The organism is Candidatus Pelagibacter bacterium nBUS_27 (assembly GCF_051200985.1).
Classification (GTDB): Bacteria; Pseudomonadota; Alphaproteobacteria; order Pelagibacterales; family Pelagibacteraceae; genus Pelagibacter.
The window spans coordinates 122501-583873 of sequence record NZ_CP172845.1; the positions used below are offsets into that span (position 1 = coordinate 122501).

At 29.8% G+C, this 461373-nt stretch carries 503 protein-coding genes, 9 tRNA genes, 2 rRNA genes, 1 other RNA gene, 4 pseudogenes and 1 riboswitch (2 of these 520 only partly in view); of the genes and pseudogenes, 346 read left to right on the forward strand and 173 right to left on the reverse strand.

Features of this window, described 5'->3' with window-relative positions; genetic code table 11:
• A 23S ribosomal RNA gene (locus ACIJYG_RS00625) occupies window positions 1-269 on the forward strand (it extends 2484 nt beyond the left edge of the window).
• A gap of 16 nt (window positions 270-285) precedes the next feature.
• On the opposite strand, the gene ACIJYG_RS00630 is transcribed toward ACIJYG_RS00625, so the two are convergent.
• From ACIJYG_RS00630 to ACIJYG_RS00640, 3 genes are read right to left on the reverse strand one after another with little or no spacing between them, the layout of a single operon-like run.
• Window positions 286-951 carry a cytidylyltransferase domain-containing protein gene (locus tag ACIJYG_RS00630; RefSeq protein WP_435097275.1) on the reverse strand — a complete coding sequence of 222 codons (666 nt, stop codon included), beginning with the start codon at window positions 949-951 and terminating at the stop codon, window positions 286-288.
• 4 nt (window positions 952-955) lie between these two features.
• Window positions 956-1996 (reverse strand): GDP-mannose 4,6-dehydratase, encoded by a 1041-nt coding sequence (locus ACIJYG_RS00635; RefSeq protein ID WP_435097278.1) that lies wholly within the window; start codon window positions 1994-1996, stop codon window positions 956-958.
• Window positions 1996-3843 carry an N-acetylneuraminate synthase family protein gene (locus ACIJYG_RS00640; protein WP_435097281.1) on the reverse strand — a complete coding sequence of 616 codons (1848 nt, stop codon included), beginning with the start codon at window positions 3841-3843 and terminating at the stop codon, window positions 1996-1998. The genes ACIJYG_RS00635 and ACIJYG_RS00640 overlap by 1 nt, the downstream gene beginning before the upstream one ends.
• Window positions 3844-4001: 158 nt before the next feature.
• On the opposite strand from ACIJYG_RS00640, the gene ACIJYG_RS00645 reads away from it, so the two are divergent.
• From ACIJYG_RS00645 to ACIJYG_RS00715, 15 genes are read left to right on the forward strand one after another with little or no spacing between them, the layout of a single operon-like run.
• Window positions 4002-5684 (forward strand): ATP-binding cassette domain-containing protein, encoded by a 1683-nt coding sequence (locus ACIJYG_RS00645; protein WP_435097284.1) that lies wholly within the window; start codon window positions 4002-4004, stop codon window positions 5682-5684.
• A 6-nt stretch (window positions 5685-5690) separates the two neighbouring features.
• Entirely contained in the window at window positions 5691-6680 is a 990-nt protein-coding gene (locus tag ACIJYG_RS00650; RefSeq protein ID WP_435097287.1) for an NAD-dependent epimerase/dehydratase family protein, read from the forward strand.
• A 3-nt stretch (window positions 6681-6683) separates the two neighbouring features.
• A complete protein-coding gene (locus tag ACIJYG_RS00655) occupies window positions 6684-7847 on the forward strand; it encodes a LegC family aminotransferase (protein WP_435097290.1) in 1164 nt (387 codons plus the stop codon).
• Window positions 7840-8442 (forward strand): acetyltransferase, encoded by a 603-nt coding sequence (locus tag ACIJYG_RS00660; RefSeq protein ID WP_435097293.1) that lies wholly within the window; start codon window positions 7840-7842, stop codon window positions 8440-8442. Before ACIJYG_RS00655 ends, ACIJYG_RS00660 begins: the two co-directional genes overlap by 8 nt.
• A complete protein-coding gene (gene neuB, locus ACIJYG_RS00665) occupies window positions 8429-9454 on the forward strand; it encodes an N-acetylneuraminate synthase (RefSeq protein ID WP_435097296.1) in 1026 nt (341 codons plus the stop codon). Before ACIJYG_RS00660 ends, neuB begins: the two co-directional genes overlap by 14 nt.
• Entirely contained in the window at window positions 9455-10300 is an 846-nt protein-coding gene (hisF, locus tag ACIJYG_RS00670) for an imidazole glycerol phosphate synthase subunit HisF (RefSeq protein ID WP_435097299.1), read from the forward strand. It abuts the gene before it with no gap.
• Window positions 10300-10941 carry an imidazole glycerol phosphate synthase subunit HisH gene (gene hisH, locus ACIJYG_RS00675; protein WP_435097302.1) on the forward strand — a complete coding sequence of 214 codons (642 nt, stop codon included), beginning with the start codon at window positions 10300-10302 and terminating at the stop codon, window positions 10939-10941. The genes hisF and hisH (ACIJYG_RS00675) overlap by 1 nt, the downstream gene beginning before the upstream one ends.
• An 8-nt stretch (window positions 10942-10949) precedes the next feature.
• The gene (locus tag ACIJYG_RS00680) at window positions 10950-12176 is read left to right on the forward strand and encodes an N-acetyl sugar amidotransferase (RefSeq protein ID WP_435097305.1); all 1227 of its coding nucleotides are present in this window, start codon (window positions 10950-10952) and stop codon (window positions 12174-12176) included.
• A gap of 30 nt (window positions 12177-12206) precedes the next feature.
• Window positions 12207-13376, forward strand: a complete 1170-nt coding sequence (neuC, locus tag ACIJYG_RS00685; protein ID WP_435097308.1) for a UDP-N-acetylglucosamine 2-epimerase — start codon at window positions 12207-12209, stop codon at window positions 13374-13376.
• 5 nt (window positions 13377-13381) lie between these two features.
• Window positions 13382-14455 (forward strand): sugar phosphate nucleotidyltransferase, encoded by a 1074-nt coding sequence (locus ACIJYG_RS00690; RefSeq protein ID WP_435097311.1) that lies wholly within the window; start codon window positions 13382-13384, stop codon window positions 14453-14455.
• Window positions 14456-15178 (forward strand): class I SAM-dependent methyltransferase, encoded by a 723-nt coding sequence (locus tag ACIJYG_RS00695; RefSeq protein WP_435097314.1) that lies wholly within the window; start codon window positions 14456-14458, stop codon window positions 15176-15178.
• Between the two features lie 7 nt (window positions 15179-15185).
• The gene (locus ACIJYG_RS00700; protein ID WP_435097316.1) at window positions 15186-15923 is read left to right on the forward strand and encodes a phytanoyl-CoA dioxygenase family protein; all 738 of its coding nucleotides are present in this window, start codon (window positions 15186-15188) and stop codon (window positions 15921-15923) included.
• Window positions 15924-15928: 5 nt separating this feature from the next.
• Window positions 15929-17065, forward strand: a complete 1137-nt coding sequence (locus ACIJYG_RS00705; protein ID WP_435097319.1) for a DegT/DnrJ/EryC1/StrS family aminotransferase — start codon at window positions 15929-15931, stop codon at window positions 17063-17065.
• A complete protein-coding gene (locus ACIJYG_RS00710) occupies window positions 17062-17757 on the forward strand; it encodes a cytidylyltransferase domain-containing protein (protein WP_435097322.1) in 696 nt (231 codons plus the stop codon). The genes ACIJYG_RS00705 and ACIJYG_RS00710 overlap by 4 nt, the downstream gene beginning before the upstream one ends.
• Before the next feature lie 13 nt (window positions 17758-17770).
• Entirely contained in the window at window positions 17771-19132 is a 1362-nt protein-coding gene (locus ACIJYG_RS00715) for a hypothetical protein (protein ID WP_435097325.1), read from the forward strand.
• A gap of 18 nt (window positions 19133-19150) precedes the next feature.
• On the opposite strand, the gene ACIJYG_RS00720 is transcribed toward ACIJYG_RS00715, so the two are convergent.
• The 5 genes from ACIJYG_RS00720 to ACIJYG_RS00740 all read right to left on the reverse strand — a co-directional run bounded on the left by ACIJYG_RS00720 (window position 19151) and on the right by ACIJYG_RS00740 (window position 23726).
• On the reverse strand, window positions 19151-19873 hold the full coding sequence (locus ACIJYG_RS00720) for a TSUP family transporter (RefSeq protein WP_435097328.1): 723 nt from the start codon (window positions 19871-19873) through the stop codon (window positions 19151-19153).
• Window positions 19874-19884: 11 nt separating this feature from the next.
• On the reverse strand, window positions 19885-20901 hold the full coding sequence (locus ACIJYG_RS00725; protein ID WP_435097331.1) for a sulfotransferase family protein: 1017 nt from the start codon (window positions 20899-20901) through the stop codon (window positions 19885-19887).
• A 56-nt stretch (window positions 20902-20957) separates the two neighbouring features.
• The gene (locus ACIJYG_RS00730; RefSeq protein WP_435097334.1) at window positions 20958-22307 is read right to left on the reverse strand and encodes a pyruvate kinase; all 1350 of its coding nucleotides are present in this window, start codon (window positions 22305-22307) and stop codon (window positions 20958-20960) included.
• A gap of 157 nt (window positions 22308-22464) precedes the next feature.
• Window positions 22465-23313 carry a hypothetical protein gene (locus tag ACIJYG_RS00735; protein ID WP_435097337.1) on the reverse strand — a complete coding sequence of 283 codons (849 nt, stop codon included), beginning with the start codon at window positions 23311-23313 and terminating at the stop codon, window positions 22465-22467.
• Window positions 23283-23726 carry an adenylyl-sulfate kinase gene (locus ACIJYG_RS00740; protein WP_435098801.1) on the reverse strand — a complete coding sequence of 148 codons (444 nt, stop codon included), beginning with the start codon at window positions 23724-23726 and terminating at the stop codon, window positions 23283-23285. Before ACIJYG_RS00740 ends, ACIJYG_RS00735 begins: the two co-directional genes overlap by 31 nt.
• A gap of 140 nt (window positions 23727-23866) precedes the next feature.
• On the opposite strand from ACIJYG_RS00740, the gene ACIJYG_RS00745 reads away from it, so the two are divergent.
• The 13 genes and pseudogenes from ACIJYG_RS00745 (at window position 23867) to ACIJYG_RS00805 (ending at window position 36820) form a co-directional block, all read left to right on the forward strand.
• On the forward strand, window positions 23867-24835 hold the full coding sequence (locus tag ACIJYG_RS00745) for a polysaccharide deacetylase family protein (RefSeq protein WP_435097340.1): 969 nt from the start codon (window positions 23867-23869) through the stop codon (window positions 24833-24835).
• Window positions 24832-25614, forward strand: coding sequence for a formyltransferase family protein (locus ACIJYG_RS00750; protein ID WP_435097343.1), 783 nt, complete (start codon window positions 24832-24834; stop codon window positions 25612-25614). The genes ACIJYG_RS00745 and ACIJYG_RS00750 overlap by 4 nt, the downstream gene beginning before the upstream one ends.
• Window positions 25614-26774 (forward strand): hypothetical protein, encoded by a 1161-nt coding sequence (locus ACIJYG_RS00755; protein ID WP_435097346.1) that lies wholly within the window; start codon window positions 25614-25616, stop codon window positions 26772-26774. Before ACIJYG_RS00750 ends, ACIJYG_RS00755 begins: the two co-directional genes overlap by 1 nt.
• Before the next feature lie 14 nt (window positions 26775-26788).
• A pseudogene (gene rfbG / locus ACIJYG_RS00760) lies at window positions 26789-27705 on the forward strand (CDP-glucose 4,6-dehydratase).
• Window positions 27706-27828: 123 nt separating this feature from the next.
• A complete protein-coding gene (locus tag ACIJYG_RS00765) occupies window positions 27829-28200 on the forward strand; it encodes a WxcM-like domain-containing protein (protein ID WP_435097349.1) in 372 nt (123 codons plus the stop codon).
• Entirely contained in the window at window positions 28172-28903 is a 732-nt protein-coding gene (locus ACIJYG_RS00770) for a sugar phosphate nucleotidyltransferase (RefSeq protein WP_435097352.1), read from the forward strand. Before ACIJYG_RS00765 ends, ACIJYG_RS00770 begins: the two co-directional genes overlap by 29 nt.
• Window positions 28885-29742 (forward strand): SDR family oxidoreductase, encoded by an 858-nt coding sequence (locus tag ACIJYG_RS00775; RefSeq protein WP_435097355.1) that lies wholly within the window; start codon window positions 28885-28887, stop codon window positions 29740-29742. The genes ACIJYG_RS00770 and ACIJYG_RS00775 overlap by 19 nt, the downstream gene beginning before the upstream one ends.
• Window positions 29743-29806: 64 nt before the next feature.
• A complete protein-coding gene (locus tag ACIJYG_RS00780) occupies window positions 29807-30823 on the forward strand; it encodes a polysaccharide biosynthesis protein (RefSeq protein ID WP_435097358.1) in 1017 nt (338 codons plus the stop codon).
• Between the two features lie 21 nt (window positions 30824-30844).
• On the forward strand, window positions 30845-31738 hold the full coding sequence (locus ACIJYG_RS00785) for a glycosyltransferase family 2 protein (protein ID WP_435097361.1): 894 nt from the start codon (window positions 30845-30847) through the stop codon (window positions 31736-31738).
• 1 nt (window position 31739) lies between these two features.
• Entirely contained in the window at window positions 31740-32585 is an 846-nt protein-coding gene (locus ACIJYG_RS00790; protein ID WP_435097364.1) for a dTDP-4-dehydrorhamnose reductase family protein, read from the forward strand.
• Window positions 32572-33792 (forward strand): hypothetical protein, encoded by a 1221-nt coding sequence (locus ACIJYG_RS00795; RefSeq protein ID WP_435097367.1) that lies wholly within the window; start codon window positions 32572-32574, stop codon window positions 33790-33792. The genes ACIJYG_RS00790 and ACIJYG_RS00795 overlap by 14 nt, the downstream gene beginning before the upstream one ends.
• A complete protein-coding gene (wecB, locus tag ACIJYG_RS00800; protein ID WP_435098804.1) occupies window positions 33785-34909 on the forward strand; it encodes a non-hydrolyzing UDP-N-acetylglucosamine 2-epimerase in 1125 nt (374 codons plus the stop codon). Before ACIJYG_RS00795 ends, wecB begins: the two co-directional genes overlap by 8 nt.
• Window positions 34910-34984: 75 nt before the next feature.
• The gene (locus tag ACIJYG_RS00805) at window positions 34985-36820 is read left to right on the forward strand and encodes a polysaccharide biosynthesis protein (RefSeq protein ID WP_435097370.1); all 1836 of its coding nucleotides are present in this window, start codon (window positions 34985-34987) and stop codon (window positions 36818-36820) included.
• Between the two features lie 26 nt (window positions 36821-36846).
• Here the strand turns inward: ACIJYG_RS00805 and ACIJYG_RS00810 are convergent, their stop codons facing one another.
• Entirely contained in the window at window positions 36847-37746 is a 900-nt protein-coding gene (locus tag ACIJYG_RS00810; protein WP_435097373.1) for a hypothetical protein, read from the reverse strand.
• Window positions 37747-37912: 166 nt separating this feature from the next.
• On the opposite strand from ACIJYG_RS00810, the gene ACIJYG_RS00815 reads away from it, so the two are divergent.
• The 3 genes from ACIJYG_RS00815 to ACIJYG_RS00825 are packed head-to-tail and all read left to right on the forward strand — an operon-like array spanning window position 37913 to window position 40899.
• The gene (locus ACIJYG_RS00815) at window positions 37913-38995 is read left to right on the forward strand and encodes a hypothetical protein (protein ID WP_435097376.1); all 1083 of its coding nucleotides are present in this window, start codon (window positions 37913-37915) and stop codon (window positions 38993-38995) included.
• 1 nt (window position 38996) lies between these two features.
• Window positions 38997-40574: a hypothetical protein gene (locus ACIJYG_RS00820; RefSeq protein ID WP_435097378.1), complete on the forward strand. Its 1578-nt coding sequence runs from the start codon at window positions 38997-38999 to the stop codon at window positions 40572-40574.
• The gene (locus ACIJYG_RS00825) at window positions 40564-40899 is read left to right on the forward strand and encodes a cupin domain-containing protein (protein ID WP_435097381.1); all 336 of its coding nucleotides are present in this window, start codon (window positions 40564-40566) and stop codon (window positions 40897-40899) included. Before ACIJYG_RS00820 ends, ACIJYG_RS00825 begins: the two co-directional genes overlap by 11 nt.
• 146 nt (window positions 40900-41045) lie before the next feature.
• Here the strand turns inward: ACIJYG_RS00825 and ACIJYG_RS00830 are convergent, their stop codons facing one another.
• Window positions 41046-41387: a hypothetical protein gene (locus tag ACIJYG_RS00830; protein WP_435097384.1), complete on the reverse strand. Its 342-nt coding sequence runs from the start codon at window positions 41385-41387 to the stop codon at window positions 41046-41048.
• A 38-nt stretch (window positions 41388-41425) separates the two neighbouring features.
• Here ACIJYG_RS00830 and ACIJYG_RS00835 point away from each other — a divergent pair, with 38 nt between their 5' ends.
• Together ACIJYG_RS00835 and ACIJYG_RS00840 are read left to right on the forward strand one after the other, a co-directional pair.
• Window positions 41426-41752 (forward strand): hypothetical protein, encoded by a 327-nt coding sequence (locus ACIJYG_RS00835; protein ID WP_435097387.1) that lies wholly within the window; start codon window positions 41426-41428, stop codon window positions 41750-41752.
• A 12-nt stretch (window positions 41753-41764) separates the two neighbouring features.
• A complete protein-coding gene (locus ACIJYG_RS00840; RefSeq protein WP_435097390.1) occupies window positions 41765-42547 on the forward strand; it encodes a glycosyltransferase family 2 protein in 783 nt (260 codons plus the stop codon).
• On the opposite strand, the gene ACIJYG_RS00845 is transcribed toward ACIJYG_RS00840, so the two are convergent.
• Window positions 42540-43688, reverse strand: a complete 1149-nt coding sequence (locus ACIJYG_RS00845; RefSeq protein WP_435097393.1) for a class II D-tagatose-bisphosphate aldolase non-catalytic subunit — start codon at window positions 43686-43688, stop codon at window positions 42540-42542. The two genes, ACIJYG_RS00840 and ACIJYG_RS00845, sit on opposite strands and share 8 nt — an antisense overlap.
• On the reverse strand, window positions 43685-44203 hold the full coding sequence (locus tag ACIJYG_RS00850) for an HAD hydrolase family protein (RefSeq protein ID WP_435097396.1): 519 nt from the start codon (window positions 44201-44203) through the stop codon (window positions 43685-43687). The genes ACIJYG_RS00845 and ACIJYG_RS00850 overlap by 4 nt, the downstream gene beginning before the upstream one ends.
• A gap of 154 nt (window positions 44204-44357) precedes the next feature.
• Between ACIJYG_RS00850 and ACIJYG_RS00855 the strand changes: the two genes are divergently transcribed.
• Window positions 44358-45482, forward strand: a complete 1125-nt coding sequence (locus ACIJYG_RS00855) for a hypothetical protein (RefSeq protein WP_435097399.1) — start codon at window positions 44358-44360, stop codon at window positions 45480-45482.
• A gap of 11 nt (window positions 45483-45493) precedes the next feature.
• The gene (locus ACIJYG_RS00860) at window positions 45494-47134 is read left to right on the forward strand and encodes a hypothetical protein (RefSeq protein WP_435097402.1); all 1641 of its coding nucleotides are present in this window, start codon (window positions 45494-45496) and stop codon (window positions 47132-47134) included.
• A gap of 124 nt (window positions 47135-47258) precedes the next feature.
• On the opposite strand, the gene ACIJYG_RS00865 is transcribed toward ACIJYG_RS00860, so the two are convergent.
• Window positions 47259-47402 (reverse strand): hypothetical protein, encoded by a 144-nt coding sequence (locus tag ACIJYG_RS00865; protein ID WP_435097405.1) that lies wholly within the window; start codon window positions 47400-47402, stop codon window positions 47259-47261.
• 124 nt (window positions 47403-47526) lie between these two features.
• On the opposite strand from ACIJYG_RS00865, the gene ACIJYG_RS00870 reads away from it, so the two are divergent.
• From ACIJYG_RS00870 to ACIJYG_RS00910, 9 genes and pseudogenes are all read left to right on the forward strand, one after another.
• On the forward strand, window positions 47527-48477 hold the full coding sequence (locus tag ACIJYG_RS00870; protein WP_435097408.1) for an O-antigen ligase family protein: 951 nt from the start codon (window positions 47527-47529) through the stop codon (window positions 48475-48477).
• 85 nt (window positions 48478-48562) lie between these two features.
• A 5S ribosomal RNA gene (rrf, locus tag ACIJYG_RS00875) occupies window positions 48563-48677 on the forward strand.
• A gap of 9 nt (window positions 48678-48686) precedes the next feature.
• Window positions 48687-49573, forward strand: a pseudogene (locus ACIJYG_RS00880) (NAD-dependent epimerase/dehydratase family protein).
• On the forward strand, window positions 49570-49695 hold the full coding sequence (gene ykgO / locus ACIJYG_RS00885; RefSeq protein ID WP_008545413.1) for a type B 50S ribosomal protein L36: 126 nt from the start codon (window positions 49570-49572) through the stop codon (window positions 49693-49695). The pseudogene ACIJYG_RS00880 and the gene ykgO overlap by 4 nt, the downstream one beginning before the upstream one ends.
• A gap of 5 nt (window positions 49696-49700) precedes the next feature.
• Window positions 49701-49811 carry an aa3-type cytochrome c oxidase subunit IV gene (locus ACIJYG_RS00890; RefSeq protein ID WP_435097411.1) on the forward strand — a complete coding sequence of 37 codons (111 nt, stop codon included), beginning with the start codon at window positions 49701-49703 and terminating at the stop codon, window positions 49809-49811.
• A gap of 9 nt (window positions 49812-49820) precedes the next feature.
• Window positions 49821-50909, forward strand: a complete 1089-nt coding sequence (locus tag ACIJYG_RS00895) for an NAD(P) transhydrogenase subunit alpha (RefSeq protein ID WP_435097414.1) — start codon at window positions 49821-49823, stop codon at window positions 50907-50909.
• 4 nt (window positions 50910-50913) lie between these two features.
• Window positions 50914-51222, forward strand: coding sequence for a proton-translocating transhydrogenase family protein (locus ACIJYG_RS00900; protein WP_435097417.1), 309 nt, complete (start codon window positions 50914-50916; stop codon window positions 51220-51222).
• Window positions 51223-51225: 3 nt separating this feature from the next.
• Window positions 51226-52620, forward strand: a complete 1395-nt coding sequence (locus tag ACIJYG_RS00905) for an NAD(P)(+) transhydrogenase (Re/Si-specific) subunit beta (protein ID WP_435097420.1) — start codon at window positions 51226-51228, stop codon at window positions 52618-52620.
• Window positions 52621-52627: 7 nt separating this feature from the next.
• The gene (locus tag ACIJYG_RS00910; protein WP_435097423.1) at window positions 52628-53329 is read left to right on the forward strand and encodes a transaldolase family protein; all 702 of its coding nucleotides are present in this window, start codon (window positions 52628-52630) and stop codon (window positions 53327-53329) included.
• Here the strand turns inward: ACIJYG_RS00910 and ACIJYG_RS00915 are convergent.
• On the reverse strand, window positions 53309-54238 hold the full coding sequence (locus ACIJYG_RS00915; RefSeq protein ID WP_435098808.1) for a lysylphosphatidylglycerol synthase domain-containing protein: 930 nt from the start codon (window positions 54236-54238) through the stop codon (window positions 53309-53311). The two genes, ACIJYG_RS00910 and ACIJYG_RS00915, sit on opposite strands and share 21 nt — an antisense overlap.
• Before the next feature lie 131 nt (window positions 54239-54369).
• Here ACIJYG_RS00915 and ACIJYG_RS00920 point away from each other — a divergent pair, with 131 nt between their 5' ends.
• From ACIJYG_RS00920 to ACIJYG_RS00950, 7 genes are all read left to right on the forward strand, one after another.
• Window positions 54370-54513 (forward strand): hypothetical protein, encoded by a 144-nt coding sequence (locus ACIJYG_RS00920; RefSeq protein WP_435097426.1) that lies wholly within the window; start codon window positions 54370-54372, stop codon window positions 54511-54513.
• 132 nt (window positions 54514-54645) lie between these two features.
• Window positions 54646-55788 carry an N-acetyl sugar amidotransferase gene (locus tag ACIJYG_RS00925; RefSeq protein WP_435098811.1) on the forward strand — a complete coding sequence of 381 codons (1143 nt, stop codon included), beginning with the start codon at window positions 54646-54648 and terminating at the stop codon, window positions 55786-55788.
• Entirely contained in the window at window positions 55789-56400 is a 612-nt protein-coding gene (gene hisH, locus ACIJYG_RS00930) for an imidazole glycerol phosphate synthase subunit HisH (protein ID WP_435097429.1), read from the forward strand.
• A complete protein-coding gene (locus tag ACIJYG_RS00935) occupies window positions 56390-57151 on the forward strand; it encodes a HisA/HisF-related TIM barrel protein (protein ID WP_435097432.1) in 762 nt (253 codons plus the stop codon). Before hisH (ACIJYG_RS00930) ends, ACIJYG_RS00935 begins: the two co-directional genes overlap by 11 nt.
• A 6-nt stretch (window positions 57152-57157) precedes the next feature.
• Window positions 57158-57736 carry a hypothetical protein gene (locus ACIJYG_RS00940; protein ID WP_435097435.1) on the forward strand — a complete coding sequence of 193 codons (579 nt, stop codon included), beginning with the start codon at window positions 57158-57160 and terminating at the stop codon, window positions 57734-57736.
• 2 nt (window positions 57737-57738) lie between these two features.
• Complete coding sequence (locus tag ACIJYG_RS00945; protein WP_435097438.1) at window positions 57739-58173, forward strand: hypothetical protein; 435 nt, start codon at window positions 57739-57741, stop codon at window positions 58171-58173.
• A 1-nt stretch (window position 58174) separates the two neighbouring features.
• The gene (locus ACIJYG_RS00950) at window positions 58175-58966 is read left to right on the forward strand and encodes a hypothetical protein (protein WP_435097440.1); all 792 of its coding nucleotides are present in this window, start codon (window positions 58175-58177) and stop codon (window positions 58964-58966) included.
• A gap of 368 nt (window positions 58967-59334) precedes the next feature.
• Here ACIJYG_RS00950 and ACIJYG_RS00955 read toward each other — a convergent pair.
• The 11 genes from ACIJYG_RS00955 to tkt all read right to left on the reverse strand — a co-directional run bounded on the left by ACIJYG_RS00955 (window position 59335) and on the right by tkt (window position 67583).
• Window positions 59335-59411, reverse strand: a tRNA-Met gene (locus tag ACIJYG_RS00955).
• 6 nt (window positions 59412-59417) lie between these two features.
• The gene (rpsU, locus tag ACIJYG_RS00960) at window positions 59418-59612 is read right to left on the reverse strand and encodes a 30S ribosomal protein S21 (RefSeq protein ID WP_008544401.1); all 195 of its coding nucleotides are present in this window, start codon (window positions 59610-59612) and stop codon (window positions 59418-59420) included.
• Window positions 59613-59666: 54 nt separating this feature from the next.
• The gene (locus ACIJYG_RS00965; RefSeq protein WP_435097443.1) at window positions 59667-60254 is read right to left on the reverse strand and encodes a cell cycle transcriptional regulator TrcR; all 588 of its coding nucleotides are present in this window, start codon (window positions 60252-60254) and stop codon (window positions 59667-59669) included.
• Entirely contained in the window at window positions 60255-60485 is a 231-nt protein-coding gene (rpmE, locus tag ACIJYG_RS00970) for a 50S ribosomal protein L31 (RefSeq protein WP_029455604.1), read from the reverse strand. It lies immediately after the preceding gene.
• A gap of 35 nt (window positions 60486-60520) precedes the next feature.
• Entirely contained in the window at window positions 60521-61261 is a 741-nt protein-coding gene (locus ACIJYG_RS00975) for an inositol monophosphatase family protein (protein ID WP_435097446.1), read from the reverse strand.
• 5 nt (window positions 61262-61266) lie between these two features.
• Window positions 61267-61827 carry an elongation factor P gene (efp, locus tag ACIJYG_RS00980; protein WP_435097449.1) on the reverse strand — a complete coding sequence of 187 codons (561 nt, stop codon included), beginning with the start codon at window positions 61825-61827 and terminating at the stop codon, window positions 61267-61269.
• Window positions 61824-62438, reverse strand: coding sequence for a thiamine phosphate synthase (thiE, locus tag ACIJYG_RS00985; RefSeq protein WP_435097452.1), 615 nt, complete (start codon window positions 62436-62438; stop codon window positions 61824-61826). Before thiE ends, efp begins: the two co-directional genes overlap by 4 nt.
• Complete coding sequence (locus ACIJYG_RS00990) at window positions 62425-63435, reverse strand: class I fructose-bisphosphate aldolase (RefSeq protein ID WP_435097455.1); 1011 nt, start codon at window positions 63433-63435, stop codon at window positions 62425-62427. The genes thiE and ACIJYG_RS00990 overlap by 14 nt, the downstream gene beginning before the upstream one ends.
• A 1-nt stretch (window position 63436) precedes the next feature.
• Window positions 63437-64615 (reverse strand): phosphoglycerate kinase, encoded by a 1179-nt coding sequence (locus ACIJYG_RS00995; protein WP_435097458.1) that lies wholly within the window; start codon window positions 64613-64615, stop codon window positions 63437-63439.
• On the reverse strand, window positions 64615-65622 hold the full coding sequence (gene gap / locus ACIJYG_RS01000; RefSeq protein WP_435097461.1) for a type I glyceraldehyde-3-phosphate dehydrogenase: 1008 nt from the start codon (window positions 65620-65622) through the stop codon (window positions 64615-64617). Before gap ends, ACIJYG_RS00995 begins: the two co-directional genes overlap by 1 nt.
• On the reverse strand, window positions 65619-67583 hold the full coding sequence (gene tkt, locus ACIJYG_RS01005) for a transketolase (protein WP_435097464.1): 1965 nt from the start codon (window positions 67581-67583) through the stop codon (window positions 65619-65621). Before tkt ends, gap begins: the two co-directional genes overlap by 4 nt.
• A gap of 53 nt (window positions 67584-67636) precedes the next feature.
• Here tkt and ACIJYG_RS01010 point away from each other — a divergent pair, with 53 nt between their 5' ends.
• The 18 genes from ACIJYG_RS01010 (at window position 67637) to ACIJYG_RS01095 (ending at window position 83462) form a co-directional block, all read left to right on the forward strand.
• Entirely contained in the window at window positions 67637-67960 is a 324-nt protein-coding gene (locus tag ACIJYG_RS01010; RefSeq protein ID WP_435097467.1) for a 5-formyltetrahydrofolate cyclo-ligase, read from the forward strand.
• Window positions 67948-68394 carry a cell division protein ZapA gene (locus ACIJYG_RS01015; protein ID WP_435097470.1) on the forward strand — a complete coding sequence of 149 codons (447 nt, stop codon included), beginning with the start codon at window positions 67948-67950 and terminating at the stop codon, window positions 68392-68394. The genes ACIJYG_RS01010 and ACIJYG_RS01015 overlap by 13 nt, the downstream gene beginning before the upstream one ends.
• 6 nt (window positions 68395-68400) lie before the next feature.
• A complete protein-coding gene (locus tag ACIJYG_RS01020; RefSeq protein ID WP_435097473.1) occupies window positions 68401-68946 on the forward strand; it encodes a 5-formyltetrahydrofolate cyclo-ligase in 546 nt (181 codons plus the stop codon).
• Window positions 68943-69746, forward strand: a complete 804-nt coding sequence (locus ACIJYG_RS01025) for a TIGR00282 family metallophosphoesterase (RefSeq protein ID WP_435097476.1) — start codon at window positions 68943-68945, stop codon at window positions 69744-69746. The genes ACIJYG_RS01020 and ACIJYG_RS01025 overlap by 4 nt, the downstream gene beginning before the upstream one ends.
• Window positions 69747-69753: 7 nt before the next feature.
• Window positions 69754-70479, forward strand: coding sequence for a YebC/PmpR family DNA-binding transcriptional regulator (locus ACIJYG_RS01030; RefSeq protein ID WP_435097479.1), 726 nt, complete (start codon window positions 69754-69756; stop codon window positions 70477-70479).
• Entirely contained in the window at window positions 70479-70973 is a 495-nt protein-coding gene (locus ACIJYG_RS01035; RefSeq protein ID WP_435097482.1) for a crossover junction endodeoxyribonuclease, read from the forward strand. The genes ACIJYG_RS01030 and ACIJYG_RS01035 overlap by 1 nt, the downstream gene beginning before the upstream one ends.
• A gap of 50 nt (window positions 70974-71023) precedes the next feature.
• Window positions 71024-71698: a protein TolQ gene (gene tolQ / locus ACIJYG_RS01040; protein ID WP_435097485.1), complete on the forward strand. Its 675-nt coding sequence runs from the start codon at window positions 71024-71026 to the stop codon at window positions 71696-71698.
• On the forward strand, window positions 71699-72115 hold the full coding sequence (tolR, locus tag ACIJYG_RS01045; protein WP_435097488.1) for a protein TolR: 417 nt from the start codon (window positions 71699-71701) through the stop codon (window positions 72113-72115).
• 5 nt (window positions 72116-72120) lie between these two features.
• Complete coding sequence (locus ACIJYG_RS01050) at window positions 72121-72999, forward strand: cell envelope biogenesis protein TolA (RefSeq protein ID WP_435097491.1); 879 nt, start codon at window positions 72121-72123, stop codon at window positions 72997-72999.
• A gap of 10 nt (window positions 73000-73009) precedes the next feature.
• Window positions 73010-74353 (forward strand): Tol-Pal system beta propeller repeat protein TolB, encoded by a 1344-nt coding sequence (tolB, locus tag ACIJYG_RS01055; protein WP_435097494.1) that lies wholly within the window; start codon window positions 73010-73012, stop codon window positions 74351-74353.
• Window positions 74354-74439: 86 nt separating this feature from the next.
• The gene (pal, locus tag ACIJYG_RS01060) at window positions 74440-74934 is read left to right on the forward strand and encodes a peptidoglycan-associated lipoprotein Pal (RefSeq protein ID WP_435097497.1); all 495 of its coding nucleotides are present in this window, start codon (window positions 74440-74442) and stop codon (window positions 74932-74934) included.
• 79 nt (window positions 74935-75013) lie between these two features.
• Window positions 75014-76009 (forward strand): tol-pal system protein YbgF, encoded by a 996-nt coding sequence (ybgF, locus tag ACIJYG_RS01065; RefSeq protein ID WP_435097500.1) that lies wholly within the window; start codon window positions 75014-75016, stop codon window positions 76007-76009.
• Window positions 75969-76994, forward strand: coding sequence for a tRNA lysidine(34) synthetase TilS (tilS, locus tag ACIJYG_RS01070; RefSeq protein WP_435097503.1), 1026 nt, complete (start codon window positions 75969-75971; stop codon window positions 76992-76994). The genes ybgF and tilS overlap by 41 nt, the downstream gene beginning before the upstream one ends.
• 60 nt (window positions 76995-77054) lie before the next feature.
• Window positions 77055-78968 carry an ATP-dependent zinc metalloprotease FtsH gene (gene ftsH, locus ACIJYG_RS01075; RefSeq protein ID WP_435098814.1) on the forward strand — a complete coding sequence of 638 codons (1914 nt, stop codon included), beginning with the start codon at window positions 77055-77057 and terminating at the stop codon, window positions 78966-78968.
• 9 nt (window positions 78969-78977) lie between these two features.
• Entirely contained in the window at window positions 78978-80033 is a 1056-nt protein-coding gene (gene folP, locus ACIJYG_RS01080) for a dihydropteroate synthase (RefSeq protein ID WP_435097506.1), read from the forward strand.
• A complete protein-coding gene (glmM, locus tag ACIJYG_RS01085; protein WP_435097509.1) occupies window positions 80030-81361 on the forward strand; it encodes a phosphoglucosamine mutase in 1332 nt (443 codons plus the stop codon). The genes folP and glmM overlap by 4 nt, the downstream gene beginning before the upstream one ends.
• Complete coding sequence (gene thiD / locus ACIJYG_RS01090) at window positions 81358-82170, forward strand: bifunctional hydroxymethylpyrimidine kinase/phosphomethylpyrimidine kinase (protein WP_435097512.1); 813 nt, start codon at window positions 81358-81360, stop codon at window positions 82168-82170. The genes glmM and thiD overlap by 4 nt, the downstream gene beginning before the upstream one ends.
• Window positions 82170-83462, forward strand: coding sequence for an adenylosuccinate synthase (locus ACIJYG_RS01095; RefSeq protein ID WP_435097515.1), 1293 nt, complete (start codon window positions 82170-82172; stop codon window positions 83460-83462). Before thiD ends, ACIJYG_RS01095 begins: the two co-directional genes overlap by 1 nt.
• On the opposite strand, the gene rpoH is transcribed toward ACIJYG_RS01095, so the two are convergent.
• Window positions 83459-84352: an RNA polymerase sigma factor RpoH gene (rpoH, locus tag ACIJYG_RS01100; protein WP_435097517.1), complete on the reverse strand. Its 894-nt coding sequence runs from the start codon at window positions 84350-84352 to the stop codon at window positions 83459-83461. The two genes, ACIJYG_RS01095 and rpoH, sit on opposite strands and share 4 nt — an antisense overlap.
• Window positions 84353-84393: 41 nt before the next feature.
• On the reverse strand, window positions 84394-85374 hold the full coding sequence (locus ACIJYG_RS01105; RefSeq protein ID WP_435097520.1) for an RluA family pseudouridine synthase: 981 nt from the start codon (window positions 85372-85374) through the stop codon (window positions 84394-84396).
• A 23-nt stretch (window positions 85375-85397) separates the two neighbouring features.
• Between ACIJYG_RS01105 and ACIJYG_RS01110 the strand changes: the two genes are divergently transcribed.
• Window positions 85398-85474, forward strand: a tRNA-Arg gene (locus ACIJYG_RS01110).
• A 72-nt stretch (window positions 85475-85546) separates the two neighbouring features.
• On the opposite strand, the gene ACIJYG_RS01115 is transcribed toward ACIJYG_RS01110, so the two are convergent.
• Entirely contained in the window at window positions 85547-86479 is a 933-nt protein-coding gene (locus tag ACIJYG_RS01115) for an L-threonylcarbamoyladenylate synthase (protein ID WP_435097522.1), read from the reverse strand.
• A 20-nt stretch (window positions 86480-86499) separates the two neighbouring features.
• Here ACIJYG_RS01115 and ACIJYG_RS01120 point away from each other — a divergent pair, with 20 nt between their 5' ends.
• Genes ACIJYG_RS01120 through dxs form a run of 3 tightly spaced genes read left to right on the forward strand, consistent with a single transcriptional unit; the run spans window position 86500 to window position 89518 of the window.
• Window positions 86500-86736, forward strand: a complete 237-nt coding sequence (locus ACIJYG_RS01120; RefSeq protein ID WP_435097524.1) for an exonuclease VII small subunit — start codon at window positions 86500-86502, stop codon at window positions 86734-86736.
• Window positions 86733-87605, forward strand: coding sequence for a polyprenyl synthetase family protein (locus ACIJYG_RS01125; RefSeq protein WP_435097526.1), 873 nt, complete (start codon window positions 86733-86735; stop codon window positions 87603-87605). The genes ACIJYG_RS01120 and ACIJYG_RS01125 overlap by 4 nt, the downstream gene beginning before the upstream one ends.
• Entirely contained in the window at window positions 87605-89518 is a 1914-nt protein-coding gene (gene dxs / locus ACIJYG_RS01130) for a 1-deoxy-D-xylulose-5-phosphate synthase (protein WP_435097528.1), read from the forward strand. Before ACIJYG_RS01125 ends, dxs begins: the two co-directional genes overlap by 1 nt.
• An 8-nt stretch (window positions 89519-89526) precedes the next feature.
• Here dxs and aroC read toward each other — a convergent pair whose 3' ends face one another.
• Entirely contained in the window at window positions 89527-90609 is a 1083-nt protein-coding gene (aroC, locus tag ACIJYG_RS01135; RefSeq protein ID WP_435097531.1) for a chorismate synthase, read from the reverse strand.
• Between the two features lie 33 nt (window positions 90610-90642).
• Between aroC and pdxH the strand changes: the two genes are divergently transcribed.
• On the forward strand, window positions 90643-91269 hold the full coding sequence (gene pdxH / locus ACIJYG_RS01140) for a pyridoxamine 5'-phosphate oxidase (RefSeq protein WP_435097534.1): 627 nt from the start codon (window positions 90643-90645) through the stop codon (window positions 91267-91269).
• On the opposite strand, the gene ACIJYG_RS01145 is transcribed toward pdxH, so the two are convergent.
• On the reverse strand, window positions 91266-92279 hold the full coding sequence (locus ACIJYG_RS01145) for a polyprenyl synthetase family protein (RefSeq protein WP_435097537.1): 1014 nt from the start codon (window positions 92277-92279) through the stop codon (window positions 91266-91268). The two genes, pdxH and ACIJYG_RS01145, sit on opposite strands and share 4 nt — an antisense overlap.
• Before the next feature lie 116 nt (window positions 92280-92395).
• Here ACIJYG_RS01145 and ACIJYG_RS01150 point away from each other — a divergent pair, with 116 nt between their 5' ends.
• The 4 genes from ACIJYG_RS01150 to ppdK are packed head-to-tail and all read left to right on the forward strand — an operon-like array spanning window position 92396 to window position 98797.
• A complete protein-coding gene (locus tag ACIJYG_RS01150) occupies window positions 92396-93202 on the forward strand; it encodes a S49 family peptidase (RefSeq protein WP_435097540.1) in 807 nt (268 codons plus the stop codon).
• Complete coding sequence (locus tag ACIJYG_RS01155; RefSeq protein ID WP_435098817.1) at window positions 93192-94073, forward strand: glycine--tRNA ligase subunit alpha; 882 nt, start codon at window positions 93192-93194, stop codon at window positions 94071-94073. Before ACIJYG_RS01150 ends, ACIJYG_RS01155 begins: the two co-directional genes overlap by 11 nt.
• Window positions 94074-96140, forward strand: coding sequence for a glycine--tRNA ligase subunit beta (gene glyS, locus ACIJYG_RS01160; protein ID WP_435097543.1), 2067 nt, complete (start codon window positions 94074-94076; stop codon window positions 96138-96140).
• Window positions 96140-98797 (forward strand): pyruvate, phosphate dikinase, encoded by a 2658-nt coding sequence (ppdK, locus tag ACIJYG_RS01165; RefSeq protein ID WP_435097545.1) that lies wholly within the window; start codon window positions 96140-96142, stop codon window positions 98795-98797. Before glyS ends, ppdK begins: the two co-directional genes overlap by 1 nt.
• A gap of 17 nt (window positions 98798-98814) precedes the next feature.
• Here ppdK and ssrA read toward each other — a convergent pair.
• Window positions 98815-99114: a transfer-messenger RNA gene (gene ssrA / locus ACIJYG_RS01170) on the reverse strand.
• Between the two features lie 4 nt (window positions 99115-99118).
• Here ssrA and thyX point away from each other — a divergent pair.
• The gene (thyX, locus tag ACIJYG_RS01175) at window positions 99119-100066 is read left to right on the forward strand and encodes an FAD-dependent thymidylate synthase (protein ID WP_435097548.1); all 948 of its coding nucleotides are present in this window, start codon (window positions 99119-99121) and stop codon (window positions 100064-100066) included.
• Here the strand turns inward: thyX and ACIJYG_RS01180 are convergent.
• Window positions 100047-100871, reverse strand: a complete 825-nt coding sequence (locus tag ACIJYG_RS01180; RefSeq protein ID WP_435097551.1) for an Mrp/NBP35 family ATP-binding protein — start codon at window positions 100869-100871, stop codon at window positions 100047-100049. The two genes, thyX and ACIJYG_RS01180, sit on opposite strands and share 20 nt — an antisense overlap.
• A gap of 51 nt (window positions 100872-100922) precedes the next feature.
• Between ACIJYG_RS01180 and hflK the strand changes: the two genes are divergently transcribed.
• The 22 genes and pseudogenes from hflK to msrB all read left to right on the forward strand — a co-directional run bounded on the left by hflK (window position 100923) and on the right by msrB (window position 124748).
• Window positions 100923-102026, forward strand: a complete 1104-nt coding sequence (gene hflK / locus ACIJYG_RS01185; RefSeq protein WP_435097554.1) for an FtsH protease activity modulator HflK — start codon at window positions 100923-100925, stop codon at window positions 102024-102026.
• Window positions 102027-102896, forward strand: a complete 870-nt coding sequence (hflC, locus tag ACIJYG_RS01190; protein ID WP_435097557.1) for a protease modulator HflC — start codon at window positions 102027-102029, stop codon at window positions 102894-102896.
• Window positions 102897-102906: 10 nt separating this feature from the next.
• A complete protein-coding gene (locus ACIJYG_RS01195) occupies window positions 102907-103092 on the forward strand; it encodes a DUF2065 domain-containing protein (RefSeq protein ID WP_435086416.1) in 186 nt (61 codons plus the stop codon).
• A gap of 1 nt (window position 103093) precedes the next feature.
• Entirely contained in the window at window positions 103094-104503 is a 1410-nt protein-coding gene (locus ACIJYG_RS01200; RefSeq protein WP_435097560.1) for a Do family serine endopeptidase, read from the forward strand.
• 2 nt (window positions 104504-104505) lie between these two features.
• Complete coding sequence (gene miaA / locus ACIJYG_RS01205; protein WP_435097563.1) at window positions 104506-105417, forward strand: tRNA (adenosine(37)-N6)-dimethylallyltransferase MiaA; 912 nt, start codon at window positions 104506-104508, stop codon at window positions 105415-105417.
• Window positions 105418-105465: 48 nt separating this feature from the next.
• Window positions 105466-107232: an acetolactate synthase 3 large subunit gene (locus ACIJYG_RS01210; RefSeq protein WP_435097566.1), complete on the forward strand. Its 1767-nt coding sequence runs from the start codon at window positions 105466-105468 to the stop codon at window positions 107230-107232.
• Window positions 107233-107781, forward strand: coding sequence for an acetolactate synthase small subunit (ilvN, locus tag ACIJYG_RS01215; RefSeq protein ID WP_435097569.1), 549 nt, complete (start codon window positions 107233-107235; stop codon window positions 107779-107781).
• 19 nt (window positions 107782-107800) lie between these two features.
• Window positions 107801-108823 (forward strand): ketol-acid reductoisomerase, encoded by a 1023-nt coding sequence (gene ilvC / locus ACIJYG_RS01220; RefSeq protein ID WP_435097572.1) that lies wholly within the window; start codon window positions 107801-107803, stop codon window positions 108821-108823.
• An 83-nt stretch (window positions 108824-108906) separates the two neighbouring features.
• A complete protein-coding gene (locus ACIJYG_RS01225) occupies window positions 108907-110469 on the forward strand; it encodes an ABC transporter substrate-binding protein (RefSeq protein ID WP_435097575.1) in 1563 nt (520 codons plus the stop codon).
• Between the two features lie 62 nt (window positions 110470-110531).
• Window positions 110532-111515 carry an ABC transporter permease gene (locus ACIJYG_RS01230; RefSeq protein ID WP_435097578.1) on the forward strand — a complete coding sequence of 328 codons (984 nt, stop codon included), beginning with the start codon at window positions 110532-110534 and terminating at the stop codon, window positions 111513-111515.
• Window positions 111499-112434: an ABC transporter permease gene (locus tag ACIJYG_RS01235; protein ID WP_435088651.1), complete on the forward strand. Its 936-nt coding sequence runs from the start codon at window positions 111499-111501 to the stop codon at window positions 112432-112434. The genes ACIJYG_RS01230 and ACIJYG_RS01235 overlap by 17 nt, the downstream gene beginning before the upstream one ends.
• Window positions 112431-114113, forward strand: a complete 1683-nt coding sequence (locus ACIJYG_RS01240; protein ID WP_435097581.1) for a dipeptide ABC transporter ATP-binding protein — start codon at window positions 112431-112433, stop codon at window positions 114111-114113. Before ACIJYG_RS01235 ends, ACIJYG_RS01240 begins: the two co-directional genes overlap by 4 nt.
• Before the next feature lie 102 nt (window positions 114114-114215).
• Entirely contained in the window at window positions 114216-115784 is a 1569-nt protein-coding gene (locus ACIJYG_RS01245) for a 2-isopropylmalate synthase (RefSeq protein WP_435097586.1), read from the forward strand.
• A 1-nt stretch (window position 115785) separates the two neighbouring features.
• Window positions 115786-116820, forward strand: a complete 1035-nt coding sequence (locus ACIJYG_RS01250) for a rod shape-determining protein (protein ID WP_435097589.1) — start codon at window positions 115786-115788, stop codon at window positions 116818-116820.
• Between the two features lie 5 nt (window positions 116821-116825).
• Window positions 116826-117683 (forward strand): rod shape-determining protein MreC, encoded by an 858-nt coding sequence (mreC, locus tag ACIJYG_RS01255; RefSeq protein WP_435097592.1) that lies wholly within the window; start codon window positions 116826-116828, stop codon window positions 117681-117683.
• Window positions 117683-118201: a rod shape-determining protein MreD gene (locus ACIJYG_RS01260; RefSeq protein WP_435097595.1), complete on the forward strand. Its 519-nt coding sequence runs from the start codon at window positions 117683-117685 to the stop codon at window positions 118199-118201. Before mreC ends, ACIJYG_RS01260 begins: the two co-directional genes overlap by 1 nt.
• A 43-nt stretch (window positions 118202-118244) precedes the next feature.
• Window positions 118245-120097 (forward strand): annotated as a pseudogene (gene mrdA / locus ACIJYG_RS01265) (penicillin-binding protein 2).
• Complete coding sequence (rodA, locus tag ACIJYG_RS01270) at window positions 120098-121222, forward strand: rod shape-determining protein RodA (RefSeq protein WP_435097598.1); 1125 nt, start codon at window positions 120098-120100, stop codon at window positions 121220-121222.
• Between the two features lie 69 nt (window positions 121223-121291).
• On the forward strand, window positions 121292-122533 hold the full coding sequence (locus tag ACIJYG_RS01275) for an NAD(P)/FAD-dependent oxidoreductase (protein WP_435088657.1): 1242 nt from the start codon (window positions 121292-121294) through the stop codon (window positions 122531-122533).
• Between the two features lie 27 nt (window positions 122534-122560).
• Window positions 122561-123430, forward strand: a complete 870-nt coding sequence (locus ACIJYG_RS01280) for a DMT family transporter (protein ID WP_435098820.1) — start codon at window positions 122561-122563, stop codon at window positions 123428-123430.
• The gene (locus ACIJYG_RS01285) at window positions 123423-124373 is read left to right on the forward strand and encodes a D-2-hydroxyacid dehydrogenase family protein (protein ID WP_435097600.1); all 951 of its coding nucleotides are present in this window, start codon (window positions 123423-123425) and stop codon (window positions 124371-124373) included. The genes ACIJYG_RS01280 and ACIJYG_RS01285 overlap by 8 nt, the downstream gene beginning before the upstream one ends.
• Before the next feature lie 3 nt (window positions 124374-124376).
• Window positions 124377-124748, forward strand: a complete 372-nt coding sequence (msrB, locus tag ACIJYG_RS01290; RefSeq protein ID WP_435088659.1) for a peptide-methionine (R)-S-oxide reductase MsrB — start codon at window positions 124377-124379, stop codon at window positions 124746-124748.
• Window positions 124749-124776: 28 nt separating this feature from the next.
• On the opposite strand, the gene grxC is transcribed toward msrB, so the two are convergent.
• Both grxC and ACIJYG_RS01300 read right to left on the reverse strand, forming a co-directional pair.
• Window positions 124777-125031 carry a glutaredoxin 3 gene (gene grxC, locus ACIJYG_RS01295; protein WP_435097603.1) on the reverse strand — a complete coding sequence of 85 codons (255 nt, stop codon included), beginning with the start codon at window positions 125029-125031 and terminating at the stop codon, window positions 124777-124779.
• Between the two features lie 3 nt (window positions 125032-125034).
• On the reverse strand, window positions 125035-125331 hold the full coding sequence (locus tag ACIJYG_RS01300; protein ID WP_435097606.1) for a TIGR03643 family protein: 297 nt from the start codon (window positions 125329-125331) through the stop codon (window positions 125035-125037).
• Between the two features lie 119 nt (window positions 125332-125450).
• On the opposite strand from ACIJYG_RS01300, the gene ACIJYG_RS01305 reads away from it, so the two are divergent.
• The 16 genes from ACIJYG_RS01305 (at window position 125451) to ACIJYG_RS01380 (ending at window position 139368) form a co-directional block, all read left to right on the forward strand.
• The gene (locus ACIJYG_RS01305; RefSeq protein WP_435097609.1) at window positions 125451-126065 is read left to right on the forward strand and encodes a LysE family translocator; all 615 of its coding nucleotides are present in this window, start codon (window positions 125451-125453) and stop codon (window positions 126063-126065) included.
• Between the two features lie 85 nt (window positions 126066-126150).
• On the forward strand, window positions 126151-127392 hold the full coding sequence (locus tag ACIJYG_RS01310; protein WP_435097612.1) for an amino acid ABC transporter substrate-binding protein: 1242 nt from the start codon (window positions 126151-126153) through the stop codon (window positions 127390-127392).
• A gap of 65 nt (window positions 127393-127457) precedes the next feature.
• Window positions 127458-128351 (forward strand): branched-chain amino acid ABC transporter permease, encoded by an 894-nt coding sequence (locus ACIJYG_RS01315; RefSeq protein WP_435097615.1) that lies wholly within the window; start codon window positions 127458-127460, stop codon window positions 128349-128351.
• Window positions 128351-129304 carry a hypothetical protein gene (locus tag ACIJYG_RS01320; protein WP_435097618.1) on the forward strand — a complete coding sequence of 318 codons (954 nt, stop codon included), beginning with the start codon at window positions 128351-128353 and terminating at the stop codon, window positions 129302-129304. The genes ACIJYG_RS01315 and ACIJYG_RS01320 overlap by 1 nt, the downstream gene beginning before the upstream one ends.
• Entirely contained in the window at window positions 129304-130356 is a 1053-nt protein-coding gene (locus tag ACIJYG_RS01325) for a branched-chain amino acid ABC transporter permease (protein ID WP_435097621.1), read from the forward strand. Before ACIJYG_RS01320 ends, ACIJYG_RS01325 begins: the two co-directional genes overlap by 1 nt.
• Window positions 130356-131096, forward strand: a complete 741-nt coding sequence (locus tag ACIJYG_RS01330; protein ID WP_435088665.1) for an ABC transporter ATP-binding protein — start codon at window positions 130356-130358, stop codon at window positions 131094-131096. Before ACIJYG_RS01325 ends, ACIJYG_RS01330 begins: the two co-directional genes overlap by 1 nt.
• Window positions 131096-131881, forward strand: a complete 786-nt coding sequence (locus ACIJYG_RS01335) for an ABC transporter ATP-binding protein (protein WP_435088666.1) — start codon at window positions 131096-131098, stop codon at window positions 131879-131881. The genes ACIJYG_RS01330 and ACIJYG_RS01335 overlap by 1 nt, the downstream gene beginning before the upstream one ends.
• Window positions 131881-132585: an AzlC family ABC transporter permease gene (locus ACIJYG_RS01340; protein ID WP_435097624.1), complete on the forward strand. Its 705-nt coding sequence runs from the start codon at window positions 131881-131883 to the stop codon at window positions 132583-132585. Before ACIJYG_RS01335 ends, ACIJYG_RS01340 begins: the two co-directional genes overlap by 1 nt.
• A complete protein-coding gene (locus ACIJYG_RS01345) occupies window positions 132575-132898 on the forward strand; it encodes an AzlD domain-containing protein (RefSeq protein WP_435097627.1) in 324 nt (107 codons plus the stop codon). Before ACIJYG_RS01340 ends, ACIJYG_RS01345 begins: the two co-directional genes overlap by 11 nt.
• Window positions 132898-133809: a glutarate dioxygenase GlaH gene (gene glaH, locus ACIJYG_RS01350; protein WP_435097630.1), complete on the forward strand. Its 912-nt coding sequence runs from the start codon at window positions 132898-132900 to the stop codon at window positions 133807-133809. The genes ACIJYG_RS01345 and glaH overlap by 1 nt, the downstream gene beginning before the upstream one ends.
• Window positions 133810-133841: 32 nt before the next feature.
• Window positions 133842-134609 carry a pyrroline-5-carboxylate reductase gene (locus ACIJYG_RS01355; protein WP_435097633.1) on the forward strand — a complete coding sequence of 256 codons (768 nt, stop codon included), beginning with the start codon at window positions 133842-133844 and terminating at the stop codon, window positions 134607-134609.
• Window positions 134610-134611: 2 nt separating this feature from the next.
• Window positions 134612-135400, forward strand: coding sequence for an ABC transporter ATP-binding protein (locus ACIJYG_RS01360; protein ID WP_435097636.1), 789 nt, complete (start codon window positions 134612-134614; stop codon window positions 135398-135400).
• Window positions 135400-136107 carry an ABC transporter ATP-binding protein gene (locus ACIJYG_RS01365; RefSeq protein WP_435097639.1) on the forward strand — a complete coding sequence of 236 codons (708 nt, stop codon included), beginning with the start codon at window positions 135400-135402 and terminating at the stop codon, window positions 136105-136107. The genes ACIJYG_RS01360 and ACIJYG_RS01365 overlap by 1 nt, the downstream gene beginning before the upstream one ends.
• Window position 136108: 1 nt before the next feature.
• Window positions 136109-137119: a branched-chain amino acid ABC transporter permease gene (locus ACIJYG_RS01370; RefSeq protein WP_435086468.1), complete on the forward strand. Its 1011-nt coding sequence runs from the start codon at window positions 136109-136111 to the stop codon at window positions 137117-137119.
• A gap of 35 nt (window positions 137120-137154) precedes the next feature.
• A complete protein-coding gene (locus ACIJYG_RS01375; RefSeq protein ID WP_435098823.1) occupies window positions 137155-138486 on the forward strand; it encodes a branched-chain amino acid ABC transporter permease in 1332 nt (443 codons plus the stop codon).
• 120 nt (window positions 138487-138606) lie between these two features.
• Window positions 138607-139368 carry a sulfite exporter TauE/SafE family protein gene (locus ACIJYG_RS01380; RefSeq protein ID WP_435097642.1) on the forward strand — a complete coding sequence of 254 codons (762 nt, stop codon included), beginning with the start codon at window positions 138607-138609 and terminating at the stop codon, window positions 139366-139368.
• 56 nt (window positions 139369-139424) lie between these two features.
• On the opposite strand, the gene ACIJYG_RS01385 is transcribed toward ACIJYG_RS01380, so the two are convergent.
• From ACIJYG_RS01385 to ACIJYG_RS01485, 21 genes are all read right to left on the reverse strand, one after another.
• The gene (locus ACIJYG_RS01385) at window positions 139425-140615 is read right to left on the reverse strand and encodes an ABC transporter substrate-binding protein (protein ID WP_435097645.1); all 1191 of its coding nucleotides are present in this window, start codon (window positions 140613-140615) and stop codon (window positions 139425-139427) included.
• A 142-nt stretch (window positions 140616-140757) separates the two neighbouring features.
• On the reverse strand, window positions 140758-141432 hold the full coding sequence (locus ACIJYG_RS01390) for a PIG-L deacetylase family protein (protein WP_435097648.1): 675 nt from the start codon (window positions 141430-141432) through the stop codon (window positions 140758-140760).
• Window positions 141429-142676, reverse strand: a complete 1248-nt coding sequence (locus tag ACIJYG_RS01395; RefSeq protein WP_435097651.1) for a class I SAM-dependent methyltransferase — start codon at window positions 142674-142676, stop codon at window positions 141429-141431. Before ACIJYG_RS01395 ends, ACIJYG_RS01390 begins: the two co-directional genes overlap by 4 nt.
• 18 nt (window positions 142677-142694) lie before the next feature.
• Window positions 142695-142892 (reverse strand): hypothetical protein, encoded by a 198-nt coding sequence (locus tag ACIJYG_RS01400; RefSeq protein ID WP_435097654.1) that lies wholly within the window; start codon window positions 142890-142892, stop codon window positions 142695-142697.
• 5 nt (window positions 142893-142897) lie between these two features.
• A complete protein-coding gene (locus tag ACIJYG_RS01405; RefSeq protein WP_435097657.1) occupies window positions 142898-143122 on the reverse strand; it encodes a hypothetical protein in 225 nt (74 codons plus the stop codon).
• 1 nt (window position 143123) lies between these two features.
• Window positions 143124-143573 carry a hypothetical protein gene (locus ACIJYG_RS01410; protein WP_435097660.1) on the reverse strand — a complete coding sequence of 150 codons (450 nt, stop codon included), beginning with the start codon at window positions 143571-143573 and terminating at the stop codon, window positions 143124-143126.
• Window positions 143574-143653: 80 nt separating this feature from the next.
• Window positions 143654-144070, reverse strand: coding sequence for a Gfo/Idh/MocA family oxidoreductase (locus tag ACIJYG_RS01415; protein WP_435097663.1), 417 nt, complete (start codon window positions 144068-144070; stop codon window positions 143654-143656).
• Between the two features lie 5 nt (window positions 144071-144075).
• Window positions 144076-145020, reverse strand: coding sequence for a hypothetical protein (locus tag ACIJYG_RS01420; protein ID WP_435097666.1), 945 nt, complete (start codon window positions 145018-145020; stop codon window positions 144076-144078).
• Between the two features lie 37 nt (window positions 145021-145057).
• On the reverse strand, window positions 145058-146272 hold the full coding sequence (locus ACIJYG_RS01425) for a glycosyltransferase family 4 protein (RefSeq protein ID WP_435097669.1): 1215 nt from the start codon (window positions 146270-146272) through the stop codon (window positions 145058-145060).
• A 187-nt stretch (window positions 146273-146459) separates the two neighbouring features.
• A complete protein-coding gene (locus ACIJYG_RS01430; protein ID WP_435097672.1) occupies window positions 146460-147344 on the reverse strand; it encodes a DMT family transporter in 885 nt (294 codons plus the stop codon).
• Window positions 147322-148803 (reverse strand): aldehyde dehydrogenase, encoded by a 1482-nt coding sequence (locus ACIJYG_RS01435; RefSeq protein WP_435097675.1) that lies wholly within the window; start codon window positions 148801-148803, stop codon window positions 147322-147324. Before ACIJYG_RS01435 ends, ACIJYG_RS01430 begins: the two co-directional genes overlap by 23 nt.
• Window positions 148804-149586: an alpha/beta fold hydrolase gene (locus ACIJYG_RS01440; RefSeq protein ID WP_435097678.1), complete on the reverse strand. Its 783-nt coding sequence runs from the start codon at window positions 149584-149586 to the stop codon at window positions 148804-148806.
• A 1-nt stretch (window position 149587) separates the two neighbouring features.
• Entirely contained in the window at window positions 149588-150175 is a 588-nt protein-coding gene (locus ACIJYG_RS01445) for an amino acid synthesis family protein (protein WP_435088679.1), read from the reverse strand.
• A complete protein-coding gene (locus tag ACIJYG_RS01450; RefSeq protein WP_435097681.1) occupies window positions 150175-151341 on the reverse strand; it encodes an LLM class flavin-dependent oxidoreductase in 1167 nt (388 codons plus the stop codon). The genes ACIJYG_RS01445 and ACIJYG_RS01450 overlap by 1 nt, the downstream gene beginning before the upstream one ends.
• Window positions 151342-151442: 101 nt before the next feature.
• The gene (locus ACIJYG_RS01455; protein WP_435097683.1) at window positions 151443-152408 is read right to left on the reverse strand and encodes a 2OG-Fe(II) oxygenase family protein; all 966 of its coding nucleotides are present in this window, start codon (window positions 152406-152408) and stop codon (window positions 151443-151445) included.
• A complete protein-coding gene (locus tag ACIJYG_RS01460; protein ID WP_435097686.1) occupies window positions 152408-153358 on the reverse strand; it encodes a DMT family transporter in 951 nt (316 codons plus the stop codon). The genes ACIJYG_RS01455 and ACIJYG_RS01460 overlap by 1 nt, the downstream gene beginning before the upstream one ends.
• Window positions 153355-154938 (reverse strand): choline dehydrogenase, encoded by a 1584-nt coding sequence (locus ACIJYG_RS01465; RefSeq protein ID WP_435097689.1) that lies wholly within the window; start codon window positions 154936-154938, stop codon window positions 153355-153357. The genes ACIJYG_RS01460 and ACIJYG_RS01465 overlap by 4 nt, the downstream gene beginning before the upstream one ends.
• A complete protein-coding gene (locus ACIJYG_RS01470) occupies window positions 154935-155471 on the reverse strand; it encodes an HD domain-containing protein (protein ID WP_435097692.1) in 537 nt (178 codons plus the stop codon). The genes ACIJYG_RS01465 and ACIJYG_RS01470 overlap by 4 nt, the downstream gene beginning before the upstream one ends.
• 5 nt (window positions 155472-155476) lie before the next feature.
• Complete coding sequence (locus ACIJYG_RS01475) at window positions 155477-156313, reverse strand: TauD/TfdA dioxygenase family protein (protein WP_435097695.1); 837 nt, start codon at window positions 156311-156313, stop codon at window positions 155477-155479.
• Complete coding sequence (locus tag ACIJYG_RS01480; protein ID WP_435097698.1) at window positions 156310-156777, reverse strand: thioesterase family protein; 468 nt, start codon at window positions 156775-156777, stop codon at window positions 156310-156312. Before ACIJYG_RS01480 ends, ACIJYG_RS01475 begins: the two co-directional genes overlap by 4 nt.
• The gene (locus tag ACIJYG_RS01485; RefSeq protein WP_435097701.1) at window positions 156778-157506 is read right to left on the reverse strand and encodes a class II aldolase/adducin family protein; all 729 of its coding nucleotides are present in this window, start codon (window positions 157504-157506) and stop codon (window positions 156778-156780) included. It abuts the gene before it with no gap.
• A gap of 35 nt (window positions 157507-157541) precedes the next feature.
• Here ACIJYG_RS01485 and ACIJYG_RS01490 point away from each other — a divergent pair, with 35 nt between their 5' ends.
• Window positions 157542-158429 (forward strand): 3-keto-5-aminohexanoate cleavage protein, encoded by an 888-nt coding sequence (locus tag ACIJYG_RS01490; protein WP_435097704.1) that lies wholly within the window; start codon window positions 157542-157544, stop codon window positions 158427-158429.
• Complete coding sequence (locus ACIJYG_RS01495; protein WP_435097707.1) at window positions 158429-159370, forward strand: 3-hydroxyacyl-CoA dehydrogenase NAD-binding domain-containing protein; 942 nt, start codon at window positions 158429-158431, stop codon at window positions 159368-159370. The genes ACIJYG_RS01490 and ACIJYG_RS01495 overlap by 1 nt, the downstream gene beginning before the upstream one ends.
• 1 nt (window position 159371) lies before the next feature.
• Here ACIJYG_RS01495 and ACIJYG_RS01500 read toward each other — a convergent pair whose 3' ends face one another.
• From ACIJYG_RS01500 to ACIJYG_RS01515, 4 genes are all read right to left on the reverse strand, one after another.
• Complete coding sequence (locus ACIJYG_RS01500; RefSeq protein ID WP_435097710.1) at window positions 159372-160160, reverse strand: SDR family oxidoreductase; 789 nt, start codon at window positions 160158-160160, stop codon at window positions 159372-159374.
• Window positions 160161-160163: 3 nt separating this feature from the next.
• On the reverse strand, window positions 160164-161189 hold the full coding sequence (locus tag ACIJYG_RS01505) for a quaternary amine ABC transporter ATP-binding protein (protein WP_435097713.1): 1026 nt from the start codon (window positions 161187-161189) through the stop codon (window positions 160164-160166).
• Window positions 161189-162040 (reverse strand): ABC transporter permease, encoded by an 852-nt coding sequence (locus tag ACIJYG_RS01510; protein ID WP_435098826.1) that lies wholly within the window; start codon window positions 162038-162040, stop codon window positions 161189-161191. The genes ACIJYG_RS01505 and ACIJYG_RS01510 overlap by 1 nt, the downstream gene beginning before the upstream one ends.
• Before the next feature lie 230 nt (window positions 162041-162270).
• Window positions 162271-163287 carry a glycine betaine ABC transporter substrate-binding protein gene (locus ACIJYG_RS01515; RefSeq protein WP_435097716.1) on the reverse strand — a complete coding sequence of 339 codons (1017 nt, stop codon included), beginning with the start codon at window positions 163285-163287 and terminating at the stop codon, window positions 162271-162273.
• 131 nt (window positions 163288-163418) lie between these two features.
• Between ACIJYG_RS01515 and ACIJYG_RS01520 the strand changes: the two genes are divergently transcribed.
• Window positions 163419-164543 (forward strand): TauD/TfdA family dioxygenase, encoded by a 1125-nt coding sequence (locus ACIJYG_RS01520; protein WP_435097719.1) that lies wholly within the window; start codon window positions 163419-163421, stop codon window positions 164541-164543.
• Between the two features lie 2 nt (window positions 164544-164545).
• On the opposite strand, the gene ACIJYG_RS01525 is transcribed toward ACIJYG_RS01520, so the two are convergent.
• Genes ACIJYG_RS01525 through ACIJYG_RS01540 form a run of 4 tightly spaced genes read right to left on the reverse strand, consistent with a single transcriptional unit; the run spans window position 164546 to window position 167965 of the window.
• Complete coding sequence (locus ACIJYG_RS01525) at window positions 164546-165187, reverse strand: glycerophosphodiester phosphodiesterase (protein WP_435097722.1); 642 nt, start codon at window positions 165185-165187, stop codon at window positions 164546-164548.
• 1 nt (window position 165188) lies between these two features.
• Entirely contained in the window at window positions 165189-165566 is a 378-nt protein-coding gene (locus ACIJYG_RS01530; RefSeq protein WP_435097725.1) for a VOC family protein, read from the reverse strand.
• A 3-nt stretch (window positions 165567-165569) separates the two neighbouring features.
• Window positions 165570-167000 carry an aldehyde dehydrogenase family protein gene (locus tag ACIJYG_RS01535; RefSeq protein WP_435097728.1) on the reverse strand — a complete coding sequence of 477 codons (1431 nt, stop codon included), beginning with the start codon at window positions 166998-167000 and terminating at the stop codon, window positions 165570-165572.
• Between the two features lie 23 nt (window positions 167001-167023).
• Complete coding sequence (locus ACIJYG_RS01540; protein WP_435097731.1) at window positions 167024-167965, reverse strand: NAD(P)-dependent oxidoreductase; 942 nt, start codon at window positions 167963-167965, stop codon at window positions 167024-167026.
• A gap of 60 nt (window positions 167966-168025) precedes the next feature.
• On the opposite strand from ACIJYG_RS01540, the gene ACIJYG_RS01545 reads away from it, so the two are divergent.
• The 7 genes from ACIJYG_RS01545 to ACIJYG_RS01575 all read left to right on the forward strand — a co-directional run bounded on the left by ACIJYG_RS01545 (window position 168026) and on the right by ACIJYG_RS01575 (window position 176762).
• On the forward strand, window positions 168026-168769 hold the full coding sequence (locus tag ACIJYG_RS01545; protein WP_435097734.1) for a maleate cis-trans isomerase family protein: 744 nt from the start codon (window positions 168026-168028) through the stop codon (window positions 168767-168769).
• 4 nt (window positions 168770-168773) lie between these two features.
• Window positions 168774-169940, forward strand: a complete 1167-nt coding sequence (locus ACIJYG_RS01550) for a M24 family metallopeptidase (RefSeq protein WP_435097738.1) — start codon at window positions 168774-168776, stop codon at window positions 169938-169940.
• Between the two features lie 39 nt (window positions 169941-169979).
• On the forward strand, window positions 169980-171065 hold the full coding sequence (locus tag ACIJYG_RS01555) for an ABC transporter ATP-binding protein (protein ID WP_435097741.1): 1086 nt from the start codon (window positions 169980-169982) through the stop codon (window positions 171063-171065).
• Between the two features lie 125 nt (window positions 171066-171190).
• Window positions 171191-172312, forward strand: a complete 1122-nt coding sequence (locus ACIJYG_RS01560; protein ID WP_435097744.1) for an extracellular solute-binding protein — start codon at window positions 171191-171193, stop codon at window positions 172310-172312.
• 69 nt (window positions 172313-172381) lie between these two features.
• Window positions 172382-173629, forward strand: coding sequence for an ABC transporter permease (locus ACIJYG_RS01565; RefSeq protein ID WP_435097748.1), 1248 nt, complete (start codon window positions 172382-172384; stop codon window positions 173627-173629).
• Window positions 173630-173631: 2 nt separating this feature from the next.
• Entirely contained in the window at window positions 173632-174486 is an 855-nt protein-coding gene (locus ACIJYG_RS01570; protein WP_435097751.1) for an ABC transporter permease, read from the forward strand.
• A gap of 53 nt (window positions 174487-174539) precedes the next feature.
• On the forward strand, window positions 174540-176762 hold the full coding sequence (locus ACIJYG_RS01575; RefSeq protein ID WP_435097754.1) for a 3-hydroxyacyl-CoA dehydrogenase NAD-binding domain-containing protein: 2223 nt from the start codon (window positions 174540-174542) through the stop codon (window positions 176760-176762).
• Between the two features lie 2 nt (window positions 176763-176764).
• Here the strand turns inward: ACIJYG_RS01575 and ACIJYG_RS01580 are convergent, their stop codons facing one another.
• Window positions 176765-177409 carry a peptidylprolyl isomerase gene (locus ACIJYG_RS01580; RefSeq protein WP_435097758.1) on the reverse strand — a complete coding sequence of 215 codons (645 nt, stop codon included), beginning with the start codon at window positions 177407-177409 and terminating at the stop codon, window positions 176765-176767.
• Between the two features lie 2 nt (window positions 177410-177411).
• Window positions 177412-178134 carry a putative zinc-binding metallopeptidase gene (locus tag ACIJYG_RS01585; protein ID WP_435088717.1) on the reverse strand — a complete coding sequence of 241 codons (723 nt, stop codon included), beginning with the start codon at window positions 178132-178134 and terminating at the stop codon, window positions 177412-177414.
• A 56-nt stretch (window positions 178135-178190) separates the two neighbouring features.
• On the opposite strand from ACIJYG_RS01585, the gene speB reads away from it, so the two are divergent.
• Together speB and ACIJYG_RS01595 are read left to right on the forward strand one after the other, a co-directional pair.
• Window positions 178191-179150 (forward strand): agmatinase, encoded by a 960-nt coding sequence (gene speB / locus ACIJYG_RS01590; RefSeq protein ID WP_435088718.1) that lies wholly within the window; start codon window positions 178191-178193, stop codon window positions 179148-179150.
• A 20-nt stretch (window positions 179151-179170) separates the two neighbouring features.
• Window positions 179171-180607: an aldehyde dehydrogenase family protein gene (locus ACIJYG_RS01595; protein WP_435097761.1), complete on the forward strand. Its 1437-nt coding sequence runs from the start codon at window positions 179171-179173 to the stop codon at window positions 180605-180607.
• Here the strand turns inward: ACIJYG_RS01595 and argE are convergent.
• On the reverse strand, window positions 180604-181794 hold the full coding sequence (gene argE, locus ACIJYG_RS01600) for an acetylornithine deacetylase (protein WP_435097764.1): 1191 nt from the start codon (window positions 181792-181794) through the stop codon (window positions 180604-180606). The genes ACIJYG_RS01595 and argE overlap by 4 nt on opposite strands.
• 27 nt (window positions 181795-181821) lie before the next feature.
• Between argE and ACIJYG_RS01605 the strand changes: the two genes are divergently transcribed.
• Genes ACIJYG_RS01605 through ACIJYG_RS01640 form a run of 8 tightly spaced genes read left to right on the forward strand, consistent with a single transcriptional unit; the run spans window position 181822 to window position 189276 of the window.
• Entirely contained in the window at window positions 181822-182163 is a 342-nt protein-coding gene (locus ACIJYG_RS01605; RefSeq protein WP_435097767.1) for a tRNA-binding protein, read from the forward strand.
• 2 nt (window positions 182164-182165) lie between these two features.
• Complete coding sequence (locus ACIJYG_RS01610; protein ID WP_435097770.1) at window positions 182166-182756, forward strand: LysE family translocator; 591 nt, start codon at window positions 182166-182168, stop codon at window positions 182754-182756.
• A 7-nt stretch (window positions 182757-182763) separates the two neighbouring features.
• Complete coding sequence (gene acnA / locus ACIJYG_RS01615; protein ID WP_435097773.1) at window positions 182764-185433, forward strand: aconitate hydratase AcnA; 2670 nt, start codon at window positions 182764-182766, stop codon at window positions 185431-185433.
• 2 nt (window positions 185434-185435) lie between these two features.
• The gene (locus ACIJYG_RS01620; protein ID WP_435097776.1) at window positions 185436-186080 is read left to right on the forward strand and encodes a hypothetical protein; all 645 of its coding nucleotides are present in this window, start codon (window positions 185436-185438) and stop codon (window positions 186078-186080) included.
• Complete coding sequence (locus tag ACIJYG_RS01625; RefSeq protein WP_435097779.1) at window positions 186073-187371, forward strand: PQQ-binding-like beta-propeller repeat protein; 1299 nt, start codon at window positions 186073-186075, stop codon at window positions 187369-187371. Before ACIJYG_RS01620 ends, ACIJYG_RS01625 begins: the two co-directional genes overlap by 8 nt.
• Before the next feature lie 2 nt (window positions 187372-187373).
• Window positions 187374-187805 (forward strand): hypothetical protein, encoded by a 432-nt coding sequence (locus ACIJYG_RS01630; RefSeq protein ID WP_435097782.1) that lies wholly within the window; start codon window positions 187374-187376, stop codon window positions 187803-187805.
• Entirely contained in the window at window positions 187805-188860 is a 1056-nt protein-coding gene (gene zapE / locus ACIJYG_RS01635) for a cell division protein ZapE (protein ID WP_435097785.1), read from the forward strand. Before ACIJYG_RS01630 ends, zapE begins: the two co-directional genes overlap by 1 nt.
• On the forward strand, window positions 188857-189276 hold the full coding sequence (locus ACIJYG_RS01640) for a secondary thiamine-phosphate synthase enzyme YjbQ (RefSeq protein ID WP_435097788.1): 420 nt from the start codon (window positions 188857-188859) through the stop codon (window positions 189274-189276). Before zapE ends, ACIJYG_RS01640 begins: the two co-directional genes overlap by 4 nt.
• A gap of 13 nt (window positions 189277-189289) precedes the next feature.
• Here ACIJYG_RS01640 and ACIJYG_RS01645 read toward each other — a convergent pair whose 3' ends face one another.
• From ACIJYG_RS01645 to ACIJYG_RS01725, 17 genes are all read right to left on the reverse strand, one after another.
• Entirely contained in the window at window positions 189290-190708 is a 1419-nt protein-coding gene (locus ACIJYG_RS01645; RefSeq protein ID WP_435097791.1) for a cryptochrome/photolyase family protein, read from the reverse strand.
• Window positions 190709-190712: 4 nt separating this feature from the next.
• Complete coding sequence (locus ACIJYG_RS01650; RefSeq protein ID WP_435097794.1) at window positions 190713-191843, reverse strand: diaminopropionate ammonia-lyase; 1131 nt, start codon at window positions 191841-191843, stop codon at window positions 190713-190715.
• A gap of 3 nt (window positions 191844-191846) precedes the next feature.
• Complete coding sequence (gene glnT, locus ACIJYG_RS01655) at window positions 191847-193172, reverse strand: type III glutamate--ammonia ligase (RefSeq protein ID WP_435097797.1); 1326 nt, start codon at window positions 193170-193172, stop codon at window positions 191847-191849.
• Between the two features lie 34 nt (window positions 193173-193206).
• Window positions 193207-194514 carry an FMN-binding glutamate synthase family protein gene (locus tag ACIJYG_RS01660; protein ID WP_435097800.1) on the reverse strand — a complete coding sequence of 436 codons (1308 nt, stop codon included), beginning with the start codon at window positions 194512-194514 and terminating at the stop codon, window positions 193207-193209.
• 2 nt (window positions 194515-194516) lie between these two features.
• A complete protein-coding gene (locus tag ACIJYG_RS01665) occupies window positions 194517-195197 on the reverse strand; it encodes a protein glxC (protein WP_435097803.1) in 681 nt (226 codons plus the stop codon).
• Window positions 195198-195200: 3 nt separating this feature from the next.
• Complete coding sequence (locus tag ACIJYG_RS01670; protein WP_435097806.1) at window positions 195201-196079, reverse strand: class II glutamine amidotransferase; 879 nt, start codon at window positions 196077-196079, stop codon at window positions 195201-195203.
• A 10-nt stretch (window positions 196080-196089) separates the two neighbouring features.
• Window positions 196090-196242: a hypothetical protein gene (locus ACIJYG_RS01675; protein WP_435097809.1), complete on the reverse strand. Its 153-nt coding sequence runs from the start codon at window positions 196240-196242 to the stop codon at window positions 196090-196092.
• Window positions 196243-196303: 61 nt separating this feature from the next.
• On the reverse strand, window positions 196304-196528 hold the full coding sequence (locus tag ACIJYG_RS01680) for a hypothetical protein (protein ID WP_435088736.1): 225 nt from the start codon (window positions 196526-196528) through the stop codon (window positions 196304-196306).
• An 11-nt stretch (window positions 196529-196539) separates the two neighbouring features.
• Window positions 196540-197940: an ammonium transporter gene (locus ACIJYG_RS01685; RefSeq protein WP_435088737.1), complete on the reverse strand. Its 1401-nt coding sequence runs from the start codon at window positions 197938-197940 to the stop codon at window positions 196540-196542.
• Window positions 197941-198067: 127 nt separating this feature from the next.
• Window positions 198068-198490: a hypothetical protein gene (locus ACIJYG_RS01690; protein WP_435097812.1), complete on the reverse strand. Its 423-nt coding sequence runs from the start codon at window positions 198488-198490 to the stop codon at window positions 198068-198070.
• 8 nt (window positions 198491-198498) lie between these two features.
• The gene (locus ACIJYG_RS01695) at window positions 198499-199902 is read right to left on the reverse strand and encodes an FMN-binding glutamate synthase family protein (protein WP_435097815.1); all 1404 of its coding nucleotides are present in this window, start codon (window positions 199900-199902) and stop codon (window positions 198499-198501) included.
• Complete coding sequence (locus tag ACIJYG_RS01700) at window positions 199902-200756, reverse strand: GXGXG motif-containing protein (RefSeq protein ID WP_435090767.1); 855 nt, start codon at window positions 200754-200756, stop codon at window positions 199902-199904. The genes ACIJYG_RS01695 and ACIJYG_RS01700 overlap by 1 nt, the downstream gene beginning before the upstream one ends.
• Window positions 200744-201688 (reverse strand): glutamine amidotransferase, encoded by a 945-nt coding sequence (locus ACIJYG_RS01705; protein WP_435097818.1) that lies wholly within the window; start codon window positions 201686-201688, stop codon window positions 200744-200746. The genes ACIJYG_RS01700 and ACIJYG_RS01705 overlap by 13 nt, the downstream gene beginning before the upstream one ends.
• A gap of 31 nt (window positions 201689-201719) precedes the next feature.
• Window positions 201720-203189, reverse strand: a complete 1470-nt coding sequence (locus tag ACIJYG_RS01710) for a glutamine synthetase family protein (protein WP_435097821.1) — start codon at window positions 203187-203189, stop codon at window positions 201720-201722.
• A gap of 72 nt (window positions 203190-203261) precedes the next feature.
• Window positions 203262-204590, reverse strand: coding sequence for an NAD(P)/FAD-dependent oxidoreductase (locus tag ACIJYG_RS01715; RefSeq protein WP_435097824.1), 1329 nt, complete (start codon window positions 204588-204590; stop codon window positions 203262-203264).
• Window positions 204591-204692: 102 nt separating this feature from the next.
• On the reverse strand, window positions 204693-205043 hold the full coding sequence (locus ACIJYG_RS01720; protein ID WP_435088743.1) for a hypothetical protein: 351 nt from the start codon (window positions 205041-205043) through the stop codon (window positions 204693-204695).
• 4 nt (window positions 205044-205047) lie between these two features.
• A complete protein-coding gene (locus ACIJYG_RS01725) occupies window positions 205048-207375 on the reverse strand; it encodes a DUF1989 domain-containing protein (protein WP_435097827.1) in 2328 nt (775 codons plus the stop codon).
• A gap of 180 nt (window positions 207376-207555) precedes the next feature.
• Between ACIJYG_RS01725 and ACIJYG_RS01730 the strand changes: the two genes are divergently transcribed.
• The 6 genes from ACIJYG_RS01730 to ACIJYG_RS01755 all read left to right on the forward strand — a co-directional run bounded on the left by ACIJYG_RS01730 (window position 207556) and on the right by ACIJYG_RS01755 (window position 213201).
• The gene (locus ACIJYG_RS01730; RefSeq protein ID WP_435098829.1) at window positions 207556-208461 is read left to right on the forward strand and encodes an ABC transporter substrate-binding protein; all 906 of its coding nucleotides are present in this window, start codon (window positions 207556-207558) and stop codon (window positions 208459-208461) included.
• A 101-nt stretch (window positions 208462-208562) separates the two neighbouring features.
• The gene (locus ACIJYG_RS01735) at window positions 208563-209006 is read left to right on the forward strand and encodes a hypothetical protein (RefSeq protein ID WP_435097830.1); all 444 of its coding nucleotides are present in this window, start codon (window positions 208563-208565) and stop codon (window positions 209004-209006) included.
• Between the two features lies 1 nt (window position 209007).
• The gene (locus ACIJYG_RS01740; RefSeq protein WP_435098832.1) at window positions 209008-209382 is read left to right on the forward strand and encodes an MORN repeat-containing protein; all 375 of its coding nucleotides are present in this window, start codon (window positions 209008-209010) and stop codon (window positions 209380-209382) included.
• A 2-nt stretch (window positions 209383-209384) separates the two neighbouring features.
• Window positions 209385-209939, forward strand: a complete 555-nt coding sequence (locus tag ACIJYG_RS01745; protein WP_435097833.1) for a hypothetical protein — start codon at window positions 209385-209387, stop codon at window positions 209937-209939.
• 74 nt (window positions 209940-210013) lie between these two features.
• Window positions 210014-211060 (forward strand): quaternary amine ABC transporter ATP-binding protein, encoded by a 1047-nt coding sequence (locus ACIJYG_RS01750; protein WP_435097836.1) that lies wholly within the window; start codon window positions 210014-210016, stop codon window positions 211058-211060.
• Window positions 211048-213201, forward strand: a complete 2154-nt coding sequence (locus ACIJYG_RS01755) for an ABC transporter permease (RefSeq protein ID WP_435097839.1) — start codon at window positions 211048-211050, stop codon at window positions 213199-213201. The genes ACIJYG_RS01750 and ACIJYG_RS01755 overlap by 13 nt, the downstream gene beginning before the upstream one ends.
• On the opposite strand, the gene ACIJYG_RS01760 is transcribed toward ACIJYG_RS01755, so the two are convergent.
• Window positions 213198-213572, reverse strand: coding sequence for a cupin domain-containing protein (locus tag ACIJYG_RS01760; RefSeq protein ID WP_435097842.1), 375 nt, complete (start codon window positions 213570-213572; stop codon window positions 213198-213200). The two genes, ACIJYG_RS01755 and ACIJYG_RS01760, sit on opposite strands and share 4 nt — an antisense overlap.
• A 26-nt stretch (window positions 213573-213598) precedes the next feature.
• Complete coding sequence (locus ACIJYG_RS01765) at window positions 213599-214936, reverse strand: NAD(P)-binding domain-containing protein (RefSeq protein ID WP_435097845.1); 1338 nt, start codon at window positions 214934-214936, stop codon at window positions 213599-213601.
• 145 nt (window positions 214937-215081) lie between these two features.
• On the opposite strand from ACIJYG_RS01765, the gene ACIJYG_RS01770 reads away from it, so the two are divergent.
• The gene (locus ACIJYG_RS01770; protein WP_435097848.1) at window positions 215082-216110 is read left to right on the forward strand and encodes a glycerol-3-phosphate dehydrogenase; all 1029 of its coding nucleotides are present in this window, start codon (window positions 215082-215084) and stop codon (window positions 216108-216110) included.
• Window positions 216111-216115: 5 nt separating this feature from the next.
• Here the strand turns inward: ACIJYG_RS01770 and ACIJYG_RS01775 are convergent, their stop codons facing one another.
• Window positions 216116-217801, reverse strand: a complete 1686-nt coding sequence (locus ACIJYG_RS01775; protein WP_435097851.1) for a formate--tetrahydrofolate ligase — start codon at window positions 217799-217801, stop codon at window positions 216116-216118.
• A 127-nt stretch (window positions 217802-217928) separates the two neighbouring features.
• Here ACIJYG_RS01775 and ACIJYG_RS01780 point away from each other — a divergent pair, with 127 nt between their 5' ends.
• The 4 genes from ACIJYG_RS01780 to ACIJYG_RS01795 are packed head-to-tail and all read left to right on the forward strand — an operon-like array spanning window position 217929 to window position 223035.
• On the forward strand, window positions 217929-219185 hold the full coding sequence (locus ACIJYG_RS01780; protein ID WP_435086620.1) for a sarcosine oxidase subunit beta family protein: 1257 nt from the start codon (window positions 217929-217931) through the stop codon (window positions 219183-219185).
• Window positions 219186-219455, forward strand: a complete 270-nt coding sequence (locus tag ACIJYG_RS01785) for a sarcosine oxidase subunit delta (RefSeq protein ID WP_435088754.1) — start codon at window positions 219186-219188, stop codon at window positions 219453-219455.
• Window positions 219455-222451 (forward strand): sarcosine oxidase subunit alpha family protein, encoded by a 2997-nt coding sequence (locus ACIJYG_RS01790; RefSeq protein WP_435097854.1) that lies wholly within the window; start codon window positions 219455-219457, stop codon window positions 222449-222451. The genes ACIJYG_RS01785 and ACIJYG_RS01790 overlap by 1 nt, the downstream gene beginning before the upstream one ends.
• Window positions 222448-223035, forward strand: coding sequence for a sarcosine oxidase (locus ACIJYG_RS01795; RefSeq protein WP_435097857.1), 588 nt, complete (start codon window positions 222448-222450; stop codon window positions 223033-223035). Before ACIJYG_RS01790 ends, ACIJYG_RS01795 begins: the two co-directional genes overlap by 4 nt.
• Window positions 223036-223062: 27 nt before the next feature.
• On the opposite strand, the gene ACIJYG_RS01800 is transcribed toward ACIJYG_RS01795, so the two are convergent.
• A complete protein-coding gene (locus ACIJYG_RS01800; RefSeq protein WP_435097860.1) occupies window positions 223063-223911 on the reverse strand; it encodes a DMT family transporter in 849 nt (282 codons plus the stop codon).
• A 107-nt stretch (window positions 223912-224018) separates the two neighbouring features.
• Between ACIJYG_RS01800 and ACIJYG_RS01805 the strand changes: the two genes are divergently transcribed.
• Entirely contained in the window at window positions 224019-224321 is a 303-nt protein-coding gene (locus ACIJYG_RS01805) for a hypothetical protein (RefSeq protein WP_435097863.1), read from the forward strand.
• Here the strand turns inward: ACIJYG_RS01805 and ACIJYG_RS01810 are convergent.
• From ACIJYG_RS01810 to purE, 7 genes are all read right to left on the reverse strand, one after another.
• The gene (locus tag ACIJYG_RS01810) at window positions 224318-224758 is read right to left on the reverse strand and encodes a hypothetical protein (RefSeq protein WP_435097866.1); all 441 of its coding nucleotides are present in this window, start codon (window positions 224756-224758) and stop codon (window positions 224318-224320) included. The two genes, ACIJYG_RS01805 and ACIJYG_RS01810, sit on opposite strands and share 4 nt — an antisense overlap.
• A gap of 3 nt (window positions 224759-224761) precedes the next feature.
• A complete protein-coding gene (locus ACIJYG_RS01815; protein WP_435097869.1) occupies window positions 224762-225508 on the reverse strand; it encodes an aspartate/glutamate racemase family protein in 747 nt (248 codons plus the stop codon).
• A gap of 24 nt (window positions 225509-225532) precedes the next feature.
• The gene (locus ACIJYG_RS01820; protein WP_435097872.1) at window positions 225533-225880 is read right to left on the reverse strand and encodes a cupin domain-containing protein; all 348 of its coding nucleotides are present in this window, start codon (window positions 225878-225880) and stop codon (window positions 225533-225535) included.
• Between the two features lie 133 nt (window positions 225881-226013).
• The gene (locus tag ACIJYG_RS01825) at window positions 226014-226220 is read right to left on the reverse strand and encodes a cold-shock protein (protein WP_008545539.1); all 207 of its coding nucleotides are present in this window, start codon (window positions 226218-226220) and stop codon (window positions 226014-226016) included.
• A 113-nt stretch (window positions 226221-226333) separates the two neighbouring features.
• Window positions 226334-226792, reverse strand: coding sequence for a GNAT family N-acetyltransferase (locus ACIJYG_RS01830; RefSeq protein WP_435097875.1), 459 nt, complete (start codon window positions 226790-226792; stop codon window positions 226334-226336).
• Window positions 226793-227839 carry a 5-(carboxyamino)imidazole ribonucleotide synthase gene (locus tag ACIJYG_RS01835; protein ID WP_435097878.1) on the reverse strand — a complete coding sequence of 349 codons (1047 nt, stop codon included), beginning with the start codon at window positions 227837-227839 and terminating at the stop codon, window positions 226793-226795.
• 1 nt (window position 227840) lies between these two features.
• The gene (gene purE, locus ACIJYG_RS01840) at window positions 227841-228332 is read right to left on the reverse strand and encodes a 5-(carboxyamino)imidazole ribonucleotide mutase (RefSeq protein WP_435097881.1); all 492 of its coding nucleotides are present in this window, start codon (window positions 228330-228332) and stop codon (window positions 227841-227843) included.
• 93 nt (window positions 228333-228425) lie between these two features.
• Here purE and ACIJYG_RS01845 point away from each other — a divergent pair, with 93 nt between their 5' ends.
• From ACIJYG_RS01845 to ACIJYG_RS01860, 4 genes are read left to right on the forward strand one after another with little or no spacing between them, the layout of a single operon-like run.
• Complete coding sequence (locus ACIJYG_RS01845; protein ID WP_435088766.1) at window positions 228426-229391, forward strand: membrane dipeptidase; 966 nt, start codon at window positions 228426-228428, stop codon at window positions 229389-229391.
• A 2-nt stretch (window positions 229392-229393) separates the two neighbouring features.
• Complete coding sequence (locus ACIJYG_RS01850) at window positions 229394-231055, forward strand: hypothetical protein (RefSeq protein ID WP_435097884.1); 1662 nt, start codon at window positions 229394-229396, stop codon at window positions 231053-231055.
• A 2-nt stretch (window positions 231056-231057) separates the two neighbouring features.
• Window positions 231058-231669, forward strand: coding sequence for a DUF3726 domain-containing protein (locus ACIJYG_RS01855; RefSeq protein WP_435097887.1), 612 nt, complete (start codon window positions 231058-231060; stop codon window positions 231667-231669).
• A complete protein-coding gene (locus ACIJYG_RS01860) occupies window positions 231662-231829 on the forward strand; it encodes a hypothetical protein (protein ID WP_435090808.1) in 168 nt (55 codons plus the stop codon). The genes ACIJYG_RS01855 and ACIJYG_RS01860 overlap by 8 nt, the downstream gene beginning before the upstream one ends.
• Here the strand turns inward: ACIJYG_RS01860 and ACIJYG_RS01865 are convergent.
• The 3 genes from ACIJYG_RS01865 to ACIJYG_RS01875 form a co-directional block, all read right to left on the reverse strand.
• Complete coding sequence (locus ACIJYG_RS01865) at window positions 231826-232371, reverse strand: hypothetical protein (protein ID WP_435086650.1); 546 nt, start codon at window positions 232369-232371, stop codon at window positions 231826-231828. The genes ACIJYG_RS01860 and ACIJYG_RS01865 overlap by 4 nt on opposite strands.
• 153 nt (window positions 232372-232524) lie before the next feature.
• Window positions 232525-233883 carry an aminomethyl transferase family protein gene (locus tag ACIJYG_RS01870; protein WP_435097890.1) on the reverse strand — a complete coding sequence of 453 codons (1359 nt, stop codon included), beginning with the start codon at window positions 233881-233883 and terminating at the stop codon, window positions 232525-232527.
• Window positions 233876-234604: a methylenetetrahydrofolate reductase gene (locus ACIJYG_RS01875; RefSeq protein ID WP_435097891.1), complete on the reverse strand. Its 729-nt coding sequence runs from the start codon at window positions 234602-234604 to the stop codon at window positions 233876-233878. The genes ACIJYG_RS01870 and ACIJYG_RS01875 overlap by 8 nt, the downstream gene beginning before the upstream one ends.
• Before the next feature lie 103 nt (window positions 234605-234707).
• Here ACIJYG_RS01875 and ACIJYG_RS01880 point away from each other — a divergent pair, with 103 nt between their 5' ends.
• From ACIJYG_RS01880 to ACIJYG_RS01950, 15 genes are read left to right on the forward strand one after another with little or no spacing between them, the layout of a single operon-like run.
• A complete protein-coding gene (locus ACIJYG_RS01880) occupies window positions 234708-235901 on the forward strand; it encodes an aromatic ring-hydroxylating oxygenase subunit alpha (protein ID WP_435098835.1) in 1194 nt (397 codons plus the stop codon).
• Window positions 235902-235903: 2 nt separating this feature from the next.
• Window positions 235904-236311 carry an AAA family ATPase gene (locus tag ACIJYG_RS01885; RefSeq protein WP_435097894.1) on the forward strand — a complete coding sequence of 136 codons (408 nt, stop codon included), beginning with the start codon at window positions 235904-235906 and terminating at the stop codon, window positions 236309-236311.
• Entirely contained in the window at window positions 236311-236685 is a 375-nt protein-coding gene (locus tag ACIJYG_RS01890) for a cytidyltransferase (protein ID WP_435097897.1), read from the forward strand. Before ACIJYG_RS01885 ends, ACIJYG_RS01890 begins: the two co-directional genes overlap by 1 nt.
• A gap of 6 nt (window positions 236686-236691) precedes the next feature.
• Complete coding sequence (locus tag ACIJYG_RS01895; protein ID WP_435097900.1) at window positions 236692-237543, forward strand: HalD/BesD family halogenase; 852 nt, start codon at window positions 236692-236694, stop codon at window positions 237541-237543.
• Between the two features lies 1 nt (window position 237544).
• Window positions 237545-238324 carry an enoyl-CoA hydratase gene (locus tag ACIJYG_RS01900; RefSeq protein ID WP_435088774.1) on the forward strand — a complete coding sequence of 260 codons (780 nt, stop codon included), beginning with the start codon at window positions 237545-237547 and terminating at the stop codon, window positions 238322-238324.
• Entirely contained in the window at window positions 238324-238521 is a 198-nt protein-coding gene (locus tag ACIJYG_RS01905; RefSeq protein WP_435088775.1) for a hypothetical protein, read from the forward strand. The genes ACIJYG_RS01900 and ACIJYG_RS01905 overlap by 1 nt, the downstream gene beginning before the upstream one ends.
• Before the next feature lie 3 nt (window positions 238522-238524).
• Complete coding sequence (locus ACIJYG_RS01910) at window positions 238525-238959, forward strand: CoA-binding protein (RefSeq protein ID WP_435097902.1); 435 nt, start codon at window positions 238525-238527, stop codon at window positions 238957-238959.
• Window positions 238960-239379, forward strand: coding sequence for a YeeE/YedE family protein (locus ACIJYG_RS01915; RefSeq protein WP_435097905.1), 420 nt, complete (start codon window positions 238960-238962; stop codon window positions 239377-239379). It abuts the gene before it with no gap.
• A complete protein-coding gene (locus tag ACIJYG_RS01920) occupies window positions 239376-239789 on the forward strand; it encodes a DUF6691 family protein (RefSeq protein WP_435088778.1) in 414 nt (137 codons plus the stop codon). The genes ACIJYG_RS01915 and ACIJYG_RS01920 overlap by 4 nt, the downstream gene beginning before the upstream one ends.
• A 5-nt stretch (window positions 239790-239794) precedes the next feature.
• Window positions 239795-240367: an NAD(P)H-dependent oxidoreductase gene (locus ACIJYG_RS01925; protein ID WP_435097908.1), complete on the forward strand. Its 573-nt coding sequence runs from the start codon at window positions 239795-239797 to the stop codon at window positions 240365-240367.
• Window positions 240336-240812, forward strand: coding sequence for a hypothetical protein (locus ACIJYG_RS01930; RefSeq protein WP_435088780.1), 477 nt, complete (start codon window positions 240336-240338; stop codon window positions 240810-240812). Before ACIJYG_RS01925 ends, ACIJYG_RS01930 begins: the two co-directional genes overlap by 32 nt.
• A gap of 56 nt (window positions 240813-240868) precedes the next feature.
• Window positions 240869-243298: a GcvT family protein gene (locus ACIJYG_RS01935; RefSeq protein WP_435097911.1), complete on the forward strand. Its 2430-nt coding sequence runs from the start codon at window positions 240869-240871 to the stop codon at window positions 243296-243298.
• Window positions 243298-244047, forward strand: coding sequence for an electron transfer flavoprotein subunit beta/FixA family protein (locus tag ACIJYG_RS01940; protein ID WP_435097914.1), 750 nt, complete (start codon window positions 243298-243300; stop codon window positions 244045-244047). Before ACIJYG_RS01935 ends, ACIJYG_RS01940 begins: the two co-directional genes overlap by 1 nt.
• Entirely contained in the window at window positions 244047-245000 is a 954-nt protein-coding gene (locus ACIJYG_RS01945; RefSeq protein ID WP_435097917.1) for an electron transfer flavoprotein subunit alpha/FixB family protein, read from the forward strand. The genes ACIJYG_RS01940 and ACIJYG_RS01945 overlap by 1 nt, the downstream gene beginning before the upstream one ends.
• Window positions 245001-245022: 22 nt before the next feature.
• Window positions 245023-246642, forward strand: coding sequence for an electron transfer flavoprotein-ubiquinone oxidoreductase (locus tag ACIJYG_RS01950; RefSeq protein ID WP_435088783.1), 1620 nt, complete (start codon window positions 245023-245025; stop codon window positions 246640-246642).
• Window position 246643: 1 nt separating this feature from the next.
• Here the strand turns inward: ACIJYG_RS01950 and ACIJYG_RS01955 are convergent, their stop codons facing one another.
• Both ACIJYG_RS01955 and hisI read right to left on the reverse strand, forming a co-directional pair.
• Window positions 246644-247018, reverse strand: coding sequence for a DUF2237 family protein (locus ACIJYG_RS01955; protein WP_435097920.1), 375 nt, complete (start codon window positions 247016-247018; stop codon window positions 246644-246646).
• The gene (gene hisI, locus ACIJYG_RS01960) at window positions 247019-247486 is read right to left on the reverse strand and encodes a phosphoribosyl-AMP cyclohydrolase (protein WP_435088785.1); all 468 of its coding nucleotides are present in this window, start codon (window positions 247484-247486) and stop codon (window positions 247019-247021) included.
• Between the two features lie 76 nt (window positions 247487-247562).
• Between hisI and folE the strand changes: the two genes are divergently transcribed.
• The 10 genes from folE (at window position 247563) to ACIJYG_RS02010 (ending at window position 255188) form a co-directional block, all read left to right on the forward strand.
• Window positions 247563-248180 (forward strand): GTP cyclohydrolase I FolE, encoded by a 618-nt coding sequence (gene folE, locus ACIJYG_RS01965; protein WP_435088786.1) that lies wholly within the window; start codon window positions 247563-247565, stop codon window positions 248178-248180.
• Between the two features lies 1 nt (window position 248181).
• Window positions 248182-249183 carry an oxidoreductase gene (locus ACIJYG_RS01970; RefSeq protein WP_435097923.1) on the forward strand — a complete coding sequence of 334 codons (1002 nt, stop codon included), beginning with the start codon at window positions 248182-248184 and terminating at the stop codon, window positions 249181-249183.
• Window positions 249183-250070 carry a LysR family transcriptional regulator gene (locus ACIJYG_RS01975; RefSeq protein ID WP_435088788.1) on the forward strand — a complete coding sequence of 296 codons (888 nt, stop codon included), beginning with the start codon at window positions 249183-249185 and terminating at the stop codon, window positions 250068-250070. The genes ACIJYG_RS01970 and ACIJYG_RS01975 overlap by 1 nt, the downstream gene beginning before the upstream one ends.
• 135 nt (window positions 250071-250205) lie before the next feature.
• Entirely contained in the window at window positions 250206-251225 is a 1020-nt protein-coding gene (locus ACIJYG_RS01980; protein ID WP_435097926.1) for an extracellular solute-binding protein, read from the forward strand.
• A 3-nt stretch (window positions 251226-251228) separates the two neighbouring features.
• The gene (locus ACIJYG_RS01985) at window positions 251229-251399 is read left to right on the forward strand and encodes a hypothetical protein (RefSeq protein WP_435097929.1); all 171 of its coding nucleotides are present in this window, start codon (window positions 251229-251231) and stop codon (window positions 251397-251399) included.
• Between the two features lie 75 nt (window positions 251400-251474).
• A complete protein-coding gene (locus tag ACIJYG_RS01990; protein WP_435097932.1) occupies window positions 251475-253094 on the forward strand; it encodes an ABC transporter permease in 1620 nt (539 codons plus the stop codon).
• Between the two features lie 7 nt (window positions 253095-253101).
• A complete protein-coding gene (locus ACIJYG_RS01995; protein WP_435097935.1) occupies window positions 253102-253452 on the forward strand; it encodes an ATP-binding cassette domain-containing protein in 351 nt (116 codons plus the stop codon).
• A 14-nt stretch (window positions 253453-253466) separates the two neighbouring features.
• Window positions 253467-254159, forward strand: a complete 693-nt coding sequence (locus ACIJYG_RS02000; protein WP_435098838.1) for an ATP-binding cassette domain-containing protein — start codon at window positions 253467-253469, stop codon at window positions 254157-254159.
• 17 nt (window positions 254160-254176) lie between these two features.
• On the forward strand, window positions 254177-254875 hold the full coding sequence (locus ACIJYG_RS02005; protein ID WP_435097938.1) for an AzlC family ABC transporter permease: 699 nt from the start codon (window positions 254177-254179) through the stop codon (window positions 254873-254875).
• Entirely contained in the window at window positions 254868-255188 is a 321-nt protein-coding gene (locus ACIJYG_RS02010; RefSeq protein WP_435088794.1) for an AzlD domain-containing protein, read from the forward strand. Before ACIJYG_RS02005 ends, ACIJYG_RS02010 begins: the two co-directional genes overlap by 8 nt.
• Here ACIJYG_RS02010 and ACIJYG_RS02015 read toward each other — a convergent pair.
• Entirely contained in the window at window positions 255181-255864 is a 684-nt protein-coding gene (locus tag ACIJYG_RS02015) for an MBL fold metallo-hydrolase (protein WP_435088795.1), read from the reverse strand. The genes ACIJYG_RS02010 and ACIJYG_RS02015 overlap by 8 nt on opposite strands.
• Window positions 255865-255886: 22 nt before the next feature.
• Between ACIJYG_RS02015 and ACIJYG_RS02020 the strand changes: the two genes are divergently transcribed.
• From ACIJYG_RS02020 to ACIJYG_RS02045, 6 genes are read left to right on the forward strand one after another with little or no spacing between them, the layout of a single operon-like run.
• Complete coding sequence (locus ACIJYG_RS02020; protein ID WP_435088796.1) at window positions 255887-256324, forward strand: DUF4396 domain-containing protein; 438 nt, start codon at window positions 255887-255889, stop codon at window positions 256322-256324.
• Window positions 256325-256327: 3 nt separating this feature from the next.
• A complete protein-coding gene (putA, locus tag ACIJYG_RS02025; RefSeq protein ID WP_435097941.1) occupies window positions 256328-259363 on the forward strand; it encodes a bifunctional proline dehydrogenase/L-glutamate gamma-semialdehyde dehydrogenase PutA in 3036 nt (1011 codons plus the stop codon).
• Window positions 259364-260563, forward strand: a complete 1200-nt coding sequence (locus ACIJYG_RS02030; protein ID WP_435088799.1) for an MFS transporter — start codon at window positions 259364-259366, stop codon at window positions 260561-260563. It abuts the gene before it with no gap.
• Complete coding sequence (locus tag ACIJYG_RS02035; RefSeq protein ID WP_435097944.1) at window positions 260538-261254, forward strand: class I SAM-dependent methyltransferase; 717 nt, start codon at window positions 260538-260540, stop codon at window positions 261252-261254. The genes ACIJYG_RS02030 and ACIJYG_RS02035 overlap by 26 nt, the downstream gene beginning before the upstream one ends.
• The gene (locus ACIJYG_RS02040; protein ID WP_435097947.1) at window positions 261247-262710 is read left to right on the forward strand and encodes a DUF294 nucleotidyltransferase-like domain-containing protein; all 1464 of its coding nucleotides are present in this window, start codon (window positions 261247-261249) and stop codon (window positions 262708-262710) included. The genes ACIJYG_RS02035 and ACIJYG_RS02040 overlap by 8 nt, the downstream gene beginning before the upstream one ends.
• On the forward strand, window positions 262694-263386 hold the full coding sequence (locus tag ACIJYG_RS02045; RefSeq protein ID WP_435097950.1) for a 3'-5' exonuclease: 693 nt from the start codon (window positions 262694-262696) through the stop codon (window positions 263384-263386). Before ACIJYG_RS02040 ends, ACIJYG_RS02045 begins: the two co-directional genes overlap by 17 nt.
• On the opposite strand, the gene ACIJYG_RS02050 is transcribed toward ACIJYG_RS02045, so the two are convergent.
• Window positions 263387-263914, reverse strand: a complete 528-nt coding sequence (locus ACIJYG_RS02050; RefSeq protein ID WP_435097953.1) for a cytochrome b — start codon at window positions 263912-263914, stop codon at window positions 263387-263389. It abuts the gene before it with no gap.
• On the opposite strand from ACIJYG_RS02050, the gene ACIJYG_RS02055 reads away from it, so the two are divergent.
• Both ACIJYG_RS02055 and ACIJYG_RS02060 read left to right on the forward strand, forming a co-directional pair.
• Window positions 263909-264376, forward strand: coding sequence for a c-type cytochrome (locus ACIJYG_RS02055; RefSeq protein WP_435097956.1), 468 nt, complete (start codon window positions 263909-263911; stop codon window positions 264374-264376). The two genes, ACIJYG_RS02050 and ACIJYG_RS02055, sit on opposite strands and share 6 nt — an antisense overlap.
• Window positions 264346-264927 (forward strand): hypothetical protein, encoded by a 582-nt coding sequence (locus ACIJYG_RS02060; protein ID WP_435097959.1) that lies wholly within the window; start codon window positions 264346-264348, stop codon window positions 264925-264927. Before ACIJYG_RS02055 ends, ACIJYG_RS02060 begins: the two co-directional genes overlap by 31 nt.
• Window positions 264928-265207: 280 nt before the next feature.
• Here ACIJYG_RS02060 and ACIJYG_RS02065 read toward each other — a convergent pair whose 3' ends face one another.
• Complete coding sequence (locus ACIJYG_RS02065; protein WP_435097962.1) at window positions 265208-266065, reverse strand: NAD(P)-dependent oxidoreductase; 858 nt, start codon at window positions 266063-266065, stop codon at window positions 265208-265210.
• 44 nt (window positions 266066-266109) lie between these two features.
• On the opposite strand from ACIJYG_RS02065, the gene ACIJYG_RS02070 reads away from it, so the two are divergent.
• Genes ACIJYG_RS02070 through ACIJYG_RS02085 form a run of 4 tightly spaced genes read left to right on the forward strand, consistent with a single transcriptional unit; the run spans window position 266110 to window position 268061 of the window.
• Window positions 266110-266289, forward strand: a complete 180-nt coding sequence (locus tag ACIJYG_RS02070) for a hypothetical protein (RefSeq protein ID WP_435088807.1) — start codon at window positions 266110-266112, stop codon at window positions 266287-266289.
• 55 nt (window positions 266290-266344) lie between these two features.
• Entirely contained in the window at window positions 266345-267151 is an 807-nt protein-coding gene (locus ACIJYG_RS02075; protein WP_435097965.1) for an inositol monophosphatase family protein, read from the forward strand.
• Window positions 267148-267711 carry a DUF924 family protein gene (locus ACIJYG_RS02080; protein ID WP_435097968.1) on the forward strand — a complete coding sequence of 188 codons (564 nt, stop codon included), beginning with the start codon at window positions 267148-267150 and terminating at the stop codon, window positions 267709-267711. The genes ACIJYG_RS02075 and ACIJYG_RS02080 overlap by 4 nt, the downstream gene beginning before the upstream one ends.
• 2 nt (window positions 267712-267713) lie before the next feature.
• Window positions 267714-268061 carry a DUF952 domain-containing protein gene (locus ACIJYG_RS02085; RefSeq protein ID WP_435097971.1) on the forward strand — a complete coding sequence of 116 codons (348 nt, stop codon included), beginning with the start codon at window positions 267714-267716 and terminating at the stop codon, window positions 268059-268061.
• Here the strand turns inward: ACIJYG_RS02085 and ACIJYG_RS02090 are convergent.
• The 4 genes from ACIJYG_RS02090 to epsC are packed head-to-tail and all read right to left on the reverse strand — an operon-like array spanning window position 268058 to window position 270357.
• Window positions 268058-268393 carry a DMT family transporter gene (locus ACIJYG_RS02090; RefSeq protein ID WP_435088811.1) on the reverse strand — a complete coding sequence of 112 codons (336 nt, stop codon included), beginning with the start codon at window positions 268391-268393 and terminating at the stop codon, window positions 268058-268060. The genes ACIJYG_RS02085 and ACIJYG_RS02090 overlap by 4 nt on opposite strands.
• A complete protein-coding gene (locus ACIJYG_RS02095) occupies window positions 268394-268726 on the reverse strand; it encodes a DMT family transporter (protein WP_435097974.1) in 333 nt (110 codons plus the stop codon).
• Window positions 268727-268777: 51 nt separating this feature from the next.
• Window positions 268778-269779 carry a cysteine synthase A gene (locus ACIJYG_RS02100; RefSeq protein WP_435097977.1) on the reverse strand — a complete coding sequence of 334 codons (1002 nt, stop codon included), beginning with the start codon at window positions 269777-269779 and terminating at the stop codon, window positions 268778-268780.
• Window positions 269779-270357: a serine O-acetyltransferase EpsC gene (gene epsC, locus ACIJYG_RS02105; protein ID WP_435097980.1), complete on the reverse strand. Its 579-nt coding sequence runs from the start codon at window positions 270355-270357 to the stop codon at window positions 269779-269781. Before epsC ends, ACIJYG_RS02100 begins: the two co-directional genes overlap by 1 nt.
• A 72-nt stretch (window positions 270358-270429) precedes the next feature.
• On the opposite strand from epsC, the gene ACIJYG_RS02110 reads away from it, so the two are divergent.
• The 7 genes from ACIJYG_RS02110 (at window position 270430) to ACIJYG_RS02140 (ending at window position 277423) form a co-directional block, all read left to right on the forward strand.
• Complete coding sequence (locus ACIJYG_RS02110) at window positions 270430-270840, forward strand: VOC family protein (protein WP_435088819.1); 411 nt, start codon at window positions 270430-270432, stop codon at window positions 270838-270840.
• 3 nt (window positions 270841-270843) lie between these two features.
• The gene (locus ACIJYG_RS02115; protein ID WP_435097983.1) at window positions 270844-272325 is read left to right on the forward strand and encodes an aldehyde dehydrogenase; all 1482 of its coding nucleotides are present in this window, start codon (window positions 270844-270846) and stop codon (window positions 272323-272325) included.
• Window positions 272326-272446: 121 nt separating this feature from the next.
• Complete coding sequence (locus tag ACIJYG_RS02120; protein WP_435097986.1) at window positions 272447-273409, forward strand: ABC transporter substrate-binding protein; 963 nt, start codon at window positions 272447-272449, stop codon at window positions 273407-273409.
• A gap of 72 nt (window positions 273410-273481) precedes the next feature.
• Entirely contained in the window at window positions 273482-274543 is a 1062-nt protein-coding gene (locus tag ACIJYG_RS02125; protein ID WP_435097989.1) for a quaternary amine ABC transporter ATP-binding protein, read from the forward strand.
• Window positions 274533-276038 (forward strand): ABC transporter permease, encoded by a 1506-nt coding sequence (locus tag ACIJYG_RS02130; RefSeq protein WP_435097992.1) that lies wholly within the window; start codon window positions 274533-274535, stop codon window positions 276036-276038. The genes ACIJYG_RS02125 and ACIJYG_RS02130 overlap by 11 nt, the downstream gene beginning before the upstream one ends.
• A gap of 9 nt (window positions 276039-276047) precedes the next feature.
• Complete coding sequence (locus tag ACIJYG_RS02135; protein WP_435097995.1) at window positions 276048-276656, forward strand: LysE/ArgO family amino acid transporter; 609 nt, start codon at window positions 276048-276050, stop codon at window positions 276654-276656.
• Between the two features lie 5 nt (window positions 276657-276661).
• Entirely contained in the window at window positions 276662-277423 is a 762-nt protein-coding gene (locus ACIJYG_RS02140; RefSeq protein ID WP_435097998.1) for an alpha/beta fold hydrolase, read from the forward strand.
• A gap of 3 nt (window positions 277424-277426) precedes the next feature.
• Here the strand turns inward: ACIJYG_RS02140 and hisD are convergent, their stop codons facing one another.
• Both hisD and ACIJYG_RS02150 read right to left on the reverse strand, forming a co-directional pair.
• Window positions 277427-278713 carry a histidinol dehydrogenase gene (gene hisD, locus ACIJYG_RS02145; protein ID WP_435098001.1) on the reverse strand — a complete coding sequence of 429 codons (1287 nt, stop codon included), beginning with the start codon at window positions 278711-278713 and terminating at the stop codon, window positions 277427-277429.
• 166 nt (window positions 278714-278879) lie between these two features.
• Window positions 278880-279791, reverse strand: coding sequence for a bifunctional enoyl-CoA hydratase/phosphate acetyltransferase (locus ACIJYG_RS02150; protein ID WP_435098004.1), 912 nt, complete (start codon window positions 279789-279791; stop codon window positions 278880-278882).
• Window positions 279792-279862: 71 nt separating this feature from the next.
• Here ACIJYG_RS02150 and ACIJYG_RS02155 point away from each other — a divergent pair, with 71 nt between their 5' ends.
• Entirely contained in the window at window positions 279863-281044 is a 1182-nt protein-coding gene (locus ACIJYG_RS02155) for an epoxide hydrolase family protein (RefSeq protein WP_435098007.1), read from the forward strand.
• On the opposite strand, the gene ACIJYG_RS02160 is transcribed toward ACIJYG_RS02155, so the two are convergent.
• Genes ACIJYG_RS02160 through ACIJYG_RS02170 form a run of 3 tightly spaced genes read right to left on the reverse strand, consistent with a single transcriptional unit; the run spans window position 281034 to window position 285337 of the window.
• Entirely contained in the window at window positions 281034-282089 is a 1056-nt protein-coding gene (locus ACIJYG_RS02160; protein ID WP_435098010.1) for an ABC transporter ATP-binding protein, read from the reverse strand. The two genes, ACIJYG_RS02155 and ACIJYG_RS02160, sit on opposite strands and share 11 nt — an antisense overlap.
• Window positions 282089-284287, reverse strand: a complete 2199-nt coding sequence (locus ACIJYG_RS02165; RefSeq protein ID WP_435098013.1) for an ABC transporter permease — start codon at window positions 284285-284287, stop codon at window positions 282089-282091. The genes ACIJYG_RS02160 and ACIJYG_RS02165 overlap by 1 nt, the downstream gene beginning before the upstream one ends.
• 12 nt (window positions 284288-284299) lie before the next feature.
• Entirely contained in the window at window positions 284300-285337 is a 1038-nt protein-coding gene (locus ACIJYG_RS02170) for an ABC transporter substrate-binding protein (protein ID WP_435088839.1), read from the reverse strand.
• Window positions 285338-285481: 144 nt separating this feature from the next.
• Here ACIJYG_RS02170 and ACIJYG_RS02175 point away from each other — a divergent pair, with 144 nt between their 5' ends.
• The gene (locus ACIJYG_RS02175; protein ID WP_435098016.1) at window positions 285482-286327 is read left to right on the forward strand and encodes a bile acid:sodium symporter family protein; all 846 of its coding nucleotides are present in this window, start codon (window positions 285482-285484) and stop codon (window positions 286325-286327) included.
• Here ACIJYG_RS02175 and ACIJYG_RS02180 read toward each other — a convergent pair.
• Entirely contained in the window at window positions 286320-287285 is a 966-nt protein-coding gene (locus ACIJYG_RS02180) for a MarR family transcriptional regulator (RefSeq protein WP_435098019.1), read from the reverse strand. The two genes, ACIJYG_RS02175 and ACIJYG_RS02180, sit on opposite strands and share 8 nt — an antisense overlap.
• A 102-nt stretch (window positions 287286-287387) precedes the next feature.
• On the opposite strand from ACIJYG_RS02180, the gene ACIJYG_RS02185 reads away from it, so the two are divergent.
• Window positions 287388-287513: a hypothetical protein gene (locus ACIJYG_RS02185; RefSeq protein WP_435098022.1), complete on the forward strand. Its 126-nt coding sequence runs from the start codon at window positions 287388-287390 to the stop codon at window positions 287511-287513.
• 53 nt (window positions 287514-287566) lie between these two features.
• On the opposite strand, the gene ACIJYG_RS02190 is transcribed toward ACIJYG_RS02185, so the two are convergent.
• The 4 genes from ACIJYG_RS02190 to ACIJYG_RS02205 form a co-directional block, all read right to left on the reverse strand.
• Complete coding sequence (locus tag ACIJYG_RS02190; protein ID WP_435098025.1) at window positions 287567-288571, reverse strand: Ldh family oxidoreductase; 1005 nt, start codon at window positions 288569-288571, stop codon at window positions 287567-287569.
• Between the two features lie 2 nt (window positions 288572-288573).
• Window positions 288574-290484: an ABC transporter permease gene (locus ACIJYG_RS02195; protein ID WP_435098028.1), complete on the reverse strand. Its 1911-nt coding sequence runs from the start codon at window positions 290482-290484 to the stop codon at window positions 288574-288576.
• A gap of 1 nt (window position 290485) precedes the next feature.
• A complete protein-coding gene (locus ACIJYG_RS02200; protein WP_435098031.1) occupies window positions 290486-291283 on the reverse strand; it encodes an ATP-binding cassette domain-containing protein in 798 nt (265 codons plus the stop codon).
• A gap of 88 nt (window positions 291284-291371) precedes the next feature.
• Entirely contained in the window at window positions 291372-292313 is a 942-nt protein-coding gene (locus ACIJYG_RS02205) for an ABC transporter substrate-binding protein (RefSeq protein WP_435098034.1), read from the reverse strand.
• A gap of 200 nt (window positions 292314-292513) precedes the next feature.
• Between ACIJYG_RS02205 and ACIJYG_RS02210 the strand changes: the two genes are divergently transcribed.
• The 5 genes from ACIJYG_RS02210 (at window position 292514) to ACIJYG_RS02230 (ending at window position 297930) form a co-directional block, all read left to right on the forward strand.
• Complete coding sequence (locus ACIJYG_RS02210) at window positions 292514-293860, forward strand: aspartate aminotransferase family protein (RefSeq protein WP_435088847.1); 1347 nt, start codon at window positions 292514-292516, stop codon at window positions 293858-293860.
• A 35-nt stretch (window positions 293861-293895) separates the two neighbouring features.
• The gene (ald, locus tag ACIJYG_RS02215; RefSeq protein WP_435098037.1) at window positions 293896-295014 is read left to right on the forward strand and encodes an alanine dehydrogenase; all 1119 of its coding nucleotides are present in this window, start codon (window positions 293896-293898) and stop codon (window positions 295012-295014) included.
• A gap of 4 nt (window positions 295015-295018) precedes the next feature.
• Window positions 295019-297463 (forward strand): GcvT family protein, encoded by a 2445-nt coding sequence (locus tag ACIJYG_RS02220; protein ID WP_435098040.1) that lies wholly within the window; start codon window positions 295019-295021, stop codon window positions 297461-297463.
• A gap of 112 nt (window positions 297464-297575) precedes the next feature.
• Complete coding sequence (locus ACIJYG_RS02225) at window positions 297576-297785, forward strand: hypothetical protein (RefSeq protein WP_435098043.1); 210 nt, start codon at window positions 297576-297578, stop codon at window positions 297783-297785.
• 68 nt (window positions 297786-297853) lie between these two features.
• Window positions 297854-297930: transfer RNA gene (locus ACIJYG_RS02230), tRNA-Met, on the forward strand.
• Between the two features lies 1 nt (window position 297931).
• Here the strand turns inward: ACIJYG_RS02230 and ACIJYG_RS02235 are convergent.
• The gene (locus ACIJYG_RS02235) at window positions 297932-298459 is read right to left on the reverse strand and encodes an adenine phosphoribosyltransferase (protein WP_435098046.1); all 528 of its coding nucleotides are present in this window, start codon (window positions 298457-298459) and stop codon (window positions 297932-297934) included.
• 41 nt (window positions 298460-298500) lie between these two features.
• Here ACIJYG_RS02235 and ACIJYG_RS02240 point away from each other — a divergent pair, with 41 nt between their 5' ends.
• A complete protein-coding gene (locus ACIJYG_RS02240; RefSeq protein ID WP_435098052.1) occupies window positions 298501-299373 on the forward strand; it encodes an S-methyl-5'-thioadenosine phosphorylase in 873 nt (290 codons plus the stop codon).
• Window positions 299370-300443 carry an S-methyl-5-thioribose-1-phosphate isomerase gene (mtnA, locus tag ACIJYG_RS02245; RefSeq protein WP_435098073.1) on the forward strand — a complete coding sequence of 358 codons (1074 nt, stop codon included), beginning with the start codon at window positions 299370-299372 and terminating at the stop codon, window positions 300441-300443. Before ACIJYG_RS02240 ends, mtnA begins: the two co-directional genes overlap by 4 nt.
• On the opposite strand, the gene ACIJYG_RS02250 is transcribed toward mtnA, so the two are convergent.
• Together ACIJYG_RS02250 and ACIJYG_RS02255 are read right to left on the reverse strand one after the other, a co-directional pair.
• Window positions 300433-301536, reverse strand: coding sequence for a DUF1015 family protein (locus tag ACIJYG_RS02250; RefSeq protein ID WP_435098076.1), 1104 nt, complete (start codon window positions 301534-301536; stop codon window positions 300433-300435). The two genes, mtnA and ACIJYG_RS02250, sit on opposite strands and share 11 nt — an antisense overlap.
• Window positions 301537-301545: 9 nt before the next feature.
• Window positions 301546-302907, reverse strand: a complete 1362-nt coding sequence (locus ACIJYG_RS02255; RefSeq protein ID WP_435098079.1) for a TrpB-like pyridoxal phosphate-dependent enzyme — start codon at window positions 302905-302907, stop codon at window positions 301546-301548.
• 53 nt (window positions 302908-302960) lie between these two features.
• Between ACIJYG_RS02255 and ACIJYG_RS02260 the strand changes: the two genes are divergently transcribed.
• The 8 genes from ACIJYG_RS02260 (at window position 302961) to ACIJYG_RS02295 (ending at window position 309015) form a co-directional block, all read left to right on the forward strand.
• Entirely contained in the window at window positions 302961-303593 is a 633-nt protein-coding gene (locus ACIJYG_RS02260) for a class II aldolase/adducin family protein (protein WP_435098082.1), read from the forward strand.
• Between the two features lie 3 nt (window positions 303594-303596).
• Window positions 303597-304637, forward strand: coding sequence for an adenosylmethionine decarboxylase (gene speD / locus ACIJYG_RS02265; RefSeq protein ID WP_435098085.1), 1041 nt, complete (start codon window positions 303597-303599; stop codon window positions 304635-304637).
• Window positions 304638-304696: 59 nt separating this feature from the next.
• Entirely contained in the window at window positions 304697-305548 is an 852-nt protein-coding gene (locus tag ACIJYG_RS02270; RefSeq protein ID WP_435086788.1) for a transporter substrate-binding domain-containing protein, read from the forward strand.
• Window positions 305549-305592: 44 nt separating this feature from the next.
• Window positions 305593-306285: an ABC transporter permease gene (locus ACIJYG_RS02275; protein ID WP_435098088.1), complete on the forward strand. Its 693-nt coding sequence runs from the start codon at window positions 305593-305595 to the stop codon at window positions 306283-306285.
• On the forward strand, window positions 306285-306959 hold the full coding sequence (locus tag ACIJYG_RS02280; RefSeq protein ID WP_435098091.1) for an ABC transporter permease: 675 nt from the start codon (window positions 306285-306287) through the stop codon (window positions 306957-306959). The genes ACIJYG_RS02275 and ACIJYG_RS02280 overlap by 1 nt, the downstream gene beginning before the upstream one ends.
• Window positions 306960-306967: 8 nt before the next feature.
• Entirely contained in the window at window positions 306968-307756 is a 789-nt protein-coding gene (locus ACIJYG_RS02285; RefSeq protein WP_435098094.1) for a phytanoyl-CoA dioxygenase family protein, read from the forward strand.
• A gap of 99 nt (window positions 307757-307855) precedes the next feature.
• Window positions 307856-308035 (forward strand): hypothetical protein, encoded by a 180-nt coding sequence (locus tag ACIJYG_RS02290; protein ID WP_435098097.1) that lies wholly within the window; start codon window positions 307856-307858, stop codon window positions 308033-308035.
• On the forward strand, window positions 308011-309015 hold the full coding sequence (locus ACIJYG_RS02295) for an iron-containing alcohol dehydrogenase (protein WP_435098100.1): 1005 nt from the start codon (window positions 308011-308013) through the stop codon (window positions 309013-309015). Before ACIJYG_RS02290 ends, ACIJYG_RS02295 begins: the two co-directional genes overlap by 25 nt.
• 66 nt (window positions 309016-309081) lie before the next feature.
• On the opposite strand, the gene ACIJYG_RS02300 is transcribed toward ACIJYG_RS02295, so the two are convergent.
• Entirely contained in the window at window positions 309082-309474 is a 393-nt protein-coding gene (locus ACIJYG_RS02300) for a DUF6165 family protein (protein WP_435098103.1), read from the reverse strand.
• Window positions 309475-309506: 32 nt separating this feature from the next.
• Here ACIJYG_RS02300 and ACIJYG_RS02305 point away from each other — a divergent pair, with 32 nt between their 5' ends.
• Window positions 309507-310442, forward strand: coding sequence for a glycosyltransferase family 9 protein (locus ACIJYG_RS02305; RefSeq protein ID WP_435098106.1), 936 nt, complete (start codon window positions 309507-309509; stop codon window positions 310440-310442).
• Window positions 310443-310469: 27 nt separating this feature from the next.
• Entirely contained in the window at window positions 310470-311201 is a 732-nt protein-coding gene (locus tag ACIJYG_RS02310; protein ID WP_435098109.1) for a 3-deoxy-manno-octulosonate cytidylyltransferase, read from the forward strand.
• On the opposite strand, the gene ACIJYG_RS02315 is transcribed toward ACIJYG_RS02310, so the two are convergent.
• Both ACIJYG_RS02315 and ACIJYG_RS02320 read right to left on the reverse strand, forming a co-directional pair.
• Window positions 311198-312250, reverse strand: coding sequence for an AbrB family transcriptional regulator (locus ACIJYG_RS02315; protein WP_435098112.1), 1053 nt, complete (start codon window positions 312248-312250; stop codon window positions 311198-311200). The genes ACIJYG_RS02310 and ACIJYG_RS02315 overlap by 4 nt on opposite strands.
• Window positions 312250-312948 (reverse strand): IclR family transcriptional regulator, encoded by a 699-nt coding sequence (locus tag ACIJYG_RS02320; RefSeq protein ID WP_435098115.1) that lies wholly within the window; start codon window positions 312946-312948, stop codon window positions 312250-312252. Before ACIJYG_RS02320 ends, ACIJYG_RS02315 begins: the two co-directional genes overlap by 1 nt.
• 118 nt (window positions 312949-313066) lie before the next feature.
• On the opposite strand from ACIJYG_RS02320, the gene ACIJYG_RS02325 reads away from it, so the two are divergent.
• From ACIJYG_RS02325 to ACIJYG_RS02335, 3 genes are read left to right on the forward strand one after another with little or no spacing between them, the layout of a single operon-like run.
• The gene (locus ACIJYG_RS02325; RefSeq protein WP_435098119.1) at window positions 313067-314047 is read left to right on the forward strand and encodes a tripartite tricarboxylate transporter substrate binding protein; all 981 of its coding nucleotides are present in this window, start codon (window positions 313067-313069) and stop codon (window positions 314045-314047) included.
• A 27-nt stretch (window positions 314048-314074) separates the two neighbouring features.
• Window positions 314075-314545: a tripartite tricarboxylate transporter TctB family protein gene (locus ACIJYG_RS02330; RefSeq protein WP_435098122.1), complete on the forward strand. Its 471-nt coding sequence runs from the start codon at window positions 314075-314077 to the stop codon at window positions 314543-314545.
• Window positions 314542-316041 (forward strand): tripartite tricarboxylate transporter permease, encoded by a 1500-nt coding sequence (locus ACIJYG_RS02335; RefSeq protein ID WP_435088869.1) that lies wholly within the window; start codon window positions 314542-314544, stop codon window positions 316039-316041. The genes ACIJYG_RS02330 and ACIJYG_RS02335 overlap by 4 nt, the downstream gene beginning before the upstream one ends.
• Here ACIJYG_RS02335 and ACIJYG_RS02340 read toward each other — a convergent pair.
• From ACIJYG_RS02340 to ACIJYG_RS02355, 4 genes are read right to left on the reverse strand one after another with little or no spacing between them, the layout of a single operon-like run.
• Entirely contained in the window at window positions 316038-316925 is an 888-nt protein-coding gene (locus ACIJYG_RS02340; protein ID WP_435098125.1) for a DMT family transporter, read from the reverse strand. The genes ACIJYG_RS02335 and ACIJYG_RS02340 overlap by 4 nt on opposite strands.
• A 59-nt stretch (window positions 316926-316984) precedes the next feature.
• Window positions 316985-317848: a DMT family transporter gene (locus ACIJYG_RS02345; protein WP_435098128.1), complete on the reverse strand. Its 864-nt coding sequence runs from the start codon at window positions 317846-317848 to the stop codon at window positions 316985-316987.
• 3 nt (window positions 317849-317851) lie between these two features.
• The gene (locus tag ACIJYG_RS02350) at window positions 317852-318934 is read right to left on the reverse strand and encodes a glycosyltransferase family 4 protein (RefSeq protein ID WP_435098131.1); all 1083 of its coding nucleotides are present in this window, start codon (window positions 318932-318934) and stop codon (window positions 317852-317854) included.
• Window positions 318934-319488, reverse strand: coding sequence for a thioredoxin family protein (locus tag ACIJYG_RS02355; protein ID WP_435098134.1), 555 nt, complete (start codon window positions 319486-319488; stop codon window positions 318934-318936). Before ACIJYG_RS02355 ends, ACIJYG_RS02350 begins: the two co-directional genes overlap by 1 nt.
• 20 nt (window positions 319489-319508) lie before the next feature.
• Between ACIJYG_RS02355 and ACIJYG_RS02360 the strand changes: the two genes are divergently transcribed.
• Genes ACIJYG_RS02360 through ACIJYG_RS02370 form a run of 3 tightly spaced genes read left to right on the forward strand, consistent with a single transcriptional unit; the run spans window position 319509 to window position 321260 of the window.
• Complete coding sequence (locus tag ACIJYG_RS02360; protein ID WP_435098137.1) at window positions 319509-320021, forward strand: gamma carbonic anhydrase family protein; 513 nt, start codon at window positions 319509-319511, stop codon at window positions 320019-320021.
• Between the two features lie 3 nt (window positions 320022-320024).
• A complete protein-coding gene (locus tag ACIJYG_RS02365; protein WP_435098140.1) occupies window positions 320025-320945 on the forward strand; it encodes an ROK family protein in 921 nt (306 codons plus the stop codon).
• A 24-nt stretch (window positions 320946-320969) separates the two neighbouring features.
• Window positions 320970-321260: a DUF1330 domain-containing protein gene (locus ACIJYG_RS02370; RefSeq protein ID WP_435088876.1), complete on the forward strand. Its 291-nt coding sequence runs from the start codon at window positions 320970-320972 to the stop codon at window positions 321258-321260.
• A gap of 2 nt (window positions 321261-321262) precedes the next feature.
• Here the strand turns inward: ACIJYG_RS02370 and ACIJYG_RS02375 are convergent, their stop codons facing one another.
• Genes ACIJYG_RS02375 through ACIJYG_RS02385 form a run of 3 tightly spaced genes read right to left on the reverse strand, consistent with a single transcriptional unit; the run spans window position 321263 to window position 322988 of the window.
• Window positions 321263-321469, reverse strand: a complete 207-nt coding sequence (locus ACIJYG_RS02375; protein WP_435098143.1) for a SlyX family protein — start codon at window positions 321467-321469, stop codon at window positions 321263-321265.
• 8 nt (window positions 321470-321477) lie between these two features.
• Window positions 321478-322107: a flavin-binding protein gene (locus ACIJYG_RS02380; protein WP_435098146.1), complete on the reverse strand. Its 630-nt coding sequence runs from the start codon at window positions 322105-322107 to the stop codon at window positions 321478-321480.
• A 5-nt stretch (window positions 322108-322112) separates the two neighbouring features.
• Window positions 322113-322988 (reverse strand): NAD(P)-dependent oxidoreductase, encoded by an 876-nt coding sequence (locus ACIJYG_RS02385; RefSeq protein WP_435088879.1) that lies wholly within the window; start codon window positions 322986-322988, stop codon window positions 322113-322115.
• A gap of 14 nt (window positions 322989-323002) precedes the next feature.
• Between ACIJYG_RS02385 and ACIJYG_RS02390 the strand changes: the two genes are divergently transcribed.
• From ACIJYG_RS02390 to ACIJYG_RS02435, 10 genes are all read left to right on the forward strand, one after another.
• Window positions 323003-324208, forward strand: a complete 1206-nt coding sequence (locus ACIJYG_RS02390) for an MFS transporter (RefSeq protein ID WP_435098149.1) — start codon at window positions 323003-323005, stop codon at window positions 324206-324208.
• A 43-nt stretch (window positions 324209-324251) separates the two neighbouring features.
• Entirely contained in the window at window positions 324252-324788 is a 537-nt protein-coding gene (rpoZ, locus tag ACIJYG_RS02395) for a DNA-directed RNA polymerase subunit omega (RefSeq protein WP_435098152.1), read from the forward strand.
• A gap of 22 nt (window positions 324789-324810) precedes the next feature.
• A complete protein-coding gene (dusA, locus tag ACIJYG_RS02400) occupies window positions 324811-325803 on the forward strand; it encodes a tRNA dihydrouridine(20/20a) synthase DusA (RefSeq protein WP_435098155.1) in 993 nt (330 codons plus the stop codon).
• Window positions 325804-325843: 40 nt separating this feature from the next.
• On the forward strand, window positions 325844-326629 hold the full coding sequence (locus ACIJYG_RS02405) for a sulfite exporter TauE/SafE family protein (RefSeq protein WP_435098158.1): 786 nt from the start codon (window positions 325844-325846) through the stop codon (window positions 326627-326629).
• Between the two features lie 59 nt (window positions 326630-326688).
• Entirely contained in the window at window positions 326689-328170 is a 1482-nt protein-coding gene (locus tag ACIJYG_RS02410; RefSeq protein ID WP_435088884.1) for a tripartite tricarboxylate transporter permease, read from the forward strand.
• Window positions 328163-328609 carry a tripartite tricarboxylate transporter TctB family protein gene (locus tag ACIJYG_RS02415; RefSeq protein ID WP_435088885.1) on the forward strand — a complete coding sequence of 149 codons (447 nt, stop codon included), beginning with the start codon at window positions 328163-328165 and terminating at the stop codon, window positions 328607-328609. Before ACIJYG_RS02410 ends, ACIJYG_RS02415 begins: the two co-directional genes overlap by 8 nt.
• A gap of 163 nt (window positions 328610-328772) precedes the next feature.
• On the forward strand, window positions 328773-329753 hold the full coding sequence (locus ACIJYG_RS02420) for a Bug family tripartite tricarboxylate transporter substrate binding protein (protein ID WP_435088886.1): 981 nt from the start codon (window positions 328773-328775) through the stop codon (window positions 329751-329753).
• A gap of 75 nt (window positions 329754-329828) precedes the next feature.
• The gene (sauS, locus tag ACIJYG_RS02425) at window positions 329829-331250 is read left to right on the forward strand and encodes an acylating sulfoacetaldehyde dehydrogenase (protein WP_435098162.1); all 1422 of its coding nucleotides are present in this window, start codon (window positions 329829-329831) and stop codon (window positions 331248-331250) included.
• 4 nt (window positions 331251-331254) lie between these two features.
• Window positions 331255-332769 carry an AMP-binding protein gene (locus ACIJYG_RS02430; RefSeq protein ID WP_435098165.1) on the forward strand — a complete coding sequence of 505 codons (1515 nt, stop codon included), beginning with the start codon at window positions 331255-331257 and terminating at the stop codon, window positions 332767-332769.
• Between the two features lie 4 nt (window positions 332770-332773).
• Window positions 332774-333172, forward strand: coding sequence for an HIT family protein (locus tag ACIJYG_RS02435; protein WP_435098168.1), 399 nt, complete (start codon window positions 332774-332776; stop codon window positions 333170-333172).
• 107 nt (window positions 333173-333279) lie between these two features.
• Here the strand turns inward: ACIJYG_RS02435 and ACIJYG_RS02440 are convergent, their stop codons facing one another.
• Both ACIJYG_RS02440 and ACIJYG_RS02445 read right to left on the reverse strand, forming a co-directional pair.
• On the reverse strand, window positions 333280-333564 hold the full coding sequence (locus ACIJYG_RS02440) for a hypothetical protein (protein ID WP_435098171.1): 285 nt from the start codon (window positions 333562-333564) through the stop codon (window positions 333280-333282).
• Window positions 333548-335002 (reverse strand): phosphomannomutase/phosphoglucomutase, encoded by a 1455-nt coding sequence (locus ACIJYG_RS02445; protein WP_435098174.1) that lies wholly within the window; start codon window positions 335000-335002, stop codon window positions 333548-333550. The genes ACIJYG_RS02440 and ACIJYG_RS02445 overlap by 17 nt, the downstream gene beginning before the upstream one ends.
• Window positions 335003-335159: 157 nt before the next feature.
• On the opposite strand from ACIJYG_RS02445, the gene ACIJYG_RS02450 reads away from it, so the two are divergent.
• Window positions 335160-337097 (forward strand): ribonucleoside-diphosphate reductase subunit alpha, encoded by a 1938-nt coding sequence (locus ACIJYG_RS02450; RefSeq protein ID WP_435098177.1) that lies wholly within the window; start codon window positions 335160-335162, stop codon window positions 337095-337097.
• Window positions 337088-338104 (forward strand): ribonucleotide-diphosphate reductase subunit beta, encoded by a 1017-nt coding sequence (locus tag ACIJYG_RS02455; protein WP_435088893.1) that lies wholly within the window; start codon window positions 337088-337090, stop codon window positions 338102-338104. Before ACIJYG_RS02450 ends, ACIJYG_RS02455 begins: the two co-directional genes overlap by 10 nt.
• Window positions 338105-338113: 9 nt before the next feature.
• On the opposite strand, the gene ACIJYG_RS02460 is transcribed toward ACIJYG_RS02455, so the two are convergent.
• From ACIJYG_RS02460 to ACIJYG_RS02475, 4 genes are read right to left on the reverse strand one after another with little or no spacing between them, the layout of a single operon-like run.
• A complete protein-coding gene (locus ACIJYG_RS02460) occupies window positions 338114-339238 on the reverse strand; it encodes a bifunctional 2-methylcitrate synthase/citrate synthase (RefSeq protein ID WP_435098180.1) in 1125 nt (374 codons plus the stop codon).
• Complete coding sequence (gene prpB / locus ACIJYG_RS02465; protein WP_435098183.1) at window positions 339238-340134, reverse strand: methylisocitrate lyase; 897 nt, start codon at window positions 340132-340134, stop codon at window positions 339238-339240. The genes ACIJYG_RS02460 and prpB overlap by 1 nt, the downstream gene beginning before the upstream one ends.
• Window positions 340134-341636, reverse strand: coding sequence for an MmgE/PrpD family protein (locus ACIJYG_RS02470; RefSeq protein WP_435098186.1), 1503 nt, complete (start codon window positions 341634-341636; stop codon window positions 340134-340136). Before ACIJYG_RS02470 ends, prpB begins: the two co-directional genes overlap by 1 nt.
• A gap of 53 nt (window positions 341637-341689) precedes the next feature.
• Window positions 341690-342373, reverse strand: a complete 684-nt coding sequence (locus tag ACIJYG_RS02475; protein ID WP_435098189.1) for an HAD-IA family hydrolase — start codon at window positions 342371-342373, stop codon at window positions 341690-341692.
• A gap of 70 nt (window positions 342374-342443) precedes the next feature.
• Here ACIJYG_RS02475 and ACIJYG_RS02480 point away from each other — a divergent pair, with 70 nt between their 5' ends.
• The 9 genes from ACIJYG_RS02480 to rpsD all read left to right on the forward strand — a co-directional run bounded on the left by ACIJYG_RS02480 (window position 342444) and on the right by rpsD (window position 351937).
• Complete coding sequence (locus ACIJYG_RS02480; RefSeq protein ID WP_435098192.1) at window positions 342444-343061, forward strand: DapH/DapD/GlmU-related protein; 618 nt, start codon at window positions 342444-342446, stop codon at window positions 343059-343061.
• Window positions 343062-343064: 3 nt separating this feature from the next.
• Window positions 343065-344885: a glutamine--fructose-6-phosphate transaminase (isomerizing) gene (gene glmS, locus ACIJYG_RS02485; protein ID WP_435098194.1), complete on the forward strand. Its 1821-nt coding sequence runs from the start codon at window positions 343065-343067 to the stop codon at window positions 344883-344885.
• Between the two features lie 28 nt (window positions 344886-344913).
• A complete protein-coding gene (locus tag ACIJYG_RS02490; protein WP_435098197.1) occupies window positions 344914-345300 on the forward strand; it encodes a DUF2306 domain-containing protein in 387 nt (128 codons plus the stop codon).
• A 95-nt stretch (window positions 345301-345395) separates the two neighbouring features.
• On the forward strand, window positions 345396-346775 hold the full coding sequence (locus ACIJYG_RS02495) for a class II 3-deoxy-7-phosphoheptulonate synthase (RefSeq protein ID WP_435098200.1): 1380 nt from the start codon (window positions 345396-345398) through the stop codon (window positions 346773-346775).
• A 39-nt stretch (window positions 346776-346814) separates the two neighbouring features.
• Entirely contained in the window at window positions 346815-347552 is a 738-nt protein-coding gene (nadE, locus tag ACIJYG_RS02500) for an NAD(+) synthase (RefSeq protein WP_435098203.1), read from the forward strand.
• Window positions 347553-347597: 45 nt separating this feature from the next.
• Window positions 347598-348947, forward strand: a complete 1350-nt coding sequence (gene cysS / locus ACIJYG_RS02505) for a cysteine--tRNA ligase (RefSeq protein ID WP_435098206.1) — start codon at window positions 347598-347600, stop codon at window positions 348945-348947.
• Window positions 348944-350545, forward strand: a complete 1602-nt coding sequence (gene cimA, locus ACIJYG_RS02510; RefSeq protein WP_435098209.1) for a citramalate synthase — start codon at window positions 348944-348946, stop codon at window positions 350543-350545. The genes cysS and cimA overlap by 4 nt, the downstream gene beginning before the upstream one ends.
• A gap of 20 nt (window positions 350546-350565) precedes the next feature.
• Window positions 350566-351279: an RNA methyltransferase gene (locus ACIJYG_RS02515; protein ID WP_435098212.1), complete on the forward strand. Its 714-nt coding sequence runs from the start codon at window positions 350566-350568 to the stop codon at window positions 351277-351279.
• 40 nt (window positions 351280-351319) lie between these two features.
• On the forward strand, window positions 351320-351937 hold the full coding sequence (gene rpsD / locus ACIJYG_RS02520) for a 30S ribosomal protein S4 (RefSeq protein ID WP_435098215.1): 618 nt from the start codon (window positions 351320-351322) through the stop codon (window positions 351935-351937).
• 3 nt (window positions 351938-351940) lie between these two features.
• Here the strand turns inward: rpsD and grxD are convergent, their stop codons facing one another.
• The 9 genes from grxD to sfsA are packed head-to-tail and all read right to left on the reverse strand — an operon-like array spanning window position 351941 to window position 359166.
• Window positions 351941-352279: a Grx4 family monothiol glutaredoxin gene (gene grxD / locus ACIJYG_RS02525; protein ID WP_435086857.1), complete on the reverse strand. Its 339-nt coding sequence runs from the start codon at window positions 352277-352279 to the stop codon at window positions 351941-351943.
• Window positions 352279-352509 (reverse strand): BolA/IbaG family iron-sulfur metabolism protein, encoded by a 231-nt coding sequence (locus ACIJYG_RS02530; protein ID WP_435091018.1) that lies wholly within the window; start codon window positions 352507-352509, stop codon window positions 352279-352281. Before ACIJYG_RS02530 ends, grxD begins: the two co-directional genes overlap by 1 nt.
• Window positions 352509-354701, reverse strand: a complete 2193-nt coding sequence (gene purL / locus ACIJYG_RS02535) for a phosphoribosylformylglycinamidine synthase subunit PurL (protein WP_435098218.1) — start codon at window positions 354699-354701, stop codon at window positions 352509-352511. Before purL ends, ACIJYG_RS02530 begins: the two co-directional genes overlap by 1 nt.
• Window positions 354698-355381, reverse strand: a complete 684-nt coding sequence (purQ, locus tag ACIJYG_RS02540) for a phosphoribosylformylglycinamidine synthase I (protein WP_435098221.1) — start codon at window positions 355379-355381, stop codon at window positions 354698-354700. Before purQ ends, purL begins: the two co-directional genes overlap by 4 nt.
• A gap of 3 nt (window positions 355382-355384) precedes the next feature.
• Entirely contained in the window at window positions 355385-355627 is a 243-nt protein-coding gene (gene purS, locus ACIJYG_RS02545) for a phosphoribosylformylglycinamidine synthase subunit PurS (protein ID WP_435098224.1), read from the reverse strand.
• A complete protein-coding gene (gene purC / locus ACIJYG_RS02550) occupies window positions 355624-356409 on the reverse strand; it encodes a phosphoribosylaminoimidazolesuccinocarboxamide synthase (RefSeq protein ID WP_435088920.1) in 786 nt (261 codons plus the stop codon). The genes purS and purC overlap by 4 nt, the downstream gene beginning before the upstream one ends.
• The gene (purB, locus tag ACIJYG_RS02555; RefSeq protein WP_435098227.1) at window positions 356409-357701 is read right to left on the reverse strand and encodes an adenylosuccinate lyase; all 1293 of its coding nucleotides are present in this window, start codon (window positions 357699-357701) and stop codon (window positions 356409-356411) included. Before purB ends, purC begins: the two co-directional genes overlap by 1 nt.
• Window positions 357702-357704: 3 nt before the next feature.
• A complete protein-coding gene (map, locus tag ACIJYG_RS02560; RefSeq protein WP_435098230.1) occupies window positions 357705-358475 on the reverse strand; it encodes a type I methionyl aminopeptidase in 771 nt (256 codons plus the stop codon).
• Complete coding sequence (sfsA, locus tag ACIJYG_RS02565; protein WP_435098233.1) at window positions 358468-359166, reverse strand: DNA/RNA nuclease SfsA; 699 nt, start codon at window positions 359164-359166, stop codon at window positions 358468-358470. Before sfsA ends, map begins: the two co-directional genes overlap by 8 nt.
• A 20-nt stretch (window positions 359167-359186) precedes the next feature.
• Between sfsA and ACIJYG_RS02570 the strand changes: the two genes are divergently transcribed.
• The 7 genes from ACIJYG_RS02570 (at window position 359187) to ACIJYG_RS02600 (ending at window position 364232) form a co-directional block, all read left to right on the forward strand.
• On the forward strand, window positions 359187-359936 hold the full coding sequence (locus ACIJYG_RS02570; RefSeq protein ID WP_435098236.1) for a competence/damage-inducible protein A: 750 nt from the start codon (window positions 359187-359189) through the stop codon (window positions 359934-359936).
• A complete protein-coding gene (locus ACIJYG_RS02575) occupies window positions 359937-360338 on the forward strand; it encodes a gamma-glutamylcyclotransferase family protein (RefSeq protein ID WP_435098239.1) in 402 nt (133 codons plus the stop codon).
• A gap of 12 nt (window positions 360339-360350) precedes the next feature.
• Window positions 360351-361943, forward strand: coding sequence for an aldolase catalytic domain-containing protein (locus ACIJYG_RS02580; protein WP_435098242.1), 1593 nt, complete (start codon window positions 360351-360353; stop codon window positions 361941-361943).
• A gap of 122 nt (window positions 361944-362065) precedes the next feature.
• Window positions 362066-362151: transfer RNA gene (locus ACIJYG_RS02585), tRNA-Leu, on the forward strand.
• A 4-nt stretch (window positions 362152-362155) separates the two neighbouring features.
• Window positions 362156-362926, forward strand: coding sequence for an NAD kinase (locus ACIJYG_RS02590; RefSeq protein WP_435098245.1), 771 nt, complete (start codon window positions 362156-362158; stop codon window positions 362924-362926).
• A gap of 6 nt (window positions 362927-362932) precedes the next feature.
• A complete protein-coding gene (locus ACIJYG_RS02595) occupies window positions 362933-363640 on the forward strand; it encodes a phytanoyl-CoA dioxygenase family protein (protein WP_435098248.1) in 708 nt (235 codons plus the stop codon).
• A 157-nt stretch (window positions 363641-363797) separates the two neighbouring features.
• Window positions 363798-364232, forward strand: coding sequence for a CBS domain-containing protein (locus tag ACIJYG_RS02600; RefSeq protein ID WP_435098251.1), 435 nt, complete (start codon window positions 363798-363800; stop codon window positions 364230-364232).
• A gap of 12 nt (window positions 364233-364244) precedes the next feature.
• Here ACIJYG_RS02600 and ACIJYG_RS02605 read toward each other — a convergent pair.
• Together ACIJYG_RS02605 and rlmB are read right to left on the reverse strand one after the other, a co-directional pair.
• A tRNA-Thr gene (locus ACIJYG_RS02605) sits at window positions 364245-364320 on the reverse strand.
• Window positions 364321-364353: 33 nt separating this feature from the next.
• Window positions 364354-365097, reverse strand: coding sequence for a 23S rRNA (guanosine(2251)-2'-O)-methyltransferase RlmB (gene rlmB / locus ACIJYG_RS02610; protein WP_435098254.1), 744 nt, complete (start codon window positions 365095-365097; stop codon window positions 364354-364356).
• 128 nt (window positions 365098-365225) lie between these two features.
• Between rlmB and ACIJYG_RS02615 the strand changes: the two genes are divergently transcribed.
• The 42 genes from ACIJYG_RS02615 (at window position 365226) to ACIJYG_RS02820 (ending at window position 394858) form a co-directional block, all read left to right on the forward strand.
• A tRNA-Tyr gene (locus tag ACIJYG_RS02615) sits at window positions 365226-365311 on the forward strand.
• A gap of 45 nt (window positions 365312-365356) precedes the next feature.
• A tRNA-Gly gene (locus tag ACIJYG_RS02620) sits at window positions 365357-365430 on the forward strand.
• Window positions 365431-365475: 45 nt separating this feature from the next.
• A complete protein-coding gene (tuf, locus tag ACIJYG_RS02625; protein ID WP_435098257.1) occupies window positions 365476-366666 on the forward strand; it encodes an elongation factor Tu in 1191 nt (396 codons plus the stop codon).
• A 10-nt stretch (window positions 366667-366676) separates the two neighbouring features.
• Window positions 366677-366752 (forward strand) — tRNA-Trp (locus ACIJYG_RS02630).
• Window positions 366753-366769: 17 nt separating this feature from the next.
• On the forward strand, window positions 366770-366961 hold the full coding sequence (gene secE / locus ACIJYG_RS02635) for a preprotein translocase subunit SecE (protein ID WP_435098260.1): 192 nt from the start codon (window positions 366770-366772) through the stop codon (window positions 366959-366961).
• Window positions 366961-367491 (forward strand): transcription termination/antitermination protein NusG, encoded by a 531-nt coding sequence (gene nusG / locus ACIJYG_RS02640; protein ID WP_435098263.1) that lies wholly within the window; start codon window positions 366961-366963, stop codon window positions 367489-367491. Before secE ends, nusG begins: the two co-directional genes overlap by 1 nt.
• Window positions 367491-367916, forward strand: a complete 426-nt coding sequence (gene rplK / locus ACIJYG_RS02645) for a 50S ribosomal protein L11 (protein ID WP_435088949.1) — start codon at window positions 367491-367493, stop codon at window positions 367914-367916. Before nusG ends, rplK begins: the two co-directional genes overlap by 1 nt.
• On the forward strand, window positions 367916-368605 hold the full coding sequence (gene rplA / locus ACIJYG_RS02650; RefSeq protein ID WP_435098266.1) for a 50S ribosomal protein L1: 690 nt from the start codon (window positions 367916-367918) through the stop codon (window positions 368603-368605). The genes rplK and rplA overlap by 1 nt, the downstream gene beginning before the upstream one ends.
• A 2-nt stretch (window positions 368606-368607) precedes the next feature.
• Window positions 368608-369129, forward strand: coding sequence for a 50S ribosomal protein L10 (gene rplJ, locus ACIJYG_RS02655; protein ID WP_435098269.1), 522 nt, complete (start codon window positions 368608-368610; stop codon window positions 369127-369129).
• 3 nt (window positions 369130-369132) lie between these two features.
• Window positions 369133-369495 carry a 50S ribosomal protein L7/L12 gene (gene rplL / locus ACIJYG_RS02660; protein ID WP_435098272.1) on the forward strand — a complete coding sequence of 121 codons (363 nt, stop codon included), beginning with the start codon at window positions 369133-369135 and terminating at the stop codon, window positions 369493-369495.
• A 55-nt stretch (window positions 369496-369550) separates the two neighbouring features.
• Window positions 369551-373636 (forward strand): DNA-directed RNA polymerase subunit beta, encoded by a 4086-nt coding sequence (gene rpoB / locus ACIJYG_RS02665; RefSeq protein ID WP_435098275.1) that lies wholly within the window; start codon window positions 369551-369553, stop codon window positions 373634-373636.
• A gap of 2 nt (window positions 373637-373638) precedes the next feature.
• Complete coding sequence (rpoC, locus tag ACIJYG_RS02670) at window positions 373639-377811, forward strand: DNA-directed RNA polymerase subunit beta' (RefSeq protein WP_435098278.1); 4173 nt, start codon at window positions 373639-373641, stop codon at window positions 377809-377811.
• 170 nt (window positions 377812-377981) lie between these two features.
• Window positions 377982-378353, forward strand: coding sequence for a 30S ribosomal protein S12 (rpsL, locus tag ACIJYG_RS02675; RefSeq protein WP_023648422.1), 372 nt, complete (start codon window positions 377982-377984; stop codon window positions 378351-378353).
• Entirely contained in the window at window positions 378353-378823 is a 471-nt protein-coding gene (rpsG, locus tag ACIJYG_RS02680) for a 30S ribosomal protein S7 (RefSeq protein ID WP_028036888.1), read from the forward strand. Before rpsL ends, rpsG begins: the two co-directional genes overlap by 1 nt.
• 6 nt (window positions 378824-378829) lie before the next feature.
• Window positions 378830-380908 carry an elongation factor G gene (gene fusA, locus ACIJYG_RS02685; RefSeq protein WP_435088957.1) on the forward strand — a complete coding sequence of 693 codons (2079 nt, stop codon included), beginning with the start codon at window positions 378830-378832 and terminating at the stop codon, window positions 380906-380908.
• 2 nt (window positions 380909-380910) lie between these two features.
• On the forward strand, window positions 380911-381219 hold the full coding sequence (rpsJ, locus tag ACIJYG_RS02690) for a 30S ribosomal protein S10 (RefSeq protein WP_023648425.1): 309 nt from the start codon (window positions 380911-380913) through the stop codon (window positions 381217-381219).
• Between the two features lie 2 nt (window positions 381220-381221).
• On the forward strand, window positions 381222-381932 hold the full coding sequence (gene rplC / locus ACIJYG_RS02695) for a 50S ribosomal protein L3 (RefSeq protein ID WP_435098281.1): 711 nt from the start codon (window positions 381222-381224) through the stop codon (window positions 381930-381932).
• Window positions 381932-382555 (forward strand): 50S ribosomal protein L4, encoded by a 624-nt coding sequence (gene rplD, locus ACIJYG_RS02700; protein ID WP_435086896.1) that lies wholly within the window; start codon window positions 381932-381934, stop codon window positions 382553-382555. The genes rplC and rplD overlap by 1 nt, the downstream gene beginning before the upstream one ends.
• A 1-nt stretch (window position 382556) precedes the next feature.
• Window positions 382557-382850, forward strand: coding sequence for a 50S ribosomal protein L23 (gene rplW / locus ACIJYG_RS02705; RefSeq protein WP_435098284.1), 294 nt, complete (start codon window positions 382557-382559; stop codon window positions 382848-382850).
• A 3-nt stretch (window positions 382851-382853) separates the two neighbouring features.
• Window positions 382854-383693 (forward strand): 50S ribosomal protein L2, encoded by an 840-nt coding sequence (gene rplB / locus ACIJYG_RS02710; RefSeq protein ID WP_435098287.1) that lies wholly within the window; start codon window positions 382854-382856, stop codon window positions 383691-383693.
• The gene (rpsS, locus tag ACIJYG_RS02715) at window positions 383693-383989 is read left to right on the forward strand and encodes a 30S ribosomal protein S19 (protein ID WP_297681959.1); all 297 of its coding nucleotides are present in this window, start codon (window positions 383693-383695) and stop codon (window positions 383987-383989) included. Before rplB ends, rpsS begins: the two co-directional genes overlap by 1 nt.
• Before the next feature lie 2 nt (window positions 383990-383991).
• The gene (rplV, locus tag ACIJYG_RS02720; protein WP_028036894.1) at window positions 383992-384390 is read left to right on the forward strand and encodes a 50S ribosomal protein L22; all 399 of its coding nucleotides are present in this window, start codon (window positions 383992-383994) and stop codon (window positions 384388-384390) included.
• Entirely contained in the window at window positions 384374-385054 is a 681-nt protein-coding gene (gene rpsC, locus ACIJYG_RS02725; RefSeq protein WP_435098290.1) for a 30S ribosomal protein S3, read from the forward strand. Before rplV ends, rpsC begins: the two co-directional genes overlap by 17 nt.
• Entirely contained in the window at window positions 385054-385464 is a 411-nt protein-coding gene (gene rplP, locus ACIJYG_RS02730; RefSeq protein WP_023648433.1) for a 50S ribosomal protein L16, read from the forward strand. Before rpsC ends, rplP begins: the two co-directional genes overlap by 1 nt.
• Before the next feature lies 1 nt (window position 385465).
• On the forward strand, window positions 385466-385657 hold the full coding sequence (gene rpmC, locus ACIJYG_RS02735; protein WP_435098293.1) for a 50S ribosomal protein L29: 192 nt from the start codon (window positions 385466-385468) through the stop codon (window positions 385655-385657).
• Window positions 385650-385886, forward strand: coding sequence for a 30S ribosomal protein S17 (gene rpsQ, locus ACIJYG_RS02740; RefSeq protein WP_435098296.1), 237 nt, complete (start codon window positions 385650-385652; stop codon window positions 385884-385886). The genes rpmC and rpsQ overlap by 8 nt, the downstream gene beginning before the upstream one ends.
• Window positions 385886-386254, forward strand: a complete 369-nt coding sequence (gene rplN, locus ACIJYG_RS02745) for a 50S ribosomal protein L14 (RefSeq protein ID WP_008544079.1) — start codon at window positions 385886-385888, stop codon at window positions 386252-386254. The genes rpsQ and rplN overlap by 1 nt, the downstream gene beginning before the upstream one ends.
• 2 nt (window positions 386255-386256) lie before the next feature.
• Window positions 386257-386502, forward strand: coding sequence for a 50S ribosomal protein L24 (gene rplX / locus ACIJYG_RS02750; RefSeq protein ID WP_435098299.1), 246 nt, complete (start codon window positions 386257-386259; stop codon window positions 386500-386502).
• Window positions 386502-387056 carry a 50S ribosomal protein L5 gene (rplE, locus tag ACIJYG_RS02755; protein WP_435098302.1) on the forward strand — a complete coding sequence of 185 codons (555 nt, stop codon included), beginning with the start codon at window positions 386502-386504 and terminating at the stop codon, window positions 387054-387056. Before rplX ends, rplE begins: the two co-directional genes overlap by 1 nt.
• A gap of 2 nt (window positions 387057-387058) precedes the next feature.
• Window positions 387059-387364: a 30S ribosomal protein S14 gene (rpsN, locus tag ACIJYG_RS02760; protein ID WP_435098305.1), complete on the forward strand. Its 306-nt coding sequence runs from the start codon at window positions 387059-387061 to the stop codon at window positions 387362-387364.
• 11 nt (window positions 387365-387375) lie between these two features.
• On the forward strand, window positions 387376-387771 hold the full coding sequence (rpsH, locus tag ACIJYG_RS02765) for a 30S ribosomal protein S8 (RefSeq protein WP_435098308.1): 396 nt from the start codon (window positions 387376-387378) through the stop codon (window positions 387769-387771).
• Window positions 387771-388310, forward strand: a complete 540-nt coding sequence (gene rplF / locus ACIJYG_RS02770; RefSeq protein WP_435098311.1) for a 50S ribosomal protein L6 — start codon at window positions 387771-387773, stop codon at window positions 388308-388310. Before rpsH ends, rplF begins: the two co-directional genes overlap by 1 nt.
• Entirely contained in the window at window positions 388310-388666 is a 357-nt protein-coding gene (gene rplR / locus ACIJYG_RS02775) for a 50S ribosomal protein L18 (RefSeq protein WP_435088979.1), read from the forward strand. The genes rplF and rplR overlap by 1 nt, the downstream gene beginning before the upstream one ends.
• Window positions 388667-388668: 2 nt before the next feature.
• On the forward strand, window positions 388669-389184 hold the full coding sequence (gene rpsE / locus ACIJYG_RS02780) for a 30S ribosomal protein S5 (RefSeq protein WP_435086916.1): 516 nt from the start codon (window positions 388669-388671) through the stop codon (window positions 389182-389184).
• Window positions 389184-389636 carry a 50S ribosomal protein L15 gene (rplO, locus tag ACIJYG_RS02785; protein ID WP_435088981.1) on the forward strand — a complete coding sequence of 151 codons (453 nt, stop codon included), beginning with the start codon at window positions 389184-389186 and terminating at the stop codon, window positions 389634-389636. Before rpsE ends, rplO begins: the two co-directional genes overlap by 1 nt.
• Window positions 389637-389645: 9 nt before the next feature.
• Window positions 389646-390926: a preprotein translocase subunit SecY gene (gene secY / locus ACIJYG_RS02790; protein ID WP_435088983.1), complete on the forward strand. Its 1281-nt coding sequence runs from the start codon at window positions 389646-389648 to the stop codon at window positions 390924-390926.
• On the forward strand, window positions 390927-391568 hold the full coding sequence (locus tag ACIJYG_RS02795; RefSeq protein ID WP_435098314.1) for an adenylate kinase: 642 nt from the start codon (window positions 390927-390929) through the stop codon (window positions 391566-391568).
• A gap of 55 nt (window positions 391569-391623) precedes the next feature.
• Window positions 391624-392007, forward strand: a complete 384-nt coding sequence (rpsM, locus tag ACIJYG_RS02800; RefSeq protein ID WP_435088987.1) for a 30S ribosomal protein S13 — start codon at window positions 391624-391626, stop codon at window positions 392005-392007.
• Window positions 392008-392009: 2 nt separating this feature from the next.
• Window positions 392010-392459, forward strand: coding sequence for a 30S ribosomal protein S11 (gene rpsK, locus ACIJYG_RS02805; protein WP_435088989.1), 450 nt, complete (start codon window positions 392010-392012; stop codon window positions 392457-392459).
• Window positions 392459-393487: a DNA-directed RNA polymerase subunit alpha gene (locus tag ACIJYG_RS02810; protein ID WP_435088991.1), complete on the forward strand. Its 1029-nt coding sequence runs from the start codon at window positions 392459-392461 to the stop codon at window positions 393485-393487. The genes rpsK and ACIJYG_RS02810 overlap by 1 nt, the downstream gene beginning before the upstream one ends.
• Entirely contained in the window at window positions 393487-393930 is a 444-nt protein-coding gene (gene rplQ / locus ACIJYG_RS02815; protein ID WP_435088993.1) for a 50S ribosomal protein L17, read from the forward strand. Before ACIJYG_RS02810 ends, rplQ begins: the two co-directional genes overlap by 1 nt.
• A gap of 10 nt (window positions 393931-393940) precedes the next feature.
• Window positions 393941-394858: an RluA family pseudouridine synthase gene (locus ACIJYG_RS02820; RefSeq protein ID WP_435098317.1), complete on the forward strand. Its 918-nt coding sequence runs from the start codon at window positions 393941-393943 to the stop codon at window positions 394856-394858.
• Here ACIJYG_RS02820 and lipB read toward each other — a convergent pair.
• Entirely contained in the window at window positions 394836-395453 is a 618-nt protein-coding gene (lipB, locus tag ACIJYG_RS02825) for a lipoyl(octanoyl) transferase LipB (RefSeq protein ID WP_435098320.1), read from the reverse strand. The two genes, ACIJYG_RS02820 and lipB, sit on opposite strands and share 23 nt — an antisense overlap.
• A 60-nt stretch (window positions 395454-395513) precedes the next feature.
• Between lipB and mgtE the strand changes: the two genes are divergently transcribed.
• The gene (mgtE, locus tag ACIJYG_RS02830; protein ID WP_435098323.1) at window positions 395514-396887 is read left to right on the forward strand and encodes a magnesium transporter; all 1374 of its coding nucleotides are present in this window, start codon (window positions 395514-395516) and stop codon (window positions 396885-396887) included.
• A gap of 2 nt (window positions 396888-396889) precedes the next feature.
• On the opposite strand, the gene ACIJYG_RS02835 is transcribed toward mgtE, so the two are convergent.
• On the reverse strand, window positions 396890-397735 hold the full coding sequence (locus ACIJYG_RS02835) for a pantoate--beta-alanine ligase (RefSeq protein ID WP_435098325.1): 846 nt from the start codon (window positions 397733-397735) through the stop codon (window positions 396890-396892).
• Between the two features lie 4 nt (window positions 397736-397739).
• On the opposite strand from ACIJYG_RS02835, the gene ACIJYG_RS02840 reads away from it, so the two are divergent.
• Together ACIJYG_RS02840 and ACIJYG_RS02845 are read left to right on the forward strand one after the other, a co-directional pair.
• The gene (locus tag ACIJYG_RS02840; protein ID WP_435098328.1) at window positions 397740-398555 is read left to right on the forward strand and encodes a sugar phosphate nucleotidyltransferase; all 816 of its coding nucleotides are present in this window, start codon (window positions 397740-397742) and stop codon (window positions 398553-398555) included.
• The gene (locus ACIJYG_RS02845; protein WP_435098331.1) at window positions 398552-399850 is read left to right on the forward strand and encodes a UDP-glucose dehydrogenase family protein; all 1299 of its coding nucleotides are present in this window, start codon (window positions 398552-398554) and stop codon (window positions 399848-399850) included. Before ACIJYG_RS02840 ends, ACIJYG_RS02845 begins: the two co-directional genes overlap by 4 nt.
• 1 nt (window position 399851) lies before the next feature.
• Here ACIJYG_RS02845 and ACIJYG_RS02850 read toward each other — a convergent pair whose 3' ends face one another.
• From ACIJYG_RS02850 to ruvX, 6 genes are read right to left on the reverse strand one after another with little or no spacing between them, the layout of a single operon-like run.
• Window positions 399852-400313: a RidA family protein gene (locus tag ACIJYG_RS02850; RefSeq protein ID WP_435098334.1), complete on the reverse strand. Its 462-nt coding sequence runs from the start codon at window positions 400311-400313 to the stop codon at window positions 399852-399854.
• A complete protein-coding gene (gene topA, locus ACIJYG_RS02855) occupies window positions 400310-402901 on the reverse strand; it encodes a type I DNA topoisomerase (protein ID WP_435098337.1) in 2592 nt (863 codons plus the stop codon). Before topA ends, ACIJYG_RS02850 begins: the two co-directional genes overlap by 4 nt.
• 37 nt (window positions 402902-402938) lie before the next feature.
• Window positions 402939-403517 carry a glycerol-3-phosphate 1-O-acyltransferase PlsY gene (plsY, locus tag ACIJYG_RS02860; RefSeq protein ID WP_435098340.1) on the reverse strand — a complete coding sequence of 193 codons (579 nt, stop codon included), beginning with the start codon at window positions 403515-403517 and terminating at the stop codon, window positions 402939-402941.
• 2 nt (window positions 403518-403519) lie between these two features.
• Entirely contained in the window at window positions 403520-404806 is a 1287-nt protein-coding gene (pyrC, locus tag ACIJYG_RS02865) for a dihydroorotase (protein ID WP_435098343.1), read from the reverse strand.
• The gene (locus ACIJYG_RS02870) at window positions 404807-405748 is read right to left on the reverse strand and encodes an aspartate carbamoyltransferase catalytic subunit (protein WP_435098346.1); all 942 of its coding nucleotides are present in this window, start codon (window positions 405746-405748) and stop codon (window positions 404807-404809) included.
• 42 nt (window positions 405749-405790) lie between these two features.
• Window positions 405791-406246 (reverse strand): Holliday junction resolvase RuvX, encoded by a 456-nt coding sequence (ruvX, locus tag ACIJYG_RS02875; protein WP_435098349.1) that lies wholly within the window; start codon window positions 406244-406246, stop codon window positions 405791-405793.
• Between the two features lie 50 nt (window positions 406247-406296).
• Between ruvX and gatC the strand changes: the two genes are divergently transcribed.
• The 10 genes from gatC (at window position 406297) to ACIJYG_RS02925 (ending at window position 415995) form a co-directional block, all read left to right on the forward strand.
• A complete protein-coding gene (gene gatC / locus ACIJYG_RS02880; protein ID WP_435089018.1) occupies window positions 406297-406584 on the forward strand; it encodes an Asp-tRNA(Asn)/Glu-tRNA(Gln) amidotransferase subunit GatC in 288 nt (95 codons plus the stop codon).
• Window positions 406584-408041, forward strand: coding sequence for an Asp-tRNA(Asn)/Glu-tRNA(Gln) amidotransferase subunit GatA (gatA, locus tag ACIJYG_RS02885; RefSeq protein ID WP_435098352.1), 1458 nt, complete (start codon window positions 406584-406586; stop codon window positions 408039-408041). The genes gatC and gatA overlap by 1 nt, the downstream gene beginning before the upstream one ends.
• Entirely contained in the window at window positions 408041-409516 is a 1476-nt protein-coding gene (gatB, locus tag ACIJYG_RS02890) for an Asp-tRNA(Asn)/Glu-tRNA(Gln) amidotransferase subunit GatB (protein ID WP_435098355.1), read from the forward strand. Before gatA ends, gatB begins: the two co-directional genes overlap by 1 nt.
• A 5-nt stretch (window positions 409517-409521) precedes the next feature.
• Complete coding sequence (locus tag ACIJYG_RS02895) at window positions 409522-410172, forward strand: O-methyltransferase (protein WP_435098358.1); 651 nt, start codon at window positions 409522-409524, stop codon at window positions 410170-410172.
• Entirely contained in the window at window positions 410172-411080 is a 909-nt protein-coding gene (locus tag ACIJYG_RS02900; RefSeq protein ID WP_435098361.1) for a rhodanese-related sulfurtransferase, read from the forward strand. Before ACIJYG_RS02895 ends, ACIJYG_RS02900 begins: the two co-directional genes overlap by 1 nt.
• A gap of 7 nt (window positions 411081-411087) precedes the next feature.
• Window positions 411088-412458, forward strand: coding sequence for an MATE family efflux transporter (locus ACIJYG_RS02905; RefSeq protein WP_435089028.1), 1371 nt, complete (start codon window positions 411088-411090; stop codon window positions 412456-412458).
• Window positions 412421-412900, forward strand: a complete 480-nt coding sequence (locus ACIJYG_RS02910) for a thermonuclease family protein (protein ID WP_435098364.1) — start codon at window positions 412421-412423, stop codon at window positions 412898-412900. Before ACIJYG_RS02905 ends, ACIJYG_RS02910 begins: the two co-directional genes overlap by 38 nt.
• A gap of 44 nt (window positions 412901-412944) precedes the next feature.
• Complete coding sequence (locus ACIJYG_RS02915) at window positions 412945-413454, forward strand: TRAP transporter small permease subunit (protein WP_435089031.1); 510 nt, start codon at window positions 412945-412947, stop codon at window positions 413452-413454.
• Window positions 413455-413456: 2 nt separating this feature from the next.
• A complete protein-coding gene (locus tag ACIJYG_RS02920) occupies window positions 413457-414794 on the forward strand; it encodes a TRAP transporter large permease (RefSeq protein ID WP_435089033.1) in 1338 nt (445 codons plus the stop codon).
• A gap of 124 nt (window positions 414795-414918) precedes the next feature.
• Window positions 414919-415995: a C4-dicarboxylate ABC transporter gene (locus tag ACIJYG_RS02925; RefSeq protein ID WP_435098367.1), complete on the forward strand. Its 1077-nt coding sequence runs from the start codon at window positions 414919-414921 to the stop codon at window positions 415993-415995.
• A gap of 46 nt (window positions 415996-416041) precedes the next feature.
• Here the strand turns inward: ACIJYG_RS02925 and ACIJYG_RS02930 are convergent, their stop codons facing one another.
• Window positions 416042-416797, reverse strand: a complete 756-nt coding sequence (locus ACIJYG_RS02930; RefSeq protein WP_435098370.1) for an SDR family NAD(P)-dependent oxidoreductase — start codon at window positions 416795-416797, stop codon at window positions 416042-416044.
• 1 nt (window position 416798) lies between these two features.
• Window positions 416799-418175, reverse strand: coding sequence for an aldehyde dehydrogenase family protein (locus ACIJYG_RS02935; protein WP_435098373.1), 1377 nt, complete (start codon window positions 418173-418175; stop codon window positions 416799-416801).
• Window positions 418176-418246: 71 nt separating this feature from the next.
• Between ACIJYG_RS02935 and ACIJYG_RS02940 the strand changes: the two genes are divergently transcribed.
• Both ACIJYG_RS02940 and ACIJYG_RS02945 read left to right on the forward strand, forming a co-directional pair.
• Window positions 418247-419413, forward strand: coding sequence for an iron-containing alcohol dehydrogenase (locus ACIJYG_RS02940; RefSeq protein WP_435098376.1), 1167 nt, complete (start codon window positions 418247-418249; stop codon window positions 419411-419413).
• Window positions 419410-420198 carry a glutamine amidotransferase-related protein gene (locus ACIJYG_RS02945; RefSeq protein ID WP_435098379.1) on the forward strand — a complete coding sequence of 263 codons (789 nt, stop codon included), beginning with the start codon at window positions 419410-419412 and terminating at the stop codon, window positions 420196-420198. The genes ACIJYG_RS02940 and ACIJYG_RS02945 overlap by 4 nt, the downstream gene beginning before the upstream one ends.
• Before the next feature lie 3 nt (window positions 420199-420201).
• Here ACIJYG_RS02945 and ACIJYG_RS02950 read toward each other — a convergent pair whose 3' ends face one another.
• Genes ACIJYG_RS02950 through ACIJYG_RS02975 form a run of 6 tightly spaced genes read right to left on the reverse strand, consistent with a single transcriptional unit; the run spans window position 420202 to window position 426866 of the window.
• The gene (locus tag ACIJYG_RS02950) at window positions 420202-420933 is read right to left on the reverse strand and encodes an amino acid ABC transporter permease (RefSeq protein WP_435098381.1); all 732 of its coding nucleotides are present in this window, start codon (window positions 420931-420933) and stop codon (window positions 420202-420204) included.
• Between the two features lie 39 nt (window positions 420934-420972).
• Complete coding sequence (locus tag ACIJYG_RS02955) at window positions 420973-421740, reverse strand: transporter substrate-binding domain-containing protein (RefSeq protein WP_435098384.1); 768 nt, start codon at window positions 421738-421740, stop codon at window positions 420973-420975.
• Window positions 421741-421774: 34 nt separating this feature from the next.
• A complete protein-coding gene (locus tag ACIJYG_RS02960; RefSeq protein ID WP_435098387.1) occupies window positions 421775-422338 on the reverse strand; it encodes a sarcosine oxidase subunit gamma family protein in 564 nt (187 codons plus the stop codon).
• Complete coding sequence (locus tag ACIJYG_RS02965; RefSeq protein WP_435098390.1) at window positions 422331-425336, reverse strand: sarcosine oxidase subunit alpha family protein; 3006 nt, start codon at window positions 425334-425336, stop codon at window positions 422331-422333. The genes ACIJYG_RS02960 and ACIJYG_RS02965 overlap by 8 nt, the downstream gene beginning before the upstream one ends.
• A 1-nt stretch (window position 425337) precedes the next feature.
• Entirely contained in the window at window positions 425338-425613 is a 276-nt protein-coding gene (locus tag ACIJYG_RS02970) for a sarcosine oxidase subunit delta (RefSeq protein WP_435098393.1), read from the reverse strand.
• Window positions 425613-426866 (reverse strand): sarcosine oxidase subunit beta family protein, encoded by a 1254-nt coding sequence (locus ACIJYG_RS02975; protein ID WP_435098396.1) that lies wholly within the window; start codon window positions 426864-426866, stop codon window positions 425613-425615. Before ACIJYG_RS02975 ends, ACIJYG_RS02970 begins: the two co-directional genes overlap by 1 nt.
• A 67-nt stretch (window positions 426867-426933) precedes the next feature.
• Here ACIJYG_RS02975 and ACIJYG_RS02980 point away from each other — a divergent pair.
• A tRNA-Ser gene (locus ACIJYG_RS02980) sits at window positions 426934-427025 on the forward strand.
• On the opposite strand, the gene ACIJYG_RS02985 is transcribed toward ACIJYG_RS02980, so the two are convergent.
• The gene (locus tag ACIJYG_RS02985; protein WP_435098399.1) at window positions 427026-429245 is read right to left on the reverse strand and encodes a lytic transglycosylase domain-containing protein; all 2220 of its coding nucleotides are present in this window, start codon (window positions 429243-429245) and stop codon (window positions 427026-427028) included. It abuts the tRNA gene before it with no gap.
• A 43-nt stretch (window positions 429246-429288) separates the two neighbouring features.
• On the opposite strand from ACIJYG_RS02985, the gene dapA reads away from it, so the two are divergent.
• From dapA to recO, 10 genes are read left to right on the forward strand one after another with little or no spacing between them, the layout of a single operon-like run.
• On the forward strand, window positions 429289-430170 hold the full coding sequence (gene dapA, locus ACIJYG_RS02990) for a 4-hydroxy-tetrahydrodipicolinate synthase (RefSeq protein WP_435098402.1): 882 nt from the start codon (window positions 429289-429291) through the stop codon (window positions 430168-430170).
• Window positions 430170-430640 (forward strand): SsrA-binding protein SmpB, encoded by a 471-nt coding sequence (gene smpB / locus ACIJYG_RS02995; RefSeq protein ID WP_435098405.1) that lies wholly within the window; start codon window positions 430170-430172, stop codon window positions 430638-430640. Before dapA ends, smpB begins: the two co-directional genes overlap by 1 nt.
• Window positions 430606-431118 (forward strand): 2-amino-4-hydroxy-6-hydroxymethyldihydropteridine diphosphokinase, encoded by a 513-nt coding sequence (gene folK, locus ACIJYG_RS03000; protein ID WP_435098408.1) that lies wholly within the window; start codon window positions 430606-430608, stop codon window positions 431116-431118. Before smpB ends, folK begins: the two co-directional genes overlap by 35 nt.
• 19 nt (window positions 431119-431137) lie before the next feature.
• Window positions 431138-432883 (forward strand): RelA/SpoT family protein, encoded by a 1746-nt coding sequence (locus ACIJYG_RS03005; RefSeq protein ID WP_435098411.1) that lies wholly within the window; start codon window positions 431138-431140, stop codon window positions 432881-432883.
• Window positions 432840-433427, forward strand: coding sequence for an orotate phosphoribosyltransferase (gene pyrE, locus ACIJYG_RS03010; RefSeq protein ID WP_435089058.1), 588 nt, complete (start codon window positions 432840-432842; stop codon window positions 433425-433427). Before ACIJYG_RS03005 ends, pyrE begins: the two co-directional genes overlap by 44 nt.
• A complete protein-coding gene (locus ACIJYG_RS03015; RefSeq protein WP_435098414.1) occupies window positions 433424-434143 on the forward strand; it encodes a pyridoxine 5'-phosphate synthase in 720 nt (239 codons plus the stop codon). The genes pyrE and ACIJYG_RS03015 overlap by 4 nt, the downstream gene beginning before the upstream one ends.
• A gap of 3 nt (window positions 434144-434146) precedes the next feature.
• A complete protein-coding gene (acpS, locus tag ACIJYG_RS03020; RefSeq protein WP_435089060.1) occupies window positions 434147-434533 on the forward strand; it encodes a holo-ACP synthase in 387 nt (128 codons plus the stop codon).
• Window positions 434530-435267, forward strand: coding sequence for a signal peptidase I (gene lepB, locus ACIJYG_RS03025; protein ID WP_435098417.1), 738 nt, complete (start codon window positions 434530-434532; stop codon window positions 435265-435267). The genes acpS and lepB overlap by 4 nt, the downstream gene beginning before the upstream one ends.
• Window positions 435267-435932, forward strand: a complete 666-nt coding sequence (gene rnc / locus ACIJYG_RS03030; RefSeq protein WP_435098420.1) for a ribonuclease III — start codon at window positions 435267-435269, stop codon at window positions 435930-435932. Before lepB ends, rnc begins: the two co-directional genes overlap by 1 nt.
• A gap of 4 nt (window positions 435933-435936) precedes the next feature.
• Window positions 435937-436617, forward strand: a complete 681-nt coding sequence (gene recO, locus ACIJYG_RS03035) for a DNA repair protein RecO (RefSeq protein WP_435098423.1) — start codon at window positions 435937-435939, stop codon at window positions 436615-436617.
• On the opposite strand, the gene hemB is transcribed toward recO, so the two are convergent.
• Window positions 436618-437607, reverse strand: coding sequence for a porphobilinogen synthase (hemB, locus tag ACIJYG_RS03040; RefSeq protein ID WP_435098426.1), 990 nt, complete (start codon window positions 437605-437607; stop codon window positions 436618-436620). It lies immediately after the preceding gene.
• Window positions 437608-437702: 95 nt separating this feature from the next.
• On the opposite strand from hemB, the gene ACIJYG_RS03045 reads away from it, so the two are divergent.
• From ACIJYG_RS03045 to ACIJYG_RS03095, 11 genes and pseudogenes are all read left to right on the forward strand, one after another.
• Window positions 437703-438293, forward strand: a complete 591-nt coding sequence (locus tag ACIJYG_RS03045) for an aspartyl/asparaginyl beta-hydroxylase domain-containing protein (RefSeq protein WP_435098429.1) — start codon at window positions 437703-437705, stop codon at window positions 438291-438293.
• 1 nt (window position 438294) lies between these two features.
• Window positions 438295-438719 (forward strand): annotated as a pseudogene (rpiB, locus tag ACIJYG_RS03050) (ribose 5-phosphate isomerase B).
• Window positions 438720-438721: 2 nt separating this feature from the next.
• On the forward strand, window positions 438722-440029 hold the full coding sequence (gene glyA, locus ACIJYG_RS03055; RefSeq protein ID WP_435098432.1) for a serine hydroxymethyltransferase: 1308 nt from the start codon (window positions 438722-438724) through the stop codon (window positions 440027-440029).
• Between the two features lie 3 nt (window positions 440030-440032).
• Window positions 440033-440491: a transcriptional regulator NrdR gene (nrdR, locus tag ACIJYG_RS03060; RefSeq protein WP_271485343.1), complete on the forward strand. Its 459-nt coding sequence runs from the start codon at window positions 440033-440035 to the stop codon at window positions 440489-440491.
• Window positions 440472-441578: a bifunctional diaminohydroxyphosphoribosylaminopyrimidine deaminase/5-amino-6-(5-phosphoribosylamino)uracil reductase RibD gene (ribD, locus tag ACIJYG_RS03065; RefSeq protein ID WP_435098435.1), complete on the forward strand. Its 1107-nt coding sequence runs from the start codon at window positions 440472-440474 to the stop codon at window positions 441576-441578. The genes nrdR and ribD overlap by 20 nt, the downstream gene beginning before the upstream one ends.
• Window position 441579: 1 nt before the next feature.
• Window positions 441580-442173 (forward strand): riboflavin synthase, encoded by a 594-nt coding sequence (locus ACIJYG_RS03070; protein ID WP_435098438.1) that lies wholly within the window; start codon window positions 441580-441582, stop codon window positions 442171-442173.
• A complete protein-coding gene (ribB, locus tag ACIJYG_RS03075) occupies window positions 442160-443260 on the forward strand; it encodes a 3,4-dihydroxy-2-butanone-4-phosphate synthase (RefSeq protein ID WP_435098441.1) in 1101 nt (366 codons plus the stop codon). Before ACIJYG_RS03070 ends, ribB begins: the two co-directional genes overlap by 14 nt.
• Window positions 443260-443649: a 6,7-dimethyl-8-ribityllumazine synthase gene (gene ribH, locus ACIJYG_RS03080; protein WP_435098444.1), complete on the forward strand. Its 390-nt coding sequence runs from the start codon at window positions 443260-443262 to the stop codon at window positions 443647-443649. Before ribB ends, ribH begins: the two co-directional genes overlap by 1 nt.
• Window positions 443646-444050: a transcription antitermination factor NusB gene (locus ACIJYG_RS03085; RefSeq protein ID WP_435098447.1), complete on the forward strand. Its 405-nt coding sequence runs from the start codon at window positions 443646-443648 to the stop codon at window positions 444048-444050. Before ribH ends, ACIJYG_RS03085 begins: the two co-directional genes overlap by 4 nt.
• Entirely contained in the window at window positions 444043-445002 is a 960-nt protein-coding gene (thiL, locus tag ACIJYG_RS03090; protein WP_435098450.1) for a thiamine-phosphate kinase, read from the forward strand. Before ACIJYG_RS03085 ends, thiL begins: the two co-directional genes overlap by 8 nt.
• Before the next feature lie 78 nt (window positions 445003-445080).
• Entirely contained in the window at window positions 445081-447186 is a 2106-nt protein-coding gene (locus ACIJYG_RS03095) for a sodium-translocating pyrophosphatase (RefSeq protein WP_435098453.1), read from the forward strand.
• Here ACIJYG_RS03095 and ACIJYG_RS03100 read toward each other — a convergent pair.
• Both ACIJYG_RS03100 and bamE read right to left on the reverse strand, forming a co-directional pair.
• Window positions 447173-447322: a hypothetical protein gene (locus tag ACIJYG_RS03100; protein ID WP_435098456.1), complete on the reverse strand. Its 150-nt coding sequence runs from the start codon at window positions 447320-447322 to the stop codon at window positions 447173-447175. The two genes, ACIJYG_RS03095 and ACIJYG_RS03100, sit on opposite strands and share 14 nt — an antisense overlap.
• Window positions 447319-447657: an outer membrane protein assembly factor BamE domain-containing protein gene (gene bamE, locus ACIJYG_RS03105; RefSeq protein ID WP_435098459.1), complete on the reverse strand. Its 339-nt coding sequence runs from the start codon at window positions 447655-447657 to the stop codon at window positions 447319-447321. The genes ACIJYG_RS03100 and bamE overlap by 4 nt, the downstream gene beginning before the upstream one ends.
• Here bamE and ACIJYG_RS03110 point away from each other — a divergent pair.
• From ACIJYG_RS03110 to ACIJYG_RS03135, 6 genes are read left to right on the forward strand one after another with little or no spacing between them, the layout of a single operon-like run.
• Complete coding sequence (locus tag ACIJYG_RS03110) at window positions 447656-448123, forward strand: ubiquinol-cytochrome C chaperone family protein (protein ID WP_435098461.1); 468 nt, start codon at window positions 447656-447658, stop codon at window positions 448121-448123. The two genes, bamE and ACIJYG_RS03110, sit on opposite strands and share 2 nt — an antisense overlap.
• Window positions 448124-448125: 2 nt before the next feature.
• Window positions 448126-448308: a 50S ribosomal protein L32 gene (rpmF, locus tag ACIJYG_RS03115; RefSeq protein WP_008544930.1), complete on the forward strand. Its 183-nt coding sequence runs from the start codon at window positions 448126-448128 to the stop codon at window positions 448306-448308.
• Between the two features lie 12 nt (window positions 448309-448320).
• Window positions 448321-449322 (forward strand): phosphate acyltransferase PlsX, encoded by a 1002-nt coding sequence (gene plsX / locus ACIJYG_RS03120; RefSeq protein WP_435098464.1) that lies wholly within the window; start codon window positions 448321-448323, stop codon window positions 449320-449322.
• A 4-nt stretch (window positions 449323-449326) separates the two neighbouring features.
• A complete protein-coding gene (locus tag ACIJYG_RS03125; RefSeq protein ID WP_435098467.1) occupies window positions 449327-449626 on the forward strand; it encodes an integration host factor subunit alpha in 300 nt (99 codons plus the stop codon).
• Window positions 449619-449990, forward strand: coding sequence for a MerR family transcriptional regulator (locus ACIJYG_RS03130; RefSeq protein WP_435098470.1), 372 nt, complete (start codon window positions 449619-449621; stop codon window positions 449988-449990). The genes ACIJYG_RS03125 and ACIJYG_RS03130 overlap by 8 nt, the downstream gene beginning before the upstream one ends.
• 1 nt (window position 449991) lies before the next feature.
• Window positions 449992-450183, forward strand: coding sequence for a 50S ribosomal protein L33 (locus tag ACIJYG_RS03135; RefSeq protein ID WP_435098473.1), 192 nt, complete (start codon window positions 449992-449994; stop codon window positions 450181-450183).
• Here the strand turns inward: ACIJYG_RS03135 and ACIJYG_RS03140 are convergent, their stop codons facing one another.
• On the reverse strand, window positions 450184-450474 hold the full coding sequence (locus ACIJYG_RS03140; protein WP_435089086.1) for a chorismate mutase: 291 nt from the start codon (window positions 450472-450474) through the stop codon (window positions 450184-450186).
• A gap of 43 nt (window positions 450475-450517) precedes the next feature.
• On the opposite strand from ACIJYG_RS03140, the gene ACIJYG_RS03145 reads away from it, so the two are divergent.
• Window positions 450518-451543, forward strand: a complete 1026-nt coding sequence (locus ACIJYG_RS03145; protein ID WP_435098476.1) for a COX15/CtaA family protein — start codon at window positions 450518-450520, stop codon at window positions 451541-451543.
• A 29-nt stretch (window positions 451544-451572) separates the two neighbouring features.
• Here the strand turns inward: ACIJYG_RS03145 and ACIJYG_RS03150 are convergent, their stop codons facing one another.
• On the reverse strand, window positions 451573-452901 hold the full coding sequence (locus ACIJYG_RS03150) for an O-acetylhomoserine aminocarboxypropyltransferase/cysteine synthase family protein (RefSeq protein WP_435089090.1): 1329 nt from the start codon (window positions 452899-452901) through the stop codon (window positions 451573-451575).
• 2 nt (window positions 452902-452903) lie between these two features.
• Window positions 452904-452970, reverse strand: a riboswitch (SAM riboswitch).
• 138 nt (window positions 452971-453108) lie between these two features.
• On the opposite strand from ACIJYG_RS03150, the gene rplM reads away from it, so the two are divergent.
• Genes rplM through ACIJYG_RS03185 form a run of 7 tightly spaced genes read left to right on the forward strand, consistent with a single transcriptional unit; the run spans window position 453109 to window position 458342 of the window.
• Window positions 453109-453567 carry a 50S ribosomal protein L13 gene (gene rplM / locus ACIJYG_RS03155; RefSeq protein WP_435098841.1) on the forward strand — a complete coding sequence of 153 codons (459 nt, stop codon included), beginning with the start codon at window positions 453109-453111 and terminating at the stop codon, window positions 453565-453567.
• Window position 453568: 1 nt separating this feature from the next.
• Window positions 453569-454006, forward strand: coding sequence for a 30S ribosomal protein S9 (gene rpsI / locus ACIJYG_RS03160; RefSeq protein ID WP_435098479.1), 438 nt, complete (start codon window positions 453569-453571; stop codon window positions 454004-454006).
• Window positions 454007-454039: 33 nt separating this feature from the next.
• Window positions 454040-455059, forward strand: a complete 1020-nt coding sequence (argC, locus tag ACIJYG_RS03165; protein ID WP_435098482.1) for an N-acetyl-gamma-glutamyl-phosphate reductase — start codon at window positions 454040-454042, stop codon at window positions 455057-455059.
• Complete coding sequence (locus ACIJYG_RS03170) at window positions 455059-455286, forward strand: hypothetical protein (protein ID WP_435098485.1); 228 nt, start codon at window positions 455059-455061, stop codon at window positions 455284-455286. Before argC ends, ACIJYG_RS03170 begins: the two co-directional genes overlap by 1 nt.
• Window positions 455283-456575, forward strand: coding sequence for a homoserine dehydrogenase (locus tag ACIJYG_RS03175; RefSeq protein WP_435098488.1), 1293 nt, complete (start codon window positions 455283-455285; stop codon window positions 456573-456575). Before ACIJYG_RS03170 ends, ACIJYG_RS03175 begins: the two co-directional genes overlap by 4 nt.
• Window positions 456575-457474, forward strand: coding sequence for an AEC family transporter (locus tag ACIJYG_RS03180; RefSeq protein WP_435098491.1), 900 nt, complete (start codon window positions 456575-456577; stop codon window positions 457472-457474). The genes ACIJYG_RS03175 and ACIJYG_RS03180 overlap by 1 nt, the downstream gene beginning before the upstream one ends.
• Window positions 457475-457490: 16 nt before the next feature.
• Window positions 457491-458342, forward strand: a complete 852-nt coding sequence (locus ACIJYG_RS03185; RefSeq protein ID WP_435098494.1) for a DMT family transporter — start codon at window positions 457491-457493, stop codon at window positions 458340-458342.
• 559 nt (window positions 458343-458901) lie between these two features.
• Here ACIJYG_RS03185 and ACIJYG_RS03190 read toward each other — a convergent pair.
• The 3 genes from ACIJYG_RS03190 to ACIJYG_RS03200 are packed head-to-tail and all read right to left on the reverse strand — an operon-like array spanning window position 458902 to window position 459845.
• Window positions 458902-459180 carry a methylated-DNA--[protein]-cysteine S-methyltransferase gene (locus ACIJYG_RS03190; RefSeq protein ID WP_435098497.1) on the reverse strand — a complete coding sequence of 93 codons (279 nt, stop codon included), beginning with the start codon at window positions 459178-459180 and terminating at the stop codon, window positions 458902-458904.
• Window positions 459161-459598: a GNAT family N-acetyltransferase gene (locus ACIJYG_RS03195; protein ID WP_435098500.1), complete on the reverse strand. Its 438-nt coding sequence runs from the start codon at window positions 459596-459598 to the stop codon at window positions 459161-459163. Before ACIJYG_RS03195 ends, ACIJYG_RS03190 begins: the two co-directional genes overlap by 20 nt.
• Before the next feature lie 49 nt (window positions 459599-459647).
• On the reverse strand, window positions 459648-459845 hold the full coding sequence (locus ACIJYG_RS03200; protein ID WP_435098503.1) for a DUF6356 family protein: 198 nt from the start codon (window positions 459843-459845) through the stop codon (window positions 459648-459650).
• Between the two features lie 75 nt (window positions 459846-459920).
• Here ACIJYG_RS03200 and ACIJYG_RS03205 point away from each other — a divergent pair, with 75 nt between their 5' ends.
• Complete coding sequence (locus ACIJYG_RS03205; RefSeq protein ID WP_435098506.1) at window positions 459921-460838, forward strand: site-specific integrase; 918 nt, start codon at window positions 459921-459923, stop codon at window positions 460836-460838.
• Here ACIJYG_RS03205 and ACIJYG_RS03210 read toward each other — a convergent pair.
• Entirely contained in the window at window positions 460828-461331 is a 504-nt protein-coding gene (locus ACIJYG_RS03210) for a glycosyltransferase (RefSeq protein ID WP_435098844.1), read from the reverse strand. The genes ACIJYG_RS03205 and ACIJYG_RS03210 overlap by 11 nt on opposite strands.
• Window positions 461271-461373 carry the end of a hypothetical protein gene (locus ACIJYG_RS03215; protein WP_435098509.1) on the reverse strand. The gene runs 500 nt beyond the window's last position, so the window shows 103 of its 603 coding nt (coding positions 501-603); the start codon falls outside the window, past its right edge — the gene reads right to left on this strand; it ends in the stop codon at window positions 461271-461273. The genes ACIJYG_RS03210 and ACIJYG_RS03215 overlap by 61 nt, the downstream gene beginning before the upstream one ends.

The window sequence follows — 461373 nt, forward strand, 5'->3', positions numbered from 1 at the left end:
CTATGCGTGTAGAAGAATTGAGAGGAGTTGACCCTAGTACGAGAGGACCGGGTTGAACATACCACTGGTGGACCGGTTGTAGCGCCAGCTGCAGTGCCGGGTAGCTAAGTATGGAAGAGATAACTGCTGAAAGCATCTAAGCGGGAAACTCACCTCAAAACTAGTTCTTCCTATAGAGCCGTGGTAGACCACCACGTTGATAGGCTGGATGTGGAAGCGCAGTAATGCGTGCAGCTGACCAGTACTAATAGCTCAATTGGCTTGATTTATGCACTGAAAAAAATTTTATTTACGTAATAATTTTTTGATATTAATTAAATCATTTTTATCATCTATTTCATGACTTGAAATACTTGGCATTTTAAAAATTCCTATTTTACCATGTAGTCTATTTTTAAATTTTAAAAAGTTTTTTCTATAAAATATATAGAAAGAACCATTTTCAATATAATATGGTTCTGTATTTTGTGATCTAGACCTTTTTTTGTAATCATAATTTAATGGTTTAGCATATTTTTTCATTTCCCATAAAAAATGCTTACTTTCGGTAACTGATAAAAGGCTATCATACTTTTTTTTAAAAAATATATTAATTGCTTTGTCAATATACGCATGTTCAATAAACGGATTTGTAGCTTGCACAAAAACAACTATATCTATTTTTTTGTTAGCTTTTAAAAATTCAGTTATTACCCATTCTGATGGCGCTGTATCCTCTGAGCTTTTTTTTGATCTTTTAAAGTAATTAATTTTTTTTTTTAAACTTCCAATCTTAGAATATATCTTTTTATCATCAGAACCAATATGAAATTCATTGATTTTTTTTGATTTTATAATTTTTTTACATACCAGTTTAATTAAAGGTTCATTATTTATTTTAGTAATATTTTTGTTTTTGATTCTCTTACTTCCGGATCTTGCAGGAATAAAGCATCCAATTCTGGCCCTCATAATTTTAAAATATTATTTTCTTTTCATTATGAAAATAATCTACTTCTTTTTTTACCATATGCTCAACTAAATCTTTGAAGTTATATGTTCTTTTCCATTTAAGATCTTTCATTATCTTTGATGGATCACCTTTTAATCTATGTAATTCATTTTCCCTGAAATATTTTTTATCGATTATAATTAATTTTTTTTTATTAGACCTATCATAACAAACTTCATTTAATCCTTTTCCAACAAAAACAGGTTTTATATCTAAAAAATAGCATGCCGTTTTAATAAATTCTCTTATGGAGTATGTTTGTCCAGTGGCAACAACATAATCGTCTGCTTTTTTTGCGGATATCATGAGCTCCATTGCTTTTACATAATCTCCTGCAAAACCCCAATCTCTTTTAGAGTCCAGGTTGCCAAGTTTAATAGGCGGTGCATTTTCATAAATGATTTTTGCTAAACCATTGACAATTTTTTTGGTAACAAACTCGATTCCTCTTAGATAACTCTCATGATTAAATAATATTCCACTACAAAAAAAGGCATCGTATGCTTTTCTATAATGTCCAATAAGATAATGCGATGATACTTTTGAAATAGCATATGGGCTAGCAGGATAAAATTTAGTTGTTTCATTTTGTTTGTCTGAGTTTGTGTTGCCAAACATTTCAGATGTTGAAGCTTGGTAAAATTTAGTATCCATTTTATTTCTTCTGATTGTTTCCAACATGTTTAAAACAGAATGATAATTTACCTCTGAAGTATAAAAAGGGTTGTCAAATGAATATTGCACAAAACTTTGTGCCGCTAAGTTAAATATTACATCTGGTTTAATTTTTTTTATTAAATTTTCTATATTTTTATATTCGTTTAATTCACTATGATGAAAATTAATTTTCTTTATGACATTTAGATATTCTAGTCTACCAAGTTTATAATTAGCAGTTCTTCTTAAAATGCCATGAACATTGTAATTTTTCTTGATTAATAATTCAGAAAGATATGCACCATCTTGTCCATTAACACCAGTAATTAAAGCAATTTTTTTTTTCATTATGTAATCTTTATTAATTTAGAAATTTCTTTTTTAAAAATCAATCCATTGTTTAAATGACCTTGCCAAGATTCTAGAACTTTTATTTTTTTATTAGCTATAATTTTTCTAAGTCTTTTTTTATATTTTAACAAATCACCTTTGCCAATCTCTAATCCTTCACCATCTATACCTGAAGCATCTGCAATATGGTAGTGAAAAAATAAATGTTCATATTTATCAAAATTTACATCTAGATTTGATTGATAATAATTACAAGAAAGAATAAAATGACTCAAATCAAGGCAAAGTTTTATATTATTTTTTTTTATAATTTTAAGATCAGTTGGATCACAAAATAATTTCATTGTTGAGCTTCCGCCAAAATACCAAGCGATTGGCGGTAACCACTGAGGTAAAATTTGTACTTTGTCTTTTTTGAGATAATGATCAATAACTTTTTTAATTTCATTATATCTTTTATCTAGATTAAGAGCCTTGTCGTCTGAAGAAAAACTTTGAATTAAATATACTTCATTACCACTATATTTTTTTAACAATCTACAAATATTAATACATTTTTTAAATATTAGCTTAGATTTTTGTTTTATTAATTTATTTTTAGAGAATATGTCTAAAATATTATTTGAGTCACAGTAGTCTGGACCATGAACTGAAAATTTTTTATCTGATAAAAATTTTTTATTTATTTTATTTGTACTGAAGCTCAGAACATCATTAAAACTCAAGTGAAATTCATAATTTTTTATATTAAAAATTTCATTGATTAATTTATAATCAGATGGTCTTATTGGTATTGAAATATTTTTTTTGTTACAAAAAACTTTATTTGCATCTTTAAATTTTTTTTTTGGAAAAAAATTTTCTAAGGTAACTTCATCACCTCTTTTTAAAATTTTTTTATTTTTGATATAAAGAAACTTTAATAAATCATTTTTTTCCAAACTTATTTTTGGCGATAAAAAAGTTATATCTTCAAGTTTTATTTTCTTATTGATATCGATATCTTTGTTTGCATAGGCAGATTTTCCTAAGTTTTGTAAGTTGATTTTTTCTCCTTGATTTAAATTTCGATTATTTTTAGAATTACTTATTTTATTGTAATTAGAGCTGTAAAAACAAAGCTTTTTCAATTCACTTAAATCAGAACTTGATGAATGATCTAAGCCATTATAATTTTTATTATGAGTAATGTGTCTTTCGATGTATTTAATATTTTTTGAAAGCGCTATAATGCAATTAAAAATATCATTTTCATGACTAGAATATCCAACATCAAATCCTTTAAAAATTTTTTTTAACTTTAATATATAGTTGAGGTTTGAATTTATTGGGTTTAAAGGATAATTTGAAACACAATGAAACAAAGTTGCTTTGTCTTTATTAAGATAATTTATCAGTTTGTTTTTATTTTTTAAAATTTCTGAATGAGATCTTGATCCAAGTGAAATAAAAATTTTCTTTTTATATGTATTTAACTTTTTGATGAGATCAAAATCTAAAGCTGATACTGACGGTATTTTATAAAAATCAAATACAAAACTTTTAAAATCATCAGTGTCTTTTTCGTTAAAAAAACTAATGCCAACTTCTAAACCTAATTTCCTACCATAATTGCTTAAATATCTTATCTCTTCTGGACTAAGATAATTTTTTTTTATTTCAGTATCAATTATTTCTTTTCCAATTTCACCATTTCTTTTTATTAATTCAAAATATGATTTTAAATTTCTATATTGAAACTTAATACCCCAAGCATTAGCTTGTTTTGCATTGTCGATGAGTTCTTTGCATTTTTTTTTAGAACCAAAATGATTGATTCCTAATTCACATATTACTTTAGTCATAAAAATTAAATATTATTATTTCACTATTTGTTAAGTCACTTTTATTGAATATGTGATATGTTTCAACAAATATTAAAGGAAGAAAAATTAAAAAAAATATACACCAATGTAATATCAAATTATTTAATTAATATACAAATAAATTTTTTAATTCAATTATGTTAAAACAAATTCAAACCATAAAAAGTATTCTTAAAATTGGGGAAATAAATCTTAAGGAAGGTATTAAAATTTCTTTAGTATCCTTTTTTCTATCAACAATTGAACTTTTCTCTATTGGTTTTATGGCTTTAGTTGTTACTAAAATTTTTTATAATGAGCTAAACAATGTAGAGCTTAGTATTTTCCAGCTCTCGATGAGTGTTTCATCTTTAACTTTAATAATGTTACTTTTCTTATCATACTTTTCAAAGTTTTTTATAAGTTATTTTTTGAATAAAACTATTTTCAAAGTCACAAACGAAAAACAACATAATTTAAGATTAAAATTTTTTAAATTATTTTCAAATTTAAACTTTATAAAATTTCAAGAAAAATCCTCTACAACTTATATTGCAATTTTAGGCAATCATATCAAAACTTTTGGAGGAGCTTTATCACTTACTTTTATATTTTTTGGAGAAATATTCATGCTTTTGATGATCTTAACACTGCTATTATATGTAAATTTTAAAATTACAATAATTTTAGTAGCTACATTTTTAATATTCTTCTTTATATATTCAAAAGTAAAATTTCTAAATCCAAAACAAGCTGGTTTTGAAAATAAAGAAGCCTATAAAGGGCTATATGATTTTATTATAAACTTTTTCAACTCATTTAAGGAAATAAAAATTTATAATAAATATGAAACAATAAATAGCAATTTAAGAATTTATTCGGACAAAGTTTTTACTAGTGACTTAAAAAATAATTTAATATCTATTCTTCCGAGATTATTTTTAGAATTAATAATTGTAGCTTTTTTTTCAATATTATTATTTTCGACAATAAAATATAATTTAAGTATTTTTAATAATTTAGAATATTTTTCTATCTTGTTTGCATCAGTAATAAGATTAATGCCTTTTTTTATTCAAGTATTAAGATTTCAAAATACATTAAGATATTCAGAAACATTTGTAGATGAAATAAATGAATACATAATATTCTTAAATAATAATCAGTTTAAAGCAACCAATCATGCATTTTCAATTGATGATGATATTAAGAAAATAACATTTAGAAATATTAATTTTTCATATGACAAAAAAAAGATATTAGAGAACTGCAAACTAGACCTCCATATAAATGATTTCACATTAATTTCTGGCGAGAGTGGTTCAGGAAAAAGTACATTGTTAAACATAATTTGTAATTTTATTAAACCATCAAGTTCTGAGATATTGATTAACGATAAACTTATAGATAAAAGTTTAACAATTGAAAATTTATTTGCCTATGTTCCGCAGGATAAATTTGTTTTTGAAGGTGAAATATGGAAAAATATCTCTTTAGAATATGAGGAGTCTAATTGTAATTTTGAAAAAATAGATGAGGTTCTCAAACTAGCAAGGTTACAAATAGATAAAAATTATATTCTTTTTCCAAATGGCCAAAATTTATCTGGCGGTCAAAAGCAAAGACTGGTTATTGCTAGAGCGCTTTATTTTTCAAAGAAATTCGTAATTTTTGATGAGTCAACCAATGAATTAGATGACGAAAATGAAAAAAAAATCTTACAAGATATAAGAAAAATAAATAATATTGGTGTTCTTATTGTTTCTCATAAAAACTCTATTATAAGTTTATGCGATAAAAAGTACAAACTTATTGATAAAAAATTAAAATTATTGGAATAAAAAATAATGAAAAAGATTCTTGTTGTTGGTGGTGAAGGCTATATAGGACAAATTGTTTGTAGTGAATTAGTTGATAAAAATCATGAAGTTATTTCCTATGATAATTTGATTTATGGACAAAAAACTAATAGTCAAATTAATAAAAAACCTAATTTTAGATTTGTCAATGGAGATATTAGAGACTCTTTAAAAATTAGAGAAAATTTAGAAAATGTAAATGCTGTAATAATTTTAGCTGGACTTGTAGGCGATCCAATAACCAAGAAGTATCCTGGGTTATCTACTGAAATTAATCAAAAAGGAATAAAAAACTTAATCGATGAATGTGCTGGGTATAATATTGAAAATGTAATTTTTGTTTCAACTTGTTCTAACTATGGTTTAATTGAAAATGATGAGCTAGCCAAAGAAGATCATGAACTTAATCCCCTTTCTAGTTATGCTAGAGATAAAGTTGATATTGAGAAATATATTTTATCATTAAAAGGTAAAGTGAATAGTTGTTTTACAATATTAAGATTTGCTACAGCATTTGGTTTATCTTCACGAATGAGATACGATCTTACAGTAAATGAATTTACGAGAGATATTTTTAATTCTACAAAACTAGAGGTCTATGACCCTGATACATGGAGACCATATTGTCACGTTCAAGATTTTGCAAATATTCTCTTGTTAATTTTAAACACTGAAAAGAGCAAAATTTTATTTGAAGTATTTAATGCGGGTAGTGATGAAAATAATCATACAAAAAGAATGATAGTGGAGAAGATATTAAAATTTGTAAATTTCAATGAAGTTTATTTTGTTAATAACAAAGGATCAGATCCAAGAAATTATAAAGTAAATTTTCAAAAATTAAATTCTGTTTTAGGGTATCAATGTAAATATTTAGTTGATGATGGAATAAATGAAATTCTAACTCATTTACAAATTTCTAATGAAAATAGCTTTAAATCAACTAAGGACTTAGGAAACTATACCATAAATATATAATTTATGAGCAAAAGTTATATCCCCTTACATGCACCAATAATTAAGGGTAATGAATTTAAGTACGTTAATGATTGTTTAAAAACTGCGTGGGTATCAACAGCTGGAAAATATGTAAATCTATTTGAAGAAAAAATTCAAAAATATACTAAAGCCAAGTATGCAATAGCATGTACGAGTGGCACCTCTGCTTTACATATATCTTTATTACTTTCTGGCGTTGACAACAAAAGTGAAGTTATTGTTCCAACAATGTCTTTTATAGCGCCCATTAACGCAATAAATTATTGTAATGCAAGACCAATCTTTATGGATGTGGATGATGATTATTCGTTAGATATAAAAAAAACAATCGAGTTTATTGAAAACAATACTTATTTTAAGAATAATAAAACATTTAATAAAAAAACAAAAAAACAGATAAAAGCATTAATTGTCGTACATGTATATGGTAGATCTGTAAACTTTGAAAAATTATATTTAACTTGTAAGAAACGAAAAATAAAAATTATAGAAGATGCGGCAGAAGGGGTAGGTAATTTTTTTTTAAAAGGTAAATTTAAAAAAAAACATGTCGGAACTTTAGGTGATTTTGGATGCCTGTCATTTAATGGAAATAAGATTATTACTTCAGGTGGAGGGGGTATGATTTTAACAAACAATATTAGTTACGCAAAAAAAGCCAAATATTTAACAACTCAATCAAAAAATGATGGGATTTTTTTTGTACATAATGAAGTTGGATATAATTACAGATTAACAAATGTTCAGGCAGCAATAGGACTGGCTCAATTAGAGAAAATTAATCAGTATATTGAGTTAAAAAAAAAAATTTATTTTATCTATTTAAGCCTTCTCTCAAAAAGTAAAAAATTAATATTAAAAAAAATACCAAATATTGCAAGTAGCAATTACTGGTTAAACATTGTTGAATTTACAAAATTTTCAAAAAAAAGTGATTTAAAAAAATTTATAAATAAAATGAATTCACACAATATTGAAGTTAGACCTATATGGCATCTAAATCATTTGCAAAAAAAGTTTAAAAAATCAGAAACTTATAAGATTCAAAATGCAGTTAGGCTGGTTGGCAAAACAATTTGCTTACCTAGTAGTGTAAACTTATCTAGAAAAGATATAAAACGAATATGTTCAATTATTGATGAGTAGTATTTTAATTATAGGAGCTGGTGGTCATGCGAAATCATCAATTGATGTTATAGAGCAAACTGGCAAATATAAAATTTATGGTATTATTAACAACGATCCTGAAATTAAATCAATTCTCGATTTAAAAATTATTGGCAATGATAATAATCTAGAAGAGATTAGAAAATCATGTGAAAACGCTTTTATTGGAATAGGTCAAATAAAAAGTCCCAAAACAAGAATTAAATTTTTTGAGAAATTGAAAAAAATAGATTATAGATTACCTTGCATTATATCTCCTAACTCAACTGTTTCGAAATATAGCAATATACTAGAAGCATCAATTATCTTTAACAATGTAGTTGTAGGTCCAAATTCTTCAATTGGCTCTAATTGTATAATCAATAATTTTTCATTAATAGAGCATGATTGCATTATAGGAAATAACGTTCATGTATCTACCAATGTAACAATTAATGGTAATGTTTCTGTTGGAAATGAAACATTTATAGGAAGCGGTTCAACAATTAAGCAAGGCATAAAAATAGGCTCAAATTGTTTTATTAAAATGGGGTCAGTCATAACAAAAGATTTGTCAGATAATGAAACAATATAGATTTCCTAAAAAAGTATTAATAATTGCAGAGATAGGTGTAAATCATAATGGGAGTGAAAAACTTGCTTACAAAATGATAGATAAAGCGAAAGCTTGTGGTGCTGATATTGTAAAATTTCAGTTATTTAAAACAGATAAATTAATTATTAAAAAATCTAACAAACCTAATTATATCAAAAAAAATACTCAACTCTCAAATAAATCACAGTACGAGATATTAAAAAGCTTAGAATTTAGTTTTGATACTTTTAAAAGATTATTTAGTTATTGTAAAAAAATTAAAATTGAATTTCTTTTAAGCCCATTTGATTTAGAAAGTATTAGAGAAATAAAAAAATTAAATTTGAAAAGAATTAAAATTCCATCCGGAGAAATAAACAATCTTCCATATTTAAAAGAAGTAGCAAAATTGAAAAAAGAAATTATACTTTCTACTGGTATGTCGAATACTAAAGAAATCAATGATGCTTTAAAAGTTTTAACTAAGTCAGGTATAAATAAGGATAAAATTACTTTATTACACTGCAATACTGATTATCCCTCAAAATTTGAAGATGTTAATTTGAGTGCAATGTTAAGTATGAAAAAAATGTTTGATATAAGAGTAGGATATTCTGATCATACATTAGGTATTGAGGTTCCTATAGCTGCAACTGCATTAGGGGCGACAGTAATAGAAAAACATTTTACCTTAAAAAAGAATATGAATGGACCCGATCACAAGGCAAGTCTTGAGCCATATGAATTTAAAGAGATGGTCAAATGTATTAAAAATATTTCTAGTTCTTACGGAAATGGAAAAAAAATACCTACAAATAGTGAAAAAAAGAATATTAAAATTGTTAGGAAGTCAATTTTTGCCTTAACTTTAATTAATCAAGGTGATTATTTTTCTGAAAAAAACATAACTATAAAAAGACCTGGTAATGGACTTTCACCAATGATGTGGAACAAACTTATTGGAAAAAAATCTAAAAAAAAATATAAGCCTGATGATTTAATTAATTTTTAAATGAATTACCCAAGAATTATCGCAAGACTTGATATTAAAGGTCCCAACTTAGTAAAGGGAATACATTTGGAAGGTTTGAGAGTGTTGGGTTCACCTAACAAATTTGCAAAAAAATATGTTGAAGATGGAGCTGACGAGTTATTTTACCAAGACGTTGTTGCTAGTCTTTATGGAAGAAATTCTATATTAGACTTTATTAAAGAAACAGCTCAAAATATATCAATACCTTTAACTGTTGGGGGAGGCATTAGAAAAGTAGATGATATCAATGATGTTCTCAAGGCTGGTGCTGATAAAGTTGCAATAAATACTGCGGCAATAAAAAATCCCTTAATTATAAAAGAGTCGTCAAGAATATTTGGATCTTCAACAATAATTGCAAGTATAGAAACTATAAAAAGTAAAGATGGTCAGTACTTAGCTTACACTGATAATGGAAGAGAATATACAGGAATTAATATCTTTGATTGGAGCAAAGAATTAGAACAACTTGGAGCTGGAGAAATATTGTTAACGTCTATTGACCAAGAAGGAACAGGTAATGGGTTTGATATCCAGTTATTAAAAAAAATAAGATCTATGGTATCAATTCCTGTGATTGCTCATGGCGGATTTGGAAATTATAAACATATTATTGAAGCAATTAAAGAAGGTGGAGCTAATGCAGTTGCATTGTCTTCGATGATTCATTATGGCGCGTTATTTAATAATGAATTCATAAATAATGAAATTATTGAGGGCAATAGGTCATTTATTTCCAATCTTAGGCAGTTTAAATCCTTCGGACAAACAGATGTTAGAACGATAAAAAATGATTTAAAAGACCAAGTAAACACTAGGATATAATGGATAAAATGAATGTTGCTATAATAAATTATGGAGTAAGTAATCTATATAGTGTCCAAAATGCATGCAACAAAGTAGGTTTAACTTCAATTATAACAGAAGATCACGACGTCATAATGAATTCACAAATTGCCATACTTCCAGGCGTTGGTGCGTATTCAGAAGCGATGAAAAACATCAAATTGAAAAAATTAGATAAATCTATTTTTGATTTCATAAGCACAGGAAAACCATTTTATGGCGTGTGCCTTGGCATGCAATTATTATTTGAAGAAAGTGAAGAATTTGAAAATTGTAAAGGTTTAGGCTTAATTAAAGGCAACGTAGTTAAATTCAAATCAAATGATAAAGAAAAATTAATCGTACCACACGTTGGATGGAACAAAATTTTGTTTAGAAATAAAAATTATATTGATTCAGTGATGAACAAAAATAAAAATGATGATTTTATGTATTTTGTTCACTCTTACCATGTGGTTCCAACATCAAAGGATATTGAATTAACTTCAACTAAATATCAAAATAGTATATATTGTTCTTCAATATTAAAAGAAAATATAACAGCATTTCAATTTCATCCCGAAAAAAGTGGCGATCAAGGAATGAAAATTTTTAATGAAATTAAAGATAGAATTACATAATTATTTATATGTCAAAAAAATTAGAAACTTTTTATAATCTACCAAAAGAAGTTAAGTTTTGTAGTATTTGTATAAATTCTAATCAATATCCAGCTTCAGTACCGGAGTTTCAGCATTCAGTAGATAGAAAAAATGCAAACTATGTAAATTTTAATGCTAATGACGTCTGTGATGCATGTAGTCAAGCTTTAGTGAAAACGCAAATAGATTGGAAAAATAGAGAAGATCAACTTTTAAAACTTTTAGATCGATATAGAAGAAATGATGGAGAGTATGATTGTCTTGTCCCAGGCAGTGGTGGTAAAGACAGTGTTTATGCTTCACATTTATTAAAATATAAATATGGAATGAATCCACTAACAATTACATGGCCACCAATAATGTATACAGATTATGGACATGAAAACTTCAAAAATTGGTTAGACATTGGGGGTTTTGACAATATTACCTATAGACCATCTGGAGAAGTGATGAGGAAGTTAACAAAAATAGCTATTGAAACATTATTGCATCCATTTCAGACTTTTATATTAGGACAAAAAAATTTAGCACCAAAAATTGCATCAAAATATGGTATTGATTTAGTGTTTTATGGTGAAAATGAAGCAGAGTATGGAAATCCTATTGCAGATAATAATAAATCATTAAGGGATAAATCTTTTTTTTCTATTAAAGACTTAGACTCTATAAAACTTGCAGGTAAAAGTTTAAAAGAATTAAAAGATAATTATAATTTAGATCTTAAAGATATTAAAATTTTTTTGCCCCTTTTAGAAAATGAATATAAGGAAAATATCCAAATTCATTATCTAGGATACTATATAAAGTGGATACCACAAGAAGCGTATTATTTTTCAGTTGAAAAAACTAATTTTAAAGCAAGACCACACAGATCACAGGGAACTTACAGTAAATACAATAGCATTGATGATAAAATAGATGATTTGCATTGGTATACCAGGTTTATAAAGTTTGGAATTGGTAGAGCAACAGATGAAGCTTCACAAGAAATTAGAAATAATCATCTTACAAGAGAGGAGGGCATGGCATTAGCTAAAAAATTTGATGGAGAGTTGCCTGATAGATATTTGAAGGAAATTTTAGATTATTTGGAAATTGATGAGCATTATTTTCATAAACGTTGTGATGATTTTAGGTCACCGCATCTTTGGAAACTTGAGGGAAATCAATGGAAACTCAGACACACAGTGAATAAAGATGGTACAGACGATTAAAAGTGTAATAGATTAACCTAAATATTTTGAATGCGAAAAATTTGTGTTGTTACTGGAAGTAGAGCTGAGTATGGGCTTTTAAAAAACCTTCTTTCACAGCTTAAGAAAGATAGATCGATTAATTTACAATTAATTGTTACTGGATCTCATTTATCAAAATTTTATGGCAATACATACAAAGAGATTCAAAAAGATGGTTTTAATATTGATAAAAAGATTTTTATGCCATTAAAAAAAAATAATACAAAAATTGATATTTCTAGATGTACAGGCAAAGCTATATCGAGTTTTTCACATGTATATAATAATTTAAAACCAGACATAGTAGTTATTTTAGGTGATAGATTTGAGATATTTGCGGCTGTATTTTCCGCTATGAATGCAAATATTCAAATTGCCCACATTCATGGAGGTGAAAAAACTCTAGGCTCCGTAGATGAAATCATGCGTCACTCTATAACTAAAATGTCAACATGGCATTTTGTTTCGACATTATCTTATAAAAAAAGAGTTATTCAACTTGGCGAAAATCCTAAGAATGTATTCCATGTGGGTGGATTAGCATATGAGTCAATCAAGAATTTCATAACTTTAGAAAAAAAAGCTTTTGAAAAAAAAATAAAACTTAAATTAAATAAAAATAATTTTTTAGTTACTTTTCATCCTGAGACTTCAGATAAATCTTTTTCATTAGAAGGCTTTAATAATATGCTTGGTTCAATTAATAAAATTAAAGATAGCACTTATATTTTTACTTTATCAAATGCAGATGCAGAAAGTGGAAAAATAAATAAAAAAATAATTAATTTTGTAAAAAATAATAGATCTAAATCCGTTTATTTTAGTTCTATGGGACAAGATCTATATTATTCTGCATTAAAAAATTGTAATATTGTTATTGGTAATTCTTCAAGTGCAATTATCGAAGCACCATATTTTAATACTCCAAGTGTTAATATTGGAGATAGACAAAAAGGAAGACTATCAGCAAAATCGATCATTAATACAGGCACTAATAAAAAATCAATATTGGACGGTATAATGTCAGCTATTGAGATCAATAAAAATATAAAAAATAAGAAAGTTTTTGATAACCCTTATGGCAAATATAAATCTTCAAAAAAAATAATTACTATTTTAAAAAAGATAAACTTAAATAAAACCAATACCCAAAAAATATTTTATGATATAAATCAGTAATTATAATGACTAAAGATATAAAAAAATTTCTAATATCCAAAAATGTGACTATTCAAGACTCATTAAATTCACTCAATAAGTGTGGATCAAAATGTCTTGTAGTTGTAGATGGTAAAAATAAGTTGCTTGGTACTTTAAGTGATGGAGATTTACGAAAAGCAATTATTAAAGGAAAAAAATTATCTAACAAAATTTTTAATATTTATAATAAAAATCCAAAGTATTTAACAAGTAGAGATTTTACAAAATCAATAGCTCAAAATATATTTATAAGTTTTTTAGTCGACATTATTCCAGTTGTAGATAACGATAAAAAGCTAATTGATATTACAAAAATAGATGATGTTTTTGAAAAAAAAGTAAAAAAAATAAGTAAAAAAAAACCTATTCCTGTAATTATAATGGCTGGAGGCAAAGGAACACGACTTGAACCATTTACTTCTATTCTGCCAAAACCCTTGATCCCAATTCATGGAAAGCCGATTATTGATCACGCTATTGAAAAATTCAAGGAATTTGGAGTAAGTAATTATTATTTATCGATAAATTATAAAAGTAAAATTCTAAAAGCCTATTTTGAAGAAAATAAAAAAGAGAATATGATAAAATTTATTGAAGAAAAAAAACCATTAGGAACAATTGGTTGTCTTTCAAAGATTTCAGGAAAGATTAAATCAAATTTTTTTGTAACTAACTGTGATATAATTATTGACTGTGATTACAATGATTTAGTTAAATATCATATTGAAAATAAAAATAGTATAACTATTGTTGCTTCTTTTAGAAATTATACTATTCCCTATGGAGACTGTAAAATTGGTAAAGATGGATTTTTAAGTAAAATTGATGAAAAACCAAGCATAAACCTTTTAGCAAATACTGGGATGTATGTTATGAATAAAGATGTTCTTAAACATATTCCAAAAAACACTAAATTTGATCTACCTGAATTAGTCAAAAAGATTATATCTTTAAATAAAAGAGTGGGTATTTTTCCAGTAAGTAAAGAAGCTTGGATTGATATAGGTCAATGGAACGAATACAAAAACGCATTAAATAATTTGAATTTTATTAAATAAATGGAAGAAATTTTTAAAAAAAGCAAAAGAATTCATGATGAATTTTATTTAAAAGAAACATTTGTAGTAAAAGAAAGTTTTAAATTTTTATTAGAAAATATAAAAAAAAATCACAATGATGATTTTACTTTAATTGACATTGGATGTGCAACTGGTGTTTTTATAACATATGTAAAAGAACAACTTCCAAAAGTTAAGATTAGTGGAGCAGATATACTCCCAAGTTTATTAGAGCGGGCAAAAATTAATTGTCCCTCTGCAGATTTTTATAAGTTTGATGTTTACAATAAAAACTCAATTGAAAAAGTAATTAAAGATAAAAAATTCGATGCAGTAGTTTTAGACGGTGTTCACACAATATTTGATAACGTAACGCCTTGGGTAGAAAATTTAATGAATATACTTTCAGACAATGGCGTTATTTATGTTTTTGGTTCATTTAATGAGTCAAATTTTGATGTTATAACTAGAGTAAAGTCTGTTGACAGCAATATCTGGGAAAAAGGATGGAACAGATTTAGTTTAGAGACTGTCAAAAGAGAATTTGAAAAAAACAATTTTAGCGTAAGTCTAAAAAAATTTAATTTAAATTTAGATATAAAAAAAACAGATGATGATCGAAGAACTTATACACAAAGATTAAATGATGGAAGTGTTATAACAAGAAATGGATTAGAGTTAATTTCGACATCCTACCTCATCTGCTGCAAAAAAAAAAATTGACAAAATAATGTATTTTAATCTTAGAAAATTTGAGTCATTAAAAAAAAGATATGATAGGAATGGGTATGTTGTTATTAGAAATATTTTTAATAAAACTGATATTAATAAAGCAGGTGAGGATTTAGAAAAATTTTTTAAAAAAAGTGTATTAGATTTAAAAGGTAGAAATATTAATAAAACTAAAAATAATATAATTAATTCAGTCCATTTTATGAATAATTGGAAATGGTCGAAAAAATTAAAAAAAAATAAAATATTGAGTCAATTAGCAAAAGTTTTATTAAATGACAGTCTTAAAGATTTTGGATCAGAATTGTTTGCTAAGCCTGCTAATGTTGGTTTGGCTTCCCCAATGCATCAAGATAATTATTACTGGTGCTTGAACAATGCAAATGGCTTAACTATTTGGATAGCATTAGATGATTCTAGCAAAAATAATGGGGGAGTTTTTTATTTTAATAAGTCACATAAGCTAGGTTTGTTAGAACATACTCTTTCTTATGCTCCTGGATCTTCTCAAACCCTCAAGTACCCAGAAGGAATGCAGTCATTTAAAAAGATAATACCCAACATAAGAAAAGGAGATTGTTTAATTCATCATTCGTTAGTAGTTCATGGAAGCAATAAAAACTTAAGCTCATTTGCAAGAAGAGGATTGACAATTAGATATATTGGAAAAAAATCACACATTGATAAATTAAAGAAAAAAAATTATGAAAAAGATTTAAAACTTAATCTAAAATAATAACTATGCCAGGTTTTGAAATAATTAATTATAAAGAAGCTCAAGCCATTAATAATTTATTCAAGAAAGAAAAAGGTATTTTGTTTGCACATGGGTTTGACAAAATAAGAAAAAAATACCATGTACGGGAATTAGAAAAACTTTTTTGTAAAAAGATTAATTGCAAGTATTCCTTAGCAGTATCTTCTGGTACTGCAGCGATCAAAATTGCTTTATTAGCATTAGGTGTAAAGAAAGGTGATGAAGTAATTACTCAATCATTCAATTTTATTGCTACAATAGAAGCTATTTTGGATATAGGCGCCAAACCTGTAATAGCCAATATAGACCATAGTCTAAATATTTGTCCTCATGATATTGAAAAGCTTATAACTAAAAAAACTAAAGTTTTATTACCAGTACATATGCTTGGCGTGCCAGTTGATATGGATCCTATTATGAAGTTAGCCAAAAAATATAAACTTAAAGTTTTAGAGGATAATTGCGAAGCTTTTGGAGCTACCTACAAGAAAAAATTTTTAGGCACTATAGGTGATGCTGGTGTAATGAGTTTAGATTTTGGTAAAATAATAACTTGTGGTGAAGGAGGGGTAATACACACTAACTCAAAAAAAATAGATAAATTTTGTAGAGAGTATCATGATCACGGACATGAAAATAATGTTAATAGACCCAGAGGTAGAGATACAAGATCGATTTATGGATTTAATTACAGAATGACAGAAATGCAAGGTGTTATTGCAAAAGAACAACTTAAAAAGATTAATTATATCATTTCTAAAAATAGACTTCGGTATAATCTTCTTCAAAAAAATATAAGCAGTAAAATTAAACTTAGAAAAATTCCTAAAAAATCTAAAATTATTTACGATACTTTTATTTTTTTTGTAGATAATGCATCTAAAAGACAAAAAATAATAAAAATTTTATCTAATTTAAAAATAGGTACAAAAAATTTACCTGATGCAATTGAGTGGCATTGCTCATTTTATTGGAATCACATGTTGAAAAAAGATCAGCTAAATAGATGTAAAAAAAGTAGAGACTTATTAAAAAAAGCAATCGCTATTCCTATTTATCTGAATAGGAATTTAAAAGATTATAATAAATTAGTTAAAAGTATTAATCTTTGTTTTAAATGAAATTTTTAATATTAGTCCCAGCAAGAGGCGGGTCAAAAGGGATAAAAAATAAAAATCTTGCTAGGATTGGTGAAAAAAGATTAATTGATTATACTTTAGATCTGTGTAAAAAATTTAATAAAAATTTCTTTACCTTTATTTCAACTGATAGCAAAGTAATATCTAATCATTGTGAAAAAAATGGTTTCAAAAACAGCTATATTAGACCTACATATTTATCAAAAGACAAAAGTAATATTATAGACGCTGTATTTCATGGATTAAATTGGCTAAAAAAAAATATGAATTATGTACCTGATGCAGTTATACTTTTTCAGCCAACGTCTCCAATTAGAGATATAAACCAAATAAAGAATGCAATAAATCAGTTCATAAAAAAAAAACAAGACTCACTTGTAGGTATGGTAAAAATGAAAGAACATCCAAGAGAATGTATTAATTATTCAAAAAAAAAATGGACTTATTTGGTAAAATCTCAGAAAAGGCTTTATAGAAGACAAGAATATGAGGACAATTATTACTTTATTGACGGAAGTTTTTATTTGGCAAAAACAAGTTTTTTAAGAAAATATAAATCATTTATTGTTGAAAATATTTCATCTATGTATAGGTTCAACCAAAAATATTCTTTAGATATTGATAATATGTCAGATTTAAAAATTGCTAGGTTATTATTGAATAAAAAAAATTAGATTAGGATTTAAAATGAAAAAAATTTACGTCGTACATTGTATTGACTCAGAAGGACCTTTGCATGAATCTCTGGAGGCTACATTTGAGAGAATTAAACATATTTATCATCTTGAATTAGAACCTACAAAAAAAAATCTTCAAGATTTGCAAGAAGGTAAAATTAACCTTGATGGGATAGAGGACTCTGTAAAGATGACACTTAACCCCCATCTATTAAATTATAATAATACTTGGGATAAAGTTGAAAATATGCTTCAAGACTGTTTATCACCAGACTTTAGAAATAAGTTTAAAGATTCTACTGGAAATGGATGGATATATAATTGGCATTGCGTTGATCACGTAGATTATGAGATTAACCCAAGAAGAAGAGACATGGGTTATCATAGTATTTTTGATGAATACAAAAGAATTTTAAAATATACAGATAGTTCTCAAGATGGTTTTCAGTTTCATTATCATCCACATCCAATGTTAAAGCATGCACATTTGTGTGCAACAAGATGGCTTGGACCTACAGATAAACTCTTTCAAGTCTTATCTAGACGAATTATAGACAGAAATTGGTTTCCTGCTGTAAATAGACCTGGTTTTCAAGTTAATAGACCTGATAGCCACTGGTTTCTTGAACAATTCATTCCATTTGATTATGCAACACTTTCCATGGAACCATCTAAAGAAGATAGTCAGCAATTCGATTTTTCAGCTGGAAGATCAGGCGACTGGAGAAGAGCGCCGATTACTTGGGAACCGTATCATCCAGATCATGATGATTATCAAAAAATTGGTAATTGTAGAAGAATAATTGCCAGATGCCTTAACATCGGGACAAGAGCGTACTTAATGGATGAAAAAGAAGTAAGAAGAGCGTTTGATGAGTCTAGACAAAATAAAAATGTAATATTGTCATTTGCAAATCATGACTTTAGAGATTTAAGAGTAGACGTGGTAGAAGCGCATCGATTACTAACAAAAGTTTCTAAAGATTATGAAGATGTTGAATTTATCTACTGCGAAGGAGTTGATGCAATGAGAAAAGCTATGAAGCTAGAAAAAAAAAGTAAATGTGAACTTTCACTGGAAATTAACAAAAACAGTGAAAACGCACATACTTTGAAGATTGTTTCTTCGTCCCCTACTTTTGGTCCACAACCATTTTTTGCTATTAAAACTGTTACAGGGCAGTATTTTCATGACAACTTAGATTTTCAATCACCATTTAAAGAATGGTCTTATACTTTCGATGAAGAAACTATGCCACTACATGCAATTGAGTCAATTGGAGTTGCAACAAATAATAGTTATGGAATTACAAGCGTTTCAAAAATGGATGTAGCAAAAAATTTAATTAAAAACACCTACTATAACGAGTAAAGTATTTTTACACTTTAATTATATTTGAGCTGTAATAACAGATATTCCATAAATAATTATAATGGATGTAATAAGTTTTTGAAATAAGTCATTAGAAATTTTTGAGAAGAGGGGTTTTCCGAGTATATAATATGAAAATATTGATATTGATATAAACAAAAAAATGTCTTTTCTAAATACATTTTCAACAAATATTAATAAAAATAAATATTGCAGTAATCCCATTAGCAAATAACCATAAGCTATACTAGATCTTATTATTTTTTTTTCTTTAAATAATGAGGAAGAAAATAAAGCTAAAAAACCCCCACCCATGTTACTTATTCCATGAACAAGACCTATAAATATTTGAAATTTTTTCTTATTATTAGAAATAATCTCCGATGTTTTTTTATAATTTTTTTTTGCTCTGATTAGACCAGAAAGCAACAACATTATACCCAATAACAACTTAAAATTAATTAATTCACCATAAATCTTAATAAAGATTAATCCTAAAAAAACAGCTGGTAGGCAATAAATTAAAAACTCAGATTTAAATTTTTTAATATCGTTTTTTTCATCAATAATTTGTAAGAAACTTATGACTATCGAAGAGGGAATTATGATTGACATTGTTTCAAAAAAAGAATTTCCAAGAAACATTAAAGTTGGAGTTCCAAGAACTAGTAAGCCAATACCCAATACAGATTGAACAAATGATAAAGATAAAATTATTATTAATAGAAAATAATAATCCATATATTAAGATTTTATTTGTTATTTTCATCCCAGTTTCTGGGATCTAATGGATTATTTGGGAATTCTTGGATACCATTATTTTTTAAAATCCATTTTTTGAAGTAACTAAAAATTTTTTTATTGTTAAATACTGTTGCTAAAAGTTTATTCCAGTCATTGTCTTTTTTTGATATTTTGTAATTATATAGTTTCATTAGATCTCTATTAATAAATTGGCAAAATGCAATTTCACTACTTGAAAGTTGGCTTTTCCATCTATTAATTGATCCTTTGAAATCAAATTCATCTTTCTTTTCTTTTTTACTAGCAAAAACAGAATTGTGAATAAATTTAGATCCATCAGCATTAAGCCATTTTTTTTCATTTAGTAAGTCATGATCAGAATTCAGATCAAGAAATTTATATATTTTTTTCAATGTTTTTTTTGGATTCAAGGCAATATCTTCATATCTAAAGAATAAAAATCTAGATCCATATTTTTTTTTATACTCATGACTTTTTTGCATAGAGTCAAAACAATTAAAAATAGCACCTAGATATGCAGGTTCAGGGTTGTAGGTTGATTTTTTAAATGATGCTAAAACACTTCTTGGATCTCTTATGATATTAATTGCTTTTCCATTTGGAAAAAGTTTAAAAAAATCTGGTATTTGTCGCCAGACTAATTGAGTTTTCTCTCCCCATTTTGTAACTGATTTATCTAAAAATAAATCGCCCATCATTAAATCATACAATAGCGCATATGTTACTTTTTTTTCTTTTTTACAATTATCAATTATTTTTTTTATATTAAGATTTCTTTTCCATCTATCTTTAATTCTTTTTTTTGCCTCATTCAATAAAGCAGTGTAATTCTTTTCTTTAAAGATAGGATTGTATCTATTGTATGAATAGCGCATAAAACTAGTTGTGTACGTTGTTACAATAAATTTAGGATGATTGTTTAATAATACACTTGAGTAATCTGTACCAGATCTGTAGCATCCGGTAATTAATACCTGAAGGTCAGATCTTATAATATTTTTCATATAGATTTCTGTATAAAGGTTAATTTTATAATATGCTATTAATTAATAAAAGCTGTTTAATCAAAATCTTTTTTTTCAACTAAAGCTATTGTATTTGCACGAGAAGCTTTCCTAGGATATGAAATATAGATTAAGATAATAAATTTGTTTTTTTTGAAAATAGAATTTTTATATTTCTTAAGTGCAGAGTAAATGTATGTATTTTTTTTTGACTCATCAAATCTACTGATATAATGAGTTTTAGCGTTAGATCTAAAAGAGCAGATTGTAGATGTTTTTATATTATCTGTAAAAACAGTTAAATCAACATCTCCTTTAATCTTTGACAATTTTTCAATAGCTAACCCTTTTCTTGAAAAAACAACGATAGGTATATTTTCTGGAAGTTCACTAATTATTTTCCAAAATACATCATTATTATTTTTAATTTTCAATTCAGTATTATTGTTTTTTTTTAAAAAATTATTTAACCAAATCAATGATGAATACCAATTTTTTGCTGTAGCAGTTTCATCGCTCAACATTATTTTATCTGCTTTTAAATTAAGACTAAAGCCCAGAGCTACAATTTCACTCTTTGTTGGTGATTTTCTGGTAATCATTGAATTTAGATTTTCTGTAGCCATAATTAATGACTTACCGTTTTGCTTTGTTATCTCAGATATTGTAACTATTGCAGAGTATAATTTATTATTGCCAATCTCTGCACCCAAATCTCCTCTATCAATCATTATAACATCTGAATTTTTACAAATGTTAAATGCATTTTTTAAACCCAAATAATTCTCAATTTTGGCAACAATTACAATGTCTTTAAATTTCTTTTTTATCTTTTTTAAAATCGAGTCACTTTGTACAAAGCTCAATCCAAGCGCATCAAATTTAACAGATTTATATTTTTTTATGAAATTAGAATATATTTTAAATTGTGCATTTTCGTCATAAATAGAAAAAGGTATGTTTAACCCTTTTTTTGGTTTTAATAAAAATTTTTCATTTGATTTACCTTCAATAAAATTTTTACCATATTTAGTTATTTTAAATTCATATTGTCCATCACTAATTGAAAATGATTTAGCATTTTTATTTATTTTAGGAAGAGGGTTTGTAATTGGAATTATTTTTAATTTTTTTTTAATTTTATGACTTTTAAAAGTAAAAATTATCTTTTCACCCTTGTTAATTAAAATTTCTTCTTTATTTGCTGTTCTTGGTTTTATGCCTGGTACATCTAAAAGAATGGTACTATCTTTTTTTAATTTTTTAACAGTATTTGCAACTTTTTTATGCCAAGATAAAGTATTGTGTGAACCGTTAATCCTTACAGAACTTGAAATATTAAGCATTTTTTTAATGTCACTAATACTCTCACTTGCTGGCCCTATTGTTGGTAATATTTTACTCATTAATATTCTATAAAATAATTATCTGATAATGTATATAAATATTCTTGTAATTCGTATCTAGCATGTTTGTAAAATGTTTTATTCTTTAAATGTTTTCTAAATTCTGAACCAGAAATGTTCTCTAAATCTTTAGTATTATCATTAATGTTTTTTATAACTATTTTTTTTTTATTCTATTATAATAGCTTCCTTGATGAGTTATTAAATTAATGCCCATGTCTTTTTCATACAATTTAGCAATTTTTGGAGCATCATCAGGATTATAGATATTGTCTGCTCCGGCATGATCTCTACCAATAATAAAACATGTAAAACCAGAATTTTTTCTTAAAAGCGAATGGTGGATTGCTTCTCTTGGGCCGGCATAAAACATATTTGCACATATTGGCAAATATGTAATTCTATTTTTATAAAAATTTTCACTTAAAAACTTATAAGCAAGTTCAAGAATATTATTTCTAAGATCTCCATTTTTTTTTGGCCCAATTACAGGATTGATTATTACATGATCACAATGATCTAGTAATTTTTCTATAATTTTTTCATGACCTAGGTGCGGTATATTTCGTGTTTGAAAAGCACCTACAGTTTTTCCTTGTTTTTTTATTTCATTAATTTTACTTTTTAGTATTTCGTTAAACTTTGTAACAATATTTATTAAATGATTATATTCTTTTTTTGGTTTTGCATCTGTACAAAAAGAATTTCCATAATTTAAAAAAGTTTTTACCCCAAGATAATTTTGATCAAAGGTACCAAATAATTTATTAGAAATATCTTTTGTTGATATTTTATAAGTATTTTTTGCTGAACTGTAATCAAAACATTTGAGGCCTAAAGGCAATACTAATGGTAAGCCAAGTCCAGGGTTATTTAAAAAGTTTTTAAATTGTTCGTGATTTTGAAAATTATTTTGATTTTCTACTATCCCACTTTTAATATTTGCGTAATCAATTAAATATCTTTGTTCTTTGGTTATCGAATCAATTTCTTTAGAATATTCCAAAACTTACTATCCTTATTGTTCTGTATAGTTAATGATTTTAAATTTTTGCCATATTTAAAATTAATTCCCACAACGTCACTTTTTTTTTTATAAGTTTTATGGGTCTCAATCAGATTATTAAAATTTGTTTCAACTTTAACAATTTTTATTCCGATTTTATTTGCACTTTTAATTATTGTAGAATTCATCCAAACCGTTGATATTAAGGGAAAAATTTTTGAATTGATGGCAATTTTACCAATTCCCAACATCCTTTTTAGTTGGATATTTCTATCTTTTTTCGAGTATTTTAAATCAAATGAAATATTTTTCCTTACCTCATCTCCATCGATCACAATAGAGTTTTTAATTTTTTTATTTATCAGAATTGAAGCATATGATTTTCCAGAACCTGACAAACCATAAAACCAGATACCTTTTTTTTATTCATACATTTAGACTTTTTATTAGGAATAATTAATAAAAGTTTTATATTAAATTATTAAAAATTAAATAGTAAATTTTAAATAATAATTTTAAGGTATTAGGAATTTCATTAATAGTAAAATTTAAAATGTATTCAAAAAAATTCAATTACTTCCATGGAATAATGTTTCATCATTTTCATGATAATAAGCTTCATAAAAAAGGCCAAGGATCACTTAATAAGAAAAATTTATTAAAAATTATAAATTTTATTGGAAGAAAAAATATCTTGGATGCCGATGTGTTTTATCAGAAACTATTAGATAAAAAATTAAAAAAAAATGAGGTATGCTTTTCGTTCGATGATGGTATTAAATGTCAATTCGATATTGCTTTACCAGTTCTTAATGATTTAAAAATAAAAAGTTTTTTTTTTGTATATTCAAACTTGTTTACTGGAAAACCAGATTACCTAGAGGTATTTAGATATTTTAGAACTAATTATTTTAAAAGTATTAATAAATTTTATAAACTTTTTTTTACCTTTGTTAAAGATGATTTAAATATCTTTTTTAAAAAAAATTCTAATGAAATAAAATTAAAAAAAATTAAGTTTCCCCATTATTCTTTAAATGATATCAAATTTAGAATGGTTAGAGATACGCTCTTAACAAAAAGAGAATATAAATCTATAATGTTTAAAATGTTTAAGATAAAGAATTTTAACCCAAAAAAATATTTTAAAAATTTATTTATGAGTAAAAATGACTTAAAAAAAATTATTTTACAAGGGCATATAGTTGGTTTGCATTCTCATTCACACCCAACCTTATTAGAAAATTTAACATTTAAAAATCAACTTAAAGAATATAAAAATAACCAAAAAATTTTATCTAAAATATTAAAAAAAAAAACATCTTATTTTAAAACTATGTCACATCCATGTGGAAGTTATAATGAAGATACTAAAAAAATATTAAACAAATTAGGAGTTAAATTAGGATTTAAACAAATTATGACCTTGGAAAAAGAAAAAAAAATGAAAAAAATTAATAACTCGAATCTAGAAATTGCTAGACAAGATCATTCAGACATAATGTCTATTATCAATAAATGAAAATAACATTGTTTACTGGAGATAATCTTAGACATGAATATTTTATAAGCTTATTATCTAAAAGATTTAATGAGGTGTATGTTATTCAAGAAAAATTACCCAAAACATCTGGTGAAAATTATTCTTCAAAAGTAATCAAAAGCTATTTTAAGAGGGTTAACAAGTCTCAAAAAAAAATATTTGGTAAGTCTCTATTAAAGAGTAAATCTCAAAAACTGAAAAGAAAATTAATTAAATTTGGTGAACTGAGTAATATAGATCTCTTATCAATTGACTCTTATTTGAAGAGTGATGTTTATATTGTTTATGGATCAAGTTATATTAAAGGAAATTTGGTGGATTTTTTAATAAGAAATAGAGCTATAAATATTCATATGGGTGTATCTCCTTACTATAGGGGAACAGATTGTAATTTTTGGGCTTTAAATGATAATAATCTTCATCTTGTTGGTTCAACAATCCATTTACTGTCAAAAGGTTTAGATAGTGGAAATATTTTATATCATGCAATGTCTAATCATAAATCAAATATATATGATTATTCTATGTCAACTGTAAAATCAGCCTTTTATTCTCTAGTTGAAAGAATATCTAACAAAAAAATATTTGATATAAAACCTACAAAACAAAATAAAAGCAAAGAGATAAGGTATTCTAAAAATAAAGAATTCACATCTAAAGTAGTTCGACAATTTATGAAAAAAAAATTAGATATTACAAATTTAAACTTTATTAATAAACTTTTAACAAATCCCTATTTTTTAAAAAATGATGATTAATGTTTAAAAAAATAATTTTTCTAACTTCTAGATTTTCTAAGTATGATTATAGGAGGTATGGTTTAAAATTTTTCAAAGCTAAAGGCTTAGATTGTGAAGTTATAGACATAAGTACCTTAATAAATCCAAATAAAACTATTTTTAAAAATAAGGAAAAACATAAAGATATTAAAATTTTAAAACCAAAAACAAAAAATGAATTTTCTAAAATATTAAATTTTTATAACTCAAAAGATGTTTGTTGCTTTGTTAGCATTCATTATAATTATAAGAATTATTTTTTTTTCAAAGAATTAAAAAAAAAAAATATTATCTGGGGTAATTTTAATTTTAATAGGTATCCTCTAAATATATCAAATTATATTGATAAAATTAGATTAAATCTTCAATATAGCTTTCATATAATTGATAAAATTTATAGATATTTTTTTTTATTGTTTTTAAAATTGAGAGTATTAGAAAATATTATTCCTTCATATCAAATAGTAAATAATATTAAACACCACAAAAATAAAAAAATATATAAAATTCAAAGTCCTGCCTTTGCTTATGATGATTTTTTAGATTTTGAAAATTTGAATAAAACTTCAAAAGAAAAAAATTATATTGTTTATATCGATGAAGATGTTCCAAATCATATAGATCCATTAGTACATGGTTATAATACCAATTTATGTGAAAAAAAAACTTTTTATAAAGAATTAAATAATTTTTTTGATTTTATCGAAAAAAAATATAATCTAAAAATTATTATAGCTTCATATCCAAGAGCTAATTATAAATCTAATCCATTCAATAAAAGAAAAATTATAAAAAACAAAACTATCTCTTTGGTAAAATATTCAAAGTTAGTTTTAATTCATAATAGCACTGCTGTTAATTATGTTACACTGTATAAAAAAAAAGCAATCTTTATTAAGTCCTCAAACTATTTACTTCATTACAGGTTATCCATAGAGTCACTTGCAAAAGAATTTGGTAAAGAAGCTATAGATATTTCAAATAAATTTTATAAAATTTCAGATGATAATATCAATCAGCAAAAATATTCTAATTATTTTAAAAATTATATAAAGAGCTATTCCAATAATAAGGATCTTAAAAGTTATGAAACTTTTTACAGACACCTACCAAAAGTGTTTTGTAAAATTGTAAATTGATATAATTAGTAATAATGAAATGTTATAATAAAAAAAAAGTTTTAGTGATAGGACACACTGGTTTCAAAGGAAGTTGGTTAGTTAACTGTCTAAATTATTTTAATGCAGACGTTTATGGGATTTCTAAAAAAAAAATCAATAAAAGTATCAACTACGATTCTACAAATGTAAAAAAAAAATTAGTAAAAGAATTTAATTTTGATGTTAGGAATTATGGTAAATTAGATAAAACAATCTCTGAAATACAACCAAGATTTATTTTTTATTTAGCTGCACAATCATTAGTTGGAAAGTCTTATAGTGATCCACATGAAACTTGGACAATTAATTTTGTTGGAGCACTGAACCTTTTAGAAATTTTAAAAAAAAAAAATTTAAAAATAACTTAATTTTAATAACTAGCGATAAATGCTATAAAAATGTAGAAAAAAAATCCGGTTACAAAGAAAAAGATTATCTCGGTGGCTCAGATCCTTATAGTGCATCGAAATCTTCTGTAGAAATATTATATAAATCATATTTTGATAGTTATTTAAAGAAGATGAAAAATTGTCAATCAGCAACTGCTAGAGCGGGAAATGTTATAGGGGGAGGTGATTTATCAGAAAATAGAATTATACCTGATTGTATTAAATCATGGAAAAAAAACTTAACAACAGAAATCAGAAGCCCAAGCTCTACAAGGCCATGGCAACATGTTTTAGAACCATTAAACGGATACTTAATGTTAGGCGAATATTTAGATAGAAATATTTTTGATGGCGAAAGTTATAACTTTGGCCCAAGTTTAAAGAACTCAAGATCAGTAAAAGAATTAATAAAAGAAGTTAAAAAAAACTTGATCAATTTTAAATTTAAAATTACAGACAAGAAATTATTTCACGAACATGGTTTACTTCAACTGAACTGTGACAAAGCAAAAAAAAAATAAAGTGGAAACCAAAGTTAAGTTTTAAAGAAACTGTAAAATTTACAACTGATTGGTACATAAAATATTATAATAATTCAAATATGAGTGATTTTACTAATTATCAAATTAAAGAATTTTTTGATTATGATAAAAAAATTTAAAAAAATAAATAATGAACTAGGTGATATTTATAAAATATTGAGTCCAGTCAAGAAAAGTGATCTTATTCAAGATGTTTATATTACCGAGGTAAATTATAATAAAACTAAAGGTTGGAATTATCATAAAAAGGCAACATCAAAATTAATAGTAATTTCAGGTAAAGTTGAGTTTCGAATAACAAAGAATTTTTCTAAAATAAAAAAAAAAGTTTTATCTGGTAAAGATAATAAATTTATGATTATTAAACCTAAATATTGGTTTTGTTTTAGAGGAATTTCAAAAAATAATAGGGTTCTTAATTTATTAAATTACAAACATGACAAAAATGAAACAAAAAAAAAATCAATCACATAATTTATCAGATATTCCACTGGTTATTCTAGCTGGTGGAAAGGGATCGCGACTTCATGAATATACGCAAAAAATTCCTAAACCTCTAATTAAATTAAAAAATAAGCCATTAATTGAAATAATTATTAATCACTACGAAAATTATGGAGTTAAAAAATTTATAATTGCAGGAGGTTATAAGTACGAACTATTTAAGAAACACTTCAAACAAAAAAAAAATGTTATTGTAGTAAATACAGGTCGTAATTCTCTAACAGGAAAGCGAATAAAAAAAATTGAAAAATATGTATCAGAAAATTTTTTTTTTCTAACCTATGGTGATGGCATATCAGACATTAATATAAAAAAATTATACTCTTTTCATTTAAAACATAAAAAAATTGCTACTATGACTGGAGTAAGACCACCATCTAGATTTGGAGTATTGAATATTAAAAACCAAGTTTTAACATCTTTAGCTGAAAAACCACAATTATCTACAGGTTGGATTAATGGTGGATATTTTGTTTTTAAAAAAGAATTTTTTAAATTGTTAGATTTTAAAAATGTAATGCTTGAACGCGACCCAATGGCAAAATTATGTAAAAAAAAACAAATAAATGTTTATCTTCATGATAAATTTTGGCGATGTGTTGATACAGCCCGTGATTTAAAACTATTAGAAGAAATGAATTTAAATAAATTCAAATGGCTAAACAAAAAATAATCTTAACTGGGTCAAATGGCTATCTTGGTTCAATAATTCTTAATAGATTAAAAAAAAAGTACAAAATTATAAGATATCTTAAAAATGATAAAGTGTTTAAAAGTGATGAAAATAATTTTGCAATTTTACATCTTGCAGCACTTGATAAAAAATCATGCGAAAAAAATCCCAAGTTAGCAAATGAACTTAATATTGAACTCACAAAGAAAATCATTGGTCTTGGTATTAAAAATAAATATAAAAAAATAATTTTATTTTCTACAGTACATGTTTATGGAAATAAAAAATCCATAATTAATGAAAAAACTAAACTCAAACCAAATAATATTTATGGAAAAACAAAAAAAATTTCTGAGGAAATATGTAATAAAAATTCAAATAAAATAGATGTTGTTATATTCAGAATTTCCAATGTAATTGCAAAACCTTTAAATGAGAATAATCAATCTAAAAATTTAATAATCAATTTCATTTGTAAAAATTTGGTTAATAAAAATATCTCTCTTAACACAAATGGAGAAGATGTAAGAGATTTTGTTTCAATGAATTATTTATTATCGTGTGTTAATTTTTTCTTAAACTCAAAAAAAGTCGGAACTTACAATATCTGTTCAGGGCAGGTTTCTAAAATTAAGGATATAGCTCTTAAAATAGCTTACCTTGTAAAAAAAAAAATTAAATCGAATAGAAAAATTACTTTTGGAAACGTAAAATTAGAAAAATTTGATTTAAGGTTTTCTAATAAAAAAATTAAAAAACTAATTCCCATTAAAGAAGAGCATAATATATTTAAAGAAATAGTAAAAATACTTGATTTTTATGGAAAGGGTTATTTTTAATTAAATATTTAATGGATTTAAATTTAAATAATGATAGTTATTTATCCCAATTAATCATGTTAAAATGTCAGGTTTAATCTTAAATCAAAAATACTTTGCAAAAAAAACCTTTTTAATTACAGGGGGAACAGGCTCATTTGGTAAAGCTTTTGTTAAAAAGTTACTTAAATTTAAAGTCAAAAAAATAGTAATTTTTAGCAGAGATGAGCTTAAACAATTTGAAATGAGAAATTTTTTTAATGATAAGCGACTTGAATTCATTATTGGTGATGTTAGGGAATATTATTCAATGGTTGATGCTTTTGAAGGTGTTGATTTTGTTTTTCATGCAGCTGCTCTAAAGCAAGTGCCCTCTAGTGAATTTTTTCCAATTGAAGCAATAAAAACAAATACTCTAGGAACTGAAAATGTAATTAGATGCTGCTTAGAAAAAAAAGTTAAAAATTTTGTACTTTTAAGTACAGATAAGGCCGTTTATCCAATTAATGCAATGGGACTGTCAAAAGCATTAGCTGAAAAAATAGTTATTGCCAAAAGTAGATCAATACCAAAGAGCAAGCTTAAACTTACCATTACTCGTTATGGTAATGTTATTGGATCAAGAGGATCGGTAATTCCATACTTTAATGAATTAATTAAAAAAAATAAACCACTTACTATCACAGATAAAAAAATGACCAGGTTTTTTATGTCGCTGGATGAAGCACTAGATCTAATATTGTTTGCTTTTATAAAAGGCAATAATGGGTCAATTTACGTAAAAAAGTGTGCCACAGCCAAAATAATTGATATAGCAAATTGTATGAAGGTTTTATTTAATTATAAATTACCAATTAAATATATAGGATTGAGACATGGGGAAAAACTTCATGAAACACTCATTTCAAATAATGAGATGCTACGAGTTAAATCGCATAAAAATTTTTATGAAATTCCTCCAAATAGTAAAGATTTGAATTACGAGATTTTTTTTACCAAAGGAAAAAAAACACCACACGTAAAAGAATACTCATCTAATAACGAAAGTTTGCTCTCAATTAATCAAATTAAGAAAGTTTTAAAAAAAAATTATAAAATTTGAATTGTTTCTCAAATCTCGCAAATGTCTGAAAAACTGGTTAGTGTAATTATAAATTCTTATAATGGAGCTGATTTTTTGAGTAAATCAATAAATTCTGTACTCAATCAAACATATAAAAATTTAGAAATTATATTTTGGGATAATGCATCAAACGATAACAGTAAAAAAATTTTAGAAAAAATAAATGATCCAAGATTAAAAGTTTATTATTCAAAAACTTTTGAAAAATTATATTCAGCGAAGAATAAGGCTGTAAAATTAAGTAATGGAGATTATTTAGCTTTTTTAGATGTCGATGATTGGTGGGAAAAAAATAAGCTTAAATTTCAAATACAAGAAATGGTAAATAAAAATTGTGATCTATCATGTACAAATTATTGGATTGTAAATGAAAGAAAAAAAACAAAATACTCAGCATTTAAAAAAGAAATAATTTCGAAAAATTATTTTGATTATGCAATAAAAAAATATTTTATTGGTATGTCAACGCTTATAATTAAAAAAAATGTTTATGATAGTTTAGACTACGGATTTGACTCATCATTTGAGATTATAGGTGATTATGATTTAGTTTTAAGAATAATAAAGAAATATCAATTATGTTATTTGAATGAAAAACTAAGTTATTACAGGTGGCACTCAAATAATCTTAGTAATAAAAAATTTAGATTAAATATTCTTGAATTAATTGCTTGGAAAAAAAAGATGCTTAAAAATAAATTTTTTTTAAATAATTTAAATTATACATATTTTAATGATAATATTCTATTTTTAATGAGCCTATACTATAAAAACAAAAATAATTATAAAAAAATTTTATTTTTTCTTAGTAATACACGATCAAAAAAATTTTTATTAAAAATTTTTATACTGTTAATAATTCCTAAAAAATTACTTAGTATTTTTAGATCCTAATATGAAAATTTTGATACTTGGAGTCACAGGAATGATTGGAAGCTCGATATATAGAGAGTTTTTACTTTCAAAAAAATGTATTACGTATGGTACGTATAAAGATAATAAAAAAATTAATTTTTTGAAAAAAAAAAATAAGCTTTTCTATTTTAACGTGTCTAAAAAAGCTGTTCTCAAAAGTATTGTTAAGGATATTAGGCCAAATATTGTTATAAATTGTATTGGGTTAACAAAACATCTATATGTAAGAAGTGATAAAAAAATAACAAAAATTAATTCTGATTTTCCTCATTATGCAAAAAAAATTTCAAATAAATTTAATGCTAAATTTGTTCAAATAAGCACTGATTGTGTTTTTAATGGAAAAAAAGGAAATTATCATGAAAGAGATCGCCCTAACGCAAAGGACCTTTACGGAATATCCAAGGCTGCTGGTGAGATTTATGATGACTTTAACCTGACTATAAGAACTTCTACAATTGGACACGAAATCAAAACTCAATATGGTCTATTAGAGTGGTTTTTATCAATTAAGAATAGCTGTCAAGGTTTTAGCAGGGCATACTTTAATGGTTTGCCAACTTATTATTTGTCAAAAGTTTTACTCGTATTGCTGTATAAATTTGACGTCACAGGTCTTCTTCATGTAAGTGGTACTAAAATTAATAAATATAATTTGTTAAATAAAATTAACAAAATTTATAATAAAAAAATAATAATTAATAAAAATAGTGATTTTAAAATTGATAGAACATTAAATAATTCAAAATTAAAAAAATATATTAAACATATTCCTAATTGGAACAATCTTATTTCTGGAATGAAAAAAAATAATGACAAAAAATAAATTTTTTAATTATCTATCATTATTTTGGGTTATTGTTATCCTATCTCAAGTTCTAAGGCATAATTATGGAATTATTTATTTATCAATTTTTTTACTTTTTTTAATAGTAAATATTTATATCATTTTTAATTCTGGTTTTGTTTTTACTGCAACAAGTTACTTATCCCTTCAATTATGGATATTTTATATTTTGTTAATTTATATCAGCGGAGTCACCTTTTTTTATGGAGGTTTAAGTGAATTTTTAACAGCGCTGCCTAGAATGTGTTTAATGCCAATTACTGCAATCTTTTTATATAATTTTATTTTTGAAAGAAATCAATTTTATGTAATCTTAAATATTTACTTGATTTTTGGTTTAATAGCAGCTTTTTCGTTGATATATCAGGTGTACTTTGGGGCTCTAGATTTTTTAGTTCCGACACAAGAAAGGCAAAATCTTGAAAGATATGCCACTACATCTGGGTCACTCACAGCATATGGCGGAACAGTGGGTATTCTCCTAATGGTATTAGTATTGCATAACAAAATAAAAAATTCACTCCTTATCTTTTTGGGTATAACTTTATTTTCCATAACTGGAGTAGTTACCTTAGCTAAGGCAGGATTAATGAATGTAATTATTTTTCTTTTTTTTGTTATTTTTTTTATTAGATTAAAAAAAAAATTTTATTACTTATTTTTTTCAATCGTTGCATTTTTTCTTGTCTTAGAGTTTTCTCCCGAAATACAAATTTATGTAAATGCTGCTATAAAAGGACTTTATTTAGGCACAGATCAATATCAAGTCGCTAGTTTTGAGGTTCAAGCTATAGATAGAATTTCCAGATCAATACCTAAATTAGCAGAACATTCTATATGGAATAATTTTTTTGGATTTGGTTTAATTGGAGGTCAAGGAGCATTTGGATTGCCATTTTCAGAGAGTGGCACCACACATAATTCATATACTGAATATTTTAATATTGGAGGTGTATTCTTATTTATTAATATTATGTCGTTAATGATTTGCTTAATGGTAAAATTAAATAAGTTAAAGAAAAAAGATGATTTAGCATCATTATTTTTTTATTGTAATTTAATAGCCATTATTAATATGTTTTTTTTCAACGGATTTATATACCAACCCACTAGCTCATTTGTTTTCTGGTTATCCATGGTATATGTTTTATACAATGAAAAAAATCTAAATGAAAAAAATTTATAAAATTTTAACAGTAGTTGGAACTCGTCCAGAAATAATAAAACTTTCTGTCGTTTTTAAAAAGTTAGATAAATATTTCAGTCATTCTATTATTCATACAGGGCAAAATTACGATTATAATTTAAATGAAATTTTTTTTAGAGATTTAAAAATTAAAAAACCTAAATACTTTTTAAATTGTGCTGGAGAAACATCAGTTCAAACTATTTCGAATGTTATATCAAAAACAGAAAATATTTTTAAAAAAGAAAAACCTGATGGTATAGTTGTGTATGGTGATACAAATTCTTGCCTATCTGTAATAACTGCAAAACGTCTTAAAATACCAATTTTTCATTTTGAAGCTGGAAATAGGTCTTTTGATCAAAATATACCTGAGGAATTAAATCGAAAAATAGTGGATCACATGAGTGATATAAATTTTGTTTTGACTGAACATGCGAGAAGATATTTGCTTGAGGAGGGCATTAAGGGAGATAGTATTTTTAAAACAGGAAGTTTTTTACCTGAAATATTTAAAAATTTCAAAACTAAATTATTTGACTCAAATATTTTAAAAAAATTAGATTTAAGAAAGAAAGAATATTTAGTTTTCAGTTTTCATCGTGAAGAAAATATTGAAAATCTAGTTAATTTAAAAAAGATTGCTGAAACGTTAAATTATTTAGCTAAAGTAAAAAAATTAAAGATATTAGTTTCGACACATCCAAGAACAAAAAAACAATTAAAAAAATTAAAGAAGTTTAAATTTAATAATTTAGTAAATTTTCATAATCCCTTTGGGTTTTTTGAATATATTAATCTTCAAAAAAATGCCTATTGTACTATTTCCGATAGTGGAACAATAACTGAGGAGTCTTCGTTGTTAAACTTTCCAGCAATTACAATAAGAAATTCTCACGAGCGACCCGAAGGTATGGATGAAGGTGTAGTGATTATGTCTGGATTGGGAAAAGAAAAAGTTTTATCAGCAATAGATATTACTGTGAACGCGAGCAAAAACAGAAGTGAGGAGTTTAAAATATTAGATTACAGAAATGAACATGTGTCAGATCAAGTAAGTAAAATAATTTTTAGTTATATTGAGTTTGTAAATAAAAATACTTGGAAAAAAAATTAAATGAAGTTTCAAAAAAAAAAAAGTTTAATATTTTCTTTAAATCAAAATTTCTTTTAAAATTTAAAATATAACATTATGGAATTTTACTTAAATAAACTATCTTTATTAAAAAGACCTAGTAAGATAATTATTTTAATTATCGTAGATTTTTTTATATCTATATTCTCTCTATGGTCTTCTTTTAGTTTAAGGTTAGGTGAAATTTACAATCCATTAAAAATAGATATTAAATTATATGTAATTCTTTTTCTTATATTTATTGTTATTCAATTAAGTTTTAAGTCTTATCACCAATTATCAAGATTTTTTAGAATCAGTTCCATTAACAATCTATTGAGAAATTTTATATTATTATTTTTTTGCACATATTTAATAAGATTAATATTTTTTAGTAATATTTTTTTCCCTGAGTCAATTACTTTAATCTATCCAATTATATTTTTTATAATATCTCTATTCAAAAATTCTTTAGCTTATAATTTATATTATTATATATATAATAATTCTAAGTTATTTAATAAAAGAGCTATATTCTACAACTTTAACAATAAAACAATAAACTATCTTGAGAATATAAACAATTTCAACTTTTCTATTTGTGGAATTGTTAAACTTTCAGAAAATTTTTTAAAAGGTTATGATAAAAAATATAAGATTGTAAATGAAAATGAAATTGAAAAATATATTCATAACGAAAAAATTACAGATATTGTAATTTCTAAAAATAACATTTATGAAAATAAAATATTTTACTTTAGAAAATTTTTACATTTAAATGTTAGAGTATCGTTTCTCGATGATCTATCTAGTGCGAGAGACTTATCAAGCTCAAAAAAAATATTCATTCCAAAAATCGAAGATATAATTGAAAAGACAAAAATTGATGATCGATTTGAAGACAAAGTAAAAAAGAATATTAAAAATAAAGTGATATTGGTCGCTGGAGGAGCTGGAAGTATAGGATCCGTCCTAATTGAAAAGCTAAACGAATTATCTCCTAAAAAAATTATTGTTGTTGATAAAGATGAATTTAACATATTCAATTTAAAAAAAAGATTAAAAGAATCAAACAAATTCAGTTTTGAATTATGTGATACTTCAAACAAGCCTTATATAGAAAAAATTTTTAAACAATTTAAACCTGATGTTGTTTATAATGCTGCAGCGTATAAACATGTATCGATAGTTGAGGAAAATCCATCATATGCAAGCTTTAACAATATTCTTACAGCTATAAATCTTTGTGATCTATCAATAAAATATAGAGTAAAAATTAATTTACTCGTAAGTACTGATAAAGCAGTAAATCCAAAAAATATAATGGGAATGACCAAGAGGATATGTGAAAAAATTTATCACAGTTATTCTCTTAAATTAACAAATGATAAAAAATTTATTATTGTGAGGTTTGGAAATGTTGCGGGTAGCAAAGGTTCAGTTATACCACTCTTTCAAAAACTAATTAATCAAAGGTTAGATTTACTAGTTACAAATAAAAAAGCTACCAGATACTTAATGAGTATTCGTGAAGCGTCAGGCCTCATTATTAAAGCATCTATTTTTGGATCCAATTCAAAGACATATGTATTAGATATGGGTGAACCTATAAATATTTATACCCTAGCATATAATATGATTAAATTTAACGGCTTAAGTTTGAAAGATAAAAACAATATTCACGGTGATATTTCAATAAAAATTATAGGTTTAAGAAAAGGTGAAAAATTACATGAAAAACTAAGCTATAAGAAAAATTTGATTAAAACCAAATATAACAAAATTCTTTTATGTGATGAAGAAATATTAAGTTCAAATTTCAAATTTAAACTCTCTAAATATTTATCTAAATTAAATAAAATTTCCAATAAAAGTATTTCAAAAGAAGAGATTAAGAAATTATTTAAATTTTAAAATATTTTTTTTAATTATTAAATATTTTAATTTAAAATATTTTTTTTAAAATAACTTGAGGATAAAAAAAGAATAAATGAATTACCTAGTAAACCAAATAAAATACCAGCGATTATCATTTCCAAATATGATAAATTATTATCTGAAATTCCCCAACCTCTTATTGAATTAATATTGCTTGATTCTACAAGATTAAAATCTTTCAACCTTTCTTTGAGAGAAAAAATTTCTGACTCATTTTTATTCAAATTATTTAATATTGAGATGTTCCGCTGTAGAACATCACTCTCAGAAAAAAGATTTCCTAACTGCACAAAGTTGTTAGGGTCTTTATCTATTAGATCTAACTCTTTTTGGGTTGTTAATATTTTTTTTCTTAATAAATAATATTCTTTTTTTAAATCGATAATATGTTTTAAATCATAATTAGAATTTGTTGATAGCTCATCCAGATTAATATCTTTAGATAATAATTTTCCATACTGAGAAACCATTTCCAATATATTTTTATTTTCAAACTCTAAAAAACTTACTCTACTTTCTAATTTATTCTTTATTGCTGAGTCTAAATTAAAATTTAGTTTTTGTTCAAACCCTTGTATATCCACAGGTTGATAGCTTTGGAAAGATACTGATATAACATCAGAAGTACCTAATTTATATGATATTTGATTAATATTTTTCAACTGCTCAAGTATCAAACTCCTTGTTAAGCCATTGACAAATACATCATTCAATCCAAGCTCTGAAGCTCTCCAATTACTCATAGGAATAAATTCAATAGTGTAATTATATTTTATAGTTTTAAAACTAAGGTTATAAAAAAAGCTTAGACCTATTGAAATTGTAAAAATTATTGATACCAAGATAATTTTTTTCTTGATTAAATCTAATATATCCGCAATTGGCACTTTATTTTTACTCATACAAAGATTACTAGTATATCTTATTATCAAATATTACAAATAATATGTACTTATTTTTTTAAAATTTATATGAGGTGTTGGTGATTTATTAAAAATTTGATAACAATTAAAAAAATCAATATTAAATATGACTTACCAAAAAACACTAAATTTTTTCCTTATATTGATGATGTTATTTATTTGTTTAAATTTAACGCGAGAGCATTGGCAAAATTTTTTTAATTATGAAATAGAGAAAGAAAACTTTTATAGTAAATTCAGTAAAAATTTAGATAGAGAAATTTTGAGAATTAATGAGTCTGAATTATTAAATAGAGATTTTGAGAAACAAGAAACTCCTTTAGAACAAAGAGAAAAATCGAGATGGGTTTTTTTAAAATTATTAGTTAAACCAATGGAATTAATTCAAAACTTTTCGAAAAATCAAAATAAACTTCCTGCAGAAAAAATATCCCTTTATTTGTACTCTTTTTATATAGGTATATTTTTTTTTATTAATTTCATTATCATACATAGAATTTTGTTATTATTTGATAATGATACAAAAAAGTTCGAGTCAACCGATATAACTTTTCAAAAACAAAAATCCGTCATTTTTGTATTTTTTGCTTATCTGTTATTAATTATGTATATAAACCTTGGTCATTTTAGAGGGGGTGAAGATAATTTTTCTATAGCAGAAAGTTTGCTTTTAACAGCGGGGATTTTTTTTATAATTCAGTTTGATTTATATAAAAATAGAACTTATTTTTTCCTTTATATTATTTTAAGTATGCTTGCCCCACTGGTAAGAGAGAGTGGTATCTTTTTATCAGGATTTTACTTGGTTTATTATTATTTCAAATATAACAAAATTAATTTTAAATTAATTTTCATTCCATTTATTGCTATTATCCCTTATGTCATTGCAAATTACGATATTTTCAAATTTTATCTTGAAGATGGTTTTATACTTTCAACTGAATCCATAGATTCCCAAACTACTTGGCATGATCTAGGAAACAATTTTTTAGGAACTGTTCATGCAATATTCTATAATTTTGTGATATTTTTTATACCTATAATAATTTTTTTTAGAATTAAAAATCAACTTCAAATGTTATTTTTATTTTTTATTATATTATACTTTTTTTTACTTTCATTTGCCTCTGTATTAGATCATGTATCTACAAGATTTATGCCAGGTTGTTTAATTATAATTTACTCATATATTGGTATAAGAAATATTAATTTTAAAAATAATCTATAAAATGACTCAAGTTATTATTCCTTCAGCCGGCCTTGGTAGTAGACTTGGAACTATTACAAAAAATATAAACAAAGCTTTAATACCAGTAGGAAAAAAACCTTCAATTTCATATATAATAGATTGGTATCCAAAAGATTTTAACTTCATAATTGCTGTTGGTTATAAAGGGCAGTATATTAAAGATTATATTAAAATAGCTTACCCAAAAAGAAATATTAAGTTTGTTGATGTTAAGCCTTTTGACGGCCCTGGGTCAGGTCTTGGATATACTTTAAAGTGTTGTAACAAATATATTAAAGAAGACTTTTTTTTTCATACAAATGATGGAATAATTTTAGATAATATAAATTTTTCTTCAATTAAAACTGATACAATTTTTCTAAGCAATTATAGGGTCAACTCACTTAAATATAGAACAGTAATATCTAAAGGTGATTGTATATCAAAATTTATAGATAAAACTCCCAAGATAACTCCATCAGCTTCAAATTATGTTGGAGTAGCTTATATCAAAGAATTTACAAAATTTAAAAAATTTTTATCTAAAATCTCTTATGAGCTAGGTGAGTCTGATTATTTTATTGATAAGATTAAAAGAAAAAAAAAAGTAAACCAAATTACAGTTAGTAGCTGGTATGATGTTGGAGACATTGATGACTTAAAAAGAGCTCGAAAAGATATATCAGATTTTGATAATTTGCCAAAAGAAGATGAGTTTATTTATTTTAATAATGATAATGTTATTAAATTTTTTGTTGATAAAAAATTATCACAAAAAAGAGTTTTAAGATCAAAAAAACTAGGAAAATTTGTACCTAAGATAATTTCTTCTGCAGATAATTTTTATGCGTATAATTTTGTTCCTGGTGAACTTTTTTCAACTCAAATAGATCTTTATAAATACTTAAGTAATTTTTTAATAGATTGTAAAAAAAATTTTTGGAAAAAATTTAGATTAAGCAAAATAGAAAAAAAAAATTTTAAAAATGTATGTTTAAATTTTTATTATTATAAGTCTCTAGATAGAATAAGTAGTTTTTATCAAGGAAGTGATATCAGTGATAATAATGAAATAATCAATAATGTAAAAACACCTACATTAGATAGTTTATTGCTAAAAGTTGATTGGGATTTTTTAAGTAGTGGTATTCCAACGAGAATTCATGGAGATTTTCATTTTGAAAATATTTTAAAAACTGGAAATAAAAAACATATATTTTTAGATTGGCGGCAAGATTTTGGAGGTATTATTGAATATGGAGATATTTATTATGATTTGGCAAAATTATATCATGGTATAATAGTTGATCATGGTGCCATAAGAAATGATATGTTTGATATTAAACTGAGTGACTCAAAAAAAATAATTGATTATGAAATTTATCGAAAACAAAGCTCTTATAAATTAGAAAAAATATTAATGGATTTTTTAAAAAAAAATAAGCTTTCAATCGTCAAGGTCAAAATGTTAACTGCCTTAATTTTTCTCAATATTGCTACTCTCCATCATCAACCATATTCAATTTTTTTATATTTTTTAGGTAAAGATATGTTAAATAAAACTCTTAATGAAAAATAAAATTATAGAAAAACCTTGGGGTTCTGAAGAATTAATAGAATTAAATTCAAAATACTGTCTTAAAAAACTTCTTATGAGAGCAGGTAAGAGGTGTAGTCTTCAATATCACGAAAAAAAAATAGAAACTATCTATGTACTTTCAGGTGACTTGTATATAGAGACAGACAAAGATACAATTGTTTTAAATCCAGGCCAAACAATAACTTTAAAGCCAGGGGACATTCATAGGATGTCAGCAAAAGACAATGATGCTGTGTATCTAGAATCTTCCACTCCAGAACTTGAAGACGTTATAAGAATTGAAGATGATTATGGTAGAAATTAACCTAAGTTTTATTAACTAGAAAAATCTTACCAGTAAGTCCATAATTACCAAAATCTATTAATTGAATATTGCTGCTTAATCTAAGAAATTCATTAACGGCACCCATTTCGCCCTTTTTAGGATCTGCTTTAAAATTATAATAGTTATCAATGATTATAACAGTACCCTGTTGTATAAATGGTCGACAAAAATTCAAAGCTATCAAAGCCAATAAACTTTCTTTCAGGTAGATAATTTTTTATAATGATGAAGTCATCTGTTTTTGTAGAAGCTTGATTTGCATAAAACGCAGATACCATAGAAGAACCTTCGTAGACTCCAAATTCAAGATAGTCACCTTCAATTTGTTCAAAATTCACATAAAAGAAAACTCTTCTAAATGCTTTAATTCTCTCAATATTATGAAATAAAGGTGCAGGGACAAGATTATAAAATCTTATTACTAATTTAATTAAGAAATGAAAATTTTTAATGATATTAATAAGCACTTGTAAATATTTAAAAAATTTTTAAAACTTTATACCATATGAATGTTAGAAAAAAAACAGAAAAATATTTTACTTATTTTAGATCCAAAGATATTAATCAGCTGAAAGAACTTTTCGATGATGAAATAATTTTATGTGATTGGGAGTCAGAAATAAGTGGCCTTAATAATGTGGTATCTCAAAATATTAAAATATTTAAAAATTTGGGTAAATTTGATTTAAAAATCAAAAATATCTATGAAATTAGTAAAATTGTATTTGCTGAAATTAATATATTAACAAATGGTGAAGTTATTAAAGTAATAGATAAAATTGAGTTTAATAAAGATAATAAGATTATAAAAATTACAGCTTACAAAGGTTAACTAATATTTATTATGAACAAAAAGCATTTATTATTTATACCTGTATATAACTGTGAAAAACAAATTATTAGAGTTATAGAAAAAATAATAAAATCTCTGATAATTAATAATTTTGAAGAAATTATAGTAATAGATAATAACAGTACAGATAATACTTTTACAGTAGTTAGAAATATTATTAATGAAAAGAAATTAGTTAAGTTTAAATTATTTCAAAACAAAGAAAATTATAATCTAGGTGGCACACATAAAACAGGTTTTAATTATGCAATAGATAATAATTTCGATTATGTAACTATTCTTCATGGTGATGATCAGGGTGATATAAATAATTTGGAAAATGTATTCAAAAATGAAAAATATAAAGATTATGATTGTTGTCTTGGGTCCAGATTTGCAAGAGATTCTAAGTTAGTTAATTATCCAAAATTTAGGATTTATGCCAATTATATGATTAATTTAGCTGCATCAATAGTTAGTTTTAAATTTTTAACTGATTTAGGATCAGGTTTAAATATGTTTAAAGTTTCCTTTTTAAAAAATAAATTTTATCTTAATTTTCCAAATGGGTTAACTTTTAACTATTGTTTGATGTTTTATATTTGTGATGTTAATTCAAAATTTTTTTATTTCCCCATTTTATGGCGTGAAGATGATCAAGTTTCAAATGTAAAATTATTTAGCCATTTTTTTAAATGGTTAGATATTATGTTTAAATTTGTTTTTACAAGAAAAAGGTTGTTTCAAAATAAACTCTTAAGAGACAAAGAGTATGTTTTCAAAAAATTTAAATAGTAAGTAAATTAAAACATTTCATATAGCGTGCGATTGATGATTTTACCGCATCTTTTAAAATGTTGTCAAATTCCACTCGATTAATGTTAATGTCAGATATTAATCTTTCTTTAAGTTGTAAGAAGTTATCTGTTGAAAAAATGTAGTGACCACAAATTATAGATTTATCGTAATCATCTATTTTTTTTTCATCAATTACCCATTTAACCCACTTATTTGAAGATACACACTGTTCAATAAACTCATTTTTTAATTTATTTAAATTATATTCTTCCATTATTTCAAATAACTTTTTTGTTTCAGCAACACCATATTCTGGTGCAACATTTGCAGCGTGTATTCTAAAAGATGGGTGTTTGCTTAAAAAATCATCATCTAAATAATCGGTATTATGTTGTTTAATATTAATTTCGTATTTTTCACATAATGAAATTAAAGATGGTATTTTGCTTTGTTCAAATTTGTCTGAAATACCTTTAAATATACCAATATTTTTTGTTTCCATTACTTTGGTGCCTGTTTGAACCACTACAAAAAAAGGTTTTATGTAATTATTTTTTTTGCAAAAGTTCGTTATTTCATCAAGTGAATATTTTAATTCTTCAAGAGTGTTAGTGCCACCAGATTGCTCCTCTGTTCCAATTTCTATTTGAATTTTTTTTTCATATTTTTTTGCAGTTTCAATACAAAATACATACAGTTCCTTTAATCTTTCTAAAATAGTCTCGGTATTTAAATTTCCTGATGGGTCGATACTTGGGTCTATGTGAATAATCTTAAAACCATTTTTTATGTCAACTTCAAAAGAGTCTTTGGCAGAATTCATAGCATCTTCAATGTTATAATTTTTTTCATATTCAATATTGTTCTGGTACGGACCACCGTGGTCTCTTGATAAAATAATTTTTGAACCTCGATCTTTATCACTAACATAGTTTGAAAATTTTTCAGTTGTCCAATTATTTACATATCCACCACCCATTTTTTCAGAGTCTATTTGCCTTCGGCTAGCTATCATCATTAATGGAACATTATTATCATTAGCAAGTTCTATAGTTGCGTTAACACAATTTAAACTCATTGGACCAACACCCAGTAATGTGGAATTCTTTTTTAAAAGTATATCATTTAAAATTTTCATTTAGACCATTCACCAGATATGTCATCTGAGCTTATTTTTTTATTATAATTAAATCCTTCAAAAAATTTATCAAGAATATGAATAACTGCCTCAGCAACAGCTCTGTCTCCACCAGATCTTTTAGTAATATAATTTGCATATTTTTTTGAATTTACATCTCCGTTACCGGTCACAATAGAGTAGCCTACCTCTTTTAATGCAATATAGTCAAAAAACCCATCTCCAATAAAAATAACATCATCTAAATTATATCTATCTTTCATCCATTCTAATCTATTAATTGTACTAACTAGATCAAGCTTATATCCCATATCATGGACAATTCTTTTTTTCGAAATTTCAAAACCTTTTTTATCACCTGTAACAAATCTTACTTCTATTAATTTATCTAAAATTCCTAGAGCATCCGAGTCATCTGGGCCAAAAGCTTTCAAGTATTTTCCATCAATATTATAATAAAATTTACCATCAGTCATTACACCGTCAACATCTAAGATAAGAACTTTAGGCTTCATTTATTTTATTTAATCATAGATTTTTTAATTAGATTTTAACAATATATCATAAATATTTCATGGTTTTATAAAATACAACATCTATTTAATAGTAAATGATCATTATTATGAATATCAAATAAATTTGATATAAAATATACTAATATATTAGCTGATGTTTAAATTTAATTTCATAAACTCAAAGAAAGAAAAAATTGTAATATTAGATACCCTAACATCCAAATATGTAGAATATTGTATTCCAAAAAATATTAATTACTACAATATTGGTTATAGGGAAAAAATTAACATTATATTAAACTTAAAGTTTTTTTTGATATTCTTTTATTATTTTTTTAAAACAAAAAAAATTACACTGTCTTTAATATTATCAATATGTAGAATTAAAAGTACGGAGATTATTCTCACAAACGTAGACAATAGTGAGATGATAGCAAAGTTAAATAATTACAATGTTAATTTAAACGTAATTATGATTCAAAATGGAATGAGAAGTCATTACGATCGGCACGGTTGGACTAATATTAAAAAATTTCCAATATTATATGGTTTTGGAAAATATGAAGAGGAATTGTTAAGATTCATGAAGAAACCTATAAATGAATATATATCTGCAGGATCATTAAAATTTGGAGTTTATAAAGAAAAATTTATTTCAGAAAAAAATAGATATGAACATAAAAATAATATTTCTTATATTTCTCAATATAGAGAAGGAATGGAAAATGATAAAAAATATCAATTATGGTATGACCACAAAATTAAAATTTTACCATATTTAGAAAAACTAGACCCAAATTTTAAGATTATTTTGAATTTTAAAAGAAATACTTCTAGTGAAAAGAAAGAGACGAGTTTCTATAAAAAAATAGAATTTGCTAATAAAAAAGAAATTTTTTTAGATAAAGAGCAAGATGATTTTTCATCTTACATTCATTGTGATAATAGCAAGATATTAATATCTTATTTTTCAACACTAGCGATTGAATTCTATGGAATAGGATCAAAGGTTTTATTTTTAGCAGGAATTCCAGAGATCAAAACAGTTAGTAATGATTTTATGGGATTTTTAAAAGTTTTGCCTGAATTTTTAAAAATTACATCAAATGATTTAGAAGAAGTTCATGATAAACTTAATTATTTAAAAAGTTTGCCCCAATCAGAATATTTAGATTTAACTATTTCTTCACGCACTTTTCTTATGAATAGTGAAAAAGGTTTTGTTCACGAATTAGTAAAAAAAAAAATATTAAAGATTTTAGATAATCAAAATAGATAAGCTGTTTAATAATGATAAAAAAAGATACTGATTTATTTAAAATTATAGAAAAAAAAGATAAAAAAATATTAAAGTTATATGAAGAAATTACAGAAAAATTTTTTAAAATAAAGATTTTTAAAAGATATTTTTATTCATACTTTAAAAAAGGAAAAAAAAATATTTTATTTCAGACAAATATTACTGAAAAAAATTTATATAAGAACAAAGACGAGATAACTGATTTTCTTAAATTATTATCGATCAAGTATGTTAATAATAAAAAATTAGAAAAAAAATTAAAAATTAATTTAATTAAAAAATATAAAAATAAATCTCTATTATTTAAAATTTTAATTAATATAGTCAGAAGTCACAATCTATTTATAAGATATTTTATATACAGTATAAATTATAAAATAAGAAATTTTTTTAATGGTCGGGAAGTAGACTCTTCTAATGAAGTTATTATTTTTTCTTATCTGCTAAATCCAAAAAATTTAAAAAAATTTAAAGATCCATATTGGGGAGATATATCGTCTTTATTAAAAAAAAAAATTACATGGATTCATCATACCTATATTAACAAAGATAATATTGGAAATCTAAATTTAAAAAAATTTAATCAAAAGTTAAATGATCATAATAAAGATCAACATTTATATATAGAAGAGCTTGTTTCAGTTGGTAATTTTTTTAATATATATTTTTCATATTTATATTTATCAATAAAAAATTTATTTTTATTTTTAATAATGAAGTTTTCACTTAAAAATAATAATTTAACTAAATCTTTTTATTTAATTCATGAAGAAGTAATCTTAGAGTCCCTTATAGGTAGCACTTTTATTAGGGCTTTAATTTTTGATCAACACTTTGAGTATATTTTCAAAAAATTTAAGTCAGCTAAAAACTTTTTATATTTAAAAGAGGGTCTTAGTTGGGAAAAATCCTTTTTAGACAATTTCAAACAATATGCTAATAGAGAAAAAAAAATTTATGGCTATGTACATGTTCCAGTTAGATACTGGGATTTAAAATTAAATAAAATTAATAAGAGTATTCATTCATATCCAAGTGAATATTTGCTTGTATCATCTAAATCATGTAAGCGTAAATTGGTTAGCAAGTCACATAATAAAGACCAAATATTTTTAGTTGAAAGCTTAAGATTTAATAAAGGTAATAAAATAAAATCAAAAAAAAATATTAAAGATTATAAAAATAAATTTCTTTTACTAGGAAGCATTAATCAAGAAAATACCAAGAATATGATTAATGAAATATTAAAATATATAAAATTTTATAAACTTAATTTCACGATTGATTTTAAATCACATCCTGCAACAAATTTAGAACTTAATTCAGACTTAGTGCAAAAAATTAAAATCGATACTTTCAAAATACTCTCGCAGAGAAAATATAGTATGATATTTGTAGATTCTGACTCTTCTATTTCTTTAGAATTATTATCAGATAATTTTAAATTTCTTATATATAAAGACGCAAGTAATCTTAATACTAGCTTTTTAAGAAATGATAGATCAATTGGTTTTTTTTCTAAATACAGCGAGATCAACTCTCTAATGGTAAAAAACTTAAACAAAAAGAAAAAAAATTTATTTTTGTTAAATTCAAGTAATTATTCAAGATGGCGTCAATTATTAAAATGAAAATTTATATATTAAATTTTAATACTTTTTATTAGATTTTTGATATAAACAGCATTATTAAGCATATTATTGTGGAAAATAATTATTACACCAGTCATAGAAATTTATTATTTAAAATTTCAAGTTATTTATTTCTATCAATTCCTATTCTTCTTGTAACTGGACCATTTTTAAGTGATTTAGCCTTAAGTTTAATATCAATTTTTTTTTTAATCGAAATAATAAAATCAAAAAAATTTGAATATTTTAATAATAAGTTTTTTATCATTTTTTTATTATTTTATATTTATTTGATTGTTAATAGTATTTTTCAAAATCAAAATATTGACTCTTTTCGGATTTCAATAACGTACTTTAGATTTGGTGTTTTTAGTTTAGCTGTAGTCTATTTATTGAATCATGATATCAATATTTTAAAGAAATTATTTTATGTTTTTCTACTAATATTTTCTATTTTAGTTTTTGATGGTTTTTTTCAATTTTTTAGTGGTAAAAATATTTTAGGCTATATTCTTAACCCTGGACCAAGGGTCAGTAGTTTTTTTAATGAAGAGCTTATTTTAGGAAGTTATCTATCCAGGTTATTTCCAATTTTTTTTGGATTGATGGTCTATTTCTATAATACAATCAAAAAAACAACTTATTACTATAGTCTTTGTCTTTTTATTCTTTCTGAGATTTTAATATATCTTAGTGGAGAAAGAGCTGCCTTTTTTCATATGAATTTGTCTTCAATTTTTATCTTATTTTTTATAAGGAAATTTAGAAAAGTAAGACTTGTAATTATGTCATTATCTTTGATTTTTATTGTGGTTATAAGTAATTCATTTCCAGCCACTAAAAATAGAGTAATTGATCAAACAATCAAACAAATGAATTTATCAAGTGGTAAAGTTGACAAAGTACTTATTTTTTCAGAACAACATGATCATATAATAAGAACAGCATTAAAAATTGCAAAAGATAATATTTTTTTCGGAGTAGGGGTAAAAAACTTTAGACATTTTTGCTCCTATGATGAGTATGAAATCTCAATTTATTCCTGCAACAATCATCCACATAATACCTATGTGCAACTCGTGTCTGAATTAGGTCTGTTTGGGTTGTCTTTTGCACTTTATTTACTGTATCTATTATCTAAATTTACAATCATTCATTTTTTTAGATTATTTAAAAAAGAATATTATTTTGACGATTTTCAAGTTTGTCTCATTTCAGCTATTTTAATTAGTCTTTGGCCTCTCGTACCAACCGGAAATTTATTTAATAATTGGTTAAGTATTATTTATTATTTTCCAGTAGGAATCTTATTATGGAGCTTTAATAAAAAACGAAATGTTTAAAAAAATAAAAATATATCAATAATACAATACCTTAGGCATGAAAATAAGTATTGCAAATTTATAATATTTATATAAAAAGCACCTGCCTGGTGATTATTGCGAAAGTGTAATACCCGATCCCATACCGAACTCGGCAGTCAAGCCTTTCAGCGCCAATGGTACTTTGTCTTAAGACATGGAAGAGTAGGACATTGCCAGGCATATCTAAAATGAAAAATCTCATTATTGTAACTGGTGGCGCAGGATTTGTTGGATCTAATTTAATTAAATCACTTTTAAAAATAACAAATAAAAAAATTATTAGTTTGGACAACTATTCTTCTGGAAATAAAAAAAATCATCTAAAAGATCATAGGGTAAAATACTTAAAAGCAAATACTATTGATATTGATAAATATTTAAAAGATGTAAAAAAAAAAATTCATACAATTTTTCATTTTGGAGAATTTGCAAGAATTTATCAAAGTTTTAAAAAATTTGATGAGTGTTTTAAATCAAACTCTATTGGCACAAATGCTGTGTTTAAATTTTGTTTGAATAATGATATTAAGCTTATTTACTCGGCAACTTCAGCATCGCTTGGTAATAAAGGACATGATAAAAACTTATCTCCCTACGCTTTTACAAAATCTAAAAATTTAGAATTACTGGAAAATTTAAAAAAATGGTTTAATTTTAAGTTTGAAGTTATTTATTTTTATAATGTTTATGGATCAGGTCAAATTAAAGAAGGTGATATGGCAACAGTGGTTGGTATTTTTGAAGATCTTTATGAAAAAAAAAACCTTTAACAGTTGTTAAACCTGGAACCCAGACAAGACGATTTACCCATATTGATGACACTGTTAGAATTTGTATCAAAGCATGGAAGAAAAATAAATGTGCTCATTATAGTATTAGCAATAAAAAATCTTACTCTATTATAGATCTTGCTAAAATGTTTGAATCTAAAATTATTTACTTAAAACCAAGATTGGGTGAGCGATATGCGTCAGCATTAACAAAAATATCAAATAATCATAAAATAATTAATAAATACGGAAAAATAGATTTGAAAGATTATGTAACTTCGTTTATTAAAGGTGAAAAATTATGAAAATAAAAAGCTCATTAAAGTCAATTAAAAAAAGAGATCTTAATTCTAAACTTGTAAGAAGAAGAGGTCGTGTGTACGTCATCAATAAAACTAATCCAAAATTCAAAGCAAGACAGAAGTAATTTTTATGGATAATGAAAACCATAAAAATACCTGGAATAATTTTACTAAGTTTGTGTTGTGGGGAACTGTCGCGGTTATTGTTGTTTTAGTTTTAATGGCAATATTCTTACTATAAGATCAATGTATGAAAATTGCTTCTATTTTAGAAAACCAAAAAATTGAAAAGAGGATAGCAATTACTCCTGAGATTGCAAAAAAATATATATCAATTGGTCTCGAGGTCTCATTATCTGAAAACTACGGAAGTCATCTTGGAATAAAAGATGGAGAATATAAAGATTTAGGAGTATCAATTTCAAAAGATGAAAACAAAATCATATCTAATGCAGATATTATTGTTCAGTTAGGTTTATTAAGTGATGATAAAAATTCTTTTTTAAAAGAAAATCAAACATTTGTTGGAGTTTTAAACCCATATGACAATAAAGATAAAATAAATAATTTAGTTAAAAAAAAAATAAATACTTTTTCTCTTGAGTTACTCCCAAGAATAACAAGAGCTCAGTCCATGGATATATTATCCTCACAAGCAAACCTTGCAGGTTACAAGGCAGTAGTGGAATCTTTTGCTCATTTTGAAAAAGCAATTCCAATGATGATGACTGCAGCAGGAACAATACCAGCTGCAAAAGTATTAGTTGTTGGAGCAGGAGTTGCTGGGCTACAAGCAATTGCAACTGCAAAACGAATGGGTGCAATTGTTTTTGCAACAGATGTAAGAATGGCTTCTAAAGAACAAGTTGAAAGTTTAGGGGGGAAATTTTTAACAGTTGAAGGAGCTGAAAATTTAGAAACCGAAGGAGGTTACGCTAAAGAAGCATCAGACGATTTTAAAAAGAAACAAGAAGAATTATTAACAGAAACATTAAAGAAAATTGATATAGTAATATGCACAGCTTTAATTCCTGGAAAAAAAGCACCAGTAATTATTAAAGAGGGCATGATTAGTAATATGAGTTCAGGTTCGATAGTTTATGATTTAGCTGCTATTCAAGGTGGAAATACAGCACACACAAAAGTTGATGAAATTGTAGATATTAATGGTGTTAAAATAATGGGGGAAAGTAGTATATTAAATAAACTTCCAACTTCTGCATCAAATTTATATGCTAAAAATGTATTTAATTTTGTGTCGAATTTATATGATAAAGAAAATAATAAAATTAATATAAATTTAGAAGACGAGATAATTGAAAAAACGTTAATAAAATAAAATTATGGAAATAGATCCTTTTATATTCAGATTAAGTATTTTTATCCTTTCAATTTTCATAGGATATTATGTGGTTTGGAGCGTTACTCCATCACTTCACACACCTTTAATGTCTGTAACTAACGCAATTTCATCAGTAATTATTGTTGGTGCAATTATTGCAGCTTTATCAGGTAATAAAGGAGTAGTTTTCACATCTTCAAGTATTTATGGTTTTTTAGCAATTGTTCTTGCAGCAGTTAATATCTTTGGTGGATTTTTGGTTACTCAAAGAATGCTCGCAATGTACAAAAAAAAGAAAAAGGATAAATAATCTGTGTCTGCAAATCTTTCAGCAATTCTATATTTAGTTTCAGGTGTATTATTTATTCTAGCCTTAAGAGGACTATCTTCTCCTGAAACATCAAGACAAGGAAATTTATTTGGAATAATTGGAATGTTGATAGCTGTGACAGTAACATTTCTGTCTGTTGGTAATTTTAGTTCTGGATTTATTTATGTACTTATATTTTTAGCAATCGGTGGAAGCATTGGAGCATTTATAGCTTACCGTATACCAATGACTGCAATGCCTGAATTGGTTGCCGGCTTTCATAGTTTAGTTGGTCTAGCAGCAGTGTTTGTTGCAATTTCAGCATTTATAAATCCTGAAGCATTTAACCTTGGAACTCCAGGAAATATTAAGCTTGCAAGTTTAATAGAAATGGCTATCGGAGCAGCAGTTGGTGCAATTACTTTTTCTGGATCTGTTATAGCTTTTTTAAAATTACAAGGAATAATGTCTGGTGCGCCTATAACCTTTAAAGGTCAGCACTTATTAAATGCATTATTATTAGTATTAATTGTCATATTAACGATTTACCTTTGTTCAACACAATCAGCTAATTTATTTTGGATATTAATTGCAGTATCTTTTTTAATTGGATTTTTAATTATTATTCCAATTGGTGGTGCAGATATGCCTGTAGTAATTTCAATGTTGAATTCTTATTCAGGCTGGGCTGCAGCTGGAATTGGATTTACTTTAGAAAATACTGCTTTAATCATTACTGGTGCATTAGTTGGATCATCTGGAGCTATACTTTCATACATAATGTGCAAAGGAATGAATAGATCTTTCTTTAATGTTATTTTAGGAGGTTTTGGTGCAACAGATCAAACTTCAGGAAGTCAAAATAAAGAACAAAGGCCAGTTAAAAGTGGGAACGCTGATGATGCAGCTTTTCTAATGAAAAATGCTTCTTCAGTAATAATAGTTCCTGGTTATGGCATGGCTGTTGCTCAAGCTCAGCACGCACTCAGAGAAATGGTAGATACCTTAAAAAAAAATGACATCAAGGTTTCATATGCAATACACCCAGTCGCAGGTAGAATGCCTGGACATATGAATGTTTTACTAGCAGAGGCCAATGTTCCCTATGATGAAGTGTTTGAACTAGAGGAAATAAATAATGATTTTGCAAACGCTGATGTTGCTTTTGTAATAGGAGCTAATGATGTGACTAATCCAGTTGCTAAAACAGATCCACAGAGTCCAATTTATGGAATGCCAGTATTAGATGTTGAAAAATGTAAATCAGTTTTATTTGTAAAAAGAAGCTTATCACCTGGATACGCTGGAATTGATAATGATCTTTTTTATAAAGAAAATACATTAATGTTGTTTGCTGATGCAAAAAAAATGACTGAGAATATAACTAAAAATTTATAGCAGTTTAATGAAAACAAAAATATTTTGTGATATTGCAGACATAGAGTTAGTAAAAAAATTTAATAAAAAAAAAATTGTCAAAGGTTTTACTACAAACCCTAGTTTAATGCGAAAAGCAGGAGCAAAAAATTACGCTTCTTATGCAAAAAAAATTATTAAGTTAGTTGAAAATAAATCAGTGTCAGTTGAAGTTTTTGCTGACGATTTTCCTACAATGAAAAATCAAGCAATGAAAATAAATAACTGGGGAAAAAATGTATATGTAAAGATTCCAATAACTAATTCAATAGGAAAATTTTCTGGAAAATTGATTAAAAAATTAAATGAAAAGAATGTCAAACTAAACATAACGGCTGTATATAGCGCAAAACAAACAGAGAAAATTCTTAAAGTTTTAAATAATAAAACAAAAGTAATAATATCAATTTTTGCTGGAAGGGCAGCAGATGCAGGAAAAGATCCTATCCCAGAAATTAAAAAAAGTATTAAGCTTGCTAAAAAATTTAAAAATGTTGAAATTCTCTGGGCAAGTGTAAGAGAACCTTATAATTATTTGCAAGCTAAGAAATTAAAATGTCATATTATAACAGTACCTCCTGTAATAATTGAAAAAATTGAAAACTTTGGCAAGACATTCGACGCACTAACTAAAGAGACAGTTAATAATTTTTTAATAGATAGTAAGAAATCAAAATTTAGAATCCATTAATTTTTTATTGTACCAATGAATTCCTGAAAATAGAAATATCCAAAATAATATAGAAAAAATATTTAAAATTCTAAGACCAAATCCGATAAATATCATATCTAAAAAATCTTTTGTCACAAAAGCAGCAGAAATCGTTAGCGTAATTTCAAATAATCCAACAAAATTTACAAGCAATAAAGTAGAGAATAAAATAGAGCTTAGATAAATAAAAAAAGCATTTATTAAACTTATGTCAAGACCAAATTTTACTGTCGCAGTATAGAATATCAAACATTGCAATAGAGATAAAACAAAAAATAAAATAAAAATAAATTGAAAATATTTTTTATTTAAGAAAATAATATTTTTAATTTTTTTAAGTTCTTCATAAATTTTTTTAAATTTATTAAAATTTAATAATTTTTTTTTTAAAAATTTATAAATGTTTAGCCTATAAAAATATAATAAATAAACTAGAGTAAAAAATAATATAAAAAAAATTGCCAATGTTTTTAATTCAACTCCTGCAACTTTTAAAAAACCAAACAAAATTGCAAGAAAAAAAAAACAAATTAGTGAAAAAATTGAGAGAAACGCTTGGCTTAAAGAATATTCTAATAAAGTTATTTTAGAGTTATTTTTTAATTTATAATATTTGTAAAACAATCCACTACCTGGAATTATCATCCCAATCAACCCCCCTTGTAAAAAAGTAGAATTAATAAAAAAAAAATTTATCTTATCAGAGCTAATTTTTTTAATTATTGCAAAAAATAAAACAGATATTGCTAAATTATTTAAAAAAACTAAAAAAATTAAATCTATATTTTGAAGAGAAAAAATATAGGAAATTTTGGATAGTTGGATTTTATCTAGAACAAAAAGTAAAATAATAGTAATTAAAAAAACTACTTGAAGAAAAATGTTAATATATTTTTTTTTTTATACATGTATTATAAATTCTTCTAATAAACTCTTTATATATAAAAAAGTTGAAATCCAAGAAAATTATTATACATTGTGGCTATCCAAAGTCTGCTTCAGCTACAATAGTAAATGAAATGATCAAAATAGTTAAAAATTACAATGTAGTCAATGTAAATGAGGATCCCGAATTATTAAATACTTTTGAAGAAATATTAAATTTAGATGAAAGCACATATAAGAAAAAAAAAATTAAAGCGAATTTTCAAAGACACAAATAATAAATTGAAAAAACATTTCCAAATTAAAAGTAAATTATTTGATAAGTATTATATAGAATCAAAATTTTAAAATATAGAAAATAAAATGTTTATTGATTTAATACAGTATAATATGTAGTTTGATTACTTTTAATTATGATCACCCAAGCTTATAAAATCTGCACAAACTGTGTGATGGACACTTCCTCTCCAGATATTAGTTTTGATAAAAATGGTGTTTGTAATTATTGTTTTTCATATCTAAACAAAATTCGGAATAATTTTAATATACGTGTCAAAAATTTAGAATTGGAAAAAATTATAAAAAAAATAAAGAGCCATAGTTTAAAAAAGAAGAAAAAATATGACTGTTTAATTGGTATTAGTGGAGGACTAGATAGCAGTTATCTTGTTTATTATGTTGTTGAGAAATTAGGTCTAAAACCTTTGTTATTTCACGTAGATGCTGGATGGAATTCAAGTATATCTGCAAATAATATTGAAAAATTGGTTGATAAGTTAAATTTGGATTTAATTACTAAAGTAATTAATTGGAATGATATGAGAGATTTACATTTAGCTTACTTCAAATCTGGAGTACCAAGTTTAGATACAATTCAAGATCATGCATTTTTTGGCGCAATGTACAAATATGTTGAAGAAAATAATTTTAAATTTATTTTAACGGGAGCAAATTTTGCGACTGAATTTATTAGAGCGCCACTAGATTGGGCATATCATGCTTCTGATACAAAACAGATAAAAGACATACACAATAAATTCGGAGAAAGACAAATAAAATTTTTTCCATATTATGATATCTTTAGGTCGAGAATATATTTAAGAATTTTAAAAGGAGTAAAAATGTATCATCCTTTAAATTATATTAATTATGATAAAAAAAACTCAATTAAAACACTTAAAGAAAAATTTGGTTGGCAGGAATATGTCCAGAAACATCATGAATCAAGATTTACTGCATTTTTCGAAAATTACTGGTCATTAAAAAGATTTGGTCATGATCGAAGAAAATTGTCATATTCTGCAATGATTTTATCAGGACAAATGAAACGAGAAGAGGCTTTAAATAAAATAAAAGAGGAACCAATCAGTAATTTAGAATTAAAAAAAGAAATATCATTTGTTTGTAATAAGCTTGATATTTCAAAATCTGAATTTGAAGAATTCTTTAATTTAAGAAAAAAGAGTTTTAGAGATTATAAATCTAATTATTTTATTATTAATTTTTTTACAAAAGTACTTAATACCCTAAACATTGAAAAAAGAATTTTTTAAATGATAGGAATAATATCGTATGGTTTAGGAAATATACTAGCAATAAAAAATGTTATTGATGAAATGGGTGTTGAAATAAAAATTATTCAAAATCCTACTGAAATTAATGATGAAATAAATAAGATTATTTTACCAGGTGTAGGCTCATTTGACAAAGCAATAGAATTATTAGAAAAAAAAAAATTTATTGAGGCTATAAATAATTTTGTAAAAAAAAAAGATAATTACCTTTTAGGGATTTGTGTTGGTATGCAAATTTTGGCTACTAAAAGTGAGGAAGGCAAAAAAAAAGGACTTAATTTAATTCCAGGAACGGTAAAAAAACTTAATAAAGCAAATATACTTCCTCATATTGGCTGGAATAAAGTAAATAAAACAAGAAATAATTCTTTATTTGAAAATTTAAAAAATAAAAATAATTTTTATTTTTTACATTCATATTATTATGAATTGGATTGTGATGAATTTGAAATAGCCAAATCTTTTTATTTTCAACATTTCACTTGTGCAATATCATATAAAAATATCTATGGAGTACAATTTCATCCAGAAAAAAGTCATAAATCGGGTAAAATTATTTTTGAAAATTTTATAAATTTAAATGAAAATTAAAAGAATAATCCCAGCACTCACAATTCTCAATGGGGATTTAGTTAAAACACAAAAATTTGATCAATTAAATTATAATTATATTGGAGATGTATTAAACTCCGTCAGAATATTTAATGATAAAGAGGCAGAGGAAATAATTATAACTGATATAGGCTCTACAATTAATAATTCTGAACCAAATTTTGAATTGATTAAAAAAATATCAAGTACTGCAAGAATGCCAATCACTTATGGAGGTGGCATAAAAAATATTTATCAAGCAAAAAAAATTATATCTTATGGAGTTGAAAAAATATCTATAAGTTCAAAATTATTTAAAAATTTTGAATTTTTAAAAGAGTTAAATACAGAATTTGGAACACAAAGCATATCAGTTACAATTGATATAAAAAAAGTAAATAATGAATATTTTATTTATATTAATAACGGTAAATTGAATACTCAAATAAGGCCAGAGGATTTTATTGAAGGAATTTATGGTTATGCAGGTGAATTAATTATCAATAATATAGATAATGATGGAATGATGAATGGAATAGACGAAAATTATATTGAAACAATTTATAAAAAAATTAAAATTCCACTAGTTGTAATGGGTGGAATAGGAAGTATTTTGGAAGTTTCTAAAATTTTTAGAAAATTTGATATCATTGGAGTAGCTTGTGGAAGTTTATTTATCTACAAAGGCATAAATAAAGCTGTTTTAATTAATTATCCAAAAAAGGAAATTTTATCTAATTTAGACCAGTAATTCAAAATGACAAATTGGGAACTTTTTGAAGGAACAGATGAAGAGTGGGATCAAAATGTATTTAATTATGATGCAAATTATAGACAGTTAACATCATGGGCAGATTTAAAAAAACTTAAAAATTGGAAAGTATTAAGACTAGTATGCAAAAATGAAAAAAAAACATTAATACAAATATTTTATAAAAAATATTTTTTAGTAAATTTTATCTATTGTCCTGGAGGAGCCATAGGATCTTCTAAAAATCTAGATCAAGGATTTATAGATTCTGTTAAAAAATATACAAAATCCAGAGTATTTTATATTAGGATTGATGATAGCAGTAGTAATTTAGAAAATTTGAATTTCTTCAAAAGTTCTCAAATGTGGAGTAGACCAATTTATAGGACTAACGAGTCTAAGTGCGCTTATTTAGAGTTGGCTAAAGAATTTGACACAAAGAATATTTTTAAGCTTTCTTCTCGAGATTTTAAATATAGTTTAAAAAGGTCTAAAAAGAAAAAATTAGATTATCTACATACTTGCTCTCCTGACTCCAATCATTTAGTAGAAATAAGTCTGGGAATGTTTAAAAAAAAAAAATAAAAATGATGGAATATCAAGACTTTGAGGATTTTAAGTTCGCCTTGAAGAATAATATGCATTTTGTAATAGCTTATGATGAAAATAAAAATCCTTTAGCATACAGGGCTATTTTGGTTTTAAAAAATAAAGCTTGGGATATTGCAGCAGCGACTAGTTTAGAGGGAAGAAAAAAATTTGCAGGATTTGGTTTATTTGAGGAAGTGCTAAAAGTTTTAAAAATTCTTTCTATAGATCAATTTAACCTAGGTTCTCTAACATCTGAAAATAGAGGCGTAAACGACTTTAAGATTGGAACAGGTGCTAAAGAGCTGTTGTATGTAGGTGAATTTGAATATTGTAATTTTAAATATTTGAAGAAAATAATCAATTCTTTAATTGGTTTTACACTTTCAAAAAAACTTATTGGTTTTAATTTCTTAAGACGTTTATATTATTAAAATGTTAAAAAATTTACCCCACCCAAAAAAAATCATTAATGATGTTAGAAATAAAAATTATGTCATTTATGACAATGTAATAAATCAAAGAGTTTTTAAAGAAATTAAAAAATTTTGGATAGAATATTTTAAAGATTATTTGAAATTTAAAAGTAGTGATTTGTATGGTTCAACAAGAAGTTTAGGAGATGATAATTATAATTCTTTTAAAAGGGAAAAAAAAATAGTTATGTTTCGTAGAACAGAGTTTCCATGGAACACTCCAATTCACAAACCTACACAGAGATTAATTTTTGAACTTAATAAAGTTAGAAATTTAGCACTAGATCTTGATGAGAACCATGGTTTATTATTTAACCCTGATTTGGAGGTTTCTTTTTCACAAATTAATAATTACCCAGACAAAGAAGGAACGATGTTTCCTCACAAGGATACAAAGAAAAATAATTTATTATTAAGTTGTATGTTCAACATAACATCAAAACAATTAGATTTTGAAGATGGAGGTTTATATTTAATAATTAAAAATAAAAAAATTGATATTGACTCATTAATGCATCCTAGATCTGTTGTTTTTTACAATGGAAATTTAATTCATGGAGTGGATAAAATAAAATCCAGTAAAGGAATTGGAAGAATTGCAGGTTATCCAATGAAACAATTTTTTTTATCAAAAAGTAGAATCCCTAATTATGTCAAAAAAATTGTTAGAGTAGACAATGCTATTAGACGAAAATTTAATCTTAAATCAGCAGTAAAACAGGGAAATTCAGCTTTATTAAAAATGAAATAAAAATTTTATTAGAAATTAATATTGATTGTAATAATTGACTGAAAAAAATCTAGAATGTTGGATTTAATAAAAATAATCAAAAATAACTTTACTTTTACTCTAATCCTTTTTTTAATTATATTGAGTGTTTTTTTGTCGTCGTGACTTGATACTAAATATTTTTTTATATTAATATTTTTAACATCGTAATATTCTATTTTTCTATTTGTTCTTTCACTCCATAAGCTTTGATCTTTTTTATTAAATTTTTTTAGTTCTCTTAATACAAGCCCAGAAAAAGGATGATTTTTAAAAGTTAAAATTAAAATTTTAATTAGAATTTAATTTTAAATGTAAAATAATTAGATGTTAAATATGAAACTAGTTTTTGGTTGCGGGGGACGGATTTGAACCGCCGACCTTCAGGTTATGAGCCTGACGAGCTACCAGACTGCTCCACCCCGCGGTATATCTAAATTCTATTCTTTAGTTTATTTAACTTTTTAACTCTTTTAATATTTTCTTGTAGAATTCTTTTCTTCTTTTCTGAAGGTTTTTCATATGTATTTTTTAATTTTATTACCTTAAAAAAACCATCTCTTTGAAGTTTTCTTTTTAAAACTCTTAGAGCTTGTTCAATGTTGTTATCTTTAACTTCTATTTTCATATATTATTTTAAAGATGATTGGTTACCATTATAAGATTTTGATGTCTATTAAATTTATTCATTGTTAGATATTTCTTTAGATTGCTTTGCTTTCTCTTTCTCTTTCTTTTCTCTTTTAATTCTTCTTTCAGCTTTTTCTAAAGCTTCAATAAGATCTTTTTGACTAAAAAGGTTTAGAGCAACAGGATCTTTTGGATTTAGATTATTATAGTTCCAATAACTTTTATTTCTTATTGAAGTAACTGAATTTTTTGTAATACCAACAAGTTTTGCAATTTGAGAGTCTTTTAGCATATTATGCTGTCTCATTAACCATAAAGCTGAGTCTGGTTTATCTTGTCTTTTGGATAAGGGCACATATTTCTTAATTTTCTTATCATTATTCGATATTTCAATATCGGTACTTTTAATTAGTAATGGTCTATTTTCGTCCTTAGATGATAATTCAATTTCTTCTCTAGAAAGTTGACCAGAGATTATAGGATTATAAGCTTTAATTCCTTTTGCTACTTCGCCATCAGCAATTCCTTGAATCTCAACTTCATGTAAATTACAAAAATTTGCGATTTGTTTAAAAGTAAGTGTTGTATTTTCAACTAACCAAACAGCTGTAGCCATTGGCATCAAAGGTGCATTTGACATTTAATTTTTTTTATCTGATTTAAAGTTTTGAAATTTTTTATTAAATTTACTTATTCTACCTTTATCCATTAGCTTTTGTTTTCCACCTGTCCAAGCAGAATGAGATTTTGGATCAATCTCTAGTTTAAGTAAATCACCTTCAGCACCCCAAGTTGATTTTGTTTCAAATTGAGTTCCATCAGTCATTTCGACTTTAATTGTGTGATAATTTGGGTGTATGTCTTTTTTCATATCGAGACTTATAACAAAAGAATTTTATAACACAATTAAAAGTTAACTAAATTTTTCAACATTTTGTCATTAATTGCAGCACTTGAAGCCTTAATATCAATCTTATTTACATCAAATTTATGAATATCGTTTACAATTCCTCCTGCTTCTTTGACTAATATTTCTCCAGCAGCAATATCCCAAAGATTAATCTTATTATGAAAAAAACCATCAAGCCTGCCAGAAGCAACATAAGCCAAATCTAATGCTGCACATCCACTATACCTCATATTTAGATTACTAAATTTTACACCCTCATGATTACTTGAAAATAAACAATCATCAATTAAGTTTTTTTTAGAAACCCTAAGTCTTTGGTTATTCATAAAAGCTCCTTTTTCCTTTTCAGCAAAAAACATTTCATCTTTAATAGGGTCAAAAATTAAACCACTAATAATTTCATCTTTTGATTTAAGCGCAATGCAGATTGCAAAGTGAGGTATGCCATGTAAAAAGTTTGTTGTTCCATCAATTGGGTCAATAATCCAAATATTTTCTTTATCATTGTTTTTAATTATTCCAGTTTCTTCAGTTATGAAAGAGTAGTTTTTTTTAATTTTTGATAATTCTTCAATTAAAATTTTTTCTACATTTTTGTCAGTTTTTGTAACAAAGTCATAAGGTCCTTTTTTAGCTACTTGTAATTTTTCAACTTCACCAAAATCTCTAATAACAGACTTGGAGGCTTTTTCTGCAGCTTTTATCATTATATTGAGATTTGCTGATATAGATATCATCTTAATTATATTTTTTTAATATATTCAAATGTTCTAGTATCAACAATAACTTCATCACCAGAATCTATAAAAGGCGGAACTTGAATACTTAATCCGTTATCTAAAGTAGCAGGTTTGTAGGATGAGGAAACTGTTTGACCTTTTAGAGCGACATCTGTTGTTTCAATTTTACATTTTACCTGATTAGGAAGTTCAATTGAAATAGGACTTTCATTATGAAAACTTACTGTAACTTCAAGGTTTTCAGTCAATAACTTTCCTTTTTCCTCAATAATATCTTTTTTAATTTCAATTTGCTCAAATGTTTTAGGATTCATAAAAATATAATTATTTTCATCATCATATAGATAGTTAAAAACTGTTTCTTCAAGTGTTGCTTTTTCAACAGTTTCACTAGATCTAAATCTTTCATTTAATTTTGTATTTTTTCCTACACTTTTCATTTCAACTTGAGCAAATGCCCCGCCTTTACCAGGTTTTACATGTTGAGTTTTTAGAACTAGCCATAAGTCATTTTTATATTCTAAGAGCATTCCTACTCTTATTTCACCAGCATTTATTTTCATTTAATTTTTTCTATAGTTTCAAAGGGTTTATATTTTTTATTTTTCCAAACGTAGCCTGAAATAGCTAATAAATTAGCATTGTTCAATAACAGTTTTTTATAATTGTTTATATTAATTCCTCCAATAGCAACTATTGGTACTTTAGTTAACTTTTTTACTCTATTTAAAATTCTAGTTGTAGCTCTATACTTAACCTTTTTTGTTTTAGTAGAAAAGAAAGCGCCAAAGGCAATATAATCAGCTTTTCCTTTAATAGCAGCTTTTGCTAAATTAATAGAGTTATGACAGGTAATTCCTATAATTTTATTTCCAATTATTTTTTTTGCTTCATTCAAGCCCATATCTTTTTGTCCTAAATGACAACCGTCGGCATTAAGTTTTTTTGAAAGAATAGGATCATCATTTATTAAAAATTTTACGCTATTTTTTTTACAAATTTGTTTTATTTTTTTTCCAATTAAAATTTTCTGCTTAAAGGAATATTTTTTTAGCCTCATTTGAAAAAAACCAACCTTACCAGTATTTAACACTTCTTTTAAATCTTGATAGAATTGGGGGTATATATTGTTGGGGGAAATAAGATAAATAAATTTTTTTTTATTTATTCTCAAGTTCGCTAGACCATTTTCCTTGAGCAGCTAAGGTGTTCATTTTTGCTCTATGATTAAAAATATTTTGTGTTCCTTTGATATCTTTAATATCTTTTGACCAGAATTTCAAAGCACTTTGTTGAAGTGCTCTTCCATAAGAGTAAGTCATTATAAAATTAGTATCATTATTTATATTTATTAAGTGTAAATTTTCTGTTGCCTGAATTTCTGATTGACCTCCTGATAAAAAAGCAATTCCAGGTACTTCACTCGGAACAGATTTTTTAAGACACTCAAGCGTTTTAGACGAAACCTCTTCATTAGAAATTTTATTTTTTGATTTACTTCCTGCCAGAATCATATTTGGTTTCAAAATTATTCCTGTGAGATCAATTTTGTGCATTATAAGTTCTTCAAAACATTTTTGAATTACCTCAGATGTTTTAATTAAACAGTGTTCTGCTGAGTGCTCACCATCCATTAAGACTTCTGGCTCAACTATTGGAACCATTCCACATTCTTGGACTAAAGCAGAATATCTTGCAAGTGCGTGAGCATTTGAGTTGATTGCAAGTTTACTAGGATATTTTTCTCCAATATTATAAACACCTCTCCATTTTGTAAATCTAGCACCAAGTGTATAATACTTTTTTAATCTTTCTCTTAATCCGTCTAAGCCTTCGGTAACTTTTTCTTCTGATGAATTTGCTAAATCTTTTGCGCCAGTGTCTACTTTAATTCCTGGAACTGCCCCTGCTTCTGAGATCATAGCTGGGATTGTTTTTCCATAATTTGAAGTTTGATTGATTGTTTCATCATACAAAATAACGCCACCAATACAGTCTTTCATGCTGTCCGCTGCAAAAAGTGTTTCTCTGAAAAGAAGTCTATTTTCAGGTGATGATTGAACACTTACCGACTCTAATCTTTTAGTCATAGTTCCATTACTTTCGTCTGCAGCAAGTATGCCTTTACCGTTTGAAAGAATTTTTATAGCGATTTTATTAAGTTCAGACATATTAATTTAAAGCTTTTATACCAGGAAGCTCTTTTCCTTCAAGATATTCTAAGAAGGCTCCACCAGCAGTTGAAACAAAATTAAAATCGGTTATTGCATTTAAATTATTTAATAATGAAACTGTATCTCCACCTCCTGCAACTGAATAAATTTTATTAGATTTATTATTTTCTATTATCTTTTTAGCAATTTTAATACTGCCATTAGCGAAGTTTGGATTTTCAAAATACCCTGCAGGCCCATTCCACAAAATAGTACTACTTTCATCAATAATATTATTAATAATATCAATAGTTTTTGGACCAATATCTAAAATCATTTCATCTGATAAAATTTCATTTAACTTTTTTATTTGAGGAACTCCATTTAAATTCTTTCCTACAATAATGTCTTCAGGGTATATTATTTTGCATTTTTCTATTTTTGAAAGTGAAAAAATTTCTTTAATAATTGGATCAGAGTTTTCTTCTTGTAAGGATTTTCCAATATTGTTACCCATATATTTAATTATATTATTAGCCATTCCACCTACAATTATAATATTATCAAATTTAGGTATTAAATTTTTAATTATATTAATTTTAGTTGAGACTTTAGAGCCTCCAATTATGCAGGTTATAGGTTTTTTAATTTCAGAAGTGATTTTTTTTAAAGCATCAACTTCTAAATTAAGTTGCAACCCAGAGTAAGAAGGTAAAAATTTAGTTATACCATGAATTGATGCATGTGCTCTATGAGAGCATGAGAAGGCATCATTAACATAAATGTCAGCTAAAGTTGCAAGATGTTTTGCAAATTGTTGATTATTTTTTTCTTCCTCAGAACAAAATCTTATATTTTCTAACATAACTATTTTTTTATTATCACTACAAAATAAATCTTTAGAGGTTATCTCGTTAACATTTTTTGAAATCAGTTTTATATTTTGACTTAATTTTATTTCCAAATCTTTACATATTGGTCTAAGTGAAAGTTCGTTTACAACTTTTCCTTTTGGTCTTCCTACATGAGAAATAATTATTATTTTTGCATTTTGGGAGATTAAGAATTTTAAAGTAGGTAGAATTTTATCAATTCTTGTTGTATCAGTGATTCTGTCACCATCTAAAGGAACATTTAAATCTAATCTTAACAATATCTTTTTATCATTAAGATTTGTTTCCTCTTTTATACTTTTCATCAAGTGATTTTGTGGACATATTCTGCTATGTCACACATTCTATTTGAAAATCCCCATTCATTGTCATACCAGGCTGAAATTTTTCCCATATTTTTACCAACAACACTAGTAAGAGATGCGTCTACAATTGCTGATGATGAATTATGATTAAAATCAATAGATACTAGTTTTTCTGAAGTTATTTCTAGCACTTTTCTAGATTGATTTTTTGTTATTTCTGTAAAAGCATCATTAATTTTTTCTTTGCTTATCTCTTTTTTAGTACAAAAAACTAACTCAATAAGAGATACATTGGGAGTTGGAACTCTCATAGCGACACCTTCCAACTTTCCTTTCAATGAAGGGATTATTTCTCCTATAGCTTTTGAAGCTCCTGTAGATGTTGGAACAATTGATTGGCTTGCTGATCTTGCTCTTCTCGGATCTTTGTGAGAATTATCTAAAATTCTTTGGTCGCTCGTAAAAGCATGGATCGTTGTCATAAAACCTTTTTCAATTTCAAAATTTTGATGAAGTGCGTTTACTACAGGTGCTAAACAATTAGTAGTACATGATGCAGCAGAAATTATTTGATCATTTTTAGTAAGCTCACCTTCATTTACGCCAAAAACAACAGTTTTGTCAGCGTTTTTACATGGGGCAGAAACTATAACTTTTTTTGCACCATTATTAATGTGTGCTAGTAGTTTTTCTTTTGAATTAAATTTTCCAGTACATTCAAAAACATAATCAACACCAAGTTTTTTCCAATTAATATCTTCAATTTTTGACTCTTGGGAAAAAGTAATCTTATTTTTATTAATAATTAAATGATTTTCATCGCAATCAAGGTCTGCATTAAATTTTCCATGTACAGAATCGTATTTAATTAGAGCGCAACTTGCTTCAGAATTAGATCTGTTATTGATGTGTTTTATTATTATATTTTTGTTTTGACTTTCAATGATCGCTCTAATAACCATTCGTCCAATTCTTCCCATTCCATTTATTCCAACATTTATAGTCATATTTTTTTTCTAACTAGTTTTTTTGATTTGTTTGTAATGTTTGCTGCTGTTAAACCAAAGTGTTTATAAATTTCTTTGTATGGTGCACTTTTACCAAATGTATCAATTCCAAAGGTTAAACCATTATCACCAACATACTTTTTCCAGCAATCTGTTGATGCCGCTTCAATAGAAATTTTTATTTTTGTTTCATTAATAATTTTTTGTTTGTATGAATTGGGTTGTAAGTCAAAAAGATCTTGGCAAGGCATCGATATCACTTTTGAGTATATCTTATCTTTGGCCAATTTATGACTAATCTCGATCGCCAAATTAACCTCAGAACCACTTGCAAGTATTGTTAAATCAATCTTTTTATTTGTTCGTAATACTTCATAGGCTCCAAAAGAACACTTATTGATGTTTGAATATTTTATTCTTATTGGATCAAGGTTTTGCCTAGTCAAAGATAAAACACTTGGTGTTTTTGAACTTTTTAGCGCATGTTCCCAACACTCAATAGTCTCCATTCTATCTGCAGGTCTAAAAACATTAAGATTTGGAATAGAACGTAAGCCTGATAATTGTTCTATTGGTTGATGAGTTGGGCCATCCTCACCAAGACCAATTGAGTCATGTGTCATAACATAAATAACTCTTTGCTTCATTAGTGCTGATAATCTTATTGATGGCTTACAATAATCTGAAAATATTAAAAATGTTCCACCATAAGGAATAAAGTTACTATGAAGAGCAAGTCCATTCATTATCCCACTCATTGCATGTTCTCTCACACCATAATGAATGTAATCACTATTAAAGTCACCTGGTTTTATTATCTTATGATGTTTTGTTTTAGTATTGTTTGATCCTGCCAAATCAGCAGAACCTCCAATTAAATTATTACTCACACTAGTCAATGCATTCAAAGTAAGTTCTGAGGATTTTCTTGTCGCTAAACTCTTAAGTTCTTTAATTGTTTTTTGTTTTTCTGTTTTTAAAATTTTTGTAAAATTATTTTTTAATAAACTGTTAACTATTATTTCTTTCTTTTTATAAATTTTGTTCCAATTATTCTCAAGTTTTTGTCCTTTTTTACCAATTTTTTTCCACTCATTTAAAATTTTATTTGGAATTTCAAAAGGTTTGTAATTCCAATTAAGAGCATTTCTTACTAATTTAATTTCATCTAAACCTAGAGGACTTCCATGTGATGATGATTTACCTGATTTATTTGGTGAGCCATAACCAATTTTAGTCTTACATGAAATAACAGTTGGTCTTTTTGCATTTTGTACTTTTTTTAGAGCCTTAAAAATTTCTTTTTCATTATGACCATTGATAAGAATGTATTCCCAGCCATAACTTTCAAATCTTTTTTTAAAGTTATCTGAAACTGCCAAACTAGTTGGTCCGTCAATCGATATTGAATTGTTATCAAAAAGCATCACTAGATTTTTGAGTTTCAGATGTCCTGCCAAACTCATTGCTTCGTGACTTATTCCTTCCATTAGACAACCATCTCCTGCAAGAACATAAGTTTTGTGATTTATAATTTCTTTACCCAGTTTCTTTTTTAAAATTTCTTCAGCAATTGCAAACCCAACAGCATTTGCAATTCCTTGACCAAGTGGACCAGTAGTAGTCTCAATACCAGTTTTGGGGTGATATTCTGGATGACCCGCACAAATTGAATTAAGCTGTCTAAATTTTTTGATACTACTAAGTGAAATACTTTTATATCCAGTCAAGTACAATAGAGAATAGAGAAGCATGGAGCCATGACCTGCAGATAAAACAAATCTATCTCTATTTAGCCAATTTGGATTTTTAGGATTAAATCTTAAAAAATTTTTAAATAGCACAGTTGCAACATCTGCCATACCCATTGGCATACCAGGGTGGCCAGAATTTGCTTTCTGCACAGCATCAATTGAAAGAAATCTAATGCAATTAGCTAAATCATTATGTAGTTTATTCAAAAATATCCTGACTAGACTTAGAAGAATCTATTTAATAATATAAACATATATATATGAATTCTATAATCGAAAAAGAAAAAAAGTTAAACGAGGCCTTATCAAAGTTAAAAAATTTAGATCTAACCAATCCTGATTTGAGAAATAACATCGATGATTTGAATTCTCAAAAAACTCAATTAGAAATTGAAAAATCTCAATTAGAGGATAAATATAAATCCCTATTAAATGAACACACAAATTTAACAAAAAAACTTGAAGAAATTCAAAATAATGAAAAATTAGAAGAAAAAAAACAGACCGAGTTCTCTGAAAAAATTGATGAATTAAACCAAGAAACAGATACTTTATTAGAAGAAATAGACAAATGGCAAATGTAAGTATTAAATTTAACAATAAAGAATTTTTATTGTCATGTGAGGATGGTCAAGAAGAGCATCTTGAAGAATTGCTAATCCATATAAATCAAAAGTTTAATGATTTAAAAAACAATCTTGGAAATTTAGGGGAAAATAAATTGCTTTTAATTACAGCTGTTAAAATTATGGATGAGTATTATGAAACTAAAAAAAGGGTTGATCAAAAGAAAAATGAATTAAAAGATCTTTCAAATAAATTTAGAGAATTGAAATCACTTATTTATGATTACAGAGATAAAAAAGAAGAAGAGGTTAATGAGTTGAATGCTAATCATTCAACTTTTAAAAACGAAATTGAGGTCAATCATAAAAAATACGAACAATTAATTGATGAAGCTGCAGATGAGATATCTAATTTTGTTGAAAAAACTAAATTAGAAAATATCTCTCAATAAATTTTTGTGAATAAATCCCAAATTAGAAAAAAAATTTTAAAAATCAGAAAAAAAAATTTTGATAAAAATTTTAAAATTAATTCAGATGAGTTAATTACCTTTTTAAAAACAAATATATCAAATCTTAAAAATATTGGTGGTTATTATCCATCTAATTATGAAATTGACGATTTAGAAATTTTAGATTTATTAGAAAAAAAGGATTTTAATGCATCATTGCCAAGGATAACAAAGAATAATCAGATGAACTTTTATAAATGGTCAAATAATGATCTATTAAAGATAAATAAATTTGGTATCCCTGAACCTTTATCATCTAGGATTTTTTATCCAGACGTTTTGTTAATCCCAATAGTTGCTTATGATAGTAATTTTAATCGATTGGGCTATGGTGGTGGTTTTTATGATCGTTATATTCAAAAAATTGAAAAAATTAAAAAGATAATAAAAATTGGTTTAGCTTTTTCTTTCCAAAAAACTTCATCCATACCTATAAATCGATATGATAAAAGATTAGATTTTATAATTACAGAAAAAGAAATTTTAAGATGAAAATATTATTTTTAGGTGATGTAGTTGGAATTTCAGGTTGTTCAAAACTGATGAATAATCTAATGAACGAAATTAAATCAAAAAAAATAGATTTTGTAATTGTAAATGGTGAGAATGCAGCTTCTCAAGGTGTAGGTTTAACTAAAGAAATATGTAATGATTTTTTTAATTGTGGAGTTGATGTCATTACAACTGGCAACCATGTGTGGGACCAAAAAGAAATAATGGAATTCATAGACAAAGAGCATAAATTGTTACGTCCTAAAAATCTTTTTGAACCAGCTCCAGGTAAAGGCTTTAATATTTATAACACTAAAAACAATATTAAGATTGGAGTGTTAAACTTAATGGGCAATGTCTTTATGAAAAAAAGTGATGACGTTTTTGAAGTTTCAGAAAAATTTATGAAACAGCATAAGCTAAAAGAAGACTATGATTTGCTTATAGTTGATTTTCACGGTGAAATAACAAGCGAAAAAAATGCAATAGGACATTTTTTTGATGGTAAAGCCACATTAGTTGTTGGAACTCACACTCATATTCCGACTAATGATGCAAGAATACTAGAAGGTGGCACAGCATATCAAACAGATGCTGGAATGTGTGGAGATTATAATTCTGTTATTGGCATGAATACTGAAAATTCATTGAATAGATTTTTAAAAAAAAATTCAATTAAACATTTTCCAGCTATAGGTGATGCTACTTTGTGTGGTGTAATTGTTGATTGTAATATAGAAAATGGATTAGCAAATAATATTGAAAGTTACATTTGTGGAGGTCAGTTAAAAAATACTTAAAAAAATTATGTCAGGTCATTCAAAGTGGGCGAGTATTAAACATTCAAAGGGAAAAGCAGATAAGCAAAGATCTAAAATTTTCTCAAAATTATCTAAAGAGATAAGTGTAGCTGCAAAACTAGGCGATAATGATCCAGCAATGAATCCAAGATTAAGATCTGCAATTCAAGCTGCAAGATCTGCTAATATGCCAAAAGACAATATTGAGAGAGCTATTGATAAATCATCAGTTAACGCAGAGTCTAATTTTGAAAATTTAAGATATGAGGGATTTGGCCCAGATAAAATTGCAGTAATTGTAGAAACTTTAACAGACAATAAAAATAGAACTGCATCGAACATAAGAACTATATTTCAAAAAAATGGTGGTAGTTTGGGAACTCAAGGTTCTGCATCTCATAATTTCAATCAATTAGGTATCATTAAAATTGATAAAAAAGAAATATCTGAGGAAAACATTTTTGAATTAGCAATAGACTCAGGGGCAGACGAATGTATTTCCAATAATGAATTTCACGAAATTCAATGTGCCATGAGTGAAATTTATAATGTAAAAAAAAAATTAGAAAAAATTATTTCAAATTTTATTTCTACAGAGATTGAATGGATTCCCTTAAATAGTGTTAATATTGAGAAAGATAAAGAAGAGACAGTAATTAATTTTTTAGAAACATTAGAAGATGATGATGATGTGCAAAATGTTTTTTCAAATGTTAACTTTGGTAATAATTAATGTTGGTAATTGGCATCGATCCAGGCATCTCTGGATCAATTTGTTTTTTTCACGAGGGTAAAATCATTGATGTGTTAGAAATGCCAACAATGGCTGAGGGTAAAAAAAATAAAAAACAGGTAAATGGCTCTCAAATTTTTAATGAAATATCTGAAAGAATTAAAAAGTTTGAAAAAGAAGACGTTAAAGTAGTTATAGAGCAGGTATCAGCTATGCCGGGTCAAGGTGTAACTAGTATGTTTAATTTTGGACAGTCATTTGGAGTTTTAAAAGGCATTTGTTCTGCGATGCAATTACCTATGTATTTTGTAAGACCTGCAAAATGGAAAAAATATTTTAATCTTATTAATTCTGAAAAAGATGCAAGCAGAACAAAGGCAATTGAAATTTTTCCTTATTTTTCGGGTCAATTATCAAGAAAAAAAGACTCTAATAAAGCGGACGCTATTTTGATAGCAAGTTTTTATTATGAAACTTACAAAATTGAGCAATAGTCAAAAATTTAAGACAAATTCATGACACATTTAAGTGTGAAGAGTTAATAATGGACGCTGATATCACATCACAGGCAGTAGGATTGGGTGCTAATACTGATTTTTCTTTAATAAGTTTATTTTTAAGGGCTGATATAATTGTTAAATCAGTGATGATTATTTTAATAATTTGCTCCATTTATTCATGGGCAGTAATCATTGAAAAATTTAGATTATTTAAAAGAATAAATAAATTATCTGAAGAATTTGAGGAAAAATTTTGGAACTCCAAGTCAGCAGAAACATTTTATAATAGTTTACCAACTAAAGTTGATGATCCTATGGCAGTAGTTTTTCAGGATGCTATGGAAAGTTTGTTGAAAAAAAAATCTAAAAATAATTTAAGTGAAAGAATGAGCACTTTCTTGGAAGTTGGAATTGAAAAGCAGATGTCTAAAATTGATAAAGGTTTTACCTTTTTAGCAACAGTTGGATCCACTGCGCCTTTTATTGGTTTATTTGGAACAGTGTGGGGTATAATGAATTCATTTCAATCTATTGCAATTTCAAGAAATACAAGTTTAGCAATTGTAGCACCAGGGATAGCAGAAGCATTATTTGCTACCGCATTAGGGTTGTTGGCTGCAATCCCCGCAGTTGTTGCTTATAATAAATTTAACACAGACTCAAAAAAATATTCTCAAAAATTAGAAAACTTTTCAAAAAGATTTTTAACAATAATTTAAATGGCGTTTAAATTTAATCGTTCATCAAAAGAACCTATGAGTGAAATTAACGTGACACCATTCGTAGATGTTATGCTGGTTCTTCTTATTATTTTTATGGTTACGGCCCCATTATTAACGGTTGGGGTGCAAGTAGATTTGCCAGAAAGCTCAGCAGACTCACTTCCTGAAGAGTCAGAACCACTTACTTTATCAATTAACTCAAAAGGAGAGATATTCATTCAAGAGGCAAAAGTTGAATTTGATAGTATAATTGCAAAAGTATTGGCAGTTTCAAAAAATAGAACAGACACAAGAATTTATGTTCGTGGTGACAAAACTATTAATTATGGAAGAGTGCTTGAAATAATGGGTCTATTATCAGGCTCTGGTTTTACTAAAGTTGCATTAATATCAGAACCATTGAAACAAAGGTAATTTAAGTGAATAGAAGTTTGATAATTTCTTCTGTTTTACATGGTGCTTTAATTTTTATCACAGCAATGAGTTTGCCTTTTTTAGCAAAGAAACCAGTTGATATTCCACCAATAGTTTCAGTTGAACTTATACAGATTGCAGAAAAAACAAATATACCATTTGCTCCAAAAGCAAAAAAAATAATTGAAAAAAAAAAGAAAAAAAAATTAAAAGAAAAAGAAAAAAAATTAGTATCAGAACAAGCTCCTCCAAAAAAAGTTAAAAAAACAAAGACTAAAACAGTCGTTTCGCTGGATGAAAACAAAGAAAAAATTGACAATCAAACCCCCGAAGCAATTCCATTGCCAGATAAAACTGTTAAGAAAATTGAAACAAAAAAAGAAAATAAACAAAATCCAGATAAATTAGATGAAGAAGTAAAACAAGTGTCAGAGTTTGAAAAAAAAGAATTAGTTGACTTGGATAATATTGCAAAATTAATTGATAAAGCAAAAGAAGATACGGCGAAGGTAGTTAAAAAAAATAACGATATTACTCAAGATCAAGATAAGAATATTGTAACTTCAGGATTAACTATTAGTGAAGAGGATGCTTTAAAAGCTCAAATTTTTGGATGCTGGAGTATTCCTCTTGGATTACCTTATAATGAAGATTTGTTAGTAAGAATTAAACTGATGCTTGAGCCAGATGGTTCGGTAGTAAAAACTGAAATTTTAGATCATGCTAGAATGAATAAACCAGGTCAGGGTTTTTATAAAGTATTAGCCGAAAGTGCGTTGAGAGCTGTAAAATTATGTCAACCTTTAAGAGTACCTACAACAGGTTATGAAAGATGGAAAGAGTTGCAATTAAATTTTGATGCAAGAGAGATGTTAGAGGGATAAGATGAAGAAAATGAAAAAAAATTTTGTAATTATATTATTAACATGTTTGTTACCACTCAAGGCTTTTGCTTTAATTGAGGTTGATATTACAAGAGGAAACCTAAATCCACTTCCATTAGCAGTTTCACCTTTATCAATTGATGATAAATCTAAAAAAAGCTTTGAAAAGATACTTAAAAAAGAAAATATTGGTTCTGAAATTTCTTCTATAGTTGAAAATAATTTAAGGACGTCAGGTTTATTTAATCCATTGAATAAAGATGCTTTTCTACAAGCACCAGATATTGCAAATTTAAAACCTAGATTTGAAGATTGGAATTTAATTAAAACTCAAGCACTCGTTACCGGTAAAGTGACGTATGTTGATGAAAAATTAAGAGTTGAATTTAGATTGTGGGATGTTTTGGCAGCTAAAGAGATGATGGCATTAGCATTTACAACGGTACCAAGTAACTGGAGAAGAGTAGGGCACATTATATCAGATAAAGTTTATGAAAGATTAACAGGAGAAAAAGGATACTTTGATACAAGAATAATTTATGTTGCTGAAGAAGGTCCAAAAACACAAAGAAAAAAAAGATTAGCAATTATGGATCAAGATGGTGCAAATAACAAATTTCTTACACTTGGAAATGAGCTTGTATTAACTCCAAGATTTAATCCAACTAGTCAGATGGTTACATATTTGTCTTACTTTAAAAATTTGCCAAGAGTATATCTACTAGATATTGAAACAGGAACTCAAGAGGTTGTAGGTGATTTTCCTGGAATGACTTTTGCACCAAGATTTTCTCCTGATGGTAAAAAAATAATAATGAGTTTTGCTAAAGATGGAAAATCGGACATCTACACGATGAATTTAGAAAATAGATTGGTTGAAAGAATTACTAATCATCCTTCAATTGATACCTCACCATCTTACTCTCCAAATGGAAAATTTATTGCTTTTAATTCTGATAGAAGTGGGTACCAACAAATTTATATTATGAAAAGTGATGGAAGCGATGTTAAAAGAATCTCATTTGGAAACGGAATATATGGAACACCTGTATGGTCACCTAGAGGGGATTTAATAGCTTTTACAAAATTACATAAAGGAAAATTTTATATTGGAGTTATGAGAACAGATGGTAAAGGCGAAAGGTTATTGACTGAAAATTACTATCAAGAAGCACCTTCTTGGTCTCCAAATGGAAGAGTTTTGATTTTTTATAGAGAAACAAAAACTAACGCAAAAGGGGAAGGATTTTCTGCGAAGCTATGGTCAATAGATTTAACTGGCTATAATGAACGTTTAGTTGAAACACAGACTGATGCTTCAGACCCATCATGGTCATCTTTGTTGAGTAATTAGTTTAAAATTACTTGATTTTTTAACTTGAAACCTCTATCTAGTTGTGAAAAAGTAAGAAATTGAAATTAGCAGCAAGGAGCAATTTAATGATATTAAGCAAAATTTATAAAAACATACTTTTAATCTTAGCAGCTTGCCTAGTGTTAACTGCATGTGCAACAAAAAAAGAAATTGCAACTGATGCAATACAAGGTCAGATGCAAAGTGATGTTTACACAGGTACTGACTCAGTTGAGTATTTAGCTGATGGTGTTCCGGATAGAGTTTTCTTTGCAACGAACGAAACTATATTAACAACAGCTTCAAGAGAGACATTAAGAGCACAAGCAGCTTGGTTAAGAAAAAATTCTAGCATAAACGTTGTTCTAGAAGGACATGCTGATGAAAGAGGAACAAGAGAGTATAACCTAGCACTTGGAGAAAGAAGAGCTAACTCTGCAAAAGATTATTTGATGACTTATGGAATATCTTCAGACAGGATTTCAGTATTAAGTTATGGAAAAGAAAGACCAGTAGATGCCGGCTCAAACCCTTTAGCTTGGTCAAAAAATAGAAGATCTGTAACTGTTAAAGCAAATTAAAGAATTAAATTTAAAGACCCTAAAGTGTCAAAGTTTTAGGGTCTTTTTTTTGCCATTTTTATAACCATAAATTAAATACATGAGATTTTTAGACAAATTAATATTAATAATTCTATTAAGTTTAAATTTTTTTAATAATTCTTTTGCAGACAATCATAATATTTATGAAACCTTAGAAATCATTAAAAATGACCTTAAAACTCTTGAAAGAGCGGTTTATTCTGGCTCAATTGAAACAAGTGCCTCAACTAATCAACAGTCAAACATTGATCTAGATAGTAATTCAGAGGATGTGCTGACAAGACATTTATTAAAATTATCTCAAGTTGAAGATCAATTTCGACAATTAACCAATAAATTTGAAGAAATTAATTTTAAACTTGATAAATTATCAAATAGATTATCAAAAATTCAGGCTGACAATCAGATAAGGTTTCAAGATTTAGAGTCTGCAATAAGTTCTGGTGATAATACAACACAATTGTCCTCTAAACCAAAGACAGACACAACAAAAAGTGAAATATTACCAGGGAGTTCGCAGCCACAAGATCTTGGCACAATATCCTATAAAGATACTGAGACGCCTGAAACATCTCAACAAATTCAATCTGTAGATACAACTGCGTCTGTAGTAACTGAAACTTTTCAGGCTGAAGAAAAAATATTGCCACAAGATTTATCACCAAAAAAACAGTATGAATTTGCGACAAGTTTTTTAAAAGTTGGCGATTACAGTACAGCCGAAAGAGCTTTTAGAGAATTTGTAGTATCCAATAGTGAACACGAATTAGCTGGCAGTGCTCAGTACTGGTATGCAGAAACTTTTAGAATAAGACAACTTTATACTGATGCTGCATCAGCTTATTTAGAAGGTTATCAAAAATACCCAAAAGGTAATAAGGCACCTATAAATCTATTAAAGCTTGGTGTATCAATGGTTCAAATTGGAGAAAAAGACCAAGGATGTAAAATGATAAATGGAGTAGAGTTACAATACCCTAAAGCTAACCAATCAGTAATTCAAAAAGCAAAATATGAGTCTAAAAAATTTGAATGTATCAAAGAAGACTCATAAGTTTTTATTAGATAAATTAAAAGATAGTCGAACTCTTCAAATTTACAAAAAATTTGAAAGTAATTTGCCTGTTAAAAAAAATTTTGTAGTAGCAGTTTCAGGTGGTCCAGATAGTCTTGCATTAACTTTTTTAGCAAAAATTTATTCAATTAAAAAATCTAAAGATATTAAATATTTAATAGTTGATCATAAGTTGAGAAGTAACTCTACTTTAGAAGCCAGAACTGTTCAAAAAAAATTAAAAAATTTTTCTATAAAATTAAATATCTTAACCTGGAAGGGTAAAAAGCCTAAAAAAAATATTCAATCGATTGCTAGAGAAAAAAGATACAAGCTATTAACAGATGCAGCAAAAAAGTATCGAATACAAAATATTCTCCTTGGCCATCATCTAGACGATTTATTTGAAAATTTTTTTATAAGAATTTTAAGAGGTAGTGGTCTAAAGGGATTAATTTCATTAGATAGAGAGACACATAAAAATCAGGTCAATTTGATTAGACCTTTAATTAAAATAGATAAAAAGGACTTGATATATTTAAGTAATTATATTTTTGGATCATATATTAAAGACCCTTCAAATGAAGATGATAATTTTAAAAGAGTAAAAATTAGAAATTTTTTAAAGCAATTAAGTTTTGAGGGTTTTGATAGAAAAAAGTTTTTTTTAACAATTAAAAATTTAAAATTTGCAAATGAGAATATAGAGTTTTACACTAAAAAAAATTTAGAGGACAATGTAACAATTTTAAGTAAAAAAAATAATGTTATTCTAAAAGAAAATTTTTTCTCTCAGTCAAATGAAGTTGTATTTAGGTCTTTAACCGAGGTAATAAAAATTGTAGGTAAAAAGTATTATGCTGTCAGAGGAAAAAAAATTGATAAAATTATTCACTTAATAAACTTTAAATCCTCCTTCAAAGTTACTTTAGGTGGTTGCGTTATTAAAAAGGTTAATGAAACTGTAATTTTGTTCAAAGAGTAACAAAACATAAATATTTAATGATATTTTGTCACTTGTTAATCTTGTAATAATTCTTATCTTATCATTATGAATTTAAAAAATCTTGCTATGTGGGGAATTATAGTCTTCCTGACTATTGGCTTATATAACATGTTTAAGAACCCTCAAGCAAACGTAAGAGGAGGAAATCAAATTATATTTTCAGAATTTTTAACCTCAGTTGAAAATGGAGAGGTTTTAAAAGTTGAGATTCAAGGGAATAATATTAAAGGAGTTTTTTCTAATGGTAACTCTTTTTCTACATACTCTCCTAATGACCCTAACTTAATCGAAAAACTATCTGATAAAGGAGTTAGTATTTCAGCTGCACCTTTAGATGAAAAAATGCCTTCACTGTTTGGAGTTCTTCTATCTTGGTTCCCAATGTTGCTATTAATTGCAGTTTGGATTTTCTTTATGAGACAAATGCAAGGTGGCAAGGGTGGTGCGATGGGATTTGGAAAATCTAAAGCTAAAATGATGAATGAGCTTAAAGGTAAAGTTACATTTAATGATGTCGCTGGGGTAGAGGAAGCCAAAGAAGAAGTAGAAGAAATTGTAGAATTTTTAAAAGATCCAAAAAAATTTAGTAGATTAGGAGGAAAAATTCCTAGAGGAGCTCTATTAGTTGGCCCTCCTGGGACTGGAAAAACATTGCTGGCAAGAGCAATCGCTGGTGAAGCTGGCGTTCCGTTTTTTACAATTTCAGGTTCAGACTTTGTTGAAATGTTTGTTGGTGTAGGTGCCTCAAGAGTTAGAGACATGTTTGAGCAGGGTAAAAAAAATTCACCATGTATTATTTTTATAGATGAGATAGATGCAGTCGGCAGAAGTAGAGGCGCTGGATTAGGAGGTGGAAATGATGAAAGAGAGCAAACTCTAAACCAATTGTTAGTTGAAATGGATGGATTTGAAACAAATGAAGGTGTTATTATTATTGCAGCAACGAACAGACCTGATGTACTTGATCCAGCTTTATTAAGACCTGGAAGATTTGATAGACAGGTGGTTGTTTCGAACCCAGATATCATAGGAAGAGAAAAAATTTTAAAAGTTCATGTTAAAAAAATTAAGATGGCACCAGATGTAAATTTAAGAACTATAGCTAGAGGGACACCTGGTTTTTCAGGTGCAGATTTAGCTAATCTAGTTAATGAGTCAGCTTTACTTGCAGCAAGAAAAAACAAAAGAATTGTGACTTTAATTGAGTTTGAAGAAGCTAAAGATAAAGTAATGATGGGATCTGAAAGACGATCAATGGTAATGACAGAAGACGAAAAAAAATTGACAGCTTATCATGAGGGAGGTCATGCTTTGGTGTCATTTAACATGCCAAGTTATGACCCAATACACAAAGCAACTATAATTCCAAGAGGTAGAGCGCTAGGAATGGTTATGAATCTACCAGAGAGAGACAAACATGGGTATTCAATTAAATATTTAAAAGCAAGGATGGCTGTATGTTTTGGTGGAAGAGTTGCTGAAGAATTAATCTTTGGAAAAGACAATATATCTACAGGTGCTGGTGGTGGTAGTGGATCAGATATAAACCAAGCTACTCAACTTGCAAGAGCTATGGTAACAAAATATGGAATGAGTGAAGAAATGGGCCCGATAGAATATGGAGAAAATCAAGAAGAAGTATTTTTAGGTAGATCAGTTACTCAAACACAATCGGTCTCAGAAGAAGTAGCAAAAAAAATAGATAAAGAAATCAGAAAATTAGTTGATGAAGGTTATAACGAGGCTACAAAAATATTAACTGAAAAAATTGATGATTTACACAAAATTGCTAAAGCTCTTATTACTTATGAAACTTTAACTGGTGAAGAAATTGAAAATATAATTAATAAAAATTTATACCCAAAAGATAAAGTGACTGAAGAACCCAAAGAAAATGACGATCAAAGCTCAGCTTTAGGTGCTATGGGTTTAAAACCAAAAATAGTTCATTAACATAAAGAAATGAGAAGATATTACACTAGAGCGTGTAATTTCTATTATGGCAGTGAGTCAAAGCTATTAGTAAATAATAATAAAACAATTCCTCTGAATGGAAATAAAAAAATTTCATTCGATCATATTGAGATAATATCAAGAACTTCTAAAAAAAAAATCTCTATAAATAAAATAAACGATTTAAAAAAATCATTAAAAGAACAAATCAAATTTGATTTAAAAAAAATTAAATCAAAAAAAAAGAATTTTTCAAATTTAAATTTTTTAAAAATACCAAATATAATGGGGGTATTAAACATTACACCAGATAGTTTTTCTGATGGAGGAAAATTTAATAAAGACAATAAAGGACTAAAGCATGCATTAGAGATGTTTGATTTAGGAGCAAATATTATTGATATTGGTGGAGAATCAACAAGACCTGGATCAAAAGCAATAAATAATAAAATAGAATGGAAGAGAATAGAAAAACTTATTAAGTTGATAAGTAAAAAAATTCCAATTTCATTAGATACAAGAAAATCTGAAGTTATGAAAAAAGGAATTAAACATGGTGTTAAAATTATTAATGATGTGTCTGGGCTAAATTATGATTTTGAAACTGTTAATGTTTTAAAAGAATATAAAACCCCTTTTGTTGTTCAGCATTCACAAGGGACACCTGAAAAAATGCAAAATAAGCCACAATATAAAAATGAATTATTAGATATCTATGATTTTTTTGAACAAAAAATAAAATTTTTAAAAACAATTGGAATAAAACACAATAATATTATTATTGATCCAGGTATAGGCTTTGGAAAAAATTTAAAACACAATATTAGTCTTTTAAGTAATATTTCTATTTTTCACTCCTTAGGATTTCCTATACTGGTAGGCAACTCGAGAAAAAGATTTATTAAAGAAATAGCTGGTAAAAATGACACTAAAAGCAAAATTGGAGGAACAGTTGCTTCGTCAATTTATCTAATGATGCAAGGAGTGCAAATTTTAAGAATTCATGATGTAAATGAATTGCTTCAAAGCATAAAAGTCTTTAAAGAAATAACAAAATACAAATGACAAAAAAATATTTTGGAACTGATGGAATAAGAGGTGCAATTAATAGCAAATATATTAATGGTGATATGTTCTTTAAGTTTGGCCTTGCCTCAGGTACATTCTTTAAATCTCAAAAAAAAATAAAACAAACAGCAATAATAGCTAAAGACACAAGACTGTCTGGCTATACTCTTGAACCAGCGTTAGTTTCAGGACTGACATCAGCTGGAATGCATGTTTACACACTTGGACCCTTGCCAACAAATGGTTTGGCAATGTTAACAAAGGCAATGAAAGCTAATATGGGTATTATGATAACTGCTTCTCATAATCCACATTATGATAATGGTTTAAAATTATTTGGCCCTGACGGCATGAAGTTATCTGATAAAATTGAAAAAAAAATAGAAAATTTGATTGATAAAGGAATTACAAAAAATCTCTCAAGTCCAGAAAAATTAGGCAGAGTAAAAAGGTTAGAAAATGGAACAAAAAAATATCTAAAAATTTTAAAAAAAAATTTTCCAAAGGAATTTAATTTAAGAGGATTAAGAATAGTAATTGATTGTGCAAATGGTGCGGGCTACAAAGCAGGACCAGAACTGCTAAAGTCTTTGGGGGCAAAAGTAATAGCAATTGGCATAAATCCAAATGGTACGAATATTAATCAAAAGTGTGGCTCTACATATCCAAATAAGATTAAACTTGCAGTAAAAAGATATAGAGCTCACCTTGGCATTTCTTTAGATGGTGATGCTGATAGAATTATAATGAGTGATGAATTAGGAAATATAATTGACGGAGATCAAATAATTGCAGCTTTAGCTACAAGATGGAAGAGTAAAAAAATGTTAAGAGGAGGTGTTGTGGGCACCTTGATGTCAAACTATGGTTTAGAAAAATTTTTTAAATCTGAGAAGATAAAATTTATAAGAGCAAATGTTGGTGATAGGTATGTAAAAGAAAATATGCAAAAAAAAAATTTTAATCTAGGCGGTGAACAATCTGGTCATATTATTTTAGGTAAGTTTGCAACAACTGGAGATGGACTGCTGGTTGCGTTAGAAGTATTATTTGCATTAAGAAAAGGAAGAAAAGCTAGTTCTTTTTTTAATAAGTTTAAAAAAACTCCTCAAATTTTGAAAAATATTTCAGTAAAGAATAAATCTATAATTAAAAACCTAGAAGTAAAAAAATCTGTAAAAAAAGCAGAAAGACTAATGAAAGGTCATGGAAGAATTTTAGTTAGAGAATCAGGCACAGAGTCAAAAATAAGAGTTATGGGTGAAAGTGAAAACAAACATCTTTTAGATAAGTGCATAAATATTATTTTAAAACAAATAAAGTGAAGCCTAATTCCAAAGTATTAATTATTGCAGGATCTGACTCATCAGGAGGAGCTGGAATTCAGGCTGACATCAAAACTATTACAGCACTTGGCTCTTATACGATGACAGCGATTACTGCTATTACAGCTCAAAATACAACTGGAGTAAAATCAATTGTTCCAGTTCCACCAAAAGAAATTTCAAATCAAATTTTATTTACTGCGAAAGATATTACTCCTGATGCGATTAAAATTGGCATGCTACATTCTACCAAAGTAATTGAATCTGTTATTAATTCTCTAAAGATAATTAAAGTAAATAAAATAGTCCTTGATCCTGTTATGGTTGCAAAAGGTGGAACTAAATTAATAGCTGATGATGCAATTAAACTATTAAAAAATGAATTATTAAAATTAGCTACATTGATCACACCTAATATTCCAGAAGCAGAAATATTAACTAATACAAAAATTAAATGTAAAGAAGATATGATCTTTGCCGCATATAAATTAATAGAAATTGGTGCGAAAAATGTGTTAATTAAAGGAGGTCATTTAAATTCGGAAATTGTTGAAGATATATTTGTTTCAAAATCTGATATTAAAATTTTTAAGAGTAAAAGATTTAAAACCAAAAATACCCATGGAACAGGATGCACTTTATCCAGCGCAATAACTACATTTTTATCTTGTGGAAAACCTATAAAGAAATCTTGTGAGCTTGGCATTAACTATGTAAATTCTGCTATTAAAACTAATCCCAAATATGGAGAAGGTCATGGTCCAATTAATCATCTTCACACAATTAATATAGAAAGAAAATTTAGATAATGAAAAATATAGTTGTAGTTGGATCTCAGTGGGGTGATGAAGGAAAAGGTAAAATTGTTGATTGGCTTTCAGAACAAGCTGACGTTGTAATTAGATTCCAAGGAGGACACAATGCTGGTCACACCCTAGTAATTGATGGAGTGACTTACAAATTAAGATTATTGCCATCAGGTATTGTACGAAAAAATAAAATTTCAATTATTGGAAATGGAGTAGTTGTTGATCCATGGGCGTTACTGGAAGAAATTGAAGAAATAAAATCCAAAGGTGTAAATGTAGATATAAATAATTTCATTATTTCAGAAGCTGCAAATTTAATCTTACCGTTTCATAGAGAAATGGATGAAATAAGAGAAGATGCAGCAGGAAAAAGTAAAATTGGAACAACTAGAAGAGGAATTGGCCCCGCATACGAAGACAAAGTTGGAAGAAGATCAATCAGAGTAATGGATCTCAGATCTGAAAAAAATTTGGATCAAAGGTTAGAATCTGTTTTAGTTCATCATAATGCAATTAGAAAAGGTCTTGGAAAGAAAATTTTTGAAAAAGAACAACTTAAATCAGATTTATTAAAAATCGCACCTCAAATATTAAAGTTTTCCCAACCAGTTTGGCTTAAAATTGATGAGTTCAAAAAACAAAAAAAGAAAATTTTATTTGAAGGCGCTCAGGGAATTTTATTAGATGTAGATCATGGAACATATCCTTATGTAACTTCTTCCAACACTGTTGCATCAAGCGCAGCAACAGGTACAGGATGTGGTCCAAATTCAATTAATTATGTTTTAGGAATTACAAAAGCCTACACAACAAGAGTTGGTGAGGGTCCCTTTCCAACAGAATTAATAGATGATATTGGAGAATTGCTGGGTACTCGAGGAAAAGAATTTGGTACAGTGACTAGTAGAAAAAGGAGATGTGGATGGTTTGATGGCGTTTTGGTAAGACAGACTATAAAAATTTCAGGTATAGATGGTATTGCGCTTACTAAACTTGATGTTCTTGATGAGTTGGATGAAATTAAAATGTGTGTTGAGTATGAACTTGATGGAAAAAAAATAGATTATTTGCCCGCAGCAGTTGAAGATCAGTTAAAAATAAAACCAATTTACAAAACTTTTCCTGGATGGAAAACATCTACAAATGGAATCAAGGATATGGATGCTTTACCTGAAAATGCAAAAAAATATATTTATGCAGTAGAAAATTTTATAGGTGCGAAAGTATCCAGCGTATCTACCAGTCCTGAAAGAGATGATACAATTTTAGTTGAAAATCCTTTTGATATTTAATTTACAGGTAGTAAATTTTTAGATTTTGCCATAAGTAGCATCTGTTTTTGTAATTTCTCAAACGCTTTATTCTCAATTTGTCTTACTCTTTCTCTACTAATTTTATGTTTTTTGCTCAAATCCTCTAAAGTTGTAGGATTATCATTTAACCTTCTGGAATATAAAATTTCTTTTTCTCTTTCATTTAAAACTTTGATTGAATTTTTTAATAAATCTTTTCTTTGTTCCATTTCTTCTTGATGAGCAAATTTTAGATCATGGTCTAGTTCTTTATCGACTAACCAATCTTGCCATTCATCTCCATCTTCACCAACCTGAGCATTTAATGAAAACTCTTTACCAGAAAGTCTTCTATTCATTGAGACAACTTCATCTCTACTTACATCTAATTTATTAGCTATTTCATTAACATGTTCGTCTCTTAAATCTCCTTCTGTTTGTGGTGCTATTTGATTTTTTATTTTTTTGAGATTAAAAAATAATTTTTTTTGAGCTGTAGTTGTTCCTATTTTGACCAAACTCCAAGATCTTAATATATATTCTTGGATAGAGGCTTTGATCCACCACATCGCATATGTCGCTAATCTAAAACCTTTTTCAGGTTCAAATTTTTTAACAGCCTGCATAAGACCAACGTTTCCTTCAGAAATCATTTCATTTACAGGTAATCCATAACCTTTGTATCCCATTGCTATTTTAGCCACTAATCTTAGATGGCTAGTAACCAATTTTTCGGCTGCTTTGATATTGCCTGTAGTTTTCCAATTTTTTGCTAACATGTACTCTTCTTCTGCAGCTAGCATCGGAAATTTTTTAATTTGATCTAAATATGCTGACAGACCTCCTTCATTTGAAAGAGCTGGCACATTGCTATTAAAAGTTGCATTCATGGGAGTATTTATTTAATTAACTATATTAAATTTTCAATGGTTTATTTGCTAGTATTTTTAAGCATTTTTAATAAATTATTAAGTTCTTGTGGCAAAATTGAGGAAAAAATCATTTCTTCATTAGTTTTTGGATGAATGAAACCCAGAGTTTTTGCATGTAAAAATTGTCTATTTAATTTAGAGATTAAACTTTCTAATCCCATATCAATATTTTTTAGCTTTTTATATTTTTTTTTATATTTATCATCCCCAACAATGCTGTTTCCCATATGAGTCATATGAACACGAATTTGATGAGTTCTTCCAGTTTCTAATTTACACTCAACTAAACTTAATGTTGGTGTTTTGTCGTTTTCAAAAATTTCTATAGTTTTATAATTGGTAATTGCATGCTTACCTTTGGATCTGCTAACCTCCATTAATTGTCTGTTCTTTGAGCTTCGAGTTATAAATGTATCAATTCTACCTGTTGAAGGTCTTAGTTTGCCCCAAATTAACAGCTGATAAGCTCTTGTGATTGTATGATCGCTAAACTGTTTTGATAAGTTTTCATGTGTTTCATTATTTTTTGCAATAACTACTAAACCTGACGTGTTTTTATCAATTCTATGTACTATCCCTGGCCTAAGCTCATCTCCAATAGTTGATAGTGAGTTATTATCATAATGCATTAACGCATTGACAATTGTTTTGTCATAATTTCCAGCCCCTGGATGCATAATTATTCCAGCTGGTTTGTTGATTACTAACAGATCTTCATCTTCATGAATTATTTCCAGTTTAAAGTCATAGGGTTTTAGTGACGCCACTTCAGGCTCTGGAATATTAAGGCTTAATTTGTCACCAGATAAAACTTTTTTTGAAGGACTTTTAATAATTTCATCATTTAATTTTAGTTTTTCTTTTAAGATTAAGTTTTTAATTCTTGTCCTACTAATCAACCTTTCTCTTTTGTTGATTAATACATCTACTCTTAGATTATTTTCATTTTCTTCGACTATAAAATTAATGTTTTTTTCCATAAAATGTAATATTAATACTATATGCGCTTGTAGCTCAACTGGATAGAGCGCCTGACTTCGGATCAGGAGGTTCTGGGTTCGACTCCTAGCAGGCGCGCCAATTTATTTGCCAAAATTGATTTAAGTACCTTTCTCTCTTTCATTAATTTATTACTTCAATTGATTTTGTCATTTAATATCTTGAAGCTCTTTTCAATCTATCGTTAATTGTTTTGCCAATTCCTTTATTTTGAATTTTTTCAACTGCAATCATTTTATAACCATCTTTTTTAATTTTTCTTAATAATGTGTATAGATTTTTAGCAGATTGCTGAAGATTATTTTTTTTACTTAAATAGTAGTAATTTTTAAATGTAGTTTTTCTTTTTTTTATCAATACAAAAGCTTCATCTTTTTTTGGTTTTTTTGCATTTGTTCTTAATGGAATGCCTGGAGAGTAATGCAAAGAAAATTGTCCAGGCGCAATTTTTTTTTTTGAATTAGTTTTGATTAAAACTTTTTTTTTTAATATTTTTTCTATTTTTGAAATATCTAATCCTCCAAATCTAAATATTGTTGGTTTGCCTAAAAGATTAATAATTGTTGACTCTAAACCAATCTGACATTTGCCTCCATCCAAGACATATTTAATTGTTGTTCCAAACTCTTCTACAACATCAGATGCTTTAACAGAGCTTAATCTAGTTGATATATTTGCACTTGGGGCAGCTAATGGATAGTCCAAATTTTTAAGTAGTTTTTTAAATAATGTATGTTTAGGAAAACGAACTGCTAGGCTTTTTTGTTTGTTGGTTACAAATTTAGAAATTTTGGAACTTTTTTTCAATTTTAAGATAAATGTAATTGGTCCAGGAGAGAATTCATTATACAGCTTGACAAAATCATCATTAATAACACAATCATCTTTAAGCCTATCAATATCTGAATAATGTACAATTAACGGGTTATTCATCGGTCTTTTCTTCAACTTAAATATCCTTTTTACAGATAGGCTTGAATAAGCATTTCCAGCTAATCCATAGACAGTTTCAGTAGGCACAGCCACACAATGATTCTTATCTAAATATTTTTTAGCTTTTTTGATATTTGATTGAACAGATTTCATGTATTAATAATTATTATTATATGAAAGATAAAAATTTACTACCTGATAATAATTCAAGTTCGCTTGAAGAATTAACAGATCAAGCAAATCAAATAATTGAATCTTTAGAAAATGAAAAAGATCTAAATAATTCTGTTGAAAGCTATCAGCAATTATTAAAATTGAACAATATTATTGAAAAAAAATTTCATAAAAATTTTAGATCTATAGGCGAAGAAACCAATAAAAAAGTTAAAGAAATCATTAAAAAAAAATGAAAACTAAGCTTGATAGGATTGCAAAAGATACAAACCTTTTTTTAGATAGATTTCTTGATAAGCAGAATAATTCTAAATTAATTCCAGCCATGAAGTATGGTTTATTTCCTGGTGGAAAAAAAATCAGATCTAAAATTTTAATTGATGTCGGTTCATTGTTAGCAATAGATTATAAAAAATTAATTGCTATTGGTGCTGCTGTAGAATGTATTCATGCTTATTCACTAATTCATGATGATTTACCATGTATGGATAACGATAAAATAAGAAGAGGAAAACCATCTACTCACATTAAATTTGGAGAGTCCACAGCAGTCCTTGCTGGAAACTCATTGCTTACAATGGCATTTGAAATTTTAGCAAGTCCTACTTTAAAAATAAGTGAAAAAATTAAAATTGATTTAATAAAGAAACTATCTGAATGCTCAGGTCACTTGGGTATAGCTGGTGGTCAATATCTGGACCTCAGCTATGAAAAAAAAAAGATCTCTCAAAGCAAGATTATAGAAATGGAAATTAAAAAAACAGGAAAGTTATTTAGTTTCTGCTGTGCTGCTCCTGCAATTATTAAGAAAAAAAATATGAAAGAAATAAAATTTTTTGAAAATATTGGTTCTGAAATAGGTTTATTATTTCAAATAGCTGATGATTTAATTGATTTTAAAGGTAACTCTAAAAAAGCTGGAAAAAAAACAGGAAAAGATCAAAAGAAAGGTAAGGCTACACTAATAGGCTTACTTGGCTATATGAATGCAATTAAATATTGTGATAGGATTATTTTAAAAACAAATAAGAATTTAAAAAAATACGGTTCAAATTCTAAAAATATTAGAGAAACATTGAATTATATTTTACACAGAGAAAAATAATGAAAAATTATAGTTTTTTAAATGATATAAATTTTCCATCTGACTTAAGAAAGTTATCAGAACATGATTTGCAAAAAGTAGCTGAAGAGGTTAGGGAAGAGATGATTGGTGCAGTGTCCGAAACTGGTGGTCATTTAGGGGCAGGCCTAGGTGTTGTTGAATTGACTGTTGCTCTTCATTACGTTTTTGACACTCCTAATGATAAATTGATTTGGGATGTGGGTCATCAGTCTTATCCACATAAAATTTTAACTGGAAGAAAAAATAAGATAAGATCGTTAAGGCAAGGAAATGGACTATCAGGATTTACAAAAAGATCTGAGAGTGAGTATGATCCCTTTGGTGCCGCTCATAGCTCGACATCTATATCATCAGCACTAGGAATTGCTGAAGCAAATAAATTAGCAAATAAATCCTCAAATGTAATAGCTGTAATTGGTGATGGTGCAATAAGTGCAGGCATGGCTTATGAGGCTATGAATAATGCTGGAGCATCAAAAACAAAAATGATTGTTATTTTGAATGATAACGATATGTCAATTGCAAAACCAGTGGGTGCAATGAGAACTTACCTAGCAAAGTTATTAACTGGAAAAATTTATTTTAGTCTAAGAGAAACAATTAAATTAATAATGTCTTCGTTTTCAAAACGGTTTAGCGCAAAAGCAGGAAAAGCTGAAGATTTTCTGCGATCTGCAGTTACAGGAGGCACATTATTTAACTCATTAGGTTTTTATTATGCTGGTCCAATTGATGGTCATGATCTAACAAGCCTTGTTCCAGTTCTTAAAAATGCAAGGGACTTGAAACATGAAGGTCCAATCATGATCCATATTAAAACACAAAAAGGAAAAGGTTATTCATATGCGGAAAAAGCTACCGATCATTACCATGGTGTGTCAAAATTTAATGTTGAAACAGGTGAACAAGTAAAAAATGGTAGCAATCTACCAGCTTATACAAAAGTATTTGCTAACACTTTAGTCAAGCATGCTCAAAAAGACAGCAAAATTGTTGGTATAACTGCTGCAATGCCTGGAGGAACAGGTATGGATATTTTTGGAAAAGAATTTCCAAAAAGAATGTTTGATGTTGGTATAGCTGAGCAACATGCGGTAACTTTTGCTGCTGGTTTAGCTACGGAAGGTTATAAACCTTATGTTGCAATTTATTCTACTTTTTTACAAAGAGCTTATGATCAGGTTGTTCACGATGTGGCTATTCAAAGTTTGCCAGTAAGATTTGCAATAGATAGAGCTGGGCTAGTAGGTGCAGATGGATCTACGCACGCTGGTTCATTTGATATTACTTATTTATCAACTCTTCCTAATTTTATTGTGATGGCTGCAAGTGATGAGGTCGAGTTAGTAAAAATGATAAACACCTCAATTGATATTAATGATAAACCAAGCGCGATTAGATATCCACGAGGGACAGGAGTGGGTCTTGAATTACCTTCAATTGATGAAAAAATTGAAATTGGTAAAGGAAAAATTGTTCAAGAAGGAAACCAAGTATGTATTTTAAGTTTGGGAACAAGACTTGAAGAATGTAAATTAGCATCTGAGGAATTAAAGAGCAAAGGTGTGTCTGTAACAATTATTGATGCAAGATTTGTCAAACCTTTAGATCAAGAACTTATTTTAAAATGTGCTCAACAACATGAAGTAATGATAACTATAGAAGAAGGATCGATAGGTGGTTTTGGCTCTCATGTTAAAAATCTACTAGCTGAGAGAGGTATATTTGATAAAGGATTAAAGTTTAGATCAATGACATTGCCTGACACTTTTATCGAACAAGACACCCCTAAAAAAATGTACGATGTTGCTGGACTAAATGCTTCTCAAATTTCAAAGAAAATTTTAGATGTTTTATTTACAAAAGACTCAATTAAAGTAGTTAAAAATTAAAAATAGATTTAACCACACTGTGCTTTGTTCATTAAATAATGATCTAATAAAACACAATTCATCATAGCTTCACCAACAGGAACTGCTCTTATTCCCACGCAAGGATCATGTCGTCCTTTAACTGATATAGTGGTATTTTTTCCAAATTTATTAATTGTTTTTCTTGCTGTTAAAATTGATGATGTTGGTTTTACAGCAAATGAAGCAATAATTTCTTGGCCACTTGATATACCACCTAAGATACCTCCAGCATTATTAGAATCAAATTTTAACTTTTTACCTTTTTGGGAAATCTCATCTGAGTTTTGTTCTCCAGTTAATTGTGCTGAATTCATTCCTGATCCAATATTTACTCCTTTAACAGCATTTATACTCATCAAACCAGAAGCAATGTCCGAGTCTAGTTTTGAATATATTGGTGCACCAAGCCCAGGAGGTATACCTCTTGCTCTTACCTCAATAACAGCTCCACAGGAAGATCCATTTTTTCTAATATCTAGTAAATATTTTTCCCAGAGTTTGATCATTGATTTATCTGGACAAAAAAATGGATTTTTTGAAATTACCTTATCATTCCATTGATTTTTATCACATCCCAATATTCCTAGTTGAGTAACTGCGCCTATGACTTTAAATTTCTTACCTAATTTTTTTTGTAAAACAATCTTTGCTATTGCTCCTGCCGCAACTCTAGCTGCAGTCTCTCTTGCAGAAGATCTTCCACCGCCTCTATAATCTCTTATACCGTATTTTTTAAAATAGGTTAAATCAGCATGTCCTGGTCTAAATTTATCTTTTATATTACCATAATCTTTGGATCTCATATCTTTGTTAAAAATTATAAGTGATATAGGGGTTCCAGTGGTTTTTCCTTCGAACACACCAGATAAAATTTGAACTTTATCGTCTTCTTTACGTTGAGTAGTAAATTTTGATTGTCCTGGTTTTCTTCGATCCAGTTCTATTTGTATATCTTGTTCATTTATGCTTATGTTTGGGGGACAACCATCAACTATACAGCCTATAGCAGAGCCGTGAGATTCACCCCAAGTTGAGAAACGAAATAGCTTTCCAAAAGTATTAAATGACATTATTTATAATATATAGATTATTTTGTTTAAATTATGAATCAAAAAAACTTACTTGGCCTTAATAACTGTTTTTTAGATCTAGATGATCCAATTCAGTTATTTAAAGTATGGATGGATGAAGCCAAAAAACTGGAACCCAATGACCCTAATGCGCTTTCTTTGGCAACTTCTAATAAGGACAATCTACCTTCAGTTAGAGTAGTTTTGTTAAAAGAGTTTAATCAAAATGGATTTGTATTTTATACTAATTTAAACAGTCAGAAAGGAAATGAACTTAAAGAAAATCCTAATGCTGCAATGTGTTTTCATTGGAAAAGCCTTTTAAGGCAAGTAAGAATTAGTGGAGCGATAACGCAGGTAGAAGACAAAGTAGCTGATCAATATTACAATTCAAGAGGATATGATAGTAGAATTGGTGCCTGGGCATCAAAACAAAGTAAAGAACTAAATAATAGAAAGGAACTTACAAAGTCAATTAAAGAATATAAGCAAAAATTTAATGATGAAAATAATGTACCAAGACCTAATCATTGGTCTGGTTGGAATTTATCACCAACAAGAATAGAATTTTGGTTAGATGGAGATAGTAGGATTCATGAAAGATTAAATTATACTATTAATAAAAGTGGAAATTGGATAAAATCTTTATTAAGCCCTTAAAAATTTCTAGCCAAACTAAATGAAGTAAGATTTTTAAGAATATCTTTTTCTTTTGATTCTTTAAATATAGTTAAAGAATTTGAAGCAAGATTAATGTAATGTTGGGCTTTTTGATAGCATTCTTTAATGATATTATATTTTTTTATTAAAGAAACTATTTCATTAAAGTCATCTTTATCTCTTGTATCTTTTTTAAAGAGATTAATTAATAATTTTTTTTCATCAAAGTCTATTTTTTGAAAAAGTAAAATGACAGGTAAAGTAATTTTTCCTTCAAAAAAATCTTGACCAATTTTTTTTCCAAATAATTTGAGATCAGAATTATAATCTAGAGTGTCATCTGCAATTTGAAAGGTGAGACCAAGATTTCTTCCGTAAAATTCAAGAGCATCCTTTTTTTTTGATTCTACATTTGATAAAATTGCTCCTACTTTTGTTGCGGCTGCAAATAGTTCTGCAGTTTTTGCTGAAATAATTTTTAAGTAAGTTTCTTCTAACATGTCAACCTCACCTTTGTGCTGAAGTTGTAAAACTTCTCCCTGAGCTATCTTCGAAGAAGTCGATGATAATAACTTTAAAATTTCTAAATTTCCATCCTCCACCATCATTTCGAAACATCTGCTCAATAAGTAATCCCCAATCAACACTGAAGAATGATTATCCCAAACTTTATTCAGAGTTTCTTTTCCTCTTCTTAAAACACCTTCATCTATTACATCATCATGCATTAATGTTGCGCTATGAATTAATTCTACACACGCTGCTAGATTGACGTCTCTTGATCCTCTGGAATATCCACATAATTTTGCAGCACCTAAAGTTAAAAGGGCTCGTAATCTTTTTCCACCAGTTTTAATATGATAGCCTGTCATTTTTTCCACCAACTCAACATCACTAGCTAATTTTGATCTAATTTTTTCCTCAGTTAAAATCAGCTTATCCTCAACAGAATCTTTGAGTTGAAAGTAAGAGTCGTTTATTTGTTTTTTAAGTTGTACTACAGTTCCCATAATCAATTTAAGTTAGTATAATTGAGTTTTATATATTACTTATCAATTGACGCACCTAATTCTTCAATTATAAGTAGCCTATATATATTCAATTAATAATTCTATAAGGAATAAAAATGTTCTCTTTTTTTAAAAAGAAAAAGACTGTAGCCCACATAAAACTTAGTGGTGTTATTGGAAATGCAGGAAAATTTAAACAAGGGATTGATTTTGCTGGTCAAGAAGAGATCATAAAAAAAGCTTTTTCCCTTAAAAAAGCTACTTGTGTAGCTATTACTATAAACTCACCCGGAGGGTCACCAGTACAATCACACTTAATTTATAGCTTCATTAGAGAAGAAGCCAAAAAAAATAAAAAAAAAGTTATCGTATTTGCTGAAGATGTAGCTGCATCCGGAGGATATCTTATTTCATGTGCCGGAGATGAAATTTATGCAAACTCAAGCTCAATCATTGGATCCATTGGGGTGATCTATTCTTCATTTGGATTTACAGAGTTGATAAAAAAAATTGGTGTAGAAAGAAGAGTTCACACAGCAGGAAAAAACAAAAGTACATTAGATCCTTTTCTTGAAGAAAAAAATGAAGACATTGAGAGATTAAAAAAAATCCAATTAGATTTGCATAAAGATTTTATTGATGTAGTGGAGAAAAGTAGAGGATCTAAGCTTAACAAGTCTGAGATTGAACTTTTTTCAGGAGAATTTTGGTCCGGTAGTAAGGCAAAAGATCTAGGATTGATAGATGGAATAGGAGATGCTCATAAAATTTTAAAAGATAAATTTGGTGATGACGTTGTAATTAAAAAATTTGAAAAATCTAAAGGATGGTTGAGTCAAAAATTATCTTCTTCAAGTAATCAAGTAGATCAATTTGCTAACATCTTAGATGAAAGGTCAATTTGGCAAAGATATGGTTTCTAAAATAAAAAAACCACAAAACAAATTTCAATCATTTCAAGATACAATTCTTAATCTTCAAAAATTTTGGAGCAAAAAAGGATGCATTGTTTTACAACCATACGATATGGAGGTTGGTGCTGGCACATTTCATCCTGCTACTACACTTAGATCGCTTGGACCAAAACCTTGGAAAACTGCTTATGTTCAGCCATCAAGAAGACCAACTGATGGAAGGTATGGTGATAATCCTAATAGACTACAACATTATTATCAGTTTCAAGTTTTAATAAAACCTTCTCCAGATAATATAAAGAAACTATATCTTAATAGTTTATCAGTTATTGGAATTGATCATAATGAGCATGATATTAGATTTGTTGAAGACGATTGGGAAAGTCCAACACTAGGAGCCGCTGGTTTAGGTTGGGAAGTTTGGTGTGATGGTATGGAGATAACACAATTTACATACTTTCAACAAATGGCAGGATTTGAATGTAAACCAGTTTCAGTTGAAATTACATATGGATTAGAGAGAATATGTATGTTTACACAGCAACAGAAAAATGTTTATGATCTAATCTGGAATGATGACGGTGTAAAGTATCATGATGTCTTTCACCAAGCTGAAAAAGAATTTTCTGCATATAACTTCGAACACGCAAATATAGAAAATTTATTTAAAATGTTTGATATGCACGAGTTAGAAGCAAAATCTCTTGTAGAAAAAAAATTATCATTGCCAGCATACGATCAATGTTTGAAAGCAAGTCATGTATTTAATATCTTGGATGCTAGAGGAGCAATAAGTGTGGCTCAAAGAGCTGGATACATAGGTAGAATTCGAGACATAACTAAAGCAGCTGCAGGTATTTGGCTAAATAGTCAAAGCTAGATGTCAGAATTTTTTTTAGAATTATTTAGTGAGGAAATACCCTCGTCTCTTCAGCAGAATTTAAGACAAGAATTGTTAAATAGTTTTAATAAACTATTTACTGAGAAATTTATTTCTTTCAAAAAAAGCTCTTCATACTCTACTCCAAATAGATTGATAATTGTATTTGAAAACGTACAAAAACAAGTAGTTTTAAAGTCTGAAGAAATAAAAGGACCAAATATAACAGCACCAGAAATTGCACTGGAAGGTTTTGTAAGGTCAAATAATATCTCTAAAAAAGATCTATTAAAAAAAGTAACAGAAAAAGGGGAGTTTTATTTTTTTAAAACAAAATCTAAAAAACTTGACACCCAAGATTTGTTAGAAGAGTTTGCGCCACTAGTATTACAAAAAATCCAATGGAAAAAATCAATGAGATGGGGTGATTTTGAGTTAAATTGGGGTAGACCACTAAAATCAATACTGGCATTATTTGATAAAAAAAAATTAACTTTTAATTTCCATCACCTAACTTCATCAAACTCAACTTTTATCGATAAAGAATACGAAGAAAATAAAAAAACATTTATTGATTTTAAGGAATACAGCAATTTTTTTAAAAAATTGAATATTATTATTAATCACAAACAAAGAAAAGATTTAATAGAAAAAAAATTGAATGAGATTTCAAATAAAAAAAATATAAAGATTGAAAGCAACCCAAAACTACTTGATGAAGTTGTAGATCTAACAGATCAACCAAATGTTATATTGTGTGAATTTGATAGAAAATTTCTTAATATTCCAAAAGAAATTTTGATTATAACAATGCAATATCATCAAAAATATTTTCCAACTTTTGATAAGAAGGGAAATATCACCAATGAATTTTTAGTTGTAACAAATAAAAAAGACTCAAAAGGTTTTATAAAATTAGGAAATGAAAGAGTTGTAGAGGCCAGGTTAAGTGATGCTGAGTTTTTTTGGCAAAAAGATAAATCACAAAATTTAGTTAAAAGAGTTTCAAGACTAAAATCTATGAATTATTTTAAAGGTCTTGGAACATATTTTGACAAAGTTCAAAGAATGAGAAAACTTGGGGGGATGCTTTCAGATGAATTATTGATCAGTAAAGATATGGTTGAATTATCTGCATCTATTTGCAAAGTAGATTTGGTTTCTGAACTTGTTGGAGAGTTTCCAGAACTTCAAGGAATTATGGGAGGTTATTTTGCAGAAGCACAGGGCTTTGATAAAGATATTTGTAAAGCTATTAGTGAACAATATTTACCAGCGGGATTAAATTCAAAAATACCAAAAAAACCTTACAGTATTGCACTATCGTTAGCCGATAAAATAGATACGTTAGTTGGTTTTTTTGGAATAAATCAAAAACCGACAAGCTCTAAAGATCCATTTGCCCTAAGAAGATTGGCTTTAGGAGTAATTAAAACAATAGTTGAGAATAAAAAAGATTTTAAAATAAGAGACTTAATTAGTTATTCATCCAGTTTATATATGGACCAAGGTTTTGAATTTGAAAATAAGTCTATGCAAAATGAGTTAGTTGATTTTTTTATGGATCGATTGAAATTTTATATGAAAGATGAGAAAATTCGTCACGATATTATTCAAGCTTCAACAAGCTTGGGTAGTTTAGATCAATCCGTAGTTATTTTTGGTAAAGCTAAAACTTTAAATAAAATTATTGATAAACCAAATGGAATTGATCTTATTTCAAGCTATAAAAGAGCATCAAGCATACTACATAATGAATTGAAAGATGATAAACTTGACCTATCAAATACAACTGATCCTGGTATTTTTAAAACAGAACTTGAAAAAAATTTGTTTAAAAAAATTAATGAATTAAGAAAATATTTTCAAAGCATCAATAAAGACGAGAATTTTGAGCAATCGCTTGCTAATTTAGCAGAGTCTAAAAAAGTAGTTTTTGATTTCTTTGACAATGTAATCGTAAATGAGGAAGACCCTGCGATTAAGAAAAACAGACTGGAACTAATTCAAATGTTATGTAAAACGTTCGATTATTATGTTAATTTTTCTCTAATAGATTCCCATTAATGAAAAAACTAATTTTAAATTTTAAATCTAAGGATAGCAAAAAGATAAAAAACCCTAAAAATTTTTTAGGGGGTAAAGGTGCTAATTTATCTGAAATGGGAAGAATGGGTCTTCCAGTTCCTCCAGGGTTTACGATTTCAACTAAAGTATGTGAACTTTTTTATAGAGATAAAAAAAAATTGAATAAAAATTTAGTATCACAAATTAAAAAAGAATTAAAAGTAATTGAAAAAGATGTCGGTAAAAAATTTGGTGATTTGAAGAATCCTTTACTTCTTTCTGTAAGATCAGGAGCTAGAGTGTCGATGCCTGGTATGATGGATACAATTTTAAACCTTGGCTTAAATGATAAAACGGTAAATGCATTGTCTACAAAAACTTCTAATGGAAGATTTGCTAAAGACAGTTATAGAAGATTTATTCAAATGTATGGTAACGTAGTGATGGGAGTCGAAGGTTATCATTTTGAAGAATTAATTGAAAATTATAAGCTTACTAAAGGAGTACTTTTAGACACTGACTTAGACGAAAATGATTGGGATGGATTAATAGTAGATTTCAAAAGAACTGTTAAGGAAAAAGCTAAGAAAGATTTTCCGCAAGATGTATATGAACAATTATTGGGAGCAATCAGTGCCGTATTTTTATCTTGGGAAAGTAATAGAGCTAAAGTTTATAGAAAATTAAATCAAATCTCAGCTGAATGGGGAACAGCAGTAAATGTTCAATCAATGGTTTTTGGTAACATGGGCGAAGATTGTGCAACAGGTGTAGTATTTACAAGAAATCCATCAGATGGTTTAAATGAAATATATGGTGAATATTTAATTAATGCACAGGGTGAGGATGTGGTGGCCGGCACAAGAACCCCTCAATACATTACCAAAAAAGCAAGACAACAAGCAAAAGTAAAAGCTCCATCAATGGAAGAGGTGATGCCTCGTGTTTATAATCAACTTTATAAAATCTTAAAAAAATTAGAAAAACATTATAAAGACATGCAAGACGTCGAATTTACAGTTGAAAATAAAAAACTATGGATGCTTCAAACAAGATCTGGAAAAAGAACAGCTAAGTCAGCTGTAAAGATTGCTGTTGATATGGTTAAAGAAAAATTAATTTCAAAAAAAGAAGCTGTTTTAAGAATTGATCCTAATTCTTTAGACACTTTACTTCATCCCACTTTAGATGAAAAAAGTTCAATCAATGTTATTGCAAATGGTTTGCCAGCATCTCCTGGTGCTGCAAGTGGAAAGGTAGTTTTTACTTCAGAAGAAGCCGAAAGATTAACGGGGATGATGCAAGATACAATTTTAGTTAGAGTGGAAACGTCTCCAGAAGATATTCAGGGAATGCACGCTGCCAAAGGTATTTTAACTGCAAGAGGAGGAATGACAAGTCATGCTGCAGTTGTTGCTAGAGGAATGGGTAGACCATGTGTTTCTGGCTCAAGTGAAATTGATATAAATTATGAGAGTAAATCATTTAAAACTTCATCAATGGAAATTAAGGAAGGTGAAGTTATAACTATAGATGGTTCTACAGGTCGAATTATTTCAGGAAGTGTTGCAACTGTAAAACCAGAAATTTCTGGTGATTTTTCAAAATTAATGTCATGGGCTGATAGTTTTAGAAAATTAAATATTAGAACAAATTCAGAAACAACAAAAGATACAAAAACAGCAAAAGATTTTGGAGCAGAAGGTATTGGTCTTTGTAGAACAGAACATATGTTTTTTGATGAAGAAAGAATTTTATCTGTTCGCGAAATGATTTTATCTAAAACTAAAGAAGATAGAGCTAAAGCACTTGATAAACTTTTACCTCATCAAAAAAGAGATTTTGTAGAGATTTTCAAAATTATGAGCGGGCTACCTGTTACAGTTAGATTGCTTGATCCTCCTTTACATGAATTTTTACCTCGAACGGAAAAAGAAATTAGTGAAGTTGCAAATGTAGTCAGTCTTTCAATTAAAGAGGTAGAATCTAGAATAGAAGAACTCCATGAACAAAATCCAATGTTGGGTCATAGAGGTTGTAGACTTGGTATATCATTTCCAGAAATTTATGAGATGCAATGCAGAGCTATTTTTGAAGCGTTAGTAGAACTTAAAAAGAAAAAAATTAAATCAGCTTTTCCAGAAATTATGATTCCTCTTGTTTCAACAGAAGCTGAAATTCAAATAATGAAAGATTTAGTAATTAACATTGCTAGCAAAGTTCAAAAAGAACATAAAATTAAAATAGCATTTATGGTTGGCACAATGATTGAGCTTCCAAGGGCTGCGATAAAAGCAAAAGAAATAGCAAAACATGCTGAGTTTTTTAGTTTTGGTACTAATGATTTAACTCAAACTACTTTTGGAATTAGTAGAGATGACAGTGGAAAATTCTTAAATGATTATTTGGATAATAAAATATTTTCAATTGATCCATTTGTTTCCATAGATGACGGGGTTGCTGATTTAGTTGAAATCGCTGTTGAAAAAGGAAAAAGCCAAAACAAAAAATTAAAACTTGGAATTTGTGGTGAACATGGTGGTGATCCTAAAAGTATTGAGTTTTGTTCTAAAGCTGGCCTAAATTATGTTTCTTGCTCACCTTACAGAGTTCCAATTGCAAGATTAGCTGCTGCTCAAGCAGAATTAAAAAAATAAATAAATATTTGAGAATTGTTAGGGGCGTTCTGTTGCCAGGTGCCCCGGACCCCGTCTACTTAATTAACAAAGTTAATTAGGCAGCAAGTGCGTAACTTTCGTTAGCAATTATAAATTAGCCCGTTACGGTGGAACAATTCCGAACAAAAGAATAGCCTTTAGTCATCCGTCGAATCTAGTTCACCCCCATAAGTTGTAATGGTGGAGGTGGTGGGTACTGCCCCCACGTCCGCAATGGTTATTACGAAATTCGTTTATCGTCATAGTTGGAAAACCAACATTATTAATATAAAAGCAATTACAAGAGATTCAATAAAAATCATGAAATTAACTAGCGAACAATCACAAGAAATTAAAGAACAACAGTCTCAACAGAATCAAACTAAGAGAGTCACAGCTCCTGCACTTGAAAATATTTTATACGAAGCAATTACAGCATTAGATCATGGTTTTGTAAGAGTTATTGATTATATGGGTGATGATACATCAATTGTTCAATCAGCTAGAGTTTCTTATGGTAAAGGAACCAAAAAGGTTTCAACAGACGCAGGCCTGATTAAATATTTAATGAGGCATTGGCATAGCACTCCATTTGAAATGTGTGAAATTAAATACCATGTTAAGTTACCAATTTTTATTGCTCGTCAATGGATTAGACACAGAACAGCAAATGTAAATGAATACTCAGCTAGATATTCTATTTTAGATAAAGAATTTTATTTACCAAGTACAGAAAATTTAGCAGCCCAATCTACAAGTAACAGACAAGGTAGGGGAGACGTTCTGGAAGGTGAACAGGCAAAAGAAGTTTTGGAACTTTTAAAAAATGATGCTGAAAGAACTTATGATAATTATGAAACCATGTTGAATGAAAGATTTGACGGCTCAACTATAGATGAAAATAAAAAAGGTTTAGCTAGAGAACTTGCAAGAATGAATTTAACTTTAAATACTTACACTCAGTGGTACTGGAAAACTGATTTATTAAATTTAATGAATTTTTTAAGATTAAGAGCCGATAGTCATGCACAATATGAAATAAGAGTGTATGCAGATATTATGTTGGATACTGTTAAAAAATGGGTTCCAATAACCTATGATGCATTTATGGATTATAGGGTTGGTGGAACTGAAGTTTCAGCTAAAGGTAAAGCAATTATTCAAAAACTTATCAAAGGTGAAAATGTTGATGTAGATAGTTCAGGACTTTCAAAAAGAGAATGGAATGAACTAATGATTGCTTTTGATCTTAAAGATAAGTTGATTTAATCTTATTAGCAAAATCTAAATATATTTTTGAAATTTCATGCTCAGGATTAGCTTCAACTATAGGCTTTCCCTCATCTCCGTTTTTTCCAACTTCAGGATTAATTGGGATCTCTCCTAAAAACTCTTTTTCAAATTCTTCTGCAGTTTTTCTAACACCACCTTCACCAAAAATTTTATATTTTTTTCCATCATCCCCAGTAAAGTAACTCATATTATCGACTAACCCTAAAATTTTAACTCCAAGTTTATCAAACATTTTGATACCTCTTTTAACGTCTAATAGAGCTACTTCTTGAGGGGTAGAGACAATTATGGCTCCATCCATCTTAATTTCTTGTGAAAAAGTTAACTGAGTATCTCCAGTTCCTGGAGGCATATCAACAATAATGAAATCTAAATTTTTCCAATTCACTTTTTGAGTAAAAGTTTTAATAGCACTGGTTACCATAGGACCACGCCAAATCATTGGAGTTTGTTGATCTGCTAAAAAACCGATGGACATACATTGAATATCATATTTAACTATTGGCTCTAATTTTTGACCATCACTTTTTGGCTTTTCATTAATATCAAACATTTTTGGAATAGATGGGCCATAAATATCAGCATCAAGTAAACCAACTTTACAACCAACTTGTTTTAAAGCTAATGCGAGATTTGTTGCGAATGTAGATTTTCCAACTCCTCCCTTTGCACTTGAAATTGCAATCGTAAATTTTGTTCCTAAGATGGGATTTTTAGTGAATTTCCTAGGCTCCAGCTTCTTTTTCATTGCGTCACTTAGTTCTGGTTTTTTATCAGTCATATTTTCATGATTACTTGTTTTTTAGAATAAAGACACTATATACTTTGTCATATGTCAGATGATTTTAAAGGCAGAGGCGGAAGCCCTTGGGGATCTCCCCCAGGTGGAGGAGGAAATGGTTCGGGTAAAGGACCAACACCACCAGATATAGATGCAATCATTAGAGATATTCAAAATAAAATTAATAAATTTTTACCTGGTGGAAGTAAATCGGGTGGAAAGCCAATTGGTTTAATCTTAATTATTTTACTTTTTGTCTGGCTTGCAAGTGGACTTTATAGAGTGCTACCTGATGAACAGGGTGTTGTTTTAAGATTTGGTAAATTCGTAAAAACAACTCAACCTGGTCTTAACTATCACATACCTTTTCCAGTAGAGTCAGTAGAAACTCCTAAAGTTACTAAAGTAAATAGAATGGATATCGGTTTTAGATCTGAGAGAGATAGTGGTTTTTCTTCGGGAGGTGGAGTAGCAGATGTTCCTCAAGAAAGTTTAATGTTAACAGGAGATGAAAATATTGTGAACATTGACTTTTCAGTATTCTGGGTAATTAAAGATGCTGGTAAATTTTTATTCGAAATTCAAGACCCTCAAGGAACTGTAAAAGCAGCAGCAGAAACGGCTATGAGAGAAGTAATTGCCAAAAGCGATATTCAGCCGATTTTAACTGAGGGAAGAGCAAAAATTGAGATAGAAACTCAAGAAATTATTCAATCAATTTTAGATGAATACAATAGTGGAATTCAAATTACACAAGTGCAAACCCAAAAAGCGGATCCACCGGATCAAGTAATTGATGCGTTTAGAGATGTTCAAGCTGCTAGAGCAGACATGGAAAGATCTAAAAATGAGGCAGAAGCCTATGCTAACGATGTGATTCCAAGAGCAAGAGGGGAAGCTGCAAAAATTTTACAAGCAGCAGAAGCTTACAAGCAAAAAGTTGTAGCATCAGCCGAAGGTGAAGCTAGTAGATTTGTTTCAATTTATGATGAGTATGCAAAGGCTAAAGAAGTTACTCAAGAAAGAATGTATTTAGAGACTATGGAAAAAGTTTTAGCAGATATTGAAAAAGTTATTATTGAAAAAAATGCAGGATCAGGAGTAGTTCCTTATCTTCCATTACCTGAATTAGGTAAATCGAAAGTGAGCAATTAAATGAAAGCACAAAAAATATTACTACCAATAGCTGCGATATTAGGTGCTTTAGTTTTCTTTTCAGTATTTATAGTAAAAGAAGTTAATCAAGCAATTGTTCTACAATTTGGTGACCCTAAGAAAATTATTGTTGAACCAGGTATAAACTTTAAACTACCTTTTATTCAAAACGTTGTTTTTTTAGACAGCAGGATTTTAAATTTAGATACACCACCAGCAGAGGTTATAGCATCAGACCAAAAAAGATTAATTGTTGATGCATTCGCAAGATTTCAAATTACAGACCCTTTAAAATTTTATATTTCAGTTGGGAATGAAAGAGTTGCAAGATCAAGATTGGCAACAATCATAAACTCAAGAATTAGAAATGTTTTAGGACAGCAAGAATTACAAACCTTACTTTCTAAAGACAGATCTAAACAAATGTCTTTAATTCAAGAAGGTGTAAATACAGAAGCCAAAAAATTTGGTATCAAAATTGTTGATGTGAGAATTAAAAGAGCAGACCTTCCTCAAGCAAACAGTGATGCAATTTATAGAAGAATGCAGACTGAAAGAGAGAGAGAAGCTAAGGAATTTAGAGCAAGAGGTGCTGAGATGGCGGTTACTATTACCTCAACTGCAGATAAAAAAGTTTCAGTAATTCTAGCAAATGCTAATAAAGACTCTGAGATTATGAAAGGGGAAGGTGATGGGGAAAGAAATAGGATCTTTGCTGAAGCCTTTGGAAGAGATCCAGAATTTTTTGCATTTTACAGAGCGATGCAAGCATATGAAACAGCTCTAATTGGTGGAGATACATCATTAATATTATCTCCTGATAGTGAATTTTTTAAGTTTTTTGGAAATATAAAACCTAAATCAGAATAACCTATCTAATATGAAAGAATTGATCATAGCATTTGGTCTTTTTCTTTTTATTGAAGGAATTTTGTATGCCATATTTCCATCAAAAATGAAAAGTATGTTGAGAAAATTAGAATTTGTAAAAGATAGTCAGTTGAGATCAGGTGGGCTAATTTTTGCAGTTTTAGGATTTGTAATTATTTATTATATTAAAGGTTAGTATGAAAAAAATTAAATTAATATTTTTAACGCTTATTTTTACACTTAGTTATTCAATACAATCTAATTCAAAATCAGTGCCAGCATCTTTTGCAGATCTTGCAGAAAGATTGATGCCATCAGTAGTTAATATTTCAACTACTCAAACTGTAACCACAACAACAAATCCATTTCCATTTCAATTTCCCCCGGGTTCACCATTTGAAGATATGTTTAAAGAATTTGGTACACCACAAGAAAGAAAATCATCTGCCTTAGGATCTGGATTTATAATTGATGAAAAAGGAATTGTGGTTACGAATAATCACGTTATTCAAGATGCAGAAGATATTATAGTTAGAGTTAATGGCAATGAGGAATATAAGGCAAAAGTAATTGGTGCTGATCCTTTATCCGATATAGCAGTACTTCAGCTAGAAACTGGTGACAAATTTACTCCAGTTGCTTTTGGAGACTCAGATAAAGCAAGAATTGGTGATTGGGTGATTGCTATTGGAAATCCATTTGGTTTAGGTGGAACAGTAACATCGGGAATTATTTCTGCAAGAAATCGATCGATTGGATTATCTAGATACGAAGATTACATACAAACAGATGCATCAATTAATTCAGGAAACTCAGGAGGCCCATTGTTTGATATGGATGGGAATGTAATTGGAATTAATACGGCAATTCTTGGAAGAAATGGATCAATTGGAATAGGTTTTTCAATTCCGTCAAACAGCGCAAAGATTGTGATCGATCAACTGATAGAGTTTGGTGAGACTAAAAGAGGTTGGTTAGGTGTAAGAATTCAAGATGTAACACAAGAAATTGCTGATGTTGAAAAACTAGATGAGCCCAGAGGAGCATTAGTTGCAAGTGTTGCAGAAAACAGCCCATCAGACAAAGGTGGAATTAAAGCTGGAGATATTATTTTAGAGTTTAATGGAGTTAAAATAAACCAAATGAAAGAATTACCAGCAATTGTTGCAAAAACAAAAGTTGGAACAAACGTTAAAGTTAAAGTTTGGAGAAATAAAAAAGAGTTAATTAAGAATATTCTTTTAGGAAGATTGGAGACATCAGATGATTTTAAAGTAAGTGAAAAAAAATCTGAACCACCCAAAGATATAATAATAGAAGACTTAAAAATTACTGTCAGAAAGTTGACTAAAGAAGACATCAAAACTAGAAAACTTCCTAATCAAACTTCAGGATTAGTTGTTACCAAAATAGGAAACACTAGCCCATTACTTAAATCAATCGAGGCCAATAGTATTATAGTTGAAGCACAAAAAATAAAAGTAAAGAATGCAAAAGACTTAGAAAAAATTGTTAAAGATGTATTAAATTCTAATCAAAAGACAATTTTACTAGCGATATACAATAATCAAAATCAAAGAAGATACATTGGTGTTAAACTAGATTAATCATGGATTTTAAATCCAAGATTATTTTAATTTCTGGACCAACTGCTTCTGGAAAATCTACTTTTTCAGTTAAACTTGCTAAAAAAATTAATGGTGAAATCATTAATGCGGATAGTATGCAGGTTTACAAGGAATTAAAAATTTTATCTGCCAGACCTAATCCCAAAGATTATCAAAAAATAAAACACCATCTGTATGGTTTTCATAGTGTTAAAAAAAACTTTTCAACAGGAGATTGGCTTAAAATTTCAATTAAAAAAATTAATGAAATAAAAAAAAGAAAAAGAACACCAATTTTTGTTGGAGGAACAGGATTATATTTTAAAGCTTTAACAGATGGATTAGTAAATATTCCAAATATTCCAATAAGATTTAGAAACAAAGTAAGAGCTTTACATAAAGATTTAGGTCAAAAAAAATTTTATCAAAAACTTATTAAGTTTGATCCAAATTCAAAAGAAAAAATTAATCCAACTGATGCTCAAAGATCAATCAGAGCTTATGAGGTGAAGCAATTTACCAAAAAATCTCTTCATGATTGGTTTCAAAATACAAAATCATATTTTGATAAAGATGATTTTTTAAAAATCTATATTAATTATCCACGCGAAGAACTTGTTCTAAGAATTGGCAAAAGAGTAGAAAAAATGATTAAGGTTGGTGCTGTTCAAGAAGTTAAAAAATTTGTTAAACTGAAAGTTAGAAAAGATAAGAGCGTCAATAAAGCCATCGGCATCAATGAGATCAAAGAATATCTGGAGGAAAGAAAAAATATGACTGATGTTATTGAAAAAATATCAATAAAGACCAGACAATACGCTAAAAGACAAAGCACTTGGGCGCGAGGTAACATGATGAGTTGGCTAAAATTGCACCCTCAGGACTTAAATAAATTTTTAAAAAAAATTAAATAATTCATTCTATAACTTGACCAATCAGTACAACTTCAGCTAGATTGCGAAATGCCAAAATTATATAGTGGAGCAGAAATTGTATTTAAGTGCCTTGAAGAACAAAAGGTAAGTCATATTTTTGGTTACCCTGGTGGAGCAGTTCTTCCAATTTATGACGAACTTAAAAATCATTCTTCAGTAAAACATATTTTAGTAAGACATGAACAAGGAGCTGGTCATGCAGCAGAGGGTTATGCAAGATCTTCGGGTAAGCCTGGAGTTGTTTTGGTTACCTCTGGACCAGGTGCAACAAATGTTGTTACTGCATTAACAGATGCATACATGGACTCTGTACCATTAGTTTGCATCTCTGGACAAGTACCTACTCATTTAATAGGAACTGATGCATTTCAAGAGTGCGATACAACTGGAATTACAAGACCATGTACAAAACATAATTGGTTAGTAAAAAATATTAATGATCTTCAAAGAGTAATGCACGAGGCATTTGAAGTTGCAACGACTGGAAGACCTGGACCTGTACTAGTAGACATTCCAAAAGATATTCAGTTTGCAAAAACTAAATATGTTTCATTAAAAAAAGAAAAAAAAATAGAAATTAAAAATAACAATAGATTTAAGCAAAAAGACATTGATCAATTAATTGAGTTAATGAACAAAGCTTCAAAACCAATTTTTTACACAGGCGGTGGAGTTGTTAACTCTGGACCGAAAGCAAGCGAACTTTTAAGAGAGCTAGTTGCATTAACTGGTTTTCCAATTACTACAACATTACAAGGATTGGGTTCTTATCCAGGGGATGATAATCAATTTTTAGGAATGCTTGGGATGCATGGAACTTATGAGGCTAATAATGCTATGCATGATTGTGATTTATTAATTAATATTGGTGCTAGATTTGATGATCGTATCACTGGTAAAATTGATGAGTTTTCACCTAAATCAAAAAAAGTACACATTGATATTGATCCTTCATCAATAAATAAGATTATAAAAGTAGACTTAGCAATTGTTGGTGATGTTAAAGATGTTATTAGATCAACAACCAAAACTCTAAAAAAGAAAAATTTAAATTTAGAAAAATCAAATAAACAAAAAATTTCAAAATGGTGGCAGCAAATTCAAAAATGGAGAACGAAGCAATCTCTAAACTTTATTAATAGTGACAAAATAATTAAGCCTCAACATGCTGTTCAAAGACTTTATGAATTAACTAAAAATCAAGATACATTTATCACAACAGAGGTTGGTCAACATCAAATGTGGGCTGCACAACACTATAAATTCAATAAACCTAATAGATGGATGACTTCTGGAGGTTTGGGTACTATGGGTTATGGTTTACCTGCTGCAATAGGTGTTCAAGTTGCAAATCCTAAGAAATTAGTAGTTGATATTGCTGGCGAAGCTTCAATTTTAATGACCATGCAAGAGATATCGACTGCAATACAGTATAATTTACCAATAAAAATATTTATTTTAAATAATCAATATATGGGAATGGTAAGACAGTGGCAGGAATTACTTCATGAAAAAAATTATTCCGAAAGTTATTCTGAGGCATTGCCAGATTTTGTAAAATTAGCTGAAGCTTATGGATGTGTTGGTATAAGAGCTGAACATCCAGATGAATTAGATGAAAAAATTGAGGAAATGATCAATGTTAATAAGCCAGTTATCTTTGACTGCCATGTTGACCAAGCTGAGAATTGTTTTCCAATGATTCCTTCAGGAAAACCACACAATCAAATGTTATTAGGTCCAAAAGACCAAGAAGAAAATAAAATTACAGGTAAAGGAAAAGCGTTAGTTTAAATGGTAAAATCAAAATCAGCATATAGCTCACCAAGCAAACTTAGTAAATTAGAAACCCATATAATTGTAGTTTGGGTAGATAATGAAGCAAGTGTCTTATCTAGAGTGGTTGGTCTTTTTTCTGGAAGAGGATACAACATCGAGTCACTAGCAGTAGCTGAGGTTGACCAAAAAAATAATCTTTCAAGAATTACAATTGTAACAACAGGAACACCAGAAGTAATTGAGCAAATTGTTCTACAATTAAAAAAATTAGTTCCAGTTCACAAAGTAGGTAATTTCAAAAGAGAAGATAAAAATGTAATTTTTAAAGAAATGGCGTTATTTAAAGTAATTGGAAATTCAACTAAGATTAAAAAGGCTTTAAATGCTTGTAAAAAATTTAATCCAGTTATATTAGATCAGACAAATAAGTCTGCAGTAATTCAAATAACTGCGTTGAGAAGAGAAATAGATAAAATGACAAAGAATTTAAAATCGCACGGTCTTATAAGTGTCTCAAGAACTGGAGCGGTTGCAATGACTAGAGGCGCTGAAATATTTAACTAATTAATTAAGGAGAAAAAAAATGAAAATGTTTTATGAAAAAGATGCAGATGTTGATCTAATTAAAGGTAAAAAAATTGCAATTTTTGGCTATGGAAGTCAAGGACACGCTCATGCCTTAAACTTAAAAGATAGTGGTGTTAAAGAAATAGTTGTAGCACTTAGAGAAGGATCTTCAAGTGTAGCAAAAGCTGAGTCTAAAGGTTTAAAAGTTATGAATTTATCTGATGCAGCTGCTTGGGCGGATGTAGTGATGATTTTAACACCTGATGAATTACAAGCTGAGATTTACAAAAACCACATTGAACAAAGAGTTAAAGAAGGAACAAGTATTGCATTTGCTCATGGATTAAATGTTCACTATGATTTAATCAAAGCGAGAAAAGATTTAGATGTATTTATGGTTGCTCCAAAAGGTCCTGGTCATTTAGTTAGAAGCGAATATGAAAAAGGTGGCGGAGTACCATGCTTGTTTGCTGTTCATCAAGATGGCTCAGGCAAAGCTAGAGATCTAGCGTTATCATACGCGTCTGCAGTTGGTGGTGGAAGATCTGGAATTATTGAAACTACATTTAAGGACGAAGTTGAAACAGATTTATTTGGAGAGCAAACAGTTCTATGTGGTGGCTTAGTTGAGTTGATTAAAAATGGTTATGAAACTCTAACAGAAGCAGGTTATGAGCCTGAGATGGCTTACTTTGAAACTGTTCATGAAGTAAAATTAATTGTTGATTTAATTTATGAAGGTGGAATTGCAAACATGAACTATTCTATTTCTAATACAGCTGAGTATGGTGAATATGTTTCGGGTCCTAGAATAGTTAATAAAGAAGAAACCAAAAAAAGAATGAAAGAAGTTTTGACTGATATCCAATCAGGAAAATTCACAAAAGAATGGATGGATGAATGTAAAAATGGTCAAAAGAACTTCCTTGCAACTAGAGCAAAATTAGCTGAGCACTCGGTAGAAAAAGTTGGTGCAGAACTAAGAGCTATGATGCCTTGGATTGGTAAAAAGAAATTGGTTGATAGCGATAAAAGTTAATTATTATCTAAAATTTTATCTGTAATAATTTAGTTATTTCACTTATACTTTTCTTAAATAAATTTAAGGAAAAGAGGGAAATAATGAAAATAAAAAATTTTATTAGAGTTTTACTATCTGTAGTTCTAGTATTTGGATTTTCTTCAGCATGGGCTAAAACTATCAAATGGTCAATGCAAGGAGATAGTTTAACACTAGATCCACACGCACAAAACGAAGGTCCAACCACTCAAGTTTCAAGACAGGTTTATGAAGCGCTTGTTCAAAGAGGTTTGGATATGAAAATTGGTCCTGCGTTAGCAAAAAGTTGGAAAGCAACTGATCCCAACACATGGATATTTACATTAAGAGAAGATGTAAAATTTTCAGATGGCTCTGCAATGACATCTAGTGATGTTGTATTTAGTGTCTTAAGAGCTAAACAAAGAACATCTGATTTTAAAGAATATATCAGTACTATCTCAGGAGTTGAAGCTATCGGTGATTACTCAGTTAAAATTACAACAAGTAAGCCTAACCCAATTCTTTTGAATCAATTATCAAATATTTTCATAATGTCTAAAGCATGGTCTGAAAAGAATTTTGCAATGTCTCCTCAAAACTGGGATGCTGGTCAAGAAACCTTTTCCGCAACTAATGCATTAGGAACAGGTCCTTTTAAAATCACTTTAAGAGAGCCTAACACTAAAACTGTGTTTAAAAGAAATAAACACTGGTGGGGTGAGATGACTGATAAAAAAGTAACTCAAATTGAATTACTTCCAATTAAAAATGCAGCAACAAGAGTTGCAGCATTATTATCTGGAGAAATTGATGTAGTTACTGATGCACCAGTTCAAGATTTAGCACGAATTGGATCTTCATCTGCACACAAAGTTGAAAGTACTGCACAAATGCGTACAATTTTCTTAGGTATGGATCAAGCTGCTGATCAGTTAAGAACTGGTAATACAGGTGATAACCCATTTAAGAAAAAAGAGGTAAGACAAGCTCTTTACCAAGCAATTGATATCGAAGCGATCAAGAAAAAAGTTATGAGAGGTTTAAGTGAACCAGCAGGAATAATAACTTTTCCAGGTGTAAATGGTTACACTGCAGATCTTGATAAAAGATTACCTTACGATGTTGATGCTGCAAAAAAACTATTAGCAGATGCAGGTTATCCAAATGGTTTTGATGTTGAATTAAGATGTCCAAATGACAGATATGTAAATGATGAAGCAATTTGTACTGCTGTCGTTGGTATGTTTGGTAAAATTGGTGTTAATGTGAATTTATTTGCACAAACTAAAAGTAAACACTTTAAAGAGCTAAAAGATAATCAAGGTGATTTCTATATGCTTGGTTGGGGTGTTCCTACTCTAGATAGCCACTATGTATTTCATTATTTATATGAGTCTGGTGCTAGCTGGAACAAAGTTAACTTTAGTAACTCTGAAGTAGATGCTGCGATAAGAGTTATGGAAGGTGAAGTTGATTTAGATAAAAGGAATGCTGCAATAGCTAATGCTTGGAAAATTGTGAAAGATGATATTTCTTATCTTCCTCTTCACCACCAAGTAATTTCTTGGGCATCTAAAAGTGGAGTTAATGTACCTATCAGACCGAATAACGAACCGTTATTCAGAACTGCTAGCTTTAACTAAAAAAATTATTACAAGTCCTCTATATTTGCATAGAGGGCTTGTAACTTAAAGATCTTCTCAAATTGATAAAATATTTTTTTAAACGGTTGTTTCAATCAGCTTTGGTTATGCTAGTTGTTGCCCTTGTATCGTTCTCTTTATTTAATTTTGTTGGTGACCCAATAAACAATATGGTTGGTGAAGAAACCTCAGATGAAGAGAGAGCTGAATTAAGAGAAACACTAGGTTTAATGGACCCAATTCCTGTTCAATTTTCAAGATTTGTTGTAAACGCATCTAAAGGAGAATTTGGAATTTCTTATCAATTAAGAAGACCAGTATCTGAGTTAATTGTTGAAAGGTTACCTGCAACAATTGAGCTGGTAGTAATTTCAGCTTTAATTGCTCTAATAACTGGAACATTATTAGGAGTTTATACAGGTATCAATAGAGAGGGTTTTTTAAGTGACACTATTCTAGCAGTCTCTTTGCTTGGAGTTTCACTTCCCACATTTGTAATTGGAATATTATTTATATATTTATTTGCAGTAATTTTAGGAATTTTACCATCCTTTGGTCGAGGTGAGGTAGTAGACCTTGGATTTTGGAGTACAGGATTTTTAACATTCTCAGGATTAAAGGCAATTATACTCCCGTCAGTTACACTAAGTTTATTTCAAATGACTTATATAATCAGACTAGTAAGAGCTGAGATGATGGAAATTTTACAAACAGATTACATTAAGTTCGCGCGCGCGCGTGGGATTAGTGAAAATAGTATAAAATATAAACACGCATTAAAAAATGGATTGATCCCAGTAATTACTATTGCTGGAATTAATATTGGAACACTAATTGCATTTTCTATTATTACTGAAACAGTTTTTCAATGGCCAGGGATGGGATTTTTATTTATTCAAGCAGTTCAATTTGTTGATATTCCAATTATGTCTGCCTATTTAGTATTTATTGCTTTTGTTTTTGTAATGATAAATTTTATTGTAGATATTCTATACTATTTTATAGATCCAAGAATTAGAGTTAAAGGAGATGTTTCAAGTGGATAAGACTATAAGTACTTGGGAAAGAATTAAAGATAGTGATATTTATCATAGTTTTATAAAGTCTCCCACTGCAATTATATCATCAGTAATTTTGTTTATAATTTTCTTTTGTTCTTTTTTTGTAGAATTTATTACCCCTTATAATCCATTTGATCCTTCATCTCTATCACTGATGGAAGCTTTTACTCCACCATCTTGGACTGAGGATGGTCTTGCGAAATTTATTTTAGGAACTGACGGCCAGGGTAGAGATATGTTATCAACAATTCTTTATGGATCTAGAATTTCTTTAATTGTTGGTTTTTCAGCAATCATATTTAGTTTGATACTTGGTGTTGGGCTAGGATTAACAGCAGGATATTTTGGCGGCAAATATGAAATGGTAGTAATGAGATTAACGGATGTTCAACTTACGGTGCCAAGTATTTTAATGGCACTTTTAGTTGATGGAATTGCAAGGGGATTAATTACAAGAGAGATGCATGATGAGATGGCAATTTATGTTTTAATCTTTGCAATTGGAATTTCAGAATGGCCTCAGTTTGCAAGAGTTTCAAGAGCAGCAACTTTGGTAGAAAAAAACAAAGATTATGTTTCAGCTTCAACTATAATTGGAGTTTCAAATTTAATTATTATGTTTAAACATATTTTACCAAATATTTTAAGACCAGTATTAGTTATAGGAACTATTGGTCTTGCACTTGCAATCATAGCTGAGTCAACTTTAAGTTTTTTAGGTGTGGGCGTTCCTCCAACAACTCCATCTTTAGGAACACTAATAAGATTAGGAAATGATTTTTTATTTTCTGGTGAATGGTGGATTACTTTTTTTCCAGCAATATTTTTAGTAATTTTAGCTTTCTCAATTAATCTTTTAGGTGATTGGATGAGAGACACTTTAAACCCAAGGTTAAAAAAATGAGTTTCTTAAAGATAAAGAATTTGAGCGTAGATTATCCAATGAGAAAGGAAACGGTTTATGCCGCCAAAGATGTAAATATTGAGGTTAATAAAGGAGAAATACTTGGATTAGTCGGAGAGTCTGGATCAGGCAAAAGTACTGTCGGAAATGCAATTATTAATTTGATTGATGCACCTGGCAAAGTGTCAAGCGGGTCAGTAATGTTAGGTGATTTAAATATTCATGAAGATCCAAAAAATATTGTAAAATATAGAGGTAAAAAAATTGGACTTATATTTCAAGATCCTCAAACCTCTTTAAATCCAATATTAACAATTGGTGAACAATTAATAGAAACGATCCAAACACATCTTGATTTAACAAAAGAAGAAGCAAAAATTAAATCAATCAATTTATTGAAAGAAGTTGGAATTAAGGATGCGGATACAAGATTTAATAATTATCCCCATCAGTTTTCAGGAGGAATGAGACAAAGAGTAGTTATTTCACTTGCATTATGTTGTGAGCCAGAACTTTTAATTGCAGATGAACCCACTACAGCTTTAGATGTTTCAATTCAATCCCAAATTCTTGATTTAATTAAAAGATTAACAAAAGAAAGAAATCTTGCAGTAATTTTAATTACACACGACATGGGTGTAATTGCTGAGACAGTAGATAGGGTAGCTGTGATGAAAAATGGGAATTTAGTCGAAATTGGTGAAACAAAAGAAATTTTAACAAAACCAAAAGAAACATATACAAAAAGTTTAATTAGTTCAGTACCCCCAACCAATAAAAAAATTTCAAGATTTGTTATAATTGAAAAAGAAAACAAAAGTAACCAATATAGCAATATTAAAATTTTAAACAGATGGAATAAAAAAGAAATTATAGAACAAGATTTAGTTAAAATTAAGAATCTTAGTAAAAGTTTTGATGATAACTTTTTTACAGAAAGTTCTAAAAATTCAGTAATGGCTGTAGATAATGTTTCATTTGAAATTAAAGAAGGCGAGTCCTTTGGTTTAGTTGGTGAAAGTGGAAGTGGAAAATCTACAATTGCTAAAATGATTGTAAATTTATTTAAACCATCTGCTGGAGATATTTTTTTTGATAATGTTTGTATTACAAAAATTAAGACTAGATCAGAAATGATGAAATTTAGAAAACAAATTCAAATGATTTTTCAAGATCCATATTCTTCTTTAAATGGAAGGTTGAAGGTTAAGGATATAATCTCAGAACCAATTAAACTTCACAATCCCTTGATATCAAGTACTGATTTAAATAATTATATTTATGATTTATTAGAGTCTGTAGAGCTTTCGCAGAAATCTGCAGATCGTTATCCACATGAATTTTCTGGAGGTCAAAGACAAAGAATTTCTATTGCAAGAGCATTAGCCACCCAACCGAGACTCCTTGTGTGTGATGAGCCAACCTCTGCTTTAGATGTTAGTATTCAAGCACAAATTTTAAACTTATTAAAAGATCTTCAAGAACAATTAAATTTAACCATTTTATTTATTAGCCATGATTTACCAGTGGTTAGACAAATGTGTGATAGAATTGGAGTATTAAAAGACGGTAAATTGTGTGAGGTAGCTAAAACAGAGGAACTTTTTTTGAAGCCCAAACACGATTACACAAAAAAACTTTTACACTTAATGCCTAAAATTGAGTCTATTTATAATTAGTTTTAGGTGGCCTAAAATGAGCTAATATTAAGAGTAATTTAAGTTATTATTTTGCATTCTCTCTTATAGATTGTATTATACATTTTCAAAAATAATTTTGTTATGAGCGACAAAGATAAAGTATTTATATTTGATACTACTATGCGTGATGGTGAACAATCACCAGGTGCGTCTATGAGTTTAGAGGAGAAAATTCAAATTTCTAGAATTTTTGATGAGCTTGGCATTGATATTATTGAAGCTGGCTTTCCAATAGCATCGCCAGGTGATTTTGAAGCTGTAAAAGCAATAAGTAAAATTGTAAAAAATTCAATTCCTTGTGGATTATCAAGAGCTAGTAAAAAAGATATTGATGCGTGCCATGAAGCGTTAAAAGCAGCTCCAAGATTCAGAATTCATACTTTTATTTCAACAAGTCCATTACATATGAAACATAAGTTGAATAAAACTCCAGAACAAGTTTTGGAAGCCATTAAAGAAAGTGTGACCTATGCAAGAAATTTAACTGATGATGTTGAATGGTCATGTGAAGATGGCACAAGAACTGATATGGATTTTATGTGTAAAATAGTTGAGCTTGCAATAAGCAGTGGTGCTAAAACAATTAATATTCCAGATACAGTTGGTTATACAATTCCATCAGAGTTTACAAAAATTATTTCAACATTAAAAAATAAAGTTCCAAATATTGATAAAGCAATTCTATCTGTTCATTGTCACAATGATCTAGGATTAGCAGTAGCAAATTCTTTGGCTGGTGTTGAGGCAGGGGCTAGACAAGTAGAATGTACAATAAATGGAATCGGTGAGAGAGCGGGCAATGCAGCTCTTGAAGAAATAGTTATGGCCATTAGAACAAGAAATGATCTGATGCCATACTCAACTGGAATTAAAACTGAATTATTAAGCAAAGCTTCAAAAATAGTTTCGAATGCAACCTTCCCAGTTCAATTTAACAAAGCGATTGTTGGAAAAAATGCATTTGCTCATGAGGCGGGTATTCACCAAGATGGAATGCTAAAGAATAGAGAAACTTATGAAATTATGACACCAGAAAGTGTAGGTGTTAAAAAAACATCTTTAGTGATGGGCAAGCATTCTGGAAGACATGCTTTTAAAGAAAAACTTAATGATCTTGGTTATGCTGATGTAACTGATGATGTGATTCAAACTGCTTTTGGAAAATTCAAAGTTTTAGCAGATAAAAAGAAACATGTTTATGACGATGATATAATGGCATTGGTCGATGATAGTCTTATTACTGATAACCAGATAAATGCAATTAATTTAAAATCTTTGAAAGTTTTTGCAGGAACAGGTGAACCTCAAAGAGCTGAAATGACTTTGGATGTTTATGGTGAAGTTAAAAAAACCTCGGAAACGGGTGATGGTCCAGTTGATGCAATATTTAAATGTATAAAAGTTTTGTACCCTCATGATGTAAAATTACAATTGTATCAAGTTCATGCAGTAACAGAGGGAACGGATGCTCAAGCAACAGTAAGTGTTAGAATTGAAGAAAAAGGAAAAACAACAGTTGGGCAAGCAGCAGATACAGACACATTAGTTGCATCTGCCAACGCATATTTAAGCGCATTAAATAAAATGATTATTAAACGAAATAAAACAGCTCCAATGGAGCAAGAAAATGAAAAAGTGAGAGGTATATAAAATGGGACTATTCGATAGAGTTAAAAAAATTTGGAGTCAAGATATGGCAATTGATCTTGGAACTGCTAACACATTAGTTGTTTTAAAAGGTCAAGGGGTAGTTTTAAATGAACCCTCTGTTGTTGCGATAGTCGATCAAAATGGAAAAAAAAATGTATTGGCAGTTGGTGATGAAGCAAAAACAATGCTTGGAAGAACACCTGGAAATATAAGTGCAATCAGACCTTTAAGAGACGGTGTAATTGCTGATTTTATCGTTACTGAAGAAATGATAAAACATTTTATTAAAAAAGTTCATAAGGGAAGTACATTTGCAAATCCAAGAATTTTAATTTGTGTTCCAACAGGCTCAACACCGGTTGAAAGAAAAGCAATTCAAGATAGTGCACTTGCTGCAGGTGCCAGAAGAGTTCAATTAATTGAAGAACCTATCGCTGCTGCTATTGGTGCTGGACTTCCAATTTCTGAGGCAACAGGTTCTATGGTTGTAGATATAGGTGGTGGAACAAGTGAGATAGCTGTTATGTCTTTAGGTGGGTTGGTTTACTCTAAATCTTTAAGAGTCGCTGGTGACGCTATGGATACTGCAATTGTTAATTACATGCGAAAAGAATACAATCTTTTAATTGGAGATGGCACCGCTGAAAAAATTAAAAAAGAAATGGGTACCGCATTAGCATCAGGTAAAAATACATACCCAGTTAAAGGTAGAGATCTTAGATCTGGTACACCAAAAGAAGTAAATATTACAGAAGAAGATACTGCAGAAGCATTAAATGACATAATGAAAGAAATGATTAATGCCATTAAACAAGCCTTGGAAAATACACCTCCAGAATTATCTGCTGACTTAGTTGATATGGGATTAACATTAACAGGTGGTGGAGCATTATTGAAAAATATTGATAAAAGGTTTGCAAAAGAAACAGGTTTACCAGTCCATGTTGCGGACGATCCATTATCTTGTGTTGCAGTTGGTACTGGAAAAGCGTTAGATCAAGAAGAAACATTTTCCACTATGTTATCTGAATATTAAGATCTATGGCTTCAAGCAGAGATGATTTTGTAATTGCAATTAGATCTGCTTTTTTAAAAAAAAGTTATCAGCAAAAATTTTCATTACTAACTTATATATTTTTATCCTTTGTTATAATAATATTAGGAAGTTTAAATTTTAAAGCTATTCAATATATAAAAATAGGTATTAATGAAGTTGTTTATCGCTCATCTTTTATTGCCTCTTCTCCAGAAAATTATTTTAAAGATGTTAGAATTAAAATAGAGGAACATTTTAATTTTTATAATCAGTATAAAAAAAATGAAATTGAATTAAAAAAATTAAAGGAAAAAAAACTATCTAACGATTTTTTAGTTTTAGAAAATAATAAATTAAGAGAACTAATTAATGAAACAGTACAGTCAGAAGATGTGTACGCGAAGGTTTTAGTCGACAAAGACAGTCCTTATTTAAAATCAATTATTTTAAACAAAGGTTCAAAAGATAATGTCAAAATTGGTATGGCAATTGTAGATGGTATCTATTTAGTGGGTAAAATAATTGAAGTAAATTACACCAATTCTAGAGCGTTACTCTTATCTGATTTAAATAGTAAAATTCCAGTTTTATTAGAACCAATAGATATTCATGCTGTGGTCTCTGGAACAGGAAAAAATCATGGTGTCATTGAATACACTAAAGATGAATATAATCAGAAAATAGATGGCAAAGAAATGATTGTTTATACTTCTGGATATGGTGGTTTATTTAAATCAGGCTTGCCAGTAGGCAAAATATTCACTGATAATATAAATAAAGAAAATAAGGTAAATTTTTTTTCTGATTTTAGACAATTAGATTATGTAAAAATCGTTTCTTATGACATCGGGAGCGGTAATTAATGTCGTCACTTAATAAATATAATCTCACAAAATCATTATTATTTTATCTTCCTGTATTTTTTTTATTTTTATCTGTATTAAATGAAATTGATTTTAATTACTTAGAAGTAAAATATTTTTCATTAAACATAGCTCATATTTTAATATTTTATTGGACATTGAAAAATCCAAGATATTTAAATTATGGGTCAATATTCCTAGCAGGTTTAGTTAATGATGTAGTAGTTGGTTTACCTGTAGGTATTAGCAGTTTTTGTTATCTGTTAATCTGTGCGGTAACAGCATATTTGAGAAATATTACTATTACACCAAAATTTATAAATGATTGGATATCATTGTTATTTACCATTTCATTAGTTAACTCTATCCAAATTATAACTTTAGATTTTATATTCTCAATTGAAGTTAACTATTTAAGGTATATGATAAATTCAGGTTTCACTTTTATTTTTTATCCAATCTTTTTATTTTTATTTAATATTTTAGAAAAAAAAATCACAATTCAGAAAAATGATTAAAAGAAATTTTGGTATAAGAAAATCAGATATTATAAATCGACGAATGTTTATAATTGGTACAGCTAAGTTGATTATTTTTAGCGGATTAATTGCTCGTTTATTTTCATTGCAAATTAATGATAACAAAAAGTATTTAACACTATCTGACAAAAATAGAATTAGAGAGTGGAAACTGCCTCCTACACGAGGAAATATAATTGATTATTTTGGAAATATAATTGCTGGAAATTTAAAAGTATATCAATTGCACATTATTCCTGAACAGGTTGAAAATTTTAATTATCTTCTTTCAAGATTAAAAGTAATTTTAAATTTAAGTTCAAAAAAAATTGAAAAAATAAAAAAAAAAGAAAACAATTGAAGCCATGGGAAAGTTTAATTATTTCAGAAAATTTAAGTTGGGACGAATTTTCAAAAATTAACAATTACCTGTATGAATTGGTAGGGGTAAAACCTGTCATGACTATTTCAAGAGATTATCCGTTTGACGATATTTATACCCATGTATTGGGTTATGTAAGTCAACCTGATGAAGATGATATTTTAGCAAATAAAGTGATTCAAGAAAAATTTGTTCCAGGAATAAAGATTGGAAAATTAGGATTAGAAAAAACTTTAGAAAATGATTTGATTGGTGTGAATGGTATACAAAGATATGAAGTTAACGCTTATGGTAAAAGAATAAATCATCTTGAGCATCAAAAAGGCAAACCAGGCTCAAAAATAAGAATTACAATCGATACAGAAGTGCAAAAATTATCTGCTAAATTATTAGCTGGTAAAGCTGGCTCAATAAGTGTGATGGATATTTATACAGGTGAAGTAATTGCGATGTATTCATCTCCCTCATACAACCCAAATTCTTTTTTATTTGGCATAAGTCAAGATGAGTGGCAATTGATTAGAAACAACCCATTAAAGCCATTAACTAACAAAACTATTTCAGGACTTTATTCACCAGGCTCAACTATCAAACCAATTGTTGCTTTATCAGCTTTAGAAAATGGAATAATCGACACTAAATTTAAGGTTAACTGTAAAGGTAAAATGGAATTACACGGCCAAACTTTTCACTGTTGGAAAGAAAGAGGGCATGGTTATGTTTCCTTAAAAAATGCTATGAAACAATCATGTGATACCTATTTTTATGAAGTAGCAAGAAAACTTGGTGTAGATAGATTAAAAATTACTGCTGATAAATTTGGTTTAGGAAAAAAAGTTCTAGGAGAATATTTTGAAAATGAAAAAACAGGTCAGTTCCCTGATACAAAATGGAAAATAAATAACCTTGGTAAAGGTTGGGTATTAGGTGAAACTTTAATCACTGGTATTGGTCAAGGATATACTCAAACAACTCCTATTCAACTTTGCTTAATGACAGCTCAAATTGCCAATGGTGGTTATAAAATTAAGCCTAAAATTTTAACTGACGATAATCAACTAACATCTGAACAAGTTAAAAAGGCTATGCAGGATAGTAAACTGAATAACTCTTATGATCCATTATATGATGATCAAAAAAATATTAAGATTATTCAAGAGGCAATGTTTAGTTCAACCAATGAATTAAGAGGAACTTCATACAAGTCGCGAATAGAGGATCCAAAATATCAATTTGCAGGTAAAACTGGAACTGCTCAGGTTAAGTCAATAAGTAAAAGAGAGCGAGAGCTTGATCTTAAAACTTTTCAAATACCATATGAAGAGAGAGATCACGCTTTATATGTTGCTTTTGGTCCATATAAAAATCCAAGATATGCAGTTAGTATTATTGTAGAGCATGGTGGCTCAGGTAGTTCAGCTGCAGCACCAATAGCAAAAGAATTATTTAAATTAATAGTTGATCGTCACGAATTTAGAAAAAAACTACCAGACTATAAAGAGTTTAATATTTAAATGTACCAGTATAAACGATTAAATTCAGATCAAAATTTTTTTCAAAAAATTAAAAATTTAGATTTTATTTTATTGTTTTGTATAATTATCTTATCAGCATTAAGTGTTTTTATAATGTATTCTACTGATGGGGGTGAATTTCTTTACCATACAAAAAGTCATTTAATAAAATTAATAGTTTTTTTTATTTTGATGTTAGTGATTTCTTTTTTTAATATTAAGTTTTGGCATCTATGTTCTTATTTTTTATATGGAGCAATCATTTTATTACTTATTTGGGTTTCTCTATATGGAGTAAAAGTATCAGGATCACAAAGATGGATTAATTTATATTTTTTAGTTTTACAACCATCAGAATTAATGAAAATAGGTATTATTTTATGCCTTGCAAAATATTATCATCGTGTGAGCATTGAAAAAGTAAATTCATTCACTAGTATCTCTGTTTCACTGGCTATAATTGTAATACCAATAATGTTTGTGTTATCTCAGCCTGATTTAGGAACATCTATATTAATAGTAACTAGTGGGCTAATCGTAATATGGTTGGGTGGTGTAAAAATAAAGTACTTTGTTGTGTCATTTGTAGCTTTTTTAATTTCATTACCATTCATAATTACTTATTTAGAGCCTTATCAAAAACTAAGAATTTTAACTTTTCTAGATCCTGATCGAGATCCATTGGGAGCTGGTTATCAAATTATCCAATCTAAAATTGCGATAGGTTCTGGGGGATTTTCAGGAAAAGGTTTTCTGCAAGGGACTCAAAGTTATTTAGAATTTCTTCCAGAAAAACACACAGACTTTATTTTTACTTTATTTTCAGAGGAGTTTGGTTTCATAGGTTCATTAGGACTTTTATTGCTATACACAATTATTATTCTGAGAATAATCCAAATAGGTTCCATCTCAAAAAATAGTTTTGCAAGACTTTTTTGTTTTGGTTTTGCATTTGCTATTTTTATTTATATTACTGTCAATTTATCAATGGTGCTAGGGCTGCTGCCTATAGTTGGCTCACCACTACCAATAATGTCATATGGAGGATCTTCAATGCTTGCAACAATGATTGGTTTTGGCATCGTAATGAGTGCTAAAGTTCATAGCCAACAAACTATAGCTTAAAAAATTCCAATATAAATAAAGTATAATTTGTCACTACCAAATATTAAAATTTGATTATAAAAAGCATTTGTGAATAAAAATATTAAAGTCGGAATCGTAGGCGCAGGAATACAAGGTGTATCAAATGCTTTGTTTCTACAAAAAAAAGGTTTTAACGTAACTATTTTTGACAGAGACAATCCTGGTACTCAAGCCGCCTCTTATGGAAACGCAGGACATTTTTCACCTTATGCTTCAGTTCCTTTAAATCGCCCAGATGTTCTAGCAGATGTACCTTCAATGTTATTAAGTTCATCAGGACCTTTAGCTTTGAAATGGAATTATGTACCAAAGATGATTCCATGGTTTTTAAAATTCATAATGAATTCTACAACAAAAAATATGATGCACACTGCTAAAAATATGCATCAAATTTTAGATTTAGCATTACCTGCTTATGATGAGCTTTTTGATGAAATTGATTTAGAGGGTTTAGTTGAAAATAAAGGAATTCTATATATTTGGAATGATCAAGATCTTAAAAGCAGAGAATTAGAAATTAAGATAAGAGACGAGCTAGGTGTTGAGCAACAATTAGTTAACAAATCTGAAATTCATGATCTTGAACCACACATTAAACCTTTTTATCATGCAGGTGTTTATTATCCGTATGCAAGACATGCAAGAAATCCAAGAAAGATCCTTTTAAAACTTTTTGATTTATTCTTAAAGAAAGGTGGAAAATTTAATAAGGTAAATATTAAAGATATTAATTTTGATGAAGAAAAACCAGTTTTTAAAACTGAAAATCAAAGTTTTATTTTTGATAAAGTGATAATTGCTTGTGGTGCTTTTTCTAAAAAGTTAACAGATAATTTAGGTGAAAGAATACCTCTAGATACTGAAAGAGGTTATCATGTTCACTTTAAAGGCTGTGATCATTTATTAAGTAGACCAGTTATTTTTTCAAATAGAGGTTTTGGGATTACTCCAATGGAACAGGGTTTAAGAGTAGTCGGAACCGTTGAATTTGGTGGATTAGATAATCCGATATCAAAATCAAGAGTTAAAAACTTAATTGATAATGCCAAATATATGCTTGGAGATTTACCCGAACATGAAGATGAATGGTTGGGATTTAGACCTTCATTACCAGATTTCCTTCCAGTTATGGGTCCATCAAAAAATCATAAAAATGTTTTTTATTGTTTTGGGCACCATCATTTAGGTTGGACATTAGGGCCGATTTCTGGAAAGATTGTTTCTGGAATGATCGCAAACGAAAATACAAATTTAAATTTAGATCCTTATAGTTCATTAAGATTTAGTTAATTTATGCAAAATGTAAGAGCGTACATAATGCTAGTGTGCGCCACACTATTTTGGGCAGGCAATTTCATGGTAGGAAAATTTGCATCTTTTGAAAACATTCCACCAATGTCACTTGTATTCTTTAGATGGTCTCTTGTTTGGTTAATTCTTTTACCTTTTACCTACAAAGAAATAATTAAAAATAAAGTTATAATTATAAATAATTTGCCTTTGTTATTTTTTTTAGCTTTTACAAGTGTTGGATTATTTAATACTTTTACGTATTTATCCTTAGTTCATACCCAAGTAATTAATGCTTCTCTTTTTAATACAGCTATTCCTGCAGCTATAATTTTTTTATGTTTTTTATTTAAAATTGAAAAAACTAACAAATTTCAAATACTTGGATTGATATTATCTGTATTTGGAATTTTATCGATAATTACAAAACTTGATTTAAACGTTTTGTTAACTTTAAATTTTAATAAAGGAGATCTTATAATGATTGGTGGAGTCATTACCTGGGGTTTGTATTCTGCTTTTTTAAAAAATAAAAAATTTACTTTACCGCTTTTAAGTCTGGTTCATGTTTTATGTACTTTTGGTTTAATATTTATATTTCCACAATTTCTTTATGAGTATTCTCAAGGACTAAGAGTTAGTTATAACTCCAATCTTTACTACACTTTGATATATCTGGCATTATTCCCAAGTATAGGTTCTTATTATTGTTGGGCAGGAGCAGTTTCAATCATAGGAGCTAATAGAGCGGGTATTTTTTTATCATTAATCCCTTTTTTTAGTACAATAATGGCAATAATTTTTTTTAATGAACAATTTAAATTTTTTCATTTAATTGGATCAATTTTAATTATATTAGGTTTATTTTTATCAAATAAGAAAGTTCAAAATGCTTAAAGTTGCAATATTAGATGACTATCAAGATGTTTCACAAGAATTTGTGGATTTAAAAAAATTATCTGGAAAATATGAGTTTAAAATTTTTAGCGAACCTTTTTTGGATGAGGCTGATGCCATCGAGCAACTAGCTGATTTTGAAGCACTGCTAATTATGCGTGAGCGAACACCAATAACAAAAAATATAATCGATAATCTAAATGATCTTAAATATATCATCACAAGTGGCTCAAGAAATAAAGCGATTGATTTAGAGGCTGCTAAAAAAAGAAAAATTATAGTTTGTGGTACAGAGATTAACTTTAATCCCACATGTGAATTAACTTGGGCTTTAATATTGGGGTTATCAAAAAATCTTAAAACTGAAATTGATAATATGTACCAAGGCTACTGGCAAACAACGATAGGCTTTGAACTTAAAGGAAAAATTATTGGTTTAATTGGCCTTGGAAGAGTGGGTTCACAGGTTGCTAAAATCGCAAAGGCTTTTGGAATGCAAGTAATGGCTTGGAGTGAAAATTTAGATTTAGACAAATGTAAAGAATTAGATGTACTTCCATGTACTAAGGAAGATTTAATTAAAACATCAGATTATATCTCAATTCATGTTCAAGGTGGAGAGCGTTATAAAGATTGCATAACAATTAAAGAATTTGATCAAATGAAAAAAACAGCTTTTTTAATTAATACTTCTAGAGGTTCAATTGTAAACGAAGATGATTTAATAATTGCTTTATCAACCAATGTTATTCTTGGTGCAGGATTAGATGTTTATGAAAAAGAACCTTTGCCAGAAGGAAATAAATTAAGATTTTTGCCAAATGCATTGTTAACACCTCACATTGGTTATGTTACCGCAGAAAATTATAGCATTTTTTATACTCAGATGATTGAAGATCTTGAAGCTTGTGTTGAAGGGAAACCTTTAAGAGTTATAGAATAAATAATGACAAAAAAAATTAATCCTAATCTTACTGCAGAACAACAATTAGTTTTATTTGAAGAGGGAACTGAACTGGCAGGCACAAGTGAACTTAATCATGAGAAAAGAGAAGGAAGTTTTCATTGTGCTAATTGTGGAGAAAAGTTATTTGACTCAAACACAAAATATGAAAGTGGATCTGGTTGGCCTTCATTTTATCAGTCATTACCTGATGTATTTGAAACTAAAACTGATCATCATTTAGGTTATGCTAGAACTGAATACCACTGTAAAAAATGTGGTGGACATCATGGACATATATTTGAAGACGGACCAGAGCCAACTGGAAAAAGATACTGTAACAACGGTGTTTGTTTAGTTTTTAAGCCAAAATAACCCAATTTTATTTAAATAAAATTATTTTTTATTTTAAAAGATCTTGTAGCTTGTTCTCTTTTTCTAAAGTTCTAACATCATCGTAGCCACCCATATGTTGATCATCAAAGAAAATTTGAGGAATAGTTCTTTTACCATTAGCTTTTCTAATCATCTCGTTCATGGCACCATCAACTGATGCAATATTAATTTCTTTATATTCTACGTTATTTCTAGTTAATAATTTCTTAGCAGCTTCACAGTAATTACAAAGTGGTCCTGTATAGATTGTTACATTTTTCATAGTTTATAAATAATCATTCTTTTTAATTTTACTAGTAATTTCTTTTCTAGAATATTCAAATTTTTTTCTATGTTTTATACTTTTTTGATTAACTCTTTTTCTCCATAATCTGAATGAGGTAGGTTTTACAGATCTTCGCATAATCTTAATAACCTCAGATTCTGTCTTACCAGTCTTTTTCTCTATTTCCTCAAAAGTAATCCGATCTGCCCAGGCGGCCCAAATGATCCAATCCGGGTCATTCACTTCTGGCTCGGGATTTTTAACTCTTGTGATGGGGGTGTGACCTTTTTTTTTCATAAATCCTTTATATTTGAAAAAAATGATTAATGCATTTTTTTTAGAGCATGATATTATAAATTTGATAGTCCATCTTAGCCATCTTTAGCTCCCGGTTTTTTTGGACTATCTTCCTTAAAATGTACCCCTTAAATTATTTCCTATTTTTACAAATAATCCTGTTTTTATTTATTACACCTGGTACCCCTCGAATTGTAATCATTTCATACTCAATGAATTATGGAGTTCAAAAATGTATTTGGACTGCACTGGGAGATATTACGGCAAATTTTATACAAGCTACTTTAGTTATTTTTGTAATAGGCTCTTTTTTTTCAGATAATCCAAATTTTTTAAATATTTTTAAATGGGTTGGAGTAACTTATATTTTATATCTTGCTTATGATCTTTATAAATCAAAACCTAAAGATGTAAGTTCAGATAACATTTCAGCAAAAAGTTTATTTTCTTTTTTTAGAGATGGTTTTTTAGTTGCAGGAACAAGTCCAAAGGCATGGATGTTCTTTCCATTAATATTTCCACAATTTATTGACTTTAATGGAAATTATGTTGTTCAATTCTTTATTTTAATCTCAACTTATATTGTTTTAGATTTTTTATCTTTAATGGCTTACGCTGTGCTTGCTAGAAAATTAATTGTTTGGATAAAAGCTAATCCTAAAGTTATAAATACAATTTCAGCGTGCGTTTTAGTTATTATCGCCATAATTATTGTATTTATGCAAAAGTATTAAGTCGCAACCAGTCATTACCTGCTTGTTTGTTATCTAATTAGGGGTTTTAATAAGTTTTTAATTTAAATTAAATAAAGGAAATAAAATGAAAATCAGAAATATAATTATTACATTAGTTTCTGCAATTGCACTTTTAATTTCAGCTTCAACAGTATCTTTCGCGAAGGTTGTTGGAGATAAAATTGTTTTAGGTGCAGCTGTTTCATTAACTGGAAAATATTCATCAAATGGTGTTCATACTCAAAACGGTTACAATTTAGCTGTTGAGAGAATTAATAGCATGGGTGGAGTTACAGTTGGTGGAAAATCTTACAAGTTTGAAATCATTTATTACGATGATGAGTCAAACTCTGGTAGAGCAGCTCAACTTGCAGAAAGATTAATTAAACAAGATGGTGTTCAGTTCATGCTTGGTCCATACAGCTCAGGCTTAACTAAAGCTATGGCACCTGTAACTGAAAAATATGGAATACCTATGGTAGAAGCTAACGGTGCATCTAGATCGTTGTTTACTAAAGGTTATAAATATTTATTTGCAGTGCTTGCACCAGCAAACTTATATCTTGATGTAGCAATTGACCTTGCAGTTGAAAAAAATGGCGGTAAGCCAGTTAAGATTGCAATGGCGTTTGAACAAGATGCTTTCTCACAAGACGTGAGATTAGGTATCGTAGATGCTGCAAAAAGAACAAAGTCAAAAATCATTATTGATGACAAGTTACCAAAAGAGTTAAATGATATGGCTGCTACTTTATCTAAAGTAAAAGCAGTTAAACCAGATGTTCTTGTGGTTTCAGGTCACACTAAAGGTGCTTTAACAGCGGTTAGACAAATCTCAGAAATGAAAGTTGACGTACCAATGTTAGCAATGACTCACTGTGATGCTGCTAAATTATCTAAACAACATGGTAAAGCTTCTGAGTATGCGCTTTGTGCTTCTCAATGGCATAAATCTCTATCATACAAAGACAAGTTCTTTGGTGGTGGTATGAAATATGCTGGAGATTTTAACGCTAAGTTTGGATATGAGCCTCCTTACCAGGCCGCTGAATCATCAGCTGCTTTATTAGTTTTCAAAGATGCGTTCGAAAGAGCAAATTCTTTTGATACTAAAAAAGTAAGAGATGCTTTAGCTGCAACTGATATGCAAACTTTTTATGGAAACATAAAATTTGCTGAAGGTGGTCAAAACGTATCTAAGCCAATGGTACTTTTCCAAGTATCATGTAACGATGATGGAAGTAAATGTGAAAACAAAGTTGTTGCTCCTACAAAATGGGCATCTGCTGAGTTAGTACACCCAATTCCATCTTGGTCTAAAAGATAATATCTAATATGCAAAATGCTCCCTAGTAATAGGGGGCATTTTTAATTAAAACACTTTAAGAATTTATGGATTTTCTAATTTTCCAAGCACCGATGTTAATGGTTCAAGCGTCAATGGACGGAATACTATTAGGTATTTTGTTTGCATTAATTGCTTATGGAATGGCATTGCAATGGGGAGTAATGAATATAATTAACATTGCTCAAGGGGAATTAGTAATCATGGGTGGATACATTGCTTACTTTATGTATCTTTCTGGAATACACCCAGCCTTTGGAATAATTGTGTCACCAATTATTATGTATTGCGTTGGTTGGGGAATGTACAAACTTGTTATTAATAAAGTTGTAGATAAAGATTTATTTACATCAATACTTGCAACATTTGGAATAAGTATTCTAGCACAACAACTAATGAACTTTGCATTTGGTGCAGACGTTGTGGTTGCTCAATCAAATTTTGGAACAACTATGTTGTTTGATAATATGGTTACAATTCCTAATGCTAAGATATTTTCAGGAGCAGTTTGTGTAATATCAGCAATTATTCTTGTTGTTTATATGAGAAAATCAAAATTAGGTCGCGCAATTAGAGCAACAGCTCAAAATGCAAGAGCAGCAAAGATTTTAGGTGTTGATACTGAAAAAGTTTATGCAGCAACTTTTGGAATTAATGCAGCGTTATGTGGAATAGCAGGTGCTTGTATTGCAATCACATTTACACTTCATCCTTATACAGGTTTGCCTTACACCGTCAGATCTTTTATGATTGTAATTATTGCTGGTTTAGGAAATTTACCAGCAGTAGCAATATCTGGAATGGGACTAGGAGTATTTGAAGAGTGGGCAGATTACCTGCTTGGAACAGAATTTAGAATAGCAGCAGTATTTTCGTTATTAGTAATCATACTGGTTTATAGAAGATTTAAATTATCAAGAAAAAGAGAGTATTTGAAATAATGAAAAAGATCATCTTAATATTAATAACAGTTTTATTTACATCAACTTTATTTGCTGCTGATAAAAAATCAGGAAGGTTTTTTGAGGACCAGCCAGATGTAACAGATGAACATCAAATTCACTTTATATACCTAATACCATCTGATGGTAAAGACAGGGAGCTAGATATAAATGGCAGTATGGAAAATATTTTAGAAAAAGCAAACAATGTAATGTTTGAAGCTACAAAAGCAAATAAAGGTTCTGGAGGTATAGGTAAAAAGTATAGATATGATTATAGAAAAGATGGAAAACTAGATATTACATTTATTAGAACCAGTAAAAATTGGAAAGATTTAAAAGATAAAAGTGTTAATACTCAAATGGGTCATTACTTCCAGCAGGTTGGTGGATTTAACAATAAGAAAAAAACATATTTTTTATGGACAGATGTTAATAAGGGGGATCATGGTGGAGATGCTGGTGTTGGAATAGGTGGAATATTTGTTCAAAGTAATAATAGATCTGGAGATGTAATGAAGCATGAAGAAGCTTTTATAATTATCAATCTTCACGAACTTTTGCACACTCAGTTAATGGGAATTAGATGTATGAAGGGCATGAAAAAAATTCATTATTCAAATCATTCCAGCGGTGGTGATAATCATATGCTTAGCGTTGGAACTAAGTTAAATAAAAATTTATATACTCATAATATTGAAGGATGCCCTCAGTTAAAAGATAGTGTTTATTTAACCCCAACATCAAAAGAACCTTACAATCCTTATGAAATAATGTGTGAAAGAAATCTTGGAAAATACACGCACCCTAAGTTGGTTAAGATAATGCAGAAAGCTAAAAAATCTAACAAGTGGTATAAAAATAGAATTGGACCAACTTGTAATTGGAGAGATTGGACTGGAAAATTTTCAAAATCTGGCAAAAAGTTTGGTTTCTTTGGAGAAATGAATTAATGAATAAAAACACCTTATTATACGCTGGCTTAATAATCTTTGGCTTAGTTGGAGCATTTTTATTCCCAGCTTATAAACTTCAGTTATCATTTCTTTATATTCTAATCGTATTAGCCATGACATGGGATGTTCAAGGTGGCCAAATGGGATACAACACATTTGGAAACATATTATTTTTTGGTATTGGAATGTATGTTGCATCAAGCACTCAAATAGCAATGTTTTTCTCATTAGCGGAGTGGACAGATGCTGGAGGTGAAAAAACTTTTGTTCATACCATCCCACAATTCTTCCAAGGTTTTGGTGTGGGTATAATTTTATCAGGAATAATCCCAATGATTATAGCTGGAGTTATAGGTTATGGAATTTTAGGTTTAAGAGGTCACTATTTTGCTATTTGCACGTTAGCATTAGGAATTGCTGCTGGAGAAATAGCTGGGGGAATAGAAATCATTGGAGCTGGTCAAGGTATGACTGTTCCTGTTTGGCCAAAAGGATTTGGTTCTAACGAGTCTTCATCACAATTTTTATATTACTTAAGTTTTGCTTTAGTGGTTGTAACTTTTATTACTTTAAAGTGGGCATACAGCACAAGGTTTGGATTAGTTCTAAATGCAATAAGAGATAATGAAGACAAAGCAGAAGCAATGGGAATTCATACAATGAGATATAAAATTATTGGTTGGATGGTCTCAGCATTTTTTGTTGGAATAGCTGGTGGACTAATGGGTCATATCAATGGTTATATTGAGCCGACAGAAATAGCATTTGCTGGACCAACTTTTGGAGTGTTCATGGTATTAATGGCAATACTTGGTGGAAAAGGAACTTTATGGGGACCACTTGTTGGCGCAACTGTTTTTCATTTATTTAAAGAAGGTTTTTGGACATACTTTTTGGGTTGGCAGTATGTTGCTTTAGGAGTTTTAATTGTAGTAATCGTTGTTTACTTTCCTGAGGGAATAATGGGATGGTTAAGAGAAAAATACCCAGAAAAATTTGGTGAAACAATTGATGAAGCAGATCGAAAGGCGCAGGTAGAATTAAAATAATGTCTATATTGGATGTAACAGGAGTTAGTAAATCTTTTGGTGGAGTAAAAGCTAACGTTGACATTTCAATGTCTGTTGAACAAGGATCAATTGTTGGATTAATTGGACCAAATGGATCAGGAAAAACAACACTATTTAATTCTATTGTTGGAACCTATCCAATTGACAAGGGTTCAATAAAATTTGATGGAACAGAAGTTTCTGAATTACCTGTACCAGTTGTTGCAAAATTAGGATTGTTAAGAACTTTTCAACAAACAAGAATCTATGGAAAATTAAACTGTATTGAAAATATGTTAATTAGCCATAAGCCTGAAAATGATGGAATTCTTACTGTATTTCAAAAAATACCATCTGATTTAACTGATAAAGCTGAAACTTTATTGAAATTTGTTGGTCTTCACCAAAAAAGAAAGCTTAGAGCAGGAGACCTTTCTTTTGGTCAGCAAAAATTATTGGAACTTGCTATGGCATTAATGAATGAGCCTAAAATGCTTTTATTAGATGAGCCAACAGCAGGAATTAATCCAACATTAATAAATGGAATTATTGATCGTTTGATTAAAGTAAATAAAGAATATGGAATTACTTTATTGGTTATTGAACACAATATGAAAGTGATTATGAATTTAGCTCAAAAAGTTTTCTGTTTAGCCCATGGTCAAATGTTAGCTGATGGAACACCTGAAGAGATTAGAAATGATAAGCGTGTGTTAGATGCTTACTTGGGGGCCCAATAATGTCTAATCAATATGATGTATTAGGAAAAGCACCAGGTGTAGAGGAGTTACAAAAATTATCTCCTGATAATAATCATGTAACGATTAATAAGCTATCTGCTGGTTATGGAAAAATGGAAATTCTTCATGATTTTGATTTACGAGTTAGTAAAGCTCAATCTTTATGTTTGATTGGACCAAATGGTGCGGGAAAATCTACAATCCTTCATTCAATTTATGGTTTTACAAATATTTTTTCAGGACAAATAGAAATTGATGGAAAAGAAATTACAAACTTAACTCCAGCAGAAAAATTAAAGTCATGTGGTATTGCCTATATCTTGCAAGACAATTCTGTTTTTCCAGACATGACAGTGGAAGAGAATTTATTGATGGGTGGTTATATAAAAGAAAATACAGATGAATCTTATCAAGAAGCAGAAAGAATTTTTGAAAAATATGAACGATTAAGAAACAGAAGAAACCAACCAGCAAAAGTTTTATCTGGTGGTGAAAGAAGATTACTGGAAATTTCAAGAGCACTCGTAATGAAACCATCTGTTTTATTAGTTGATGAGCCTTCAATTGGACTGGAGCCAAGATATATTGATATGGTTTTTGAAATTTTAAGAGACCTGCAGATAACAGAAAAAAAAACAATCATATTAGTGGAACAAAATGCTAAAAAGGGATTAGAGTTTGCTGACATTGGATACGTTTTAGTATCAGGGCAAACTGCTATTGCTGGCAAAGGGGATGACTTGTTAAATAATCCTGATGTCGGTAGATTATTCCTTGGAGGCTAATGATTAATAAAGATTTTTTCTTTAGAGGCTTTAAATCTATTATAAAACCTGACAGTCCAGCACTTGCACTTGGTTGCTGCTTCATAGCAATTGGAGCTTTACTTAAAAATTTAGGGTTTAATATTCAGGAAAGTATTTTTTCAACCATGTTGACTTATGCTTTACCTGGATCACTAGTTATGGCTGAGTCATTATTAGTTGGTGCTTCGTTATTAAATATTTTTCTAGCTGTTTGGTTTGTTAATGCTCGATTATATCCAATGGCTGTTTCTTTATTTCCATTAATGATGCACAAAAGTCAACCAAAGTGGAAGTATTACTTCTCATGTCATTTCATTGCAGTGTCAGCATGGCTAATAATGAAAAGTAATTATAAAGACATTGAAAAAAAACACAGAATAGACTTTTGGATTGGAATTGGCTGTGCAACATGGACTACCGCTGTAGTAGGTACATTTATTGGATTTTTTGCATCAGATTATTTGGATAAAAATATGATGATGGGTTTAGCGATTTTAAATCCAATTTATTTTTTATGTATGATGGTAGGTGCAATGAAAACTATCCAAATAGGTGCGTCAGTAATATTAGGTTTGCTTTTGGGGCCAATATTTTATTTTTTATCTCCAGAATGGTCAATTTTACTTGGTGGTGTTGTTGGTGGAACCATTGCTTATTTTGTAGGAGAACTTAATGTCAACTAGTGTAGTTCTTGCAATCTTAGTCACTTCACTTGCAACTTTTTCTTCAAGATTGCTAGGTGTGATTTCATCAGAAGGAATAAAAGAAACTTCGAAATTATTTAGATGGTTTAATTGTTTGGCCTATTCAACTTTAGCAGCCTTGATAGCTAGAACAATTATTTTTCCTGTAGGAGTATTATCTGATGCAAGCTATTTAAGTAGAGCAACAGTGGTATTATTTTGCTTATTTATTTTTTTTATATCTAAAAGAAATTTTGTTTATCCGACTGTAATTTCTGCTATCATGATGGCATTATTAAGCGAGTACTTATAATGGAAAAAATTTCTGGTTTAACAATTTCAGAACATACTAATTCAAAAAGAATAATTAATATTGATCTTGAAAATGAAATTATTGAAAAACTAATATTCCCTTTCAATAAATTTGATTTAACAGCGTTAGAACTTAGACCCTTTACGCGATTCACTATTGCAAAAAGCTTAGATGATTTAACAAATAATAAGTTAAGCAAATTAATGAATTCCATCATTAGAGATAGATCTACAGGTTGCTTTGTAATTGGTCCTAAAAATATTACAGCAAAAATTAATGATAAATTTTTAGTTAAGCTATCTACTGCTATTGCACACTTAATAGGAGTACCCAATCATGACTCGATGGCTGGTAAGTATTATGCGAGATTTGTTGTGAAGCATGAAGATAAAAGTGACTCGTATTTAAGAAAAGCATACAGAAATATGGATCTACACACAGATGGAACTTATGTTAAAGAGGTTACTGATTGGCTGTTAATGTCCAAAATTGATGAACAAAATGTAGAAGGTGGAGAGACTGCAATGTTACACCTCGATGATTGGGAACATTGTGATGATTTATACAATGATCCTGTTGGAAAACAGAATTTCGTTTGGGGCTCACCTAAAAGTAAAAATGTAGATTACAAAGTAGAACATCCAGTTTTTTCATCAGATGAAAATGGCAAACCTAAAATTTCTTATATAGATCAGTTTCCAGAGCCTAAGAATATGGAACAAGGTAATTTTTTACAAAGATTATCAGATGCTTTAGAAGAAAGTAAAAATAAAACTATAACTAAATTACCAGTCGGATCTTCAATAATTGCTAACAATTACTTTTGGTTACACGGAAGAAAACCTTTTAAAGAAAACGAAGAATTAAGTAGAGAATTATTAAGAATTAGAGGCTCTTTTTTTATTAATTAATTCAATATAATCAATATAAAGTATTCAAATTTATGAATTTAGGATTTATAGGCACAGGCAAAATATCATCTTCAGTAATTATTGGTATTTGCACATCTAAAATTTCATTTAATAAGATTATAATCTCTGCAAGAAATAAAAAGATCGCCAGAAGTTTAAAACAAAAATTTAAAAAAATAATTATCGCTAAAGATAATCAGCAAATAGTTGATAAATGTGATTGGGTATTTTTAGCTGTTACACCTATTGTTGGTGAGAAAATAATTAAAGATCTAAAATTTAAATCAAAACAAACAATAGTAAGTTTTATTTCTACAATTACTTTGTCTCAATTAAAAAAAGCAATAAAAGTTAAAGCTAAGATTGTAAGAGCCATACCATTGCCACCAATATCATTAAAAAAAGGGCCAGTGCCGATATGTCCTCCTGATAAAAAAGTAAAAGCTTTCTTTGATAAAATTGGAACTACTGTTGAAATTAAAAATGAAAAATCATCTATTAACTTTTGGTCTACCTCAGGAATGATGGCACCTTTTTATCAACTATTAAATAGTATGACTAATTGGTTAGTTAAAAGAGGAGTCAAAAGAAATAATGCTCAAAAATATATAACATCATTATTCTTAGCATTATCAGAAGATGCAGTTGTAAATTCAAAAAAAGATTTAAAGTATTTAGTAAAAGAGTCACAAACCCCAAAAGGCCTTAATGAACAAGGTGTTAAAGAACTTTCTAAAGCTGGATTTTTCAAGTCATTAGACAAAACATTGAATAGTATTCATAAAAGACTTAGCAAATAAAAATGTCAGAAAATATTTTAGAAATTAGTAATCTATCTAAATACTTTGGGGGTTTAGCAGCTGTGTCTGATTGTTCTTTAAAAGTTAAGAAAGGAACAATAACAGGAATTATTGGCCCAAATGGATCTGGTAAAACCACATTATTCAACTTAATTGCAGGTAATTTAAAATCATCAAGTGGCTCAGTTACTTTTGATCAGGAAAATATTACAGATGTTCCGTCATATGAATTATTTTCAAAAGGATTACTTAGAACTTTTCAAATTGCTCATGAGTTTTCAAATTTATCTGTATTAGAAAATTTAATGATGGTTCCAGGAAATCAATCTGGAGAAAAATTAATGACTGCATTATTAAAACCAAAACTAGTTGAAGAGGAAGAAACATTAGTTAAAGAAAAAGCTAAAGAAGTTGTAGATTTTTTAAACTTAGGTCATTTAACAAACGAACTTGCTGGAAATTTATCAGGAGGTCAAAAAAAACTGTTAGAACTAGGTAGAACCATGATGGTAGATGCCAAATTAGTTTTACTTGATGAGGTGGGGGCTGGTGTTAATAGAACTTTACTTAAAGATCTTGGAACAGCTATTGAAAAGCTTAATAAAGAGAAGGGTTATACATTTTGCATGATTGAACATGATATGGATTTTATTGGTAGATTGTGTGATCCTGTAATAGTCATGGCAGAAGGTTCAGTTTTATTTGAGGGAACAGTTGAAGATGCTAAAAAAGATGAAAAAGTAATAGAAAGTTACCTTGGTAGAGGCTCAAAACTTAAGGATCAAAATTAATGGCATATTTTGAAGGAAATGAAATGACAGGCGGATATGGCAATGGGCCAAATATTATTAATTCTTGTACCGTGAATGTGAACCAAGGAGAGATTGTTTCAATTCTTGGGCCAAATGGGGCTGGCAAATCAACAGCCATGAAAGCTATGCTTGGTTTGCTTAATTTAAAATCTGGATCAGTAATTATAGATGGCAAAGATATTTCAAAATTATCCCCTCAAGACAGAGTAAAAAAAGGAATTTCATTTGTGCCTCAAACTAAAAATGTTTTTGCAGGAATGACTGTTGAAGAAAATTTAGAAATGGGTGCTTTTTTAGTTAATGATGAAATCAAAGATACTATAGATGAAATTTATAATTTATTTCCTATTCTTAAAGAAAAAAGAAATCAATTAGTTGGAGAATTATCTGGTGGACAGAGACAACAAGTGGCTCTTGGTCGTGCATTAATGATCAAGCCAACAGTTTTAATGTTGGACGAACCAACAGCAGGCGTTTCACCAATTGTAATGGATGAGTTATTTGACCATATAGTAAAAGTTAAAAGAACTAATGTTGCTATATTAATGGTAGAGCAAAATGCTAAACAAGCTTTAAATATTTCAGACAGAGGCTATGTCTTAGTAACTGGAGAAAATCGTTATTCAGGAACTGGTCAAGAATTATTAAATGATCCAAGAGTAAGAAGCTCTTTTCTAGGTGGATAATATGGATATTCTGAATTCAATTATACTTTTATTAAATTATATATTTATTCCTGCGCTATCTTATGGTTCTCAATTAGCGCTTGGTGCAATTTTTGTTACATTAATTTATGGAATTTTAAGATTTGCTAACTTTGCAACAGGAGACATGATGTCATTTGGAACAATGGTTACAATTTTATTTACGTGGTATCTGCAATCACTAGGTTTTTCATTGGGAGTTTTGCCAACAGCACTAGTAGCAATTCCATTTGCTATAATGTTTATGATTGCCTACATGCTTTTCATTGATAAGTTTGTTTTCAGATATTACAGAGTAAACAAAAGTCCTCCAGTTCAACTCGCTATGGTAAGTATTGGTGTTATGTTTGTAACTCAAGCAGTTGTAAGAATTATTATTGGACCAGCAGACCAAAGGTTTTTTGACGGACAAAAATTTATTATCAAAGCAGGAGAATTTAAAGAAATGACTGGTCTTAATGAAGGCTTGGCCATAAAGTCTACTCAAGTACTAACTATATTTGTAACTATTGTTTTAGTTTCATTATTATTTTGGTTTTTAAATAAAACGAAAACTGGAAAAAGCATGAAAGCTTATTCTGATAACGAAGATCTGGCATTGCTTTCTGGAATTGATCCAAAAAGAATTGTTATGATTACCTGGATAATTGCTGGAATTTTAGCAACAATTGGGGGAGTTTTATATGGTTTAGATAAAAGTTTTAAGCCATTTACCTACTTTAATAACATGCTTCCAATATTTGCTGCTGCAATAGTGGGGGGAATAGGAAACCCATTTGGGGCATTTTTAGGGGGTTATGTTATTGCTTTTTCAGAAATATTTTTAACTTATGCTTATAAAAAATTCTTTATGTATATTTTACCTGAGAGTATGGAGCCTGAGAGTTTGGTTCAGCTTTTATCAACAGATTATAAATTTGCAGTTTCGTTCTCAATATTAGTCATAGTACTGCTGTATCGACCCTCGGGAATATTTAAAGGGAAAGTCTTGTGAGAAAAAATTTAAATGTAATTGCTGCTTACAGCATCATGATGGGTTTGATAATTCTAGTTGGAATTTTTCAATCATGGAACATAGCTTTATCAATATTTAATATGTGCTTAATTTCAGCAGTGATGACAATGGGTGCCAATATTCAATGGGGTTATGCTGGATTAATTAACTTTGGAATTATGGGATATACTGCCCTAGGTGGACTGGCAGCAGTTCTAATATCTGTAGATCCTGTTCAAGAAGCATGGCGTGCAGGAGGTTTCGATATATTAATGTGCCTATGGTTAATTATAGTAATGGTATTAGCTATTCGATTTATTTTAAAAAATTTTGAAAAATCTAAATTAAGAACTTATGGAATTGCTGGAATTATAGTTGCTGGAATTGTAATTATCAGAATTACTGCTGAACCAGGAATTGAAGCTATTGAAGCAGTTAACCCTGCTAAAACAGGATTTCTTGGAGGTTTTGGATTACCAATTATCTTTTCATGGATCGTTGGAGCTTTCTTTGCAGCGGGTTTAGCTTTTATAGTTGGAAAAGTTGCCTTAGGTTTAAGAGCTGACTATTTAGCAATTGCAACATTGCTTATTTCTGAAATTGTTATTGCAATAATTAAACATGAGGACTGGTTAACAAGAGGTGTTAAAAATGTAATTGGCCTTAAAAGACCAGCGCCATACGAAGTGGATCTTCAAACAACTGATTGGTTTATTAATTTAGTTGAAAAATTTAATTCTGGAAAATTAGCTTTAATTTCTAATTTAGCAGATCGACAGGCTGCACTTAATCAACTTGTTATAGAAGGATCATCAGTATTTGTTAAACTTTGTTATTCTGGACTATTTTTAGTTGTTGTGATTGTCCTTTTAATTTTAACTCAAAAAGCTCTTTACTCTCCTTGGGGTAGAATGATGAGAGCAATTAGAGACAATGAGGAAGCTGCAAATGCAATGGGAAAGAATGTTGTTAAACAACATTTGTTAATTTTCATTTTAGGTTCGGCAATTGTTGGAATAGCTGGAGCCATGTTAGTTACTCAAGATGGATTATTCACACCAGGAAGCTATAGACCCATGAGGTATACTTTTCTTATTTGGGTTATGGTTATAGTGGGTGGTAGTGGTAACAACTTTGGAGCAATATTAGGTGGATTTGCAGTATGGTTTTTATGGATAGAAGCTGCACCAATTGCATTATTTTTAATCAATTTATTCACTTCTGGAATGGCAGATACACACGTTTTAAAAATTCATTTAATAGAAAGTGTTCCTTATTTTAGATATTTAATGATGGGTCTTGGTTTGTTGTTGATAATGAGATATCGACCTAAAGGTATACTTCCAGAGAAAATAGAAATAAAATAACCAATAAATGAAATATATTATATTAGGTGCCGCAATAGCTTGGGCTATGTATATAGCAGACAAGTATATGTTTTAACTAATAAAGTTAAGACCAATATTTTAACAAAGCTCTAAATCAAAATGATTTTATTAGATTATCTAAACTTCGGTCTATTTGAACTTTTTCTAATAAGTTTGATTATACTAGTTGCGTCTATAATTAGAGGGTTTAATGGTTTTGGGTTTTCGGCCACTTCTGTTTCAGGACTGGCGTTTATCTTGCCAGCTATAGAAATTGTTCCAATTATTCTGATACTTGAAGTGGCAATTAGTATTTTTATGGTGCCCTATATTTGGAATAAGATTAATTGGAAATTTGTGTTTCAAATTTTAATAGGTATTGCTATTGGCTCACCAATTGGACTTTATCTTTTAAAAATTTTTTCCTCAAATTTAACTCACTTATTAATTTGTATTATTATAATATTTTTTTCAATTCTTTTAATGAAAGGTTATTCAAATAAAAAAATTGATAATAATTTTATAAAGGTTTTAACTGGGATTATTTCTGGTGCATTGAATGGATTATCAACATTGGGTGGTTTGCCAGTAGCTTTATTTTTACTTATCACAAGTATGCAACCAATTTTTATAAGGGGTTCTTTAGCAGCATTATTTTTTATAACTGATACTTATGCATTTTTTTTAAGTTATTTTGGAGGAATTGTTGATATGACTACTTTGTATAGATCTATTCCACTTATAGTTATTTTACCTTTAGGTGTTTTTATTGGTAATAAATTTTTTGTTAAAAGTAGAGAAGAAACTTACAGAAAAGTAGTTTTTTATTTTTTGATAACCATCTCAGTAATTGGTATTTTTAGAATATTGTATAATTTTTAAATAAAAAAAACCCCCAGCAATTTTCAATGCTGAGGGCTTTAAAATTAAGATATTAATTATCTTTGTTTTTTAGTTTTGAATTTTCCACCTTTAATTTCTTGCTCTAAGAAAGAACCTTCAGCTTCACCAACATTAGTAAAAGTTACTCCAGTTGCACCTTCGTAATTTATCTTTTTACCTTTTGCTAATAAATCTAGTCCTTTTTTAAGCTCACCCGGATAAATTTTTGTTCCAGGAGCGTTAGCAACACCCATTACATTTTTTGCAATTGATGCTCTGTCAGCAGAGTTACCCGCTTGCATTGCTAAAACTATTAATGCAGCTGCGTCGTATGACTCACCTGTGTATGGACCAGAAGAATCAATGCCACCAGCTTTTGCTACTTCAGCAAATACTCCAGCACCTTTTCCAGTTGATCCGGGCATAGTTCCAAAAGATTTATTTAAACCTTTTCCAAATGCATCAACAAGTGATTGTCCAATCATACCATCTGATAAAACAAAAGTATCAAAAGCACCTGAGTCTAATGCAGCTTGAATCATACCTTTTCCACCTTGGTCAAGGTAACCGATTACAGCCATAGCATCACCACCAGCAGAAGCTAATGTTGCAACTTCAGATGAGTAGTCAGCTTTACCATCTTCGTGAGCAGTAACAGCTGTAACTTTAATACCATGAGCTTCAGCAGCAGCTTTATAAACATCTGCCAAACCTTTTCCATAGTCATTATTAGTATAAGTAATAGCTACACTTTTAACTTTTCTATCATTTGTTACGTCAGCTAAAATTTGTCCACCTCTAGCATCAGAAGGAGCTGTTCTAAAAAAGAACCCATTGTCATCTAGAGTTGTTAATCCTGGTGAAGTTGCAGAAGGTGAAATCATTACTACACCATTTGGTACAGCAACATTTGATGCAATCGCACCCGTTACACCTGAACAGTCAGCTCCCATAATTGCTGCTACACCTTGTGAAATAACACCTTCAGCTGCTGCCGTTGCTGCTGCTGAGTCAACACAAGTTGAGTCTGCTCTTACTACTTCAATTTTTTTTCCATCTAATAGTGAACCTGAGTCAGAAGCTTCTTTAAAAGCAAGCTCTGCAGATCCAGCCATAGCTGGTGTTAGAGATTCAATAGGACCCGTAAATCCTAAAATAATCCCCATCTTGATCGCATGTCCGTCTGCCATTACATTTGTTCCAAAACTTGAAACAAGCATAAATGCAGCAATAAATAGTTTTTTCATTATCTTCCTCTTTAATTGTTAACAATATATAAGAATGTAATTTAAATAGGATCTAAAAAATATCAATATATAAATTGATCAGTTTTATTCAAAAATAAGGAAGTCTTTAATATTAATTAATATTATTTTTAATAATTGAGATTTAAATTACAATTCTAGCGACCTTAAAAGCTTCTGCATATTTGCAGCTGTTTTGACTGCCTCTGAATTTAGCAAGTGCTTCCGCAGCATCTGCTGATCTAGAAGGACTTTTTTCATTTATTTGAGATTTGTATAGATTAAGTGCTACTAGCTTGTTTTTAAGTTGTCTGTCAATATTGATAAATAAATCAGGAACAAAGCTTGGCTCAGCTGTTGGAACATTCCAATGTGTTTCAGATAATGTTTCATATAATAAAACATTCTTAGGAGAGTTTTTTTTGACTGGTCTAGAAGCAACAATCGATGAATCAAAAATTATTCTATGGTCAATATGTCTGTCTGGAAATGGAATAAAGATGGTATCAGGATTTCTTTCTTTTATAAATTTATTTATTTTACCGTTAAGTTCTGCAACAGGAACTTCATTAACTTTAGTGGCTGGAATATTTAAAAACTCATAATCTTTGACCCCCAAGTACTTAAAAACTTTTTTGCTCTCATTTAGTGTTTTTCTATAATCATTCTCAGAATAAAGCGGAGGCATATGACCAGAAACTATTAGCACAGAAACTTTTGTACCTTTGCTTGTCATTCTTTTAATTGTACCACCAACCCCCAATGTTTCATCATCTGGGTGGGGAGCTATTATTATTGCTTTTTTTATATCTATTTTCATAAATTAATTATTTTAACTTTTGGAAGTGGCACAATAATTTTTAATTGTTTAATTTTATTTTTTTTCAACTTTTTAATTATATCAGATGCAAAATTCCATGCAAAAACAATCATCACATTTGGTTTATTGGAATAAATGTTTTTAAAGGGTTTAATTTGCACATCTGTTTCAGGAATATATTTATTAATTTTTAATGAATTGTCCTCAATTGTATAATTTATTGATCCATGTTCTAGTTTGGCTAATTTTAATAATAAAGCAGCCTTAGTTGGTGCTCCATAACCAATTATTTTCTTATTATTTTTCAAATCGTCAAGAATAATTTTTCTTAGTCTTTTTATGTTATCAAATATTTTTTTTTGCCAATTTTTTAAAAATAATTTATTATTAATTACTGATTTTTTCTCATTTAACAAAAATCTTTTTGGTTGTTTTAAAATTTTATTTTTACCATCTTTTTTACATAAAATACGAATTGACCCACCCTGTATTTTGTTTTCACTAATATGAATAATGCTAAAACCTAACTTAGACAAATATTGTGTTATTGGTCTAGCGTGATGATAGTCTAAATGTTCGTGGTAAATTGTGTCAAAGTAATTATTTTTAAGAACTTTCAAAAAGTAGCCTACTTCAAAACAAAAATATCCATCTTTTTTTAGCAAGTAGTAGATATTTTTAAAAACATCTTTAATATTTCCTATATGAGCAAGTACATTGTGACTTGTAATAAAATCTATTTCTCCATAAGTTTTTTTAATTTTATTTGCATTTTTTTTATTGAAAAAGTTATTTATAGTTTTTATTCCATTTTTATTAGCGATTTGTGCTGGCAATTTTGCAGGATCTATTCCTAATACATTTATTTTTTTTTCTTTAAATGGTTTGAGACAAGTACCATCATTAGATCCAATATCTAATACAAGATCATTTTTTTTTATTTTGCATTTTTTAATTATCCAATTTGAGTATTCTTTAAAATGTTTTACAAAACTAGGAGCAATACCACTTAAATATGTATAATTTGTTGCATACAACTTAGAGGGAGCAACCTCAAAGCTTAATTGAAAATGTTTACATTTTTCACATCTTAATAATTCTAGCGGATAAGTTGAGCTTTTTAAGGATAATTTTCTATTATGCGATAAATTATTACCAATAGCTGTTTTTCCAAAATTAATTATTTTTTTAAGATCATTAGACTCACATAGCCTACAGTTTTTGATGAACCCTGATTTATTCATAAATCATTTTGAACAAATTTATTTATTTGAATGTTCTTTCAAAAGTTCAGTAATGTTTTGTTCATTTACAAAATCAACTCGTACTGTATCTTTTTCATAAGTTTCCTGGTCTCTTGGATGAAGACTGCTGACAATTAAACTTGTCGTAACAGGAAAGTATGTTGCATGTATTTCATTTGGGGGTGTGAAAATATTTTGTCCTTTAGTAACTTTCAAATATTCTATTTTTTCGGAGCTTTTTTTTTAAAAAAATAATCAATTTCGCCTTCTAAAACGTACATGTAATGAAAATCTTTTAAATGATAATGATTAGATCTAATTGATCCAGGCACACATGTTATGATTGAGACATTGCTTATTTTATCATCAACAATTGATAAAATTTGACCTCTAGGATCTTTACTTCTTGATGTATTAGGTACAATTATAGTTGTGTCAGATATCATTTTATTTAATGTTCTTTATATTATTATACTGCATATTCAAGTTTTCCAGTGACTTTAAGTTGTTTAACATTGAAAAATTTCTCTCTTCTTGAGAAGAAAGCCAATATTTATTATTCTTTTTAAACATATTACAGAAATTATTACCTTCATTTATAATATTTTTTTTAATTTTAGAATTTACAAAACTTTCAATGATTCTTTGGCCACTTCTACCATAAAAAAAAGGTTTAAAAGAATAAAAATCATTTTCATTGAGAGATAAATCAATTTTATTCATATAATCTTTGTTTACCCCAAACTTGCCTGTAATTTTGGTTGTTTTTTGAATACTACTGATTTCAAAAAATTCTTTTCTTGGATGACCATAATTTTTTACTGATATTAAATTAAATTTTATTTTTCCATATAAGTCATTAATTAATGAGATTAAATAAGAACCTATATCAAACAAATTAGTTGAGTAATTTGTGTTTTGAGTTCTAAAAGTATTAATTGGAATTTTTGGTATTAAAAAAAAAATATTTATTTGGTTTATTTTTTTTTTTTTTGAAACCAGATTTTTAAAAATTTTTTGTAAGTATTAGAATATTTGTACATAAAACCTTCAACAAAAAACAAATTATTTTTTTTTGCCAAATATATGATTTTTTTTAGATTATCAACAGATATTGCAACAGGTTTTTCAATAAATAAATTAAAACCATTTTTTAAGATTTTAAGTGCTTGAGTAGAATGAATTTCTGGAGGAGTACATAAAATAAAAATAGTTTTTTTTGGAACATTGTTTAAAGCATCTTCTAAGTTTTTATATTGATAAAAATTTTTATCTATTTTCTTTTTTTTACTAACAATTCCAATAATTTCAGAACCAATTTGCAAAATTGAGGGTATTATCTTATTCTTTGCATGTTCACCATATCCAACAATACAATATTTGCGACTATTCATAATATTTAATTTCTTCTAATTACAAAAAATTGAATAAAAAAATATAAAATCAATGTTAATATTAGAGAAATTGTAATAAATTTTAAAACTGAAGCATAATTAATTGGAACAATAAAAATACTGACAATAAAAATTATCGAGGCGCACACTATTTGGGGCAATAGATATATCTTATTTTTATATTTTTCCTCTAATTTATGATATATATGGTGATAATTTCTTGTTAAAAGTGACTCTTTTAAATACACTCTCAATAATAGAACATAACTTACATCAACCACAAGAAATAAAAAAGGTATTGCCAAGTATGCAGCACCATAATCCAAAAAAAGAATACTTTTTATTATTATTAAATTTATTACAGATGAAATAACAAAACATCCGGAGTCCCCAAAAAAAATATTGTTAGGTATAAAATTAAACAGCATAAATCCTAGAGTAAAACCAAGCAGTACAAGTCCCAAATACTCATAATTTTTTTCAAAAGTGAATAAAAAAATTAAAACAAAACTTAAAATAATTGTGAATATTGAGATATTTAAATCAAGTCCATCATAAAAATTAATAATATTTGTTAGAAAAATATTTAGAAAACCTGAGCAAACTATAATAATTAAAAAATTATGACTATATATAACGTTATTCTCTAGCAGGGTTAAGAATGCAATAGTCGATCCACAAAAAAACTGGATTAATAATCTCAGTATAAATGAAATATGTTTTGTATCGTCAATCCAATAAATAGAAGAAAATAAAAGCATAATACTTAAAACTTTAATATCAATTGGAGGAGATTTTAAAAAATATGAGTAAATTAAAATAAAATAAATCAATAAATAACCATATCCTGTTGCAATTCTTTTTAAAAAAAATGTAGACCAAATTTTTTTATATATAAAACACAATATTGTTGAAAATATTAATGAACTGATAAGAACAGCTATATTCATTTAACTCTATTATATTAATTTAACAAGTTTTCATTAACTATTTGATGCTATTTAAGAATATATTAACGATACTTTTTTTGGTAAAGTGTTTCAAATAGTATTGATAAGAGTTATCACCCATGATCATTCTATCTTTTTCACTTAATTGTAATGCTTTTTTATACATTTGAATAGTTGTATTATTGTTGATTTCATCACAAGTAACTCCAGCATTAATTTCTTCAATTAAATCTTTTGGTGCACCAGATGATATGCATATTATAGGTTTGCGATTCATAAAATAAGATTGCACTTTACTTGGTATTATTAAACCCTGCCTGCCAATTGATTTTAAGCTAAGAATAAAAAAATCTGAGCTAGAGTATATCTTTTTTAAATCATCTCCTGATAACCACCCATGCCACTTAATATTATCTTGAGCATATTTTTTTGAAAGTTCAGTTAATAAACTTCCATCTCCACACATATTCAAAATTGAATTTTCTAAGTTTGCCTTCGTAAAGCATCTAACTATCATATCTATATTTTGAGCACTGCCCATATTTCCTATATATGAAAACTCAGTTTTCTTTTTTAATAGTTTGCTTTCAGAATAGTTAAGTGAGCCTTCATCTCTTATGGGATTATAGAGTGTTATTACTTTAAAATTTTTATTAAAGTTATTCAGATAATTAGTCAAAGATTTAGACTCACAAAATAAAATATCACATAAATTCCACATATAATTTTGTAATTTCAAAACAATATTTTTTAAAGTATTGTTTTTGATACCAACAGTAGTCTCAATTGCTTCTGGCCAAATATCTTGCACCCATTGAGAAGATTGTGTATTTAAAATTTTAGAAGCTAAAAACCCTATGTAACCAACAAAAACAGGTGATCCACAAAATGTTAAAATGTGATCATATTTATTTCTATTAAATAAACTAAAAAAAAATAAAAAAATAGATGACGAAAAAAAAAAGGATATATAAAATAAAAAAATTGAAATACCTGAATTCGAAGTTCTTGGTATAATTGGTAATCTAGTTATATTTATATTACCATTTCTTTGCTTGTATGGTCCTAAAAAGTTGAAACCATCATAAAATTTATAATTTCTATAATTTGGCAAAGAAGTTATAATTTTTACTTCTTCAATCTCTTTTCTTCCTGCTAACTCTTCAATAAAATTATTAATAGGGAATGGTTCAGGATTGTAATAGGGCGTAAAAATTATAATTTTTTTATTATTATTTTTATTTTTGATCATTATTTTTTAAATAAAATTACAATTAATTTAATTTGAATTATATTAGTTTATAAAATAAGTATACACTGCTCATTACAATAATTCTTAAATTCATAATAATAAATGTAGAATTTTATTAAAAATTAAAAAAACTCTAAATTCATGAATTTTTTTATAAAAAAACAAATAGTATTTTACAATTATTAAATCATTTCAATTTGTGCAGTAAAAATACTGATACAAAGACAATTATACTTCCTACAAGAAATAAAAACGTTGGTACTTCATCAAATATTAAAAATGATAACCCAATGCCAAAGATTGGGAATAATGAATATGAAGGAAAAATTTGTCCAACAGTATAAAATTTATATAGATAAAACATTAATAGGTGTGCGCCCAAAGAAACAATAACAGCCTGATAAAATATAAAAACCCAAGTGTTAATATTTATTGATTTAATATTAGAGATTGTATGACCTTCAATAAAGTAAGATAAGATCATTAATATAACAAAACCAAATAAACCAGTAAACGCATTGGTTAAGCTGATATCTAGATTCTTTAATTGTCTTGAATAAACTTGGGCTAAACCAAAAAACAATGCCATTAAGCCTGCATAAAATAAACCTAGAAAATTGTTAGCTAACTCAGGGTCAAAGAATATTATTAATATTCCAAAAAAAGCACAAAAAATTAAAATCCACTTTTTAGAACTGATATTTTCACCCAGCATTACTCCACTTAACAACACTCCAAAAGGTATAGCTAATTGTGAGCCAACAATTACAGGTGAAATAATTGATGAATGATAAAGTGATAAAGTCATAAACACATAAACCATTACTCCCATTGAAATTGAAAAAGCAATCAATGATGTTAGATATTTTCTTTCTGGTATTTTAAATCGCCAGTATGGAATTAATATAATTAATACAATTCCCATTCTTAGTGAAGCCATAAGGATAGGGGGGACGGAATTGTTTAATGCTAATTTTGTAACTGGAAATGCACTTCCGTAAGCAATTGCAATAAATAGTAAAATGAGTAAATGCTTTAAAGGCAATCTATTATCCCATTGTAAATGGGTCATCCATAGGATCTTCAGATGAATTAAACCAAGTAGTTTTTATTCGTGTATATTCTTTAATAGACTCTATACCAGCCTCCTTGCCGTAACCACTATCTTTAATTCCTCCAAATGGTGCTGATGGTGATATCAATCTGTATGTATTTACAAATACTATCCCAGCTCTAACAGCTTTTGATACTCTCATAGCTCTGCCTAGATTAGTAGTATAAATTCCTGAAGACAAACCATACTGGTTATCATTCATTTGATTTATTGCTTCTTCTTCATTTTCAAATTTCATTACTGATAAAACAGGACCAAATAATTCATTTTCTGCTGTAGGTAAATTATGGTTTTCACATTCAATTATAGTTGCAGGAAAATAATAACCTTCATTTGAAATCGATGATCTTTTTCCTCCACATCTAATCTTTCCACCTTGTTCAACTGTAGCTTTGATATTTTTTTCAATATTTTCTAATTGTTTAAAGCTATTTAAGGGCCCCATTTGGGTATCTGGATCCATAGGTGACCCCAATTTTATACCTTCTGCTTTTTTAACAAGTTTATCTAAAAATTCGTTATAAATTTTAGACTGAATATATAATCTTGATCCAGCAATACAGCTTTGTCCACTTGCTGCAAAAATACCTGCAGTAATTCCATTTAAAGCATTTTCTTGATCAGCATCATTAAATAAAACTACCGGACTCTTTCCACCTAATTCTAAACTTACTTGAGATAAATTTTCTGCAGAATTTTTTACAATATGACGAGCTGTTTCAGGACCTCCAGTAAAAGCAATCTTCTCAACAAGATCATGAGTAGTTAAAGCTTTACCACATGGTTCCCCTAATCCAGTAATTACATTAACCACACCTTTGGGTAAGCCTGCGCTTTCAATTAACTTTGCAAATTCTAAAAGTGTGACAGGAGCTAATTCTGAGGCTTTGATTACAACAGTATTTCCCATCGCAAGTGCTGGTGCTAACTTCACAGCAGTTAATAGCATTTGTGAATTCCAGGGAATTATTGCAGCTATCACACCAATAGGAATCCGTGTTGTTGTAACTTGCATATTAGGTTTATCAATAGGCACAACTGTTCCTTCAACTTTATCAGCTAATCCTGCATAATAATCATAGTATTCAGCAATATAGCTTGCTTGAGTTTTTATTTCTTTAAATAATTTTCCAGTATCTATTGTTTCTATTTTACCTAAATGCTCAGCATTAGTTCTTAATTGATCGGCAATGTTTCTTAAAAATTTTGCTCTTTCTTTTGGATGAAGGTTGGACCAAGAACCATTAAAAGCATCTTGGGCAGCTTTGACTGCTTTATCAACATCAACCTCACTAGCCTCTGGTACAGTAGCCCACACTTTATTGGTTTCTGGATTTAAAGTCTCAATCTTTTTACCTGATGAAGATTCAACCCATTCACCATTAATATACATTTTAAAATTTTTTATTTCAGACATTTAATTATAAATAAAATTCTTAAGATTTATATTTACATCATCTGCACACTCGATACTACAAAGATGTTTTCCATTTTTTACTTCAACAAATTTAGAGTTTACAAGGTCTTTCGACAAAGATTCAGACATTGCAACAGTTGACCCTGGGTCATCTGATCCTGTCATAATGAGCGTTTTTGTTTCAATTTTTTTAATTAACTCAATATCATCTCTATGATTTGCAAACAATTTATAAGCTTTTAAAAAATTATTATGATCCTTAGGTTTCTTGTTTAAAATATTCATGAACTCATTATAAATTTCAGGATTTTCATCTAAATATTTGTCACTAAACCATCTTTTTAATGCTTGTCTTGATATAGGTTTATTTAATTTAGCTTGTTCAAATCTATCCAAAACTTTTGATCTTTCCTCATCAGTTCTTTGATAAGTTGTCCCCATTAAAGTTAATGTATTTAAATATTCTTTAAATTTTATTGTAAAATCTATAGCTATTAATGATCCTAAAGAAAAACCAATGAGGTTAATTTCTTTAATATTTAAAAAATCTAATAGTGACTTAAGTTGACTAGAAAAGTCATCTAAAGATACTTCATTATCTATTAATTCAGATTTTCCATGTCCCAATAAATCATAAGTTAACGTTGAAAACTCATTTAATGAATTTATTTGAGGTTTCCACATTTGATGATCAAGACCAACACCATGAATAAATACTGATGGAATTGTTTCTTTGTTTCTATAAGAGTAATAGCTACCCTTAAGGTCAAAACCTTGAGACATTTTATTTAGGATCTAGCCCCATTTCCTTCATATCTTGATAACGGTCTCCAGTTCTTGCGTGAGCTCTACCTGATGAAGCGCCACCTATAGCAATTACAATTTCATCATCAAACGGCGCGTCATGAATGGTGAATTCGTGTGTTAAATAATAAGGTCTTAAACCAGAGTCTGTTTTATGCATCATTGGAATTGACATTTTGGATCCCGCAGGCCCTCTTGTGTTTGTAAAACTTAGGTAAGAAGTTCCACCAACTGCATCCCTAAATTTATTTCCAAATCTTAAAGTATGAATAAATGCTGATGCATGCTCAATTTCTCCATTAAGACCAACAGTTCCAGCTTTACCGTAGGCTAAAATTTTATCAGGTGAGCCAATTTCTTTTATCAATTCTGGAACTAGAATGTCTCCTAACTTTGGAGCAAGATCTAAAATAATTGGCTTTAAATCCTCAACAAAACCTTGATCAGCCCATGGGTTTTTAAAAACAGCTGCAACCGATACTAACAACACAGGTTCTTTTGCTTCCTTGCCACCTTCGATAAAAGTTTTATCTACAAACTTTGTAAATTTTCTTAATTCAAGTTTCATTAACTAGCTTTCTCCACATCATCATTATTAAAATTAATTTTTGGTATCACTTCATCATTAAACAGTTTTATACTTCTCATACAAGCCTCATGATCTATACCAGGAAAATTAGACCATACTTGTAAATTTTGAAGATTTAACTCTGATTTAAGTTCATTAATTTTATTAACAACATATTCAGGAGTTCCAAATAATAAATTTCTTTTGTGAAGAAAATCATAATTTAATAAATCCAGTTTGTGTTTAGTCTCTGGTAATTCTTCACCTGGATCCATATGATTTCCTAAACCTCTCCAATGACATACCCATTTCATATAATTAATAATATGTTCGCCAGCCATTTTTTCCGCCTCTTCCATTGTTTCAGCAACAAACATATCCCTAACTAATGATATGCCTTCGCCTAAAGGAACATCTCTATTCTCTGCTTTAGATTTTGCTTCTTGATAAATTTCAAATCTCTTCTTTAATGCTTTAACTGTTGGGATCCACATAATGGTATTCAATCCATTTTGTGCTGCCCATTCAATTGATCTAGCACCATCGACAACTTGCCATATTGGTGGATGGGGGCTTTGTTTAGGTTTTGGAACAATACTTATCTTTTTAATTTCATTTGTTTTTGTATCTAAAAATTCCTCACTAGGCGGACTCATGTCATGTTGCCATGTAAAATTTGGAGAAGGGTAGGTATAAAACTCACCTTGATGGCTAAAAAACTTTTCAGTCCAAGCTTTTTTCATTATGGTTAAACTTTCTTCAAACAATCTAAAGTTTTTTGCTTGATCTTTAAGATCAGCCTCTTTGTTCATGTTAATAGCTTCTCTTCCATAAATTCCTCGACCAATTCCAACATCAACTCTTCCATTTGATAATTGATCAAGTAAAGCAATATCTTCTGCTAATCGGATAGGGTTGTGAAATGTAATTACATTGCAAGCTTGTCCAATTCTAATTTGTTTTGTTCTTGCTGCCGCATCAACGCCCATCATCAAGGGATTTGTACAAGACTCCATTCCTTCATGATTAAAATGATGTTCAGTATACCAAATTGAGTTCCAATTATTTTGATCACAATAAGCGGTGATCTCTTTTACCTCGTCCAATAATTGATTGTATGGTTTATGACTCCAATTAGTCGTATTACAAAAATATCCAAATTTCATTTAAACCTCCTAAATAATTAAATTTAAGACGATCGATCCCGCTTTCGTATTGGATTTAACGATGAGTTATGTATCGCTTTAATAAAATAATACTATTAACCTTATCGCTGATATTCAATAAATTTCTTTAATGAGTTTTTTAAAAAATTCTGAAAAAATATGCCTTTTTTGACACTCTTAGAACCATTTAAAAAAGAAGGGTGCATTTTAAAATCAAAAGAAGGCTCAAAGAAGAAAGGTACAGACATTCTTTTAGTCTTATTCCATAACACCCTATGATTTGTAGCTTTAAACTTGCCTTTACTTAAATATTCTAAAGCTAAACCAGTATTTACTATGAGAGCTTTTTTGTTAAAAGGTACATCGTACCATTTTTTGTTATTTCTATTTTGGACTTGAAGACCACCTTTTTTGTCTTGGTAAAGAATAGTAAAAACTCCGCTATCAACATGTGTTTCACAGCCAAGTGCAACCCCATCTTGCTTTGAAATTTCTACTGGCTTTGTTTGATTTGGGTAATAATTAAACCTTAACGTGCTTAGAGTTTTAAGTCTTGAGAAAGCTTTATTACTGATAGCTTCATCTTTTTTATAAAGTTTAATTATTCCCTTAAATAAGATTTCACTTAAAGAAAAAATATTATCGTAATAATTTGATAAACTTTCAATTGAGGATTTATTAAAAGATTTAGTCAAATCTAGATATTCTATATATGGAGATTTATATTTTTTTGAATTAAGAGGTTTAATTTGAAGATCTCCAAGATCTAAACCTTCTTTACCGTTTACAGTATTTGGAAAATATCCTCTATAAATATTTTTATTTTTTTTATTCCATTTTTTTGGTGCCAATTTATTTTTATTTGTATTAGGTGAATTAAAAAATCTATTACCAATTTTACAAATATTATTTATTTTTTTTATCTCTATCCCATGTCCTGTGACTTGAAAAAAACCAATATCAATGCACGCCTTTTCAATTTTTCTTAATGTATTTTTTGAAGCTAAAGTATTAAAATCTGACTTCAACAAAGATGAAATATTAATAGTTGGAATATAACTTTTCATTATCTATTAGGAGTATCTGTAACAATCATTTGATCTTTTACTTTCTCTCTAAAATAAATATAAATTCCAGCTCCAATTATTATTGCGACACCAATAAAGGTTCTTGTTGTAGGAATATTATTAAACAAAATAAATCCTGTTAAAATTGACCAAATTATTAAAGAATATTCATAAAGCGAAACAACTGAAGGAGAGGCAATACTGTATGCGTTAAAAACAAAATAAAACGCAAAAGCACCAATACATCCCATTGCTATAATATAGGGCCAAGCATGTGATGGATTTGTAAACCATTCTCTAAAAATAAATTGAAAAGTAGGATCAGTAAAATTGTTCATTTGTCCTTCACCGGTGAAAACATAAAATAAAATACTTATTAAAATAGCACCAAAATATAAATGTATCATTTGTGTAAATACATTGTCTTTATCTGAAGTGATTTTTGTAATCGTCATTGATATTGAATAACATAAAGCACATGCAACAGGAGCCAGCTTCATAAAATCAAAATCATCAAAATCAGGATTTAAAACTATATATACTCCTATAAAACCAATAAAAATTGCCGACCATCTTCTCATACCAACTTTTTCTTTTAAAAAAATTGTTGCTAATATTGAAACAAAGAAGGGGCTTGAGAAAAATAACGCATTTGCCATTGCAAGCGACATATAAGTTAAAGAAACATAAAAAAAGCTAAATCCAAAAAAGAAACAAATAACTCTCATAATCGTTAAAAAAGGATAATGGGTTTTTAAATTAATTTTTTTTTTTGAAATTTTTAAATATCCAACTAATAAAATAAATGCAACAATCGTTCTTCCAAAATACAATTCATATAAAGCCGCGTCTTCATATATGAATTTTATTAAAGCATCTTGAATAGAAAACAAAGCCATTCCCATTAAAATAAATAGGATTCCTTTAGAGTTACTTTGTGCAGATGTCATGAATTTAGAATAAAATTAGAGGCTCGTTCAGCAATCATTAATGTTGGTGCATTAAGATTTCCACTTGTTATTTCAGGCATCACAGATGCATCTACCACCCTAATATTTTCTAAACCATGCACTTTAAGTTTTTCATCAACAACCGCCATATCGTCTACACCCATTTTAAGGGTGCAAGATGGATGATAAGCTGTCTCAGCTTTTGATCTTATGTATTCTTCAAATAATTCGTCAGTTTGAACATGTTCACCAGGGCCTGTTTCTTTTCCTGCAAAAGGTCCCAATGAATTTTGGCCTAAAATTTTTCTTGCAACATGAATACATTCTATTGTTTGTTTAAGATCATCTTCATGTTCTAAATAGTTAAATTGAATCTTAGGATAATCATATGGATTAGAACTCTTTAATGTAATGTGCCCTCTACTTTTTGGATGATTAGGACTTGCATGAAGCTGATAACCATGACGATCAGGATCAACTAATCCATGATCAATTACAAAAGCTGGAAAAAAATGAAATTGTATATTTGGATATTCTCTTTCAGGAGAAGATTTGCAAAAACCACCTGCTTCTAGAAAAGAAGTAGAGCAGGGGCCAGTTCGAGATAAAAACCACTGAATACCGATTCTCATCATATTTAATTTATTTACATAAGAGTACAAAGTGTCTGAAGTTTTACATTCTTGCTGAACATATGTTTCCAAATGGTCTTGTAGATTTCTACCAACTCCTTCTAGATTATGAACTACTTCTATACCTTTATCTTTAAGATGTTTACTTGGTCCAACACCTGAAAGCATCAATAATTGTGGAGAGTTTATTGCGCCCCCACTAAGGATTACTTCCTTGTTTGCATAAATTTTTTCTACTTTATCTTTAATTTTTACCTCAATACCAATTGCTTTTTTTCCATCAAAAATAATTTTTTCTACAAAGGCGTCGGTAAAAACTTTTAAATTTTTTCTTTTTTTAGCAGAATTTAAATAATATTTTGAAACGCTAGCTCTCTCACCTTTGTGGATAGTCACATCGTACATCCCAAAACCTTCTTGATCTTTACCGTTCATATCATCATTAATTTTGTATCCAGCTTCACCGGCTGAATCGATAAAAGCTTTAAATAATGGATTTTTGTTTTTAGATTGATTAACAGGTAAAATTCCACTTCCACCTCGATATTCATTTTCACCCTCTGACCAAGTTTCTATTTTTTTAAAGAAAGGTAAGACCTTTTCGTATGACCAATCTTTTAATCCAAATGACGCCCATCTTTGGTAATCATTAGGGTTTCCTCTGACATAAACCATTCCGTTATGAGCAGAACATCCACCGATCATTTTTCCTCTAGGGCAAAATAGATTTCGATTATGAAGATGAGGTTCTGGTTCTGAATAGTATTTATAATTATATTTTGGATCATGCATTGTATATAAAATTGCAAGAGGCATGTTTACTTTCCAAATATCGCTAGGTTTGCCAGCTTCAAAAATAGCTACATTGTTTTGACTATTTTCTGATAATCGATTAGCAAGCACACAGCCTGCTGATCCAGCCCCGATAATTAAGTAATCAAATTTCATAATAATTTTGACGTTAGCAATTTTTTATAGTCATGAATAGATTTCATTTTGATATCAGTTTTTTTGGCTACTTCATCAAATTTTCTTAAAAGAATTGTTGATTTAAAGTAATCTTGGACTTTAAATTTAGCAGATTCTTCGTCGTTAAGTGCACCACCTTGTAATTTCAAACTAATTTTTGAAGCCTCTGACAACAATTCAAAATAGTTTTTATCTCTAGCAAGATATCGTTTAGCTTGAACATGGTATTTTATTGGGTCAGTAATTTCTTTTTTAAATACGTTCTTTAAATATTCATAACCGATATCTTCATGTTTACCGTCTAAATTTTTTTTCACTAATTCATCAGGGCTTTCCAAAATGAAATGACCATAATCATGCAATAGACAGGAACATATCAGGTCATCATTACATTTCGCTTTTTCTGCAAGCATTGCAGTTTGTATCATGTGTTCAGACATGGTTACTTTTTCGCCTATATAAAGAGATTTATTGTTTCTAAAATTTGAGATTATTTTATCAACAACTTGCATTAAAATTATTGAGGATGATCACCTTCAATTGCAATGCGATCCATAATTCTTTCGTGTCCTAAACCTCGGCCAGGAAAAAAATCTGCAATAGCATAATGAATAACACTTCTATTATCCCAAATAGCAACAGCGTTTTCAGTCCAATTAAATCTACATGTTAGATCTAATCTTGCCTGGTGTTCAAAGATTTCTTTTAAAATTTGATCACTTTCTTCTTTTTCTAAACCAATAATTTGTTTTGTATAAGTCCAATTAACAAATAAAATCTTTTTGCCTGTTTCTGGATGAGTTCTTACAATTGGATGTTCATTTGAATAAGAGTCGTAATTTCTCTTTTCATTTCCCTCCATATACTTGTAGTTATCAATGAAAAATTCAGCTCCAAGGGAACTATGAATTGCTTTTTTATTTTTTATTTTTTCTTGAATTTTTGGATTTAGTGTTTCCCATGCTAATTCCATATTTGAAAAACAAGTATCCCCACCAACTGGAGGTATTTTTATTGATTTCAGTATTACTGCTTTTGTAGGCTTTGAATTATAACTCACATCACTATGCCAATTCTCTCCCCATTGGTTTTTTTCCTCTTTCCCTTTAATAATTCTTACAATTTCTGGAAAATTATTCAGACCTTTTACATATGCGTGCGTTTCTAAAGGTCCAAACTTTTCTGCAAGGGCAATTTGTTGTTTTTTGGTAATAGGCTGATCTCTAAAAAAAATAACTTTATGTTCAAGAAGTAAATCATTAATTTTTTTAAAATTTTCATCGGATACATCTGTTAAATCAATGCCTTTTATCTCTGCACCTAAAGCACCTGATAATAGTTTTATTTCCATCATTTTTTTAACTTTCCAGCAATTACTAAATCATCATTTTTAAAATTTGATTTATTCAGATTTATAAAATTATCCATTAATTTTACTTTTTCATCTTCAAATTCTGCAACTCTTCTTTTATTTAAATCAATATATAAAGATAACATCTCAAGTGTAGCAGACAGTTTTTTTGACGATTTTTCAATCATTTCCATTTTAAAATGTAATCTTTTTTTATCGTGATCAAAAAATGTAAGATTAATCTCTACTTCGTCACCTTCTTTGACTTCATTGTTATATGTGGTGTGTGTCTCTACAACCATTGTACTCATTTTAGTTGTTTTCGCAGATTGTTCACCCATTTTAAATTTTTCTAAAATTATTTCCCAAATTTGATCAAAAACCAGAACATAATAAGCCATATTCATATGGTTATTATAATCGGTCCATTCTTTTTTTATAATTTGATTTGCTATATGAACTGTCATTTAATTTTTATACTCCGGTTCTTCTTTATCTAAAATTAATCTTATTTGCTGAAGGTGCAACTTTGCTAAATCTATAGGATAATTTGCTGTTTCCTCAGCTGTTTTTTCTGCAATTTCATCACTTACAATATTTAATTCTTCATTAGTTGATAAAGCAGTTAGATACGTCTCTGCTGCTCTTTCAAAATAATATAAATAATTAAATCCTTCTGCTATCGTTTCACCAGTTGTAATAATTCCATGATTAGCTAGTAGCATGTGTTGTTTGTTTCCTAGGGCATTAGCCATTTTAATAGACTCGTCTTCAAATCCTAATCCTCCAAATTCATTAAAAACAGATACTCTATTATAAAATATCATTGTATTTTGATCTATTGGTTTCATAATGGGATCTTTTAAAGTAGATAAAGCTGTTGCGTATTTTGAATGTAAGTGAAAAATACATTTTGCATGTGGGACTTTTTGATGGATAGTTCCATGGATATTTATTGCAGTAGGATCAATTAAATTAGGTTCATTTTTTAAATCATTCATATTTTCTTTAGTCACTAAAATTAAATCACTAGCTTTAATTTGGCTAAAATGAATACCGGCTTTATTCACATAAAAATCAGTTGTTGAACCTGGAACGCATGCACTGAAGTGATTAGCAACACCTTCATGCATATTTAATCTTGCAGTCCATCTAAAAGTGGCGGCTAAGTCTTTCTGTAATTCTGTTATTTCCATTTTTACCAAATTAAACTATATTTAAATTATAAATTATGAGCAATAAGGTTTTTATATCATGTGCAGTGACGGGTTCAGGTGACACCGCAAGTAAACATCCTGATTTACCAAAAACTCCAGAACAAATTGCAACAGCTTCAATTGAGGCAGCAAAAGCAGGAGCTGCAATAGCACATATCCATGTTCGAGAGGAAGATGGCACTCCTAGTAGAAGGTTAGAATTATATAAAGAAGTTGTTGATAGAGTTCGATCAAGTGACACTGATGTTATTCTAAATTTAACAACAGGTATGGGGGGTGATCTTGATATTGGACAAGGGGACAACCCTTTAGATTTTGGACCCATGACTGATATGGCAAATGTGATGGAGAGAATTGCAAATGCTGAACAGTTTCTTCCAGAAATTTGTACTCTTGATGCAGGAACTTTAAACTTTGGTGATGGTTCAACAATTACAGTGAATACACCGAATGATTTAAGAAAAGCTGCAAAAAAATTAAAAGAAATTGGAGTTAAGCCAGAAATAGAGGCTTTTGATTTAGGTAATATGTGGTTTGGAGCTCAGTTATATAAAGAAGGATTATTAAGTGATCCACCGATGTTTCAAATGTGTTTAGGAATACCATGGGGTGCACCAGCAACTACTTTAGCGATGCAGGCTATGAAAGATATTATGCCTAAAGAAGGTGTGTGGTCTGGTTTCGCTATTTCAAAAAATGAAATGCCATTTGTTGCTCAAACTGTTTTAATGGGAGGAAATCCAAGAGTTGGATTAGAAGATAATTTATATCTATCAAAAGGTAAGCTTGCAACAAACGCTCAGTTAGTTGAAAAAGCAATAAGAATTATTGATGAAATTGGTTACACACCAATGACTCCTGCAGAAACTAGAGAAAAGTTAAAACTTGTTAAACACAAGTAATGTCCCAAATTAAAAAAATTGCAGTTATTGGAACTGGAGTAATTGGCGCAGGTTGGATCATAAGATGTTTGGCACACAATAAAATTGTTCATGCTTTCGATAAGGATATAAAATTAAAAAAAAATTTAGTAGCTGAGATTAAAAGAACTTGGCCATATGTAAAAAAACTTTTTAATAAAAAAACAATTAATCTTATAAATTTTAAATATTTTACCTCTATTGAAGAAGCATTAAGAGATGCAGATTTTATTCAAGAATGTGCAAGTGAAAATTATACATTAAAAACTAATTTAATGAGCACTATTGGAAAATATGCTAAACCAAATGCGATTATCTCATCAAGTTCCTCAGGACTGCTACCAACAAAAATTTATTCTAAATGTAAAAATCCTGAAAGAGCGATGATTGGACACCCATTTAATCCAGTTTATTTATTACCTGCTGTTGAAATTGTTCCAGGAAAAAAAACATCAAAAAAATTTTTAGAAAAAGCAAAAAAATTTTATAAGTCAATATCAATGAACCCAATAATGGTAAAGCATGAGTTGCCTGGTTATTTATCAGATAGATTACAAGAAGCTTTATGGAGAGAGGGGCTACATATTATTAATGAAGGTCATGCAACTACAGAGGAATTAGATAGAGCAATTGAAGATGGCCCAGGTTTAAGATGGTCATTGATGGGAACCTTTCTAACTTTTCATCTAGCTGGAGGAAAAGCTGGAATGAGACATATGTTAGAACAATTTGGACCTGCTTTAAAACTTCCATGGACTAAATTAAAAGCACCAACTTTATCTAATAAATTAATTGATAGATTAGTTCAGGGAACAAAAAAACAATCTAAAGGTAAATCTGTTAGTAAAATTTCAAATATTAGAGATGAATACTTAGTCGAATTACAAAAGTTAAGAAAGAAATACGAAAAAAAATTAAGATAGATTAATCATTTCTTTCTGTATGACCATCAACAGAGATTACTTGCCCAGAAACTTTACTGGAGTCATCTGAAATTAGAAAAGAACACATCTTTCCAATATCTTCTTCTAAGATCCATTGTTTCATTGAACTCATTGAAACAAAATCTTTCTCAATTACTTTTGTAGAAACTTTAGTAAATTTAGCTTTATCCATTATAACTCTTTTCATTCTATCACCCTTAATTGTTCCGGGACATACTGCATTAACTCTAATATTAAATTTACCAAGTTCCATAGCTAAAGTTTTTGTTACACCAATAATTGCCCACTTACTTGCCGCGTAAGGAGATCGAAGTGGAAAACCAAGTATACCAGCAGTGGATGAAATATTAATAATTGAACCATTTTTAGATTTTTTTATTAAAGGAATAGCTTTTTTTGTAAAATAGAAGTGACTATTTACATCTACATGCAAAGTATTTTCCCAATCTTTAGATTTTAATTTTTCAAGTGATCCGGTAGGTCCTGCAATACCTACATTATTAATTAAAGCATCAATTTTTTTTGTTTTCTTTTTAACTTTCTCAAAAAAATCTGAAACATGATATTCATTTGAAGCATCACATAGGTATGCAAATAATTTTTTATTTTTTAATGGGTGCTTACTTAATTTGTTAAGAGATTTACTGTCTATATCACAAAGATAAACAGTTGCTCCTCTTGCTAGACAAATCTTTGCTGTTGCTAAACCAATTCCGGATGCTCCTGCTGATATGATTATTTTTTTATTTTTTAATGATTGGTTAATCATTAATTATGATTTTGTTAATGAAGACTGTAATTCTTTATTAGTTATATAACCTGTTACATTTCCACTTTTATCAACTACTTCACAATTAGCATTGGTACAAACTATTTGTGGTAAAAATTCTTCTATAAATTGATCTTCATTCACTTTAACTAAATTTGATTTATCAATACCATTTGTTTCATTAGCTTTTGTCATGATGATTTTTGCTTTAATAACTTTTGCTCTATTAACATCTTTCACAAATGCTTTTACATAATCGTCAGCAGGATTCATGATAATATCAACAGGTGTTCCAACCTGCACTAATTTTCCAGCATTTAATATTCCAATATGATCTCCAAGTCTTAATGACTCATCTAGGTCATGAGTAATAAATACAATTGTTTTTTTTAATTCTGATTGAAGATCAATTAATTGTTTTTGCATGTCACTTCTAATGAGAGGATCTAATGCACTAAATGCTTCATCCATTAACATGATATCAGAATTCGTAGCCAACGCTCTTGCTAAACCAACACGCTGTTGCATTCCACCAGATAACTGATTTGGAAACTGGTTTTCAAATCCATTAAGACCAACTGCCTCAATTTTTTCCATAGCAATTTTATCTCTTTCTTCTTCTGCTTTACCTTGCATCTCTAAACCGTAACCAACGTTTTGCATTACAGTTTTGTGTGGAAATAAACCAAATCTTTGAAAAACCATACTCATTTTATGTCTTCTAAAATCAATTAACTGTTCAGGATTAAAATTCATAACGTTTTCGCCATCTATATGAATTTCCCCAGCAGTTGGATCGATCAATCTATTTAAGTGTCTTATTAATGTTGATTTTCCAGAACCTGACAAACCCATACAAACAAAAGTTTCTCCTTCTTCTATATTTAAAGAAACATTATCAAGACCTACTGTGTGCCCTGTCTGTTCAAGAACTTCATCTTTTGTTGATCCATTTTTAACCATATCCATGACTGAGTCTGGATTATTTCCAAAAATTTTATAAATATTATTTATTTCTATTTTTGACATTATTTCTTAGCCTTTTTAGCCGGAGCATTTCTTTCTTGAAGTGTTTCACCATAAGATTGAGTAATTCTGTCCAGAACAATTGCCAACAATACAATTGCAATACCTGCTTCAGCAGCACGGCCCACATTTAATTGTTGAAGACCAAGAAGAACCTCATCTCCCAAACCTCTTGTTCCAATCATCGATGCAATAACAACCATTGATAAAGCCATCATGGTACATTGGTTAATTCCTTGCATAATATTTGGCAGTGCTAATGGAATTTGAACACCCCATAATTTCTGTTTTTTACTTGCACCAAAAGCATCTGCTGCCTCAGTTACTTCAGAGTCAACTAATCTAATTCCAAGATCAGTAAGTCTTACTAAAGGAGGAACAGCGTAAATAAAAGTTGCAATAATTGCAGGAACTGCGCCTAAACCAAATAACATAATTCCTGGAATTAAGTAAACGAATGCAGGAATAGTCTGCATCAAATCAAGTATTGGAAGGATTTTTTCTCTTACTCTATTTGCTCGTGACATCCAAATTCCAATAGGAACACCAATGATTAGACATAAGAAAATACTAATCAACATTATGGATGTTGTCTCAATTGCTTTATCCCAAAATCTTGGGTGTAAAAAACCAATAAAGAATGTACAAAAACCTACTGCAACAGTAGTTCTAATTTTTTTTCCACTTGCAAAATATGTAAGTACCACCACTCCAATAATAACCGCTGGCCAAGGAGCTTGAACTAAAAAATTTTTTAACCCCATTAACATTGCAAGTAAAACATTATTTATTGCTTCAAAAATAAAACCATAGTTTTCATTTAGAGATTTAAACGCTTTATTAATCCATGGCATCAAAGGTAAATCTAACCATTTAGGCCAATCACTTAGCCAAGAGTAGTCGTTAAACAATTCTCCAATATTTTCAGGTTTTCTTTTTGATGAACCATAGCTTGTAATCAATAGCCATACGAAAATTACTAATAAGCCGATATTGAATAAATCTCTTTTATTTTTGAACATAAGGATAATTTTTATTTTTAGAGAGCCCCGAAGGGCTCTCAAAATTATTTTATACTATTGGATTATAAAGCAGCTGTAACTTTTGATGCTACGTCTGCAGGTACCCAACTTTTCCACATTGATTCAGTTTTTAAAAACTCTTTAGCAGTTAATTCCATATCACCATCTGACTCGTCTTCGTAGAAGGCCAACATTTTGTTAACTACTGCTGTAGGAATAGTATACTTTTCTAAAAAAGCTGTTTCAGCTGGATGAGCTTTTGCCCAATCAGTTAATACAGATTTAGTTAGAGCCATATCTCTATACTCACAAGCACAAGATTTTTTATAAGCATCGGGTCCATTAGCTTTGATGTCTTCTACAACTGCAGACATATTATTCCAACAGTCAGCATCAAACTTAGGTTCAGTTAATCTTACAAGATCAACTTTTCCCATTAAACCAGTAGGTGCCCAGTAATAAGTAAAGATAGGTTTTTTCTTAGCAAATGCTCCAGCGATAGCAGCATCTAATGCTCCACCTGAACCTGGATCAAAGTTTGTATAGAAAGCATCTAGACCATACTCTTTTTGTTTTACTAAGTTTACAGTGTAGCAAGTCCAACCTGAAATACAGCTAGTCATTCTACCTTTTGATGGATCTTCTGGATCTTTAAATAGAGCTGCTATTTTTGGATCTTTCATGTCCATTACTGATTTTAAATTGTATTTATCTGCTGTAGCTTTATCTACGTAGAAAGCTTGCTGAGAGTCTGGAGTATTCACACCAATATTTTTGATTGTACCAGCTTTTTCATGAGGCTCGTAGTTCGCAATAATATTGTCGTACCATACTTCAGTAATTACATCTAACTGCTTATCATAGTGAGCAGCCATGATAGGTGTAGTACTTCCTTTAGTTACTGAAACTTCACATCCATATCCTTTTTCAAGAATAAATTGTGAAATAGCAGTATGAATATTCGCACTACTCCAGTCAAAATCTCCCAATCTAGCTTTACAGTCACCTGCATTAGCACTCGTTGCTAATAGGGATGACGCAAAAAAAGCTGAAAGAACTAATTTTTTCAAAAACTTCATTAAATTATCTCCTTAAGGTTAAGTTTTAATAATGAGATTAAATAATGAATGAGAATAAAAAACAAGAGCTAGATTGTAGATACAACTATAAATTGAATTGAAAAGTCCACTTTTTTATATAATGATTGAATATGATTGAAATTTCTAAATTAGAAAAAAATTCTACATATTTAAAAATTGTTTGGGATGATGGTGAGGAAAGCAAATTTAATTATTTATGGTTAAGAGATAATTGCCCAACAGCACATGATAAAGACTCACGTCATAGAATGTTTAACATTTTAAATGTTACAGCAAATATTAATCCAAAAAATTATAATATTAGCTCAAATGGTAGTTTAGAAATTGAATGGAGTGAAGGTGATCACAAAAGTTCATATGATCCATCATGGTTAAGAGAGAATTGCTATACTTTAAAAAATAAAGCTAAATATCAATCACCTTATAAACTTTGGGATAATTCATTAGAGAAAAATTTAAAATCAATTGAAATAGATCATGATGAAATAATTAATTCAGAAGAAGGTTTAGTTAAATGGCTAGAACTTTTACATCATACAGGAATTGCAATTGTTAAAAATGCACCAGTCGAAAAAAATTCTGCTTTTAAAGTTTTAAATAGAATAAGTCATACTAGAGAAACTTTTTTTAAAACTCCATTTGAAGTTATCAATATTCCAAAACCAAATAATTCAGCCTATACTGCTCATGCTTTAAGAAATCACATGGATCTTCCTTGGTTTGAAAATCCTCCAGGGTATCAATTTTTACATTGTTTGATAAATTCTGCTAAAGGTGGAGATTCCTCAGCAGTAGACGCGTTTGCTGTTGCAGATTATCTAAGAAAAAATGAAAAAGAAATATTTGATACTTTAGTTTCTGTTCCATTAAAATTCAAAGATAAAGATTATACTCAAGTAGCGCACAGAAGTTTTCATTCTCCAGCTATAACATTAACAAAGGATGGAGATTACAATGATATAAGATTTAGTGTTGCAACAATGGACACACTAGATTGTAATCCTGAAATTATGGAACAAGTTTATAAAGCACATCATCGATTTGGAAATCTTTTGCATGATAAAAAATATCAAATTAATTTTAGATTAGAGCCAGGTGATATATTCTCATTTAACAATAGGAGACTTCTTCATGGTCGAACTGAATTTGATCCAAACTCAGGACATAGACATCTGCAAGGTTATTATATGGACCGAGATGAAATTATTGGAAGATTAAATTATTTAAAAAAATAATTTTATAGGTTTTCAAATATTAAATTATTATTTTCTTTAAATTTATTAAATTCAGATTTTGTTTTTATTGTGTAATAATATTTTTTAATTTTAAGTCTCTGAATTTTTTTATTCATCAGATAAGTTTTATCTAAAATTAAATAATTTATTTTCTTATTATTAGATTTTTCTATTATTTTTTTAACACTTGCGGGAGGACAAAAAGAAAGACCCACCTTAGTGTTTTTATTAATATTTAATAGATTGAAAATATTCTCATGCTTAAAAGAAATAAATACACATTTCTTATATCTTGATGTTTCAATTATAAGTTTTTTAAGAAGTGATTTTGAAAAAAGGGGTTTAATTTCAATAAAAAGAGCATGTTTGTTATCTGAGGCCTCAAGTAGATCTTTTAACAGAGGAATAGGTTTACCAAGTTTTGTGCTTATTTCTTTTATCTTAGAATAATTTAGATTTTTAACACTCAAGTTTCTTTTTAAAATTCTCTTTAATGTAAAATCATGAAAACAAATAAACTCATTATCTTTTGTGGCATGAATATCTGTTTCAATACCATAGCCTTTTTTAAACGACTGTTTAAATGAGATTAAAAGATTTTCTTTAAAAAGTTTATTTACTATTCCTCTATGTATTAAATGCATTTTAATTATCTATTTTAGAAAATGCGCAAATTTTATTTCCATCAAGATCTCGAACATAACAATAATAATCACCCGATCTTATTCCTGGAGCTCCTTCATCTTTTGCTCCTAATTTTATTGCAGTATTATAAAAATTATTCACCAAATCATTTGATTTAACTAAAAAAGATATTTGAGTTCCATTTCCAAAAGTTGCCTTTTCTTTATTGACAGGATTAGTAACGTAGAATTCGACATCATCAGGCTTTTCGTTTAATGCATAGCCAACATACTTTTCATTTGTTACCACTCTTTGTAATTCAATTGCATGAAGTAGAGTGTCGTAAAATTTAGTCGCTTTATCAAGATTGTTAGTACCAACCATTACAAAGCCAATCATAAACTACTTCCAGCCTGTAACAGTTTTGACTTCAAGATACTCTTCAAGTCCCCACACTCCACCTTCACGACCATTACCAGATTGTCTATATCCTCCAAATGGAGTTCCCGCATCTGCTGGATGACCATTTATATATACACATCCTGATCTTAATTTTTGTGCAACTCGATGAGCTTTTGCTTTATCTTCTGTTTGTAAATAATTTCCCAAGCCATAAGATGTATCATTAACTATTTGTATTGCCTCTTCTTCTGTATCAAATGGAATAATTGATAAAACTGGACCAAAAATTTCTTCTTTAGCTATTCTCATTTCATTTGTAACGTTTGTAAATATTGTTGGTTTGATAAAATAACCTTTATTTAAACCATTAGGTAGCTCAGGCCCTCCCGCTGCTAATGTTGCGCCTTCTGAAATTCCACTTTCAATCAAACTAATAATTTTATCATATTGAGTTTTTGAAATTACTGGACCTATGTGGTCTCCTTTTTTTGAAGCTTGATCTACTTGAATTTTATTTGCCTCATCTACTGCATCGTTTACTGCTCTTTCATAAATAGATTTTTCAACTAACATTCTAGTTGGAGCATCACAAGATTGACCTGAATTACTCATTACATTTCGAATACCATCTCTTACTGCATTTTTATAACTATCAGCAAAAACTATATTTCCACCTTTACCACCAAGCTCAAGACAAACTCTTTTAATTGTATCCGCTGCATTTTTTGAAATTAATCTTCCAGCTCTTGTGGAGCCTGTAAATGAAACCATATCAATATCTGGATGACTTGATATTTGTGATCCAACTCCAACTCCATCTCCATTGACCAAATTAAATACTCCTTTTGGAAAACCTACTTCATCAATCATTTCAGCAAATAACATAGCTGAAATAGGTGCTATTTCAGAGGGTTTCAAAATCATAGTACAGCCAGTTGCAAGTGCCGGTATAACTTTAAGAGCTATTTGATTTATAGGCCAGTTCCATGGAGTAATTAACCCACAAACTCCAATTGGCTCATAATAAATATGATTATTAGATTTTTCATCAAAGTGTTCATCAAATTTAAAATCCTTTAATCTTAAAATAAAATCTTCTAAATGATCCCTACCAGAAGCCGTTTGTACGTTTGTTGCCCAATCCATAGGTGCACCCATTTCCAATGAAATAGCCTTAGCCATTTCTCCAAATCTTTTTTTATAAATTGAGAGTAATTTTTCTAAATAATCTAATCGTTCCTCTTTAGTAGTTTCTTTCCAGCTTTCAAAAGCAGTATTAGCTGCCTTAACTGCAAGATCGGTATCTTCTTTTGAGCCTAGTGAAATAGTTGCAAACGGTTCTTCATTACAAGGATTAATAACTTCACAATCATTTTCTTTATAAGGGTTTACCCATTCTCCATTAATATAGAATTTTTTTTTATCTAACATTTTATTTTAACTTATCACAATAATTATATTTCATATCCTTTTTCTTCAGGCTCATTATCTATAAGCTCTTCCGGAAAACCTTTTGATCTAAAATCTATATTATTAATATCTTCCATTCTTTTAACAATCATTGAAGACCAAGCTCTAGAGCCATATTTTTTTTGTCCATCTTTAAAAATTTCAACAACTTTGGGGGAAATTTCTAAAGGAGCACCCAACTTTTTTGCAAGATCATCAAATAAGCCAGTGTCTTTTAAAACTAAATCCATAGTAAAATTTATATTATAAGAACCATTTAATATGACTTGGCTTTCAGTTTCATGGACAAAAGAGTTTCCTGAGGAAACAGCAATTCCTTTATAAGCTTTAGCAAGATCTAAATCTGATTTTTTTGCAACTGTCCAAGCCTCACCTAGAGCAACTAAATGAACAGAAGCTAAATAATTGGTAATAACTTTTAAAACAGTTGCACTACCCAATTCACCAGTGTGTAAAATTTTTCTCCCCATTACTGTTAACGCAGGTAAAATTTTATCAAATGCATTTCTTTCTCCACCAACAAATATTGCAATGTTCCCTGTAGCAGCTCTATGACATCCTCCGCTGACAGGTCCATCTAAAGGGACAGCTTGTTTAGCAATTATTTTTTTGCTAATTCTTTTAATCTCAGCTTCATCTGTTGTACTCATCTCTAACCAAATTTTATTTTCAGATAATCCATTGATCACACCATCCTCTGCCTCCATCACCTCAGCACAAATTTTAGGAGAGGGTAAACATGTGATAATTAAATCAACTTGTTCAGCTAGTTCTTTTGCAGAATTTACAACTTTTGCTCCTAAATCTTTAAATGATTGAGTAAGATTTTTATCTAAATCTCTAACTGTTAAATCAAAGTTATTTCTTAACAAACTTCCTGCTAATTTCCCCCCAACATTGCCCAAGCCAATAAAACCAACCTTCATTAATTTCTCCTTAATTTTGATGAATATTTAGATGCTAATGTTATATTTGTTTTAAAAATTATGCACTCTGTAAAAATCGAACCAAAATATGCAGAACTTTCAAACCCTAGAGTGGGATTAATTGCGCTAGCTACTGATTTTAGAATAGAAAAAGATTTTATAAGTGTCATTAAAGATCAAAACATAGATTTTTTTGTTAACAGAATTCATTGTTACTTTCCTCTGACCAGTGAAAATTTAATCAAAATGTCAGGCACAGTAACTGAAATATCAGAGGATATTTTGCCAAATGAAAAATTAGATTGTGTTGTTTATGGATGTACCTCAGGAACTATTGCTGCAGGATATGAAAATATTAAAAAGAAAATTAATTTAGCAAAACCTGGCGCTGAAGTTACCACTCCAAGTACAGCAGCAATTAATGCATTAAAAAAGATGAATGTAAAAAAAATTGCAATCTTTACTCCATATTCAAAAGTTCTAAATGATGAAGTAATTGACTATTTTAAGAGTGAAAACTTCGAGGTTTCTTCAAATGCCTATTTTGATATCTTAAGTGATTTAGATATTGGTAAAGTAGATGAAGATTATCTTTATGAAACTTTGTCAAAGATGGATTTAGGAGACGCAGACGCTCTCTTTATCTCTTGTACAGCTTTACCAGCCCTTTCTATTATTGATAAACTTGAGAAAAAATTAAACAAAGTAGTTCTTTCAAGTAATCAAGTTTTAATTTGGGACACATTACAGTCAATTGGAAAAAAAAATTCGATTGAAGGCTTTGGAAAATTATTTAAAAACTAAAAACATGGATTTTACAAAAGAAGAATATCAACGAAGGTTAAAAAAAGTTCATAAGATGATGCAAGAAAAAGGCATCGAGCTATTAATTTCACATGATACAAACAATTTAAACTATTTAACAGGTTATGATGCTTGGTCCTTTTATTATGCTCAATGCGCAATTGTTCACGTTAATGCTGAGGAGCCATTATGCTTTGTAAGAGCACAAGACTCTGGTGGAGCTTATATTAAAACATATTTAAAAGATGAAAATATTATTGTTTACGATGAAAATTATATTCATACATGGCCAAAACATCCTTACGATTATTTAGTTCAAGTTATAAAAGAAAGAAAATGGGATAAACTTTCTATTGGTGTTGAAATGGATGCTCATTATTATACGGCTTTTTGTCATGAAAAAATTAAGCAAGGCCTTCCAAATGCTAAAGTTGTAGATAGCGATAGACTTGTTAACTGGGCAAGATTAGTAAAATCAGATGCTGAAATTGGATACATGAAATCTGCAGCTTTAATTTCTCAAAAGGCAATGAAAACTGCAATAGATGTAATAAACCCAGGAGTAAGACAGTGCGATGCAGTAGGTGAAATTCAAAAATCATTATTCTATGGAACAGAGGAGTTTGGTGGAGAGTATTCTAGTATTGCAACTTTACTTCCTACTGGAAAAGGAACTTCAGCTTCACATTTAACCGCTACACAAGATAAGTTTGTGGAAGGAGAAGCTACTATTATCGAATTATCTGGAGTTTATAAAAGATATCATGCCCCTATGGCTAGGACAGTATTACTAGGTAAACCTGATCAGCTAAAAATCGATACAATGAAGAAAACTATTGAGGCGTTAGAAACAGGAATTAGTGCAGTAAAACCTGGAAATACTGCAGATGATGTTGCTCAAGCTTTTTGGAAAGTATTAGACAAATACGGTATCGATAAAAAATCAAGAACTGGTTATTCAATTGGAATTGGGTATCCACCTGACTGGGGAGAACACACACTTAATATATATAAAGGGGATATGACAGTATTAGAGCCTAATGTTTGTTTTCATATGATTGCAGTAATGCAATTTGGTGACTGGGGAGTTGAAGCATCTGAGGCCATTAGAGTCACAGAAACAGGAAGTGAATTATTTTGTAATATGAGTAAAGAATTACATATTAAATAAATTACTTGATTATCAATCTAACAAATGTTTTAAAGTAGTATGGCTAATGATCATTTTGTAAGATTTGAAAATGTAGATAAAAGTTATGATGGTAAGCAACTAGTCGTAAAGGGTTTAGATTTAGACATTGCTGAAGGAGAGTTTGTAACAATGCTAGGACCCTCTGGTTCTGGTAAAACAACTTGTTTGATGATGTTGGCTGGATTTGAAACTCCAACTAACGGACAAATTTATTTAGATAATAAAGTTATTTCAGATATTCCTCCACACAAAAGAGGAATTGGAATGGTATTTCAGAATTACGCTTTGTTTCCCCATATGACTGTTTATGAAAATTTAGCATTTCCATTAAGAGTTAGAAAAATTCCAAAAGATGAAGCTGACAAAAAAGTTGATAAAGCATTATCAATGGTATCTCTTCAAGGTTTTGAATCTAGAATGCCCATGCAATTATCAGGCGGACAACAACAAAGGGTTGCTGTTGCAAGATCATTAGTATTTGATCCACAATTGGTTTTAATGGACGAACCTTTAGGAGCTCTGGACAAAAATTTAAGAGAGAGCATGCAATATGAAATTAAACATATCCATGAAAGTATTGGTGTAACAGTTGTGTATGTTACGCATGATCAAACTGAAGCTTTGACGATGTCTAATAGAATTGCGGTTTTTAATGACGGAAAAGTTCAACAACTCTCGAGCCCTGATGAATTATATGAAAGACCTGTTAATTCTTTTGTTGCAGAGTTTATTGGAGAGAACAATACTTTTGCAGGTGAAGTATCAGATGTATCTGGAGATAAATGTAAAGTAAAATTAAATTCAGGAACTGAAATTTTAGCAAATCCTATTGTTGCAAAGGCAAAAGGAGACAAAACTACAATATCTCTTAGACCTGAAAGAGCATTGATTGATCCAGAAACTAAAATGGATAACAATCACAAAGGTAAGATTGAAGAAGTAATATATCACGGTGATCATACAAGATTAAGAGTAGATCTATTAGGGAATGATCAATTTATTTTAAAAGTTCCGAATAGCTCAAACAGAATGGATATTAAAGTAGATAAAGAAATTAATATCGGTTGGAATAGTGTTGATTGTAGAGCTTTAGATCCGAAATAATCTCTAAAAATTATTCACAATAAAAGTAAGACAAATTAGCCTTAATCAGCTGTTGACTAAGCTATTCTATATTGTTTTAGTATCACTTTATAAAATAAAAACGTTAACGTTAAATAGGAGAATACATGAAAAAAATAAGTAAATTATTACTTGCTCTTTCTTTTGTACTTTCTGTAACAACTTCAGCATTTGCAGTTACTGTAGTGTCTTGGGGTGGAGCTTACACAGAGTCACAAAAATTGGGTTACGGTGATCCTACAGCAGCGAAACTTGGAATACCTGTAAACTGGGTAGACTACACTGGTGGATTATCAGAAATTAAAGCTCAAAAAGAAGCTGGAAAAATAACTTGGGACATTATCGATGTATACGCAAAAGATACTATCGTTGGATGTGACGAAGGTATCTTCCATGAATTCGATTTTGATAAAGACTTTGCACCTGCTCCAGATGGAACACCTGCAAGTCAAGACTTCTTTACTAGCATGCCTTCAAAATGTGCAGTTGGAAACATTCTGTACTCTTGGAACTTTGCTTACAATGATGCAACAATTGGAACTAAAAAACCAACTTCATTGAAAGACTTTTTTAATACTAAAAAATTCCCTGGTAAGAGAGCTCTTTACAAAGGTGCAATGTCTAACTTAGAAATTGCTATCACTGCAGACGGTGTTAACCCTGGTAAAGGTTCTGACTTAACTTACAGAAAACTTAATGCTGATGGTGGAATCGATAGAGCTATGAATAAACTTAAAGCTTTATGTGAAGATCCAAACGGCGGATGTGTATTCTGGAATGCTGGAGCTCAACCACCAGAACTACTAGCTAATGGTGAAGTAGTAATGGCTACTGGTTGGAATGGTAGATTCTTTAATGCACAAATGGAAGGAACTCCACTTGTACAAGTATGGGATGGACAAATTCTTGACTATGAATACTTTGCATTAGTTAAAGACGGTCCAGGTTATGCTGACGGTTCAGCTTTGAAAGTACTTAGAGAAATGACTAGCTCAGAAGGTTTAGCTGGAAGTGCTAAGTACATTGCATACGCGCCTTGGAGAAAATCTTCAATCGCAGTTATGGAAGCTGGAGAGCCTTGGTTTAAAGATGGTAAGACTAACATGGTACCACATATGCCAACAGCGCCTGCTAACACTAAAAGATACATCCTTATGAACCCTGAGTTTTGGGCAGATAACCAAGACGAAATTGGTGAAAAATGGGAAGCTATGAAAGCTGGTCTATAATTTAGTTTTATAGAATAGTTTTTTATACTATATTAAAAGGGCAGTTATTTATAACTGCCCTTTTTTATTATGAGCAAAGAACAAATATTATCATCTGACGGATTACCTTTAGAGGTTAGCTTAAAAAAAGCTGAGCGAAAAAATAAACTTAAAGCTGTTGCACTCGTTGCTCCATTATTTTTATTTATTTTAATAATTTATATATTTCCAATTGGAGATATGCTTTTTAGAAGTGTTGATGATCGAATGATTACTAAAATGCTTCCTAAGACATTTGCTGCGATGGAAAAATGGGATGGCCAAGATTTGCCTGAAGAACCGGTTTATAAAGGTCTTTATGAAGATTTATCTTATTTAAAGAAAACTAAAACTTACGGTAAAATTATAGCTAGATTAAACTATGAAAAAGGTGGTTTTAGTAGCTTAATTAAAAAGACAGTTAGAAAAATTAATAAATTTGAAGAAGGTAATTACAAAGAGCAATTTATTAAAGTTCATAAAAGGTGGGGTCAAAGTGAATATCTGGTAGCTCTTAAAAATACAGCTCCAAACTGGTCTTACGCAAAATATTTAAAAGGTATAGATAGAAGATTTGATCAAGATAGAAATATAATTCAAGTTCCAGAGGATAGAAGAATTCACAAAACTTTATGGTTAAGGACATTAAATGTAGCTTTTTGGGTTACCATATTCTGCTTTATTCTTGCTTACCCAATCTCACATTTACTAGCAACACTACCTATGAAATACAGTAATTTACTTATGATTTGTGTGTTACTTCCTTTTTGGACGTCATTATTAGTAAGAACTTCTAGTTGGATGGTTTTACTCCAGCAACAAGGTCCAATTAATGATTTAATTGTTTGGATTGGCTTAGCTGCTGACGATAATAGGCCGGAGCTTATGTATAATGTAATTGGTACATTTGTTGCAATGACACAAATATTATTACCTTTTATGGTTTTACCTCTTTATAGTGTTATGAAAACTATATCACCTAGCTTGATGAGAGCTGGAAAATCATTAGGTGGAACACCACTGGTATCTTTTGTAAAAATTTATTTTCCATTAACCATTCCTGGAATTGGTGCTGGATGTTTATTGGTATTTATTTTAGCGATAGGATATTACATTACCCCTGCATTAGTGGGTGGAGCAAGTGGATCATTAATTAGTAATACAATTGCTTATCATATGAAGAGTTCTTTAGACTGGGCGTTTGCATCTGCCCTTGGAACTATGTTGTTAGTTGGAGTACTAACTATTTATTGGATTTATAATAAACTTGTAGGAATAGATAATATTAAATTAGGATAATTATGGCATTACCAAATCACACACCTTTAAATTATAGAATTTGGCATTACACATACCTGTTCTTTTGTGGTTTAGTTTTTTTCTTTTTGATAGCGCCTTTGTTTGTAATATTGCCATTGTCATTTAATGCTGAGCAATACATTCACTTTTCTGCAAAAATGTTAGCATTAGATCCAGAAGGGTTTTCTCTAAGATGGTATGAAGATATGATTTATGGAACCAAGAACCCATGGGGACTTGCTACTAAAAATAGTTTAATCATAGCTTTCTTTGCAACAATAGGATCAACCATTCTTGGAACGGTTGCTGCATTAGGTTTAAGCAGTAGATACATGCCATATAAAGCTGCATTCATGGCTTTACTAATTTCACCCATGATTGTTCCTTTAATCATTTCAGGTACAGCAATATTTTTCTTTATGGCAAAAGTTGGCTTAGCCGCAACTCACACAGGAATAATATTATCACATATAATCTTGGGAACTCCATTTGTAGTAATCACGGTTACTGCAACATTAACTGGTTTTGATCATAGTGTAACACGTGCTGCAGCAAGTTTAGGAAGTAATCCAGTAAACACATTTATGAAAATTACATTACCATTAATTATGCCAGGGGTTATTTCAGGAGCCTTGTTTGCTTTTGTGACTTCATTTGATGAAGTTGTGGTTGTACTATTCTTAGCTGGATTAGAGAACACTACTATTCCAATTCAAATGTGGGTAGGATTAAGAGAACAATTAAGCCCAACTATTATGGCAGTTGCGACATGTTTGATTATTATGTCTACTTTAATCTTGGTTAGTGCAGAGCTTTTAAGAAGAAGATCTGAGAGACTAAGAGGAATTAATAGATAATTAATTTACTTAATTATATTTTTTCAATATAAATTTCTTCTCAAAATTAAATTATGGATATTAAAAAAGTTGTAGTAATTGGATCAGGAACCATGGGGAGTGGGATTGCAGCTCATTTATGTAATGCAAAAGTACCAGTTACATTGTTGGATCTTACAACAGAAATATCGGAAAAAGCGAGGGATAGAATATTCAAGTCAAAACCACCGTTACTGTTAGATAAATCACAAATTGAAAATATTAAAGTAGGTAATATTAATGATAATTTTGATGTGGTCAAAGAAGCTGATTGGGTTGTTGAAGCAGTAGTTGAGAGAATTGATATAAAGCATAATATTTACGAAAAAATTTTCAAAAATAGAAAAGAGGGAGCAATTGTTTCATCAAATACTTCATCCATTCCTATTAAAGTTTTATCTGAAAAATTAACACCAGAAGAAAAAAAAGATTTTTGTATCACTCACTTTTTTAATCCTGTGAGGTATATGGGCTTATTAGAAATAGTTAAAAATGAAAATAATGATTTAGCTAAAATAAACTCGTTAAAGAAGTTTTGTGAGGTGGAGCTTGGAAAAGGAGCAATTGTTTGTAATGATACTCCAGGATTTCTAGGGAATAGAATAGGTGTTTTTGCAATGCAAGTTGCTATGACCGAAGCTTTTAAAATGAAATTAAGTATTGAGGAAGCGGATGCAATATTTGGAAGACCAATGGGAATTCCAAAAACAGGAGTTTTTGGCCTTTATGATTTAATTGGAATTGATTTAATGGCTGATGTTCTTAAAAGTTTCATTAAAGAATTGTCAGCAAATGATCCTTTTCAAGAAGTCGCTAAAGAAATCCTTCTTGTAAAAAAACTAATTGCAACAGGTTATACAGGTCGAAAAGGTAAGGGTGGTTTTTACCGAATGAATAAAACTGGTGCAACGAAGGTTATGGAAGCAATTAACCTTGAAACTGGTGAGTATTCAATAAGTAAGAAAATTAACATAGGTACAGATAAAGTTGATCTTAAATCTTTGATTTCAAGAGAAGATAAATTTGGTGAGTACGCTTGGTCGGTTATTTCAAAAATCATAAAATATTCATCGTCTTTAGTACCTAGTATTACAAAAGATTTTAATGACATTGATGAAGCAATGAGATTAGGTTTTAATTGGGCCAAAGGCCCATTTGAGATGTTGGAAGAAATTGGTGTTGAAAATTTTTTCAACAAAATTGATAACTTTAACGGAAATGAATTTTTAGAAAATTTATCTAAAAGTAAAAATCAAGATTTTTATGGTTCAAGACAAAAATATACTGAAATTGAGACATTAGGAAAAGTTAAGAAAAAAGCTGTGGGTATTGATGGAAATAATTCAGCTCAGATTTACCGTTTTAATGATTATAATATTGTTGAATTTACAACTAAAGCTAACGCACTTGATTATGATTCAATGGATGCTCTTAAAAAGGCAACTGACAAACCTTTAATTATCATCAATGAAAGTATGCAGTTTTCTGCTGGAGTAAATTTAACCTATACGATGGATTTTGCAAATAAAGGTGATTTTAAATCTATTGAAAAATTTATTAAATATTTTCAAGAAACATGTAAGCATCTAAAATATTCCAAATATCCAGTAATCTCAGCTCCATCAGGCTTAACTCTTGGTGGTGGTTTTGAAGTGATGGTTCAAAGTAATTTTGTAGCTTCTCACACAAATATTGTTGTTGGTTTAGTTGAAACTATAGTTGGTTTAATTCCTGCTGGAGGTGGTTGTAAGGAAATGTTGGCTAGATGGCTTGATACTGAAGAAGCTGAAAAAGACCCAAATTATGCTCCTCTTAAGGTATTTGATATAATTGGTTATGGTAAGACAGCAACTTCTCCTGTTGAGGCTGAGCCAATGAAATATTTAAAACCTGAAGATAAAAAAATTATGAATAGAAACAGTTTGTTTGAAGTCTCAAAAGAAATTTTACAAAATAATAAAGACTTCAAATCACCATCAGAGACAAAATTTAATCTTCCAGGAAAAACAGTCCTTCCAGAAATGAATAAGATTTTAGAAAAACTCTACAATGATAAAGTTATTTTAGATCATGGGCTAAAGGTTGCTCAAGAATTAGCTCATGTATTAAGTGGTGGTGACACTTCAATTGACAAATCATTATCAGAAGATGATTTATATAAGTTAGAATTAGATGCTTTTATGAGGTTAATTGAAACTAACGAAACTCAAGATAGAATTAAACATACACTTGCAACAGGTAAGCCACTAGTAAATTAATTTTACTTAAACATCCTAACTGTATTTAAAAAATCAGGTCTAAGTACATATTCAGATCTATGAGAATATTTAATTTTTTCTAAAACTTTAATACCGTAAATTACTTTTCCTACGGGAGTATATTCTCCCTCAAATAATGGTTCATCATCAAGGATAATAAAAAATTGACTGTCTTCAGTGTCATATTTTAAAGATCTTGCTAAGCCGACAGTTCCTTTTTTAAAATTAAATTCAGCATCAATTTCAGACTTAATTAAACCTAATCCAGATTTTCCAGTTCCAATTTTACCATAGTCTAACTGACTTCTTTTTCCATATTCAAGATCACCAGCTTGAACAAGTTTATCTTTAATCACTCTGTGGAAAGCAACATCATCATATGCTTTTAAATTAATTAATTTTTTAAATCTCTCAACTCCATTTGGAGATATTTCAGGATAAAGTTCAATTATAACATTTCCACATTCAGCATTGAGGATAACAATATTTTTTGGTTTTTCAAAATTAATCTCTTGAGGATTAATATTTTTTACGAATAAACATTTATTTTTAATTAAGATTGTGAAACTTAAAGTAAAAATTCCCAATAGTATTAAAAATATAAAAATCAACTTTTCATGCAATGAAGCTTTAACTATTTTAATCATATTTAAAATACAAAAGTATTATCAATTTTATTTAACTTATCTTTAATAAATTTAATTTTTTTATTAAGAATTTCATCATTTGAAACTTTATAGTTACCAGATATTAAATGTGAATATACTTCCGCCATATCTTCAGAAGGAATTGTCATTGAATATTCAGTAAAAAAACCGTTAGTATCTTTATATGTATCAAGACCTAATTTTTTTGAACAAGTGGAGCATTCTGCATATTTGAAATTTGGATTATTAAATTTTTTCCATTCATCTTCATTAAACAAATCTTTAAAACCATCATTAATAATATGAAACAATTCATGGTGAATTACTCTTTCAAAATATTTTTTATCAAATTTAAGATCTAGAATTAATGTTTTCATTAAATGATCTGGAATACCAGCTGTGTTAATTCCTGAGATTGAGAGATCTTCACACATGACAATATATTTAAGATTAATTTTTTTTAAAAATTCTTTTGAGTATTTTTTTAAATTGTTAGATATTATCTGATATTTTTCATCATATGTCCTCTTGTCTGAGTTGCTGCAGGCTATATTTTTTTGAACACCAAGTCTAAATGGTTTTTTTGCATATAAATATTTGAGTTTGTTAGGTGTTTTTAATTCGTATATTTCTAAATTTGGGATTTTGATTAGATTGTAAATAGAGTTCGAATTTGCTGAGGTTATTAAAAAAAATGATATTAAAATCAGCTTAAAAATCTTCATAAATACAATTTAGATGATATTCGATTTAAAAAGAATGTGGTACATTTTGTTTATAGATGAAAAAAGATCGCAACAAAAATCCTATTCAGCCTGTCAGTGGAACAAAGGTCCCAAGATTTGCCGGCCCATCAACGTTTGCAAGATTACCAGAGTTAAGAGATGTTGAAAGTTGTGATGTTGCAATTGTGGGAGTGCCATTTGATGCTGGTACAAGTTATAGACCAGGTGCAAGATTTGGACCACAAAGTATTCGACAAGCCTCAAGACATTTGAGAACCAATTATCATCCAAGTTATGATGTAGAGCCTTTCAAGGTTCAACAAGTTGCAGATGCTGGGGATATTACTTGCAACCCATTTAGTATTGATGAAGCCATAAAACAAATTGAAGCTGGGGCAACAGATTTATTAAATAAAGTAGGTGGTATAATTAGTTTAGGTGGAGACCATACAATCGCAGTACCACTTCTTAGAGCGATTAATAAAAAATGTAATGGCCCAGTTGCTCTAGTACATTTTGATGCTCATTTAGATACTTGGGATACTTATTTTGGTGCGCCTTATACGCATGGAACTCCGTTTAGAAGAGCAAGAGAGGAAGGTTTATTTTTAGATGATGCTTCAATGCACGTAGGTATTAGAGGCCCTTTATATAGTAGAGATGATATTAAAAATGATGAAAGTTTTGGATTTAAAATAATTCATTGTGATGAATTTCAGACAGAAGGAACAGATAAAATTGCTGAAAGAATTAAGAAAAGAGTAGGCGATAATCCTTTATATCTATCAATAGATATAGATGTGCTTGACCCTGCTTTTGCACCAGGTACAGGAACACCTGAGATTGCTGGAATGACAACAAGAGAGATGGTTAATGTTTTAAGAGGACTTTCAGGATTAAATTTAGTATCTGCTGATGTGGTAGAGGTTTCTCCCGCATATGATCATGCTGAAGTTACATCATTGGCTGCCGCAACAATTGTTTACGAATTAACAAATTTATTTGCAAAATCATAAAGAAAGGATAGTTTCTCAAAATGCTAGATAAGAAAAAATTTTATATCAATGGTGAATGGGTTTCTCCAAAAAAACCTAATGACATAAAAGTAATAGATCCTTCAACAGAAGAGGAATGTGCGGTAATATCTTTAGGTGGGATTGAAGATGTTAATGATGCTGTTAGTGCAGCAACAAAAGCTTTTGAGACTTGGGCATTTTCTTCAAAGGAAGACAGATTAAAATATTTAGAAGCACTTTATGCCGTTTATAAAAAGAGATGGGCAGATATGGCTCAAGCAATTTCTCTTGAAATGGGAGCACCAATAGATTTTTCAACTCAACTTCAAGCCGGTACAGGGGCAAGTCATATCAAAACATTTATTAAGGTATTAAAAGAATATAATTTTGAAGAAAATCTTGGAGAACATGCGCCCAACTGTAAAATTTTACATGAACCAAAAGGTGTTTGTGCACTAATTACTCCATGGAATTGGCCAATGAACCAAACATGTTTAAAAGTAATTCCTGCAATAGCGAGTGGATGTACTATGGTTCTTAAACCATCTGAAATTTCACCTCTATCTTCTATAATATTAGCTGAAATGATAGATGAAATTAAATTACCAAAAGGTGTGTTTAATTTAGTAAATGGGGATGGAGCAGTTACAGGTAATACTTTAACAAGTCATCCAGATGTAGATATGATTTCTTTTACTGGATCTACTAGAGCTGGAGCTTTAATTTCTGAAAACGCATCAAAAGATTTTAAGAGAGTAAGTCTAGAGCTTGGAGGAAAAGGGGCAAATATTATTTTTAAAGACGCAGATGCTGAAGCAGTAGAGAGAGGAGCTTTAAGATGCTTTAGAAATACAGGTCAATCTTGTAATGCACCAACAAGAATGCTAGTTGAGAAATCAATGTACGATGAAGCAGTCGAGAGAGTTAAAAATTTTGCTAATTCAATGAAAGTTGATGTTGCATCAAAAGAGGGCGATCATATAGGTCCAGTTGTTTCAAAAACTCAATTTGATAAAATTCAATCATTAATCCAAGTTGGAATTGATGAAGGAGCAAAGCTAGTTGCGGGTGGAACAGGTAAGCCAGATGGTTTAGACAAGGGATACTTTGTTAAACCTACAGCTTTTGCGGATGTTAATAATCAAATGCAAATTGCAAGAACTGAAATTTTTGGACCTGTGCTATCTATTATTCCTTTTGAAACAGAGGAAGAAGCAATAACAATAGCAAATGATACTCCGTACGGACTTTTAAATTTTATACAAACTCAAGATAAAGAAAAAGCTAATCGTGTGGCTAAAAAATTAAGATCAGGAATGGTTGATATTAATGGCGCAGGTCCTGCACCTGATGCACCTTTTGGAGGCTATAAACATTCTGGGATTGGTCGAGAAGCTGGAAAATATGGTCTTGAAGAATTTCTTGAAGTTAAATCAGTTAGTGGTTGGAGCGATTAATTAGGAATAGAATTTTTTTTTATCCCATCCAATAAATCTAAACACTTTTTAAGCTCATCTAGAACGATAAACTCATCAATTTTGTGAGCTTGTTCTATGGATCCAGGACCACAAACTACTGTGCTAATTCCTATTTCTTGAAATAAACCTGCCTCAGTTCCAAAAGAAACCACTTGTCTAGAATTGTCACCAGTTAAACTTGAGATTAATTCACAGGCATCTGATTTATCCTCTCTGTCAAATCCAACTATTTCACCAATAATATTTTTTTCAATTGAAGCATTAGGAAAAATTTTTTTCATATCTGGAAGCAAGACTTCATTTGCATATTTGTCTATTTCTTGATTTAAAAACACACCGTCTTCTTTTACAACAGGTCTTGTTTCCCAATTAACATGACACTTATCAGCTATTACATTGTGAGCTATCCCACCAAAGATGCCACCGATAGAAAGAGTAGAATGGGGTGGATCAAAAATAGAGTCTTTTGGTGCGCTTTCTCTAAGTTTTTCTCTTAATTCAATTAATTTATTTACATATCTTGAGGCATACTCAACAGCGCTTACCCCTTTGTGGGGAGCTGAACTATGACCTGCTAAACCTTTAAAGTAAGTTGTGTATTCATAACAACCTTTATGAGCATCAATGATTTTCATATTAGTTGGTTCACCAATAATACAAATGCCATCTTTAATATTTCTTTTTTTTAATTCTTCAATTAATATTGGGGCTCCCTGACACGCGGTCTCCTCATCAAATGTAAAAGAAAAATGGATGTCTCTGTTTAAATTTGATTTAGAAAAAATAGGAGCATAAGCTAAAGCGCAAGCAATAAATCCTTTCATATCACATGAGCCTCTTCCATATAATTTGTCTGCTTTAACTGTAGCTGTAAAAGGATCAGAGCTCCAACCTTTCGAAACAGGCACAACATCTGTATGGCCTGATAAAATTATTGATTTTTTTGTGTTAGAATTCTTAGATTTAAGTGTCGCAAATAGATTTACTCTTTTTTTTTCATCATCATACGTTCTAAAAGAAGTTGCACCAAGTTTTTTTAAAATATCATCACAGTAGTCAATTAAAGAACTATTATCTTCTCCTGAAATAGTTTTAAAACCTATTAAGTCTGTTAAAATTTTAACTGAATTATCAAATAATAGCTCTGAATTATTTTCTGTACTCATATTTAGGTTCTATTATATATTAAATATATGAAAGAACAAATTACCTTTGATGACTATGACAAAATAGACATTCGTGTAGGAACTGTCATTTCTGTTAAAAAAAATGAAAAAGCTAGAAAACCATCTTTAGTAGTTGAGGTTGATTTTGGACATGAAATAGGAATTAAGCAATCTTCAGCTCAAATTACCCATTATTACAATGAAGAAAATTTAAAAGGCAAACAAGTAATTGGTGTATGTAATTTTGCTGAAAAAAATATTGCAGGTGTGGTATCTCAAGTGCTTATTTTAGGATCAATAGACAAAGAAGGAAAAGTAATTTTAGTTCATCCGTCTCAAAAATCTGAGGACGGTCTACCTATAGCATAAGAATGCATCCAGAAATTTTATCACTTTCATTGTTTATGTTTGTAACTAGTTGTTCACCTGGCCCCAATAATGTTGTTGCATCTCATTCCGGATTTAATCATGGAATAAAAAAATCAGTTCCATTAATGCTGGGCGTTATATTTGGGTTTACAACAATGTTGGCAATAGTTAATTTTGGATTAATTAATATTTTCAATATATATCCAATTATACAAAAAATTTTAATTGGAACGGGAACAATTTTTTTAATTTATCTTGCATATAAAATTTCATTTTCAAAATCATCTGACAAAAAAAATAATCTTGAACCTGTAAGTTTTGTTGAAACTTTTTTTTATCAATTTTTAAATCCAAAAGGTGTGATTGTTGCTGTAATAGCAGCATCAACCTATACAGAATCAGGAATTAACTTTATTAAATATTCATCATGGATGTTAGGAGTCGCTTTTTTATTTGCAATCATAAGCATTATTTTTTGGACTTTTTTAGGTAAATTTATGAGGAAATTCGCGACAAATGAGAAATTTATTAAATGGTTTAATTATGTTATGTCAACGCTCCTAATAAGTTGTATAGCAACTTTTTATTACTAAAGAAATTATGAAACCAGGAACAAAAAATTCTTACAAATCTCTTGCTGATATATCAATCAGTGACAAAAACTATAAATATTATTCACTTAAAAAAGCTGAAGAAAATGGTCTTGAAGGTATTTCGAAATTACCAAAATCTTTAAAGGTTCTTTTAGAAAATTTATTAAGATATGAGGATGATTTATCAGTAAATAAAAATCAAATTAATTCAATTAAAGAGTGGTTAAAATCAAAAAAATCAAATACTGAAATTGCATACCGACCAGCTAGAGTTTTACTTCAAGATTACACAGGTATTCCTGCTGTTGCTGATTTAGCTGCTATGAGAGAAGCAGTAAAAGATAAAAATAAAGATCCAAATACTATTAATCCATTATCTGCGGTAGACCTTGTAATTGATCACTCTGTTCAAGTAGATCAGTCTGCTAAATCAGATTCTTTTGAAAATAATGTTGATATTGAATTTGAAAGAAATGGAGAAAGATACTCTTTTTTAAAATGGGGCCAACAAGCATTTAATAATTTTAGAATAGTTCCACCAGGAACTGGTATTTGTCATCAGGTAAATTTAGAATATTTATCTAAAGTAGTTTGGTCTGAAGAGTTCCAAGGAGATAAGTATTTATTTCCAGATACATTAGTTGGCACTGATAGTCATACTACCATGGTCAATGGATTGTCTGTACTGGGTTGGGGTGTTGGAGGAATTGAGGCTGAAGCAGGAATGTTAGGTCAGCCAATTTCCATGTTAATTCCCGAGGTAATAGGCTTTGAAGTTAAAAACAAAATGCCCGAAGGAACAACAGCAACTGATTTAGTTTTAACAGTAGTTAAAATGTTAAGAGACAAAGGTGTAGTTGGAAAATTTGTAGAATTTTATGGAGAGGGTTTAAAAAATTTAACTCTTGCTGATAGAGCAACGATTGCGAACATGGCTCCAGAGTATGGCGCAACATGTGGCTTTTTTCCAATCGATGATGAAACATTAAAATATTTAAAATTTTCTGGACGAGATCAGCACACAGTCGATATAGTTGAGCAATATGCAAAAGAACAAGGTTTATGGGCAAGTGATGAAATAGAATTTACAGATACAATCTCATTAGACATGTCTACAGTAGTTCCAACAATTTCTGGACCTAAAAGACCTCAAGATAAAGTGTTGTTAACTGATGCACCCACCTCATTTAAAAAAGTTCTAGAAGATGCAACAAATAAAAAAGATCATTCTATTTCTAAAGTTTCTAATACTGATTATGAAATTAAAGATGGTTCAATTTTAATTGCAGCAATAACTTCATGTACCAATACTTCGAATCCAAATGTTTTAATTGGTGCTGGTTTACTTGCCAAGAAGGCTGTTGAATTAGGACTAGAAGTAAAACCCTGGGTTAAAACTTCTTTAGCACCGGGTTCTCAAGTAGTAACTGATTATTTAGCAAAAGCTGGATTAAACACTTATTTAGACAAATTAGGCTTTAATCTTGTAGGCTATGGTTGCACAACTTGTATTGGTAACTCAGGTCCATTACCTGAAAATATAGTAGATGCGATCCAAAAAGAAAATATTTACTCAGTTTCTGTTTTATCTGGAAATAGAAATTTTGAAGGAAGAATTTCCCCTCACATCAAGGCTAATTATTTAGCATCTCCTCCATTGGTTGTTGCTTATGCAATTGCTGGTCATATGGAAGTTGATTTATATAAGGATGCACTTGGTAAAGATAAAGAAGGTAATGATGTTTACTTAAAGGATATCTGGCCATCAAATAAAGAAATTGAAGATACTTTAAAACACTCTTTAAATGCAGAAATGTTTATTCAAAGATATTCAAATGTTTCTGAAGGACCTAGTCAATGGCAAAAAATTAAAACAGAAGAAAGTAGTATTTACAGTTGGGATGAGGGATCAACTTATGTAAAAAAACCTCCATTCTTTGACAATTTACCAGACGAGCCTGAAGGATTTAAAGAAATCAAAGACGCAAGACCATTATTGATTTTAGGAGATATGGTTACAACAGATCATATTTCACCTGCAGGAAATATCCAAAAAGAAAGTCCAACTGGAGAATATTTTATGGAACATCAAATTCTTCCAAAAGATTATAACTCTTATGGATCAAGAAGAGGAAATCATGAAGTAATGATGAGAGGCACTTTTGCAAATATTAGAATTAGAAATGAAATGGCACCAGGAACTGAAGGTGGTTTTACAAAAATTTATCCAGAAGAAAAAGTATTACCTGTTTATGATGCAGTTGTTGAGTATAAAAAAAGAGGTACAGATTTAGTTGTAATAGGTGGCAAAGAGTATGGAACTGGTTCTTCGAGAGACTGGGCTGCAAAAGGAACAAAACTATTAGGTGTTAAAGCAGTTATTGCTGAAAGTTTTGAACGTATTCATAGATCAAATTTAATAGGTATGGGAATTTTACCTTTACAATTCACGAATGATATAAATAGAAAAAATTTAGATCTAATTGGATCAGAATTGATAAGCGTTCTTGATGTTGAAAAAGGTATTAATCCATCTGATGAAGTGACTGTTGAGATAAAATATGCTTCAGGAGATATCAAAAAAGTTAAAACATTATGCAGAATTGATACTAAAAATGAATTAGAATATTATAAAAATGGAGGCATACTCCAATATGTTTTAAGGAACATGATTTAATTATGGAAGAAGATATTTCAATTATAAATAGCAATACTAGAAATGAAAAAGTTAGAAACTTTTTTATTAATAATAAAAATAAAATTATCTCAACAGTAGTAATTTTGATTATTATTTTAATTGGAGCTTACAGTTTTGATAAATATAAAACTAATAAAAAAAGAGAAATATCTAATAAATTTAACTTAACTACTTTAGCCTACGCAGAAAATACTAAAAATAAAACAGTTCAAAATTTAATTGAAATTATTAACAAACAAGACCCAACTTATTCTCCTTTATCTTTGTATTTTATTATCGATAATGAATTAGTTTCCAATCAAAGTGATATAAATAACTATTTTGATATTCTGATTGAAAAAACATCTTTAGATAATGAAATAAAGAACTTAATTATCTATAAAAAAGCTTTATTTAACGCTGATCAAGCTCAAGAAAGTGATCTATTAAAAATTTTAAACCCATTGATTAATTCTAAAAGTGTATGGAAATCACATGCTTTGTATTTAATGGCTGAGTATTTTTATTCAAAAGATCAAAAACAAAAATCAAAAGAATTTTTCAATCAAATAATCAGTTTAGAAAACTCAAATTCAGATATAAAGTTACAAACTGAAAGAAGATTGAATAGAGATTTGAGTGAATAGATTAACCATATTAATATTATCATTATTTTTACTAAATAATTGCTCTCCTAATGAAGAATCGCGCATATGGAAAAATAAAGAAAAAAATTTAAATAATCAAAAAAATATCCAAAAAGTATTTTTAGAAGAGAAAAAAATTACTGAAGAATTTAATCAAGGAATAAAATTAGATCTTTCAAAAATTAAAACAAATAATAAAATTGTAGACAATAATAATGATTATGGGTCACAAGATTATAGTGGTTTAATTAATAAAATAGGTAATTATAGATTTTCAAAAATAGAGAATGTAAATCAACTTAACTTTAAACCAATCTTTTTTGATAATGGTTTGATATTTTTTGATAAAAAAGGATCAATTTCTAGATATGATAATAAACAAAAGGTTTTGTGGAAAAAAAATCATTATTCAAAATCTGAAAAAAAATTAAAACCTAAATTAGATTTTGCTTTATCAGGTGAAGATTTATTAATTGTAGACAATATAGCGAAATATTATTCAGTAAATGTTACTACAGGTGCATTAAATTGGTCCAATAACAACATGTATCCATTTAACTCTGAAATAAAAATTAAAAAAAACAAATTTTTTGTAGTTGATTATAAAAATACTTTAAGATGTTACAATATTATCGATGGTACAGAATGTTGGAATTTACAAACAGAAGACTCGTTTACAATATCTAACTCTAAATTTTCATTAATTATAATTGATGATAATATTATATTCAGTAATTCCATAGGTGATATTACAGCAGTTGATATAGAAACAGGGTTGATAACATGGCAGTTACCCACGCAAAGCAGTAATATTATAAATGAAACCTATAGATTCAAAATTTCAAAATTAGTTTCTGATGGTAAATCAATCTTCTTTTCAAATAATAAAAATCAATTTTATTCATTAGATGCTAAAACAGGGATAATAAATTGGATTAATGAGATTAATTCAAACTTAACTCCAATAACAATTGGAAATTTACTTTTTACCGTATCTAATAATGGCTACTTATATGTAGTTGAAAAGAATAAAGGAAATATTATTCGTATCACTGATCTTTATATAAACTATAAGGCTAAAAAACGAAAAGATATTAATCCAGTAGGATTTGCCATTGGTAATACACAATTATATTTAACAAATACAGATGGAAAAATGATAATTGCAGAACTAGATCTCGGTAATGTAATTGGTATTGAAAAAATTTCAGGAGATTTTACATCAAAACCTTTTATCTTTAATCAAAATTTATTTGTTATTAAAAACGGATCCATCATTCAGTATAATTAAGAATGTTCTTGAAATTTTTAGATAAAATTGGAAGAAAAAAAATTGTTTTAGACCGTGGACCCTCCCACCCAAGATATAACGAGGCTAAACCTTGGTTAAATAGATATTATGTTTTGTTTAGATATAGACCTAAATGGTTTCCATTTAACATTTTAATTCATGAAATGCTTGCAGACGACCATGGTGAAGGTGTTCACAATCATCTATGTCCTTACATTACTATTATTTTAAGAGGAGGATATTGGGAAACTACCAAAAAAGGCAAGTTTTGGAGAAGACCTGGCTACATAGGATTTCGTTCTGCAAATGTTCATCATAGAGTAGACTTAAAAGAAGATACAAAACCGATGACAATTTTTATTTCTGGTCCTTTTGGTTTACGAAAAGGTTCTAGATCAGAATATGGTATCGATTTCAAAACTAAAAAAAATTAATGGTAAAAAAATTTCAAAAAGAATTTATATCGTATTGCAATAATCAACAATTAGAAGTTAATTCAAATCAAATAGAAGTTATTAAGAGATTAGAGCAATACCACCAAGGAAATTTTCAATCTTATTTTTCAAAATTGTTTTTAAAAAAATCGTCTAAAAAAGGTTTTTATTTATATGGTGATGTTGGTGTAGGTAAAACCATGATTTTAAATTTTTTTTTTGATCATTTAAAAGAAAAAAAGTTAAGATTACACTTCAACGAGTTTATGTTGAGTTTTCATGACTTTGTTTATCAAAAAAAAGAAAAAGAAGAAAATATAATCAATCAATTTGTAAAAAATTTAAAATTAAGGTCTTCATTAATTTATTTTGATGAATTTCAAGTCACAAATATAGTTGATGCTATGATTTTAGGAAAATTATTTGATCAAATTTTTAAAGAAGATATTAAAATTATTGTAACTTCTAATACTAAAATCTCTGAATTATATAAAGATGGTCTCCAAAGGGATCAATTTAAACCATTCATTAAGATTATGGAACAAAAGTCTATAGAATGTGAGCTTAAGATTGAAGACGATTATAGAAAATCAAACAATAATCAAAAACAAAGATATTTTTATCCACTTAATCAAGAAACTAATTTTAAAATAAATAAATTTTTTAGAACTATTACAAAAGATAAAAAACACTTGTTAAAAACAATCAATGTTAAAGGTAGAGATTTTAAAATAGAAAATTTTTATGAAGGAGTTGTAAGATTTAACTTTAATGAGTTATGTGATAAAAATTTAGGTGCAGAAGATTATTTAGAAATCATTAAAAATTGTAAATTTATTGTAATAGATCAAATACCACAATTTAATGATATTAATTCAAATCAACAACAACGTTTCATTACTTTATTAGATGTAATTTATGACAAAAATATTCCAATATCAGTTACAGCAAACCAAAACCTTGATGAATTTACCTCATCAAAATTATTAGAAAAACCATTTAAACGTACTATTAGCCGGTTGTATGAGCTAACATCAATTATCAAAAATCAATGAAACAAGAATTTTATAATCTTCAAATAGATACTAGTGGTCAAAAATTATATGAATTTACCAATCAAACAATTGAATGGATTAGCAAAAATAATTTTAAAAATGGAATACTTAATTTAAGTATTCAACACACCAGTGCATCTTTAATTGTACAAGAAAATGCTGACCCAGATGTTCAATCAGATTTAATAAATTATTTTGATAAATTAGCTCCTATGGATAACAAACTATATGTCCATACCAAGGAAGGAAAGGATGATATGCCTGCGCATATCAAGTCTGCATTAACCAATAATCAAATCTCATTAAGTATTAGAGAGGGTGAATTATTACTAGGTGCCTGGCAGGGCCTATATCTATTTGAACATCGTTTAAACCCTCAAAATAGAACAATAATTCATCATTTTATTGGGAATTAATCTATTTAAATGCTTATTTTTTTAAGGTCTTAAAGGCATCTAGAGCAGAGGCTCTAGCTTTTTCATGAATAACTATTGGTTGTGGATAATCTTTTCCAATAATTGTTTTGATCGCTTGTTGGTATTTTAATTCCATTTCCCAAGGCTTATGAACAAATTTATTTGGCACTTTATCTAATTCTGGCACCCATTTTTTTACATAAAGTCCTTCTTTATCAAATTTTTCTCCCTGTAAGATTGGATTAAAAATTCTAAAATAAGGTGCAGCATCCGCACCACAGCCAGCAACCCACTGCCACTGCGCAACATTATTTGCTTTATTAAAATCTAACAAACAATTTCTGAAATGTTTTTCTCCTTCAGTCCAATTAATTCTCAAATGTTTAACTAAAAAAGATCCAACTACCATACGAACCCTATTATGCATCCAGCCAGTTTCGTATAATTCTCTCATACCTGCATCAACTATTGGATAACCAGTCATTCCTGTTTTCCATGCTTTAAGATATTTATCATTTTTGACCCAAGGAAATTTATCAAAATCTTTCCTATAATTACCTTTCAAAAATTCTGGAAAATAATTAATTAAACTATGTGAAAATTCTCTCCACCCAAGTTCATTAATATATTTTCTGTAACCAATTCCTTTAGATTTGATTTCACCACATTTTTTCCAAATACTTGCTACATGAATTTGACCGTGTTTAATATAAGGTGAAAGTTTTGAAGTTCCTTCAACTGAGGGAATGTCTCTTGTAGTTCCATAGTCTTTAATTTTACTCTCTATTAAATCATTTAAAATTTTTTTTGAATTACTCTCAGAAATTTTCCAGTATTTATCAAATTTTTTATACCAATTGTTTTTGGGTAAAATATTTTTTGGTTCAATACAGTTTTTAAAAAAAGTTTTTTCTTTAGTCTTTTTTTTAACAATATAATTTTTAGCAGGAGCTAAACTTAAATATTTTTGCTCAGCAGTTCGCCAAAAGGGAGTAAATACTTTGAAGGGTGTTCCATCATTTTTAGTTACTTCCTGAAATTCATTTAAAATATTTCCTTTGAAATATTTAAAGTTAATTTCATTTTTTATAAAAACATCTCTAATTTTTTTTCCTTTAGCAATTACATCTGGTTCGTAAACTTTATTCCAATATACTGTAAGATTGTCTTTTTTTTTGATCTTAGAGAAAACATCCAATTCATCACTCTTAACTATTTGAAGATTGATATTATATTTTGATAAGTCTGTTTTAAAAACTTCTAATGATTTTGAGACCCACCATTTTTGAGCTTCAGTTTGATTATCAAAATTTTTATTATTATAGATAAATAGAGCAATTACATTGTCATGATTTTGAGTTGCAAATGACAATGCAGGATTATTTTCTATTCTAAAATCATCTCTTATCCAAAAAATCCCTGTATCTGGCATACAATTAATTTTGATTAACTAATTTTTGGTACATTTCTTGATCTGTATCACCCTCACAACCAATAACTAAAACATTTGAATTTTGATCTAATTTTAAATTTTGTTTTAAATTTTGATCCTCACAACTAGCAATTAAGCTAATCACTCCTGGTGCAGAATTTTCTCCAGCTATAATAGGTTCATCACTAAAACCTGAGTTTCCAAGTAATTTCATAGTTTTTGCAATATCATCATCGGGTAAACTGATGCAATGTTTAACTGAATTTTTTAGAATTTCCCATGGGACTAATGATACTTCTCCACACGACATACCACCCATAAGACTTTCTCTTTTAATATCAATTTTTTCTATTTTTCCTGTTTTAATACTTTCTAAAACACAAGCTGCACTATCAGGTTCAACAACCAATGTAACAGGAACGTTATCTAAGTACCTTGCAATACCAGCAACCATAGCGCCAGCCATTCCACCAACACCTGCCTGTAAAATCATATGAGAAATTTTTTCATTGTTAATTTGATCAATAATTTCTTTCATCATAACTGTGTAACCAGCCATAGTGTATGTTGGAACTTGCATATAATTTTTCCAAGCAACATCTTGTACTATTTGCCAATTATTTTCTGTGGATTGCTTAATGCATTCTATTAGTGATTTTTCGTAATTGCCTTTTACTTTAATTACATCTGCACCAAGGTCTGCCATAGCTTGACCTCTAGCATCACTAACAAACTCACTAATAAAGATTTTACACTTAAGTCCTAATCTTCTAGCACCCCATGCAACAGATCTTCCATGATTTCCAGCAGTTGCAGTTGCAACAGTGATATTTTTATTTCCTTGTGTTACTTTTTCAACTGCATAGGCACCTCCCAGTGCTTTAAATGATTTTAAATCAAATCTTTTACTTTCATCTTTGTAATAAATTTTATTTAAATCTAACTCATTAGATAATTTATTAAGAGATATTAATGGAGTAGGGGCATATCCTTCCCATTTTGAAATACTAGAATAAGCATCATCAATTTCTTTTTCGGATAGTGAATTGAAAATTTGTTTTTTATCAAACGAATAATTTTTATTATCTAAAAATTCAGAATACTTCCATTGATGACCATTAGATAAAGTTGCCATAATCTAACAGTCTAAAGTATTATCTTTTTCCCACTTAGTGACTGGTTTTTTCTTATTAAATGAAAACTTACTCTTAAAGTCTTTTATCTCAGAATTTTTAAGCTTTATGTAGCTTTCAATTACATCTTTTCCAAAGGCATCAGCAAGAGATTTACTTTTTTGAAGCATAGAAATTGCTTGATTAACATCATTAGGTAATTTTTTTAGTTTTGGATATTTTTTATAATCCTTGTACATATTGCAATGTAATGGTTTTCCAGGATTTAATTTTTTATTAATTCCTTCAAGACCTGCAGCAATTATTCCTGCTTGAAGTAAATATGGGTTGGCAGCACCATCCATTAATCTTAATTCAAATCTTCCTTGATCTGGAATTCTAATCATGTGTGTTCTGTTATTTCCTGTATAAGAAATGCTACTTGGCGACCAAGTTGCACCAGACTTTGTCGGTGGAGCATTAATTCTTCTGTAACTATTGATTGTTGGATTAAAAAAGGCTGATAAAGCTTGAGTATTGTTCATTACGCCTCCTAAGAAATTGTAAGCTAATTTACTTAAACCAAGCGTATCTTTTTTATCTAAAAATTTATTATCTTTACCATTCCATACTGAAACGTGAGCATGACAACCGTTTCCAGTTAAATTATGAAAGGGTTTTGGCATGAAGGTTGCTCTTAAACCATGTTTTTCAGCTAAACTTTTAACCATATATTTAAAAAATACATGTCTATCAGCTGTAATTAATGAATCTGTATAATCCCAATTCATCTCAAATTGACCATTAGCGTCTTCATGATCATTTTGATAGGGCTTCCAGCCCATTGTAATCATGCAGTCACATATCTCTTTAATTAAATCATATCTTCTCATTAAAGCTGATTGATCATAACAAGGCTTAGATTGAATATCTCTTTGATCAGCAATTGACGATCCATCCTCTGAAATTAAAAAATATTCACATTCAACTCCAGACTTCATCTGTAATTTTTTTTGAGACATCTTTTTAATTTGCTCTTTCAGCATCACTCTTGGTGAAGCCTTTACAGGTTTTCCGTCCATGTATAAATCTGATGCCAGCCAACCAATTTCTTTATTCCATGGTAATTGAATTAAACTATCAGGATCAGGCACTCCAAACATGTCACTGTCAGCAGGTGTCATGTCTAACCATGTAGCAAACCCAGCAAAGCCAGCTCCATTTTTTTGCATCTCACTTATGGCTTGAGCTGGAACTAATTTAGATCTTAAAACTCCAAAAAGATCAACAAAACTTATTAGAAAATATTTTATTTTTTTTTGTTTGGCAATTTGTGAAAGATTTTTTGGCATGATTAATCCTACTTGTTTAAAAAGTTTTATTCAATTATTTTTTTCCAGGTATCCAATCTGTGCCAGCTAGAGGAACTCTTGCCATAGCAGCGGCCTCAACTGTTAGGGCAGCTAGATCTTCAGGTTCTAAGTTTCTAACATCTGATTTACCATTAGCTCTAGCTAACGTTTGCAACTCTAGGGTTAAAGTTGTTAAATAATTTTTAATTCTTTTACCAGCTTCAATTGGGTTTAATCTTTTTTCTAGTTTAGGATCTTGTGTTGCAACACCTACTGGACATCTTCCTGTATGACAGTGATGACAATAACCAGGTTCGGTTCCAAGTTTTTTATAATCTTCAACATATAAGTCAGCATTACAGTTTAAAGCCATCATTGCAGCAGAGCCGATTGATACAGCATCTGCACCCATTGCCATTGCTTTTGCAACATCTGCACCAGTTCTAATACCACCCGAAACAACAAGCTGAACTTTTCTATGCATATTTAATTCTTTTAAAGCATCAACAGCTTCTCTTAATGCACCTAAGGTTGGAATTCCAACGTGTTCAATAAAAACATCTTGAGTAGCAGCTGTTCCACCTTGCATTCCATCAAGTACAACAACATCTGCACCAGCTTTTACAGCTAATGTGGTATCGTAAAAAGGTCTTGCAGCTCCAACTTTTATATAAATTGGTTTTTCCCAATTTGTAATTTCTCTAAGTTCTTGAATTTTAATTTCTAAATCATCTGGGCCAGTCCAGTCAGGATGTCTACAAGCACTTCTTTGATCAATTCCTTCTGGCAAGGCTCTCATTCCTGCAACTCTTTTATTAATTTTTTGACCGAGCAACATTCCACCACCACCAGGTTTTGCTCCTTGTCCAACTACAACTTCAATAGCGTCCGCTTTTCTTAAATCATCAGGATTCATGCCATATCTAGAAGGTAGTAATTGATAAACTAAATATTTTGAAGAACCTCTCTCTTCTTGTGTCATACCACCATCACCAGTAGTTGTTGAGGTTCCCATTGCAGATGCTCCTCTGCCTAAAGCTTCTTTTGCATTAGCACCGAGTGCTCCAAAACTCATCCCAGCAATTGTAATTGGAATATCTAGTTTGATCGGTTTTTTTGCAAATCGATCTCCTAAAATAACTGAAGTGTTACATGTTTCTCTGTAACCTTCTAATGGGTACCTGGACATCGATGCGCCTAAAAAAACAAGATCATCAAAATCAGGAACTTTTCTTTTAGCACCCAATCCTCTTATTTGATAAATCCCTTCGTTTGCTGCTCTTTGAATTTCTTTTATTGTAGAGCTTGGAAATGTTTTAAATTCTTTAAGATCTTTTTTCATATTTAGTATGCACCCACATTATCAATTTTAAAATTATATAAATTTCTAGCAGAACCATATCTTTTAAATTTTTTAGGATCTTCTGAAATATTGAGTTTTTTAAATAGTTTTGTTAATTCATCTATATTCTTTTTATCCATTTTCTTTTCCACACAATCTGCACCTAAGCTTTTAACATTACCTTTTACAAATATCTTAGCTTCATAAATTGAGTCTCCAAGATCAGCATCTGCATCACCCATTACAACTAAATTACCTTTTTGTGCCATAAAAGCTGACATATGGCCAACAGAACCTTTAACTACTATATCAATTCCTTTCATTGATATTCCACATCTAGAGCTTGCATCTCCTTCTATAATTAATGCACCCCCATGACCTGTGGCACCAGCTGATTGAGAGGCGTTACCTTTAACAACAATTTTACCTGACATCATATTTTCAGCCACACCAGTTCCAACGTTTCCATGAACTGTAACAGTTGCTTTTTGATTCATGCCTGCACAGTAATATCCTGTATGACCTTTGACTGTTACATCAATATCATCTTTCAAACCTGCACATATAGCGTGTTGTCCTTGAGGGTTTAAAATTTCGAACTTTCTAGTATTTTTTTTTCTATCAACATTTTGTAGATGTTGATTTACTTCTCTTAAAGTTTTTTTGTTTAAATCAAAGTTCATAAATTACCAGTGATATACTACACCAGGTTTTGGTTCAAAAATTTTTGCTGAATTTACATTTGGAAGATGCGCCATAGCTTGAAACTCAGATGCAACCGCAACATAATCTTTAGTCTCAGCAACAACAGCTGGCTTGCAAGCAATTTCATCTCTCAATAATGCAAAGCCATCTTTTGTACCTGCAATAAAAGTATAAAACCCATCTAAATCTTTTAAACTATTTTTTAATGTTTTTTCTAAGTCCTTACCTTTTGATATTTGATTTGAAATATATCCAGCAGCAACCTCAGTATCATTTTCAGAATTAAAGCTTTGACCATCTTTTACAAGAGATCTTCTTACATTATTATGATTTGATAGTGATCCATTATGAACCAAACATTCATCTTCTGATGTGGAGTAGGGGTGAGAACCTTGTGTAGTTATTGCACTTTCAGTAGCCATTCTTGTATGACCAATTCCATGCGTACCTGAAAAAGAGGATAATTTAAATTTTTTAACAACATCTTTTGGGTTACCAGTTTGTTTGAAAATATTTATACTTTTTCCGTAACCTACTAACGATACTTCTGAAGTCTCTTTTTTTAATAAATCTAATATTTTAGAGGGTTTTTCGTTAGTTTCTAAAATAACATGATCCGCATAACTAGTTAACTTAATCTTCTTTATAAATTTTGATATTTTCTTTTTGAAATCTTTTTCTTTTATTTCATTAAGACAGATAGAATATTTAAAAGTATTTTTATTTTCTTTCGTGTAAATCGCAAAACCTGCACTATCAGGTCCTCTTGTTGCCATACCATCTAACATTCCAGATAAAAATTTACCTAAATGTTTTTCATATTTTTTTGTTTTTAAATAAATGCCAACAATCCCACACATAAGTTTTGGTTTAGTTTATTAAAGAAATTATAAAACCCTTATAGTAGATAAGATTGACCACAACAATGATGATAATAGCCGCTATCACTCCATATTTAGCTTTAGGAAATAAAACACCTCTCATTTTAGTAGGTCTAAGATCTTCGTTATTATTATCGCTCATTTATATAGATTATAAAAAAAAGGGCGCCACAATCAAGTAGCGCCCAAATTTTTATTTTATATTACCAATCGGTAATATTGCTTTTATGATCATTAGCACCATGTCTTTTTCTAGCCAATTTTGAAAGTTCCTCACTCTCAGAATTGTTAGTAATAACATGCCAACCAATCCAGATAACTATACCTAAAATAACCAGTAAAGTTTCACTAGATCCAGCTCCCGGATAAACTGCACCGACAACCTCCTTAGCACTTAAATGATCTATCCAGTTTGTAACTGTAGCCATATTTTTCTCCTTTACCTAGTTGCAGATGAAACTGCTCGTTCATCTTTTTTAGCAGATTCCATCATATCATAGTCTAGTCCAGCTATTTCAACATCACGCGGTATTCTTAATTTACCAAATGCGCTTAGTATCTTAGCTATGACATAGCCTGGTATTAGTCCAAGAACTACGAACATTATTATTGCTCCTAGAAATTGACCTAATGGATTGATTGATGCATAAGTTGATCCGTCCCACATAGCGCCAACACTGTAACCAGATGATGGGTAACCATTTAAAACAAATCCACATATGATAAGACCAACAACACCAGCATAACCATGTACTGCTACTGCACCAACTGCATCATCAATTTTGAACTTACGTTCAACCCAGTAATGTAGTTTGTATGCAACAACAACACCGATCATACCGATAATCATTGCTTGAATTGGATGATACAAATCATTTCCAGCTGAAGCACAGATGATACCTGCTAGTCCACTTGAGTAAGTCCAAAAAGGATCACCTTTGGCGATCACATATCCAGCTAATAATCCTCCTGATAATGACATCAAGAAGTTATAAGTTATACCACTAAGTGTAGTAGGGGTTACATATATGTTTGTAGCTGTCCAGTATGTTACACCTTCCATTCCATACTCAGGTCCAAGATCAAATATCGGTATATTACATGCCGCATAAAATCCCCAGAAACCAGTATAGATTAAAAACAACCCAACTGTAACTAGCCAAGGATTTCTTGGTCCTATATTTCTTGGCTCACCACTTGATGAGAATTTTCCAATTCTAGGTCCTAAAACCATTAGAACACCTAAAGCAAATCCACCCGCAATTGCGTGAATTACTCCTGATGCATAAGCATCGTGATATCCTAAAATTTTAAGCATCCAGCCATCAAAGTGCCATCCCCAAGCAGCATCAATTACCCAGAAACACGAACCTATTGCAATTGCTAAAATTCCAAATGCAAAAGTTGTAATTCTTTCAATGATTGCTCCTGAAACAATAGAAGCAGCTGTCCATGAAAATAGTAAGAACGCAGCCCAGAATACTCCAGATATGTGGTCACCTAAGTTAACCGCCATAAATTCAGTATTTGGTGCATACCATTTAGCACTAAAAGTACTTTCATCGGTTATCAATGCAGCACTTTCATTCATTATTGAAGGTGCAATTCCAGGTCCTGTTGGAAATGCCCAGTAAATCCACCAACCAAAGAAAAACCAAGTTACTGTTACCAAAGGTATCAGCATTGTATTTTTCATAAGAGTATGTTGGTGATGTTTGTATCGAGAAGCTCCAACTTCATACATACAGAAACCGACGTGAATTAAAAACATCAGTACCACTGTTACCCAGTAGTAAAATTCTGTAAATATGGTTGTAAGAGCACCTAACTGATCAGTCATAATCTCTCTCCCATATTAGTTTAATGGAAGCCTATAAAATTTTGTAAGGTGTGACAAACAAAACAATACTTAAAAACCTAGCGTGAACACTAGGTTTTTAATTAAATATCAACTTAAGATTGTTTTATTAGAATTTTAAGTAAGCTTTTTTCAAATCAACAAGAGGATGTTTTGGAGACATTTGAAACTTAACCAAAAGTTCTCTTGCAATCATATCTCTATCTTGTTGGTTGTTAGGAAGTTTAATAGATTTTGGAATAGTAACCCAGCCATTTGCGTTTCTACAAAATACAGCTGGTTTTCCTTCTTCATAACCCATATGAACATCTTCTAACCAGTTAAGATCATCCCAACCCATAGCTTCTACATATTTTTTAAGAAATGGAGTAATTCTTTTATAATCAGGAAGTAAGTTTACATCATATCTATAACCAATATGTTGGCCAATTAGTTTTTCTCTTGCTGTTTCTTTAAAAGTACCAAGCTTTAGTTTTTTCTCTTTTTTAACTTTGCTTTTTGCTTTTGTTTTTTTTGTTTTTTTCTTAGCCATAGTTACCTCTATATTTTGTGATAGTTATCAACACCAACTGTATAGTTTGTTCCAGCTAATGGAACTTTTGCTAAAGCAGATGCTTCCGTAGTTAATGCAGCTAAATCTTCAGGCTCTAAAGAGTGAATATTAGTTTTACCACATGCTCTTGCTAAAAGTTGAGCTTCTAACGTCATTGAATGAAGATAGTTGTAAACTCTAAGTGCAGCATCATCAGGATTTAATCTTGCTCTTAGTTTAGGGTCTTGTGTTGCAACACCAACTGGACAACGACCAGTATGACAGTGATAACATTCACCAGCTTTTACACCCATTTCTTTTTCAAAGTTAGCTTCTGGGATATCTTTATTACAGTTTAAGGCGATCATTGATCCAGTACCTATTGCAATTGCATCAGCACCTAACGCTAAAGCTTTTGCCATATCAGCACCATCTCTTACACCACCTGCATAAATTAAAGTAACTTTACCAGTTTTACCCACATCGTCGATTGCTCTTCTTGCTTCTCTGATAGCAGCTATTCCTGGAATACCAGTATTTGCAGCTGCGATATGAGGTCCTGCACCAGTTGAACCTTCCATTCCATCTAAGTAGATAGAATCTGGATCACATTTTGCAGCCATACGAACATCATCATAAACTTTTGATGCACCAAGTTTTAACTGAATTGGCACTTTGTTTTTTGTTAATTGTCTTAATTCTTCAACTTTTAAAGCTAAATCATCTGGACCTAACCAGTCAGGGTGTCTAGCAGGTGATCTTTGATCGATACCTGAAGGTAATGATCTCATCTCAGCTACTTGGTCAGTTACTTTTTGACCCATTAAGTGTCCACCCATTCCAACTTTTTGACCTTGACCAATGAAAACTTCAATTCCATCTGCAAGTTGAGCGTGATGTGGATTAAAACCGTATCTTGATTGAATACATTGGTAGTACCATTTTTCAGAATATCTTCTTTCATCAGGTATCATTCCACCTTCTCCTGAACAAGTTGCACTACCAGCCATAGTAGCTCCTCGTGCTAAAGCAGTTTTTGCTTCATAAGAAAGTGCTCCAAAACTCATACCAGTAATGTAAACAGGTATATCAAGTTCAATTGGGTTTTCACATCTTGGTCCAATTACAGTCTTAGTTTCACATTTTTCTCTGTAACCTTCGATTACAAATCTTGTAAGTGTTCCAGGTAGAAAAACTAGATCATCAAATGTTGGAATTTTTTTCATTAATGCCATTCCACGCATTCGGTATCTGCCTAACTGAGATTTGATATGAATATCGTCTATTACTTCAGGAGTAAAAATAGCATTATGACCTAATAAACTTTTATTTCTTTTCCCATCTTCATATGCATGAACGTCTGCTTTTCCACCAACGCCCTTACCATTTTTTTTTGTTTTTTTCTTAGGCATTAAATTGCTCCTTTCTTCTCTGTAGGTTCTAAATTATCGTAATTCCAAAGTTTTTTACCAGCTACAATTTTTTTCATTTTACTTACATCAAAATTTTCACCGATTTCTGCAACTTTTAATTTTCGTTTTAACCAGTCTTGGTCACTTTTTGAAAGATCAGCATCAACAGCATCACTACCATATGAGCCAATACTTCCGCCAACAAAAATAGTACCATCATACATAGAGTCACCTAAATTTATTCCAACATCCCCAAGAATAATTATTCTACCTCTTTGCATCATGAAACCTGTAAATGCACCAGCGTCACCACCAACAATAATAGTTCCACCTTTCATATCAATACCAGTTCTAGCACCAACACTACCTTTGCAAATTAAGTCTCCACCTCTGATAGCTGCTCCAAAACATGATCCTGCATTTTTTTCGATTACAACTTTACCAGCCATTAAGTTTTCAGCACAAGACCAACCAACTCTACCATTAATTCTAACAGTAGGGCCATCACATGAACCCATACCAAAATAACCTAAACTTCCTTCAAAAATTAAGTTTAATTTATTCAAAATTCCAACACCTAAACTATGTTTTCCTTGTGGGTTTTTAATAACAATAGTTCCATAACCTTGACTCATTAAATTATCGATTTCCTTATTAGCTTCTGGGGCCGACATATCTTTTACATCAAGATCTGTTCTTTTATTAAAATCAACATCATAAGTACCAAAGTAATAAAAGTTTTCAGCTTCATCAGGGTTAAAAAACTTTTGTTGAGTTCTTCCTGTTAAAACTTCGCTGTGCATACCCATTGACTGGGCTTTTGATTTTTTCTCGCTTGTTTTTAGATTTGCCATACTTTTACCTCTCCATCAAATGGATCATATGTATCAATTTCTTGCGGTAAAACTGATCTGATCGCTATTTCTTCTGAACCCATTGCAACTAAATCATCTGACTCGTAGAGCACTAGTGGCTTTGCTGCCATAGTATCTTTTGCCATTCCTAACGAGTCACTTGTTGCAACAAAATAAGTGAATACTCCATCAAGTCCTGTTAAAGAGTCTCTCATACCTTCTTCAAGACTTGCTCCTTCTCTCATTTTTTGAGCAATATAAACTGCGATTAATTCTGAGTCACACTCAGACATAAATCTCATGCCTTTATTTTCTAATGCTCTTCTATTGTTCCAATAATTTGTAAGCTGTCCGTTATGAACCACTGATACATCGCTAAAAGGATAACCCCAAAAAGGATGGGCTGATTTAATATCAACACCAGATTCTGTTGCCATTCTAGCATGACCAATTGCATGAGTTCCAACAAGTTTATCTAATGAATATCTATCACAAACTGCTTTAGCATTTCCAAGATCTTTAATTACTTCCAGCGATTTTCCCATTGAAAGAATTTCAACTCCTGGGATACTTTCAATTTTTTGAGAAAAATCTAATAGATCTTTTTTATCATAAGAAATTTCATATCTTAGTGAATAGGGTAGAGTTCTTTCCTCTTTAAGAACTTTAGCCCCTAACTCTGCTAAATATTGATCTACTATCTTTTTTCTTTCATCGTAAACTGAAACATCTTCCATAATTGATGAACTTCCTTCACCAACATTTTCTCCAACTTTGAAACGCATGATAAAATTTTTACCATCTGTATCACCGTATAGAGCGTAACCTGTTGAGTCTTCACCTCTATGCTTTAATGCTTGAAGCATGCCTTGTAATTCACTTCCAACATTTGAGGATTTTCCTCTATGAATTAAACCTGCAATTCCACACATATATTTTACCCCTTTTATTTATTTTTAAGACCTACGGTAGACAATCAAGATAAGTGTCCAGATCCCATTGAGTTGTTGCACCTAAAAATCTTTCCCATTCATCATTTTTATACCAATGAAATACTTTGTACATTTCATCTGGCATAGCTGATTTAATAACCTCATCCTCAGCTAAACGGTCAAGTGCTTGACCAAGACTTAAAGGTAATTTTTTAACTTCTTTACCAGCTGCTTGAGCTTCGTACATACTTCTAGACTCTGGTTTTCCTGGATCAATGTTGTTTGATATCCCATCTTCAAAACATTTTAATAATCCTGAACCCATCAAGTAAGGATTATGCATCGAGTCAACTGAACGATATTCAAATCTTCCTGGTGCTGATACTCTTAATCCACAAGTTCTATTTTGATATCCCCAGTCTGCATAAACTGGTGCCCAAAAACCTGTATCCCATAATCTTCTATAAGAGTTTACTGTTGATGATCCGATAGCAGTCAAAGCACCCAAGTGTTTCATAACACCACCAATAGCTTTTAATCCAACTTTACCTGGTAACTGGACATCTTTAGTATCTGGCATAAAAGTATTTGTTCCACCCTCAACATAAGTAAATACTTCGTCCATTGCAGGGATAGATTTATGAGATAATTTATTAACTTTATCTTTTCCACCTTTCCACAAAGACATGTTGGTGTGACAACCACTTGCAGACACACCCATAAAAGGTTTTGTCATAAAGCAAGCAATCAAATTAAATTCTCTTGCAACTTGAGCACAAATTTGTCTATAAGTTGAAAGTCTGTCTGCATTTCTTAAAACATCATCATACATCCAGTTTAATTCTAATTGACCTGGTGCATCTTCATGGTCACCTTGAATCATATCAAGACCCATGGCTCTTGCATATTTCATTACTTGCATGAAAACAGGTCTTAAAGACTCAAATTGATCTATGTGATAACAATAGGGTTTAGAAAAACCTTTGCCAGTTGGCGTTCCATCTTCATTTTTAGTTAGCCACATCATTTCTGGTTCAGTTCCAACTCTTAACTGATATCCATGTTTTTTCTTAAATTCTTGAGCATGAATTCTTAGGTTTCCACGGCAATCTGAGGTTAAATGAGCACCTGGATTATCTCTTTCTTCTCTGTTTCTAAAACAAGTAACAAATACTCTTGCAACTTTTTTATCCCAAGGCAACTGACAAAAAGTTTCTGGATCTGGAATTCCAACTAATTCTTTTGCTTCTGGACCATACCCAATATAATTTCCGTGACGATCAACAAATAAGTTTGCTGTTGCACCATAAACTAATTGAAATCCTTTTTCACAAGTTCTTTCCCAGTGATCAGTAGGAATACCTTTACCTACAACTCTTCCAGTAACAGAAATAAATTGAAAAAAAATATATTCAATACCAAGTTCATTAATCTTAGCTCTAACTTGCTTTACTAACTTTGCTCTACCTGGTTGGTTAACGTGTTTGTCTAGATCAGTCATTATTTTCATCCCCCAATGAATTTTATTTACTCAAAGTTAGCTGAAAAACTTATTAGTGTCTAGGCTTGAAGTTTAACTCCAAGGGAACGGACTGTTCGATGTAGGGTGAAGTTCACCTTTCTCGTAACGGTTGAATCTAAACGGTTTCAATAAATCACTCTCAGTACCAAGAATTTCTTTTGCAACTAGTTCACCCACACCAATCATTTTATAACCGTGATTAGCATCAGCAATCATGTAAACGTTTTCTAAAAATCTATCAAAGATTGGAAATGAGTCTGGCGTCATACATCCAAGACCACCGGATGGTCCTTTTCTATAAAGATCTGATTTACCTTCAAATCTTTTTTGGCAATGAGCTAATGCAGAACACCACATATCATTAAATGCTTCAGTAGTTTGAAATTCTGGTGAGTCTAAACCGTATGGATCTACATTAACTTTATCAAAATGTTTATCAACTATGTATGGAGAAGTTCCACCTTGAACTCCCAAACCTTCAATATCAGGTTTATAATAAATTCCCCAAATTTCTTCTGTAATTAATTTTTTTGTTTTGTCTGAGTACAATGGCGCAGTAGAGTCAACGTGGATTACTGGTGGTTGTTTTCCATTATTCATTTTTAAAAAATCTGGCTCAACACCAATTACACCTTCTTGAAGCATCCAATATGTCCACATATCAGTTTCGTGAAACTTACCATCTTTGTCTTTAATATTAGCTTTCTTAGGAAGTTCTAACATGTTCCAAAAGTCTCTAGCCCATGGACCTGCTCCAACAACTACTTGTTCACACTCTATTGTACCTTTGTCAGTTTCAACTCCTGTAACTGCTTTACTATTACTGCCTCTTTTAAATCCTTTAACTGTTACACCCTTCATAACCTGGACTCCATTTGAAGTAGACTTATCTTCTAGTGCTCTAATTGAGTCTTTATTAAATGCGTACCCACCTTTTTTTTCATGAAGTACTGATGTGATTCCTTGAGCTTGCCAATCATCAAACATACCTTTCATGTAATCCATGCAATCTTTTTCACCTTCAATAAATTCTGATTCGTAACCAATTGCTTTTTGTTGTTCATAGATAGTTGCAACATCTTCGTGCATTACTTCTGGTGAAATTTGTAAATAACCTACTGGGTTATATTTAAATGCTTTAGGATCACTCTCCCAAACTGAAACTGAATGAGCCATTAGCTCTCTCATAGCTGGTTGAAAGTAATTGTTTCTAACAACACCACAAGCAATACCACTTGCACCAGCAGCAATATCATTTTTTTCTAAAACTATGATGTCACCAGGATTTTTATAAGTTTCTGAAAGTTTCCAGGCTGTACTTAAACCGTGAATACCACCACCTATAATTACTACTTTTGCTTTTGATGGTAACGTTGACATAACTAAACATTATTTTTTGAAACAAGATATTAATATAATTTTTTATAGAACTAAAAATTATATATAAAAAATATATATTATGGATTATTTAAAAATAAATAGCTAATAGCTTATGTTTTTAAGTGTATCTAAATATTCATTAAACTCATTAATAAAAGAAGAGCTAGGTACAATATTTTTAATTCTCTGGTCAGTAGAAGTTTTTTCCAAATGAAAGAATCCTTTTTCACATGCCTCAGTAATTATAAGAGCTGATTTTGGTCGAGAAGTTTTAAATAATTTTGTTTTAAGTTCTTCGACTGAAAGTTTTTGTCCTTCTTTATGAGCAGACATGACTAATAACATCATATGATAATGTGAAGGAGATTTTCTAAAAAAATAGTTACTTGATGTATGGGATTGTTTCATTTGATCTTCCCAAAAGTTTAAAAGTGTTTTTTTAGTGGAAGCCATTTATCTAAGCTCTTACTCTTGATTTTGTTGGATCGTAGAATGGAAAAGCAATAACCTTAGCACCAATTCTTTTTTGATGACCATCTAGTTTCCCTATTTCAACTTCAGTTCCAATTTCAGAATATTTTACATCTATTCTACAAAGAGCAATATTCTTTCCAAGTTTTGGAGAAAGCATAGCACTAGTTATGACGCCAATTTGTGCACGACCTATGTGAACGCAGTCTCCGTGAACCGCTGGTTCGTGACCGACTAACTCTAGTCCTACTAATTTTTTTTGTGGATTTGCTTTTCTCTTAATTAATTCTTCTTTGCCGATAAAATCATCTTCTTTTGTTTTAAGTGGAACGGTAAAACCAATTCCAGCTTCAAAAGGATCTGTTTGGTCATCAAATTCATATCCATAAAAAATTAGTCCAGCTTCTATACGAACCATGTCTAAAGCCTCTAAACCAAGCGGTGTGATATCAAATTCTTTTCCTGCTTCCCAAACTTTATCCCAAACTTCTGCAGCATCTTTAGGATGACACCAAATTTCATATCCAAGTTCACCAGTGTAACCCGTTCTAGAAATAACAATTGGAGTTCCAGTTTCATGTTCTATTCGCGCAATATTAAATCTAAACCACTCAAGTTCAGTTATTGATGGTTGAATTGGTGCTGTCCAAACAAATTTTTCTAAAATTTTTCTACTATTAGGTCCTTGAACAGCAATATTATGAATATGATCCGTAGCTGATTTGATCCAAACTTTATAATTTTTCTTTTTTGCTTGTTCTTTTAACCATTCTCCACTGTACTCATCTCCACCAATCCATCTAAAGTTATCCTGTCCAAATTTAAATAAAGTACCATCATCTAACATGCATCCATTTTCATAACACATAGCAGTGTAAACAACTTGTCCGACTGATAGTTTTTTAACATTTCTTGTTAAGGTATATTGCATAAGGTTTTCAGCATCTGGTCCTAAAATTTCAAATTTTCTTAATGGCGAAAGATCTGTTGCTATCGCACTTTCTCTACATGCGTTATATTCTTTTATCGTTCCAGAATTTGTAAAATTATTAGCTAGCCAAAAACCTTTATACTCAACAAAGTTTCTAGTTAGTTCAGATGTTTTTTTATGAAAACCTGTCTCTTGAGTAAGTTTTGGTTCAGCGTCTGTTTTCATTCTAAATGCAATTGCTTTTGAGTATTTTTCATTCTTTGCATAAGTTCTAACAAATATATCTGTAGGGTTCCAGCCATTTGCAGCATCAACATCACAAGGACAAGCGGATGAAACACATGTTAAATCTTTTAAAGCTCTGAACAAAACATAATCACCAGGTCTTGACCAAGGTTCATCAAATGTTGCAACATTATTTGCATCTATTGCTGTATTAAAAAAAAGATTTATAGCTGACCAACTTTTTCTAGCATTAACATCATATTTTTCTAATTCCTTATTAAAATTATCAGTACAATTAATATGACCCATGTAACCCAAATCTTCGTAGTATTTTGAAGTACAGGCTAGATTAAAAGTATCATGTCTTCCAACAGTATCTCTAACCACTTCAACCATTGCCTCATGATCACCATCATAGAATTTTGAAAATAAACCTGGACCAGGGTAAGCGCTACCCATAAAAGTTCTAGTTGCTTTATCATCAATAATACTTTCAACACCATCATTTAATTTATGAGTATCAAAAGCTAAAAAATCAGAGCATTGCCTTCCTCCTGTATCAATTATTTGAATATACTCCCCAGCTTTAACTTCATAAGTTTCTGCAGTTCTTCTTTTAACAAGTTGCTCAACTAATGGATCACTTAAAGGATCAGGTAAAATAAATTGCTCTTCTGTTTCTGAAAACTGGGCTTTATTTAAAAAGATTGTTAGATCAGTTGGTGGATTTTGTTCGTGAACATTGAGAGGATTACCAGGTGCTGCAATCAAAACAAAACATTTATCTTTTGCTAATAAAGTTATTTTTTCTCCCATTACACAATCTTCATTAAAAATAATTGAAGATTTAGCTTTATTTAATTCAAAGCTCTTTTTTTTGAATATTTTTGAAATTTTTTCATCATTAGCTATAGCTATTTTTGAAAAATCTGCGTTTGAATTTTCTTTTAAATTTAATATTGATAAATCTGATTTCCCCTTGGAATTAAAAACAATTATTTCACAAACTTGTTTTCCTTCATCATTAATAATTTCGATTTTATCTTCTTGAGAAACTTCAATTACAGATAAACCGCCACCCTTAACATAATATTTTTCAACTCCTGGTGGTAAAACTCTTAATCCAGGATTTTTGATATTATTGCTAGTTCCTAACATCTACAGTGCTTTTTTAATATTTTTTATTAACCATAATATAATCATAGGGGATTGACTATAAATTTAATAAGTGAGAACATACTTTATTAAACTTAATATTAAGGGAGATAGAATATGAAGAAGAATCAATTGCCGATAATAATCGGTGCGGTAGTAATAGTTGTTGCCGCAATTTTTTTCATGCAAGGTGGAGACAAAACTGCCAAAAAAGGTGGTGATAGTGCTCAACCAATAATTATTGCTACTCATAACTGGTCAAGTCAAATTGTAATGGCTCATGTTATTGGTGGAATTTTTGAAAGCATGGGTAACAATGTAAGTTACGTAAATACAAACTCACAAGCTGTATACGAGTCAATTCGTATTGGTGATGTAACTCTAGCACATGAAGTATGGGAATCTGCTTTTGGTAAATCATTCACTACAGCACTAGACAAAGGTGGAATAGTTGATTGGGGTGATCACGAAGCAAGAACTCTTGAAGATATGGGATATCCTAACTGGGTTGCTGACAAAGGATTATGTCCAGGTCTACCAGATTGGACTGCTTTAAAGAATCCAGACTGTGCTGCAAACTTTGCAACACCGGATTCAGGTGGAAAAGGAAGAATGTTAGAAGGTCCACAAACTTGGCATGGAGATTTAATACCTCAGAGGGTTGATGCTCTTGGGTTAGGAGATCTTTGGACAGTTAAATTTGCTGGAAGTGCAGATGCACTTTGGGCAGAACTTAAGGCTGCTGAGAAAGAAGGAAGAGGAACTATAATATTCAACTGGACTCCAAACTTTACGGATGGAAAAGGTTTCACATTTATTGATTTTCCTCCATATTCTGCTGGTTGTAGACCAGAAGATGGTGGTGATGGAAAATGTGGATCTCCAGATGGTTATTTGAAAAAAGCTGTAAATGAGGATTTTCCTAATACTCATCCAGGTGCAGCTGCAGTTTTCAAAAAAATGTCATTTTCAACAAGTCACATCGGAGCAATGGCTGCTTTAGTTGACGAAGATAAAATGACACATGAAGATGCTGCAAAAAAATGGTTAGCAGACAATAAAAGTGTTTGGGAACCATTTACTAAATAAAGTATAAAAATAATTGCAAAATCTCCCCCAACAAATTTGGGGGGGATTTTTTTATGTAAGTAAATCTAGTGAAGTTTCAAATTATAAATTTTATTAAAAAAATGACGAAGTACTCTATTTATATATTTTTAAGCCTGTTTATTTTTAATTTATCCTTAGCAAAAAATATCGACATACAAGAAGATATTGAAATTGGTTATGTATGCGAGTTAGAAAAAAAAATACTTAAGAACTCAGAGTATAATTATAAAACTTTTTTAGCAAAAGATTTAAATGAAAAAAATTTAGATCAATTTAAGATTGATGCAAAGCAGCCTGAAAAACTTTCGATTAATGGATTATCAGTATTTCTCTCTGAAAATACAAAGTTTGATGTAAAGGTTGTTAATAAGGATATAGTTTTATTTAAAGCTTTTGATAATGACAAAAATTACTCCGAGTCTGGTATAATTAATAGAAAATCGGGTGAATTAGTTCATGAAATTACAAAAGATTTAAAAAGTGAAAATTTTGAAAAGGATATTTCTTTTTATGTATGTAGCTAAAATGAAAAAATATATTTTTTATATAACTTTGAGTTTTTTAATCGCAACTTCAGCATCAGCTCGAAAAACAGGCTGTGAAGGAGACTGTGAAAATGGTTTTGGTAAATGGACCTATACAGACAAAACAACTTATGAAGGAAATTGGGTAGGAACACAAAAACATGGACAGGGTGTTGAAACTTGGCCCAATGGATACATTTATAAGGGTGAATTTAAAAATAGTGAATGGAGTGGTCAGGGAGTTTTAACTTTTCCAGACGGCTCTATCTACGAAGGGGAATGGGCCAACGGCTTTATGAATGGAAGAGGTAAATTTATTTGGTCTGATGGAAAAGAAAAAGTAGGAACTTGGAAAAATGGCAAAATACAAGAATAATTATGATTGATAGATATTTGAATAAATTTAAAGGACTGTTGCCTGAGCCTATTCAACAATTTGGTGGTCTTGTTTTATTAACATTTATTGTAATTTTTTCTTTTGGTATTTTAAATGTTTTTTTTGGTCAAGGTGAAGAACTAGTAGAAAAAATGAAAAAGGAAGAAGCAAGAATTGCTGAGGCAAACAAACTAAGTAAAATAATCTCCACACTACCATCTGGTATTTTAACTTTTTATGAAGGAAGTGATCATTACAAATTATCTAAAGAGCAATATGAAACAGTATGCAAAATAACAAAAATTATCCCACAACGAGCTGTTATGGGTGCGAATTTAATAAATTTTAAAGCAAAGCAAATATATACTACCAATGGCAATCAAATAGCCAAAACATTTGTAAATTGGGACAAAGAAAACAGTAAGTGCATTGCTGGATTTGTTTTAAGTGGAAGCATAAATGGTGGGGAAAAAGAGAAAATTACTGTTAGTGGAGAAGTTTTAAATTTTTTAAGCACAGGAATTGATACCAGAGTTTATTTTATTAAAAATTTTTAAAGGAGGAAAACAATAAATTGAAATAATATAAAAAGTGTATTTTATTTTTATTTCGTATAACTTATTCAAACAATATGACTAATACTGTTATCAAATGTGAGTCTGTTTACAAAATTTTTGGAGCAAATGCAGAAAAGATGCTTCAAGAAGCAAATGGAAACGTTGATGCAAAAACATTTCAAGAAAATGGATGTATAGTTGGAGTGAATAATGCCTCCTTTGAAGTTTCAAAAGGAGAAATGTTAGTTGTAATGGGTTTATCAGGCTCTGGAAAATCAACTTTATTAAGATGTATTTCAAGATTAACAGACGCAACAGGTGGAAAAATTTTTATAGAAGGTCAAGATTTACTTTCATTAAATAATAAAGAACTAATAGATATTAGAAGAAATAAAATGGGGATGGTATTCCAAAGTTTCGCATTACTTCCACATAAAACAGTTTTAGAAAACATTGCATTTCCTCTTCAAATAAAAGGAATTGAAGATCAAGAAAGCATAGATAAAGCTATGGACATGGTTAAACTTGTTGGCCTTGATGGAAGAGAAAATTATTTTCCAAGAGAACTTTCTGGTGGGCAACAGCAAAGAGTAGGAATCGCTCGGTCTTTAGCTGTTGAACCTGATATCTGGTTTTTAGATGAACCGTTTTCAGCATTAGACCCATTAATTAGAAAAGAAATGCAAGATGAGTTTTTAAGGCTTCAAGAAAAATTACAAAAAACAATTATGTTTATTACTCATGATTTTGATGAAGCATTAAAGCTTGCCGATCGAATTGCAATTATGAAAGATGGAATAATAGAGCAGCTTGATACACCAGCAAATATTGTTTTAAATCCAGCAACTGAGTATGTCAGAAAATTTACCGAAGAAGTTCCTAGAGAAAAAGTATTAAAGATAGAAGACATTATGGATAAACCCCATAATGAAAATTTAAGTGAATTAAAAGTTTCAAAAGATGAAATAATTGAAAATGTTGCTGAAAAGATTTTAAACCAAGAAAGATCTGTTGGTGTAATAGATAAAAACAATCAAATTGTTGGAACTGTTCATCCTTCAAAAATAATTAATACTGTGTTTGGCGAAAAAAAAATAATGATTAAAATATGGAATTATTAAAAAAATATCCAAAGTTGTTTCAATGGCTATTTTTGTTGATTGTATTTTTTTCTCTATGCTTTGCAATTGACGTTCCAGAAACCTACAAATTTATAAGAGGCCAAGCAGAATTTATTAAAGACCCAAATCAAAGTACCTACACACTGTTTGGTGCAGAAGTAAGATATTATGCATTTGATGTTTTTTGGAGATTGCCACCTCTTTTGGGATGGTTGCCTATTTGGATAAATGACTCTTTATTTTTTTTGATGAATGAGTGGATGCCAATGGAGTTTTGGAATGAAAATACTCAATCATACAAAACTAGGCCTTTAGTTCTTCAATTAACACGAAATATAACAGCGTTTATGACATTTCTAATTGAACTAATTAGAGAAGTTATATTAGGAGGAGTTCAAACAGTTGTTGCATTTACTAGTTGGGATTGGATAGGAGCAAATCCATGGGCAAAATTACCAGGTTTACCATGGACCATTGTTGCGGCGGGAGCAGTAATACTTGGTTATAATTTAAGTGGAAAAGGCTTAGCTTTATTTGCTGGTATAGTTATGATTTATATTTCCGTATTTGGTCAATGGAAACCATCGATGCAAACTCTTTCTTTTATATTAGTTGCAGCACCACTATCTTTTATTTTTGGTTTGGGTCTAGGTATTGCAGCATTTAAAAGTAAACGAGTTGAAAAAGCTTTATATCCAATACTTTTAGTTATGCAAACTATGCCTCAATACGCTGTGTTAGTTCCTGCAATTGTTTTATTTGGTGTTGGTGATCATGCGGCAGTCATCATAACGATGGTAGTTGCAGTTCCTCCAATGATTTTATTAACTCTACTTGGTTTAAGAGGTATACCTCCTGAAGTTATTGAAGCTGGTAGAATGAGTGGATGCACAAATTCTCAACTCATGTTCAAAGTATTAATTCCAACTGCAAGAAGAGATATTTTAATAGGAGTAAACCAAGTGATTATGGTGTGTTTCTCTATGGCTGTTATTTCAGCTTTTATCGGTGCGAAAGGTTTAGGGTTTAATTTGTTGCTTGCGCTAAACCAATTAAATATTGGATTAGCACTTGAGGCGGGTTTGTGTATTAGTTTGATTGCAATATTATTGGACAAGTTATCTTTAGCTTGGGCAAATAAACAAATTGATTATTTTGGTAATCTAACTTTTTTCGAGCAACACAAAAATAGTATTTTTTTTGGTGGTGCAGTATTAATTGGAATTATACTTGCTTTTGTGGGTTCTTTTTTCTTTAAAGAAGGTTTTAATTATCTATATGAAATTCCACACAATAAAGGAATATCAACAGCAGATTTTTGGAACAAAGGTGTTGATTGGGTTTGGGATACTTTCTTTCAGACTTTAAAAATATTTAATACCTGGTTAATTACAGAAGTTCTTCAGCCAATGAGAGCTTTATATTTAAGGATGCCAGCTGTTGCTACTTTAGTTTTAGTTATTGGTGCTGGTTATATAATTGGCGGAATACGTTCAGCTTTTGTAGTAGGTGGATTAACATTATTTATAGCACTAAGTCCTTGGTGGGATAGGGCTTTAGTAACCACTTATATGGCAACATTTGGTGTAATTATTTCTTGTGCTATTGGCTTTACAGTTGGAACTTTATGTTTTCAAAACAAATATACTACTAATTTTATGTTGGGGGTTTGTGATATTTTTCAAACCTTTCCTTCATTTGTATATTTAATTCCGGTAATGATGCTTTTTGGTGTTACTGATACATCGGTATTAATTGCAGTAATCGTCTATGCAACGATACCTGCAACAAGGTACACAATTGAGGGATTAAGAAGTGTTCCAGCTTCATTGCATGATGCCGGCTCAATGTCAGGTGTAACGAAACTACAAAGATTGATGAAAATAGAATTTCCATTAGCTTTTCCTCATATGATGCTTGGTTTAAACCAAACAATTGTATTTGCTTTATTTATGGTAATTATTGGCGCATTTATTGGAACAGAGGATTTAGGACAATATATCTTAAAAGCCCTATCTGATAAAAAGGGTGCTGGAATAGGATTAACGCTTGGTGTTTGTGTAGCTTTTATAGGTTTGGTGTTTGATCATTTAATTCGAACATGGGTAGATCAACGAAAAAAACACTTGGGCATCAACTAGGATAAATACTCGACCTCAGAAAAACGATCTGTTGGAAAAATCCAATAAAATTCTAAAGTTTCTTTTCCGTTATTTTTTAAAGCATGTTTTGCATTCCCGGCTATATAAACTACATCACCTTTCTTAATTTCTTCTAGCTCACCAGACTTATTTAATGTTCCACTACCATTAGTCACCACATATATCTCTGCGGGCGAATGATAATGTAGAGTTAAATCTCCTCCTGGGGCTATTTCAGCAAAACCAAGAGAAAGTCCAGAACTTTCTGTATAGTCTGCATCTATTAAGAATTTCCATCTTACACCTGGATATTTCTCAGTTGTTTGCCATTTTTGATCAGAAATTGATTTAAGATTTTTTACAAACAACATATCTTTAAAATAATAGTGATAAAAAATTATTTTATGTAGGCCTTCATGGAATCATCTAACTCATCTAACCATTCTGTATGATGTAAAGGAGATTTTTTTCCAGTAATTAGAGATTTATAACTATTATTTCTAAAAGTCATAATATCTTCATGTTTATGATGCTCCCACTCCATAAAAGTTTTATTTACTCCCTCTATATCAAAATCAGGATAATCTGTAGCCTCAATAAGTTCTTTTGTATAATCACCTTGGAACCAAATCTTTTGCTCATCATCTTGTAACGAATCTTCTCTTTTTTTCCATTCAAGACTATTTTTTGTCATTTCATCTTTTGAAGGTAATGAAATTTTTCCAAGAATAAAATCTCTTGCATACCAAGCTTGAGCATCAAACATATTAAAAGTATAAAATTGATCCTGCATACCTAAATACATCATCTTAGGGTTAGATTCCCAAAATATTCCTTTATATAAATTAAGAGGCCATAATAAATTGCTGGTTTTTAATTTAAGCTCTTCTTCAAGAAAAGGAAAATGATGCAAATATCCAGTACATAAAATTATGGCATCCACCTTTTTTTTTGATCCATCTTTAAAGTGAACAGTGTTATCTGGATCAGCTTTTATTAACAAAGGTGCTTGAGTAATTTTATCAGGCCAATGATAATTCATTGGTGCAGTTCTGTGACTAATTGTTATAGATTTGCATCCATATTTGTAACATTGAGATGCAATATCTTCTGAGGAATAACTTGTACCTACAATCAAAATATCTTTGTTTTTAAATTCTAACGCATCTCTAAAATCATGTGCGTGCATTACTCTTCCTCCAAAAGTAGAAAGTCCTGTAAACTCAGGCACATTGGGAGTGCTAAAGTGTCCTGAAGCACACACAACATAATCAAATTCTTCGCTATAGGTTTCTTTTTTGACTAAATCTTCAACTGAAACAGTGAATAGTTTACTGTCTTTGTTGTAACTAACCCAACGAACAGAAGTTCTAAATCTTACTTGTTTTTTAAAATCTGATTTAGCAAGTCTGCCACGTATATAATCCAATATTACTTCTCTTGGAGGATAAGATCCAATAGGTTTTCCAAAATGTTCATCGAAAGAATAATCTGAAAACTCAAGGCATTCTTTTGGCCCATTGGACCAAAGATATCTATACATACTACAATGTACAGGTTCTCCATACTCATCAGTTCCAGTTCTCCAGCTATAATTCCATAACCCTCCCCAATCTTCTTGTTTTTCAAAGCAAACTACTTCAGGAATTTTTTCACCTTTTTTTTGAGCTGACTCAAAAGCTCGTAGTTGAGCTAAACCAGAAGGTCCTGCACCGATTATTGCTACTTTAGTCATAAAAGATCTCCATTTAAAATTATTATATAATCTACTTTACTAACAAAATGTTAAAAATTACAATAAATATATCTTATTACAGTAATATTATTGATATAAATCAAATGAGTAAATCTTGTAAAAATAAAGCTTTAAACTTCAGCTTATGAAAAAAATAGTTATAATTGGTGCTGGTGCAATGGGGTCTGCTTTTGCAGTTCCATGTTTAGATAATAAAAATGATGTTACAATTGTTGGAACACATTTAGAGGACAACCTAATTGAAAGTATTAATTCTAATAATCATATACATCCAGCATTAAAGACACAATTACCAAAAGAAATTAAATTTGAGCGATTTGAAAAATTACAAACTATTTTAAAACAAAATATTGATATTATTGTTTGTGGAGTAAGTTCAGTAGGTATTGAGTGGTTTGTTCAACAAATTTCAAAAAAATATAAAAAGAAAATACCAATTGTATTATTAACCAAAGGTCTATCCATAGTAGATAATGAGCTCTCTACACTTTCAGACAAAATTAAAAATCTTTTAGAGAAAGAAGGTCATTCTGAAATTAATATTTCAGCTATCAAAGGACCATGTTTAGCTGCAGGATTAGCAAATAAAATGAGAACAGGAACAGTTATTGCAAATAAAAACTTAAAAGAAAGTCAGTTCCTAAAAGAAACAATCTCAACTAACTATTACTCTACTGAAATCTCAGAAGATATAAATGGTGTTGAGTTATCAGGAGCAATAAAGAATATTTACTCAATGCTAATTGGAGCATCTGAAGGCTTGAGCAATCCCAAAGCATCAAAAGATATTCAGTCAAAATATTTTTTAAATACTGCAGCGTCTTTGATACATAGATCAATTTCTGAAATGGTAGAGTTTGTTTCTAATTATGGAGGTAAAGCAGAAACAGTTTATGGTTTAGCGGGTTTAGGAGACTTATATGTTAGTGCAATAGGAGGAAGAAATAGTTTGATGGGAAAGTATTTGGGTGAAGGACATCTGTATAATGATGCTAAAGAAAAATTTATGAAAGATATTACTGTAGAAGGTGCTCAATTAGCTTTAGAAATTGGACCAAAAATTTTACAAGATTTAAATCCTCAGCATTTCCCGCTAATGTTTAGTATGCTGCAAACTATTTGTGAAAATAAAAAATTACAAATTGACTGGTAAAAATTTTAAAATAGACCTTCTATTTCACCATCTTTATTAAGCTTGATTGAGTCAGCCGCAGGCACTCTTGGTAAACCTGGCATTGTCATTATAGCCCCACAAACAACAACTATAAATTCTGCACCAGAAGAAAGCCTTATTTCTCTAACTGGTAATGCGTGACCTGTTGGTGCACCTTTAAGACTAGGATCAGTTGAAAAACTATATTGAGTTTTTGCAATACAAATTGGTAATTCACCATAACCAGCTTCTTCAAAACTTTTAAGTTGATCTCTAATTTTTGTATCAGCGATAACTTCATCTGCTCTGTAAATCTCTTTTGCAATTGTCTCTATCTTTTTAAATAAAGGTGTTTTGCTCTCGTATAAAAACTTAAATTTAGCTTCATTTTTTTCACATAAATCAGCAACATGAGCTGCTAGTTCCTTTGTTCCTTCACCACCGTTTGCCCAGTGAGTACAAAGACTTGCCTTAACTCCCAATCCATCACAAAATTCAATTAAAGCTTTTACTTCATTATCAGTATCTTTAATAAAATGGTTAACTGCAACAGCAACAGGTAACCCAAATTTTTTTATATTTTCAATATGTCTTTCAAGATTAATCAATCCTTTTTTTAGAGCTTCTACATTTTCATTTTTCAGATCATCTTTGGCAACCCCACCATGCATTTTTAATGCTCTAATTGTTGCAACAATTACTACACAGCTCGGTTTAAGATTTGATTTTCTACATTTTATATCAAGAAATTTTTCTGCACCAAGATCAGCACCAAACCCTGCTTCAGTCACCACATAGTCAGCAAGCTTTAGTCCTGTTTTTGTAGCAATTACAGAGTTGCATCCATGAGCAATATTTGCAAATGGACCACCATGAATAATCGCAGGATTATTTTCTAAAGTTTGAGTTACGTTAGGTCTAATAGCATCTTTTAATAATACAGTCATCGGACCTTGAGCTTTCAAATCTTTTGCATAAACAGGTTTTCTATCTCTCGTGTACGCTATTGTAATATTCCCTATTCTTTTTTCTAGATCTTCTAAATCATTTGATAAACAAAAGATCGCCATGATCTCTGATGCAACAGTTATATCAAATCCATCTTCCCGAGGAAATCCATTTGCGATACCACCTAAATTAATATTTATTTCTCTCAAAGAACGATCGTTCATATCCATCACTCTTTTCCAAACAATTCTTCTTACATCTATATCTAATTTATTTCCCCAATAGATATGATTATCGATTAAAGCAGATAATAAATTATGTGCAGAAGTTATTGCATGAAAGTCTCCAGTGAAATGTAAATTAATTTGTTCCATTGGAACCACTTGTGCGTATCCACCGCCAGCTGCTCCACCTTTCATACCAAATGAAGGGCCAAGACTTGGCTCTCTTAAACATACAATAGATTTTTTTCCAATTTTATTTAGACCATCGTTAAGTCCAACTGAAGTAGTGGTCTTACCTTCACCTGCTGGAGTAGGAGTGATTGCGGTAACTAAAATTAATTTTCCGTCTGGTTTATCTTTTAAGGTATCTAAATATTCTAAATTAATTTTTGCAATGTGTCTGCCCATTGGACTGAAAGCAGCACTTTCGTCAGGTACATTTATTTTCGCTAGAATATCATTTATAGGTTGCATTTTAGCTTCTCTAGCTATTTGAATATCTGACTTAACTTCGCTCATATAGAATCCTACAAGTTATAAATTTCTTTGATGACTTCTTACCCCTTTTTGACATCTTTGGAAACTTCTAAAAAATATATATAAAAAAAATAAGAACTATTTATATTCATTGAGATAAAAATATCTGATGCAAAAATATTCAATTTTCAATCTAATTAAAAATGCTTTTTCTGGGCACCAAAACTGGGATTTGGCATGGAAAGATCCAACACCTAAGAAAGAATATGATGTTGTAATCATTGGAGGTGGTGGTCATGGTTTAGCGACTGCATATTATTTAGCAAAAGAACACAACATTACTAATGTTGCAATCATTGAAAAGGGTTGGATTGGTGGTGGAAATGTTGGCCGTAATACTACAATTATTAGATCAAATTATATGCATGATGATAATGCGCTTTTTAGTGAATTTGGAATGGATCTATGGAGAAAGATGAGCCAAGATTTAAACTACAACGTAATGTTTTCACCAAGAGGAATTATTAATCTTGCTCACTCAGATGCCCAAATGAATGTTTATGCGAGAAGAGGAAATTCAATGAGACTGAATGGAATAGATGCAGTTTTATTAAATAGAGAGCAAGTTAAAGAAATTATTCCAATGGCAGATTTTTCTGAAAATGTGAGGTTTCCAATTTTTGGGGGATTGATGCAACCAAGTGCTGGAACAGCAAGACATGATGCTGTTGCTTGGGGGTATGCAAGACAAGCAGACTCAATGGGAGTTGATATAATTCAAAATTGTGAGGTAACAGGATTTGACGTTGTTGGCGGGAAGATTAATGGAGTAAGAACTTCAAGAGGTGACATCAAGGTTAAGAAAATCGGATTATGCGTTGCTGGAAGTACAAATATTTTAGCAGAGAAATTAAATATGACATTACCTGTAGAAACTCATTTACTTCAAGCTTGTGTTTCAGAGCCTGTAAAACCAATTTTAGATAGAGTAGTTACTTTTGGAGCTGGACACTTTTATATTAGTCAATCTGACAAAGGTGAAATGGTAATGGGTGGGGATCTTGATGGATATAATAGTTATGCACAAAGAGGTAACCTGCCAACTTTACAACATGTGTTAACAGAAGGAATAGCAATGATGCCGTTCTTAAGTAAATTAAAAATGTTGAGAACTTGGGGTGGAATAATGGATATGTCTATGGATGGTTCTCCAATAATTGATAAAACACATATTGAAGGTTTATATTTAAATTGTGGTTGGTGCTACGGTGGATTTAAAGCAACTCCTGCATCGGGTTGGACATTCGCTCATACAATTGCTCAAGACAGGGTTCATAAATTAAATGCTGGTTATAGTTTAAATAGATTTAACACAGGTCACTTACTTGATGAAAAAGGACTTGGAACAAAAACTTGGATTTCATAAATGCTTCATATTAAATGTCCACACTGTGGAATGAGATCACAAAATGAATTTTCTTATGGTGGTGATGCAACTGTTAAAAGACCAGAACTTAATAAAGAGGTAACAGATCAAGATTGGGATAACTTTGTCTATAATAGAAAAAGTTTAAGGGGAAAACATTTAGAGTTATGGCAACATTTATCAGGGTGCAGACAATGGATAAAAGTTGAAAGAGACACTGCAACTCATGAAATATTTAGAACGCTAAAAGCTAATGAGGATAATTTATAATGGATCAAAGTTATCGATTATCAGATGTTGGTTTAATAAATAGAGATAAGAAATTATCTTTTAAGTTTAATGGTAAAACTTATTATGGTTATGAGGGAGACACTTTAGCCTCAGCTTTAATAGCTAATGGTGTTCATTTAATCGGTAGAAGCTTTAAATACCATAGACCAAGAGGTTTTTTTGGTGCAGGAGTTGATGAACCTTATGCAATTGTTCAATTATATAGAAATGGTGAAACTGAACCTAATATTAAAGCCACAGAACAAGAGCTTTTTGAAGGGTTAGAGGCAACAAGTGTAAATTGCTGGCCAAGTGTAAACTTTGATATTGGAGCAATAAATAATTTCTTTAAAATATTTTTACCTGCTGGGTTTTATTACAAAACTTTTATGTGGCCAAAAAGCTTTTGGTACAAAGTTTATGAACCATTTATTAGGAAAGCAGCAGGTCTTGGTGTTGCATCTACTAAACATGATAAAGAGAGATATGAACATAAATATGAATATTGTGATTTATTAATAGCTGGTTCGGGCCCATCAGGTTTAGCGAGTGCATACGCTGCAGCAAAAAATGGAGCAAGAGTTATTTTAGCTGAAGATAAAGCTAGACATGGAGGAACTTTATTAACTAGTGATGCTAATATAGGAAATCAATCAGGCAAAGAGTGGGCTGATGGAATAATTTCAGAACTTAAAGAAATGCCTAACGTTGTTGTTAAAAACAGATCACAGGTTTTTGGATATTATGATCATAACATGCTGGTAATGTCTGAAAGAATTAGTGATCACCTTCCGCAGACAAAAAAATACCATCCAAAACAAAGACTTTGGTACATTAGAGCAAAAGAGGTTTTAATTTCTTCAGGATCAATTGAAAGACCAATTGTTTTTGGAAACAATGATACACCAGGAGTAATGCTTTCATCGGCAGCAAAAGAATACCTTAAAGTTTATGGAGTATTAGTCGGAAGAAATCCTTTAATATTTACGAATAACGATAGTGGTTATGAAACTGCAATTGAATTTAAAAAAAATGGTGTTGAACCAATTATTTTAGATACAAGAAAAGATCCTCAATCAGAAGTAGTCGATGAAGCAAAAAATTTAGGAATTAACATTAAGTTTTCTTATGTGGTAGTCGCCGCTCAAGGTTATAAAAAAGTAAAATCAGCAGATATTGCAAAAATTTCAGATGATAAAGAGCAGCTTGGTATGGTAGAAAATATTAAATGTGATTGTATATGTGTTTCAGGTTTTTGGACACCAACAATTCATTTAGCTTCACAATCTGGAAATAAAACAAAATTCAATGAAGATATTGATGCATTTGTTCCAGGAACATCAAAACAAAACGAAACAACGTTAGGCGCTGCAAATGGAACTTATACTTTAGAGGAGACTTTGAAAAGTTCTTTTGAAACTGGTCATGAGTTATCAAAAAAAATTACTAACAATAATAATGAAATTTCATTTCCAAATGTAGTCGAAAAAAAATCAACAACTCACGACAAGTTTTGGTGTGTGCCATTACCTGAGGGAAAAAATTATAAAAGATTTTTAGATTTTCAAAATGATGTTGCGGTTTCTGATGTAGAGATAGCACTTAAAGAGGGTTATCGATCAATTGAACATGTAAAAAGATATACGACGCTTGGTATGGCAACTGACCAAGGCAAAACGAGTAATTTAAATGGCTTACAATTAGTATCAAATATTGAAAATAAAGTAGTACCAAATGTTGGTCATACTACTTTTAGACCACCGTACACTCCTGTTTCAATAGGAGCAATTGTTGGAAGAGAAGTTGGAAAACACTCAAAACCAACAAGAAAATCACCAATGCATTCATGGCATGAAAAAAATAATGCAGTTTTTGTTGATGCAGGTGTGTGGTTGAGACCTAGATATTATAAACAAGGAGATGAAAATTTATTTGAGGGATCAAAAAGAGAAGCAAAAAATGTAAGAACAAATGTAGGAGTTTGTGACGTAACTACATTAGGTAAAATAGATATTAAAGGACCAGATGCAGCAGAACTTTTAAATAGAGTTTATACAAATGCATGGTTAAAGTTACCAGTTGGTAAAGCAAGATACGGTGTGATGTTAAGAGAAGATGGGATTGTTATGGACGATGGAACAACTACAAGAATTTCAGAAAATCATTATCACATGACAACTACTACCGCACAAGCTGCAAACGTTCTTTCACATTTAGAATATTATTTACAACTAGTATGGCCCGAATTAAATGTGAATGTAGTTTCAACTACAGAGCAATGGGCAGGAGCTGCAGTTGCTGGACCTAAATCTAGAGATTTATTACAAAAACTATTTCCAAATTCTGATGTATCAAATGAAGGATTGCCTTTTATGGGTTACATGGAGGGAGATTTGTTTGGAGTTAAGGCTAGAATTTTTAGAATTTCATTTTCTGGTGAGCTTGCATATGAAATAAATGTTGAGTCTGATAACGGAAACTTTATGTGGAAAAAAATTATGGAAGTTGGTCAACAATTTAAAATTCAACCATATGGAACAGAGGCATTATCAACTCTTAGAATTGAAATGGGACACGTTGCAGGATCTGAGCTTGATGGAAGAACAATACCTTATGACAATTCTTTAGAAGGATTATTAAGTAAAAAGAAAGATTTTATAGGCAAAAGATCTTTAACTAGAGAAGCATTTGTAGCTGAAGATAGACAAAAAGTTGTTGGAGTTGTTCCTTTAGATAAAAAAACAAGTATTCCTGAAGGATCGCATTTAGTTAAAGATTCAAATGCACCATTACCAAATCCAAAATTAGGTTATATTTCAGCTTCATGTTGGAGTGTTGAGCATGATAATCCATTTTCTTTAGCAATATTGAAAGATGGAAAAAACATGATTGGTGAAAAGTTATTTGTAATGTCTCCAGTTAAAAATAAGGTAATCCCAGTTGAAATAGTCTCATCACACTATGTTGATCCAAAAGGTGAAAGGGTTAGATCGTGAGTTTAATATCAGCTTTAGCAAATGTTCATTCAAAAGGTCAATTCGGTGACCATGAAGGTAAAAATGAAAATGATCTTTTAAAGATTTCTGAGATAAAGAATTTATTAATAGTTCAAATAGTTCAATACAAAAATTCTACAGTTTCAATTGAAAGTGTTGAAATTGATGGTTTAAAATTAAAAGACCAGCCATTAAGCGTAATAAGTAATAACGATACAAGAATTTTATGGAATGGACCAAAAAATTGGCTTTTGGTTTCAACAAAAAAAGATTTACTTAAAAATATTTCACAAAATTTTAAAGAAACAGATTTTGCGGTAACTGATTTATCTCATTCAAAAGCTATAATTGAAATAGAAGGTCAGGATGCTAAAGAAGTTTTAAAGAAAGGCTGTCCTTTTAATTTTAATACTTTAGAAAAAAATAATTCAATAAATTCTACTTATAATGGAATAGCTTTCACGGTTGATATGCTAGATGACAACTCAGATAAAGTAAGATTGTTTGCTCTTAGAAGTTTTGGTGAGTCTTTGTATCACTCTATTACAGATGCTTCTTTAGAATTTGGCTTTAAATCTTTGTAAGGTTTAAAACATTCTATCTAAATATTTTTAATCTCGTGTTGCAATGTAAACACCAATGGTGGTTATTAAAAAACCTAAAAGATCTAAATTAGTTAAACTTTCATTTAAAAACAACCAAGCCATGAGAGCGGATGTTGCTGGTATTAAAAAAAATATAGAAACAGTTTTACTTGCCGAGTTATTTTTAATTAAATACATCAATATTGTAAAAGCACCAAATGACACTAAAAATATTTGGTGACTCATAGCAATTAAAAATGTTTGTGAAAAATCAATATATGGTTTTGCAAAAAATATTATAACCAATAGATGAAAAGTAAAACCACCTATAGCTTGATACATGTTACTTACTGATAGAGGTAAATTATTACTAAGTTTCTTTTGCCAAATAGTCGAAGATGTTATTGCAATTAAAGCTATTATGGTTGCAACCAAACCAGCTATTGGAATTTCTGAACCAATATCTAAACCTAAAACTAAGGTTGCGCCAACAAACCCAAGCAAAACTCCAATCCATTGTTTAATTGACACTTTTTCATTTAAAATTGGCCCACTTAGAGCATTTGTTAAAATTGGTTGAAGAGTAACTATTAAAGCAGCAATTCCTGTAGGCATTCCTTTTGAAATTGAATAAAAAACCCCACCTAAATAAAATCCATGAAAAAGAACACCACTAAAAAAAGACTCAATAAAGTTTTTTTTATTTATTAAAATTTTTTGTTTTGAATAGATAGAAAATAAAAAAAAACCAATAGCAACAATTGAAAATCTAAACGCAAGTGCTGAAAATGGATCACTGTTATCTATTATTGGTTTTGTAGTAATGAAGGCTGATGACCACAATAAAATAAAAATAAACGGAAAAATTTTAACCATTTTTGTTTTATAGATGAATATTATTCTTATTCTCTTAAATTATACTCAAATTGAACTCATTCTATCTTGAGTTGAATCTTTAAATATGCATTACTTCAGTATACTTTATGAAATTTTCAAAAATATCATTAATATTTGTAACTCTTATCGTCTTAAGCGGATGTGTTCAATCTACAGCATTGCTTGGTCCCGGAATTACAGTAGTAACATCAGGTAACATTCTACAAGCTGGATTTCAATATGGGGCTAATACAGCAATTAAAAAAGAAACTGGTAAAGATCCATTTAATCACATGTTAGATGTAGTTGATAACATTGAAAATGATAGTGAAAACAAAAGATCTCTTAAAGATTTAAAAGAATGGGCAGAAAATAAAGCTTTGTTAGTCAGAAAAAAATTAACAAACTAGTCTAATATATTTAAAAGAATTAATTCTTTTTGTTTTGTTTCTTTGCACCACATTTCATAACTTTCACAAACTCTCCACAAATGATCAAAAGCTCTTTGAGATATTTCTAAGGGAAAGTGACTTTTTGTATAATAAAGTTTTGGAATTTTCATTAAAAACTTAACCATCGAGTCTTTCTGAATCTCTAAAAGTCTCATTGTCTCATCGTTAATTTTTTTACCAGTTTGTTTGTCTATAAAATCATTTTTTTTTAATTCTAAAAACCATTGATTATGAAATTCTCCAGAACTTATCAAATCATAATCTTTTGTTGTCATAAAAACTTCAAATGCTTGAATGTTAGTCATTTCAGAGTTTTCTTTTTTAATATTTACTACTTTAGAGTAAATTAATTCTGCAACTCTTAGAACGTAAGGCTTGTCGTTATCAATTGGCATGAATTAACTTTTGTGTTTAGCCATTGCAGAAGTTGCAAGTATTAAATTAGGGTCTAAAAAAATTTTAGATGACTTCACATTACTGAATGATTTAAAAGCAAAAATTGCTATTGGAAGCTCTGTGCAGCCTAATATTATTTTTTTACATTTCATTTTGATTAATTCATTAATTGCAGGTTTTATTGCTTTTGCAGCAGCTTTGACGTCACCCATTTTCACAAATTTTATGGCTTTATTTACAGATTTTTTTTGAAATTTTTGAGAGGGTTGTATTAAATTATAATCTTTATTAAAAATTTTATTATATACACCAGTTTTTAGTGTTCCTTCAGTAGCTAATAAGCCAACTTTTGAATTTTTTTTACAATTTTTTTTTGTAAATTTAAAAACTTCTTTTGGCATATTTATAATAGGAATATTTATTTTTTTTTGTAAATCATCAAACCAGTAATGTGCTGTATTGCAAGGGATGACAATAAATTTACATTTATTTTTTTCAAGTAATTTGCACCCCTGTAGTAAGCTTTTTAAAACAAGATTATATTTTTTTTTACTATTAGAATTTGAAGATTTATTTGATAAATTACCCGTTTGAACTCCAATAGACTCTGGTCTACCAGGTATGTTAGATTTGTTATAAAGGATAAATAAAGGATACTCTTGATCAATTTTTCCTCTATTTAAAATTGCAAGTTTGTTACAAAAATCTAAACCTGCTTGCGTTCCCATTCCACCTAAGATACCGATCATAATATATTTTTGAAATTAATTTATTTAGATTGCTTTATTAATTCCTCTCATAAAAACTATAAGTAGGCAACCATTTTCCGTGTGCGAGTTATGAGTACTTCCAGGTTCAAAAGTTACAAAATCACCTTTTTTAAATATTTTACCATCTGCATCTTGTAACTCTCCATCTATCACATAAAATTCTTCAAATCCTTGATGTATATGTGGTAAGCTTTTAGCGCCTGGATCCATCTTAAGTATGTATGTACCAAAGCCACCATTTTTTTTATCATAACTTATCTTGTGCCAGCTCATGCCTTTAACGGGCTCACCATAGTTATCAAATGGTTTAAATTCTAGATTGTTGATATTGTTTATAAATCTATTACTCATATTAATAATACATATCGTACTATTAAATTTTAATATTTAAAAATTGTTTTAAGAGGATTTTGGCATTGGCTGAATTTAAATATTTCAATCTAAAGATTAAAACTCTAATTTTTCAGCCAATAGCAAGTGTGAATTATGCAGTTTTTAAGTTAACTGCTGAAGGACCTTTAGGACCATCTTCAACATCGAAAGTCAAAGCTTGACCCTCATCTAAACCGTTCATACCAGCATCTCTTACAGCTGAAACATGTACAAACACATCTTTTTCTTTGTCTTCTCTTTCAATAAAACCAAAACCTTTAGTTGGATTGAACCATTTTACTTTTCCTTGTAGACTCATATTTATCTTCTTATTTTTCGTTGTATTAATTTATTACTTATAATTAAGTAATTCTGGCTTTGTTTAGATTAATTAGGGTTTTGTCAACAAAATTGATTAAATTTTGATTTTTTTTATAAGCTCTTAGTCAGATAAACAGAGTTTACATCCTCTTTATAATGAGCAAATGGGTCACATATTTCAAAACCACATTGTTTAAATAATCTTCTAGCAGGCTTGAAGAAATCACCAGCACCAGTTTCTATACTTAACTTTTTAATATCTAGCTTTTTAGCTTCATTAATTAAATGATTAATTACGTTAATACCATTTCCCATTCTTCTAAAATTATCATGAATTCTAATTGATTTGAATTCTCCATGCTCTTTATCCAAAAACTTTAAAGCACCACAGCCCATCAACATATCTTCTTGCCATAAACTCCAAAATTTTATTGATGAAACTTTTAATCCAGGAATATCTAAAACGTGAGCACTCCCTTCGGGTGAGGCTGCTCTTAATTCAATAAAATGCCTTGTAAGCAGCTCATGTACTTTAGGATCATCAAAATTACCTTCTATTGATTTTAACATTTATACTAAAGTTGTTAGGTGACCCATTTTTCTTTTTTCTTTAATCTCCTTTTTAAGATAATCAAAAAAGAACTCATTTTCTTTAAATTTAGATAATTTTCTATATTCAGATATTTGATCTCCAATTAAATTAACCATTGTTGCATTAGATAATTTTTTTAACGGTAGTTGTTCTAAACCACATACTGCTCTAATATGGTTTTCAAATTGACTTACATTATATGCATTAATTGTGAGATGGCCAGAATTGTGAACTCTTGGAGCAATTTCATTAACATATAAATTGTCATTTCTATCAATAAAAAATTCTACACATAATGTTCCGACATATTTTAGCTCTTCAGCTATGGACATCGCCCAATCTTTAGATTGATTGTAAATTTTTTTATCAATATCTGCAGGAATTTTTGAAAATTTTAATATTTGATCTTCATGCTTGTTTTCTATTGGTTCATAAATTTCATATTTTTGGATATTAAATCTAGTAATAATGATTGAAATCTCTTTTTTTAATTTAACTAACTTCTCTAAAATATAACCTTTTGAAAAATCAATGTTTAGTGAATTAAATTCTTCAATTGAATTAATAGGATATTGTCCTTTTCCATCATATCCAAGAGTAGTTGTTTTTAAAATACCTGGCAAAAGATCATCAAGAGCTTCAATTTCAGACTCGTTTTCAACAGATGCATATCTTGTTGTTCTGATATTTAAATTATTTACAAAATCTTTTTCTGCCAATCTATGCTGAATAAGTCTGTTTACAGACGGTTTCGGTAAAACAGGTTTCAATTTATTTATTTCACTTAATGTTTCAAAAGGAATATTTTCAAATTCATAAGTGACATAATTAACTAAATTTACAAATTCAATAATCTTTTCCTTATCGTTGTAGGTACCTGAAATAAATTTATTACAAAAATTTTGTGCAGGCGCGTCAGGATCATCACAATAAATAACAGTTTTGATATTTAATTTTTTTGCTGATATCGCAAGCATACTACCAAGTTGGCCACCACCAATAATACCAAGTGTTATTTCTGACATCTTACTTAGGTTTTTTTTTAATAGATTTTGTTTGTGATAATCTCAAATTATTTAAATTTTTTTTTATAGTTGGATTATTATTTGCAATAATTGAAGCAGCTAACAAAGCAGCATTAATTGCACCATCTTCACCTATAGCTAGTGTACCAACAGGTATACCTTTTGGCATTTGTGCAATTGATAGCAAACTGTCTAATCCTTTAAGTTTTTTACTCTCTATTGGAACGCCTAGAACTGGCAAAGGAGTTAACGCAGCAATCATTCCTGGTAAATGGGCAGATCCACCCGCCCCAGCAATAATAACACCAATATTATTTTTCTCAGCAGCAGAAGCGTATTCATACATTCTTTTAGGAGTTCTATGTGCTGATATAATTTTTGTTTCAAAAGAAACTCCAATTTTTTTTAGAGTTTTTTCAGCAAGTTGCATGGTTTTATAGTCAGATTGACTACCCATTATTATTGAAACTTTTAAAGGTTTATTTTTTTTCATGAAGAATACTAAAAGTCTTATTTCAAAATTAGCTTAAAATTTCAATAAAATTAATAGTATTTAAAAACCATTTTGATTAAAGTTACTCATAATATGAATTTTAAAATTGATAATCTACAATACTGTAATTGGTCTAGAAAAATTTTTGAATATAATAGATCTGCGGGACTAGACGCGGTCCACGTAACAATTGTTTATCACGAAGATTATCATGAACTTTTAGAAGAAATTAAAAAATGGGAAATACTTTTTTCAGAAAACTCTGACTTAATATTCCTTGGAAGAGACTATAAAGATATTGAAAAAGCAAATTCTGAAAAAAAAACAGCAATTTTTTTTGGTTTTCAAAATTGTTCCCCAATTGAAGATGATATTAGTTTAGTAGAAAAGGTTCATAATTTAGGATGTAGATTTATGCAACTCACCTATAATAACCAATCATTACTAGCAACTGGCTGCTATGAAAAAATAGATAGTGGAGTTACAAACTTTGGTCGTGAAGCAATAAAAGAAATGAATAGAGTAGGTATAGTGGTTGACATGTCTCATTCAGCAGAAAAGAGTACATTTGATGCAATTGAATTAAGTGAAAAACCAATAGCAATAACTCATGCAAACCCGACATTTTGGCATGCTGCAAAAAGAAATAAATCTAACGATCTTTTAAAAACGCTAAGCGAAAGTGGCGGCATGTTAGGGTTATCTTTGTACCCACATCATTTAAAAGATAACACGAATTGTACAATTGAAAGTTTTTGTGAAATGGTTGCCAGAACAGCTGAAATTATGGAGTTAAAAAATATAGGTATTGGTTCTGATCTCTGCTTAGATCAACCAGACAGTATTGTTGAATGGATGAGAAATGGCACTTGGTCTAAAAGTAAAAATTATGGAGAAGGTTCTAAAAATAAACCTGGCTTTCCTAAACAACCCGAATGGTTTGAGGATGCTAGAGGATTTAAAAATATTGAAAATGGCCTTAAAAAGATAGGATTTTCAGATAGTGAGACATATGGAATACTAGGAAACAACTGGTATAATTTTTATAAATCAATTTAATTATGAAAATTGAGTTAAGAGACCCAAATACAATTATGAAATTATCAAGATTAGGATCATTTCATCAGTCAAAATTATCATTTTTGAGAAGTTTTTTAAGTGAGTTTAAAGATTGGGATTACAATAGGGATATTTTTAACTTAGACCAAGAAGGTTATGGAGAAGCGGTTTATTCATTTAAAAAAAAAGATAGAGTTTATTCTTTAGTATGTTTTGCAAATCCAATTAAAGATGAAGAAAGATCTGATAGGGTTATAGCCACTAAATGGGACGCAGCATTTACATTACATGATGGTATTCCAAGCTCTGATGATATTAAAAGATTAAAAGACGAAGTTCCCAAACAGGAAGTAGGGAGACTTACGTTTAAAGAGTTAACTCTTTCAAGAGCCAACAAATCAGTAAGAGTTTTTAACCATGTTGTAGAAAGTCTAAGTGAGGGTAAACAACCTGATGTAAACTTATTATCTAAAGTTGGTTATTTGTATAGAACCACAGCGGTTTATGGATCTGGTAAATTTGGACTTGCTGATAGATTTAGAATTAAAAATAGAGAGGAAATTAATGGTCCTTTCAGATTAGAGATGATGTTAGTTTACCTTGTAAGACAATTTACTTTTGATCAAGTAAATCATGTTGCACATTGCAAAAACCCAAAAAAAGCAGTGAAATTAGATAAGAAAATTTGTAAAAATTTAGGTATTGGCAACTCAACAGGCCTTGGCATGGCCCCTTTTATAGTCAATCATCCAACATTGTTAAATAATTGGATCCTTAGCAGAGAAATGGCATTAAAAGAAATTAGAGAAATAAAAATTGTTGAAAATGAGGATAGTGAACTTTTTATAGATTGTGTGAAAAAATCTATAAAAAATATTACTAGCTGGAATACAGATAGTGAGTATCAACAAAAAAAAATTAGCTTACTCCTTAAGAATGTTGAAAAATTTATAAATTACATTGAAAATAATTTTGATTTTAAAACTGAATATCCATTTAATGAAATATATTTGTGGTTAGAGCAAAACACTTGTGAGGAATGTATAGAATATATCGTTTCTATAATGATGGAACCCTATAACAATATTACAAACCCTTTAGTTAGCAATATGAGCTCTGATGAAGATAAGTATTTTAACATTCCAACTAATCGAACAGTGCAAGAATTAAGAGACATTATTGAAATTAAATATCCAAATATTTTAGATATTAATTTTGATCAAAAAGAAAATCATCAAAATTTCTGGTTTATTTCTAAAAATAAAGAAGAACCTAGATTAGCGGATAGATTTGAAGAACATGGATCTGAGCTTGAGCAGCCACTTGCTGTTGCAAGAGACATAAAAAAACTTTATGAAAAATTATTGTCTGAAAAAAATAATTCATCTATTGCTGAATTTTTATCCTTAAACTCAGAATTAAGACACGTTGTTAGAAGAGCTTTTATAATAGAAAAATTTCCATATTCAGAAATTCAAGATAATACAATTGGTAAAAATATTGTCCCTATTGATATGTTGAGGCTTAAATTGTCTTTTTTTGGTGCATTAAAGTTTGATCCAAGATCAGATAAATGGTTAAGAATTTGCATGTTCCAAGGCGCACCATTGCCAGATGAATTAAAAAACTACGATGAGCAATGGGTATATAAAACTAATAATTAATTATGAGATCTTTAAGTGAAATTGAAACTGCAACCAAAAGAGCAAGTAGAGCAGTTGGTTTTTCGTGGGGAAATTCTGAAGAAGTAGGAAAATCTATACGATTATTAGAGATGTTTGGATTGCAAGGAATTAAAAATTTAAATTATTATTATAAAGAGAAAGATACAAAAAATTTTGAAGAATTAAATTTAATTAGCGAAAAAAACGAACCTACTTCAGAAGCTTTCTGCCCAATTATACTTGGAATTAGTTTTTTGGATCAAATTAAATTGATAGAAAATTTTGAGACAATTAAATTTAAGAAAATTGCACATCCAATTATATTTTTATCATTTTTAAGCAGAGCATCAGAAATAAGTGGAAAAAAAATATATATTAAATTTGATCAAAATGAAATTTTGATGAATTTAAATGTAAATATTTCTTCAAATATTTTTAATAAAGAGTTTCCTAAATTTGCAAATGAAATTGAGATCAAATTTATTAATAACCAAGATAATTTCACAGATTCAGAGTGGAATAGCTTGTATAAATTAGCTGAAAATACTTTTGTTGAAGAAAGTGACAGTTTAAAACAAGGTGCCGCTGGGGCAGGACTTACAGATAATGACTGATAAATCAGAGCAAAAATATAGTGAAGAAATTGCTAAAGAATTAAACAATATTTGTGAAGAATGTAAGAAAGAAGATGAAAGTGTTTCTCAAAATTTAATTTTGACTAGTTATAAACTGTGTTCATCCTGTAGAGTTTCTAAAACTATTTTTCCAATTTAGCTGATCTGATTTACGGGCAGCATATTCATTCTACTCATTACAAAAGAAATAGATAAGAATGCTATTATCAAAAAAGATAAAAATACTATTCCAAAAGATTTTATATTAGATTTCAATCCTAATATTTGTTTGGTAGAGATGATTAATCCTGCAAAAATCCAAAATTGTGTAAGAAAAATGATTGGTATCATCATATTTGGAGTTACTGCAAAAAATCTAAGTAAACCAGGTGCATGAGCAAATCCAACTGCAGTTAAAACTTTTTTAAAAGGAACTTTTGTTTTTTTGTCTGGAAAAAGTTTAACACCAATTACATAAATAAAAATTGCCCAAACTAACCAAGTTATAATTGATGTAAGTCCTGACATGGCAACTGCAGTTTTAATGACTGTGTTTGCGGCTACAGCACCAGCAATTCCGTCTAAGATCATTATAAGTCCAGCAAAATAAACTGAAGCTTCTCCAAAGTTTTTATTATCTGTATAAAGAGACTTATCTAATTTAATTGATTTAAAAACTATATTTAAAAATTCACCAAACATTAATCTTTATTCTTTTTATTCTTTTGAGCTTTATACGAAACTATTAGTGGGAATATTATTAAAGCAATCGCAATAATAATGCAAATTACGATTAAAAAACTTTTAGTCATTGAGAAAATGGGGGAGCTTTATTAAAGCTCCCCCAAAATAGATTTAGCCTTTTACAACTTCTCTTGTATTTGCGTTGAAAGACTCTTTAAATGGAATATCCACTACTACTGCATCAACAGGTGTTCCTGGTGTGTCAGAGTATTTTTCAGGTAGATGAACTTTAAATTTAGTTCCAACAGTACCTTTTGGAAAGCCATTAGAGTTTAATGTTCCATCAAATGGCACATATCCCATAGCAATGTTTTGTTTTTTCTCTGGGTGATACCAAGGAGAGGTGATAAATCCAACTGGATCTCCACCATTCTCAGGTGACACTAGCCAAAAATCAGGAGCATACTCTTCAATTGGTTTTCCACCTAATTCAAGTCCAACTAATTGAAGCTTGTAAGGTTTTTTACCATCTTTAAGTTCTGCGCCCATTTTTTCCAAAGCAGCTTTACCTACGTAGTCACCTTTTTTGTTCCATTCACCTTTTCCAGATAATGAAACTTGGTAACCTAGGTTACACTGAAACGGATTGTGTTGAGCGTCCATATCTTGACCCCATGAAAGAATCCCTGCTTGAATTCTTCTATGGTGAGCAGGAGCAATAACCATTAGGCTATGTTTTTTACCTGCATCAAGAACAGCATTCCACATATCCTCAGCATATAAAGTAGAGTCTCTTAAATATATTTCGTACCCAGCTTCTCCAGAGAAACCAGATTGTGAAATGACACAACTTCTTCCACCCACCTTAACTTCTGCCAAACCGTAGAAAGGCATATTGTCAAAATCAACTTGATCCCCACAAAGGTCTTTCATTAAAGCTTTTGATTTTGGTCCTTGTATTTGTACTGGACTGACATCAATCTCTTCAATCGTACAATCAAATCTTCCATCAGCATTTACCCCTTGAAGGTACATACCAATATCAGAGTCTGATAAAGAGAACCAGAATTCATCTTCAGAAATTCTAAGAAGAATTGGATCATTTAAAACTCCACCATATGCATTACACAAGATTACATATCTTGCTCTCATAGGAGAAATTTTTGTTGCATCTCTAGTTATTACATAGTCAGTAAATTTTTCTGCATCCGGACCCTTAACTCTGATTTGTCTTTCAACAGCAACGTTCCACATAGTAACGTGATTTACAATTGCATCATACTCAACCATTGCTCCACCATCTTCTGGTTTTACATATCCTCTTGGATGATAAATACGATTGTAAACTGTTGCTCTCCAGCAACCTGCCTGCATTGATAAATGCCAATAAGGTGATTTTCTTACTCTTGTTGAGATAAGCATTTCAACTTTAGTTGGCCCACTTTGTCTTAAATTGTATGGTACTGCACGATCTGATTGATCAACTGTAGTAGCATGTTTTAACTTAGTATAGTCAAACTCATTAGACATAACTATTCTCCTTCAACCACTTGTTTGTTTCCTTCAAGCCGCCGAATGTATAAATGTGGAAGTTATCAGTATGTGATTTAACTTTCCCAATTAAATCATTAGGGTCTTTAGGTTTCAATAAATCTAACGCCTTAGTAAAATTAGACTTAAGAAAGTTAATGGAATTTTTCGCCCCGACAATATTAGCAAATTTTATTAAGCTAGATATTTTCATCGGCCCAGTAATTCCAACATGCACTGGTACGCTTTGTTTAGAAATGAAATCAACAATAGGTTGACTATCTAATAACCATTGGGTTACTATGTAATCAGCATAAGGCTTCTTATCCATCATTGCTTTTTCTAAATTTTGTTCTGGTATATCTGGACTTCCTTCAGGATGACCCGCAATACCAATTTTAATTCCTTCAAAAAAACCTGTTTCTAAAATTTGATATGAGCTATCAAACTTTCCAATTGGCTCTCTACTTCCTCCAATTACTAAAGCTTGCTTAACTCCTTGATCTTTACATCTTGAAACATAATCTTTTAATTCATCTTCATTTTTAATTGATCTAGCTGGAAAGTGTGGAACTGGATTAAAACCTTTTTTTACAAGGTCTCCCGATTTATCGGCAGTTTCTTTATAATCACCACCTGGTAACATTGTAACATAAACATCCTTCACAGATGGTAAAGTTTCTAGGTCAGTGTGTGGACCAATTTCCAATGAAAAATTCATTTTTTCCCGATCATTATCTTATTTGAAAAAGCTGTCAAAGAAATTCAGCATGTTCCAAAATGGAAATTTGTTGCCAAAAATTATGGCCATGGTAATTTTTTTTATGGGCCAAAATCTTAAAAATAATTCTCTCTCAAAAATCTTGGATATTAAGAAATTGATGAATGTGGACAAATCGATTGAGACTGCAAATGGGCTTCCAAACGAATGCTACACCAATGAGCAATATTTAGAATATGAAAGGGATAAGATTTTTTGTGATAAATGGACAGTAATTGGAGTGGGTAGCTCAATACCTAATGCTGGAGATGCTGAACCATACAATCTACTCGGGATTCCTTTGATGATAGTCAGAGACAGAGATCTTAATATTAGAGTATTCCACAATGTCTGCAGCCATAGAGGTTTTAAGCTTATAGACAAGCCATGCACTTTAAAGAATGTAATTAGATGCCCTTATCATTCCTGGTCATATGATTTTACTGGAAACCTGGTGGCTACCCCTCATATAGGAGGTTTAAATATTCATAATTCAGATCAATTTAAAAAGAATCAGAGCAATCTAAAAGAAGTTAGATCTAAAACATGGATGGATATTATTTTTGTTAATATTAATTCAAATGAAATTGAATTCGAAGAATATATCAATCCACTTGAACAAAGATGGTCTAAATTTATTAATCATGAAGATCAAAAATTATTAGTTCATTCTAAAGACCATGGTTCATTTGATTTAGAAGTTAAATGTAATTGGAAGTTTGCAATTGAGAATTATTGTGAAAGTTATCACTTACCAACTATTCACCCAGAACTAAACAAAGTATCAAATATTAATGATCATTATCACATTCAAGGGTTACCAAATCGATTTGCGGGACAAGGAAGTGAGAAATATGAACAACCAGTAAAAGGAAATAACAAATTTGATACATTTAAAAACTGGGAAAAAAAATCACTCAAAAATTCTGAATATATTGCACTTTTCCCAAATGTAATGATTGGATTGCACTTGGATCATTTTTATGTATTTTGGCTGGAACCACTTGCAACAAATAAAACTAAAGAACATATGCAAATGTATTATGTCGGTGATAAAAGTGCTAATGGTGAAGAACTTAAAGAATTGAGAAAAGAAAATGCAAGATTTTGGAAAGATGTAATGTTGGAAGATATAAGTGCAATCGAAGGAATGCAGGAAGGAAGAGGTTCACCAGTTTATAATGGGGGAAACTTTTCACCAGTTATGGATCAACCAACTCATCAATTTCATAAATGGGTAGCAAATAGTTTATTATAAAGATGAAAATTATTTTAATAATGGGTCTACCTGGCTCAGGAAAAACAACATTAGCTGAAGAATTAGCACCAATGCTTAATGCAAAAAGATTAAATGCTGATGAGGTTAGAAAAGAGGCAAATGATTGGGATTTTTCTGAAGAAGGAAGAAAAAGACAAGCAAGAAGAATGGCAGATTTTGCAAAAAAATTAAAAGAGAGAGGAAATTTTGTTGTAGCAGATTTTGTTTGCCCAACACCTGAAGCAAGAAAATTATTCCCTGCAGATTTTGTTGTTTGGGTTGATACTATTAAAGAAGGAAGATTTGATGACACTAATAAAATGTTTGTTAAACCGGATAAGTTTAACTTTCATGTGACCACGCAAGATGCTAAAAATTGGGCACCAAAAATATTAAAGGAGATAAAATAATGGCTCACGAATGGGATAATAAAAAACCAACAGCACAAATGTTAGGAAGATGGCAACCATTTCATGATGGTCATTACACTTTATTTAAAGAAATTGTAAAAAAAACAGGTCAAGTTTGTATTCAAATTAGAGATGTTCAAGGAGTTGATGACAATCCTTTTGATTTTGAAACAGTTAAAAAAAATATTGAAGACAGGTTAAATCCTGAATTTGAAGGTCAATTTAGAGTAATGCTTGTGCCAAATATCACCAACATTTGTTATGGACGTGGTGTTGGTTACAAAATAGAAGAAATTGAACTTTCGAAAGAAATTCAAGAAATCTCAGCTACTAAAATTAGAGCTAAGATGAGAGAAGAAGGAAAATTGGAATAAATTTTAATGAACGATAGATTAAAAACTATTGTAGATTTAGAAAATTATCCAATTCATGATCTGTCTTCCAGCAAGATACAAACAATAATTAAAAAATGTAAAGACGATTTAGAACAGTTTAGCTGCTCTACTATTCCAAATTTTATTTTACCAAAGTCAATTGAGACTATGAATTTTGAATTGGAAAAAAAAATTGATAAAGTTTTTATGTCGAAAAAAAGTATTAATCCATATCTTAACTCTAAGGATGATCCTTCTTTATCTCCAAACCATCCCAAAAGAACTTTTTTAGAGAGAGATAATGGATATTTAAACTCAGATCTTTTTGACAACGGCTCTGAAATGAAATTTTTATACGAGCAGGAAGAACTTTTAAAATTTGTATCCGCTTGTCTAGGGATCTCGCCAATATACAGATGGGCAGACCCATTGGCTTGTCACGCCTACAATGTAATGAGGTCGGAAGGAATTCTTCCTTGGCATTTTGATAGCTGTGAATTTACACTCAGTATAATGATACAAAAACCTGATGAGGGTGGAATTTTTGAATATTGTCCATTTATTAGAAAGCCAGGAAATGAAAATTTTGATGAAGTTAAAAAAGTACTAGATGGTGACAGAACAAAGGTTCGGCAATTAAAATTAGAACCTGGAGATTTACAAATATTTAAGGGTAGATTTACACTGCATAGAGTTACAAAAGTAAAAGGAGAAAAACCAAGATATCTTTGTATACCAGCTTATGTATTGGATCCTTGGAGAGTAAATACTCCTGAACATTCAGAAGCTATTTATGGAAAAGTTCTACCAATTCATATAGAACGAAATCAAGCTAGATCTGATGGTTTAGCTGATTGATATGGCAAGTAATATTAAAATAAAAAAAATAACTAATGAAATTGCATCAATTATTATTGATGAACAAAAAACTTATAATTCTTTATCGTTTAAAAATTTAACTGATTTACTTAAAGCTTTTAAAAAACTTGATACTGATAAACAATCAAAAGTTATTATTTTAGAAGGTGCCGGTAAAGGCTTTAGTGCAGGACACAATTTAAAAGAAGTTAGAGGATTAAAAAAAAGAGACAAATATCAAAAATTATTTAATCTTTGTTCAAAAGTAATGCTCCAAATTGTTGAGGGAAGAAAGCCAGTAATTGCAAAGATTCATGGAGCAGCTTTTGCTGCTGGATGTCAGTTAGTTGCAAGTTGCGATTTAGCTTACAGTGCCAATGATGCTTTGTTTGCTACTCCTGGTGTTAATATAGGGTTATTTTGTAGTACTCCGATGGTTGCTGTTAGTAGAAAAATTAATAGAAAACCAATGATGAAAATGTTGTTAACTGGAGAACCTATTAAAGCAAATTATGCAAAAGAAATTGGACTAATTAACGATTGTTATTTAAAATCAAAATTAGACAATGAGGTACTGAAAGTTGCTAAAACCATTGCCTCAAAATCAAATTTAACAATTAAAATTGGTAAACAAGCCTTTTATAAACAATTGGAAATGCCATTAAAAAAAGCATATGCATATACGAGTAAAATGATGACTGTGAATATGATGGCAATGGATGCTCAAGAAGGAATATCTGCTTTTTTGGAGAAACGAAAACCAAAATGGAAAAATAAATAATGAAAAACAAAAAAAATATTTTAATTATTATTTTTATTATTTCAGGAATGTATTTTGCTTTAAGTTTTAAAGATCACAATCTCAAAAGAGCTGTAGATGCATGTCTTGCTGGAAGTCAAAAATTATCAGAGTCAAAGATTACAGATTTAAAGGAAGCCCGAAAATTTTGTGAAGATCAGATAAAAAAAAATAAATAATTTATGTCTGAGATCAAGGATATTCTCTCAAAATACAAAACTATTGCAATGATAGGAGTGAGTAAAGATCCTGGCAAACCATCAACTATAGTTATGAAATATATGCAAAAATATGGATACAAAGTTATTCCAGTTAACCCAAGAGCTAAAGGTGAAAAAATCTTAGGCGAGGAAGTCTTTGAAAAAATAATAGATATAAAAGAACCAGTTGATATAGTTGATGTTTTTAGACCTTCCAAAGAAGTATTTCCCATTGCAGAAGATGCAGTAAAGATTGGAGCAAAAGTTTTGTGGTTACAGCTAGGTATTAAAGATGAGAATGCAAAAGAGTTAGTTGAAAAAAATGATATTGAATATATAGAAAATAAATGTACTAAAATGGAATACCAAAAACATTTTTTAAAAATTAGACAAGCATTCCCTGTTTTAAACAATTAAATGAATATAGTAAATTTTACACCTGTTACAGCAACTCTTGGGGGCATACTCATTGGCTTTGCAGTTGTGGTATTTTTTTTATTTAATGGCCGACTAGTAGGCATAAGTGGAATAGCTGCCAATGCTCTAACTAATAAAGATAATAAATTTGATAACATATTGTTTTTATTAGGTTTGGTGATCGGACCAATTCTTTATAGTTTGTTTGCTAATAACGAAATTAAAATCACAATCTCAAACTCTTTCATTTTGTTAATAATTGCAGGTCTTTTAGTTGGAATTGGAACTAGAATAAGTGGTGGCTGCACAAGTGGTCATGGCATTAGTGGTTGTGGAAGATTTTCACTTAGATCAATTGTTGCAACTGTAACTTTTATGATTGTTGGAATCTTAACAGTACTAGTAAAAAGTTTTATATGAATAAATTAGTTTCATTAATTTCAGGAATTGTTTTTGGTATTGGGCTAGTTATTTCAGAAATGATTAATCCTGAAAAAGTTTTAGGTTTTTTGGATTTGTTTGGAAACTGGGATCCTTCTTTAGCTTTTGTTATGATTGGTGCTTTAATAGTATCCTCACCACTATTTCATATAATCAAAAAAAAAGAAAAACCAATATTTGCTGAAAATTTTAACTATTCAAAAAACAAAAGTATTAATAATAAACTTATTTTAGGATCAGCAATATTTGGAACCGGTTGGGGATTAATCGGATTATGTCCTGGACCAGCAATATCATCAATTGCACTCTTAGATATTCACTCAATAACATTTGTTATAGCAATGTTTGTAGGTTTTTATTTAGTAAAGTTAATTAACTTTGATAATTAAAATTCATGAGTAAAAAAATATTTTTAGTTTATGGGCACTATAATGATAAATCTTTTAATGCCGCAATAAGAGATACCTTTATAAAAACAGCTGAAGAAAAAGGGAACAAAGTTGATGCTGTTGATTTGTATAAAGAAAAATTTGATCCAGTTTTTGCAGGTGAAGAACCTGGTGAAGATGTTTTAAACCATCGTCAAAGAATTGAAGAGTGCGATACAATTGTTTTAATTGCACCAATTTGGAATTTTAGGATGCCAGCAATAGTTGAAGGTTGGATAGATAAAGTATTAGCACCACCTTGGGCGTTTAGATTTAAACAGTTGTGGGGTAACTATGGTTATCCGATTGGAAATTTGAGACAAAAAAAAGCAATTATTTTTTGCACTTATGGATCTCCAAGATTAGCAATTACGACCTTTTTTTTAAACCTTCCTATAAGAAGACTAAAAAGAGGAGTATTTCATATGTGTGGCATATATAACATTGTTTATAGAAGATATTTTGCAGTACCATTTGTTAGTGATGCAAAAAGACAAGAATTTTTAGATGATGTTAAAAAGACTGCCATTAATATTTAAGGTTTTAGTTCTACTCTTAATCACAATTTCAATATCCAAAGCAGAAATATTAAAGCCAAGTAGCGATATTAATCCTAAAGAAGTGGTTAAAATTCAGCTAACAGGCCTTCAGAAAAATGACCTTAATTTTAAAGACAGTGGTATAGAGCAAACATGGAATTTTGCCCACCCAAACAACAAAAAGGTTACTGGTCCCCTAGGTAATTTTAAAAGGATGTTGAAGGGCAACTCCTATGAGATGATGATTAATCATTTAAGTCACACAATTACCCAGCTTGGAAGTAGCGAAAATTGGGCTCAATTTGAGGTAGTTATTTTAGATAAAAATAAAATCTATCATAAGTTCAATTGGCAGGTTGAAAAGTATACTGAAGAGGGTGAACTTAAAGACTGTTGGTTGACGAGCATGGTCTCAAATCCGATCCCACTAGGCAGTTCAATTTAATTATCCACAGATACAATTTTGTTTCGTTATTTCAAAAAATTTAGTAGGAATCGCGAATGAAAACAAAAACTAAAGTTGTAGTAGTTGGCGGTGGAGTAGTAGGTGTTAGTGCTCTTTACCATTTAGCAAAAAAAGGTTGGTCAGATGTTGTTCTTGTTGAAAGAAAAGAATTAACATCAGGATCTACTTGGCATGCAGCAGGATTATTACCTTTATTTAATATGAGTTATTCAGTTGGACAACTTCATAAATACGCAGTTGATCTTTATAAAAAATTAGAAGAAGAAACTGGAAAAAATGTTGGCTTTAGTGTTGTATCAAATATTCGTTTAGCAAGTACTAAAGATAGAATGGATGAGTATCATCAGTATGCTGGTGTAGCTCAAACTATTGGCGTCGATGTAAAATTTTTAACACCAGATCAAGTAAAAGAAATTTGGCCTTTGTGTCATACAGATGATTTAGTTGGTGCGATCCAACACCCTGAGGATGGATATATTCAGCCTGCTGATTTAACTCAAGCAATGGCAACTGGTGCAAGAAATATGGGTGCCGAAATTTATAGAAATACAAGTGTACTTTCAATGAAACAAACTAAAGATGGTTGGATTGTTGAAACTGACAAAGGTTCTATAGAGTGCGAACATATTATTTCTTGTTCAGGAAACTTTGCAAGACAAACTGGTAAAATGGTTGGCTTAGATATTCCTGTTATTCCAGTTGAACATCAATACATTGTAACCGAACCACATCCTGAAATTCAAAAAAGAAAAAAAGATGGTTTACCAGAAATGGGAGTTTTAAGGGATAGCGATAACAGATGGTACATGAGAGAAGAAGCAGGTGGATTAATTTTAGGTCCATACGAAGATGGTGCACCAGCTTGTTATGTTAATGGTCCCTCAAAAGATTCAGAGTATGAATTGTTTCAAGAAGATTTAGATAGATTAGCACCACACATTGAGGGTGCAATACACCGTGTTCCTGCGTTTGGAGAAGTTGGTGTTAAAAAAGTTTATAACGGTGCAATTTGTTATACACCAGATGGCAATCCAATTGTTGGACCTGCGTGGGGATTAAAAAACTTTTGGATTAACGAAGGACATAGTTTTGGAATTACTGCAGCGGGTGGAGCAGGATGGCAATTAGCTGAATGGATTGTTGATGGTGAGCCAACTATTGATATGCTTGGTGTTGAGCCTAGACGTTATGGAGATTATGCAACTAAGTCTTATTTAAAAGCTAAAAATGAAGAAGCGTATAGTCATGTATTTATTACCCACTATCCTGATGAAGAAAGACCTGCCGCAAGACCTTTAAGAACATCTCCTTGTTATGAAAGAATGAAAGATTTAGGTGCAGTTTTTGGACAAAAATTTGGTTGGGAAAGACCCAATTTTTTTGCAACAGATGGTATGGAGCAAAAAGATGACTGGTCGTTTAGAAGATCTAAGTGGTTTGAGGCTATTAAAAAAGAATGTCAAAACGTAAAAGACAATGTTGGACTTTTAGATATGACCGCATTTGCAAAATGCAGAATTAAAGGTCCAAAAGCTGAGGAATTTTTAGATCATTTAGTAGCAAATAAACTGCCAAAAAAAATTGGAAGAATTGGTTTGTGTCATGCTCTTAATACCAAGGGTGGGGTTCATTCAGAATTTACAATTATGAGAGAATCTGAAAATAGTTTTTATTTAGTATCTGCTGGAGCAAACTTAAGATTAGATCATGATTGGATTAAAAAATGGATGCCAGATGAAGGTGTTACCTTTGAAGATCTAACTAACAGCACGGGTGTACTGGTTGTAGCGGGCCCTAAATCAAGAGAGTTGTTGCAAAAAGTATCTACTGATGATTTTTCAAATGAGAATTTTAAATGGTTAACAGCACAAAATGTTGATGTTGGATATGCTCCTGTTAATGCCATGAGAGTAAATTTTGTTGGTGAACTAGGTTGGGAACTTCATCATCCAATTGAATATCAAAATCATATTTTTGATAAGTTAATGGAAGCTGGTAAGGATTTAGGTATCAAACCTTTTGGTATAAGAGCAATGAACAGCTTAAGATTAGAAAAATCATACAAACTAGTTGGTACTGAGCTTTCAATTGAATATTCACCTTACGAGTCTGGGTTAGATAGATTTGTTCACCCTAACAAAGGTAGTTTCATAGGACTAGAGGCTCTTAACAAATGGAGAGAAAAAGGTTTTGATAACAAGCTTATTACTCTTGAAATTCATAACACCAAAGATGCTGATGTTTTGGGAAATAACCCAATTTACAAAGATAACAAAGTTGTTGGAAGAGCAACTGGTGGCGAATTTGGTTTTAGATTAGATAAATCAATTGCTCTTGCCATGGTGAAACCAGAGCATGCTAAGGTAGGCGACAAATTACAAGTTGATATTTTAGGTGAAATGTATGAGGCTACTGTTTTAGAAGAGAGTCCGTACGATTCTGAAAATAATTTGTTGAGAGCTTAATGAAAATTTTAGTCGCTGTTAAAAGAGTTATTGATTACAATGTTCAAATAAGAGTTAAAGAAGATGGCACAGGTGTTGTTACTGACAATGTTAAGATGTCAACAAATCCACCAGATGACAATGCAATCGAAGAAGCAGTAAAGATTAAAGAAAGTGGAAAAGCAACAGAAGTAATTGCTGTAACTGTTGGTGAAGAAAAAGCTCAGGAAACTGTCAGAAAAGCTCTAGCGGTTGGAGCTGATAGAGGAATTCATGTCAAAGCAGAAGGCATAATAGAACCCATTGCTGTTTCAAAAATTTTACAAAAAATTGTTGAGAAAGAAAAACCAGATTTAGTCTTTATGGGTAAACAAGCAATTGATGATGATTGCAATCAAACAGGACAAATGTTGAGTGCATTATTAAATTGGCCTCAAGCAACTTTTGCTTCAAAAATTGAAGTTAAAGATGGAAAATTAGAAGTTATTAGAGAAATTGATGAGGGTTTAGAAACTATCGAAATCAATACTCCAGCCATCGTAACCTGTGACTTAAGATTAAATGAACCAAGATATGCTTCATTGCCAAATATAATGAAAGCAAAGAAAAAACCAATTGAACAAATGAATGCATCAGATTTAGGAGTTGATACCGCACCTAAAATACAACATATAAAAGTCGAAGAACCACCTAAGCGTAAAGCTGGAATTAAGGTTTCAAGTGTTGCTGAATTAGTTCAAAAATTAAAAAATGAGGCAAAAGTAATATAATGTCAGTATTATTAATAGTAGAGCACAACAATAAAGAGCTTAAATCTTTTACTTTAAATGCTGTTACAGCAGCATCTCAAATTGATACCGATGTTCACGCATTAGTTATTGGAAATAATTGTAGTGATGCTGCTAAAGCTGCCTCAGAACTACCCTTGGTTAAAAAAGTAATTACAGTTGAGGCTGCTCATTATGAAAATTTTTTAGCAGAAAATTTTGCTCCGGTTGTTACAAAACTTGCAGATAATTATTCTCATATAGTTTGTTCAGCAAATACATTTGGTAAAAATTTAATGCCAAGAATAGCTGCTAAATTAGATACATCACAAGTTAGTGATATTATCAAAGTAGAGTCCGCAGATACTTTTGTTAGACCCATTTATGCGGGAAATGCTTTTGCAACCGTTAAAAGTTCTGATGCAAAAAAATGTATTACTATTAGACCAACTTCTTTTGATCCATGTGAAAGCTCGGGGGGATCAGCACCAATTGAAACTGCTGAAGCAGGAGAAGAGTTTTCGTTAACAAAATTTATTAAAAGAGAAGAAATAAAATCAGATAGACCTGAACTTGGTACAGCAAGAATAGTAGTATCAGGTGGAAGGGGGATGCAAAGTGGAGATAACTTTAAATTAATTACTTCTATTGCAGATAAATTAAATGCAGCAATAGGTGCTTCTAGAGCAGCAGTGGATGCCGGTTATATCAGTAATGATCATCAAGTTGGTCAAACAGGTAAAGTAGTTGTTCCAGATCTTTATATTGCTGTTGGGATTTCAGGAGCTATCCAGCATTTAGCAGGAATGAAAGAAAGCAAAGTAATTGTTGCAATTAATAAAGATGGAGAAGCTCCCATTTTTAGTGTTGCAGATTATGGTTTAGAAGCAGATTTATTTGAAGCTTTGCCACAGTTCCTAGAAGAGCTGAACAAATTAAACACTATACAAAAATAATTCTTAAAGATAAAAATATCATATGGCTAGAGAGTCGATGGAATATGATGTTGTAATTATTGGAGGAGGTCCCTCTGGATTATCTACAGCAATTAAACTCAAACAACTTGATCCAAATTTAAACGTTTGCTTATTAGAAAAAGCATCAGAGATTGGTGCGCATATCTTAAGTGGCAATGTTTTTGAAACACGAGCATTGGATGAACTCTTACCAAATTGGAAAGAACTTAATTCACCGATTAAAACTAAAGTTTCAAAAGAAAAATTTTTATTTTTAGGTAAAACAAAATCATTAAGCTGGCCAACCTGGTTGCTTCCTAAGGTTCAACAAAATCATAACAATTATATCATTAGTTTAGCAAATTTATGCAGATGGCTTGCTGAACAAGCAGAGACCTTAGGCGTTGAAATATTTCCAGGATTTCCAGCGAGTGAAATTTTATATAACGAAGATGGATCTGTTAAAGGTGTTGCGACCCAAGATATGGGTATTGATAAAGAAGGAAATCAAAAAGATAGTTTTGAGCCTGGTATAGAATTACTAGGAAAAGTAACTGTATTTGCAGAAGGTTGTAGAGGTCACTTAGGAAAACAATTAATTGAAAAATTTAATCTCTCAAAAAATAAAGATCCCCAACAGTATGGAATTGGGTTTAAAGAAATTTGGGAAATAGAAGATAAAAATCATGAAGAAGGAATGGTAATGCATACTGCGGGATGGCCATTAGACAATAACACTTATGGAGGTAGCTTCATATATCACGCTGAAAATAAGCAAGTATTTTTAGGATATGTTATTGGCTTAGATTATAAAAACCCATATCTTTCCCCGTACGATGAGTTTCAACGATTTAAAACCCATCCAGCAATTAAAAAAATAGTTGATGGAGGAAAAAGGATTTCTTATGGAGCGCGCGCATTAATTGAAGGAGGCCTTCAAAGTTTACCTCAAATGTTTATGCCAGGTGCATTATTAGTTGGTTGTGATGCGGGAACATTAAATATGCCGAAAATTAAGGGCTCTCATACAGCAATGAAAAGCGGTATGATTGCTGCTGAAACAATATTTGAAAAAATTAAAGAAAATAAAAACTTATCAATTTATGAGGAAAAATTTAAAAAAAGCTGGGTTTATGAAGAACTTCATGCGGCTCGTAATGTAAAACCAAGTTTTAGTTGGGGTTTAATACTTGGAATAATTTTTACAGGAATTGATCAAATTTTATTTAAAGGAAAGCTGCCTTTTACTCTAAAACACAAACATGCTGATCATGAAACATTAAAACCAGCAAATGAGATGCCTAAAATAGATTATCCAAAATATGATAATGTCATTACCTTTGATAAAACAAGTTCAGTTTATCTAACTGGTACAAATCATGCTGAAAATCAACCAGTTCATTTAAAACTTAAAGATCCTAATTTGCCAATTAGTTACACTTTAGAAAAATTTGATGAACCTGCGCAAAGATATTGTCCAGCAGGAGTTTATGAGGTTCAAAAAGAAAATGATCAAAATAAATTTGTGATTAATTCTCAAAATTGTATTCACTGTAAAACTTGTGATATTAAAGAGCCTTCACAAAATATTACTTGGGTAACACCAGAAGGTAGTGGTGGGCCTAAATATGGAAATATGTAAATTAAGATAAATCTATTGCAAACTTTTTTAATGTTTCAATAGGTACGTGCTTAAGAGTATTTTTATGAGTTCTTTTCAAAAATACTGGGCAACCTTTACCAGCTTCAACTGCTTTAGCGTACCAACTAGCACAAACACACCATCCATCACCATCTTTTAAACCAGGAAATCCAAATTCAGGGTGAGGTGTTATCAAATCATTACCCGCAACTTTTAACCATTCTAAAAATTCAGTTGTAACTTTTGCACAAACAGTGTGAATGCCATGATCATTTTCATCTGTATTGCAACAACCATCCCGATACCAGCCTGTTAAAGGATTATTAGAGCACTCTTCTAGATCTTCACCTAGAACATTTTTTTGTTTATCACTCATTTAAATTTTTGTTGGATTGGGCTGACCTTTGTAAACTTCTTCTGGATTAAAAGATTTTTCTTTTTCCTCAAACTTCATCTTTATTTCTCGACCATTATCTATTGGCCCCATCGGAATAGATCTATAAAAACATGATCTATATCCCACATGACAACTTGAGCCATCTCCAATATCAACTGTCATCCAAACAGAATCTTGATCATCATCAATTCTCAGCTCAGTTACCTTTTGAGTAAACCCGCTAGTTTTGCCTTTATGCCAAATAGCTTTTCTTGATCTACTAAAATAATGAGCTTCTTTTGTCTCGATTGTTTTTTTTAAAGCCTCAACATTCATATATCCGTGCATTAAAACGTCTCTTGTTTTAGAGCACATAGTAATTACTGGAATTAGACCATCATTATCAAATTTAGGGGATAGAAGATTTCCCTCTTCAATTTCTAGGACATTTTCTCTTTTTTTGAACATATGCATTGATTATTTAGCACATATCTCGATATATTAAATATTTTAAAATTAAGTAATTACTGTATAAAAAGGCGCTATGAAATTAGTAAAAGATACTGACAACAAAAATTTAGAAACTAATAAAGTTTCAGATAAAGAAGCAGAAGAAGCTTTTAAAACCATATTAGCTTGGATGGGTGAAGATCCAAGTCGTGAAGGTTTATTGGAAACACCAAAAAGAGTAGTTAAAGCTTATAAAGAATATTTTGCTGGTTACAAAGAAGATCCAAACAAAATTTTAGACAAAACATTTGGGGATGTTGATGGATATGACGATATGGTTGTTCAAAAAAATATCTCTGTTCAAAGTCATTGTGAACATCATATGGCACCAATCATTGGTAAGGCTCATGTTGCTTACATTCCAAAAGAAAGAGTTGTTGGTTTAAGCAAGCTTGCAAGAGTAGTTGAAGTTTTTTCAAAAAGACTTCAAACTCAAGAGAGATTGACAATGCAAATCGCAAAAACATTAATGCAATCTTTGGATGCTAAGGGAGTTGCCGTAACAATAGACTCAACTCACCAATGTATGACCATGAGAGGTATTAAAAAGGAACAAGCATCAACTGTAACAAATTATTATTTGGGTCAATTTAAAGATGATCTAAGTTATCAAAATAGATATCTAAGATTTATCAGTATAGCAAAAGATTAAAGTGTCAGATCAATTTAAAGCATTAATCATCAATCAAGAGGGTGAAAGCTTTACAAGAGAAGTTAAATCAATTGATAAAAGTTTTTTAAAACATGGTGATGTAACTGTTAAAGTTGATTATTCATGTTTAAATTATAAAGATGCATTAATTTTAAATAACGGTGCAAAGTTAGTTAAAGAATTTCCTCATATACCAGGTATCGATTTTTCAGGAACAGTTGTTGAAAGTGCAAATGATAAATTTAAAAAAGATGATGAGGTAATCTTAACAGGTTGGAGAGTTGGAGAGATTTATTATGGTGGTTTTTCACAATATGCAAAAGTAAGTGGAGATTTTTTGGTTAAAAAACCAAAAAACCTATCTTCAAAACAATCAATGATTATGGGCACAGCAGGCTTGACTGCATTACTTTGTTGTTTTGCAATTAAAGCAAGAGAGGAATTATTATTAGGTGAAAAAGTAAAAGATGTATTAGTTACTGGTGCCTCAGGGGGTGTTGGAAGTATTGCTGTAATGATTTTATCAAAATTTGGTTATGATGTAACAGCGGTAACAGGAAAAAAATCAAACGAGGATTATTTAAAATCAATAGGTGCAAAAACAGTTGTAAATAAAGACGATTTTGACAAAGATCCAAGACCACTAGACAAAGGTTTGTGGGATGGAGTAGTGGATACAGTGGGTGGAAAAATTTTAGCTAATGCATTAGCTCAAACAAGAGACAACGGAATTGTTGCTGCATGTGGAAATGCATCTGATTACAAATTAAATACAACAGTAATGCCATTTATAATTCGTGGAGTTAAATTATGGGGCATAAATTCGGTCACAGCATCAATTAAAAGAAGAGAATTTGTTTGGAGTGAGGTTTCAAATGTAATTGATTTTGATAAACTTGAAGAATCTATCAAAACAATTGGCCTGAATGAATTAATAGATATTTACTCTAAAATGCTAAAAGGAGAAACATCAGGTAGATATTTGATTGATGTAAATAAATAATGGATTGGGACAAATTAAAAATTTTTCATGCTGTAGCTGAAGCAGGAAGTTTTACCAATGCGACAGTAAACCTTAATTTGAGTCAATCAGCAATAAGCAGACAAATTCAATCACTTGAACAAGATTTAAAAGTTCAATTGTTTGAAAGGCATGCAAGAGGATTAACTCTTACTGAAAATGGGGAATATGTATTTAAGACAGCCCACGAAGTAATCAGTAAATTAAAAGAAGTTGAAACATCTTTAGGTGATCAGAAAAATAAACCAACTGGAAAACTAACAATTACAACAGTAAGAAGTTTTGGAACACACTGGTTAACACCTAGAATTCAAGAGTTTATGAGGTTAAACCCTGAAATAGAAATTGAACTAGTATTTGACGATAAAGAATTAGATTTAAGTACTCGTCAGGCAGATATTGGTATTTTTATGAGAAGACCAAAACAATTGAATTATATTCAAAAAAAATTAGTTGATATTAAATATTATATTTATGGATCTAATAAATATCTAGAAAAATTTGGAATGCCAAAAACTATTGCTGATTTAAATAAACATAATTTTATTTCATTTGGAAAAGGAGCGCCTTCACCTGTTTACAACCCTGATTGGGCATTAAAACTCGGAATGCATGATGGAAAAAAAAGAAAAACAGTTATGAAAGTAAATAGTGTTATGGGTTTACTTTTAGCTGTAGAGTCTGGAGTAGGATTAGCTGCTTTACCAGAGTATTTGGTTTTCAACTCAACTAATGTGATTAAAGTGCTGCCTAAATCTGAAGGACCAATTACCGAAGCTCACTTTGTATACCCTCAATCATTAAAAAACACTGCTAGAGTTCAGGCATTTAGAAATTTCTTATTTAGCAAAATAGGTGACTGGAAATAAAATAATCCCTAAAAAATATCTCTTAAATTCCTAATATTTAATACTTTACAACTGCGTCAATATATGCGATTGATAATCATTCGCATTGAGAATAGTTCTCAACTAAAAAAAATTAAGGGTAAAGAAAAGGATAAAATGAAAAAAATAAGTTTATTAGCATTAACTTTAGTTTTCTTTACCAATTTAGGTTTTGCAGCTGAAGTCAATGTATTTAGCGCAAGACATTACGACTCTGATATTCAACTTTACAAAAAATTTACTGCAAAAACAGGCATTAAAGTAAATGTTGTATCAGGAAAAGATAAAGCTCTTCAAAAAAGAATTACTGAAGAGGGGAAAGACTCTAAAGCTGACATTTATATTACGGCAGACGCTGGAAGATTGGGCGCGTTTGATGCAAAAGGAATGTTTCAAAATTCAATGACACCAGCAATAAAAGCCTCAGTTCCAAAAAACTTTAGATCAACAAATTGGACAGGAATAGCTAAGAGAGCAAGAATTATGTATTACTCTCCTGAAAGAGTTAATGCCAACGAATTAAATGGAATGACTTATGAAGGTCTTGCTGAGCCTAAATGGAAAGGAAGAGTTGTAATCAGACAATCAAATAACATTTATAACCAATCTTTAGTTGCTTCATTAGTTAAAAATAATGGAGAGAAAAAAACTTGTGAATGGGCAAAAGGTGTTGTTGCTAATATGGCAAGAGACTCTAAAGGAAATGATAGAGCTCAAATTTTAGCAGTAGCTGCTGGAGAAGCGGATTTGGCTGTAGCAAATACCTATTATCTAGCTTTAATGTTATCTGGTAAAAAAGGAGCTGAGCAGCAAGCAGCAGCTAAAAAAGTTCTACCTTTTTTTCCTAATCAAGGAGACAGAGGAACACATATGAATATTAGTGGTGGTGGAGTTCTTAAAAATTCTCCAAATCCAGATAATGCAAAAAAACTTCTTGAGTTTTTATTAACAAAAGAAGCACAAGAACACATAGTAAACAATACATTTGAATATCCAATGATTGATGGCGTTGAGCCACATGAATTAGTTAAGCAAATGGGTTTAGGGTTTAAACAGGATTTAAATACTAAAGTAGTTAATTACGGAAAAAACCAAGCAAAAGCTTTAGAGTGTATGCTTGCGGCAAATTGGAAGTAATTAATGATAAAAAAGAATTCATTAAATTTTGATTATAATAAGTCTTCTAGAGCATGTGATCCGTGTTTCTCAGAGTGTAAAAAAATTGAAAAAAAAATGAATAATAGAAAATTAACTGAGATCAAAAGTGATGAAACTGATCAATTCATAAACGTTTTTGATAAAAAAAATTAATTTTCAAAAAGTGAACATAATTTAATAGTCCTTACCCTTCTATTAATTATGTTCACCTAAAATTAAAGGGTAAGTATGGTTTTAAGAAAAATAAATATTTGGTATTTTAGTTCATTGTTGATTTCAATTGCTGTTGCAATACCAATTGTTACAGTATTTTCTAGCTTTTTTGAAAGCACTAGTGAATATTCAAGTATTATTAAAAATACGTTTCTTTATGAATATATTTTTAACTCTTTAACTCTTTTATTAGGTGTTTTATTTCTAACATTTGTAATTGGAGTATTAGGGGCTTATTTAGTCTCTTTTTATTCTTTTCCAGGATCAAATTTTTTCAAATGGGCTTTAATTTTATCTTTTGCAGTTCCCGCATATATCTATGCTTATTCATTAACAGCTTTTTTTGAAAATTATGGTACTGCCTTTACAATATTAAAACATTTATTTGGTGAAGGTGATTACAATTCCTCAATACCAAAATTTGATGGAATGATGGGTGCAATAATCTCAATTTCATTTTCATTGTTTGGTTATGTGTATGTTTTAACAAGAGCATCATTTCACTATCAGTCACAAAATTTAATAGAACTTGGAAAAAATCTTGGTTTTAATAAGCAAAAATCATTTATGAAAATAATTTTACCATCAGCACGACCTGCAATTGTAGCTGGACTATCGCTTGTTGCTATGGAAACTTTATCTGATTTTGGTTCAGTATCATTTTTTGGAATTTCAACTCTAACAACAGGTATTTATAATGCATGGATTTCATTTGACGATCTTGTACTAGCAAATCAATTATCTTTTTATCTTTTAATCTTTATCCTTGGATTGTTTATATTGGAAAATTTATCCAGAAAAAAAGCACAATATCATTCACCAAGCAAAGGTGGATTTAAAAAAAAATCTTTAACAAACTTATATGGGTTCAAAGCTTGGCTTGCTTTTTCATTTTGTTTTTTAGTATTTTTTATTAGCTTTTTATTTCCTGTGTCCCAAATGCTTTATTGGACAATTATTTTCCCCAAGCATTTAGCAGATTTAAATTTAGTTGAATTATTTTTTAATACGATAATTCTCGTTTTATTATCAAGTATAGTTTTAATTGGATTTGCTTTTATTTCTAATTACGGAAATAGACTTTCTCGAAGTAAATTTTTGGAAATTTTGACTACTTTTTCAATATCTGGTTATGCCATCCCAGGCATTATATTAGCCGTCGCATTTATTACTTTTATTTCATGGTTTGATAATAGTATTATGAATTTGTTTGAAATTAGAAATGTAAAATCTATTTTCATCGGTTCTATTTTAGGCTTGGTTGTTGTTTATTTTATTAGATTTTTTTCTTTAGCAAGTAATGGATTAAAATCTGGTTATTTAAAGATAAATTATTCTATTGATGAAAGTGCATACCTTTTGGGTTACTCAAAATTCAAAACTTTTAAAAATATTCATATTCCTTATTTAAAAAATACTATCATGTTAATTGGTATATTGATTGCTATTGAAATTATTAAAGAGTTGCCCATAACATTGATAATGAGGCCATTTAATTTTGAAACTTTTGCCACACAAGCCTATATATATGCTTCTCAAGACTTACTAGAAGCAGCTGCTGCACCTTCATTATTTCTTATTCTTATTGCAAGTTTCTTTATTTTAATTACATCTAAATATATTCTTAAGGATTAATTCTTATATGTCTAAAAATTTTTTAGAAATTGACAACGTTACATTTGCAGCAAGTGCAAAAAGTAAAGTTAACAATGTATCTTTAACTATAGAAAATGAAGGAGATATTGTTTGTCTTTTAGGCCCTTCTGGAATTGGTAAAACAACAATTTTAAGAACTATTGCTGGATTAGAAAAAATTCAATCAGGCAAAATTTCTTTAAAAAACAAAATTATTTCATCTAAGGATGTTCATGTTGAGCCAGAAAATAGAAACATTTCCTTGGCGTTTCAAGATAACTCACTTTTTCCTCATTATAATGTTTTAGAAAACATCCAATTTGGTGCTGAAAGAAACAAGAAAAAAAAAAAGATTTAACTATTAAAGAGGTTATCGAATTTCTTCATCTAGATCACGTTAAAGAAAAATTTCCGCATCAAATTAGCTCTGGGGAAGCTCAAAGAGCAGCATTAGCTAGAGCATTACTTTCTAAACCAGATTTACTTTTATTAGATGAACCATTATCCAATGTTGATCAGAGTTTTAAAGAAGAAATCCAAGTTAAATTAAAACAAGTTTTAACTGATTTAAAAATTACAACAATTATAGTAACACATGACTCTTATGAAGCTTTCTATCTTGGAAGTAAATGTGGAATAATTTTAGACAGTCAACTCAAACAATTTGATGACCCATACAATGTCTATCATTTTCCGAATTCTGTAGAAGTTGTTAATTTTTTAAATAGAGGAATTTTAATTCCAGCAAAAGTTACTGGTGAAAATAGTTTAGAAAGTGATGATCTAGGAACTATTAATGGAAATTTTACAAAACGTTACCCAAAAGGATCAGACGTTCAATTATTATTACAGCCAGAAGATCTTGAGCATGATGATCAAAGTAATTTAAAGCTAGAGGTTGTGGATAGAAAATTTAGAGGTACTAACTTTATATATACCTTAAAAACTAGCAGTGATTTACTTATTCCTGTCTTTGTTCATTCCCATCATATGCATCAACATGAAATTGATGAAAAATTTGGCATTAAAAGACCGATAAATATTGATCATATAGTTTGTTTTTAATACATATTGTTTTTTTAATGAGCAATAAATCTAAAATTTTCTTAAAAGGTGTAGCGGATGTAAGTCCATTAATGATACCTGTTGTGCCATTCGGAATAATATTTGGTGTTTTGGCTATAGATCTCGGCTTATCACCGATAACAACAATGGCTATGTCGATTATTATTTTTGGTGGAGCATCACAAATAATTTTTTTACAACTTTTTTCAGCAGGAGCTTCTTCGTTAGTAATCCTTAGCTCTGTTGGTGCGGTAAATTCAAGACATTTACTATATGGAGCTGTTTTATCTGAGCATATGTCAGATTTTAAAATGACTTGGAAAATAATAATTTCTTACTTTTTAGTTGACCAAGCTTTTGCAGTAACAAACTCTTATTTAAAAAAAAGTTCTGATAAAGATAGAGCATTTCATTCATTTGGCGCTGGTGCTACTTGCTGGATTATCTGGCAAATCACAACAATTATTGGAATATTTTTAGGCTCAATAATACCTGAAAAACTTGGATTAAGTTTTGCAGTTCCTTTAACATTTTTAGCTCTAATAGTAGATGATTTTAGAAAATTGATAAATGTAATTGTAATTATTATCTCTGGTATAATAGCAACATTTGGCTATGAAATTATTCCATTTAAAGCGTACGTAATAGTAGCAGCAACAAGCGGTTTGATAGCAGCAATGATCTTAACAAAATTTAATAGATTTAATAATGGTTGAGTGGTCTTTAATAATTTACTGTGGTTTAATTACTTTCTTTTCAAGATATCTAATGATTGCAATACTTAAAAAAGAAATGTTCACAAATAGAGTGAGAGAAGTTTTATCCTTTGTTCCTTCTGCAATATTTCCAGCAATTATTTTTCCAGCTATTTTTTTAGATGTGACAGGAGATCTTTTAATTGAAAATAACCCAAAAATATTTGCAGCAATCATTGCAATAATAATTGGTCTTGTTAGTAAAAATGTTGTAGCAACAATATTTTCTGGATTAATTTCTTATTGGTTTTTAATTTTTGTTATATTTAATTAATACCTAATTGAATATTTCTACTAACATTGCTATCCATCATATCTGGTTTTGTTAAGTTCAGGTTTGACATAATTTCAATATATTCATCAACGTTCTTAACTTGCAATCTAGGATTAAACTTTTTTTCATTACCAATTGTGCTTACTTTTTTACCATTGTAATCATGACCAGGATAAAGGAGTGTGTCTTCTGGTAAGGTTAAAAGTTTATCAAAAATTGAGTGATAAGAGTCTTTTGAGTTTCCATTTTGAAAATCAGTCCTACCAGTACCGTTGATTAAAAGCGCGTCACCTGAAAAAAGATAATTATCTAGCAAAAAGCTATAACTTTCTGATGTATGTCCAGGAGTATAGATAGATTTAATATTTAAATCATCAAGATTGATCATTTCGTTATCTTTTACTCTAATTTCAACTGTATCAGCAGGTGTGTGCTCCCCCATAAGTGTTGCACAACTAGTGGCTTGTTTTAATTTAGAAGCACCAGTGACATGATCTGCATGAATATGAGTATCAATGACTTTTACAAGCTTAAGATCTAATGCCTTTAAAAGTTGAATATATTCATTAACATTTTCGATTACCGGATCTATAATTATAGCTTCGCGACCTTTTGCCGAAGCAATTAAATATGTATAAGTTGAAGTTTTAATGTCAAATACTTGTTTAAAGATCATAAAATATTAATATCAAATTATTATGAATACCTCCACATTTGATTGGTCATGTAATCACACTTGGAAATCAAGTGCTAAAAATACGATGTGGTGTGTGATTGGTTGTTCGATTGGTGATTTTGGAACTATCTTATTTTTCCAAATTACACAAATTCCATGGACAGTTGCAGCCATTATGACTCTGGCAATCATAAACGGATTAATCACAAGTATAATCCTAGAGACTATAATATTAATGAGACAGAATTTTAATTTCAAAAGTGCATTTAAAACTGCGTGTGGGATGAGTTTTATTTCAATGATTAGTATGGAAATTGCAATGAACTTAACTGATTATCTTTTAACCGGTGGGGCAATGTTAACATGGTGGATTGTGCCAATCATGTTAATTGTGGGTTTTTTAACTCCATGGCCTTACAATTATTGGAGATTGAAAAAATTTGGAATAGCCTGTCACTAAGCAATGGAAAATATATTCAATAATAAATATTTAAATCAAAAAAAATTAGTCAAAGATCATTTTTATTATCTAGTGTCTAATTTTTCAGAACTTAATCAAAAGCAAATTGATTATTTATCAATTAATATTGTTAAAAATGCTCAAAACTACAAAGCTGGAAGCCCATTTAGTAAATTAATTCATGAGTTCTCACTTACAAGTAACGAAGGTATTGTGCTGATGTGTTTAGCAGAAGCTCTTTTAAGAATACCAGATGTAACAACAATTAATGATTTAATAGAAGACAAAATTCCGATAGGGGATTGGAAAAAATATATCAAGAACGATAAAGATTTATTTGTAAATATCTCCTCAATAGCTTTTTTACTAACAGGTAAAATTGTTGAAGAAAAAGTTGAAGAAAATAAAAATATACTAGGCAAAGTTGTTAAAAATCTTTCAGGCCCAATTTTAAGAAATGCAATCAAGCAAGCAATTAATATTCTTGCTAAACAATTTGTTTTTGAAAGAGATATCAAAAAAGCAATTAATTTTAGTAATGAAAAAAAACATGACAAATATACTTTTTCATTTGATATGTTGGGTGAAGCTGCAGTTACTTATGGTGATTCCGATCGATATTATAGTCAATATGAAGAAGCAATAATTGAAACTGGCAAAGGAAAGAACCCTCATAAAAAAAGTATTTCCATTAAACTATCATCTCTACATCCAAGATATGAGCGAAACAAATTAGATTTATTAAAAAAAGAACTTTTTCCAAAGGCTTATAAACTTACAGAACTTGGAAGAGAAAATAATGTTGATATCTGTTTTGATGCAGAAGAAGCTGATAGATTAAATTTATCGTTATTCATATTTAAGGACATAATTGAAAGTAAATTAATTGATGAAAAATACCAAGGTTTTGGATTTGCGGTTCAAGCTTACCAAAAGAGAGCTTTTTTTGCATTAGATTGGCTTAAAAAATATTTAAATAAAGTTAATAAAAAAATTAATATCAGATTGGTTAAGGGAGCTTACTGGGATACAGAAATAAAAGTTGCTCAAGAACAAGGTTTTATTGATTACCCAGTGTTTACTAAAAAATTTGCAACCGACATATCATATCTAGCCTGTGCTCATAAACTCTATGAAAATGATAATGTTTTTTCACAATTTGCGACCCACAACGCTCATAGTATTTCATATATTAAAACTCTTTTTAAAGATCGGGATTTTGAATTTCAAAAATTACATGGAATGGGTGATGAAATTTATTCATATCTTGAAAAAGATGAAAATTTTAAATGTAGAGTATATGCGCCAGTTGGTGGTTATAAGGATTTACTACCTTATTTAGTAAGAAGATTGTTAGAAAATGGTGCTAACACTTCATTTATTCATCAACTAAAAACGAAAGATTTTGATGTCTCAAAATTAGTTCAATCCCCACTCGCTAAAATCGAAAAACTTGATGAGGACAAAATTAAAAAACCAATAGATATCTATGGAGATCGAAAAAATTCAAAAGGCTTAGATTTAAGTGAGGAAGATGTGGTTGAAAGTTTTCAATTTAATGGAAAATTTAAAGATATTAAAGCTTACTCATTAATTAATGGTAAGGATATTAAATCAGATAAAGAGATAGATATAAAATCTCCTCATAGCTCTTCTGTTTTAGGGAAAAAGTATTTTGCTGATGAGAAGATATCTGAAACAGCAATTGAAAGCTTAAAAGAATACTCTTCAAAATGGAAAAAATTTCCAATTGAAAAAAAAGTTGAGATTTTTTTAAAATTTTCAAATTTAATTGAAGATAATACAAATGACATTATTGAAATATGCGCAAAAGAGTCTGGTAAAAGTATTAAAAACTCAATTGCAGAGATTAGAGAAGCAATTGATTTTTGCAGATACTATTCAAAAGAAGCTTTAAATTTATTTCAAACTCAAACATTAAAAGGACCAACTGGAGAACTTAATCAATATAGAATGGTAGGAAAAGGCCTTTCGTTCGTGGTAAGCCCTTGGAATTTTCCAGTTGCAATTTTTATAGGTCAAACTGTTGCTGCACTTATTACTGGTAATGTAGTAATTACCAAACCCGCTGAACAATCATCATTTGCAGCATATTATATTATAAAACTTTTATTAAAAGCTGGTTTGCCCAGTAATGCAATTGCATTGTTATTAGGTGATGGAGCGTTAATTGGAAAAAAAGTTATTAATGATAAAAAACTTAAGAATGTCATCTTTACTGGTTCCTTAGAAACAGCAAAAATTATTCAATCTAATCTTCAGCAAAAAGAAAATATTCCAACTTTCATTGCAGAAACAGGAGGTCTTAATTGTATGATTGTAGATACTTCAGCTTTAACAGAGCATGTTGTAAAAGATGTAGTTAATTCAGGTTTTGATAGTGCGGGACAAAGATGTTCAGCTTGTAGAATATTATGTGTTGAAGAAAATATCTATGAACATACTAAGCATACTTTGATTGGAGCAATGAAAACACAAAAAGTTGGTAATCCAGAAGAATTGTCAACAGATATTGGGCCAGTAATTGATACTGAAGCATTTGATAATATTAATAATCATATAAAGAAATTTGATAAAGTTTTCCAAACAGAGATAAATTTAAATCAAGGTAATTTTATTCCACCAACATTAATTGAAATTGAAAGACTATCAGATTTAAAAAATGAAGTATTTGGTCCAGTAGTTCACATGCTGAAGTATAAAGCTTCAAATTTAGATCAATTAATCGAAGATATTAATGATCTTGGATTTGGATTAACACTTGGTATACACAGTAGAATAGACAAAACCATTGATAGGGTGGTAGAAAAAGCTGAAATTGGCAATATTTATATAAATAGAAACATGATTGGTGCAGTAGTAGGAGTTCAACCTTTTGGAGGATATGAAAAATCAGGCACAGGTCCAAAAGCTGGAGGACCTGAGTATTTAAAACGGTTATGCCATGAACAAAGTATTTCTAACAATACTTCTTCAATGGGTGGAAATGCATCATTATTATCAGAAGTAGAAGATTAAATGGTAAATAAGAATCTAGTTCTTCTGACTATTTGTCAGGTATTTTCTTTTACTGCACCCCCAATAACAGTTTTTATTAGTGGTATTGTTGGTTTAAAAATATCTCCAATTGCATCTCTTGCTACATTGCCAACTTCACTTTCTATTGTTGGAACAGCTGTATTTTCTTTTTTTGCAGCAAAGATAATGAGTAAAATTGGAAGAAAAAAAGGATTTATACTTTCATCAACATACTCAAGTTTAGCTTCATTGCTTGGAGCTTATTCAATTTATAATGAAAATTTTATTCTATTTTGTATTTCATGTTTTGTAATTGGCACAGGGATTGCTTTTACCCATCAATATAGATTTGCTGCAGCTGAAACAGTTGAAAAAAATGAAAGCTCAAGAGCTATTTCAATTTTATTACTTGCAACAATTCTTTCTGCTTTAATAGGTCCTAACGTTGCAAATTTTTCAAAAAATATAATTTCAGATCATCTTTATACGGGATCTTATATTTCTTTAGCAGTATTAACTATTATACCAGTCTTTTTTTTAATCTTTTATAGAACAGATAAAAATCCAAAAACCAAAGAAAACATTAGTAGTAATCAAAGATCATATTTTGAGTTATTACAAAATCCGATTATTCTTCAGGCAATTGTTACAGCTGCTTTTGCATATTCAATAATGTCATTCATTATGACTGCTACACCAATCAGCATGTATAAGATGCATGGATTTACATTAGGTTCAACGAGTATTGTTATTCAATCACACATAATAGGAATGTTTTTGCCATCATTAATTACAGGTAGATTGATAAAGAAATTTGGACATTCGACAATTATTTATTCAGGAGCATTAATTTATCTAATTTGTATTTTCTTAAGTTTTTATGACCAAACATTTATAAATTATTTAATTGCTTTAGTTTTATTAGGCATTGGATGGAATTTTTTATTTATTGGAGGAACTAGTTTGTTAGTGCTCTGTTATAAAGAAAGTGAGAAATTTAAAGTACAAGGTTTTAACGATGTATTAGTTTTTTCCATACAATCTATCGCAAGCTTAACTGCAGGCTACTCTATTTTAAAATTTAGTTGGAATGAGATTAATTTAGCTTGTATTCCTTTAGTTTTATTGATTATTTTGATTTCAATAAGAGCAGATTTCTATAAAAAAAAACAAAATGGTATCGTTAAAAAATTGGGATAATAAAACTTGGTTGTCCTCAAAAGATTATATTAAATCTTTCAGTAAATTCTTAATTAAAAACAGCAATCTTGATTCTAAATCTGAAATTTTAGATATTGGGTGTGGAAGGGGCAAAATTTCTGGAAACTTATATAATGAATTAAAGTTAATATCTAAACCTATAGGTATCGATATTGTAGACCACAAAGACAAAGATAAAAGAATTAGATTTAAAAAATCAAATGGTTTAAATTTTTTAGACAAAAATAAAAAGTTTTTTGATTTAATCTTAATAAAACAAACAATTCACTTGTTGAAAATAAGAGAAATCAAAAAACTAATTAAACTTTGTAAAAAATATCTAAAACCAAATGGTGTTATTATGGTGTTAACTTTAGATCCATATAAAAATGAAATCCCTACATTCAAATTAATGAACAGTAAACTTAAAAAATCTTTGAATAGGGATAAAAAGATAATTACACTGCTAAAGAATAACAACAAAATTAGTAAGACAAAAAAATTTATTTATAAAGTTAAAATTTTAAAGTCAAAATACCTTCAAATGATTAACGATAGGTATATTTCAATATTATTAGAATTTGATCTAAATCAAATCAAAAAGGGAGTGAATGAAATTAATTCAAACTTTACAAAAAAAATTATATTTAACGATAAGTTGCAATGTATAATTATATCTAGAAATGTCTAAAAGATCTAACAGTGTAGATTTGTTTACTAATAAAGTCATGGATTATATGACTGATGACTTTGTCTTGGTTAAAAAAAATGAACTGGTTAAAACAACTATTGAGAAACTCAGAAAAGAAAAAAAATCAACTGTCATAATTCAAGAAAATGAAAAAATGATCGGAATAATAACTGAAAAAGATATTCTTAAAAGGGTCGCTTTTAGTGCTGATGAGAAAACTAAAGTTGATCAGGTTATGACACATCCAGTTAAATTCGTTTATGAGGACGATTTGTTATTTCATGCGGTAGGCAAAATGAGAAAATTAAATTTAAATCATCTTCCTGTTTTAGATATGAGTTCAAAAATTCAGGGAATGATTGATATGAATACAGCTTTGCAAGCTGAATTAGGAGATGTGGTGAATCAAATTGACAACATGACTTATGATGAGCAAGACGTTTCAGGTTTAATTAAAATTAAACAACAACAAGTGATTTTAGCTAATAACATGTTAGTTAGAAATGCTTATCCAGGTGATATTTCATATTTATTAAGTTTTTTAAACAATGTCATCTACCGTAGGGTAATTCGATTGGCAGAAAAAAGAGTTGGGGAAAAAAATATAATAGAAAAAATCCCAGAATATTCAGTCATTGTTATGGGCTCAGGGGGAAGAATGGAAAGTTTTCTGCATCCTGACCAGGATAATGGAATAATCTATGAAACTAACAATGAAGACCCAAAAAAAGTAGATTTATATTTTAATGAACTTGCTAAGGATTTCACAAAAACCTTAGATGACTGTGGTATTCCTTTTTGTAAAGGAGACTTAATGGCAAGTAATCCATTGTGGAGAAAAAGCGTACGAGAATGGAAAAATCAAATTACTCAATTTTTAGATAATCACACCCCTCAAGATATGAGAAATATTGATATGCTTTACGATTTTAGATCTATTTATGGTAAAAAAGAACTAGCTGAAAATTTAAAGATTTATTTAAACGAAAAACTGCATGAAAAAAAATTGTTAAAGTTTTTGTATTTTAGTGAAGAACAAAGTGATGCTGCAATTGGTTTTTTTGGCCAATTTATTTTAGAAAAAAATGATAAGGAAAATTTAGGTTTATTAAACCTAAAACACACAGGAACACTTCCGTTGGTAGAAAGTATTAGATTATATTCAATCAAACATAAGGTTACAAAAATTTCAACATTTGAGCGATTAAATGAACTCAATAAATTGAAGGTTTTAACTGTTGATGAAGTAGATTTTTTCAAAAATGCTCATCGTTTTATGTCAAATATTTTACTTAAAAATCAAGTTGAAAGAACAAAACAAGGTTTAACAATTAAAAATTTTATTGATCCAAAAACTTTACTTGAAAGAGAAAAAAAAGTTTTAAAAATTTATCTTAAACAAATTAGAAAATTAAAACAAAGGGTAAGAGTAGATATTGGTGAAGAGTATTTTTAATAAGATTAAATATTATTTTGAAAAACAAAAGTTGTTTAACCGAGTAACACTTGAACAATCTAATTTTGCAATTTTAGATACTGAAACAACAGGATTGAGAGTGTCTAAGGGAGATAAAGTTGTATCTGTTGCTTCTATTAAAATTAGTGAATTTAAGATCAGAGAAGATGTGATTTTGGATGAATTGGTGAATCCTCAAATTAAAATTCCAGAACAATCAACTATGATACACAACATTAAGGATGAAGATGTCAAAGACAAACCAACATTAATTGAAATAGAAGATAAAATCCTAAAGTTTATTAAAAAGAGTGTTTTAGTTGGTCATAATATTGATTTTGATATTAAATTTTTAAAAAACAATGCTAAAAATACTAATCTTGCTAATCGAATGAAGGTTATTCAACCAATTGATACAATTCATCTTACTGCAGGACTTTTCCCAGATTTAAAGAATTATGAACTAACAAGTTTATGTGAACACTTTAATATAAAAGCTGATGATCAAGTTAGACATTCTGCCCTAGGTGATTGCTGGTTAACAGCTAGATTGTTTTTGTTTCTTTTAAACAAAGCAAAAAATTTAGGAATAACAAATATTACAGGATTGATAAAATTGTGTGACCGAGGGTTGAACTTGCATCACATTATAAAGAATGCAAAAAATATTCATTAGCTAAAGAATTCTTTTTAATAAATTGTCACCAAAAAATAATTTATGGGTAATCACAGCCATTAAATGAATAATGATAAGAGCTATCATCAAATAGTTTGAAAAAATATGAATATCATAAAATAATTCTCCAAGTTCAAAATTATCTTGAATTTTAATTTTTTTAAAAATAATTGATATTGTTTCTCCATTGAATAATTTTTTAAAAATTCCGGATATTGTGATTGATAGAATTGTCACATACAGCAGTATGTGATTTAGCTTCGCTAAAAATTTTTGACCTTTAAAAATACTTGGCTCTAATTTTGGTGTTGGATTAAAAATTTTATAAAGTAATCTTAAAATAACTAAGTAAAATAGAGACAAACCAACTGCTACATGAATATTTTCTATATTTAATCTCTCTGGTCCAAAATCTAAATCTACCAAATAAAAACCAAGCGGAATTTGTCCAATAAGCAATATTGCACTCAGCCAATGTAATAATTTTGAAATTAAACCATACTCTGTTAGTGTGTTTTTCAAATGCATAGCCTAATTAAACATATTGCTAAGAATATTGGTATTAGTTTATTTTTAATAACTTCAATATTTATCAGTTCAAGCGTTAATGCCGAACAATCAATAGAAGAAATAATTAAAAATAGAAAAGCTTTATTCAAAAAAAATTATAATACAGCTAAAAAAGTTCAATCTCTTTCATCAAATGAAGATTTTGATGAAGCAAAAAAATTAATGCTAGAAATGAGTGAAAATTATAAATCCTTAAAAAAGATGTTTCCTGAAAATACCAAAGAAGGATTTAAAACAGAAGCCATCCCTTTAATTTGGCAAGAAAAAGATGAATTTAATTTGTTAATGGAAAAATCTTCTAGCAATATGATTGAATTAGCATCTGTTATTGAAAATGCAGAAAATATTAAGGGCACATTAGGTAAGCTAATGTGGGGTAATTGCAAAGCTTGCCATTCAAAATACAGAAAAGAGCATTAAATTTTGCATATCTAAAATTTATAAGAATTATGATACCTGTAAAAATAAAAGAACATCTAGATGGTTATATTCATCAAGAAGTCTATGTACAAATAGCAGTAATAAAAGGTAAGGAAAAAGGATCCACTAAGGCTGCGATTAATAGTTATTTGAATTCAAATCATTTTAGAGATTTGTCTGAAGGTAGGCCTTATTACCATTTTATAGATGGATTGAATGATAAATGTTTAATTAAATTAATGAATTCACCTATGAAAGATAAACAAACCAGTGACGAGGTAATTATTGAACTTCAAAAAAAATTAAAAGAGTTAAGTGAGGAAGAATTAAAAAACACCTTCTGGGAAATTGAGACAGGTGAGTTTGTAAACAGTGATCAGATCAAAGAATTAGAGTTAGAAAGAGATCATATGATTGAAAGTTTAGATCTCAAAAATAAAGAAAATGTTTATGAGGTTTTAATTACCTTTTGTAAAAAGTATGAAGAACTATGCAGCATCAAATATCCTGATGCACCATTGCCATTAGAAATATTAAAATCTGTTAATTAATTTTTAAGGGTTCGCTCTTTAAGATAAGTCCTAAAGAGCTCCCTTATATAGCCTCTTTGGCTTTTAAATCCGATTGGATTTTATTTATTGTTTTTATGGATTGTTTTTTCACTTATGTATCAGGTGGTGTAAGTTTTAACATAATAACCTCCTTCAATATAAAGATAGTAATTATAAAATTTATTTCAATTTATTTATTTGATTTATATGCAAATATACTTCTTGAATACAACCTAAGGCATTAGTAGAGTCTCGATAATTTAAATTATTCTTCTCTAAATTACTTTTTAGCAATCAATTCACTAATAAAATTTTCACCATAGCCATCATCAACCGCTTTTTGAAAATAATTTTTATTATCTTCTGCAATTTTTTCAGCTTCAGGAAATTCTTTTAACAAGTCTTGAATATAGCTTAAATCTTTTACAGAGTTGATAGCTGTAAATTTAAATCCTGTTAAATCGTCCTTAAGTAAAGCATCAAAAATTCTATTAAGTGCAGCTGAATTTCCAGAGCCAAGTTTTGCTACATCGAAGAATTTTTGTAAATCAAGGCCAAATTTTTTGGCTGCTATTGTCATATGATTTATCAATGCAGCATTTCCAAGTGTTAAAAAATTGTTTAATAACTTTGATTTTGCACCCATTCCAACTGAACCAAAATGAAAATAATTTTTACAAAATAATCTTAAATAAGGTTCTGCTAATTTAAAATTGTTATCTGTAGCTCCAACAATACCACCTAAGATGCCTTCTTCTGCCTGAGCAGGACCTCCCATTACAGGACACTCAACATAATTGATGTTGCTAGATCGATAGATTTTTTCTGTCTCTATTGATCCTGTTTTATTGTGAGTTGTGATATCAATTATCAAAGTTTTTTTATCTAAAATCTTAGAGAGTTTTGTGGCAATTTCTTTTGCTATTGGTGTGTTAGTTACACACTTGACTAAAACATTTAACTGTTTTTCTCTAAACTCTTCTAAAGTTTTTACTTCTTTAGCACCTTTGCTAACAATTTTTTCAATAGGTTTTCTATTGTTGTTAGCAATTACAAATAAGTTGTTATTTTTAGTTAAAATATTTTTGGCTATTCCATAGCCCATGTAACCTACACCAATAAAGCCAACATTATTCATATAATGAAGTTTACATGATAATTTAATATGTATACAGTTGATTCATGAAATACTTATGCGCATTAAAAGATTTATTAATTAGTCTTGTTGCATCAACTATAATTATCTATGCAATTAATATTATAGCAGGTGCTGCTGGGGCTGACTACGTGTTCACACATGGAGAAGCTTTTGTTGTTTGGATTTTGATGGCAATACTAGTTAATAATTGTTTGAAAAAATAGACTAGTAATTAAATTTTAACTTTATTCAGCATTAATAAAATAGTAAGAGATTGATGTGGACCAATTTAATTCAAAAAACTATCTAATTTATGCTAATTTTTTAAATAAGTTAGCAAAAGATTTAACTAGTTTTTATTATTCAAAATTAAATAGAACTTTTAAAGTATCAAATAAACTTAAAGGCAAAGGATACGATCCAGTAACAACATCTGACAAAGCGTTTGAAAAATTTATAAGATCTAAAATTAAAAATAAGTTTCCTGACCATCAAATAGTTGGTGAGGAATTTGGTCATAAAAAATCAAAAAGTGATTTTACTTGGGTTATAGATCCTATCGATGGCACTAGATCATTTGTTATTGGTAATCCAACTTGGAGTAACCTTATTTCATTAAATTATAAAGGAAATCCTATTTTAGGTTTAGCTAATTTTCCAGTTCTTAAAAAATATTATTTAAACTACTCCGAAAAAACTGCTTATGTAGTTGATAATGGAAAAAGAAAAAAATTGTCAGTAAATAATAAAGCCACATTTCAGAATGTAAAAGTTTCAGCAGCATTTCATGGTTCGCTTTCGCTAGATAAGCAAAAAAAAATTCCACAAATTTTAAAATTAATGCAATTTCCATGTAGTGATGCTCTAAGCTATTCACATTTGGCAGAGGGAAGAGTGGATGTTGTAATTCAATGTTCAAATAAAATTTGGGACATTCACCCAATTATTCCAATTATTAAAGCCGCAGGCGGATATCTTTCTACTTGGGACAATAGAGATGCTGTTAATGCTGGAAATATTTTAGTATCCCCAAACAAAATTATTCATAATAAATTTTTAAGATTATTGAAACCAGTTTCAAAATGATCCCAAAAAAAGCTCAAGAAATTTTAGATTTTTGGTTTAAAGAAACTCCATCTGAAAAAAGATTTAAAAAAGATGAAGCATTTGATAAAACTATAAGGGGCAAGTTTTTAAAAGACTATGAATTAGCTTCTCAGAATGAGTATGATGATTGGCAAGATCAACCGACGAGTGCCCTTGCGTTAGTTATTCTTTTTGATCAATTTTCAAGAAACATGTTTAGAAATGACAAAAAGGCTTTTGCACAAGATCACAAAACAAGATTGATTGTAAATGACGCTGTTTATGCTGGCTATCTTGAAGCAATGAATGAAAGCCAAAGATTTTTTATGATTTTACCTCTTATTCATAGTGAAGAAATAACAGATCACGACATGGCTTATTATTTGCTAAATAAATATCTTAGAGAGCATGAGGACTATGTTCAAATTAAGAAATTTTGGCAAGATCACACAAAAGCAATTAGATTATTCCATAGATACCCTCATAGAAACAAGGTTCTCGAAAGAGAGTCTACTGATGAGGAAATAGCTTTTTTAAATAGTCCTAATTCTTCCTGGTAGTTGTGAATTTAAAATATATTTTTAAAATAATTGATAAGGGTGAGTGGCAAAAAGTAAAAGAGGCTGAGACTTATTTGGGCTCTTCTAAAGATGCAAAGGATGGTTTTATTCATTTTTCAGGAGAAGATCAGGTCAAAGGAACTCTTGAAAAGCACTATTCAAAACAAAAGAATTTAGTTTTACTTAAAGTTGAAACATTAAAATTAGATAATTTAATTTGGGAACAAGCCTCTGATGGAAATATGTTTCCTCATTTATATTCTTCATTAGATTTGTCTAATGTTGTAGATGAATTTGAAATCATCTTGTCAGATGATGGTACTCATAAATTACCTGATAATTTTAATTAATTTAATTTTCCCAAGTAATTAACCATCACAACACCAATAATAATTAATGTTATTCCTACAAGACCATAAATATTTGGAATTTGATTATATTTAATCATAGCAAATGCCACAACACCCACTACTGTTAATCCGCTATATGTTGAATAAGCGAACCCAACTGGAAGTGCATGCATAGCTTTTGCAATACAAAATAAGCAAATCATCATCAGTAGATACATGTAAATTATTGGCAAAGTCTTTGTGAAACCCTCAGATATTTTTGCAAAACTATTAGCAGCTATCCCAGCAAAAATACCAACAACTAAAAACAAATATCCAAACAAAGGTTTCATTTAATTATTTCCCAGAAGGTTTACCATTAAAACTCCAATTATAATAAAGACCAAACCAATTATTGAATAGAGATTAGGCATTTGATCAAATCTAAATATTCCAACAACTACAGTTGCAATGATTGTTAAACCCGCAAAGGATGCATAAGTAATACCCATTGGAATATTTTTCATTACCATCGAAAGTGCATACATGCACATAACAATCGTTATTCCAGTAATAATACTTGGAAATATAAGTGTGAATCCCTCAGCAGTTTTCGCAAAACTATTTGAAGTTACACCTAGAACAACTGCTAGGATTAGAAAACCATATGATGTGGCCAGACTCATTTAATAATCTTAAATTAAATCTTGATAAATATATATAATTATTTTGGTATTTTAAAGCCAGCTAGGGAAGGGTAATCCTTTTTCCTCAAGGAATTTTTTATTGAACATTTTTGTTGAGTATTTGTCACTTCGATCACAAAGAATTGTAACGATAGTTTTTCCAGGTCCCAGTTCTTTACCAAGTCTGATTGCACCAGCTATGTTAATTCCACAGCTTGTACCAAGGCTTAACCCCTCATTTTGAATTAGATCGTATAGAATTGGTAGTGCTTCATGGTCATCGATTGAATAAGCATCATCTATTTTAGCATTTTCAAAGTTTTTAGTTACTCTACTTGAACCAATTCCCTCAGTAATAGATCCACCTTCTGATTTTAACTCACCATTCTTTATGTAATTATAAAGAGCAGAACCTTTGGGATCTGATAAATAAATTTTTATATCTTTATTTTTTTCTTTAAGAGCATTACTTACACCAGAAATAGTTCCACCGGTTCCAGATGAGCAAACAAATCCATCAACCTTACCATCTGTTTGATCCCAAATTTCTGGTCCAGTTCCCTCATAATGACCTTTTGCATTTGCTGTGTTATCGAATTGATTAGCCCAGATAACACCGTTATTATTTGATGGTCTTAATTCATCAGCTAGTCTTGCTGCAATTTTTACAAAGTTATTTTCATCTTTGTAAGGTTTTGGTGCTACCAATCTAAGTTCTGCACCTAGGTTTTTTAATAAATCCTTTTTTTCCTGAGTTTGATTATCGTTCATTACAATAATGGTTTTGTACCCTAAAGAATTTCCTAAAAGGCCTAAACCAATTCCAGTATTACCTGCTGTTCCCTCAACTACAGTTCCGCCTTTTGAAATCAATTTTTTTTCTTGAGCATCTCTAATTAATGCTAATGCAGCTCTATCTTTAACAGATCCACCTGGATTTAAAAATTCAGCTTTACCATAAATATTACATCCTGTTATTTCTGATGCAGCTCTTAATTTTATTAAAGGAGTGTTTCCAATCCCTGAAATAAAATCATTTTGAATTTTACTCATTAATCTGATTTTGTATCACTATCTGGAGTAATACCGTAAGGTTTGAATTCGCTATCAGCGATTCCAACATTTCTTGCAGGAATGCCAACCATAACAGCTTTTTCTGGAACATCTTTTGTAATCACTGCGTTAGCACCAATTTTAGCACATCTTCCAACTCTGACAGGACCTAACACTTGTGCACCCGATCCAATAACCACATCATCTTCGATTGTTGGGTGTCTTTTAATATTACGCTGACCATTTGAATTTATACTTGGAGCAATTCCTCCAAGTGTAACCATATGATAGATAGTTACATTCTCTCCTATTTCTGAAGTTTCTCCAATTACAACTCCCATTCCATGATCTATAAATAAATTTTTTCCAATCTTTGCTTTGGGATGAATTTCAATACCGGTCAAAAATCTTGAAAACTGAGAGATTATTCGAGCCATCAAATCAAATTTTGCTACACTAAAAAAATTAGCAATTCTGTGAAAGAACACAGCTTTAACTCCTGGATAAGTTAAAATTAAACTTAACTTAGATTTTGCAGCTGGATCTCGATCAATTATAGATTGTAAAAAATTTCCCATGTTTTTTTGCTAGATTGACTTAAAAGTGATCTTTATATAGTCATTATAATTCATAATTAAAGAGGAGAATTTATGTACAGAAATACAAATTGTTTTCATTTAGCAGTACCTTGTGGTGATTTAGAGGTTGCAAAAAAATTTTACAGCGAAACATTAGGCTGTAGATTAGATAATTCTGATCAAGAATGGGCTGATGTTGATTTTTGGGGTAATGAATTAACTCTTCATGCAAGTGAGCATAAATTGGATAATGAAAGACATGATGTTGATATGGGAAATGTTTCTGTTCCTCACTTTGGCGTGCATTTATCAAAGAAAGATTTTGATGCTCTTAAACAGAGATTAAAAGATAATGGCACTAAGTATTATGATGAGCCATACTTAAGATTTAAAGGAACCAAGTACGAACAGGAAACTTTCTTCGTAAAAGACCCTAATGAAAATGTTTTAGAGATAAAAACACTTACAGCTAATCCAGAATAGTTAGTGGCTACCAATTATAAAACTATCGCAAAGAAATTAAAGTTTGAAGGAAGAGCATTTATTAATGGCAAATATGTAAATGCTATTGATGGTAAAAAATTTGAAACAATAAATCCTGCAACAGGTGAAAAACTTTGCACTGTTGCTAAATGCAATCATAAAGATGTTGATCTTGCAGTCAAAGTTTCAAGAAAAGCTTTTAATAGCGGTGTTTGGTCAAGATGTTCTCCAGAACATAGAAAAGAAATTTTATTAAAATTTGCAGAATTACTTCGAAAACATGGAGATGAAAATTCAGTTTTAGAATGTGTTGATACTGGAAAATTAGTTACAGATTGTATTAATGAAGTCGCCAATGATGCTCCAATGCATTTTCAGTGGTATGGAGAACTTATAGATAAAGTTTTTGGAAAAGTTGGTCCAACCGAACCATCTATTACAAGTTTAATAGTTAAAGAACCAATAGGTGTTATTGCAGGAATTGTTCCTTGGAACTTCCCTTTAATGATGGCTGTTTGGAAAATGGCACCAGCATTAGCTGCAGGTTGTTCAGTAATAATTAAGCCAGCAGAAGATACTCCTCTAACTGCAATTAGAGTTGCTCAAATTGGTAAAGAGGCCGGAATTCCAGACGGTGTATTAAACGTTCTTCCAGGATATGGAGATGTTGGTGAGGCTCTAGGTCGACATAAGGATATTGATGCTGTTTCATTTACAGGCTCAACTGAAGTAGGTGGATATTTTTTAAAATACTCAAGTGAAAGTAATTTAAAACCTGTTGCACTTGAAATGGGTGGTAAAAGTCCATTCATAGTTTTAGAGGATGCAAAAATTAATGATGATTTGATTGATAATGCAATAAATTCTGCTTTTTGGAATGGTGGCCAAAACTGTTCAGCAAACATGAGGCAGATAGTTCACAAAAAAGTTAAAGATGAATTTTTAGATAAAGTAATAAAAAGAGTAAAAAAATTAAAAGTAGGTGATCCATTAGATTTAAAATCGAATATGGGGTCTATGATTTCAAAAGGACATTTACAAACAGTCGATGGGTATATTCAAAAAGGAATAGATGAAGGTGCAAAACTTTTATCTGGTGGAGTATCAAACAATAAACAAAAAGGCTTTTATGCAAAGCCAACATTGTTTGACGGATTAAAAGAAAATATGACCATTGCTCAAGAAGAGATCTTTGGTCCAGTATTAGGAGTTTTGACAGTTAAAAATGATGAAGAGGCTTTGAAAATTGCAAGTAATTCAAAATATGGATTACATGCTAGTGTATTCACCCAAGATATAAATAGAGCTTTTCATCTAGCAAAAAGTTTACCTTGTGGAACAGTATCAATTAATACTTTTTCAGAGGGAGATATTAAAACTCCATTTGGAGGCTATAAACAATCAGGTTCATTAAGCAGAGATCAAGGAACTGAAGCTCTTAATTCATTTCTTCAGACAAAAACTATCTGGATTAGTCATCAATAATTACTGCGACCATTAAGTTAAAAAGACAAAGCTATATATATATCTTTTGTAACTTTATTTCCTTTGACTTACTTTGTTCATTCACGTTAGACTAAATTTTTAAATTAATAGGAGAGAGATAATGAGAATAATTAAAACTACACTTGTAGCTGGATTAATTTCACTTTTTGCTACTTTTTCGACATTTGCTGAGAAGGTAAAAATTGGAGATCCAGGTTGGACAGGTGCAACAGCCATTGCAAACTTATTAGCTGCAGTTGTTACAGATAAAATGGGTGGAGAAGCAGAACTTGTTCCAGGAAACAACACTGCTATTTATGGTGCGATCGACAGAAGTAAAGGTGAGATTGAAGTTCACCCTGATATCTGGTTACCAAATCAACAAGCTTATACAAATGATTTAGTTCCAAAAGGAACTTTAAAATTAAGTAGCAAACCATATGAAGGAAACCAAGGTTATTGTGTTTCTCAGCAATTTGCGAAAAAATTTAATATTACTGCAATTGAAGATTTAGGAAGACCTGAAGTTGTTAAAGCTATGGATAGTGATGGCAATGGTAAAGGTGAGTTCTGGATTGGTGCAGATGGTTGGGCTTCAGCTAATGTTAACCAAGTTAAGTTAAGAGACTATGGTTTATATGATGCAGGTATCGAACCAATAAGAGCAGCAGAAGCAGTTAAGAATGCAAGAGTTCTTGACTCTATTAAAAAAGGCGAAGGCTATGCATTTTATTGTTACAAACCGCATGCGATTTGGGGAATGGCTGATGTAGTTATGTTGGAAGAGCCAAAATTCGATCCAGCTAAATACAAAATGGTACAACCTAAAGAAGATGCTGATTGGTACAAAAAATCATATGTAGCTTCTAAAGACGCACTTAAAAAAATTCAAATTGGATGGGGAACTTCTCTAGAAAGTAAATCTCCAGCTATTGTTGAATTCTTTAAGAACTTTCAACTAACAGCAGATGATGTATCGGCTATGGCTTATGCAATTTCAGTTGAGAAAAAAAAACCAGCTGATGTAGCGAGAGCTTGGATGAAAGCTAACAAATCAACAGTTGATGGTTGGTTAGGTCTTTAATCTAAAATAAATTATTTATACTCGGCAATTTTATATTGCCGGGTATATTTTCCTCAAATAAAAGAAAGTTAAATGGATTCATCTGGATCAGCAATTAAAATTGAAAATGTTTGGAAAGTGTTTGGTAACACTTCGAACGAAGCAATAGATGCAATTCAAAATAAAAGAATTTCAAAAAATGAAGCCTTAGAGAAATATAACTCAGTTATAGGTGTATCCGATGTTTCTTTTGATGTTAAGCAGGGTGAAATATTTTGTGTAATGGGCCTTTCAGGTAGTGGAAAATCAACATTAGTTAGGCATATCAATAGACTTTTAGAACCAACATCTGGCAAGATTTTAATCAACGGTCAGGATGTAATGACACTTGATAGAGATAATTTACAAGAATTAAGAAATAAAAAAATTGGTATGGTATTTCAAAACTTTGCACTAATGCCTCATAGATCTGTTGTTGATAATATCGCAATGCCTCTTGAAATTAGAGGTGTGAGCAAAAACGATAGATTAGATGCTGCAAATAAAATTTTAGATATTGTTGAATTACAAGGTTGGGGAAATAAATTTGCTCATGAACTATCAGGTGGAATGCAGCAAAGAGTAGGGCTTGCTCGAGCATTAGCAGCAGATCCAGATTTTTTATTAATGGATGAACCGTTTAGTGCATTAGATCCATTAATTAGGAGACAACTTCAATCAGAATTTATTAAACTTTCAAAACAAATGAAAAAAACGACTGTTTTCATTACTCATGATTTAGATGAAGCCGTAAGAGTAGGTCATCGAATTGCAATTATGAGAGATGGTAAAGTTATTCAGGTTGGAACACCTGAAGAAATTGTTGTTAGTCCAGCAGATGATTATGTCGCTGATTTTGTTAAAGGTATTTCTAGATTAAAAGTAGTTCAGGCTAAATCAATAATGCAATCAGTTGAAAATTTTGAAAATAAAAATGGAAAACTTTCAAATGATTTAGAAGCTGTTAATGAAAGTGATTTATTGAGTAAACTTATTGAGACATCAGCTTCAAGAGATAAACCAATCATTGTAAATAATGATCAAAATAAAATTGTTGGGGTAATTTCTCAGTCTGATCTTTTAAAAGCAGTTATTGAAGGAGAAGATGGTGAGTAAAGAACTTAACAACCCTTCAAGATCTCAGTTAATAACTGATTTTGTCAAAACAAATCCAGAATATTATATTGAGAAATTCCAACAAATAGGTAGTAAACCTACTTTTTCTTTTTCATTTAATCTATATGCAGCAATTCTTGGACCAATTTGGTTTGGAATGAGAAACATTTGGAATTGGGCTTTAACTTTTCTAATTATTGAAACTTTTTCTGTTGTTCAAATAATAAGAGGTTTATTTGGAAATATTACAAAGGATGCTATTCAAAAAATTGAACAGGTACAATCTACTATTGCCTTTAGAAACAAACAATTAGAAGCAGCTATAACAAATAATCCGGATAAAGTTGACGTCTATAAAAGAAATATCAAATCACTAGAAGACGCTATGCAAGGTTATATTGATGAAGTTAGTAGAATTGAGGCATCAGCCATCTGGATAACAATTTTTGGAATAGCACTTTTAATTTCAATTAAGATTATTCAGGGTGTTCTTGCAAACTCTAAATTAGAAAAAAGATATTCCGAATGGTTATCTGACAAATCAATAAGCCCTGGTATGCAAACTAAAAACTATATTTTAAGTACAGTTTTTGCTTCTGTAATTATGTTCTTTTCAGTAGTGCACTACAGTTTTCCAGGTTTAATTGTAATTATGGATGAATTTCCAACCCATCCAGATATCAGATTGACTTCTATTACCTGGGTAGAAAAAATTTTTAATTATGCTGTATTAAAAGGGGATGCATTATTTACTGCAATTACAATTGGTATTAGATCTGTTTTAGATTTTTTAGAATTATTATTTGTTAAAACACCTTGGATAGTAATCATAACTGCAATAGTGACTTTAACAGGGCTATCTGCTGGTCCTAGAGCTGCAATCTATTCAGCAGGTTTTTTATGTTACATGGGCTTTTTAGGTTTTTGGGTTAAAGCAATGACAACACTCGCATTACTTGGAACAGCAGCAATTTTAAGTATCGCAATTGGAATACCACTTGGAATTTTTTGTGCAAGACGACAAAGATTTTATTCAATGATAAGACCAATAATGGATTTTATGCAAACAATGCCAGCGTTTGTATTTATGATACCTGTAATTGCATTCTTTGGAACAGGGAAGGTTGCAGCAGTTATAATTACGATGATATTTGGTGGAACTCCTGTTGTTAGATTAACAGTACTTGGATTAAGAGGAGTGCCAGAGACAATCAGGGAAGCTGCAATAGCTTACGGTGCAACTAAATGGTATTTACTAAGAAAGGTAGATTTACCTTTAGCCACTCCATCAATTTTAGCAGGAGTAAACCAAACTGTAATGTTAAGTTTAGCAATGGTTGTAGTTGCATCACTAATTGGAGCAAAAGGTTTAGGACAAGATGTACTAGAAGCTTTACAATATGCTAATGTTGGTCAAGGTATACTCGCAGGTGTTGCGATATTATTTGTAGCTTTAATTTTAGATAGGGTTGTTCAAGGTAAGAAAAGAGTTTAATAAAACCTAATGGAATTTCTGTTATTAGGTTTCTTTACTGGTTTAAGTCTTATTTTAGCAATTGGTGCTCAAAATATTTTTGTAATTGAACAAGGGTTAAAAAAACAACATGTATTTCTTGTTTGTATAGTTTGCTCTATTTCAGACTTAATTTTAATTTTTCTTGGAATATTTATTTTTCAATTTTTTAATCAGTATTTTAATTCAATTGTTGAATTATTATTCAATATAGCTTTAGTCATTTTTCTACTTCATTTTATTTATTCAAAAATAAAGAATTATAATACGGCAGTCAATTTTGATACAGATTTAACAAGTATTACAGCATTTAATATTTTTTTAAAAACTCTAGGATTTACATATTTAAATCCACATGTTTATTCTGATACAGTATTCTTTTTAGGAAATTTTTCAAAGAACTTCATAATAAGTCAAAAAATACTCTTTGGAGTAGGTGCATCAATTGCATCTTTTTTATTTTTTTTCTTAATTGGATATCTTTCAAAATATCTTTCTAAATATGCGAAAAGTAAAAAAATTTGGAATATAATTAATATCTCAATAATTATTTTTATGAGTTTTTTAACATTGTTTATTATAACAAAAATGATTAATTAAATATTATGAGTAAAATTTATATAGATGATGTAGGTGAGGGATATCCTTTAGTATTAGTTCATGGTTTTTTAGGCTCATCTGAAATGTGGTGTAATCAAAGAAATTTTTTTTCAAATTTTTGTAGAGTAATTTCACCAGCTTTACCTGGATTTGGTGAGAGTAGTGGTGTCCAATCGTTAGACTCAATTAATAAAATGGCAAAGTTTGTAATTGACACAATTGATGAAAAAAAAATAGATAAATTTAATTTACTTGGTCATTCAATGGGTGGAATGATAGTTCAAGAAATAACTAAAATTGCTGGTAACAGAGTTAATAAATTAATTTGTTTTGCAACAGGATCTATTGGCGAAATACCTGGAAGATTTGAAACAATTGATGAAACGAGAAAAAGATTAAAAGAAGAGGGTGCAGCTGTATCATTTTCAAGAGTTCCAAAGAAATGGTTTGTAAAGGGTGACCAGGATAAAAATTATTATTTATGTGCAAATGCAGTTAAAAATGTTTCTCTAGAGACTGCTGATAATGCACTTAAAGCGATGAAAAATTGGTCAGGTATAGAAAATTTAAAAGATATTAAGAATGAAACATTAATTGTTTGGGGTGATAAAGATACGGCTTATAACTTTGACCAAGTTGATACACTTAACAAAAAAATTAAAAATAGTAGACTAGAAATCTTTAAAGATTGTAGTCATAACGTACATCTTGAAGAACCAGATAAATTTAATGATTTAATTAAGAGTTTTGTTAACCAAAAAAAATAGTTATTAGTTTGAATAACCATATTTTTTTAACCTGACATCACCCGTTCTAGCGTGAGCTTCCATTCCTTCATATCTAGAAATTCTAGCAGCCGCAGCACCAACTAATTCTGTAGACTCTTTAGTCATTCTTTGGAAACTTAATGTTTTAACAAATTTTCCAACAAATAAACCACCAGTATATCTTCCGGCACCTTTAGTTGGTAAAATATGGTTTGTTCCAGAACATTTATCTCCATAAGCAACTGTAGTTTCTTCACCAATAAATAATGAACCATAGTTTGTTAATCTGTCATGAAACCATTGTAGATTTTCTGTTTGTACCTCTAAATGTTCAGGTGCGTATTCATCACTGATTTTAACCATTTCTTCATCTGTATCACAAAGAACAACTTCACCATAATCTCTCCAAGCAGCATCAGCATTCGTTCTTGGAACTTCTGGCAGTTCAGCTATTAATTCAGGAACTCTTTTCATTACTTTTTCAGCGAGATCTTTGCTTGTTGTGTATAGCCAGCAAGGTGAATTATAACCATGTTCGGCTTGACCAACTAAATCAACAGCTACAATTTCTGGATCTGCTTTAGCGTCAGCAATAATTCCAATTTCAGTAGGACCTGCAAACAAGTCAATTCCAACTTTACCAAATAAAATTCTTTTCGCTTCAGCAACAAATTGATTACCAGGACCAACTATAATGTCAGCTGGAGGGTTATTAAATAAACCATTTGTCATAGCAGCAATAGCTGGAACACCACCTAAGTTTAAAATTACATCTGCACCACATAAATCAGCCGTATATATTATTGTAGGATGAGCACCCACACCTTCTTTTGGTGGGCTACAAGCTATTACATTTTTAACACCTGCAACTTTTGCAGTTGTTACACTCATAACAGCTGATGCAATGTGAGCATATCTTCCACCAGGCACATAACAACCTGCAGTGTTTACAGGTACAAGCTTCTGACCTGCAAATAAACCCTCTGAAAGCTCTACTTCAAAATCCTGACCATAGTTTTTTAATTGCGCTTCAGCAAATTTTCTAACTCTATCGTATGAAAACCGAACATCGTCTTTAGTTTTTTGATCAAGTGTTTTTTTAATCTCTTCAATTCTTTCTTTAGAAACAATAATATCACCATCGTATTTATCAAATTTTTTTGTTAAATCGATACAACCTTGTTCTTTTGTAGTCTCAATATTTTTTAAAAGATCTTGAACTATACCTGTTGTTTTTGTGTCGTCAGTTGATGATGTTTTTGGTGATTTTTTTAAATATTGTATAGCCATTGATTATTTCCTTTGTTTTAAGAACATCTTAATAAAGTAAAAATGAATTTTATTCAATGATTTAAAAATAAAATCTATAGGCCATATTTACACTAGTCACACAAAGAATGATCACTAAGAGATATAAACTTATATAATCGATTGGTTTCATAAATTTAATTTAGAATTAATCTAAGGCAACTACTGCTGCTGCAATAGAAGCTAGTCTTGCTTGAGCTTCATCAGATCTGCTTGTAATTACAACTGGAACTTTACCACCAACTACAACTCCAGCAGCACAAGCTCCCATAAAATAAATCATCATTTTCACTAAACCATTTCCAGTTTCTACACTTGGAACTAACAAAACATCAGCTTCTCCAGCTACTACATTTTTAATCCCTTTTATAGCAGCTGATTTTTTTGAAATACTATTATCAAATGCTAACGGTCCAAAAACATCAGCTTCTAAATTTTCTTCTTTTGCAAGTTTTGTTAATTCAGCAGCATCTAAAGAACTTGGAACACTATCCAAAACTTCTTCTGTAGCTGATAAAACAGCAACTTTTGGCCTAGATATTCCTATTCTATTAGAAAAATTAATTACATTTTTGAGAATATGCATTTTTGTTTTAACATTGGGTAAAACATTTAAAGCACCGTCTGTAATGATTAAAGGTTTGCCATCTTTTTCAACAGTCATGTGCCAGATATGACTTAATCGGGTTTTTCCTAACAAATTATATTCACGTTTTAAAACTTCTTTCATTAACACATCTGTGTGAATATGACCTTTAACAATTATCTTTACTTTTTCTTCGCTAGCAAGTTTTGCTGCAATTTTTGCTGTAGCATTTTCTACAGGTTCATCAATAATTTCATACTGAGAAATATCCCATTTTAAATCCTCTGCACATTTTAGAATTTCTTTTTTGTCTCCTATAAAAATAGGTTTAATTAAATTTTCATTTACTGCATCTTGAACAGAAAGCATGGGTAAAGGTTTACCAGCATTAACAACAGCAACTTTTACACCTTTTTTTTTATGTGCTTCATCTAACAAGTTGTTGGGACAAATAATTTCTTTATTTGAAAGCATAAACAATGATTATAATTAAATTTTATAATGTATATAGTAGATTTTATTATTTTAGATATTAAATTTATTAAATGATTAAAGAATTCAACATTAATTTTACTAAAAAAGAAATATCTTTGATTTATCAAAAAGTAAAAGACTATCCGTGGGATTCTGTAGCTAATTTAGAAAATTGGGATCACGGAACCAATAAAGGTTATTTAAAAGAATTGTGTAACTATTGGGTTAAAGATTTTGATTGGGGCAAACACGAATTAGAACTTAATAAATTTTCCAACTTTACTACGAATGTAGATGGAGAAGAAATTCATTTTATTAAAGAAAAAGGAAGTAGCTCAAATTCTGCGCCATTATTGTTAATGCATGGATGGCCAGGATCTGTTGTTGAATTTTTAGATATTATCGAAAAACTTGCTCATCCTGAAAAGTTTGGAGGAGATAAAAAAAACTCTTTTGACGTAATCGTTCCTTCATTACCTGGCTTTGGTTTTTCAAGCAAACCTTCAAAACCACTTGGCCCAAGAAAAATGGCAGGAATGTTTAACAAACTCATGACGGAAAATCTTGAATATAAAAATTACATAGCCCAAGGAGGTGATTGGGGAGCAACTATTGCAAACTGGATTGGTTATGATCATTCAAATTTTTGTAAAGCAATTCATATAAATTGTCTTACTATGCGTCACCCAGATGGTCCTCAGTCTGTTGAAGAAAAAGATTGGCAAATAAGATTTGATAAAGATCAAATTATGCAAGATGGATATAGGACACAACAAGCAACAAAGCCCCAAACTTTAAGTTACGGAATGATGGATAGTCCAGTCGGAGTAGCTGCATGGATAATTGAAAAAATGCATGCTTGGTCTGATTTAAAAGATAACAAAATTGAAGGTGTCTATTCAAAAGATAAATTATTAGCAAATATCATGGTTTATATTTTGACCAAAACCTTTGATACAGCAACTTGGATTTATTATGGAAGAAGAGAAGAGGGTGGAAGATTTTTTCCAAAAAATTTTAAAAAAATAGAAATTCCAACAGCTGCAGCAATATTTCCTGCTGAAATGTCTGAATGGCCACCAAGATCTTATGTTGAGAGAATATTTAATATCAAACAATGGACTGAAATGTCAGCTGGTGGTCACTTTGCAGCTTTAGAAAAACCAGATCTACTTGTTAATGACATAAGAAAATTCTTAAGAAGTTTAAGATATGATCCTTATGATGAGAGGGGTGGGCAATCTAATCTTTAAGAACTCGAATATCTTTTTCATTAAGACTTAAAAATACTTTTTCACCAACTTCAAATACATCATTTGTCTCATTAGCAATGACGTATAATTTACCCATCTCAGAGTTTAAAATATATTGGTAGCTACTACCAACAAAAGAAGCATTATTTACCGTTGCGTGAATACAATTCTTGTTATCAACTCTATCAATTTTAATTTTCTCAGGTCTTAAGGCCACAGAAACAGTTTTATTAAAATCATTATCGCTTTCAATTTTTACTTTTATCTCTGCTAATTTTAATTCATAAATATTTGATTGTTTGTTTATTATTTCAGCTTTAACTACATTTGCATCACCAATAAAATTAGCTACAAATTTATTTTTTGGAAAGTTATAAAGATCTTTTGGACTTCCTTCTTGAGCAATTACAGCTTTATTCATAACTATAACTTTATCTGATATTGCTAAAGCTTCTTCCTGATCATGTGTTACATAAATTGTTGTTACTCCAAGTTTTTGTTGAATTTCTCTTATATCTTCACGAACTTGTCGTCTTAGTTTTGCATCTAAATTTGAAAGAGGTTCATCAAATAATAATACTTTAGGTTTTAGTACAATTGCTCTTGCAACTGCTACTCTTTGTTGTTGTCCTCCAGACAACTCAGAAGGCATTCTTTTTTCGTATCCCTCTAGATTTACTAGTTTTAAAGTTTCTAAAGCTTTTTCAATATATTCCTCTTTATTTACATTGATCATTTTTAACCCATAAGAAACATTTTCTATAACACTCATGTGTGGGAATAAGGCATAAGATTGAAATACCATTGAAACATCTCTGTCAGTTGCTGGCAGCAGGGTAACATCTTCATTATCAACTAATATTTTTCCTTCTGTTGCTCTTTCTAATCCAGCAATTATTCTTAATGATGTAGTTTTTCCACATCCTGATGGACCAAGCAATGTTGTTAAAGTTCCAGCTTCAAAACTACAGCTGACATTATCTACAGCCACAGTTTCATTAAATTTTTTTGTAATATTTTCAAATTTTACTTCAGCTTTTTTCATTATCCCAAGTTTCCTTGTAAAATTCCTGCAGATTGATCTCTTCTTCCTAATTTTCGTTGGCCTATTATTAATTGCATAAGTAAAATTGTAAACAACATAACAATTATTAATGCTGATGAATATACTATCGCTAGACCATAGTCATTATTTTCTAATCTTCCTAAGATGTATGAAACGGCTAAGTCATAATTTGCACTTACAAGAAAGATAACAGCGCTAATAGCAGTCATTGCTCTTACAAAGCTAAACACTAAAGATGCAGTAATTGCAGGTTTAAGTAATGGAAGAATTATATTTCTGAATGTTTGAGAGCTAGATGCATTTAAAGTTGATGAAGCTTCATCTAAATGAGGATCAAGTTGATTCATTGCAGCTATTCCAGCCCTTACTCCAACCGGCATATTCCTGAATACAAAAGCAATTACTAGAATTATTCCTGTTCCAGTCAATTCAAGAGGCGGAACATTAAAAGCAAAAACATAGCTTACTCCAATAACACTCCCAGGGATTGCAAAACTTAACATTGTCCCAAATTCAAAAGCATTCTTACCTTTAAATTTATGCCTTGTGAGAAGATAGGCTGTTAAAATTCCTATTGCAGCTGTTGGTAAGGCAGAAATTATTGCTATGGTAAATGTTGTATTAAAAGAATTCCAAGCAGTACCAGTCCACAATAATCCTCTATCTTTAACCCAGTCAACGCTAAATGCTTCAATATAATGTTTTAAGGTGAAACTATGATCAACGCCCCACATTTCAACAAAACCTCCAAACATAATCATCACATAGATAATAAATGTCATTAACGCCCAGGGAAGTACGGTTGAATAAATTACCCATTTAGTTTTTTGAGGAAGTTCGGGATGCACGCCGCTATCACCTTTACCAGAAATTGAAATATAAGATTTTTTACCCAACCACTGATTTTGAAGATAAAATATTACAAGAACAACAGATAATAAAATCATTGCTAAAATTGCTGCTTTTGTTTCGTCATATTGCGCACCAACAATTGCAAAAAATATTTCTGTAGACAAAACATCATACTCCGCTCCAAGTACTAATGGATTACCAAAATCTGCTAAGCTTTCAATAAAGCCAATTAAAAATGCATTTGCAATCCCAGGTCTCATTAATGGTAAAGTAACAGTTTTAAAAACTTGCCATTTAGAAGCTCTTAATGTTTGAGAAGCTTCTTCCATTGAAGGGCTAACACTTTCTACAACTCCAATTAAAATCAGAAATGCGATAGGGGTGAAGGCTAGTGTTTGTGCAAACCATATTCCTGGTAAACCATAAATCCATCTAGAAGGTTCAATATCAAATCCCCACTCTAGAAAAGTACTAACTACACCAGTTCTTCCAAATAAAATAATTATTGCTAAACCAATTACAAATGGTGGAGTAATTATTGGTAAAACAGATAATATTCTTATTGTTTTTTTAAATCTAAAACTAGTTCTTGCTATTAAAAGAGCGAAAGCTAATCCTAAAATGGTTGATGAAAATGCAGTAAGAGTTCCCATAGTAACTGTGTTCCAAAAAACTCCACAAGCATAATCACTATAAGTACAATCTAAACCCCAAATACCTTTATTAAATATTTTATCTGAGAAATTACTAATTTCATAACCTCCCTCTGTTCCTTTAAAAGCAACTGTAAACATCCTAAAAATTGGGAAGAATACAAAAGTAGAAACTAAAATAATGATACTTCCAATGCTACCAACAATAAAATTATCGCCATTTAGCCATCCACGTGAGGAAAGACCATGAGTAATATAGAATATAAATGTACAGCAAGTTAAAACTGCACCCAATCCAACTCCAAACTGATTTTCTACATCCCCAAAAATTGATTGAAAAATTTCAAAATTCCATCCTCTAATACCAATTGAAAACCCTTGTAGAAAAAAATAAAAAAAACCAATTAATCCTGAATATAAAAAAATCTTTGAGTAAAGAGGGTTATTTTGGTTTAATTTGATTGTGGTTAAAGGAAAAAATAAAGGAATAGTTAAAGGTAAAAGCCAATATTTTTTATTTATAAATACTTGAGGTAATACTGAACCATAATCTTCTAAAGAATATTCCTTAATCCAGTTAATAGAGAAAAACCCGTCACCTGTTACATACCAAGGAAAGATCAGGAAACCCAATCCTCCTATGAGTATCCAACAGATAACGAGTCCTCTCATTAATTCCTAATATTATCTAGGAATTACAGATACATCGTTATCCCATTTGGATAACAGACCCGCTCTAGTACTTTTATCTCCATAAACTTTAAAGTTATAATCAATTAAGTTTATAGTTGATAAATCTGGAGCATCAGGATCAGCTTGTGCTTTAGTATTAGATGGCACCTGCAAAGATTTTCCTGAAGTGAAAACCATAGTTTGAATCGGGGGACTTAAAGCCCAGTCATAAAACTTTTTAGCTTCCTTCATATTTCTTGCACCTGCAATAATACTCATAGATCCAACTTCATAACCAGTTCCTTCTTCAGGAGAAACAGTTACTACAGGTAAACCTTTTTTAGTTTGTTTAACACCGTCATGTTGGAAACAAATACCTATTAGGTTTTCACCTCTACCAGTTGCTTTAATTGGAGCAGAACCAGATTTAGTATATGTGTTCACATTCAAATGAAGAGCCTTCATGTAATCCCAACCTTTATCTTCTCCAAAAATTTGAATAATTGTAGCTAAAGTTGTGTAAGCAGTTCCAGATGAATTTGGATTAGCTATTTGGATTTCACCTTTATAAATAGGTTTAGTTAAATCCATCCATGATTTAGGAGCTGGTAAACCTTTTTTTGCTAAAAGTTCTTTGTTATATCCAAAACCTAATGCACCAACATAAATACCAACAGATTTATAGTTTGCATTTACAGCTTGGTTTTGAGCTGCTGGTAATAAATCATTAAAATGTTTTGATTTATATTCTGCAGTTAGATTTTCTTGAGCAGCTGTTAGGTGTGGATCACCTGTTCCACCAAACCAAACATCTCCTTTAGGATTTGAAGATTCTGCTTTAATCTTAGCAAAAGTTTCACCACTACTTGCTCTTGTCATTGCAACTTTAGTGCCTGTTTCTTTTTCATAAGCCTGTTCCAGCATTTCACAAACATCTATTTCAACACTGCAATATAAAGTAAGTTTTGCAGCTGAAGCTTTGTTTGTTAGACCGAACAAAGTAAATAAAAGAACCAAAGCAATTGAAGCTAGTTTCATTATATTTTTCATTATGTCCTCTCTCTAGTTAATATTTTTAAAACTTAGTATGAATTAATAAGGTTTGTCACTATTTATTTCAAAGTTATGACAGATTTTCAATTTGTGGTTTAATTAAATTTGCTAATAAAAGGAACTTCTATATAAAAACTATTAATGGAAATTGTAACTAAGATTGCACCAATTTGTTTAGCATTAATTATGTTAGGACTAGGTCTTGGTCTTTCAGTTAAAGATTTTACAAGAGTATTAAAAACTCCAAAGGATTTTTTTGTTGGTTTTTTTTCTCAATTAGTAGTTTTACCAATAGTTGCCTTAGGTGTAGCTTTAGCATTAGATCTTTCAGCTCCATTAGCTGTTGGTTTAATGATTATTGCTGCAGCACCAGGAGGAGTTACTTCAAATGTATTAACTAAATTTGCAAATGGAGATGTAGCATTATCAATTTCTTTAACTGCAGTTGTAAGTTTAATTAGCATTATATCAGTTCCATTTGTTGTCATTAACTCAGCTGAATTTTTAGGAGTAGTTGTTTCAAAAAATATTTCAATGACAGGCATTGCATTAAAGATGGCATTAGTTGTAACAGTACCAGTTATTATTGGAATGATTATTAGAGGTTTTGCTGAAAACTTTATTTCATCTAAAATTAATATTATTAATAAATTAACTGGCTGGTTATTTATAATTGTTTTTGCTGCAATTTGGATTGAAGAAAAAGATAATATTCTTAATTATCTTGCTCAAGCAGGTTTAGCTGTTTTAATTTTAAATGTTACGATGATGTTGATAGCATATTTTATAGCTAAAAAATTTGTATCAGGAATAGCTCAACAAAAATGTATTGCATTAGAGTGCGGTTTACAAAATGGAACTTTAGCAGTGTTTGTTGCAACATTAATGTTTGATGATATTGCTTATATGATACCAACAGCAGCTTATGCACTTACTATGTATATAACTGGTTTTATCTTTATTTATATTTTAAAGAAATCTAATTAGTATTTGTAATCTTAATCTGGTTAATAATTCTATACAAAAAGTTACTTAAATTTTTCATATTTTTATTTTGCAAAGTAATATATTTTTTTAACGTTAAACCTGTCACGTTCATTGTAATAAGTTTTTTTTCATTAATATGTAAAAAATCATCTTCAATTAATCTTTTTATCTTTCTAGCAACTGTAGGTCTAGGAATACCTGTTATATCTGATAATGACATAGTATTAACTCCGACATCATCAGCTCCTTGAGCTAACATTGTCCAACTTTTTCTATTTAAATCTTTTACTTTAAAACTTTTATTACCTACTGTATTTAATAGAACTACAAGCCCAATAGCTAAAGTTTCTAAATCAGCAACATTATTCCTCCAACGATTGGTAAAAATAAATAGTAATTTATAAAATTGATACCAACAAAAAGAAAAATTATTTTTAAGTGACGCTGTAATTTCACTAGTATCAAATATATTATTAGTTATCTTTTCCTTTACTAATATTTCATTAAACTTATTAAGTAAGACACTTAATTCATTTAAAGTTTGTTCTGCTTTTGCAGTGGTAAAGGCAGATCTATCTACAAAAATCTTTTTTCCAGTTTTTTTAATTACTCCTGATTTCTCTAATTCTTGAAGTTTACGTCTTACACTTTCTTTAGGTATATGAAGATCACTTGAGATATCAGTTATATTTATTTTTGGAATTTCTATTGATTTATCTTTATAAAATGTATCGTAATCAATCACTAATCCATTTTTTCTAAAGAATATTAAATCTTTATTAATGAAATAGATTAAAATTATGAATTTATCGATGTCTTGAAAAACATTGTATGAACGAATAAGCCAACTAGAAATTAATTTAAACCAATAGGGTGCTATTTTACTAAAATTTTTATTGATAATTTTAAAGATTTTATCTTCATCAATTTGATTGGATATACTGGGTAATTGCTTCATATATTTATAAGACCCATTTTGGACAATATGATTGTATGAGTCAACCCATTTTGGACAACGGTACTATATCTAAATTTATTTACACATGATTAATTGTCATCAATGAGTACAGAAAGCTTAAATAGAACATCTGCTGTTACTATAGACCCCTCTCCGGTAATTAACACTAGAGTTAACGTTGATGTTCTAAAGCAAAGAATAATTGTTCAAAAAAAAAAGATAGATTAAAAAGAACAATAATCTTTTCAACTATATGTTTATCGATAGGCGTCTTATCGATTTTAGCTAATTAAAATTTCTAAATCTTTTTTTATTATATCTGGTATTGAGATTTCTTTTTTAAGATTTTGTTTATATCGATTAAACTTATTTTGTCCTGGATACATTATTTCTTTAATACCTTTAATTTTTGGAAGTTTTTTAATTGTTTTAATATTGTCTTTAATTCTTTGGTTGTAATTTTTTTGAAACAAATTTGCTTTAAAAGTTATAAACAAATGACCAATGTTTTGTGGACCAGAGAAATCGTCAAAAGGATCTTTAACTCTTCCTGCATGATTACCACCAGTTAAAACTCCACTCAAAATATCTACCATCCAAGCAAGTCCAGATCCTCTAAATCCTGCGATTGGAAGCTGAACACCTGCTAAAGCTTTTTTTGCATCAGTTGTTGGGTTGCCTGATTTATCTAGAGCAACACCCTCTGGAATTTTTTGATTGTTTCTTGCAGCCACTCTAATTTTACCTCTATTTATAACTGAGATTGATGTGTCTAATATAAAAGGAATTTTAGAACCAGTAGGAGTTCCAAAACAAACTGGGTTTGTTCCAAATAAAGATTTTAAAGCACCATGGGGAGCGACAGCAGGGGGAGCATTTGTATATATCATTGCGATTAAATTTTTCTTAACAGCTTGTTCCGCGTAGTAACCAGATAATCCATAATGACCACTATTCTTTACAGCCACCATTCCAATTCCAGTTTTTTGAGCATGTTTAATTGCTGTCTTAATTCCAAGATCTGCTGCAACAAAACCAATACTATTGTTTGCATCTATATGTGAAACAGACTGAGAAATTTTCTTTATTTTAATTTTAGGTTTTGGATTTATTACTTTTTTTGAAATACGATCGCAGTACATTTTAAGTCTTGATAAACCATGACCATAAGCTCCAACTAATTCTGCATTAATTAATGCATTAGCAGAAATTAAAGCATGATCTTTTTTTAGACCAAATTTTTGAAAGATTTTTGTGATTTCTTTTTTAAGAATTGGGGTTTTCACTATTACCCTTTACCACGCCATGGAATATATTTATCTATAAGTTTTCTTAAAGTTACATCAAATAATAAACCTAACATTCCCATAACAAAAATAGTGATCCAAATAACTTCGTATTGGAAGTATTTTTTAGCAACGTTTTCAACAAAACCAATACCAGTAGTACCTGCTAAAAACTCAGCTGCAACTAAGGTTCCCCAACACATACCAATTGCAACTCTAACTCCAGTTAATATTTCTGGTAATGAATTTGGAAATATTACATATCTAAGTATTTGCCATTTAGAAGCACCTAATGAGTGTGAAGCATGAATTTTTGATAATTGAGTTCCAGATGCCCCAGCTCTAGCTGATATAATCATGATAGAGAAAGAAACCATGAAAAGTAAAAATACTTTTCCAACGTTATCAATACCTAAAACAGAAATAATTAGTGGAGCCCATGCAAGTGGTGGAACCGGTCTATATAATTCAATTAATGGATCAAAGAAACCTTTGGCAAATCTATTTAAACCCATAAATAATCCAAGAGGCACCCCTAGGATAATTCCTATTACCAAACCTAGTAATACTCTTAAAAAAGAATCCCATATGTGACCCATAGGAATAGGTATTTTAAATAAACTAAATTCACCAGTTACAACACTTAAAACTTTACTTTTAAAGTTAGGTTTAACGACACCAAATTCATTATGCACAGGGTATTTACCAGGCATAATGTCTGCAATCCAATCAGGTAAAATAAAACCAACTATTTTACTAACGTCCATCATCTCAAACCAAAGTAGTGGAATATTTTTGAATCCAACACTAGGTTTTGATAAAAGAATAAACTTATCTAAAGTATCAGAGGGTTTTGGAAGCCATCGACCTGAGCCTTGTTCTGAACAATTTGGACCACTTGATACAATTGTACCTGCCGGAAACAAAATAACATCAACCAATCTTAAAGAGCCTTGTTCATTTTTTTGAACTTCATCAAATGTAAGAATTGATTTTTGTAATTTATTTAAAGTTGTTGGTGGAAAAATACTTGCGTACTCAATTCGTCTAGCAATTTTAAGTATATCTTTAGCTAATGTTGAGGCCACTTCCTCACTATCGCTTGCTGCTTTTCTAAATGCTTTAACATCATCTTTAATTTCCTTCATAACAGATTTGTATTGGAAGTTATGATTTCTTAATTTAAAGAATGCGTCGCTAATGACTTTAAGTTCTTGAGCAGCTGCATCAAATTTTAAACCTTTATCTGTTTTTGGGATAGTTGGAACTTCAACTTTATTCTCAACAGCTGTTCCTGATGCTCCCCAGCCACCTTCAGCCTGAGCATCAATTAATCTTTTATTTCTTTGTTCTGTTGTTTCATAAGGGTAATCTTTTTTTTGAAACTCTAAAGATAATTGATCAATTTTAATTGCAAGTTCATTAATTTTAGCTTTGGTTTGACCATCTAATAAATTTTCATTAGTTAGTAATGGAATGGTTGACTTGGTCTTATCAATTAATCCTATTAAAACTGATCTGTGTTGTTCGTTAATTTCTTTCGAATTTTGAATTTCATTTTTTAACTTAACTATATTTTTATTCTCTGCTTTAATAATAGACGTACTTTTGAATTCTCTTTCTTCAATCGGGAATAAATATTTTAGTGATAATAAAGAGTCGTTTACTTTACCAACCTGACATAATTCATTAGCTGACTGAGGATAAAATGATTTTGCTATATCCCATGAATAATAAAGCCATGTTAATAAAATAACACTACTTCCAACAATAATCCAATGAGTGCCACCTTTGGCTCTTTCTGGATTTCCAAAAACAGCATCTACCTTTTCAGTTCTAATAAGTTTTCGGCCATACATAATACAGCCAATAATTGCCACAATAATTACAAAGGTGATAATTTGAGTAAACATTCTATGTATCCTTACCCATTATTTCTTCTTCCATGTTCCATATCATGGTTAAGATTTCTTCTCTTTTACTTGTAAAATCTTTAAGATTTTTAATATCTCTTAAATCTTCTTTTAATCCCATAGAAGCAAATGGAAGATTGTACTCTTTATGTATACGTCCAGGTCTTGGTGCCATTACATAAAGTCTTTCACCTAATAGTAATGCTTCTTCAACTGAGTGAGTGATTAATATAATTGTTTTTCCTGTTTCCTTCCAAATTTTTAAAACTAAAGACTGCATTTTTTCTCTAGTAAGTGCATCTAGTGCTCCAAGAGGCTCATCCATTAAAATTAAATCTGGATCATTGATCAAGCATCTTGCAAGAGCAACCCTTTGTTGCATACCACCAGATAACTGATAGGTAGGGGTGTTACCAAATCCTTGAAGACCAACAATTTCTAACCATTCTTCAACTTTTTTTGCTGTTTCAATTGGATTTACTTTTTTCATTCTTAATCCAAAATTTACATTTTCAGCAACAGTTAACCATTCAAATAAAGCACCTTGTTGAAATACCATTCCTCTTTCAACACCGGGTCCATTAATTTCATTATCACCCAATGTAATTTGACCTGAGGTAGGTCTTAAAAATCCAGCTGTAATATTTAGTAAAGTTGTTTTCCCACATCCAGAGGGACCAAGAACTGTTAAAAGCTCTCCTTTTTTTAAAGTAAAATTTACATCTTTTAATGCGTGAACTGTTTCTCCTTTAGGAGTTTTAAAAATCATGTTTAGATTTTGAGAAACCAAATCACTCATAAGAATACTTTATATTAGATTATTTTAAAAAAATAGGCACCAACTATTTCTAATTGGTGCCTATCTAAATTTATTTTACGCTCTAAGATTAAAGAGGTAAAAAGCTTGTATCAACTGCTCCGTCTGGAGTGCTCATTCCTTTTAAGAAACCAGCAAGATTTCCAGAAGTCATAGACTTTTCAGTTTCAGCAGGTGAAAGAAATTTAAATCCACCGATTGTTTCTTTCATATCACCAAGTTTCATTTCAGCATCTTTTGCTATAACACCCATATCTGATTTACCAGATGCGTATCTAGCGTTTGCTTCGTGAGTTACTTCGATGAAAGTTCTTAACATTCCTGGATTTTCTTTCATGAATTTGTCAGTTACAGAAGTAATATCAATACCTAAGATACCAGCATCTCTAGCTTCTTGAACTGTTAAAAGTCTTGATCCAACTGCAGTTGCAGCTTTGATAGAGTTACCACCAAATAGACAAGCCATAACAACGTCACCACTTACTAATGCAGCAGCACCTTCTTCTGGGTCCATTTGAATAACATCCATTTTAGATCTGTCAGCTCCAACAACTTTCATACTTTCGTCAAAAACGTATTCAGCCATTGTTCCTAGTGGAACAGCAACTTTTTTACCTTCTAACTCAGAACCATTTGCTTTTGTAATTCCAGAAGCATTAGATGTAACACAAGTTGTTCCACCCATTCCGTATTCCATAGCAATGTCTACAAGTTTTAAAGGCGCTTTAGATTTAACAGCATTAATAAAAGGTACTAAACCTTGAGAGTAAGAAATATCAATATCTCCTGCTAACATAGCATCAGTCATTGCACCACCATTTGAAAAGTTAGTCCATTTAACTGGAACACCTAGAGCTTTTTCATAAATACCTTTTACTTTATCTTCTTGGTTTGGCGTTGGCCATTCTAGAAAGAATGCAACTCTTACTTCTTTGGCAGCTGAGTTTGCAACTGAAATAGAAAGGTTAAGAGCAACGATAGATCCAAGAATAAAACTAATTATTTTTCTCATTTTGTTTATCTCCGTTAGTTAATTTATATATAAATTAGTGCTATTTAATTTGATATTGAGAGTGATGTAAAACAAAAAAATAGCACAGTACAATCCTTGGTTGTGTCAAATTATTATATTTATTTCTATTTATTTTTGTCTATAGAGGCCCTAGATTTAGAATTACTAAAATAAAATTTAATATTAAAGAGAGAAAATTTATGAGCTCAGAAAATAGAACTTCAGTACCAAATTCATTGAATGAACATTGGATGCCTTTTACATCTAATAAAGATTTTAAAGCAAATCCAAGATTGATTACTGAAGCTAAAGGGGTTTATTTAAAAACACATCACGGCAAAACACAAATCGATGCAAGCTCAGGATTATTTTGTAACCCATTAGGTCATGGAAGAAAAGAAATTACAGAAGCCGTTACAAAACAATTAGAAACTTTAGATTATGCTCAACCTTTTCAACAAGGTTTTGGTGGTTCTTTTGAATTAGCATCAAGAATTTCAAAACACACTCCAGGCGATTTAAATAAAATGTTTTTTACAATTTGTGGGTCAACCGCAGTTGAAACAGCTATTAAAATTGCTGTTGCTTACCATAGAGCTAAAGGGAATGCGCAAAGATTTAGATTTGTTGGAAGAGAACGTGGTTACCATGGAATGAACATTGGCTGTGTTTCAGTTGGTGGAATGGTAAATAATGTTAAAACATTTGCAAGTATTTTAATGCCAGGTGTTCAACACATTAGACACACTCATTTACCAGAACATAAATTTGTAAGTGGTCAACCGGAAACAGGTGACTATTTAGCAAATGACTTAGAAACTATTTGTCAAAACTTTGGTGGTGAAAATATCGCTGCTTGTATTGTTGAGCCTATTGCTGGATCAACAGGAACATTAGTACCGCCAAAAGGATATTTACAAAAACTTAGAGAGATTTGTGACAAGCATGGAATACTTTTAATTTTTGATGAAGTAATTACAGGTTGGGGTAGAACAGGCTCCAAGTTTGGTGCACATGAGTTTGGTGTAACACCTGATATTATGACAATGGCAAAAGCTACAACGAATGGAGTTGTGCCTATGGGCGTAGTTGCGTGCAACGATAGCATTTATGACGCTGTAATGGATGCCTCACCAACAGGTGCAGTTGAATTATTTCATGGATACACTTATTCAGGAATCCCAGTTGCAGTCGCTGCAGCTTTAGCTGTTCAAGATATTTTTGAAAAAGATGATATTTTTAACAGAGCTAAAAACTTAGCTCCATACTTCCAAAAAGGTTTATTTTCTCTTCAGGATCTAGAGTCGGTAGATAATATCAGAGGTTATGGAATGATGGGTGGAATTGATATGAAATTAAATACTAAACCAGGTAAAGCTGGTTTTGAATGTTTTAAAGCCTGTTATGAAGCAGGAGTAAACTTTAAAGCAACAGGTGACTGTTTAATTATTGCTCCACAATTTATTTGTGAAGAAAAACATATTGATGAAATTATTGATAAACTGAGAACAGGTATCACTAACTATCAAAAAAACCAAAAAAACTAATTAAATTAATACATTTAATTAAAGAAAGTAGCGTTATGAAAATAGGTGTACCTAAGGAAATCAAGCCACAAGAGCATAGAATTGGATTAACTCCAGAAAGTGTAAAAACTTTGATATCTGAAGGTCACGAAGTAATAGTGGAAAATAACGGTGGTTTTGAAGCTGGCTTTGAAAATGAACAATACACAAGTGTAGGAGCTAAAATTGCTAACTCAGCTGCTGACATTTTCAATGATGCTGAAATTATAGTTAAAGTTAAAGAGCCGCAAAAAGTCGAAGTAGATATGATTAGAGAAAATCAAATTGTATATACTTATCTTCATCTTGCTGCTGCAAAAGAATTAACTGAAGGATTAATTAAATCTAAAAGTATTAACATTGCATATGAAACTGTAACAGATGACAATGGAAGATTACCTTTGCTAGCGCCAATGAGTGCAGTTGCAGGTAGAATGTCTGTTCAAGCAGGAGCTCATTGTTTAGAGAAAAATCAAAAAGGAAGAGGTCTTCTATTAGGTGGAGCACCAGGAGTTGCTCCTGGCAAAGTTGTTATTTTGGGTGGTGGAGTTGTAGGTGAAAATGCAGCAGTTATTGCAACTGGCATGCAAGCCCAAGTTCATATTGTTGATAAATCTGAAGCAAGATTAAAACAACTCGTTGAAATGTTTGGGGATAAAATAATTCCAGAGCAAAGTGATAAAATTGATTTAAATAAATTAGTTTCAGAAGCTGATCTTTTAGTAGGTGGTGTTTTAATTCCAGGTGCTGAAGCTCCTAAATTAGTTACTAGAGACATGATTAAATTAATGAAACGTGGATCAGTTATTGTAGATGTTGCAATTGATCAAGGTGGATGTGTTGAAACAAGTAAACCAACTACTCACGGAGAGCCTACTTATATTGTTGATGATGTTGTTCATTATTGTGTAGCTAATATGCCAGGAGGAGTTCCAAGAACTTCAACACTAGCACTAAACAATGCAACTCTACCTTTTTTAGTTAAACTTGCTAATAAAGGGTATCAAAAAGCTTTAGGTGAAGATAAAAACTTTTTGGCTGGATTAAATGTTCACAAAGGTCATGTAACATATAAAGCGGTAGCAGATGTTTTTGGACATGATTATGTTGCGCCAGATGAGGCTATTAAAATCTAATTAAATGGAAAAAGCTTTACCAAGCAGCACAAAAGTTGTTGTAATTGGTGGAGGTGTTGCTGGATGTTCGGTTGCTTATCATTTAGCAAAATTTGGTTGGAAAGACACAGTTCTTCTTGAAAGAGATCAACTAACATCAGGAACTACTTGGCATGCTGCTGGATTGGTTGGGCAATTAGGTGCAACTGCTACAATTACAAAACTTAGAAAATATTCACTTAATCTTTATAAAGAACTTGAAAAAAAAACTGAACTTTCAACAGGGCTTAAACAAAATGGAGCAATAACTGTTGCTAGTTCAAAAGAAAGACTTCAAGAATTATTAAGACAAGCAACTTCCGCTCAACTTTTTGACGTAAATGTTGAAGTTTTAGATAAACAAAAAGTTAAAGATTTATATCCTGTAATTAATGATCAAGATATTTTGGGTGGTGTTTATATGCCTAAAGATGGTCAGGCAGATCCGGTAGGAGTTACAAATGTGTTGGCTAAGGCTGCAAAAATGGAAGGGGCTAAGATATTTGAAAAATCACCAGTGACTAAAATATTAGTAAAAAACAATAGAATTACTGGTGTTGAAACTAAAGAGGGTAAAATAGATTGTGAGTATGTAGTGCTTGCAACTGGGATGTGGTCTAGACAAATTGGAGAGGATATCGGTGTAAGCGTTCCTTTATATCCAAATGAGCATTTTTATATAATAACTGAACCAATGAAAGATCTGCCAAAAGATCTACCAGTTCTTAGAGATTATAATGATTGTCTTTATTTAAAAGAAGATGCAGGAAAAATGCTCGTCGGTATTTTTGAACCAGGCGCAAAGAATGCATTTAAAGAAAAGGGAATAGTCCCTAATGATTTTTCTTTTGGAGAGTTTCCAGATGATTTTGATCATTTTGAACCCTATTTAGAAAAATCTTTTAAAAGATTACCAATGTTAGAAACAGCCGGTGTTAGAAAATTTTTTTCAGGGCCAGAGTCGTTTACACCCGATACTCAATATTTATTAGGAGAAACGGCAGAAGTTAACAATCTTTATACGTGTTGTGGTTTTAATAGTATTGGTATTGCAAGTTCTGGTGGAGCGGGGCGAGTTACAGCAGAATGGATGATTAATGGTTATATGAATGAAGATTTGTATTCATTAGATATTAAAAGATTTCAAAAATTTCATTCTTCTAAAAAATTTATAATGAATAGAGTTACAGAAACTTTGGGAGATTTGTATGATATGCATTGGCCATATAAACAACACAAGACCTCAAGAGATCAAAGATTACTTCCATACCATGAAGAGTTAAAAAAAATGGGGGCATGTTTTGGTCAATCAGGTGAGTATGAAAGACCAATGTGGTATGCGTTAGATGATGCTAAACCAGATTACAAATATAGTTTTAATTATCAAAATTGGTATCCATCAGTTGAGCATGAGTGTAAAAATACAATTGAAAATGTAGGATTGTTTGAGCTTTCTCCTTTCTCAAAATATGAAATTAATGGTGAAAAGGCATATGAAGAATTACAAAGATTATGTACTGCAAATATTAAAGATGAAATTGGAAAATGCACTTATACTCATATGCTTAATGAAGGAGCGGGAATTGAAACAGATCTAACGGTTGTTTGCATAGACAAAAATCATTTTAGAATAATAAGTTCTGCAGCTGTTAGAACACATGATAAAGCCCATATTTTAAAACATTTATCTTCAGATGTTGAATTTAAAGATATTACAGATGACCTAGTTTGTTTAGGTGTATTTGGACCAAAAAGTAGAGAATTATTATTAAAAATTTGTGAAGATGATTTGTCAAATGAAAATTTTAAATTTGGATATGGTAAAAATATTACTATAAAATCGATAAATGTTTGGGCTCAAAGACTATCTTATGTTGGTGAACTTGGTTATGAGCTTTATGTTCCAATCAAAGATGCAAAAGAAATTTATAATCTAATTATAAGTATAGGAAAACAATTCAGATTATCTCATTGTGGTGCTCATGCGATGGATACCATGAGGATGGAAAGTGGTTTTTTACATTGGGGACATGATATTTCACCAGAAGAAAATCAGTATCAAGCAGGGCTTAATTTCGCAATTAGTTATAAAAAACCTTTTGATTTTATTGGTAAAAAAGCTTTAGAAAAAATTAAATCAAATAAAATAGACAGAAGATTTACAATGTTTATTTTAAAAGAAAATAAACCTGGTTTTCCACTGTTGCATCATGAAGAGCCAATTTATATAGATAATAAAATCATTGGAAAAACTACATCAGGAAATTATTCATTTAATTACAATAAAAACATGTCTTTTGGTTATATTAACACTGAGCTTACTAACGATGAATTAAAAGATAAGAAAATATATATTGAAATAGAAAAACAAAAATATTTAGCTCAAGTATTATTTAAACCTTTAAAACAATCAAATTATAAATCAATTTAGATTCAATCCTTATTTAAATTCATGATTATTGGAAGATTATAGCTTAAATTGTGCAAGAAAGCGGATTTTAAATTAGTTTGAATTTATAACTAATTGCTGTTTAAATGGTGTTGTGAAAAAAGACGATCAAGAAATAACTTTATTAAATTCTGATATTGCTTCAAATAATGATCTAAAAAAAAATAACTTTAAAACAACCAACGTTAATATTTTACTTAATAGGGTTAGATTAGATAAGAAAAGAACTTTTAAAAAAAGAATTGTTTTTACATTTTTTTTAGCTGCTCTAATTAGTTCTTTAACTGTTTATTTTGTTATTTAGCAAAAAATCTGACCTAAAAAGGTTATTGAAACAATAAAGATTTATATTATAAGTCATCAATAAATAATGGCGGGGTAGCTCAGTTGGTTAGAGCGCAGGACTCATAAGCCTGAGGTCAGTGGTTCGATCCCACTTCCCGCTACCATTTAATGTCCTGGAAAATCAATTAAATTTTCAACTTTATAATTATTTTTCACTAAATTATCAGATCCACCTAAATCAAATAAGTTAATTACAAATACAAAAGCTGCAACTTTACTTTTCGAAATTTCTACAAGTTTAGCAGCCGCTTCAGCAGTGCCACCAGTTGCAATTAAATCATCAATAATTAGAACACTATCATTTTCATCTAAAGAATCTTTGTGAACTTCAATTGTAGCTGTTCCATATTCAAGCTCAAAATCAATTGAATGAACATCGGCAGGTAATTTATTTTTTTTTCTTAGCATTATGAATGGTTTTTTTAAAATATATGAAACTGCAGAGGCAAAGACAAAGCCACGCGACTCTATTGCTGCAATTTTTGTAAAATTATATTTTTTAGATCTTTCAACAATTTGATTAATAGTTTCTGCAAAAGCATTTTCATCTTTAATTAATGTAGTGATATCTCTAAACAAAATACCTTTTTTAGGGTAATCTGGGATAGATCTAATATAATCTTTTAAATTCATAATAGTTAATTATAAAAGTATAAATAATTAAATTTTTATCTATGACAACTAATAAATTAGCAATAATTGGTGGAAGTGGTCTTTATGATGTTGAAGAGTTTAAAGACAGAGAATTACTTGATTTAAATACTCCTTGGGGAAAACCATCAGATAAAATCTTAAAAACAAAGTACAATAATAAAGAAGTTTATTTTTTACCAAGACATGGAAGAGGACATTTTATTTCTCCATCTAATATTAATTTTAGAGCAAATATTGATGCACTTAAACAATTAGGGGTATCAGATATTGTCTCTGTTTCTGCAGTAGGGTCACTTAAAGAAGATCTACCACCAGGTAAATTTGTTATTGTAGATCAATTTATTGATGGAACTTTTGCAAGAACTAAAACTTTTTTTGATGATGAGATTGTTGCACATGTTTCAATGGCTCACCCAACATCAAACGGATTGATGAATGCTTGTGAAGAAGCTATAAAAAAATCAAACATAGATTATCAAAGAAATGGAACTTATGTTGTGATGGAAGGGCCTCAATTTTCAACACTTGCTGAGTCAAATTTATACAGATCATGGAAAGCAGATGTTATTGGTATGACTAATATGCCTGAAGCAAAACTCGCTAGAGAGGCTGAAATTAGATACGCATCTGTTTCAATGGTGACTGATTTTGATTGCTGGCATCCTGACCATGAAAATGTCGATGTTAAGCAAGTTATTAAAGTTCTTTTAGGCAATGCTGAAAAAGCTAAGGTGATGATTAAAAATTTAATTGATAATTTTGAGAATTATATTGATCCAAAAGATCCAACAAATAATTGCTTAGATGTTGCAATAATTACAGTTCCAGAAAAAAGAACTCAAAAGACGGTTGATAAACTTAAATCTGTAGCTGGTAGAGTTTTATCTAAATGAGAATAGAGGGAAAAGAGTATAGAACAATTTGGTTTGACAGTGGTGTAGTAAAGATAATTGACCAAACAAAGCTTCCACATAAATTTATAATTAAAGATCTCAAATCAGTCAAAGATGCAATAAATGCGATTAAAATTATGGAGGTGAGAGGTGCACCTTTAATTGGTGGAACTGCTGCCTATGGAATAGTTTTAGCAATCCAGGAAAATAATAATCCAGAATTTATAAACAAAAGTGCAGAACAACTAATTCATTCAAGACCTACAGCAATTAATTTGAAATGGGCAGTAGATCGTATGATGAAAAAATTATCAGATATTAATAATGATAAAACCTTAGATGTTGCTTTAAATGAAGCTAAAGAAATATGTGATGAAGATGAAAAGTTTTGTGAAAATATAGGTATCAATGGATTAAAAATAATTGAGGAAATTTATAATAGGAAGAAAGATACAGTTAATATTTTGACTCATTGTAATGCTGGATGGTTAGCAACTATTAATTGGGGAACAGCTACTTCCCCCATATATCACGCACATAAAAAAGGCATTCCAGTTCATGTATGGGTAGACGAAACTAGACCAAGAAACCAAGGTGCAAATTTAACTTCTTATGAATTAAATGAGGAAGAAATACCAAATACTATAATTGCTGACAATACAGGTGGAATTTTAATGCAAAGAGGTGAGGTGGATATGTGTATTGTAGGGACTGATAGAACTTTATCTAATGGAGATGTTTGTAATAAAATTGGAACTTATCTAAAAGCATTAGCAGCTCATGATAATAATGTGCCTTTTTATGTAGCATTACCAAGTTCAACTATCGATTGGGAAATTAAAGAAGGTAAAAATATCCCAATTGAAGAAAGAAATTCAGAAGAGCTGTCTCATGTTGAGGGAGTGGATGAAAATAATGAGATCAAAAAAGTTTTAATTTACCCTAAAAAAAGTAAAGCAATGAATCTTGCCTTTGATGTTACTCCAGCAAAGTATGTAACAGGTTTGATAACAGAAAAAGGTATTTCCGAAGCATCATCTAATGGTCTAAAAGAATTATTTAAGAAATAATTCTGGAAGAAATTAATCCATCAAGTGGTTTTGGGTGAAACCACGTAGACTTTTGTGGCATATATTTTTTCTTTTTTGCAAAGGATAAAACTTGTGAAATATTTGTAGGATATAATCTAAATGCTAAATTATACTTTTTAGAATTTACAAAATTTTCCAAGGCTTTTTTACCTTTAAATCCTGATACGAAATCAATATTTTTTTTATTTTTCAGGATTTTATCTAATATTAATTTTCTTAATATTGTTACATCTAATTCTTTTGATTGTTTTAAAGGCTTAATTGTATACCATTTTTTATTTGCATACATTTCAATTTGGTTATTTTTAAGTTTCTTATTCATTTTAGATATTTTTAAAGAAAAGTGTTTTGAAATTATTTCCTTAATTTTTTCAAATTTTAGGTTAGTTTTTACAACTCTATTATAATCCAATATGTTTACTTGGTTATCTGGAAAAGCAATTATCATAGGAGCAATTTTTTTTTTACTTTTTAACATTGCTTGAATTCGATGATGTCCATCACATATATATATCTTTTTTATATTTTTTAGATAATTTTTAAGTAATCTTACTTTATTTAATTTATTAACAACCCAAAGTTCATGCCTACATTTATCTTTAGATTTAAAATTATAATCTGATTTAAATCTAAAAATATTCTTTAATTTTTTTAACGAATTTGGAGTACTCTTGTATGTAGTATAAATAGGGCTTATTTGACTATTGAATTTTAATAATTGCTCTTTTCTTTTTTTAATTCTTTCAACAAAAGTTTCTTCATGACCTAATATTTTTTTGTCATCATAATTATCTAGATTTATTTTTCCAACTATCCCAAGTAACTTCTTATTATTGTATGTAATTCTATATAAATAGAAATGATTTGATGTATCTTGCTGAATAATGCCTTTATCTTTAAGACTTTTAAGAATTTTTTTTGATTTATTGATTTTGGAAGTATTTAATAAATTTAGAAAGTTTAATTTTTTATTTGGTTTATAATTATCAATATAACTAACGTTTGGAGAAGTAACTTCTTTTGCAAACCTTTTTTTAGGTCTTATTCCGCTAAATGGTTTTATGAGACTCAATTTTTTAAATTAAGCAATTTTTGGCAATTCTTCTAAAGCTTTATCAACACTTGCTTGGTCAAATTTATCTTCAGCTAAGTTTCCTTCGAAGAAATCACCGTAAGCCTTCATATCAAAGTGACCATGCCCACAAAGATTAAATAGTATTGATTTAGATTCACCATTCTTTTTGCACTCTAATGCTGCATCAATTGCACCTTTGACTGCATGAGTAGCTTCAGGAGCAGGAACTATTCCTTCTGTTCTTGCAAAGTTAACGCCTGCTTCAAAACATTCTTTTTGACCATATGCTTTTGCTTCTATTGCATTAAGCTCTTTAAGATGGCTAACCATTGGTGCCATAGCGTGGTATCTTAATCCTCCAGAGTGTGTTGCTGGTGGAATAAACTGTGATCCTAAAGTATGTGTTTTCATTAGTGGTGTTAATCTTCCTGTATCACCAAAGTCATAAACAAATTTACCTTTTGTAAGTGAAGGACATGATTTTGGTTCACATGCAATTACTCTTGTTTTTGTTCCTTCTCTAAAATTTTTACCTAAAAATGGAAAAACTAATCCTGCAAAGTTGCTACCACCACCTGTACATCCAACTAAAATATCAGGATAGTCATCAGCCATTTCCATTTGAAGTAATGTTTCATTTCCAACGATAGTTTGATGCATCAACACATGATTTAACACACTGCCAAGCGCATATTTTGTATCAGGATTTTTTGCTGCCATTTCAACAGCTTCTGAAATAGCTATTCCTAAACTACCAGAGCTATCTGGAAATTTCGCTAATATAGCTTTTCCACTATCAGTTTCTTCTGATGGACTTGCAACACATCTTGCTCCATATGTTTGCATTACTAATTTTCTATATGGTTTTTGCTCAAAACTTACTTTAACCATATAAACATCTAACTCTATTCCAAATAACTTACATGCAAAAGCAAGTGAGGTTCCCCACTGTCCTGCACCTGTTTCAGTAGTTATTTTTTTTGTACCTTCTTCTTTATTGTAAAAAGCTTGTGCAACCGCTGTATTTGGTTTGTGACTTCCTGACGGGCTTACTCCTTCATATTTGTAATAGATTCTTGCAGGAGTATCTAAATGTTTTTCTAATCTTCTTGCTCTGTAAAGTGGAGAAGGTCTCCATTGTTTATAAATATCTCTTACCGGCTCAGGAATTTCAATTTCTCTTTCTTGAGAAACTTCTTGCCCGATTAGAGCCATTGGAAATAACGGTGCTAAATCATCTGGTCCTATTGGTTTTAAAGTGCCAGGATGTAAAACTGGATCCAAGGGTTTTGGAAGATCTGCAGCTATATTATACCAAGTCTTTGGCATTTTACTTTCTTCAAGAAAATATTTAATTGTATCAGTCATTTTTTTCTTTATGTAGTCTGATCTTAAATTAAGTTAAAATCAAGTTTTTTTTAATGAAGAAAATTAAGGCTGAAATAATCAAATATTCCAAAATGCTTAACAGCAGAAAGCTATCTGCTCTTAGATCTGGCAATATATCAGTAAGATACAATGATGGTTTCTTAATCACTCCCTCTGGAAAAAAGTATTCATCATTAAAAGGTAGTGATATAGTTTTTGTTTCACTTAAAGGAAATTTTGATAAAAAAAAAGGAATTCCTTCTTCAGAATGGAAATTCCATCAAGATATTTATCTAAATAAAAAAGAGGCTAAAGCTGTAGTTCACGCTCATTCAATTAATGCAACGGCTGTTGCTACTCACAAGAAAAGCATTCCATCTTTTCATTACATGGTTGCTATGGCAGGAGGTCACGATATTAAATGTGCAAAATATGCAACTTATGGGACAAGAGAATTATCTAAAAATATTTTAAAAGCTTTAAAGGGCAGAAAAGCTTGCTTAATCAGCAATCACGGTCAGATTGCATTCGAAAAAAATTTACCAAAAGCTTTTGAGCTAGCTGAAGAGGTTGAAAATATATCGCTTCAGTATATAACGAGCTTAAAATTGGGTAGGCCTAAAATTCTTTCGATAAAAGAAATGAAAAAAGTATTATCCAAAGCAAAAAATTATAAGAGAGGATAATTAATGACTAAAGTTGGAGAGCATATAACTCTAGACATTATTGGAACTACCAAAGAATACGATCCTTCTTTGTTTGAAAAAGTTATTAATGATATTGCAAAAGCAGCTGATGTAACAATTCTTAATATTTCTAAATATAAATTTGAGCCTCAAGGTTTTACAATTTTAGCATTATTAGCAGAAAGCCATATCAGTTTTCATACATTTCCCGAAAAAGGAATAATTAGTTTTGATTTTTTTACTTGTGGAAAAGTTAACCCATCAGTTGCAATTGATATAATAAAAAAAGAATTTGCTCATAAAAGAATTGTTAAAAAAGAATTTAATAGAGATACAAAATCTCTTTATCATGACATTTATAGTTCGCCAGGATTACAAAAATCATATGTAGTAAACGATGTTCTTGAAGATTTTAAATCAAAAGTCGGTCAACATATTGAAATTTTAGAATTAGAACAATTTGGTAAATCATTATTTATTGATGGAGAAATACAAGTCGCTGCAACTGATGAGCATTTATACAGCTCAACTTTTGTAGGTGCTGGTCTTCATTTAAATAAAAACAACGAAAGAGCTGCAATCATTGGAGGTGGTGATGGTGGTGTTGCAAGAGAGTGCATTTCTAAAAATTTTAATTTTATAGACTGGTTTGAGCTTGATCCGGAAGTTGTGGACGTTTGTAACAAACATCTTGGAGATATAGGCAACAAAGCTACAGAAAAAAATTCAGTGAAATGTGTGTGGGGCGATGCATTTAAAAGCATAACATCAGTTGAAGATGATACCTATGATCACATTTTCGTTGATCTTAATGATGATCAATTTTGTATAGATCTTGCTGCTAAAAATATGGACTCAATGATCAGAATATTAAAACCAAAAGGTGTGATTACCGCTCAGGTGGGCAGTCAAGATAAAAAACCTAAGCAAGTTGATAACTGGCTAAATGTATTTAACCATCATTTTGGAAATACTAAATTATCTAGAGTTTATATACCTAGTTTTGATTGTTCTTGGAACTTCTCTTCATCAATAAACCATTAATTTTTCTTTTTTAATTTTTAAAATTGTGAAATACTTCCTCCAAATTAAAGGAGAAAATAATGAATATATTCAAAAAAACTATTTTAACAGTTCTTGCTTCTTTATTAGTTATCGGAAATGTTTACGCTGACAAGATAAAAATTGGAACTGAAGGTGCTTACCCACCATGGAACTCAAAAGATGCATCAGGCAATCTTATTGGTTTTGAGGTTGAGTTAGCAAACGAACTTTGTGCAATCATGAAACATGAGTGTACTATCGTTGAACAAGACTGGGATGGAATGATACCGGCCTTATTGATGAGAAAGTTCGATGCAATTATGGCAGGTATGTCAATTACTGCTGAAAGACAAAAAACAATCACTTTTTCTCAAGGTTATGCTGATGAAGTAGCTTCGCTTGCAGTTATGAAAGGTTCTAGTCTAGAAGGTGTTGATACTCCCGAGGGTGTTAATTTAACTTTAGGTGGATCTGCTGTTAAAAAAGCTCTTAAAACTTTAACAGGTGCACTTGCTGGAAAAACTGTATGTACTCAAACAGGAACTATTCACCAAAACTTTTTAGAGTCAGGTGATGTAGGAAGTGTTAATGTTAGAACTTACAAAACTCAAGATGAAGTAAATCTAGATTTAACATCTGGAAGATGTGATGTTGCATTAGCTGCAGCTGTTGCATTTACAGACTATGCTGACAAATCAGGAAAACCAGTTGTATTAGTTGGACCAACTTTTTCAGGTGGTGCATTTGGTAATGGTGTTGGTGTTGGTGTTAGACAAGGTGGAGATGATGCGATTGGAAAAAGAGACGCTAAACTTCTAAAAGACTTCAACAAAGCAATTGATAAAGCTAGAAAACAAGGAATCATTAGCAGACTTGCTATTAAGCACTTTGGTTTCGATGCTTCTATGTAATTAATTTCAGATTTGGCGACTATAATATATAGTCGCCAATCTATATGGAACTTCTCGCATTTGGCAAAACTGGTTGGGGTGATGAATTATTTTATGCAACCTTAATGACTATAGCTGTCTCTGTTACAGCAATGTTAATTGGTTTTATTTTTGCGTTAATTTTTACTCCATTAAAGTTATCTAAATATAAATCTTTAAATCTAATAGGAAATTTTTACACCACTGTTATCCGTGGTGTTCCAGAACTTCTAGTAATTTACCTATTCTTCTTTGGAGGCAGTGGAGCAATTATGTATGTAGCGTCTATCTTTGGTTATTTTGAATACATAGAAATTAATGCATTTATTACAGGCTCGATGGCAATTGGTATAATTTCTGGTGCATACTCAACCGAAGTATTTAGAGGTGCTATTCAATCAATAGACAAAGGTCAGTTTGAAGCTGCCAAAGTATTGGGTGTTGGTAAATTTGCGCAGTTCTATAAAATAATATTACCTCAAATGTTAAGACTAGCTATTCCCAACTTAAGTAATGTTTGGCAAATTACTTTAAAAGATACTTCTCTTATTTCAGTCACGGGACTAGTTGAAATTATGAGACAATCTTATATTGCAGCAGGATCTACTAGAGATCCATTATTTTTTTATTCTTTCGCTGCAGTTTTGTATTTATTGTTAACTTATTTAAGCATGAAACTAATCAATAGATTAGAAGCAAAGTATAGCAGGGGGTATTAATGGATTTTGATTTAATGATCACTAGTTTACCCAAACTACTTAGTGCTACTTTAATTACACTGAAATTATTATCTGTATCTTTGATAGCTGGAATGTTTCTAGGTTTATTTTTTGCAATCTTGAGAATGAATAAGAATATTTTTATCAATCAATTTGCATATGCGTATTCTTATGTATTTAGAGGAACTCCTTTACTGGTCCAAATTTTTATTATTTATTTTGGCTTAGGCCAAATTGAGTACTTAAGATCAACATTTTTGTGGGTGATTTTGAAAGAACCGTATTGGTGTGCAATTATTGCTTTTGCATTAAATACTGGCGCTTATACATCTGAAATTTTAAGATCAGCATTTCAGACTATTAAACCAGGCATTATTGAAGCTGGAAAAAGTTTAGGTATATCAAGTAAAATTATCTTTTATAAAATTCAAATTCCAATTGCTATCAGACAATCATTGCCTGCTTATGGCAACGAAATAATCTTAATGATGAAAGGTACATCGTTAGCAAGCACTGTAACCCTGATGGATTTAACAGGAGTTGCAAAATATATAATTTCAACAACTTTTAAACCTATAGAAGTATTTATTGTAGCAGGTGGGATTTATTTATTTATGACTTTTTTGATTCATAATTTGATAAAGTATTTAGAAAAAAAATATAGTTTCCAGTAAAATTTTAAATGCATCTTTCAAAAAAACAGATTGAAGATTACCAAAATCTTGGAGTTATAATTGTAAAAGATATTTTTAAAGAGTGGATTGAACCATTAAGAAAAGGATTTCAAAAAGTTTTAGATAACCCAAGTAAACATGGACGAGAGAATGTAGATGATAACAATGGTAGATTTTTTGAAGATTATTGTAATTGGGAAAGAATAAAAGAATTTAAAGATTGTATTTTTAATTCACCTGGAGCTCAGATTGTTACTGAAGCAACAAAATCTAAATCATCTCAAATTTTTCATGAACATATTTTTATTAAGGACCCTGGCACACATAAAGAAACACCTTGGCATCAAGATATGTCTTATTATTGTGTTGATGGAAGTGACACAGGAAGTTTCTGGATACCCTTAGATGAAGTTGATAAAGACAATAACCTTAAATTGATTTTAGGTTCTCATAAATGGCAAAAGTTAATTAGACCTACAAAATGGTCTAATAATAGATCTTGGTATCAAGACGATAGCTCTTTTATGGATTTACCTCCATTAGAAAAATTTGAAAAAAATATTTTAATCCCAGAACTTAATTTAGGTGATGCAGTGTTGTTTAATTTTAAGACCGTACATGGCTCAACTGGAAATAACAGTTCTAAATCTCGAAGAGCATTTTCAATGAGATTTATTGCTGATGATGTTAGGTATATTGATAGAGGAGGACCAACGTCTCCACCATTTGATGGAATTAATTTAAAAACTGGTGATTTGATGAGAGAAGATTGGTTTCCTGCAATCTACAAAAAATAATAAATTTCTTACTCTTAAAAAAGAAGGAGAGATATATTTGATGTATATCAAATTATAATAATAAAATAGGTGGTATTAAAATTTTTTTAAAAAAATCAAATGAATTCATTTATATCAATTTCAAAGTTTTTTCTTGCTCAACCAAATTTGATTGTTGGAAATAAAAAATTTAGAAATATTGACAAAATTATAGTTAAATATGGTTATTCAAATCCTTTATTCGTAGTTGATGATGGTTTTTCAAAATCTAAATTATGGGAAATAGTAAAAAAAAAATAGTAAAAAATTTTAAAAAAAAAAATTTTATATTTACTTCAGGAAAAATTGAACCAACTTACGACTCATTAAGAAATAATTTAGCCAAAGTAAAAAAAATGAAATTTGATTTAATTGTTGGTGTTGGAGGTGGATCGTGTATGGATACAGCTAAAGCTATTGCTGTTTTAATTAAAAATAAAGGTGATCCAATTATTTATAGAGGCTTTAATAAGATTAAAAAGAAAGGCGTCCCAACAATATGTGTACCAACAACAGCTGGCACAGGTAGCGAAGCCACTTGCAACGCTTCGTTTGTTGATAAAAAAACCAATTACAAAATGGGGATCAACGGAAAGTATATGTTTCCAACAATATCTATTTTAGATGGTGAAACTACATTATCTTGTCCAAAACTTGCAATAGTAGGAGCTGCAACTGACGCTTTAGTTCATATTTTTGAAGCTTATACTTCAAAAAAAAATAATAAATTTACAGATATTGTGTCTGAAATTGGATTTAAATATATTATTAAAAGCATTTTGGATCTGAAAAATAAAAAAGGAAATTTAAATAAACGATTAGATTTGTTGAAAGGAGCTTATCTAGGGGGAATTGCTGTGATGAAATCATCAGGTGGAGTTGCATCTTCTGTTTCATATCCTTTAAGTGTTTTTTATGGTGTTCCACATGGAATAGGGGGAGGAATATTTTTATTATATGTGGCAAAGTATAATTGCAGTAAAAAATATGATAAATATAAATATTTAGCCAAGCACACTAAGTTAAATAAAAAAATAAATTCAATAGAATTAATAAATTATTTAGAAAAAATTTTTGAAAGATTAGATGTGCCAAAAAAACTTAATAATTTTGGAATAAATAAAAAAGATTATAAAAAATTAGTTTTAATAATGAAAAAACAACAAAAAGGTTTTGATCAAAACCCCGTCCAATTTTCTGTTAACAATGAATTTAAAAAAATGATAAAAATATTTATATAAAAAAATACAAACTAATAGTTAAACCGAAACAAATAAAAGTAACAGAATTATCAAACTAACATCTAATTATTTATAATTGGTGTATTCTTTAATCTCTTTAATTTTTGAACCCGTAATATTATTTATCTCCAATTTGATTTTAGCACGATCATCATTTAAGAAATGAACATCTCTTGAAAGTTTAATAAATTTTTCAGTAAAATTTTTTTCTTTTTCACATAGCCTTTTATCATCTTCAATAATCCAAAGTTTAGCATTAATCTTTTTAAGTGATTGAAATAATTTTTCAATTTCATTGTTAGATTTCACATTTTTGTTTAATTGATCTTTCAAAATAGCATGTTCGTCTGATATGAATTTTAATTTTTTAGAATCTCTAATTTTTTCTTGCTTAATTTCCAATATAGAAATTTTATCTAATAGCTCACCAACTGACACTTCAACTAGAATTTTATTCATAAAAAAATATACTATGTTAAGTTGTTATTAATATGTCTAATATTTTAATCATTAAACATGGTTCTTTGGGTGATATAGCCCAAGCTTGTGGGGCAATTCAAGATATTTCTGAATATCACAAAGATGATGAAGTTCATTTGCTAACAACCAAACCATATTTTGATTTATTTAAAAAAAATCCACACATTTCTAACGTTATATTGGATAAGAGATTGCCAAAATATAATCTCATCTATTTATATTCACTAATGAAAAATATTAAGAAATACAAGTTCATCAAAGTTTATGATCTACAAAACTCAAGTAGAACAGCTTTTTATAAAAAAATATTATTTCCTAAAACTACAAAAGATATATGGTCATCTACTGAAACTACATTACCTGAGGGAGTTATAAAAAAAAATTTTGATAAAGACTCAGTTTTATCTAGATTTGATCATCAATTAAAAAGTTCTGGAATTAATACCAGCCACACTTTAAACCCTGATTTTTCATGGAGCTTGTCAGATATATCTCAAATAAAAAATTTCTATCAGTTAGAAAAATATATTGTTCTTTTTCCTTTTTGCTCACCTCATTTAACTTCTAAGAAATGGCCTTATTATAATGATTTAATTTCTTTGATTAATAAAAAATTAGGAAATAAATTAAAAGTAGTTATAGCGCCTGGACCAGATGAAATTAAAGAGGCACCAAATATTAATGCATTATGTATCTTAGATAAAAATAAAGCTTTAGATATTTGTCAATTAGCAACATTGATTAAAGATAGTTCATTTGTAGTTGCAAATGATACTGGACCAGCACATATGACTGCTCACTTAGGATCAAAAGGAATTGCTTTATTCGGATCTCACACAACTCCTTTTAAAGTTAGCATCGAAAGAGAAAATTTTAAGGCAATACAAGTTGCCGATTTGCATAACCTTTCAGCTGAAAAAGTATTTGAAAGGTTGAAATCACTTTAATAATAAATTAGTTCTTAAATTAATCTTATGAAATATTTAGTTGTAATACCTGCCAGATATAAATCCAAAAGACTACCAGGAAAACCCTTAGCAAAAATCGGAGGTTTACCTATGATAGTAAGAACTTACAATCAATGCAGCAAGATAGTCAGTAAAGACAAGATAATTGTAGCTACAGATAGTTTAAAAATTAAAAAAGTTTGTGATGCATATAAAATAAAATCTTTAATTACATCAAGTAAATGTTTAACAGGAACAGATAGAGTTGCTGAAGTTGCAAAAAAAATTAAATGCAGTTTTTACATCAATGTTCAGGGAGATGAACCCTTTTTTAATCCAAATGATTTGAAAATGTTAATTAAGCAAGCTGAAAAAAAACCAAAGGAAATAATAAATGGCTATACTGAAATTAAGGATAAAAAATTATTTTTTAGTTCATCAATTCCAAAGGTAGTTTTTGATAAAAAAGACTACCTTCTTTATATGTCAAGAGGCCCCATTCCTTCAAACAAAGCATTAGAGTTTAAAAAAGCTTGGAGACAGGTTTGTGCGTATTCTTTTCCAAGAAAGGCATTATTTGATTTTTCTAAAACTAAAAACAAAACACCCATAGAATCTTTTGAAGATATTGAGATTTTAAGATTTTTAGAGCAAGGATATAAAGTTAAAATGATTAAAATGTCTAATAAATCCTTAGCTGTAGATAACAAAGAGGATCTTGAAAAAGCTAAAATTTATCTAAAATACAAAAAACTTTAGTTCTTAAGTTTTTCTAATATTCTTAAAAATATTGGAACTGTAAAAAGTATAAAAAGTAATCTTATTATATGATGAAATGCAACAAAATCTGGATCTAGATCAAAAGCAATAGCTATTACAGCTACTTCATAAATTCCACCAGGACTGAAGGATAAGATGAGTGTTAAAATATTTGTATCAACAAAAAATGTTGCAACATAAGCCGCAATAAATCCTAATAGAACAAGAATTGTTGTTGCGACCAAACTATGAAGAGAATTATTGGTAATCTCTTTAATAGTCTTTTCAGCAAATCTACATCCAACAGAAGCCCCTAAAATTAAAAGACAAAAATTGATTGAAGCATCTGGTAGCTTGTATGATGCAACATCGGTCACTTGTAATAATCCACTAGCAAATAACGTTCCTGACAAAAGTGCTGCTGGAATTCTGATTTTATCAAAAAATAAAATAAAAATTATTGAAGCAATAATTAACATAATTAAATTGAAGTGATTTTGAGCCATATAATCAAATTCATCAATAATAAGAGTTTCTGTGACCACGTTATTTACAATTATAAAAGGAATGACAGTGATTATAATTATTAATCTAATTAAATGAGAAGTTGCTACTTGTGATAAATCAGTTTTTTCATTTTCAGCTAAAATCATTAGAGGACCTAATGCACCAGGAGCTGCTGAAAATATTGATGCTTTTTTACCATAACCTGCAAATTTTTGTAAGTATTTAGCAACAATTAAAATACAAATTATTATATAGATTAGCATAATTAACGAAGTCCAAATCCAATTATTTATCTGATTGAATAAATTTTGATCTATGTAATTTCCAATATGCAAACCTAAGATTATCAAGATAAAGTTTAAAACAATTTTAGGCATTTTAATTTTTAGACCTGATAAAGCCGCAATTGATGTGATAATCATTGGTCCTAAAAACCAAGCTAGAGGAATATTAAAATAATCAGCAATAATTGCACTTGGAAAAGAAATTAGTAAAACAGAAATAAATTTTATTGTGAAGATTTGATTGATTTGTTTTAACATTATTGAGTTTGAATTAAATTCTTTTCAATTTTAACTTTAGAGGATCTAAGAACATTTAGAAAGCTAATACAGTTTTTTTTATTAAAATTAGAAATATGACCTGCAACAGTTAATGCACCAAGAATTTGATTTTTTTTTCTAAATATTGGAACTGAGATAGATGCCATTTCTGAATCTCTTTCTCCAAAAGTCATAGCATATCCATTTTTTAAAACATCATTCTTATCTTTGATTTCTAAATTATTATAAGCTGACAAGACATGGCCACTTGAACCTTTGTTTATAGGTTTTTTATCTCCAATAACCTCTTGGTGTCTTATTGATTTATTGGGTGAACTTGATTGGATACATACTCTTACATCATTTTGTCTAACAAAAAAACTTGCCGTCTCTTTTGTTTTGGATGATATGAAATCTAATTCAGCTTTAATAGAATTTTTTAAATTAAAACTACTCTCATAAATTTCAAATAATCTTGGGATTGTATGACCAATTTTAAATTCACCACTTTTTATTTTTCTAATGTATCCAAAATTTTCAAGTGATTTAGATATTCTTGAAATTCTACTTTTGTGGTCTCCGGTAATATTAGCTATTTTGGTTATAGTTAAAGCTTCATTTTTTTCAGTGAAGCAATTTAGAATTTCTAAAGCTTTGTTTACTGCATCAACACCAATAACATTTTTATTAGATTTCATAATAATTCTATTAAATAGAATAATATGTTCTGCTAGATAGAACAATAGTATTATTTTTATTAGACATTTCTTTAAAATATTAATTATGTGACAAAAAAAACTAATAGAGGAAAAAATAATGAAAAACTTAAAAAAAATATTTTCGGTATTATTTTCAGTAATCCTATTATTCTCAGCAACTACAACTAGTTCAATTGCGATTGACAAAATTCATTTCGTAATCGGTGGTGGTGCTGGAGGTGGTTGGGATGGAACTGCTAGAGGTACTGGAGAAGCTTTAACAAAAGCTGGTATGTTAAAAAGTGCATCATTTGAAAATATGTCAGGTGGTGGTGGTGGTAAAGCGTTAGCTTTCATGATTAATACTAAACCTGCAAATACAGTTTTAGTTCAATCTACACCATTAGTTTTAAGATCAATCACTAGACACAAAGGTTACGTGAGTGGAAGTGGTACTTTATCTTATAAAGATGTTGTGCCGATCGCTGGTGTAATAGGTGACTATGGTGCAATCGCTGTTGCAAAAAACTCACCTTACAAAAACTTTAAAGATGTAGTTGATGCATACAAAAAGAATCCAAGCTCTGTCAAAATGGCTGGTGGATCAGTAAGAGGAAGTATGGACCATTTAATTGGTGCTTTAGCTTTCCAAGCTGCTGGTGCTAATCCAAATGATGTAGCTTATATTCCTTATGATGCTGGTGGAAAAGCGTTAGCTGGACTTTTATCTGGAGAGACTCAAATTATTTCTACAGGTTTAGGTGAATTGATGGGTGCAAGAGACCAAGTAAGAATTATTGGTATTACTGCTCCTTCAAGAGTTTCTGATGCTCCAGATGCGCCAACTCTTAAAGAACAAGGTTATGACGTACAATTCGTTAACTGGAGAGGATTTTTTGGTCCTCCAGGTATGAGCAGTGCAGATAAAAATGCAATTGCTAAAATGCTAGGCGATGTACAAAAAACTTCTGAATGGGAAACTGTTAGAGCAAGAAATGCTTGGGTTAATATTTATAATCCAGGTGACAAGTTTGTTTCTTTCTTAGAAAAACAAACAGAAGAAATGACAGCTCTTATGAAGAAATTAGGAGTTATATAATCCTTAGGATTATTTAAAATTAGAGCAGTGAATATAAATACTACAAAAATTATATCACTGCTCTTTTTTATTTTTTCAGCATTCTATTTATATACTGCTTACCAAATTCAAGTTTTTGCATTTGATGAAAACGCACCGTTTAATGCCAAAACATTTCCAATTTATTTAGGATATGCAGGATTATTTTTTTCAGGCCTTAAAGTAATTTTACCTGATCCAAACACAATTAAAGTTGAGCATAAAAATTTAGAGTACAAAAAAACTACTATCTTAGTATTAATTGCAATAATTTATGGGGCCTTAATTCTAAAAGTTGGGTATTTTTTAACTACCTCTTTATTTCTAATGGCATCTTATTATTTTTTAGGTGAGAGAAGATGGGTGTTAATGTTTGTGCTTTCTTTTCCATTTGTTGCAGCATTTATGTATCTTTTACACGGTGTGCTTGACATTTACTTAAGAGATCCATTTCTCCAAATGTTAGGAGTGATGGGATGATAGAAGGAATTTTAATTGGATTAAAAACAGCTCTTACATTTCAAAATATATTCATGGTAATGATTGGTTGCTTCTTTGGAACAATCATTGGAATGCTTCCTGGTCTTGGACCAATGACTGCGATAGCTTTAATGATACCTATTACTTACGGTTTTGATCCAGCAACTGGCTTAATTTTAATGGCTGGTGTGTATTATGGAGCTGTATTTGGAGGATCTACTTCTTCAATATTATTAAATGCTCCAGGAGTTCCTGGAACGGTAGCAACTTCGTTTGATGGTTATCCAATGGCACAACAAGGTAAAGCTGGAAAAGCTTTAGCAATTGCTGCCTGGAGTTCTTTTGCAGGCGGAACACTTGCTGCAATTTACTTATTATTTATGGCACCTAGTTTATCAAAAGTAAGTTTATCTTTTAGATCACCTGATTATTTTGCCTTAATGATTTTAGGCTTAACCGCTATTGCTGCATTTTCATCCAAAGGACAATTTATTAAAGCGATGATGATGGTAGTGCTTGGTTTAATGTTAGCATCTGTTGGTCAAGATAGTTTATCTGACATTACAAGATTTACTTTTAATAATATGAACTTAACAGATGGAATAAGTTTTGTTCTTGTTGTTATGGCAACTTTTGCAATGAGTGAAGCACTCACTATTATTTTAAAACGTAACGATCCAACCGCAGCTGCAAAACAAGTATCTTTAACAGAACTTGGTTCAATTAAGATTAATAAAGAAGAAAGAACTAAAATGTTAAAAACCATTCCTCGTAATTCAATTATTGGCTTTTTAATCGGAGTATTACCTGGGGCGGGAGCAACTATTGCATCTTTCTTAGCATATGGAATGGAAAGAAATTTAGTAAGTGATGAAGAAAAAGAAAAATTTGGTAAAGGAAGTGTTCATGGATTAGCTGCACCTGAAACAGCAAATAATGCAGCATGTTCAGGAGCTTTTGTTCCATTACTAACTTTAGGAATACCAGGAAGTGGTACTACTGCTGTAATGTTAGGAGCTCTATTAGGATTCGGTATTCAGCCTGGTCCAAGACTTTATGTAACCAATCCAGAAATTTTTTGGTCTGTTATAATGTCGATGTATATTGGAATGGTAATATTACTTATTCTGAATTTACCTTTAATTCCTTACATCGCTAGAATTTTAGCAATACCTAAAAATTATTTAATTCCACTTATTTTATTTTTTTCAATTACTGGAATTTACGTAATGTCATTTAATAATTTTGATATTTATTTAATGATTGGAATTGCTGTTGTTGCAACCTTTATGCGCTTATATGATTTTCCAATGCCTCCACTTATTCTAGCTTTTGTACTAGGAGGATTGATGGAGGAAAATTTAAGAAGATCTTTATTATTAAGTGATGGTTCTTGGACTTTTTTATGGGACAGAACTCTTACAGCTTGTATATTAGCTACAACAATATTGATAGTGCTGTGGCATATTTATAAAACAATTACAAAAAAAAATTAAGATTTAATATCAACTCTTTTTCTTATTATATCTTTATCTAGTTTCATTTCTCTGTAAGAAATTATAAGGACACCGGTAAATATTATAAGAGCACCAATCCAAGTATAAAGATCTGGCATTTCATCAAATACAAAATAACCAATAATAGACGCAAAAACTAAATTTAAAAAAGAGTAGGGTTGTGTCATGCTCACATCAACCAATTTAAATGCATGGTTAAGCGTTAAATGTAAAACTGTCCCACACATAGCCGCCAAGATTAAGTAGATAAATGTTTTTAAGCTGGGCATTTCCCAAAAAAATAAAACAATTAAGAAGCTAAGTAGACTCATAAAAATAGATTGATAAGCTAGAATAGTAATTGCACTATCATCTTTAGAAATTTTTTTAGTTATAATTATATTAATTGACCAAAGTAATGCAGAAAATAAAACCATATAAACTCCAATAGATATATCTACAAAACCAGGTCGAATAATTACCAACATTCCACTAAAACCAAGTATTAGAGCTAAAGTTCTATAAATATAAATTTTTTCTCCTAAAAAAATTACCGCAAGTATTGTTACCATTAAAGGAACTACAAAAGATATCGCGGTAAGTTTTTCAATAGGAAGCAGTACTAAAGCTGAAAAATATACAAGCATTGCAGGTAAACCAAGTATTGCTCTTAAGAAATGTTGTTTAAGGTGAGTTGTTTTAAGTACAACATCTTTATTTTTAATTACGTATGGTAAAATTATTACTAACCCTAAAAAAAATCTAAAAAAACCAGCCACATAAACATTAACATCTTCTTGAGCTAACTTTAAAAAAGAAAGCATTACAGTTCCAAAAAAAACAGAAGTGATTATTAAAAAAATAGCTAATTTGTTATTGGACATTAATTAATTACTATAAGTATAACTGAAGTATAAACAATCTTAGTTTAAAACATCTTTAATCAATTTTTTGATGATTGATTTAAAACAAAAATACCCGAACAAGTAATAATTATCGCTCCAAAAATAGTAAACATATCAGGCACATCATTATAAAATATATATCCAAAAATTATTGCCCAAAAAATCAAGGTATAATGAAATGGCTGAATAATACTTGCTCTTGCTTTACTTAAAGCAATTATTTGAAGATAAAGCCCTAATGAAAAAAATATCCCTATACCTAAAAACATTGCATACGAGGATATATCTACTGGAGTCCAAAACTTAGAAGCCAACAATGACATAATTATTAATCCAATGATTGATGTATAAAATAAAGAAGTCTCATTTTTATCATGTTTAGAAACTTTTTTAGTAACGATTTGATAAAGTCCCAATATAAAAGCAGCAATCAATGGCAATAATGCTTTTGGATCAAAGATTGATGAAGTTGGTCTTAGAATAATTAAAACTCCAACAAAACCGATAAAAATTGCTATCCATGTTTTAGGAGACACTTTTTCTTTTAAGATTATTGCTGATAATGCCACAACTATTACTGGTGCTAGTGATCCAATACTATGAGCATTAGCTAATGATAAATATTTAAAAGATAATACAAAACATCCAGACTCTATTACTGATAATAAGCTTCTAAAGATCTGTAATTTAATATTTTTAGATTTATAAAATAAATAATTATTTTTTCTTTTAGACTCAATTAAACTCAAACATAAGACAAAAAAATATTTAACCAAAAGTAGCTGAAAAATAGAATGATATAAAACTAAGGTTTTTTGAATAACATCTAAAATAGAAAAAGATAAATAAGCAAAGATTCCAAAAAGTATTCCAATAGACTCTTTGGATTTAAAAAGATGCATAGATTAATTTAGAATTTTTTTATATTCTTCAACAATATTTGGCCAATAGAACTTAGCAACGAAGTCTTTTGCATTTTTTCCGTACTCTAAATATTTTTTGTTTTCTAGCATAGAATTGATTGATGAATAAATTTCATCCAAATTATTACCATCACAAATTAAACCTGTTTTTTCATGATCAATTGCATCTGATGCTCCACCATCTTTACCACCAATTGAAGGGATATTGTATTGAGCAGCTTCAGTATAAGCTATTCCAAAACCTTCTACTGAAGATTTGTGAACAATAGATGGCATCACAAAAATATTTGATTTAGCAATTAAAGCATTTTTTAAATCATCGCTTATATCTTTAAAAAAAATTACCTGAGCTTCTAAATCTAATTCTTTAACTAATTTTTTAACATTTTCTTCTTCATCACCATAACCAATACAAATATAAATAATATCTGGATAGATCTGCTTTAGATTTCTTAAGGCCATAACAACCTTTTCATGATTTTTTCGTTTATCAAATCTAGAAACGGTAATTAATCTTGGTGATTTTACTGCAAGTAAGCTTTCGACTTTATCTAATGATTTTTGGTCAAGTTTTTTTATAGGATCTATGCCTGGGTTGATAACAATAATTTTTTCCTTTTTAACTCCAATATCAATAGCTAAATTTTTAGTATACTCCGAATTAGCAATTATTTTTTTAACATTATTTAAAACATTTAATAAACGTTTATTGATTCCTGATCCTTTAGCATGGTTAATTTCTTTACCGTGAATTAAGCAATATTTCTTTTTATTAGTTTTTAAATGCTCTAAACTTTTCCAATGATCTGCAATAATTCCATTTACTTTGCTATCTTTTACAAATTCATCAATTAGATAAGCTTTTCTATATTTTCTAAGCAATTTAGGTCCACCAACTCTTTCAATAGAAAACGATGCTTGCTCATCAAAGATTTTGTGGCTTTCAATGTAATCAGCGAAAACTTTAATCATAAAACTTTTTGAAAGTTCTCTTGTAAGTCCCCACATCAAACTTTGCATCCCACCAACTTCTGGAGGAAAAGATCTAGTTACAATTAAATACATTAATCATACTTCCATTTGATACCACATCCAGCACTTGGAATTTGATCTTGTGGTCCGTTACCAGTTTCAGCAATTTGTTTCATAGACTTTAATAAATCACTTTCAGCATTTTTTACTGGTATAAAATTTTTAAGTTCTCTTAATCTACCTCTATATTGAAGTTCTAAATTTTTATTATAGCCAAAAAAATCTGGAGTACATACTGCATCATATGCTTTAGCAATTTCCTGTGTATCATCTTGAAGATATGGAAAACTAAACTGATTATTATTTGAAAATTTAATCATATTCTCAAATGAGTCTTCTGGATAATTAACAGCATCATTAGAACATATGGCAACTGAATTAATTCCAATTTTCTTTAATTCATTACAGTCTTCAACTAATTCTTTTGTAATAGCTTTTACATATGGACAATGGTTACAGATGAACATTATCAAGGTTCCGTTTTCACCCTTAATATCCTCTAAAGTAATAATTTTATTTTCAGTAGATTTTAATTCAAAGGGTAAAGCTTTTTTACCAAAATCACATATTGGAGTTTGAACTGGCATACTATAAGAATATATAAATTATGTTTTATGATTTAAAAGATAAAAAACCACAAAACTCTGGCGAAAATTGGGTAGCACCTAACGCAACCATTATAGGAGATGTTACTTTAGAAAAGAACTCTAGTATTTGGTTTAATGCAGTTTTACGTGGAGATATTGAAAATATTCATATAGGCGAGGGATCAAATATACAAGACGGCAGTGTTTTGCATACTGATCCAGGTTGTCCTTTAAAAGTTGGAAAAGATGTTACGGTTGGTCACCTTGTTATGCTTCATGGATGCACAATTGGGGACAATAGTTTGATTGGTATAGGAGCAGTTATTCTTAACAAAGCTAAAATTGGTAAAAATTGTATTATTGGTGCTAAAGCTTTAATTACTGGTAACAAAGAAATACCAGATAACTCATTGGTGGTTGGTTCTCCAGGTAAAGTTATAAGAGAAGTAACAGAAGAAGAGAAAAAATCAGTTTTGGAAAATACCAAACACTATCAAGATAATTGGAAGAAATACTCTAAATCAGTATTTTAATTAATGAGTAGGAAATTTAAAATTGGTATTGATTATGGAGGCACCAAAATTGAAGGAATTCTTTTAGATGAAAAGGGACTTCAAATAGAGAGAAAAAGATACTCATATGAAAAAAATTATTTGTCAGGAATTGAAACAGTAAAAAAACTTGTAGATGAATTTGATAAACTAAGTAATCAAATTTGTAGAGTTGGTGTAGGAATACCAGGATTTTCATCTAAGGAAACAGGATTGGTTACAAACGCTAACTCTATGTGGTTAAATGACAAACCATTTAAAAAAGATTTAGAAATTACACTTAATAGAAAAGTAAAGTTAATGAACGATGCTAATTGCTTTACTTTATCAGAAGCTGTTGATGGAGCTGGAAAAGATTATCAATCTATTTTTGGAATAATAATTGGTACAGGTTTTGGTGGTGCGCTCTCATTTAATAAAGAAATTATTGAAGGAGCTAATCAAATTGCAGGTGACTGGGGTCACCAACCTCTTCCTTACCCAACAAAAGAAGAAATTGAAACAAAGATAAATTGTCCATCAATGAATTGCGGAAGACCTCTATGTGCAGAACAATTTATGTCAGGTATTGGTTTTAAAGATATATTTAATCAAAAACATAATACAAATTTTTCCACAGAAGAAATTGTACAACTTGATTTAGATGGAGATCCTAGGGCTAATTTAGAAATAAGTTTATATGAAGACAGGATGGCAAGATTAATGGCAGTGATGATAGGTATTTTTGATCCAGATGCTATTATACTTGGAGGAGGGATGTCAAACATAGATAGACTTTATAAAAATATTCCATCTCTAATACCCAAATATACTTTTTCAAATAAAGTAATAACAAAAGTATCAAAAAATTTTCATGGAGACTCAAGTGGAGTTAGAGGTGCCGCTTGGCTTTGGAATAATGTATAATATTTTTACAAAAAGGAGAGAACAATGTCAGCAGGTTATGTAATAGCACAATTAAAAGTAACAAATCCTGAAAATTATAAAGAGTATGTGGCTAAAGTCTCAGAGGTCGTTAAAAAATATGACGGTGAATACCTTGTTAGAAATGGCGAATATCAAGTTGTTGAGGGAGAAGATAATTTTCCAAGATTGGTAATCATTAAATTTCCATCTTATGAAAGAGCTTTAGAATGGTATCATTCAGATGAATATAAACCTGTTAAAGATATACGATTACAAAATTCTGAGGGGAGCAATATAATTGTAAAAGGCGTATAAATTTAATAATGAGGTGGTTTTTTATCTTCTTTAAAAATATCTGAAGTTATCTCACCATTCAGCTCTTCAATTTTTTTATTTAAATTTGTAATTTCACCCTTTAAATTTTCAATTTCTTTTTGTTGAGAATATACCTCACTACTTATTTGAGATATTTCTTGTTGAAGAAATGTAATCTGTTCTTCTAATTTTTTAACTAAATTTTCCATAAAAAAAACTAAGGAACCAACCAATAATCCCTGCTAACAGTATTTTCAGAACCAAGATTATCAGCAAATTCAAATCGTGCTCTTCGATGACCTTTAGCTGCTAGATAAAGCCACTCAATAGATTTAATTTTACACTGAATGACAGTAAAGTTTTTATAACCTTCTTCACTTTGTTCTTTTGTGTAGTCAAAATTATCACGCTCCGGTTTTAATCCAGAAGTTGGAATATCGCTTTCTGTTCCAGGCCCATTATCAACTAAATAACATTTTCTAGATATATGTTGTGTTTTAGACCAAGACTCTTTTGTTATTTCATTGTCATGATTAACAGTACATTCTACTTTAAGTCTTACCTGAATTTTTTCCTCTTTATTATAGAATAAAATTGCAGCATTTTTATTAGCTTTTAATTTTGCAATTTTATCTGATCTAATATCACTATGGTATTGAATAAGATTGTTAGTTTCATCAGCCTTTCTTAGAACAACTATTCGTCCATCAAAATCAGATTGATCTCCACAAATAAATACAGGTATTCTAAAAGGTGAGCTTCTATCTTTAACTGCATTTGTTAACATTGACCAAATTTTCTTTTTGATCTCAGCAAAATCCTCGTAGTAAGGAACTGTGTCAGTCACAGATATTATTTCTTCTTCTTTAGTAAGGCAATTAGACTTGAACTATCCCAACGATTACCACCCATTTCTTGAACTTTTGCATAATAGCCATCAATAAGTTCTGTAATTGGAACTGGGGAACCATTTTTTTTTGCTTCCTCAATGACAATTGCCAAATCTTTTCTCATCCAGTCTACAGCAAAACCATAATCAAACTTATCATCAGTCATAGTTCGATATCTATTTTCCATTTGCCAAGATTGTGCAGCACCTTTAGATATAGTTTCCATAACGATATCCATATCTAAGCCAGCATTAATTCCAAAATTAATAGCTTCTGATAAACCTTGTACCGCTCCCGCAATACACATTTGGTTCATCATTTTAGTTAATTGACCACTTCCTGATTTACCAATTAATTTTACTTTTCTACTGTAGCAATCAATTACTGCTTCAGCTTTTTTAAATACAGCTTCATCACCACCAACCATAACAGTTAGTATTCCACCTTCAGCACCAGCTTGACCACCTGATATAGGAGCATCTAAAAAATCAAATCCTTTATCTTTAGCTGCTTTATACAGTTCTCTTGATATCTCTGCGGATACAGTGGAATTATCAACATAAACCGAACCTTCTTTAGCAGTATTGAATAATCCATTTTCACCAAGGGATACTTCCCTTAAATCATTATCATTTCCAACACAGGTAAAAATAAAATCAGCACCTTCAGCTGCTTTTGCAGGTGTATCTGCTTTTGAACCTTTATATTCTGCAATCCATTTATCAGCTTTAGCAGCTGTTCTATTATAAACAGTTACATTGTGACCAGCTTTTGATATATAACCTGCCATTGGATAACCCATGACACCAAGACCTATGAAAGCAACATTACAAGACATAATTTTTATTTCCTATGTTTAATAGTTTGAAGTTTAAAGTAATTCTATTTGGTTTTATTTTTACATTTTTTTCTAGCTTTGGACAGAGTTATTTTCTAGGCCTATTTAATTCCAGTATTAGAGAAGCGCTATCTATTACCCACGGACAATTTGGCTCAATTTTTGCATCAGCAACCTTATGCAGTAGTCTTCTATTAATTTGGGTTGGGAAAAAGATAGATGATGTAAATATTTTTAAATTTGCTTTTTTTGTAACTATTCTTTTATCATTTGCTTGTTTCTTCTTTTCAAGAATAACATCAGTTTTTTTATTATTTATTGGAATTTTTTTAATGAGATTTTCAGGACAAGGAATGATGTCTCATACAGCTTCAACAACTATTTCAAGATACTTTACCAGAACTAGAGGTAGAGCTTTAAGTATAAGCTGGTTTGGCCTTTCATCTGCAGAATTTATAATGCCTGTTCTAATGGTATATTTATTAACAATCATAGATTGGCAAAATCTTTGGATTATTTTTTCCATTACAGTTTTAATAATTTTACCAATTGCATCTTTTTTATTAATTAAAAATTTAAATTTAGACTCAAGAGAGGCTAATGATGAAAATAAAAAAGAAGTTGAAATTAAACAATGGAAGAGAAGGGAAGTAATAAAGGATTATAGATTTTATATCATAAGTTCGAACATGTTAGCAATGCCGTGGATATTTACTGGTTTTGCTGTTTTTCAATCTTTTGTTCAAACTTCAAAAGGATGGGGTCCATATGTAATTGCTCAATCATTTATGTCTTATTCAATTTTTTCAGTACTCACTTTGTTTTTATCAGGTTTTTTAATTGACAAATATACAAGTAGAAAATTATTAATTTATATGAATATTCCACTTTTATTATCTGTAATTGTTTTATTCTTTTTCGACACACCAGCTACAGCTTTTGTATTTTTAGGTTTAGTGGGGATATCAAATGGATTTGCAAATATATTAGGATCTTCTACTTGGGCTGAGTTATATGGAGTTAAATATCTAGGATCTATTAAAGCTTTAACTACTGCATTGATGGTGTTTGCCACAGCTTTTGGAACTGCTTTATTTGGGTATTTGATAGATACAGGTTTTACAGTGGGCGATATAGCTGTTGTATCAGGCACTTATATATTCATTTCTTTGATTCTACTTTTCTTTGTAAGAAAAAAGCTAAATCCGGTAATAATTTAGAAAATACTTGCATTTTTGAAGTTCGAGGTATAAATAATCGCCCATGGCAAGAGTAACGGTAGAAGATTGTATAGATAAAGTAGATAGCCCATACGAATTAGTGCTTGTAGCTAAAGAAAGAGCTACTCAATTAAATTCTGGTATCGAACCAACTTTGGATAGAGATAACGACAAAAATACAGTTATTTCTTTAAGAGAAATTGCAGAAGAAAAAATTCAAGTATCAGATTTAACTGACAGTGCAATTTACAAACTTAGAAAACATGTTGAGCAAGTTGACGATGGTTCTGAGGATGACGAAGAAGTGGGTGATGATTTTGAAAATATGTACAAAGGTGAAATTTCAAAAAGTGGAACGCCTATTTTACCATCCAAAAGAGCAAGAAAAACTCCAGAAAAAATTCAAGTTTCTCAAGAAGATTTAGCTGAATTAGCAGAAACTGCTAAGCCAGACGTAGATGTATCAGCTGATGAAGAAACAATGAATGAGCAAGGTGAAGTTTCTTTAGATGAAGTTTCAGAACAAGAAAATCAAGAAGCAGAAGCAATTACAGAAGATTCAGACGCTTCAAACTCATAATAAAATCATATAAAGTTAAATCATGAATAGGAAAGTATCAGTCGCTCCTATGATGGATTGTACAGATCGTCATGAGCGTTACTTTTTAAGACTGATTTCAAAGAATACACTTCTCTATACAGAGATGGTTGTTGATGAAGCAATCAATAGAGGAGATAAAAAAAGATTACTCCAATTTAATATTAATGAAAAACCTGTAGCACTTCAATTAGGAGGGTCTTCTCCAAAACTTTTGGCTGAAGCTTCTAAAATAGGAGAAGATTTTGGTTATGATGAAATTAATTTAAATTTAGGTTGCCCAAGTAAAAAAGTTGAAAAAAGTAAATTTGGTGCATGCTTGATGAAAGAACCTAATTTAGTTGCAGATTGCTTGAGTAAAATGCAAGCTTCAACTAATTTACCAGTAACCATAAAAACTAGAATTGGATACGATAATGTTGAAGATTATGAAAATCTTCATAATTTTATAACAACTCTTAAATCAACTGGTATTAAAACATTCATTATTCATGCTAGAAAAGCAATGTTGGGAAAATTTACTCCTAAACAAAATTTAAATATTCCTCCTTTAAAGTATGATTATGTTTACAAATTAAAGGAAGACTTTCCAAATGAAGAAATAATTATAAATGGTGGAATAACATCTGTTGATCAAATAAAGCCACTTCTTCAAAAAACAGATGGTGTCATGATTGGAAGGGCAGCGTACCATACCCCTTATATGTTGGCAGATATTGAGAAAGAAATTTTTGGCACCGATGGAGTTTTAAGCAGACAAGATGTTATTGAACAATTAATTCCGTATGTAAAAGATGAAATCAAAAAGGGTACAAGATTAAATCAAATAATGAGACATACTATAGGTTTATTTCATGGACAAACAGGAGCTAGTTATTGGAAAAGATATTTAAGTGAAAATATGTGCGTGAGAGATGCAGATGTTCAAAAAATTGATCACATCATGGATAAGATTAAATACAATAATATCGATACAAGTGTAGGGCAATCTGCTTAATTCAATTTTAGCAAACGAATATAGTTATTTTATCTTATTAATGGCATTAACTGCAGTGCCTGTTGGGTTTGTTGCAGGTTTATTTGGTATTGGTGGAGGATTGGTAATGGTTCCATTCTTATTTTATGTTTTTGAAAGCTTAAATATTGATACAAATTATATTATGCACCTCGCTGTTGGAACTTCTTTTGGTATTATTATTCCAACTTCTTTTGTTTCTGTAATGACTCATTATAAACTTGGAGCTGTTGATACAAATTTGGTTAAAACTTACGGTATATTTACAGTGATAGGTGTTTCATTGGGTACAATTTTTGCAGTTTATTTAGATACTAAAAATATGGTTTTATTTTTTTCATTAGTACTTTTTTTGTTAAGTTTGTATTTATTATTTTTGAAAGAAAAAAAAACCATAATAGCAATTTCGATTAAGCAGAAATATAAAATTATTTTTGGCTTAATTTCTGGATTTATTTCTGCGCCCATGGGTATTGGAGGAGCAGTTATGAATGTACCAATATTTAAATTTTTTGGCTATTCAATTAATAGAGCTATTGGGACAGCTGCAGCAATCGGTTTTTTTATTGCATTATTTGGTGCTATTGGTTTTGTCATAAGTGGTACCTATTTAAAGACCAATTTACCTCTTAGTGTTGGTTTTCTAAATATACCTACTTTTTTAATCTTCATTCCTATTACAACTTTTATGGCTAGAATCGGTGCTCGGACAGTTCATAAAATCGATAAACAAAAAATAAGTAAATATTTTGGACTTTTATTGTTTGTGGTGGCTTGTAAATTTTTATACGAATATTTTACGATTTAAACTTTAATTCTTCTATAGACTTTTTGATTAAAATTTAGTTAGAATTAAATTTTAACATTATGGAGTTTATAGGATATTTTTCTAACGTTTTCATATTTGAAAATTTATTAATTTTAGTTTTAGGAACTATTGGTGGACTTTTAATGGGAGCTGCTCCTGGATTGAGTCCTACAATGGCAGTTGCTTTATTAATTCCTTTCACTTTTAAAATGAGTCCTGACCAAGGTTTAATTATGCTTGGTGCGGTTTATACGGCTACTGTTGCTGGTGGGGCAATTAGTGCAATATTATTAAAAATACCTGGAGCTCCTGCAAACATTGCAACAGTTATGGATGGCTATCCAATGGCAAAAAGTGGTAAATCAAAAGAAGCTCTACATTATTGTTTTATCAGTTCATTCATTGGTGGCGTAATAGGAATTATTATTTTAATTTTTTTTACTCCTATATTAGCAAATTTTGCTCTTAAGTTTGGCCCATCACATATGTTTTGGATAGCAATATTTGGTGTTACTGTAATTGCAACATTAGATTCTAATTCAATAATTAAAGGACTTTTTTCTGGAGCCATCGGTTTATGGTTGGCAACTATAGGGTATGACTCTGTGTTAGGTGTTGAAAGATTTGTTTTTAATCCAATTTTTTCAGGAGGTATAAATATTATTGCTGCTTTGGTTGGTTTGTTTGCTATCCCTCAAGTCTTATCAATGATTGAAAAAAAACAATTAGATTCTGATCAATTTCAAATGGAAAAAAAAAGTATAGTTCAGTCAATTATTTACAATCTTTCAAGAATTAAAGCATTAGTAGTTGGAAGCGTATCTGGAGTTATAATTGGTTTAATCCCTGGTGCAGGAGGACAGATAGCAGGACTTGTATCTTACGATCAAATTAAAAAATTAAGTAAAAATAAAGAAAATTTTGGAAAAGGAGAACCTGATGGAATTATTGCCGCTGAGTCTGCAAACAATGCTATGGTTGGCCCATCTTTAGTTCCTTTACTTACACTCGGGGTTCCAGGAAGTCCAACAGCAGCTGTTTTGTTGGGAGGCTTATTAATACATGGAATGTTTCCAGGACCAAATCTTTTTACAATTTATGCTGAAACAACATGGACTTTTATTAATTCATTATTAGTTGCACAATTTATGATGTTGATTTTTGGATTATATATTAGCGGTTTAGCAAAATATGTAATTAAAACTCCAACAAATTATATGGCTGCAGCTATAACGATACTTGCTATCTTTGGAACCTATAGTGTCCAACATAACTTTGCAGATGTGATTGTTATGTTGTTTTTAGGTGTTTCAATGTTTTTTTTATCAAAATTTGGTTTTACAGCTGCACCGATAGTTTTAGGTTTAATATTAGGGCCAATTGCTGAAACTAATTTTAGTCAAGCAAAAATAATTGCAGATACACAAGAGGGTATTTTTAGATATTTAACATCAGGATATTTAAATTTAACAATAATAACATTATGTATAATTTCTATAGTTTATGGAATTGTTTCAGAAATGAAGAGAAAAAATGCTTAAGATAAATAATTTAATATCTTTGATTTGTATATTATTTATCTCAATTTTATTAGCATTTGCTTCGTTCACTGGTGGTTCAGAAAATACATCTGAAGCATATTTATTTCCAAAATTAATAACATCTGTAATGATAATCTTATCTTCTTTTTCATTAATCTTTTATTTTTTAAATAAAACTTTATCAGTTGCAGAGATTGATATTAAAAAACTATCAGTTTATTTAGTTTCTTTAATTATATTTATTTTTATCGGCGAAACTATTGGGTTTTATCTTTTAGCTATATTATTGTTTTTTATAAATAGTTACTACTATTCAGAAAATAAAAATATTAAAAAAATAATTCAAACCATAATTATAACAACTATATTCATGTTATTTATCTATTTCCTTTTTTCTATTATGCTTAAAGTTCAAGTACCTAGATTTTTTCTTTTTTAGAAATATTTAATTAAGAATACAATCACAAGTAGTATTTTAAATAAGATACCTTTAAGACAAGTAATTTTACGTATCTTAAATATAATTAAAAAATATAACTAAAAAAAATAATGGTCAGACCAATTTTATTGTGATCTAATTTCTATTAACAGAGGAGGTAGATATGAATATAAAAAAATTTTTTTTATATATCACAATAATCTTATCGCTTCTTTCATTTGGATCAATTGCTAAAGCAGCTGATTATCCTGATAGACCGATAAGTGTAATGGTAGCTTATAACCCAGGTGGTGCTACTGATTTTCAAGCAAGACTAGTAACAATGATGGCGGCTCATCCTAAGAAAGATTATTTAGGACAGCCAATAGTTATTGTTAATAAACCTGGGGCTGGTGGAAAAGTAGGATGGAATTGGTTTGCATCTAAAGCTAGAAAAGATGGATATGATTTAGCTGCTTACAACATTCCACATTTTGTATCTCAATCAATAGTATTTGATGATACAAAATACAACATAGATAACTTGGAACCTATAGCGAACTGGGGAGCAGATCCAGCGGTTTTGATTGTCAGTAAAGACAGTCAATTCAATTCAGTTGGTGATATGGTTAAATTTGCAAAAGCGAATCCAGGTAAAGTTACTTTTTCAGGTGCTGGAAAATTTGTTGGTCATCATATAGCTTTTTTACAATTTCAAAAAGCTAGTGGAGCAAAGTTAACTTATGTTCCTCATACAGGAGGTGTTCCTGCATTAGCAGCTGTTAAAGGCGGTCAAGTAATGGCTGGTTTTAATAATCTTTCAGATGCTTTCAGAAGTCAGAATGATATTAAAATTTTAGCAATTGCCGATCTTCAAAGAGAAAAAACATTTTTACCAAATGTTCCAACATTAAAAGAAGAAGGTCTTGATGTTGATAATTCTAGTGTAAACTTTAGAGGCATCATGGCTCCTAAAGGAACTTCACCAGAAATTATTGAATATTTAGCAGCTAAAGTTCCTTTAATGTTTAATGATAAAAAAACTTTGAAACAAATGAAAAAAGGTGGTTCACCTGTTAGAATTATGAACAGAGCTGAAGTACAAGAAATGTGGAAAGCTAGAAAAGTAAGCTTAACAAAACTTCTTGCTGGACTAAAACCTTAATAGTAATTATTACTATATCAATTAAGTTTCGCCTTAATATTTTAAGGCGAAACTTCTAAAACTTAGTAAAAAATTATGAATAACAAGTCTTCTTCAGAAATAGTTCAATCATTAGTTCTTAAAGCAAAAAAAGCTCAATCTATTTTTGAAAATTATAATCAAAATCAAGTTGACGAAGTTGTTACTGCAGTTGGTTGGGCATTATGTAAGCCATCGAATAACAAAAAGATATCAAATTTAGCTGTGAGTGAAACTGGCCTTGGAAATCTAGAAGATAAAATTTTAAAGAATAAAAGAAAAACACTTGGACTATTAAGAGACTTAAAAAATATCAAAACTGTAGGAGTGATTAATGAAAACAAGAAAAAAGGAATTATTGAAATAGCAAAACCAGTTGGTATTGTTGCAGCTGTTACACCGTCAACCAATCCAGCAGCAACTCCAATAAACAATATCATTAATGCCTTGAAAGGAAGAAATTCGATTATAGTTTCTCCATCACCAGCAGGATCTAAGGTTTTTAGGGATTTATTAATATTAATTAATAATGAGTTAAAAAAAATTAGTGCTCCTGAAAATTTAATTCAAACTTTTGATTGTGATGTCACAAAAGAGTTAACTAACGAGCTAATGAAAAATGTTGATTTAGTTATTGTAACCGGCTCATTAAATAATGTTAGGGAAGCTGCAAAATCTGGCACTAAAGCAATTGGTGTTGGACAGGGAAATGTAACATCAATTGTTGATGAAACAGCTGATTTAGTAGACGCTTTTAAAAAGATAAAAATGTCAAAAACATTCGACAATGCCACAAGCTGTTCATCAGAAAATAATTTGATTTTAATTGAAGATATCTATGAAAAAGCAATCAACTTATTATCTAAAGAGAATGCAGTTTTACTCAATAAAAATCAAAAAGAGGTTTTACAGAAAAATTTATGGATTAATGGAAAACTAAATAGAAAAATAATTGCAAAATCAGCAAAATTTATTGCAAATGAGTTAAATCTTAAAGTAGATGAAAATGTTCAAATATTAATGGTTGAAGAAGATGGAGTTGGATTAGACTATCCTTTTTCAGGTGAAAAATTATCACCAGTGTTGACTGTATATAGAGTCAAAAACTTTAATGAAGCTAAGGAATTAGCCAGAAAAATTCTAAATTATCAGGGCATAGGCCATTCCGTTGGTGTACATACCAAAAATGATGAAAGAGTAATTGAATTAGGATTAGATTTATCTGTGTGCAGAGTGATTGTTAATCAAGCACATACATTTGCTACAGGCGGAAGTTTTACTAATGGTCTACCTTTTTCTCTATCAATGGGTTGTGGAACTTGGCAAAAAAATACAATTGATAATAATTTAAATTACAAACATTTTTTAAATATAACTAAAATATCTAATTTAATCCCGGGTAAGGAAGCTGAACTTAAAGAGTATTTTAAGGATTACTGTGAAAAAAATGACCCTAAAGAATTAAAAAATTTAGAATAGTTGAATGGAATTAGGCACAGTAAGAGATTTTATAAACTTTAATTCAGAAAATAATCCAAATTTAGATTTTATTACTTGCCCAAATACTCAAAAAAAAATAACAAATAAAAACCTTAAGATAAATTTAGATAAGATAAATTATTATTTATCTGTTGAAAAAAAACAGAAGAAAAATTCACTTATTTGTACACTGACAGAAAATTCACTTAGTGGAATTCAACTCATGTTAGGAATTATGTATTCTGGAATGATACAAGTTCCTCTCAATTTAGTGGCAGGAGAGGAACAGCTAGCTTACATCATTGAGCATTCTGAATCTAAGCTATTACTTTCAACTAAATCAAATTTAAGTTTAGCACAAAGAATAATCAAAAAGTCTAGAAGTGAAGTTGAGCTTATAGAAATTGATAAAGACAATTTCATAGATGAATTAAATGATGAAAAAATAGAATTAGATAATCTTAATAAATCTAACAATGCTTTGTTAATGTATACATCGGGTACAACTGGAAAACCCAAAGGTGTAATGCTCACTCATGACAATGTTTTAAATGGAGGTAAAAACGTTTTAATTTCACATGAATTAATTACTACCGACAAGGCATTATGCGTTCTTCCATTATATCACATTAATGGCTTAATAGTTACAGTAATGGGACCATTAGTAAGTCAAAGCTCATTAGTTTTATCTGAAAAGTTTTCTGCTACAAATTTTTGGAAACACATTGAAGAATTTAAATGTACTTGGTTTAGCATAGTACCAACTATAGTTTCTTCATTATTAAATAAATATTCAGAAGCTGAATTTAAATCATTGGATACATCACTTGTAAGATTTGGCAGAAGTGCATCGGCGGCATTAGCCCCAGAAACACATAAGAATTTTGAAGAAAAATTTAAGATAAAGATGATTGAAACAATGGGTTTGACAGAAACGTGTGCTCCTATTTTGTCTAATCCGCCTTCTCCCAATTCTATTAAATATGGCTCACCTGGTATACCTTATGGAAACGAAGTTAAAATTTTTGATAATGAATTTAATGAAGTTGAAAGAAATACAATCGGTCAAATTTGTGTAAGAGGTAAAAATGTGATGAAAGAATATTATAAAAATCCCAACGAAACAAAAAAAAGTTTTTACAATGATTGGCTTTTAACGGGTGATTTAGGTTTAATGGACTCTGAAGATTTTGTCTTTGTAAAAGGCAGAATTAAAGAACTTATAATTAAAGGAGGTGAAAATATTTCACCAAGAGAAATTGATGATGTTTTGTATCAACATCCCGATGTACTCGAAGCAGCAGCATTTGGTGATGAATGTAGTCATTATGGTGAAACTGTAAAAGCAGGTGTTGTGTTGAAAAATAAAAACTCATTAACTGAAATAGATTTGATTAATCATTGTTCAAAAATTTTAGGTAAATTTAAATCACCAGAAAATATATTTTTTTTTGATGAACTTCCAAAAGGATCTTCAGGAAAAATTCAAAGATTAAAGATTAAAAATTTAATTAAATAATCTTATGTATCGAATTAATAAGAAATTCTTAAAATCCTCTTATCATATAACTGAACTAAAATTATGCTCTATAAGACTTCATGATAATTTTAAATTTCCCTGGTTGATATTAATACCCAAGAGAAAAAATGTAACAGATATAAGTGAACTTAATTCTAAAGATCAGATATTACTTATGAATGAAATTGTTTTGGTAAGTAGGCTTATGAAGAAACTATTTAAAACATCAAAACTTAATGTAGAAAAAATAGGCAATATAGTTCCACAATTACACATTCATATTATCTCTAGAAAAAAAACTGATAGTTCTTGGCCTTTTTCTGTATGGGTTGTTAAAGGAAAAAAATATTCAGCAAAAAACTTAAAAGATGTTTTAAATAAAATTAGATCAGCTTTTAAATAAAAAGAGGTGACTTCAGTCTCCCTCCATCACCTCGTAAATAAATTTATATGATTCTTTGTCTTTTACTAAGCACGTTTTGATTGAATCTTTATAGAATTGTATAACTTTTATTCTATGATCTTTTCACAGAATTTTGATGCAAATTGAGTATCTTCAATTATTTGTTCTGGTTTTTGATTAAATACATTATCCAATTCATCATCAGAAAACCTTTCACTTAATTTATTAACTGTGCATTCGCAATAGGCTTTGGCTTTGTCTGTACCTAGATACTGTTTAGAGTTCTGGTAGCAACCAATATACATCTGTTGTCCATTTTGTTCGCTAAAAGCATGACTTTTAAAGGGTATTAATAAGAATAGAATTAAAATTAGGCTATATTTTTTGATCATATTCACCAACTTTCCCAGTTTTTTGGAGTAAATCATCAATAAATTCAAAGATTTTTTTCTTCCTAATATCTGATGTTGGGCTTTCAGTTACAATCACTAGTGATGGTTTGTTTGAAGATGCTCTAATCAGCCCCCAAGAACCATCATCAAAAGAAAATCTTACCCCGTTTACTGTTAATACTTCCGTTATTATTTGATCATCAATTTTAATTTTGTTATTCTTTATTTCCTCAACTTGTTTAACTAATTCTTCAACTACTTGGTATTTTTCTTCATCTTTACAGAAAGGAGCCATAGTAGGGGTTTGATATGTATTAGGTAATTCGTTAATGATCTCACTCATCATTTTGTTTTGATTATCTAATAAATGGCACACATGAATTGCTGAATTAATTCCATCATCATAACCATAGCCTAAAGGTTGATTAAAAAAGAAATGACCACTCTTTTCAAATCCTGCTAGTGCTTTTTCTGTGTTTACTTTTCTTTTAATGTGAGAATGACCAGTTTTCCAATAAATAGTTTCACAATTATTTTTTAATAGAACATCATCCTTTGAGTATAATCCTGTTGATTTTACATCTACAACAAATTTTGAATTTTTATGTATTGTAGATAAATTTCTTGCAATTAATAAACCAATTTTATCAGAAAATATTTCATTTCCTTTGTTGTCAATAACACCAACTCTATCTCCATCACCATCAAAACCAAAACCTATATCTGCATTATTGTCTTTCACGGCTTTAGCAATTTCATGAAGCATTTCTAAATCTTCTGGATTAGGATTGTATTTAGGAAAAGTCCAATCTAATTCACAATCAAGTTCTATAACTTCACAACCAATTCCTTTTAAAATATCAGGAGCAAAAACTCCGGCAGTACCATTTCCACAAGCAACAACTGCTTTTAATTTTTTATTGATCTTATTACCGTTTATTAAGTCATCTTTATAAACTTGTTGAAAATTTTCTATTTGCTTTTCAGATCCAGCTCCATTTGAGAATTTTTCATTCAAAGTCAAATCTTTTAATTCTTTCATTTCTTCAGGAGCATGAGTTAAACCTTTTTTGATACCCATTTTTACACCAGTCCAACCATTTTCATTATGACTTGCTGTAACCATAGCAACAGCATCTGCATCTAAATTAAATTGTGCAAAATAAACCATTGGTGATAACGATAATCCTACGTCTTCGATGTGACATCCGGTTGAGATTAAACCTTTTTTAAGAGCACTTTTTATTTCTTCACTATAAGATCTATAATCGTGTCCAACAATTATTCTTGGATTCTCTTTTTGGGTATGAATTTTTATTTGTGTACCTAAACCTTTACCAAGATTTGTGATTCCTTCTCTGCTAATATCTTTTTCATACAACCAACGAGCGTCATATTCTCTAAAGCCATAAGGATCTATTTTTATTTTTTCAGACATTTGTTAATTACTTACTATTTTTTAAATTTTTTTATTGATATTTTTTTTGTTGCGTTCTATAAATGTTCTGTTGATTAATTGTTTATATAGTATATCAACATAAAACGCATACAACATCTAGTTGTTTTCGTCACAATAACAAAATATAGTTATATTTATGAATAAGATTTTATCACAGGCCCTAAAGAAAGCTGTCTCTGAATATAGCCCAGAAGTAAAAGAAGTATCAAAAGGAAATAGACCTGATCTTTTTTCTTTAAGTACTGAAACTGAACTTTTTCAAAATGATAAGGGAATTATAATTAAGATCGATCGATCTAAAGATGTAAACTTAACAGACTTTGGCAAGGCAACATTGAAAGACAGATATCTTGGTCATAACGAATCTTTTCAAGATTTATTCGCCCGTGTTGCAAGTTCATATGCTGATGATAATTTACATGCACAAAGAATTTATAATTACATAAGCAACCTTTGGTTTATGCCGGCAACACCTGTTCTATCAAATGGCGGAACTAAAAGAGGATTACCTATTTCATGTTTTTTAAATGAGGCATCAGATAGTTTGGGAGGAATTCTTGATCTTTGGAGTGAAAACGTTTGGTTAGCTGCAAAAGGTGGTGGTATAGGAAGTTACTGGGGTAATCTTAGATCTATCGGTGAAAAAATTGGTAAGGTTGGAAAAACTTCTGGAATAATTCCTTTTATAAAAGTTATGGATTCTTTAACAATGGCAATTAGTCAAGGTTCTTTAAGAAGAGGATCAGCTGCTTGTTATTTGCCAGTCGACCATCCTGAAATTGAAGAATTTATTGAAATGAGAAGACCTACAGGTGGAGATCCAAATAGAAAAGCATTAAATTTACACCACGGTGTTTTACTTTCAGATGCATTTATGAGAGCTGTAGAAAATGATGAGCAGTGGGGATTAAAAAGTCCTGCAGACGGTACTGTTCAACAAACAATTTCTGCAAGAAATTTATGGATAAGATTATTAACTGCAAGAATTGAAACAGGTGAGCCTTATATAATTTATATCGATACAGTGAATAGATTAATTCCACAGCATCACAAACTTGCTAACTTAACGGTTAAGACATCAAATCTATGTAGTGAAATAACTTTACCTACTGGAATTGATAAAGATGGGAGAGATAGAACCGCTGTATGTTGTTTATCTTCATTAAACTTAGAAAAGTACGAAGAGTGGAAAGATGATCCAGACATGATCAGTGATGTAATGAGATTCTTAGATAATGTTCTAAGTGATTTTATAAAAAAAGCTCCTGATCAATTTAAAGATGCAAAATATTCTGCAGAAAGAGAAAGAAGTGTTGGATTAGGTGTAATGGGCTTTCATTCTTTTTTACAAAAAAATAGAATTCCACTTGAGTCAGTGATGGCAAAATCTTGGAATAAAAAAATATTTAAACAAATTGATGAACAAGTTAATAAAGCTTCAAAAGATTTAGCAGAAGAAAGAGGGGCTTGTCCTGATGCTGCGGAGTATGGATATCAAGAGAGATTTTCAAATAAAACAGCAATTGCACCAACTGCTTCAATCTCAATTATTTGTGGTGGAGCATCACCAGGGGTAGAGCCGATTGCAGCTAACAGTTATACCCATAAAACTTTGTCAGGTTCATTCAATGTTAGAAATAGATATTTAGAAGAAATCCTTGAAGGGCATGGAAAAAATGATGATGAAACTTGGTCTACGATCACAACAAATCAAGGTTCCGTATCTCATTTAGATTTTTTAACTGATCTGGAGAAAGATGTTTTTAAAACTGCATTTGAACTAAATCAGAAGTGGATTATTGAATTAAGTGGAGATAGAACTCCATTTATATCCCAGGCTCAGTCAGTAAATTTATTTTTACCAGCCGATGTTCATAAAAAAGAGTTACACAAAATTCATTTTGATGCTTGGAAGAAAGGCTTAAAGAGTCTTTATTACTGTAGATCAAAATCAATTCAAAGAGCTGAAAATATCAATGATGCAAAATCAACAGATGTTTTAGCCAACGTTTATAAAAACAAACAAACTAAATCTGAAGAACCAGAATACGAGGAGTGCCTATCATGTCAGTAGCAGAAAAAATTAAGACACCAAGCAATGAAATAATCCAACCAAAAAAAATGGGTTTATTAGTTGAAAACCCAGTTTACAAACCTTTCAGATATCCATGGTGTTATGATGCGTGGTTAACACAACAAAGAATTCATTGGTTACCGGAAGAAGTGCCATTAGGAGATGATGTTAGAGATTGGCAAAAAAATTTAACTCAATCAGAAAAAAATTTATTAACTCAAATATTTAGATTTTTTACTCAAGCTGATGTTGAAGTTAGTAATTGTTATCTGAGACATTACACAACAGTATTCAAACCAACAGAAGTTTTAATGATGATGACAGCTTTTGCATCAATGGAGACTGTCCATGTAGCAGCTTACTCTCATTTGTTAGATACTATTGGAATGCCTGAGTCAGAATATTCTGCTTTTATGAAATACAAAGAGATGAAAGATAAATATGATTACATGCAAGGTTTCAATGTAAATTCTAAAGAAGATATCGCAAAAACAGTTGCTGTATTTAGTGCGTTCACTGAAGGACTTCAGTTGTTTGCAAGTTTTGCAATCCTTTTGAATTTTCCAAGACATAATAAGATGAAGGGAATGGGGCAGATTGTTACTTGGTCCGTTAGAGACGAAACTCTCCATTGTAATTCTATGATTAGAGTTTTTAAAGAATTCATAAATGAGAACCCAGAAATATGGACTCCAAAACTTAAAAAAGAGCTTTATGAAGCGTGTAGAACTATTATTGAACACGAAGATGCTTTCATAGATCTTGCGTTTGAAATGGGTCCAATGGAAGGTTTAACTGCTCAAGAAGTTAAAGATTACATTAGATTTATAGCTAACAGAAGACTTACTCAATTAGGTCTAGAGCCAATTTATGATGTACAAAAAAATCCTTTAACTTGGTTAGACACAATGTTGAATGCTGTTGAGCACATGAACTTTTTTGAAGGTCGTGCAACAGAATATTCTAAAGCATCAACACAAGGTACTTGGGTAGAGGCTTTTAGTTAATCTTTAAAATTATCTATAATTTAATTCCATAACTTTTCGATGCTTGCTACCTTTATACTTAGCAAGTGGTCGAATAAGTTTATTTGCTGCATGCTGTTCCATAATGTGAGCAGACCAACCTGTAATTCTTGAAATTACAAATATTGGTGTAAAGAAATCAGTATCAAATCCCATTAAATGGTAAGTAGGACCAGTTGGGTAGTCCACATTAGGGTGGATATTCTTTTTCTTAATCATCACTTTTTCAACAATGTCATAGATTTTTTCAAAAGTTTTATCCTTTTTAATTTTAGCAACTTTTCCAAAGTATTCTCTCATCGTTGGAACTCTTGAATCTCCAGATTTATAAACTCTGTGACCAAACCCCATTACTACCTCTTTATTTTTCAAAGCATTATTAATCCATTTTAATGCATTTTCAGGTTTCTTTATTTTTCTCATCATGTGCATTACTTCTTCATTTGCACCACCATGTAGGGGCCCTTTTAAACTTGCTATGGCTCCAGTTATAGCTCCATGAATATCAGACAAACTACTAGTAATAGTTCTTGCAGTAAAAGTTGAAACATTGAAGCTGTGTTCAGCATACAAAATTAGAGATACATCAAAAGCTTTAACAATTTCTTTTTGAGGAACTTTACCAAAACACATATTAAAAAAATTTTCAGCAAAACTTAATTCTTTTTTAGGCTTAATAATTTTTTTGCCATTTCTTACTCTGTAAAAAGCAGCTAATGCTGTTGGTGTTTTAGCAAAAATTCTTAGAGCTTTTCTCATATTAGCCTCTGGTAAGGAATCTGATGTTTCATTATCTTCTAAACCCATCACACTAACAGCTGTTCTTGCAACATCCATAGGATGGGATTTTTTTGGCATATGTTTAATTATTTCATATAAATTTTTGGATAGTTCTCTGTTATTTTTTTCTTCTTTTTCAAATTGTTTTAATTGAATTGAATTTGGAAGGTCTTTATTTAAAATTAAATAAGCAACTTCTTCAAATCTGCAATATTCACATAAATCTTGAGCAGCATAACCTCTATAAGTTAGAGAGTTTATTTCAGGCATTACTTTTGAAACTTCTGTTTCATCAACCACAATCCCTAATAAACCTTTTTTAATTTCATCACTCATTATTCATGTCCTTCCGTACTAAAGTTATAAATTTTTTCATCAAGAGAGTTATATTTCTCATATTCAACTAACTCATAAAGTCTTTTTCTAGTTTGCATTTTATCAATAATATTGTTCTGATGTCCATTTGCATAAATGTCTTTTAAGCCATCTTCTACATTTTTCATGGCTAATCTTTGTGTAGTAACTGGATAAATCACAATATTATACCCAAAATTCTCTAATTCTTTATAATTGAAAAGTTTTGATTTACCAAATTCAGTCATATTAGCTAATAGATAACATGAGAGTTCTTTTCTAACTTTTTCAAAATCTTTTTCGTCATATAAAGCCTCTGGAAAGATAATTTCAGCACCGGCATCAATGTATGCTTTACATCTATCAATCATTTTATCAATTCCCTCAACTCCTTTTGCATCTGACCTTGCAATAATCTTAAAATTACTATCTTTTTTAGCAGCAACACATTCTTTAATTTTATCAACCATGGCATCTGTTGAAATTAATTCTTTGTTATCAAGATGCCCACATCTTTTTCGTTCAACTTGATCCTCTAGATGAACAGCTGCAATCCCAAACTCTTCAAACGTTTCAATTGTTTCTTTGCAAGATTTAAACCCTGTATCTATATCTACAATAGTTGGTAAATTAGTCACCCTTGATATTAAATATGATCTAGTGCTTACATCTTGTAGTGTTGTTAAACCAATATCCGGAAAGCCAAGATCATTAGCCATTACTCCACCAGAAACATACACTGCATCATAACCTATTTCTTCAATCAGTTTGGCTGTTAATGGATTATAGGCACCCGGAACTCTTAATATTTTATTTGATTTTAATTTATCAACAAAATCTATTCTTTTTTGACTTGGTTCTTTGTCAACAAAATGCACTAAAATATTCCTTTTTTTAAATTTCTTTTTAAATCATTTCTTTTAATTTCTATATTTAATTTATCCAATTGACCTGATCTTAAATGTTTTAAGTTTTGAACAGTTTTTAAGAAACGATCACTTTCTTTCTTATCAAGAATACCATCTGTAAGTGTTAAAAACTTATTAATATAATTTTGTCTTTTAAATGGTCTCGCTCCATATGGGTGGGCATCAGCTCTATCAAGTTGTTCACTAATTTTTTTACCATTATTTAAAGTTACAACTACCTTAGCACCAAAAGATTTTTTCATTGGATTTGGATCGTGATATTTTTTAGTCCATTTCTTGTCTTCGTAAGTCGTAATTGATTTCCAAATTTTAATAGTACTTTTCTTATTTGCTCTAGCCTTTGTATAAGATTTTACATGATGCCAATCTCCATCCTCTAATGCCACTGCAAAAATATACATAATAGAGTGATCAAGTGTTTCTCTGCTTGCATTAGGATCCATTTTTTGAGGATCGTTTGCTCCTGTGCCTATTACATAATGAGTATGGTGACTAGTAAATATATCAATCTTTTTTATTTGATTTAAGTTAGGTATTTTATTTTTAAGTTTCTTAGCTAAATCAATTAAAGCTTGTGATTGATATTCTGCTGAATATTCTTTTGTATAAGTCTCGAGTATAGCTTTTTTAATTTCCCCTTTTTTAGGAAGTGGCACTTTATAATTAGCTTTTTTTCCATCTAATATTCTTGCTATAACGCTATCTTCACCCTCATATATTGGACTAGGTGCACCTTCACCACGCATAACTCTATCAACGGCTTCGATAGCAAGTTTGCCTGCATGAGCTGGCGCATATGCTTTCCAACTTGAAATTTCACCTTTTCTTGATTGTCTAGTTGAAACAGTAGTATGTAACGCTTGTTGAACTGCTTGATAAATTGTTTCAGTATTTAGTTTTAGCATTGACCCTAATCCAGCAGCAACACTTGGACCCAAATGAGCTATGTGATCTACTTTATGCTTATGTAAACAAATTCCTTTAACTAAATTTACTTGAACTTCATATGCAGTAATAATTCCACGTAATAAATCTAATCCACTAATTTTATTTTGTTGAGCAACTGCTAAAAGCGGGGGGATATTATCTCCCGGATGACTGTAGTCAGCTGCTAAAAAAGTATCATGAAAATCAAGCTCTCTAACAGCAGTTCCATTTGACCATGCAGCCCATTCACAATCAAATTTAAGTTTCGAATTCACACCAAATAAAGTAGCCCCATTCTTTCTTGAGTGTTTTAACGCCATTTCTCTTGAAGAGATTACAGGCTTTCTGTTTAAAGAAGCTATTGCAACAGAAGCGTTATCAATAATCCTATTGATCACCATATCTATTGCATTTTTGTTTAGTTTAACATTATCACTTGCGATTTCAGCTATTTTCCAAGCAAGTTGTTTTTTCTTGGGAAGGTTGATTTTAGATGGATAAACTTTGACTGTATGTAATAACAAAATAACTCCTTAATAGTAATTTTGTTTTAATAGCTAAAAAAAATTAATCAACGTTAAAGATATTTTGTTATTATTTTTTCAATACCAGTAAAGTCTTTTATTAGGTGATTATGATATATTTCGGTTGTATTTTTTTCTGTATATCCATTTTCTAATAAAATAACAGGTATCTCAGCAGCTTTAGCTGCATTTGCATCAGTTTCACTATCACCAATCATAATAGTTTTCTTCAAATCTCCATCTAATATTTCAACCACATTTGTTAGATGTCTTGGATCTGGCTTACAATAATCAAAAGTATCTGATCCTGCGACATATTCAAAAAAATCATAAATACCAATTTTCTTCAAAAGATCATTAGATAGATATTCTTGTTTGTTTGTGCAAACAGCCATAGATATATTTTGTTCTTTGCACCATATTAAAAAATTCTTTACCCCTGCAACCAAAGTACTTTCGTTAACAATATTTTTACCATAGAAATTTACAAACTCTTTAACCATTTCATCTTTAATTTTTTCATCTAAAACTTTACTAAATTCTTTTTTTGCTTGTCCCCATATAGATCTTCCAATTAAAGCCCCAGCACCTTTGCCAACTAAATTTCTAATATCTTCTGTTGATTTAGTAGGGTATCCAAATTTTCTCATTACATGATTGTGAGCCAACATCAAATCTGGCGCTGTATCTACAAGGGTTCCATCTAAATCAAATAAAATTGTGAATTTTTGCTTCATTTTTAAAAGTTTTTTAAAGAAATATTATGTGAATTAATTAAAGCTTATTCTTAATATAAAGCATTTTAAAATGAAAGAATTAAATTTACAAAATTCACAAACAAGACTTCGTGCCAGGTTTTTAAAAAATGGTGTCAAAATGACTGGACCAGAAACAATTTTCTTTTCACATGATACTAAAATTGGAAAGAATGTAATCATCGAACCTTATGTTGTAATAGGAAAAAAAGTAAAGATAGGTAACAACGTTATTATAAAATCATTTTCACATTTAGAGTCTTGTGAGATAGAAAATAAAGTTGAAATTGGACCTTATGCCAGAATTAGGCCAAATACAATTTTAAAAGAAGGTTCTAGGATTGGAAATTTTGTTGAAGTTAAAAAAAGCATTATTGGAAAAAAATCCAAAGTAAATCATTTGTCTTATATTGGAGATAGTGAAATTGGAAAGTCTGTAAATATTGGTGCCGGTACAATTACATGTAATTATGATGGAGTTAAAAAGAACAAAACAATAATTAAAGATAATGTTTTAATTGGTTCAAATTCTTCATTAGTTGCTCCAATAACAATTGATAAACAAAGTATTGTTGGAGCTAGTTCTGTGATTACAAAGAATGTTAAAAAGAGATCTTTAGCATTAACGAGATCAACACAATTAGAAATTAAAAACTATAGAAGAAAATAATATATGTGCGGAATAATAGGTATTTCTAGCAATAAATCTGTATCAAGCAGCATTATTAATTCTCTTAAAAAATTAGAATACAGAGGTTATGACTCTGCTGGTATCGCAACTTTGTCTCAAGGTTTGATTAACGAAGTTAAATCTGAAGGTAGAGTGGAAAATTTAGAAAATAATTTTGATTTAAAAAACCTTTCAGGAAATATAGGTATTGGCCATGTGAGATGGGCAACTCATGGCGTGCCAAACAGTGTTAATGCTCACCCACACTCATCAGAAAATGTTTCGGTAGTCCATAACGGAATAATAGAGAATTCTACATTGCTAAAAAAATATTTATTAAGCAAAGGTCATAAATTTAAATCTCAAACAGATACAGAGGTTATTGTGCATTTAATTACAGAAAATTTAAAAACATCTGAATTAAAAGACGCAATTACAAAAACTTTGAAACAACTGCATGGAAGCTTTGCTTTAGGAATTATATTTAAAGATATGCCTGATTTAATAATTGGAGCAAGAAGAGGCTCTCCTTTAGCTGTTGGATATGGACCTAGTGAAAATTATCTTGGATCAGACTCTTATGCCCTTAAATCTATGACAAACAAAATAACTTACTTAGATGATGGTGAATTTTGTTTTGTAAAAAAAGATGGAGTTCATTTTTTTAATGAAGAGGGAACAAAGATTAACAAAAAAGTTTTAGAACTTTCCTCAGATCAGCAAAATTATGACAAGGGTGATTATAAGCATTTCATGGCTAAAGAAATTGAGGAGCAGCCTCATACTTTGAAAACTGGTATCAAGGAATATTTAGATAACATGAATAATGACATCAATATTTACAATTTCCCATGGAAAATAGATGAAATTAAATCAATCATGCTAATTGGCTGTGGAACAGCATACCATTCCTGTCTGATGGCTAAATATTGGTTTGAAGAATTAACAACTTTAGATGTTAACATTGATATCGCATCGGAGTTTAGATATCGAAAAAATAGATTTAAAAATGATACTTTATATATTTTTGTTTCTCAGTCGGGCGAAACCGCAGATACTTATGCAGCTTTAGACTTATGTAATAAAAATAACATGAAAACATGTGCAGTTGTAAATGTAATTGAAAGCTCAATTGCAAGAGATTCAAATTTTGTATTACCTATTCATTGTGGGCCAGAAATTGGTGTAGCTTCAACAAAAGCGTTTTTGGGTCAAATACTTATTTTATACATTTTATCGTTAAAATTATCATCATTAAGAAATGAAATTGATAACAAAGATTACAAAGAAAAAATTAAAGATCTTAAAAAACTTCCAAACTTAATTGAACAAACATTGTTAATTGATAATGATGTCCAGGCTATTGCATCAACATTTAACGAAGCTAAAGGATCAATGTTTTTAGGAAGAGGTTTCTCTTACCCAATTGCACTAGAAGGTGCGTTAAAACTAAAAGAATTATCTTACGTTCACGCTGAAGGATATCCTGCTGGTGAAATGAAACATGGACCCTTAGCATTAATTGAAGAGGGTATGCCTGTTGTGGTTTTAGCCCCGAGAGATAATTATTATAAAAAAACGATTTCAAATATGCAAGAAGTTGTAGCAAGAGGTGCAAAAGTTTTATTAATTACAAATAAGAGTAAAGATGAAATTGTCTCTGAAAATATTTGGGAAAGTATTGAGGTTGAAACTACAAATGATGATCTACTCCCATTTCTTCTAACTATTCCGCTTCAAAAACTTGCTTATTATTCAGCTCTTAAAAAAGGTTACGATATAGATAAGCCAAGAAATTTAGCAAAATCTGTAACAGTGGAGTAGTCTTTAATAGAGGGTTACTCAATTAAATATGCAGATAATCTATGTTCACGCAACACTTGCCCTTTTAGCGATACCGCTTGGTTTATATATTTTCATAAATAAAAAAGGGACAAAGCATCACAAAATACTTGGCCGTCTCTGGGTGACTGTTTTGATAATCGTTTCTCTAACAGCATTATTCATTCAAATAATTAACCCAGGACAATATTCATTAATCCATCTTTTAATACCATACACCATAGGTTCATTAATTTATTCTATTTGGAACATAAAGAAATTTAAGAAGACTAAAATAGAAAGATATAAAATTAAACACATGCATTCAATGATCGGTGTGTATATTGGAACACTTTTAATTGCTGGCGCATTTACTTTGATGCCTGGAAGATTATTTCATGAGATTATATTTGGTTAAAATTAAAGAAATTAATAAAATTTAACTCTGTAGTCAAAACCAGTCAGTAACAGTTGAATAAAGTCTAAACTCTGTTAAACAATCCTTAGTTGAATATGAAAAATTGGAAAAAAAATAGCTGGAGAAAATATCCTGTAAAACACATTCCTGAATATCCCAATAAAAAGGAATTAGAGACGGTTTTGGATAAAGTTGGAACATTTCCACCATTGGTATTTGCAGGTGAGACAAGGCATTTAAAAGATCAGCTTGCTGATGTAGTGGATGGTAAAGCATTTTTACTTCAAGGAGGAGACTGCGCAGAAAGTTTTGCAGAATTTAATCCAGACAATATTAGAGACACATTTAAACTAATGTTACAAATGTCATTAGTTTTAACTTATTCTGCATCATTACCAGTTGTAAAAGTTGGAAGAATAGCTGGTCAATTTTCAAAACCTAGAAGTTCGCCAGTAGAGTCTAAAGATGGTATGGAGCTTCCAAGTTATTTAGGTGATAATATTAATGGAATGGAATTTAATGAAAAATCAAGAGTTCCTGATCCAAAAAGATTATTTAAAGCTTACTCTCAATCAGCTGCAACATTAAATTTAATTAGAGCTTTTTGCCATGGTGGATTTGCTGATTTACAAAATGTGCACAATTGGAACCTTGGATTTATCAAAAATAGTCCAACGTTAAAGAGATTTAAAGATTTAGAAGATAAAATAGCCGATGCATTAGCATTTATGGATGCATGCGGAATAAACTCTGACTTTAATAGAAGATTAAAGACAGTTAATTTTTGGACTTCACACGAAGCATTGTTATTACCTTTTGAAGAAACAATGACCAGAACAGACTCTACGACCGGAGAAAATCATGACACCTCAGCTCATTTTGTTTGGATTGGAGATAGAACTAGACAACTTGATGGTGGACACGTTGAATTTTGTAGAGGAATTGAAAATCCAATTGGAATTAAATGTGGGCCAACTTTAAAACCAGAAGATTTAATAAATCTTTGTAATAAAATTAATCCAAGTAATGAAAAAGGAAAAATTACTTTAATATCAAGATTTGGTGCAGATAATGTTTCAAAACATTTACCTAAATTAATAAGAGCAATTAAAAAAGAAGGTTTAAATGTAATTTGGTCGTGTGATCCTTGCCATGGTAACACAGTTAAAGCTGCAACAGGATTTAAGACAAGACCTTTTAATAGCGTTTTAAACGAAGTTAAAAATGTATTTGCTTGTCATCAAAGTGAGGGAAGTTATGCGGGTGGGTTGCATATAGAAATGACTGGCCAAAATGTTACTGAATGTATTGGTGGAGCTCAAAAAATATCAGAAAAAGATTTATCATCTAGATATCACACCCATTGCGACCCGAGACTTAATGCAAATCAAGCCTTAGAATTAGCTTTTTTAATTTCTGATGAGATTAAAAAGAATAGCTCATATTCTAAAAATGCAGACAGAGCGGCATCTTAAAACATTGTAAAAGATACCAACTAATAATATTTTAAGATTATGAATGCCTCAGAAAAAGTAAATTTTATATCTAATTGGATAAAAGATTATGCCAATAATATGCCAAGTAAGGCGCAATCATTGGTTATTGGGATCTCTGGTGGGATAGACTCTTCTGTTTCAAGCACCTTAAGTGCAATGACTGGATTAAAAACAATTGTATTATCAATGCCAATTAAACAAGAATCTCAGCAACATGATTTAAGTTTAAAACATCAAGAGTGGCTGGTTAAGAAATTTGATAATGTAGAAGCACACACAGTGAACCTAGATGAATTATTTTCTGCTTTTTCCTCTACTTTATCTCAATTTGATAATGAACATGGAATGGCAAATTCTAGAGCAAGATTAAGAATGACTACTCTTTATCAAGTAGCTGCAGCAAACAAAGGTATAGTTGTTGGCACGGGAAATAAGATAGAGGATTTTGGTGTTGGGTTTTATACAAAGTATGGTGATGGTGGAGTTGATATTTCTCCAATAGCAGATTGTAATAAAACAGAAGTTTGGGAGATAGGAAAAGAACTTGGAATTTTAGAAGAGATAATTGAGGCAGCTCCTACAGATGGACTTTGGGATGATGGCAGAACAGACGAAGGCCAACTTGGTTTAAAATATCATGAATTAGAAGAAGCTATGGATAACCCAAACTCACCTAATAGAGCTAAATACGAAACAATAAGAAAACAAAATTTGCATAAAATGGAGCCCATTCCGGTTTGCAAAATTCCAAATTAATCAAATAGATTCACAAATCTATAAATTAAGTATATTTCTAAAACGATGAATAAAGATATTTTTTTAACAAACAATCTAAGTAATAAGAAAGAAAAATTTGTTCCAATAGATGAAAAAAATATAGGCATGTATGTTTGTGGTCCTACAGTTTATGATGACCCCCATATCGGTAATGCTAGACCTATAGTTATCTTTGATATTCTTTTCAAAATACTCAAGAGTAAATTTTCTTCAGTGACTTATGTAAGAAATATTACAGATGTTGATGATAAAATAATCAAATCATCAAATGATAAGAAAATATCTATCTCAGATTTAACTGAAACTGTAATCAAAAGTTTTGATAAAGATTGTAATTATCTAAATTGTGAAGCACCAACACAACAACCTAAAGCGACAGAACATATAGATTTAATGATTGAAATGATTTCTGAATTAATCAAAAAAGATTTTGCTTATGAAAATAATAAACATGTTTATTTTGAAGTTAAAAAGTTTGAAGACTATGGAAAATTATCCAACAAAAAGTTAGAGGATTTAGTTGCTGGATCAAGAGTTGAAGTAAGTGACAACAAAAAGAACTCTGAGGATTTTGTGTTATGGAAACCTTCTTTAGAAAATGAACCATCTTGGGACTCTCCATGGGGAAAAGGTAGACCAGGTTGGCATTTAGAATGTTCAGCAATGTCTAAGAAATTTCTAGGTAATGAATTTGATATACATGGAGGAGGAATAGATTTAATTTTTCCACATCATGAAAATGAAATAGCTCAATCAAGATGTGCAAATGAAACTAAGGTTTTTGCAAATTATTGGTTGCATAATGCTTTTATCACTATGTCCAATGAAAAAATGGCAAAATCTCAAGGAAATATATTAAAGATAAAAGATTTTAGAAAAAAAGTTAGTGGACAAATTTTAAGATTGGCTTTAATTAGCGCGCACTACAAACAGCCATTGGATTGGAATGATAAACTATTAGAGGATTGTCAAAATACGATTGATAAATGGTATAATGTTTATATGCCGTCAAACAAAGATGTTAATGACGAAATTATCCAACCTTTGTATGACGATATAAATACACCTGGTTATATTGCAAATTTACATAAACTTTATGAAAAAGCTAATAAAGGAAATGATGAAGACAAACAAATATTTAATTCAGCTTGTAACTTCATAGGCTTACTTCAAGAAACCAAAGAGGTGTGGTTAAATTATAAAAAAGATAAAGCAGATATTTTAGAAGAAGAAATTAAAAGCAAGATAGAGCTTAGAAATAAAGCTAGAGCTGATAAAGATTATAAAGAAGCCGATAATATACGAAACTACCTTTTTGATAAAGGTGTTTTAATAGAAGATAAAAATGGTAAAACAATTTGGAAATTTAAATGAGTAAGGAAAAACTATATATTTTTGACACCACGTTAAGAGATGGTGCTCAAACTCAAGGTGTCGACTTTTCAATTGATGATAAAGAAAAAATATCAAATTCACTTGATAACTTAGGAGTTGATTATATTGAGGGTGGTTGGCCAGGAGCCAATCCAACAGATACTGAATTTTTTAATAAAGATCATGGTTTTAAAAATGCTAAATTAACTGCATTTGGTATGACCAAAAAATCAGAGCATAGTGCGGAAAATGACCCAATGTTAGCTTCATTAATTAATTCAAAAAGTTCATCAGTTTGTTTGTTTGGAAAATCTTGGGATTTTCAAGTTGATGTAGCACTTGGAATCACTAATGAAGAAAATTTAGAAAATATTAGCGAAAGTGCAAAACATATAGTTGGCTCAGGTAAAGAATTTATGTTTGATGCTGAACATTTTTTTGATGGATATAAATCAAATCCAGATTACGCATTAAAATGCCTTAAGATAGCGTTTGATCAAGGCGCTAGATGGATTGTTTTGTGTGATACGAATGGTGGAACTCTTCCATACGAAGTATCAAAAATTGTATCAGAAGTTACAAAACATATTCCAGGTGACAATTTAGGTATTCATGCTCATAACGACACTGAAAATGCTGTAGCAAATAGTTTGGCTGCTGTTCAAGCAGGGGTTAGACAAATCCAAGGAACTATCAATGGATTAGGGGAGAGATGTGGTAATGCAAATTTAATGTCTTTAATTCCTTCATTGTTTTTAAAGAAGGATTTTAGTAATAAATTTGAACTTAATATCAAACGAGAAAATTTAAAAAATCTAACTCAATGCTCAAGATTATTGGATGAATTATTAAACAGAAAACCTAACAAACATTTGCCTTATGTGGGAGCTTCTGCCTTTTCACACAAAGGTGGAATGCATGTTTCTGCAGTTCAAAAAAATCCAAAAACTTATGAACATATTGAACCTGAGGAAGTAGGAAACTCAAGAAACATTGTTGTTTCAGACCAAGCTGGTCAATCAAACATAATGTCTAGATTAAAATCTATTGGCATCCAAATCGAAAAAAATGATCCAAAAATTAAAAAACTTTTAAGTGAAGTTAAAGACAGAGAATTTATTGGTTATAGTTATGATGGAGCAGACGCTTCATTTGAATTATTAGCTAGAAGATTGATAGGCGATATCCCGCGATACATATTAATTAATGAGTATGATGTATCAGTTAAAAAAGATATTACTGGTGAAATCATTTCTCACGCTAAAGCTCAATTAGAGGTTGATGGTCAAAAAATATTATGTGAAGGACAGGGTAATGGACCTGTAAATGCACTTGATAATGCGATTAGAAAAAATGTAAATAAGCTTGCTAAATATTCTGAGTATTTAAAAGACTTAAAACTAGTTGATTATAAAGTAAGAATTTTAAATACAGGTACTGAAGCAGTAACTAGAGTTTCAATTGAAAGCACAGACTCTAAAGGTATTAACTGGTTTACCATAGGTGTTTCACCAAACATAATTGATGCATCATTTAAAGCATTGGTTGATAGTTTGGATTATAAATTATTTAAGGATAAGGCTCCAGCTAGCCTATAAGTTTTGATTTATCATAAATAATGTCATCAAATAATATTACTTTTATTTTACATAAGCCTCAGTTATCAGAAAATATTGGTGCATGTGCTAGAGGGATGAAGAACTTTAATTTTCAAAAACTGTCAATTATTGATCCAAAACCTATTTTTCCTAATGATAAAATTTTAGCAACTTCTGTTGGTGCTAAAAATATAGTTAATAAGAGTAAAGTGTTTGATGCCTTAGAGTCTGCACTAAAAGATATAGATTATGTCATTGCAACATCTGCTAGATTTAGAAACAAAAACATTAAACATATTCAATTAGAAGACTTAAAAAAGATTGATTTCACCAAAAAAGTAGCATTTCTTTTTGGATCTGAAGCATCAGGTTTGTCGAATAATGAAGTGAGTTATGCAAATTACACGTTACAAATTCCAACTAATCCTGAATTCAAATCTTTAAATTTATCTCATAGCTTAATTATCATTGCTCAGCATGTCTCAAGCATCATAAAATCTAAGACTTCCAATTTTAAAAAATCCAAAAAGGTTAAAGCTGCCTCAAAAAAAGAGATACATTCAATGACCAATTTATGCATTCAAAACTTAGATGGCATCAATTTCTTCAAACCAAAGGAGAAGAAACCTATTATGCTAGAAAATCTTAGAAATATTTTCTACAGAATGGAATTATCAGCTAAAGAAACGCGCATATTAGCCAGTGTATTCGCTAGTTTGGGTAAAAAACGTTGATTGACAAAATAGCCTGTAAGCTTATAAACCCCATTATCAAATGACAAAAAGATTAAACTCTAAACATAAAGTAGATAGAAGATTAAAAGCCAATCTATGGGGAAGACCAAAGAGTCCTTTTAATAAAAGAGACTACGGACCAGGACAACACGGTCAAGGTAGAAAAGGTAAGCCATCAGATTACGGAACACAGTTGCAAGCTAAGCAAAAATTAAAAGCTTACTATGGTAACATTAACGAGAGACAATTTAGAAATATTTATAAAAAAGCTGTTATGCTTAAAGGTGATACTGGTGAAAATTTAATTGGTTTACTTGAAAGAAGATTGGATGCAGTTATTTACAGAGCAAAATTTGCAACAACAGTTTTTTCTTCAAGACAATTAATTAACCATGGTCACGTACGAGTGAATGGTAAAAAAGTTAATATTGGTAGCTACATAGTTAAAGAAGAAGACTCAATTGAGATCAGAGATAAATCTAAGCAATTAGCAATCATTGATATTGCTTTAGCTAGTAAAGAAAGAGAAACACCAGAATACATTCAAATGGATGAGAAAAACAAAAAAGTTAAATTTGTAAGAGTACCTAAGTTTGAAGAAGTTCCTTATCCAATTGTGATGGAGCCAAACTTAGTAATTGAATATTACTCTAGATAATAATTAATTTTTAGCTTTAAAACTTATACCCTTAGTCTCAAGCAATTTTGCTAATTCACCACTTTCGTACATTTCTTTTACGATATCACAGCCGCCAACAAATTCTTTTTTGATATAAAGTTGTGGGATAGTAGGCCAGTCACTGAAAGTTTTAATTCCCTCTCTAACATTTTGATCTTCTAAAACATTTACACCTTGGAAATTAACTTCAAGAATTTTTAACATATTAGATACAGCCATTGAAAAACCACACTGAGGAGCATCAGGCGTACCTTTCATAAATAAACATACTTCGTTACTATCAATATGAGTTTGAATTAAATTTTTTGTATTATCATCCATTATTGCTCCTTTGTTTTAATTGCTAAGGCATGTAATTCATTTCCCATTTTACCCTTTAGAGAATTATATACCATTTTGTGTTGTTCAATTTTGCTTTTACCTGAAAATTGCGCAGAAGTTACTGTTGCTGAATAATGATTGCCATCACCAGCTAAATCTTGAATTTCAACTGTAGCATCAGCCAAAGCTTCTTTGATTAAACTCTCAATTTCTTTTAAATCCATTGCCATTATTTGCTCATATAATTTGTTAACCAATTTGTATTCGATGTTCTTAATTCGTCAATTGTTACTTTTGTCTTTTCGTTAATAAACATTTGATCCTTATTAATTGTTCCAAGTTCATCATAATGAACTGCATTTTTATTTAAAATATCAGTCACTTTTTTAAGACTATCCTTGTTTACTTCGATCACGTATCTACCTTGATCTTCAGCGAAAAAATATTCAATTTCATTAATTAGATATTTTGGTTTTTTAAGATTAATTCCCTTGTTTCCTTTAATACACATTTTCGCAACTGCAGTAATTATCCCACCAATAGATACATCGTGAGCACTTTTAATATGACCCACATCTATTAACTTTAATAAAGTTTCTCCATTATTTTTTTCATTAAACAGATTGATTTCTGGTGGAGGACCATTTTTTTCATCTAATATGTTTCTTGCAAACAAACTTTGATCAATATGTCCTTCAGTTTTTCCAATTACTAAAACGATATTATCAACCTCTTTAAAATTCATTGTAATCATTTTGTTATAATCTTTGATTAAGCCAACACCACCAATAGATGGGGTAGGTTTGATACCCTCTTCTTTTGTCTGATTGTAAAAAGATACATTTCCTGAAACGACTGGAAATTTTAAATATTCAGCAGCTTCCCCAATTCCTTGAACACATTCAACAAATTCACCCATATTTTCTTCATTTTCAGGGCTACCAAAGTTTAGGCAATTTGTAATAGCAACTGGTTTTGCACCTACAGAAATTAGATTTCTAAAACTTTCACAAACAACTTGTTTTCCTCCAGTTAAAGGATGTGCCCAACAATATACAGCAGATGAATCAACCGATGCTGCAACTGCTTTATCAGTTCCATGAACTCTCACAACACCAGAGTCACCACCTGGTTTTTGTATAGTGTCACCCATAACTGTATGATCGTATTGTTGCCAAATCCATTCTTTACTACAAACATTTGGATTAGATAAAACTTTTTTTAACACATCTATAATTTTTAAATTTTTAAGATCTTCTTTTTTAATTTTATTCTTTTTAGGTAATTTTGCTTTTTTCCATTTACGGTCATACATTGGTGAATTTTCAACTAAAGTATTAACTGGAATATCTGCAACTTGTTCATTATCAAAGAACAGCTCAATCTTTTTAGATTTAGTTGTTTTACCAATTACTGCAAAATCTAAATTCCATTTATCAAATATTTTTTTAGCCTGGTCTTCTTTACCGTTTTCTAAAACGATTAACATTCTCTCTTGGCTTTCAGAGAGCATAATTTCATAAGGTGTCATCTTAGCTTCTCTGCATGGAACTTTATTTAAATTAATTTCAATTCCAAGATTTCCTTTTGAGGCCATTTCAATACTTGACGATGTAAGTCCAGCTGCGCCCATGTCTTGAATTGCTATAATTGAGTCCCCAGCCATTAACTCTAAGCAAGCTTCAAGTAATAGTTTTTCAGTAAATGGATCTCCAACTTGAACAGTTGGCTTTTTTTCCTCTATTTTTTCATCAAAGCTAGCTGATGCCATGCTAGCACCATGAATTCCATCTCGTCCTGTTTTAGACCCTACATAAATTACTGGTTTACCTAGACCTGCTGCTTTTGAGTAGAAAATCTTATCTTTTTTAACCAACCCCAGTGTCATCGCATTAACTAGAATATTACCATTATACGAGCTATCAAAGTTAGTTTGACCTGCTATCGTTGGAACACCCATACAGTTTCCATAACCACCAATACCGTGAACAACCCCTCTAAGTAAATTTTTAGTTTTTTTGTGTTGAGGCGATCCGAAATGAATAGAGTTTAAATTAGCAATAGGACGTGCTCCCATTGTAAATACATCTCTCATAATTCCACCAACTCCAGTTGCTGCTCCTTGATAGGGTTCAATAAAAGAAGGGTGATTGTGGCTTTCAATTTTAAATACAATTGCATCATTATCACCAATATCTACAACTCCTGCATTTTCTCCTGGTCCTTGAATGACTTGTTTTCCTTTGGTTGGAAGTTTTTTTAAGTGAAGTCTCGATGATTTATAAGAACAATGCTCATTCCACATTGCTGAAAAGATACCTAGCTCAGTAATATTTGGTGTTCGCTTAAGTAGCTCACAAATTTTTGCATATTCATCTTTTTTAAGACCATGATCTATAGCAACTTGTTCGTTTACAATCATTTTAGATTATTAATTAAATTATTAAAAAAAAGAGACCCATCTTCACCTGATAGAGAAGGGTCAATCATTCTTTCAGGATGGGGCATCATACCTAAAACATTTTTTTCTTTATTAAATATACCTGCAATATTTTTAATGGATCCATTAGGATTAAATTCATCTTCAGTTTTGCCTTCTTTATCACAGTAATTGATTGCTACTTGTTCATTATCTTCAATTTCTTTTAATTGATCGTTGGTGCAAAAATAGTTTCCCTCATTATGAGCTATATGAAACTCTAAAACTTCACTATCAATGTTTTTAAAGTAAGTGTTTTTTTTATCATTAATTTTAACAAATACATTTTTACAAATAAATTCTAAGTATTTGTTTCTTAATAAAACACCTGGAACCAAACCTGTTTCAACTAAAATTTGAAAACCATTGCAAATACCCATCACCATTCCACCTGAGTTTGCAAAGTTTATCACTGATTTCATTATTTTTGATTTTGATGCCATACTTCCACATCTCAAATAATCTCCATAAGAAAATCCCCCTGGCAAAACAACCAAATCACTTTTTGGCAGCTCAACATCATCATGCCAAACCATCTTATTTTTGAATCCAAATTTTTTTAAAGCAACGTCCATATCTCTGTCACAATTAGAACCAGGAAATGTAATGACAGATGATTTCATTAATTATTGTGCATCAATAATTTTATAATTTTCAATAACTAGATTGGCTAAAAGTTTGTTACACATTTCTTCAACTTTTTCTTTAGCTTTTTTGGGATCACTTTCTTTAGTGTCAATTTCAAAGTACTTACCTTGTCTTACTTCATTGATGTCATTAAATCCCATTCCATCCAAGGTTTGCTGAATAACTTTTCCTTGAGGGTCTAGTACATCTTTTTTAAGCGTAATAATTACGGAAATTTTCATTTACGTTTCCTTTTAACTGAAGATAATTTTGTAACATTTACTGCAGAAACATTTGATTGTTCGTGAAGTATCCCAAGTCTTTTAGCAACCTCAGTATAAGCAGGAATAAGATCACCTAAATTTTTTCTAAATCTGTCTTTATCTAACTTTTTATCAGTAATGCTGTCCCAAAGTCTGCAAGTATCAGGACTAATTTCATCAGCAAGAATAACCTCTTCTTTACCGTTAACCTTTAATCTTCCAAATTCCAATTTAAAATCAATTAGTTTAATCCCAACACCTCTAAACATGCCGATCATAAAGTCATTAATTCTTAAAATCATTTTCTTAACCTTCTCGATTTCCTTTTTAGTAGCCCAATCAAAAGCTAATATATGCTCTTCTGCTATTAATGGATCGCCTAACTTGTCATCTTTTAAGCAATATTCAATTAGAGGCTCTTTTAAAATTGTTCCATCTTCAATTCCTAATCTTTTTGTAATAGATCCTGTTGCAACATTTCTAACAATGAATTCAATTGGAATAATTTCAACCAGTTTAATTACTTGCTCTCTCATATTAAGTCTTTTGACCAGGTGATTTTTAATTCCTATCTGAGATAGATTTGAAAGGATATGTTCTGAAATTCTATTATTTAAAACACCTTTTCCTTCTATGGTAGATTTTTTTTGATTGTTAAATGCGGTAGCGTCGTCTTTAAAATATTGAATAACTAAATTCTTATCATTTGTTGTGTAAATGATTTTAGCTTTACCTTCGTATAGTTTTTTTCCTTTTTTCATTATTTAAAAACTCTTCTAAAGATGAAATTTACATTTTTAAAGTGTTTTGCGTAACTAAATATAGATTTTAGTTTTTTAGGAGTGATTTTGCTCATAATTAACTTATCTGAGCTAATAACATCAAATAAATCTAAATCTTCAGCAAAACATTTTTTAGCATAATTTTGAACCATTCGATAAGATTGCTCTCTACTTAACCCAGACTTTGTTAATTCAAGCATTATTTCTTGTGAGAAAATCAATCCTTTAGTGATATTTAAATTTTCTAACATTTTTTTTGGATAAACAATCATGTTATCTAAAATATTAGTTAATCTGACTAATGCAAAATCAGTTGTAATATTAGCATCGGGTCCAATATTTCTTTCAACACTTGAATGAGAAATATCTCTTTCGTGCCAAAGGGCAATATTTTCTAAAGCAGGAATTACTGCGCTTCTAACCATTCTTGCAAGCCCTGTTAAGTTTTCACTTAATATTGGATTTTTTTTATGTGGCATTGCAGAGGAACCTTTCTGATTTTTTGAAAAGAATTCTTGCATTTCATAAACTTCAGTTCTTTGTAAATGTCTAATTTCAACAGCAACTCTCTCAATTGATCCAGCAATAATACCTAGTACTGAAAAATAAAAAGCATGACGATCTCTTGGTATTACTTGAGTTGAAATTGGCTCAACTTTTAAACCTAATTTTTTGGCAACATGTTTTTCAACATTGGGATTAATGTTGGCAAAAGTTCCAACAGCACCAGATATTGCACATGTTGATACTTCATCTATTGCATCAACTAATCTTCTTCTATTTCTCTTAAATTCTTCGTAAAACGAGGCCAATTTTAAACCAAATGTAACCGGCTCAGCATGAATACCGTGACTTCTACCCATGCATGGTGTGAATTTGTATTTCTTCGCCTGTTTTTTAAGAGCTTTTAAAATTTGATCTAAGTCTTTTAGGATTATCTTTCCAGACTGAACCATTTGAATGTTAAAACTGGTGTCCAATACATCTGATGAAGTCATTCCTTGGTGTAAGTATCTAGCTTTAATTCCAGCTCTTTCAGTAACAGAAGTTAAAAAGGCTATAACATCATGTTTAACTTCAGACTCAATTTTGTGAATTCTGCTTACATTTATTTTAGCTTTTTTTCTAACAACTGAAGCAACTCCTTTTGGAATTTGACCAAGTTTTTCCATTGCTTCAGCAGCTGCAACTTCGACATCTAGCCAAATTTTATATTTATTTTCTTCTGACCAAATGTCAGTTAATTCTTTTCGAGAGTATCTTTTAATCATTAATTATAAGTATGGGGGCTTTGAATAACCTTTAGCAGATTCTGTAAAGATTTCATAACCATTTTCAGTAATTCCCAATGTATGCTCAAATTGTGCTGATAAAGATTTATCTTTTGTAACAGCAGTCCAACCATCATTTAACATTTTAACATCATATTTGCCGGTATTAATCATAGGTTCAATTGTAAAAGTCATTCCAGGTCTTAAATCCATACCTGAATTTTTACTCCCATAATGCAAGATGTTGGGTGGTTCATGAAACGTAGTACTTATACCATGACCACAAAAATCTCTTACAACTGAAAAACCTTTATCTTCAACGAATGATTGAATTTCATATCCTATATCTCCCAATCTAATTCCAGGTTTTAATATCTTAATCGCTCTCATCATAGACTCGTGAGTTGTATCTATAAGATTATTTAATTTAACAGAGGTATTACCGATTGAAAACATTCTACTAGTATCTCCATAATGTTCATCAACAACAGCTGTAACATCCACATTGATTGCATCGCCATCTCTTAAAATTCTATCTGATGGAATACCGTGGCAAACAACGTGATTTAAAGATGTACATAAAGATTTTGTAAAACCTCTATAATAAAGTGGGGCAGAGTATCCACCGTTATCTCTAATAAACTCGTAACCTAATTTATCAATATGATCTGTTGATACACCTTCTTTAATATTATCAGTCAGCATATCTAAAGTTTGAGCTGCTAACTTTCCAGCAACTCTCATTTTTTCAAATTTTTCTTTATAATCACCCATCAATAATCTTTAGTTTCTTATCTATAAAAATTTTTTTAGAACTTATATCACATCTATATGCTAAAAAGTTAACTCCTGCTTTTTTAGCAATTAGATAATTCTTATAATATTCAGCATCTACATCTTTAGCTATCTTAAACTTTTCCATGTTTTGGATTTGAACTAAAAATAATAAGTAACTTTTATAACCTTTTTTTATGGCATCAATAAGAGCGAGTAGGTGTTTGGTGCCACGTGCTGTCACAGCATCTGGAAACTCTGCTGTGTCTTTATTTCTAAAAAGGGTAACATTTTTAACCTCTATAAAGCTCTTTCGTTTATTTTTCTCAATTAAAAAATCAAATCTAGTCTCTTTATTGAAAAATACCTCTGGTTTAATTAGATCGCAATTTTTAAGTTCTTTAATAAGATTATTTTCTAAAGCATGTTGAGCTATTCTGTTAGCCATGTGGGTATTAACACCAACTAGGTTTTTTCTTGTTTTAATAATTTCAAGTCCGTATTTAAGTTTTCTTTTAGGATCATTATTAGGAAGTACATAGACATCATTCCCTTCATCTAACAGACCTTTCATCGATCCTGTATTAGGACAATGTGCGGTAACCACTTCTTTTGTTAGCTGAACATCAGTAAAAAAACGTTTGTAACGTTTGATTAATTTGCCTTTTATTAAAGACTTGGTAAATTCCATTTTTAAATTATATATTTAAAATGACTAAAAACACAAAAGTTAATGCCGCAATATTAATTATAGGTAATGAAATTTTATCTGGCCGAACTCAAGATACGAACACTTCAACTTTAGCAACTTGGTTAAATTCAATTGGGGTTAAAGTGGGAGAGGTTAGGGTTATTCCAGACATTGAAAAGACAATAATCGATACACTTAATTTATTAAAGACAACTTACGATTATGTTTTTACAACAGGCGGTATTGGTCCAACCCACGATGATATTACTGCAGAATCTGTTTCAAAAGCATTTGGACTAAAATATGAAATACATAAAGAGGCATATAAAATTTTAGAGGCCTATTATAAGCCAGGTGAATTTAATGAAGGTAGACAAAAGATGGTTTGGATGCCAGAAAATGCAAATTTAATTTTAAATCCTACAAGTGGTGCCCCAGGTTTTAGTGTTGAAAATGTGTTCTGTTTACCAGGTGTTCCATCAATTTTAAAATCTATGATTGGTGGATTAACCAACATAATTGTTGGGGGTGCTCCTATTTTAAGTTTAACTATAAGCTTAAGAACTGTTGAAAGTGAAATTGCTGTCTCTTTAACTAAAGTGCAAAATGATAATCAGAATGTTGAAATTGGAAGCTATCCTTTTTTTCAAGCTGGAAAGTTAGGAGTTTCAATAGTGATTAGATCAGAGGATCAATCCAAGATTGATAACACTAAATCACAAATTTTAAAATTTGTTAATGATAAAAACATTGAAGTAGTAGATCGTTAAATGCATTATTTTGCTTACGGAAGTAACCTGCATCATTTTCAAATGAAAAGAAGATGTAAAGACAGTGTTTATATAAAAAAGATAAATCTTAAAGATTTTAAATTAACCTTTAGAAGTAAATACGGAGCAGCAGATATTGAACCTAAAAAAAATTCAATGGTACCTGGTGGATTATTTGAAATTTCAAAAAGTGATGAAAAAAAACTTGATGTTTACGAAGATTTTCCTAACTTATATAAAAAATATTATTTTTATTATTATGGAAAAAAAGTAATGACTTATATCATGGTAAGAAAATCAATATTTAAATTTCCAACTGAGAGATATTTAAATATTATCAAAAGGGGCTATAAAGATTGTAAACTAAATCAAAAAACTCTTATGAAGGCGTTAAAATCTTAACAAATTTAAATTATGAAAATAAATAAAATCAATTTACTAGACTGCACACTAAGAGACGGTGGTTATTATAATAATTGGTTTTTTGAAAAAGAATTAATCAATGAATATCTAAAAGTAATGGATATGATAAAAATTGAATATGTTGAAATAGGATTTAGATTTTTAGATAAAGTAAAAATTAAAGGACCTTGCGCTTATTCAAAAGAAAGTTTTTTAAAAAGTTTAAAAATTCCTAAAAATTTAAAAATTGGTATAATGGTAAATGCATCAGATTTTATTGGGCAAAAAAATTTGATAGATTTGGCAAAAAAAAATTTTAAACCAAAGAAAGATACAATTATATCACTAATAAGAATTGCATGCTATCATCATGAGCTAAAAGAAGTATTGCCACTTATTAAGTGGTTAAAAAAATCAGGGTATAAGGTTGGTGTTAATATTATGCAAATACCTGAATTATCTTTTAATGAAATTAAAAATGCTGTTAAAGAAGTTAGAAAAGCAAACCCAGATGTATTATATTTTGCTGATAGCATGGGTAGTCTTGATGCCGCAAAAACAAAAAAGATTATTTATCAAATAAAATCATTGTGGAAAAAATCAACTGGCATTCATACTCATGATAACATGGGTAAAGCATTAGAAAATTCAATTACAGCAATTTATAATAATGTTAATTGGATAGATTGTACAGTGACTGGTATGGGAAGAGGACCTGGAAATACAAAGACCGAATATTTAATTTTAGAATTAAGTAAAAAAAAAGAAAATTTAATAAATTTATTAAATTTGATAAAAAAATACTTTGATCCTTTAAAAGAAACATATAAATGGGGATCAAATCCATTTTATTATTATGCAGGATTGAATTCAATACATCCATCATTTGTTCAAGAAATGTTAAGCGACACACGTTTTGAGCAAGATGATATATATGAAAATTTAAAAAGATTAAGCACTGTCGGAGGAAATAAATTCAGCAAAGAATTGATTGCTCTTGGAAAAAACTATTATAATAGAGTTAATAAAGGCAGCTGGGAACCTAGTAAAGTAGTTAAAAATCAAAATGTTTTGATAATTGGTCCCTGTGAGTCAGTAATTAAATACAAAAAAAAAATAATTAAATTTATAGAAGTAAATAAGCCTATTGTTTTTGTTTTAAACGCAATTAATCCAATTCCAAAAAAATATGTTTATGCAAATGTTGTTTGCAATACACTAAGATTATTGGCAGATATTGATAAATATAAGAAATCAAATAAATATGTGGTTACTCCATTTTCAAGTTTTTCAAAAAATATAAAATCAAGAATAAACTCAAAAAAAATACTAGATTTTGGCCTCCAAGTTAAAAATAATAGATTCAAATTTGATAAGAAATATGCTGTTTTGCCAAATTCTTTGGCGGTTACGTATTCACTTGGATTCTGTAGCAGCGGACAATGTAAAAAGATTTTTTTTGCTGGTTTAGATGGATATAATAAGAACAATCCTAAAAAATTTGAAATGGATGATATTTTACAAAATTATAAATTAGAAAAAGATTCAAAAGAAATAGTTTCGTTAACACCCACAAATTATAATATTAAGAAGTTTAAGATTTAGAATCATCAATATAGAGGATTTCATAGGATAACCTGTACACAGAAAGATAAAATAAAAAAATTTTACTTATTACCCTTGTTCAATTATAAATATTAGCATAAACACTCATGAAATTCATTAATGCCCTCGTGGTGAAATTGGTAGACACAAAGGACTTAAAATCCTTGCCGCTTGCGGAGTGCCAGTTCGAGTCTGGCCGAGGGCACCACTAAATGAGTAAGTTTCAGATAATTTCTGATAAAAATAAAGAATCCTTAAACATTAAAAAGCTATTAGTAAAAAAAATAGATAGTCAGCAGTTTAAACAAAATAATCTTGTAATTGTTATTGGTGGTGACGGTTTTATGCTTGAAACATTAAAGAAGAATAAAAATTCAAATAAGCAATTTTATGGAATTAACTCAGGGAATTATGGTTTCTTAATGAACAAATTTTCTTCAGAAAATATTATTAAAAATTTAAAAAAAGCAAATATGATTTCTATTTCGCCGTTAGAAATGATTGTTAAAAATAAGAATAATCAAATAAAAAAATCTCTAGCTATAAATGAAGTGTCAATTTTAAGACAAAGTAGACAAGCTGCCTCATTATCGATTAAACATGGATCCAAACAAATTATAAAAAAACTAGTCTCGGATGGTGTTCTTGTTTCAACACCTGCAGGTAGTACAGCCTATAATTTATCAGTGCATGGACCTATACTTAGTCTAAATTCAAAAAAATTATCAATTGCCCCAATAAGCCCATTTAGACCAAGAAGATGGAAGGGTAAAATAGTTAATGATAAATTAAAGATTGTAATTACAAACTTAAATCCATCTAAAAGACCCATCAGTGCTGTTGCAGATAATCTTGAAGTTAGAAATGCTAAATCAATTATAGTAAAGACAAACAATAAGATTAAATTTAACCTTCTCTATGACAAAAATAGAAGTTTACAAAAAAAAATAAAAATTGAACAATTAAGAAGAGAAACTACTTAATTTAAAGTGTTAACAAAAGAACAAATCAAACAATATCAAGAAGACGGCTTTGTAATTCCTGATTTTAAAATGTCTGAATATGATCTTTTAGAGATTGAAGAGAAGCACAATCAATTAATTAATAAATTTCCAGAGTATAAAAATTATTGTCCAGCTGTTCTTTTAAAAGATGAAAGTTTTTTAAAATATTGTTTGAATGATGAAATATTAGACTTTGTTAAGCAATTACTAGGTAGCAAGTTTGCTTTATGGAACTCAAGTTTTTTTGCAAAACCTGCTCATAATGGCTTTGAAACTCCTTGGCATCAAGATGGACAATATTGGCCAATAAATCCACTAGCAACATGCACTGTGTGGTTAGCGATTGATGATGCAACTGAAGAAAATGGATGTCTAAGATTTATCAAAGGATCACATAAAGATAAAAAACTTAAAGATCATTCTAGAAACAACAAAGAAAATTTAACATTGCATCAAGAACTTAACAAAAATGAGTATGATATTTCTAAGTCAGTTAACTTATTACTTAAAAGAGGACAAATATCATTACATGATGTTTATATGGTTCATGGATCAAAAGAAAATAATTCTCCAAATTCTAGACGTGCAATGACAATGAGGTTTATGCCTCTAACAAGTAAATTTGATCATAAATTTATTTTTGATAGCAAGCCATCATTTAAAATTGATAAAATTTATCCTGTAAAAAATTAGATAAGTGGTGTTACTGCACGGATACGAACTGGGGTCTATTAATTATTAACCAAAAGTCTAAATTTAAAAAGATAAATAGTACCAACGTTAATTGAAAACTATTTCAAATCTATACACACTTTGAACACAGTGATAGGGTTTTATTAATAATAAAAAAATGACAAGATTAGAAAATTTTTTAAAACTAAATAAAAATAGAAAAATTTGGACTATTTCAAAAGACCAAAGTGTAATGCAGGCACTTATTTTGATGTCAGAAAAGAATATAGGTGCAATCATTGTTGTAGATAATAATGATTTTCAAATAGGTATTTTTTCAGAAAGAGATTATGCAAGAAAGGTTATTTTAAAAGGCAAGAATAGCAAAGATACATTGTTAGACGAAGTTATGACCAAAGAATTAATTACTGTTACTAGTGATTTTAAAATTGATCAGTGTATGGAATTAATGACCGAACATAGAATAAGACATTTACCAATATTAGAAAATAAAAAAGTTGTTGGAATTATTTCAATTGGCGATGTTTTAAAAATTATGATCAAAGAACAAAAAGAACTTATAGATCACTTACAAAGATTTATAACTAGCTAAAATATATTTTGATGGTGCCCCCGCACGGAGTCGAACCGCGGACCTATTGATTACAAATCAATTGCTCTACCAGCTGAGCTACAAGGGCATAAGCCATAACTATTAACTATTTATTAATTAATCAACTCTTTTTTTTTAAAAAACTCAGATGATGAAAAACTATTGCTGCACTATTTGATATATTGAGACTTTCAATCTCTTTATTCATATCAATTTTAACAAAAAAATCTGCATATTTACCTGTGTGCTCTCGCATACCAAAACCCTCTGATCCAAAAAGAAGAACATTTTTTCCTTCCCATTTTATTTCTGTAAAATCTTTTTCACCTCTTGCATCAAAACCATAGACCCAAAAGTTTCTTTCTCTTAAATTCTTAAGAGTTGAGTTTATATTAGATACTTGAAAAATATTTAAATGCTCCATACAACCACTTGCAGACTTGTACATAAGCTTACTATCTTTTGGAAATTGTCTTTCTTTTATTATTAAACCATCTATTTTAAATGATGCAGCACTTCTAATTAATGAACCAATATTTCTTGGGTCAGTTACTTCATCTAAACAAACAAAAGTACAATCTTTTTTTTCTTTAATGTATTCTTTTAATTCAGGTTGATCTAAATGTTCAATTTCTGCAACATAGCCACCATGCATTAATTGTTCCTTAGATGTATATTTGTCTAATTCTTTTTTAGATTTAAAATAAACTTTAACGTCTTCTAAAACATTTTTTTTTGGATTTTTTCTGTGTATATTTTTCTTAGCATCTTCAGTTAAAAACACTCTTAAAACCTTCCGTTCAGGATTTCTAAGTGCTTCGATAACAGCATGTTGACCAGCTATAAAAAAAGATGATTTATTCATATATTTTAATGAGTTTTACACGTTTTTTTGGATATTTTCTTATTAAATCACGTGTTGCATTTGAATAAATAAAATATATAAAACGCTTGTTGTTTGAAGCTTTATTGAACAGGGGACACTTCCCCAGAGGAGGGGTTCCAGAGCGGTCAAATGGGGCGGGCTGTAAACCCGTTGACTTCGGTCTTCGAAAGTTCGAATCTTTCCCCCTCCACCACTCAATAAATTTTTAAGTAACGTGGAGTGTTACTCTTGGGGTCGTGCGGGTGTAGTTCAATGGTAGAACGCTAGCCTTCCAAGCTGGATGTAAGGGTTCGATTCCCTTTACCCGCTCCAAGAAAAAAAATTATTAATGAAAACAAAAACTGAGGTAAAAAAGTAATGTCAAAAGAAAAATTTGTTAGAAGTAAACCCCACTGTAACATTGGGACTATTGGTCATGTCGACCATGGTAAAACAACTCTTACTGCAGCTATCACAATTACATTAGCAGAAGCAGGTGGAGCAGCAGCAGTAGCTTACGATCAAATCGATAAAGCTCCTGAAGAAAAAGAAAGAGGAATTACAATTTCAACAGCTCACGTTGAGTATGAAACTGAAAAAAGACATTACGCTCACGTTGACTGTCCAGGGCACGCTGACTATGTAAAAAACATGATCACTGGTGCTGCACAAATGGATGGTGCAATCTTAGTAGTTAACGCTGCTGATGGTCCAATGCCACAAACTAGAGAACACATTCTTTTAGGAAGACAAGTTGGAATTCCAGCAATTGTTGTTTACTTAAATAAAGTAGACCAAGTTGATGACAAAGATATGATCGAACTTGTAGAAGAAGAAATTAGAGAGCTTTTAACTTCTTACAAATACCCTGGGGAAACAACTCCAATCGTTAAAGGTTCAGCTTTAGCAGCAGTAGAAAAAAGAGATGATGAAATTGGAAAAAATTCAATTTTAGAATTAATGAAAGCTGTTGATGAACATATTCCACAACCAGCTAGAGATGTTGACAAACCATTCTTGATGCCTGTTGAGGATGTATTTTCAATTTCAGGAAGAGGAACTGTTGCAACTGGTAGAATTGAATCAGGTGTAATTAAAACTGGTGAAGAAGTTGAAATCGTAGGTATTAAAGAAACTAAAAAATCAGTTTGTACTGGTGTTGAAATGTTTAGAAAACTTTTAGACTCAGGTGAAGCTGGTGATAACGTAGGAATTTTATTGAGAGGGATTGAAAGATCTGACATCGAAAGAGGTCAAGTTCTTTGTAAGCCTGGCTCAATTACTCCGCACACTAAATTTGAAGCTCAAGCATATGTACTTAAAAAAGATGAAGGTGGAAGACATACTCCTTTCTTTACTAAATACAGACCGCAGTTTTATTTTAGAACAACAGACGTAACAGGAGAAGTAGAATTACCAGCAGGTACTGAAATGGTTATGCCAGGCGATGATGCTAAATTTACTGTTAAGTTGATTACACCGATTGCAATGTCAGAACAATTAAACTTTGCTATTAGAGAAGGTGGAAGAACTGTTGGAGCAGGAGTAGTAACTAAAATTATAGAGTAACTCTATAAATAGGAGTGTAGCTCAATTGGTAGAGCGCCGGTCTCCAAAACCGGAGGCTGAGGGTTCGAGTCCCTCCGCTCCTGCCAATTAGAGCTAAAAAATTATGAAAAACCCAATTAAATTTATTCAGGAAGTAAAACAAGAGGCATTTAAAGTTTCATGGCCTACATGGAAAGAGACTTTACAAGGTGCTTTAATGGTGTTTGCGATGGCAGTTGTGATGTCTTTATTTTTCTTACTTCTGGATCAAGTTTTAAAGTTTTTCTTAGAATTATTACTTAAGGTGAGTATTTAATGAAAAATTGGTTCATAGTTCAATCACACTCTAACTTTGAGAATAAAGTTTCTGGTTTAATCAGAGAAGAAGCTGAAAAAGCAAAAATTTCTGACAAATTTGAGGAAATTATTGTTCCAACACATGATGTAACAGAGGTTAAAAGAGGAAAAAGAATTCAGAGAAAGAAGAAATATTTTCCTGGTTATGTGCTTGTAAAGTGCGAGATGGACAATGACATTTATCATATGATTAAGAATTTAAAGAGAGTAAGCGGTTTTTTAGGATCTAAAGGAATTCCAGTACCAGTTTCAGACAAAGAAATTGAAAAGATTTTAGGACAAATAAAAGATGGTGTGGCTCAGCCAAAATCTGGTATAGAGTACAGCATTGGTGAAAAAGTTCAGGTAGTTGATGGTCCTTTTGCATCGTTCAGTGGAATGGTGGAAGATATAGATGAAGAAAAGTCTAGACTTAAGGTCTCAGTTTCTATATTTGGACGTCCAACACCAGTAGATTTAGAATATAACCAAGTTGAGAAAGTAAGTTAATGGCAAAAGAAATTAGTGGATTTATAAAGTTACAAATTAAAGGTGGTCAAGCTAACCCAGCTCCTCCTGTAGGACCAGCCTTAGGACAACGTGGTGTTAACATCATGGAATTTTGTAAAGCTTTTAACGACAAAACTAAATCAATGGCTGGAAAACCTGTTCCAGTAGAAATTACAGTTTACAAAGATAAAAAATTTGATTTTAAAATTAAATCTCCGCCAGCATCGTTCTTTATTAAAGAAGCAGTTAAACGTAAAAGTGGATCAAAAGAACCTGGAAGAAATATTGTTGCATCAATATCAAAAAAACAATTAGAAGATATTGCTACTCAAAAAATGCAAGATTTAAATGCTCATGATTTAGAAGAGGCAGTAAAAATTATAGCAGGTTCAGCAAGATCAATGGGTATAGAGGTAAAAGAATAATGCCATCTAAAAGATATAAAAAACTACCTGAAAAAACTAAAGATTTAAACGCCGAGGTGATTGAAAATTTATTACCTGAAGTTAAGAAAAATTGCACAACCAGATTTGATGAGTCTTTAGATTTAAGTTTTCAAATAAATAACAAGCAAAAGAAAAGTGAAGTTAATATCAGAACTGTTGTTAACTTACCTGGTGGTACTGGAAAAAATGTTAAAGTTGCAGTTGTTTGTGAAGATAATAAAGCTCAAGAAGCTAAAGATGCTGGAGCTGATATTGTTGGCAGTGATGAGTTTGTTGAAAAAATTAAAGGTGGTGAATTAAATTTTGAAAAATTAATATGTACACCTGGTATGATGATTAAACTTTCTAAATTAGGTAAAGTTTTAGGCCCTAAAGGATTAATGCCAAATCCAAAACTTGGTTCGGTATCAGAAAATATTAAAGAAGCAGTAACTAATGCTAAATCTGGTCAAGTTGAAATCAGAAATGATAAAGATGGAAATATAGGTGTGAGTATTGGAAAAAAATCATTTCATGATGATCAATTATTAAAAAACTTTCATGCAATTTTAGATGCATTGGAAAAAGAAAAATCAAACAACACTTTAAAAGGGGACTTAATTAAAAACACATTTGTTACGTCATCAATGGGTGTTTCATACAAAGTTAAACTAGGGAAGTCGATATAGTCATGTTAACAAAAGAACAAAAAAAAAATTATATTACAGAAATGACTACACAGTTTGAAAACAGTAAAGCTGTAATGGTTACACATTATCAAGGTTTAACAATGACTCAATTAGATGAGTTAAGAGCTCAAATGAGAGAGCATGGAATAATCTTTAAAATAACTAAAAATAGAATAACTAAACTAGCTTTAGAAAAAACTAAGTGTAAAGATCTATCAGATTTATTCACAGGGCCAACAGCAGTTGCTTTTGGTGAAGATGCGATAATGTCTGCAAGAATTTTATCAAAATTTGCAAAAGACAACGAAAACTTAAAATTAATTGGCGGAATTATGGATAATGAGGTCTTAGACCAGGCCGGCGTCCAAAATGTAGCTAGTTTACCAACATTAGACGAAGCAAGAGCAAATATTGTAGGTATTTTAAATGCTCCAGCATCAAAATTAGTGAGTATTTTGCTTGCATACTCAGAAAAAATGAGTAGTTTGTCCGCAGAAAATTCTGAAACACAACCCAAAGAGTAAATTATGCCTGACCTAAATAAAATAATCGAAGACCTTTCAAGTTTGACTGTTGCAGAGGCAGCTGAACTTTCAAAACAATTAGAAGAAAAATGGGGTGTAACTCCTATGGCAGCAGCGGCTCCAGCAGCAGCAGGTGCGGCCCCAGCAGAGGATAAAGACGATTTTACAATCATGCTTGTATCAGCTGGTGAAAAGAAAATTAATGTTATTAAAGAAGTTAGAGCAGCAACTTCATTAGGTTTAAAAGAAGCTAAAGATCTTGTAGAGGGAGCACCAAAAGAAGTTAAGACTGGTGTAAATAAAAAAGAAGCTGAAGAGATCAAAGCTAAACTTGAAGCCGCAGGCGCAAAAGTAGAACTTAAATAAATTAATAAGAAAGAATTCGAATACTGATTATTTTAATCAGTATTATTAAACATAAATGCAATTATCTTTTACTGAAAAGAAAAACATAAGAAAAAGTTTTGGTAAACTAAAAGAAAGTTTATCTATTCCTAACCTAATTGAAGTACAGAAAAATTCTTACAAAGAATTAACTGAATTTTATGCTGAAGCAGAACTTACAAAAGGATTTGACAGAGTTTTTAAAAGTATATTTCCAATTGAAGATTTAAATGACAAAGCAACATTAGAATATGTCTCGTACAGATTGGACAAACCTAAGTTTGATGTAGAGGAATGCATTACTAGAGGTTTAACTTACTCATCTGCTCTTAAGTGTACTTTAAGATTAGTTGTGTATGAAATTGATCAAGACAATAATACTAAAGATATATTGTCTGCAAAAGAACAAGAAGTTTATATGGGTGAAGTGCCCATGATGACTAACAGTGGTACTTTTATTACTAATGGTGTTCAAAGAGTTGTAGTTAATCAAATGCACAGAAGTCCTGGTGTATTTTTTGATCATGACAAAGGTAAAACTCATGCAAGTGGTAAACTATTATTTAATGCAAGAGTTATTCCTAACAGAGGTTCTTGGTTAGATTTTGAATATGATGTTAAAGATTTTTTATATTTTAAAATTGATAGAAAGAAAAAAATTTTTGCCTCAACTTTATTGCTAGCATTAGGCTTTACTAAAGCTGAAATCGTTGATGAATTTTATGAAAGTGAACAATTTAACTTTGATCCAAAAACTGAAAAATGGAAAACAAAATTTAATCCAGAAAATTATAAAGCAAAAAATTTCTCAGAAGAAGTTACAGATGCCAAAACTGGTGAAGTAGTAATTAAGTTAGGTGATAAAATTAATTTCCTTAATGCAAAAAAATTAGCTAACGATGGCCTTAAAGATATTTTGGTAACAAGAGAGTCTATGTATGGAAAGTTTCTACATAGAAATGTTAAAGTTAACGATGAGGAAGAGGGCACTTTTTCAATAGGAACAGAGCTTAATGACTCTGTAATTCAACAAATATTAGATGCAAATATACATTCTTTACAAATCTCTGTAACAAACTCAATTAATAAAGGTCCATATTTATTAACCACTATTTTAAATGATAAAAATAATTCAAAAGATGAAGCTATTACAGAAATCTACAAAATGCTTAGACCTGGTGAGCCACCAACAATCGAAATAGCTACTCAAATTTTCAATAATTTATTTTTTAGTTCTGACAGATATGACCTTTCTGACGTTGGAAGAGTTAAAATGAACTCAAGGTTAGAACAGGATTGTTCAGACAAAATTACAATTTTGAGAAACGACGATATCATAGCAATCGTTCATAAGATGTTAGATTTAAGAGATGGAAAAGATGAAGTCGATGATATTGACCATCTTGGTAATAGAAGAGTACGTTCTGTTGGTGAGTTAGTTGAAAATCAAGCACGTATCGGTGTCTATAGAATGGAAAGAGCGATAAAAGAAAAAATGACAACTTTAGATGTTGAGTCGGCAATGCCTCAGGATTTAATTAACGCTAAACCTTTAACAGTTTCTTTAAAAGATTTTTTTGCAAGTTCACAGCTTTCACAATTTATGGATCAAACTAATCCATTATCAGAGATTACACATAAAAGAAGGGTTTCAGCTTTAGGACCTGGTGGGTTAACAAGAGAAAGAGCTGGTTTTGAAGTTCGTGATGTTCACCCTACCCACTACGGAAGAATTTGTCCGATTGAAACACCAGAAGGTCCAAACATTGGATTAATAAACAGCTTATCAACTTATGCAAAAATTAACAAATATGGTTTTATTGAAAGTCCATATAAAAAAGTAAAAGATGGTGTTGTTCAAAATAATGTTGAGTATTTATCTGCAATGGAAGAAACAAAATTTACTATTGCGCAGGCAAATACTAAATTAAATAAAACCGGAAAAATAATTGAAGAATTGGTTTCTTGCAGACAAAATTTAAATTTTCTTTTAGCTAAACCTGAAACTATTGATTACATTGATGTATCACCTAAACAACTTGTATCGGTTGCTGCTTCGTTAATACCTTTTTTAGAAAATGACGACGCTAACAGAGCTTTAATGGGATCTAACATGATGAGACAAGCAGTTCCATTATTAAAACCTGAATCACCTTTGGTTGGAACGGGTATTGAAAGTGATGTTGCTTTAGACTCAGGTGTTACTATTGTTGCTAAGCGAGATGGAACTGTGGATAAAATTGATGGTAAAAGAATTGTAATTAAAGCAACTGAGGAAACTGATTTTTCTAAATCAGGTGTTGACATTTATAATTTACAGAAATTTAAAAGATCAAATCAAAATACGTGCATCAACCAAAAACCTTTAGTTAGAGTTGGTGACAAGGTTAAATCTGGAGATATTATAGCTGATGGTCCTTCTACTAAGTTAGGTGAATTAGCTTTAGGTAAAAACGTAACTGTAGCCTTCATGCCATGGCAAGGTTATAATTTTGAGGATTCAATTTTGATTTCTGAAAGATGTGTAACTGATGACGTGTTTACTTCTGTTCATATTGTAGAATATGAAATTATGGCAAGAGATACAAAATTAGGTGAAGAAGATATAACTAGAGATATTCCAAATGTTAATGAAGAAGCATTAAAAAACCTTGATGAGTCTGGTGTTGTTTATATTGGTGCTGAAGTTAATGCAGGTGATATTTTGGTTGGAAAAGTGACTCCTAAGGGTGACTCTGCTTCAGGGCCTGAAGAAAAATTATTAAGATCAATATTTGGTGAAAAAGCAATAGATGTAACAGATACATCTTTAAGAATGTCTAGAGGAAGTAGTGGGACTGTTGTTGATGTAAGAGTATTCAATAGACACGGTATTGAAAAAGATGAAAGATCAATTACTATTGAAAGAGCAGAAATTGAGGAAGTTCAACAAGACAAAATTGTTGAAGAAGAGATTTTAGAGAGAAGCATTAAACAAAGAGCATCACAATTTTTATCAGGATCTTCTTTATCTAAAAAAATAAAAGATTTATCTGAAGGTACTGAATTAGATTTTGAATCAATAGATAATTTACCTATCAATGATGTTTTTAAAATTACGGTTGGCAATGTTAATGATGAGGCAACTTTAGCTCAACTTAAAGATCAATATAATAAAGCAAAACAAGATATTACTGAAAGATTTGAAGATAAAGTTTTAAAGATTAGAAGTGGTGACGATTTACTTCCTAGCGTTATGAAGATGGTTAAAGTTTTTGTTGCGATCAAAAGAAGACTAAAACCTGGAGATAAGATGTCTGGAAGACACGGTAACAAAGGTGTTGTAAGTAAAATTGTTCCAGTTGAAGACATGCCTTATAGAGAAGATGGAAGACCTGTTGACATTGTTTTAAACCCACTTGGTGTTCCAAGTCGTATGAACGTTGGTCAAATTTTAGAAACTCACTTAGGATGGGCTTGTAAAGAATTTGGTGAAGAGGTCAAAAGATTAGTTAATGAGAATCATAAAAAGATTGAAAAAACTGAAAAAATCTCGAAATTTTTAAAATCTGTTTATGGCGGAGAAATTTTTGATGAAAAAGTTGAAAAATTAAGCAAACCTGAATTCAAAGATTTAGTTGAAACACTGCAAGATGGAATAGCTATTTCAACACCAGTATTTGATGGTGCAAAAGAAAAAAATGTTACTGAGATGCTAGAACTTGCTAAATTACCTGGTTCAGGACAAACATATTTATGGGATGGAAGAACGGGTGAAAAATTTGATAGACCTGTGACAGTTGGAATAATTTATATGCTTAAACTCCACCACTTAGTCGAAGACAAAATTCATGCTAGGTCAACAGGTCCTTACAGTTTAGTTACACAACAGCCTTTGGGTGGTAAGGCTCAATTAGGTGGCCAAAGATTTGGTGAAATGGAAGTTTGGGCATTAGAAGCTTATGGCGCATCATATACACTTCAAGAAATTTTAACTGTTAAATCAGACGACGTTGCTGGAAGAGTTAAGGTTTATGAAACTATTGTTAAAGGTGAAGAAAATTTTGAGTCAGGTATACCTGAGTCATTTAACGTTCTAGTTAAAGAAATTAAATCATTAGCATTAAACGTGGAGCTTAATTAAAAATGAAAAAAGAACTGACAGATTTATTTAAAAACACTGAGATTTCTGAAGCTCAAAATTTTAATAGCATCAAGATAACATTAGCCAGTCCTGAAAAAATTAAATCATGGACCTTTGGTGAAATTAAAAAACCAGAAACAATAAATTATAGAACCTTTAGACCTGAAAAAGATGGTCTATTTTGTGCTAGAATATTTGGCCCAATTAAGGATTACGAATGTTTGTGTGGAAAGTACAAACGAATGAAATTTAGAGGAATTATCTGTGAAAAATGTGGTGTTGAAGTAACAAAATCTAATGTTCGAAGAGAACGGATGGGTCACATTAACTTGGCTACGCCTGTTGCTCATATTTGGTTTTTAAAATCTTTACCAAGTAGAATTGCCTTAGCAGTTGATATGAAACTTAAAGAAATCGAAAGAGTTCTTTATTTTGAAAACTTTATAGTAATTGAACCGGGTTTAACGGGATTACAAAAAAATCAACTTCTTAATGAAGAAGAATTAGCCAAATATCAAGACGAGTTTGGTGAAGAATCATTTGAGGCTGGCATTGGTGCTGAAGCTGTACTTGAAATGCTAAAAAATTTAGATTTAGAACTAGAAAGAAAAAATCTTATTAACTTTATTAAAGAAACAAAATCAAAAGTTAATGAAGAAAGAGCAATCAAAAGATTAAAGTTGGTTGAATCATTTATTGAAACAGGACAGAAACCTGAATGGATGATTTTAACAGTAGTGCCAGTAATCCCACCTGAACTGAGACCTTTGGTGCCTTTAGATGGTGGAAGATTTGCTACATCAGACTTAAATGATCTTTATAGAAGAGTTATTAACAGAAATAATAGATTAAAAAGATTAATGGATCTAAAAGCTCCTGATATCATTGTTAGGAATGAAAAAAGAATGCTTCAAGAATCAGTGGATGCATTATTTGATAATGGTAGAAGAGGCAGAGTAATAACTGGTACTGGAAAAAGACCACTTAAATCTTTAGCTGAAATGCTAAAAGGTAAACAAGGTAGATTTAGACAGAACTTATTAGGAAAAAGGGTAGACTACTCAGGAAGATCTGTAATTGTTGTTGGTCCAGACCTAAAACTTCATGAGTGTGGTTTGCCAAAAAAAATGGCTTTAGAACTTTTTAAACCATTTTTATATGCTAGATTAAATAAGCTTGGATTAGCATCTACAATCAAACAAGCAAAAAAATTAGTTGAAAAAGAAACAAATGCTGTTTGGGATGCTTTAGAACTAATCGTTAGAGAACATCCGGTAATTTTAAACAGAGCACCAACACTTCACAGATTAGGTGTACAAGCGTTTGAACCTAAACTTATAGAAGGTGATGCAATTGAATTGCATCCTTTAACTTGTGCTGCTTTTAATGCTGACTTTGATGGTGATCAAATGGCTGTTCACGTTCCATTAAGTTTGGAAGCTCAATTAGAAGCTAGAATATTAATGCTTTCTACAAACAATATTTTATCTCCATCCAATGGTAAGCCGATTATTGTACCAAGTCAGGATATGATTTTGGGTATTTATTACCTTTCTCAAGAACCTATGACAGATATATCTTCTGGATATTTTGTCGATGTTGATGCTATTGAATTTGCTTTAGCTTCAGACCAAATTAAAGTTCACAGTACAATCATATCAAGAATTGAAACAGCTGATGATAATGGAAACAAGAAATATGAAAAATATACATCAACAGCTGGAAGATTTTTATTAGCAAATTTACTTCCAAAAAATAGCAATATTAAATTTTCTTTAGTTGATAGATTGCTACCTAAGAAAACTGTTTCTGAAATTATAGATGTAGTGTTTAGATTTTGTGGACAAAAAACAACTGTAATATTTTGTGATAAATTAAAAGATTTAGGATTTAAACATGCTTTTAAAGCTGGAATTTCATTTGGAAAAGACGATCTTGTAATTCCAGAAAGCAAAACTCAATTAATTGAAGACACTAAAGGATTAATAGCAGATTATGAAAATCAATATTCTGAAGGATTAATTACAAGAGGTGAAAAGTACAACAAAGTTGTAGATGCTTGGTCAAAATGTACAGATAAAGTTGCTGGTGAAATGATGAAGGGTATTTCTGCTACTGAAAAAACTCCAGAAGGCTTGAAAATTAATTCAGTTTATATGATGGCTGATAGTGGTGCTAGAGGATCTGCAGCACAAATGAAACAGCTAGCTGGTATGAGGGGTTTGATTGCAAAACCTTCAGGTGAAATTATCGAAAGCCCAATTATTTCAAACTTTAAAGAGGGTTTAACAGCATTAGAGTATTTTAACTCTACACACGGTGCTAGAAAAGGTCTTGCAGATACAGCCCTTAAAACTGCAAGTTCAGGTTATTTAACTAGAAGACTTTGTGATGTTGCTCAAGATTTAACAATTACTAAAGTTCAATGTGATGATCCAGGATTTATCGAACTTTCAGAAATTTTAGAAGGTGGAAATGTCGTAGTCAGCTTATCTGAAAGAGCTTTAGGAAGAGTTACTGCAGCTGATGTAAAAAACCCACTTACTGGCGAAGTTGTAATTAAAAAATCAAAAATGATTGATGAAGCAGGTTGCGATTTGATCGATGCTGCTGGTGTAAAATCACTTAAAGTTTATTCAGTAATGACATGTAGTTCAAAAGAAGGTGTTTGTTCAACTTGTTATGGAAGAGATTTATCTAGAGGTAAAATGGTGCATGTTGGAGAGGCAATTGGAATGATTTCTGCTCAATCAATTGGTGAACCAGGTACTCAGTTGACTATGAGAACTTTCCACGTTGGCGGAACAGCATCAGTTAAACAAGATTCTCAAATTGTAAGCAAAAACGAAGGTACACTTAAAATTTTAAACTCTAATATTTTAGAAGATTCTAAGAAAAACTTAATTGTTATGGGTAGAAATACTCAACTTTCTATTGAAGATGATAATGGTGTTCAGGTAGCTGTTTATAAAGTTGCTTACGGATCAAAATTATTTTTTAATAATGGTGATAAAATTAAAGCTAATACAAAAATTTGTGAATGGGATCCATACACCACACCTGTGATCGCTGAAAAAAGTGGTACAGCAAGTTTTGTTGATTTAATTGATGGTGTTTCAATTCAAGAAACTACAGATGATGCAACTGGTATATCTTCAAAATCAGTTATTGATTGGAGAGCTCAATCAAAAAGCACTGATTTAAAACCAAGAATTACTCTTAGAGATGACAAAGGAAATGTTATTAAAAAAGCTGATGATAATGAAGCTAGATATTACTTGGTACCAGACTCAATTCTTTCAATTAAAGATGGTCAAAAAGTTTTTGCTGGAGACGTTATAGCTAGATTGCCCAAAGAAACCACTAAGACAAAAGATATTACTGGTGGTCTTCCAAGAGTCGCTGAATTATTTGAAGCAAGAAAAGCAAAAGATAGTGCAATTATTGCTGAAAATGATGGGCAAGTTGTATTTGGTAAGGAGGTTAGAGGAAAACAAAGAGTATCTATCGTTCCGGAAGATGGAGCTGAACCTTCAAATTATTTAATTCCAAAGGGAAAACACATTAATTTCAATCCAGGTGAAAAAATACAAAAGGGTGAATATTTACTTGATGGACAACCTTTGCCACATGATATTTTAAGAGTATTGGGAATTAAAGAATTAACTGAATATTTTGTAAACCAAGTACAAGAAGTTTATAGATTGCAAGGTGTAATTATTAATGACAAACACATTGAAACTATACTAAGACAAATGCTTAAAAAAGTTGAAGTAAAAGTGTCTGGTGATTCTAGTTATTTACCAGGTGAGGTTATTGATAGAATAAAATTTGATATCGTAAATGAAAAGCTAGTAGCTGAAGGCAAGACACCTGCTGTTGGTGAGCGTGTATTGATGGGTATAACCAAAGCTTCGTTACAAACTGAATCGTTTATTTCAGCTGCTTCATTCCAAGAAACAACTAGAGTTTTAACAGATGCAGCTATTAAAGGTAAAGTAGACCCATTAAATGGCCTAAAAGAGAATGTTATTGTGGGTAGACTGGTTCCTGCTGGAACAGGTCATATCAAAAACAAATGGAATAAAAAAGCACTTGAGGATGACAATCATTTTATTGCTGAACAAGATAAAATAGAAACATCCGAACCTTCAGAAACTCCTGCAAATCAGTAAAAATATCACTTAATACTTGAAGTTTTAGTTTGACAAAGTCAGATTAATAAGTATTTTGGCGATGTTTTTGGTTGGAATGTAGTACCTACTAATAGTACTAAACGCTGCCACAAAATAACCTGTCAGTTATTTTCTTCTAAAAATAAATTAATTAATTTTATAAAAAATTTATGCCAACTATTAATCAGTTGTTAAGAAAAAAAAGAGTTAAACAATTAACTAGGAACAAAGTTCCTGCATTACAAAAGCAACCTCTCAAAAGAGGTGTGTGTGTTAAAGTTTACACAACTACCCCAAAAAAACCAAACTCTGCATTAAGAAAAGTTGCAAGAGTAAGATTGTCAAATGGTTTTGAAGTTACCGCTTACATTCCAGGTGAAGGACACAATCTTCAAGAGCACTCAGTAGTATTAATTAGAGGTGGTAGGGTAAAAGATTTACCAGGTGTGCGTTATCATATTTTAAGAGGAAATCTTGATACACAAGGTGTTGCCAATCGAAAAAAAAGAAGATCTTTATACGGAACTAAAAAAGGTAAATAATGTCTAGAAAAAAAACGCAACCAAAAAAAAATGTAGTTCCAGATCCAAAGTTTAATTCAACTATCATACCAAAGTTAATTAACAATATAATGTACGACGGTAAAAGAGGTGTTGCGGCTAAAATTGTTTACGATGCAATAGATAAAATTAAAACAAAATCTAAAGATGAGCCAATTAACATTTTTAACGAAGCTATAAATAATATTAAGCCAACTGTTGAAGTAAGATCAAGAAGAGTTGGTGGTGCTACTTATCAAGTTCCTGTTGAAGTAAAAAGCAAAAGAGCTCAAGCATTAGCTATTAGATGGTTAGTAGATTCTGCAAGAAAAAGAAAAGATAAACACATGTCAGATAAAATTTTTAATGAATTGTTTGATGCTTATGAGAAAAAAGGTGCTGCAGTTAAAAAAAGAGAGGATGTGCATAAAATGGCTGAGTCTAATAAAGCCTTCGCACATTTTAGATGGTAATAAATTATGGCTAGAACTCACACATTAGATAAATATAGAAATATTGGAATCATGGCCCACATCGATGCCGGTAAGACTACTACAACAGAAAGAATTTTATACTATACAGGTAAAAGCCATAAAATAGGTGAAGTACATGATGGTGCTGCAACTATGGACTGGATGGAACAAGAACAAGAAAGAGGAATTACAATTACCTCTGCTGCAACTACTTGTTTTTGGAATGATCATAGAATTAATATTATAGACACACCAGGTCACGTAGATTTTACAATTGAAGTTGAAAGATCTCTTAAGGTTTTAGATGGTGCGGTATGTGTTTTTGATGGTGTTGCAGGTGTAGAGCCTCAATCAGAAACTGTTTGGAGACAAGCAGACAAATACAAAGTTCCAAGAATTTGTTTTGTGAATAAGTTGGATAGAACTGGTGCAGATTTTTTTAGATGTGTGGACATGATTAGAGATAGATTAGGTTGTAAACCATTACCTCTACAAATTCCGATTGGTATCGAAGCATCATTGTCTGGTGTTGTAGATTTAGTGAAAATGAAAGCACAAGTTTGGAAAAATGAAGCATTAGGAGCTGAATGGGAATACAAAGATATTCCTGATGATTTAAAAGAAATTTCTCAAAAGTACAGAACTGAATTAGTTGAAACTGCTGTTGAACAAGACGAAAAATTAATGGAAGCTTATTTAAATGGTGATGAAATTAAAGAAGAAGATTTAGTAAAATGTATTCGAAAAGGAACTTTAAACTTCAGTTTCGTGCCAATTACTACAGGTTCTGCATTTAAAAATAAAGGTGTACAGCCATTACTTGATGCAACAATCAATTACCTACCAAGCCCAATTGATATTGGGTCAATTAAAGGAACAAAACCAGGTTCAGAGGAAGAACTAGAAATGAAATTTGAAGACACAGTTCCATTTTCTGCTTTAGCTTTTAAAGTCGCGAACGATCCATTTGTTGGTTCACTTACTTTTATTAGAATTTACTCTGGAACTATCAAAACTGGTACAGCTGTTTACAACACATCAAAAGATAAAGAGGAAAGAGTAGGCAGAATGCTTTTAATGCATGCTAACTCAAGAGAAGATATTAAGGAAGCAAATGCTGGAGATATTGTTGCCTTAGCTGGTTTAAAAAATACTATAACTGGCCACACGTTATGTGATGAGAGCAATCCTGTGTTACTTGAACCAATGGAATTCCCTGAACCCGTAATAGAAATTGCTGTAGAGCCAAAGACAAAAGCTGACCAAGAAAAAATGGGTGAAGCACTTGGAAGACTTGCAGCTGAAGATCCTTCATTTAGAGTTACATCTGATGAAGAGTCTGGACAAACAATCATTAAAGGTATGGGTGAACTTCACTTAGATATTATTGTAGATAGAATGAAAAGAGAATTTAAAGTAGAGGCAAATGTTGGTGCTCCTCAAGTAGCTTATAGAGAAACTTTAGAAAATGCTTCGGAAGTTGAATATACTCACAAAAAACAAAGTGGTGGTGCAGGTCAATTTGCGAAAGTCAAACTACTAGTTGAACCTCAAGAACCAGGTGCTGGAAGATCTGTTGAAAGTAAAATTAAAGGTGGTGCAATTCCTAAAGAATTTATCCCAGGTGTAGAAAAAGGCATTGAAACTGTTTCTGATAATGGAATTTTAGCTGGCTTTCCCATGATAGATTATAAAGTAACTATTATTGATGGATTACACCATGATGTAGATTCAAGTGTTCTTGCCTTTGAACTTGCTGGTAGAGCCTGTTTTAAGGAAGCTTGTACCAAAGGAACATTAAAACTGCTCGAGCCTGTCATGAGAGTTGAAGTAGTTACTCCAGAAGATTATATGGGTGATGTAATAGGCGATCTAAATAGTAGAAGAGGCCAAATAAGTACTCAAGAACAAAGAGGTAATGCAACTGTAATTACAGCAATGGTTCCATTAGCAAACATGTTTGGATATATAAATAATTTAAGATCAATGTCTCAAGGAAGAGCTCAATATTCTATGTTCTTTGATCATTACTCTAAAGTACCACAAAATGTACAAGACGAAGTAACTAAAAAGATTGCAGGGTAATTATGGAAAAACAAAATATTAGAATCAAACTTAGAGCTTACGACAATAAAATTTTAGATGCTTCTACTGAGGAAATAGTAAACACTGTAAAAAGAACAGGTGCAACTATCAAAGGACCCATCCCATTACCAACTAGAATCGAAAGATACACAGTTTTAAAAGGTCCACATATCGATAAAAAAAGTAGAGAACAATTTGAGTCAAGAACTCATAAAAGATTAATAGATATTATTGAACCAACACCACAAACTGTGGAAGCTTTAATGAAACTTGACCTTGCGTCAGGTGTTGATGTGGAGATAAAAATTTAATTATGTCTGAGATAGCTTTAATAGGAAAAAAAATAGGTATGACTAGAGAGTTTTATAAAACTGGTCAGCTAGTTCCTGTGACTGTACTTAAAGTTGAAAAAGCTAGAGTTATACAAGTTATTGATGAAGAAAAAAGAGGATATAAAGCTGTACAGCTTGGTTATGGAAAGATAAAAAATTCAAAACTTACGAAATCAATGAAAGGTTTTTTTGCTAAAAAAAATACTGAAGCAAAGAAAACTCTTAAAGAATACAGAGTTAAAGATACTGAAAATTATAAAGAGGGAAACGAGTTTGGTTTAGAAATATTTAAAGATATTAAATTTGTGGACACAAGATCTAAAACAATAGGAAAAGGTTTTGCGGGTGCAATGAAAAGATGGAATTTTGGTGGTTTAAGAGCCAGTCACGGTGTTTCAGTTTCACATAGAGCCCATGGTTCAACAGGACATAGCCAAGATCCCGGCAAAGTATTCAAAGGTAAAAAAATGGCTGGTCATATGGGTGACAGACTTAGAACAATGCTTAATATTGAAATTATTAAAACAGATTTAGAAAACGAACTTTTGTATTTAAAAGGTTCAATTCCAGGCTCAAAAAATGCAGAAGTAGTAGTAAGAAAATCAGTCAAAAACATAAATAAAATGACAATTTCAGAAAAAATTGCAGCAGCAGAAGAAGCTAAAAAAACACCTGATAAAAAGAAAAAATAATGAAAATAGAAAAAATAAGCATTGATGGAAAAAAAGATACTATTGAGGTATTAGATAAAATATTTTCTGCAAAAATTAATAGTAAGTTGGTAAGTAGTGTTTTATATAAAACTAACGCTAACTACAAGGGTAGACATGCTAAAACGAAACAGCAAAATGAAGTAAGTGGCCCTACATCAAAAATTTATGCTCAAAAAGGAACTGGTGGAGCAAGACACGCAAGTAGAAAAGCACCAATATTCGTTGGTGGTGGTATAGCACATGGTCCTAAGGGTGAGCTTGCATACAAAAAAAGAAAATTAAATAAAAATGAGAAGAAGCTAAGTGTAGCATCTTTAATTACTGAAAAAAATAAAGACAAAAATTTATTAATTTTAAGTGATTTTTCAGCTGAAATAAAAAAAACTAAAGAAATGAATGCAATTATTCAAAAATTAGAAATATCAAATTCTTTAATTATTTTAGATAAAGCTTCTAAAGAGAAAATTGAAAAATCAGCCAGAAACATTCCAAATGTTAAAGTAACTGATGTAAACCATTTTAGCTCATACGATATTATAAAATTTAAAAAAGTTGTTTTTACCGAAAGCTCAGTAAAAGAGCTAGAAAAGAGATATTCTTAAAATGGATAAAATACATTTATACGATAAAATTGTTTCTCCAATGGTTACAGAGAAATCAACAAATTTATCAGAACAAAATAAAATTGTTTTTAAAGTTCCTGCAGGTGCAAACAAAACAAATTTAAAGAAAAATATTGAAAAAATTTTTAAAGTAAACGTGACTAAGATTAATATAATTAACAAACAGAATAGAGTTAAAATAACCAGAGGAAAAAAAGTGAAAGTTTCTGGTTTTAAAAAAGCAATAATAACACTTAAAAAAGGTCAAAGCATTGACCTAACTACAGGAATTTAATAAATGGCACTAAAAACTTTTAAACCTTATACAAAATCTACCCGAGGAACTATTCTGGTTGACAGAACTGGTCTATGGAAGGGTAAGCCTTTCAAATCACTTGTATCTCCAAAAAATGCAATGAAAGGTAGAAACAATAACGGACATATAACTAATATTAATAGATCTGGTGGCCATAAAAAAATGTATAGACATGTAGATTTTTACCGTAAAAAATTTGATATGGAAGCTACTGTTGAAAGAATTGAATATGATCCAAATAGATCGTGTTACATTATGTTAGTAAAATTTGAAGACGGTTCTCACGCTTACTATTTAGCACCACAAAAAATCAAGGCTGGTGATAAAATTGAAAATGGTTCTAAAAAAGAAATTAAAGTTGGAAATTGTATGCCACTCCAAGATATTCCAGTTGGTATAAACATACATAACGTTGAAATTCAGCCAGGTGCTGGTGGTAAAATTGCTAGATCTGCAGGTTCGTCAGTAACAATTAGTGGTCTAGATGGAGACTATAGTTTAATTAAATTAGCTTCAGGCGAAGTTAGAAAAATAGACTCTAGATCTCTGGCTACAATAGGAATTTTAACTAATCCAGATCAAAAAAATATTAAAATTGGGAAAGCAGGAAGATCTAGATGGCTTGGAAGAAAACCACATACTAGAGGAGTTGTGAAAAACCCTGTAGATCACCCTCATGGTGGTGGAGAAGGTAAATCAGCCGGTGGTAGACATCCTGTTTCACCTACAGGTCAATCTGCTAAGGGATTAAAAACAAGAGATAATAAGAGAACAGATAAATATATAGTTAAGAGAAGAAATAAAAGGAAGGATACTAAGTAATGGCTAGATCAGTATGGAAAGGACCTTTTGTTGAAGAAAGCTTAATGAAAAAAGTTGATAAATATAAAGATGATCCAAAGAAAATTCCAATTAAAACATGGTCAAGAAAATCAACAATTTTACCTGATTTTGTTGGTGTAAGTTTTCAAATTTATAATGGTAAAAAATTTATACCAATCACAATCTCAGAGGATATGGTTGGACACAAATTAGGTGAATTTTCACCTACGAGAACTTTTTATGGTCATACACCAGCAGATAAAAAAGCTAAACCTGCAACAGCTGCTAAAAAATAAATATGAATAAGACAAAGAAAAAAAATAGAAAAAAAGTAGATACAGTTAAATCTGTTAATAATAGTATAAGAACTAGTGTTAGAAAGCTTAATCCTATTTTAAAAAGTATTGTCGGAAAAAAAGTAGATGTAGCTATTCGAGATTTACAATTCTCGGCTAAAAGAATTAGCAAAGATATTAGAAAAACAATAAGCTCTGCAGTCGCAAATGCGGAAAACAACTTTCAGTATGACATTGATAACTTAGTTGTTAAAGAAGCTTATTGTGGAAAAAAAATTGTAATGAAAAGATTTAGACCAAGAGCAAAGGGTAGAGCCGCACCAATTTTAAAACCTTGGTCAACAGTAACTATAATTTTATCAGAAGTTAAACAAATGGAGAGTCATGGGACAAAAAGTTAATCCTGTAGGTTTTAGACTAGGTATCAACAGAGGTTGGGACTCTGTTTGGTTTGCTAAAAAGAAAGATTTTGGAAATTATTTAATAGAAGATTTCAAAATTAGAGATTATATCAAAAAAAATGTAGTTAATTCTGGTGTATCTAAAGTGATGATAGAGAGAACATCTAATAAATGCTATGTTACTATCTACACCTCAAGGCCTGGATTTGTTATTGGAAAAAAAGGTAGTGATATTGATAAAATTAAAAATAATTTATCAAAATTCACAACTAATGAAGTTGCACTTAACATTAAGGAAGTGAAAAAACCTGAAACTAATGCATATTTAGTTGCTGAGAATATTGCTCAACAATTGGTAAAAAGAATTTCATATAGAAGAGCTATGAAAAGATCTATGCAATCATGTATTAGATTAGGTGCAAGAGGAATTAAAGTTTCTATAAGCGGAAGACTTGGTGGAAACGAAATAGCAAGAACTGAGTGGTTAAGAGAAGGCAGTATACCTTCACATACTTTAAGAGCTGATATAGATTATGCTGAAGCAGAAGCTTTAACGACTTATGGTATTATTGGAATTAAAGTCTGGATCTACAAGGGCGAAGTTTTTGCAAGAGAATTTAGTCAAGAAACTAATAAAGCAGCACCAAAAGAGGGTAAAGTATAATGCTTCAACCAGTTAGAACTAGATGGAGAAAAGCTCACAAGGGAAGAATCCATGGTACTGCAACTCGAGCAAGTTCTATTAATTATGGTGCGTTTGCTCTAAAAGCTTTACAACCAGAAAGAATTACAGGAAAACAAATCGAAGCTGCTAGAGTTGCTTTGACAAGACATATGAAAAGACAAGGAAGAGTGTGGACGAGAGTATTTCCAAATATTCCAGTGTCAAAAAAACCGATTGAAGTAAGAATGGGTAAAGGTAAAGGAAATCCTGAATTTTTTGCGTGTAGAGTTAAACCTGGAAGAATCTTATTTGAAGTTGATGGTGTTTCTGAACAGATAGCCAAAGAGGCTCTTTACAAAGCATCAGCTAAATTACCAATAAAAACTAAAACTATTAAGAGGTTTGCTTAATATGAAAAAACAAGAAATTAAAAAATTATCAAAAGACGAAATGATCAAAAATATAGATAAATTAAAAAAAGATCTTTTCAATTTTAGATTTCAAAAAATGAATTCACAAGTAACAAACCCTGCAAAAATTAGTGAAACAAGAAAAACAATTGCAAGATTAAAAACTATATTAAAAGGAAAAATTAATGCCTAAAAAAATATTAACTGGAGTAGTTATAAGTGATAAGCCAAATAAAACTGTAACTGTAATGGTTGAAAGAAAATATTCTCATCCTGTACTCAAGAAAGTAATTAAAGTTAGAAAAAATTATAATGCTCATGATGAAAATAATATATTTAAAACTGGTGATAAAGTTTCAATTATTGAAAGCAAACCGTTTTCGAAAAATAAAAAATTCCAAGTAATGGAGAATACAAAATAATGATTGGTGTACAAACAGAATTACAGGTAGCAGATAACACAGGTGCTAAAAGAATAGAATGTATAAAGGTGCTTGGTGGATCTAAGCGAAGATATGCAAGCATCGGTGACACTATTGTGATTGCTGTAAAAGAAGCAATACCAAAAGGTAAAGTTAAGAAAGGTACTGTCCATAAGGCTGTGGTAGTGAGAGTAAAAAAGGGAATTCATAGAAACGATGGTTCAAAAGTAAAATTTGATAACAATGCTGCAGTTTTGGTTGATGATAAAGGTGAACCAGTGGGAACAAGAATTTTTGGTCCTGTAACAAGAGAATTAAGAAGCAGAGGGCAGATGAAAATAATTTCACTAGCACCGGAGGTTTTATAAAGATGATCAAAAAAGGCTTAAAAGTAAGGGTTTTAACTGGAAAAGATAAGAAAAAAGAAGGTGAAGTTATTGAAATTGATAGACCTAATAATAGAGCCAAAGTTAAAGAAATTAATATGGTTAAAAAGCACGTAAAAACTACTAAAGAGAAAAAAGGTGGAATTGTATCGAAAGAAAGCTTTATACATTTATCTAACCTTAAACTAATTGATGAAAAAGTTACAAAAAAAGCAGAGGCTAAAAAATAATGACACCAAGATTAAAAGAAATTTACAGTAAAGAAATTCAGCCAGCTTTAAAAGACAGCTTAGCTCTTAAAAATATTTTTATGGTTCCTAAAATAGAAAAAATAGTTTTAAATATGGGGCTTGGACTTGATGGTGCTGATGCAAAAATTTTAAAAGCAGCAGAAGAAGATATGGGAAAAATTACTGGTCAAAAACCTGTGATTACAAAATTTAAAAAATCAGTCGCTAATTTTAAAACAAGAAAAGGCTCTAATGCTGGTTTAAAAGTAACATTAAGAAAAAATAAAATGTATGAGTTTATTGATAGATTGGTAAACATTGCACTACCAAGAATTAAAGACTTTAGAGGATTATCTCCAAAAGGATTTGATAAATTCGGAAACTATACATTTGGTGTTAAAGAGCACATTATATTTCCTGAAGTAAGTTTTGATAGAGCTGACAAAGTTAGAGGTCTTGATATTATAATTGTAATAAAAGCTTTAAATAAAGAACATGCTTTTGCTTTATTAGAAAAAATGAATTTTCCATTTATTAAAAAAGGAGACAATTAAACATGGCTAAAGTAAGCGCTGTAAACAAAAACGATAAAAGAATTAAACTTTCTGATAGACTTTATAAAAAAAGACAAAGTCTTAAAAAAATTATTATGGACAAAAAGTTACCATTGGAAGAAAGATTTAAAGCACAGCAAAAATTGTCACAGATGCCCAGAAACTCAGCAAAGATAAGGGTTATGAATAGATGCAAAATTACAGGAAGACCACATGGGGTTTATAGAAAATTAAAAATATCAAGAATAGCTTTAAGGGACTTAGGTTTAGCTGGATTAATTCCAGGAATGACTAAGTCAAGCTGGTAGAAAGGAAAATTATGAGTTTAAGTGATCCGATTGGAGATATGATAGCAAGAGTGAAAAATGCTCAAGCTAGAAAGCATAAAAAAGTAGAATTACCATCTTCAAATTTTAAAACAAAAATCGCAGATATTCTTAAGAACGAAGGGTTTATTAAAGATTTTAAAATTGCTGCCGAAGATAATAAACCAACATTATCTTTGGAACTTAAATACTACTCTGGAAACCCTGTTATCAGTGCTTTTGAACGTGTATCAAAACCTGGTAGAAGAATTTTTTCTAGTGCTGAAAGTTTGCCAAAGGTAAATAATGGACTTGGAATTGCTATTATCTCTACACCAAAAGGTGTAATGACAGATATAGATGCAAGAAAACAACGTGTTGGTGGCGAAATTATTTGTAAGGTATTTTAATGTCTAAAATTGGTAAAATAAGTATTTCTATTCCTGAAAAAGTTAAAGTAGTTTTAGCAGGGAATATAATAAATATTGAAGGCCCTTTAGGAAAAAAGTCAATCGATATTGATTTAGAAATGTTTAATCTTGACATTAAAGAAGGAAAAGAAATTTCAATAAAACCGAAAAAAATTGACCAAGATTCAAAAAGACTTTGGGGAATGAATAGAAGCTTGATTAATAATGCGGTAATTGGATCAAGCACAGGATATGAAAAAACTCTTGAATTGGTTGGTGTTGGTTATAGAGCTGCTTTAAAAGGAAAACAGTTAAACCTTCAGCTTGGTTATAGTCATGATATTAATTATGATATTCCTGAGGGGATTAAAATTGAAGTTGAAAAACAAACAACTTTAAAAATTTCAGGTTCAGATAAACAACAAGTTGGCTCAGTAGCTTCAAAGATTAAAACTTACAGAAAAATTGAACCATACAAAGGTAAGGGTATCCGTGAAAAAGGTCAGTATGTTCTTAAAAAAGAGGGAAAGAAAAAATAATGAAACTAAATACTACCATTAGAAAAAGATTTAGAGTTAGTAACAAAGTCAAAAAAGTTGCTTCTAAAGATAGATTTAGATTATGTATTTCTAGATCAGCAAAAAACATTTCTGCACAGATAATTGATGATATTAATAAAGTTACTTTATTATCAGCTTCATCAGTCGAAAAAGATATTAAATCAGGTGAAAAAGTAAATAAAACTGAATTGTCAAAAATAGTTGCTACTAAGTTAGCCAAGAAAGCTCAAGAAAAGAAAATTACAAAAATATACTTTGATAGAGGAATATACAGATATCATGGTAGAGTAAAAGTATTTGCTGAAACCTTACGTGAAAATGGAATGGAATTTTAATTATGGATAATTTTAAAGACAAAAAAGCTGACGATATTTTAGAAAAATTAGTTCACATCAACCGTATTACAAAAGTTGTAAAAGGTGGAAGAAGATTTGGTTTTTCAGCATTGGTAGTTGTTGGAAATCAAGCAGGTAAAATTGGGATTGCTCACGCAAAAGCAAAACAAGTTCCAGATGCAATCAAAAAAGCTAATGAAGTAGCAAGAAGAAAATTGATACATATTCCTCTAAGAGAAGGAAGAACAATACACCATGATGTAAAAGCAAAAGATGGTTCTGGAAGAATCGTACTTAGGGCTGCATCAAAAGGTACTGGAATTATTGCAGGTGGACCAGTAAGAGCTGTTTGTGAAGTGCTAGGTGTAAAAGATATTGTTGCAAAATCAATGGGAACTTCAAATGCACATAATGTTATTAGAGCTACGATGAAAGCTTTATTAAAACAAAATTCACCAAAACAAATTTCAGCTATTAGAAATAAAAAAATTTCAGAAATAGTTGAGAAAAGAGGATAATGATAACTTTAAACACTAAAGATAAGATTAATAAATCTAAAATGAGAGTTGGTAGAGGTATTGGATCAGGTAAAGGTAAAACCTCCGGTAGAGGTGTCAAGGGTCAAAAATCTAGATCTGGTGTTGCCATTAAAGCTTTTGAAGGTGGTCAAATGCCTTTATATCGAAGATTGCCAAAAAGAGGTTTTAATCCAATTTCAAGAGTTAATATAGCAATTATGAATCTTGAAAAGATTCAGTCATTTATTAATGAAAAAACGATTAATCCCAGTGACACTATAAATATGGAATTGCTTAAAAAATTAAGATTAATCAACAAAAATTCTCAAAAGTTAAAAATACTTGGTACTGGAGAAATTAAAGACAAAGTAAATATAGAAGCAGACTTAGCATCAAAATCAGCAATAGAAAAACTAGAAAAAATTAGTGGATCTATTCAATTGAAAAAATAATAAATTTCAATGAGCGCATCGTCATCAACAAACGATTTAAGAAACAGAATATTATTTACGATATTTATTCTTGCAGTTTACAGATTTGGTACATTTGTTCCTTTGCCAGGTATTGATCCAGAACAGCTTAAGATTATGATGGATGGTAACCAAAAAGGTTTACTTGGAATGTTCAATGTATTTGCAGGTGGTGCCGTAAGTAGAATGGCTATATTTGCATTAGGTATAATGCCATATATTTCATCATCAATTATAGTTCAGTTATTAACTGGTGTTTCTGATTATTTTAAAAATTTAAAAGCCCAAGGTGAAATTGGAAGAGCAAAAATCACACAGATAACAAGATATGGAACAGTAGTATTAGCTACAGTTCAAGGTTATGGTCTATCTGTTGGTTTAGAGTCTTCAGCTGATCTAGTAATAAATCCTGGTGCCTTTTTTAAAATAACAACTGTTACAACTATTGTAGCTGGAACGATGTTTTTAATGTGGTTAGGTGAGCAAATTACTCAAAGGGGTATTGGTAATGGTATATCTTTAATAATATTTGCAGGGATCGTTGCTGAAATTCCAAGAGCTTTAGTTACAACCTTTGAACTTGGAAGAACAGGTGCAGTTTCAACATTTATGATTTTAGCTATTTTTGTTTTATTAATACTAACTATATTATTTATAGTATTTATGGAGAGAGCTTTAAGGAAGATACTAATAAATTATCCTAAAAGACAAATGGGTAATAAAATGTACGGAGGTGAATCTTCGCATTTACCATTAAAAATTAATCAAGCAGGAGTAATACCTGCAATATTTGCTTCTGCATTGTTGTTACTACCAGTAACATTTTCAAATTTTTCTTTTTCAAATAATGAAACATTCTTAAACTTAAGTTCATATTTTACACAAGGTCAGCCCCTTTACATGATGCTTTACGCATCAGGAATAATATTTTTTACATTTTTCTACACATCAATTACTTTTAATCCAACAGAAACTGCAGATAATTTAAGAAAATATGGTGGTTTTGTTCCTGGTATTAGACCAGGAGAAAGCACAGCATTGTATATTGAAAATATTTTAACAAAATTAACAACTATAGGTGCACTATATTTAACATTAGTTTGTTTGATGCCAGAATTTTTAATTGCTAATTATCCAATTCCTTTTTATTTGGGAGGTACTTCAATTTTGATTGTTGTTGTTGTGGCTATAGATACAGTAACTCAAATACAAACCAGATTAATGAGTTCTCAATATGAGCAATTAATCAAAAAAACTAAATTTGGTAAGTAAGTGAATATTATTTTATTTGGGCCTCCTGGCGCAGGTAAAGGCACACAGGCTCAATTAATTGTTAAAAAGCATAACTACTTTCAGTTATCAACTGGAGATCTGTTAAGGAATGAGACAAAAAAAAATACAGATCTTGGTAAAAAAATAGAAGCAGTTATTTCAAAAGGTAATTTTGCATCAGACGAAATTGTAAATAAACTTCTTAAAAATGCTATTTTAAACCTTAAGTTTAGAGATCGTATTATATTTGATGGTTATCCAAGAAGCATTGATCAAGCAAAAAATCTTGATTTAATCTTAAAAGAATTTAACCAAAAGATAGATTTGATAATTTCATTAGTTGTACCTCGTGAAATTATAGAAAAAAGGATAATTGGTCGAGTAACTTGTGACAAATGTAATTTAACTCTCAATGAATTTTTCAACAAAGAAGATATTAATTTACACCCTTGTGGAAAGGAATTCTTTGTAAAAAGAAAAGACGACAATCTAGAAACAATCATGTCTAGATACGATATTTATACAAAAACAACCGAGCCAGTTCTTCGCTTTCTATCGAAAAATTCAAATCTTCAAGAGATTGATGGAACACTCGAAATAGAGGAAATTACTGCTAAAATTGACACTTTTATCAATGTTTAAGACGTTGACTTTGAGTAATCTTATTATATAAAAGGCACAAATTATCACAAAAATTATGGCTCGTATCGCAGGTATCAACATCCCACAAAATAAACTTGTACACATAGGTTTAACTTATATTTATGGGATTGGAGATAAATTTTCTAACCAGATTTGTAGTTCACTTGAAATACCAAGAGCTAAAAGAATTAATGAATTGACTGATGATGAAATCTTAAAAATTAGAGAATATATTGATGCTAATTTTAAAGTCGAAGGTGATCTAAGAAGAGATTATTCACTAACTATAAAAAGATTAATTGATCTAGCTTGTTACAGAGGAACAAGGCATAGAAAAAAATTACCTGTAAGAGGACAGAGAACAAGATGTAATGCAAGAACAAGAAAAGGTAAAGCTATCGCTATTGCAGGAAAAAAATTAACTCCAACTAAAAAATAATTATGGCTAAAGTTGATAAAGTTGAAAATAAAGATCAGAAGGTAGAAAAATCTTCAAAGAAAAGTAACAAAAGTTCTTATTCAAAAAAGAAAAAAATTAAAAAAAATATTTTAAATGGAATTGCTTATGTGCAATCCACTTTTAATAACACAATTATTTCAATTGCAGATACTAACGGGAATGTGATTTCTTGGGCTTCTGCTGGCCAAAAAGGTTTTAAAGGATCTAGAAAATCTACCCCTTATGCGGCACAAATTGCTGCTGATGCTGCTGCTTCTAAAGCATTAGAGTATGGAATGAAAACTTTATCTGTTGAAGTTAAAGGCCCTGGGTCTGGACGTGAAACAGCATTAAGAGCATTACAAGCAAGAGGTTTTAAAATTTTATCAATCAAAGATACAACACCCATGCCTCATAATGGAACTAGACCACCAAAAAAAAGGAGAGTTTAATGGAAGTCGAAAATGTAAATGTAAAAAATTGGAAATCATTAATTAAACCATCTAAATTAGATGTCCAAATAAGTGATGATTTAACCCATGCAAAAATTATTGCCGAACCTCTTGAAAAAGGTTATGGCTTAACTTTAGGAAACTCTTTAAGAAGAATTTTACTTTCATCAATAAGAGGAGCGGCAGTTACATCAATTCAAATAGACGGTGTTTTACATGAATTTACATCTATTAAGGGTGTAAGAGAAGATGTTACAGATATAGTTTTAAACGTAAAATCTTTAGCCTTGAAATGTAACTCAGAAGGAACAAAAAAACTTATATTAGATGCTAAAGGACCTGGTGAAATAAAAGCTTCAGATATTGCACAAGTTGCTGACGTAGAAATTTTAAATCCTGAACTAGTAATATGTAATCTTGATGAAAATACCAACTTTCATATGGAAATGAATGTAAGTACTGGAAAAGGATATGTGCCTGCTGATTTAAATAAACCAGAAGAGCCACCATTAGGACTTATAGCTATTGACTCACTTTACAGTCCAGTTAAGAAGGTTTCTTATTCAATAAGTACTGCTAGAGAAGGTAAGGCATTGGATTACGACAAACTTACTATGGATGTTGAAACCAATGGATCGATTTCAGCAGAAGATGCTGTGGCTTATTCGGCAAGAATTTTTCAAGACCAGCTAAAAATGTTTGTTAATTTTGATGAACCAGTTGAAGCACCAGTGAAAGAAGTATCAACTGAACCTGAATTCAATAAAAACTTATTAAGAAAAGTTGATGAACTTGAGCTTTCAGTAAGATCCATGAATTGTCTGAAAAATGATAATATAATTTATATTGGAGATTTAGTTCAAAAATCTGAAGGTGAAATGCTTAGAACCCCTAATTTTGGTAGAAAATCTTTGAATGAAATTAAAGAAGTTTTAACAGGAATGTCATTATATTTAGGAATGGAAATTCCAAATTGGCCACCAGATAATATAGCAGAAATGTCTAAAAAGTTAGAGGAAGCCATCTAATGAGACATGGAATGGCAAATAAGAAGTTAAACAGAACTTCTGAACATAGAAAAGCTCTTTTAAAAAATATGTTAAATTCTTTGATAAAGTATGAGCAAATCAAAACTACTTTGCCTAAAGCTAAATTTTTGAAACCACAGGCAGACAAAATTATAACATTAGGTAAAAAAGAAACTTTGCAAACAACAAAAATGTTAGTTTCTCAACTTCAAGATATTAAATCAGCTAATAAAGTTAAAAAAACTCTTTCAAAAAGATATGAAAAAAGAAATGGTGGTTATACCAGAATTATTAAAGCTGGATTTAGATATGGTGACAATGCACCTATGGCCATTATAGAGTTCGTTGATAGAGACGTTGAGGCGAGAAGAGTAGACAAAAAGAAAAAAGATACTTCCAAAGAAACATTAAAAGCTGAAGAAAAGAACCAAGCAACAGCATAAATTCCAAATCATGAAAAAGTCATTTACCGTTGATTCAACGAGTAATGATATGCGTATTGATCGTTGGATAAGATTTAAGATTGGCAAAATTCCACAGGGCTTAATCGAAAAATATTTAAGATCTGGAAAAATTAAGATCAATAAAAAAAAGATTAAAAGTTTTACTAAAGTTAAAACAGATGATGTTGTGGATATTTTTAATATAGATTTTAAAGAAACTATAGTTCAAAAAAAAATTAAATTTGAACCATCAAAAGATGTTATAAAATCTAATGAAGATCAAATTATTGATAACAATGAAAATTTTATAGTATTAAATAAAAGCTCAGGCATCTCTGTTCAAGGTGGAACTAAATCGAAAAAGAATTTAGTAGATATTTTTGCCAAAAGTGAAATTTTTCAAGGGACCAAACCATATTCTGTACATAGGTTAGATAAAGACACATCTGGTGTTTTTATAATGGCCAAAACGAGAGAGTCTGCGCAACTATTAACTTCTTTGTTTAGATTGCGAAAAGTTCATAAGACATATTTAGCTATATGCCATGGAGAGTTAAATAATGATTCTGGAGAGTGGAATGATGATCTTATCCGATATGATGGAGAAAAAAAAATTATAGAAAAAGCAAAAACAATTTATAAAGTTTTAGATAAAAACTCAGAAGCTAGCCTCGTTGAATTAAAACCTATCACTGGGCGAAAACATCAACTTAGAAAACAGCTCTATGCTGTGGGACAACCTATTTTTGGTGATACAAAATATAAATTATCTAATTCATACAAAGGTATTAACAAAAATTTAATGCTACATTCATATCAAATAAGATTTATAGCCAATGATATTAAACACACCTACACAGCCTTATTGCCAGATTATTTTAGAAAACTACTAAAAACAAAAAGACTTAGATTTTTAGATTTAAAATAAAATTTTTAATTAATATATTTTCAAGATTAGAGTAATCTTGATCATTAATTTTTTTTAAATTTGTTATTCCTCTGTCTGATATTCCGCATGGAATTATTTTTTCATATTGATCTAGATTATTATTAATATTTATTGCAAATCCATGATAAGCAATCCACTTTTTTACTCTTACTCCAATTGCTGCTACTTTATTTGTCATTTGTTTTCCTCCATGCCAAATTCCAATATTATTTTTGTCTGAAAATGTATCTATTTTATAATTCTTTAGAGTTTCAATAATTGTTTTTTCAATACAAGTAATAAAATTTCTAATATCTTTTTTTTTTCTTAAATCTAAAACAAAATAACAAATTAATTGACCAGGTGCGTGACATGTAATTTTGCCACCACGATTAGTTTTTATTAGGTTTATAGAATTATCTAAAATTTCATTTTCTTTATAACTTGTACCTGCTGTAAATATTTCATTATGTTCCAAAGTCCAAATAAGTTCTTTATCTTTATTTTTGTGTAAATCTTCCAATCTTTTCTCTAGTAAGTCTATTGCTTCAAAATAATTTATTGGTTTTATTGACTTTTTGATCTCTATATTCATTTATAATTTGTATTATCTTAATTATCTATTAATAGTCCAATCTAAATTATAGGTGGATTTATGTCTTTAGTTAAAAAAATAAAAGATAAAAAAGTTAATTTTGAATTTAATAAAGAATATATAAAAGTAGTAACGTCTAAAATTGCTAATAATGATGCTCTTTTCATTACTAATTCTTTTAAAGAAATGCACCCAGCAGATGCTGCTGATATTATTGAGCATTTAAATCAATCAGATAGAGAGAGTTTAATTAAACTTAATAATTTTAACATTGATCCCGAGGTGTTTGTAGAACTTAATGAGTCTATTCAAACAGAAATTATTACTTATCTTTCATCCGATTCAATAGTTTCAATATTAACTAATCTTGAGTCTGATGATGCAATATCAATTTTAGAAAATGTACCTGAGGAAGAAAAAAATACTATTCTTAGTTCATTACCACCTAAAGATCGTTTTGCTCTTTTAGAGAGCTTAAGTTACCCGGAAGATACGGCTGCAAGAATAATGCAACGTGAATTTACAGCTATACCAAGTAATTGGTCTGTAGGTCAAACAATTGACTATTTAAGGGAAAATAAAGATCTTCCTGAGGAATTTTTAGAAATTTTCATTATTAACGAGGAGTTTAAACCAATTGGAACAGTTCCTTCATCTCGTGTATTAACCACATCAAGAGATACTAAAATGCTTTCAATCATGTCCGAATCTCAGTTATTAATACCTGTAGATATGGATAAAGAAGAGGTTGGTAATTTATTTGAAAACTATAATTTAAATTCAGCTGCTGTTGTAGATAAAAACAATAAGTTAGTTGGGATGATTATGAGTGATGACGTCTTGACTGTCCTAAAAGAAGAAGCTGAGGAAGATGCCTTGAGATTGGCAGGGGTAGGTGACGAGGAAATTACAGACGGCGTAATAACCAAAACAAGAAGAAGATTTAATTGGCTTTTGTTAAATTTATTCACAGCTTTTCTGGCAACTTGGTGTATTAGCTTATTTGGAGCTACAATTGAACAAATGGTTGTATTAGCATTTTTGATGCCGATAGTAGCATCTATGGGTGGTAATGCAGGGATGCAAACTTTAGCTGTTACTGTTAGAACAATAGCAACCAATGATTTAACAGAGAATAATTTTTCATCAAATGTTTTAAAAGAATTCACTATTGGAATTTTAAATGGAATTATATTTGCAGCTATAAGTGCTTTTGTTGTCCAAATTTGGTTCCAAGATAATACACTTTCATTTATAATTTCAATTTCAATGGTCTTAACCATGATAATAGCTGGACTATTTGGAATTTTAGTTCCAGTAACTTTAAAAAAAATGAATATTGATCCTGCTATTGCTTCTAGTGTATTTGTAACTACAATTACTGATGTGATAGGTTTTGTATCATTCTTAGGTGTTGGTGCCTATTTTTTATAAATTTAAAAGTTATCAATTAATCTAATACCTTTATAATAATAACTAACGAAGATTTTAGATTTTAAGTATTTATTTGAAATAGTTAGGTTTTTTATATTTCTATTTTCTAAATATTCAATTTTAACATCAAAAAATTTCTCTATATCTTTTTTTGATTTTTGTAAAAATCTATTAATATTATTTGTACTTTTAGTTTTATTTTTCAAATTTAAAATTGTTTTTGAAATCTTTTCAACTTCATTAAGTTCTTGTTTGTTAAATAATAAATTTCTTGAAGATAATGCTAATTTATTTTTATTCCTTATAGTTTTACATCCAATTACCTTAGTATTAAATTTTTTTTCAATAAAATTTCTTACTAAATATAATTGTTGAAAATCTTTTTTCCCCATAAATATTTTTTTAGGTTTAATTAATGTGCTTAATTTATTCATTACATCTAAAACACCTTCAAAATGTCCTTTTCTATATTTAGCACAAAGTATTTTATCTTTTCTTTTAATTTTTATTTGTGATTTTTTTTTATCTTCGAAAATGTCTTTGAATTTTGGAATATAAATAAAATCTAACTTTTTAATTTTCTTTAAAATAGTTAAATCATTCTTGATATTAGAAGGGTAAGATTTAAAATCTTTAATAGCATTAAATTGTTTTGGATTTACAAAAATACTTACAAGAGTTTTTTTGTTAGATTTAATTGATTTTTCTATTAAAGAAATATGCCCTTCATGAATACCACCCATTGTAGGTACAAAACCAATATCATTAAAAGGCCTTAATGTTTTATGTAAAATACTATTATTTAATATAATTTTCATTTGTATTAGAATATTTAATAAGTAAAACATTTAAATGATTAAACAAGCTATTATTCCTTTAGCTGGATTGGGTACACGCCTGTTACCTTTGACTAGTGTTTTTGCAAAAGAACTTTTGCCTATCAACGGAAAACCAGGATTAGAATATATTATAAATGAATGTATTGATGCTGGCATTAAAGAAATAATTTTTATTATATCAAAAAGAAAGATGATGATTAAAAAATATTTTTACAATGACAAATTTTATAAAGATTTAATTAAAAAGAAAAAAGACCCACGTGTTATTGAGGAATATAAAAAAATTTTAAAATTTAGAAAAATGATTAAATTTGTTTATCAGAATAAACCAAAAGGAACAGGTGATGCAGTTCTTAAAACCAAAAAATTAATTAAAGATAAATACTTCTTAATGTTACTGCCAGATGATCTTATAATTAAAAAAAACTGTTCCAAATCTATGATTAGTTCACACAAAAGATATAAATCATCTGTGATGGCAAGCATGAGTGTTAATAAAAAATCAGTTTCAAGGTGGGGCATTTATAAATTAGATAAAAAATTAAACAAAACTGATTATTTAATAAGTGATGTAATTGAAAAACCAGACTTAAAGAATGCGCCTTCTAATAAAGCTGTAATAGGAAGATATATTTTACCAAGATCAATTTTTACTAAACTAAAAACAACAAAACCTAGTAAAGGTGGAGAAATACACATCACAGATGCTATCCAAGCATTAATCAAAGATAATGAAAAATTTATAGCTCATCATTTTTCTGGAAAATATTTAGATTGCGGTACTATGAATGGATACATCAACTCAACTTTGGAAATCAATAAGTTATGAAATTATGCATGATTGGAACAGGCTATGTTGGCCTTGTAAGTGGTGTGTGCTTTTCTGATTTAGGTAATACTGTTTATTGCGTTGATAAAGACAAAAATAAAATAGATTTATTAAATAAAGGAATTGTTCCAATTTACGAACCTGGTTTAGAAGAAATTTTAAAAAGAAATTCTAAGCAGAAAAGATTAATTTTCACCTCTGATTTTAATAAAGCAGTAACTAATTCTGATATTATATTTATTTGTGTAGGTACACCAACTAAGAAAAATAGTAATTCAGCTGATCTAAAAAATGTTTTCAAAGTAGTTCATGAATTAAAAAAAATTATATTTAAATATAAAGTAATAGTTACAAAATCTACCGTTCCTGTAACAACAGGTGATAAAATCGAAAAAATTTTAATTAAACTAAAAAGAAAGAAACTTGTTGATATAGTGTCAAATCCAGAATTTTTAAGAGAAGGAGAGGCTATTAGCGATTTTTCTTGCCCTGATCGAGTAATCATTGGAACTGATAGCAAAAAAGCTAATACTAAAATGAAATCTTTATACATGCCGATTATTAAAAAAAGTAGCAGATATTTTAATACATCTAGGAAAGGTGCTGAATTAATCAAATATGCTTCTAACGCTTTTTTAGCAACAAAAATATCTTACATTAATGAATTGGCTAATTTATGTGAAAAAGCTGGTGTGGATATTAAAGATATATCTCAAGGCATGGGTTCAGATCTTAGAATAGGAGAAAGATTTTTAAGAGCTGGACCAGCATATGGGGGATCATGTTTCCCTAAAGATACAAGAGCATTAATTGAAACTGCAAATCAATTTAAAACTGATTTAACAATTGTCAAAAGTGTTGTCTCTTCAAATAATAATAGAAAACTTTTATTAACTAAAAAATTAGAAGAGATTCTTCAAGGTAAATTAAAAAATAAAACTATTACTTTTTTAGGTGTTACATTTAAACCGAATACAGATGATATGCGTGAAGCCTCAAGTATACCAATGATAAAATATTTGAATAAAAGAAATTCTAATATCCGTTATTACGATCCTTCAGGAGAAAAACATGAATTTAAAAAATTAAAAAATGTTCAATATTTTAATGATATATCATCTGCATGTTTTAACAGTGATCTTATTGTTCTACACACAGAATGGAATGATTTCAAATTATTAAACTTTAAAAATATTGTTAAGAAAAATAAATTTAAAGTTTTTGATATGAGAAATATTTATTCACCAGCTAAAATGAAAAAATTAAAAATTGATTATTTTGGTATTGGCAGGTAATCTAATTTAATTCAAAAATTGCGTCTATTTCTACAGACACACCTAGGGGCAGACTGTTAGTGCTTACAGCAGCTCGAGTATGCATTCCAGCATCACCAAAAATTGAAGCTATTAAATCTGATGCGCCATTAATTACTTTTGGTTGTTCGATATAATCTTCTGTTGAATTGACAAAACCTGTTAACTTAATACAGGATTTTACTTTTGAAAGATCTCCATTACATGCATTTTTAACTTGAGCAACAATGCTTAATCCACATCTTTCAGCAGCTTTGTAAGCTTCCTCTGTAGTTAAGTCTTTACCAACTTTACCTTTTATCAATTCTCCATTTATATTCATTGAAATTTGACCCGATACATAAAGTAAATTTCCTGAAATTTTAGTTGCTACATAAGAGCCAACTGGTGCTTTAGCTTCAGGTAGTTCAATTTTTAATTCTTTAATTTTATCATCATAATTCATTTTTTTACCTTTTTTCTTTTTTTTGTTTTCTTTGTTTTATCGTATTCTTTTCTTTTCTCAATAAGGATTAAGGCCTCCTCCATTGTAAGTTCAGTAGGATCTTTTTCTTCCGGTATAGTTGCATTAAGCGATTTATATTTAATATATGGTCCATACTGACCCTTCATAACTCTAACTGGTTTTTTATCTTCTGGATGCTCACCTAAATCTTTTATAATTGATGCAGACATTCTTCCAGGTTTAGCTTCAGCTATCAAAGTAATAGCTCTATTTAAACCTATCGAAAATATTTCTTCCAAATTTTCTATTCTAGCTGATTTATTTTCACACTTTAAGTAAGGGCCAAATCTTCCAGTATTAAGTGTAATGTCTTTTTGGTTTTCAGGATTTATTCCAAGAGATTTTGGTAGTGAGCATAAAAATTGGGCTTTTTCTAAATCAATATTTTCTAATTCTAAACCTTTAGGAATTGAAACATTTTTTAAAAGTTCATTAACATCAGCCTTCACTTTTTTGGTCTTCTTTTTTTTCTTAGTTACCTTTTCATCAGTAGTTTTTTCAAGAACTTTTTCATATTGTAAGTAGGGACCAAATCTTCCATTTTTCAAATAAATATCATTTCCATTATCATGCTTACCTATAAATTTTGGCTCAGCCAATTGTGCTTGTGCAGCCGCTTTCGCTTTAGATAAAGGTCTTGTAAATTTGCATTCTGGATAATTAGAACAACCAATAAAAGCACCTCCTCTAAAACTGTTTTTTAAACTCAAAGATCCTGTTTCACATAGCTGACATTTTCTAACAACTTTACCATCAGAGTCTTTGTCAAAAATTAGTGTTCCAAGACTATCATTCAATAGATCTAAAACTTCTCTAGTTCTTTTTTCTTTAACTTGAGAAACGTTATTATTAAAATCTTTCCAAAACATTTCTAAAACTTTTATCCAACTTTCTTTTCCTGTTGTTATATCATCTAATTGTTCTTCTAAACCAGCAGTAAAATTATAATCTACATATTTTGAAAATAATTTTTCTAAAAAAGCAGAAATTAATTTTCCACGATCAGTTGGAAAAAATCTCTTATTAATAATTTCAGCATAACCACGATTAGCAATTGTTGATATTATACTTGCGTATGTTGACGGTCTTCCAATCCCTAATTCTTCTAATTTTTTTACAATACTTGCCTCAGAGTATCTAGGTGGTGGTTGTGTGAAATGTTGTTCATCAAAAAAAGCTTCTATATTTATTTGACCTTTGGACATTTCTGGCAAGATTGCTTCATCATCATCTTTACTAGGGCTTGGAAATACTTTCAAATAACCATCAAATTTTAAAACAGAACCACTAGTTTTACATATTGTCTGACCATCATTGGAAGTTATTGTTATTGTGCTTCGATCAAATTTAGCAGACTCCATTTGAGATGATAGAGCTCTTCCCCAAATTAAATTATAGAGTTTTTGTTGGTCAGCACTTAAATATTTTTTAACAGAATCTGGTGATCTATTGATGTCTGTTGGTCTTATAGCTTCATGAGCTTCTTGAGCATTTTTAGCTTTTTTTCCAGAATAATTTAAAGGGTTTTCTGGAAGGTATTCTTTACCGTATTCATTTTTAATATAATCTCTAAAATCTGTAATTGCATCAGCTGACAAGTTTGTACCGTCTGTCCTCATATATGTTATTAAACCTATAGTTTCACCATCAATTTCAATACCTTGATATAGTCTCTGTGCAATTTGCATTGTTCTTGAAGCTCCAAAGCCCAATCTACTAGATGCTACTTGTTGAAGGGTAGAAGTTGTGAATGGACCAGAAGGGTTTCTGTTAATTATCTTTGACGAAATGTCACTAATATCAAATTTTTTATCTTTAATTTTTTCAATTGCCTTATCTATTTCAACTTTATTTCTAAATGAAAATTTTTCAACTTTATTTCCATTAAGTTGAAATATACTTGCACTAATTATTTTTTTTTTATCATCTTGAAAATTTATAGTTAAAGTCCAAAATTCCTCAGGATCAAAAGACTCAATTTCATGCTCTCTTTCTGTAATAAGTTTTAAAGCTACAGACTGAACTCTTCCAGCTGATTTTGATCCAGGTAATTTAGTCCATAGAATAGGAGAGATATTAAAACCAACCAAATAATCTAAAGCTCTTCTTGCCATATAAGCATCCACCAACAAAGGTTCAATTTGACGTGGATTTTCAATTCCATGTGTTACAGCTTTTTTTGTAATTTCATTAAATACAACACGTTCTACTTCTTTATCTTTTAGAAGTTTTTTTTCATTCAAATATTCCTTAACATGCCAAGCAATAGCTTCACCTTCACGATCAGGGTCAGTTGCTAGAATAATTTTTGAAGAGTCTTTTGCAGCATCAGTAATTTCTTTTAAATATTTTTTTGAAAAACTATCAACCTCCCATTCCATTTTAAAATTTTGATCGGGGTCTACAGATCCATTTTTAGAGGGTAAATCTCTTATATGACCATAACTTGCTAAAACAGTGTAGTTGTGACCTAGATATTTATTTATTGTTTTTGCTTTAGCGGGACTTTCAACTATGACTAGATTCATAATTTAACAAACTACTCAAAAGAGTTTGATAGTCAAATTAATAAATTTTAGTCTTACTTTCGTCTTTATTTTTCAGTCGTTTGATATTTTCTCTATGTGTAAAAAAGATCAAAACAAACATTATTATAAAAAAAACTACATTATTACTTTGTCCTGCGAGCAAAAGGTATGCTGGTATGGATAAAGCCCCAATGATTGAGGACAATGATGAGTACTTAGTTAAGATAAATATAATCATCCAGCTTATTGTGAAAATTCCTCCTAACAAAATATCTATAGAAAATAAAATTCCAACATATGTAGCAACACCTTTTCCACCCTTAAACTTAAGCCATACTGGAAATACATGACCTAAAAAGGCACATAATGAAGCTATAAATATCAATTCTGGAAAATTAATTTTGACATAAATAACAGGAATTATTGCTTTAGATATATCCAATATAAGTGTTGTATATCCTATAATTTTATTGCCAGTTCTTAATGCGTTGGTAGCACCTATATTACCAGAACCTATATCTCTAATATCTTTTTTTAAAAAAATTTTTGTTAAAACAAAACCAAATGGAATAGATCCCATAAGGTATGAGATTATACCTATTGTAAAATGTTCCATTATTATATTTTAAATAATTCCTTACCTTTTACAAATGTATTAGTTACTTTACCTTGAAGTTTTTTATCTTCTATTGAAGTATTTTTAGATTTTGAAACTAAATTTTCTTTTTTTACAATCCATGGTTTATCTAAATCAACTATACATAAGTCAGCATCACTTCCTATTGAAAGATTTCCTTTGTTAATACCCAAAATTTTTGCTGGATTAGATGTTAATGCTTGGATTATTGTTTCAAGTTTAACAGATCCATTGTGATAAAGTTCTAGACTTAATGATAAAAGCGTTTCTATACCAGAAGCACCTGTTGCTGCTTGAGAAAAAGTTAATCTTTTAGACTCTTCATCCTCTGGTTTGTGATCTGAAACAATTACATCTATAATTTTATCTTTTAATCCTTGAACAAGAGCCTCTCTATCTTCTTCTTTTCTTAAAGGTGGTGATAATTTTAAAAATGTTTTGAAGTCTCCAATATCATTTTCATTCAAAGAGAGATTATTTATTGACACACCACATGTAAACTTAATGTTGTTTTTTCTTTCTTTAATTACAGCCACTGATTTTGCAGATGAAATTTGTGATATGTGATATCTACATTTTACATTTTCAAGTAAAGTTAAATCTCTTTCAATTATAATTCTTTCAGCAATATCTGGTATCCCTGATAAACCAAGTTTGGTGGCTATTATACCAGAATTAATCATCCCATTTTTTGAGAGGTGATAATCTTCAGTATGTTGCATTATCAGGCATCCTAAATCTTTAGCTGAATTCATTATCTTGGACATCAAACTTGTATTTTGAATAGTTTTCACTCCATCTGTAAAACCAATTATACCCTTGTTTGCTAGTAGACCAAATTCAGTCATATTTGTACCCTCTGCATTTTGAGTTAGTGAAGCACAAGGAAATATATTAATTTTTGATTTATCTCTTCCTCTTCTTTTTAAAAAATCTACTATTGATACGTTATCTATAATTGGATCTGTGTTAGGCATTGTAACAACTGATGTTACTCCACCCGATAATGCTGCATTACTCAGGGTTCTAAAATTTTCCTTATATTCATAGCCAGGCTCACCAACAAATACTCTCATATCTACAAGCCCAGGAAATATATATTTACCTTTTAAATCTATTGGTTTTTCTCTTGTTGGCAAATTGTTGGTATTTACTTTTTTGCCTATAGCTTCAATTTTACCATCTTCACCAATAATTAAGCCTCCATTTTCATTTAATGAATTGTATGGGTCAATTATATTTGCATTTATAAAATATTGTTTTTTCATTTATTCACAAAAAATTTTTAAACAAGCCATTCTCACAGCCACACCAAGTTCTACCTGTTCTTTAATTACACTTTTGTTAATATCGTCCGCTAACCTTGTGTCAATCTCAATACCTCTGTTCATTGGCCCAGGGTGCATTATGATTGCATCTGGTTTTGCGTGATCCATTTTATCCGGTGTTAGGCCATAATATTCATAGTATTCACGGTTAGACGAAAGAAACGAACCTGTCATTCTTTCATTCTGTAATCTCAACATCATTACTATGTCACAATCTTTTAGACCCTTGTTCATATCTGTAAAAGTATTTACACCAAATTTTTCTATTTCTTTTGGCATTAGATTTGATGGAGCAATAATATTTACTTCTGCACCAAGCATTGTTAGTAAATAAATGTTTGATCTTGCAACTCTTGAATGAAGTATGTCACCACAAATTGCAATTTTAAGACCTTCAATTTTTTTTTTCCGATTAATAATTGTTAAAGCATCTAAAAGTGCTTGAGTAGGGTGTTCTCTTCTGCCATCACCTGCATTTAATACAGCACAATTAACTTTTTGTGATAATAGGTTACATGCTCCAGAGTCTTGGTGTCTAATAACAATTATATCAGGATGCATAGCGTTTAAAGTCATAGCGGTATCAATTAAAGTTTCGCCTTTTTTAATTGCAGAATTTCCCATATTCATGGACATTACATCAGCACCCAATCTTTTACCTGCTAACTCAAATGAGCTTTGTGTTCTGGTAGATGGTTCAAAAAATAGATTAATTTGAGTTTTGCCATTTAATACATTTAACCTTTTATTCTTACTTTGATTAAGCTTAATAAATGCCTGCGACTCATCTAAAATTAAATTAACATCATTAATTGATAAATCCTGGATACCTAACAAATGTTTTTGAGAGATTTTAATAGCTTTAGTTATTTTAGTTGCCATTAAAATTAACTCTATAACTATAAAGTGCCAATATGGCAAGAATTAATTATTTAAAAAATCGATTGCACCCTGGAGTATGAACGCCGCTGCATTTTGATCTATATTTTTTTCCCTTTTGGTAACATTTATATCAAGTTGACTGGATATATTAAAAGCACCTACGGTAGATAGTCTTTCGTCCCATAGGCAAACATTCACATCAATTGCCTGATCAATATTTTTTGATACATCATTTACTGATTGAGCAGATCTACCTAAAGACCCATCCATATTAATAGGATTACCAATTACTATTCCTTTAATATTATATTCGCTAATTATCTCCTTTAATTGGTCAATTAATTCATTTGTGTTTGTTTTGTTAATAGTTTTAAAGGGGGTTGCAATAGATTGTCTTTCATCACAGATAGATACTCCAATTCTTTTAGAACCAAGATCTAATCCAATTAATCTAGAGGGTTCAGACTGTTTTTTTTTTAAATCTTCAATAGTGATCATATTGTATATTTTTAACTTAAGTGATAGTTTGCGACATATTTAAATATCATATGAGCATTGATCTTAAAACAATAAAGCACATTTCTAAACTATCAAGAATTTCAGTTGATGAGCAAAAAGCTGAAAAACTTGCAGGTGATTTAAACTCAATTTTCAAATTTATTGAAAAATTGAATGAATTAAATACTGATAAAGTTGAGCCATTAACATCTGTAGCTGAAACAACTTTAAAATTTAGATCTGATGAAGTTAAAAATCAAAATATTAGAGAACAAATTATAAAAAATTCTCCTGAAGATAATGAAGATTTTTTTGTAGTTCCGAAAGTTGTTGAATAATGTCTGATATAACTTCTCAATCATTAACATCATTAGTCAAAAATATTAAAGAAAAAAAACTATCATCAGAAGATGTTACCAAAGCATTCGTTGAACGTTCAGAAAAATCAAAAGAATTAAATTCTTATATCTCAGAAGATTTTTCAAATGCTATCGAAAAAGCAAAAAAATTTGATCAAAAACCAAATTTTGATTTAAAACTTCCAGGAATTCCAATGGCAGTTAAGGATCTTTTTTGCACTGAAAATATTAGAACTACAGCAGGAAGTAAAATTTTAGAAAATTTTATTCCAACTTATGAATCTACAGTTACCCAAAATATTTGGAACGAAGGTGCCATCTTACTTGGTAAGTTAAACTGTGATGAATTTGCTATGGGCTCTTCTAATGAAACAAGTTTTTATGGAAATGTGCAAAACCCAATTGACAAAGGTTTGGTACCAGGTGGATCATCGGGAGGATCAGCGGCTGCCGTGAGTGGTCAACTAACACCGATTACTATAGGAACAGATACTGGTGGATCAATTAGACAACCAGCATCTTTTACTGGCACAGTTGGATTAAAACCTACTTATGGAAGCTGCTCTAGGTATGGAATAGTTGCCTTTGCATCTTCACTAGACCAAGCGGGACCAATGGCTCAAAATGTTGAGGATTGTGCATTGTTACAGGAAGTAATTAGTTCTTATGATAACAAAGATTCTACATCAATAGATTTTAAAAGAAATGAATATAGCAAAGACTTAACCAAAGATATTAAAGGAAAAAAAATAGGAATACCTAAAGAATATAGAGTAGAGGGCATGCCCAAGGAAATTGAAGAGTTATGGCAAAAAGGAATTGCGTATGCAAAAGATTGTGGTGCAGAGATAATTGATATTTCATTACCTCATACTAGTTACGCTTTACCAACATATTATATAGTTGCACCTGCAGAAGCTTCTTCAAATTTAGCACGATATGACGGTGTTAAATATGGTTTTAGAGCCAAAGGTGAAAATTTGATTGATATGTATGAAAAAACAAGATCGGAAGGTTTTGGTGATGAGGTACAACGAAGAATAATGATTGGTACGTATGTTCTATCATCTGGATATTATGATGCTTATTACCTTAAAGCACAAAAAGTTAGAAAATTAATTAAAAATGATTTTGATGAAGCCTATAAAAAAGTAGATGCAATTTTAACTCCATCAACACCTACATCAGCATTTAAAATCGGTGAAAAGAAAGATGATCCAGTTTCAATGTATTTAAATGATATTTTCACTGTACCTGTCAACTTAGCGGGATTACCTGCCATTTCTATCCCAGCTGGTCATGATACTTCAGGATATCCTTTAGGATTACAAATTATTGGCAAAGCATTTAAAGAACAAGAAATATTAAACCTAGCATATGCAATGGAAGATAAGATTAATTTTAAAAATAAAATCACTGACTGGTGGATTAAATAATGTCTAAAGATAATTCAGAATATTTAATTGAAAGATATGATAATGTTTATGAGGTTGTCATAGGGTTAGAGGTGCATGCTCAAGTGACTTCAAATTCAAAACTATTTTCATCCTCTTCGACAAAGTTTGGTGCCGAACCTAACACCCAAGTAAGTTTGGTTGATGCAGCATTTCCTGGAATGCTACCTGTAATCAATGAATATTGTGTAAAACAGGCAATAAAAACAGGAATTGGTTTAAGAGCTCAAATTAATAAAAGATCTGTTTTTGACAGAAAAAATTATTTTTATGCTGATTTACCTCAAGGTTATCAAATTTCCCAATTTAAATACCCTATAGTGGGAGAGGGGACTGTTGTTCTTGATATGCCCAATGGACAAAAAGAAGTTGGCATTGAAAGACTTCATTTAGAACAAGATGCAGGGAAAAGTATTCATGATATGGATCCACAAAACACACTAGTAGATTTAAATAGATCAGGTGTAGCATTGATGGAAATAGTTAGTAAACCGGATTTAAGAACTCCTGATGAAGTAAGTGCTTATATTAAAAAGCTAAGATCTATAATGAGATATTTAGATACTTGTGACGGTAATATGCAAGAAGGTTCTTTAAGAGCTGATGTAAACGTTTCAGTAAGATTAAAAGACTCAAAAGAACTTGGAACACGTTGTGAAATTAAAAATGTAAATTCTATTAAATTTATGCAAATGGCAATTGATTATGAGGCAAATAGACAAGTCGATCTAATTGAAGAAGGTAAATCTATTGACCAAGAAACAAGATTGTTTGATACAAAAAAAAATGAAACAAGATCAATGAGATCTAAAGAAGATGCTCATGATTATAGATACTTTCCAGATCCAGATTTATTACCATTAGAAGTTACAGATGAGTTTATAGAACAATTAAAAGTAGATATCCCAGAATTGCCTGATGATAAAAAGAAAAGATTTATAGATGAATTTAAATTGTCTGCTTATGAAGCAACAATATTAGTATCTGATATTGAAACTGCAAAATATTTTGAAGAAGTTGTTGCAAAAATGGGTAAGAACCGTGATATGAAATTAGCAGTTAACTGGATTACAGGTGAATTGTTTGCTGTTTTAAACGATAAAAATTTAGAAATATCCGAAAGCCCAATAAGTGCAAAAAATTTAGCAAAGTTAATTAATCTAATTAAAAATGGAACGATTTCTGGAAAAATAGGTAAGACAATATTTGAATTAATGCTTAGTGGGGATAAAGATCCCCAAGTAATTGTTGAGGAAAAAGGTTTGAAACAAGAAAGTGACCCTAAAGCTTTAGAAGCTTTAATTGATAAAATAATTAATGATAATCGTGAGAAAGCTATTGAATATAAGAACGGTAAAGTAAAACTATTTGGTTTCTTTGTAGGTCAAGCAATGAAAGTTTCTGGTGGTAAAGCAAACCCTCAATTAATAAATGAGATATTAAAGAAAAAGCTTTAATAAAAATGGGTGCAAACCTTGAAATAACAGAAAAATTACAAAATTATATTAATGATTTTGGATTAAAGTTAAATCCAATTCAGCAAGAAATAATTGATTACAATAATACATTAGGTGATATCAAAAGGATGCAAATTGATCCATCTCAATGCTATTTTTTGCATTTAATTGTAAAAATCTCAAATATAAAAAATGTACTAGAAATTGGAACTTTCACAGGATTAAGTGCACTCTCAATTTCACTAGCTTTACCAGAAGAGGGTAGACTGACAGCGCTTGATAAAAATGAAAAAACTAACAAGGTGGCATTAAATTTTTTTAAAAAAGCAAACCAAGATCACAAAATTAAAACAATAATAAAACCAGCTTTAGAAAGCTTAGAGGAACTTAAAAATAATAAATTTGATATGGTTTTTATTGATGCAGATAAAATGAATTACAAAGAATATTACGAAAGATCATTAAATCTAATTGACAAGGGTGGTTTAATAATTGTTGATAATGTTTTGTGGCATGGAGAAGTTGCTGATAAAGGAAATTTAGATAAATACACGACAAACATAAGAGAATTTAATACCCATGTTGCTAATGATAAGCGAGTTGAACAAATTATAATTCCTTTAGGAGATGGTATGACAGTTTGTAGAGTTTTATAATGTTTAAAGTTCTTGGTTTTTATAAATTTGTAAAAGTTACATTTTTAAAAAAGAAAAAAGATTCTATGCAAAGATTCTTTATTAAAAATAATATAAGAGGAACCATTATTATTGCTAAAGAAGGGTTAAATGGAACCCTATCAGGTAAAGTAAAAGATATAGAGAAAACAATTAAGAAACTTAAATCACTATTTTCTTTCAAGAATTTTGATAATAGCAATAATTCTAAATCTACTTTCCAACCTTTTCACAAACCTAAAGTAAAAATTAAAAAAGAAATTGTTCCAATGAATTTAACGTTAAATTCTAAAGAAAGAAATTTAGAAACTCATTTAGATCCAAAAGAATGGAATAAATTAATTAAAAAAAAAGATACCCATATTATTGATACAAGAAAGCCTTTTGAATTTGACGTAGGAACATTTAAAAAATCGGTAAATCCAAATGTAAATAATTTTAGAGATTTTCCTAAATATCTAAATAAATTAAAAAAAAACAAACCAGTAGCCATGTTTTGTACTGGTGGTGTTAGATGTGAAAAAACATCAGTATACTTAAAGAACAAAGGTTTCAAAAATATCTATCAATTAAATGGTGGTATTTTAAATTATCTCAAAAATACTAAGAAAAAAGATAGTATGTGGAAAGGTGAGTGCTTTGTTTTTGACAACAGAATCAGTCTTAAACACGGTTTAAGTGTTGGAAGCTATTTCATGTGCAGTGGATGTAGAAAACCAATTTCACCAAAAGACAAAAAATCAAAAAAATTTGAAGAAGGTGTTTCTTGCCCAAAATGTCACGATAATCTGACAAAATCTCAAAAGGCAAGATTTAGAATGAGACAAGAACAAATAAATCTTGCTAAAAAGAGTGGTTCAAAGCATATATTCCAAAAAGAATATAAATAAAAATAAATTGTCTAAACAAATAAATTTAACAAAAGATCCTATATGGGATCTTCTAAGAAAAGTAACCATCCCCGCAAGTGTTGGTTCGTTATTTCAAACCTTTTATAATTTAGTTGATACTTGGTTTGCAGGTAGAATTTCTGCTGAAGCTATAGGGGCAATTGCTAAATCTTTTCCTATATATTTTGTAATCATTGCTGTAGGTGTAGGTATTGGCGCTGCCACAAATGCTTGTATTGGTAATTTATTAGGTGAGAAAAAAATTAATAAGGCCTCACTATTTATTGCTCAATCCGTAGTTTTTGCAATTCTTACCTCTGTGATAGTAACTCTATTTGGTTTAAATGCTTCCAATTTTCTCTTAGGTGTAATGGGATCTGATGCAACAGGTATAACTCTTACAAGAGAATATTTAGATATTATTTTTTACGGTACATTCATTGTGATGATTCAAATTTCTTTGAATGGCGCCTTGAATGCGCAAGGTGATACTAAAAGTTATAGAAATGTATTAATTTTTAGCTTCTTTTTAAATATTTTTTTGAACCCATTATTTATATGGGGTTATGGATTTATACCAGCTTTTGGAATTGCTGGTCTTGCTATAGCAACTGTAATTTCACAATCAATAGGAACATTTTATTTAGCCTATAAGATCAATTCATGTAAATTAAAAAAATATTTATATATAAAGTGTTTTATTCCTAACTTTGATATGTTGAGAGAATTATTTTCTCAAGCCTTACCCATAATGTTTAGTATGCTGTTTATAGGTGTTGGTATATTCAATATTTTGTATTTTATTGGTCAATTTGGAGAACTAGCTACTGCTGGCTATGGTGCTGCTTTAAGAGTTGAGCAAGTGTTTTTATTACCAGTCATTGGTTTAAATACAGCGGTTCTTTCTATAGGGGGTCAAAATTTTGGAGCAAAAAAATTCAACCGAATAAGAGAATTATATTCAAAAGCTCTTTTGTTTGGCTCATCTTTTATGGTAGGAGCTGGAATAATATTATTTTTTGGTGCGGAAATTTTTGTATCACAATTTACAGATAATGTAGAAGCAATCAAACATGGTACTATTTATCTTAAAGTGGCTGCTTTGATAGGCCCAATTTATCCGGTGTTCTTTATCACAACAGCAGTATTTCAAGCTCTTAAAAAACCAATTTACAGCCTGTATTTAAGTATTTTAAGATTAACAGCATTTCCATTTTTGTCCTTATGGTATGTGATTAATATAAGGGGTGGTAATTATAATGATATATTTTATACAATAATGGTGACTAACTGGGTCATGGGTATTGCCTTAATCATCTTCATTGGATATTTCTTAAATAATGTATTTAAGCAAAAGAAAAGCCATTTTAGTTATTAGTGTTTCAGCGCTAGTTTTTTTTTTCACATATACCGACATTAAATCACAAGATATTAAAATAACGGATGGAGATACAATCAAGATTAATGGTGAAAAAATTAGATTTAGTGGCATAGATACACCAGAATTAAAACAAAACTGTATTAAAGAAGGTGAGATTAATCCTTGTGGAATAATAGCCAAACAAATTCTTACAGATAAGATTGGAAATAATAAAGTTATCTGTATTCGTGAAAGTAAAGATCAATATAAAAGAACTTTAGCAGAGTGTTTCGTAAATGATGAAAGTTTATCCAGTTATCTTGTTAGAAGTGGTTATGCATTTGCTTATAGAAGGTATTCAAAGAAGTTTATCCCAGATGAAGATTATGCGAGAATTAATAAAATTGGTATGTGGGACATGAAATTTAAGTATCCGTGGGATTATAGAAGAAATAATTAAAGTTTGATTGAAATTTCTATATGAATTATACATTTTAGTACTTTATGCCAAAAATATTTTCAATTTATGTAAATATAATAGACGCCATTTGCATTAAAGTAGGTAGGTTTGTGATGTATGGAGTTTTCTTCATGATGTTTCTTTTAATTTTATCATTTGTTACAAGAAATATTATCAATTACCCTTTGATGTGGATTATTGAAATGGCCCAATTTACCATTACTGCTTATTATCTTTTAGGTGGCGGTTATTCAATGCTAGCAGATGATCATGTAAGAATGGATTTGTTTTATGGAAAGTTATCAAAAAAAGGAAAAGCTAAAATGGATATTTTTACAAGTTTTTTTCTTATTTTCTATTTAGCTATTTTGTTTTTTGGATCAATAACTAGTTTAATTTATACTATTGAGACAAAACAAAAACTTTTTACTGCTTGGGCCCCATATGTTTGGCCAATCAAAACTTTAATGCTAATAGGAATTTTGTTAATGCTTCTTCAAGCCTTTTCTTCATTGTTTAAAAATATAGCTAACGTAACAAATAGAAAAATATAATTATGTTAGCTCAATATTTAAGTTATGAATTTATTGCTCTTTTTATGTTTGTAACAATGCTTGTTATGATGTTTACAGGACAAAGAGTTTTTGGTGCTATTGGCTTTGTTGCTGCGGCTTCAGCCTTATTGATTTGGGGTGATGGATCTATTGAAATGCCTTATACCGCGACATGGAAACTTTTTAAGTGGTACCCAATGTTAACTTTGCCATTATTTATTTATATGGGTTTTATGATTTCAGAATCAGGAATTGCAAGTGACCTTTATAAAATGTTTCATGTTTTATTTGGTGGATTAAAAGGAGGTTTGGCTATTGGTACAATGTTCATGATGGTCGCAATTTCAGCTATGAATGGTTTAAGTGTTGCCGGTATGGCAATAGGTGCAACTATAGCGATACCTGAAATGCTAAAAAGAAATTATGACAAAAGAATGATCACGGGTGTTGTTCAGGCAGGTAGTTCGCTGGGTATTTTAATTCCACCAAGTGTTGTCATGGTTTTATATGGAATGATTGCGCGTCAACCTGTTAGCAAATTATGGATGGCTGGAATTTTACCAGGATTATTAATGGCCTCTTTATTTTTAATATATATTTATGTGAGATGTAAATTACAACCAGAACTTGGACCCCCATTACCAAAAAAAGATAGAAATATTTCAACTTTAGAAAAAATTAAATTACTTAAGGCAGGAGTAATACCTTTTTTAATTTTTTTTCTTATGACAGGATTATTCTTAATGGGTATCGCAAGCTTAGTTGAATGTTCTGCAGTAGGCGCATTACTAGCAACATTAGCTTCTATCTTTAAAAAAAGGTTCAACAGAAAAGTATTAGATGCTACTTTAAAAAAGACATTAGGTGTTTCTTGTATGTTTATGTGGATAATATTAGCAGCTTTAACTTTTGGTGCTGTATTTGATGGATTGGGGGCGGGGAGAGCTATTGAAACATTATTTATTGAAAGATGGCAACTTTCGCCATGGGGTGTTTTAATTATGATGCAACTTTCATATATTCTCATGGGAATGTTTTTGGATGACACGGCTATGTTGGTAATAGTTGCGCCTCTTTATGTACCATTGATCATCGCATTAGGTTTTGATCCAATTTGGTATGGTGTTCTTTATACGATTACTTGTCAAATTGCTTACATGACACCACCATTTGGATATAATTTATTTTTAATGAGAGCCATGGCTCCAAAAGAAATTTCTTTACAAGATATTTATAGTTCAATAGTTCCATTTGTTTTAATAATGGTCTTTGGCTTAGCCATTGTCATGATTTTCCCTGAGATTGCCACATATCTTCCTGAAAAGTATTTATCAAGATAAAATTCAACTTATAGTTTAATTAAATTTTTTTTATAAAATTTATTTATTAAAAAAATAAATATTAAGTTTCATATCATCTAAATTTATAATAGTCTTTTAACTTAACTTACGTAAAGGAGATCACGTGAAAAAAAATAAAAAAATAATAACGAGCAAGAGGCGTTCGTTTATTAAGAAAGCAGGTTTACTAACGTTAGGAGCTGCAGGTGCTACTACTATTAAAGCGCCTTATGCTTTTTCTGCAACAAACCCGATTAAATGGAGATTACAGACTTATTCTGGTGCTCCTCTTGGTGCGCACGTTATCAAACCACAAATAGAAGCATTTAATAAAGCTGCTCATGGTGAAATGGAAATTGAACTTTATTATGCAGATCAATTAGTTCCAACTGATGAGCTGTTTAGAGCTATGCAGGCGGGCACACTTGATGCGGTGCAAAGTGATGATGCTACAATGGGATCTCCAGTCGATATTTCTGTTTTTGGAGGATACTTCCCATTTGCAACCAGATATAGCTTGGATGTACCAGCTTTATTTAAATACTATGGTTTAAATGAAATTTGGGATGAAGCTTATAGTGAAGTTAAAGGTGTTAAATGGTTAAGTACAAGTGCTTGGGATCCATGTCATCTTTTCACTGTTAAGAAAAAAGTTACTTCTTTAGCAGATATGAAGGGATTAAGAGTATTTGGTGTCCCTACAGCTGGTAAATTCTTAGCTCAATATGGCTTAATTCCAGTAACTGTTCCTTGGGATGATGTTGAAGTTGCTATGCAAACAGGAGAACTTGATGGAGTATGCTGGTGTGGATTTACAGAAGCATATGAAGTGGGTTGGGCTGACATTTGTAAATATGCACTAACTAACTCTGTTACAGGAGCTTGGTTTGGTTCTTATTTTGCTAACCAAAAAAGTTGGGATAAATTAAGTCCTAAACTTCAAGCACTTTACAGAATGTCTATTAATGATTTACACTATTATAGACAAGTTTGGTATTGGGGTGGAGAAGCTAAACTTCGTGTTGAAGGTAAGAAGATGGAGCTTACAAGTTTACCTGATAACGAATGGGGAAGAGTTGTAGAAGATTCCAAAAAGTTTTGGGATGATACTTCAAAAATTAGTCCTCGTGCTAAAAAAGTTGTTGATGCATTCAAAGCTTATGCTTCAACAATGGATAAAGCAGGATATCCTTACAGATAAAGATTATAATTTTAGGCGCCTTTTTTTTAAAGGCGCCTAATTAAAATTAAGGCTTTGATGTAATACCACCATCAACAATCAGTTCGGTCCCAGTAATATAACTAGCTTGATCACTTAGTAAAAACATAGAGGCATTTGATATATCCTCAGGTTTACCAACTTTTTTTAATGGGATAAATTTTTCTAAATTTTTTTTTGCTTTAGGGTTTTTTTTCCATCTAATTTGCATTCCAGTATCTATAGGTCCAGGTAAAATTATATTTGATCTAATTTTGTTTCCAGCAAACTGAATTGCAAAAGATTTAGAAAGTCTTATCATAGCAGCTTTTGATGCCCCATATGCATCTTGAGGTTTATCATCACCTGATAAGGCGTCTATAGAAGAAATATGAACCATTGATCCAAAATTATTTTTAATCATTTTAGGAACAATAATTTTTGAAAGGAAAACCATTGGCTTTAAATTGACTTGAAAAACTTTATCCCAAATTTTATCATCTATATTAATGGCCGATACATCTTTATCAAACCAAAGAACACCAGTAGTGTTGACCAAATAATCTATACTTTTGTTCTTTTTGTAAAATTTATCGATATGAGTTTTCATCGACTTAAAATTTGTTACATCTACTTTTTTAAATTCACAATTTTTATTTTTTTTTAAAAAATCATAACTAGGACTTTTAAGGTCCAACATTAAAACAGAAATATTATTTTGAGATAATTTTTTGGAAATTTCTAAACCCATTCCACCAGATGCACCAGTAATTATAGCTGATTTTCCTTTGTAACTTAATTTCATGTTATTGTTCTTTTCTTAAATGAAAACTTTTCGGAGCTGTTAATTTTTCATAAGCAATCTCAGATAATGAGCAGCCTTTTCCAGTTTCTTTAACACCAGTCCAAGAAAGAGCTGGATCTAAATAATCACATCTGTTCATATAGAAAGTACCCGTTTGAACTTGGTTACCTATTTTTTCAGCTACACCTATGTCCTTAGTCCAGATAGAAGCTGTTAAACCGTAGGGACTGTCATTCATCAATTTTATAGCTTCGTTTTCATCTTTAACTTTCATTATACCCACACATGGTCCAAAAGTTTCCTCTGTCATAAAACTCATATCATGATTAACATTAATTAAGACTTGAGGTACTAAATAATTTTTATGTTGATTGGGGAAATTAAATTTACTTTCATCAATCATTTTTTTTGCTCCCTTATCAATAGCATTATTCATTTGATTTAAGATAAAATCAGCAGCTGATAATTTTACAACCGGGCCTAAATTAGTATCTTTATCTAAAGGGTTACCAAGTTTATAATTATAAGTTTTTGAAGCAAATAGTTCTATAAAATTATTATAAATTTTTTCATCAACATAAATTCTTTCAATTCCACAACAAGATTGACCAGAATTAAAAAAAGACCCATCTACTAAATTTTCAACTGTTTTTTCTAAATCACAATCGTGTCTTGCGTATGCCGGATCTTTACCACCTAATTCTAAAGCCATATCTATGAACTTACTGTGAGTTGCTCTTTGTACATCATATCCAGCTTTTACCGATCCAGTAAATGAAACAAAGTTAATTCGTTTATCAGAAACTACTTTTAGACTGTCTTCATGATTTAAATGCAGGTAATTGAAAACATCTTTGGGTAAAGTTTTTTTTGCTGATTCATATAATTGTTCAGCACACAAAGGTGTTTGTGCAGAATGTTTAAGGATGACTGTATTACCTGATGCCATTGCTGGTATTATGGAGTTAACAGCAACTAGATATGGATAATTCCAAGGTGCGATTACAAATACTACTCCTAAAGCCCTTCTTTTAATAAAACTTTTAAAATTACTATCTTTAGCTACATCAATATTTTCTAATTTTTTTTCTGCTATTGATAACATGTAGTCAGCTCTTTCTTTAAAACCATTTAATTCACCAGCAGCTTGTGAAATAGGCCTTCCTATTTGTCTACTTAATTCCTCACTTATCATGTCACCTTTAGATAAAAAATCTTCAACAAATTTTGTTAATAGTTTAACTCTTTCTTTAACATCTAGTTCAGCCCAAGATTTTTGTGCTTTCATTGAATTATTTATAGTTTGTTCAATTTTGTCAGAGTGATATTTTCTCTCAACATAAACAGTATTATCAATAGGTGTAATTGTTTTTTGCATAAATATTTTAGTTAAAATTGATTAAGAAAATGATATACAACATCTAATTTCATATAACAGTAAATATTATTATGCAAAAATTCAACTGGAATTATCCAACTACAATGTGGGTAGGTGAAAATAGAATTAATGATATTGCCTTAGCTTGTCAAAACTTAGGTATTTCAAAACCATTGTTAGTAACAGACAAAGGTTTGGCTGAAACCGATATTGTGAAAAATACTTTAACAATATTAAAAGATAATAAGATTTCTACAGAATTATATTTTAATGTTGTTGGTAACCCGACAGGAACAAATGTAACTGAGGGTGCCAATTATTATAATAAAAACAATTGTGATGGAGTAATAGCTTTTGGCGGTGGTAGTGGCCTAGATGTTGGTAAAGCTATTGCGTTTATGTCCGGGCAAACATTGCCATTATGGGATTTTGAAGACGTAGGCGATAACTGGACTAAAGCTAATTCTAATAAAATTGCTCCAATTATTGCTGTTCCAACAACTGCTGGTACTGGTTCTGAAACAGGACGTGCATCTGTAATTTTAAATGAAGAAACAGGTGTAAAAAATATAATTTTTCATCCTAAATTTTTGCCATCAATAGTTATTCTTGATCCAGTTTTAACACTTGGTTTACCTGCAAAAATTACTGCTGCAACAGGAATGGATGCTTTAGCTCATAATTTAGAAGCTTATTGTGCTCCAGGATACCATCCGATGGCCGATGGTATAGCTCTAGAAGGTATGAGAATAATTAATGAATGGTTACTTGAAGCTGTTAACAATGGCTCAAATATAGAAGCACGTCAAAATATGCTTACAGCTGCAAGTATGGGATCAACTGCATTTCAAAAAGGATTAGGTGCAATTCATTCATTGAGCCATCCTGTAAATGCCTTAAATAATATTCATCATGGTTTATCCAATTCAATATTCATGCCTTATGTATTAACTTTCAATAAGAGTGTTATTGAAAAGAAGATAATAAAAATTTGTGATTACTTAGAACTTAATGAACGATCTTTTGATGGTTTTGTTAAATGGGTTTTAGATTTAAGAAAAAAACTAGATATGCCTCACAAACTATCTGATGTGATTGATGAAAAGGATTTTGATCTTGATAGGTTGTCAGAAATGGCTTTAGCAGATCCCTCTACAGGTGGTAATCCAAAAAAATTGAGCAAAGAAGATATGAAAATAATGTATCAACATAGTATGACTGGCGAATTGTTTAAATGAGCAATTTAAATATTTTAATTGTTGAGGGTAATATTAGAGAAGATAGTGAGTTCTTTATTAAAGCTGCTGGGGCCTCGGCAGCAGACAATTTAAGAAATTTAATTTTAAAAATAGATCCGTCAACAAATGCAGAAATTATAAATCCTGGTCATGACGATGAAACAAGTAATGCCATTAAAAATATGAGTAAATATAATGGTATTATTTTTACAGGTGGTGCAATGAGAATAAATGATATGACCGATGTGATTAAAAAACACATTAATTTTGCATCTAATTGTTTTAATCAAAATAAGAAGATCCTAGCAATTTGTTGGGGATTACAAGTTTGTACGACAGCAGCAGGCGGTAAGGCAAATCCTGGAAAAAATGGTGCACATATTGGAATTGCATCTGATGTGATCATTAACAATGAAGGTCATAAACATTTTATATATAAGGATAAAAAAGATAAATTTACAACACCAGCATTTAATTTTGATGAAGTTAGTGAATTACCAAAAAATGCTACTCTTTTATCAAGTGATAAAGTTAATAATGTAATGGGTATGAGTTTTAAGGTAGGAAATTCTGAGATTACAGGCTTACAATATCATCCAGATTATGAATATTATCAGATGATTAATCTAATTGCAGGCCGTAAAGAGAGATTATTTAAAAATAAAAATTTTTTAAATGAAGAAGAATATCAAAAACATATTTCATATATAAAAGCTGAAAATGAATTATTAAATTTTGAAGATCGAACTTGCGAAGTTAGGAATTGGCTAAATTATATTAAGTAAAATTTATTTATCTTTTAGTCTTTTTTCAAGTTTTCTTACAAAAAATGAAACAATCAGAATAAGAACTAAGTATTCTAGTATTAAAAAAGTATAAATTTCCAAAGGTCTATAGGTTGTGACTACCAATTCATTTGCTTTTCTGGTCAAGTCACCAATACCAATTATTGATACTAATGAAGACATTTTTAATACATAAACAAATTGGTTCCCTATAGCGGGTAAAATATTTTTTATTGCTTGAGGAAGTATTACCAACCTTAATCTTTTGAAAAAATTTAGACCTAATGAACTCCCAGCTTCCCATTGTGCTTTCTTAATTGAATTTATACCAGCTCTAAAAATTTCTGCCTGAAAGGCACTTTCACTTATAGCCAACGCAATTATTCCAGAAACAAATGGACTAAAACTAATACCTGTCATTATTGGTAATCCATAGTAAATCCATAAGATTAAAACTAATAATGGCACAGCTCTTACAATCTCAACATAGCCAATATTAATAAAGGTTAAAAATTTATTTTTAGCCAAAGAGGGGATAGCAATTATCAAACCTAGTAACATCGATATAACAATCGATATTACAGAAATATAGATAGTAGTTGTTAAACCACTTAATAAAAATTTTAGATTTGTTAGTCCCTCAACATTATTTGGTGAAATAATAAACCACCCTAATTCTTGATTTGTACAAGAAGAGAATGGAATTAATAAAAGTAAAAAAAAAATATTTTTCACTCTAAAGTTATAGAGAATTAAAAATAAATATCTAACTGATTATAAGCTTTTAAGATTATATTTAGTTAATAATTTTTGAAAGAAACCAGAATTTTTTTTCTTTTCAATCCAGTCACTTACATAATTATTCCATTTAGTATCTGTTTTAGGAACCATCATAGCTAGAAAAGCAGGATTTTTTTCACCATCTTGAACAATTGCTAATTGAGGATATTTAATCACTAATTTGTTAGCCTCTGTTGAACTAGTAATATTTCCGTCAGCTCTACCCGCTAAAACTTCTTGAAAATCTCTAGCTGGAGCCTCAACTGATTTTAAAGTAGATTTTGGAAAAAATTCTTTTGCTTTTTGCTCTTGAGAAGTTCCAAGTGTAGTTGCTATTTTAACACCATCTTTATTCAATGAGTCCCAAGTTGAAAATTTGTTTAAATTCTTTTTAAGCACAAGTGGCACTGTACCATACTTATAATATGTAGAAGTAAAGCCAGCAACTTCTGCTCTTTTAGCCGTTTTAGTAACGCTTGTTGAAATATCATATCTGCCAGAAGTAATTCCTGAAACTATAGTCTTCCATTCTGTTGGAACAAAACTAACTTTTACGCCCATGTCCTTAGCTAATTCATTCATTACATCGATATCAAAACCTTTGTATTTATTTGTTGCAGGATCTTTCATTGTCATTGGATCCCAATCTCCTGTGGTTCCAACTTTTAATTCACCAGATGCTAATATTTGATCTAATTTTGAGTCTGCGTTAACTGAAAAGGGTAAAAGCACTATAAGTGCAAGTAAAATAAGTTTTTTCATGACTTCTTTTAACCAAAAATAATTAAGAATAACCTTATAACCTTGACGCACTATCATTTATCCAAGAGTACAAATGCTCAGAAAATGAACGTCTAACAAATAAATTAGCTAAATTTTCACCTTTATTATGAATTATTACATCAATACTGTTTAGCAATGTTTGTGTAGTAGACCCTTTTTTTTCTTTAAAATCATTAAAATTAAACGGACTACCGGAGGAAAATAGCTCATATATATTTGCTCCCTTCAATTCTAACATCACAAGCTGATCAGTGACATCTACAACTGCGCCCAAACTAGTTTTTGAAATACTATTGTACAGATCTTCTTCAAGATCATATTTATTTGTATCTTTTTCAATTTTATCATTTGATACAACCAACCATTCATCAGGACTAAGCCAAATAGATGTGAGTTTTGAGCTAGAAGAAGATGTATTTGCTTCTGTCGGTAAAATCATATCTAGATGTTTTCCAACTGTAGTAAAGAATTCTCTTTTACTTCCTCGTAAATTAAGTTTCATTATAGGAGATATTTCTTTTATGGATAAATCGTTATAATTAATCTGATTATCAATCGGTGAATTATAATTAAGCATTTAACCTCTTATTTTCTGTGTCAAAAAAGACTGGATTTTCTATAGTGACATTGATTGTTTTATCTTCCATTGGAATAAATAATTTTTTTCCCATCATATTTTTTCCACCTCTCACAACAGCTAAAGCAATAGATTTTTTTAAATTTGGACTGTAGTAACTTGAGGTTACATGACCAAGCATATTAACTGGAGATTGATTTAAATCAGAAACGATTTGAGCGCCTTCTTCTAAAACTATATTTGGATCATCTGTTAAAAGTCCAACTAATTGTTTACGCTCTTCTTTCATGGTATCAGATCTATAAAGTGATCGTCTACCGATAAAATCATATTTCTTTTTGCTTACTATCCAATCCATTTGAAGATCAATAGGTGTCATCGTTCCATCAGTGTCTTGACCCACTATTATAAATCCTTTTTCTGCTCTTAATAAGTGCATAGTCTCAGTTCCATATGGAGTGATGTTAAACTCCTTACCAGCCTCAATACATTTTTCCCAAATAGCTTTACCATAATTAGATTGAACATTGATTTCATAACTATGCTCACCAGTAAAACTAATTCTCATAATTCTACATTTAATATTTCCAATCTGAGCATTTTTAAATGACATATGAGGGAAACTCTCTTCAGATAAATCTAAATCAGTAATTAATTTATTTAATATTTTCTTACTATTTGGGCCACAAATACTAGCTGTAGCAAAATGATCAGTGACAGAAGTTAAATAAACATCTAGTTCAGGCCATTCTGTTTGTAGATAATCTTCAAGTTTACCCAATACGTTTGCGGCTCCACCTGTTGTTGTTGTCATTAAGTAGTGATTTTCTCCAAGTCTTGTTGTGACACCATCGTCATAAACCATTCCATCTTCATTAAGCATCAAACCATATCTGCATTTACCTATACCAAGTTTTGACCAGGCATTTGTATAAACCCTGTTTAAAAACTCTGAAGCATCAGTACCTTGAATATCAATTTTACCTAAAGTTGATGCATCTAATATTCCAGCACTTTCTCTTGCGGCCGTGCTTTCTCTTTGAACTGCTTCATGCATTGTTTCACCATTTACAGGGTAATACCAAGCTCTCTTCCATTGACCAACATTTTCAAATTCAGCTTTATTTTCTATGTGCCAATCGTTCATAGGAGTTCTTCTAAAAACATCAAAATATTCACCAACGTTTCTTCCAACAATTGTTCCAAATGTTAAAGGTGTGTAGGGTGGCCTAAAAGTTGTAGTTCCAAGTTCACTCATTTTTACACCAGCCGTATCAGCTATTATTCCAAGTGCATGCATATTTCCAAGTTTACCTTGATCTGTTCCCATTCCAGTTGTTGTGTATCTTTTTACATGTTCAATTGATCTAAAACCTTCTCTCAAGGCTAATTTTATATCTTTAGCTGTTGCATCATTTTGATAATCAACAAAAGGTTTAGTTTTCCCAATTGGTTTATCTGATGGTAATAACCAAATATTTCTTTTTGAATTTTCTTCTTCGCTTTCTATCAAGATATTGTCAAAATCTGTCTTATCAACTTTTAAAAATTGTTTTAAATTAGTTGATAAATTACTAATAATTTCTTTTAACTTAAAATCACCATTACAAGAGCCAACACTCAATTGTTCAGACGGATATTTATTAGGCAAAAATACGTTATCATTTTCATCAAATTTTAATTTTCCACCTGATTGTGTAAATAAATGAACGGCTGGTGTCCAACCACCGGCAACACCCAGACAATCACAAGAAATATTTACTTTATTACCGGTAACAGACAAACCGTCATTAGATAACTTCATGGCAGAGATATTGTTTAGTCGTTTATAACCTCTTGTATCAACTATTGTATGAGACCAATGAATTTTAATACCTGCTTCTTCTACAGCTTTTACAATCTTTGAATTTGAACTTTCTCTAATATCAATTATTGCTTCAACATTTATTCCTTTGTTGTGAAGACAAAAAGCACTTTCGTAAGCACTATCATTATTTGTAAAAAAAACATTTTTTTTACCAGAAATTACGCCATAAAAATCTGCATATTTTTTTACTGCTGATGAAAGCATAATTCCAGGTCTGTCATTATTATTAAAGATCAGTGGTCTTTCTAAAGCACCTGTTGCAAGAATAACTTTTTTAGCTCTTATTTTTAAAAGTCTTTGTCTAATTTTTCCTTGTTTATCTTTCTTCTCTAAATGATCTGTTAAGTTTTCTCTTGCTAATAAATAATTGTATCCATGAAACGCAGCAACACTAGTTCTTGTTTTAATTTCAAGATTTTTTATATTTCTTAATTCTTTTATTTCTTTTTTAAGCCAATCAGATGAATTTTGATTTTCAATCTTATTAAATTCTCTGTTTTGATAAATTGTTGATCCACCCAATTCATTTTTTTCATCAACGAGTAAGGTTTTTAAGTTATTTTTAGCAGCATTTCTTGCAGCCAATATTCCTGAAATACCCGCCCCAACTACTAGTACATCGCAATGAATATATCTATGATCATACACATCGGGGTCTCTTTCAGTTGGTGATTTGCCTAATCCAGCTGAGTGCCTGATAACATATTCATATTTTTCCCAGAAACTTGCGGGCCACATGAAAGTTTTATAGTAAAATCCAGCTGGTAAAAAAGCTGAAATAGCATTATTAATTCCTCCTATATCGAAATTAACACTAGGCCAACAGTTCTGGCTAGAAGCTTCCAAACCCTCGTAAATTTCTACTTCCGTAGCTCTAACATTAGGTTCCGTTCTATTTGTGCCATCACTTATTTGAACAATCGCATTTGGTTCTTCAGAACCAGCTGTCATTATTCCTCTTGGTCTGTGATATTTGAAACTTCTCCCAACTAAATGAACATTGTTTGCAAGTAGGGCTGATGCAAGCGTATCTCCTTTAAACCCATGATAATTTTTTCCATTAAATTTAAAAGAAACTCTTACAGTTTCATCAATAAATTCACTCGGTTTTACTCTAAAATCAGTCGACATATTATTCAGCGGGGGGTTTTTCACCCATCTTATAAATTAATTTAATTTGATCATTAGATGTATCTCTAACCATATTAAACCATTTTCTACATCCGTGTGCATGGTTCCATCTTTCAAATTGAATACCTTTAACATTTTTTCTCATGAACAAATATTCTGCCCATTCATCATCACTTAATTCAGTGGGCTGTTTTGGTCTTTCTATATGAGCTTCTCCACCAGCTTTAAATTCCTGATGATCTCGCTCTCCACAATATGGACAATTTATTAAAAACATTAATGAGCAACCGCTGCAGCACCATGTTCATCAACAAGGTCACCACTTATAAATCTATTTAAATTAAATGCTGCATTAAGTTTATGAGGCTCATCATTAGCTATTGTATGAGCAAATAAATCTCCAGAACCTGGTGTTGCTTTAAATCCACCTGTTCCCCAGCCACAATTAAAATAAAGCCCTTTAACAGAAGTCTTACTTAATATTGGACTAGCGTCTGGACAAATATCTACAATTCCTCCCCATTGTCTAAGCATTCTCATTCTACTAAAAATTGGATAAAGTTCTAAAATTGCATTTAATGTTCCCTCTACAATTTGATGACTTCCTTTTTGTGAGTAAGAAACATAATCATCAGTACCTGCACCTATAACCAGCTCTCCTTTATCAGATTGACTAACATAAGCATGCACTGCATTTGACATAACAACTGTATCAATTATTGGTTTAACAGGCTCTGATACTAAGGCTTGCAAAGGTTTACTTTCAAGAGGCAATTTTAATCCTGCCATGTTTGCTATAACACTTGAGTGTCCAGCGGCAACCACTCCAATTTTTTTAGTTTTTATAAAACCTTTTGTAGTTTCAATACCATCGACACTATCTCCGTTTCTACTAATTCCCTTAACTTCACAATTTTGAATTATATCAACACCCATTTCATCTGCTCCTCTGGCATAACCCCATGCAACAGCATCATGTCTCGCTGTGCCAGCTCTTCTTTGTAATGTGCCACCTAATACAGGGTATCTGATGTCAGGTGATGTATTTATAATAGGACAAAATTTTTTAACTTCTTCTGTACTGAGATAAACAGCGTCTATACCATTCAATCTGTTAGCATGAGTTCTTCTTTTTAAATCTCTCACATCTTGCAAATTATGAGCAAGATTCATTACACCTCTCTGGCTAAACATTACATTGTAGTTTAGTTCTTGAGATAAACCCTCCCAAATTTTTAAAGCATGATCGTAAAGACCAGCACTTGCATCCCATAAATAATTTGATCTAATTATTGTAGTATTTCTCCCAGTATTACCTCCACCAATCCATCCTTTTTCAACAACAGCAATATTTTTCATGTTATGTTTTTTTGCCAAGTAATAAGCTGTTGCTAATCCATGACCACCTCCACCAACAATAACAGCATCATATTCTTTTTTTGGAGCTGGGTCTTTCCAAGCTCTCTGCCAATTCTCATGATGTGAAAGAGCATTTTTTATCAAAGAAAATACTGAATACTTATTTTTCATAATTATCGAATAATTACTTTATAAATATTGAATTTTCAATACAATCACTTAATACACTATGTCATACGGAAGAGTGGGTGAGAGGCTGAAACCAGTCGTTTGCTAAATGACCGTGCGAGGAAACTTGTACCGAGGGTTCGAATCCCTCCTCTTCCGCCATTAAAATAGAGGCTGGTCTCTGAAAAAGTCTTTCATTAGGATAGGTTTTTTTTCTAGGATATATCTATAAACATTGTAATTTTCTAAGACACGTTGAACATAGTTTCTTGTCTCTCTAAATTTTATCAACTCAACCCAATCAACATAATTAATTTGATTTTTTTGCGGATTTTTATTTAATTTTTTCCAATATTTAACTCTATTGGGACCAGCATTGTATGCTGCCACAGCAAAAGGGTAGGCACCATCGTATTGTAAAATTAAACCAGCAATATAGTGAGACCCTAAATTTATATTATATTCTGGATCAGTAGTCAGTCTTGATTTTGAATAGGGAAGTTTAGCTTGTTTGGATACTAACTTTGCAGTGTAAGGCATTAACTGCATTAATCCTTTTGCTCCTGCATGACTGTTAGCACTTAAGTCAAATTCACTCTCTTGTCTTATAATAGACAAAATAAAAGCACTTTCTGGAATTGTTCGTCCATTTATAGTTTTTGGTGTGCTAATTATTGGGTAGTTATATTTATTATGAAATCTTTTTTGATAAGATGATATTTTAGAAATTTGTATTGCAAAATCATATCTTTCAATATTGGTTGCAAGTTCAGCAGCTAAAACCTCACTTCCTTTTCCAATATTATCATTTGCTAAATGTCTTAAAACAAACTTTGTATATTTATCTTTTTTTAATTCATCCAAAAGAAAGGTTATTTTCACTAATTCCTTATTAAAAAAAATATATCTATATTTATTGTCAACCAACATATCTTTATTTAGCTCAAATTTTTTATTTGGATTTAATTTTAAAAAAGCTAATTGACCATAGTAAGTAGTAAGATATTTTGCAGCCTCTTTATACCAAGTAATTGATTGTTCACGATCACCTAATTTTTCAAAAGTACGTCCTAACCAAAACGCACCACGAGAGGTACTTATAGGATAATTAACATTGTTATAAAAATTTTTAAAATGATCTTTTGCAATTAATGGATCATTTAAAAAACTTAATGCTATCCAACCACTCATCCATTCAGCAGCAGCATAATCAGCACCTTCTACCATTCCATGATTGCTTGAAATTTTATAAGCATTTTCATATTTTTTCTCGTAAATAAGAGCTCTGGATATAATTTCTCGCTCTTTCCACCATTTTTCAGGACGCACTAAATACTCTTTGTTATTTTTGATTTTTAATAAAATTTCAACAGAAGAGTCTACACGACCTCTTTTTCTTCTCCATTTAAGCCTATCATAATTTAAGCCCGCATCATTTTTGAATTTATCAGGAACATTTTTTATTGCTTGATCTACACCATAACCTTTTGTCATTAAAATTTGTCTAGCTGTATATAAAAGTTCATAATCTTTAGGTAGATACCTCAATAATCTTTTTAAACCCCAGTACTTACTATTCCAAGCTAGGTTATCAGCTCTTTTAATGTAATCATCGGCATTAAGGTATTTTTTAAATTTTTTTCTAAAAAATTTTAATTCATTTTTTGATAAATCTGCTGTAATCCATCCGTCTTTAATAAGCTTAATTCCCTTGGTTTTATCTCCAATTAAAATTAAACTTTCACCTAATATCATCATTCCATAGCCACTTGATGGGTTATTTCCATCAAACCAGTTAATGATCTTTTTTGGAGATATTTTTGCTGTAGATAATTTGTGTTCAGCAAGAAATCTTAATCTACTAATTCTTGGATATTGACTATTCTGATCAATAAAAACCTTGTAATCATAGAATGAAGCTTGATTACCTGCTGTTAAAAGATATCTCCATTTAATAAAATTATATATAGATTTATCTTTTGCTTTTTTTGCAATTTTAAGCGAAGAGGTCCATCTACTTTTTTGCATTTCAGAAATTGCTTTTTTTGCAATACTAAAATCTTTTTTGCTATAATATTTAGATAATTTGACACGTGTTGTGGCTTTTTTTCCTGCTACGGTTGGTTTTTTTTTGGGAATTTTAAAAGATAAATTTGAAATTTTTTTGGGTTCAACTGTTATTTTTTTTTCGACAGTTTTTTTTTGATTTTTGTTTGGTTTTTTTATGGGTTTAAGAATATTCTTGGATATCTTTTTATTTAATTCATCCCTTGATAAATCTGGTTTTTTTAAAGGAATAATAGATATGACTTCTGCTGACACATGATTGAAATTTGTTAAAGTTGATATGATTAAAGATATAAATAATAATATTTTCAGCATAATCTTTTAGTATATGAATCTTTAAACTATGTTATAAGTATTTATGTTCAAAGGATCAAATGTTGCTTTAATTACTCCATTTAAAAATAATGGACTAGATGAAGAAGCGTATATTAGATTAATACATTTTCACATTGATAATGGTACAAGTGGCCTAGTTCCCGCTGGTACAACCGGTGAATCTCCAACACTTAGTCATGAAGAACATCAAAGAGTTATTGATCTTTGTATAAAAGAAAGTAATGGTAAAATACCTGTCATTGCAGGAACTGGCTCGAATTCAACTGAGGAAGCAATTTCATTAACATCTCATGCTGAAAAAGTAGGGGCAAATGGAGCTTTAATTGTTACACCTTATTATAACAAGCCAACACAAGAAGGCTTATATCAACATTATAAAGCCATCAATGATAAGTGTGGAATTCCAATTATAATTTATAATATTCCAGGTAGATCAGTAATTGACATGTCTGTTGATACAATGGCAAAACTTTTTGAATTAAAAAATATTGTAGGTGTTAAAGATGCTACTGGTGATCTTGATAGAGTTGATCAGCAACTGTCTAAAATGGGAAAAGAGTTTATTCAATTGACCGGTAATGATGATAATGCACTTGAGTTTAATAAAAGAGGTGGTGTTGGCACTATTAGTGTAACTGCAAATATAGCTCCAAAATTATGTTCTGATTTTCAAAAATTGTCAGTCTCCAATAATCAAGACGATATTAGCGAAGCTAGTAAATTAGATAGCATTTTGCAGTCAGTCCATAGTGCAATGTTTATTGAAAGTAACCCAAGTCCAGTCAAATATGCTGCAAAATTAATGAACTTATGCGATGATGCCGTAAGACTGCCTTTAGTAAAAACATCTGATAATGCCAAACCTATAATTCAAAAAGCTTTAGAATCAGCAAAATTGATTTAATGAATAAAAAAACCAATCCTGGTTTAAAGATTATTTGTTTAAACAGAAAAGCAAGTTACAATTATTTTTTTGAGGATCTTTTAGAGGCAGGTATTGTTTTGAAAGGATCTGAAATTAAATCTATAAGAGATGGTAAAGTAAATATCGCTGAGTCTTATGCTGTAGAAAAAAATGGTGAATTAATCTTAATTAATTCTCATATAGCATCTTATAAACAGGCAAGCTATTCAAATCACAATCCAACAGATGAAAGAAAACTTTTATTAAATAAAAAAGAAATCAAAAAATTGATCGGTAAAATGCAAAGAGATGGCTTTACAATAGTTCCTACAAAAATGTATTTTAAAAATGGAAAAGCAAAAGTTGAATTAGCTGTGGCAAAAGGAAAAAAACAATTTGACAAAAGAGCTACAAAAAAAAATAGAGATTGGAATCGTGATAAAGCAAGATATATCAGAAAATCAAGTTAGGAATATTTTTTTAGGCATAGGTTCAAACTTAGGAAATAGATTTTTAAATATAGAAAAAGCCAAATCTCTTTTAATTGAGCGCAAAATAAATCTAATTTCTGTATCAAATTATTATGAAACACCCTCTTGGCCAAATCCTAAGAACCCCAAATTTATCAATATTGTATTAAAAGTTAAGTGTTCATATAAACCTTTAGAATTGTTGAATTTATGCAAAATAATCGAGGCTAAGTTGGGAAGAAAAAAATCTCCTAAAAATTCACCTAGAGTTTGTGACATAGATATAATTGATTTTAATGGATTGGTATTTAATGAAAAACTAAAACTTCCTCATGCTATGATGCATCTGAGAAATTTTGTTTTAATTCCTTTGTTTGAAATTCAAAAAGAGTGGGTTCACCCTACTAAAAAAATGGATATAAAAAAGTTGATTTTATCCCTATCAAATAAAGATATTAGATCTATTAAACAAATTTGAATTAATGTTATAATAAAAAATGCTTAATTCGAATGATTTAATAAACAAGGTAAAAGTTTACAACAAGTTTTTAAATCCAGAAAGATTAGATAAAGCTTTTAATTTTGCTGTTAAAGCACACCAAAATCAAAAAAGAGCATCAGGAGATCCTTATTCAGTACATCCTATAGAAGTAGCAAATATTTTAACCGAACTAAAACTAGACAGCGCAACAATTACCACTGGTTTACTTCACGATACTATTGAAGACACCTTTGCTACATATGAGACTATCAAAAGTGAATTTGGTCATGAAGTAGCAGAATTAGTTAATGGTGTTACAAAAATTTCTGTTTTTGAAAATACAGCAGGGTCAAATTCAAAAGTAGAAAATTTTAGAAAATTAATTCTAGCCACATCAAAAGATATACGTGTTTTGTTAGTAAAAATTGCTGATCGACTTCATAATATGAGAACTATTAAAGCAATTCCTAAAGAAGAAAAGAGACAAAGAATAGCTCAAGAGACTATGGAAATTTATGCACCATTAGCTGACAGAATGGGAATGCATAGAATAAGAGATGAACTTGAAGATTTGTCTTTTGAAATTTTAAATAATGAAGCAAGAGAATTAATTAAAAAAAAACTTGATGAAATTAAATCAGATAAAAAAGATCTTTTTGAGTCTCTTTCTTTTGAACTAAGTGAAATTTTAAATGACAATTACATCAATGCTGAAATTCATGGTCGCGAAAAAACACCATTTTCAATTTGGCGTAAAGTTCAAAAAAAAAGAATTTCATTAGAGCAAATCACAGATATCATTGGATTTAGGATTACACTAAATTCTGTAGATGAGTGCTATAAAACTCTTGGTATATTTCATAAAAAATGGAACTGTATTCCAGGTAAGTTTAAGGACTATATATCTTCACCTAAAATAAATGGTTATAAATCACTGCATACATCTGTAATTGGCTCAAATAAAAAACCAATCGAAATTCAGATTAGAACACATGAAATGCATGAATTTGCTGAGAGAGGAGTAGCCTCACATTGGAAATATAAATCTTCTGAGAAATTTAATTCTTTAAGTTGGAAAGAGTATGACTGGTTAAAAGATCTTGTTGAAATTATTGAAAAAAATGAAAACCCTGAACATTCTTATGAGTATACAAAACTTCAAATGTTCCAAGAGAATGTATTCTGCTTCACGCCAAAAGGTTCAGTTATAAAATTACCAAAAGATGCTACACCAATAGATTTTGCATATGCTGTTCATACTAAAATAGGTAATACAGCTATAGGATGTGAAATAAATGGAAATAAATCAGAATTACAACACGTTTTAAGAAATGGAGACAGAGTTAATATAATTACATCTAAAAATCAGTCACCATCCCTGCATTGGATACCAACAACAAAAACAGGTAAAGCAAGGTCTGCTATTAGAAGATATTGGCACGACAAAGGTGAACAAAAAGAGGAGAAAATTAAGAAATATAATACAACCTTATGGATTTCATTGCCTGATCAACCAGGTCAATTGGGCGATATAAGTTCTTTGATTGGTAGTCATAAGCTTAATATTTCAAATGTTGAAATGGCAGGTAAAAATGCAAAGTATATCAACTTTAAATTTAGATTGATAATTACCAATTTAAAAAACTTCACAAATTTTATTGCAGAGCTTAAGCAAAAAGGTATAAAATTTAAGATAATTAGACACGAAGATAAAAGAAATGCTTTCACTCAAAAAATCCTTAGATATTTTAAAAAAGACTGATGCTCTTTTAGAGGGTCATTTTGTACTATCTTCAGGGTTGCATTCTTCAAAATACATTCAGTGCGCCAAATTATTAAGTTTCCCATATTTGGCAAATGAAATTTGTAAATCATTAGCTAACAAAATTAAAAAGAAACATAATAAAATTGACTTGATCTTAGCACCAGCAATGGGGGGTGTGATTATCGGTTATGAAATCGGTAAACTTTTAAAAAAAGAAACAATTTTCTGTGAACGAGTTAACGGTAAGTTTAAATTAAGAAGAGGATTTAATATTAAAAAAGGTGCCAATGTTCTAATTATAGAGGATGTTATAACAACAGGAAAATCTAGTTTAGAGTGTGTTAAATTGATAAAAAAAGCCAATGCCAAACTTTTGGGTTTTGCATCTATTATAGATAGATCAACAATTAAATCTCTTAAAATAAAAACAGGAATTATTTCACATTTAAAAATCGAAGTTCCAACTTATAGTGAAAAACAGTTACCACAAAAACTTAAGTCAATTCCTATCACCACACCAGGAAGTAGATTTATTAAGTGAAAAAATTAGGTGTAAATATAGACCATATAGCAACTGTCAGAAATGCTAGAGGCGAACATCATCCAGACCCATATTATGCAGCATTACAAGTTATCAAGATGGGTGCTGACTCAGTAACTATTCATTTAAGAGAAGATAGAAGACATATTAATGACTTAGATGCTAAAAAAATTTGTAAATCAAAAAAAGTTTTGGTTAATCTTGAAATTTCTATGAATGATCAAATTGTTAAAAATGCTTTAAAAATAAAACCTGATTATATTTGTTTTGTTCCTGAAAATAGAAAAGAGGTCACAACTGAAGGTGGATTAAATTTAATCAAAAATAAAAAAAAAATAAAACATATAATTGAAAAATTTAAAAAAAATAAAATTCGTACAAGTTTATTTATAAACCCATCCATTAGAGATATTAGAATGTCCAAGGAGCTTAATGCTGATTGTATTGAAATTCATACTGGTAAAATATCAAATCTAGTTAAGTCAAAGAAAAGATATAACGTTGAATTGGATAGAATAAAAAAGTGCTCAAAACTTGCAAAAAAACTAAACTTAGAAGTTCATGCTGGCCATGGATTAGATTATAAAACAACAAAAATATTATGCAAAATTAAAGAAATTAAAGAATTTAATATCGGTCATTTTATAATCGGAGAGTCTATTTTTTTTGGTTTATCAAGTGTAATAAAAAATTTTAAAAAGATAATTAAAAATTAATTTATGAAAATTCTTGGTATTGGCGTTGATATAATCGAAAATAAAAGAATTCAAAACTCAATTAAAAATCCAAAATTTAAAGATAGAATTTATAGTTCAAAAGAACTTAAATTTTCATCCTTATCCAAAAATAAAGTTGATTATTTTTCTAAAAGATTTGCGGCCAAAGAAGCTTTTGCTAAAGCTATAGGAACAGGATTTAGAAATAATTTAAATTTTAAAGATATAGAGGTAATGAATGATAAACTTGGAAAGCCTTATTATGTTAAAACAAAAAAAATCACCAAAATAATTAAGAAAAAATTTAATGTTAGAGATTTTAATTGTTTTCTATCAATTTCTGATGAAAAGAAATATTCAACAGCATTTACTATAATTCAAACAATATGAAACTAGACAAAGATTTTTTTTCTGAAAACATAAAAACGCTTTTTTATGCTTTAATCATTGCTATTGTAATAAGATCTTTGTTAATACAGCCGTTTTATATTCCATCATCATCAATGGAGCCAACATTACTTGTGGGTGATAGACTTTTTGTAACTAAGTATTCATATGGTTACAGCAAACACTCATTTCCATTTAGCCCACCCATTTTAAACAAAAGAATTTTATTTAATAGTCCAGAGAGAGGTGATGTAATAGTCTTTAAAACACCAGCAGATAACAGAACAGATTATATTAAAAGATTAATTGGATTACCGGGAGATAGAGTCCAGTTCATAGACGCTAATTTATATTTGAATAATAGTGAGATAATGAAATCTAGAGTTAAAAATAAGTTAGAAATAAATTGTGGTAGCAGAACTATTGATGTCTATAGATTTGAAGAAAAGTTATCTAATGGAAAAAAATTTCATACAGTTTATTTAAAAGATTATACCTATCAAAACTCAGATGTTTTTACAGTACCGGAGGATCACTATTTTTTTCTTGGAGATAACAGGGATTGTTCCAAAGATAGCAGATTTTTAACAAGTGTTGGCTATGTTCATAAAGATAATCTTGTTGGAAAAGCTCAATTTATTTTTTTTTCATCTGATAGAAAGATAGGAAGTATTTTTGCTTTTTGGAAATGGCCTAAATCAATTAGATTTAATAGAACTTTTAATCGAATTAATTAATGAATATTAATTATCAGGATTTACAAAAAAAAATTAATGTTAAATTTAAAAATTTAGATTTATTAATACATTCTCTTACACATAAAAGTTTTGATACAAACAAAAATAACGAAAAAATAGAATTTTTAGGAGATAGGGTTTTAGGATTAGTTATAGCTAAAAAACTTCTACAAGCTTATCCAGATGAAAAAGAGGGCACACTCGATAAAAAATTTGCATCCCTTGTGAACAAAAAAACATGTTTAGAGATAGCAAAAAAGATTAATTTAGAAAAATTTATTCTAACTTTTAATCCAAAAAATAAAAAAATTAAAATTGAAGATAAGATCGTGTCAGATGGTTGTGAAGCTTTAATTGGAGCAATATATCTTGATCAAGGCATAATTGTAGCTGAAAAAGTAATCTTAAATTTATGGAAGACTAAAATTAAGGAGAGTGTTGTTACACAAATTGATGCTAAAACAAAATTACAAGAGTTAGCGTTAAAAAATTTTAAAAAGCTACCTAGTTATAAACTTATCTCTAACACTGGACCTCGTCACAAACCGTCATTTAAAGTTGGTGTTAAACTTCCAAATTCAAAATATTTTTTTGGGTTAGGTAAATCAAAAAAAGAGGCTGAACAAAATGCTGCCATTGCATGTTTAAAAAGTATAAGATTATAAAATTATGAACTGGATTGATGAAGGTTTTTTAATTGGCAAAAATAGATATAGTGAGAATTCTTTAATTGCCGAATTATATACAAAAGATCATGGAAAAATATCTGGCATAATTTTTGGAGGCACATCTAAAAAAATAAAGAATTATCTTCAAATAGGAAATAGATTGCATGTTAACTATAATTCTAAAAGCGATAATAGAATTGGATATTTTAAAGTAGAGATTTTAAATGCTTACAGCCCTTTATATTTTGATCACAAGCAAAAATTATCATGTATTACATCTGCAACAAACTTGATCAAAATTTTAACTGCTGAGTCCCAAGCTAATATTCAAGTTTATAAGATAATAGAAAATCTTTTCTCAATTTTAAAAGATAAACATTGGTTAAAAAAATATATTTTTTGGGAATTGGATCTACTAAAAATTCTTGGATACGATCTTGAGCTAGAAAACTTTGTTGAAAAAGATATAGTTGAAAATAAAACTGTTTATTATGCAAGTTCTTCAACAGAAAAAAAATATGTGCCTAATTTTTTAATTGAAAAAGAATTGGAGGTAAGTGATTTAAAAACTTTGTTGAATGGCTTGAAGTTAGTTGGAGATTATCTCGACAAAACCATTTTAAAACCAAATAATTTAAATTATCCAAATAATAGATTGTTATTTATTAATTCTTTGAAGTAGTTATTTTATAATTTTATCAATTCTATCTGCATAATAACTAACGATAGCGTTAGCTCCAGCTCTTTTAAAAGCAACTAAGCTTTCAAAAACAGCGTCTTCATTAATTAATTTTTTTTGTATTGCATTTGAAATTAAACTGTATTCACCTGATACCTGATATGCAAATACTGGTATTTTAAATTTTTCTTTAATTGATTTAATAATATCCAAATAAGGCATCCCTGGCTTCACCATAACCATATCCGCACCTTCTTTAATATCTAGTGCAACTTCTCTAATAGCTTCGTCACTATTTCTAAAATCCATTTGATATGTTTTTTTATCTCCTTTTAGTGATCCTTTTGAACCTACAGCATCTCTAAATGGACCATAAAAACTTGACGCATATTTAGCTGCATAAGATAGGATCTGAACATTTTGAAATTTTGATTTATCCAAGGCTTTTCTTATTTTCCCAATTCTTCCATCCATCATGTCAGATGGTGCTAACACATCACAACCCATTTCAGCTTGTAACAAAGATTGGTTGATCAAAACTTCTATCGTTTCATCGTTTATAATTTGATTTGATTTTATTAAACCATCATGACCATGTGATGTATATGGATCCAAAGCTACGTCACACATTATTCCTATTTGATTTTTAAATTTTTTTTTAATTTCTATTATTGCTTTACAAACTAAGTTGTTTTCATTCAGTGACTCTGATCCAATTTCATTTTTTAAATTACTTTTAGTTTTAGGAAAAAGAGCTACCATTGGTATTTCTTTTTTAATTGCTCTATCTATAATTTGAGACAATCTGTTAATTGTATATCGATAAACACCAGGCATTGATTTTATTGATTCTTTTTTATTAGACCCATCTATTAGAAAAATAGGTAATATGAAGTCACTTGGACTTAATGTATTTTCTTGGATTAATTTTCTAGACCAAGAATACTTCCTATTGCGTCTAAGTCTCAAGTTTGGATATTTTCCTATTATCATGTTTTAATTTTTCTTTCAAAATGCGACAAATGTAATATACAAATATAGCTTAAAAAGGGTATTAAACAATTATTAAGGGTAAAAATATAAATATTATGACGCTAGATTTCCAAGATTTTCAAAAACAAGACGTAAATTTTGACATTAAAGAATTACAAAAAGCATATAATGAAATTGTAAAGATTAAGAATTTTGATGGTCCCGAAGGTATTACTAACTTTGGAGCTATATCTTTAACTCAAATTCCTGGCGATCCTGAGTCAATAAAAGGGCACAAAGCGAGAGGAGTTTTTTGGACTTACCCAGACTCTTCAGGAAAAGAACAAATTAGAGACGAGAAGATAAACGAGTCTGCTTATTCAGAATTTATTGACGATTATAAAAAAACTTATTTTAAAGAAGTTTTTGATGTGTTGTCATCAAAATATAAATTAGGGAGAATTAGAATTTTATTAAAACAACCAAGATCTACTTTAAGTTGGCACAGAGACCCAGAGCCACGATTACACATTCCGATAATTACAAACCCTGGATGTCATATGGTTATAGATAATGTCGCAAAACATTTGCCTGCTGATGGTTCTGTTTGGATTACAAATAATACTAAATATCATAATGCATTTAATGGTGGTGAAGAAAATAGAATTCACCTAGTTGCTTGCGTATTAGATCATAAATTTAATTAATTTGAAAAAAATATATATTTCATCAGACCACGCTGGTTATAAATTAAAAGAAGTTATAAAATCACACTTATCAAAAAAAAAATATCCTTTCAGGATATGGGCCCTTATAATGATGACAGTGTTGATTACCCTGATTTTGCTCATAAAGTAGCCAGAAAAGTTAAAACTAATAAAAATAATGTTGGTATTTTGGTTTGTGGCTCAGGCATGGGGATGAATATTGCGGCGAATAGACATAAAAATATTCGTGCAGCACAATGTTTTAATTTGAAATCAACAAAATTATCGAGATTGCATAATGATGCAAATATCATTACATTAGGCTCTAGGTTATTGACTAAAAGAATTGCTTTAAGTTGTGTAAGTGTTTTTTTAAATACTAAATTTGATGGTGGAAGACATTTAAAAAGAATAAAGAAAATATAATTATGTCTAGTGAAAAAAATTATATAAATGATAGTTACAGAAGTTTTTTTGAAGATAGTTTGTCATTAAAAGATCCGGAACTTTATAAAGCTATCAAAGATGAATTAATCAGACAACAACAACATATAGAGCTAATAGCCTCTGAAAATATAGTTTCTCAAGCAGTTCTGGAAGCTCAGGGTTCAGTTTTAACAAATAAATATGCAGAAGGTTACCCTGGTAAAAGATATTATAATGGCTGTGAACATGTTGATGTTGCTGAAAATTTAGCAATAGAGAGATTAAAAGAATTATTTAATTGCAAATTTGCAAATGCTCAACCTCATTCTGGTGCTCAGGCAAATGGTGCTGTATTTTTAGCTTTACTGAATCCAGGTGATACTTTTATGGGAATGAGTTTAAATTCTGGAGGTCATATTACACATGGGTTAAAAATTTCAATGTCAGGTAAATGGTTTAATGCAATTGGATATGATGTAGATAAAGATTCTGAACTTATTGATTATGATAATGTTGAAAAACTTGCTTTGGAGCATAAACCAAAATTAATCATAGCTGGTGGTAGTGCTTATTCAAGAGTTATCGATTTTAAAAGATTTAGAGAAATTGCAGACAAAGTAGGCGCATACCTGATGGTTGATATGGCACACTTTTCAGGTCTAGTTGCTGGTCAAGGGTATCCTAATCCTTGCGAACATGCTCATGTAGTTACCTCAACGACCCACAAAGTATTTAGAAGTGCAAGAGGTGGTATAATACTTACTAATCATGAAGAGCTTTCTAAAAAATTTAATACTGCTGTATTTCCAGGTTATCAAGGTGGACCTTTAATGCATATCATAGCAGCTAAAGCTGCTGGATTCTTAGAGGCATTACAACCAGAGTTTAAAGATTATATTAAATCGGTTTTATCAAACGCTAAAATATTAGCAGAGACTTTAAAAAATAACGGTTTCAAGATTTATTCGGATGGAACTGATACCCATTTAATGTTGGTAGACTTAAGACCTTACAATGTTAAAGGAAACTTAGCAGCAGAAAGTTTATCAAGAGCAAATATAACTTGTAATAAAAATGGAATTCCTTTTGATGCAGAAAAACCCATGATCACATCAGGTATTAGACTAGGTACGCAAGCAGCAACTACTAGAGGTTTTGGTTTAAATGAATTTAAAACTGTAGGTGAGCTGATAACTAGAAATTTAAAAGGATTATCAGAAAATCCAACTGATAATTCTAAGATTGAAAATGAAGTTAAAAATGAAGTTATTTCTTTAACCTCATCATTTCCAATATATAAGAACTTATAGTAAATGATTTGTTCAATTTGTAAAAAAGGTGAAACCTCAGTTGTTGACTCTCGTCCTACAGAAGACGGTACTGCTATTAGAAGAAGAAGACTTTGCGTTTGCGGAGCTCGTTTTACAACATTTGAAAGAGTCCAGTTTAGAGAAATTATGGTTGTAAAAAAAAATGGAAGAAAATCTTCCTTTGATAGAGATAAATTATCTAAATCAATTTATATCGCTCTTAAAAAACGACCTATAGACACAGAAACGGCTGAAAAATTTATAAGCAAGATTTCAAGAGCTTTAGAAGAACTTGGGCAAAGTGAAATTTCAACAAATACGATTGGTACAATGGTGATGGAAGGTCTTAAGGAATTGGATCCTGTTGCATATGTTCGATTTGCTTCAGTTTATAGAAACTTTAGAGAAGAAAAAGATTTTGTACAATTTGTTGACAAACTTGATGTCTACAAAAAAAGATAAATTTTCAATAAAAGATAAACTATATATGGAGCTTGCTCTTGATTTAGCAAAATCTCGAGAGGGTCACACAGGACCAAATCCTTCTGTAGGTTGTGTAATTGTAAAAGATGACAAAATAATATCTATTGGTCAAACATCTTTAAATGGAAGACCACATGCTGAATATAATGCAATTAAAAATTGTTATGAAGATCTCCAGGGTTCAAAAATGTATGTAACGTTAGAACCATGTTGTCATCAAGGTATTACATCACCATGCACATCAGTAATTATTAAGTCAAAAATTAGTGAAGTTATTTATTCAATAAATGATATCGATAGAAGAGTGAGAGGAAAATCAAAAAAAATTTTAAATTCAAAAAAGATTATTGTTAAAACAGGCTTACTTAAAGATAAAATTAAAGAATTCTATAATTCATATTTTTATAATAGAAAATATGAACTACCTTTTGTAACAGGTAAAATCGCGATATCAAAAAATAATTTAATTTATAGTAAAGGGAATAAAAGAATAACGAATTATCTATCAGATAATTTTACTCATCTATTAAGGTATAAAAATGATTCTATTATGGTTTCTTACAAAACTCTCAATAAAGATGATTCAAAATTAAATTGTAGATTAAAAAATGTAAAAAATTTCTCACCCAAAAGAATTATCTTAGATAATAAATTAAATCTTAATACACAAAGTTTTTTATTTAAAAGTATTAAAAAAAACAACACTATAGTTTTTTATAATGAGGCAAATAAATCAAAAATTAAAGAATTTAAAAAAAATAAGATTAGATTAATAAAATCAAAATTATCCAAAGATAAAAAATTTGATATGAAGGTTATCTTTAAAAAAATATATGCTTTAGGGACAAGAAATATTTTGATCGAAGGAGGAAATGAATTAACAACTCATCTTGTCAATAAAAGATTATTTAATAAGTTTTATTTGTTCAAAAGTAAAAAAATCTTATCTAAACTCTTTGAGCATAAGGAGTTTACTGCCTTAAAAGATCTAAAAAAAAATTATAAAAATAGATTAAATTTAAAATTAAATTTTGGTAAAGATGCGATAACTTTGTATAAAAATTAAAATGTTTAATGGAATAATATATAACCAGGGCACAATATTAAAAATATTAAAAAGACCGAAGGGTATTAATATATTTGTAAAAAGTAATTTTAAGTTAAATAAAAAAGACATCGGTTTGTCAGTTGCTTGTGATGGAGTTTGTCTTACTTTAATTTCATTTAAATCAAAATTAATGGAATTTTATCTCTCAAACGAAACTCTTGTTAGATCTAAATTCAAATTTTTAAAAAATAATGATATTTTAAATCTTGAGTTACCATTAAGTTATGGAACAAAAATTTCAGGACACATATGTCAAGGCCACGTAGATACTGTTGCGCGTGTATTAAACATTAATAAAATTGATAAATCTTATCTATTTGAATTCCAAATTCCAATTAAAGAACGAAAAAACTTAATTGAAAAAGCATCAATATGCGTAAATGGTATATCTCTTACAATATCAAAAGTTTCAAAAAAAGGCTTTCAAATTTGGGTTATACCTCACACATACAATGAAACAAATTTAGCAGCTCTTAAGAAAAATGATCTTGTTAATATAGAGATAGATATCTTATCTAAATACGTTAGAAATTATTTTAATGACAAAAAATAATTTTGCATCAATCGAAGCCATCATCAATGTAGCTAAAAAAGGCGGCATGTTCATTCTTGTTGACGATGAAAAAAGAGAAAATGAAGGAGATTTGATTATCTCAACATCTAATTCAAATGCAAAAAATATAAATTTTATGGCCAAGTATGGTAGAGGTTTAATTTGTTTAGCATTAGACACTGTTCAAGCTAAAAGATTAAATTTATCTTTAATGTCATCTAACAATCAATCTCGAAACAAAACTGCCTTTGCAATATCAATTGAAGCAAAAAGGGGTATTACCACAGGAATTTCAGCAAAAGATAGAGCCAAAACAATTAGTATCGCATCAAAAAAAAATGTTAAGAAAAGCGATATTGTTTCACCTGGTCATATATTTCCAATAATAGCAAAAGACGGGGGTGTTTTGGTTAGAGCTGGACACACAGAGGCTTCTGTAGACATATCTAAATTAGCCAAAAAAAATAATTCAGCAGTAATTTGTGAAATTATGAATGAAGATGGAACAATGGCTAAAGGCCAAAATCTATTTGATTTTGCAAAAAGACATAAATTAAAGATTGGTAAAATTGAGGATCTAATTGCTTACAGATTAAAAAAAGAAAAATTAATCAAATTAAAAAAACAAAGTTTTATCATAGTTAAAAATCAAAAATACAAAATACGAATTTATGAAAATCTTCTTGATGGATCAGAACATTTTGCCCTAATTAAAGGAACTATAAAAAAAAGTATAACGCCAAGAGTAAGAGTTATTTCGTCTAATGTTGTGCAAAATTATTTAATAAACCAGCAATTACCAAATTCTTTTAATAAGACACTTAATTATTTTAAAAAATTTAACAGTTGCGTTCTAATATTTATAAAAGATACTAATTTAAGATCTGTTACCCAAACTTTAAAAGACTATAAAAATAAAGATTTTTATAAAAAAGGAAAAGATAAATTAATTAGAAATTATGGTATTGGTGCTCAGATAATTAAAGATTTAAAAATAAAAAACATGACCTTAATTACAAAATCTCCTAAAAAAGTTATAGGTTTAGATGGTTATGGTATAAGAATTACTAAACAAGAAATAATTTGATGAAAAAAAAATGTTTAATAGTTGTGGCAGATTACTATAAGGATATAGCAAAAGGTCTTCTTGATAGTGCTTTAAAATTAATCCCAAAATCTAACATTGTTAAGATTGTTCGTGTTCCAGGTGTTTTTGAAATACCAGTAACAATATCAAAAAATATTAAAAAATATGACGCTTTTTTAGCACTTGGCTGTGTTATTAAAGGTGAAACTCCTCATTTTGATTTCATATCTCAAGCTTCGACAAATGCTATTATGGATTTATCTGTACTTAACAAAAAACCAATTGGAAATGGAATTATAACTTGTTTAAATATGAGTCAGGCTAAATTCAGAAAAAAAAAGGGTGCTGAAGCAGCTATGGCGGTAAATTCAATTTTATCCCAAAAATGAAAACTCACTATAATCCAAAAAATAATCCAAGAGTAATTATAATCCAAAAACTATATGGTAAATTTTATAATGAAGACAATGATATAGAATTTCCAAAACATAGATTTAAAAAATTTATTAAAGATATTGTTTTTGGAACAATAGAGCGCAATGATCTAATATTAGATGAATTAAATAATAAGCTTGGAGATGAGTTTGTTTTAGACAATTTAGATAAAGTTTTTCAAACTATATTAAAAGCAGCAACATATGAATTTTTATATAAACCAAATATTTCTATCAATATCATAATCAAAGAATATTTAGACTCATCAAATTTTTTTTTAGAAGATTCTCAGACTAAATATCTGAATGCATTATTGGACAATGTTGGAAAAAAATTAAGAACTTCAAATGCGTGAATTTGAGTTAATTAAAAAGTATTTTTCAAAATTATCTAAATCAAATAAATCTTCATTAAATTTAAATGATGATGTTTTCTTTGATAAAAATAGATCTCTTGTTATCTCAATTGACACATACAATGAGGGGGTTCATTTCCTAAATTTTAAAAGACCAGATTTAGTTATTAAAAAGATTTTGAGATCATCTATTTCTGATCTAATTTGTAAAGGTGTTTCTCCAAAATATTATTTTATATCAGGCAGTGGCAATAAAAAAACATTTACAAATAAAAATTTATCAAAAATTTCAAATTCATTAAAACACGAGCAAAATAAATATGGAATTTTTTTATGTGGAGGTGACACAACTTTTTCAAACAAATTAAGTTTTTCAATAACTTCTGTTGGTTTTTCAAAAAAGATTATTTTTAGAAATAAAGCAAAACTTAATGATGACATATATGTAACTGGTAATCTTGGCGATAGTTTTGTTGGTTTAAAAATTTTACAAAATAAAATTAGTTCAACAAAAATAATTGAAAATTATTTTGTAAAAAAATACTTCGAACCTGATATTCAAATAAAGTTAACAACGGCATTATTAAGATTTGCTAACTCATCAATAGATGTATCTGATGGTCTGATAGATGATCTTGAAAAAATGATAAATAAACAGAGATTATCATATAAAATTTATGAGGAAAAAATTCCAATATCTAAAAATTTGAACTCTTTTCTTAAAAAGAATAAACTTAGAAAATCAAATTTTATATCAAATGGAGATGATTATCAGATTTTATTTACGGCCGGCGTTGACAAATCCAGAATCATTTTACGCACATCAAGAAAACTTGGTATCAAAATAACCAAAATTGGTAAAATTACTTCAAATAAGAAAAAATCAGCTATCATGAGTAAAAAAGGTCAGCATTTACTTGTTAAAAGTCATGGCTATGAACACCAATTCTAAAAGTTAATTATTGTCTTTTTTAGCTTTTTTTGTATTGTCCGGGCTTAAAATTTAACAACTAACAACCTTAAGGTTTATATGAGCGCAACAGTCGAGACTATTTTATTATACACAATCGGAGCTGGTTTTTTATCTATAGTTTATGGATTTTTTACTGGAAAAAATATTTTAAATCAAAGTGCAGGTAATGCAAAAATGCAAGATATAGCATCTGCAATTCAAATTGGTGCTAAAGCTTATCTAGCAAGACAATACAAAACAATAGCAATTGTTGGTGTAGTTGTTCTAGTAATTGTAAGTGTTGCTTTCAGTCCTTTAGTAGGTTTAGGATATTTAGTTGGTGCTACGTTATCTGGTATTGCTGGTTATGTTGGTATGCTTGTCTCTGTTGAAGCCAATGTTAGAACAGCAGAAGCTTCTAGAAAAGGTCTTGCTCAAGGTTTATCTGTTGCATTTAAATCAGGCGCTGTAACAGGCATGTTGGTTGCAGGGTTAGCGTTGTTGGCTATCGCTGTTTATTATTATTATTTATTAAAATTTAATATTGACGAAAGAGAAATAGTTAATGCTCTTGTTGCATTAGGTTTTGGTGCTTCTCTTATTTCAATTTTTGCAAGATTAGGTGGTGGAATATTTACTAAAGGTGCTGATGTAGGCGCTGACTTAGTAGGTAAAGTTGAAGCTGGTATTCCAGAGGATGATCCTAGAAACCCTGCTGTAATTGCTGATAACGTTGGAGATAATGTTGGTGATTGTGCTGGAATGGCTGCTGATTTATTTGAAACCTATGCAGTTACAATAGTTGCAACAATGGTTTTGTCATCAATTTTCTTTCAAGGAGATATGAGTATGATGATTTATCCACTAACAATTGGTGGTGCTTGTATCTTAACTTCAATTTTAGGAACATTTTTTGTTAAACTTGGAAAAGACAAAAATGTAATGAATGCTTTATATAAAGGTTTTGTTGTATCCGCTATTTCTTCAATAGTAATTTTATACCCAGTGACAGATCATGTAATTGGATTTGCTACTGAATACAATGTTAACGGAAAAAATTTTACTGGAATGAGCTTGTATTACTGTGGAATAATTGGTCTTATAATTACTGGTTTATTAATCTGGATCACTGAATATTACACAGGTACGAATTATAGACCTGTTAAATCTGTTGCTGCTTCGTCGACAACAGGTCATGGAACTAATGTTATCCAAGGTTTAGCTGTCTCTATGGAAGCAACTGCTGTTCCTGCGTTAATTATTGTTGCTGGAATTTTAGCCACAAATTCAATTGCAGGACTTTTTGGTATAGCTATTGCTGTAACTACTATGTTAGCTTTAGCTGGTATGGTTGTTGCCCTTGATGCTTATGGACCAGTTACTGATAACGCTGGTGGAATTGCTGAAATGTCTAACTTAGATAAAAAAGTTAGAAAAACAACTGATGCTCTTGATGCTGTTGGTAATACCACTAAAGCTGTTACTAAAGGCTACGCTATCGGATCAGCTGGTTTAGGTGCTCTAGTTTTGTTTGCGGCCTATGTAGAGGATATTAAACATTTCTCTGGTGTAGCTGGCTCTAAATTAGAAGGAATTGTTGTAACTTTTGATTTATCAAATCCTTACGTAGTTGTTGGTTTGTTAATAGGTGGAATGCTTCCATACTTATTTGGTTCTATGGGGATGCAAGCTGTTGGAAGAGCAGGTGGTGCCGTTGTTATAGAAGTTAGAAGACAATTTAAAAAATTTCCTGGTATTATGAAAAGAAAACAAAAACCAGATTATGCCAAATTAGTTGATCTTTTAACTGTTGCAGCAATTAAAGAGATGATTATACCATCTTTGTTACCTGTCTTATCCCCAGTTGTTCTTTACTTTATAATACTTGCCATTGGTGGACAAGTTGCTGCATTAGCCGCTGTTGGTGCAATGTTGTTAGGAGTAATTATTACAGGATTATTTGTTGCAGTTTCAATGACTGCAGGTGGTGGTGCCTGGGATAATGCTAAAAAATATATTGAGGATGGAAATCATGGTGGAAAAGGTTCGGAAGCTCATAAAGCTGCTGTAACTGGCGACACTGTTGGTGATCCATACAAAGATACAGCTGGTCCTGCGGTTAACCCAATGATTAAAATTACCAACATAGTAGCTCTGCTTTTGTTAGCAGTTATCGCTGGCTAATTTCTTTACGTTTTTTGGCCCTCACACCAAGAGGGTCATTAACTTTTTGTCTTAAACTAGACATAAAGTCATAAATGAAGGAATTTTTCTTAAATTTTTTTCCTGTTGTATCCTTAGAAATTTTAATTTTTTTCATATCTTTATGGTTATAAAAAATTTTTTTTTTAAAATTCCATAATTGTCAATTTCTAATACCAATATATCGTTTTTATAAACTTTCATCCTACCTAGGTTTTTTAATTCAGATTGAGTTTGTTTTCTCTCTATATAAATCCACACATCATTATCAAATTTACTTTTTGTGGATGGTGATCCCAAAATTGTCCTAATATCATTTTTATTGGATTTATTAACTATTAATGATGCCTGTTGTTTTTCTAAAAATGGAACACCATGATGATTAATTACTTTTTTCCCACTACAATTTGAAACTATTAATGTAAGAAAAATTATATATAATATTTTGAACATGAGTGAAAAATATCTTTATATTTATAACAATTTGATTAATTTCACTAGAAATAAAGATCTATATAAATCTCTAGATCGAAATGATAATTTCTCAGATCGTTTAACCTTATTTTTACTGCATTTTGCTTTTTTTTTAAAAAATTTTAAAAATGAAGAAAATAGGATTATTTTACAAGAAATTTATGATTTTAACTTCAGACAACTTGAACTTAGTATAAGAGAAATAGGCTATGGAGATCAATCAATTAATAAAAAAATGAAAGATTACGTAAATTTATTTCATTCTATGGTTTCTGAAATTCATTTTTGGAAAAAATTACTAAGAACCCAGAAACTTGAAAAGTTTGCAATTTTTTTAACTGATTTTAAAGAAATTGATCAATTACTTGATTATTTTGAAATTTTTGATGAAAATTTATCAAAAAAAACTTTGAATTCTTATTTAAAAAGTGTAAGTAACCCATAATTATGGCTGTACCAAAACGTAAACAAACCCCGTCCAGAACTGGAATGAGAAGAGCTCAAACGATGAAATATTCAACAAAGAATATAGTTGAAGATAAAAAATCTGGTGAGTATCGGTTATCCCATCATTTAGATTTAAAAACTGGAATGTATAAGGGTAGACAAGTTTTAGACCCTAAAGAATAATATAAATCTAAAATGACAGATCTGATTAAAGTTGCAGTAGATGCAATGGGTGGTGATAATTCTCCTAAAAAAATTATTGATGGCATATTGCTAAACCATAAATCAAATAAAAATGTATTTTATAAAATTTTTGGAGATAGAGATAAGATTATAAATTTAATTGGAGATAAAATAAATAATGAATTTTATGAAATCATCCACACAACTGATGTTGTTAAAAGTACTGATAGCCCACTAGAGGGCGCTAAAAGAGGTAAAAATACAAGTATGTGGTTAGCAATAGATAGTGTTAAGAAAAAGGAAGCGGATATTGTAGTATCAGCAGGTAACACTGGTGCTTTACTTGTTATTTCAAAACTAAATCTTAAGATGATAGAAAATATTGATAAGCCAGCTTTGTCAGCTTTATGGCCAAATAAAAAAGGAATGAGTGTTGTATTGGATTTGGGTGCAAATATTGAATGCAGTTCTAAAAATTTATTTGATTTTTCTATAATGGGTGCGTCTCTTTATACTTCGTTATATCCTGGTGATAAACCAAACGTAGGTTTGCTAAATATTGGATCAGAAGAATTAAAAGGAAATGAAACAATTAAAGAAACTTATCAAACTTTAAATGATAAGAAATCTGAAAATTATAATTTTTCTGGCTATATAGAGGGTAATCACTTGATGGATGGAGAAGTCAATGTAATTGTTTCTGATGGTTTTACAGGAAATGTAGCTTTAAAAACAGCTGAGGGCACTGCCAATTTTATTACTAGTGAACTTAAAAAAGCTATGACCGGATCAATAATTGGAAAAATCTCATCTTTATTAAATATTTCAAATTTGAAAAAATTTAAAAAACGCTTAGATCCAAGACTTTATAATGGAGCTATTTTTATTGGACTTGACTCACCAGTCGTAAAAAGTCACGGTGGAACTGATTTTATTGGTTTTTCAAACTCTTTAGATGTTTGTCATAGAATTGTAAAAGGTAATTTGATAGAAAAGATTAAGCAAAATATTTAAACTAATGAGAATAAACTTAACTAAAAAAAACTTAGTTAATTTAGTATATATGCGGCTAGGTTTTTCAAAACAAATCTCTGAAAATCTTATTGAAGATTTCTTAGCAACAATTGTCACAAATATTAAACAAGAAAAAAAATTAAAATTATCTAAATTTGGAACTTTTTCTATTAGACAAAAAAAATCTCGAATAGGCAGAAACCCAAAAACTAAAGAGACTAAAATGATTTCTTCTAGAGATGTTGTGTTGTTTAAGCCATCAAAAGAATTTAAAGAATTTATAAATTTAAAAGATAATGGATAAATCTGACAGTGCTTACAAAACAATAGGCGAGGTTGCAAAAATATTAAATCTAAAATCTAATAAAAAAGGTATTCTCCCAACTCATACGATTAGATTTTGGGAAACTCAATTTAAGCAAATTAAACCTAAAATCTTAAACTCAAACAGAAGATATTATGATGAAAACTGCATTAATCTTCTTAAAAAAGTTAAATTTCTTCTTAAAGAACAGGGCATGACAATTAATGGTGTAAAAAAGATCCTAAATGGAGGCGAGTCTTTAGAACTTGACGAAATTGCAAATAATTCTATAAAAGCTGATAATTTAAGAAATAAATTAGTTAAAATTTCTAAAATTGTTAAAAACTTAAAAAATTTAAAATAATATGGCAAAAAAAACGCACGTAAAAGTTAGACTTGTTCCAGAATCAAAACCTGACAGTCCATTCTTTTATTATGTTAAAAAACCTGCTGGCGGTGAAAAAGCTAAAGTAAAACTGTCTGCTAAAAAATATAATCCTGAAACTAGAAAACACGAAACTTTCGTGGAAAAAAAACTTCCACCACACAGTAAGTAATTATTTTTTTTTAAAATTTCTTCTCTCGTAGTCGATATACGACCAGATCATATTTTTCCAAATTCTATTAGTGATTTTTGGATCGATTTTTAATTTTTTTGATTTTCCTTTAATTTTATTAAGGATAAAATTAATTCTTTTTTGGTCAACTATTTCTTTTTTAAACTCTTTTAACTTAAGCACTTCTTTCACAAGGCCTGTTCTGTATTTAATAAGAGAAAGAAGCTTATTATCAAGTTTATCAAGCTTAACTCTAATTATATTTAATTTTTTTTTGTTATTAGGCGACATTTAATTTATTGGATTAATTAATAATTATTATATTTATCTACACATGTACAGTGCGAATAGTCATATAAATTATCAATTAAAAATTTGGTTACTTATATTATTGTTATTGATTATTTTGATTATCTTAGTAGGTGGACTAACAAGATTAACAGATTCAGGTCTGTCCATTACTACATGGGAATTATTTGCAGGTTTTCTTCCCCCTTTAACAAATGATAAATGGATAGATTATTTTAATCTTTATAAGACAATCCCGGAATATCAGGAACAAAACTTTAATATGACTTTAGATGAGTTTAAATTAATTTTTTGGTGGGAATGGACTCATCGACAACTAGGTCGACTAATTGGTTTGATTACATTGTTACCGCTTCTGTATTTTGCAATTAAAAATGGTTTATGGGTTGTAAAAAGATATGGCATAATTTTTATTTTAGTTTGTTTGCAAGGATTTTTAGGATGGTACATGGTATCCAGTGGTTTAGTAAATAGAATTGATGTCAGTCATTATAGATTATCTATACATTTGTTTACAGCCTTTATTATTCTTTCAATTGTTTTTTGGAATGTTTTAAAATTGACCAAACTACAAATTAATCAAATTTCTATTAAATTATTTTTTATTAAATTTTTTCTTGTTTTGCTATTTATACAATTAATTATTGGTGCTTTTGTATCAGGTATGGATGCTGGAACTATTTATAATACATGGCCTTTAATGGGCGCTTCTTATTTTCCAGATGATAGTAAAATGATTGAATTTTTAAACATTTCTGTTTTTGATAATCCTTCTATTGTACAATTTTTACATAGAAATTTAGCTTACCTAATTATGATAGTTTATATTTTTCTGTTAATTTCTATTTTTAAGGAGACAAATAAAATATTTAGAAAACCAATTTTAATTATTGGGATAAGTTTGTTTTTACAGGTTGTGTTAGGAGTATTAACTATTTTATCTGGAGTAAAGATTATATATGCATCTTTACACCAGATAAATTCTATTTTGATAATATTATCGACTTTATATTTCCTCTACATATCCAGGTATGAGGAAAAAACTAATTAGTTTCTATCTGTTGACATATAAAACTCAAATTAACTAACAGCTTTTAATTTACCTTTAGAAGAATTCTCTAAAGCTTGATCCAAATCATCAATGATATCGTCTATATGCTCCAAACCAATACTCAATCTTACATAACCAGGTGTTACTCCAGCTGCAGCTAACTCATCTTCAGTAAGTTGACTATGTGTTGTTGTTGCCGGATGAATTGCTAAGCTTCTAGCATCACCAATGTTTGCAACATGGTAGAACATTTTCAAAGACTCAATAAATCTTTTTCCTGCTTCAATACCTCCAGCTAGTTCAATGCCAACTAGCGCACCATAACCACCTTTAAGATATTTTTTAGCTCTACTATTTATTTCATCATTATGTTCAGTAGCATAAATCACTTTATCGACCGCTTTATGTTTCTTTAAATAATCAACAACTTTAGAAGCATTTTCACAATGTTGTTTCATTCTTAAAGCTACGGTTTCTAAACCTTGAATTACGCCAAAGGCATTATCAGGTGATAGTGCTGAGCCAAGATCTCTTAAAATTGTTACTCTTGCTCTTACTGCAAAAGAAACATTAGCACCTGTAAGTTCTGGAACAGCTTTTCCCCAAACTACACCTCCATAGCTAGCATCAGGTTCGTTGAAAAGAGGTTGCCTTTTTGGATCTGCTGTCCAATCAAAATTACCACCATCAACTAAAGCTCCACCAACAACAGTTCCGTGACCTGCTATATATTTTGTCAGCGAATAAACCACAACAGCAGCCCCATGTTCTAATGGCTTACAAATTACTGGTGCAGCTGTATTATCAACAATAAGTGGTATATTGTATTTTCTTCCAATATCTGAAACTTCTTTGATAGGAAAAGCTCTTAAATATGGATTTGGTAAAGTTTCTCCATAAAAAGCTCTTGTTTTATCATCTATAGCTTTTTCAAAGTTTTTTGGATCAGAAGGGTCAGCATATCTTACTTCAATACCAAGTTTGCTTAAAGTATGCGTGAATAAAGATACAGTTCCACCATAAAGATCTGTTGAACTAACAATATTATCTCCAGCTTGAGCAACATTTAATATTGCAAAAGTTGAAGCTGTTTGTCCTGATGAAACGGTTAAACTTGCTAAGCCACCATCAAGTGCCGCCAGTCTTTTTTCCAATACATCATTGGTTGGGTTCATGATTCTTGTGTAAATATTGCCAAACTCTTTTAATGCAAACAGGTTGGCTGCATGCTCCGTGCTATTGAATTGATATGATGTAGTTCTATAGATAGGAACTGCTACAGCATTTGTTGCAGTATCACTTCTGTAGTCTCCACCATGAATTGCGATAGTTTCTGGATTATTTCTTTTTGTACTCATTTTTACTCCTTTTTTAGTGCTTTAACTTAATGTAAGGCGCACAATACAGTTCAAATGCCTACCGATAATGATGTGTAAATTCCTGTTTAGCAGTTTTATGCCCGCAATAGGATCAAATCGGCTTGAACCTTTTAGCAGATAAGTATTGTAATGCAAGCCAAATATCAAATTGACTTTGCAATTAATAATAGTATTAATCCTGGCACAATGACAAAATTTGTAAAAAAAGACCAAGTAACATCATCATGGTTCGAGATAGACGCAACTAATGCTGTTGTTGGTAGATTAGCAACTGTTATTTCAAAAATTATTCGTGGCAAAAACAAAACTACTTATACTCCTCATATGGACCATGGTGATTTTGTTGTAGTTAAAAATATCGAACAAGCAAAATTTACTGGAAAAAAATTTGAGGATAAAATCTATTATAGACACACTGGCCACCCAGGTGGAATTAAAGAAACTACACCTGAGAAATTACACGAAAAAAAACCAGGTGAAACTTTAAAGCTTGCCGTAAAAAGAATGCTTCCTGGTGGAGTGTTAGGCAGAAAACAATTAACTAAATTAAAAATTTATACAGGTAGTGATCACCCACATTCTGCACAAAATCCTCAAATTATTGAGTTAGGCAAATTAAACAGCAAAAACTTAGTTAGAAACTAATATGGAAAATACTCAAACAGCATCAAAAACACCTAAACTAAAATTAGACTTTAAAGACAGTAAGTATGCAACGGGCAGAAGAAAAACTTCAATTGCAAAAGTTTGGTTAAAAAAAGGTTCAGGAAAGATTTATGTAAATGGAAAATTATTTAATGAATATTTCTCAAGTGAATTTCATCATCTTCAAATTACTAGACCTTTTGATATAATCAAACAATCTACTGACTATGATGTTAGATGTAGTGTTAGTGGGGGAGGTCCAACTGGTCAAGCAGGTGCCTTAGTTCATGGTATTTCTAAAGCTTTAGTTATGTTTGATGAAAATTTTAAATCTACATTAAAAACCGAAAAACTTACAACCAGAGACTCTAGAGCAGTTGAAAGAAAAAAACCTGGTAGAAGAAAAGCTAGAAGAAGCTTCCAATTCTCTAAAAGATAATTCTTTTTTAATTTTAAACTGTTATAATAAATTATGCCTAAGCTTAATGCATTGGTTGCTGGTTCAACTGGATATATTGGAGTTCAATTAATTAAATTATTAATTAAACACAAATTTATAAACATAAGATTTCTATGCGGAAATAGTTCTGTAGGAAAAAATATTTCTAGTTATGACAAATCTCTTTCAGGAAAAAAATTACCAAAAATTATTAAATTTAATAAAAAACTTTTAAAAGATGTTGATGTAGTTTTTACGGCATTACCCAATGGAGAAGCACAAGATATTTCAAAAAATTTAACAAAAAATATCACTTTAATTGATTTGGCGGCTGATTTTAGATTAGAAAAAGGATCAGAATATTTAAAATGGTACAAACAAAAACACAGAGCAGTAAATTTAATTAAGAAAAGTATATACTGTCTTCCTGAAGTTAACGGAAAAGACTTAAGTAAATACCAGATCGTATCTTGTCCTGGTTGTTATCCAACTTCAATACTTTTACCCTTAATTCCTCTTTTTAAAAAAAACTTAGTTAAAGTTAACAATATAATAATGGACTCTAAATCTGGATATTCAGGAGCTGGTAGAGGTGTCCATGAAAAATATAAAGATAAAAATCTATATGAGTTTTTGAGTGCTTATGGTGTTGGCTTTCATCGACATAATTCAGAGATCGATCAAATGTTAAAAAAATTTACTAAAAAGAAATTAAGTTTTAATTTTACACCTCATTTAACTCCTATGTTTCGAGGTATTTTAAGTACTATTTATATTGATCTAGAAAAAGGTGTTACTCAGTCAGAAATAATTAAGACACTAACAGATTTTTATAAGAATGATGATTTTATAAAAATTTTAAAAGCAAATAGTCTGTTAAGTACAAATGATGTAGTTAACTCAAACAATTGTTTCATTTCTGTTTGTAAATCTAAATACAAAAATAAGATTGTAATAATTTCAGCTATAGACAATTTGATTAAAGGTGGAGCAGGTCAAGCAGTACAAAATTTAAATATGAAATTTAATTTCCCAATTAAAACAGCTTTATAATGAAATTAGTCTTTATTTTTTTTATTTTTTTTATTTTAAATAATTGTTCATTAAACAAAGATTCTAAATATTGGACAGAAGATGTGGTTAAAAAAAGTGAAGATCAAAAAAAATTATCTGAAGTATTAAAAAAGTCAGAAGACATAACAAATATGAGTTATGACGAATATAAGATTTATATAGATGACTATACTAAAAAAAGTAAATATCCGGATATAAACCAATGAAAAAATCAATAAATATTGCTGTAGTAGGTCTTGGACAAGTAGGTTCTTATTTGCTTAATGAATTGAATACTAAAAAAAAAGATATTGAGCTTAAAACAGGCAAGAAGATTAATGTTGTAGCCATATCAGCTAGAAATATAAATAAAAAAAGACAATTTAGAATTAATAAAAATTTTTTTTTTAAAAACCCGTTAGATATTTTTAGTAAAACAAATGTTGATATTTTGTTTGAAGCTATAGGTTTATCAGATGGGATTTCAAAAAAAGTTGTTGAGACTGCTTTAAAAAAGAAAATTCACGTAATAACTCCAAATAAAGCATTAATCTCAAAACACGGTAACGAATTAGCAAAAATTGCAGAACAAAATAATGTCAATCTAGAATTTGAAGCATCTGTTGCTGGAGGAATTCCGATATTAAGATCAATTAAAGAAGGTTTGGCTACTAATAAAATTTCAAAAGTTTATGGGATTTTAAATGGTACCTCTAACTATATTCTCTCAGAAATGGAAAATTCGAACCAAAGTTTTGCTGATGTTCTAAAAAAAGCTCAAAAACTTGGATATGCAGAACCAGGAAATCCAAAATTAGATCTAAATGGTTTTGATGCTTTCGCAAAAGTTAGAATTTTATCATCATTATCATTTAATAGTAAAATTTCTAAACACAAATGCTTAATGGAAGGAATTGAGAAAATTGATCTTAAAGATATTAAAATTGCAAACCAATTAGATTTAAGAATTAAACTTCTTGGAATATCTGAATTGAAAAATGGTCATTTATTTGAAACAGTACATCCATGCCTTGTAAGTAAAAATTCTTATATTGGTAACGTTATCGGTGTAATGAATGCTGTTATCCTTGAAGGAAAACCTGTTGGTGAAAGTATTTTACAAGGAGAGGGTGCTGGCCCAGGTCCTACATCTTCTGCATTGTTGTCTGATTTATTATCTATCTTAAGAGGTAATATAAAAAAACCTCTAGGTGTATCTGTTACTAAACTTAAATCTTTAAAATCCTATAATGTAAACAATTATGTAAATTCTTTATATTTGAGATTTGAAGTTAAAGATAAACCTGGTGTTTTATCTCAAATTACTAATCGATTAGCTAAATATAAGATTTCTGTAAAAAGACTAATTCAAACCCCAAATAAAAAAGATAATAAAGCTACAATTGTAATAATAACTCACAAAACTTCTGAACTAAATTGTAGTAATTGTTTATCTATATTTAAGAAAAATAAAAATATTCTTAAAACACCTGTGTTAATCAGATTGTATAATTAATGGATATTTACTTAAAACTTTTTGAAGTTTTATTTCCTGTTTTTTTTATTATTGGTATTGGTTATTTTCTAGGTAAAAAAAATCCTAAGTTAGATACTTCTTTTATTACTAACTTTGCTGCAAATATTGGTACTCCTGCAATGGTGTTTTATTCAATAACAACAACAGGAATTAGCTTTGAAATTTTTACTAATTATTTCTGGTATGCTCTATTAGCTATAAGTGGTTTTTCTTTAACAGGAGTTGTTTTTTTATTTGTTCTTAAAAAAGAAATTATTAGAGAATTACCTCCTTTTATCTTACCTAATACAGGAAATATGGGTTTACCAATTTGTTTGTTTGCTTATGGTAGTCAAGGTTTAGGAGTAGCTGCAACAATATCTTCACTAGTCATTTTATTTCACTTTACTTTAGGTGTTTTTTTAGCAAGCAGAAAGTTTGATCTTGACCTAATACTTAAAAGTCCACCTTTTTATGCGATAATAATTTCAGTATTATTTCTTTATTTTGAAATTGAGTCACCAGTTTACATTATTAATCTTACAATGATGCTTACATATACGGCTATTTTTTTGATTCTTATGTCGTTAGGAATAGCGTTAACAAGATTTAAAGTTTTTTCATTTCAATCTGCATTCATATCATCAATCGGAAGAGTGATAATTGGTCCAGTAATTGGTTATATGATAATTAAGTTTTTTAATTTATCTGGATTTGCTGCAGGGGTTTTATTAATTCAATGCGCGATGCCAAGTGCTGTATTAACATATCTAGTCGGCTCAATGTATTCTCCTAAAAAGATTGTTGATAGTGTTGCGAGTATGATCGTTGTATCAACAGTTATGTCATTTATAACTATACCAATCACCTTATTCTTTGCTTTAAAATACTTCTATTAAGCAGTATCCTTCTCAAATGAAGGCAATAATATTAAATGCTACTGCTTGGATGATTGTTCCAGTTATGGACGCTCTAGCTAAACATTTAAGTCTTTCAATGGATGTTTTTCAGATCACTTGGGCTAGGTATTTTTTCACTGTTATTTTTACACTTTCTTTAATGGTATTATTTTATAGGGAAACTCTTGTTTGGAGCAAAAGGCCAAAGCTTCAGCTTGTTAGAGGAATAATTCTTGCTTTTTCAACTTTATGCTTCTTCTATTCAATATCAGTAATTTCACTTCCTAAAGCATTAACACTTGCATTTGTTGCCCCAATAACATGCACTGCTTTATCTCCATTTTTTCTTGGAGAAAAAGTTGGTATTAGAAGGTGGTCAGCTGTACTTGTAGGTTTTTTAGGGACTATAATTGTTATCAGACCAGGATTTATAGATGTTAATTTACCCACTTTAGCAGCTCTAGCTTGTGGTGTTTGTTATGGCTTCTATTTAATAATAACTAGAAAGTTAAGTACTTCAGATAATTCCCTTTTAACGCTTTTATTTACTGGTGTAGTAGGGTTAGTAATAATTAGTGCATTTATGCCTTCAGTGTGGGTTAATCCAACCCCAAATGAGTGGATTTTGATGGCTATAATCGGTCTTATAGCCTCTGTAGCGCATCTTTTTATCATTTTATCACTCAAATACGCTGATGCCTCTAAATTGGCTCCTTTAGGCTATACAGAGATTATAACTAATATCATTATTAGTTATTATTTCTTCCATGAGCTTCCTGATAATTGGACGTATTTAGGTCTTTTCATTATAGTATTAAGTGGTCTATATATCTCTAGGAGAGAATACTATTTGAGTAAGTTAAATTAATAGTAATAAATTATTTACTATATATTAATGCATTACATGAATTAAATAGTATAAATAATTGTTATTATTAGTTAATTTTAGTATATAGAAACTAACAAATTAAAGTTCAAATAGCAAAAAAATATTAGGTATCTCCAAATATTGTCAATTATTAAGGAAAATACATCGGTTATTTACCTATCATATAATTAACTAAATGAGGATAACTTATTAATAAACCAAATATTTTATGATCGATTATAATTGTTTAATATCAACACTTTTTAATGATTAAGGAACTTTGTTTTCATCAAATGATATTTGAGCGTAGAAGGGGAATGAAATTAAGATCAAAAATTAGTATTTTTTCTCCCTTCTAAAAGTATTGGTATTATTGAAAACTAGAGCAATGCATTATCAGAATATACGGTTTAAACGGCCATAGAGCACCTTAATTTAAGCAAAGATCGATATCTAGTACAACTGAAGGGTGCAAATACTATTTATGGTAAAAAGGATTAAAATAGCTAAAAAGTGTTTGTTTTCGCGGTTAATTTAAGAATAAAGTATATAAAAAACGTTATTTAATGAAGACGTTTTCGGACCTTAATAATCGTCTTTTTTTCTTAACACCACCTTTTCCAGAATAACCACCGAGACTGCCATCAGATCTTATCACTCTGTGACACGGTATCTTGGGTGGGTAGGGGTTTTTGCCTACAGCATTAGCAACTGCTCTGAAGGCTTTAGGTTTTCCAATAGCTTTAGCAACTTCAAGGTAAGTTTTAACTTTACCTATTGGTATTTTTCTCAAATGATTCCAGACTTTAAGCTGAAACTTAGTTCCTTTTAAGTTCATATAGTTCAAATCCAGTATTATCAGCTATTTTATCATATAATTTCTTAGCATTTTCATTCGTAGAGTGCGTTATCCAGCGAATTCCATTCCAATTATTAGCTTTAGATAACGATTTTAAATGAGCAATAAGTTTTTGAGCTACTTTTTGCCCCCTAAATTTAGGCTCCACAAACAAATCGTCTAAAAAACCAATATACTGACCCTTAATTGGCCTTGGCATTGTTCTATAATGCGCAATTCCAACGATTTTGTCCTCTAATACATAGCAAATACCGTTAACAATGTGCTTTTCATCCTGAATCCAACTCCACAAAGTATCTAAAATTTCTATATTCATTGGAACTTTGTAAAAATCTGCATAACCATTATAGAGTTTTGCCCAATTTCCCTTGTCTTTTTGTTCTAGTTTTCTAATCATTTACTTTAATTAATTAATTTAATTAATTGATTATATTGATTTATCTTAATCAATTTCTTGAAACAATTTCATGCATTTTAATTATCTGGTTGCCAGCAGTTTTTTTAAAAAGGCCTGGGATTAAACCGTGTATTAAACAAATAATACCAGTAAATAACATTGTAATACCAATTTTAAAAGCCACAGCCATATGCTGAAAGTAAGTTTCGTTAATTTCATTAAGATGGTTTTTAGAATCGTTAATCATAATTAAAAATTATTATTATTGACAATAAAAATCCATTAATATATATTTCCGATAATTAATGGTTATCGGAAATATATGAATGATTTAATAACAAATATAAAAAGTCTTGAAATAGAAACAATTAAAAATTTAAAAAACTCCAAATCATCAAATACCCTTCGTGCTTATCAATCTGATTTTAACGACTTTTCATTATTTTGTTCAAAAAATGGATTTCAGGCCATGCCAACTCAGCCAAAAATTATAGCATTATACATAACTCATTTGTCAGCATTTTCCAAATACAGCACTTTAAAAAGGAGATTAGCCTCAATCAGCATACTTCATAAAACAAAAGGTCATTACATAGACACCAAACATCCAATAATTATGGAAAATTTAATGGGTATTAAAAGAACAAATGGAAGTAATCAAAAAGGAAAAAAACCGTTATTAATCAATGATTTAAAAATATTAATTAAAGTAATAGATGAGTCTAAAGAAAAAGATAAAAGAAAAATTAGAGATAAAGCTTTATTGCTAATTGGATTTTCAGGAGGTTTTAGAAGGTCAGAATTAGTTGATATTGAATATGACGATGTAGAGTTTGTTTCTGAGGGAGTTAAAATTTTTGTGAAAAAGTCAAAAACTGATCAATCCAGGGAAGGAATGACTAAAGCTATCCCCTACTTTGAAAATGAAAATTTTTGTCCTGTAAAAGCATTAAAAAAATGGATTGAAATAATTGATTTTAAAAATAGTAAAATTTTTAGTGTTTCAGATAAAAATGTAGCATTAATAATTAAGAAATATGCAAATCAAGCTGGATTAGATGGTCATAAATATGCTGGACACAGCCTAAGATCGGGTTTTGCAACTTCTACTGCAGAGTCTGGTGCTGAAGAAAGAAATATAATGGCTATGACAGGTCATAAATCTACAGAAATGGTCAGAAGATATATTAAGGAAGCAAATTTATTTAAGAATAATGCGTTAAATAAAATTAAGATTTAATAATATCTAACCTGTAATTATCAATTTTTTTAGAAATATATTCATTTGTTAAATAAAATTTTTTATATGAATTTTTTTGCATATTTTCTCTAAAACTCTTATTTGTAATGAGTTTATTTATTGCGTTAAAAAGATTTTTTTCATTAAGATTATTTATTACCAAGGCGTTTGATGCAGCTTCCTTAAGACCTCCCTTATTAGTAATAATTACAGCACATCCTCTGCTAGATGCCTCCATAGCAATTCTGCCGAATGGTTCTTCCCATTGGGAACAAACAACATTAATACTTGATTTACCAAGTGCTCTTAATGTGTAAGTGTGATTTTTAAAACCAAGAATATTTAAATTTTTGTGTTTAAATATAAGCTTTTCTCTGGGCTCATCTCCAATAACTGTAGCATACCAGTTATTATGTTTATTTAAAATCTTAACTATTGATTTACCAAAAATATCGTAGCCTTTAGATTTATTAAGTCGCCCAACAAAAATAATATTATTTTTTTTTTATTAAAATCAATCTTAATTTTATTTATT

Coding starts and splice junctions, on each gene's coding strand:
- ACIJYG_RS01955 (WP_435097920.1), bottom strand. CDS start 247,018: ATGAGTGATAAACAAAAAAATGTTCTAGGTGAAGATCTAGAAGAGTGC.
- ACIJYG_RS02900 (WP_435098361.1), top strand. CDS start 410,172: ATGTTTAAAGTTCTTGGTTTTTATAAATTTGTAAAAGTTACATTTTTA.
- ACIJYG_RS00755 (WP_435097346.1), top strand. CDS start 25,614: ATGTTTAAAAAAATAATTTTTCTAACTTCTAGATTTTCTAAGTATGAT.
- ACIJYG_RS00695 (WP_435097314.1), top strand. CDS start 14,456: ATGGAAGAAATTTTTAAAAAAAGCAAAAGAATTCATGATGAATTTTAT.
- ACIJYG_RS02570 (WP_435098236.1), top strand. CDS start 359,187: ATGACTAAAAACACAAAAGTTAATGCCGCAATATTAATTATAGGTAAT.
- ACIJYG_RS00710 (WP_435097322.1), top strand. CDS start 17,062: ATGAAATTTTTAATATTAGTCCCAGCAAGAGGCGGGTCAAAAGGGATA.
- ACIJYG_RS01260 (WP_435097595.1), top strand. CDS start 117,683: ATGTCGTCACTTAATAAATATAATCTCACAAAATCATTATTATTTTAT.
- ACIJYG_RS02390 (WP_435098149.1), top strand. CDS start 323,003: ATGTTTAATAGTTTGAAGTTTAAAGTAATTCTATTTGGTTTTATTTTT.
- ACIJYG_RS00990 (WP_435097455.1), bottom strand. CDS start 63,435: ATGTCTGAACTTAATAAAATCGCTATAAAAATTCTTTCAAACGGTAAA.
- ACIJYG_RS02195 (WP_435098028.1), bottom strand. CDS start 290,484: ATGTTTACTCAAATTATCACCTTTGTAATTATTGTGGCAATTATTGGC.
- ACIJYG_RS01560 (WP_435097744.1), top strand. CDS start 171,191: ATGAAAAAAATAAGTAAATTATTACTTGCTCTTTCTTTTGTACTTTCT.
- ACIJYG_RS01120 (WP_435097524.1), top strand. CDS start 86,500: ATGAAAGATAAAAATTTACTACCTGATAATAATTCAAGTTCGCTTGAA.
- hemB (WP_435098426.1), bottom strand. CDS start 437,607: ATGATAATAGGAAAATATCCAAACTTGAGACTTAGACGCAATAGGAAG.
- ACIJYG_RS01195 (WP_435086416.1), top strand. CDS start 102,907: ATGAAAGAATTGATCATAGCATTTGGTCTTTTTCTTTTTATTGAAGGA.
- rpsC (WP_435098290.1), top strand. CDS start 384,374: ATGGGACAAAAAGTTAATCCTGTAGGTTTTAGACTAGGTATCAACAGA.
- ACIJYG_RS02320 (WP_435098115.1), bottom strand. CDS start 312,948: ATGAAATCTAATAAAAATGTTATTGGTGTTGATGCAGTAAACAAAGCT.
- ACIJYG_RS02080 (WP_435097968.1), top strand. CDS start 267,148: ATGATCCCAAAAAAAGCTCAAGAAATTTTAGATTTTTGGTTTAAAGAA.
- rnc (WP_435098420.1), top strand. CDS start 435,267: ATGAATATTAATTATCAGGATTTACAAAAAAAAATTAATGTTAAATTT.
- pyrE (WP_435089058.1), top strand. CDS start 432,840: ATGCTTTCACTCAAAAAATCCTTAGATATTTTAAAAAAGACTGATGCT.
- ACIJYG_RS01025 (WP_435097476.1), top strand. CDS start 68,943: ATGAAAATATTATTTTTAGGTGATGTAGTTGGAATTTCAGGTTGTTCA.
- rpmF (WP_008544930.1), top strand. CDS start 448,126: ATGGCTGTACCAAAACGTAAACAAACCCCGTCCAGAACTGGAATGAGA.
- ACIJYG_RS01755 (WP_435097839.1), top strand. CDS start 211,048: ATGGAATTATTAAAAAAATATCCAAAGTTGTTTCAATGGCTATTTTTG.
- tolB (WP_435097494.1), top strand. CDS start 73,010: ATGAAAAAAAATTTTGTAATTATATTATTAACATGTTTGTTACCACTC.
- mtnA (WP_435098073.1), top strand. CDS start 299,370: ATGAGAATAGAGGGAAAAGAGTATAGAACAATTTGGTTTGACAGTGGT.
- ACIJYG_RS00790 (WP_435097364.1), top strand. CDS start 31,740: ATGAAAATTTTGATACTTGGAGTCACAGGAATGATTGGAAGCTCGATA.
- ACIJYG_RS01875 (WP_435097891.1), bottom strand. CDS start 234,604: ATGAATTTTTCATTGGAAATTGGTCCACACACTGACCTAGAAACTTTA.
- ACIJYG_RS01780 (WP_435086620.1), top strand. CDS start 217,929: ATGCAAAAATATTCAATTTTCAATCTAATTAAAAATGCTTTTTCTGGG.
- ACIJYG_RS02050 (WP_435097953.1), bottom strand. CDS start 263,914: ATGCATTTGAAAAACACACTAACAGAGTATGGTTTAATTTCAAAATTA.
- acnA (WP_435097773.1), top strand. CDS start 182,764: ATGAAACCAGGAACAAAAAATTCTTACAAATCTCTTGCTGATATATCA.
- glnT (WP_435097797.1), bottom strand. CDS start 193,172: ATGCCAAAAAATCTTTCACAAATTGCCAAACAAAAAAAAATAAAATAT.
- plsX (WP_435098464.1), top strand. CDS start 448,321: ATGACAGATCTGATTAAAGTTGCAGTAGATGCAATGGGTGGTGATAAT.
- ACIJYG_RS02515 (WP_435098212.1), top strand. CDS start 350,566: ATGTCATCAAATAATATTACTTTTATTTTACATAAGCCTCAGTTATCA.
- ACIJYG_RS03175 (WP_435098488.1), top strand. CDS start 455,283: ATGAAAAAATCAATAAATATTGCTGTAGTAGGTCTTGGACAAGTAGGT.
- pdxH (WP_435097534.1), top strand. CDS start 90,643: ATGAATCAAAAAAACTTACTTGGCCTTAATAACTGTTTTTTAGATCTA.
- ACIJYG_RS01805 (WP_435097863.1), top strand. CDS start 224,019: ATGAAATTTTCAAAAATATCATTAATATTTGTAACTCTTATCGTCTTA.
- ACIJYG_RS02405 (WP_435098158.1), top strand. CDS start 325,844: ATGGCATTAACTGCAGTGCCTGTTGGGTTTGTTGCAGGTTTATTTGGT.
- pal (WP_435097497.1), top strand. CDS start 74,440: ATGATATTAAGCAAAATTTATAAAAACATACTTTTAATCTTAGCAGCT.
- rpoB (WP_435098275.1), top strand. CDS start 369,551: ATGCAATTATCTTTTACTGAAAAGAAAAACATAAGAAAAAGTTTTGGT.
- msrB (WP_435088659.1), top strand. CDS start 124,377: ATGACAAAAAAAATTAATCCTAATCTTACTGCAGAACAACAATTAGTT.
- ACIJYG_RS01285 (WP_435097600.1), top strand. CDS start 123,423: ATGCTTAAAGTTGCAATATTAGATGACTATCAAGATGTTTCACAAGAA.
- ACIJYG_RS00645 (WP_435097284.1), top strand. CDS start 4,002: ATGTTAAAACAAATTCAAACCATAAAAAGTATTCTTAAAATTGGGGAA.
- ACIJYG_RS02440 (WP_435098171.1), bottom strand. CDS start 333,564: ATGATCAAAAAATATAGCCTAATTTTAATTCTATTCTTATTAATACCC.
- ACIJYG_RS01475 (WP_435097695.1), bottom strand. CDS start 156,313: ATGATGGAAATAAAACTATTATCAGGTGCTTTAGGTGCAGAGATAAAA.
- aroC (WP_435097531.1), bottom strand. CDS start 90,609: ATGTCATTTAATACTTTTGGAAAGCTATTTCGTTTCTCAACTTGGGGT.
- ACIJYG_RS01620 (WP_435097776.1), top strand. CDS start 185,436: ATGGAAGAAGATATTTCAATTATAAATAGCAATACTAGAAATGAAAAA.
- purE (WP_435097881.1), bottom strand. CDS start 228,332: ATGAAAAAAAATAAACCTTTAAAAGTTTCAATAATAATGGGTAGTCAA.
- ald (WP_435098037.1), top strand. CDS start 293,896: ATGAAAATAGGTGTACCTAAGGAAATCAAGCCACAAGAGCATAGAATT.
- ACIJYG_RS03205 (WP_435098506.1), top strand. CDS start 459,921: ATGAATGATTTAATAACAAATATAAAAAGTCTTGAAATAGAAACAATT.
- ACIJYG_RS02255 (WP_435098079.1), bottom strand. CDS start 302,907: ATGACTGATACAATTAAATATTTTCTTGAAGAAAGTAAAATGCCAAAG.
- rplF (WP_435098311.1), top strand. CDS start 387,771: ATGTCTAAAATTGGTAAAATAAGTATTTCTATTCCTGAAAAAGTTAAA.
- cysS (WP_435098206.1), top strand. CDS start 347,598: ATGAATAAAGATATTTTTTTAACAAACAATCTAAGTAATAAGAAAGAA.
- ACIJYG_RS02490 (WP_435098197.1), top strand. CDS start 344,914: ATGCAGATAATCTATGTTCACGCAACACTTGCCCTTTTAGCGATACCG.
- ACIJYG_RS03045 (WP_435098429.1), top strand. CDS start 437,703: ATGACGCTAGATTTCCAAGATTTTCAAAAACAAGACGTAAATTTTGAC.
- ACIJYG_RS03085 (WP_435098447.1), top strand. CDS start 443,646: ATGAAAACTCACTATAATCCAAAAAATAATCCAAGAGTAATTATAATC.
- ilvC (WP_435097572.1), top strand. CDS start 107,801: ATGAAAATGTTTTATGAAAAAGATGCAGATGTTGATCTAATTAAAGGT.
- rpoZ (WP_435098152.1), top strand. CDS start 324,252: ATGGCAAGAGTAACGGTAGAAGATTGTATAGATAAAGTAGATAGCCCA.
- ACIJYG_RS03185 (WP_435098494.1), top strand. CDS start 457,491: ATGAAGGCAATAATATTAAATGCTACTGCTTGGATGATTGTTCCAGTT.
- speB (WP_435088718.1), top strand. CDS start 178,191: ATGAAAAAAGATCGCAACAAAAATCCTATTCAGCCTGTCAGTGGAACA.
- ACIJYG_RS01470 (WP_435097692.1), bottom strand. CDS start 155,471: ATGCAAGTTGTTGATAAAATAATCTCAAATTTTAGAAACAATAAATCT.
- hisI (WP_435088785.1), bottom strand. CDS start 247,486: ATGTTCAAAAAAAGAGAAAATGTCCTAGAAATTGAAGAGGGAAATCTT.
- glyA (WP_435098432.1), top strand. CDS start 438,722: ATGTCTAGTGAAAAAAATTATATAAATGATAGTTACAGAAGTTTTTTT.
- ACIJYG_RS02280 (WP_435098091.1), top strand. CDS start 306,285: ATGGATTTTGATTTAATGATCACTAGTTTACCCAAACTACTTAGTGCT.
- ACIJYG_RS01610 (WP_435097770.1), top strand. CDS start 182,166: ATGCATCCAGAAATTTTATCACTTTCATTGTTTATGTTTGTAACTAGT.
- purB (WP_435098227.1), bottom strand. CDS start 357,701: ATGATTAAAAGATACTCTCGAAAAGAATTAACTGACATTTGGTCAGAA.
- ACIJYG_RS02480 (WP_435098192.1), top strand. CDS start 342,444: ATGAAAGAATTAAATTTACAAAATTCACAAACAAGACTTCGTGCCAGG.
- rpsK (WP_435088989.1), top strand. CDS start 392,010: ATGGCTAAAGTTGATAAAGTTGAAAATAAAGATCAGAAGGTAGAAAAA.
- ACIJYG_RS01485 (WP_435097701.1), bottom strand. CDS start 157,506: ATGGAAATAACAGAATTACAGAAAGACTTAGCCGCCACTTTTAGATGG.
- ACIJYG_RS01820 (WP_435097872.1), bottom strand. CDS start 225,880: ATGAGTAATAGATTTATAAACAATATCAACAATCTAGAATTTAAACCA.
- ACIJYG_RS01825 (WP_008545539.1), bottom strand. CDS start 226,220: ATGAGTCTACAAGGAAAAGTAAAATGGTTCAATCCAACTAAAGGTTTT.
- ACIJYG_RS02205 (WP_435098034.1), bottom strand. CDS start 292,313: ATGAGAAAAATAATTAGTTTTATTCTTGGATCTATCGTTGCTCTTAAC.
- ACIJYG_RS02365 (WP_435098140.1), top strand. CDS start 320,025: ATGAGTAGGAAATTTAAAATTGGTATTGATTATGGAGGCACCAAAATT.
- ACIJYG_RS02335 (WP_435088869.1), top strand. CDS start 314,542: ATGATAGAAGGAATTTTAATTGGATTAAAAACAGCTCTTACATTTCAA.
- ACIJYG_RS02185 (WP_435098022.1), top strand. CDS start 287,388: ATGAGTACAGAAAGCTTAAATAGAACATCTGCTGTTACTATAGACCCC.
- ACIJYG_RS01555 (WP_435097741.1), top strand. CDS start 169,980: ATGGCTAATGATCATTTTGTAAGATTTGAAAATGTAGATAAAAGTTAT.
- dxs (WP_435097528.1), top strand. CDS start 87,605: ATGAAAAATTATAGTTTTTTAAATGATATAAATTTTCCATCTGACTTA.
- ykgO (WP_008545413.1), top strand. CDS start 49,570: ATGAAAATAAAAAGCTCATTAAAGTCAATTAAAAAAAGAGATCTTAAT.
- rplD (WP_435086896.1), top strand. CDS start 381,932: ATGAAAATAGAAAAAATAAGCATTGATGGAAAAAAAGATACTATTGAG.
- purS (WP_435098224.1), bottom strand. CDS start 355,627: ATGAAAATTTCCGTAATTATTACGCTTAAAAAAGATGTACTAGACCCT.
- ACIJYG_RS02240 (WP_435098052.1), top strand. CDS start 298,501: ATGACAACTAATAAATTAGCAATAATTGGTGGAAGTGGTCTTTATGAT.
- ACIJYG_RS02065 (WP_435097962.1), bottom strand. CDS start 266,065: ATGAATAATGTTGGCTTTATTGGTGTAGGTTACATGGGCTATGGAATA.
- ACIJYG_RS02275 (WP_435098088.1), top strand. CDS start 305,593: ATGGAACTTCTCGCATTTGGCAAAACTGGTTGGGGTGATGAATTATTT.
- ACIJYG_RS02915 (WP_435089031.1), top strand. CDS start 412,945: ATGCCAAAAATATTTTCAATTTATGTAAATATAATAGACGCCATTTGC.
- ACIJYG_RS02960 (WP_435098387.1), bottom strand. CDS start 422,338: ATGCTTAATTATAATTCACCGATTGATAATCAGATTAATTATAACGAT.
- ACIJYG_RS02435 (WP_435098168.1), top strand. CDS start 332,774: ATGTATCGAATTAATAAGAAATTCTTAAAATCCTCTTATCATATAACT.
- epsC (WP_435097980.1), bottom strand. CDS start 270,357: ATGGGAAATTTTTTACAATCTATAATTGATCGAGATCCAGCTGCAAAA.
- ACIJYG_RS03135 (WP_435098473.1), top strand. CDS start 449,992: ATGGCAAAAAAAACGCACGTAAAAGTTAGACTTGTTCCAGAATCAAAA.
- rplJ (WP_435098269.1), top strand. CDS start 368,608: ATGTTAACAAAAGAACAAAAAAAAAATTATATTACAGAAATGACTACA.
- ACIJYG_RS02845 (WP_435098331.1), top strand. CDS start 398,552: ATGAAATTATGCATGATTGGAACAGGCTATGTTGGCCTTGTAAGTGGT.
- grxC (WP_435097603.1), bottom strand. CDS start 125,031: ATGAAAAATGTAACAATCTATACAGGACCACTTTGTAATTACTGTGAA.
- rpoH (WP_435097517.1), bottom strand. CDS start 84,352: ATGAATGCAACTTTTAATAGCAATGTGCCAGCTCTTTCAAATGAAGGA.
- ACIJYG_RS00705 (WP_435097319.1), top strand. CDS start 15,929: ATGCCAGGTTTTGAAATAATTAATTATAAAGAAGCTCAAGCCATTAAT.
- ACIJYG_RS00745 (WP_435097340.1), top strand. CDS start 23,867: ATGTATTCAAAAAAATTCAATTACTTCCATGGAATAATGTTTCATCAT.
- ACIJYG_RS02475 (WP_435098189.1), bottom strand. CDS start 342,373: ATGAAGCAAAAATTCACAATTTTATTTGATTTAGATGGAACCCTTGTA.
- ACIJYG_RS02450 (WP_435098177.1), top strand. CDS start 335,160: ATGAATAAGATTTTATCACAGGCCCTAAAGAAAGCTGTCTCTGAATAT.
- ACIJYG_RS01575 (WP_435097754.1), top strand. CDS start 174,540: ATGGATATTAAAAAAGTTGTAGTAATTGGATCAGGAACCATGGGGAGT.
- rpsQ (WP_435098296.1), top strand. CDS start 385,650: ATGCCTAAAAAAATATTAACTGGAGTAGTTATAAGTGATAAGCCAAAT.
- ACIJYG_RS00690 (WP_435097311.1), top strand. CDS start 13,382: ATGACTAAAGATATAAAAAAATTTCTAATATCCAAAAATGTGACTATT.
- ACIJYG_RS02315 (WP_435098112.1), bottom strand. CDS start 312,250: ATGTTAAAACAAATCAATCAAATCTTCACAATAAAATTTATTTCTGTT.
- gatA (WP_435098352.1), top strand. CDS start 406,584: ATGTCTGATATAACTTCTCAATCATTAACATCATTAGTCAAAAATATT.
- argC (WP_435098482.1), top strand. CDS start 454,040: ATGCCTAAGCTTAATGCATTGGTTGCTGGTTCAACTGGATATATTGGA.
- ACIJYG_RS01115 (WP_435097522.1), bottom strand. CDS start 86,479: ATGAAATCTGTTCAATCAAATATCAAAAAAGCTAAAAAATATTTAGAT.
- ACIJYG_RS02340 (WP_435098125.1), bottom strand. CDS start 316,925: ATGTCCAATAACAAATTAGCTATTTTTTTAATAATCACTTCTGTTTTT.
- purC (WP_435088920.1), bottom strand. CDS start 356,409: ATGAAAAAAGGAAAAAAACTATACGAAGGTAAAGCTAAAATCATTTAC.
- ACIJYG_RS03170 (WP_435098485.1), top strand. CDS start 455,059: ATGAAATTAGTCTTTATTTTTTTTATTTTTTTTATTTTAAATAATTGT.
- rplX (WP_435098299.1), top strand. CDS start 386,257: ATGATCAAAAAAGGCTTAAAAGTAAGGGTTTTAACTGGAAAAGATAAG.
- hisF (WP_435097299.1), top strand. CDS start 9,455: ATGAATTACCCAAGAATTATCGCAAGACTTGATATTAAAGGTCCCAAC.
- putA (WP_435097941.1), top strand. CDS start 256,328: ATGGAAAATATATTCAATAATAAATATTTAAATCAAAAAAAATTAGTC.
- ACIJYG_RS02370 (WP_435088876.1), top strand. CDS start 320,970: ATGTCAGCAGGTTATGTAATAGCACAATTAAAAGTAACAAATCCTGAA.
- smpB (WP_435098405.1), top strand. CDS start 430,170: ATGAATAAAAAAACCAATCCTGGTTTAAAGATTATTTGTTTAAACAGA.
- ACIJYG_RS00750 (WP_435097343.1), top strand. CDS start 24,832: ATGAAAATAACATTGTTTACTGGAGATAATCTTAGACATGAATATTTT.
- ACIJYG_RS02305 (WP_435098106.1), top strand. CDS start 309,507: ATGTCTAATATTTTAATCATTAAACATGGTTCTTTGGGTGATATAGCC.
- ACIJYG_RS03145 (WP_435098476.1), top strand. CDS start 450,518: ATGTACAGTGCGAATAGTCATATAAATTATCAATTAAAAATTTGGTTA.
- ACIJYG_RS01540 (WP_435097731.1), bottom strand. CDS start 167,965: ATGAAGGTTGGTTTTATTGGCTTGGGCAATGTTGGGGGGAAATTAGCA.
- ACIJYG_RS02920 (WP_435089033.1), top strand. CDS start 413,457: ATGTTAGCTCAATATTTAAGTTATGAATTTATTGCTCTTTTTATGTTT.
- ACIJYG_RS01920 (WP_435088778.1), top strand. CDS start 239,376: ATGAATAAATTAGTTTCATTAATTTCAGGAATTGTTTTTGGTATTGGG.
- ACIJYG_RS02360 (WP_435098137.1), top strand. CDS start 319,509: ATGTTTTATGATTTAAAAGATAAAAAACCACAAAACTCTGGCGAAAAT.
- ACIJYG_RS00640 (WP_435097281.1), bottom strand. CDS start 3,843: ATGACTAAAGTAATATGTGAATTAGGAATCAATCATTTTGGTTCTAAA.
- ACIJYG_RS00910 (WP_435097423.1), top strand. CDS start 52,628: ATGAAAACAAAAATATTTTGTGATATTGCAGACATAGAGTTAGTAAAA.
- ACIJYG_RS00995 (WP_435097458.1), bottom strand. CDS start 64,615: ATGAAAAGTATAAAAGAGGAAACAAATCTTAATGATAAAAAGATATTG.
- hflC (WP_435097557.1), top strand. CDS start 102,027: ATGAAAGCACAAAAAATATTACTACCAATAGCTGCGATATTAGGTGCT.
- ACIJYG_RS02420 (WP_435088886.1), top strand. CDS start 328,773: ATGAATATAAAAAAATTTTTTTTATATATCACAATAATCTTATCGCTT.
- ACIJYG_RS00785 (WP_435097361.1), top strand. CDS start 30,845: ATGTCTGAAAAACTGGTTAGTGTAATTATAAATTCTTATAATGGAGCT.
- ACIJYG_RS00855 (WP_435097399.1), top strand. CDS start 44,358: ATGTTTAAATTTAATTTCATAAACTCAAAGAAAGAAAAAATTGTAATA.
- glmS (WP_435098194.1), top strand. CDS start 343,065: ATGTGCGGAATAATAGGTATTTCTAGCAATAAATCTGTATCAAGCAGC.
- rpsI (WP_435098479.1), top strand. CDS start 453,569: ATGGAAAATACTCAAACAGCATCAAAAACACCTAAACTAAAATTAGAC.
- folP (WP_435097506.1), top strand. CDS start 78,978: ATGAGAAGATATTACACTAGAGCGTGTAATTTCTATTATGGCAGTGAG.
- ACIJYG_RS00715 (WP_435097325.1), top strand. CDS start 17,771: ATGAAAAAAATTTACGTCGTACATTGTATTGACTCAGAAGGACCTTTG.
- ACIJYG_RS01370 (WP_435086468.1), top strand. CDS start 136,109: ATGGATATTCTGAATTCAATTATACTTTTATTAAATTATATATTTATT.
- ACIJYG_RS01915 (WP_435097905.1), top strand. CDS start 238,960: ATGAATATAGTAAATTTTACACCTGTTACAGCAACTCTTGGGGGCATA.
- rplV (WP_028036894.1), top strand. CDS start 383,992: ATGAATAAGACAAAGAAAAAAAATAGAAAAAAAGTAGATACAGTTAAA.
- rlmB (WP_435098254.1), bottom strand. CDS start 365,097: ATGAATAAATCATCTTTTTTTATAGCTGGTCAACATGCTGTTATCGAA.
- rpsN (WP_435098305.1), top strand. CDS start 387,059: ATGGCTAAAGTAAGCGCTGTAAACAAAAACGATAAAAGAATTAAACTT.
- rplN (WP_008544079.1), top strand. CDS start 385,886: ATGATTGGTGTACAAACAGAATTACAGGTAGCAGATAACACAGGTGCT.
- thyX (WP_435097548.1), top strand. CDS start 99,119: ATGAAATTAACTAGCGAACAATCACAAGAAATTAAAGAACAACAGTCT.
- ACIJYG_RS01890 (WP_435097897.1), top strand. CDS start 236,311: ATGGCTCACGAATGGGATAATAAAAAACCAACAGCACAAATGTTAGGA.
- ACIJYG_RS02985 (WP_435098399.1), bottom strand. CDS start 429,245: ATGCTGAAAATATTATTATTTATATCTTTAATCATATCAACTTTAACA.
- ACIJYG_RS02160 (WP_435098010.1), bottom strand. CDS start 282,089: ATGAAAAAAGCTGAAGTAAAATTTGAAAATATTACAAAAAAATTTAAT.
- ACIJYG_RS00780 (WP_435097358.1), top strand. CDS start 29,807: ATGTCAGGTTTAATCTTAAATCAAAAATACTTTGCAAAAAAAACCTTT.
- ybgF (WP_435097500.1), top strand. CDS start 75,014: ATGAGATTTTTAGACAAATTAATATTAATAATTCTATTAAGTTTAAAT.
- ACIJYG_RS02940 (WP_435098376.1), top strand. CDS start 418,247: ATGCAAAAATTCAACTGGAATTATCCAACTACAATGTGGGTAGGTGAA.
- ACIJYG_RS01150 (WP_435097540.1), top strand. CDS start 92,396: ATGTTCTCTTTTTTTAAAAAGAAAAAGACTGTAGCCCACATAAAACTT.
- glaH (WP_435097630.1), top strand. CDS start 132,898: ATGGAAAAAATTTCTGGTTTAACAATTTCAGAACATACTAATTCAAAA.
- ACIJYG_RS01680 (WP_435088736.1), bottom strand. CDS start 196,528: ATGGCTACAGTTACAAACTGGATAGATCATTTAAGTGCTAAGGAGGTT.
- ACIJYG_RS00700 (WP_435097316.1), top strand. CDS start 15,186: ATGTATTTTAATCTTAGAAAATTTGAGTCATTAAAAAAAAGATATGAT.
- neuC (WP_435097308.1), top strand. CDS start 12,207: ATGCGAAAAATTTGTGTTGTTACTGGAAGTAGAGCTGAGTATGGGCTT.
- ACIJYG_RS03100 (WP_435098456.1), bottom strand. CDS start 447,322: ATGAAAAAAATTAAAATTTCTAAGGATACAACAGGAAAAAAATTTAAG.
- rplC (WP_435098281.1), top strand. CDS start 381,222: ATGTCTGAGATAGCTTTAATAGGAAAAAAAATAGGTATGACTAGAGAG.
- ACIJYG_RS02455 (WP_435088893.1), top strand. CDS start 337,088: ATGTCAGTAGCAGAAAAAATTAAGACACCAAGCAATGAAATAATCCAA.
- ACIJYG_RS02270 (WP_435086788.1), top strand. CDS start 304,697: ATGAATATATTCAAAAAAACTATTTTAACAGTTCTTGCTTCTTTATTA.
- ACIJYG_RS00890 (WP_435097411.1), top strand. CDS start 49,701: ATGGATAATGAAAACCATAAAAATACCTGGAATAATTTTACTAAGTTT.
- neuB (WP_435097296.1), top strand. CDS start 8,429: ATGAAACAATATAGATTTCCTAAAAAAGTATTAATAATTGCAGAGATA.
- rpsS (WP_297681959.1), top strand. CDS start 383,693: ATGGCTAGATCAGTATGGAAAGGACCTTTTGTTGAAGAAAGCTTAATG.
- purL (WP_435098218.1), bottom strand. CDS start 354,701: ATGATTGTAAACGAACAAGTTGCTATAGATCATGGTCTTAAAAAAGAT.
- ACIJYG_RS02590 (WP_435098245.1), top strand. CDS start 362,156: ATGAGTAAGTTTCAGATAATTTCTGATAAAAATAAAGAATCCTTAAAC.
- ACIJYG_RS01395 (WP_435097651.1), bottom strand. CDS start 142,676: ATGAATAAATCAGGGTTCATCAAAAACTGTAGGCTATGTGAGTCTAAT.
- fusA (WP_435088957.1), top strand. CDS start 378,830: ATGGCTAGAACTCACACATTAGATAAATATAGAAATATTGGAATCATG.
- ACIJYG_RS01095 (WP_435097515.1), top strand. CDS start 82,170: ATGAAAAATATAGTTGTAGTTGGATCTCAGTGGGGTGATGAAGGAAAA.
- ACIJYG_RS01490 (WP_435097704.1), top strand. CDS start 157,542: ATGAGCAATAAGGTTTTTATATCATGTGCAGTGACGGGTTCAGGTGAC.
- ACIJYG_RS01505 (WP_435097713.1), bottom strand. CDS start 161,189: ATGTCAAAAATAGAAATAAATAATATTTATAAAATTTTTGGAAATAAT.
- ACIJYG_RS01660 (WP_435097800.1), bottom strand. CDS start 194,514: ATGAAAAAAGATCTTAAAGAATTTAAAACATTTCCAAGCTCTACAATA.
- ACIJYG_RS01705 (WP_435097818.1), bottom strand. CDS start 201,688: ATGTGTGGAATTGCAGGTTTAATTCATAGAGGAAAATCCTCAAATGTT.
- ACIJYG_RS02460 (WP_435098180.1), bottom strand. CDS start 339,238: ATGAGTGATGAAATTAAAAAAGGTTTATTAGGGATTGTGGTTGATGAA.
- ACIJYG_RS00860 (WP_435097402.1), top strand. CDS start 45,494: ATGATAAAAAAAGATACTGATTTATTTAAAATTATAGAAAAAAAAGAT.
- rpsJ (WP_023648425.1), top strand. CDS start 380,911: ATGGAAAAACAAAATATTAGAATCAAACTTAGAGCTTACGACAATAAA.
- ACIJYG_RS00770 (WP_435097352.1), top strand. CDS start 28,172: ATGAAACAAAAAAAAAATCAATCACATAATTTATCAGATATTCCACTG.
- ACIJYG_RS02010 (WP_435088794.1), top strand. CDS start 254,868: ATGGTTGAGTGGTCTTTAATAATTTACTGTGGTTTAATTACTTTCTTT.
- ACIJYG_RS02165 (WP_435098013.1), bottom strand. CDS start 284,287: ATGAGAGGACTCGTTATCTGTTGGATACTCATAGGAGGATTGGGTTTC.
- ACIJYG_RS02260 (WP_435098082.1), top strand. CDS start 302,961: ATGAAGAAAATTAAGGCTGAAATAATCAAATATTCCAAAATGCTTAAC.
- ribH (WP_435098444.1), top strand. CDS start 443,260: ATGAAAAAAAAATGTTTAATAGTTGTGGCAGATTACTATAAGGATATA.
- ACIJYG_RS02220 (WP_435098040.1), top strand. CDS start 295,019: ATGGAAAAAGCTTTACCAAGCAGCACAAAAGTTGTTGTAATTGGTGGA.
- ACIJYG_RS01785 (WP_435088754.1), top strand. CDS start 219,186: ATGCTTCATATTAAATGTCCACACTGTGGAATGAGATCACAAAATGAA.
- ACIJYG_RS02090 (WP_435088811.1), bottom strand. CDS start 268,393: ATGAAACCTTTGTTTGGATATTTGTTTTTAGTTGTTGGTATTTTTGCT.
- ACIJYG_RS01365 (WP_435097639.1), top strand. CDS start 135,400: ATGGCATATTTTGAAGGAAATGAAATGACAGGCGGATATGGCAATGGG.
- ACIJYG_RS00805 (WP_435097370.1), top strand. CDS start 34,985: ATGGAATTTTACTTAAATAAACTATCTTTATTAAAAAGACCTAGTAAG.
- rplL (WP_435098272.1), top strand. CDS start 369,133: ATGCCTGACCTAAATAAAATAATCGAAGACCTTTCAAGTTTGACTGTT.
- ACIJYG_RS01425 (WP_435097669.1), bottom strand. CDS start 146,272: ATGATCAAAAATAAAAATAATAATAAAAAAATTATAATTTTTACGCCC.
- ACIJYG_RS01325 (WP_435097621.1), top strand. CDS start 129,304: ATGAATAAAAACACCTTATTATACGCTGGCTTAATAATCTTTGGCTTA.
- ACIJYG_RS02910 (WP_435098364.1), top strand. CDS start 412,421: ATGTATTTAAGCAAAAGAAAAGCCATTTTAGTTATTAGTGTTTCAGCG.
- rpsL (WP_023648422.1), top strand. CDS start 377,982: ATGCCAACTATTAATCAGTTGTTAAGAAAAAAAAGAGTTAAACAATTA.
- ACIJYG_RS01710 (WP_435097821.1), bottom strand. CDS start 203,189: ATGACTGATCTAGACAAACACGTTAACCAACCAGGTAGAGCAAAGTTA.
- gap (WP_435097461.1), bottom strand. CDS start 65,622: ATGACTATAAATGTTGGAATAAATGGAATGGGAAGAATTGGACGAATG.
- ACIJYG_RS01310 (WP_435097612.1), top strand. CDS start 126,151: ATGAAAATCAGAAATATAATTATTACATTAGTTTCTGCAATTGCACTT.
- ACIJYG_RS01240 (WP_435097581.1), top strand. CDS start 112,431: ATGAGTTTCTTAAAGATAAAGAATTTGAGCGTAGATTATCCAATGAGA.
- ACIJYG_RS01340 (WP_435097624.1), top strand. CDS start 131,881: ATGATTAATAAAGATTTTTTCTTTAGAGGCTTTAAATCTATTATAAAA.
- ACIJYG_RS02300 (WP_435098103.1), bottom strand. CDS start 309,474: ATGAATAAAATTCTAGTTGAAGTGTCAGTTGGTGAGCTATTAGATAAA.
- ACIJYG_RS01950 (WP_435088783.1), top strand. CDS start 245,023: ATGGCTAGAGAGTCGATGGAATATGATGTTGTAATTATTGGAGGAGGT.
- rpmE (WP_029455604.1), bottom strand. CDS start 60,485: ATGAAAAAAGACATACACCCAAATTATCACACAATTAAAGTCGAAATG.
- ACIJYG_RS02970 (WP_435098393.1), bottom strand. CDS start 425,613: ATGTTTTTAATAAATTGTCCATATTGTGGAGAGCGAGATCATCAGGAA.
- ACIJYG_RS00635 (WP_435097278.1), bottom strand. CDS start 1,996: ATGAAAAAAAAAATTGCTTTAATTACTGGTGTTAATGGACAAGATGGT.
- ACIJYG_RS01585 (WP_435088717.1), bottom strand. CDS start 178,134: ATGAAGATTTTTAAGCTGATTTTAATATCATTTTTTTTAATAACCTCA.
- rpmC (WP_435098293.1), top strand. CDS start 385,466: ATGAAAAAACAAGAAATTAAAAAATTATCAAAAGACGAAATGATCAAA.
- ACIJYG_RS01730 (WP_435098829.1), top strand. CDS start 207,556: ATGCAAGGTGGAGACAAAACTGCCAAAAAAGGTGGTGATAGTGCTCAA.
- ACIJYG_RS00655 (WP_435097290.1), top strand. CDS start 6,684: ATGAGCAAAAGTTATATCCCCTTACATGCACCAATAATTAAGGGTAAT.
- ACIJYG_RS01145 (WP_435097537.1), bottom strand. CDS start 92,279: ATGGGAACTGTAGTACAACTTAAAAAACAAATAAACGACTCTTACTTT.
- ACIJYG_RS01885 (WP_435097894.1), top strand. CDS start 235,904: ATGAAAATTATTTTAATAATGGGTCTACCTGGCTCAGGAAAAACAACA.
- ACIJYG_RS01985 (WP_435097929.1), top strand. CDS start 251,229: ATGATAAAAAAGAATTCATTAAATTTTGATTATAATAAGTCTTCTAGA.
- ACIJYG_RS02150 (WP_435098004.1), bottom strand. CDS start 279,791: ATGCTTTCAAATAAAGAAATTATTTGTCCCAACAACTTGTTAGATGAA.
- ACIJYG_RS01675 (WP_435097809.1), bottom strand. CDS start 196,242: ATGAGCGATAATAATAACGAAGATCTTAGACCTACTAAAATGAGAGGT.
- efp (WP_435097449.1), bottom strand. CDS start 61,827: ATGAAAATAAATGCTGGTGAAATAAGAGTAGGAATGCTCTTAGAATAT.
- ACIJYG_RS01720 (WP_435088743.1), bottom strand. CDS start 205,043: ATGGCTTCCACTAAAAAAACACTTTTAAACTTTTGGGAAGATCAAATG.
- ACIJYG_RS01855 (WP_435097887.1), top strand. CDS start 231,058: ATGAGATCTTTAAGTGAAATTGAAACTGCAACCAAAAGAGCAAGTAGA.
- thiL (WP_435098450.1), top strand. CDS start 444,043: ATGCGTGAATTTGAGTTAATTAAAAAGTATTTTTCAAAATTATCTAAA.
- ACIJYG_RS02030 (WP_435088799.1), top strand. CDS start 259,364: ATGGTAAATAAGAATCTAGTTCTTCTGACTATTTGTCAGGTATTTTCT.
- ACIJYG_RS00720 (WP_435097328.1), bottom strand. CDS start 19,873: ATGGATTATTATTTTCTATTAATAATAATTTTATCTTTATCATTTGTT.
- purQ (WP_435098221.1), bottom strand. CDS start 355,381: ATGAAATCATCTGTCATTACATTTCCTGGTTCTAATTGTGACAGAGAT.
- ACIJYG_RS01630 (WP_435097782.1), top strand. CDS start 187,374: ATGTTCTTGAAATTTTTAGATAAAATTGGAAGAAAAAAAATTGTTTTA.
- ACIJYG_RS00845 (WP_435097393.1), bottom strand. CDS start 43,688: ATGAAAATTTTAAATGATATACTTTTAAAAAAGAATTCCACATTACTG.
- ACIJYG_RS01745 (WP_435097833.1), top strand. CDS start 209,385: ATGATTGATAGATATTTGAATAAATTTAAAGGACTGTTGCCTGAGCCT.
- ACIJYG_RS03200 (WP_435098503.1), bottom strand. CDS start 459,845: ATGATTAACGATTCTAAAAACCATCTTAATGAAATTAACGAAACTTAC.
- rpsM (WP_435088987.1), top strand. CDS start 391,624: ATGGCTCGTATCGCAGGTATCAACATCCCACAAAATAAACTTGTACAC.
- ACIJYG_RS02965 (WP_435098390.1), bottom strand. CDS start 425,336: ATGTCGACTGATTTTAGAGTAAAACCGAGTGAATTTATTGATGAAACT.
- ACIJYG_RS01835 (WP_435097878.1), bottom strand. CDS start 227,839: ATGTCAGAAATAACACTTGGTATTATTGGTGGTGGCCAACTTGGTAGT.
- rplW (WP_435098284.1), top strand. CDS start 382,557: ATGGATAAAATACATTTATACGATAAAATTGTTTCTCCAATGGTTACA.
- ACIJYG_RS00825 (WP_435097381.1), top strand. CDS start 40,564: ATGAAAAATAAAATTATAGAAAAACCTTGGGGTTCTGAAGAATTAATA.
- tolR (WP_435097488.1), top strand. CDS start 71,699: ATGGCGTTTAAATTTAATCGTTCATCAAAAGAACCTATGAGTGAAATT.
- ACIJYG_RS02175 (WP_435098016.1), top strand. CDS start 285,482: ATGGAAATTGTAACTAAGATTGCACCAATTTGTTTAGCATTAATTATG.
- ACIJYG_RS02975 (WP_435098396.1), bottom strand. CDS start 426,866: ATGAAAAATAAGTATTCAGTATTTTCTTTGATAAAAAATGCTCTTTCA.
- ACIJYG_RS01725 (WP_435097827.1), bottom strand. CDS start 207,375: ATGTTAGGAACTAGCAATAATATCAAAAATCCTGGATTAAGAGTTTTA.
- ACIJYG_RS03110 (WP_435098461.1), top strand. CDS start 447,656: ATGAGTGAAAAATATCTTTATATTTATAACAATTTGATTAATTTCACT.
- ACIJYG_RS01910 (WP_435097902.1), top strand. CDS start 238,525: ATGTCTGAGATCAAGGATATTCTCTCAAAATACAAAACTATTGCAATG.
- ACIJYG_RS01940 (WP_435097914.1), top strand. CDS start 243,298: ATGAAAATTTTAGTCGCTGTTAAAAGAGTTATTGATTACAATGTTCAA.
- ACIJYG_RS02580 (WP_435098242.1), top strand. CDS start 360,351: ATGAAAATAAATAAAATCAATTTACTAGACTGCACACTAAGAGACGGT.
- ACIJYG_RS02430 (WP_435098165.1), top strand. CDS start 331,255: ATGGAATTAGGCACAGTAAGAGATTTTATAAACTTTAATTCAGAAAAT.
- rpsH (WP_435098308.1), top strand. CDS start 387,376: ATGAGTTTAAGTGATCCGATTGGAGATATGATAGCAAGAGTGAAAAAT.
- rplO (WP_435088981.1), top strand. CDS start 389,184: ATGATAACTTTAAACACTAAAGATAAGATTAATAAATCTAAAATGAGA.
- ACIJYG_RS02120 (WP_435097986.1), top strand. CDS start 272,447: ATGAGAATAATTAAAACTACACTTGTAGCTGGATTAATTTCACTTTTT.
- argE (WP_435097764.1), bottom strand. CDS start 181,794: ATGAGTACAGAAAATAATTCAGAGCTATTATTTGATAATTCAGTTAAA.
- secE (WP_435098260.1), top strand. CDS start 366,770: ATGAAAAACCCAATTAAATTTATTCAGGAAGTAAAACAAGAGGCATTT.
- tilS (WP_435097503.1), top strand. CDS start 75,969: ATGAGTCTAAAAAATTTGAATGTATCAAAGAAGACTCATAAGTTTTTA.
- ACIJYG_RS02820 (WP_435098317.1), top strand. CDS start 393,941: ATGAAAAAGTCATTTACCGTTGATTCAACGAGTAATGATATGCGTATT.
- ACIJYG_RS03070 (WP_435098438.1), top strand. CDS start 441,580: ATGTTTAATGGAATAATATATAACCAGGGCACAATATTAAAAATATTA.
- secY (WP_435088983.1), top strand. CDS start 389,646: ATGAGCGCATCGTCATCAACAAACGATTTAAGAAACAGAATATTATTT.
- ACIJYG_RS02015 (WP_435088795.1), bottom strand. CDS start 255,864: ATGATCTTTAAACAAGTATTTGACATTAAAACTTCAACTTATACATAT.
- ACIJYG_RS00950 (WP_435097440.1), top strand. CDS start 58,175: ATGTTAAAAAATTTACCCCACCCAAAAAAAATCATTAATGATGTTAGA.
- ACIJYG_RS01565 (WP_435097748.1), top strand. CDS start 172,382: ATGAGCAAAGAACAAATATTATCATCTGACGGATTACCTTTAGAGGTT.
- rpoC (WP_435098278.1), top strand. CDS start 373,639: ATGAAAAAAGAACTGACAGATTTATTTAAAAACACTGAGATTTCTGAA.
- ACIJYG_RS02100 (WP_435097977.1), bottom strand. CDS start 269,779: ATGAGTAAAATTCAAAATGATTTTATTTCAGGGATTGGAAACACTCCT.
- rplM (WP_435098841.1), top strand. CDS start 453,109: ATGACAAAATTTGTAAAAAAAGACCAAGTAACATCATCATGGTTCGAG.
- ACIJYG_RS01435 (WP_435097675.1), bottom strand. CDS start 148,803: ATGTCTGAAATAAAAAATTTTAAAATGTATATTAATGGTGAATGGGTT.
- ACIJYG_RS01200 (WP_435097560.1), top strand. CDS start 103,094: ATGAAAAAAATTAAATTAATATTTTTAACGCTTATTTTTACACTTAGT.
- hisD (WP_435098001.1), bottom strand. CDS start 278,713: ATGGCTATACAATATTTAAAAAAATCACCAAAAACATCATCAACTGAC.
- ACIJYG_RS02445 (WP_435098174.1), bottom strand. CDS start 335,002: ATGTCTGAAAAAATAAAAATAGATCCTTATGGCTTTAGAGAATATGAC.
- ACIJYG_RS01860 (WP_435090808.1), top strand. CDS start 231,662: ATGACTGATAAATCAGAGCAAAAATATAGTGAAGAAATTGCTAAAGAA.
- ACIJYG_RS01380 (WP_435097642.1), top strand. CDS start 138,607: ATGATTTTATTAGATTATCTAAACTTCGGTCTATTTGAACTTTTTCTA.
- ACIJYG_RS02170 (WP_435088839.1), bottom strand. CDS start 285,337: ATGAAAAATATAATGAAACTAGCTTCAATTGCTTTGGTTCTTTTATTT.
- rplP (WP_023648433.1), top strand. CDS start 385,054: ATGCTTCAACCAGTTAGAACTAGATGGAGAAAAGCTCACAAGGGAAGA.
- ACIJYG_RS01390 (WP_435097648.1), bottom strand. CDS start 141,432: ATGAAAATAGATATAAAAAAAGCAATAATAATAGCTCCCCACCCAGAT.
- rplA (WP_435098266.1), top strand. CDS start 367,916: ATGCCATCTAAAAGATATAAAAAACTACCTGAAAAAACTAAAGATTTA.
- ACIJYG_RS02935 (WP_435098373.1), bottom strand. CDS start 418,175: ATGCAAAAAACAATTACACCTATTGATAATACTGTTTATGTTGAGAGA.
- ACIJYG_RS01345 (WP_435097627.1), top strand. CDS start 132,575: ATGTCAACTAGTGTAGTTCTTGCAATCTTAGTCACTTCACTTGCAACT.
- ACIJYG_RS01010 (WP_435097467.1), top strand. CDS start 67,637: ATGAATTCTATAATCGAAAAAGAAAAAAAGTTAAACGAGGCCTTATCA.
- ACIJYG_RS03180 (WP_435098491.1), top strand. CDS start 456,575: ATGGATATTTACTTAAAACTTTTTGAAGTTTTATTTCCTGTTTTTTTT.
- ACIJYG_RS01830 (WP_435097875.1), bottom strand. CDS start 226,792: ATGTTAAAATCAATAGAAGGTAATTTTGATGATCCTAAAGTACATGAG.
- glyS (WP_435097543.1), top strand. CDS start 94,074: ATGTCAGAATTTTTTTTAGAATTATTTAGTGAGGAAATACCCTCGTCT.
- dusA (WP_435098155.1), top strand. CDS start 324,811: ATGAATAGGAAAGTATCAGTCGCTCCTATGATGGATTGTACAGATCGT.
- ACIJYG_RS01335 (WP_435088666.1), top strand. CDS start 131,096: ATGTCTAATCAATATGATGTATTAGGAAAAGCACCAGGTGTAGAGGAG.
- ACIJYG_RS01155 (WP_435098817.1), top strand. CDS start 93,192: ATGGTTTCTAAAATAAAAAAACCACAAAACAAATTTCAATCATTTCAA.
- ACIJYG_RS01945 (WP_435097917.1), top strand. CDS start 244,047: ATGTCAGTATTATTAATAGTAGAGCACAACAATAAAGAGCTTAAATCT.
- glmM (WP_435097509.1), top strand. CDS start 80,030: ATGACAAAAAAATATTTTGGAACTGATGGAATAAGAGGTGCAATTAAT.
- ACIJYG_RS01650 (WP_435097794.1), bottom strand. CDS start 191,843: ATGGCAACTTTATCTAATGGTCATCAATGGAAGTATTCTGAATTTTTA.
- ACIJYG_RS01375 (WP_435098823.1), top strand. CDS start 137,155: ATGATGGGTTTGATAATTCTAGTTGGAATTTTTCAATCATGGAACATA.
- ACIJYG_RS01865 (WP_435086650.1), bottom strand. CDS start 232,371: ATGTTTGGTGAATTTTTAAATATAGTTTTTAAATCAATTAAATTAGAT.
- ACIJYG_RS02870 (WP_435098346.1), bottom strand. CDS start 405,748: ATGGCAACTAAAATAACTAAAGCTATTAAAATCTCTCAAAAACATTTG.
- ACIJYG_RS01895 (WP_435097900.1), top strand. CDS start 236,692: ATGAACGATAGATTAAAAACTATTGTAGATTTAGAAAATTATCCAATT.
- ACIJYG_RS01690 (WP_435097812.1), bottom strand. CDS start 198,490: ATGGCTAAGAAAAAAACAAAAAAAACAAAAGCAAAAAGCAAAGTTAAA.
- topA (WP_435098337.1), bottom strand. CDS start 402,901: ATGAATCTAGTCATAGTTGAAAGTCCCGCTAAAGCAAAAACAATAAAT.
- ACIJYG_RS01450 (WP_435097681.1), bottom strand. CDS start 151,341: ATGAAATTTGGATATTTTTGTAATACGACTAATTGGAGTCATAAACCA.
- ACIJYG_RS01315 (WP_435097615.1), top strand. CDS start 127,458: ATGGATTTTCTAATTTTCCAAGCACCGATGTTAATGGTTCAAGCGTCA.
- ACIJYG_RS01605 (WP_435097767.1), top strand. CDS start 181,822: ATGAAAGAACAAATTACCTTTGATGACTATGACAAAATAGACATTCGT.
- ACIJYG_RS02410 (WP_435088884.1), top strand. CDS start 326,689: ATGGAGTTTATAGGATATTTTTCTAACGTTTTCATATTTGAAAATTTA.
- ACIJYG_RS02850 (WP_435098334.1), bottom strand. CDS start 400,313: ATGAATTATGATGATAAAATTAAAGAATTAAAAATTGAACTACCTGAA.
- ACIJYG_RS01700 (WP_435090767.1), bottom strand. CDS start 200,756: ATGGCAAATCTAAAAACAAGCGAGAAAAAATCAAAAGCCCAGTCAATG.
- bamE (WP_435098459.1), bottom strand. CDS start 447,657: ATGTTCAAAATATTATATATAATTTTTCTTACATTAATAGTTTCAAAT.
- ACIJYG_RS01810 (WP_435097866.1), bottom strand. CDS start 224,758: ATGCCAATTGATAACGACAAGCCTTACGTTCTAAGAGTTGCAGAATTA.
- ACIJYG_RS02035 (WP_435097944.1), top strand. CDS start 260,538: ATGGTATCGTTAAAAAATTGGGATAATAAAACTTGGTTGTCCTCAAAA.
- recO (WP_435098423.1), top strand. CDS start 435,937: ATGAACTGGATTGATGAAGGTTTTTTAATTGGCAAAAATAGATATAGT.
- ACIJYG_RS02130 (WP_435097992.1), top strand. CDS start 274,533: ATGGTGAGTAAAGAACTTAACAACCCTTCAAGATCTCAGTTAATAACT.
- tolQ (WP_435097485.1), top strand. CDS start 71,024: ATGGACGCTGATATCACATCACAGGCAGTAGGATTGGGTGCTAATACT.
- ACIJYG_RS01750 (WP_435097836.1), top strand. CDS start 210,014: ATGACTAATACTGTTATCAAATGTGAGTCTGTTTACAAAATTTTTGGA.
- ppdK (WP_435097545.1), top strand. CDS start 96,140: ATGAAAAAACTAATTTTAAATTTTAAATCTAAGGATAGCAAAAAGATA.
- ACIJYG_RS02005 (WP_435097938.1), top strand. CDS start 254,177: ATGAGCAATAAATCTAAAATTTTCTTAAAAGGTGTAGCGGATGTAAGT.
- ACIJYG_RS01420 (WP_435097666.1), bottom strand. CDS start 145,020: ATGAATATAGCTGTTCTTATCAGTTCATTAATATTTTCAACAATATTG.
- ACIJYG_RS00680 (WP_435097305.1), top strand. CDS start 10,950: ATGTCAAAAAAATTAGAAACTTTTTATAATCTACCAAAAGAAGTTAAG.
- hisH (WP_435097429.1), top strand. CDS start 55,789: ATGATAGGAATAATATCGTATGGTTTAGGAAATATACTAGCAATAAAA.
- ACIJYG_RS01905 (WP_435088775.1), top strand. CDS start 238,324: ATGAAAAACAAAAAAAATATTTTAATTATTATTTTTATTATTTCAGGA.
- dapA (WP_435098402.1), top strand. CDS start 429,289: ATGTTCAAAGGATCAAATGTTGCTTTAATTACTCCATTTAAAAATAAT.
- ACIJYG_RS02210 (WP_435088847.1), top strand. CDS start 292,514: ATGAGCTCAGAAAATAGAACTTCAGTACCAAATTCATTGAATGAACAT.
- ACIJYG_RS00965 (WP_435097443.1), bottom strand. CDS start 60,254: ATGTCAAATGCACCTTTGATGCCAATGGCTACAGCTGTTTGGTTAGTT.
- ACIJYG_RS02355 (WP_435098134.1), bottom strand. CDS start 319,488: ATGCCAGTTCAAACTCCAATATGTGATTTTGGTAAAAAAGCTTTACCC.
- ACIJYG_RS01515 (WP_435097716.1), bottom strand. CDS start 163,287: ATGAAGTTTTTGAAAAAATTAGTTCTTTCAGCTTTTTTTGCGTCATCC.
- rpsU (WP_008544401.1), bottom strand. CDS start 59,612: ATGAAAATAGAAGTTAAAGATAACAACATTGAACAAGCTCTAAGAGTT.
- ACIJYG_RS00895 (WP_435097414.1), top strand. CDS start 49,821: ATGAAAATTGCTTCTATTTTAGAAAACCAAAAAATTGAAAAGAGGATA.
- ACIJYG_RS00945 (WP_435097438.1), top strand. CDS start 57,739: ATGATGGAATATCAAGACTTTGAGGATTTTAAGTTCGCCTTGAAGAAT.
- rpsE (WP_435086916.1), top strand. CDS start 388,669: ATGGATAATTTTAAAGACAAAAAAGCTGACGATATTTTAGAAAAATTA.
- ACIJYG_RS01320 (WP_435097618.1), top strand. CDS start 128,351: ATGAAAAAGATCATCTTAATATTAATAACAGTTTTATTTACATCAACT.
- ACIJYG_RS01250 (WP_435097589.1), top strand. CDS start 115,786: ATGGGACTATTCGATAGAGTTAAAAAAATTTGGAGTCAAGATATGGCA.
- ACIJYG_RS02020 (WP_435088796.1), top strand. CDS start 255,887: ATGAATACCTCCACATTTGATTGGTCATGTAATCACACTTGGAAATCA.
- speD (WP_435098085.1), top strand. CDS start 303,597: ATGACTAAAGTTGGAGAGCATATAACTCTAGACATTATTGGAACTACC.
- pyrC (WP_435098343.1), bottom strand. CDS start 404,806: ATGAAAAAACAATATTTTATAAATGCAAATATAATTGACCCATACAAT.
- ACIJYG_RS01105 (WP_435097520.1), bottom strand. CDS start 85,374: ATGGAAAAAAACATTAATTTTATAGTCGAAGAAAATGAAAATAATCTA.
- ACIJYG_RS01525 (WP_435097722.1), bottom strand. CDS start 165,187: ATGCATTTAATACATAGAGGAATAGTAAATAAACTTTTTAAAGAAAAT.
- ACIJYG_RS01465 (WP_435097689.1), bottom strand. CDS start 154,938: ATGAAATTTGATTACTTAATTATCGGGGCTGGATCAGCAGGCTGTGTG.
- ACIJYG_RS02930 (WP_435098370.1), bottom strand. CDS start 416,797: ATGAAATTAAGTTACAAAGGAAAATCAGCTATAATTACTGGTGCATCT.
- ACIJYG_RS01740 (WP_435098832.1), top strand. CDS start 209,008: ATGAAAAAATATATTTTTTATATAACTTTGAGTTTTTTAATCGCAACT.
- ACIJYG_RS02135 (WP_435097995.1), top strand. CDS start 276,048: ATGGAATTTCTGTTATTAGGTTTCTTTACTGGTTTAAGTCTTATTTTA.
- ACIJYG_RS01685 (WP_435088737.1), bottom strand. CDS start 197,940: ATGACTGATCAGTTAGGTGCTCTTACAACCATATTTACAGAATTTTAC.
- ACIJYG_RS00865 (WP_435097405.1), bottom strand. CDS start 47,402: ATGATAAAAAACTTATTATTAAAATATTCAAATTTTTTTGATTTTATT.
- ACIJYG_RS01480 (WP_435097698.1), bottom strand. CDS start 156,777: ATGACAGTTCATATAGCAAATCAAATTATAAAAAAAGAATGGACCGAT.
- ACIJYG_RS01880 (WP_435098835.1), top strand. CDS start 234,708: ATGGGCCAAAATCTTAAAAATAATTCTCTCTCAAAAATCTTGGATATT.
- ACIJYG_RS00850 (WP_435097396.1), bottom strand. CDS start 44,203: ATGAAGCCTAAAGTTCTTATCTTAGATGTTGACGGTGTAATGACTGAT.
- ACIJYG_RS01520 (WP_435097719.1), top strand. CDS start 163,419: ATGATTGAAATTTCTAAATTAGAAAAAAATTCTACATATTTAAAAATT.
- ACIJYG_RS01990 (WP_435097932.1), top strand. CDS start 251,475: ATGGTTTTAAGAAAAATAAATATTTGGTATTTTAGTTCATTGTTGATT.
- ACIJYG_RS02125 (WP_435097989.1), top strand. CDS start 273,482: ATGGATTCATCTGGATCAGCAATTAAAATTGAAAATGTTTGGAAAGTG.
- ACIJYG_RS01305 (WP_435097609.1), top strand. CDS start 125,451: ATGTACCCCTTAAATTATTTCCTATTTTTACAAATAATCCTGTTTTTA.
- rplQ (WP_435088993.1), top strand. CDS start 393,487: ATGAGACATGGAATGGCAAATAAGAAGTTAAACAGAACTTCTGAACAT.
- hisH (WP_435097302.1), top strand. CDS start 10,300: ATGGATAAAATGAATGTTGCTATAATAAATTATGGAGTAAGTAATCTA.
- miaA (WP_435097563.1), top strand. CDS start 104,506: ATGGATTTTAAATCCAAGATTATTTTAATTTCTGGACCAACTGCTTCT.
- ACIJYG_RS00660 (WP_435097293.1), top strand. CDS start 7,840: ATGAGTAGTATTTTAATTATAGGAGCTGGTGGTCATGCGAAATCATCA.
- ACIJYG_RS02895 (WP_435098358.1), top strand. CDS start 409,522: ATGGGTGCAAACCTTGAAATAACAGAAAAATTACAAAATTATATTAAT.
- ACIJYG_RS01930 (WP_435088780.1), top strand. CDS start 240,336: ATGATGTTAAAAAGACTGCCATTAATATTTAAGGTTTTAGTTCTACTC.
- rplK (WP_435088949.1), top strand. CDS start 367,491: ATGGCAAAAGAAATTAGTGGATTTATAAAGTTACAAATTAAAGGTGGT.
- ribD (WP_435098435.1), top strand. CDS start 440,472: ATGTCTACAAAAAAAGATAAATTTTCAATAAAAGATAAACTATATATG.
- ACIJYG_RS01535 (WP_435097728.1), bottom strand. CDS start 167,000: ATGTTAGATAAAAAAAAATTCTATATTAATGGAGAATGGGTAAACCCT.
- ACIJYG_RS02295 (WP_435098100.1), top strand. CDS start 308,011: ATGGGAAATAGTAAAAAAAAAATAGTAAAAAATTTTAAAAAAAAAAAT.
- grxD (WP_435086857.1), bottom strand. CDS start 352,279: ATGGATGATAATACAAAAAATTTAATTCAAACTCATATTGATAGTAAC.
- ACIJYG_RS01385 (WP_435097645.1), bottom strand. CDS start 140,615: ATGAAAAAACTATTTATTGCTGCATTTATGCTTGTTTCAAGTTTTGGA.
- ACIJYG_RS02375 (WP_435098143.1), bottom strand. CDS start 321,469: ATGGAAAATTTAGTTAAAAAATTAGAAGAACAGATTACATTTCTTCAA.
- ACIJYG_RS01035 (WP_435097482.1), top strand. CDS start 70,479: ATGTTGGTAATTGGCATCGATCCAGGCATCTCTGGATCAATTTGTTTT.
- ACIJYG_RS01995 (WP_435097935.1), top strand. CDS start 253,102: ATGTCTAAAAATTTTTTAGAAATTGACAACGTTACATTTGCAGCAAGT.
- lepB (WP_435098417.1), top strand. CDS start 434,530: ATGAAACTAGACAAAGATTTTTTTTCTGAAAACATAAAAACGCTTTTT.
- rodA (WP_435097598.1), top strand. CDS start 120,098: ATGTACCAGTATAAACGATTAAATTCAGATCAAAATTTTTTTCAAAAA.
- ACIJYG_RS01460 (WP_435097686.1), bottom strand. CDS start 153,358: ATGACATCTGCACAAAGTAACTCTAAAGGAATCCTATTTATTTTAATG.
- sauS (WP_435098162.1), top strand. CDS start 329,829: ATGAATAACAAGTCTTCTTCAGAAATAGTTCAATCATTAGTTCTTAAA.
- ACIJYG_RS01765 (WP_435097845.1), bottom strand. CDS start 214,936: ATGACTAAAGTAGCAATAATCGGTGCAGGACCTTCTGGTTTAGCTCAA.
- ACIJYG_RS01330 (WP_435088665.1), top strand. CDS start 130,356: ATGTCTATATTGGATGTAACAGGAGTTAGTAAATCTTTTGGTGGAGTA.
- ACIJYG_RS02835 (WP_435098325.1), bottom strand. CDS start 397,735: ATGTTTTACTTATTAAATATTCTAATACAAATGAAAATTATATTAAAT.
- ACIJYG_RS00730 (WP_435097334.1), bottom strand. CDS start 22,307: ATGAGTAAAATATTACCAACAATAGGGCCAGCAAGTGAGAGTATTAGT.
- ACIJYG_RS02040 (WP_435097947.1), top strand. CDS start 261,247: ATGTCTAAAAGATCTAACAGTGTAGATTTGTTTACTAATAAAGTCATG.
- ACIJYG_RS02345 (WP_435098128.1), bottom strand. CDS start 317,848: ATGCATCTTTTTAAATCCAAAGAGTCTATTGGAATACTTTTTGGAATC.
- sfsA (WP_435098233.1), bottom strand. CDS start 359,166: ATGGAATTTACCAAGTCTTTAATAAAAGGCAAATTAATCAAACGTTAC.
- ACIJYG_RS02810 (WP_435088991.1), top strand. CDS start 392,459: ATGGAAGTCGAAAATGTAAATGTAAAAAATTGGAAATCATTAATTAAA.
- hflK (WP_435097554.1), top strand. CDS start 100,923: ATGTCAGATGATTTTAAAGGCAGAGGCGGAAGCCCTTGGGGATCTCCC.
- ACIJYG_RS00725 (WP_435097331.1), bottom strand. CDS start 20,901: ATGAAAAATATTATAAGATCTGACCTTCAGGTATTAATTACCGGATGC.
- nrdR (WP_271485343.1), top strand. CDS start 440,033: ATGATTTGTTCAATTTGTAAAAAAGGTGAAACCTCAGTTGTTGACTCT.
- ACIJYG_RS01900 (WP_435088774.1), top strand. CDS start 237,545: ATGGCAAGTAATATTAAAATAAAAAAAATAACTAATGAAATTGCATCA.
- ACIJYG_RS00840 (WP_435097390.1), top strand. CDS start 41,765: ATGAACAAAAAGCATTTATTATTTATACCTGTATATAACTGTGAAAAA.
- ACIJYG_RS00815 (WP_435097376.1), top strand. CDS start 37,913: ATGATGTTATTTATTTGTTTAAATTTAACGCGAGAGCATTGGCAAAAT.
- ACIJYG_RS02095 (WP_435097974.1), bottom strand. CDS start 268,726: ATGAGTCTGGCCACATCATATGGTTTTCTAATCCTAGCAGTTGTTCTA.
- rplE (WP_435098302.1), top strand. CDS start 386,502: ATGACACCAAGATTAAAAGAAATTTACAGTAAAGAAATTCAGCCAGCT.
- ACIJYG_RS01125 (WP_435097526.1), top strand. CDS start 86,733: ATGAAAACTAAGCTTGATAGGATTGCAAAAGATACAAACCTTTTTTTA.
- ACIJYG_RS01980 (WP_435097926.1), top strand. CDS start 250,206: ATGAAAAAAATAAGTTTATTAGCATTAACTTTAGTTTTCTTTACCAAT.
- ACIJYG_RS00975 (WP_435097446.1), bottom strand. CDS start 61,261: ATGATATCTATATCAGCAAATCTCAATATAATGATAAAAGCTGCAGAA.
- ACIJYG_RS02600 (WP_435098251.1), top strand. CDS start 363,798: ATGACAAGATTAGAAAATTTTTTAAAACTAAATAAAAATAGAAAAATT.
- ACIJYG_RS01300 (WP_435097606.1), bottom strand. CDS start 125,331: ATGAAAAAAAAAGGTCACACCCCCATCACAAGAGTTAAAAATCCCGAG.
- ACIJYG_RS01030 (WP_435097479.1), top strand. CDS start 69,754: ATGTCAGGTCATTCAAAGTGGGCGAGTATTAAACATTCAAAGGGAAAA.
- ACIJYG_RS01790 (WP_435097854.1), top strand. CDS start 219,455: ATGGATCAAAGTTATCGATTATCAGATGTTGGTTTAATAAATAGAGAT.
- ACIJYG_RS00810 (WP_435097373.1), bottom strand. CDS start 37,746: ATGAGTAAAAATAAAGTGCCAATTGCGGATATATTAGATTTAATCAAG.
- ACIJYG_RS02070 (WP_435088807.1), top strand. CDS start 266,110: ATGAAATACTTATGCGCATTAAAAGATTTATTAATTAGTCTTGTTGCA.
- ACIJYG_RS00650 (WP_435097287.1), top strand. CDS start 5,691: ATGAAAAAGATTCTTGTTGTTGGTGGTGAAGGCTATATAGGACAAATT.
- rpsG (WP_028036888.1), top strand. CDS start 378,353: ATGTCTAGAAAAAAAACGCAACCAAAAAAAAATGTAGTTCCAGATCCA.
- ruvX (WP_435098349.1), bottom strand. CDS start 406,246: ATGATCACTATTGAAGATTTAAAAAAAAAACAGTCTGAACCCTCTAGA.
- ACIJYG_RS00795 (WP_435097367.1), top strand. CDS start 32,572: ATGACAAAAAATAAATTTTTTAATTATCTATCATTATTTTGGGTTATT.
- ACIJYG_RS02325 (WP_435098119.1), top strand. CDS start 313,067: ATGAAAAACTTAAAAAAAATATTTTCGGTATTATTTTCAGTAATCCTA.
- ACIJYG_RS01870 (WP_435097890.1), bottom strand. CDS start 233,883: ATGTCTAATGAGTTTGACTATACTAAGTTAAAACATGCTACTACAGTT.
- ACIJYG_RS01645 (WP_435097791.1), bottom strand. CDS start 190,708: ATGCCAGATACAGGGATTTTTTGGATAAGAGATGATTTTAGAATAGAA.
- ACIJYG_RS01015 (WP_435097470.1), top strand. CDS start 67,948: ATGGCAAATGTAAGTATTAAATTTAACAATAAAGAATTTTTATTGTCA.
- ACIJYG_RS02840 (WP_435098328.1), top strand. CDS start 397,740: ATGATTAAACAAGCTATTATTCCTTTAGCTGGATTGGGTACACGCCTG.
- map (WP_435098230.1), bottom strand. CDS start 358,475: ATGGGTGATTATAAAGAAAAATTTGAAAAAATGAGAGTTGCTGGAAAG.
- acpS (WP_435089060.1), top strand. CDS start 434,147: ATGAAAATTCTTGGTATTGGCGTTGATATAATCGAAAATAAAAGAATT.
- ACIJYG_RS01455 (WP_435097683.1), bottom strand. CDS start 152,408: ATGAAAAGTTATATTCCAACTATTAATATTTCATCTTTGTTGAAGTCA.
- ACIJYG_RS01180 (WP_435097551.1), bottom strand. CDS start 100,871: ATGACTGATAAAAAACCAGAACTAAGTGACGCAATGAAAAAGAAGCTG.
- ACIJYG_RS01640 (WP_435097788.1), top strand. CDS start 188,857: ATGAAACAAGAATTTTATAATCTTCAAATAGATACTAGTGGTCAAAAA.
- ACIJYG_RS01355 (WP_435097633.1), top strand. CDS start 133,842: ATGAATTTAGGATTTATAGGCACAGGCAAAATATCATCTTCAGTAATT.
- ACIJYG_RS02350 (WP_435098131.1), bottom strand. CDS start 318,934: ATGTATTTAATTGTAACTAGATCTTTTCCTCCAGAAGTTGGTGGGATG.
- ACIJYG_RS01815 (WP_435097869.1), bottom strand. CDS start 225,508: ATGATCGGTATCTTAGGTGGAATGGGAACGCAAGCAGGTTTAGATTTT.
- ACIJYG_RS00765 (WP_435097349.1), top strand. CDS start 27,829: ATGATAAAAAAATTTAAAAAAATAAATAATGAACTAGGTGATATTTAT.
- ACIJYG_RS01570 (WP_435097751.1), top strand. CDS start 173,632: ATGGCATTACCAAATCACACACCTTTAAATTATAGAATTTGGCATTAC.
- ACIJYG_RS01935 (WP_435097911.1), top strand. CDS start 240,869: ATGAAAACAAAAACTAAAGTTGTAGTAGTTGGCGGTGGAGTAGTAGGT.
- ACIJYG_RS02140 (WP_435097998.1), top strand. CDS start 276,662: ATGAGTAAAATTTATATAGATGATGTAGGTGAGGGATATCCTTTAGTA.
- ACIJYG_RS02385 (WP_435088879.1), bottom strand. CDS start 322,988: ATGTCTTGTAATGTTGCTTTCATAGGTCTTGGTGTCATGGGTTATCCA.
- ACIJYG_RS01845 (WP_435088766.1), top strand. CDS start 228,426: ATGAATTTTAAAATTGATAATCTACAATACTGTAATTGGTCTAGAAAA.
- ACIJYG_RS02155 (WP_435098007.1), top strand. CDS start 279,863: ATGATTAAAGAATTCAACATTAATTTTACTAAAAAAGAAATATCTTTG.
- cimA (WP_435098209.1), top strand. CDS start 348,944: ATGAGTAAGGAAAAACTATATATTTTTGACACCACGTTAAGAGATGGT.
- ACIJYG_RS01440 (WP_435097678.1), bottom strand. CDS start 149,586: ATGTCTCAAGGTTTTGACCTTAAGGGTAGCTATTACTCTTATAGAAAC.
- ACIJYG_RS02310 (WP_435098109.1), top strand. CDS start 310,470: ATGAAATATTTAGTTGTAATACCTGCCAGATATAAATCCAAAAGACTA.
- ACIJYG_RS01430 (WP_435097672.1), bottom strand. CDS start 147,344: ATGACCCATTTACAATGGGATAATAGATTGCCTTTAAAGCATTTACTC.
- ACIJYG_RS00835 (WP_435097387.1), top strand. CDS start 41,426: ATGAATGTTAGAAAAAAAACAGAAAAATATTTTACTTATTTTAGATCC.
- ACIJYG_RS01580 (WP_435097758.1), bottom strand. CDS start 177,409: ATGATTAAAATAGTTAAAGCTTCATTGCATGAAAAGTTGATTTTTATA.
- ACIJYG_RS02495 (WP_435098200.1), top strand. CDS start 345,396: ATGAAAAATTGGAAAAAAAATAGCTGGAGAAAATATCCTGTAAAACAC.
- ACIJYG_RS02945 (WP_435098379.1), top strand. CDS start 419,410: ATGAGCAATTTAAATATTTTAATTGTTGAGGGTAATATTAGAGAAGAT.
- ACIJYG_RS01405 (WP_435097657.1), bottom strand. CDS start 143,122: ATGATATCTGACACAACTATAATTGTACCTAATACATCAAGAAGTAAA.
- gatB (WP_435098355.1), top strand. CDS start 408,041: ATGTCTAAAGATAATTCAGAATATTTAATTGAAAGATATGATAATGTT.
- ACIJYG_RS00820 (WP_435097378.1), top strand. CDS start 38,997: ATGACTCAAGTTATTATTCCTTCAGCCGGCCTTGGTAGTAGACTTGGA.
- ACIJYG_RS01595 (WP_435097761.1), top strand. CDS start 179,171: ATGCTAGATAAGAAAAAATTTTATATCAATGGTGAATGGGTTTCTCCA.
- rpsD (WP_435098215.1), top strand. CDS start 351,320: ATGACAAAAAGATTAAACTCTAAACATAAAGTAGATAGAAGATTAAAA.
- ACIJYG_RS00775 (WP_435097355.1), top strand. CDS start 28,885: ATGGCTAAACAAAAAATAATCTTAACTGGGTCAAATGGCTATCTTGGT.
- ACIJYG_RS01775 (WP_435097851.1), bottom strand. CDS start 217,801: ATGAGCGAAGTTAAGTCAGATATTCAAATAGCTAGAGAAGCTAAAATG.
- ACIJYG_RS01235 (WP_435088651.1), top strand. CDS start 111,499: ATGTTTCAAGTGGATAAGACTATAAGTACTTGGGAAAGAATTAAAGAT.
- ACIJYG_RS03190 (WP_435098497.1), bottom strand. CDS start 459,180: ATGAACTTAAAAGGAACTAAGTTTCAGCTTAAAGTCTGGAATCATTTG.
- ACIJYG_RS01530 (WP_435097725.1), bottom strand. CDS start 165,566: ATGATTGGCTTTGTAATGGTTGGTACTAACAATCTTGATAAAGCGACT.
- ACIJYG_RS02180 (WP_435098019.1), bottom strand. CDS start 287,285: ATGAAGCAATTACCCAGTATATCCAATCAAATTGATGAAGATAAAATC.
- ACIJYG_RS01715 (WP_435097824.1), bottom strand. CDS start 204,590: ATGTCAACGTTACCATCAAAAGCAAAAGTAGTAATTATAGGTGGTGGT.
- mgtE (WP_435098323.1), top strand. CDS start 395,514: ATGTCTTTAGTTAAAAAAATAAAAGATAAAAAAGTTAATTTTGAATTT.
- ribB (WP_435098441.1), top strand. CDS start 442,160: ATGACAAAAAATAATTTTGCATCAATCGAAGCCATCATCAATGTAGCT.
- plsY (WP_435098340.1), bottom strand. CDS start 403,517: ATGGAACATTTTACAATAGGTATAATCTCATACCTTATGGGATCTATT.
- ACIJYG_RS01360 (WP_435097636.1), top strand. CDS start 134,612: ATGTCAGAAAATATTTTAGAAATTAGTAATCTATCTAAATACTTTGGG.
- mreC (WP_435097592.1), top strand. CDS start 116,826: ATGGCTTCAAGCAGAGATGATTTTGTAATTGCAATTAGATCTGCTTTT.
- ACIJYG_RS02285 (WP_435098094.1), top strand. CDS start 306,968: ATGCATCTTTCAAAAAAACAGATTGAAGATTACCAAAATCTTGGAGTT.
- ACIJYG_RS00935 (WP_435097432.1), top strand. CDS start 56,390: ATGAAAATTAAAAGAATAATCCCAGCACTCACAATTCTCAATGGGGAT.
- nadE (WP_435098203.1), top strand. CDS start 346,815: ATGAATGCCTCAGAAAAAGTAAATTTTATATCTAATTGGATAAAAGAT.
- ACIJYG_RS01415 (WP_435097663.1), bottom strand. CDS start 144,070: ATGAATAGTCGCAAATATTGTATTGTTGGATATGGTGAACATGCAAAG.
- ACIJYG_RS01280 (WP_435098820.1), top strand. CDS start 122,561: ATGCTAGTGTGCGCCACACTATTTTGGGCAGGCAATTTCATGGTAGGA.
- lipB (WP_435098320.1), bottom strand. CDS start 395,453: ATGAATATAGAGATCAAAAAGTCAATAAAACCAATAAATTATTTTGAA.
- ACIJYG_RS01975 (WP_435088788.1), top strand. CDS start 249,183: ATGGATTGGGACAAATTAAAAATTTTTCATGCTGTAGCTGAAGCAGGA.
- ACIJYG_RS02200 (WP_435098031.1), bottom strand. CDS start 291,283: ATGAGTGATTTGGTTTCTCAAAATCTAAACATGATTTTTAAAACTCCT.
- ACIJYG_RS01445 (WP_435088679.1), bottom strand. CDS start 150,175: ATGAAACTTGAATTAAGAAAATTTACAAAGTTTGTAGATAAAACTTTT.
- ACIJYG_RS02955 (WP_435098384.1), bottom strand. CDS start 421,740: ATGAAAAAACTTATTTTACTTGCACTTATAGTGCTTTTACCCTTTTCA.
- ACIJYG_RS01225 (WP_435097575.1), top strand. CDS start 108,907: ATGAAAATAAAAAATTTTATTAGAGTTTTACTATCTGTAGTTCTAGTA.
- rplR (WP_435088979.1), top strand. CDS start 388,310: ATGAAACTAAATACTACCATTAGAAAAAGATTTAGAGTTAGTAACAAA.
- ACIJYG_RS02290 (WP_435098097.1), top strand. CDS start 307,856: ATGAATTCATTTATATCAATTTCAAAGTTTTTTCTTGCTCAACCAAAT.
- ACIJYG_RS03095 (WP_435098453.1), top strand. CDS start 445,081: ATGAGCGCAACAGTCGAGACTATTTTATTATACACAATCGGAGCTGGT.
- ACIJYG_RS01770 (WP_435097848.1), top strand. CDS start 215,082: ATGAAAAAAATAGTTATAATTGGTGCTGGTGCAATGGGGTCTGCTTTT.
- ACIJYG_RS01500 (WP_435097710.1), bottom strand. CDS start 160,160: ATGATTAACCAATCATTAAAAAATAAAAAAATAATCATATCAGCAGGA.
- ACIJYG_RS01760 (WP_435097842.1), bottom strand. CDS start 213,572: ATGTTGTTTGTAAAAAATCTTAAATCAATTTCTGATCAAAAATGGCAA.
- ACIJYG_RS03195 (WP_435098500.1), bottom strand. CDS start 459,598: ATGATTAGAAAACTAGAACAAAAAGACAAGGGAAATTGGGCAAAACTC.
- ACIJYG_RS02415 (WP_435088885.1), top strand. CDS start 328,163: ATGCTTAAGATAAATAATTTAATATCTTTGATTTGTATATTATTTATC.
- folE (WP_435088786.1), top strand. CDS start 247,563: ATGAAATTAGTAAAAGATACTGACAACAAAAATTTAGAAACTAATAAA.
- ACIJYG_RS01665 (WP_435097803.1), bottom strand. CDS start 195,197: ATGAACTTTGATTTAAACAAAAAAACTTTAAGAGAAGTAAATCAACAT.
- ACIJYG_RS03130 (WP_435098470.1), top strand. CDS start 449,619: ATGGATAAATCTGACAGTGCTTACAAAACAATAGGCGAGGTTGCAAAA.
- zapE (WP_435097785.1), top strand. CDS start 187,805: ATGGTAAAAAAATTTCAAAAAGAATTTATATCGTATTGCAATAATCAA.
- ACIJYG_RS03140 (WP_435089086.1), bottom strand. CDS start 450,474: ATGTCGCCTAATAACAAAAAAAAATTAAATATAATTAGAGTTAAGCTT.
- ACIJYG_RS03150 (WP_435089090.1), bottom strand. CDS start 452,901: ATGAGTACAAAAAGAAATAATCCAGAAACTATCGCAATTCATGGTGGA.
- ACIJYG_RS00920 (WP_435097426.1), top strand. CDS start 54,370: ATGATCAAAATAGTTAAAAATTACAATGTAGTCAATGTAAATGAGGAT.
- ACIJYG_RS01850 (WP_435097884.1), top strand. CDS start 229,394: ATGAAAATTGAGTTAAGAGACCCAAATACAATTATGAAATTATCAAGA.
- ACIJYG_RS00630 (WP_435097275.1), bottom strand. CDS start 951: ATGAGGGCCAGAATTGGATGCTTTATTCCTGCAAGATCCGGAAGTAAG.
- ACIJYG_RS00940 (WP_435097435.1), top strand. CDS start 57,158: ATGACAAATTGGGAACTTTTTGAAGGAACAGATGAAGAGTGGGATCAA.
- ACIJYG_RS01550 (WP_435097738.1), top strand. CDS start 168,774: ATGGATTTTACAAAAGAAGAATATCAACGAAGGTTAAAAAAAGTTCAT.
- ACIJYG_RS01695 (WP_435097815.1), bottom strand. CDS start 199,902: ATGCCTAAGAAAAAAACAAAAAAAAATGGTAAGGGCGTTGGTGGAAAA.
- ACIJYG_RS01925 (WP_435097908.1), top strand. CDS start 239,795: ATGAGTAAAAAAATATTTTTAGTTTATGGGCACTATAATGATAAATCT.
- ilvN (WP_435097569.1), top strand. CDS start 107,233: ATGGTAAAATCAAAATCAGCATATAGCTCACCAAGCAAACTTAGTAAA.
- ACIJYG_RS02575 (WP_435098239.1), top strand. CDS start 359,937: ATGCATTATTTTGCTTACGGAAGTAACCTGCATCATTTTCAAATGAAA.
- ACIJYG_RS02055 (WP_435097956.1), top strand. CDS start 263,909: ATGCATAGCCTAATTAAACATATTGCTAAGAATATTGGTATTAGTTTA.
- ACIJYG_RS00900 (WP_435097417.1), top strand. CDS start 50,914: ATGGAAATAGATCCTTTTATATTCAGATTAAGTATTTTTATCCTTTCA.
- ACIJYG_RS02235 (WP_435098046.1), bottom strand. CDS start 298,459: ATGAATTTAAAAGATTATATTAGATCTATCCCAGATTACCCTAAAAAA.
- ACIJYG_RS02530 (WP_435091018.1), bottom strand. CDS start 352,509: ATGGCAATGGATTTAAAAGAAATTGAGAGTTTAATCAAAGAAGCTTTG.
- ACIJYG_RS01210 (WP_435097566.1), top strand. CDS start 105,466: ATGCCAAAATTATATAGTGGAGCAGAAATTGTATTTAAGTGCCTTGAA.
- ACIJYG_RS01800 (WP_435097860.1), bottom strand. CDS start 223,911: ATGGTTAAAATTTTTCCGTTTATTTTTATTTTATTGTGGTCATCAGCC.
- ACIJYG_RS03005 (WP_435098411.1), top strand. CDS start 431,138: ATGCTTAATTCGAATGATTTAATAAACAAGGTAAAAGTTTACAACAAG.
- ACIJYG_RS01670 (WP_435097806.1), bottom strand. CDS start 196,079: ATGTGTGGGATTGTTGGCATTTATTTAAAAACAAAAAAATATGAAAAA.
- ACIJYG_RS01510 (WP_435098826.1), bottom strand. CDS start 162,040: ATGCCATGGATTAATAAAGCGTTTAAATCTCTAAATGAAAACTATGGT.
- tuf (WP_435098257.1), top strand. CDS start 365,476: ATGTCAAAAGAAAAATTTGTTAGAAGTAAACCCCACTGTAACATTGGG.
- ACIJYG_RS01495 (WP_435097707.1), top strand. CDS start 158,429: ATGTCCCAAATTAAAAAAATTGCAGTTATTGGAACTGGAGTAATTGGC.
- ACIJYG_RS03125 (WP_435098467.1), top strand. CDS start 449,327: ATGAGAATAAACTTAACTAAAAAAAACTTAGTTAATTTAGTATATATG.
- rplB (WP_435098287.1), top strand. CDS start 382,854: ATGGCACTAAAAACTTTTAAACCTTATACAAAATCTACCCGAGGAACT.
- ACIJYG_RS02110 (WP_435088819.1), top strand. CDS start 270,430: ATGTACAGAAATACAAATTGTTTTCATTTAGCAGTACCTTGTGGTGAT.
- nusG (WP_435098263.1), top strand. CDS start 366,961: ATGAAAAATTGGTTCATAGTTCAATCACACTCTAACTTTGAGAATAAA.
- gatC (WP_435089018.1), top strand. CDS start 406,297: ATGAGCATTGATCTTAAAACAATAAAGCACATTTCTAAACTATCAAGA.
- ACIJYG_RS01735 (WP_435097830.1), top strand. CDS start 208,563: ATGACGAAGTACTCTATTTATATATTTTTAAGCCTGTTTATTTTTAAT.
- ACIJYG_RS01245 (WP_435097586.1), top strand. CDS start 114,216: ATGAGCGACAAAGATAAAGTATTTATATTTGATACTACTATGCGTGAT.
- ACIJYG_RS01545 (WP_435097734.1), top strand. CDS start 168,026: ATGCACTCTGTAAAAATCGAACCAAAATATGCAGAACTTTCAAACCCT.